The sequence below is a fragment of the Paenibacillus sp. JJ1722 genome (genome assembly GCF_048282685.1).
GTDB lineage: Bacteria > Bacillota > Bacilli > Paenibacillales > Paenibacillaceae > Paenibacillus > Paenibacillus polymyxa_B.
Genome location: NZ_CP182500.1, coordinates 2,685,343 through 3,146,715, shown reverse-complemented (window position 1 = coordinate 3,146,715; position 461,373 = coordinate 2,685,343). Strand labels below are relative to the sequence as shown.

The window sequence follows — 461,373 nt, the reverse complement described above, 5'->3', positions numbered from 1 at the left end:
ATCAATATTTGAAAAATTATTTGTCAATGAAGGAGTATCTACCTAAACTTGGTGAGATCAAAATAGTTGAATGCAACTATTCTCAATACTCATCTCGATATGAAGCTTTCAAAGCGGGAATAATCCAGCCTGCGTTTAATCCGGAAATGTCTGGTGGAGCCTTGATGGATATTAATTTATATAATATTCATTTTGTTGTTGGATTCTTCGGTAGCCCAAAGAAAGTGGAGTATTGGGCGAACATGGAGCGTGGAATTGATACTTCAGGTATGTTGCTGCTTGATTACGGTGATTTCAAGTGTGTCTGCATAGGTTCAAAAGATAGTACGGCCCCCAATGCCGTGAACATTCAAGGCAATAAGGGCTATTTACACATGGCAAGTTCAGCTAATATATGCGACTGCTTTGATTACACTGCGAATAAGGAAACGCCAATTCGTGTGGATCTAAAAGATCATTCGCATCGAATGTATGACGAATTCGTTGAGTTTGATCGTATCATCGAAGAAAAAGATTTTGGAAAAGTCTCGAATATGCTTGAACATAGCGAGATGGTCATGAATGTCATTGAGAAAGCCAAGCAGTCCGCCAATCTTGTATTTGGCCCTGATAAACCATTTTGAGAGTAGCAGACATATGTCTGCTACTCTTTTTTATCAGATTACAATTTCCGGTCCAACAGCATGCCTATTTGCTCTGCCATCTCGACAGGAGGGAGAGGTTTATCATTCAAAAACCACCACTCCATAATCCCTACCACAGCGGACGCTGCATAACGGACAACCACTTCTTCGTTTAGTCCCCGATTTCTTGCTTCATTCATGTCGACCTCTTCCCGAAGTTCATCGATCATAAATTCAAGAAACTGAGTGCGGAAGTAAGGGGCGCCTTTGCTCACCAGCATCGTGGAGAAAAATAAATAGTTAGCCTCAAAATATTCAAACCAAACAATTTCGGCCTCTGTAAAGCTCAAATGAGCCGATTCAATACATAATCTTCGAAGTTCATTGATGTGTGCGGCGATCAGCTTATCCAGCAAATCATATTTGTCCACGTAATGAAGATAGATGGTTCCCCGGCTTACATTCGCTTTGTCGGATAGATCCTGAATTGTAATATGGTCGAAACTCTTTTCGGCCATCAACTCCGTTAATGCTTTTTTCAAGGCTTCCTGTGTTTTGAGTATTCTCCTGTCCACTTTCACTGTGTTCAACCCCTAAACTTCTAAATGATAATTGACTGTTTTAACTTATATGTCTATTAATGAACAAATCAAGCGTATTTAACAATTGCAAGCATTCTGTATCAGCTTATAATAATAGACACAAGTTCAATAATGTATCTTTTTCAATTATAGATGCATTTATATGAAGGATCAATGCAAAGAAAGAGGAGATATCACATGTCAGATACTCAAAAACTTACGGCTGCACAGCGAACGATTGGGGACTTCTCACCAAAGATCGTCGAGCTGACCGACAAGGTGCTTTTTGGGGACGTTTGGGAACGCAAAGAGCTGGCCCCACGCGACCGCAGCCTCATTACCGTAGCAAGCTTGATCACCGGAGGGAATTCCGAACAACTGGGCTTTCATTTGGGTAAAGCCAAAGACAACGGCCTGACGGAAGAGGAACTGATCGAAGTCATTACCCATCTTGCCTTTTATGCGGGCTGGCCGAAGGCGATGTCCGCTATTACAGTGGCCAAAGAACTCTTCGCAAAAGAAAACTAAGTCTCGAAAGGATGTTCATTCTCTATGTCCAATATTCAAGATAAAGTCGTTATTATTACAGGTGCTTCCAGCGGAATCGGAGAGGCAGCGGCCAAAGAACTGGCATCTAAAGGTGCGAAGCTTGTGCTGGCGGCTCGCCGTGAAGACCGTTTACAAAAGCTGCAAGAAGAAGTTGAACAAAGCGGGGGTACAGCCATCTACAAAGTAACCGATGTGACATCGCATGAGCAAGTGGAGGAGTTGGCTTCGTATGCACTTCAAGAGTTTGGGAAAATCGACGTACTTATCAATAATGCCGGAGTCATGCCGCAATCGTTTCTCTTTAAGAAGAAAATTAATGAATGGGATATGATGATTGATATTAATATCAAGGGCCTTTTGTACGGGATTGCTGCTGTTCTGCCTGCGATGCGGGAACAGAAATCTGGCCATATCATTAATCTGTCTTCTATTGCCGGACATAATGTCTACCCCGGCGGCACTGTATATTGCGCGACCAAACATGCCGTAAGGGCGATTACGGAAGGTTTACGTCAAGAAGAGGCGCTCAGTGGTACCCAGATTCGTACAACGAATATCTCTCCAGGAGCTGTCAGCACTGAATTGACGGAGGGAATCACGGATGCAGAGTTAAAACAAGCCTACGATGAGTTATATCAAGGAGCGATTAAAGCGGAAAGTATCGCACGTGCGATTGCTTTTGCGATTGAAGAGCCAGGAGATGTTGCGATCAATGAAATGATTATTCGCCCTACCACACAACAGGCGTAAGTCAACAGCAGGAGGAATGACGATGAATTATCGTACAGTAGGAAAAACAGGAATCAAGGTTTCAAATTTATGTTTTGGCACGATGTCCTTCGGCGGAAATGCCGATGAAGAAACATCCAAAAAAATGTTCAACCGCTCCCGCGAAGCTGGCATTAACTTTTTCGATACAGCAAACGTGTACAGCAACGGTCGCTCCGAAGAAATTCTGGGCGAGTGCATCGAGGACTGTCGGGATGAGATTGTACTGAGCACCAAAGTTTTCTATCCGATGGGACAGGACGTGAATGCTAGGGGGCTTTCCCGTCGTCATATCATGCTTGAAGTGGAAAACAGTCTGCGACGCCTGAAGACGGACCGCATCGACTTCTACTTCGTGCATATGTTCGACGAAAATACGCCAATGGAGGAAACGCTTCGTGCACTCGACGATCTTCAAGCGCAGGGCAAAATCCTTTACCCAGCGGTGAGTAACTGGTCGGCCTGGCAGATTGCCAAAGCGGTCGGCATCTCTGCCAAGGAGGAGCTGGCACGCTTTGAATTGATCCAGCCGATGTATAACCTGGTCAAACGTCAGGCTGAGGTAGAAATCCTGCCTCTTGCCGCTTCCGAGCAGATTGGGGTCATTTCGTACAGCCCTCTGGGAGCCGGGATTCTTACGGGCAAATACGGAACGAACAAACGACCGGAGCAAGGACGGCTGGTCGAAGAGCAGCGGTATACGGACCGCTATGCGGATGAAATGAATTTTGCCGTCGCCGACCGCTTTACTGCACATGCAGCAGAACGAGGCGTGAAGCCCTCGACGCTTGCGGTAGCCTGGGCGATGTCCAATCCTATGATCACGGCGCCAATTATTGGCGCAAGAAACCTCGCGCAGCTGGAAGACTCACTGGGCGCTGTCGATGTAGAGATGACTCCAGAGTGGCGCGATGAGATTTCCAGACTTTCGGTGACTCCCGCGCCTGCTACAGACCGGGGCGAGACGCTACTGCCGAACTGGGCTTGAAGACCGAAGACCGCCTAAATGATGTTGGGGAAGTCGGTGGTGTTCTCGTTTTATAGGAAATGACGCTGGAAGTTAAACGTATCATACCGAAAAAGAGACGGCCTAAGGTCGTCCTTTTTGCTTCTTCGCCGATCAGTCTAGATACTTAGTCATTCATGACCTGGTCATATTTTTCCTTCAATCGCTTGATGTCCGCTCTCGGAGGAGCACCGAACATGCGGGAGTATTCGCGGCTGAATTGGGAGGAACTCTCGTAACCGACCCTGAAAGCGACGTCTGCGGCGTCCGCCGATTCAGCCAATAAGATGCGGCGAGCTTCCTGAAGTCTCAGCTGTTTTTGGAACTGAATTGGGCTCATGGCGGTTACCTCTTTAAAATGCCGATGGAACGAAGAAACACTCATGCTGGCGGTGTCTGCAAGATCTTCGATCCGAAAAGACTGGTCCCAATTTCGGACAATATGGTCGATAGCTTCCCGGATCCGATAGGTGCTGCTTCCTTCGACTGCAATCTGAGCCAATTCGACTCCATAGGGCCCCTGCAGCAACCTGTACAGAATCTCCCTCGTGTAAAGCGGGGCGAGAAATGGGATTTCTCCCGGGGTGTCCAGCAGACGGGCAAGCCTGAGCACGGCGTCCTGAATGGACGATTCCATTCGGCCGACGAACAGGGCACGCTTGGCATTATCTTTTGACGTGACCTTAATATCACAATCGTTCAGCACTTCAAGGATCTGGTTCTGTGTAAATTCGAGCTTAAGACTCAGGTAAGGAGAGTCAGTAGACGCTTTTATAATTTGACCGATCACAGGCAGATTCATGGAAGCGATCAGATAATTGGACGGTCCATATTCAAATCTCTCCTGTGCCAGCCAAATTTCTTTCAGACCTTGAACGACAACACAAAAAGAAGGCTTGTAAACCCGATAAGCGGGCTCAGTTATGCTGGAATGCTGATAGAAAAATAGGGAAGGGATCGCCGTTTCCTTGGCGCTATTCTGAAGCGAGTGACGCTCGATTAATTCGGTAAGCTCCTGTTGCTGTCGAATAAGGTTCTCGGACATTCAAATCCTCCTTGCAGGTTTGTCTGGTCCCATTATAAGACTTATCCGCCTGTAGCAACAGTAGCCGTAATAGGATTGGGCAATCATTTAAGACGAATGAGATATCGCTTCGCTTTTTCTGTTCGGCATAATAAGACTAAGCTCACAGAATCAAGCAAGGGGGGGAACAACGGAATAGCTGAAGCGGCTGAATAAGAAGAGAGAACGGGTGCTCTGTCGGTGGAGGGAGTGACAGAAGCCACTACCGCAAGCAAACGACATTATCAAAGAACAAGTTTAAAAAAGGGAGGAGATGAATTAATTGAATCGTTGGTTTAGGAACTTATTGGTTCAAAGGCTTATCACATTAATAGAGTTTGAAGAGCATGAATGTTTCAAAAAATTATATAATAGTTCTCTTGATAGGATCGTAAGCCAATTAACTAAAGAAAAATAATGAACATTTTTCATACCCACCCTCCTACTGGATAAAGAATAAAATGATATTAAGAAAGGAAGAGGTATGTTGGAAAAGCGTAAATTGGGAAATAGCGGTCTGGAAGTTTCCGCAATCGGACTTGGATGCATGGGAATGAGTTACGGTTATGGGCCGGCTTCGGACCAAAAGGAAATGATCTCGGTCATTCGGGAAGCGGTCGAGCGCGGCGTGACTTTCTTTGATACCGCCGAAGTATACGGACCCTTCACGAATGAAGAACTCTTGGGCGAAGCTCTTCTTCCCGTTCGAGACCAAGTCGTGATTGCCACGAAGTTCGGCTTCAATATGCAGGATGGCAAGCAGTCCGGGATGAACAGTCGCCCTGAGCATATCAAGAAAGTTGCCGAAGAATCGCTTAGACGGCTCAAGATTGAAGCCATCGACCTGTACTATCAGCACCGAGTCGATCCAGATGTGCCGATCGAAGAGGTAGCGGGAGCCGTGCAAGATCTGATCCGGGGAGGAAAGGTGAAGCACTGGGGATTGTCTGAAGCAGGAGTGAAGACCATTCGTCGTGCACACGCGGTTCAGCCACTCACTGCAATTCAGAGCGAATATTCCCTGTGGTGGAGACGCCCCGAAGAGGAACTCCTCCCTGCCCTAGAAGAGCTCGGTATTGGCTTCGTTCCGTTCAGTCCTTTGGGCAAGGGCTACCTGACGGGAAGTTTTAACGCAAACACGACATTCAACCATGACGATTTGCGCAGTATTCTTCCACGTTTTACTCCAGAAGCGCTGGAGGCCAATCAGGTGTTGGTCGACCTGCTTAAAGAGATGGCTGAGCAGTTAAAAGCAACGCCAGCCCAAATCGCACTCGCCTGGCTGCTAGCCCAGAAGTCGTGGATCGTTCCGATCCCGGGCACACGGAAATTAAGCCGTCTGGAAGAAAATCTAGGCGCAGTGGACATTAAGCTCACATCCGAAGATGTGCGCAATATTAACAGCGCAGCCTCGCAGATCACTTTGATGGGCGCCAGATATACGGAGGAACTGGAGAGAAGAACGGGTCTTTGATCTAATTCTTCAAGTCATATCCCAATCATGAGGAAATCTCTTTTGTTAAAGTAAATAATTAGATGAGAAATCGTATTTCTCCGCAATATTAAAATTCTGTCCCGCCTTGTGAGGCGGGGTGAGTATAAGTCCAATGCTCATTAACTCGCTGCTGGTAAAATAGCATTAAAATCATCCCAAAAATCGAAATAGCGGCAGTCATGGACGAGGAAATAAAGTCCTAGAACTGCCGCTATTTTATTGAACTTTCGTATCCGTTAGCGCAATAGTTAATAAACATTTATTTGTTCGCGGCACCGACTGCTGGGGCTGGGATATTCCGTTCAATCTGCTGGCAAGCAGGAATCGCGAGACAATGTCCTTTTAGTAGAGAAATGAGCTTATTCATCTTTGAAGCACGCTTTTTGGGATTGACAGGGGTATGGCTGCATGAGAAAATGTACGCGCGTACATAAAATGATTTGGAGGTGGGTAATATCGTTTCGCGCAAGGAAGTAGCAGAACTTTCCGGCGTGTCTGAAGCGACGGTATCCCGGGTCTTAAATGCAGTAGGTCCTATCAAAGAGGATACGCGGAGAAGGGTTCTGGACGCAGCTAATCAGCTTGGATATGTTCCTAGTGCGCTGGCCCGTAACTTTGCCCGAAGCAAGAGTGGCCATCTTGGTGTGGTTATGCCTTATGTCCCGAAGGCGCACCTGTTCTCAGCCTATTTTTTCTCTGAGATGCTGAGCGGTATCGGAAACAAGGCCAGAGACAGCGGACTCGATCTGCTTCTATTGTTTCGGAAGCCGGGGGAACGGATTGATTACAGTAGTCTTTTCCGCCAGCAAAGGATCGATACCTGTATCATCCTTGGAGCCAGGGATGACCACGATGAGGTGGAAGCTCTAAAGAGACTTCAGGAAGAAGGGCGTCCATTCTGCGTCATGAATCACCATTTTGAAGGGCAATCGTTCTGTGAAGTGGATGCAGACCATGTAGAAGGCAGCCGAGCGGCTGTAAGTCACCTCATCGAGCAGGGATACAAACGGATTGCCTTTCTCAACGGCCCGGATATCTATTCCAATAGTACTGAGCGAATGAAGGGTTACCGTACCGCGCTTCAGGAGGCCGGTATTGAATATGACCACGATCTGCTTCTGGAAGGTAACTACAGCCGTCGAAGCGGGCTCGAAGCCTCAGCCACAATAGCAGACAAATTGAATGATATTGATGCCGTATTTGCGGCGAACGACCGGATGGCCCTCGGGGTAATGCAGGGTCTCCGTGAGCGCGGACTGCCAGTTGACCGGTTCCCAGCGTTTGTAGGCTATGACGATTCGGATGCGGCTGAGATGGCTGTTCCGCCGCTAAGCAGTGTCCGCGTTCCTTTTTATGAGATGGGAGAGCTTGCAGCCTCGAAGCTTATACCCGATTCTCTGGACCTTATTCCAGCCCTGGAACTGACCGGGTCCGACTCGATAAGAGAACTCCTGTCCACAGAGCTGATTATCAGGGCGTCATCCATTCGTCCATAACACCAATCGTCAAAAACTCGTTGAAACTCAGACCCATAAGGAGGATCACGACATGTCTAATCGTCTTCGTATCGGAATGGTTGGCTACAAATTTATGGGCAAGGCTCACAGCAACGCTTACCGTAGTCTACCCATGTTCTTCCCAGATGCCCCGCTGCAGCCAGAGATGTCCGTTATCTGTGGACGCAACGCGCAGGGGGTTCAGGCGGCTGCCCGCCAGTTCGGCTGGACCGAAAGTGTTACGGATTGGCGTGATCTAGTGAAACGTAACGATATTGATCTCATTGATATTAACGCCCCGAGTAATGCCCATAAGGAAATTGTCGTTGAGGCTGCCCTCCAGGGCAAGCATCTGTTCTGTGAGAAGCCGCTTGCGCTCTCGCTGGCGGATTCCCGTGACATGCTGCAGGTAGCAGAGGAAGCAGGGGTCAGACATATGGTAGGCTTCAACTACCGCTTTTCTCCGGCTGTCCAGCTGGCAAAGCAGCTAGTCGAGAGCGGTCGCCTAGGCAAAATTTATCATTTCCGTGCTTTCTTCCTTCAAGACTGGATCATGGACCCGTCCTTCCCGCTGGTATGGCGGCTGCAAAAAGAAGTGGCCGGTTCTGGCTCTCATGGTGATCTTGGCGCCCATCTGATTGATCTCGCTCGCTTCTTGGTCGGCGAGTTCCATGAAGTGATCGGCATGAGCGAGACATTCATCAAACAGCGCCCGTTGGCTTTGGAGATGAGCGGGTTGAGCTCCAAAAGGAGCGCAGAGGCAAATGCACCGATGGGAGAAGTGACAGTCGATGATGCCACGCTGTTCCTGGCACGCTTCGCCGGAGGTGCGCTGGGCAGCTTCGAGGCCACACGTTTTGCTGCCGGACATCGGAGCACAAATTCATTCGAGATCAACGGTAGCCTAGGCAGCGTGCGGTTTGACTTTGAACGAATGAACGAACTGGAAGTGTATTTCACACAGGATAAGGAGGACGTTCAGGGCTTTCGCCGCGTACTCGCCACCGATCCGGCACATAAGTACTCTGAAGCCTGGTGGCCTGCAGGACATACAATTGGATTCGAGCATACCTTCACCCACGAGATGCTTGAGATGTTGAGGGCCATCTCCGAAGGACGACAACCTTCGCCGAACTTCCACGACGGTGTCGCTTGTCAGGCTGTGCTTGAAGCGGTAGAACGCTCCATAGAGGAACGCCGCTGGGTATCCATTGAAGAAATGTAGAAATGTAGTATAACAATACATTCCGAAAGGTGAGTGGATTACAGATGCGCAAGGCACTGATTGTATGGGGTGGATGGAACGGACATGAGCCGGAGCAGGTGGCGGCCATTTTTGAACGCATTTTGAAGGAAGAGCAGTTCGAGGTGGGGGTGTCTAATACCCTTGAAGCCTACCAGGATGCAGAGAAACTGCTTGACCTGGACTTAATCGTTCCAATGTGGACCATGGGACAGATTGAGCAGGAACTAGTCAATAATGTCTCAGCAGCCGTTCAAAGCGGCGTAGGTCTCACAGGCTGCCATGGCGGCATGTGTGATGCCTTCCGGAACAACGTGGATTGGCAGTTCATGACAGGCGGGCAATGGGTTGCGCATCCCGGCAATGACGGGGTGGAGTACATGGTGAACATGAAGCGCGGCTCCAGCCCACTTCTAGAGCACATTGAGGATTTTCAGGTCAAAAGCGAGCAGTATTACCTCCACGTAGACCCGGCAGTTGAAGTGCTGGCAACCACACGCTTCCCGGTCGTACCAGGTCCCCATTCAGCCAATGGGCCAGTGGATATGCCTGTTGTATGGACGAAGCGCTGGGGGAACGGACGCGTCTTCTACAATTCGCTGGGCCATCACGCAGATATCATAGATATGCCTCAAGTGACCGAGATGATGCGCAGCGGGTTTCTGTGGGCAGCCGCAGGCAAACAGGCGGTGGCCACCCAGGGCAGCTCGCTGGCAGAGGCTTATACAGGCATGACAGACAACCAGCAGCGTTAGCGTGGACCGGATGAATTGGTAGTACCTCTGGCAAAGAGTTTGACCACCTGAACTCACCATGGTCAGAAAGGGACAGAGCACAGAAGGAGAACAGACAACACGGACAGTAATACCGTTAGGCGTGTGCCCTTATGCAATGAAGTCCTGATTGAATTCGTATTGCCAGTCTCTAATAGTATCCGATGAAATAAAAGAATGCCATTATCCATTTTTTCTGAAGAAGAAGGGAGTCCAGGCATGAACAAAATGAAAGTAGGCATTATCGGGTGTGGTAAAATTAGCGGAATTTACATGGAAAATTGCCATCGTTTCGACATTCTGGAGCTGTACGCAGTAGCGGATCTGGACCAAGGTCGGGCAGAGGAGCAGGCAGTAGCGTTTAACGTTCCGAATGTATATTCGGTAGATGAGATTTTGGCTGATCCGGAGATCGAACTCATTATTAATTTGACCATTCCGGGCGTTCACGCTGACGTTTGTCTCAGAGCTCTTGAGGCAAGCAAGCATGTTTATGTGGAGAAGCCACTTGCCGTCACCCGTGAGCAAGGGCAGGCTGTCTTGGATCTTGCTCATCAAAAGGGACTGCTTGTCGGCTGCGCACCGGAGACCTTCTTCGGTTCCGGTATACAGACATCATTGAAGCTGATTGAAGACGGAGTCATTGGGAGTCCGGTAGCCGCTACGGCTTTCATGATGAGCCGTGGACATGAACATTGGCATCCTGATCCTGAATTTTATTATGCAGTCGGCGGCGGTCCAATGTTTGATATGGGCCCCTATTATTTGACGGCTCTGGTGCAATTGCTTGGTCCGATTGCTACCATTTCAGGCATGACAAGCAAGGCGATGGATCAACGAATGATTACGAGCGAGAAAAAGAGAGGCCAGACCATCCCCGTCGATATACCGACCCATGTGGCCGGATTGCTGCGCTTCAAGCAGGGGGCTGTCGGCACGCTAATTACCAGCTTTGACATCTTTGGTGGAAGCACTCTGCCACCGATCGAGGTATACGGCACTCATGGCACGTTACAGGTGCCTGACCCGAACACGTTCGGAGGGCCAGTTCGCTATAGGGTGCTAGGCGGGCAAGAATGGACAGACGTTCCGCTGTTGTCGGGCTACCAGGAGAACACAAGGGGCATCGGTGTTGCCGATATGGCCTACGCTATCCGCAGCGGACGGCCTCACCGCGCCAGTGGTGAATTGGCCTATCATGTGCTGGAGGCGATGTGGGCGTTCCACGATTCCTCCGATCAGCAGACCTTCTATCCAATGCAAAGCACATGTCTGCGTCCAGCGGCTTTACCGGAAAACCTGCCTTTGTACACGTTAGATACGTAAACAAAGGTCAGCCTAGTGCTAGTCGGCAGCATTCAAAAATTACAAGACTGGAGGGCATGTCCCAAAAGTCAGTTTTTGTTTTTTTACATTCCGCTTTGAATGTTCATTTCTATTGAAAAGAAGACTCCAGCTCCGTTTTGACCGCGGCTTTGGAGTCTTCTCAGTTCAATTTTCGGGAAATTTGACAGAGCGAGAAGTTGTGGAAGTCCTTTCATAAAGGATTATAGAGCAAAGACTAAAAGAGGAAAGACAAAGCAAAGTAACCGTCATAGGTACGTCGGATAAGAAAAGCTCACGTGTGCATTCACCGGTAATGAGAGGGTTCACTTGGTAACCTAGCTTTAAACTGACGAGGAGTCAATAATCGAAAATATGATGAACTGAAACGGATTTTCTTTACGCACAATTGGTACTGCCTTAGTGGCGAACAGTTAGATCGAACGAAGAACATTTTCTCCGCTACATTTTCCGGATCGCCGTCATACAGACAGCCATTCAATTTGCATTCTTCATCGATCATCTCTGGCGTGGTCGGATTATGCTCCCAAAAGACCTGATCTTAATTTCGGTCATAAAATCATTCTTTACCGATCGTTCTAAATATGTTATATTGTTGGCGTGGGAGGAATACACGGATAAGAAGCCAAGAGTTATGAGGAGTGGTGTGAGATCTTGCCGTGGAGCTCTTCTACGCATGTTAGAATGATCATTCTTATTTTAAAAGATGGAGAAGGGATGGATTGACATGGAATATCGTGTGTTAGGAAATACAGGCCTTAAAATAAGCAGTTTTGTATTAGGTACAGGTACTTTTGGTTTTTGGGGGAACAATACGGAGAAAGAAGCTGCAGTCATGTTGGATGAGGCTTTGGCTGGAGGCATTAATCTGATCGATACAGCGGATGTCTATTCAAGTGGTCAATCCGAAGAAATTCTAGGTCAAATCCTAAAAGGACGCAGACAGGATGTTATTCTGGCCACGAAAGGCGGAATGCCCATGGGCAGTGGGCTTAATCAATCCGGTAACTCGAAATATTGGATTAAGCGTGCAGTAGAGGGTAGCTTGAGAAGGTTGCAAACGGATTATATCGATTTGTATCAACTACATCAGCCGGATCTCCATACTGACATTGAAGAGAGTCTTGACGCACTTACGGACCTGGTTCGTGAAGGGAAGATTCGCTATATTGGTACATCCAATTTTCAGGCATGGCAAGTGACCGAAGCACAATGGACTAGCGAACGCAAAAATACCGCACGCTTTGTATCCGAGCAAGCCCCGTATTCCATATTGAATCGAAGTATCGAATTCGATTTGCTTGCTGCAACCGCTAAATACGGAATGGGTGTAATGGTTTGGAGCCCACTTTCGGGTGGTCTACTAACGGGAAAATACCGCTCGGGAGAAGCTGTTGCCCCAGATTCAAGAGCAGCAAGTTCTCTAGGGAAACTTTCAACTGTTGTAGATCCGAATCGAGAAGAAAATCGCATCAAGTTCGAAGCCGTTGCTAAGCTCCAAACCCTTGCAGGTGAAGCAGGATTAACTTTGCCTCATCTTGCCATGGCATTTACACAAGCTCATTCGTCAATTACTTCTGCTATAGTGGGGGCAAGAACAATTGAGCAACTTCGTGAAACGTTAAAAGGCAGCGACATCCGATTAAGCACTGATATCCTGGATGCGATAGATGCTATCGTTCCGCCAGGAGTAACCCTGGATGCCCTGGAAAAAGGATGGACGCCTGATTGGTTACAAGCAGACAAACGAAGAATCCTGGGTTAAATATGTAAGACAGACCTCATACCTGTAATGTATTCACTTATTTTAAATCTAGTTTGCCGATCCTTCACTAAATTGTATAATGATTATTCGAGGTGATGACGATGGCAAGATCAAAAGAATTTGAAGTTAATGAAGTATTAGATAAAGCAATACACCTATTTTGGGCACAAGGATATGAGAAAACCTCAATGCAAGATTTGGTTGAGTTTATGGGCATTCACCGAAGAAGTATCTATGATACCTTTGGGGATAAGCATGCCTTATTTATGAAAGCTCTCGAACGATATGAAACGAAGCAGACCAGCAAAATGAGGTTTCTGATTGAAAAACAAAAACCGATCAAAGAATTAATTCGGGAGTTGTTTGAGGCGACAGTAAGAAATGAAGGAGAACCTCTAGGGTGTTTTCTCGTGAATTCAGGCGTGGAACTCGGCGTGTTGGATCCAGAAGTTGCATCCTTAGTTGATGAGAGTTATTCGCGAACTGAGGAACTCTTGACTAACCTTGTTCTGAAGGGTCAACAATCGGGTGAGTTCAAGAATGACTTGGATCCTGTAGTTATTTCTCATTATTTAATGAATGCGTGGTTGGGGCTACGTACGTTGGTTAAGACAACAACGGATCAGCAAAAATTAAAGAATATTATTGATATGACACTGACCGCTTTGGATTAAAAGTGGAATTACAGCATGACAGGCAAAAGGAGTCACCTAAATGGAGGACTGTTTGTTTCCTTGATACAAGTTTTTTCTTGTCCCTCTAACGAAAGAAAGAACTTGTATCTCATGCCTCACACAAGTCAAAGAATACCGCTCCAAAATTAAAATCTTAGTCATAAAAAAAATCTTTACTGTTCGTTCTAAAATTGATATGCTAATAGCAAGTTAGATCTAACTGTTTTTTCACCCTAATAAGAATGATCGTTCTAAAATCGTCTTTAAAACTCATTTACACTAATCTGCATGTTATGAAGGAGAGAATATTATGAAGTATACAGTTATTACAGGAGCAAGCTCAGGGATTGGATATGCAACGGCATTGGCGTTTGCTGCACGTGGCAAAAACTTAATCTTGGTAGCTAGAAGATTGGATAAATTAGAAGAACTTAAATCAGCAATTCTGGATATGGATCCTACTATAAATGTTATTGTTCGTACAAGTGACCTGTCTGTTACAGATCAGGCCTACACACTATATAACAATTTAAAGGAATACCAAATTGAGACCTGGATTAACAATGCGGGGCTCGGTGAAGCTTCTTTTATAGCAGAACAGAATTTAGATAAAGTTGAAACTATGCTACGTGTTAACATTGAAACCTTGACGATCCTTTCTACACTATATGTACGAGATTATGCTGATGTAGAAGGAACTCAGCTAATTAACGTCTCATCCGCACTCGGATATGCCATTGCTGTTGGGAGTGTTGCTTATTCTGCATCTAAATATTACGTTAGTGCCTTCACAGAAGGGCTTGCAAAAGAACTAGAAATGAAAGGTGCAAAACTAAAAGCTAAGGTTTTAGCACCAGCTATAACAGAAACGGAATTCGTTAAGAAATCATTAGATACTGAAGAATTTGATTACAAAGCAAACATGCCTAAGTACCACACTGCCAAACAAATGGCGGGCTTCATGTTGGATCTTTATGATAGCAACGAGGTGGTAGGGATTGTAGACCAGAACTATGATTTCAATCTGAGAGGCGAAATCTATCCAATCATTTCAGAATTTTAAATTCAATTCATATATCCTTGAATACATTAAAAGAGGAGAGTATCCGAATGAAAAAATTGTGGAGTAAAACAAACATTGGAACAATGGAATTACCTCATCGTTTAGCAATGGCACCAATGACACGTAGTAGATCGCAAGAAGATGGTACACCGGGAGAGCTAACTTCCCTTTATTATGCTCAACGAGCGTCAATGGGACTCATTATTACTGAGGGTGTACAGCCTTCTGATGATGGGCAAGGTTACTTATGGTCACCTGGGATCTATACGGATAAACATATTGAAGGATGGAAAAAGGTTACAGATGCAGTGCATAAAGCAGGTGGATATATGTATATCCAATTAATGCATGCTGGTCGCATGTCGCACCCTGATAATACACCACATCATCGCCAACCTGTTGCGCCATCTGCAATCGCGCCCGGTGTAGAAATGTTTACTGCTAAAGGTATGCAGGACATTCCCGTTCCTCGTGAGTTAAGTGAAGAGGACATTCAAACGACCATTGCTGATTTCCGGAAAGCAGCAGTAGCGGCTATTAAAGCAGGTGCGGATGGCGTTGAAATTCATGGAGCCAATGGTTATCTGATTAATCAATTTATTGGAGAAAATTCGAATACACGGACGGATGAATATGGGGGATCTATAGAAAATCGTGCTCGCTTCGCGATTGAAGTAACGAAAGCCATAGTCGAAGAAATTGGAGCAGAAAGAACAGGCTTCCGTATCTCGCCAGGGACACCTCTTGGTGGGATTCAAGATGGTGAACAAGGTCCTGAACTTTATCGTTATCTTGTAAAGGAATTAGCTCAATTGGATTTAGCTTACCTTCATGTCATGCATCTTGGAAATGAAAAGCTGCTCCAAGACATTCGCTCAATCTGGACGAATCCATTGTTAGTCAATCGTGCTGGACGAGCTCTGGAAGATCTTAGCGTGGATATAGATCGTGGCCTTGCTGATCTGGTGCCCGTTGGTGTGTGGTCATTAGCCAATCCAGATTTAGTGGAACGACTTCAAAAAGGTGCGCCATTGAACGAAGCAGATCCGACAACATTCTTTGGTCTGGGAAGCAAAGGTTACACGGATTATCCTACGATGGAAGAATTAGAATCCCAAGAGGGGTAACAATAGTGAATATGGTAAATCATGGCGTGCGACTGAAAGTTGTACGCCATGATTTATCTACTCTACCTTGATTTTATTAGCCAAGAACTAAATATTTATTTTGATCCACCTACACTCGTAACTAGTGATTGCATTCATGGTGTGCTACCCCAAAATTAGCAAAGGAAGAGGATGAATCATGAGAGCAGCACAAATACAGAAATATTCAAAAAAAATCCAAGTGGAATTAAATGATGTTAACATACCACAGATCAATAGCCATGAGGTTCTTGTCAAAGTAAAAGCTGCAGGTGTAAATCCACTGGACATTCTTAATCTGAATGGCAGTGTTCGGATGATTGCTGACTATAAGTTGCCATTAACTTTAGGGAATGAACTATCCGGCATTATTGAAGCCGTTGGTGATGATGTTTTGAATTTTAAGGTTGGTGACCCTGTTTATACGAGGTTGCCGCTTAATAAAATCGGTGCTTTTGCTGAGTATGCGGCCGTAAATGAAGATGCTTTATCCATCATACCTGAAAATCTATCTTTTATTGAAGCTGCTGCGGTACCCCTTACTGCCTTGACTGCTTATCAAGCATTGCACGATGTACTCCATGCCCAGCCGAATAGAAAGCTATTCATTCCTGGAGGAACCGGAGGATTTGGCGCTATGGCAATTCCCATTGCCAAATCAATGGGATTACATGTTATTACAAGTGGAAGTGAAAGAGGCAGATCACGTACACTGTCGATCGGGGCTGATCAATTCATAAATTATAAGGCAGAGAATTATGCTAACATACTGTCCGATATCGATTATGTGATCGACACCTTGGGTGCCAAAGAGATCAAAGCTGAACTGGGCATTTTAAAACCACAAGGGAAATTGGTATCATTGAAAGCCGGACCTAATTATCGCTTTGCGGTTGACAATCATTTTCCGTTGTGGAAAAAAGCATTGTTTGGTCTAGTGGGTGCTCGCTTAGATTCTTTAGCACGTAAGAATCAAAATGAATATCGCTTTTTATTTGTGCAAGCCAATGGAAGTCAATTACAAGAAATCACTAAACTTGTTGAAAAAGAAAATATAAAGCCCTCTATAGATTCAACTTATACGTTTGGTGACATTAACAAGGCGCTGATTAAAGTGTCGACGGGCCACTCCCAAGGCAAAGTAATTGTGACCTTCTAAATAATAAGCAACTTATGTGATGTTGCTTGCGTGTTCTGAGAATAAACAAATTATACTGTAGGCCGAAGTAAGCACATCTAATATTACAAACGCCGTTCCGAGATGACCTAAATAAACGATTATTGCTGGAAACGTAACAACAGGTGAAGCGACACGGGATTTAATATTACTTTGTGAATCCAAAAAAGGGGAGAAGAACAGATACTTAGTCATGTGGATGTTGATTATTTAAAGAATTGGTTCTCATTAACGCATCCCCCTGACCAAAGTTTCTGGCAGAAGGATTGCATTAATGTAAGTTCTAGTTCACATACTTCTCTATCGTGCTTCGGACTGCACCAGGACCTGCCAGCATCTCATGAAACATGGCTTCAATCTTGTCGCCCAGACCAATCTCATATAATCGGACACCGAACAGTTTGTCATCCTCGAGAAGGCAGCGAATCTCGGAGGTCTGATCGCCCAGCTTCGTGTTCTGCAAATATCCTTGCAATGAATCCAGTAATGGGTCCGGGCTGAGTGTGAAGGGTGCTCCTTGATCATCCACTCCCAGCAAATAGCGACACCAGATCGCAATGGTCAAGGGAATAGCAGTCAAGTTCGCAGGATCAAGTCCTGCTGTGCTAGCATAAGACTTTATGGTTTCACCAAAACGGATGCTCATCTTTTGAGAGGTATCTGTGGCAATCCGCTGAGGCGTATCCGGAATATAGGGATTGGCGAAGCGTTCCTGCAATACCTCGTCAATAAATGGTTTCGGTTGGATAATACCGGGATCAACTACAACAGGCAAACCTTCCTTGTAGCCAATGGTTTCCACCAGACGACGCAATGTGTGATCCCTCATTTCATCTGCAATAAGCTCATACCCAAGCAGACACCCAGCTAGGGCCAGCGCTGTATGCAGCGGATTGAGACAGGTAGTGACTTTCATCTTTTCCACTTTGTCCACCGTATCCCGATTCGTGAAGATGATGCCAGCTTCCTCCAGTGCAGGTCTCCCGTTCGTAAACTTGTCTTCAATGACCAAATACTCGCTAACCTCAGCATTGACAAAGGGAGCCGTATACGTATGCCTTGAGGTAACGATCATCTCCATGTCGGCTAACCCCAGCTCCCGAAGAGCAGACTGTACTTGCAAGGAAGGGCGGGGGGTGATTTTGTCAATCATGGTCAGGGGGAAGGTTATTTTCTCCTCATTCTGCAGATAGTCTGCAAATCCTTCCTCTACCAGGCCTCTGCGAGTCCACTCCTTGGCGATAGCAATCATACTATCCTTTAACAGATCGCCGTTATGGGAGCAATTATCCATGCTCACAAAGGTCATTGGATGCTGCCCCTTCAGATAACGCCGATAGGCAAGCGAAGTAGCTATGCTCATCACATGCATCGGCTGTTCAGGACCATTCGTCAAATCCCCCTCCACAACAGCCAGATACTTGCCGTCGGGCCCGGTCAGGGCGTATCCTTTTTCCGTGACAGTAAAGCTGGCCATCTGCAGGGACGGATTCTCAAATATTTCAATCAGACGGAGGTAATCGTCTGGACGATTTTGCTCTGCTGCGAGTCCCTCAACGATGCTTGCGACCACGCTCTTGTGAAATCTTCCGTCAGCACTCATCAACACCAGTAAGGTTAGATTGTCATAAGGCTTATAGACTTTGTCGATCATTTCAAAATCAAAGGCTTCGGCCGCAATAATACCTGTATCCGCTTTCAATTTATTCAGCAGTTGTTGCTGCGCGTTGGCTATCAACCCTCGAAAAATATTGCCTGCGCCGAAATGCACCCATTGTGGTCTAACTCGGGTGTTATTGGCTACAAGCTCCAGATCATATTTTGGCAGTTCGATGCCTGCTGCTCCCCAGGCCGCCTTTTCTGAAAGGCCTTTCCGGTCAAGTTGGAGCATTTATTTCACTCCTTTGCCTTGAGCGAGACTATCCCAGACACCCAGCAAGTACATAACTCCCAGTGCACGGTCATACAAACCGTAGCCTGGCCGACAATTCTTTTCTTCCCCCCATAGATGTCTGCCGTGATCCGGGCGTACATATCCCTGATAGCCGTTCTCGTAATAAGCTCTAACTACTTCCGGAACATCGACGCTTCCGTCCTTACCACGGTGTGACACTTCAATAAAGTCGCCATTCTCAAACACCTTGACATTACGAATATGAGCAAAATGAATACGATTATGAAACTCCCGAATCATGGCTGGCAAATCATTCTCAGGATTGCTCCCCAGTGAGCCTGTGCAGAAGGTTAGACCATTATATGGGCTGTTCACTGCATCTAGGATGCGCTGGATGGTCTCACGACTACGGACAATTCTCGGCAATCCGAAGATGGGCCATGCCGGATCATCAGGATGAATGGCCATCTTGATGTCAACCTCCTCGCAGACCGGGATGATGCGCTCAAGAAAATACTTCAGGTTGCCAAACAACTTGTCTTCTGTGACATCCGCGTAAGCAGCAAAAAGTTCATCCAGTCTCGCCAACCGCTCCGGTTCCCAGCCAGGCATGGTGAACTTTCCGGCTCCCTCGAGAATCCGATCCACCATTTGGCGTGGATCATCGGTAATGGCAGCCTTTTCATAAAAGAGGGCGTTGGACCCGTCAGGCAGTTCCTTATACAGTTCCGTTCTTGTCCAGTCAAAGACAGGCATAAAGTTATAGCAAATCACCTTGACTCCCACTTTGGCTAATTTTCGAATGGTGTCGATATAAATGTCAATATATTGATCGCGGGATGGCAGGCCGATTTTGATATCATCGTGGACATTTACACTTTCTACGACCGCCGTACTAAAGCCCTTGCTCGTAATCTGATCAGCTACCTCCTGAATTCGCTCCATTTCCCATACTTCACCGGCTACCTTATCATGTAAAGACCAGACAATGCCCATAACTCCCGGAATTTGCCGGATATGATCCAGTGTAATATTGTCGTTGTTTTCACCATACCATCTCCAGGTCATATTCATAACGATACCCTCCCTGATTGTATTTCGTTTGTCTTGTATACAAGATTGAGTTGATCATAAATTATAGGGTTTGTTCTTGTCAATGATAATTTCAGAGGGGTTCGTCAGCTCAAAATGCTTTATAATATAACTAGATTTATAAAGTAAAGGTAGGAATGATATGTTTACAAAAGAAGAAATCATGCAACTGTTGAAAAAAGATATTTTGTCACTGACCTTAAAGCCGGGTACTCTTCTCAGTGAGACGACCTTGTCAGAACGCTTCCAGCTGTCCAGAACTCCGCTACGCGATGTATTGAAGTGGCTTGCGCTTGAGTCCTACATTGATATTTATCCCAAGAAGGGGAACATTGTGTCCTATATTGATCTAGAGTCCGTTGAACAAATTATTTACTTAAGAAGCGCATTGGAAAAGGAGATTATGAAGGAGCTTTCTTCGCAAATTACATTAAGCGATGTACAGAAGTTGAGTGATATTCTAGTCAGACAGAGAGCTGTGATTGAAGAAGATCATGCTACGGATCAATTTCTCAGTCTGGATGATCAGTTTCACCAAACCATGTTCCAATTGGTGGGACGGGGGTTTCTTTGGCAGCTCATTCAGCAGTCGAATGTTCACTATATCAGATATCGCAAGCTGCATATGCTGGAAACAGGGAAGCTGATGGGCATCTGGCATGAGCACCAAGCTATGCTTGAATACATGCTGAATAAGGAAACAACCAAAATGGATGATCTGGTTCATCATCATCTCAGAGAGGATATCCATTCGCTCGATTTTCTCCGGAAGTTCGCTGATTATATCAAGAAATAAGACAGCTAGCTCAAATTAACATGTATGAATTTTAAAGTAGTGGGTAATTCATGGAGGCTGTTCTACAAGTTGAATATGTCGGTGATAGAGCGAGTAATAAACGCGAGACTGCAGCAAATTTATGGGCGGAAACGTGCCGGCCTGTGTCATTCCATTTTTGCTCGTGAGCATTGTTATTTACCGTCAGGCGGTGGTCATCCTCACAGGAGTTTGCAGCCTTGTATACATGTTTCAGGCCCCGAAGCAAACGGATATTAAGCAGTGGAAAAAGGTGGAGCTACTATATCAACAAGGATACGCTTACCACTCCTGCGGCTGCGGCGGCCCCGGGTACAGACCCTCCCGGCTGTCGGAGGTACCTGAATTTCTGGAGATACAGCGAACGTTTGAGAATAAGAGAGAGGCGCTGCTGTACCGACTTTTGCAGAGCTAGTTGACGCGGGCTTATAACAAACGTAAGTGAAAGTAAATTTGGCAATTGGAACAAACATATCCTGGATATATTAATACATATCACAGTGTTTCACAGTAAGTGTAAGCCAGGAATAGAGAATGAAATAAATTATCTTCTTTTTAGTTATCATAAAGAAGAGCCTATAGAATCACATGTGAGATGAAGTGAATTATAGAAACTTTCATGCTTTCCCATTTTCCCAAGTGCAAAGATGAACATGCCCGAAAAAAAATATAAGAGGTTCACTATACGCGCTTCGTTCGCTGAACTAACGGGCAGGTTAGCTCAATAAGAACCCGACGCAACTTCAGGGTTTCCTTAGGCTACATAGGAGCGATAGGGAACTATGCAGTAACTGAGTTCGGCTCGAGCCATGGTTTTTGATGTGACTAATGATAGCGGAAAATCAAAAAAGAACCTGGATAGTTTTATCAGGTTCTTTTATATTGCATATAAAACAGACACGATGATATAATCAGATTACGACTTCGTAAATTTTTAGGGACATAATTATTACATCTTACAATTTAACTTTACCATGCCGCTAAACTCTTGTCAAATGTTTTTTTCTCAATTTAATAGTTAGGAGAGATATTGAATGAGTTCTTTGGTTCTCGGTTTTCAGGAAATGGAAAAAACGCAGTTTTTGCTGGTTGGCGGAAAAGGGTTAAATTTAGGGGAATTATCAAAAATTGAAGGAATACCTGTACCAGAAGGTTTTTGTGTTACAACAGTGGGGTATCAAAAAGCCATCGAACAAAAAGAAACGTATTATGCATTGTTGGATCGACTAACAAGGCTAAAAGCAGAAGATCGTGCTCAAATTGGTGAAATCAGCAGGCAGATTCGACAAATCATTATGGAAGTAGAAGTTCCTGCCGATGTTGTGGAAGCAGTTACTCACTATCTCTCCCGGTTTGGAGAAGAACATGCTTACGCAGTGCGTTCCAGTGCGACTGCTGAAGATTTGCCACATGCCTCTTTTGCTGGTCAACAAGACACCTATTTAAATATCATCGGCAAAGAAGCAATCTTGCAGCATATCAGCAAATGTTGGGCTTCCCTATTTACTGATCGCGCGGTTATCTATCGTATGCAAAATGGATTTGACCACAGTCAAGTTTATTTATCCGTTATCGTTCAAAGGATGGTTTTCCCGCAGGCTTCAGGAATTTTATTTACCGCTGATCCGATTACATCCAACCGGAAGCTGCTATCGATCGAAGCTAGTTTTGGACTTGGAGAAGCACTGGTCTCTGGCTTGGTCTCTGCCGATTGTTATAAAGTACAGGAAGGGGAAATCGTCGATAAGAGGATAGCAACCAAAGAATTGGCTGTCTATAGACGAAGAGAAGGCGGAACAGAGACCCGGCAGATCGACCCCGATCAGCAAAAGACTCAAACCCTTACTGAACAACAAATTTTACAACTGGCACGCATGGGAAGACAGATCGAAGCTTATTTTGGCTATCCACAAGATATCGAATGGTGTTTGGCCCATGATACTTTTTATATTGTCCAGAGTCGTCCAATCACGACTTTATACCCGATCCCTGAAGCAAATGATCAGGAAAATCACGTTTATGTATCTGTCGGTCATCAACAAATGATGACTGACCCGATAAAACCATTGGGATTGTCTTTTTACCTGTTAATAACTCCTGCACCCATGCGTATAGCCGGTGGAAGGTTGTTTGTTGATGTTACACATATGCTGGCTTCACCTGTCAGCAGAGAAACTTTCTTAAATACCCTGGGACAATCTGATCCGCTCATAAAAGACGCATTTATGACCCTAATAGAGCGAGATTTTATAAAATCGTTACCAGATGATAGAACAGAACGGAGTCCCGGTAATATCAGTAAAGGTAGGTCGTCTGCAGGTTTTCAAGCACAAATCGAAAACGATCCGGCAATCGTTTCTGATTTGATTAAGAACAGTCAAACATCGATAGAAGAATTAAAACAAAACATCCAAACGAAATCAGGAGCAGATTTATTTGATTTTATTCTGGAAGATCTCCAAGAATTAAAGAAGATCTTATTTGACCCACAAAGTTCAAAGGTTTTTATGACTGCTATGAATGCTTCGTCATGGATCAATGAGAAAATGTACGAGTGGTTAGGTGAAAAAAACGCAGCAGATACGCTTTCTCAATCTGTACCAAACAACATTACTTCGGAAATGGGTCTGGCGCTATTGGATGTCGCAGATGCGATTCGTCCTTATCCGGAGGTAATTGATTATTTACAACATGTAAAAGATGATAATTTTTTGGATGAAATGGTTAAGTTGGATGGTGGACAGGAAACTCAAGACGCTATCTATGCTTATCTCAACAAATACGGAATGCGATGTGCCGGTGAAATCGATATTTCGAGAACTCGTTGGAGTGAAAAACCAATTATACTTGTCCCCATGATTCTCAGTAATATCAAAAACTTTGAGCCTAATGCTGGCAATTGGAAATTTGAGCAGGGGCGACAGGAGGCTTTGAAAAAAGAACAAGAGTTATTAGATCGATTGAAGCAATTACCGGATGGTGAACAAAAAGCCAAAGAAACAAAACGGATGATCGATCTGATCAGGAATTTTATCGGTTATCGTGAATATCCTAAATACGGCATGGTTAATCGCTACTTCGTTTATAAGCAGGCTTTACTAAAAGAAGCCGAACAACTCGTACAAGCTGGCATTATTCACGAAAAAGAAGATATATACGATCTCACTTTTGAAGAACTTCACGAAGTCGTACGCACAAATAAACTGGATTATCAGATCATCAGTAAACGAAAAGACGATTACAAATTATATGAAAAACTAACCCCCCCGCGTGTAATCACGTCTGATGGTGAAATCATTGCGGGTGAGTACAAACGAGAAAATCTCCCAGCCGAAGCGATTGTAGGGCTGCCTGTTTCTACCGGAGTTATAGAGGGACGAGCACGTGTCATCTTAAACATGGAAGATGCTGATCTGGAAGATGGAGATATATTAGTCACCGCCTGTACTGACCCCAGCTGGACACCATTGTTTGTATCCATAAAAGGCCTAGTCACCGAAGTTGGTGGACTGATGACTCATGGTGCCGTTATCGCACGTGAATATGGCTTACCCGCAGTTGTCGGAGTGGAGAATGCTACCAAACTGATAAAAGATGGGCAACGAATTCGTGTGCATGGAACAGAAGGGTATATCGAAATATTGTAATGGCTGAATACGCTAAGTAATAGCCTCTGTCATAATGGACGGCATTAAATGCAACCTGTCATGGATAAAAGGGCGGTTATCCTGTTCGTCCTTTTATCCATGACACAAAATGATTTATACATAGCTGACCCGATAATCTAAATCTCTTGTCCTTTACGGGAATAGGTACAAGTACTTTTCCTCGACTTGAGACAAGAACTTGTACCGTTAGAACAAAAAATCCGCTAAAATAGCGGCTTTTAATGTCTTGTTCTCGACAGTATCGGGTGTTAAATACCCAAATGTGCCCTCAGAGTCGAACCTGCATATTCGCTTCTGAACAAGCCTCTTTCAACCAACTGCGGCATCAGTTTTTCAAAAAATATTTTCATAGATTCTTCTGAACCGCCCGGAAGAGCTATAAATCCGTCAATAGCCCCAGCCTCAAAACGCTCAATAATATCATTCAATACGTCCTCAACCGTTCCAACGGAAACCCAATGAGCAGATCCGACGACCTCGGGTCTTGCCAACACATCTTCCACTGTAGGCTGATGGTTTATAATATACCGGCGCAAAAGCTCAGCATGTGTCCGGCTACGGACTGGGTGATTCGGATCGGGAAGCATATCGGCAGTTACGCGATGTTCCAAAGCAAAGCTGCTTAAATCAAGGCCAAGCACTGACTTGAGCAGTGCATGTCTGCGCTCCATACTCAAATGCGCATGTGCTCAGTAGCAGCTTCAAATAAGAAATGTTGAAATGCGTATTTCAGGTGGTAGAATACTTAAGGATATAGCCTATACAACGAAATTAACTCAGATGAACTCTCCTAATTTGAATAGATTTCAAATAGTTGAAATGGCCTGATTCTACTTTCAATTGTTTTCAAGAATAAAAAAAGAATTTTTCAGAAGTTTTCTTTAACTTTAAGCCAAGAAAATTTTATGATATGTTTGATGACAAACATTCGCTGTTTTTGCAGGCAATGGATCGTTACAGAGGTAAGGTCAGCAACACTTTACTCGCAGAAATTAAAGCGTCCAAGACAGCAGTGGAAGCACTGTATAAAATTTTCGAAGTTATGATCAGTGAGGTAGAGGACACGCCATCAGGTTACTTAATCGTAAACTCTGCGGTGGAGCTGGGCGCACTGAAGCTTTTGGAAACATGATGCAGCTACTTCTACAAGTAATAGAATGAGCATTCCTGAAGTGCTATTCAATATGGTGAGCAGAGACTTACCAAAAAAGTAGCTTGGAATCCGTTAAAGGATTTCAAGCTACTTTTTTTGTGCGTGCCATCAATTGGTGAGGGCATTTTCTATCGATTTAATTTTGTGAATCTCTTCGGTTCCAACTTCCAAAGCAGTTTCGTAGTAAGAACATTTGTGCTCAAAGACTTCCATGGTTCTTCGTAGTTCCTCCATTTGTCCTTCCACAATAGCTTTTCGCTCCGTAAACATGTCATATCTTTGCTTCAGTGTGGAGTCCCCTTCAGAACACCATTCAACGAAGTCCTTAATGTCTTTAATAGACACCCCAGTCAGTTTCAGACATTGAATGATCTTAAGAAAGTCAATGTCGGAGTCTTTGAACAAGCGTGTTCCGCTCGTGGTACGTTCTACAAAAGGCATGAGTCCTTCCTTGTCGTAGTAACGCAATGTATATACCGTAAGGTCTAATTTTTTAGCAACTTCACTGATTGAATAGGTCATGTACAATGAATTCCTTTCTACTAGGAGTATACTTCGGGTTAACTCTAGGATTGATCCGAGTGAATTCTACCATGCTATAAATGCATGTCAAAGTGCATCGAAGATAAAAAATAAGATAAACATTTGACCTAGAGTTAACTAGAGGGGGGCGCTTGAATTATCCATTCGTTCCTGGACACGAGATTGCCGGGATTGTAACGGATGTATGAACCCTTCTGGGGTGAAATGTGATAACTGCCTCAAAGGAAATATTCCTACCTACGATGGGGCAGACATTTACGGTGAGCCTACACAAGGTGGATAGTTCTACCCATATATGATCTCTACACACACTGGCCGTAAAGAGTACAATGGTTAATCAAAAACGAAGAAGCCCATAAAGCGAATGATTGCAGATGCATTCAAGGGTATTCGCGCAAAGAAACTTTTTGTCCTTTCGGCGTGATCTTAGCAGCAGTACTTTCCCACGTAGATTACTGAAAAGCATCGAAAACATACACTAGAAATTATAGGTTTATTCAACAGAGCGATATAGAGTTTTAAGTGGTCAATTAAAAAAGCAGTTGACTATGAAGAAATTCTAGTCAACTGCTTTTTTATTTTATATTTAGTATTCTATAAACAAAATTATCAATCTCTTGTGAAATTCTCCAACACTCCAGCTGGATACCGGCTACCGGCTGATCCGTGTGGAAGGATCTCTTTGATACGTTGAAGATCAGCTTCTGTAAGATTGACGTTAGCAGCAGCAACGTTTTGCTCAACTCGCTTAGCACTTCGTGTACCCGGGATCGGAACGATATCTTCTCCCTGGGCGAGAAGCCAAGCCAGTGCCAATTCGGCTACAGAAATACCTTTGTTAGAAGCCAGTTCATTAAGTTGTTCTGTTGCTCGTAGATTGTAGATATAATTTTCGCCTTGCCAGCGCTCGTCGTAACGGCGCATATCGTCTTCCGCGTACTCTTGGGCTGGTTTAACAGCACCTGTCAGGAACCCTCTGCCTAAAGGAGCGTAAGGCACTAAACCTATGCCTAATTCATTCAAAGTCTCTCGTATATTGTTTTCCTCAATCTCGCGTTCAAATATGGAGTATTCAGTTTGAAGCATAGAAACCGGAGTAACAGCGTGAGCTTGACGAATTGTTTTTGAACCGGTGTTACTTAAACCGAAATATTTAACTTTGCCTTCTTTGATAAGATCTCCAACGACCCCAGCTACTTCCTCGATAGGAACATCAGGATCAGGGATATGCTGATAGAACACATCAATGTAATCAGTCTGCAGATAGCGAAGACTGTTCTCAGCTACCTTACGAATATTTTCTGGCCGGCTGTTAAAACGTGTTCCAATCTGCTCGGCCGTCATATCAAAACCGAATTTGGTAGCTAGTACTACCTTTTCACGAAAATCCTTTACAGCTTTACCCAGCAACTGTTCATTGTGACCATTTCCATATCCATATAATTCTGCTGTATCAAAAAAGTTAACTCCAAGCTCATAAGCTCGACGAATAGTTGCTATTGCTTCATCTTCATTTGAAGGACCGTATGCCATTGTCATCCCCATAGTACCTAAACCAATAGAAGAAACTTTTAAACCTTGTTGACCAAGACTTCGAGTTTGCATTTTTGTTCCTCCTTAAATAATTTTATCACCGAAGTGTTTAAAGCCTAGATTAAAAGGTATCCAATCTTAGCTCGTTCAATATGAATTTTCATCACTGTTATTCATAAGAACAAACACATAATATCATGAAAAATGAATAAAGCAAACAAAAAGTATTTAAAGTGTCTGTGTTGTTTAGTTTGTTTAAAATGATGATTATGAGCTATAATATAATTTATAAGGGGGCATTTAGATGGAACGGCAGATTGAAAGACAACATCAGATGAGGCAAAAACTTACTAATAGATTGTCAGCGCACGTTAGAAAATATGGGTTTCAAAGTTTAAAAATGGACGAAATTTCAAGGATTATGGATGTAAGCAGGGCGACTTTATATAAATATTTCTCTACCAAAGAAGATATTATTACGTTTCTTGTGAGTGCTTCTATCGAATACATCCACGAAATTATTGAAGATTCTGACGCTGATCAAGTATTTGTTCAGCGATTTCAGCAAACATTTGAACAAACAATCATATTAAAAGAGTTCATCACAGACATTTTCCTAAGGGATCTTGAAAGTAGTTATCCTGAGACCTATGAGTCCCTAAAAGAAGCTATGAAGCAACGAGTAGATCAGGAATTGGCTTTCTATGATGAAGGGATTAAAAGTGGGGTTTTTAATAAGATTGAGGGTAGACTTATCGTTATGCAAGATGAGATTCTAAATAATGTTTTAGATGTAAAGTACCTGATGGAGAACCAATTGACCGTGTATCAAGTGCTATTTGACTATTACAATCTAAAAAAAATTCAGTTGTTTAAACCTGATAAAATGAAAATGATAGATGACAACTTGATGATTCCTAGAATTGAGTATATGGCACAAAAGATTTCAAAAAACTTATATTAAACTTAGCAATTTAGAATAGGTATTAACCCCGCTAGTAAAAATATGAGATTGAAGGATTTCTCATCAGAAAAACTAAGTAACCTGTATATAAGTATAATGAGGTAAGAGGGGGAACATCGATTATAAGATGGGAAAAACCCGATTGTTCTTCATTTTTTATAAACAGAGTGCGTCTAAGACTAGAACGTAAAACAGACGAATACGAGGGACTCCCGTTATAGGAGATCACTCGTATTCGTCTGTTTTAGCGAGCATACTTATTTATTATCATATGTGCAGCCTCGTCCGCTATTTGAAAAGCCTGCTCTCGGGAGATACTGAAATCAAGCAGCAACATTTTGGGCCATAGCACCTGCCCAGCAATTATACTCATAAATTCGTTGGCCGTTTTTGCCGCATCCGGCAGGTTTATATTACCCAATTGAACTTCATCTAATAAATATTGCGTCAATTTCTGATGAACAGCACCTTCACCCAATTCATAATGAAAAAGACTGAGCTCGGGGAACTGCTTGGCCTCTGCAATGACGACCCGAAACAAAGGAGCCATTCCATCACGAGTCAGCACGCATGCGTAATCTCGTCCGAACTTAATTAATCCTTGCAAGGGAGAGCCTAGTACCGGTGGAAAGTCCCATTCGGGATCAAGTTCCCAAAAATGCTTGACGATGGTTTCGAAGATCAATTCCTTGGTCGGGAAATGATTGAACAATGTTCCTGTAGAGAGACCAGCAAGTTTTGCAATTTGAGCTAACGTGGTGCGCGCATACCCTTTTTCAAAAAACAGTTCTTCTGCAGCGGCAATAGCACATGCCCTTTTTTCTTCCTTTATACGTTCATGGTAAGTTGATTTTGTTCCCATATTTCCACTCCAAAGTTGGATTTAAGTCCTATCAGAGGGATAGCACCCTTTTCTCTACTATACAACAGTTGATCGTGTTCTAAAAGAAAAAGCTGCCTAAGCACCCTCGGAGGGCTTAAGCAGCAATAGGGCTAACATATTAGAGAATCGTTTGAGCGCCATCCAGAACCAAGTCAACGCCAATGGTGAAGCGTGACTCATCCGAAGCCAGATAGACAACAGCTTTGGCAATCTCTTCGGCAGTACCCATGCGTCCAGCCGGAATCCCGTCACGAATGCGGTTAATAACCATCTCACGAATTTCGTCAGACACGCCTAGCTTGTTCTTATCGTAAAGCGGGGTATCAATCGGTCCAGGACTCACCGTATTGAAGCGAATTCCGTGAGACGATAATAAGTCGGAATTCCAGGCTTTGGTCAGGGTGGAAATGGCACCTTTAGTAGCCGCATAAGCGTTGGAATGTGCATATCCGGCATGAGAACTGCTCGATCCCATTAAAACGACAGAGGATGGGTTCGCCATCACTGGAGTTAATGCCTGCATTAAGAAAAATGGAGCTTTTACGTTGATGGCAAACAAGCGGTCAAAGGCTTCTTCATCGATTTGCTCGAATGGACGCCAGTCAGATACGCCTGCGTTTAAAAAGGCAATATCCAGTTTGCCAAAATGTTGTTCAACACGTTCAGCCAGTTGACGTTGGGCGTTGAGGTCTCGGGAATCTGCCTGAAGCACAAGGACTTGATTTCCGAGTTCCTTTTGTGTTTTTTCTACATTTGCCGGGGTTACTCCGGTGACAATCAATTCAGCGCCTTCAGCCAGAAATTGTTTGGCTGTCTCCAAGCCAATTCCGCTGGTGCCACCCGTGATAAGTGCTCGTTTACCTTTAAGTCTAGTCATGTTAAAACCTCCATCGCAAGATACTTACAAGGACAAATATAAGGGGGGAATCAACCAAAGTCAAGTAACTCAGCTTTATATTTTTATTGATGTGTGATAAGATCACTACGTGGACAGGAGACAGTGAACACAAATGAGGAAGAAGTAGCCCGCTGGGGAGATTTCCGACTCGAATCGTGAACGCAAACTTCTTCAAACCTTGTTGGAAGGACAAATCCAAGATGTCGATTCAATGAAGGTCTACTGATGCGTATATAAAAAAATAGAGCAGTTACCTAAGGTAAATATGGACTGTATCAAGAAGATCAATGTCTCTATGGAAGGTGAGTATGAATTGAAAACAATGCTTATTATCGGTGCAGGACCTGGTCTAGGCTTCTCACTAGCCAAGACTTTTGGAAGAAACGGTTTTCGTATCGCACTCGTTTCAAGAACACAGGAGAAATTGGACCAATATGCAGAGCAGCTTGGTAAGATGGGCATTGAAGCTCAGGGTTTTGCTGCCGATATCACTAACAAAATGCAACTTATCAGGGCTTTTCAAGAAATTAAGAATACGTTCGGTACAATCGATGTAATGGAGTTTAATCCGCATAGTGGAAATGTTACTACGACATCTGTTCTGGAAACGACAGATGAGAGCGCACTTCAATTTTTCAACAATGTTGTCATTGGAGCTATAAATACAGCCAGACAAGTCATTCCAGAAAGACAGAACGGGGTGAAGGGGCGCTTCTTTTTACAAGCGATCTTTCCGCAATGAGTCCAAGCCCGATGTTTGGAAATTCAGGTATCGCCATGTCAGGACTCCGGAACTATAACACGAGCGTTTGCTTCCTCTTGGAGTATTTGTGGGCCATTTATCCATTAGTCCTTTAATCAAGCAGGGCACAAGTTTTGATCCTGATCAAGTGGCAGATGCTTGGTACAGTCTTTATGATAAAAGAACAGAGGCAGAGGAAACTTTTCCTAAAGGAATCATGAATTAATCAAAAAATAAAATGATAGGACTAATTTAGTGACTGCCATTAAATTTGCTATGCGGCTTATTTTATCGGTACCCGAGTGAAGGACTAGAACTTGTATCGGTTGCCGAAATAGACAAGAACATAGTCCGATCATTTCTGTATTGCATAATTCCATGCGAAATAGTGATGTGAATGCATCTATTTATTGGTTGTCAAGAATGTTGGAATCAGGTGAAGATCCTTTATTTATCGCTCGTAGGCTCGTTAGGTTTGCAATTGAGGACGTAGGTCTGGCAGACAATAGGGCGTTGGAAATCACTGTTTCGGTGTTTCAAGCATGTCAATTTATAGGGATGTCAGAGTGTGATGTTCATTTAACACAAGCCGTTATTTATCTGACCCTGGCTCCCAAATCGAATTCTGCTTACTTGGCTTATTAATACTACATAATCTGGATTAAGTATTTATGTTTCTGTAGAAGAATAGAAGGCGAAATGATTTTAATTTAAGTGAATAGAGTATTTTAAACTGAGACTACTATCTAATACTAGATAGTGGTCTTTTTGCTGTGTATAATTAAGATGAAGATATCGCGAAAATCCGTATTCATTATCATGCATAAAGATGCAAAGTGAGTTTTTGCTTTTTCTCACTAAATATGAAAATGTGTATTGATGCCATAAGCTTTTTTGATGACTTTTTCTCACTAATTATGACAACGCACAATTGTTGTGTGGTGTCATAATTAGTGAGAAAATTTACAGATTAAACGAGAATAATAATCATATTTGATGTCCGAAGAAAATAAAGTTTTAGACTGATCCGACAAATGCAACAGCGGCAGATAAGGACGCGAAAATAAATTCCTAGACTTGCCGCTGTTGTGGTCAACATTCAGCTATCGTGTCCTGTTAGCCTAATAACTCTGCAGTTTGTAAGAAAGCGTCCAGCCGCTCCTTTTGAAGAAGATGATGACGGTAATGCATCTCCACCATCGTGAACCATTCGACCGCGTTTAACGCGCCGAAGGCTACGGCCGGATGAGTCGCCTTTCGCTGCAGCCGCTCTGGGTCTATGTTCTGCAGCGACGCCCCAATCTCATGCATGCGGCGCCTTGCTTCCTCCAGCTTGGCGACAAGCTGCTCCTTGCTTTCTGGCTGTGGAGGCGTATATTGCAAGTCGGCCGGTACCTGAATGCGAACCGATGGGAAGCTCCCTTGCTCAAACACGGCATGGCCGGCCTCCGTCTTCCCGCCGCCCTCCTCGTTGCCGCCACCGAGCGCCATGCACTCCTCCGCAAGACGGAGCTGCAAGTTCAGCGTGGAATGGGGCAGATGCAGGTACATTTGACCAAGCGACCATTCGTTCTCGCTTGGCTTGCGACACAGTTCCGCCAGACTATACTTGTCCAGCTCCCGAACATAATGCTTCGAAATCTCGTCGAACCTTACCAAAATATCCTTAATCCCTATGTTCTTATTCAGAAGATCATCTCCTCGAATACTGAATTACTCTCATCATATGAGAGGGCTCAAGAAAAAGCATATTCGTAGTTTATATCTTTAATACTTTATTTACCAGTCTAAGACTATATTTTCTAATTACACCGGCCGCTGTCGCTAGCGCGCTGATCGCAAAGCTGACTTCATTCCGGAAGATTCGGGAGCGCAAATGCAGCTGTGCATGCGGGCCACGCGTCGCCAGTCTATAACTTTGTTATCTCAGTCTAGTTCTTTATTGTTTAGTCTAAAACATTATTATTCACTAACAATTGACAATGAAGAAGTAGTACAACTTCTTATTGATTGTATAAATACGCATTTTTAGAGTTGCGTATATTCTCATAAATTTGAAAAATTAGGGTGGACCGAATAACTTCGAGTCACTGAGTTCTCACTAATTATGAAAATGATCGTTGAATTATCATATATTCAGCTTGTTGTTTTCTCATTAATTATGACACCACACAATTGTTGTGTGGTGTCATTGTCTACAGACAATAAGTTGTGTACTAATCGAGAAATAGGCAATAAAGTTGTGTACTAAATATTAAGGAAACATAATAAAAGAATCACTTTTAGTAAAATCAAAAGCCTGATGAACAAGTGTCATCAGGCTTTGTTAAAATCAGGACGGTTGCTTTGGTTTAAATAGAGAGCGATATTAAGGTAAAGAAATATTAGAAAAGTTAAAGACAGGAGAACAATTTATAAGGATTTAAAGTACATATTTTTAGAATTTAATAAAAAATATAAATCACAAATATTGGATTTTGGTACACAACTTTATTGCATATCGCACTGGTGAAAATATTTGTAGTTGACTCGCTAATACACAACCTTATTGTTCGAAGAAAGTTGTGTACAGACAATAAAGTTGTGTTCTAACTTTTAGCAACTTGTGAGTGACTGGAAGCTTGCTAAAACAACCTGTGAAGACGAGTAAGGACGAAGATTGATCAAGGTCAGCAGATTGCAAAGCCTTTTTGGGGTAGCTAAACCAGACCCTTTATCGAAACTTAAAACCAAATAGCGACTTTTCTCTGGAATCCACCGGAGAGAAGTCGCCGTATTTGTTATGGAATGTTTCTTGGTTTTAAAAATGAGATTAATCTATTGTTCTTTATTTATGAATCTTCCTTTCAACCGCTACCGCACTACAACTCAAGGGAAGATATTGTGAGCTGTCTGGAGGAATGGCAGACACCTGTAATTTTGAAACCAGTCTCCGGACAGGGAAGCCTTAATATTTCAATAATCCGCTCTTTCGAACAGATTGAAGACGCGTTGCGTCATAGCATTCAGCAGGATGAATATATATTGGATGGTACGCTGGTGATTGAGGAGTATATAGACGACGGGGAAGAATACAGCGTTGAGGTGCTGACGACTAATGGAAGGCACGAAGTGCTTGCAATCACAACCAAAGAGGTGGTAATGCCTTATTTCATTGAGGCTGGTCACCTGTTACCCGCACCTTTAATAATGATTCTCATTATCAATATATATAGTGTAGCAATTACTACAAAAAATGCAATCGCGAATGCTAGTATTTAGGATTATCAAATCCAGGCTTGCTGTGTGATTATTTATGATGATCTAATTTATGCGTATATGCAGAGGGAGACAAATGCCACGTCATCATTAATAAACTCAGTCGGACTATTTGATTTAATAAGGAGAGAATCGGCAGGCGCCGATTCTTTTAATGGAAAGCATTTTTTTCCCTTTGAGGGATATAGGCCATGCGGCAGGCAATGTCCCAAATGCTCTTTTGACAACCCAAAATCCAAGACTGGCAGGAGGATTAACACATGCCAAACATGCTTAGAAAGTTCTCTTTAGGCCGAGTCGTGGGAACTCCTGAAAGCTTGCAAGCCGTTTCGGAAGATGAAACTTACCAAAAATATTAGTGATAAATGTAGCGATTCACCCTATTTATTGTGCAATAGTCAATAAGTAGTATTCCAACGTTTTGCGAAAAGTTTTTCCGTTTCCATTAGATACAATTGGCGCTGTTCAAGAGTTCGCTTCTCCATACCTGAGTAATTATACCATTTAAGTGAGTTTATACCCATTTTTCGAAAAGTTCCACGAAACATCATTTTGGTGATTGGATTTCCAAATAGCCATCGATAAATATATGTTGGAGTTGCCATAACAGTTAGTAAAGAAGCACCCTTCAAACGAGGAAGCAGACACTTAAATAAACGCCCTGGTTTAGGCTCGCTGTACACGATTCCTTTTGCGAATACCTTATCCAAGAAACCTTTCATCATTGCTGGCATTCCTTCCCACCAGATAGGAAAGATAAAAATAAGGTGATCTGCTTCGAGTAGTCGCTGTTGATAATCTGCAATTAGAGGATCAATTACTTCCTTTGTTCGCCAAGACGCGAGGTCAGAAGCAGACATAACAGGATTGAAGCCGTCTTTATGCAAATCAATCAAATCGATTCGGTGACCACTTGAACGCAAACCTCTTATGGTAGCTGCCAACAAGGCGGCTGAATAACTTCTATTGTGAAGAATATTTTCTGAAGCACCACTTCCATAAGGATGATCAAATATAATAAGAATATTCATATAAAATTCCTTTCTTGTACTTTGTTTTCTTGGAAATAAAATTGTTTTTATGGATACAATAATATATTTTTGTTTCTCTGTTGTCAATAATGTTTCCTTGTATTTTATTTTTTATAATCACTTGGTATACTAGAAATATAAAATCTGAGAATATTTCTTTATTCTCTAATATAAAATCTTAAAAGTAAGAGAGTGAGATTGTAAAAATGAATGATAATGTTGAACAAACGCTTTTAATAACAGATATAATAGGTCACATTGCTGCTGTACAGAAGCGATTTCAGTCAGAAGGCGAAGATGAAGAAAGAAGATGGATGATTAAAAATGCTACTGAATCGGTCGTTATCGAATTTTTAAAGGAAGCATCTGTTCAGATGCTCCATGTCTTGGATGCTATAGGAGAATTAGAGCCAGTCAATGGCATTACAATTTCTAGGCATTTTGGTATTCCTAGAGGTAGCGTATCCAAAATAACTCAGCGGCTGGTGAAACTAGGAGTTATACATGCTGAATCATTATCTTCCAATAAAAAAGAAGTATTATTTCGTTTAACTCCATCTGGTGAGCAAGCTTTCAAATTGCACCAGCAACTTCATGAACATATGGATGATAATTTTAGGATTTTTCTAAGTCGTTATAACCTCGATCAGATACGCTTTCTTTCAGAATTAATGAGAGAAGTATTGGAAACTTCATGGGTTGGATCAGAAATGGTTCCTGTTGAAGCAGAGGATGAACACGAAGATTACAAGTTATCTACTAACAAGATTAGCTCACCTATAGATTTACAACAAAAAAATGAAATCTTAAGTATGTTGCAGAATTTTGATTCGAAGAAGTTGAGCAGAGTAAAAGAATTGATACGTATTGCCTTTCTTGAGGATTGACTAATACCTTGTCTCTATCAAATTTAGGGTTTATGGAGAAACTCTTATAAAAAATGCATGAAGGCACTAAAAATTCTTAGGTCTCCTAAGAATTCTGTACTCTCGACCATAAGTTATTTGGTGATAGCTGGGCTACAGCCCGCTCCCTTCAAATAGCAATTAAATGGAAGCGGGATTGCAACAGCAATAGGAATAGGATATTACACTCTATCCCGTCGCTCAGGCCAGCTGCAGCGATGGCTTCCCTAATGAGAACCTTACGGTCATGGAACCCACAATTATAGTGAGTTCTATGATGTCCTTCGTCATTGGGGTAAAGTGACTGACTTGACTTGAGCAGAGGTATTTCCGTAAATATCCTTGGCCAGTACGAGAATATGCAGCGTATCGGCTTGGGAGGAACCACCCTGTTTGTATTTAGTAGTTGGAAGCGTTGCTGACCAATTGGCTTTATCTTCTGTAATATCGACACGAATGCCATTGACATAAACTTTAAGCTGTGCAATATCGCTTTGATCTGTGACTGAACCTTCCAAAGCGAGAACATCATCCGTGATTGAAGCATTCAATTTAAGTTCAGGGGTTCCTGTTTCCTTGCGTTTAGAGGGTGGGAGAGCAGTTTGCGGGTTATAGGAAAAGGTTTCATCCTCAAGCGCTGGCGTGCGTGCTGCAATAGGACGGTTTTTGGTAGCCTGCTCATAGGAATAAGCGTAACGAAGCAGGTCATTATCGCTGTATGCGGCACCTGCCATCGTCAGATTAACGGGCATTCCGGTATCCTTCATAGCGCCCATACTCACAGACACACTTGGGATACCGTACTCGCGTAGAATGAAATTCGTATTGGAGAAATAGTTGCCATTCTCCCAAGCCTCCTCATAGGATGTTTCATTCACATCGGAGTCAGCTTTGCCGATATTCGAATTTGCCGGGAATGCAATAAAATCAAGGTTGTTTTGCTTCATCCAATTTTCAAAATCAATCTTTCGCACATTTTCAAGCCCCCGTAGTCCTTCATGAAACTGGGGAATTTGTTCGTAAGGGGTGACGCCTTTCTTTATGGTTTCAATAAATACGTCATAGTGGCCAAGGTCTCTGCCACGTTTGGCATCTACCGAACCGGGCGGATTTGGGAAGACGGTTGCAGGGTCGATATTAGCCCATGACGGAAAATTCGGATCGCCCACACTTTTAAGGAATTCCTCAGCAGCATAAGGATTAAGTAATCCGAATTCCTTTTCAACCCACTTTGCCGGCATCAAACCACGTTCCTCAGGTGTTTTTGCTGTTGCCCGGTCTTTCTCGCTGTTCGCCTGCAAGGGGAAGTCAACTTCCACAACCTCAGCTCCAAGAGCAGTTAAATCCTTTACAGCTTTTTCCCATAATGCCTGTATCGAAGGTCTGAATTTGATCGGAGTTGTGGTTTCATGGTCCTTACCAATATAGATTTTCGGAACGCCAATGCGCTTGCCTTTTAAAGCTTGAATGTCTCGCAGCTCTAAATAGGATTTGGGACGGACACTGTTGACAGAAGGGAGTCGAACGGCTTTCTGTTCTCGCCAGAAATCCCCCTTGGTGATCTTATCTTCTACAACGATCACGTCAAGCAAGCGGAGCATGTCCTCGACAGTCCTCGTATGTGGGACAACGACATCCCGTATAGGGAAGAGCGGCCAATTCCCCCGAATGGAGATTAGGCCCCGCGATGGCGTGTAGGCAATTAAACCATTGTTAGATGCTGGTGATCTTCCAGAGGATACCGTTTCCTCCCCCATACCGAAGGCAGCGAGGTTGGCGGCTGTTGATACGCCAGATCCGTTAGAGGAGCCAGAGTACCAAGCTGCAGCCAAATAATTTGGATTGTACGGACTTTCAGCACGGCCATAAACGCCTCTTTGCATTCCCCCTGCTGCCATTGGCGGCATGTTGGTTTTACCAATGAGCACCCCTCCGGATTTGCGTATCTTCTCTACTGTAAAGGCATCGTCTTTTGCCATCAGATTTTTGAAAGCTGGAGATCCAGAAGCGACAGTGAGTCCCTTAACCTTGTAGCTGTCTTTAACCGTGTAGGGGATGCCTTGCAGTGGACCGGTCTTAATACCCTGTGCCCTTAGTTGATCAGCCTGAGCGGCTTCTTTTAGTACGTCGGGGTTCAGAACAGGGATGGAATTCAGCCGAATGCCACTAGCATCATAGGCATATACGCGGTTAAGGTACAGGGCGGTGAGTTCGACACTCGACAGTGCTCCTGACTTCATCGCGTCCTGCATCTGAGCAATCGTAGCCTCTTGCAATTGAAATGTAACTAGGGAGGAGACGGGTTCACTACTGGTTTTACTTGAGGAAGAGGGCGAAGGGGTGGCGGATGCAAGGGAGCATCCCGTGAGAGTTAAAATCATACCAGTCGCGATCCATTTGCAATAATTACCGATTACATTCCTTGCATTCGCTTTTAGCATTCGTGCGCACATAGCATTTTCACTCCTTAAATTAGATAGGATCAGGAATTTGAATAGAGAGGAACGAGAAATTCATAAATGTTTCTAATTATACTACTTATTTTCATACGAAATGTCAATTTTTGTAATACGGATATAAAGGGAGCCATTTAAGGTAAAATGGTGCCCGAGATTACACTAGGGAGCTTCCCTAGCAAATCCCGAGCACCAGAGGGCGTTTTCCATGGGTTACACTTGTAAGTCACTGAGGATGGAACACCCAGACATTCTCAATATAGTAAACATTTGGCTAAGATAAATACGAGCGATCATAATGAAAATTCAATGAAATCCACGTAGGCATCCCAGGTTCCGTCATCGCTCGTCAAGGTGAGTTTGACGTCCTGATCTCCGGTAGCGTGAGTAATGTTGGATAAAGTTTGGACAGTCGGCGTTTTGCCCGTGAAATAAAAGGAACCCACAGTTACTCCTCCAATAACCAAGTCCACTTTGGCCGTACTAGCATTGCTTGAAGCCCCCCGTACTGAGATATTATGCGTAGGGTTGGCAAAATACTGTGAGTATGATGCATAGTCAGCAGTGGCATACAGAGCAGCCCCGTCAAAAGGTGTACTGATCTTGCCCGCATAAGTGCCGCCAATGTTCATGTTCTCAGCTTCAACCTTTGTCCCCGTATTGTTCCCCGTGTTGGGGGTAAACTGCCAGGCATCCAAATTAAATAGATTGCCGTTTCCTGTCCCAGTAAACACCAGATAAATGTTGCGAACCCCAGTTGCATTATTGATCGTGGTCTCTACTTCTCTCCAGGTCTGCATACCTCCAGTTGAAGGTACTTTTAAGGTGCCGACTAAAGGGCCTGTCTCACTGTCAAGACGTACTTCAATACTACCACCGACATTTGTGGCAACATTGGCTTTGAACGTCTTTGCTCCGGTAGAGCCAAAATCAGCCTTCCCGACAGCGACCCAGTCCCCATTGTGAATATTGGTCACATTCAGATTACTGACCGGACCGCCAGTGGCTTGAGTGGGCTCGGACGTAATACCCGCCTGCCACGCCATGGTTTCCGCTTCAACTCTGGTATATGGATTTAGATTGGATAGCTGAGCTATTCCAGTCATATTCCCTTGTACCTCCTGGATGCTTCCATCGGTATTGTACACCAGCTTATTAATGTGAGGAGAGCGATAGCCTTTTCCATTTCCAATTTGTGCCTTGCTGACCGTTTGGGCATGATACACGACGTACCACTCATTTTTAAAGTTAAATACAGCATGGTGGTTGTTGCCGCCAACGCCGAAGAATGTATAGGGGTTTTTCAGGAAATGGCCTTTATAAGTGAAGGGGCCCATCGGGTTATCGCCGACCATATAGCCGATTTCACCTGCAGGGTACTGTGGCGGGTGTGTCCCGGCAAAGTTAATGCAGTAGGAATAATAGTATTTGCCATTGTACTTATGAATACCGGAATCTTCAAATAAGTAAGGTGCATCAATGGTGGTTGTGCTTCCAACAACACTTATCATATCGGCCCCCAACTTGATCACTCTAGCTGTTTTAGGATTAGCAATGGAAGCGGGATCGGATTCGTTAGGAATTCCCCCACCGCTATACAGGTATCCTGTGCCATCATCATCCACCAACACAGCCGGATCAAAAAGCCATGTCACGCCAGCCATTCCAGGCGTACTATGTGTCACAAGCGCTTTACCGAGGGGGTCTGTCCAAGGTCCGATCGGCGTGTCTGCTGTCAGGACTCCAATTCCTGCCCCACCATTGGCAAAATAAAGAAAGAATTTATCTTTGCCATTCAATTTTTTATGCGCAATTGCTGGAGCCCAGGAGTTAGAGGCCCATTTGGCAATGCCTCTACCGTTGTTCTTGTTGTTGGCACCTGCGACCGGTATCGTTCCGTGATCCGTCCAATTCACCATGTCCGCGGAGGAAATGACCTGGATGCGATCCAGTGCACTGAAGTCATTGTCTTTAATCGATCCATCATTGTTATAAACATACGTATCACTTGACATGTAGACATACACCCTTCCACCATATACCAATGAATAGGGATCAGCTCCCAATTTATGATCCACTAGAGGGTTGGAATTTCCAGGGAGTTTAGCCAGTGGTCGATTGGCAGCATCTACACTTAGCACGAGAGAGACACCAAGCAATAAAGTGAAGGAGAGAAATAAAGCTAGACATTTTCTAATCATAACAATAACCTCCGTTTTTTTATATGGTCCAAAGCCGAGCTATTCGTAAATTTATCAAACTCAAGAATATACTCAGACCTCTACCCGTAAGGAGAACTGCTGTGAAGAGGGCACGAGAAATAGACATGAAATCGCTTACATTTATTGAATTTAAAAGTGAACTACGAGAGGAGAGTCACCATATACTGGTCTCTGTTCATTTATTGACAACTCCAGTTATGTGTTGGAGAAAGTATAGTAATCATAAACATTGGGTTATTAAATATTAATATGTAAATTGATTGCAAATAATGGTTTTATTTGGCGCAATCATAGCATGTTCTATCAAAAATAACAATATCATTCTATTTTCTAAAAAAAGCGAATCGAAAGGAACGTAAATTACGATACCAATGGCATGCTGGACCTTTTGCAAAATCGAGATATCCGACCTGTTATTCCAAGCAAGCGCAATCGACGGGTGAAACTTTAAGTTGGCATTAGTTAAACACACTATGTCCATACGTTGTATGCTGAACATGACTGGATAAAATATACGAGTAATTAGTATGAATGATTGCAGCAGAAGAGGCAGCCCTGCAGGGATGCTTTTGCCTGTCCAGGGGAGATAGCATTAATGCAACACTGATATCCAATTTCCAGTATCCTAAATTAGTGCAATAAATGTTCTAAAGTTAGTATGGGCAGTTACCTGATTCATTCATTATTATAAATGCTGTAATCTACATTACCTAGAGTGGGGTGACAAAGTTGAACGAAAGTAAAAAGAAGACGATCGGCAGTCTGCTGATGGTAGGTGTGTTGACATGTCGGCCGTGTTGAACGGGTGCAGCAGCAATAACGAGCGGTCACAAGCCGGGTGACACAAAAACTACATGTGCCAAGCTGGAGATAAGAATGGTAAATACGATCAACCGGTAACAATTACGTATTTGTTACCATGGGGTCCAGATGTTAAGTTCAAACCAGGAGAAATCATACCAAATGGACAAAAGAAAAGCTGGGAATCGAGTTGAAAAATCAGTAGGTTTCTCCATCCACAAACAATGCATTTAAGACAAAACTGCGTTTGTCTCTTGTATCAAGCGCTGACTTGCCCGATATTATTTCATATCGCGGCGAATTTAATTTGGTTCGAGAACTGATTGAATCTCTGACAAATTTGTGGAAGCCGGCGAATTGTTTGATCAATATGCTGACGAGACATGGAAGGAATGTCGAGGGACAAGAACATGGCCCGATTACCAATTATCCAACAAATGGTAGTCATCTTGAACTTTCGAGTTCGTTATCCGTTTCACGGATCGACTTTATCACAAATTCAGAGAAAGCTTTTACTGTTGGAGATAACCACTTTTTCTTTTTAATCAGCATATGGGAGTATATCGGATCGAACTTTTCGGAATGACTTACGATTTTAAGTTTTCCTCTATTAGTGTATCCCAATTGCGATGCAGCCCCTGTATAACTTCCGATTTCGATAATCGTCTGAAATGTAATAAGGTGTCTAATTTCCATCGATGTTCTCCTTAGGTTTAATTTCTATCGATAAAAATGATAATGATTTTGAATATTTCAATTTTATTAATGAACAGATCCAGCATACAATGGAATCCTTCTGATCGTAAATTAATCTACAAGGGAGGAAACAATGAATGGAACCGTTCAAAATTTCAATTCCAGAGCAACAACTGCATGATCTGTCTATCAGACTAAAACAGGTTCGATGGCCTTCGAGTTTCTCTGTAGAACCATGGGCTCTGGGGACAGACCGTTCCTTTTTAAAGAGATTAGTTGATTATTGGAGTACGGAATACAACTGGCGTGAACAGGAAGCATGGTTAAACCGTTTCCCGCAGTTTATGGAACATGTGGATGGCTTCGATATCCACTTTGTACACGTTCGGGGTGAAGGCACATCCGCACGACCACTGTTGTTGACTCATGGATGGCCAGGATCATTTGTAGAGATGTTAGAACTAATCCCTTATCTAACAACTCCATCACTATATGGTGGACATGCTGAAGAGGCTTTTGACGTGATTATTCCCTCATTGCCAGGCTTTGCATTTTCGAGTAAACCCACACGACCGGGAGTGGGGTCCAAATACGTAGCTACGCTTTGGGCAAAACTTATGGATCGTTTGGATTATGAAAGGTATTTGGTTCAGGGAGGGGATATTGGAGCAGAGGTCTCAACGTGGTTAGCATTCATGTACCCTGAACGGGTGATGGGACTTCATCTCAATTATATTCCAGGAAGCTACAAGCCACCCCTCACTCCGAATACACCATCTGTTAGCGAAGAAGAGCAAGCTTACTTAGACATGATTCCCCAACCGGTCTTGCCAGCTGGATGGTAGAAAAATTTCAAGGTTGGAGTGACTGTGACGGGGATATCGAAAGGTCTTTCTCACTTGATCATATCCTCACTAACATATCGATTTACTGGTTTACCAATTCGATTGCTTCTTCCATGCGAATATATACTGAAGGCAGCAAAATGCCACTGCATTTCACCGAAGGTCAGCGTGTTACTGTTCCAACAGGGGTTTCCTTATTTCCCAAGGAGCTGCCCACGCCTCCCCGAAGCTGGGTAGAACGCGTCTATAATATTACGTACTGGGAGAAAGCGAATAAAGGCGGTCATTTTGCCGCTATGGAAAATCCTAAATTGTTTGCCGAACATCTAAATCATTTTTTTCATTCATTAAGCATCTGATCGTCTCTATCCTTAAGAGGGTTATGAACAACCAGTACATTTTTTACCAGACATATATTTACCCCTTAAAGGGGAATGGACACAAAGTTGGCCCTCAAACTTTGTCTCAGAGATTACCACAGTGAAACTGGAGTTGACCTGACTACTAAGATCATGTGAAAAGGGGCAAATTTTAATTTTGTGTTACTGTAAAATATGTAAATGCAAAGCGGTAACACAACTCAATATTCTTCTACAAAATCACATATGAGATTCATTCCGCTACGGTAGGTTCACATATTAGTCCATATAAAATGAGAAAAATATCGGGGTGTATACACTTAAATAGATACATTTATCCATACTTCTCTTAATGATAATTCAGCCTAGTATATTCACAACCTCAACCATACTACACAGCTTCGATATTGTTATATGAATAAAACTGATCGAAACCGTCTGTATCACTCACTAATCTCAAGGCAAAGGAACATAGATGATCCAACAAAATAACCAGTACTCTTGAATGAACTTACAGGGCAAAGAGAGCTTGGAATAATTCATGCGCATTAAAAAGCTCATGTCGTTGGCTTTGCGTCTAGTTATCGAAGAAAAAAAGGACATTGACCATTTAATTAGTCGCTTATTTAGCGGCTTTTTATATTTTGGAACGACTGCCCGAACTAAAGATGAGAGATTTTATTATATTTCCGGAAAGTGTACAGTTCATACTTTGGAAAACCTGACAAGGCCTTGATCGATATGTGGGTGAAAAGGAAAACTGAAGAGGGGGTTATTCGAAAAAATAAATGCGGTGAAACTTGGGGGCACAGTCTAATAAAGCAATTTAATCGCTCTGTAAGCTTGCTAATGATCTCAAAAGAGGGCATCGCATTTCCTTTCTCAATTTGACTAATGTAACCTCTGGTTCCAACATCTCTAGCTAGATCCTTCTGACACATTTATAAACCTTTTTGTAAGTTCTTTATCTTCTTCCTAGTAAATAAGAATTTGTGTAGCCACGGTATTGGAAGAGGGAGAGGGCTTGGTAATTACAATCGAGCCCTTTTTATTTACAGGTGCAGGGTATGTCGTTGAGCAAACGGATGGATGGCCTTTATGTGTACCCGACAATAGCTCTGTGGCACAACATGAGCATACCATAATAAGGTGTCTCAGCCGGTGAATACAAGAATAAGCAAAAGCTATAAAGAATGAACTGTACCCTGTCAGTCAGACATGAAGAAGAAACTATGTCTACTTGGCAGGGTACTTTCATTGGTTTCTCTGACTTAAGGAGGAAGAATTGATGTGGAAGAAATGTAGTTTGTTTTTATTAGTTCTAGCATTTGTGTCGATTTGCATTTCTGAAATGCCTGCGTCTGCTGCCAGCTCTACAATTACCAAGCATATAGGAAATTCTAACAATGAAATTTGAAATGGAAGGAGAAGATGTCAAAACGTGCTATGACAGATGAAGCCAAAGCATTGAATCCTTGTTTTTCAATCTTCTATACCGTGAATATGAGAAAAGGCTGAACCAGCTTGTGAAAGCTTTTTATATTATTTTGTGCTGCTATCCTTCCACTGAGAAAGATAGGACAGAATCAGGATTTTGAGGCTTCTTTGAGGATGTTATTACATAAAAGCGGATCTTAATACAATCTTAATGCTGTAGGCAAATTCGTAATACGGTACTGATTTTGCTCATGATATACTAAGGATTGAGAGAGAATATAGTAGAGGGTGGGCACAGGATGGCAGCAAAACAGAACGATGCCGGGTCCATACTTGATCGAATTACTGACTTGCCGTTAAGAAAAAGTAGAGGAAGACTGAAAATTTTTGTTGGATATGCACCAGGTGTTGGGAAGACCTGTGCAATGCTTAGCGACGCTCACGAAGAGCAAAAAGAGGGTATAGATATCGTAGTTGGATATATTAAACATTATGCCCGGCCATACACTACGGCGTTGTTGGAAGGACTTGAACTTCTTCCTTACATCAAAATTTCAAATAAAGAATCCTCAACTAAGGAATTTGATCTGGACCAAGCGCTCCAGAGAAGTCCTGACCTTATTTTATTGGACGATTTGGCCCATACCAACGCGGCAGGATGCCGACATAAAAAAAGATATCAGGATGTGGAGGAACTTCTTCGCGCAGGAATTCATGTATATACGACGATGAATGTTCAACAGATCGAAAGTCTAACGGATATTGTCTACTCCATTACTGGCATTTCCGTTGACGAACGCATACCGGACAGTGTATTTGACAGTGCTGATCAGGTGGAATTAGTCGATATTGAACCGGATGATTTAATAGGACGTTTGAATAGGGGAAAGATTTACCCTGAGGAGGAGAATACACAGGCTCATTTATTTACCAAAGAGAAGCTGACGACTCTACGTGAAATTGCTTTGCGTAATACAGCAAGTCAGTTAAACCGAATCGCGGAGCAAATCAGTGAGCAGGCGAAAAGAAATGAATTTGATACGAAAGAACATATTCTGGTCTGTCTGTCTTCGGCTGCTTCCAATAAGAAAGTGATCCGAACAGCAGCAAGAATGGCGGCAGCTTTTCATGGTCATTTCACCGCGTTGTTTGTGGAAACACCAGAAGCGAGAGAATTGACATCAAAAAATAAAGCGGAGTTAAGGGAGAACCTTAGGCTGGCTGAGCAAATGGGTGCACAAATCGCAACGATGTATGGAGACGATATTCCAGGACAGATTGCCGAATATGTCAAAACAAGCTGTGTATCGAAAATTGTCCTAGGACGCTCCCCTTACAAGAGGAGAGGGCTTGCAAAATCCAATGTAAGTGATAAACTAACGGCCTTACTTCCTAATATTGAAATCTATATTATCCCCTATACTCAGTCTTCCTTCTATAAAAGATTGCCTTTTTACGAAAAATACCCATTGCTGTCGTTGGCAGATACTATCAAGACCATTGCTATCTTGGCTGTGTGCACAATTATTGGCTTGTGGTTTAAGTATTTGGAATTCCGAGAAGCTAACATTATTACCGTGTACATTCTGGGAGTTTTGTTAAATGCAATTGTGACCAAGGGCAGAATGTATAGCGCCATTTCTTCGGTTATGAGTGTACTTGTGTTTAATTATTTTTTTACCGAGCCTTATTATTCTTTACAGGCTTATGATTCAGGCTATCCGGTCACCTTTCTGGTCATGCTGGCTGCTTCTTTCATGACGAGTACACTGACTATGCGAGTAAGAGAGCAGGCTCGGCAATCCGCGCAAAAAGCTTACCGTACCGAGGTGCTTCTGGAAACAAGCCGGAAATTGCAACAGGCCAAAGACTCTCCGGCTATTATTAATGAAATGGCACATCAAATGGTAAAGTTGTTGGACAGAATGGTCATTTTCTATTCAGTTGACCAAGGGGTACTGTTGGCGCCGCAGTTTTTTCCAAAGAAAGAATCTGCAGTTGATCCAGGGGTCTACACAGGAGGCAACGAACGTGCAGTTGCAGAGTGGGTATATAAAAACAACAAGCGTGCAGGAGCAACGACGGATACTTTTTTTGGCGCTAAGTGTCTATATCATGCGGTGCGTGGAGGAGAGCAGGTTCTTGCGGTGGCAGCTATTGTAATGGATGAGGAAGAACCTTTAGAAGTTTTTGAAAATAGCCTAATGCTTGCCATGCTGGGAGAATGCGCGCTGGCGCTAGAGAAAGAAAAACTGAACGAAAGACAACAAGAGATCTCCATGCAAATCCAGCAGGAGCAACTCCGTGCCAGTCTGCTTCGGTCCATTTCTCATGATTTACGCACTCCACTTACCAGCATCTCAGGCAATGCGGGGATTCTTCTTGGAAACCCAGAGGTACTAAACGAGGAACAGAAAAAAGGTCTATATACGGATATATATGACGATTCCATGTGGTTAATCAATTTGGTAGAAAATTTGCTGTCTATTAGTCGAATCGAAGGTGGTACTCTAAATCTGAATTTTCAGGCAGAATTAATGGAGGAAGTCATTTCGGAGGCTCTGCTTCATGTGAATCGCAACAATGTGAAGCATGTCATTCAGACGGAACTGGATGATGAATTGATGATGGCTCGAATGGACTCCCGACTTATTGTTCAGGTATTGATCAATATGATTGATAATGCAATCAAGTATACCCAAGATGGCTCTCACATCACAATTTCAGCAAGACGCGAGAAACATATAGTCATTGTAGAAATCTCAGATGATGGCCCCGGTATTTCTTCAGAAGAAGTCAAGGTTAGACTGTTTGAGATGTTTTATACGGCAGACAACATTCATGGGGACGGACGTCGTGGATTAGGATTGGGGCTTTCTCTGTGCAAATCAATTGTGAATGCTCATGGAGGTACTATTGGTGTTAAGGACAATATCCCTAAAGGGACGGTTTTTTATTTTACCCTGCAAGCTGAGGAAGTGAATGTTCATGAATAAACCTTTTATTCTTGTTGTGGAGGACGATAAACCCATCCGCAAGCTGATTACGACAACGCTGGAGACACAGGGGTATAAATATCATACGGCTGAAACAGGGGAAGCATCGATTTTAGAAGCAGTATCCAAGCAGCCGGATCTAATGATTCTGGATTTGGGGCTGCCGGATATGGATGGTGTAGATATCATAAAAAAGTTTCGTGCATGGTCGAATATGCCTATTATCGTGGTCAGCGCACGCAGCGAAGATCGGGATAAAATAGATGCGCTGGATGCCGGAGCGGACGATTATCTAACAAAGCCCTTCAGTGTAGAAGAACTGCTGGCCAGACTTCGAGTCAGTTTACGAAGAATTCGAAATGACAGTGATAAGCTCCTGAAGGATGCTTCCAGCTTTATTAATGGAAATTTGAAAATTGATTATGCAGCAGGATGCGTATGGATCGGTGAAGAAGAAATTCACCTGACCCCAAGCGAATATAAACTGCTTTGCCTGCTGGCAAAACATGTAGGCAAAGTACTGACCCATAATTTTATCCTGCATGAAATCTGGGGCAACCACAGCTATGACATTCCTGCCCTGCGTGTGTTTATGGCAACGCTGAGAAAAAAAATAGAAAAAATATCATCACAAACTAAGTTTATTCAAACACATATCGGAGTTGGTTACCGTATGCTTCAGGTTGGAGATGATGGCTAGGTAACAATACCATTATGTAATTAGAGATCATGCTCTTATGGAGCATGGTCTCTTTATTTTTCATCTGCCGTCTAAATCTTAAGATGATCTTTATACCTATATGAAAACCCTAATCCTAAACTAATGGTGAAAATGTTACGCTGAACTCTGAAGTAAAGAGGATAAGGAGGTTCGGCATGTGAGATGGGCACTACCTTGTTCGTCTGTTTCATCGGCTAAGCTGTCAACTGAGTGAAAGGGAAAGAGGTATGGGGAATGAATGAAATTTTAACAAGTGCGGGTCTGATCTCAATTGTGCTGGCGGTGCTGTATTCCGTTAAAAAAATATATGATTTTATCGATTTGCAGAAGGTGACACGGAAGGATATCTATGAGAACTATGATATCTATAAAGCAGCTCAGAAGTTTGCTCTCGGTACACCCGTCGATGAGATCAGAGAAATCCTGACAAACAGCTATGAGTTAGACGATAACCAGGTTGAAGAGACAATGTTTTTGGCTCTTCCTCATCGGAACGATACCGATGGTGGTTATCTTGCCTTTATCAAGGCTGTAAATCGGGTGCTGGAACAAGAGGTTTATAGCTAAACTCCGAAAGAAGGAAAAATATGAATCGTCAGGCCGCGTTACCTGGTGTTTGCTCCCAATCTGGCCGGAGAACAATTTCTACAAGTGCTGAGTGAAGAAGAAAAATTATTTGTTGCTTTGGCATCCAATCCTGATCAACAACACCATTTGTAAGAATTAGGAGTAGAAAATGTTATTGAAAGCTTAGAAGGCTTATTTCACTTGTTGAAGACGGAGTGAGCCCTTTTTACATGCAGAAAATTCAACTACAATAAGCAATTAAAAACGGCAAGTCATATATGCAAAGAGGAAGGGAGAATAAGTTCTATAAATTCCATGAAAGCGTTTGACATATTTGAATATCAATCTATAATTATGAACAGAATTGGACCTCACTGAGATGCAAGTATCCTGATTTTTTCAATCTGAATCGGATTAAGATGTCGCCAATTTTCAAATAGGTCGCTGCCTAAGAGGAATACGATAATTGATAGAGCTGTTGTTCATAAACAGCAAGCTTCATAACCAGGGGCTTGCTCTTTCATTTACCTAAGGAGAATGGGTCGGAATGACACTTAAAAAAAGAATCTTTTTATTGTTTTTTCTCAGCGCGTTTATTCCCTTTATCAGTATATTTGCAATTTCTTACTATACCATTGATTCCATTTTTGCGAATAAAATCAATGATGGAATTCGGAGCAATCTACAGCAGGTAACTTCATCACTGGAAAATTCAATTACCAACCTGAATCATGTTACTCAGCAATTATCATATAGTGGTACATTAGGAAAAAAACTGGATGAAGTCTTGAAGCCTTCCTCCAATATATTTGAATTGATTGAGGCTAGAGATGAATTAAAGAATGAGTTAAATGTCGTAACGTTTACTAATCCGAATATAGGTCTGACCTTATACTATTTCCAGAAAGAAGGCACTACACAGTTCGCTAACTTTCCCATCAAAGATCGTTTTTCTCCCGAGTCTTTGCCTGTGCTTTCCAAATCATATGGCATTGCGTACTATGGTCCCCATATGAGTATGAACCGATTTGATGATCAGCTTGTTTTATCTGCTATGCGAAAGGTACAGCTGCCTCAAAGGGACGATGTATATATTTACGTCGAATCCGGCTTTCGTCTTACACAGGATATACTGGGTTACAATCAATACAAAGGAGCTTTATCGCATTTAATCCTGAATGGTGAGGGCAACATTGTTTACAGTGAAATTCCAGAAGCGATGAAGGTCGGAGAGAATTTCTCCAGCATATCGAAAGGTACTGCAAAAGATGGAATATCCCGTGATTACCATTGGTTTAAGGAGGACTCCAGTCAGAATTGGAGCGTCATATCGGTAATTTCGCAGGCTAAGTATCAACAGGAGAAAAACCAATGGTTGCTTCAAATATTACTGGTCGCTTTATTTTTTCTCGGCTTTACCGTATTTCTGGCTTGGCTTCTGTGGAAGATGGTTTACAAACCACTAGGTCTGTTCCATTCGGAAATTAACGGAATGTCTCAGAATCCACAAAAGGCAGGCAGCCAGACCCGCACTCAAATTCCCGAGTTTGATTTTCTGTTGGGAGAATTCTCAAATATGCAGCATCAAATCGGCGACCTGTTCAAGGAAGTGCAGCAGAAAGAGAAGATTCGTGCAGATTTGGAAGTGGAAAAATTGTTATATCAGATCAATCCTCACTTTCTAATGAATACGCTGGATACTGTGCACTGGCTGGCCGTCATGAACGGACAAGGAGAGATTGACAAGTTGGTGCAATCCTTAAACAAGCTGTTGTATTACAATTTGGGTAAATTAGGGCAAGTATCCACGATGGAAGAGGAAATTGATGCGCTAAGACAGTACCTAATCCTGCAGCAAATTCGATATGACTTTGAATTTGACGTGCGTATTTCAGCGGATGATCAAGTTCTTCAAATACCTGTGCCTCGTTTTATTCTGCAACCGTTGGTTGAAAATTCACTTTATCATGGACTGAGTGACGAAGGTTTTATTCAAATTGAAGTTACACTTGCCAAAACGCTGAATATTTTAATACAGGATAATGGAGCAGGCATGACCGAGGAAGCGATTCAAAGACTTCTGAATAATCGTATAGCTGAACATAAAAAAGTAGGGATGGGCATCGGACTCAATTATGTCCACCGCATGTTGAGGGCACAGTATGGAGATCAAGCACAACTGGTGATCGAAAGTGAATTGGGTACAGGGACAAGTATACTGCTCATACTTCCTATCAAAGGAGAAGATGTCTGAGGATGATTAAGGTATTGATAGTGGATGACGATAAATTAGTACGAAAAGGAATAAGCTCCGCGATGCCGTGGAACGAGTTCAATATGGAGGTTATAGGAGAAGCAAGTAACGGGTTGAAAGCACTGGATTTTCTGAAAGCCCAACCGGTCGATCTGATGCTGACAGATCTCGCGATGCCGGTGATGTCAGGTATTGAACTGATGCGAGCTGCAAGGCAGCTCTATCCAGAACTACATATTGTTGTATTAACACTGCATCAAGATTTTGATTATATCCAGGAAGCGCTCAGACTTGGAGCCATCGACTATATAGCCAAAGTTCAGCTCGAGAAGGAGCAATTCGAACACGTGCTGCATCGAATACATACCCGGATTGACGAGCTGGCGAATACAAGACGAAAGCTGCCTCTGCTAAGTGAGACCAATGTCCATTATCGCCATGTGTATGCACTTGTTTCACTGGATCGCAAGTCAGGACAGAGCTGGCCGATTGAACTGACATCCAATGTAGACGAGATCCGATGGGAGGTTGAACGGAACAGCTGGATGTGGACGGCACCCATGGACGTAGAGGATCAGCTGTTCCATAAACTGAAGGAATCCCTGGATCAAGTTCCCCAAGTCGCCTTGCTGGTTATGTCCGATGTACAAGAGCGAACATGGTCGCAAATCCAAAACTGGATTATGAATTATACAGAAACGTCCTTATTCTATGCATACAATCCTTATGATCCTGTCATTTCCGTTTCGATGAATGTGGAGGACTCATTTCCAATAGAACCGCAGGATGAAGACATGGATCGTATTAGGCAAAGTTGGTTCCTATCACCATGGACCCACAACGACAGTTATTACAACCAACTGATTGAACAGTTCAAATCACTAAGACTGCATAAAGGCCAGCTGATGGGATTGCTATACTCTATAGTTATGGAATGGAATCACCTTTTTGCTCAGACTACGTTGGGTAGAATCTCAATGATCCATTCTTTTCAATCCTGGTACGAGGTAGAAGATTGGATCAAGCAGACCTCTGTGGGCATTCGTAAGGCAGATGAACAGACTTCGTATTCACAAGAAATTGTAGACGCCGTGAAAAAAGCGATTATGATCATGCAAAATAATTTGGACCAAGCTTTTACAGCTTCAGGTCTGTCCCAACAACTGAACATCAGCCGAAGCTATTTCAGTCAATGCTTCAAGGATTTGATGGGGAAAACCTTTAATGAGTACTCCCGATTTATACGAATAGAGAAGTCTAAAGAGTATTTATTGAATACAACCAACACGATTTTCTGGATTGCGGAGCGAGTGGGTTATACGGATGAAAAATATTTCAGCCGAATTTTTCGCGAATTGACAGGTCTGCTGCCAAGCGAATATCGACAGCTCGGCAGAGGGGATAAATAGCGTACTCTCCCAGATGACCAATAATCCGGGCGAAAGAAGGGAAAGCGATGATTAAGAAGATGGCTGCATGTGTTCTTGTCGTCAGCTTAATTACAGTGACAGTATATTTCAGCAACCCATACTTCCGGGAATCGCCAATGGGACCAACGAAAACAATCTCGGACACTGCCGCTGCCGATCCATTGGGGAAATATGAATATCCCGTTTCCATCCGACTGGGATATGTGGTAGATCCAACAGGCGCGGATCTCTCTGGAGGAGAAACACTTGAGAAGAATATATGGAAAACGATGATTAAACAAAACCTTAACATTGATGTCCAGGTATTATGGCAGGTGTCGAAGGAAAATCTGAGTCAGAAAATCGATCTGGCTATCGCCAGCAATGATCTGCCGGATGCCATGATTGTAAATCAGCTGCAGCTGAACGAGATGATCAAGGCTGGAGAAATTGAAGACCTAACCGAGGCATACAATAGTAGCGCATCACCGGAAATAAAAAAAATTATTGATAGCACAAACGGATTGGCTATGGAACAAGTGACCTTCGATGGCAAGATGATGGCTGTTCCTTCTGTGACAGCGGAAGACTTCAGCATGCTCTGGATTCGACAGGATTGGCTGGACCGTCTTGGACTGAAGCCGCCGAAAACGGTAGATGATCTGGAAGCTATCGCCAAGGCCTTTGTAGAGAATGACCCAGATGGAAACAGTAAGCGGGATACGATTGGCCTTGCTTCAAGCACTGGACTGTATAACGATTTCAACAACAGTGCTTTTTCTTTTGATCTAACCCCAATCTTCGCAGCATATGGATCTTTCCCGGGATATTGGCTGAGCAAAGATGGAAAACCTGTATACGGTTCGGTTCTACCGGAAACGAAGGAGGCCTTGGTCAAACTGCGTGAAATGTACGCCAAAGGCCTTCTCGATCCAGAACTGGGTATCCGCAAAGAAGCGGAAGAAACAGTTATTAACGGTCAGGCGGGGATGTTCTTTCAAGGTTTTTATGCTGGGTACTGGCCCCTTCCGAGCGCTTGGCAGAACGAGCCGGAGGCGAACTGGCAAGCATACGCACTCCCGCTGGATGCAAACGGAGCATACCATGTGAAGGTGGATAATCCGTCAAGTTCATTCTTGGTGGTACGAAAAGGATATGCTCATCCCGAAGCGATCATTAAAATTAACAATCTGTACCTTCGTGATGAGTTCAAGTACGGTACGCGTTTTATGCTGGGCCGCAATTTCTTTGCTCCGGCAGATGAAGCACGATATGAATCGAAGGCAGCGCAGGATATTCTGATGGGAACCAAAACACCCGCCGATTTCAAGGACAAGTCTGAATACAAATTGCTGGAAAACTTAGTTTCGACAATAAAACAAACCAAATTGAAGCCTTATGATCAATATGATATTTCCTATTGGAATGAACACAGCGACAGCTTTATGCGGGGTTATTCGCTTCTTGTAGGCGGAAGAAATTTTTTCGATCCAAACATCCATAAAGTTCAAAGCCTTACCTATATACGAACTCCAACGATGGAGAAGGCTTGGGGTGAACTATCAAAACTGGAACATGATACATTTTTAAAAATTATTTTAGGCGCTGAACCGATCGATTCATTTGATCAATTTGTCGAGGAATGGAAGGAACAAGGGGGTGATCAAGTGACTGTGGAGGTGACTGCACACCATAATCATCGCTGAAGACCATTATGAATGTGATACGATAAATTCTATAAGACACTCTTAAAATTCCATTAATCAAGCCGACGATTCCTATTTCAGGAGCTGCCGGTTTTTTTTGTTCTTCACTTTGATTAGTAAGTAAGGATAGACAAATGTATGTCGGTAAGTAGGATAAATGCTTACAAGCCAACTATGGCTTCATGATCCCGAATGAAACCGTATACATTTCTCTATCCAAACAGACGTTCAATCCCTATCTCGATTTGTCTTCTCCGAGTCTTATAATGAAAGCGCAAACAACAATGATAGAGAAATATTCAAAACGAAGGGGAATCGAATGTGATGAGAACTAAATGGTTCATAAAAAGAAACATGTTGACGAGACGTCTGGCCGTGTTGTCGATGTCTGCCCTGATGATTTCAACCCTTGCAGCCTGTGGGGGTTCCTCCAACCCTCCCACTGCGGAGGAAGCGGGCAAGTATGAGGTAACACCGGGAGACCCATTCAGTGCCTATAAAGACGAAATAACCGTAACGATGGGTCGTGTGACTACAGCCAACCCGAAACTGCCGGCTGGAGATACGTATGAGAACAACGCGTATACTCGGCTGGTCAAAGAAACATTTAACGCTCAGATTAAAGACCAATTTGAAGCCAACGGAGAAGATTACAGCCGTCAGGTTTCTCTCGCCATCGCCTCTGGGGAACTGCCTGACATGATGCGTGTCGATTCCAAGGATGAACTCAAAGAACTGGTTGATAATGATCTGATTGAAGATATGACGGAAATTTACAAGCAGTATGCCACAGATAACATCAAGAACATTTACGAATCTTATGAGGGCCGTGCATTAGATAATGCGACGATAGATGGACGTTTAATGGGACTTCCGGCTACTTCCCTAGATTCCGCGCCAACCATGGTCTGGGTTCGTCAGGATTGGCTGGATTTACTGGGTATCCAACTTGACGCAGACGGAGACGGGGCCATCAAGCTGGATGATGTGGAGAAAACGGCCAAGGAATTCCTGAAAAGAGATCCTGGCCAATCCGGGAAACCGGTAGGTATTCCCTTTGTGAACACCCTTAATACAAGTGACTATAATGGTTCCGCCTATACCATGCTGGGAGTTGCCTCCACCAAGGGTGCATTCCCTCAATACTGGATGAAGGGAAAGGATGGCAGCATTGTTTATGGCTCGACAACAAAGGAAACCAAGCAGATGTTAGGCGTCATGGCAGATTGGTTCAAGAGAGGCATCATCGACCCGCAATTTGGAACACGCACATTTGATGATATTACGGCACTGTACACCAACGGCCAAAGCGGTATTGCTTTTGGACCATGGCATATTCCCGACTGGGGTCTGAGCAGCGTGAAGCAGATGGATAAGAATGCGAAATTCACGGCTTACACTTTGGAGGATGCAGACGGAAAGGTAAACGTGGCACACGCCAATCCAGCCAATCAGTTTATCGTTGTGAGAAAAGGATATGAACACCCGGAACTCGCCGTTAAAATAGTAAACCTTTTCTACGATAAATTGGCAAATGATAAAAATGTGGAAACATCTATGCCAGAAGCCGCCAAGTATCAAGAGAACGGCGTAGACGGTTCTACCAGACCTTTTAATATTGAAGTCAACTCGGCTACCTCGCTGCTGGATGATTACTCTGACGTTGTTCGCGGGATTAAAGGGGAGATTAGTCTGGATCAGGTCCGGACAACCGAATCAAAGAACAATATTGAAAGTATCCAAACCTACTTGAGCGATATGGATACGGATAACGTAACAGCCTGGGCGAAATATCACTCGCGTATCAACGGAGTGGGACTCATCGACAAACTGACACGGGAAAACAAATTCGTCTGGATGACACCCGCTTTCTCTGGCACTACACCAAGCATGAAACAGACATGGGCTAATCTGACCAAGATGGAGCAGGAATCTTTCATCAAAATCGTGACTGGTGCAGAATCTCTGGATTACTTCGATACTTTCGTTAGCAATTGGAAGAAACAAGGTGGTGACCAGGTGATTCAGGAAATTGAAGACGAGGCTGCATCCGAAAAATAAACAATCATGAACTGCTAGAAGGGCTGCGATAAGTAGCCTTTCTTCAGGAAAGGGGTCCATCCATGAAACAGGGAAATGATAGAGCAAAAGTTCGGTTGGGCACGGGTGCCATGTATCATATGATGATGCTTCCGGGAATTTTATTTTTACTGGTATTCAGCTATGTTCCGATGGTCGGTGTCATTACGGCGTTTCAGGATTATATACCAGCCAAGGGGATGTTTGGCTCCAAATTTGTAGGGCTGAAGCATTTTATTTATATGTTTAAGCTGCCGGACATCGCACAGGTTTTTAGTAATACGTTGGTGATTGCCATTGCCAAGATTCTATTGGGAACAATGATGGCTATCATTTTTTCCATTTTGTTAAATGAGATCCGCATCAAATTCGTTAAAAAATCCGTACAGACAATTGTTTATCTGCCACACTTTCTATCCTGGGTAGTTCTAGCATCCGTGGTTGTTAACATGTTCAGTTTGGATGGAATTGTGAATCAAATTTTGGCTTTTTTCGGTCTGGAGAATATTAATTTTCTCGGCAGTAACACCTGGTTCCAGCCGCTGATTATTGGGACAGACGTGTGGAAGGAGTTCGGTTACAGTTCCATCGTCTATTTGGCTGCAATTACTTCGATTGATCCGGGTCTGTATGAAGCGGCAGGAATGGATGGAGCCAGCTGGTGGAGAAAAGTATGGCATATTACATTGCCAGGTATGCTGCCTATTATCCTGCTCATGGGAGTGATGAGTCTGACCAATATTTTGAGTGCCGGCTTCGATCAAATTTATAATCTGTATAATCCGGTTGTCTATGAGTCGGGAGATATTCTGGATACTTATGTATATCGGATTGGACTCGTTGGGCGACAGTATAGCTTCGGTACGGCTGTTGGCCTGTTCAAGTCAGTGATCGGTATTGTTTTGCTATTGTCCGCCAACCATTTGGCCAAGAAATACACCGACCGAAAAATATTCTAAGGAGGCAAAGCCTATGTCATATTCTGTAAGCCTAAAAGATCGAATTGGCCGGTTTGTCATCAATGCCATCGTCATATTGCTGGCATTGATCTGCCTTCTTCCGTTATGGAATATCGTTGCGATTTCATTCAGCAGCAGCGAGGCCGTGTCAGCTAATGCTGTAGGTCTCGTACCGGTCAATTTTACAACAGCAGCGTATACGAAAATTATCGATGATGCTCAGTTCTGGCGTTCCTTTGGCATATCTGTTCTACGTGTTGTGCTCACACTTATTCTCAACATGATTCTTATTATTTTAATGGCATACCCGCTCTCCAAGTCGAAAAGGGAATTTAGGGGCAGAAACATTTATATGAATGTTATGATTTTTGCCATGTTGTTCAGCGGCGGGATGATCCCGAGTTATCTACTGATCAAAAACCTCGATATGCTTAATACAATTTGGTCGCTTGTTCTACCGGGAGCTGTCCCTATATTCAGTGTCATCCTTGTCATGAACTTCTTCTCTGCTGTACCTAAGGCGCTAGAAGAAGCAGCATTCATCGATGGGGCGAATCCGCTCCAGGTTCTGTTCAAAGTGTATGTTCCCGTGTCCATCCCTGCGCTGGCGACGGTAGCACTATTCAGTATCGTGGGAACGTGGAATGATTTTTTTAGCGGTTTGATCTATATGACCCAAGTCAGCAATTATCCGCTAATGACTTATATTCAGTCCCTTAACGTGAATATTGCCGAACTTCTTCAATCCGGCACCAACTCAGCACAACTCAGCAACCTGACTGAAATATCAAACAAAAATCTAAATGCTGCCAAAATCGTAGTCGCTGTCATCCCGCTACTGCTGATTTATCCGCTGCTTCAAAAATATTTTGTGACTGGAATTGTTGTAGGATCGGTAAAAGAGTAATTGTATGATGCGACTTGATTAAGATAAAAACACTATGCGTCTATTGGAAAGGTTGTAATGAACAATGGAAAATAAAAATTGGTGGAAAGAAATCGTTGTATACCAGATATATCCACGGAGCTTTCAAGATAGTAATGGTGATGGAATCGGCGATTTGAAAGGAATTGTTTCCCGTCTGGACTATTTGCAGCAACTCGGTGTCGGTGCGATTTGGCTATCACCAGTTTGTAAATCCCCTCAGGATGATTTCGGTTATGATATTTCGGACTATCGGGATATTGATCCGATGTTCGGGTCTTTGGATGATATGGGGATGTTAATTCATGAAGCTGGGAAACGTGACATTCGAATCATAATGGATTTGGTGTTGAACCATACTTCCGATGAGCATCCATGGTTTCAAGAAGCAAAAAAAAGCAAAGAAAATCCGTACCATGACTATTATGTCTGGAGAGATGGCGTTGAAGGAATGCCACCAAACGACTTGGGTTCCATCTTTGGTGGTTCAGCTTGGGAATGGGTACCCGAGATAGGACAATATTATTTACATCTTTTTTCTGTAAAACAGCCGGATCTCAACTGGGAAAACCCAAAAGTCCGACAAGAAATTTACGAAATGATCAATTGGTGGATAGGCAAGGGTGTAGGCGGTTTTCGGCTTGACGTAATTGACTTAATCGGAAAAGAACCAGATTTGAAAATTACCAGCAACGGGCCGAATCTGCATAAGTATATCAGGGAACTCAGCAAGGAGACGTTTCAAAAAGCAGGAGACCTGCTGACGGTTGGAGAAACATGGGGCGCTACGCCAGAGATCGCCAAATTGTATAGCAACCCGGACGGCAGTGAGTTTTCAATGGTATTTCAATTTGAACATATTAGTTTGGACGAACAAGAGGGGAAAGGGAAGTGGGATCTTAAGCCTCTAGATTTTCAAGAATTAAAAAAAGTGTTATCTAAATGGCAGACAGAGCTGAAGGGGGATGCCTGGAACAGTTTGTTTTGGAATAATCACGACTTACCCCGAATCGTTTCTCGTTGGGGAAATGACGGAGAATACAGGATAGAATCGGCTAAAATGTTGGCAACCCTTCTTCATGGCATGCGAGGCACACCATACATTTATCAGGGGGAAGAATTAGGAATGACGAATGTTCAATATCCAATTGAAGACTATCGGGATATTGAGTTACTAAATTTCTACAAAGATAGAATTGAGAAAGGATACCCTGAAGATAAAGTTATGGAGTCAGTCTTTGCAAAGGGGCGTGATAACGCTCGAACACCAATGCAGTGGGACGCTTCCGACAACGCTGGTTTTACATTAGGGAACCCTTGGATTAAAGTAAACCCGAATTATAAGGATATCCATGCACAAGAAAGTTTAAATAACCCTGAATCCATATTCCATTATTATCGGAAACTAATCCGATTAAGGAAAGATCATGAAGTGATCATATATGGGGATTATGAGCTGATGTATCCCGAGAATAAAGATTTGTTCGCATACACTCGAACGCTGAAAGGAACCAAACTACTTGTAGTATGTAATTTTCAAAAATACACAACCCATCTCCCACTTCAGAAAGAGCTGGCAGAGACTAAACAGCTGCTAATATCCAATTATCCAAATAACATGTCTGATATAGAAATGCGTCCTTATGAAGCGAGGATGTACCTTATCGATACACTCAATAAATGAAAATGAATATCGTACAAAAGTGTATGATCAATAAATTTCTAATCTTAACTGGTTGAAAAATATTTATGAATTGAATTTAGAATAAGGGAAAAAGGATCAAGCAATATGAAAAGGGCATGGTGGAAAGAAGCTGTGGATTATCAAATTTTTTATGGACTCCAATGGGGATGGCATTGGTGATATAAAGAGGATGATTCCTTTCATAGTCGAGGTATGAAAGGAATCATGGATTTGTTGATCAATCACACAAGCGACGAACACCCGTGGTTTATCGAATCAAGATCTCTTCGCTAGATTTGATTACTTACAGAATAAAGCTGAGACAAGTGACCTAAAGCCATATATCCAGCGCAATGTTATGGCCAAAATGGATTTAAATGTAGTTAAAGAAAGCCAAGAAACCATTGCCAATCGTATGGATGGGAAAATTCTCAGGGAAGACGATTTTGAGTCATTTAGGCAGTTTATATCTCATGATTTCGGAGAAATCAATAAAGAGAATAAACGTATTTTCAATTTCCATCAGTTTAATCGTGAACGGGATACAGCCATTGTTTCCCTCATTTTAGGATCTGGTCTTAGGCTCTCTGAGGTAGCAGGTATTAACATTGAAGATCTGGATATAAATAAAGCTTTAGTGCGTGTTATACGCAAAGGTAATAAAGAACAATATGTATATTTCAGCAAGCGTTACTGGATTTAGAAAATTATCTGCAGATCAGAGAATCTAGATATATCCCAGAAAAAAACGAACCTTTTTTGTTTATTGCAGCTCCCATAGGTCGTAAAGGAAAAAGCAGACGCTTAACTCAGCGATCCATAGAGAAACTGATCGAAAAATATGCTACAGCTTTTGGAAAACCAGCTTTAACCGTGCATTCTCTGAGACATTCATTTGCAACACGTTTTCCAACAGAAGTCATATAAGAAATGGGGTAAACTTGTTGTCACTGAACATCAACGGACAAATATGTCGGATGATAAAAACATTATCTCATTAATTGCTGCGGAAATCGCGGCTTTTTTATTTTATGAGATAAAGTTCTTGTCAAAACCAAATGACAAGAACTTTATCTCATCACCGATTTTGACAAGAATATTATCCCATTTCCAACAAACCAATTCGGGTTATTGTACCATTTCACGATAGGAGCACCCCTTGAGTCACGGGCTTGATCGTTCACAGCCGAAAGTGGAAGATCTATAATCTTAGGATCATCATCGGAAGTATTGAGAAGCACATAGACGAATTGAAGACTTTATACATTTTTACAATAAGATACGTGCCTGTTATCTTCTGTCGCAATTTCTATTTTAGCGGCTTTTTTATGTTATCGGTACAAGTTCTTGTCCCGAGCCAAGGACAAGAACATGTTCCGATTGCCGATTTGATGATGATCTAAACAGATAACTTACAGTCCACTATTCACCACAACACACAAACTGATGTTCATTCGAAGGTCATGTTTGATTTTCGTGTGTAAAACTGGGTGGAGAGTTGGCTATTTCTGATGAGACGAGCGAATACAGGTGGGTTCCAAAGGAAAATGTTCAATTCAGTAAGCCCATTAATATACGGGTGAAACCTTCTTCCAAGATGAGCCACTATACAATCCAACGTTTGCTTTCTTCAGGCACAACAGGCTTGGTTTCATCTGAACGGGCAGGATAGAGCAATAGCGACAAGACCTATCCCAGTAGTTCTTTGGCTCCGTTCATCATTAAGGGCATAGCCTGTTTAACAAATGATTCCGCACTTATTGGGCACCCCTCATTGTTCCAAACGTAAGCAGCCCCATACATCCCCCAACTTAACATGATAGAAGCTGTATTTATTAAGAAGTGCGCGTTTGGACTCGATGGCATCTTGTCTTTGTCTATAAAGGAAAGAAGTATCGTTTGAATTTTTTCCTTTATTTGAATTTCGAATACAAGTCCAAGCGATGTATACCTTCTTTTGCACATCGTGCTTAGACCCTTGTGAAAATCGCACACACCCAGAAAAATACTCTGAATTGTTTCTTCATTTAGAACTTCGTGACCGTTTATTCTACGATTTATGATTGTCATAAATGATTCCATTAGTTTGGCCTCAAGAATTTCGAATTTATCTACAAAGTGCGCATAAAAAGTCGCTCTGTTAACAGTAGCCCGCTCTGCAATATCCCTAACGGTTATCGATTCAAAGTCTTTTTCTTGAATTAATGAAGCAAAAGCGTCTTGAAGGAGTCGCCGTGTACGTATCACACGAGGATCAGCTTCATTCTTTTTAATGGTCATCGTTAAGATCTCCCCTAATAAAACGACATTATAGAAATGGTGTTGTCTATACAACGGTTTATGGTTATTGATGATTGCGTACCATTCGGTTGGTATTATAACATATAAATACAACAAGTGTTGTTCAAACTACTAATGTTGTATTGAAACAAAATGCAGAATGCTGCTTTTCCAAAAGGAGGAGAGAACCATGTCGGTTTCACAACCGTCACTAACGATGGAGCACCAACTTTTTTTTGATGTTATTGGAGAACGCCGGTCAGTTCGTAGCTATGATCCCGAGATCAAGATTTCGCGGGAGGAATTGACCGAAATATTGCGGCAAGCCACGCTCGCTCCTTCAGCCGCTAACCTGCAGCCGTGGCGTTTTCTAGTTATCGACTCGCCGGAGCTGAAGCAGAAGCTGCTTCCGATCGCATTCACTCAACAGCAAGTGGTCGAGGCTTCGGCTGTCATTGCGCTACTCGGAGATTTGGAGTGTTATAAATCGGCCGAGAAAATCTACGGAATGGCGGTCGATGCGGGTTACATGCCTGCAGAGACGGCTAAATCGTTCGTGGAACGCTATACCGGGATGTATTCGAGCATGCCGCCCGAGGCCATCCGCGAAAAAGTTTATACCGACGGCGGGCTAGTATCGATGCAACTCATGCTTGTCGCCCGCGCTAAAGGCTACGACACGGTATCGATGGGCGGCTACAACAAACAAAAGTTCATGGAAGCGTTCCGGATATCAGAACGCTACGTTCCGATTATGCTGATCGCCATCGGCAAGGCGGCGAAGCCCGGTCATCCGACGGTGAGGCTGGCAGTTGATGATGTAGCTTTCTTTAACGAAATGCCTAGAGAATAACAAAATGAAAAAGACTTGGCGCCCGCATAATCAACGGCCAGCAGAGACTTGAGGGATACCATCGTTAATTTCAATTCTTGTTTTGCTCGATTGCTCGGGACGGTAGTACAAAAAGATACCAGCTTGAAGCGCTCGCAAAGATTGAACAGCAGATGCTAATGTTGTAATCGTTCCTTTCGAATAACAACGAAGTTATTGGTGGTATTCAGCTTACAATTAATTATTCCGAGGTTTTCGAGATTAGGTACAGAGGTTAAATTGAGGGTGTTCGTGTAGACAGGATTATTATGGCAAAGGAATTGGAGAGTCCCCATTTTGTTATACTATTAATGAGGCTAAAACAATGGGTTACGAAATAATCTAACTGACAACCATACACACCGTAAAGATGCTACAGATTCAATAAACGACTTGGATTTGTTGCTAGTCAAGATAGTATGAAATTCACTCAGTAATTAGTCCATACAACTAACGCGAAACGTTAGTTGTACAACAGTATGGAGCAGTTTTGCCAGTTGGCAGCTGCTCCATTTTTATTAAGCTAACCAGGTTAGCGCAGCCGGCCAAACGATCGGCTGATCTTTTCATTACGCTTATGGGCAGGTTAGTGGAATTAATGTAAAGAAGGGAACACTTCATAACCGTGGCCTAGAATTGCCGAACCCCATTAGGTAGCGTTTGCGTAAAAGCGAAAGGATAAAGTTCTGAGATACATTCAATGCTACTTCGGATAAACTTGATTCTTTTCAAATAAATTCCTAACCTGATCGGCCATAAATTGTGTGGAATGCGGCATTTGATGACGTACCCACCACTCCACAATGCCAATAAAAGCAGAGGCCATGAATTGGGCTTTTAACTCATTGTCGATAACGGGCTTATTGTCAGTACTTTCCATTTTATTCATAAGATTGACTGAGATGAAATTCAGCAATCGGTCCCGGAATAGAAAGGCTCTTTGATTGGAAAACATAGCAGAGAAAAACTGGAAATTGTCACGCAAATAATCAAAAACCGGTTTGGGCTCTTGTACCATTCCTTGGCTAAGCGGATTGGCCTCCCGTTTCTTGCACAACGAAATCAATTCGTTGATGTGATCTTCAATGCATTTATCCAAAAGGTCGTATTTGTCACTGTAATGCAGATAAACGGTGCCGCGGTTAACATTGGCACGCTCCGCTATCTCGTTAATAGTGATTTGTTCAAAGTCTTTTTCCGAAAAAAGCTCCAGAAACGACTTCGTTATGGACTGCTTGGTTCGGAGAATGCGTCGGTCGGTTTTAACAGCGTTTTCCATTCCTTTCGTTACCTCCTTCAGTTAATCAACAATTCTTAGGGTGTTGTTGTATATAAAACAAATACGCATCCATTAACCATTGAGTAATCGGGGCTTCTGTCTATAATATTAATCAACGACCGTTAAATATTCAACACACGTCACCAAGAAAAATTTTGGGTAAAGGAGCATTTAACAATGGAAAATATACGAGATAAAGTGGTGATTATAACTGGAGCCTCCAGCGGAATAGGGGAAGCTACAGCGAAGTTGTTGGCACAAAATGGCGCAAAGGTGGTATTGGCAGCCAGAAGAGAGGAACGTCTGCATGCGATTGCTAATGAAATTAAACAGGGTGGCGGCGAGGCCGTTTCTGTAAAAGCAGACGTCGTTTCTGCCGAAGATATGCAGAATTTGGCCAAGTTTACCTTAAGTGTATATGGCCGAATTGATGTATTGGTGAACAATGCAGGGGTCATGCCGAGTTCCAGGCTGAATGAATTAAGAGTAGAAGAGTGGGATCAAATGATCGATGTGAACATCAAAGGCGTTTTATACGGTATCGCAGCGGTATTGCCTACCATGCGGGAGCAGCAGTCCGGTCATATCATTAACCTATCCTCTACAGCCGGTTATCATGTGTCCCCTACAAATGCCGTATACGCGGCCACCAAGTTCGCAGTTAGAGCCATCTCGGAAGGGCTGCGCTTGGAAGAGTCTTCGACTTCGCGTATTAGATCTACCTTGATTGCTCCTGGTCTGACGAAGACCGAACTTTTTGACAGCATTACCAGCCCGGAAGTGCAGACGATCGCCAATCAAATAAGCGGCATAGGGATTTCTCCTTACAGTATTGCTAGAGCCATCGCGTTTGCCATTAATGAACCTGATGACACCCTAATCAGTGAAATTATGGTTAGGCCGACCGCGTTGCCTTGAACATTTCCAAACAAGATGATAGGGAATTTTCCTTATGGCTGAAAATCAAAATACTGGTCATCCACCATCTAAGGCTATTATCCAACTGTAAGCTGATAACGGAAAGATGAATTTACTTTATATATAACAAGAGCTATCATGTTAAATTGTTTTTTGAACTAACTGGGAACGTTAGTTCAATGAAACAGCGACAGTCTAGGACTTTATTTTCTGTCGCTGTTTCAATTTCTAGGGTAAGTCTAAAACTTATTTTATGGAGTCTGACGGTATGACAATTCAAAAAGCCGCGCGGAATAAGAACATCCAGTCTAATCGGGAGACAAGAACATGGTCCCATTGAAAGTCACTATTATAGCGGCTTTTTTGTTTTATCGGTACAGGTTCTTGTCCCGATTGCCGTAATGAACACAAACATGATCCAATTAACAATTAGACATTTATCTATACATTTGTAAAATAGCAAATGTCGTTATGCTTACCTCAGAAATTTCAGAGTAAGACTTTAAATTTCATCAGTGGGGAGACGATTGCCCCTGATCCGCCCCAAATGCTCTTCTACTGCCATCTGCAGGAGCGCTAGAAGCTTTACTACAAAACCGCAGTGAAAGAAACAGACCACTTCAGATTGAAGTAAAAGTAATTTAAGTAATTTAGTTTAAGAAAAAGGAATGCTTAAAGTCGATCTGAAAAATGCCTGTTAGTGGTCGTGGAGCACTTAGTGATCTTAATGCACCTTCATATCTATTCTCTATATTAACTGACCCTCGCATCAAAAACATCGAATAAGATTGATCAAGGAGTGGATTTTGAATAATGATGTCTTTAACCCACAGTAACAACCATCATCAGATTCCAAGTGGTTTTTCGAGCACATTTTAACAACCTGCGAAAATGATCGTCAATCGAATTGATGTAATTTGACATAGGCTTAACAATTAATAAAATTCTTGGTTTCGAGGGGGGATTGGAGAAATGTAGCTGTAGTTCAGCAAACCTGGAGCTGTCATATATACGAGTGAGACAAAATGGAATCAACCCGGGCAATACCAAATCTGCACTGCTAAGTGTCATTTCCTCCGTTGTGGCAGATGTGGGTTCCTCTCCATAGGACGTCATGTACCAGAATTCATCACCTCTCACGTCTACATGTTGCAGCTCAGCCTCGTCTACCGTTGTACCCAACCCGGAACTCGTTGATACGATTGAATTCATTGGAATAGATGGATTTTAACCTGAAAAATATCGAGGGAAAATCATTTTTTTCATCACTATATTGTACAACCTGTTGTCTATAAAGTGGGATGTAAACGAATACAACAATTGAATTCATCATGTTATTATGAATCCACAGCAAGAAAGAAGTTAATCCTGCTGAGTAAAAGGAAATATAAAACAATTTGCAAGGAGGATTTTTTCAACCCTTTGGGATTGGAAATGGATTTAAAACTAGCTTCGAAAACTAACATACCAGGAGGAATTAACATGTCAAATTCAAAAATTAAAATCGCCGTAGCTTGTGGAAGCGGAGTAGCAACTTCTACTATCGCAGCAGATGGAGTGAAAGAGGTATTAAAAGAAGCAGGAATTGAACATTACGATATCATTAAAACGAGTATGACGGAATTACCGAATATTATTGACAACGTCGATATTGTTCTGACAACTAATAATTTTAAAACCGATGAAAAGCCATATATGAATATCATGGGATTTGTAACAGGGCTTAATGAAGAAAAATTGAAAAATCAATTGGCTGAAAAACTGCTGGATTTAAAAAATAGTTAAGGTGGTAGATCATAATGGATACTGTGCATAATATTATTAAATCTATTACTGATATGGGAGCAACAGCTATTTTACCAATAATAATCACCGTATTAGGTCTAGTTTTTCGAATGAAAATTGGAAACGCTATCAAATCAGGCCTTTTAGTTGGGGTAGGCTTCTTAGGTTTAACATTAGTTGTTGGCTTGCTCAATTCCTCCCTAAAACCGGCAGTTGATTATTATGCAAAAATCGGTTCTGGATTTACAATTGCAGATATTGGATGGCCAGCTGTAGGGGCGGCATCTTGGGTGCCTCCTTTTGCAGCATTAGCAATTCCTCTTGGTTTAATTATTAATCTAGTATTAGTTCGACTTAGATGGACAAAAACGTTAAATGTGGATATATGGAATTACATGCATTTTCTAATTCCAGGAGCTTTGGCTTACTTTCTTTTTGACAGTTTCTGGTTAGGGTTGGTAGTAACATTGGTGATGTCTGTTATTGCTCTATTCGTTGGTGATTTAATTGCTTCAAAATGGCAAGAATACTTTGGTTTAGAAGGTACAACCTGCACAACTATTATTTATTCAGCTTGGGGTTATCCGATTGCCTGGCTGGTAAATAGAATCATTGATTTCATTCCTGGTTTAAATAAATTGGAGTTTTCTCTGAGTAAAATTAATAAAAAAATAGGCGTTCTCGGGGACCCAGTTATTATTGGATTTATTGTTGGATTAGTTTTAGGGGCAATTACTAAAAGACCTGTTACAGAGATAGTGACTATGGCCACAGGGATAGCTGGAGTTATGGTATTAATGCCTAAAGTTGTTGGAGTGATGATGGACGGGCTATCTCCAATTGGGAAATCGGCAAAAGACTTTATGATTAAACGCATGGGGAATAACTCCAATCTAAATGTGGGGATGGATATTGCGCTAGGCTTAGGCGATCCGACTACTATTACAACTACAGTCGTTTCTATTCCAATTGTTATGTTATTGGCACTCATTTTACCTGGAGTTCAGTTCTTTCCAATAGGACTGTTAATGTCTGTTACCTATATTTCTGTAATGTGTACGTTAACAAGTAAAGGAAATCTATTCCGTTCTATTGTGTCGACAGTAGTATTTTGTATTATCACATTTTATTTGGCAGGATTTGTTGCACCAGGTGCAACACAGATGCTTAACAGCGCAGGTGTCGAGTTAAAAGGTTTAGGGACAGATGTTACTTTTTCTGAGATATGGAACTTATTAATTTATTGGGTAAGCACTTTAGTTAAATAAAGACTAGAGAAGAGGAAAAATAATGAATCTGATTTTACCTTCAATATTTGCAGCAGATTTAATGAACTTAAAAAGTGAATGCGATGTTTTATATGAAGAAGGATTTCAAGTACTTCATGTAGATATGATGGACGGAAACTTCGTCCCTCATATCGCATTTGGACCAGAACAAATTAAAAATATAAAAAAACAAGTGAATATGAAATTAGATGTTCACATGATGGTATCAGCCCCAGAGCAGCATATAGCGAGTGTATTGGACACTGGAGCAGAAATGATATCAGTTCACTATGAATCAACTCCTCATATTCGTTTTGTCATTGATCAGATTAAGCAACATGGAAGGAAAGCAGGGATCGTCATTAATCCTGGGACGGACACCTTTATATTGAAACCTTTTCTAAACATCATTGACTATGTTCTAGTTATGTCGATCAATCCAGGAAGACCTAATCAAGTTTTTATGGAAGAAACGATTGATAGAATAAGAGAACTGAAAGTAATGATAGGTCAACGAGATATTCAGATCGAAGTTGATGGTGGAGTAGATGAGAGTATAGCTAGTCAATGTATCGAAGCTGGAGCATCTTTGGTTGTCATCGGATCATATTTATTTTCGAATAACAAAGCACATGTGAAGAATTTGAAAAGTCTAGAACATGGAGAGAGAAAGGATGAGAGAAAATGAAATCATTAAAACTGTATGGTGCCAGAGACATACGTTTTGGAGGAGCGGAAAAACCTCAAATACTGGATGGAAAAGATGTCATTGTAAAAATAAAAGCATGTGGCATTTGTGGATCTGATATCTCTCGATATAAAAAATTGGGTGCAGTCACACCTGGTCAGGTATGGGGACATGAATTTGCAGGTGTTGTAGAACAAGTTGGCGATCAAGTAACAGATCTAAAAGTTGGAGACCATGTTGCTGGATGTCCAGCACTAATTGAAGAAGATGATTATTATTATCGAGCAGGTCAACCAGCTAGAGCGAATTCATTGCATGCAATAGGTGCTAAGGAACCTGGTGGATTCGCCGAATACATTAAACTCCCAGAGAAGAATTTAGTTAAAGTACCTGATGATTTGGATTTCGAATCAGCTTCTATGGTAGAACCTTCTACTGTAGTTTTACATGGGTATTATCGAACCAATCTATCGGTGGGCGACGATGTGGTCATTGTTGGAGCAGGGGGAACCATTGGGTTGTTTGCTGTTCAATGGGCAAAAATATTTGGCGCGAAAAAAGTAATTGCGGTTGATATTGATGATGAAAAACTTCAAATTGCGAAGGAATTAGGCGCCGATTATACGATAAATTCTCTGAATGAAGATGTTCTGACAAAGGTCGCTGAATATACGGATGGCATGAATGCAGATATTGTAGTTGAAGCAGCTGGAACGCCCCATACAGCAGCAACTGTGTTTGGTTACGCCAAAAAAGGCGGCGGAGTTGTGTTCCTAGGTATCCCTTATGCAGACGTTGCGATGGAAAGATTTTATTTTGAAAAAATCCTAAGAAGTGAGTTAACCGTGTGGGGATCATGGAGTTGTGTATCCGCACCATTCCCAGGTAAGGAATGGGCAACGACTGTTCACTTTATGCACAATAACAGATTAAATACTAAAAAAATGATTACACATCGTATACCGCTTGAAGAAGGTTCAGAAATGTTTGAACGATTAATGGAAAGAAAAGAACTTATCGGCAAGGTAATCATGTATCCAGAAAGCTGAAGGTGAACTTATGGACAAATTAATTAAACAAATGGAAGTCATTATGAAAGAATTAGAAAGAAGTATTTCCTTAATGAATGTTGGTGAAAGTGAACAAATTCTACAAGTCTTGTATAATACAAAGCGGATTTTCCTTGCTGGTTCAGGGAGATCAGGTTTAGCGATCCGTGCTTTCGCTAATCGACTGTTGCACTTAGGTAAAACGGTTTATATTGTTGGTGATATTACTACTCCAAGCATTCAAGCAGAGGATATTTTATTTATTGGTTCTGGTTCAGGAGAAACCGCTGGTCTAATAGTAAATGCAAAAAAAGCAAAGCAATCAGGAGCAAAGGTAATTCTTAATACAACGAATTCGCAGTCGACTTTGGGGAAACTAGCTGATTACATGCTTTTAATTAATGTTGACAATAAAGAAACGGATACTGATTTAATGGAATCTTCTATTCAACCAATGGGATCGGCATTTGAGCAATTAAGTCTTCTCTTGTATGATGCGATTGTTTTGGAATGGGTAGCTAATTTTAATGAAACCTATGATGACATGAAATTAAGACATGCTAATTTGGAATAAACGTTTGATTTGAGGCAGAACAAAATTTCGATTCTTCACAGAGCGCCTCCAAGAGCAAAGATTAAATTGAGTAATTTGAATACGACCTAAACTTGAAGCCTCTTATATAATCCTCTGGAGCTGTCAATATTATTATTAACAAGGAAGGAGGAGAGAGAGCCATGCAGCTTGATGATAGAAGCAGCAGCTTGCTGCAAGAATTGTTATCAAATCCAAGTGTGAAGAGTAAGAACTTGGAACATAAGTATGGTTTAAGCCGCAGGCAAATCAGTTACAGCCTTGAAAAAATCAATGACTGGTTAGAGGGCCAACGCCTACCAAAAATTGAACGGAATAAACAGGGTGTTTTTATTGTTGATGCTACTCTCTTCTCTGCTGTGCCTAATGAAGTAAACAAGCCTTCGACAAAAAAATATATTTTTTCTGAAGCAGAGCGAGTAGAACTTATTATTCTGATCCTACTGAGTCGTAGTGAAGAATTATCTTTATTTCATTTTACCAGTTCCATTTACGTAAGCAAGAATACCATACTAAATGATCTAAAAGCAGCACAAGAATTAGTCGAACCTTATGATCTTAGTATCCGTTATTCCCGGTTATCTGGTTACTCAATTGAGGGTGTTGAATTTCAAAAAAGAAAGTTATTGATTGATGTCGTTAACAAAATTCATCACATGTACAATGGGGAAAAATGGGTTCAACAGTTAGCAGAGATCACTGAAAAAGAAGTGCAACAGATTCATGAACGTCTTGAAAAGATTGAAAGCCATCTGAGCTTGAAATTTACAGATGATAAGATGAAAACTTTGCCGCATATCCTACTGATCTTGCTGCGAAGAATCAAACTTGGGAAAACAATAAATTCCTCTCATATTAGCTATGAAGAATTATCGGATACCAAGGAGTACCAAGCGGTTCAAGAACTACTATCGGATTTGGTGCATATCCCGACCGAGGAAAGATTATTCATCACACTGCAAATTCTTACGACGAATGTTTCCTCATCTGAGCTCCTTGGGGAAGACATTGTATCAGATTTAAATCAGGCATTGAAAAAGATGCTGGAGCGATTTGAGAAAATGTCCTGCATCCTCTTACAAGACAAAAAGCAGTTGTTGCATATGATCATGCTGCATATAAAACCTGCATATTATCGCATTAAATACAAACTTACTATTACTAATCCACTACAAGAAACAATTAATAGTGAATTCATAGAACTGCACCACCTTGTAAAAAAGTCAGCAAAACCTTTAGCTGATTACATTGGCTGTGATATTCCAGATAGTGAATGCACTTATTTAACGATGCTGATAGGCGGTTGGTTAACAAAGCAAGGAGACAGCATTCTGAGTAAAACAAAAGCAGTAGTGGTCTGCGCTAACGGAGTATCCGTTTCTAAGCTTTTACTAATTACTTTGAATGATTTATTTCCTGAATTCATTTTTTTAGATTCCTTATCTGTGAGAGAATTCAAGATGTATGATTTGGAATATGACATTGTTTTTTCTTCCGTATATCTGCAAACGAACAAACGACTATTTATAGTCAAGCCAATATTACAAAAGGAAGAAAAGATCTCTCTACGAAAACAAGTGATGGAATTATTGCATGGATTCACTCCATCTGAATTAAGTTTGAAAAATATTCTGGAGATCGTTGAGAAATATGCAACCGTTCAGAACAGGCAACTTCTTGCAAAGGAATTACAACACTACTTTACAAGCCATCACTCGTTGTCTTTCAAATCACAACCCGAATTACAAAAGACAAATTTGCATGACCTGATAACGCCGGAGAATATTACATTGCTTCCTTCAGTATCATCTTGGGAAGAGGCTATACGATTAGGGGCGCTACCGCTGCTGCTTCAAGGGAGTATCCAACCTTCTTATGTAGAAGCTATGATCCAACATTACGATGTGGAAGATCCGTATATCATTATTAGCCCAAATGTGGCAATTCCTCATGATAGTCCTGAAAGTGGGGTAAACGAAGTAGCTATGAGCTTGCTCCGTTTAGAGCAAGGCGTTGAATTTGCAAGAAATAGGCCGATAAACATCGTTATTATCATAGCCGCTGTCGATAAACAACAGCACTTAAGGGCATTGGTTCAGTTAATGAAACTTGTTGAAAGTAAAGATGATTGTGAAGCTATCATTCAAGCCCAAAGTGCAATGGATATCCATAGTATCATCAAAAAATATGGTACGGATTATTAAAAAGATATCTATGTTTTCCGATTTTTATAAAAGGGAGTAATTATTATGAGCGCAAAAACGATAAATGGACTCGTGTTTGATCAGGATTTAATTCAACTGCACGCACGTTACGATTCGAGGGAAGAGCTTATCAAAAGCTTTGGAAAAAAGATAGAAGAGAAAAATTATGCCAAAAAAGGATATACAGAATCTTTGCTTCAACGTGAAATCGAATATCCGACCGGAATCAACATGGGGACAATTGGTATAGCAATTCCACATACAAATAAAGAATTCGTTAACGAAACTGCTATTGCCGTTGCAGTTTTAGATAATAGCATAGAGTTCGAGGATATGGGGGGATCTGATGTAACTGTCAACGCAGAAATTGTGATGGTACTTGTAGTAAAAAATCCTAAGATGCACATCTCATTTTTAAAGAACTTAACAAGTTTGTTTCAAGAAGAAAAATTCGTTAAACGTTTTCAAAATGCAACTAATCCTGCCGAGATCGAGGAAATACTCTTGAAGTTGCTTTAATAGAGACACATAAAATAATGTTGTAAAATTAATTAAATTGGTTGATGGGACCGGATATGAAATTGCGACATATAACAATGATGGAAAACTGGATTTACAGCCAAATACAGATTATCATCTCAAAGTAGAAGCGCAAGGCAATATCACTAAGGTTTATTTGAACAATAAATTAGTTATCGACACAAAAGATCAAACTTATAAAGAAGGATACTTTGGTCTCAATGTATGGAATACAACGGCTTTTTTTAATGATGTTAAAGTGAAACTAAAACATAAAGATGAATGATTAAGAAAAGTTAAATAATGATATTTGTATCTCTATGGATTTAGTTTGTGTCGCCGCACAGCGACACAAACTTTTTTTAATTATTTGATCCATTTTCAGAGACAGAATACTTAATCCTGTTTGGTTCAATGTACATCGACACAAAGTTTCCAATCAAAACTACCTTATAAAATCCAAGCTTAAGCAGGAAATTTGCAGAAACGGTTATGATTGAAGACGATACCTTCTATATATGGGGTGAAGAATGCATTGTAAGCAAAATATCAAGTGAGAAAGGCATAAAGTTGGAAGAGCAATTTTTGTTTGTATTTAATCGAATTGAACAAACCAAACATAACTTAATGATGGGGGCATTATCAATGAATAAGGAAGATGAGAAATTACTGCAATATTATCTGGAACTCAAAGGTCCGAATGCGGGGGAATGGAACTCTTCTCCACAGTGCCTTCACACACAGTTGGTGACAAGAGATTACGTAAGAAGACATTCGATATTTTTGATGAAATCCAAGTATGTAATGTTGGTATCGGAACTGGAGATTGGGACGATTACCTTGGATATTGGCTTAAGGGAAGAGGTGGTTTAACCAGCATTGATATTGACGAAAGTATTTGCGAGATATTTGAGTATAGACAACAGAGGGAGCAGCATCCGAATCCATCAAAAGTTTTATGCAGGAGCATATTCGATTCCGATTTGCCTCAAGAAGCCTTTGATATTGTAACCCTAATTGGGTCCGCTATTAATGAAACAGGGGACTTCAAAAAATGCTTAGATTCGTGTTTTAGTTTAATCAAGCATGGGGGATATTTGATGTTTATGGCAAGTTTAAAATATACACCCGTTGAAATGTTAGAGGAATACATAAGTAATACTAAGTATCATATTGTGCAAAAAACTGTATACGAAGTGTTCCTTGAATATCCGTTTTTCATCAGCAAAATCAGAAAATAATCAGGCTAAGTGTAAATTGACTTACTGTAACCACTCTATTTGTATAGGCTTGGTTGCACAATCTTTGGTACTTCGCGAATAATTTTTTCTTTTATTTGCGATATAAAAGTTTTCATTTGTAAAGTGATTATTTATATTCTTACCTTCAGTCAGTCATTTTCGTTGAAAGTTCTTTACCTCGGTTGGTGACGGTAAAGAACTTGCCAACGAGATCTGAAGGGGTTACCTATGAGAGCGATACCTTGCCCCGCTCCGATGCAGTTCGGCATATTTCTGCGTGTTTGTCCCATATAATTTCCACCTTAGGCTTAGATTTTGTTCAATCAAGAATGAGGGTTGACACCTATATCGGGAACAAATATAATAAGGCTAATCAAAACACATGAACAGTTGATCATATGTTTATATAAATTCAATTCGTTTCTTTCAAACTGTATAGAGAGGGAATGAAAAGTCGATCGAAACAGTGGAAAGGTATTATGACAAACCATTCAATTAGTTTAAGGAGAGGATAACGGTGTCCGTAAACAATCATGGTCATGACCATGGACATAACCATAAGCATGTACATACCAACAATAAAAAAGTACTCCTGATTTCATTCATCATTATTACGGTGTATATGATTATCGAAGCGGTTGGAGGTGTGATTACCAACAGTTTGGCTCTGCTTTCCGATGCGGGTCATATGTTGTCCGATTCCATCGCTTTAGGGGTGGCTTTGCTTGCATTCACATTTGGCTCCAAAGCTGTAAACACAGGGAAAACATACGGCTACAGGAGATTTGAAATTTTAGCTGCAGCCCTTAACGGTGTTACGTTGATCGGCATTTCACTTTACATTTTTTACGAGGCGATTGAGCGGTTTATGAATCCTCCGGAAGTAGCCACATTTGGCATGTTGATTATCAGTACCATCGGATTGCTTATAAATCTGTTGGTTGCGTGGATTATGATGCGTGGAAGTGACACCAAGGAAAACCTGAATATGCGCAGTGCCTATTTGCACGTACTCAGTGATATGCTGGGGTCAGTTGGCGCCATTGCCGCAGCTCTTATGATGATGTTTTTTGGCTTGGGCTGGGCAGATCCGCTTGCTAGTGTCGTTGTCGCGGGACTTGTTTTACGTAGCGGTTACTTTGTCACAAAATCGTCCTTGCATGTTTTGATGGAAGGGACGCCCGAAAATGTTGATATGAACGAAATTGTCAATTCGATCCGAAGGATAGATGGTGTTAAGGGAGTCCATGATGTACACATTTGGTCCATTACAAGCAGCATGAACGCTCTTACTGCTCATGTTGTCGTTAACGGAGAAAAATCGATCTATGAAACCGAAGTGATTCTAAAAAAAATCAAACACATGCTGGAACACAAAGAAATCTGGCACGTGACCTTACAAGTTATGTCGTCCGAACGGCATGCTCACGATAGCTCGATTTTATGTACCGTCAAAGCCGATGTGACGGATGCGCATGCTCATCATCACCATTGATGGACACGGAATCGTCAACATCAACCACTGTAGACGAAATGAATTTATTCCCCCACAAGCGGCCTCTCCACTCCATAGTGTGATGAGGCTGTTCTGCTACTTATGGAAACTAAATTTAAAATGCCGCCAAATGAGGCGAAAAAACTGCATTCATTGCTCTTTAAGAAAGCAAAGGCATACTTTCGTGAACAGTCTAAAGAGAAGCCTAATCCAACTAATGCAGAAGTGCTTTGTTATATTTTAAGTGGGGAGGTAAAGTAAATTGGCTCGTCCGGTTTCTTTCAGTAGCAGCGACTTGGCATGGGAATGTGCACAAGTAAAAAGAAAGCTTTTAAATGATGTCAAAAAGGGGCGATTATCGCGTCTTTCAAAATCAGATGTGTACGATATGATTGCAAAACGCCCGCGAATCAGATTGAAAAGCTCGCGAATGTTGTGGACGGGTTCCTATAAGGAATATTTGGAAAAATGGTTCACCAAATTGAATGAGGAAATACAATTAATCCTAGACTCGGCCTCTGAAGGAGAACCAACGATTACAAGTCCTGAGATTGTAGCCCAGGAGCACCGGGAATTGCAAGCCAAGGTTACTCATTTACACAGCTTATAAGTACGTATAAAGATGCTTTGGACGAATTACGCATAGAGAACGGACAGTACCGAGAATTAATCAGCCAGCGTTTCGGAGATATTGACTTATTCTAATGATCCTGAATGTCCCGTGTACTGATACCCTTCGCATACATATGTGCTCCTCAATGCCGGTCACATTCGTTTGATTTTTCTTCACGACTACAGGTTCAAATTCTACATCACCGTATTCGGAGGTTACGGTTTTCTTACTGTTGTAGCCGTCGCGGCTGTTTCTCGTTTGTTTGTTTTTACATCATGTTTCTCATAACCGGGATGCGTATCCAGTTCGGCTTCTAATGCTTCTTGAAGTACATCTGCAAATAATTCCTTTAATGTCCATTGAATATCTTCTGCCGATTGAAAATTATGCTCTTTTACGAATTGACGTAATTCTTGTTTTGACAATAATCCGCTTCAGGTCACCATGTGCTTATTCCTCCAACTTTGATCTAGTAGTCAGTATTGACAAATTTATCTCAGTTGAAGTAAAGATTATGTCCAAACTAAATTGTTACTTCAAGCCTTGTACGGAATTGAATTACAAATGGGTGAATCTCTCCCGGAGCGACTATTCTTTGGTGTGACGGTTCACTCGCAATTAATGAAAGCAGGCCGCGTGATAGATTTGAGGGCTGAACGCATTCTTATCATTGGAAATAAAACTGTATTTCATGAATATATCCAATCGTTATCGAGAATTGGTAATTTGTTAGAGAAGAAGATCATTGTTGTTTATCTTGGAGGTTTTCCAGGACCGGATAAACGATTTTTTCTTCGGCAAATCCAAGATAAATTTGATAAAAATGGTCTTCAGATTGAAGTTCAGTTTTGGGGCGACATCGATTGGGGAGGGTTCCAAATATTCCGGCATTTGCAAAAATCAGTGTTTCCACAACTACGACCCTATCGTATGGATAAGACTACTTTCCATCAGCATTTGGATTGGGCAGAAACCTTCACTGCAGATTATCAAGTCAAATTGGAGCAGCTACTGGAAAACACGGATAATTCCTAGTTTCACGGATTAATTCGAGAGATGTTGTGTACGGGCAAGCGTTTAGAGCAAGAAGCTATACTATTATAAACTGTATTTCAGCCACTGGTTGTTGCCGAATTCTATAAGATTCGTGGTAATACTTTGTATTGACAGTGTATTTCACAATAGCCGCGACTTTTGCGGCTTTTTTCATTTATTGTTATTAGTTGTTTTCTTGGACTGGGACAAAAATCAAAATTGAGCCTTCTATTTTTACCATAAAAATGCAAGTAAATCCGTAACTGGCCGATCAAGGAAACAAGGTTGTTACCAGGTTGGTGTAGAGCAAGGTAACGTCTGGGTATCTTGGCGGCTTATTTAAATGGGGGATGAAGAGCCAGTTGCAGACTACATTCTCAGTTCCCGGCTACAGCAAGCGATCAAATCGTCCCGGAAATGCGGGTCGCCGAAACAGACCACATCATTACTAAAAAGCAATGGGGAGCTTTTTACGGAACGGAGCTCGACCTGCAGTTGCGTCGCCGGGGAATCGACACCATCGTCTTATGCGGCATCGCTACCGGGCTTGGCGTGGATACGACCGCGCGGGAAGCGTTTATGAATGGGTATCAGCTGATTTTGGCGATCGATGCCATGACCGGGTTTTCTCAAGCCGAGCACGATCACGTGAAAAATTTTATTTTTCCACGCATCGGGCGTGTTCGGACAACACAGGAAATCATTTCTGCCTTTGCTGAAGTTTGAACCCAAAGGAGATGTGCCCTTGGATTTATCAGGTTCCAGGGGTCGTTTTTTTATTTCAGGAGGTTGGTCTCTATGACCCAAAAGAGAAGTCCCAAGTCCGATAGGATGTACCCCTGGTATGTCTTATCTGTAACCAGTCTCGGAGCGTTCCTGGTTCTGGTCAATATCGGAACGCTTAATGTCGCATTGCCGGAATTAAGCCAGCAATTTCATGCGAATGCGGCAGCTTCCAGCTGGATTTTACTTTCCTATATGCTGGTAAACACTATCCTGATTTTAATCTTCGGACAAATTTCGGATATTTTCGGAAGAAGCCGAATGTATTTAATAGGAATGGCCATCTTTACCGTATCCAGTTTACTACTCGGTTATGCTTTTAATGTAGAGGTACTAATCCTTCTTCGGATCGTACAGGCTGCCGGAGGAGCGCTCGTAGTGACGAACACAACACCGCTGATTACCGATGCGTTTCCCCAATCGCAGCTGGGCACCGGTCTCGGTCTGAATTTATTGTCCGCTTCCGTCGCGCAGGTGCTTGGCCCGGTCGTCGGCGGCGTGGTCACGACCGCCTGAGGCTGGAGGTGGGTGTTCTGGTCTAATGTTCCCTTCGGGATCATTGCTCTCATCTGGGGGCTCTGGATTCTAAGGGTGAAGCCCCTAGCGCAGCTCCATAAAAAAGTGGACGGATATGGAGGCATCATGATCTTTGTCGCTTTAGCGGGTCTAATCATTGCTTTATCCAAGGGGGGAGAACTGGGCTGGGGAGACAAGCAGGTGATCGGAGGTTTTGCGATATTCGCCATATTTACTACTATATTTTTATGGCATGAGCATCGTTCAGCATCACCTCTACTAGATTTAAGCCTTTTTGAAAGCTGGACGTTCAGTATGGGGAACATCGCTACATTCTTTAATTCTTTTGCCCGTACGGCGGTTGCTCTGCTCTTCGCTCTCTATTACCAATTTGCCTTCCACCAAAACGCGCTTAATGCCGGTCTAAGGATCCTTCCAATTACGATAGGGATGTTGGTCATTTCTCCGATTGCTGGCATGTTGACTAAGAAGGCGGCCATTCGAGTTCTGGCCTCACTTGGAATTCTTATTTCTATAGCAGGACTACTACTACTCCTATTCGTGGTCGGTGGAAATTTCTCTTACGGGGTCACCGCTTGCGGCATGTTGTTAATCGGGGTCGGGACCGGTTTATTCCTTACCCCCAATACGACGGAGATCATGTCAAGCGTTCCGGAGCAAAGCCGCGGGGTGGCGAATGGACTGCGGTCCATGCTATATAACTTGGGTCAAGTGCTGAGTACGGCTCTTTCTTTAACCATCGTCGGCGCAGCGCTGCCAGCCCACCTGAAGAACGTGCTGTATTCCGGAAAGAACAATGTGATTTCTGCCGTTGATTTTGCTTTCGTCATTCACGGTTACCGCTGGGTCATCATCGCACTAATAGGGACTTCTCTACTCGCTCTTGCTGCCTCGTGGTTCCGTCCGCAACAGAAAAAAGCTTACGAAAGCTCTTCAGCGGCCTCTTGACTTTGACGCATTGATGCCGCGTCAATCCGTCCGATCCTCATCGATCGGTCCTGCGGCTGCCGCCATAACCCCAGCGCGTCCGGTAAGCCCAAACTTCTGGAGCTAGCGATATATATCCGGCGGGTAGTGGAGCGTTGCGATATACTTTCACACGACAACAAGATATCCTCTTCTCCTAAATTCCGCCTTTTGGAGGCGCGAAAAAGATGAGAGTTCTAAAGTTAGAACATGTAGGTGTTCTAACACATAACGAACATTGTTCTTTACGAACAATGTTCGTTATGGTATAAATATTGTATGAACGTCCAAATACTGCATATGCGGTAAATGATACAGTAACATATAGTGGAAGTACTTATACCTGTCTTCAGGCACATACTTCCCTTGTAGGCTGGGAACCATCCAATGTTCCTGCTTTATGGAAGAAAGGCGGCAGCGGAACTACGCCACCTACAACACCGCCAACAACGCCACCAACAGGTCCTTCAGTAACAAAGCCTTCCGAAGTTCCAAGCCACATATGGACATACACAATGAATGCGGGCGATAAATTCGGTAAAGGCGGAGATTTTGCTTTATTGCTGAGTGCTGTGATCAAAAAGGAAAGCAGCTTTGGAGCAGGCTTACCAGGCAGTCCATCAGCCGGCGACGGATTGATGCAGGTAGAACCAAACACACGTAATGCTTATTTATCTCAATTCAGCTCAAAATTTGGCCGTGCTTATAATCACGGCAGTGAACAAGATCAGGTATGCTTGGGCGGACTGATTTTAAATGAAAAGATTACTAGATTCGGCAACATATATAATGGCTTATTACACTATAACGGAGGAGATAACTGGTATCCGGGAGCTACAGACTCTTATGGCCGTCCTACTCTGGCCAATCAATATGCAGATGCAGTTTACGCTACTTATAAGGGCTATGGCGGTAAGAACTAAGATGTTATTTATTTTCCACCCTTGCAGGTTTTACAATCCTACCGTACATGTACACCCAGTTTTGTAAGTAATACCGGGAGTGGGCGGGGGAGGACAAAGGCAACGATGCACATCCACCACAAGCCGGGAGAGAACATGGATGTGGATTGGGCCGGAAAAATAAACTGAAGTTAGTGTTTAAACACTAACTTCAGTTTAAGGGAGGAATTATGAGTATGGAAATTTTTGAGCAGTATGAATCCAACGTAAGAGCATATTGTAGAAACTTCTACGATGTGTTTGACCGGGCTAAAGGTGCACTGATTTATTCAGAATCCGGAAAGAAATTTGTTGATTTTTTTGCAGGAGCAGGAGCTTTAAATTATGGACATAACAACGAATACATCAAACAAAAGATACTCGCTTATCTTGAATCGGACAGTATTACTCATGGGCTTGATATGTACACAAAAGCGAAACGTGAATTTATCGAAAAATTCTCGCAGATCATATTGGAACCCCGAAAGTTAAACTATAAAATTCAATTTTGCGGGCCTACAGGTACAAACGCTGTAGAAGCATCGCTGAAGCTTGCCCGAAAGATCACTAAACGGACTGGTATATTTGCGTTTATGGGAGGATTTCACGGAATGTCGCTGGGGAGTCTGGCTGTTACCAGCAACATTCAGAAAAGATCTTCCTCCGGCATAGCATTATCCGATGTTACCTTTTTCCCATACTCCGAGAGTCCAATTGACTCATTCGATACTATTGAATACATGGAAGCCGTTCTAAACGACGGTCACTCGGGAATCGAAAAACCGGCGGCTATTATATTTGAAACCATTCAGGCGGAAGGCGGCGTAAATATAGCTTCACCCGAATGGATGCTCAGGCTGAGGGAACTTAGCGACAGACACGGTATTCTACTGATTTGCGATGACATTCAGGTTGGCTGCGGACGCACCGGACCGTTCTTTTCATTTGAACGTGCCGGGATGATCCCTGATATTGTACTGCTTTCCAAGTCAATCAGCGGGTATGGCCTTCCCATGTCTATTCTGCTGATGAAACCGGAACTTGATGTCTGGAAGCCTGGTGAGCATAACGGTACGTTCCGGGGAAACCAGCTTGCTTTCATTGGAGCTACAGCTGCGTTGGAATATTGGGAAATGAATAATTTGGAACAGTCTGTGAAATATAAGGAAGCATTTGTAAGAGAATATTTAACCAAGCAGATTTTGTCATTACATAAGGGCCTGACCATTCGGGGTGCAGGTTTGATTTGGGGTATTGATTTTTCCAATGTGGAGGATGAGCGAATCACGCAAAAAGTAGTAGAGGAATGTTACCAAAACGGTTTAATCATCGAAAGCGCAGGAAGAAAAGACAGTGTTATAAAACTTATGCCTCCGTTAACCATCGAGCTTGAACTTTTGCAGCAGGGTTGTTCAATTATCAGACAAGCTATTCAAGAGAATATAAATAAAGTATTGGAGGTCGAAAGTTATGGATAAAATCGCCATTATAGGAATAGGATGCCGTTTGCCAGGAGGAATAAGGGGGCCTGAGGAGTTCTGGGAAGCATTGACTGCGGGAAAAGATATGACTTCCGATTTACCCGAAGGCCGCTGGGATTTAGAAAAGTTTTATGATCCTGACAAATCAAAGCCAGGCAAGCATTACACCTGTCATGGTGGATTTTTAGATAAAATAGATGAGTTTGACCCTTTGTTTTTTGGTATTTCTCCAAGGGAAGCGGCCTTTCTTGATCCACAGCAAAGACTGATGCTGGAGACATCATGGGAAGCAATGGAAGATGGAGGCTTGGATCCGGCCAAGCTAGCAGGAACCAATACCGGTGTCTTTGTAGCGGGCTTCACCCTTGACTATCAAGCAATACAATTTAAAAACGAATCGGTTGAAAGTTTAGATACACATTCGGCAACGGGTATGATGATGACAATGTTGTCCAACAGGATTTCATATATATATGATTTCAGAGGTCCAAGTTTGTCTGTAGATACAGCGTGTTCGGGCTCTTTGGTTGCAACACACCTTGCATGCGGGAGTTTATTGAATAATGAATGTAATCTCGCAATAGCAGGCGGAGTAAGTGTTATAGCTACACCTGAGTATACCATAGCGGAAAGTAAGGGTGGTTTTTTATCTCCCGATGGACGGTGCAAAACTTTCGATTCCAGTGCAAACGGTTATGCAAGAGGAGAAGGAGCCGGCGTTGTGGTTTTAAAACGCCTGTCAGATGCTATCGAAGACGGAGATAGGATTTATGCCGTAATAAGTGGATCGGGTGTAAACCAGGACGGCCACACAGACGGGATTACTGTTCCAAACGGGCAGGCTCAGGAAAACTTAATGAAGGAGGTATACAAAAAGGCAGGAATATCACCTTCAGATATAACATATATTGAAGCTCACGGCACCGGCACTCCGGTTGGAGACCCTATTGAGGCTAATGCAATAGCACGAGTGGTTTCAACAGACAGGCCAAAAGATAAAAAGTGTATTGTCGGATCTGTTAAGACAAACATTGCCCACCTTGAGGCCGCTGCAGGAGTTGCCGCACTGATAAAAGCTTCACTAATCATAAAGCATAAGCAAATACCTCCACATCTGCACTTTAAGAATCCAAACCCTAAAATTCCCTTTGACGATTTATGTATACGAATTCCTCAGACCCTGGAGCCTTTGCCGCAACCCGCATTGGTTGGCATAAATTCATTCGGTTTTGGAGGAACAAATGCCCATATCCTCTTGGAGGAAGCTACAGATCTCCAAAAAGAGGGTACTCCTGAAGTTAATGTAAATACCGGATGGCCATATATGATTCCCATATCTGCGCGCTCAGAAAAGGCGCTAAAAAACTATGCGCAAAAGTATGTTGATTTTATTAATGGAAGTGGAGAAAGTATTTCTTTATATGATATTGGAAGCATGATGAGCAAAAAGCGCACCCATCATGACTATAGACTAGCGGTTTCGGCATCTTCAAAGGAAGAACTTGCAGGAAACCTGGAAGCGTATATTAAAGGACAAGCACGCCAGGGGATGTCTGCGGGAAATGTTGAGGCAGGAAAGTACAATAAAGCTGTTTTTGTATATACAGGTATGGGGCCCATATGGTGGGCTATGGGTAGACAGCTCCTTGAAAAAGACCCTGTGTTTAGAAATATGATAGAAAAATGCGATAAACTTACACGTCAGTATGCTGGATGGTCTCTACTGGAGGAACTTCTCGCCGATGAGGAGAATTCACGTCTGGACCAGCCCCAGTTTGCTCAACCTGCCAATTTTGCTGTTCAGGTGGGTTTGACTGAAGTATGGAAATCCTTGGGTATTATACCCCATGCGGTGGTAGGACACAGTGTTGGAGAAGTGGCTTCTACATATGTTGCAGGAATTTACAGCCTTGAAGATGCCATGTTGGTAAGTATTCACAGAAGCCGTGCACAGCAAAAAGCAGTAAACAAGGGCACAATGCTGGCGGTAGGTTTACCAGAAAAAGAAGTTGTGGCCCTGCTGGATGAGAACATAAAAGGTGTTTCAATGGCAGCAATCAATAGCCCAAATTCGGTAACTTTGTCAGGTGATCCTGATGCCCTTGAGCAGATCCAAAAACAGTTGCAGGATAAGGGGGTTTTTGCGCGGCTTTTAAAGGTCAATGTAGCGTATCACAGTTACCAAATGGAACCATATGAGCAGGAGCTATTGGAGGCATTAAAAGGAATAAAGTCCCAGCCTGCCGGGATACCGATATATTCCACGGTTACAGGGAAAATGCTGACGGGTACAGAGTGTGATGGACATTACTGGTATAAAAATGTAAGAGAGCCGGTACGTTTTGAAGCAGCAATGTATGAAATGATTTCGTTGAATTATAACTTATTTATTGAGGTGGGCCCTCACCCTGTTTTAGCAGCTTCTATTTCTGATTGTCTGTCAGCTAAAAACGTTGAAGGTAAGAAGTTGTTCTCTATAAAAAGAAATGAAAACGAACAGGTTTCAATACTGGAGAACTTAGGGAATCTATATGCACTGGGATACCCTATAGATTGGAACAAGATTTACCGGTACCAAGGTGAGTTTGTAAGTCTCCCTCTTTATCCATGGCAATGGGATAAATACTGGATGGAAACGCAGGAATCAAGTGAATTTAGGCAGGGAAAAAATAAGCACAAGTTTTTAGGACGCCGTTTGAAAACTTCCAGCCCTATATGGGAGATTGAACTTAATACTACCTATATGACGTATCTTTCTGATCATAAAATACAAGGTATAGAAGTTTTCCCCGGAGCAGGGTATGTAGAGCTGGGAATGGCTTGTGCCAGAAGCTATTTTGGAGAGGGTTTTTATACAGTTGAAGATATAAAGTTTGAAAATGCTTTATTTTTAAATCAAGGAGTATCACCTGTGGTGCAGGTGGTTTTGGATCCAAAAACCGCAAAATTCGAGATTTCAAGCAGGATACCGGGACAAGATAAGACTTGGACATGCAATGCATCCGGCACAATAAGAAAACGGCAAAACATAAAGATCACTGCTAAAGATGAGTTGATTCAAATACTTGGCAATTGTACCAAAGAATACGGAAAAGAAGTATGTTATAAAACCTTCTATCAAATGGGTTTCCATTATGGTCCTTATTTCCAAGGTATAGACAAGATATGGAAAGGTGATAACGAAGCTCTTGGCAGGATCGAGATCCCTAAAATACTGGAGATTGATAGCTCTATCTACGGTCTTCACCCGGCGGTATTGGACGCCTGTTTCCAGGTTACCATTGCGGCAGTTGCACCACTTAATGAAGATGAAAATAACGAAGGCCAATCATTCCTACCTGTAGGAATAGACAGGGTGCAGCTTTATGGAAGGCCGGAGCCTGTCATGCTTTGTCATACGCAGATGGTAGATAGGAAAGATAATAATTTGAACGCCAACATCCGTCTATATAGTGAGGACGGAAATCTAATCGCCGAAATACTGGGCATAAGAACTAAGGAACTTGGAAATAGTGGAGGGTCTGATGCTGGAAGAGTTAAGGATTATCTTTATGAGATAAACTGGGAGCTTCTAAAAAGTGAAGAAGTTGATACCCGCACAGCTGCTGCTAACTCTGGAGCATGGCTTATTTTTGTGGATCATAAAGCAGCAGGAAAAGAACTGGCAAATCTCCTTGAAAAAAGGGGAGAAGAATGCTTTATGGTATATCCTGGTGAGAATTTTGGTTGGCAGTATGAAGAGCGTGAGATATATATAAACCCTCGAAGCATTGAGGATCTTAGAGCGTTGTTTGATGAATTCTCAAAAATTAAAACGAAGCTAACAGGTATTGTATATATGTGGAGCCTCAATATCCTTGAGATCCAGGAAGTTAGCAATACAGCTATAGAAAAAGCTTGTTTTGAAAACCTGTTTGTATTAAAACACCTGGTACAAGCAACCACAAATCTGGGATTAAATTTTAAGCTGTGGGTTATTACAAGAGGAGCCCAAATGATCAACAGGGCTACTCCAAATTCTGCATTCTTACAGTCGTTGGTATGGGGCCTTGGCACCGTCATAGGTTACCATGAGTTGCCTTCAAATTGGGGAGGCCTTGTAGACCTTGACATAGAGGCCAATGCGGGTGAAATGGAAATGCTGTTAAAAGAAGTCTTAGGTAATGGAGAGAACCAAATTGCTTTCCGTAATGGGAATAGACTTGCAGCAAGAATCGATAAACTGCGGATTGATATGCAGCATCAAGTACCCGTACATCTTCGCCCCGATGGAAGTTATGTTATTACAGGTGCTTTTGGTGGCATAGGTATGATTACAGCCCAGTGGATGGTTGCCAAGGGAGCAAGACATCTGGTACTGCTTGGACGCGGAGAATTTCCAAAACGTTCTGAATGGAACAATGTAGAGCCAGGCAGCAGCCTTGCAGAGAGGATTGAGTTTGTTCGTAAGCTGGAGTCCCAGGGGGCAACAGTATATATTGGATCAGTGGATGTAACTGATGAGGAAAAGCTTGCTGGATTTTTTAAAGATTTTGATAAGGAAGAAAGGCCTCCTATTCGAGGTGTTGTACATTCTGCTGGTATTACGGATGATCAATTTCTTGAGGTTAGTAAAGATGAGACTTTTTATAGGGTCCTTTCGCCTAAGGTAAATGGTGCATGGAACCTTCACCGTATGACAGAGGGACGGCCTATTGACTTCTTTATTTTATTTTCTTCAGTTGCTTCTGTATTTGGTTCACCAGGCCAGGGAGCATATGCAACTGGGAATGCCTTTTTGGACTCACTTGCACATTACCGTTTATCGAGAGGACTTCCTGCACTGAGTATCAATTGGGGACCATGGTCAGAGGTTGGAATGGCTGCAAGGTTTATGGAACGTGATCCGGAGTATTATATACAAAAATCCATAGAATCTGTAACGGTAGAAAAGGGAATTAGGGCTATGGAGCACCTTGTTGGAGAAGCTGTTGCACAGTCTGTGGTTCTACCTATACTCTCGTGGCAAACGTTTGGGGAAAAATGGTTCTCACCCATGAGTTCTCCACATGTGCTTAAAACTCTTTTGCAAGATGAGTCAGGACAACAAAAGAATATAAATAAATCAAAGGTGGATGTTGATATCCTGGAGGATATTATTTCATCTCCAATACAGAGCAGGCAGAATATCGTTGAAATGCATATTAAAACAATAGTAGCGAAGGTTTTGCGTTATAATCCTGAGGATCTAAGTACCAAACAACCACTAACTGTTTTTGGGATGGATTCATTAATGGCCACCGAAATAAAAAACAGGATGGAGGTTGCCTTTAAAACACCTGTTTCCATAGTAGAACTTCTTAAGGGTTCCAGCATATACGATCTTTCCGAGCAAATGATATCAAAGCTATACGAATCGGGAAAGATTTCAGAACAGGATTCCCTAAATATGGGTAAGGCTGAGTTTGAAAGAATACCTAAAGTTTCTGAAAAAGAGTACTATGAAACCTCATCTGCACAAAAGATGATGTATATCATTAATAATCTTGAGGGTAACAACATTGGGTATAACATACCTGTGGGAATTTTATTTGAAGGTGGGATTGAAAGGGTTGCCCTTGGGGAAGCATTAAAAACATTGATACAAAGGCATGAAGCATTTAGGACATCCTTTGAGATGATTGATGGGGAGCTTGTGCAAAGGATACAAGATGAAGTTGATTTTACTATAGAATATTTTGAGTCTGAGGAAGACGGAGTAGAGAAAATAATCGATGAATTTGTAAGACCGTTCGATTTAAGCAAAGCACCCTTAATAAGAGTAGGTCTTATAGAAATCCATGCTAGCAGGCAAATACTTTTGCTTGATGTACATCATATAGTCTCGGATGGAACTTCAATAATCAGGACTTTTGATGAAATAGTTTCTATATTAAGTGGTGAAAGCCTTCCGGCAATGGAGGTGCAATATAAGGATTTTGCCCAGTGGCAGAATGGCTTGTTTAGCACTGAGGTTTACAAAAAGCAGGAAGAATACTGGCTTAATAGGTTCAAGGGTGAAATTCCTATCCTTGATATGCCTACAGATTATCCTAGGCCTGTCCTTCAAAGCTTTGAAGGAAATAGGTTGCTATTTGATTTAGACAGTCATTTGATGGATAAATTAAATGTACTTTCCTCCCAAACAGGAGCCACCGTGTATATGATACTTCTTGCGGCATTAAATACACTAATGTATAAATACTCAGGACAGGAAGACATAATTATTGGTACTCCTATAGCGGCAAGAACTCATTTTGATACTGAAAGAATACTGGGGATGTTTATAAATACCCTGGCATTAAGGAATTTCCCAGAGGGAAATAAGGCCTTTACTGAGTTCTTGGAAGAAGTAAAAGAAAGCTCCTTAGAAGCATATGAAAATCAGGAATACAGGTTTGATCAGTTTGTGACAAAACTTAACGTAAAGAGAGATTCAAGCAGAAATCCTTTATTTACTGTTATGTTTAATATTGTTCCTTCTGATGAGCATATTATGGAACATCGTGGTGAATTAAAGTATTCCAAATATCCGGTTGAAAGTAAAACATCAAAATTCGACCTAACATTCCAGTTGATACCAGATGGTCATAATATAATATTATGGATGGAATATGCTACACGTCTGTTTAAGAAGGAGACGGTAGAAAGGCTTGTTCAGCATTACTTTAATATCCTTGAAGAGATAACCTCAAACCCTGAAAAAAAACTATCAGAAATCAATATGTTATCCCAAGAAGAAAAGGAGCGAATAATATACGGCTTTAACGATACGAAGGTTGAATTTGAACATCACCTGACGGTACACCACCTGTTTGAGCAGCAGACGAAAGTACGTCCAGACAATATAGCAGTAGCGTATGAAGGCCGTAGATTTACATATGGCCAGATCAACCAAAGGGCAAACAGGATAGCAAGGTACATGCTAAAGGCTGGCACTGGTAGAGAAGAAGCCGTAGTTGTCATGCTGGAGAGGGGACCCTTATTTGTAGAATCGGTACTTGGTATATGGAAAGCAGGGGGGGCTTACATACCTGTAAATCCAAAATACCCTACACAAAGGGTGCTTGATATATTTAAGGAATCTAAAGCTGCCTATGTGTTGACCTTATCAGATTATGTGACCCAGCAGCTTAGTGAGAACTATAAAGGCCGAATTATATACCTTGACCAGTGTGAAAAAGAGATTGAGGCTGAAAGTGGCGAAAACCTAGATCTAGATATAGACATAAATAGTTTGGCCTATGTTATATATACATCTGGTTCAACTGGTGTACCAAAGGGAGCTATGATAGAGCATCTTGGCATGATAAACCACATCCATGCGGAAATAAAGGAACTTTGTATAACTAACAACAGCATAATATCCCAGAACTCGCCTCAATACTTTGATGTATCTGTATGGCAGTTCTTTGCAGCCCTAACCATAGGAGCTCAAATTATCATCTATCCAGATGAAATAGTAAAGGATGTTGCAAGGTTTACGAATCGGATCATAGAAGATGGCATAACGGTCCTTGAGGTGGTACCTTCATACCTTGCTTTAATGCTTGAGTATGTGGAAAATACAGGGAATAAACCGGAAAAACTTCATTACTTGCTGATAACGGGAGAAACCGTAAAATCCGGCATAGTAAGGAAATGGTTTGACCTATGTCCAAATACTAAAGTAGTTAATGCCTACGGACCTGCAGAGGCAGCGGACGATATTACTCTATATACTATGGAAGCTGCTCATGAAGGAGAGAACATTCCTGTAGGCAAGCCTATACAAAATATGAATCTATATATAACAGATAAAAACATGAACCTGTGCCCTATCGGAGTAAAAGGAGAGATCTGCGTCTCTGGAACAGGTGTAGGAAGGGGTTATTTAAATGACCCTGAAAAAACAGCCCATGTATTCCTTGAAGATCCTTTCAGAGAAGAAAAGGGGATAAGGCTGTACAAAACAGGAGACCTGGGAAGATGGCTGCCTGACGGGAATATCGAATTCCTGGGCAGAATAGACCATCAGGTTAAGATCCGCGGATACCGAATAGAGCTTGGAGAAATAGAAGCTCAGCTTCTAAAACATTCTTCAATAAAAGAAGTTGTGGCAGCAACAAGGGAAGACCCCCAAGGGAACAAGTACATCTGTGCATATATAGTTGGAGAAAGTGAATTGACAATACCGGAATTAAGGGAGTATCTCTCCAAAGATCTGCCAGACTACATGATCCCTTCATATTTTGTACAGTTGGAAAAACTGCCTTTATCAGCGAATGGCAAGGTAGATAGAAATGCCCTGCCTGCCCCTGATGGAAATATTAATACAGGGGTAGACTATGCTGCACCATTCGGTGAAATTGAGGAGAAGCTTGTACTGATATGGAGCCAAATCCTTGGAGTCCAGAAGATTGGAGTAAATGATAACTTCTTTGAATTAGGAGGAGACTCATTAAAGGCAACCAATCTTGTATCAAGGGTTCATAAAGAATTTGACATAGAATTTGCATTAAAAGAAGTGTTTATGGGTCCTACAATTTCGGCAATAGCAAAAAGTATTAAAAATAGACTTAACGATACAGTGGAAATCGAAGAAATTTTAAGCATGATTGAAAATCTATAAATAGGAATTAAAAGAGATGAAATAGAGAAGAGGGACGAAGTTATGGATAATTTGATGAAAAGAATAGAATCTCTTTCTCCAGAAAAAAGAAAGCTATTTGAGACGATGCTAAAAGAAAAAGGAAAAGATGTTTCAAAATATACGCCAAATGCCTTTTCTGGAATACCTTCTGCCAGAGAGCAGGAATTTTACCCTATGTCATCTGCCCAGAAAAGGCTGTATATACTAAACGAGCTTGAAGGAGCAGGTACTGCATATAACATGCCAGGCGTCGTACTGCTGGAAGGAAACATTGATGCAGTACGCTTCGAACAGGCATTCAAGGAGCTAGTAAAAAGACATGAGGCTCTGCGCACATCATTTCATATGGTTGAGGGTGAACCAGTACAAAAGGTTCATGATTACGTGGATTTCAGTATTACGTACCTGGAACTGGATGAAGAAAAAGCAGCAGAAATAGTCAAAGAATTCATAACGCCCTTTGATCTTAGCCAAGTTCCATTACTGAGAGTAGGACTTGTAAAAACGAACGAAGACAGGCGTGTTATGATGTTTGACATGCACCACATAGTATCAGATGGTATATCAGTCAATATACTTATGAGTGAGTTTTTGGATTTGTACCAAGGGAAGACCCTTTTGCCACTACGGATACAGTACAAGGATTTTTCTGTATGGCAGAAGGAGATGTTTGCCGGAGACTCAATAAAGAAGCAGGAAGAATACTGGCTCCAGACATTTAAGGGTGATATACCGGTACTGGATATGCCTACTGACTATCCAAGACCGGCGGTACAAAGTTTTGAAGGAGATGCTGTAAGCTTTGAAATAAACCCTGAACTTTCAGTCAAACTAAATAAGCTTGCAACAGATAATGGAGCTACCTTATACATGGTACTGATGGCTGCATATAACGTACTCCTGTCCAGATACACTGGACAGGAAGACATCATAGTTGGAAGTCCTGTAGCCGGAAGGCCCCATGCTGACCTGCAGGGTATCATTGGTATGTTTATAAATACCTTGGCCATAAGGAACTATCCTGAGGGAGAAAAGACCTTCGTCCAATTCTTGCAGGAAGTAAGGGAAAATGCGTTTTTGGCTTTTGAAAATCAGAACTACCAGTTTGAAGAACTTGTAGAAAAACTTAATCTCATGAGGGACATGAGCAGGAATCCTCTTTTTGACACTATGTTTGCACTGCGCACTTCAAACAAGACAGAATTTGCAGCATCGGGTATAAACTTCAAACAATACAACAACTGGCTGGAAGGCAGAAAGGCAAAATTTGACCTTATGCTTGAAGTGGTAGAGGGTCAAGAAGGTATAACATTTAACCTTGAATATTGTACCAGGCTGTTTAAGAAGGAGACAATAAAAAGGTTTGGAACCCATTACATTACCGTTCTTGAAGAGATAACGGCATGCCCTGAAAAAAGGTTGTGGGAAATTGATGTACTGTTACAGGAAGAAAAACAGCAAATCCTATATACCTTTAACGCTACAGAGGCACAGTATCCTAAAAACAAGACTATCCATCAGCTTTTTGAAGAGCAGGCAGAGAAGAACCCTGATCATGTAGCTGTGGTATTTGAGGGTAAAAAGCTTACATTTAGTGAACTCAATAAAAAATCAAATGGGTTGGCCCATGTATTAAGGGCTAAAGGAGTCAAACCGGACAGTATCGTAGGTATTCTGGCAGAACGCTCACTTGAGATGATAGTAGCAATCCTAGGGGTATTAAAAGCAGGAGGGGCATATCTTCCCATAGATCCAGATTATCCTGAGGAAAGAATAAGTCATATGCTGGAAGACAGCCGGGCAGTGATCCTGTTGACCCAATCACATTTTATAGACAAATATACATCAATAGGTACAGTAATAAATTTAGAAGATGAGCAGGAATATTCAGATGAACAATATAACTTATCGGAGGTAAATAAACCTTCCGATCTAGCTTACTTAATATATACCTCAGGCTCTACAGGTAAACCCAAAGGGGCAATGATAGAGCATAGAAACATAGTAAGGCTGTTATTTAACAGTAAAATGCAGTTTGATTTTAACGAAAATGATGTATGGACTATGTTTCATTCTATGAGTTTCGATTTTTCCGTATGGGAGATGTACGGGGCGTTGTTATATGGGGGCAGATTGGTGGTAGTTCCTAAAATGACAGCACGCAGCAATGTAGAGTATCTGAGACTTCTAAGGAATGAGAAGGTGACCGTATTAAATCAGACACCTTCAGCCTTCTATAATATAGCCAATGAAGAAGTATCATATGAAGAAAAAGAACTTAAGATAAGATATGTCATATTCGGAGGGGAAGCATTAAAGCCTGCATTGTTGAAGGAATGGAGAAAGAAGTACCCGCAGACTAGACTCATCAATATGTATGGAATAACCGAGACAACAGTGCATGTCACATATAAAGAGATAGAAGAGGAAGAAATTAGATCTAATGTGAGCAGCATAGGAAGGCCTATACCAACCCTTACAACATATGTAATGGATAAGAACATGAAAGTTGTTCCCATTGGAGTAGCCGGAGAGCTTTGTGTAGGAGGAGACGGAGTTTGCAGAGGATATCTTGGAAGACCGGAGCTTACAAAGGAAAAGTTCGTTCAAAATCCGTACAAGCCGGAAGAGAGGTTATATAGATCTGGAGACCTGGTCCGGTTATTATCTGATGGAGAAATGGAATACCTGGGTAGAATAGACCACCAGGTAAAGATAAGAGGCTTTAGGATAGAGCTTGGTGAAATAGAAGCACAACTGCTAAAGCATCCTTCAATTGAGGAATCTTTGGTGATTGCAAAGGAAGACCATCAGGGCAGTAAATACCTGTGTGCATATATAGCGGGAGAAAATGAGCTGACAATATCAGAACTAAGGGAGCATCTCTTAAAAGAACTGCCCGAATACATGGTACCATCATACTTTGTGCAGCTTGAAAAAATGCCATTGACAGCTAATGGCAAGATAGACAGGAAGGCATTGCCTGAACCCGAAGGTAATATAAATACGGGAATAGAGTATGAAGCGCCTATAGGCGAATTTGAAGAGAAGCTTGCACTGATTTGGCAAGACATCCTTGGAATTAAGAAGATAGGAAGAAATGACAACTTCTTTATGTTAGGTGGACACTCTTTAAAGGCTACAAGCCTTGTAGCGAGAATTCACAAAGAGTTCAATATAGACATGCCTCTTAAGGAAATATTTAAGGCTCCAATTATAGCGGAAATAGCAAGGTATATGAAGGAAGCAAAGGAGAGTATATATCAATCCATCCAAACTGCTAAAGAGATGGAATACTACCCTATGTCATCAGCCCAAAGAAGGCTGTATATATTAAATCAGTTTGAAGGAGCAGGGACAGCATACAATATGCCAGGCAGCTTGCTGGTTGAAGGCAGTATTGATCTGGAGCTTTTTCAGAAGACCTTCCAACAGCTTATAAATAGGCATGAGACCCTTCGAACATCTTTCCATTTCATAGAGGGTGAACCCGTCCAGAAGATCAATGATCCTGTGGGTTTTAGTGTAGTGTATCTAGAATCTGACGAAGAAAAAGTGGGGGAAATCGTAAAAGAATTTATAAAGCCGTTTGATCTTGGAATTGCTCCGCTGCTAAGAGTAGGCCTTGTGAAAACGGGAAAAGACAAGCATGTCATGATGTTTGACATGCACCATATCATATCTGACGGTACGTCCATGGATATACTGGTACATGAGTTCATGGATATGTATGGAGGAAATAACCCTTCTTCCCTCCGTATACAGTACAAGGACTATTCTGTTTGGCAGAAGGAACTATTTGCTGGGGACAAAATAAAGAAGCAGGAGGAATACTGGCTCCAGGAATTTAATGGAGAAATTCCTGTGCTGAATATGCCAGTAGATTACCAAAGGCCTGCGGTTCAAAGCTTTGACGGAGGTTTTATCCGTTTTGAAGCAGGCAGTGAGCTTACGGGAAAACTTATTAAGCTTGCAAGGGATAATGGGGCTACTCTTTACATGACATTGCTTGCTTCATACAACATACTGCTGTCTAAGTATACGGGGCAGGAAGATATTATAGTGGGAAGCCCTATAGCTGGAAGACCTCATACAGATTTACAAGACATAATAGGTATGTTTGTAAATACTTTAGCCATGAGGAACTATCCCCAGGGAGAAAAGACCTTTGCTGAGTTTCTAAAGGAAGTAAGGGAAAACTCTATAAGGGCTTATGAAAATCAGGACTACCAGTTTGAAGAACTGGTGGAAAAGCTTAATGTAAAGAGGGATATGAGCAGGAATCCTCTTTTTGATACTATGTTTGTATTGCAAAATACCGGCTCATCAGAATTGAAGATAGATAGGCTTAAGTTTATACCCTATACAAATGAATTTAGAATATCCAAATTTGACTTGACATTAAATGCTCGGGAAACCCAGGAAGGTATTGCATTTGATTTGGAATATGCCACAAGGCTGTTCAAGAAAGAGACTGTAGAAAGGTTTGCAGCCCATTACCTTAATGTTCTGGAAGAGATAACGGTTTATCCTGGAAAAAGGTTGTCAGAAATTGATATGCTTTCACAGGAAGAAAAGCAGAAAATACTATATGACTTTAACGATACAAAGGTCCGGTATCCTAAGGATAAGACTATACATCAACTGTTTGAAGAGCAGGTAGAAAAGACACCCAATAATATTGCTGTAGTGTTTGAAGATAAACAGCTGACTTATAAGGAAGTAAACGAAAAGGCAAACCAACTGGCCAGAAAATTAAGAGAAAAGGGAATAAAACCTGATAGTGTAGTGGGAATTATGGTAGAACGTTCCCCGGAAATGATCATAGGGATCATGGCTGTCCTAAAAGCTGGGGGGGCTTATTTACCCATAGCTCCTGAATACCCTGAAGACAGGATCCAGTTTATGCTTGATGACAGTGGCAGCCAAATTATTCTGATACAGGATAAATTTATAAATGCTAAAGGTAGTTACAGAAATGCTGAATTTATTAGCATAGAAAATCAGGAACTATTTACTGGGGATGTATCAAATCCAAAGTTAATTAGTAAACCTGAAAACTTGGCTTATGTAATATATACATCCGGTTCTACCGGCAAACCCAAAGGGGTAATGATAGAGAACTACTCCGTAATCAACCGGATCAACTGGATGCAGAAGCAATACCCGATAGCTGAAGGTGATGTGATCCTGCAGAAAACTCCCTATACCTTTGACGTATCGGTATGGGAATTATTGTGGTGGAGCTTTACTGGGGCCAAAGTCTGCCTGCTGATACCGGGAGGAGAAAAAAATCCGGAAGAAATCGTGAAGGCAATCGAAAAAAATAAAGTTACCACAATGCACTTTGTACCATCCATGTTGAGTGTATTTTTAGAGTATGTAGAGGAAAAGGGGATAATAGAGGAAATAGCAAGCTTAAAGCAGGTATTTGCCAGTGGAGAAGCACTGAACCTGAAGCAAGTAGAAAAGTTCAACAAGCTGCTGTACAAAGAAAAAGGAACAAGCCTGCATAACCTGTACGGACCAACAGAAGCAACAGTAGATGTATCCTACTTTGGCTGCTCTACGGAAGAAGAATTGGAGCTTGTACCTATAGGAAAGCCCATAGATAACATTAAGTTGTATGTTGTCAGTAAGGAAAAGGGCCTGCAGCCGATAGGAGTAGCGGGAGAACTATGCATAGCAGGGGATGGACTGGCAAGAGGGTACTTGAACAGACCGGAACTTACAGAAGAAAAATTCGCAGCAAACCCATTCGCACCGGGTGAAAGGATGTACAGGACAGGTGACCTGGCAAGGTGGCTGCCTGACGGCAACCTAGAATATCTGGGCAGGATCGACCATCAGGTAAAGATAAGAGGCTACAGGATAGAACTGGGTGAAATAGAGAACCGGTTATTAAAGCATGAAGCAATAAAAGAAGCGGTGGTATTGGACAAAGAAGGAGCTGACGGAAATAAGTATCTTTGTGGATACGTCGTACCGGATCAAGAAATAACCGTACAGGGGATGAGGGAACACTTGTCAAAAGAGCTCCCGGACTACATGATCCCTTCCTACTTTGTGCGGATGGAAAAGCTGCCATTGACCCCTAATGGAAAAATAGACAGGAAAGCATTGCCTGTGCTCGATAGCAATGTTAATACCGGCGTAGAATACGTAGTACCTTCGGGAGAAATAGAGGAGAAACTTGCGCTGTTGTGGCGGGATATCCTTGGAATAGAGAAGGTAGGAAGAAATGATAACTTTTTTATGCTTGGGGGACACTCGTTAAAGGCAACAAGCCTTGTAGCAAGAATTCACAAAGAGTTCAATATAGACATACCTCTTAAGGAAATATTCAAGACACCAACCATCTTAGAAATTGCCAGATATATTAAAGACTCAAAGGAGAGCCTATATCAGTCAATCCAACCGGCAGGAGAAATGGAATACTACCCTATGTCATCTGCACAAAGAAGGCTGTATATACTAAACCAGCTTGAAGGGGCAGGGACAGCATACAACATGCCTGGTATTATGCTGCTGGAAGGAAGCATTGATACAGCGCGTTTCCAGGAAGTCTTCAGGCAGTTGGTAAAAAGGCATGAGACTCTTAGAACATCGTTCCACATGATCGATGGTAACCCGGTCCAGAAGGTTCATGACCATGTGGAATTCAGCGTGATGTACTTTGAAACTAACGAAGAAAAAGCCGCAGAGTATGCTGGGGAATTTGCCAGACCTTTTGATCTTGGCAAGGCTCCTCTGCTAAGGGTAGAGCTTGTAAAAACGGGAGAAGACAGGCATCTTATGATGTTTGATATGCATCACATTATATCCGATGGTGTCTCCATGGACATACTGATTCGTGAGTTTATGGATCTTTATGAAGGAAACAACCCTCCAGCACTTCGGATACAGTACAAGGACTACGCTGTATGGCAGAATAAACTGTTTGATGAGGGCGGAATTAGCAGCCAGGAGGAATACTGGCTCCAAGCATTCCAGGGAGAAATACCTGTACTGAATATGCCGCTAGACTATCCAAGGCCTGTAATACAAAGCTTTGAAGGGGATTTTTTTAGCTTTGAAGCAGGCAGTGAGCTTACGAATAAATTAAACAAGCTTGCAAGGGATAATGGGGCTACGCTTTACATGACACTGCTCGCGGCATACAACATATTGCTGTCTAAGCACACCGGACAGGAAGACATAATCGTTGGAAGCCCTATAGCCGGAAGGCCACATTCAGACCTGCAGGATATCCTTGGTATGTTTGTAAATACCTTGGCTATGAGAAATTACCCCAAGGGAGATAGTACCTTTGTAGAATTCTTGAATGAAGTAAGAGAAAACGCTCTAAGGGCTTATGACAATCAGGATTACCAATTTGAAGAACTGGTTGAGAAGCTTAACTTGAAGAGGGACATGAGCAGAAACCCACTGTTTGATACTATGTTTACCATGCAAAATGCCTCTAAGGTAGAATTTGCAGTACCTGGTATAAGCTTCAGACCTTTTAATAACGGGCTAGAGTATAGAATATCAAAATTTGACCTATCCATTGATGCAATAGAGCGTGAAGATGGTATGGCTTTTAGCTTTGAATATTGTACTCGGCTTTTCAAAAAAGAGACTATAAAAAGGTTGGCGGCTCATTACCTTAACGTGTTGGAAGAGATAACCGCAAATCCGTTTAAAAGGTTGTCGGAAATAAATATGTTGTCCCAGGAGGAAAAACAGCAAATAATCTATGGCTTCAATGATACAAAAGTAGAATATCCTAAGGATAAGACCATACAAGAGCTATTTGAAGAACAAGTGGAAAAGACGCCTGATAACATAGCAGTAGTATTTGAAGATAAATACTTGACTTACGGAGAACTTAATGAAAAGGCCAATCAACTGGCTTGGATCTTAAGGGACAAGGGATTAAAACCTGACAGTGTAGTAGCTATAATGGTAGACCGGTCCATAGAAATGATAATAGGTGTAATTGCTGTATTTAAAGCAGGAGGCGCGTATTTACCCATAGACACCGAATATCCTGAAGAACGAATCAGATATATGATCGATGACAGCTTGGCTGGAATTATTCTTACGCAAGAACATCATAAAGAAAAAATTAAATTTGATCTTGATATTATAAGCTTTGATGACTGTGTGAATTACAACGGGAGAACAGAAAATCTTCCTGTCATTAATAAATCTTGTAATTTAGCATATGTCATTTATACATCAGGAACCACAGGAAAGCCAAAGGGGATCATGATAGAGCATAGAAGTCTTGTCAACATATCTTACGCATGGAAAAAGGAATATAGGCTTGCGGATATGGATGTAAAGCTGTTGCAAATCGCAAGTTTTTCTTTTGATGTATTTGTGGGAGATGTTTCGAGAACGCTGCTCAACGGAGGCCAAATGGTTATTTGTTCATCCGAGGAGAGATACGATCCTGCACGATTATATTCACTTATTAAAACCCATAAAATAACCATCTTTGAATCCACACCGGCACTGATTATTCCTCTTATGGATTATATCCATGATAATGCTTTGATTATTGATAGCCTCAAGTTGCTTATACTTGGATCAGATACTCTCTCTGTGGAAGATTATGAAAGATTACAATCCTGGTATGGAGAGAAACTGCGGGTTGTTAATAGCTATGGGGTTACTGAGTCCACCATAGATTCCAGTTATTACGAAAAGAGACTGGGAAGCTATTTGGAATCCGGGAGTGTACCTATCGGAAAGCCAATGCAAAATATAAAATACTACGTTGTTGACAAACACTTGAGACCTCAGCCTACAGGGGTTTTGGGTGAGTTGTGCATAGGGGGAGAAGGGCTTGCAAGGGGATATCTAAACCGGCCCGAACTGACAGCTGAAAAATTTGTACCTAACCCGTTTATATCAGGGGAAAGGATGTATCGTACAGGGGATCTGGCCAGATGGCTGTCTGATGGGAATATGGAATTTTTAGGAAGAGTAGATCATCAGGTAAAGATAAGGGGATTTAGAATAGAGCTGGGGGAAATAGAAGCACAACTGCTAAAGCACGTTTCAATAAAGGAAGCAGTGGTTATTGCAAGGGAAGATCAGAAGGGAAACAAGTATCTGTGTGCCTATGTGGCAGGGGAAAATGAATTAACAATAGCAGAACTAAGGGGACATCTCTTAAAGGACCTTCCAGACTATATGATACCATCCTATTTTATGCAGTTAAAAAAGCTGCCGCTGACTCCCAATGGCAAAATAGATAGGAAGGCATTGCCCGAACCTGACGGCAATATCGATGCTGGAATAGAGTATGTCGCACCCTTGGGTGAAGTGGAGGAGAAACTTGCGGGGTTGTGGCAGGATATCCTTAGTATAGAGAAAGTGGGAAGAAACGACAATTTCTTTGAGCTGGGGGGACATTCCTTAAGGGCAGCAAATCTTATTGCCAGGATTCACAAAGAGTTCAATGTAAACATACCGCTTAAAGAAATATTTAAGAGCCCAAATATGTCTGAAGTTGCCGAGTGCATCAAGATTGCAAAGGAGAGTGTATTTCATTCTATTGGGCCGGCTGGGGAGATGGAGTACTATCCAATTTCATCCGCCCAGAAAAGGCTGTATATTCTAAACCAGCTTGACGCAGTTGGGATGGCATACAACATGCCTGGTATTATGCTAATTGAAGGCAAACTCGATAAACTGCGCTTTGAACAGGCTTTTAGGGAGCTTGTTGACAGACATGAGTCTTTCCGTACCTCATTCCATATGATAGATGGTAAACCGGTACAAAAGGTCCATAGCAATGTGGATTTTAGTGTTATGTATATGGAAACCGATGAGGAAAGAGCTGCGAAAATAGCCAGTGAATTTATTAGGACCTTTGACCTTGATGAGGCTCCTTTACTTAGGGTTGGGCTTATAAAAGTTGGAGAAGACAGATATATTATGATGTCTGATAAGCACCATATTATATCTGACGGGGTGTCTGACGACATACTGGTAAGAGAATTTATGAGCCTGTATGAAGGTAAGGAACTTCCGGAACTTAAGATTCAGTACAAGGATTTTTCCGTATGGCAGAACAGGCTGTTTGCTGATGGGACAATTAGTAAGCAGGAAGAATACTGGCTCCAAGTATTCAAAGGAGAAATTCCTTTGCTTAATATGCCGCTAGACTACCCTAGGCCAGCTATACAGAGTTTTGAGGGAGATGTGATCAGTTTCAAAGCAGGCAAGGAGCTTGCTGTTAAACTGAACAAACTTGCAGTGAATAATGGTGCCACGCTCTACATGGTACTTTTAGCTTCATACAATGTCCTTTTATCCAAGTACACCGGACAGGAAGATATTATAGTTGGAAGTCCCGTTGCAGGAAGGCCGCATACTGATCTTCAGGACGTTATTGGTATGTTTGTAAACACGCTAGCCATGAGGAATCACCCTCAAGGTGGAAAGACTTTTGTGGACTTCCTTAATGAAGTAAGAGAAAACTCCTTAAGGGCTTACGAAAACCAAGATTACCAATTTGAAGAACTGGTAGATAAGCTTAACCTGGAAAGGGATCTGGGCAGAAATCCACTTTTCGATACTATGTTTGTACTGCAAAATATCGAGGCATCAGAAGTGAAGATGGATGGGCTAAGGTTTATGCCCTATGACAGTGAAGTAAGAATATCCAAGTTTGACTTGACTTTAAACGCTGAGGAAACAGAGGACGGTATTGCATTTGAATTGGAGTATGCTACCAGGTTGTTTAAGAAAGAGTCAGTTATAAGGCTTATTGCCCATTACCTTAATGTATTGGAAGAGGCAGCAGCCTTTCCTGAAAAAAGGCTATTAGAAATTGATATGCTGTCACAAGACGAAAAACATCAAATATTATATGAATTTAATAATACAAAAGCAGGATACCCTCGGGAAAAGACCATCCATCAGATTTTTGAGGAACAGGTGGAACGGACACCCAATAATATTGCTGTAGTGTTTGAAGATAAACAGCTGACTTATAGGGAGCTAAACGAAAAGGCAAACCAACTGGCCAGAAAATTAAGAGAAAAGGGAATAAAACCTGATAGTGTAGTGGGAATTATGGTAGAACGTTCCCCGGAAATGATCATAGGGATCATGGCTGTCCTAAAAGCTGGGGGGGCTTATTTACCCATAGCTCCTGAATACCCTGAAGACAGGATCCAGTTTATGCTTGATGACAGTGGCAGCCAAATTATTCTGATACAGGATAAATTTATAAATGCTAAAGGTAGTTACAGAAATGCTGAATTTATTAGCATAGAAAATCAGGAACTATTTACTGGGGATGTATCAAATCCAAAGTTAATTAGTAAACCTGAAAACTTGGCTTATGTAATATATACATCCGGTTCTACCGGCAAACCCAAAGGGGTAATGATAGAGAACTACTCCGTAATCAACCGGATCAACTGGATGCAGAAGCAATACCCGATAGCTGAAGGTGATGTGATCCTGCAGAAAACTCCCTATACCTTTGACGTATCGGTATGGGAATTATTGTGGTGGAGCTTTACTGGGGCCAAAGTCTGCCTGCTGATACCGGGAGGAGAAAAAAATCCGGAAGAAATCGTGAAGGCAATCGAAAAAAATAAAGTTACCACAATGCACTTTGTACCATCCATGTTGAGTGTATTTTTAGAGTATGTAGAGGAAAAGGGGATAATAGAGGAAATAGCAAGCTTAAAGCAGGTATTTGCCAGTGGAGAAGCACTGAACCTGAAGCAAGTAGAAAAGTTCAACAAGCTGCTGTACAAAGAAAAAGGAACAAGCCTGCATAACCTGTACGGACCAACAGAAGCAACAGTAGATGTATCCTACTTTGGCTGCTCCACGGAAGAAGAATTGGAGCTTGTACCAATAGGAAAGCCCATAGATAACATTAAGTTATATGTTGTGAGTAAGGAAAAGGGCCTGCAGCCGATAGGAGTAGCGGGAGAACTATGTATAGCAGGGGATGGACTGGCAAGAGGGTACTTGAACAGACCGGAACTTACAGAAGAAAAATTCGCAGCAAACCCATTCGCACCGGGTGAAAGGATGTACAGGACAGGTGACCTGGCAAGGTGGCTGCCTGACGGCAACCTAGAATACCTGGGCAGGATCGACCATCAGGTAAAGATAAGAGGCTACAGGATAGAACTGGGTGAAATAGAGAACTGGTTATTAAAGCATGAAACAATAAAAGAAGCAGTGGTATTGGACAAAGAAGGAGCTGACGGAAATAAGTATCTTTGTGCGTACGTCGTACCGGATCAAGAAATAACCGTACAGGGGATGAGGGAACACTTGTCAAAAGAGCTCCCGGACTACATGATCCCTTCTTACTTTATGCAGATGGAAAAGCTGCCATTGACCCCTAATGGAAAAATAGACAGGAAAGCATTGCCCGAGCCTGACGGAAGTATGAGTACGGGAACAGAATATGTAGCGCCGCGGAATGAAGTGGAAGAGAAACTGGTTGAAATATGGCAGGAAGTGCTTGGAGCAAAACAGGTAGGAATAAGGGACAACTTCTTTAAAATAGGCGGAGATTCTATACGTGCAATATCATTAGTCAGCACAATATGCAAAAAGTTGGATATAAACATCCAAATCAGGGATATATACATGAATCCTGATATTGAGAGATTGTCTGCATTCTTAAAAGTAAAAGATACGGAAGCTTTTAACAGTAAGATGGGTAAAGCAAGGGAAGAACTGGAGTTATTTAAACAGCGAATATTGATGAATGAAACTCTCTCAGAAAAGTTACCTTCGGACATGGAAGATATATATCCGATGAGTCACATAGAGCTGGGTATGATTTATCATTCCAAAAAAGACTATGAAAATGCAGTTTATCATGACCAATTTGCATTTCATCTGAATGACAAAGACTTTGATTTCCCAGCATTTAAAGAAGCGATGCTTCTAATGACGTCAAAACATGATATTTTAAGGACGGTTTTTAATTTAGAGGATTTTGAAACTCCTGTGCAAATTGTTTACAAGGGCAGTAGTCTTGATATTGAGCAGATAGATATCATGAATTTTAGCAGGACAGGGCAGGTTGAGTATATAAACAAATATTTGGAAAATGACAGAGCGAATCCGTTTGATATATCAAAGCCCCTTTGGAGGATAAGAATATTCAAACTTGACGCAAACCATATTTGTCTGGTTCTGATATTCCACCATGCTATCCTGGATGGCTGGAGTGTTGCTTCATTGATTACGGAAGTTTCAAACCTATACTCTAAGCTTAAGCAAGAAAAAGATTATATACCAACACGGCTTAAATGCAGCTATAAAGATTATATAGCAGACCAAATGACAATTAAGGACAACCAGGAAGTAATTAATTATTGGAGAGAGGAATTAAGTGAATATAAAAGGTTGAATATGCCTGCAAATATTCATGGAAAAACAAAAAAATCTTATAAAGTAGACCATGTAACACGCCATTTAAGTCAGGAATTTTTAGGTGATTTAAGAAGTACTGCCAGAAGATATGATGTAAGCTTAAAGACACTTTGCTTTGCTGCATACACTTATATGCTCAATATGCTTTCATACGAGGATGACTTTGTCGTAGGTTTGGTAGAAAATAACAGACCTGTATGCGAAGATGGAGATAAGATGCTGGGGTGCTTCTTAAATACGGTTCCCGTCAAAATGTGTTTTGATAAAATCGATATATGGGAGGAATTGATAAAAGTTGCAGAAAAGAAATTAATAAACTTAAAGCTTTATGGAAGACTGCCTTTATTTGAGATCATAAATATCCTGGGCGGAAAAGAAAACAAAGAGGAAAATCCTTTATTTGATACCATATTCAATTATGTGGATTTTCATATATATAACGAGATAATAAACAAAGAAATCGGTGATGTTAAAGATAGAATTTCAGTTGATGAATATGAAGCAACCAATACAAGTCTTGACTTTACAGTAAGTAATACATTCGATGATCTTAATATAAGCTTGATCTACTCGGACAAAGTATTGGAAAGAAAACAGGCAGAAGAGTGTATAGACTATTTTATTAATATTTTAAATATGTTTATCCATAACCCCAAAGGGTCAGTTGACAAGCTTATTATATTAAGTCATGAAGAAAGAAAGCAGTTGCTGATAGACTTTAATGATACTAAGAAAGACTATCCGCAGGACAAAACCATACATGAGCTGTTTGCTGAGCAGGTGGAAAGGACACCTGACAACATAGCTGTGGTATATGAAGACAAGCACTTGACTTACAGGGAATTGAACGGAAAGGCAAATCATTTGGCCAGAGTATTGAGGAACAAAGGGGTAAAGCCTGACCGTATTGTAGGAATTATGGCCGAACGTTCATTTGAGATGATTGTGGGGATATTTGCCATATTGAAAGCTGGAGGGGCGTATCTGCCGATAGATCCTAATTATCCTGATACAAGGATAAAGTATTTGTTGGACGATAGTGGTTCCCAGATCCTTTTGACCTCCAGGACCTTTATGGAAAATAAGCAGATTGATGCGGATATTATATATCTGGAGGAAGAATATTTAAATGAAGAGAACTCAAAGCTTGAAAATGTAAACAAACCCTCGGACCTTGCGTACGTCATTTATACATCAGGTTCGACAGGGAAGCCCAAAGGTGGAATGATTGAGCATACTAGCGTTGTAAACATAATTACAGCCCTCCAGGCCATGTATCCGCTTAAAGCGGAAGACGCTTTTCTATTTAAAACAACTTATACCTTTGACGTATCCGTAGCTGAGATATTTGGCTGGTTCCTCAACGGAGGAAAGCTTGTAATATCACGCCAAGGTGTGGAAAAGGAAGCTATGGAGTTAGTAGAGGTAATAAACAAGCATAAGATAACCCATGTAAACTTTGTACCATCAATGCTGAATATAATGGTACATACTTTAAAAGATAATGGTATAAAACTGCCATCAACTCTCAGGTATATTTTTGCTGCTGGAGAAGCGCTGCCCAAAAAGCTTGTCCATGAGCTTTTCGATGTCTCAGAGAACACATCTCTGGAAAATATCTATGGGCCTACAGAGTCCACGATATATGCAGCGGGTTACAGTATAACAAAGAAAATAGCAGAAGAACTTATAACAGTACCTATAGGGAAAGCTTTACAGAATGTATACCTTTATATACTGGACAAGCACAACCAATTAACTCCTGTAGGAGTGGCCGGTGAACTTGTGATAGGTGGAAGCGGTCTTGCAAGGGGCTATTTGAATAGACCTGAACTGACAGCAGAAAAATTTGTACCTAACCCGTTTATTCCCGGCGAAAAAGTGTACCGCACAGGGGACTTAGTAAGGCGGCTTCCTGATGGGAACATCGAATTCATGGGCAGGATCGACCACCAGGTAAAGATAAGAGGCTTTAGAATAGAGCTTGGAGAAATTGAAGCACATCTGGTGAAGCACACTGCTATTAAGGAAGCAGTGGTTATTGCAAAGGAAGAGCAGCAAGGGAAGAAGTACCTGTGTGCATATATTGTAGGGGAAAATGAATTGACCATTTCCGAGCTAAGGGAGCATCTCTTAAACGAACTACCTGACTACATGGTACCAGCATATTTCATGCAGCTGGAACAGCTGCCATTTAATGCCAACGGTAAAATTGATCGGAAAGCATTGCCTGAACCACAGGGGAATATTAATACCGGAGTAGAGCATGTAGTTCCTAGAAACGAAAGAGAAGAAATACTGGCCAAAGTATGGGAAGACGTACTAAAAACTGAAAACATCGGGGTAAAAGATAATTTCTTCAGCCTTGGAGGAGACTCAATAAAAGCCATACAGGTAATGTCGCGTCTTAACGTCCATGGGCTAAAGCTTGAAATGCGGGACTTATTCAAACATCCTGTAATTGAGGAACTCGTCGAATATATACAATCTACAAGCCGAAGAATTCATCAAGGCCCGGTAGAAGGCATAGTACCGATAACACCTATACAAAGATGGTTGTATAAACAAGACAGCAAGGATATCCATCATTTTAATCAGGAAATAATGATATATGGGCGTAACGGATTTGAAGAAGCTATTATTCGAAAAGTATTGTCAAAGCTTGTAGAGCACCACGATATTTTTAGAACAGTGGTAAAAATAGAGGATCAAAATATACTCCAATACAACAAAAACCTTGAAGGTGAACATTTTTCATTGGAAATTGTAGACCTTAGGGACAGCTATAATTACCGGGAAAAAATAGAGCTGGAAGCGTCGAGGATTCAGAGGAGCATGGACTTGTATAACGGTCCTTTAGTTAAGGTTGGTCTGTTTAAGACTAAAGAAGGGGACCACCTGCTAATAGCTATTCACCACCTTGTAGTTGATGGGGTATCGTGGAGAATCATACTGGAAGATTTGGACATAGGATACAGACAGGCGCTAAACAATGATGAAATAAAATTCAGCAACAAGACCGACTCTTTCAAAGATTGGGCACAGAGGCTTGATGAGTATGCCAATAGCCCTGAACTATTAAAAGAAATAAATTACTGGACCAATTTGGAAAAAACTGAAACAATACCGCTTCCAAAAGACCGAGAGATTGAAGAAAGAAGGTATATGAATAACAATAGCGTCAAGATCGAGCTGAGTATTGAAGAGACTGAGAAGATGCTAAAGCGGGTAAACCATGCTTATAACACAGAAGTAAACGACATATTGCTTACCGCCTTGGGATTAGCAGTGAGGGAATGGACCGGAAATGATAAGGTTCTGATCAGTCTGGAGGGGCACGGCAGGGAGGAAATCATTAAAGACATTGACATAAGCAGGACCGTGGGATGGTTCACCACCCAGTATCCCGTGGTGTTAGATGTCAGCGGACAACTCGATATTTCCCGCATGATCAAATCGGTAAAAGAAAACATCAGGCAGATACCTAACAAAGGGATAGGTTACGGCATACTAAAATATCTTACCTTGCCGGAAAACAAAGCCGATTTAAACTTTAATCTAAACCCTGAAATAAGCTTCAATTACCTCGGTCAATTCAACCAGGATAATGTAGACAATTTATTTGGAGTGTCTGATATTCCTGCCGGAGAGTCTACAGGACCAAACTATAAAAGTGAGTATTGTATTGATATTAACGGCGGAACTGTAGAAGGCGGGAAGCTGGAATTAAACTTTAGCTACAACCAGGGCGAGTATGAGAAGAGTACTATTGAAGGGGTAGCGGTGAGTTTTAAAAAGCATTTAGTAAACATAATAACCCATTGTGCAGAAATGGACTATTCAGAAGCTACACTCAGTGATTTTACAGTAGACGATCTGAATATGGATGAGTTTGAAGACGTATTGAATAACTTCGAATAAAAAGAGTTTGTATTTAAGGAGGAGTACTTATGAGTGATTTGAAGAAACAAAACATAAAAGATATGTACCGGCTCACTCCTATGCAGCAAGGGATATTGTACCACTATATGATGGATAAAAATTCAGACGCCTACTTTGAGCAGATATCACTTTCTATAAAAGGCATCCTGGACATTGATTGTGTTGAAAAGAGCGTTAATATCATTATTGAAAAGTATGACGCTTTGAGAACAATTTTTTTGTATGAAAATGTAGCCAAGCCCTTACAAGTAGTCATGAAGGAAAGAAAGCTGTCTGTCAGCTATGAGGATATTACCTCCCTTGCCGAAGAACTAAGGGATAGGTATATAGAAGAATACAGGGTTAAAGACAGAAAAAAGGGCTTTGACTTATCAAGGGATATTTTAACAAGATTAAGTGTAATTAAAACAGGCTACCAATCTTATAACATGGTATGGAGCTTTCATCACATCATTATTGATGGGTGGAGTCTCGCAAATATATTTAGAGAATTTATGGAAAACTATGAAGCCCTGATGAATAGCCGGGAGCCGGAGTCAGGAAAGGTATATCCTTACAGCCGCTATATCAAATGGTTGGAAGGCAGAAATCAGAACGAGGCCGCAGATTACTGGGAAACCTATCTTAAAGGTTACGAGCATCAGACAGTCCTTCCCCAAAACGGCAGGTCTGCAAGTGATGATTTCAGGATTGAAGAAACGGAGTTTAAAATATCTGAACAAATAACTAGCGATCTTGAGAAGTTTGCAGCCAAAAACAATACAACCATGAGTACCATTATAAAGACCATATGGGGGATATTATTACAGCGGTATAACAATACCGATGATGTGGTGTTTGGTGAGGTGGTATCGGGAAGGCCTCATGAAATACAGGGAATTGAGAGCATGGTGGGTTTATTTATAAATACCGTTGCAGTAAGGGTGAGTTGTGATGAGGATAAAACTTTTACCGAACTGATCAAAGAGATGCAGCAATCGGTGCTTGAATCTGACCGGTACAGTTTCTATCCTCTGGCGGATGTGCAGTCAAAAACATGCTTGAAAGATGCCTTGATACATCATGTCATGGCTTTTGAAAATTACCCTATGGATGAAGCGGTTAATGCTTCATCCAGTAATGGCATTTTAAATGTAGTTGGAATGGAAATATTCGAGCAGACGAATTATGATTTTGGGATACTCGTTGATGGCGGTAAGGAATTATCTATTAAATTCAGTTACAACTCACTGGTATATGATGGTAATTTCATAGAAAAAATCAAGGGACATTTTCAGTCGGTAATAGAAATTGTAACCGATAATCCCGATATGCATATTAGGAATATTGATATACTCACCGAAGTGGAAAAGAAAGAAATAGTACACTGCTTCAATAATACAACGGAGGAATACCACAGGGAAAAGACCATTCACCAACTATTTGAGGAACAAGCGGTGAAGACACCTGACAATGCGGCAGTGGTGTTTGAGGGTAAGCAGCTAACCTATAGGGAACTCAATGAGAAGTCAAATCAGCTTGCAAGAGTGTTGAGGGATAAGGGAGTTAAACCAGACAGCATAGTGGGTATTATGGTAGAACGCTCACTGGAGATGGTCATAGGTATATTTGGCATACTTAAAGCCGGAGGGGCATATATGCCTATAGATCCTGACTACCCTAAGGCAAGAATCGAATATTTACTCGAGGACAGCGAGATAGGGGTGCTGATTTCCCAAAAGCAATTCCTGGAGAAAGTGGAGTTTTACGGGAAGTATATAGACATAGAAGATGAAAGCCTTTATGCCGGAAACCCTATGAACCTGGAAGTGGTATGTTCACCGCAAAATTTGGCATATATCATTTATACATCTGGGTCTACAGGAAAACCTAAAGGGGTTATGGTAGAACATAAAGGGGTAGCAAATCTGGAGGCGTTTTTCAAGACCCGCTTAAATGTAAGTGAAAGCGATAGGATTATTCAATTTGCATCAATTTCATTCGACGCTGCAGTTTGGGAAATATTTATGGGACTATTGGCAGGAGCAACACTATATATATCTTCAAGCGATATTATCAATGACTATCGAAGATTTGAAGAATACCTAAATGAAAATGAGATAACTATTGCTACTTTACCACCTCCGTATCTGGCAAATCTGGACCCGGAAAAAGTAACTTCCTTAAAGAAGGTAATTGCAGCAGGTTCGGCTTCCACTCCCGAACTTTTAAAGAAATGGAGCAACAGGATTTCATATATAAATGCTTATGGACCTACTGAGACAACCGTATGTGCAACGGTATGGAAAGCAGATGATTGTGAGACGGCCGATAAGTCGGTACCTATTGGTAAACCTATTACCAATACCCGGGTGTTTATAGTTGATGAAAACAATAATCTTAAGCCCATAGGTGTTGAGGGTGAACTCTGTGTTTCCGGGGCAGGATTGGCGAGAGGATACTTGAAAAAACCGGAACTTACCAGGGAAAAGTTTGTACCGAACCCATTTATGCCTGGAGAACTGATGTATAAAACAGGAGATCTTGCAAAGTGGCTTCCTGACGGGAATATTGCATTTGCCGGCAGAAAAGACCACCAGGTTAAAATAAGAGGGTATAGAATCGAGCTTGAGGAAATAGAAGCAGCCCTTTTGAAGCATGCTGATATAAATGAGGCGGTGGTCATTGACCGGGAGGATTCAAGTGTAGGCAGGTATCTTTGCGCTTATATAGTGTCTGACCGAGAAGTGACAGTGACCGAAATAAGGGAGCTTATATCTAAAGAGCTGCCCGATTATATGATTCCATCCTATTTTATGAGGATAGCAAAAGTACCGTTAACCATAAATGGAAAATTGGACAGAAAGGCGCTGCCGCTGCCTGATGGAAGAATAAATACAGGAACAGAGTATGCAGCGCCTTCAGGTGAAGTGGAGGAAAGGCTTGCGCTGCTGTGGCAGGACATCCTTGGAATAGAGAAGGTAGGAAGAAATGATAACTTCTTTATGCTCGGAGGACACTCGTTAAAGGCAACAAGCCTTGTAGCAAGAATTCACAAAGAGTTCAATGTAGACATACCTCTTAAGGAAATATTCAAGACACCAACCATCTTAGAAATTGCCAGCTACATTGAAGACTCAAAGGAGAGCCTATATCAGTCCATTCAACGTGCTGGGGATATGGAATATTATCCCATGTCATCCGCCCAGAAAAGACTATATATATTAAACCAGCTTGAAGGAGCTGGAATCGCCTACAATATACCTGGCATAATATTGCTGGAAGGTACTGTTGATAAAGCACGTTTTGAGCAGGCTTTTCATAGTCTGATAGAAAGGCATGAGAGCTTTCGAACCTCCTTCCATATGATCGAGGAAGAGCTGTCTCAGAAAGTCCATGACAAGGCGGACCTAAGTATCATGTACCTGGAAACCAGTGAAGAGAAGGTTCCCGAAATAGTGGAGAAATTCATAAGGCCCTTTGACCTTGGAAAGGCTCCACTATTAAGAGTTGGACTTGTAAAGATTGGAGAAGCCAGACATATTATGGTGTTTGACATGCATCATATCATATCGGATGGAGTGTCCAACGACATACTGGTAAGAGAGTTTATAAGCTTATATGAAGGGAAAATACTTCCTCCACTGCGTATACAGTACAAGGACTACTCAGTTTGGCAGAGGGAATTGTTTGCAGGAGCTGCCATAAGTAAGCAGGAGGAATTCTGGCTCCAGACCTTTCAGGGAGAGATCCCTGTGCTGGATTTATCCACCGACTACCCAAGACCCGCAGTACAAAGCTTTGAAGGAGACTACATCAGCTTTGAAGCTGATAGCGAGCTTGCGGTTAGACTTAACAAGCTTGGATCAGACAATGGAGCTACATTATATATGACGCTTCTTGCTGCATACAATGTGCTGTTATCTAGATACACTGGACAGGAAGATATTATTGTGGGAAGTCCTATAGCTGGAAGGCCTCATGCTGACCTTCAAGACATCATAGGTATGTTTGTAAACACTCTGGCCATGAGAAACCACCCGCAAGGAGAAAAGACTTTTATTGAATTCTTGAAAGAAGTTAAAGAAAATGCTTTGAAAGCATACGACAATCAGGACTATCAGTTTGAAGAATTAGTGGATAAGCTGGACATAAGGAGGGATATGAGCAGGAATCCCCTCTTTGATACCATGTTTGCCATATACAATGTTGGAAAAGCAGAGCTCATAACGTCTGATCTAAGCTTCAAGCCGTACAACAAAGGGATAGAAGGCAGAATATCAAAATTTGACATCACCTTAAATGCATTTGAGACTGAGGATGGTATAGCCTTTGAACTCGAATACTGTACAAGACTGTTTAAGAAAGAAACAGTTGAAAGACTTGGGGCTCATTACATCAATTTGCTGGAAGAAATTGCAGCATACCCCGAAAAAAGGCTTTATGAAATCGAAATGTTATCACAGGAAGAAAAACAGCAAGTATTATACAGCTTTAACGATACTGCTCTCGAATATCCCCTGGATAAAACCATACACCAAATGTTTGAGGAGCAAGTGAAAAAGACTCCTGATCATATTGCAGTGGTTTTTGAAGGTAAACAATTAACCTACCGAGAACTGAATCAAAAGGCAAACCAATTGGCCAGGGCATTAAGAGAAAAGGGAGTAAAGCCTGATGATATTGTAGGCATAATGGTGGACCGCTCGCCTGAAATGGTTATAGGTATAATGTCAGTAATCAAGGCTGGGGGGGCGTACCTTCCTGTAGATCCTAATTATCCATTGGAAAGAAAAAGGTATATGATGGAGGACAGCAAGGCCAAAATTTTACTCACCCAAAATCATCTTATGGATCGTGATGATTTCGATGGTGAGATTATTGATTTATCTGATTATGATTATAATTTTATAAACGATGTGAATATAAAATGTATAAATAAGCCTGGTGATACAGCGTACATCATCTATACCTCTGGCTCAACGGGAAACCCTAAAGGTGTTTGCATTGATAATAAGAGTGTATTAAACCTGGTAGAGGGTCTGTTCCAGAGAATATATAGCAAATATGAATCACCGTTGAATGTTTGCCTCATTGCCCCTTATGTTTTTGATGCTTCGGTGCAGCAGATTTTCGCAGCACTGCTAATGGGGCATGCATTGTACATTGTACCGGAGGAAGCAAGGAAAGACGGTAAAAAGCTGCTGGACTTCTATAGTGAAAATAGGATTGATATTTCGGATGGAACGCCCATACACGTAAATATGATGTTAAATTCTCCTCCTATAGATAATAACCTAAAAGTGAGACATTTTATTATAGGCGGAGATGTTCTTCCATTTGATGCAGTAAAAGACTTCCTAAGCAGATTTGAGGATGTGCAACCTTGCATCACAAATGTTTATGGTCCTACCGAATGCTGTGTGGATTCTACGGAATATTTGATTACTGCGGCGGGGCTTAGTAGATTGGATAATATCCCCATAGGCCGTCCTTTGCCAAACACCAGAGCATGCATACTTGGTAAGAAATTAGAAGTAAATCCTATAGGTATCGCTGGGGAATTATATATATCTGGGGATGGTCTTGCCAAAGGCTATTTAAACAAGACGGGGCTTACTGCAGAAAGATTTGTATCTAACCCGTTTATAAAGGGAGAAAGAATGTATCGTACTGGGGACTTGGCAAGATGGCTGCCTGACGGGAATATAGAATTTTTAGGCAGGATGGACCACCAGGTAAAGATAAGGGGATTTAGAATAGAACTTGGAGAAATAGAGGCTCAGCTATTAAGACATGCTTCAATAAAAGAAGCTGTGGTTATTGTAAAGGAAGACCAACAGAAGAACAAGGATCTGTGTGCATATTTCGTTGGGGAAAATGAACTGACAATAACTGAACTAAGGGAATGCCTTTCAAAAGAATTGCCCGAGTATATGATCCCGGCATACTTCATGCAGCTGGATGAAATGCCTTTGACAGCCAATGGTAAGATAGACCGGAAGAACTTGCCCCACCCTGCTGCTCATTTAAATACTGGAGTAGAGTATGAAGCACCTTCAGGTGAAGTGGAAGAGAAGCTTGTACAATTGTGGCAGGATATCCTGGGGGTTGAGAAAATAGGGAGAAATGATAATTTCTTTGTGCTTGGGGGGCACTCATTAAAAGCAATAAACTTTGCAGCCAAAATTCACAAAGAGTTCAATGTAAATATATCTCTTAAGGAGATATTCAAGCTGCCGACAATTGCAGAAATTGCCAAGTACATCCAGGAAGCCCAAGAGAGTATTTATCAATCTATCCAGCCCACTGGAGAAATGGAATACTATCCTATGTCGTCTTCCCAAAGAAGGCTGTATATATTAAATCAGCTTGAAGGAGCAAGGGTGGCATACAATATGCCAGAGTTTATGTTGTTAGAAGGCAGTATTGATATAGAACGTTTTGAGAAAGCCTTAGATCAGCTGGTAAAAAGGCATGAGGCTTTCCGGACCTCCTTCCATATGGTAGATGGTGAACCGGTGCAGAAGGTCCATGATGAGGTGGAATTTAGTATCATGTACATGGAAACCGGCGAAGAAAAAGCCTCAGAAGCAGCAAATGAATTCATAAGGCCATTTGACCTTGGCAAGGCTCCTTTACTAAGAGCAGGGCTCGTAAAAATTAGAGAAGACAGGCATGTCATGATGCTTGATAAACACCATATCATATCTGACGGGGTGTCGGATGAAATACTGGTAAGAGAATTCATAAGCTTGTATGAAGGAATGAATCTTCCAGCACTTCAGATTCAGTACAAGGACTATTCCGTATGGCAGAATAAATTGTTTGCTGACGGCACAATCAGTAAACAAGAAGAATACTGGCTCCAGGCATTTAGGGGAGAAATACCAGTACTTGATATGCCGGTAGACTACCCAAGGCCGGCTATACAGAGTTTTGAAGGCGATATGGTCAGTTTTGAAACAGGCCGGGAACTTGCACATAAACTGAACAAGCTTGCCGTGGATCATGGAGCAACACTGTATATGGTGCTTCTAGCTTCATACAATGTGCTTCTTTTCAAATACACCGGACAGGAAGATGTCGTAATTGGAAGCCCTATAGCAGGAAGGCCACATACAGATTTGCAGGACATCATAGGCATGTTTGTCAATACCCTAGCTATGAGGAATTACCCTCAAGGTAAAAAGAATTTCAGCGAGTTTTTGATGGTAGTAAAAGAAAATGCTCTAAGGGCTTATGAAAACCAGGATTACCCATTTGAGGAACTTGTGGAGAAGCTTAGCATTAAGCGGGATTTGAGCAGAAATCCGCTGTTTGATACTATGTTTGTCTTGCAAAATAAAGAGGCATCAGAATTTAAGATGAATGGGCTAAGGTTCATGCCCTATGATAATGAGTTCAGGGCGTCCAAATTTGATTTGACCCTAAACGCCCAAGAGACCCAGAATAATATTGTATTTGGGTTAAAGTATGCTACTCGTCTGTTTAAGAAAGAGACAATAGAAAAACTTGGGGTCCATTTCATCAATGTACTGGAAGAGATCACAGCTTACCCCGAAAAGATGCTGTCCGAAATAAATATACTATCTCAGGATGAAAAACAGCAAATACTAAATAGTTTTAATGATACAAAGGCAGAATACCCTAGGGATAAGACTCTACATGAGCTGTTCCAAGACCAAGTGGAAAGGACACCTGATAATGTAGCTGTAGTGTTTGAGGACAAGCAATTAACCTACAGGCAGCTCAATGAAAAGGCAAATCAGCTTGCCAGAGCACTAAGAAGTAATGGTGTAAAGCAAAACAGCATAGTTGGAATAATGGTAGAAAGATCCGTAGATATGCAGGTTGGAATACTGGGAATTTTAAAAGCAGGAGGTGTCTATTTACCAATTTCAACCAAACTTCCTGAACTAAGAATAAAAAAATTACTGGAAGATAGTAATGCAACTATGCTGTTGACGCAATCACATTTAGCGGATAAAGCAGAGTTTTACGGTAATATATTACTGCTTGATTCCCCTGAAATATACATTGGAAGTGCTGAAAACCTTGATAAAATAAATAAACCAGAGGACTTAGCTTATATCATTTATACATCGGGATCTACTGGAGTTCCGAAGGGTTCAATGATAGAGCATCGAAGTGTAGTTAACTTGGTTTATGGACTAAGAAAGCTTGTCTATGAAAATTATGATAATTATTTAAATGTTGCCCTTGTGTCCCCTTACTTTTTTGACGCATCTGTAAAACAAATATTTGCGGCTTCTCTCCTTGGCCATACGCTGTTTATAGTTCCTGAGGATACAAGGCTAGATGGTGAGGGCCTTCTAAAGTACTATAACAGGAATTCAATTGCTGTTTCAGACGGAACACCAGCACATATAAATCTTTTAACAGATACTGCCAGGCCTGGCGAAAGTCTTTCAGTTATGCAGTTTATTATCGGAGGGGAAGAACTTTCATGTAAAGGTATACAAGGTTTCTATGATCGGTTTAAAGATAATAACCCTACTATAACAAACGTTTATGGTCCAACAGAATGCTGCGTAGATTCAACTTATTACCATTTAAGCCGTGAGAAGGTGAGAAATCTAACAAGTATACCTATAGGTATGCCATTGCAGAATTATAAGATATATATACTTAATGAAGACATGAATATCTTACCGGTTAATACAACTGGTGAAATATATATATCTGGAGATGGGCTGGCAAAAGGCTATTTGAACAAACTTGAATTGACTACGGAAAAATTTGTAGCTAATCCTTTCAGCTCTGGAGAAAGAATGTATCGTACCGGTGATCTTGGAAGGTGGCTTCCTGACGGAAACATCGAATTTATAGGCAGAGTAGACCATCAGGTAAAGATTAGGGGCTTTAGGATAGAGCTTGGGGAAATAGAAGTGCAGCTATTAAAGCATCCTTCAATAAAAGAAGCTGCGGTAATTGCAAAGACAGACCAGGAGGGCAACAAGTATTTGTGTGCTTATATAGCAGGGGAAAGTGAATCTACAATATCAGATTTAAGGGCGCTTCTCTTAAAAGAACTTCCCGATTACATGATACCACAATACTTTGTTCAGCTGGAAAAGCTGCCTTTGACAGCCAATGGCAAAATAGATCGGAATAATTTACCCCAAAATGACGGTACTTTAGCTACATCAGTAGAGTATGTAGAGCCTTGCGGTGAAGTTGAGGAGAAGCTTGCACTGCTGTGGCATGATGCCCTTGGAGTACAAAAAATTGGTGTGAATGATAACTTCTTTGAACTGGGAGGATACTCACTGAAGGCAATATCCCTTATAAGCAGAATTTATGAACAGTTAAATGTTGAGGTACCACTAAAAGACTTTTATATGGCCCCAACCATAAAGGAAATTGCCCGTTTTATACACAATACGTACGCCAATGATTATATTACACCAAGTCCGGCAATTCATTTTAATTCAGCAATGGAGAGTCTTATGTTTGCATTCCCTCCAGGAGGAGGAAATGGAATAGCTTATGGTAGTTTATCAAAACAAATGAATGCTTATTCCATATATTCCTTTGACTTTATAGAAAATGAGAGCAGGATGGAGGAGTATGTGAAGGCAATTACTTCTGTCAAACCCGAGGGCCCATATATTCTATTTGGTTACTCGGCAGGAGGTAATCTGGCATTTGAAGTTGCTAAAGTATTAATTGAAACTGGACATCATGTATCCGATATAATCTTTCTGGATTCGGCTAAATCATTTGTCCTTATTGAGGAAGAAAGCGAAGATGCTAAGAAACTTGCTGAGCAACAGGATAAAGAATTTATAGAAGAAAATGAGAAACTTATAAAAGGCATGTTTGGAGATAACCAGGCAGTTATTGAAAAGGCCATTGAAAGAATGAGAAATTATCATAAATACACTAGAAGTGTTATAAACTCGGGACAGATAAACTCCAATATCCATCTTATTATATCACAGCAGCAAGACAATGAAGGTGAAGCTGATTTATGTGAAGGATGGAGAGAGGCAACAACGGGAGAGTTCAAAGTATATAACGGATTTGGCAGTCATTTTGATATGTTAAGTACAGGATATATAGATAAAAATGCGGCTATTATTAAAGAAATATTGGAAGAGATCAACCAATAGTTCAGATATAAGGGGTAGATATAATGGATAAGATTAAATTGTTTTGTCTGCCGTATGCAGGAGGTTCTGCAGCAGTATATAAATATTGGGAACAATACTTGCATGATAGGATTGAGCTTTTCCCGATTGAGCTTGCGGGAAGAGGCAGCAGGATTGGTGAACCGTTTTACGGAAGTGTTGAGGAAGCGCTTGAAGATATACACCGTATTATCATAAGCAACCTTGAAGAACAACCTTATGCGTTGTTTGGCCACAGTATGGGCAGTGTACTTGTATATGAACTTGCCTATAGAATAAAGGAGCTCGGACATCCATATCCTGTCCATATGTTTATTTCCGGCAGATATCCTCCGGGTTTTGTAAGTAAGAAGAAGGTACTCTATGATTTGCCGGATAAGGAGTTTGTGGATGAGGTATTTAAGCTGGGAGGCACGCCCAAAGAGGTTCTGAAAAGCAATGAATTAATGGAGTTGTTTTTACCGATACTCAGAGAGGATTTTAGAATTACTGACACATACAGGCACATTGAAAAAAACGCTAAGCTTGACTGCGATATAAGTGTATTGTGGGGAAAAAGAGAAAAGGGAGCCACTATTTTTGACGTTGCAAAATGGCATGATTATACGTCCAAAAGTTGTAAAATTCATATGTTTGACGGGGATCATTTTTTTATACACGATTACAAAAAGGATGTAGCAGCAATAATAAATAGTAGTCTCATCGACTTTGCAGACAATGGTATGTGAAGACTGAAGTTTATTTAAAATTTAATATGAAATCAAGAGGCTAAGTTTTTAGGTTGACTTTAATGACCTGTAGACTTAGCCTCTTTCCAGTCTAATCAAAAATTTCAAGAAAGTAGAACCTACGTCCTATTGGAATTATTTTCATGTTTCTGTATTACGACGAAAGCAGCGCTCCATTCCTATACGCTATCCCAACGGTACATGCTTAAAGACACATCGGTGAAAATCCTGGAAATTGCGCCGCCAGGGGTTCAAACGTATTTCAATAACGATCCGAGCTCTATGCTACTAGCATCATTCATTGATGAAACGATGAAGGTACTTGGTACGGATGCGGACGAGGTTCTAGTGGAAGAAGCGAAAGTATTTCGAAACAACCCGGGCCCGAACGAAGGTATTTTTGTGAACCAGTTAAACAATATGATGTTTGAGCCGCCAAAGGGTCATTAATCCGTTTAATACTTAGCGTATATTTTCGTTAATTATCTCAACTCGCTTTTAGAAAATCCTTGATTATCAAGGGCGTGTACATCGAAGACATGTAAACAACGTATTCGCCTTGACAATGAGCCTCGCGGCATCTTAGTCTAAACACGTGCGCCGATGCCCATAGGACACGGTTTACCTAGGGCTTGCTGAACGAATCAAAACTCCAACAGGCACAAGGGTTTAGGGCCTCTTATGTCGAAGGAAAACGGGGCAGCCCCGTGAAAAACCGTGCACTTGGAGGCGTCAGGATTGTATCAGCGAACCGAGAACCAGATGAACCTGCCCGTCGACTTTTTTCTGCCGTTCGGCGGAAAGCTCGCAGAAGATAACCGCTGGGTGCTGCTGGCCCAGATGATTCCGTGGTGGATGCTCGAAGAGAAGTATGCGAAAAACTTCAAGAAAAGCCTCAAGGGCCAAAAAGCCGTTTCGATCCGTATCGCGCTCGGCGCACTCATCATCCAGGAGCGGCTTGGCACCGATGATCGGGAGACACTTCGTCAGATTCTGGAGAACCCGTATCTGCAGTACTTCCTCGGTCTGCCGGAATATCGGTACCGCCGTCCGTTTCATCATTCTCTCATGACGCATTTCCGCAAGCGATTGGGTGGCGAAATTCTGGATGAAGTGAATGAATGGATCGCTCTGGAAGAAGCGCGCAAGTGTCGGATGATTCATCGGACGACGATGAACCTGGCAGCGGAACTGACGCAGCGTCCGGTAAGCCTTCAGAAACGCAGCCACAGCAGATGGAACTGACGAACGAGGGCGAACTGCTGCTGGACGCTACCTGCGCGCCGGCGGATATCGCCTACCCGACGGATTTGTCGTTACTGAATCAGGCCAGAGAAAAGCTGGAGAAGATCATCGACATCCTGCACGAACCGGAACGTGGAAAGACCCGCAAGCCCAGAACATACCGAGAGCGTGCCCGCAAAGCCTATCTGGCGGTTGCCAAGCAGCGGCGCGTGAAGCCGCGCGCGATACGAAAAGCGATCGGCAAGCAGCTCAGGTTCGTTTCCCGTGATCTGCGCATGATCGCCGAACTCGCCGATATGACGAGCGGCCTGCCGCGGCGTTTGTACAAGGAACTGCTGGTCATTCAAGAGCTTTATCGTCAGCAGCAAACGATGTATGACAAGCGGACACACAGCATATCGGATCGGATTGTCAGTATCGCACAGCCACATGTCAGACCGATCGTGCGCGGCAAAGCCAGGGCAAACGTCGAGTTCGGAGAGAAGCTGGCGATTAGCGTGGTGAACGGCTACGCTTTCCGCGAGCATCTGTCGTGGGATAGCTACAACGAAGGGCAGACATTGCAGGACGCCGTAGAGCGTTACCGCGCCAGATTTGGTTATTATCCCAAAGCGGTGCTGGCCGACCAGATCTATCGAACCCGCGACAACTTGCGCTTCTGCAAAGAGGGAATTCGCTTAAGCGGACCGCAGTTGGGTCGTATTAATAATGGTTTCGCATTTTCAATAACCTTAGATATAGTCGAGCTATTTCATAACTACACTCACCTAAAATCACTTTGCGATGATTCGCTGCTCTCATCAGTTGGAGTAACTACAGACAATCTCTTTGTATTAGCAAAGTTAACATCAATTAAAGACTTTATGAGATTATTAATAAATTTACGCCGACCAATCGGAATTATTGGTTCGATTTCAACTTTACGGGAATACGGGTTTCTCAGTTATGAATCTGTTAATTCAATGGACATTACGATATATCCGATTAAAAGTGAAACAAGCAATTTTTGGAACACAATTCCAGAAAATCCAATTAACCAGTGTGCAAATCATTTAAGATTATATATTGATGGTGATGGTTATATTTATCCTTGCTATGGACTAGTGGGGCTGAGAGAGTTTTCTTTGGGTAACATTAAAGATGGTTTTGAGAATTCAACTTTTGTAACAGATAATTACGATTTAGATTTATTAGAGTTAAAGAGAAATGGACCGAAGCTACATGAAAGTACAAATCAGCTACAACGAGTATCAACACTTCCTTGGATTTGTGAACGTCATAGAATGGAGTTGTTAATGGATTGAAGTATCATTCAAATACTCAAACATTGTTATTTCACCTTGATTCTATATTTCCACACATGAAAATTCAAGAATTACTCCCACTATCATTAAATAGAAGTTATGTATATAAAGCCATCACAGCGCGTGAAGATTTTCTTTTGAAGATTCTTCCTATCAACTCTTTGGATAGATTACAACGTGAATATCTTGCTATACAAACACTATTTCGCGAAGGAGCTCCCTTACCACGTCCCCTCAAAGAAGAGAATAATATAATACAAATTAATGAAGTGGCATTTATGGCAAGGGCTTATGAGTTTGTTGAAGGTCATGCACTACAAATTAATAAATCCAATTTCTTCTCACTAGGCACTTCAATTGGTCATATACACAATATTTGGGATAAGATGAAGAAGCCGAGTTGGCTCCGAGATATTACAATTAATGAGTTACTATATAACTCATTGGACGCAATAAGAAATTCTTACAATGATTGTGAAAGTCTCTTATTGACTGAACGACTAACAAGCACAATAGCTGTAATATTAGAAAAGTATAACGATGAATCTTTATTTGGATGCTCACATGGGGATGCACACCACTTAAATGCAATACAAACAACTCTTGGACAAACTGTGATAATCGATTTTGAAGATGTTGGTTGGCAGTGGAGAATATATGATCTAGCGACTGCAATCTGGGGCACTTTTGGGAGAGGGGGGACCCCTGAAATTTGGAAAGAGCTTATTTCAGGGTACTCCTCTATACGCTTTTTAAACCAGGAGGAGGAAGGCCTAATACGTTTCTTAATTTTTGCCCGTCATTTATGGTGGCTAGGCTTACATGCTAAGAACTGGAATATGTGGGCGCGACAATATTCAAAAAAACATTTTTTCGAGTCAGGGATTAATTTGTTAATAGCCATAAGCAAAGATGTTTGTGGACTTAAGGTGCTGGGTGGTCTCTAACAGTACATTCTCTTAGGTATTCGTTTGCAACGCGACATCATAAGGAAAATAATAATGTACCTAAACCAAGGAAGAGACCAGTTTAATTACTTGGAAGTATTTCGACCTACTGTGACCTCATTTGATAATTACGTAAAATATAATTTTGACGAATATTTATAACTGAAGTATAATAATTTACGGAGGTTATACATATATGGATAAACAAATGAAAATGCATTACATGAATCGAATCGATGAAAAATTGTCTGATCTTCCGTGGTTTATTACGGAATTTATTGATAGTAGAAAACGAAAACTTTCTCCCACAACGCTTCTGAACTATTGCCATGACTATATTATTTTTTTTGATTGGTTAGTTGCAGAAAATTTTACTGAAGATAGCCGTAAAAACATTAAATTAGCTACTTTGGAGAAACTAACGATTCGTGAAGTGGAAAATTTCCTGTCTTTTTTGGAGTATCAACTAGGCAATGCCAAGCTAACCATCAACCGTAAATTGTCCTCACTAAAATCCTTATTTGATTACTTACAGAACAAAGCTGAAACAAATGACTTAAAACCATATATCCAGCGCAATGTTATGGCCAAAATGGATTTAAACGTGATTAAAGAAAGCCAAGAAACCATTGCCAATCGTATGGATGGGAAAATTCTTAGAGAAGACGATTTTGAGTCATTTAGGCAGTTTATAGCTCATGATTTCGGAGAAATCAATAAAGAGAATAAACGTATTTTCAATTTCCATCAATTTAACCGTGAACGAGATACAGCTATTGTTTCCCTCATTTTAGGTTCTGGTCTTAGGCTCTCTGAGGTAGCAGGTATTAACATTGAAGATTTAGATATGAACAAAGCTTTGGTGCGTGTTATACGAAAAGGCAATAAAGAACAATACGTGTATTTCAGCAAGCAAGCGTTACTAGATTTAGAAAATTATCTGCAGATTAGAGAATCCAGATATATCCCAGAAAAAAACGAAAGCTTTTTGTTTATTGCAGCTTCCATAGGTCGTAAAGGAAAAAGCCGACGTTTAACGCAGCGATCTATTGAAAAACTAATCGAAAAGTATGCTTCAGCTTTTGGAAAACCAGCATTAACCGTGCATTCTCTAAGACATTCATTTGCAACGCGCTATCATTTAGAGAACAATGATGTGCCTAGATTGAAAAACCAATTAGGACATTCCTCAATACAAAAAACCATGATCTATACACATTTAACAGATGAGGAAATGAGGAAGGCAGTCAATAATATGGATAAGTAATGTAGAGCGCGTCAAGTAAGTGACACTAAATTGCCTACCTGACTGGGAGAATGACACAAAGTTACCTACTTAGCTTGATAAATAAAAAAAATTACCTCATTCGCTTGAAGAAAAAGAACTAAGTCACTCAAAAGTATGATTTAACTACTAAAGTAGGGAACTTTGTGTCATTTTAGTAGGGGATTTTGTGTCAATGTACACCAGAAATGTACAGTGACAACAAGTTTATCCCTTACTAAGTCCTGATAAAATCAGGATTTTTTTATATTTAGGGGAGACTTGTTGTCACTAAATTGCGACAACAAGTTTACCTCTTTCGAGGAGAATGACAACAAGTTTATCCCTTAAGAGGAGTTTGTAATATTTAAAGCGGCGGATATATAGCTAGTTTACTTTAGGGAATGACATAAGATATTTTCGTTTTAATCGATATTATAGGATTTATTTCGACATAATTAGATTTTCTTAGAAAAAGGAATACTGAAATATTTGACGAATTATTTCATTGATACAATTTCTTCCATAAAGGGGTGAATGTATGTACACACCTATAAAGTTAAATAAGCTTGGGGTAAATAGATGGTTTGCTTTTAGTAAAAAGCTTAACCGAGAAGTCACGTTTTATGGAGAGCTAGAATATGATCACTGGGTATTAATTGAAATGGATCCGGAGGTAACAAATTATTGCGAAAAACCATTTGAAATCAACCACTCATATTTTGATAAACCGGACAAGGCTATGATTGATATGTGGGTAAAAAGGAAACATTGTGAGGAATTTGTTAATATCACACATACTAATAAAATCGAACCGCATAATGGAAATTTCAGTACCAGCGTTATTGAGAAAATTAATGCTGTAAAGCTGTGGGCACAGTTTAATAAACACAAACATATTATTATAACGGAGAAAGAGATATATTCAAACCGAATCCTGTTAGAAAATAAAAAACGTCTGCTTCCCTATAATTTTGATATCTCTTCAATAAATATGGAGTTAAAAAATAGAATAATAAGCCAGGTCCAAGAAGGCATAAACAACATAATGGATCTTGAGACGCAATTATCAGAAAACTCTAATATATATGAATTTCAAAAGACTCTGTATGTATTGATCATCCAGCAATTAGTTTCAAGTAACATTGATCAAAAGCCTCTTGGTCCTGAAACGGAGGTGTATTTACGTTGAGTAGAAAACGTCTATTACAATTGTTCCAAATGCACGAGAAATATCTCGATTTGTCAAATTGGCCGATAGTAAATAAGTTATTATTGAATCAAGATGATCTTAAATTATATGAAAGACGTGAACTTGCAGTTAGTTTATACATGGAACAAAAGTTAACCAACAAAGAAATTTTTGAAGCTGCGGGTATTAATGAAAAAGAGATTACTCGTCTGATAAAAAGATGCTTGATGTGGGATAAGGATACAAACATCATTTGGGGATTTCGAGCTCTCATACCACAAAAAAGAATTTCTAATTATCAAAGAAAAGCCCAAACATCTGTGGATTTGAATACGAATACTGTACAAGATCATGCCAAAAAGTTACCTGGAGCTTTTTCAAAACTAATGGATGATTATCCGACAATAAAAGAAAAGATTAGCAAAGCACACTTGCGAAAAATTGGTTCTTGTAAAGCACCGCAATTTGTAAGAAGGAAAGATATTCATAGTTACTTTATAGAACTATGTAAAAAAGAAGGATTAGGGGAAAGAGATTATCCACTTAATACATCAGATCGTGGAAAGAGATCTTTATACAGATATTTTAAAACAAATGAATTCAATCATTTTGTTGCAGCCGCAAGTCTGTATGGTTCAGAAGCATCACGAAATGCAAAGAAAATAAATTCAAATAATTTTGAGTTCACAACTCCCTTGCTAGTTCGGCCATACCAAAGAGTTCAATTTGATGGACATCGAATTGATGCTTTTTTTACAATTACTTATAAAACTCCTGAAGGAGATTGGGTAACTGACACAATAGAGCGTATATGGTTACTGGTTATTATTGATGTAGCCACTCGAGTTATAATTGGCTATCATCTAAGCTTTAATAAAGAATATACGCAATACGATGTCCTTAAGTGTATTAAAAATGCAATTGTGCCCTATTCAAAAAGAGTATTATTCATAGATGGCTTAGTTTATCACGAATCAGGTGGATTCCCATCTGAAGTAATACCGCAAGCAGAATGGGCGTTATGGGATGAACTAAGTTGCGACAATGCAAAGGCTAATTTATCTCTTATGGTTCGTGATCGGTTATATCATGTGGTTGATTGCAGGATAAATCCAGGCCCTGCTGGAGTACCGGAATTCAGAGGAATCATTGAACGGTTTTTTCGTACGTTTGAAAACCGGGGGTTTCATAATTTGATAAGTACAACCGGAAGTCATCCAAATGATCCAATTAGAAAAGAACCAGAGAGCGCAGCCAAACGTTATGAAATCTCCTTAGAAGACTTAGAAGAACTCACAGATGTTCTTATCTCAGATTATAATGGTACGCCTCATGGAGGTATAAACAATTTTTCGCCTCTTGAACTAATGAAACAAAGAATAGAATTAAGAAATATGAGCCCTCGAACACTAGAACCTTTTAAAAGGAAGGATATACTTTTCTTTTCCTTACAACAGAAAAGAAAAATACGAGGTAATGTGAAGAATGGAAAGCGTCCATTTATTCATTATGAAGGAGTAGACTATCGAAGTGCTGTTCTTTCTAATAGTCCTTTTTTAATAGGAATAGAATTAACATTGGTTATAAATACTGAAGATTTAAGAGTTATTCGAGCATTTCTGCCAGATGGCAGTGAGTTTGGGTACCTAACGGCATCTGGAAAGTGGGGAATAAATCCCCACTCGTTAGTTGAGCGTAAGGCAATAAACAAATTGCGTGATGATGGGAAAATATCTTTTACTCAGTATCAAAATCCAGTTGTTATCTATCACGAATTTATAAAGAAAAAAAGTCTTAAAAGCAAACGTTATCGAAATCGTTATGCAGAAGTTTTACGAAAAACTAAAGAAGAAGAAAGACGGCAGCTTGAAATTCAAGAAAGCGTGCATGTAACAGAGCGAAATGTATGTGAAAATAATCAATCTTCAACTCAGCCTTCGTCATTAAAACAAAATGAAACGAATTTAAAGCCCTTAAAAACTTTCAACTACTAAATTGGAGGTGGTTATATGAGCGCTATTGAACGTCCTCATGTTCTTCTGGGAAGTCACCCGGTTGAAAGAACAACATATCTTATTGGTACTAAGGAAGTTGCAAAAATGTATGAAGAAATTAAGCAGTGGATAGAAAATCGTTCACCTGGTGGACTGGCTTATGGGCGGCCCAGACTAGGAAAATCGAGAGCTATTCGCTACTTATCCCAAGCACTCCCGTATGATTTTGGAGAAAATTTACCGATATATCATATGTTATGTGACTTGGGGAATAAGACAATGAACGAGAATAAGTACTTAGAAGAACTATTAATAGGCGTAGGCCATGCAATTCCTTATTCAGGTAAAACTATCATGAAAAGAGAGCGAATAATTAAGTTTTTAAAGGAGAAGGCCGAGACATCTGGAACTCATCGAATTATTTTCTTTATTGACGACGCTCAAAGTCTTGTGGAATTACAATATGAGATTCTCATGGATATTTATAATAAGTTGGAGGCGGATGGAATTAGCTTAACTGTAATTCTGGTTGGACAAGAGGAGCTGATTTATCAACGAACGGCTTTTTTAAGTGCAAAAAAGGCTCAAATTGTCGGGCGATTTATGGTGCATGAATATAAATTTTCGGGAATTAAAAAAATGGATGATATAGAAACCTGCTTAGATGGTTACGACGTAGAATCGGAATATCCTGTTGGAAGTGGTTGGTCGTACACAAGATATTATTTTCCTGACTCCTTTGAAGATAATTTTAGACTTAAAAATTATGCAAAAGATATTTATGATATTTTCAATGAATTAAGAACCGAAAATGGTTTACATGGTGAGTTTGAGATTCCGATGCAATACTTTACCTTGTCTGTAGAATATGTTTTAAAAAAATTTGGTATGGATGGAAAAGCTGTAGATTATCTAACCAAGGTACACTGGCAAGAAGCTATCCAAAAATCAGGTTATATCGAAAACGAAATATATATGGATGTCTTATCTTAATCAGGTGAGGTAAAAATGGCAACTATTTTTCACTTAGAAGAAAAAAAGGTTGATAAAACTATGTATGCTAAGATTTGTTGGAGGTCAAATTGGATTTCTCCCTTTGAATCTCCATGGGGGGTATTTGAAAAATTCAAACACGCTAATGAGGCAGATATGAAGGACATTCTTCAGCTCTTTGGAAATGAAAGGGTTAGGGCTTTGAAAAATCCTTCAAGTAATCTAATTAGAGATCTTATTAATCTAAATGCTTTTGATCCTAGTAAACTTTTAGAGGGCTTACAATATGACCTTATCTCAACAAATGAAAGGAATGTGATGAACATTGTAGGAGTAATGCCGGATTGGCATTTTGACGGTCTAAAGAAATTCGAAAGCCCAATTTTTTTCCGGAGAGAACTTGCTTATTGTGAACAATGCTTTAAAAAGGGTTATCATAGTTTATTTCACCAATTTGTCCTTTTAAGCGACTGCCCATATCATCTAACACCTTTGAAATACGAGTGTCCATCTTGTAGCTCTAAGATTCCCTATCTGTTACTGCGCAATGAATTTAGAGCCCCCTTTATCTGCAGATGTGGATACAATTTCCTATCATATAATGATTATTCCTTAATTGACTGGAAGCCTACTTCTATAGAAGAGTTACACTCGGAAGTAGTGAAAAAATGGATAAATCTAAATGATTCTCAGGTTGAACGATTGGCGAGCCTTTTTATTGATCCTAATTTTGATTGGGCTTCAATGCCTAACTCACTTGAAAAAGTGTACGATTTAATTAAGAAGGAAGATGAACGTAAATCTTTAACTGATGAATTTGATAAACATAATCATTACGTAGTATCTAGCTCCTCATATATTAAAAATATAAGAGGAATAAAAGAGAAGCGTGAAGATCAAATATATACCAAAAAGTACTATCCAAAAATTAATAGTGATTATATATGGAAAATGAAGTATCTTGAATTCATCAAAGAACTGAATCAGTCATTTGAAATAACAATTAGCGGGTTAGCAAAGCATATTAGGAAAGAATTATCGGATCATAAAACTTGTATTAAACATTTTTTTAGAAGCTTAGAAGAAAAAAATAATGAACCTCTTTGTCCTTATGCTTATGCATATTTAAACTGGCGACATTCTTTACAGAATTATTTTTTTCTTGGAGGAGTAGATAATTGTAGAACTCCTGACCGAAGTGAAGGACCCTATTTACGTTTCCCTCCTTACTTTTCGTATCAACTTTCAGAGCTATATCGCTACTTTAGAAGGGAAACCGAAGATATAACACTTGAAAGTCGGGCATCTCTAAAATGGGGACTTAATCGAATTATTATTCACTTTGCCTATCATTATTTTTTGAATTGGTTGGAGAAATCGGCGGATTTTGCTAATAGACGTGTTGAAGTCGGTACTATTCCATTCGATCAGAACGATGTTCCATTTTACATTGCTAAATTACCCTGGTCAGATAATGAAAGTTATGAATTTCACTGGTGGAAAGAAAAAAAAGAAAAAAAGGAATTGCATCTTCTGTGTCCATATAATTCTGTTAAGAAAAGACGAATAAAACAAAAAGCCTACAAGAGGAATCGAATAGATTAGAAATAATAAATCACTTTTTCGATATTGGTTATGAGTGACTTATCTAGAACAGACAAACGAAAAATATGGTATTTTGTAAATGAGAATAAAAAGGAACTAATGTGTCTATATTTACTGAGAAGTAAGGATCACAAAATTTTGTATACTTGATAAGATAGAAATTAGAACCAATCATCTTAGAAAATCACATTAGGAATTCAGAGAACTATTATTTTTTTAATAATGTTCAGTTGAAATAATGAATACGTTTTTTGGAATGGCTCATTGCATACTAATAGAACATTAAGAATGAGCGAGGTAATTGTTGTTTCTAATGATCGGATCGAAATGAAGTTTGGTAGATACTCAGTTAATGGTAAAGTCTGTCGCAAGTCAATATTTTTGAAATCACTCAGAAAAATCAATTAAACCAAAAGAGCACTGCAGATTCATTCAATTCTGCAGGCTCTTTTTAATTATTTAGTCATGATGTCTGCAAGTTCAGTCGCTAAAGACTTAGATCCAGACAATCCCTTAAGGTATCGAAGATGTCCAGTTGAAGACCAATCTATATCCTTCAGTTTTTGTACAGCCTGGGTTAGTGACGTGTAGTCAATTTTCTTTTTTTCAATTGAAAAAAACTTGTCTAGTACAATCCCAGCAGCTATAGACAATGCATCTAGACAAACTATATGAGTTATACGATGACCGCCATAATCCAACCATTCATAAGAAAATGTGTCTTTTAATGTATTGTAATAATGTAGTGCAATATTGAGTTTTTCCTCTTTTGACAATAATGCTACATCATCCTTCTTAAATAAAAAATGAAGGGTGCGATATACATTTTGCAAGGTAATGTGACGGCCTTTAACTCGTTTCCCGATAATACTGCCAATGTTATAAAACGGGCTTTCTTTGCGTACAAGTAATTCGGTGGCAACCCAGCTTAGCTCATCAGAGTCACGCCTTAAGTATTTACTGAGGGAAGGGCCGATCCCTTTGGCTTTAGTGTTGATGATATCAAACAACTGAATCTCCTCATCTTCATCCAAAGAATGAAACGCTAAGAAAGGAACCATGATATCTGCGTTTGTTTCTTGGATATACCTCTGAATGCCACCAAGCCGATGCTGTCCATCCATAAGAGAAGCCTTCCCTTTACAGAATAAGCGGCCATAATTAGGTCGTAGTTTGTCATAAGCACTAAACTCCCAGTTAGAACAAGCATTTAACAACACAGGCGTGAATAAAGCATCATCGCCTTTGGATAAGTACAAAGCAAAGTCATGACAACGTTTAGGATCTACTGGGCGCTGGTATCCTTTTCCTGACTTATCGTCATAAGGTTTAACAAAAGTCAGGTTTAACGCTATTGGGGCTGGCACGTTACTTTGATAAATAACCTTGCCACGCATTTTGCTTTGGATCACATTTTCAATAACAACTTGTTGCGGTATTCTTTGGTCCATAATATTGTCACTCCATTATGTTTGATGAATAAAATAAATATAGAACTTATAAGTTCTTTTTACAATGGTATTTATAGTATAATGATCTGTTTTGATTTCACTCATCTATTTACGCTTAATGTAGGTGGTGGTATCAGTGACTGATTTAGCTGAACTTATTGGGGTTCGTATTCGTCAAATAAGAAAATTGCGCGGCTTAACCCAAGAGCAACTTGGCGAGCGTGCTCAGTTACAAAGTACATATATAGGAGGAGTAGAGAGAGGGGAGAGGAATATTTCTATCGAAACACTTGAAAAGCTGATTAGAGCATTAGAAATGAGCCCTTCTGAGTTTTTTTATTTTGGCGACAACCCCATTGAAAAAAATATAGATAAAAATGAGCTAATTCACATTTTTATTTCAAAACTTATGACACAAGAAAAGAAGAATATTCGTAAGATGATTAATATTTACAAAGAGATTTTTGAATAGCAATTCAGTTGAAACCATCAATTGTGTTGCTATGGTATTAACTCTTGAATCGTAATAAGAGTTGTTGCTGCCTCAATGGAAAATATGTGTTTGTGACGTCCCGTGACCACTCGGGCAGAGAAATATCTAGTATAAAGTTTAGAACCACAACACATATCAGAGGGCAAAACAAATCATTTGAAGGGTCTAGTTCTTGTCCTTTGCTCAAATGAATCGATCAGATAGTAATCCTTTCATACTACTCCTAATTGTTCCGCTAAAATTCGAAACAAATTATCGATTCTTTTCAAAGTAACAAGTGTGAACGAGCCACTAAACTGAGTGGTAAACCCCAAAAGAATATTTTGTAACTTAAAAACGTATAACAACTGGTTATAGCTGGTTGTTTTTTTGTAGATGTTCTGTTGCTAACTTAGAAAAGGATTGAGATATCACGAATGCTTGGGTAGTTCAGCAAAGTATTTCTTGCCGAGAGGAGATTATCTCATCCTGACGGTAAGGAGAGATGAAGGTAATGGGATCGAGTGCGTGTCATTTTAATGCATGTCTACGACCCTGAGCAGGTCTCTAACGGGATTAAGATAGCTTATCAAAGTTTTGACCAAATTGATTTGTTCTTGTGAATAATTCCTTATATGGATTATTATTGAACATCTAAGGAAATAACGTTACGTCACTTGCGCCAACAACTGTACATCAACTTGGAGTGTCGACCTACTTAAACAAGCAACGAAATATGCACTAGCTAAAAAAAGAAGAAACGCGGAAAATCTGTTTCTTCTTTTTTATGCTTTCTTAAAAGAGTTTGAGTTAATATGAGTCTTTGGACCTGTTGTTGTTTCATTAGATTTTGTTTACATAGATTTCCTTTGAATGTAGAATTACATAATAAAGTATTACTAAAGGCTTATTTATTGTGCGGAAATATACAGTCAGTAGTTCTATAGACTATGGACGATTTGAAACAAGAATAATAAAGTTGTTTATAATCTTAATAGGTAGAAAGTAGAGGTGCGCTACATTATGAGGCTTAGTAAAGTAATTATTAGTAACTTTCGTTGTTATGGTTCTGAGGAGACGTCTATCGACTTTGAAGATATTACAACATTTATTGGCTCTAATAGTAGTGGGAAAAGCGCGGCATTACAGGCATTAACTAAGTTGTTTGGTGAGACTAATGCGGAAAAAATGCTGGAGAAAACTGACTTTTACGTTCCTCAGAATGAAGTGTTGGAGGATTCTGAAAAGAGGGAGTTGTATATTGAAGCTAATTTTTCTTTTCCAGAGGTTGAGGGCGAGAGTGATGAGATTCAATATGCAGTACCAACCTTCTTTGAACATTTTTTAGTGGACAAAACAGGAGAAGCTCCTTACTTAAGGATTAGATTAGAAGCTTCTTGGGAGCAGGGCAACACCCCAGACGGCTTGATAGAAAGTAGAATTGTTTATGTGTCTACCAATGACGTTACTACAAAAATTTCACAGAGTGATCTTTCTCAAATCAAAATCATCTATGTACCAGCGATTCGAAACCCCTCTACACTTCTAAGGAACGCTACAGGAACTTTATTATGGAGGGTATTAAAAGGCATTAATTGGTCAAGTGAAACCAAAGAAAACATAAAAAATCAACTGAAAGAAGCTGAGGATTCATTATTTGAGGAAGCAGGTCTGGAAAGGGTTAGGAGTTCCTTGAAGGACCATTGGAAGATGTACTATAAAGATGCTAGGTACTCAGAAGCAAATATAAGATTCAATAGTACTGATCTGGATCAGTTGATAAAAAAGTTTGAAGTTGATTTCATGCCTTCTGTAACACAAAAGGCGTATTCAATGGATTCACTAGGAGACGGTCTCCGGTCTTTATTTTACCTGTCACTTGTAGACACCTTTTTAGAGATTGAACAGCAAGCTTTAGAGGGAAGCAAAGAGGAAGGTGCTCCAGTTTTTAATCTTCAGATTCCGGCAATTACGATTTTGGCTATTGAAGAACCTGAGAATCACGTATCACCTCATTTACTTGGTAATATTATTTTAAATCTGAAGAGGATTGCATCTAAGAAGAATTCTCAGGTAATACTTACATCACATACCGCTTCTATTGTAAAAAGAGTATTACCTGAATCCATTAGGTATTTCAGTATTTATTTACCAGAATTAATAACAAAGGTAAAAAAAATAATCCTTCCTCTAAAAAGTGGATCTCCTGAAAATGAAGAAGCCTACAAGTATGTTAAAGAAGCGGTGAGGGCATACCCGGAGATTTATTTCTCTAAATTAGTCATTTTAGGTGAGGGAGATAGTGAAGAAATAATTATCCCTAAAATTATTGAATTAGAAGATGAGAAGCATATCGATAGTTTATCTATATCTGTGGTACCACTTGGGGGAAGACATGTAAATCATTTTTGGAAGCTTTTAAGTGAATTAGATATCCCTTTTATTACATTGTTGGATTTAGATAAAGAGCGTTATGGAGGAGGTTGGGGGCGAGTAAAGTATGCTCTGGAGCAACTGATTGAAGTTGGTGTGAACAGAGATAACTTGCTAAAAATGAGTGATGGTGCTTTAGCTAACTTAAATGAGATGAACAAATGGGATGAGAAGAATGTAGGAGTTCAGCAAGCTTGGATAAAACTCTTGGAAGGCTTCAATATTTTCTTTTCAGATCCTTTAGACCTAGACTTTATGATGCTGGAAGCATTCCCGGTGGCTTATAAGAGCATACTAAGAAGAAATGAAGGTCCGTACATAGATGGGGATGGGAAGGTCGTAGACATCGAAGATGAGGATCCTCCTCAAACAAGTTATTTAGAGCGCGTAACCTTATCCATGAACCACACATTGAAAAAAAGAGGAGGTAGTGGAGAAACTTATTCTGATCATCAAAAAAAATTAATGGTGTGGTACGACTATTTCTTCTTACAGCGCGGGAAGCCTGTTACTCATCGACTGGCATTACTTCATATCACAGATGACGATTTAAAAACGTATTTACCAGATCCATTGAAGCGACTACTCTCCAAAGTCGAACAAATACTTAATGGGGCTGAGAAGGAAGATTGATATGAGATATATCGATAAAGACATTTGGATGCCAACAGACGGTTTAATACTGGAACCAGCTGCATTAGATGCAGTAAAAAGTGAACAAAATGCTTTAGTTATAGCTGGCCCAGGAGCTGGGAAAACAGAATTGCTTGCTCAAAGAGCAAGTTTCCTACTTGAAACGAATTCATGCAGGGGCTCTAAAAAAATTCTAGCAATTAGCTTTAAAAGGGATGCTGCCAAAAATCTTACTGAAAGAGTAGAGAAGCGTTGTGGGGCAGAACTCTCAAGGCGCTTTAAATCGGTGACATATGATGCATTTGCTAAAAGCCTTGTGGATCAGTTTTATATGGCCATTCCTGAAGCCTATCGCCCAAATGATCTTTATGAAATTGCAGTGTCGGATCGCACTCAAAATGATATTAGAAGAGCGTATGACCTTGCTGGGTTTGAGCCTGGAGGAATGAACAGCAGAAATATTAATAGTTTTTTGGAAAGGGAGATTGTAAAGTATCCATTGCCAATTTCTACAGAAGTTGATCTCCCTACACAGGCTGCGTGGAATATATTATTGAAGGGGGAGTACATGGAATCCGCTAGGTTATCGTTTACAATGCTTACAAGATTAGCAGTGTATTTGTTAGAGGTTAACCCAATACTGAGAAAATCTCTTCAGATGACCTATAGCCATGTTTTCTTGGATGAATTTCAAGATACAACGAGTCTTCAGTATCATTTGGTTAAAACATGTTTTTATAATTCTGATTCTGTTCTCACAGCGGTAGGAGATAAAAAACAGAGGATAATGCTATGGGCAGGTGCAATGAAGGAAGTATTCTCAACTTTTATGTCCGACTTTCATGCCCAAATGCATCGTTTAGTGATGAATCATCGCTCTGCTCCTAGACTTGTGGAGATTCAAAAGATGTTTTTTTCCAGACTGGACGAGTCTGCTTATCTTATACAAACTAATTCCAAATGGCAATCCACTGATGGGCAGGCTTTTATTCATTTCTTTGAGAACCATGTTCAGGAAGCACGGATAATTTCGGATATCGTTCGAGGTTACATTTCTGATAGGAGTCATAAACCTGATGATATATGTATTCTTTTAAAGCGATCTGTTGATGATTATTCCGGTGAAATTATTACCGCCTTAAATAAACTTGGAATACAGGCGCGTAATGAAGTTATCTACCAGGATTTTCTTAAAGAAGATTATATAATGCTATGTATTAATACTCTGATTATGGCTGTGCGACGTGACGCTAACGCCTGGAGTTATTGTAAAAAAATCTTGTTTGATCTTAGGATGGTGGACGATGGTTCTGAGGAAAACTATAAAACCCAACAAGAGTTAGGTAAATTTGTAAACCAAATCAAAGGAGATATAAGAACTCTCGCAGACGTGAACGATTTAATGATACTTATTAATAAAATTTCAGATTTTTACTCAATTGATGCTATAAAATCATATTATCCACAGTATCTGAGATCAAATTACATTGAAGTATTGAAAAATAAACTGGTTAGATTCTTATGGGATGAATATGGTGCTTCACCAGGCTCAATGAAGGTAGCAATCAATAATCTTCTTGGGGAAGATACCGTTTCAATTATGACTATTCACAAAAGCAAGGGATTGGAATTTAAAACGGTTATCTTTCTTGGATTAGAGGATACTGCCTTTTTTAATTTTACGAACCAGAGAAGCGAAGATACTTCCGCTTTTTTTGTCGCTCTTACACGGGCAAAGGATATAGTTCATTTTACTTTTAGTTCAACAAGACCAGTAGGAAGAAATCACCAACAAAAAAGAATTATCATTGACGACTTCTACCAAGCGTTATATGAATCGGGAACCGTAGAATTGATTGATCATTCTAGTATTGATTATTAACTAACAGAAGGGTCGTTATCACTGAGTAGAGTCTTTATTACCTTGTTAGTTTGACCTTATTGATTACGCCTAGTATTACAAATGCGACCCAGACAAATGTAGTACAGACAAAAAGTATATTCCTATAAAATCAAAAATATACTAATACTTCTATTGATTAATAATTGATTTGGTAAGAACATATTTGGTATGCGCACAAGCAGAATATTCATTTCTAGAAAATGATAAGATGAAGTGGCTGCCAGATACACATTCCCTTAAGAATGAACCCATGCAGGACAAAGAGAGGATCACATGAATAAGAAAGAGGGATATCAGGATACGGATGACATACAGATTGAAAAGAGAGATGGGCAGGGCCAGATCCCAGAGTTTACAATCGCAGATACGAATAAAGTGATTGAAATTGCAAAACAGGGCAGTATCAAATATAGACGCACGCTTGATAAACTTCAGGATTAAAATAAAGTTACTGATGTGACGGAATTCCACTTGTTTGGACAAAAGATATATTTTCCTCCGATTATGGATCTGTATAACCGTGAAATCATCAGTTACACCGTATTTAGAAGACCAACCCTCTCCATGGTCACAGAGATGCTCGAAAAAGCCTTAGAAAAGCTACCAGAGCAACATAATCTCATTCTGCACTCTGATCAAGGGTGGAAATATCAACCAAAAGTGATACCAGTATATACTCTCTGAGAGAGGAGTCACACAAAGTATGTCGCGCCGAGGGAACTGCCTGGATAACTCCGTGGTAGAGAATTCCTTTGGGATCTTAAAGACGGAACTTCTGTATATTCAAGAATTTGAATCCATTGAACATTTCATTTAAGAACTACATCAATATATACACTATTACAACTATTGAAGAACCAAACAAAAGCACAGAGGACTGTCGCCGGTAGAATACCGCATTCAGTCCTCTGTAGCAGCCTAAGTCTGTCTGTGTCTAACTTTTTGGGATCAGTTCAAAATGGCTTGCACCCGAATTTCAGCACTCGTGTCTGCCAAATGAATTCCAACAAGACTACGTAGCATTCAATTCATATATGACGAGAACATCGCGTGATTGAGGGAAGAGTCCTTGTGCAAAAGTTTGGGTTCCGTTACCGTAAAATACTTACCCAATGTTTTATTTCCCTTCGCAAGCATGGACTGATAGCTTGGAAGTTCTTTACGCCCAAGCCATTCTAGACTCGACGATTCTCTCCGAGACGGATAAAATTTCGAAAGACCATGATGCCCAAAAATTCCGAATTTGAGAATCCCTTCATCATCTTCAAGCTTTTGCAACAATCTCTTTTGAGTTCGATTAATAAGAATTAATTTGCTGATTCTTCTATATTATTTTCAATGATGACTAGTCACTAATTTTCCTGAAGGTAATCAATAATGATCAGGAATTTGTTGACTAATCAACAAATTTATATTTTACAATGAACTGTTCATTGTAAGAGGAGTCAAACAAATCATGAACAAGCATTGGATAATGATAAACTCGTCAAATATCATAGCAAGAAAACTATTAACTAAAACTGATTTTTATGGTTCAATACATCTTTCTAAGGATTTAATTAAATATTTTAATGACTATGAATTCAAATCCAACACTGAAGAGAAAATTCATAGCTTACAGTTCTTCGGTATTATGGATTACGATTTCGTGTATTTCGAAGAAGATATACTATGTTTTTATCCATTAGTAAGCGACGCGTATAATTCACAGTTAAGAAAGGTAGCAGAGGAACAATTTTTATATTTCTTTGATGAGCTTGGAAAACCACGCAGACCAAAGAAACAAGATGTTCTACCTGATGATTTGAAAGTGTATCTCGAATTAAGTTGTGCAGATGAATGGACAACAGTCACAGGTGAACTAAGAAGAGTGTTTAGATTTGAAATTTATAGACAAGAGCCAATCATATCAGAAGAAATTTTTAAGAACATAGAAAGAAAGTATATTAAAACAATTGACCATACGTACTTGGAGAACTTAATTAATTCTAATATGAATGAAGATGAACTTATTCAGATTCTTGGTACGATGGACGATTCAGCTAGAATAGAAGAGTCCACTGCCTTTCTTAAAACTAGAAGATACAAAAGGTGGATTATAGAGGATTTAAAAAGGTTATATGAAGGAAAATGCCAGATTTGCGGGTATAGTTCTTATCCTGAGTTCAGTATTCAAGTATCCGAAGCACATCACATAGATCTTTTCTCAAAATCGTTAGATAATTCACCAAAAAACATTATAATTCTTTGTCCTAATCATCATAGGATTTTGCATTTAGGTAACTTCCATTTTTCGAGAGAGAATCTTCATTTCTATAATGCTAAATCAGTGCTGCCTATCTACTTAAATAAACATTTATAGTAGTTTAATAAATACTATTATGTAGGTCATCGAATAAAGAGAGCTAGGTTCTGAAAAAATTCCGGATAATATAGAAATCTTTAAAGGAAGGTTTACTGTGAAGAATAAATCATCTGGGGTACCTGGACACCCAGGAGATTAAAGAAAAGGTGTATCCTTGTTGTTGAATCACTCATGGGCCAATGTGGGTATTATGGCAATACCACTCGGTAGAACATTTGAAAGCCGATTGATGGCGATGAACTGGCACTGTGTGCAGACCATTACATGAAACTGTGTCAAGAGGTCGGTGGTTAGGAAAAATTGTTATTTGGAATTGCTGTGAGGACTACCTTAATATCCACTTTGAGACTCGACAATGCTTGGAAGAAAAATCATGTGAACGAACTAAAAAACTGTATTGAAACCAAAATAACGAAACTATAAACTAATAGACCCTGCTGATGTGTAGTCAGCAGGGTCTTCATTATTCAACGTGACTTCATTACTGTAATTACCTATTTATCGGAGGAAAAGTGTTTAAAAAAGAAAACTTGCTTCAAAAAAAGCATTAATTTAGATTGAAGCAGCCAGTCATATTAGTTTGTTTTTAATTACGTATGAACAGGGACCTCAGTAAGTAGTGAAATTCCGAGAGCCTCTTCAACCTCACCAAAATGATTTGCAAAGGTTCTTGACCCATCTATAGTACCACCAAACAATAACCCTATAACTTGATTCTGTTCATCAACAATGACTGAGCCTGAATCTCCTTCATCAGAAAATCTAGGATTTCGATTTTTATCCGGTTTAATGGAAATTTGATTTTTTAATGTCACAAAACCGATACTAGATCCATAATTAATTGTAACGGTGCGATCAAGACCATCTACAGAACCAAAAGTCAAATCAGTAGTACGACCTTGTTTGCGAACGGCTGTCCCAAACACTGGTAAAGCCTTACCTTTTACCCTACCGATATTTAATATCTCGGATGAAACTTGTCTATTTTCAATTGTGCAAATAGCTGCATCAATCTGTTTGTTTTGACAATTAAATTTACTACTGAGACAAGCATTATCGAGTTTTCCAATTAGATCATTGGAGCAATTACCGCCATCAGGTCTACCTGGTTGTGTCATATCATCTCCCGGGGCAAAGGCACTGTCAACGCACATAACGTGGAAATTGCTCAAAGCGTAAAGTTTATCATTATCTTTCTTAACGATAGCTCCAAGTGTACCAACATAAGTAACTTGTTGGCCATTATTATTAATAAAAGTTCTGCATGGCCCGATGCTAGTTCCACCGATTAAAGGTTCAAACCTTCCTCTTTCAACTTCGAGAACTGGCGCATCTACCGGGACTTCTAATACTTGTAATACTACCTCTTCTTCTTCAATAACATCTGTCTTTATGCCATTTATAGTCTTAGGAACTTCATCATTAGGTTTCACATTTTCTTTCTTTTTGACAAATACACGTATAGCAATCTCGTCAGTTCGTTCCCCTCCGACATGTTTAAACCCTACATCAACACCAATGACATTCGGTTTACTTAGTAATACACTTTCATTAGCTCTTTTAACATCTAAAAGTTCTTTAAGTTTTTGGTCCAAATAAATCCTTCCTTTCTTAGGGGTTAAGATTACTGAAACAGGAACAGTGATATATTTAGTAAAAAGAGCACTATATATACATGCTATTTTTTACTAAAATTACTAAAAATTAAATTCCGTATAATTTAAAAAACTAAGTTGCAGTAATGGCCCCCGATGACATACATTGAAAACCATATCAAGGCAACCAGGAACGTGTAAGAATGTACCACGCTTTGTGGCACTAAAATTTGTGGAATGGTCTAGAACGTACTCAACGTGAGCAACTGATTAAAAAAGGTTGGGAACCTCCCTGATTTGAGAATGATTCCGGGGTATCGACTTCTTGTAGATGCATAGACAGATGATTCAGATGGTGAATTCGTGGGTTGCTCAGAATAACTATCCACACAATGATCACGATCATAACATCAACATAAAACCTTTCATCACCCCATGGCTGGAAATATCTTGGGATCATAAGGATCAGGTCTGGCCAATGCCTGTAGTGGGAAATCCTAATCTACAAATATTCGGGAACTCAAAAGAACAAGGGACCATCGATATTTACCAACAACGCGTGACGGAACGATATACCAACCCGAATGGTTAAGATCGGTAACGCTAGACGATTTAGGTCGAGAATTGGAATTCGGCATCCACGGGTGGATGCATCTGCACTGGAGTTCATTGCCGCCACCGGAAGCCCAGAATATTCTCGATCCATCTAACGATTGGCTTGGATCGCCGTTCTCAAGTCATGTGAATAATCATTTCTGGAAGTTACACGGCTGGATTGAAGATCGAATCATTGTATGGGAAGACGCGCATGGTACAGAGGCCAATCTCTCCCAGGGGTGGGACGGGAGCATTGGGGATTTGATGATCTGGCCAAGGGATATTGGGCGTCTTCCAGCGTGTAAATAAGAGAGAATCACATGGATTAGAAAGAGGGATATCAGGATACGGATGACAAACAGATTGATAAGAGAGAGGGGCAGGGCCAGATCCCGGAGTGTAAAATCGCAGACATGAATAAAGTGATTGATAGAGTAAATGGTGCATGGGTTGTCACTAATAGCAACTTTACAGCACAGGCCTATAAGTTGGCTAAATCCAATAATGTCAGCTAATCAGCCGTGATGAACTTGTAGAGATGCTGCTTCAAATGTTGGCCCCCAAGAAGACAAATACTAACGCAAAGACAAGCGCTTGATTCAATAGAGATACTGACTTTTGTAGACTATGGAGACCTTTTTGTCATCTAAATCGAACTGGCTCTCTGTACGGGATGAACTCGAAAATAAAAACAAAAGTTTAAACGAAGCGATTTTGCTTTTTAATAACTACAAAGAGCGTATGGACGAAGCATCAACCTTCATTGAAAAGAAATCGGTATTACTTTCATGGTGTGAAGTAAATCAACGCTCCGTACAAGACGACGAGATTTCCTTAGTGGATCAAAAAATTGCAAAGCTTGAAGATACACAAAGTAATAAACAAACATCCCTATATGACTTGAAATCGAAGAAGACTCGGCGTGAAGGTATAATGGAAGGAAAGACGAATGCAAATGCTGAAAAGTATAAGAAACCACCGTTTGTATTTGGTCAGCAACATGAGTATGAATTGGAAGGCTACGCTTTTGAACATCAAGCCGCACTTGCTGAACTAGAACAAACGCAAGAAGACATGAAAATAAAGAGAGAACAATCGTCAGATATAACGAAGGTCTTTGATCATTTTGAAGGTTCGGATAATTTTAGTTCTGAAGCAGCGAGTAGCTACTCGCCGATGACTCCGGAAGAATGGGACGGAATTGAGAAAGCGTACGATTGGGCTAAGTCGAAATTGACCGTCTTGCGGAAAGCAAAAAAGCTCACGAAGAAGAGAAGATTAAAACAACAGAAACCTATAACGCTTATAAGGCCATCCTCGTAAGTACGAATAATGTAAAGGTCAAACAATTTGAAAAAGAATTGGTTCGGTCTTTGGTGGAAACGGGAAGACTCTTTGACTTTGAGTACGTTCTATCCTGTTTTGTCCAAGTGTTCAATGCACTTGAGCAAATGAAGCATAATCTGGCTTTGAACCTGGCTGAACTTGAATCGGATTTGCAGGAATTGGTCGAGCAATCCTACCAGCGCGGCAATACGCTTTATGAAAGTATATGTGAAATTCCAAAACATTCCAAAGTTGAATTGTTCAATAGAACGATTCAGATGGTGGATATGACTTGGAATCGCAATGATGAGGTCTCGGCTCGGGCCTCGTTGAAACTCTACATCAACAATCTTTTGGAAATGATTCAATTGTATAAACGAGAAGGAAAAACAGACGAAGCCATTGACCAGTATATGTTATCTCAATTGACGTCAATTCAGCTTTTAAATCAGATTGCACCAATTGCAAACTGCATTGTAACTATTGTAAAACCGCGCCGATAATCCTTTCGGTAAAGCATCTTCAGAACATGTGGTTCGACCAATCATCGAACTTGCGCAGAAGAATAAAATTCAATTAATTTGTTTAACTTCTATTCGGGATGAAGAAATCCAGACACACTTTGATGTAGTTATTAGCAATCGATATTGCTAAGTTGGTGGTAGAGAAGTGCTTCAAACCAATCCAGAAAAAATGAATATCGGTCACTTGTCTTACGCAACGAAATAGACCAAGCAAAGCTCTTCTTATACAACAAGTAGGGCTTGATCGGTTATACATTCGGATGTAGGGTAGTATCATGTCACGGGATAAGAACATTGTTCCATTACCGATTAAATAGGTATTTAAAGGGGAAGTGGTGATCTTTTGTGTATGACCGAAACGCTAAAGGCGGATTTAGGAGTAATCAATGAAGTCTTCATTGGATCGGAGAATACGACATTGTTGTGATTGAAGGCGGGATGAGCTGGATCTTCATTCGATGTCTGGACAAAGAATGTGCTGTTGTATCAAGAAATGAAAGCACCCTTTGCGGTGCTTTTCCTTTTGCCATCATATGTAAGAATATATGCCGTTTTGAGCCTTCTTCCTGTTGCAAATGCAACTGCCGGAAGGAGTGTGGCAGAGAGGGGACATACACGTGTTCTGTGTCCATAATCTGGTACCGACTAAGGAGGTCAATCAAAAAAAGAATTGCAGTCGTGGAGGTGAATTCTTTAGCTGTAGATCACGCCTTTGCTATGATATTTGAATAAAGTAAAAAGTAACCTATTATGGATTAAAAAGTAGTGACATTATCGATTAATCTTGTAATAATAGGTAAGTGATTCTATATACCTAAAATATTAGGTACATAGTCTTGATTTAACACTACATACATGAGAGGACACAAAAGATGAAGAAGTGGGTTAATGTTTTCACGGCTGGAATTTTAGCGACCTCTGTATGGGCTAGCCCCATATTTGCAGCCAAAAGTTCACACCATGTAACAAAGGAAGAAAGTTCTACTGTATCTCAACCATATAGGGATATGGCGGGCCATTGGGCAACGGAAAAGGTTGCAAAATGGAGCCATCTAGGAGTGGTTTCAGGTGTGAAGAACGCACGTTTTGAGCCAAATCGTCCGATTACTAGAAGTGAATGGGCTGCTTTGTTAAATCGTGCATTTCAAATACAACCAGGACAATCAGCATCTTTTGCCGATGTAAATAAAAACGATTGGTTTGCCCCGACTGTTACAGATGCAGTTTATGCTGGATATATGAAAGGATTTGAAGATGGCAGCTTTCGCCCTACGCAAGTATTAAGTAGAGAAGAGGCGGCAGTGACCATAAACCAATTGCTTCAAATCCCTTCTTCCGATTTAAATAAAACCTTTAAAGATAGTACATCTTTGCACAATTGGTCCCAAAAGGCCGTTAATGCTGTAGGGACAGCTGGTATTATTGAAGGTTATCAGAATGGTACTTTTCAGCCTCAAAAACCGTTGACTCGTGCTGAGGCTGTCACGATTCTGGATCGTGCTGTGAATCATTCTGGTGCTTGGTATGGAGAATCAGGAACATATGGACCTTCAACTGGACTCGACAAGCAGTCAGGCAATGTTGTCATCAACACAACAGGTGTAACGCTTCAAAATACGGAAATTGCAGGTGATTTAATTATCGGGAAAGCCGTTGGGAACGGCGATGTATTCTTGAAAAATGTCAAAGTCCACGGTCAAACCTACGTTTACGGCGGTGGAGAGCATAGCGTTCATCTGAACAATTCTGTGCTGGTTAGCATCATTGTAAACAAAGTGGATGGTACTGTTCGTTTGGTTGCAGAAGGTGCAACGTCCATAAGCGAAATAAAAATCAAGACGGGCGCAGCCCTCGATGTCTCACAAGGAGCAAGTGTTGATCGAGTTATTCTAACAAATGAGCTCCCCGCAAAATCCAATGTGAGCCTTACAGGTTATTTCCACACTGTAAATGTCGAAGCATTCGCTATTAATGTAAACATTCCAAACGGACAGATTAATACGTTAAACGTAGCTGATAACGCTAAGGGTACAACTATAGATACAGCACAAGAGTCTTCTATTCTCTCACTGGTGCTTAATGCTGCTGCCAAGGTAATAGGATTAGGTTCTGTTGATAAAGCCGTAGTTAATGCTGAAAATGTTTCCTTCCAAATAAAACCTAAATCCGTGTTGAATGGCGATAAGGTAAGTAGTGATGTTAAGGTCACAATAGGCAATTCAACAAATATTTTGGGATCACAAGGCACAACATCATCAGGTGGCGGTGGGGGTTCTTCTAGTAACTCTAATGAATCCGATAATTCCAAAAAAGATGATCATAAAAAAAGTGACGACAAGAAAGATAATACACCTCAAGCGCCGGAGCGTAATGGGGACGCTAACATTTCTGTTCCTAAAAAAATAGTGACGGTCGGAGAGTCCGTTTATTTTACTAGCTCTTATGCTGGCACTGCTTACTTTTCAAGTGATTTAATAGATTTCGCTAATCTTCAATCTCTTGAGTTAGGTGTCGAAAGTGGTGAGGTGCGTAAATTGGAGGTTCCGGCCAATAAAACTGTCAGTTTCTCGACATATGATATTAACCATTGGGATTATCCTAAAAACTTTGAATTTGATCTGACGATTTATGACAAAAATGGTGCCTATCGTAGCAAGGAAATAACGGTTATAGATGAGAATGAGCCTCTTGTTGGGTCACCGATATATGCTCAATATCCTGAAAGAAAGGATAGACTTGATCAATTCTCTATCGATTATAATCGCTTATTACAGCTTGCGGACGGGAAGACAACAGAAGATATCGTTCAGTGGTCTGTTGGTGACAGTCCTTTTACGCCCTTCACAAAGGAAAATGGGGCTGTAAGAGTTGAGGATAATAAAGTCTTTATATTGCCTAAACATTTGGAGGATCGGTTAGTTTATAAATTCCGTTTAGTCGCAGACTCCGTGGTTACATCAAATGGTGAATTTAATAAAGAATTTCAGACCTGGGGAAATACAAGAACGGTCAGAATTACAATGATTCAACCTATTGGGGATATTTTAAAGGTGAAAAAGGGAGACGCTATTACATTCTCTCTTTCAGGCGTTTCAAATGTGTATCTGCTAAATACATTTGTTTGGGGAAGCCAAAGTAACTACGACGATTTGGTCGCAGAAAACTGGGGCAAAAAATTAACTGTTACGGATGATGAAGTAAATAAACCAGTTACTATCTCAACAGGCGATTTGCCGCCCGGAAAGTATAAACTTGATGTTTGGTATGGACAAGACTTAGATCTGGAAATTATAGAATAAAACTTAATGTATTAGGTGAGTGAACTAGAAATTACGATATTATAAGTGGCCAGGAAACTTTTCCTGACCACTTTTTTTGTTCCAATACTCTGTCTTGAAAAGAGGGTTTATGGTATGCATAACGCTTATCCATCGGAAAATCAGTAGTAAATCCGAATAATGCAGATATTACTCTGTATTCAAGAAGTTTGTAACGAAAGGCGGTGAAAACTTGAAATGGCACCATAAAGCTGTATATTCACTTGCTAATGCTGTTCTTCCAACAGCGGTAAAGCGACAGATGATAGGTGTGGGCAGAGCAACGGTACCTAGTAACGCTAACCCGAAGGGGATATTTAATTGCCTTTCTAAAAAACATCAGCAGGCTCACAATATTGACCTTACTAAGTTGCAAAGCTTTACAACAGAGGAATTGCTTGAGCTATTTATATCTGTCCACCCAGACGTATCCTATGCCTTACACACATACTTACGTATGGGAGATACCAATTTAACGTTTACTGCAAAGAAGCCAAATGGAAACGCGGATAAGAGTGAACAAAGGGTGCTGGATGAACTAAAGGCCTATGCTGAATACACCGTTACAGTCTATTGAATCGGAACGCAAATTTCGCAATAATGATCATTAACAAGTTCAACTGTATATCGCTCAATTTTTGATTAAGCTTATAATCATACATAATGATAAGGAGAGAAAGCACCTTGGACTGCATTTCAGTTTGAATATATATACAATATATAGTCAATAATGAAATTAATGTAAGAAAAAGAAGGTGACATGAGTGGCAGAGGTAAATAATACAACACCAGTAGTATCCTACAGAGATCAATGTTTTGGAAAGTCCTGAGGAAATAAAATATAACGGATCGCTGCAATAACATAAAGGCGCATAAGGGGCTCGGTTCATATGCCTACGCCAACCCGAGGGTACGATCCGCTGTTTATGGGAACAAATTATCCGATCGAACACCCGACTCTCATTAGTAAAGTAAAAGGTCAAATTTTAAATGAATGTACAATCTTTTACTTCACTCACTTTTCCCTTGCCCTATCTTATCTAAGAAGAGAAGGATCTTGTTTTAGAGCGCAACAATTAGAATTTTCATAAACGAAAGGAAGCTGTAAACATGGTGCTATCAAGATTTGATCCGCCAGGCAATCTAGAAGACTATGATACTATTCCGAATCAGCGAGAGGCATGGAGCGAATTCATCTCCAATGTATTCGATTCTGCAATTCGGGAAAATGAACGTTTGCTTAGTCAGGGCAAAAGCCAGTTTTATAACCCTTTGCGGACAAATACACCTGAAGAAGCGAAGGAAGCGTCTATTGCATGGCCAGGATTCCCAAAACGGTTATCGGAAGATCCGGACTTAACGTGGAGGCAGGCAATGGCGATAGCCGACCAGCGACCAGCACCGGGGGAATCGCGAATTCATGACGAATATCTGGAATGGTTTGTGGAATACGATGAAGAAAGCACCAAAGTTAAACGGGTGACGTTTACGTGCGAGGGTCCGGAATATTGGCGGGCGATGGCGAATGGACATCCGTTCTCATCCCCGAATTGGCAAGTTCACGCACGGGGGGATAAGCAGCGCGTTCTTGCACTATACCAGCAGTTTGTTTCTCCCGATGTGCAGCTCGGCGATCTGTTCCTTGGCAGCCGATACAATCCACTGAACAAATGGAACACGAGTCATGGAGCAATGCACTTGACGCATCCGGCTAATACGCTCGGAGCTGAGATTAACTTGGCAGCCGATGCGACGGTGCTTCGAAAAGGCGGTGAAGGCACGATAATCAGCGATCAGAATGACCTTATCCGATGCGCGGGATACGGGGGTGAGGAGCGGGCGAGCGATCCGCTGATCGGCAGCGAAGTCAACGCGCTGGCACGGCAGGGTGCGCTGATTACGCTGAAGAATCCTGTCGGTCTCTACATGTTGGAGCCGAATACAAGCGGTTGGACTGCACCAGACAACAGCGATCCACTTAGTTTTTGGAAGATACTACGCGGTAAGCCAGGTTTCGCTGTAAGGGCTGTGTATGAGGTGCCGTCGGACAAACCGTTCCTTGTCGGCGACATTGAGATCGGAGGCAAACCGATTGAATTTGGCGGGCAGATTGCCCAGCATGTTTTTGTCAGGTTGATCGGTTCTTATTTTCGCTTGGGCGGAGAACGCAGTGATGCCCAAGCGTGTATCCCCCAAGGTATCGCTCCAGCAATGGTGGCCGAATCGGATATGGAAGATGAGGAGCAAGCAATCCTGAAAGCACATAGGAGGGAATTTGATGGCGGACGGGTTGGAAGAACCGTTACTGGAGATCGATGAGATACAGGGTAATTCACTTGTCGGATTCAATAAGGACCACCAGATATTCCTGTTCTTTGAGATCGTTGATCCGGCGTTGGCGAAACGATGGCTGCGTTACTGGACCCCATATGTCTCGACGACGCGTGAGGTGCTCCAATTCAATCGGCTTTATCAGATGATGTGGGCGCGGCGTGGCGAAGAGCCGCCCGGGATGATGGCGACTTGGCTGAACATCGCCTTTTCCTATGAGGGATTGAAGCGCCTGACAGATGATCTGGGGTTCTTTGAAGATTCTGAGTTCAAACTCGGAATGAAGAAACGGTCCGGGTTCTTGGGTGACCCGACAGGAACCGCTCATGAGCAACATGAGGGACATGCGAAGAACTGGCTGTTCGGCGGGGAGCGTAATCCTGTTCATCTAGTATTGATTGCAGCGGGAGATGATCGTTCCATGCTAAAAAAGTGGACCAATTGGATACAAGCGAGCACCCAGCAACTGCCTGGGGCTGATCCGGGAACGGGCGGCGGGATTCGACTCGTGTTTGAGCAGGAAGGACAGGTGCGCCCCGACCTAAAGGGACATGAGCATTTCGGATTCAAGGACGGCATTTCTCAGCCGGGGGTACGGGGGCGGGTATCCGAAATGTCAGACGATTATTTGACAAGGCGGCTGATTGATCCGTCGGACCCACATGCTGCCTTGTACTCCAAACCGGGACAGCCCCTTATTTGGCCGGGGCAGTTCGTGTTCGGCTATCCTCAGCAGAAGCGGGATGACTCACTTCTACCTAAGCAGCTTGATTTGCACATGACAGGATGGGTTTGCAACGGGTCTTATCTGGTCATCCGGCGACTGAGACAGGATGTAGCAGCTTTCTGGGAGTTCATACGTTTGGAAGCGAAGACGTCCGGGATAAAGCCGGAACGGTTCGCAGCGCTGATGGTTGGCCGTTGGCCGAGCGGAGCACCGATCCTTCTTGCCCCGGAGAAGGATGACAAGTTGCTTGCTGAGAACGAGTTGGCGAACAACCATTTTATGTTCGTAGAAGATTCTCGGGCGATCAAGTTACGGCCGGAGCTGGCCGAGAGCCAAGATCAGCTTCCTCAGGCGAAAGGGGATCCACAAGCCACGCTTTGTCCGTTTGCTGCGCATATTAGAAAGACGAACCCTCGTGACGAAACGTCGGATACAGGAAGCTTGAGCGACTCACTGGTTCGCCGCATTTTGCGTCGGGGCATTCCGTTTGGAGAGCCGCTCCCCGTCGATTTTGAGACGGGAATGACAGGGGGTGATTCGTGCGCAGGAAATCGGGGGCTTATGTTTGTTGCGTATATGACCTCCATTGAGAAGCAGTTCGAGTTCATAAGCCAGAACTGGATGAATTCTAAGAGGGAGCCGATGGAAGGCGGGCATGATCCGATCGTCGGACAGCATGACCGCGACGGTCGCAAACGCGAATTCGAATTGATGGGCCGCAGAATGATGTTGGATAAGGAGTGGGTCATTCCGACAGGTGGGGAATATTTCTTCCAGCCGTCGATCAGCGCGCTGCGTGATGTTCTGACCAGATAATTTCCGGCGCTCAGACTGCCCTATGTCTGGGCGTTTTTACTTTTGCGACAGAGAGGAATAGGATACATACCAGATGGTTGTTCATGGAGCATACGAAAAGTAAAGATTGGGCCATCTAACGATCTCTGCTTATCTTTCAGTAGCTCATTCATAGGTAATCTTTTTATTTTTCCCCTACATACATATACACAAAAGATGTGTTTCTTTTAGTTTATATAAATTCTTAATTTATTCAATTCTATATTAATCTGTATATATTGTGACATAAGATATAATTTGCATTCCTTGAAAGACAGCACAAGACTTGGGTTCATACAAATGATGAACTCTCACGATGGTGGTATCAAACTCCACTCTTTCGAAATCTTGTTTAATTGAGAACAATCACATAGTTTGATCCTGGATCCTGGCCCTCTGCCAGCACATTTAGCCTAATCTTGTGAATCCATATTTCACCAGCCTTCACTGTGAAGAAAACAACAATTCCTTAAAGTGCATAATTCAGTGTGCAAAACACATAATTACAAATAGATATTTTATTTGTAAAGCTATTTGTATTCACGCTTACGGCGGTTGTGCTGCCACCCGTAGCAACTCCGGTACCAGGATTAACCGTGATGTGTACGCCAATGTGCTGAAATGGAAGGAAGCCGGCGCATCTCCCCAAGCATCTGCAGAAGTCGGACGCAAAAGGGTAAAAGTATAAGCGGACATCGGAGGCTGGACACATGCCCAAGAACAGACGCGAGCTGATCGTTATATCAGACCCAGGTGCATTGAATCCTCCAGAGAGCTCCCTAATTCAGCCGCTGCCTACAGTCCATACGCTATTGTCGGAATTGTCTGCAGAGATGGGAGAATCCTTTCAGCTGCTCCCTTTATTTGCGCGGGAACCGGAAGCTGAAGTTGAGACTGTTGAAATGACCGCTGAAATGGCCGAGGCCAGAGCGGGATTACAAACCTTTTACAGGGTCGACGCTCCCGATATTAAATTAGATCAGATTGCCGAGAAATTGCGTCAAGACAGCCGGATTCAAGATGCTTATGTGCGGCCTGAACCAGAAATTCCCCGCCCTGTTGCATTGGAAGCGGAGAAGGATGTATCCCCCTTGCCGGCAGCAACTCTGAATTTCGGCGAACGGCAGGGTTATTTAAATGCGGCACCGGCCGGGATTGATGCGTATTATGCCTGGACCCAGCCCGGCGGTTATGGTAACAGAGTGCGGATCATTGATCTTGAAAGTGGCTGGAACTTTGAACATGAGGATTTGCAAGTCAATGAGCAAGGTGTCATTGGTACAGCGAATGATTATAACGATCACGGGACTGCCGTGCTTGGTGTGATGGGCGGGGATCACGAGGCCAAAGGGGTTAAAGGGATTTGCCCCGAAGCGCACATAGCAGGTATCGCCTGGAATGAAAGCTGCGCATCCGCAGGGGACAGCCCCGACGTGCTGCTGGACTCCATCCGGATTTGCGCCCCGGAAGCGATACGCAAAGCGGCCGATCAATTGCAGACCGGCGACATTTTGCTGCTGGAAATGCATGTCCCCGGTCCGCACTATAACTATGTCTGGCGTCCCGATCAACAGGGATATATTGCCATTAATGGTACCCCGATATGTTGGCTGCGATAAAATATGCTGTTGCAAAAGGAATTCTTGTTGTGGAGGCGGCGGGGAACGGCGGCGAAAATCTGGATGCTCAGATGTACGATCAGCCCAAAGATGGCTTTCCTCCCAACTGGAGCAATCCCTTTCGCAGACAAGAGAATGATTCTGGAGCCATTCTTGTCGGAGCAGGCACTCCCCCGAAAGGAACCCATGGCCGAAATCACGGTCCCGAACGCTCCAGACTGGACTTCTCCAATTATGGATCGGCGATCGACGCCCAAGGATGGGGAAGGGAAGTGACTACTGCCGGTTATGGCGATCTATCACGGAGCAGCGGCGAGAATTCGTCGTATACCGACCAGTTCAGCGGCACATCCCGCGCATCCCCGATTGTTGCAGGAGCTCTGGCATACTTGCAGAGCATTCATCTGACCCGCGGCGGAAGACAGCTGCCCTATGCAACTGTGCGAGAGCTGCTGCGCACAACGGGCAGTCTACAGCAGGACGCACCGGGCAGACCTGCCAGCCAACGGATTGGCAATCTGCCGGATTTGAGGGCACTGATCTCACTGTTGAACGAATTTTAGGCAACAAGTTTACCGCCATGAGGATTTTGTCAGCATATGAAAGGAGGGGGCTTTTCATTGAGTAATGTAGACATGCAGTATGAACTTAAGTTTCTGCTCGATGCCAACCAGGTGCTTACGGATGAGCATACGTTGCGCACAGAGCTTGTGCATTTAGATCAATCGGAAGGGCAACAGATGGATATCCGCTTCATGGATACGCCACAACAGGATTTCTTCCGCGAAAAATGGATATTGCGTGCTCGGTTCAAACCAAATAAAGATCAATGGGAGATCACCTATAAGAAGAGGTTTGACTTTTCTGAGGGTCAAGATCTGCAGCAGGTAATGGATCATGCAAAGGGGCTTGGATATGATCTTGAGGACCCCACCTGCAAACAAGAGGTTGATTGGAGCGGATCTGACCGTACATTTGATCTTTCCTATGAAGTGAAAGCAAAGATCGTCCAAGCGGATAACTTGGATGAGTGGAGAGGTATTCTGGTTGAAAATGCCCCGCCAATGCTGAAGACTCAGAAATGGGGAGAACGCGATTTTAGCGCCATTCTAACAGAAACCACGGTGTTAGGTCCAATTACTGCTCACAAGTATAAGGGGCAATGGAGCGGATTTCAGGAGAGTGTGGAGATCTGGACGGTGGCCGGCAATTCCATCGTTGAGATATCGACGGAGGCGAAAGGATTAGAGGCGGCGGAAAGCAGTCACCGGACAATGGAGAGTTTACTGGCGCAGCAGAACTTGCTTCCTGTTCAGCATAAAATATCAAAAACTCGCTGGGCGCTGGATATACTGCAGCATCCGGCGAAAAGAGAGGATCCCTTTTTGCTGTTGCTTCATGGTGGTTTTAATCTCTACTTTCGCCATGCCCAGCCGGTTGGGGGTAGCACATGCGCGGCAGTTGGGAGAAATTTTGAGGAATAAAAAAATCCCGTTGCAAATGCCGGTTTTATCCAGTCCGGTTAAGCGTGCGCTGCAGACCGCTGTCTTGGCTTTTCCAAATGAGGGTGAGGTAAAAACCGATGAACGCCTGCCCAGGGTAGATGAATTACAGCAAGTGCTGGAGAAGAAGCCGGAGCCCGGAACCAATCAGGTTCTAGTTGCGCATTATCACACGTTCAAGAATCAGCTCCAGGAGTTTCTGAATCATCTAGGTTTGGTCATCCTCCAACCCCTAGGAGCAGAGCAAGGATACAGGATCCTCCGACAAGTGGATATCTTGCAAGCATCGCTGGTGAAGTATGGTAGCGGAGTTATTGAACCGGCAGCATCCAATGACAACAATTGAATCGGGGAATGAAAAAGGACGGCGAATTCGCCGTCCTTTTCACATATCAGAAGCAATGCTATGAGTTTATTTGAAGGAAAAGATAGTGTAAAAGTAGGCGCTCGGCGTCCAACAGGGCAAGGAATCCATCGAATTCTGACCGAGGCTACATATAACGAACGGGGGTATATTGAGAGTAGGGAGCCTCCCAGCGAGTTTAAGAAGCATGATTATGTGCCCGATGTTCATGAGGTGGGGGCTGTCTCTGAAGAAGTGGAGCTTCAGATTGACTGAACTGTAAGAGGAACTCGGAGCTTTTAAGGGAAAGGAGATTTTGAAAGCGGTAGCCTGTTTTCTTGCCTTCTTTTAATATATTCATCCCTTTGCCGGCGGTAATTTCTGATGTTGAATGACCATCAGCCGCTCATTCTCTATGGTGTGGGCAGAGAACTGTACTATAGAAGTCTGCAGAAGTATAAACAGGAGAGGACCCAACATAGCATTACTATTTATTATAAGAGCTCTCTCATTTTTTTGCGAGGGGTACTATACATGCTTCGGTGATACATATTTGAGTATGGAGAATAAGCGATCATTAAACGACGCAGCCGGATCCGGACAAAATGTACCCGCAAGTCATTACCAAAAACATGCAGTTTCTTATTTCGACCTTAATCTGATCCCAAATCTCAAGATTGAGCCGTTAACAGCGTAAATGGAAACATGAAGAACTTAGGCCGATAGAATATCGGCCTAAGTTCTTCATGTTAATTTTTCTATGTCATTAAACTGGAAATTGCCCTATCGGAATAACGTCTTTTCCAGAATTCTTCTAACCCTCTATTATGATGTCAAGTTGAATCTGTTTGGTTGCCTCGTTAAATGAGATGTTTCTAAGACTGACTCCGGAAGCGATGTCTGAGAAGGATGTGGATATTACACCAGAGTCGTTAAGCTCTCTCACTTTTTTCGACCCTGGGAAAGGATCTCCAGCATCTCCAGCATTCAAATCGTTGGGATCGTTAAGATCATTTCTACCGTCGGCTTGAATTAACAACATTCCTGGTCGATGACTTCCTTCCTGTTTAGCGTCTTCATCCACCCTCCATACTAATAGTCCTTCTCCAGGTAAAGCACCGTCAAAATTATTCATTATTCTATTTTCCAAGAGCAAATATTGCTTTTCTGTATAGCCAGGCCCACTTATTTTAAGTACTTTTCCATTTGGTCCTGTAACTGGAGGTAAGACAACCTCATTCGTTGATTGTGAAATTTTCGTCACTCCAACCCAACCATGTTGAGATTTATGGAGCCCCGCTGGATGGATAGGGCGTACTTCATTCCCAGCGTAGGATCCACTTGCCATTAGATCCCACATGCCACTTCCATCCCAGTGATCACCATCCTCATCATAGTTAGGATCGTAAAAATCCTGCCATTGAAAAGCAAGGTGCCCCAGTTCATGAGCACACACACCTAATTTCGCATCTTGCGGGACCATTAAATATGTGCTTGCATACAGATTCGGTGAAACTTCAATTGGATTCCTCGTTACCCACTTGTGAGACCATATATGCTTTCCTCGTAAGGAGGGGTTCAGTTTTTCAGCACCCAAACCCGCATGTACGATGAACAATGCAGTTATCTCATGATTACCTAATTTATCAAGCGTAGGATCAAAGGTGATCCCCTTTGAAAGAGCTGTCTTCACAGCATCTTCAGCAAGTACCCGTGCATTGGGATAGGATTCAGACATACCGGAACTCCCATTGGTATAATAACTATAGTTTTGAGGCATTCTGAGCCACCCGTGAACTTCTCCCTCAATATGGACTTTCCCTGAACTAACCTCTTCGTAATAGTCTGACAAACTTCCAGTAAGAGAATTTTTTTTAGAGAACAGCAATTCATCATAGTGACTTTTTGGTAAAATTCCTTGTTCGTCTGGGAAGTCTACCAAAAGGACTAAAACTTTCAGAGTACCTGTTACAGGGGTGTGGGGGATCAAAATAAATTCATTGCGTCCATCCCGCATGATATTCGTTACATTGTCGTCCATTCCGTGCAAATCATGGGCTGGATTTTGGTACCCTCGGGCAAATAAAAATTGTTCAAAACTAAACCCACGATTTTTCCATTTCGTACGGTACTCATTCAAAATGTAAAATTGTACTGCAGGGGAAGGTGGAACTAAACGCAATTCATTCATGATATACCTCCTGTGATGTGATTAAACAGACTTATACACGCCCGAGCTTAAACTCCCCTTAACATTTAAATTTTATACAGTACAGAGTTTAAACTGACAACCGATGCTTCATTTCATTAAATATATCAGTGGATTGTCAACAGTAAATCAGATAGCTTTTCGTATTATCAGGTTAGCCAGAATCTTCTGGTTGGCCTTTTTTTATGGTCATTTTACGATGGGGGGAGCCGGGAGAACGTGACAGCTTTAGGGAGCGAGCGGTCCCGGACAACAATTGTTGGAACGTTTGGCCAAAGTGCTTGCGTATGACGCCAATGCGGTTCATTTGCAAAATGTCCAGATTCTGCATTTAGAGAGCGACGATACATGGAAATCGGTCGACCAACCGCCCATGGTGTTCAGCGGCAACCTGTCAACCTTTACCCCCCCCCCCCCCCGGGCGACGGCCTGTCTGTCTTTACATCGCAGAGTCTTCAGACATTTGCACGTCTGCTCTATATGAGTGGCACGGTCCGGTCTGGGGGGAATTACCTTTATTATGAGGATGTACACCAGAAATGGCCGCAAAATCCAGGGATACCGTTTACGGCGCAAATTTTACTTACCTATGCCCCAGAAGCTCCGCTTGGCGCATACGTCAATGCAGCGGATACAGTGATCGGTGCGGCGGAAGAAACATTCTATTTCTTGGATGCATTAACAAGCCGAAAACCGGCTTTTCCGCCGGGGCATGCCGGACTGGAAATCTACCGCCCGGCGGCGGATGAAACGGGAAATCTAGTGGCTTACTATTTATGCAAGATGTTTATTCAGGTTGGTACAAAACTGGAGGGAGGAAGCTCGTTCATTGCACAGGATCTGTCGGATGTCCCTATCGCACCGCTGGATCAGGTTACTGCTCTGCCCTCTACAGATATCGCTGGTTTGTGGAATCACTATCGCGTTGTGTTGCCTATCGTTAAACATGCCATTCGGCGGTCAATGGCCGAAGACTGCGATTATCCCGCCGACAACCCGTATGCCGGGCTGGGCGAAGAGGTCAAGTTCACCTTTTACCCGCGGGATGTACTTGGGAACACGCTTTTAAGTCCAAGCTATACGCACGCCGTACCCGTGCTATACCGTGATTTTGTGTTGCCGCCGCATCAATGGCCGGGCACAACGCTTCACTATAAGCTGGATGACGGCGGATTGGTGATTAGCTTGGATTTTAATTCGGAACGATTAACGAAGGAGCAGACGTCTGTAAGCAAAGGCAGCTACGCCCTGGCATATCATCAGTTGTCCCAGGACTATGTATCTGCAGGGTTAACCTATTCGATTGATGAGGCAACGACACATGAGGACAGCATACTGGCCACACTGCGGGAATACACGCGGGAATGCTGGCGGAAGCTGTGCCAGACGATTCCCGGACTTCCCATCCCTCGGGTGGTCAGGGAACTAAGAATTGAGCGTTCAGCGATTAAGCTTACCGTGGACAAACCTCTCTTTGCCTTAAACCTGGAATTGACCATTACCCGGACATATGAAGACCATATTGATCCGGAGATGCGCTCCATTCCGGAAGCGATCAGTGCATCCAGCCGTATCCCGCACGAATCTTTAAAGGTTGCGGATTGGTCGATGCCTGCGCAGCAGACGATTCAAGCATTGGCGCGTTATTTCGATGCCTCATTTGGCCGCAAATTAGCCAGAGGAGCATGGGTGGGGGGCGAAGAGGCCGATCAGCTCTGGCTCGTCGGCATTGGAAACACTGAAAGCTTGTCCATTGTAAAGCAAACGGATACGTTCTTCTATGCTGCCGCGCCGATGGAAACCATGAAACGCCGCCGAACATTTAACGTCACGCCGTATCCGTCTGAGTGTTCGGATGGAACCGATTCGGCGGACCATTCCGGAACAGAGACAGTGGAAGATCTTGACGATTGGGTACAACAAATATTTGCTTTTGTTGACAAGATGCTGGAAGCCCAGGATCTGAGCATTATAGGAAAAGTGGACGATGGGAAATCGCTGGAGCAAATACGCGCAGCCAAACAAGCATTGGCAGAGTCTTATGTGAGCCAAGTGAAGCATTTGGGTTACTTGAAGGCTGCTTATCATCTGAAGGGTGCCCGTGAACGCTTTAAACAACAAATGCTGATGCAGCTCGCCGTAGCTTATAAACAAGATACCGTGGTGCAGCAGCCGATTGCTATAGATATCACCCGTGGCGATCCGGCAGAGATGAAGCAAATCTACTGCTATGGTCCAATTGAGGCGGCAAGCTTTATGGGATTGCCTGATGGCTGCGAGATGGAGGAGGGACATCATTTCCCGGTGCAAGCGCGGTTTGCTGATGCTAAACTGTCCTTGGAAAAAGGCATCCAGCATTTGACGTACTTGTTCGATGTGAAGAACACCCAACATTTCGCGCAATATTTAGCTCAAAAAGTGAAGTTCAAAGTCACCCATCTGGAATACACCTCAACGGAGTGGATTTACTATTACACTTACAAACTGCGGCAAGAGATGAGTGCACAGGATCGGCTGAAACATGAAATTGTCTGGAATGAGGAAGAAATCCTCGCCAAACAGAACAACGAGGACGAACTCCCTCAGGCGATGGCGCAACTCATTCATCACATGCCCTGCATCCGTGATGGCTTGAAACAAGGAGCGGACAGCGGAGAACCGACCATAGCCGTTACTGTACTGAAAAACGAGCTTGAGCAAATCGTGCGTAAATGGAAGGAATATTCCAAGAAACCGGTGAGCATAGCAAGCCGGGGATTGCTGACCACTTTCGATTTGGAACAGCCTGGTTTCTCTTCCCGTTTGGAGATTAAGTTGGAGGGGCTGAGCGGACCGGCTGTGCCCGGCGCTTTTTCAATGAGTATCGGCCCCTACCGCTCCGTCAGCGCAGGCAGCGGGGTCTTTCAGTTTATACATCCCGACAACGGGCAATATTTGCGCTTTGATCAACGCAATTTAGCGGAAAATTTGGAACGCACCCTGATTATTGACGACTTCAATATTCTCAGCTTGAAAAAAGCGCGTGTCCTTCTGTATGAAACACGCAATGAGCTATTGCTGCGGTGTTGCAGCTCTTATACGGGAGCGACGGCGGCGGAATTTGTTTACCGTACCCAGAGAGTCACTCTTCCCGATGCGGTGACACCGCGCTTAAGAACAGCCAAGGAGATTGATATCTCCAATCTTACCAATCACTCCAGTACGGACAGACTGTCCGTAGAAGACCACATGGATAATTTATTGAAGCAACTGTTCAAGGATAAGGATACCAAGCCGTGGTTACATTCCCTGGTTTGCTCCGCTGTGTACAGATATGTTTATATAGCGGTAGATCCAAGGTGGGACAATGATGGGAATAACCTTGGACAAGTTACGGTTCCGGTCTGCCTGAAGCACGCCAGAACGTATCTGGAGAATGAAGAGTCCGTTGCTGAATTTTGCCGGCAAATCAACGAATGCTTGCGGCGCAAAGACGGTCCCTTACATGAAGAGGGGAATTTTATCCTCAAGCTCAGTGTCCATTCGGAAAATGGCGGAAACGTAAACACGCTCCCAGTGCTGGTTTTGGAGAATCTCAAGCTACCGCTGAACAAAATCAGGTATTTACTTTAGGAAGGACAAAGCAAGAAGCTATCCGTCCAAGATCCTTTTCTGAACGCCCAATCGAAAATATGCCTTCGCATATGCTGTACTTTCAGGCCGCTTGCAGAGGAGAATCATTCTGTAAGCGGCTTTTTAATCTGGATTGTTTACTTTTCTTTGGAATACACATTAGTGTGGGAATCGGCTAAGGGACTAAGTTCTTGTCCTCCGACAACAAATGTCGTTGGACAAGAACATGGTGCTATTGCCGATTTGATCAATATCTAATTACTAACTTGTTCAGGTTCCAAGCATGAAATCGGTAATCAAACTTTGATATTTGGTTAGCATACAGCTGTAAAAAGAAAATAAAGTATGAGATTGACAATGCTTCATTAAGCTAACGGGCAGGTTAGTTTTAATATTATATAATCACCAAAGAGGCTTTGCGTTGTTAAATTGAATATCCTGATTAAAACCTGACACAAAGACGGTCGATTATAGGCAGCAATAATCTCCAGGGTCCAATTGTGCCGTGCTGTAAAGCCCGCATAATGTGGAATAGAGCCCACAATGACCTGCTTCAACTTTTCCTGCTGCTCTTTGGTTAGTCGGACAGGTGCGCCGGGAGAATGGTTCATTTGCAAGCCAGGAAGTCCTCCCGTTTGATAAGCCTTGATGTAACCCTTTACCGTTTTTGCACTTCGGTTCCTTGCAGGTACAAATAAAGGGTCTGGTACCGCTCGTACATCCGACGATCTTTTTCTTTTTTCATCGCGCTTTCGATTTCTTGAAATGCACCTGTGTTTTCCATTCTGATTTCCTGCCTGTCTAAGTAGTTTCTTATATTACTTCGACATGCAGAAGCAAAATTCTTACCATTTTTTCCTAATATTTTGTTCAACTTATATAGATGTATTGATTTTGAGTAGTATGAAAACTACTTATTGGACAGCCCCAAGGTAGTGCGTAACTCTTCTGCTGGAGCAGGGAAAAGGAAGACACTAAATGAACGGATACCCTTGTAGGTGCAGACCAGTTAACCGTTCTGAACCGTTAACGGACAATCACTAACAGCTACCGTGTGCTGACCCCACAGGTTAAACCGGTACGTCAGCAGTGCTTCCTGACGGGTCAATGTAATGAATCGGATCTGCTTACCCTCGGCGGTACGAAAGACGATTCCATTGTTTTTACCGGTGTCCGGATAAATGACGTAAGCGTGATCACTCTCACGCACTTCTCCGTCAGCTGCCTGCAGTCCGGTAATCTTTGGAAGGAACTGTTCGTTCATATAGGTTTTTTTGCCGACCGGATTAGAGCCGCCATGGTTCATATAATAGCCGAGCATATTGCTTCCGCTAGCAAGCTTGATTAAAGTCATGGCTTCCACGCTGGCTGCGGGAACAAATGAATGCCGGTCAACAAAAAATAGACCGCAGTTAGTTTATAACCTGAGGAGGGGACGATCTATCGTTTCTAAGGGCTGCTTGTTGATTCGCTTCATAAATTGACTTAAAAGAAGCCTAATCTTATAAAATTTTTCAAAAAAGATGTTGTTCACCACATCGGATTTAAGCCACAGCCAAAGCCCTTCAACTGGGTTGAGATTTGGACTGTAAGGCGGTAGAAAGACCAGTTGTAGCCGCGGATGTTCCTTTAAAAATAATTGTAACTCTGTAGCGTGATGTATCCGACTGTTGTCCAAAATTAAAGCCATTTTTCCACTTGGATAGGCAGTGTATTGCCTATCCATATGTTGGTGCAGGTGGGCAATGGGCATTGGTATAATTCCTCACTAAATTACAAATCTTATCGCTAAAGAAACATTTCATGAATACAAAAATGGAGGGAGAATTAATGGCATTTTTAATTGAAACTTTTGAGCCAATTATTGAAGGAGCTATCACACTTGCTAATTTTAATGAGACATTTAATGAGCTCACATTAGAGGAGCGGAGAAAAGTCGTAGACCAAGCAATCGTCATGATTGAGTCGATCTATGTTCACCTTCCGCAAAAGAAAGCTATATATGCAATAGATCCGGTACAAAATTTAAAAAATTTACGCCGTCAATTACATGTCCTTACAGAGCGTGAATTCCACAGCGAAATGATAAAGATTTTTAAACAATTGCGTGATCGACATACAAATTATTTCTTGCCAGCTCCATATAATAAGTTTTCTGCTTTTTTGCCATTTTTAATGAAGGAATACTATGATGCCGATAATGAACGCCACTACATCGTTACTGATCTGACTGATGGCGTTAATCATGAAACTTTTGTTATAGGTGTCGAAATCACAGATTGGAATGGAGTTCCGATTGATCAAGCAGTAGCTTTAAATGCAGAGCGTGAAGATGGTAGTAATAAAGCAGCTCGGCATGTACGAGGATTAGACGCCATGACTGTTCGGCCAATGCTTAAATTCTTACCCCCGGACGAACATTGGGTCATAATCGGTTATCGCAGTAATAATCAAAACTACAAGATCCAAATCCCTTGGCAAGTTAAAGAGTTTATCCCGGACGTTTGTATAAATCCCCCTGTAACCGAACAGTTTGTGGCTGATTACGGGATAGATCTTACTTTAGATCTTACTAATAGTATTAGAAAAACCTTATTTGCAAGAAACACCACTGAATTAATTAAAAAGACAGCAGATTATAAGAACAATACCAACAATAAAGAATCAGAAGTTTTCTTTAAAAGTAACAGTCGTTACCCGTGCACCTTTCAATTTCGAACAATAGAAACCTCACAAGGTGAACTTGGATACCTACGTATCTGGAGCTTTATGGATCCTGAGCCCGAACCCTTTCTTTACGAGGTTATTCGTATATTAGAGCTATTACCGCAAAAAGGTCTAATTATTGACGTTAGACGTAACGGAGGAGGCTATATCAGTAATGGCGAACGTATGCTCCAATTATTTAGTTCCAACCGAGTTGACGCCGAAAGGATGCACTTTATTAACAAGGAAATAACCCTTGCAATTGCAAATTCAGACTTTAATGACGGGAACTATAACAAATGGGCAAAATCCATTGAGTTATCTACGGTTACAGGTTCAGTTTATTCTTTAGGCCTACCATTAGAATCTCCTGATCTAACTAACAGCATTGGGAGACGCTATAAAGGCGACACTGTTTTAATCACAGATGCAAGCTGTTACAGTACAACAGATATATTTATTGCGGGATTTCAGGACAATAATATCGGGAAAATTCTAGGGGTCGATGATAATACTGGGGCAGGTGGCGCTTCTGTTGTTACCCATGAACATTTAAAAGATATATTATTTAAGTCTGACTTCCCTTTACAGAAGCTCCCTAACGATATTAAAATGCGAGTTGCTCTCCTTCAGTCAAGACGTGTAGGTGACAATACAGGTTTACCCCTTGAAGACTTAGGGACTCAACCAGATGTAATTCATAGGATGACACGAGACGATGTACTACATGATAACCGTGACCTTATTGCAGCTGCAGCTAAGTTACTGCTTCAATCTTCCGTACAAATTTATTCTTAAGTCAAAGAAGTGAATGTATTGGTGATTTGGCCGTCATTCATTATGGAGCCAGTAAAGGCCGCAAGAAAACATGTCTGAAAGCAGAAACAAGGCCCTGATAAGAGGGCCTTGTTTTTGTTGTCAGAAGAAAACCATACGCTATGCGTATGGTTCAGGAGAGCTTCAAGCGATGTATCAAAAAAAATTCCTCCCTAGTGTTACAATAAATTTGGTTCGCCAACCGAATTAATCGAACAAAAGGAGGAATACAGATGTCATCTGATGTGAACAGTTTAGCTGAAGTTGAAAGTAGCTTTACTCCTAAAATCGGTTGTGAGTTTTTTTTAAATGGTCTTGGAGCATCAGGGCGAGGCATCCAAATGGAATTAAAATAAATAGATTAACTGACTTCAAAGATGAAATCATACGTCCCGGCACGAATATCCATGGATTATCAAAAAGATTTTGAACTGATTAGTTGTGTAGGTTCTTATATAAAGAAACATGATTATTGAAAACAACTCATATGAGTTGTTTTTTATGGCCCGAAAGGGACTTTGTCGGCAATGGGACCAAGTTCTTGTCCTACAAGGGACTATGTTCTTGTCCTCGGACACTTTTGTCCGCTGTTATAAACAACAAGATAACTCAGGCTTTATAATTACGTAAAATACCTATTTGACGAATAATTATTGAGAGATTATAATTACATAAGGAGGTTAGTATAAATATGGATAAGCAAATGAAATTACACTATATGAACCGCGTTGATGAGAAACTGTCTGAACTACCTTGGTTCGTTACGGAATTTATAGATAGTAAAAAACGCAAGCTTTCACCTACAACACTTCTTAATTATTGTCACGATTATATTATATTTTTTGATTGGTTAGTTACAGAAAACTTTACCGCAGACAGCCGCAAAAACATTAATTTAGTCACTTTAGAGAAACTAACCATTCGTGAAGTGGAAAATTTCTTATCATTTTTGGAGTATCAACTTGGCAATACTAAGCTAACCATTAACCGTAAATTGTCATCACTAAAATCCTTATTTGATTACTTACAGAACAAGGCTGAAACAAGTGACCTAAAGCCATATATCCAGCGCAATGTTATGGCCAAAATGGATTTAAATGTGGTTAAAGAAAGCCAAGAAACCATTGCCAATCGTATTGATGGGAAAATTCTCAGAGAAGACGATTTTGAATCGTTTAGGCTATTTGTAGCCCATGATTACGGAGAAATCAATAAAGAGAATAAACGTATTTTCAATTTCCATCAATTTAACCGTGAACGAGATACAGCCATTGTTTCCCTCATTTTAGGATCAGGTCTTAGGCTCTCTGAGGTAGCAGGCATTAACATTGAAGATCTGGATATGACTAAAGCTTTAGTGAGGGTTATACGCAAAGGTAATAAAGAACAATATGTGTATTTCAGCAAGCAAGCTCTACTGGATTTAGAAAATTATCTGCAGATCAGAGAATCTAGATATATCCCAGAAAAAAACGAACCCTTTTTGTTTATTGCAGCTCCCATAGGTCGTAAAGGAAAAAGCAGACGCTTAACTCAGCGATCCATAGAGAAACTGATCGAAAAATATGCTACAGCTTTTGGAAAACCAGCTTTAACCGTGCATTCTCTGAGACATTCATTTGCAACGCGTTATCACTTAGAGAATAATGATGTACCCAGATTAAAAAATCAGTTAGGACATTCTTCAATACAAACGACAATGATCTATACACATTTAACTGATGAAGAAATGCGAAACGCGGTTAATAATATGGATAAGTGATGTAAACCTTGATAGAGAACAAAAGTAATTTATAACTACTTGTAATAATAATTTTGTTCTGAAAATGTGACAACAAGTTTATGCCTTCCGAAGAGAATGACAACAAGTTTACCCCTCACGAGGAAAGTGACAACAAGTTTATACCTTTCAAGAAGAATGATACCAAAAATATGGAGTTCAAAAATATTATTAGGCTTGTTCCAACAAAAGTCATATAAGAAAAGGGGTAAACTTGTTGTCACTGGACAAGAAAAGTTTTTTAGGGATCGTGCTGTTATGCGTTTCTCTATATACATATTCACAAAACTCGTATTTTGTACATATGTATATAAATCGGTTTTACCCCTTGTTTTTAAGGTTTTTGCCGTTCTTGTTGATTGACACAAATCTCCCCTCGTTTTTGACACCAAAGCAAGGCAATCGTTGTAGATAGAATACTGAATAAAGTTACCTTTCCTGTACCAAATCTATGCAATAATCTACTTGCAAATAAACTGGATACAACAGTACAAAACGAGACCGTTAACGATATATAACCTGCCATTTCTGTTGCGGCGCCGATATCAAATTTCATAATGGACCATGCACTGCCAAGTAAGGCATCTGGCAGTCCGAGACCTATAAATACGAGGTAAATAACTATAAGTAGTACCGTAACCATCTTCGTTCTCTCCTTAATTTGTGTGGAATCTTTAATTGTGCGTTTTCTGTGTCTTGCCGGAACAATATGTCCGGACCAGTTCGTATTCCTCTGTTAAGCCTCTATTTTATTCTTTCAAGAAAACTACAATATATTTGTTTGAACATTTCTTCCTCTTCATACTCAATTAATTTCAAAAGTCTGATAATTAGTAAATCCCTAAACCAACGATTCAAGATACGATCTTCTCCTTTTTAAACTTCTTATTTTATATTATCGCTACACTTAAATCGAAAAAGAATGAGTTGCCAAGAAAACAGGCTAATCACATATTTTTAGCAGAAAATTACATGCTATTCCTTCAACCCCTCCTCTCTTCGCTTAAACTGTTGTCTAAACTCCGACGGTGGGAGTCCAAACCGAAGTTTGAACACTTTGGAAAAGTGAGCAACGCTTTCGAACCCAGTAGTGAAACAGACATCGGTAGCAGACAGTGACGTCTCTAACAGTAACTTCTTAGCTTTATCCAACCTCCTATTGCGAATCCATTTCAACGGTGAGGTATGATATATTGCCTGAAACTCCCGTTTGAACGTTGACAGGCTTCTACCAGACAAATAAGCCAGATCATTGAGGGATACGGGATTTGTGAAATTTTCTTCCATAATCTTATCGATACTACTGTTCCTATCATGGTTAGATAGTTGCAACAGTTGATATTGAAAATGATCATTTGAGTCTACCAGGTGAAATAGAAGTTCCATTAACTTGATCCGAACGAGTGCATCTCTAACATCGTCTGGGTTGTCGAAATAGGGTTTTAAAGACTCAATGTAAGATAGAGTGAGGTCATTAACCTTAATAATGGATACAGGAACTTCACCGTTCACTGGATAAATCGGTTTTAAACCAGCGAATTGGACAAATTCCTCAACCAATTTCTCATTCAGGAAAAACATCATATAATCAAGCATGTATTCAGAACCGGGTTCCCCTGATTTCTCGTATTCAACCAGCATAGACTTGTTAATAAACACCATTTCATTGCTCCGGACGATATACTCTTGATCTCTAAAACGTACCGTGTAAATGCCCGATTTAACAAACAACAAAAGATGTTCCTTCAGGAAGCATGTTCCTATATCACCTTGTGTATGCAAATAAAATTTAATGACGGATAACCCGTTCTGCTTTAGACTTCCTTTTTTATCTGGTGCACTTTCCAGCTCTTGCGGAGCTTTGATCAACTTGCTAGTTCTCATGGACATTAGGAAGCCCCCTTTTTCTCCTACATCACAATAAGGATAATTTCGTAATTAGTTAATAGAACTGGAATTGACTTCCCTGAGATTTAGTTGGATTTCCATCCGTAAGGTCTTGCGTTCTAACTTTACCTATAAGATAACAGGAAACAGTAATAGATACTTTACTCCTAGGCTCAGATCATTTGTTCATTTAGCTCAAAATTTAATAAGAGCGCAATACCTCATGTCGTAATCCTAACTCTCTAAATATGTTAGCTGAGCTATAAATGCATTCAAATCAAGTTCTGTTCTTCTCGGATGTCATATCATAATCCTCCTTGGTATGTATTAAAAAGCTATTAATTTCATCGGAACCCTGCTGTTCATTTTGTATTGTGAGATCAATATTTCATCTTTTAAGAATTTCAGTATAATGATTATTTTTTTCGAAAACTTGCATGATTATCCTCAAATGTATATCTAGTCTACATTTGTAGACGATGTGAAAAGGGAGAATACTTAATGAGTACCGCCGGTGTCGTTATTTCAAGCAGCAAGATCGATTTATACAAAATCAAAAGAACTCCGATATTGGTAGCATTAGTTATAGGTGCTTTTATAGCAATTCTTAGTGAAACTTTGTTAAGCAATGCATTGCCTGAACTGATGCAGGAATTTGGAGTGACAGCTTCAACCATTCAATGGCTTACTACCGCTTATATGCTTGTCGTCGGCGTACTAGTTCCAGTACAGCGGTGATGCAGCAATGGATATCAACCAAGCAGTTATTTACAGCAGCAATGGTTACGTTTCTTGCTGGAACCTTGATTGCGGCATTTGCTCCAACATTCAGTTTTCTACTCACAGGTAGGATTGTACAGGCATTTGGTACGGGGCTTATGATGCCTCTGATGATGAATACGATATTGATTATCTTCCCGCCGGAAAAACGCGGTGCTGCAATGGGCCTGATGGGTCTAGTGATCATGTCTGCCCCAGCACTTGGACCTACGCTTTCAGGTGTTATTATCGATTCATTAAACTGGCGCTGGTTATTCTACATCCTCATTCCCTTGGCTATGATTTCTATTTTTGTAGGAGTGAAATACCTGACCAATGTTATGGAAATCACCAAGCCCAAGATTGATATTCTATCCATCATTTTATCTACACTCGGCTTTGGTGGCATTGTTTATAGTTTCAGTAAATCCGGTGATCTTGGATGGTCAAATCCGGAAGTTTACTGGACGCTAAGTGTTGCTTGTTTGTCATTGGCGTGGTTTATCTTCAGACAACTAAGGATCAAAAATCCGATTCTTAATTTGCGCACCTTTAAGTACCCTATATTTGCCTTGATGGTTGTGCTGATGATCACCATGATGATGAGTATGTTCTCCACGATGGCACTACTGCCTATGTATTTGCAGGGAGTATTACTACTTACAGCCTTTAAATCAGGTATTATTATGCTTCCTGGTAGTATTATAAACAGTTTGATGGGACCTATTTCCGGAAAACTGTTTGATATTTTCGGGCCGCGGGTCGTCATTGTTCCATGAGTGGTCATCGTTGCATTTGCAATGTGGATGTTTACAGGAATTGATGCTTCGACTACCACAACGTATATTATCCTAATGCATTCTATATTCTTAGTGGGAGTATCCCTTGTGTTGATGCCAGTGTAAACCCCTGGACTGAACAGTTACCCAAAGAATTATATCCTCACTGTACGCCATTTGCTGCAAATGGCAGGGGCCTTAGGTACCGCTTTGCTTATCAGCAAAATGTTTTCGGCTCAAAGCAAGTGTTTGGCCGATTCTGCAGAGATAGTTGCTTTTTCGGTTGCATGCTTGTAAGGAGTCTATGCACTGGGACTCATACTTTCAGTAATATCCATTATAGTAGAACTCTTCATCATACGTTTTAGGAAGCAAAGTACAATTACTATTCAAGAGAAACTGCACCCCAGTTTCTCTTGAATAGTAATAATCACATAACTTAGTATCATAACCAATTTCACAATTTTGAGTTTAACTTAGTATTTTTTAAGCGCTTCAGAATTAATCTCGAAATTCATTTATTATTTTTGTGGTATATGTTTTAGGAACAGCAACGTCTTTCATTTTCTTTACCGTGTTGTGAAGTAAAGAATAATGGATTTAACTTTACCTTTATTCTAGGAACAATGTGACAATATTTTACCAGACAATATACAAATAAGAAGCTACTGATCTGGGAAATCAGTGGCTTCTTATTCATGTAATAGACTTATTCTGACTTAGCTTGTCGTTAGTTCCTTATACTAGCTCCTTTTTATGAGTATCTCTTATTACATGTGTACTGCTTAGCGTTACAATATGCTGTGGTTCCAGCCCTAGAAGCACTCTTCCGTACAGTTCCATGCAAGTAGAAGCTGTGGTAAACGCATGATTAGCCCCACCACGAATATCGCGGAATATTTGGGATAGTCGGTTCGAATCCAGTATTACACTTCCGCCGCTTTCGACCACTAACATTTCAACGGCTTCCCAACATAACATTGCCGCATATCCAATATCCGTTTGAACCCGCGCGAAGTTTTGTTGATCTAGGAGCTCACAGTTCTTTTCATAAGTCTCTAGAATTTCAACGGATCGATGGATATGAAGATGAGCAGATTCGATCTTCATGGCTGCCAGTCCTACCTTGTACTGGATATGTCCAATTTCTGCCTGGGATTTGTGGATTGTCATGGCTATTCCCTTATGGGGTGCCTTTTCAACAAAGTGTTCCAACGCTCCTCTTGCAAGTCCCAGAATTGTGCTAATTCCTGTTGTGAGACTGGTTATCAAAAATAAATAAGGTTTGAATCTGTCTTCGCCTTTTAGATGCTGCAGCATGCTTTCATCAACTTGCTCTGCATCCTCATAAGCGACAAACTCATCAGAAATAAAAACATCATTCATTTCCAAACTGTTACTTGCCGATCCTTTTAGGCTCATCGTGTGCCAATCATCAATAATTTTAATTTCATCCATGGGAACAACAGCAAGCTGCATTTTGGGATCTTGCTGCATTCCACTCGCATCCTTTAAATTTAACAATGCATGTGTTGCATGCTTAGACCCGGAACCAAAGGCCCAACGACCATACTCAACCAGATAACCTCCCTCAACTTTCCTCACCACTGTTTTGATGGCTTGAAGTACCGAGCAGAATCTCACTTCGTTGACTTGATTGAAGATTTTACTCACCACATTTGAGAGTAGTAGCTGGGATGCACTATAGTTATTTCCATTTAAATTTTGAATCACCCATCCAACAGAACCATTGCCTTTCGCAACTTCAGAGACAATTTCAATCATTGCCCTTATGCTAACTTCAAATCCACCATATTTCTTCGGTGTTCTGAGCTTAAAAAGTCCTGCACTTGAAAGCTTTTCGATAACTTCTTCCGGTATGTGCATGTTTTTATCAATTTCCGTACCATATTCCTTTAAGAATGGAACTAATTCCGTAGCATTCTGAAGAAGTTTTTGCTCTTCATTGGTAAGTGAAATTACTTTACTTAGGTTTGACATTCCAAACACTCTCCTCTTTACACGTATTAGATTTTAATATGGATCATGATATAAAAGACTCTTAAACTATTCTTATATCGATACAATTCAATTTCGGGTTATTCATCCTCGCGCTATATCTCATCATCATGTACCTCAATAAACTTCTAGTTATTTGGAAGACAGTACTTTAAAATAAAAAATATGACGACGAAGAGGATAATCTCGTTGCATTATTTTGATCATCCGTCCTTTAACCTCAACGATTTCAACAGAACCATCTTTGTGTTCCATGTAGAAATCAGGTGTATACACACGTTTTTTTATACTTCTTGCCACAGTGTTCCACAGCCTGCATGATCTCAAAGGTTTTATGAAGCTCTAGCTTATGAAGGTAACCTGCAATAATTAAAGGAACAACCCGCTTATTATAGAAGCGCTCCTCCGCTTGGCTATCAAATGTAAGACGTTGAGTAGGTAAAGGCTCCCGAGGCGGTTCTCGAATTTTCACATGAGGGTTCGATGTAAGGAATTCTATGAGATCGGCTTCAGACATATGCATAGACTCACCTCTTCTTCATTTGCGATGTTCACCCTCCAACAAATGAAATAGAAGAGCGAATAGATAATCGTAAATAATCTATTCGCTCTTACACCTTTTAATAAATCTGTGGTTGAATCAACAATGCTTCTTGAGAAGCATTATGACCAATCGGAGTCTCCTGACCACTTTTGGACTTTCACTCGTCTAACAAATACGCCAAGAACAAGGCCGGCAAGGGCAACAAACATCACGAAGAATAATGCGTTCTGCATACCAGCCGTCAAAGCCAATGTTGCATTAGCCGGGTTTGAAGGATCAGCAACATTGTTCATAAAGTCTCCTACTCCGCTTGTCATGACACTAACCGCCATAGCAATCCCGATCGCTCCTGCAATTTGCTGCAGCGTGTTCATAATAGCCGTACCATCCGGGTACATCTCAGCAGGTAGCTGATTCAGACCATTCGTCTGAGCAGGCATCCACACCATAATAATTCCAACCATCAGACAGGTATGCAAGACGACAATCAAAGCGATTGACGATGCAACCGTAATATCAGAATAGAACCATAGGGTGGCCGCAGTTAGAATTAGACCAGGAACTACCAAAAACTTAGGTCCGAATTTGTCAAAGAGCGACCCAACAACAGGAGAAAGCACAGCTGAAATGATGCTGCCTGGAAGAAGAGTCAATCCAGCTGTCAAAGCACTTAATTCAAGAACACGAATCAAAAACATAGGAAGAACAAACATCGCTGCAAGATCAACACTCATACAAATGAATACTAGCGCCGTACCGATGGCAAACATCGGGTTTTTAAGTGTTCTTACGTTCATAAGAGGTTCTTTCATGTTCAGTTGTCGAATGACAAATAGTATCAATGCAACAACACCGGCGATCAGAGATACAATGACTACAGGGTTACCCCAGCCATGATCTCCTTCTCCAGCAGTACTAATACCGTAAACCAATCCGCCAAAACCAATTGTCGACAAAACCAGAGAGTAAATATCAATACGTGGTTTAGTTATTGGTGCTACATTTTTTATAAATGTAACGCCTATCACCAAAGCAACCACCAGAGTCATTAACGATACCCAGAATATCCAGTGCCAGCTCAGATTATCAATCAATAGACCTGAGGTGGTTGGACCTAAAGCAGGTCCCGCTGTGAACACAAGAGTGACCAGCCCCATCGCTTTTCCGCGTTTCTCGGCTGGGAATATAATGAGAGCAGTATTAAACATCAAAGGAAAGAGCAGGGCTGCTCCAGCAGCTTGAAGTATCCTTCCTAATAGCAATATATCGAAACTTCCCGCCATAGCACCTATTGCTGACCCTACGATTGAAATAATGACTGATGTCAGGAAAAGTTGCCTCGTTGTAAACCACTGTATCAATAATCCTGAAAGGGGAACTAAAATTCCCAGTGTGAGTAAATAACCACTTGATAACCACTGGACCGTGGACTCCGTAATTGCAAACTGATTAATTAAATCGCTGATAGCGATATTAATTGCTGTTTCATTAAACGTACCTATGATACCTGCAAGCATTAATGCGAACATTATGGGTAAAACTTTAACATTTGGGACCTTTTGCTCTTCTGAAATAGTTCCTGATTGCAAAACCTTCACTCCTCTGTGTCTTTCTAATTTTCACTGCATAGCATAAACAAAGCATTACAGAATACCTTTACTTAGAAATAATGTTTACCAGAACCGCCATGACAGGTAGCGCATTGTGTTATGTGTATATGTAAACCTCCTCTTGCATACTTATCTCATTCTCTCTCCAAATCTGTAGAGGAGAACTTTCAACTTTTTGATAATAACACACGCATGTCAAGTCCCCCCTAAACCAAAGGAAAAGTCAACCCCCTTTTTTTTGAATCTCTAAAACAAAAAAAGCCGCGATCTATGCGACTTTCTAAGTGATAATCTATTTTATAGTTATCTACGTTTCCTTTCTCAAAGCCTCAACGATACTCGTTTGATTTAATCGATACATCGGCCAAACTGTAGCAACGAGCGTTGTTGCTATGGCACCTGCACAAGCAAGAACAATGCTGCCCCTAGAATCGTCCAACCTACATCGACAGCACCTTTGAAGAGACGATGTATACCATAGCTCAATACTGTTCCGAGTATACTACCGTATACCGCAGCGTATAGGCCGTAAAATACGCCTTCCAACAGAATCATTTTCTTTACATTACGTTGTGTCATGCCGAGGGCTTTAAGAACTGCAAATTCTTTGGTACGCAGAATGACATTGTGCTGACGGTGTTCAGTATATTCAGGAATGCAATCAGGACAATGACACCAATAAATCCATATAAAAAGATCCTGGCGGTTGTCGCGTCGTTCTTGGCTTGAGCAAGTTGCTCCACTTTATCTGTTTAACTGTACCCCTTCTATAATTTTATTCTAATACACGTTATTAATGGGGAAACGTTCCTACAATTGATTTTCTTTGTCACCTCTCCGTTTACCCGTGTTTCCAAAGTATAAGCTACAAGATAGAAACTTTGCTTAGATAATTATCTAATCCGCAATGACAAAATGTTCTTGTCCCGCGACAAATGTCTACATCACTTTGGGCACACTATTTTACGTAATTACATATGAGAATATAGTTACATTATTTTTGGATCAATCTACTAGTAAGGATTTTATATCATTAGTTATATCAGATGTTAGCAGCTCATAGCCGTACCGTCCCCCGCTGAATCACTACTGAAATATTTAAAGAACGATTTAACAGGCACCCCATATGATTAAAGGGTGCCTGTTTTAAATTCATTATTTTTAGCTGGCTTTGTGTTACACTTTTTAACCAACCGATCCTAGTTCTCACTCCGGAGAGCATCTACGATACTAACTTTATTCAACCTGTACATCGGCCCAATCGTTGCGACGATCGTCGTAATCATCGAACCTGCGAAAGCGATGCCGATACTGTACCACGGGAACACCCAATCTGCATCCAAAGCACTCGCAAAGAGAACTTGTATTCCATAATTCAGCGTCGTCCCTAGGATAATTCCGATCACGGCGGCAAATAGTCCATAAAATACGCCTTCTAAAATAATCATTTTTCTCACTTCCTTCTGGGTCATGCCGATGGCCTTGAGGGTTGCAAATTCTTTCGTACGAAGAATTAGATTCGTACTTACTGTATTTACAATGTTCAAGAAAGCAATTAGAACAATGACACCGATAAAACCGTAAAGCAAGATACTAAAAGTCTTTGCATCGTTTTTAGCTTGAGCGACCTCTGCCACTCGATCATGGTAGTTAAAACCAGCGTTTTTATCAGTTAATGATTTAAGATAGTCCGTTATAGGATGATTTGATATATCGGGATTAGCGAGGATAAATATTCTGGAATAAGTGTCGCTACCCATAATCTTGGAGTATACTTTCGGCGTCGTAATAAATGAAAGATCTTGACCTGTACTATATTTCTTCGATAACAAATCTTGATCGACAATTCCGACCACAGTCACGGTTTGATATTCATTATGATTTCCGTCAATTGTTCGGATTTTGATGTGATCTCCAACCTTAAATTGGGTTTGATCGAGAATTAGTCGTTTGCCTTCTTCTGTCATCATCATTATTTTTTGTAGGACGATAACGCCATTCTCTTGGTTCATTTTCTCTTTGTCAATCTTCCCGGCCGTGAGTTTGGATTGCAGAGCATCCAAGCCATTGTCTCCGTAGGACACAAGGAAATTATTATCTGTTCGATACCCTTCCCCTTCGGCAACGATGTATCGATCCTTATGAAATCCATAATATATGGGATTGATCTTATCCTTAGGGATGATTGCATCTACTTGATTACTGTAAAATTTGTAGGCTTGTTGAACAGCATCAAGCTTAGAAACATCCCGATACACAGTATCGTCTATTCGACTTGAAGGACCATCATAGGAAAGCGAATAAGAATACTGCGCACCCGAGAGCTGTGTTATTTGCTGCATGAAATCAACCAAACCACTAAAGACAATAAATAAAATAATACTAATAATCATGGAAAAGGCTGTAATCCGGAAACGTTTCTTGTTCCGTTGCAAGTTTCTGCTGGCGAATTGCCCTACGACGCCAAACAGCTTTTTAACAAACAGAGACTTTTTGACCTTTGTGATATTTTCAACCTTCGAGCTTCCCGCATTTTTCAGCGCTTCAAGAGGATATACGCGAGCTGCTTGTTTTGCTGGTCCAATAGCGGAAAGGTATACGCTCAGCAAGCCCAATAAACCGGCAGAGATTAGAATTGGTAGGGAAATGACCATTCTCATATCATTTAAGAAACCTAACGTTAACAAGCTGATATTGTAAAACAATACCTTCATAAAAAGGGTTCCTGTGAGAATCCCGATGGGTATGCCGATCAAGCTTATCAGGGTTGCTTCTTGCATCACAATTTTGCGAATTTGGGCTGGTGTAGCTCCAATGCATCTTAACATACCGAATTGTGAAATCCGCTCCAGTACAGAAATATGAAAAATATTATAAATCATTGCAATCGTACAAATCATTATAATCGCAATGACAGCAGCGAAAGTTAGGATTAAGCTGTTATTCACACCTTCATAAATGCTTTTGCCATACAATTTAAGCAGTTCATTATTGTACTCAATTCTTACATTTTCAATAAAGTTATCCCTATCCAGTTGCATAGCGGAACCTTGTTCGACATTACTCAGCTGTAAAGAGGACATCAAGGCTTCCGTCTTTTCTTTGATGTTCTTCAAAGATTTCATTTTGACGTAAATAAAGTAATTTTTGTAGTTATCGATACTCTTGTTATCATTGAAAGTAATTGCAGGAAAGATGTATCCGGAAGACCAATTCTCTTTGCTTGACGGCTTCATAAAGCCTACAACAGTATATTCTCTTTGGGATTGAGCTTGGAAGGCTTCGTCAAGATCCCAACCATAATCGCCAAGTCCGTTAATCTTTTTGTCTTCACCAGTTGACGCCACCTTCCGGATTCCAAGGTTTAGCGTAATTGTTTCGCCAAGCTTTGGTTTTTTTAAAAAATAACTCAGACTCGAAGATGAAAGGATAATTTCATTCGAATTTTCCGGGTACCTGCCCGAGTCTAGCTGTGACTGAAGCATGTTCATTGCATTCGCATTATATCCCTTGACATTCAAGTACCGGTAGGGTGCGGCAAACGGATCTTCCTTCTTTTCCTTCTCTTTTGTTTCCCTAAGGACAGCATATCCTTCTCTACTGATGACGCCGGCACTTTTTACGGCTGCATTGTTTTTGACTTTCGGGATTGCTTCTCCTGAAATACCATTGAAAGAGACGTGGTAATCTCCGAAGTCCTGCATGGTTTGTCTGACTGACTTATCCCAATAGCTCATCCCGATTGTTCCAATGGAAGTAAACAGTGTAACCGACAAGATTATACCTAAGATTGTAAGCATCGATCTTTTTTTCTGTCCCTTTAAATATTTTCCAGTAAGATCTGTGTAGCTTTTCAACTTTCACTCACCTCATTTGCCTGTAGAAGGACTCCGTCTTCGATTCTTACGACTCGATCTGCGATTTTAGCAATATTCAAATCGTGCGTGATCATGATTAACGTCTGATTATATTTTTTAACTGAAAACATAAGTAAGTCCATAATATCCCTGCTGTTTTTACTATCCAGATTTCCGGTAGGTTCATCCGCCAAGATAATTGACGGTTTATTAATTAACGCACGGCCAATCGCCGTTCTTTGCTGTTGTCCGCCTGACAATTCGGATGGAAGATGATGTCTCCGCTCGGTCAGACCTAATATACCCATTAATTCCTGAACATAATTTTCATCTACCCTTTTGTTCTCTAATAGCATCGGTAACTTGATATTTTCCTCTGTAGATAGGACCGGGATCAGATTGTATGATTGAAAAATAAATCCAATTTTCCGTCTTCGGAATACAGCGAGCTCCTCTTCACTTCTGGAGTAAAGATCCGTACCATCGATGATGACCTGTCCACTAGCCGGGCGGTCCACTCCAGCTAGAAGATGCATTAAGGTACTTTTTCCTGATCCACTGGCTCCTACGATGGCAACAAATTCTCCATGTTGAACAGAGAAATTGACATTTTTTAAAGCTTCAACCTTTGCCTCTGCACTTCCATAAGTTTTACATAAATCAATAGTTTTTAGTATTTCCACCTGTTTACCTCCTGAGCTAATGTTTCACTTTGTATGTTTGTTATTATAAAGATCGAAGCTTACAATAAAGTGAAGAGGAAGCTTACGTTATTGTAAGCTTCCTCCACTATCCCATTTATTAAACGAAACTCTAAATTCTGTTCCTAGCCCTAACTGACTTACAACGGTGATCATACCGCCTTGCTCTTCAATAATGGACTTGGATAAAGACAAGCCAATGCCAAGACTTTGCGGCTTTGTCGTTCTTCTCCCTCTATAGAATCGTTCAAAAATGTGAGGCAAATCTTCTGGGGAAATGCCTTCTCCTTGATCTCGAATGATTACTGTCTGGAATAATGAATTTTTTTCTAAAATAACATCAATTCCTCCCTCTAGTGGCGTATGTTCCAGTGCATTTTTAATCAAGTTAATCAAGGCTTCTGTTAGCCATTCTTCATCCGCCCAAACATACATATCTTCTCCACCATGAATGTGAATCTTCTGCTTCCTTTGCTCGGATAACATTCGCAACGAATGTACAGCATGATCGATCATTTCTCTTACTCGAACGCGTTCTATCAGGAACGTTATTGCTCCGGCTTCGACCCGTGCCAGCTTCAGCAAACTGATAATCAGCCATTCCATTCGCTCTAGTTGTTGACGGCCTCGATCCAGAAATTTCGTTCTCATTTCTTCTTTCATATGAGGATCATTTAGCAAATTTTCATTAAAAACGATGAGGATTGCTAGTGGCGTTTTGAGCTGATGCGAAATATCGGAAAGCAAGTTGCGTAGAAACATTTTCTCTTGTTGGAGTTGCCGAAGACTGTTGTGTAACCTTTCGGCCATCGCGTTAAAGTTTCGTCCTAATGCGCCAAAGTCCCCTTCATCATTCTCCGGAAGCGGTTGATCAAACTGATGTTCAACAACTTGCTCCGCTGCAAAGGTTATGGTTCGAATCTTGTTAAATATTTTGCGGTATTCCCATCCCAATAACAGCAGTAATGGAATACTATAAAGCAAAACCTGAGCCGCCGTTTTCATGGGTAAGGCGTTATCCGAGAGTACAGGTTGATCGTTTACGGGCATATCTTCCTTATATGCATATTGAGCCAGGCTGCGTTTTCCCTCTACGATTTCATTTTCTTGTGCACCCTGAGTGATAAAGTGGATAATTTCATTTTCTAGTTGAGGAGCTTGCTTCAAAACATAACCAATCAATGCAGCATTTTGATTAACCACGGCCTTATTGATCTGACTGACTTGATAACTCATATAAAAGAATATGATTACCGCTAACATAACTTGTAATACGATCGCTTTAACAGTAATAGACTTCCACTCTGGATTACGGACGAATTCATTCATGGTTTATCTCCCTACAATATCTGCATTCCATTTATATCCGACTCCTCGAACGGTAATGATGTATCTCGGTACTGCAGGAACATCCTCGATCTTCTCTCTTAACCTTCTGATATGAACTGAAAGGGTGTTGTTATCAATGAATTCTCCTGACATATCCCACAGACTGTTAAGGATGATACTTCTGCTGCAAATTTGCTTGGGGTGAGTCATTAACATCAATAGCAATCGATATTCCAGCCCCGTCAATAAAAGTTCCTGATTGTTTTTAAGAACAATTCCTTCTAGAACTCGAACTTCAATATCGTCGGATATCCATCTATTCGGTTCATCCTTGGGCTTATGATTGCGCCTTAATACGGCTTTCATTCTAGAGAGAAGTTCTTTGGTACGGAGCGGTTTGGTCATATAATCATCTGCTCCCAAATCAAGACCAGCAACAACATTTGTCTCCTCATCCAAAGCTGTCAAAAAAATGATGGGAACCTGGGATAATGCACGGATTTCCCTACACAGGTCATACCCTGAACCATCAGGTAAATTTATATCCAACAAAATTAAATCGACGTCGTCTGTCTTTAATGCCTTTCTGGCTTCTTCCAAGCTACCCGCAAGAACAACGCCATATCCTTCACTTGTTAAAGTATATTCAATACCGAACACCAAATTATCATCATCTTCAACCAGTAAAATTCGATTCATTGAGCACCTCAGTTTAATTCAAGAAAGTTTTTAAAATGCTTACTTATTATAGTACATAATTCCACTTTCAAATAAATGGCGGCGGTAAAACTACACCGTTTTTCCACTGTATCATGAAAGATATCTTTCACAAAGCTGTTTAGTGGAAAATTTATTAAAGATAACTCTGGTTCACCCATTAAACGTCACAAAAAATCATCAACCAATGTGGAATAATTTTTAAGTTGAGAAAGCCTATTTCTAAGCCACAAAAGACATGTAGGTGTCGGGCCATTTTCTTCACATTCTGTGCAATGGCCGTCATCAACGCCTGCCTTTTATAAGCTCAATGATTGTCATTGTATAATCAGCATAATTTCAAATAGGCATTCCCTGTTATTTAGGGTTTGCAATATAAAAAGTAATCTTGTATCATTTTCAGTGAATGAACGATCACTAACTTAAATAAAAGGAGAAATATCTTATGAATGAAATGGATACAAGCCGTACACTGCGTTTGTTATTCCCTCAATGGCAAGGAGGGAACAACCCTCCTTACGTTCTGGGAGCTCACTTGTTAAACTGGCTTGCTCCCAAGTCTAATGGTCCTTTTGAAGAAGTACCCGTCGATCTGAACCCTAATGTAGAAAAAGAACAAGGTATAATTGCCAAAAGTACCGTATTGCAACAAGCTAGATCAGCCAAAAGTCTAATTCATAAACATAACCCTGAACGTATCGTTGTCCTTGGAGGGGATTGCAGTGTAGAACTTGCTCCTTTTTCTTATTTGAATGAGAAATATGATGGAGATGTTGCTCTGTTATGGGTAGATGCTCACCCTGATGTCTCGATCCCTGAAGACTTTGAAAATCATCATGCTCATGTTCTTGCCAATTTGCTTGGGGTAGGTGATCAGGAATTTGTTGCAGAGGTGCCCCATCTTTTTAAACCTGAACAAATCCTATATGTAGGATTGAACGACATGATCGATGCTCTTCACTCAGAGCCCATGAAAAACATGAAATTAGATATTGTAGGTCCCGATGAAATTAAGCAGGATAGTTCTAAAGTGCTCCAATGGCTAGCTGAGAAAAAACCGTCCAAGATTATTATTCATTTTGATCTGGATGTTCTGGATATGAAAGAATTCCGTTCTCTTCTGGTTGCTTATCCGGGAACATACGAAGAATACACCAAGAGCTTCCCACAAGGATCAAGTATGGAAACCATTATCCGAGTTTTGCAAGATGTAGCCAAATCCTATGATGTAGTCGGTCTAGGGATCACTGAACATTTCCCTTGGGACTCTTATTTCTTGGCGAACATGCTGTCTCGTTTACCTCTGCTTGGAGATATTGATAATAAAGAGCGTCCAGTCTTTAATACACTTTAATCCAAATGCAGACTATGGTAATGTACATGGTATGATGGATGTACATTATTTCGCGAAACAAGGAGGTTACAGGGATAAGAGCCAAGAAGGTATCCCTGTACATTTGAAGTACAATGAATAACTCTGAACCGCCTAAATCGAAACGAATGAAACAAAAAGACGATAGCAGACGCTTGCTCATCGAGGCTGCTGTTCGATGTTTTTCACGCAATGGATTTCACAAAACAGGCATTGTCGAAATTGCAAAAGAAGCAGGAATGAGTGCAGGGAATCTGTACCGCCACTTTCCAAGTAAAGATGCATTTATTATTGCACTGGTGGAAGAAGAACAGCGCCATGCCTTGGCCAAAATGGAATTTAAAGAAACCGAAAAAGATCCTCTCGGACAGATTCTGACGATTATAACTAGTTGTGTCAGTAATCCCGTATATCCTATGGACCAGAGATTATGGATCGAAATTTTGGCTGAAGCTTCACGCAATAAGGGCGTGCGACATGTCTTCAATCAAAGTGATATCATCATGCGTGAATCATTCAAAAATCTGCTTACAAGTGCTATTCATGAAAAACAAGTAGATCCAGAATATGATGTGGAGACCCTTTCTCTCTGGTTGTATGCGCTGATTGACGGCCTTATTGCACGTACAGCCACTGACGAACATTTCAGTTTTGATCACCATATGAGTCAATTCAATCAACTGATTCGCCAAGCATTAAAACCCAAAGAGCTCCAATAAAAGAAACAGCGGTAGCTATGGACGAGAAAATAAAGTCCTAGACTGCCGCTGTTTTACGATTACTTTAATGGCGCCTCCGTCAGCTGTTTTTTGGCGTACAATAACCATCCTCGCAAACATTGCCTGATTCTTGGTTTAGAGTCGTATCTAACGTCATCAGCGGATGTTCCTCGTCCCATACTTTTTGCAGCGCCTCCAGAAACACTTCACTTGATTGTGCGCCTGAAATCGCATATTTGCGGTTGATGACAAAGAAAGGTACACCTGTAGCTCCAAGGCTGCTTGCTTCACGCCCATCTGCACGAACTTCATCCACATATTGCGTGCTTTCCAGCACGTTGAGCGTTTTCTCGCGATCCATACCAGCTTCCGCCGCTATGTCAGCCAGTGTGTCCGCGTCGCCGATATGCTTGGAATCTGTGAAATATGCTTTATACAGAAGCTCCAACACTTCCGCACTCTTGCCATAGGTACCCGCAAACTTGATCAATCGATGCGCATCGAGCGAATGAGTAGGGATTATTCGGTCAAATTGAAAATCCACTCCATCACCCTTCGCTTGTTGGGCAAATTGTTTATGCATGGCCTTGGCTTCTTCTCTGCTGCCACCATGCTTTGAAACATACAAGTCATGTACATCGTAAGCTGGGTATTTCTCGGCATAAGGATCTAGCTGGAAGCTCCGGTACTCCACATTCACTTTATCTTTGGATGCAAACAGCCCCAGCCCGTCCTCGAAACGCTGTTTTCCGATATAACAAAATGGGCAGCCAATATCCGACCAAATCTCTACTTTCATTTCGTTCCTCTCCCTTCACTTGATAAACAGATGGAATCCTTTCTCAACTGTTGTATACAATCGGCATTTGATGAATTAAGGATGGCTCGGAAGCTGCATGATACATAAATTTAGCGATATTTTCTCGGGATACCCCCATTTTGGCTGGCTGATCGCCTAGCGAGTAAGCATAATGAACGTTTTCCTTATGCCTTACATTTGGATTAATAATCCGAACTACTGTCCAGTCTAAAGAAGATCGCTTGATGATTTCCTCAAGCTTTTTCATTTCGTAATAACCATTCGGAAACATCACCTTGGCCATAATTCCCGGTACAATTGTGGCAATCGAATTCCGATCCTTATCAGATTTCAAGGTTGGAGTAGCAAGTGTAATGAGTCGTTTCTTATTTAACTTTCTCATCGCATTTACAATAACCTCATGACCATCCGCAACAGGGGTACCTTTTAATTTTCTGGACGTATCAAGTGCGGGTCCCAATGTGCTAATGACGAGATCGGCATTCGACAGTGCTTGTTCCACCAAGTCTTGATTAGATAATTGACCCTCGACAACATTTAGCTTCTCATGTTTCTGTCCAATTTTCCCCGCATTTCTAGCATAAAGGGTAACGTTATCCCCGTTTTGAATTGCTACCTCAGTCAAAATTTTCCCAATTGCACCACTACCACCAAAAAGCGTTATGTTCATTAGTCGATCACCTCGATATTTTATTGTTAGATTGCTCTTTTGACCCAATGAACATTTAGGTTACAGCAAAACTTTATCGAACTTTTGTTGAATATATAACGTCCGTTGGTTATTATTATATGGATTATGTTGATTTCTTCAATCGCTAAAAAAGTGATTTTTGTTTTATATTCAACGGATTCGAATAATTTGTTAAATATCTTCTGGAGGCTATACATTATGGGAGTTAAAATCGATCGTAGAATCCTAAAAACAAAGGCAGCCATATTTAATGCATTTATAGGTTTGATCTCGGAGAAGGATTTTGAAGAAATAACTATTAATGAGATTGCGGATCGAGCGAATGTTAACAGGGGAACCATTTATTTTCACTACACCGATAAATACGATCTTCTTAACCAATGCATCGATGAGCATTTGAGCAGAATGATCTCCGTTTGCATCTCAACCGATCCAAATCAGGAAAAGGTTGATTTTATTCATTCTTTGTCACCTGTTTTTCAATACTTTGAGCAGAACCATACGTTTTTCGCTTCCATGCTTTCGAATAAAGGAATCCCTGCATTTCGGGAGCATATGTTAGAGATCGTGACGGGGAACATAAAAGACCAAGTCAATATGGAGGACCTTAATAAGGGGTATGACAAGCTATTGATCACACACTTTATGGCCTTTGCATTCATTGGGGTAATCGAATGGTGGATTATAAATAACATGCCACATTCACCGAAATACATGGCCGAACAGGTATGGGGATTGTTTAAAAGGAATCAGGTGTACCCTTCATAAGCGAGATAACCCGTTCTTTAACTTAAAGATTAGCGAAAACAAGTTATTTGAGAACATCATGTATTACACGATGTTCTCAACGAGTATGAAAAATGAGGTATCACAATTCTGTATAGTTACTAATCGTCCTTCTTCTCCCAAAGAATACTTTATTTTCCTTGAACACCTATATGCTTAATGAAATATGTTAGAGGACCCATGCCGAATCCTGAGCTTGGTGACCCTTTTCCTCAAATACTTTTTTGAAAATGGACTATCTTGATGCTTGGCGTTCATTTCTTATCTTTTGTCTATACATCCCTGGAGCCAAACCAAAATGTTTTCGGAATAGTTTAGATAGATGTGCTGTATCCTGATACCCCACATACTCAGCGATCCAGTTGATGGTGTGATCGCTATTTAGCAGCCAGTGTCGTACCTCCTGAAGTCTAATATGTGTAATGTATTCTTTAAACCCACAATCGGTCTTCTGCTTAAACCACTGACTGAAATAGACTGGATTCAAATGGACTTCAGAAGATACCTCCTCCAACGTTAATGATCTTCTAAAGTGACAGTTTATATAATGTAAAACGCGTTGCACCGCAGGTTCCCCAGCTGTATTGATAAGTCTATCCAAAAGATCAGGTATTTCTGTCATACTTAGAAGCCAATCCGTATCCCCGGGCAACTGATTCACAGTAATGACTTTAGCTCCTGCATAATTCCTTGTGATCAGCTCCTTCACTTCCATGAAATCATTCTCGTCTATTTGTATAAGAAGAACACCCATGAGTTCCTTCCCCCTTTTATGCTCGAAGTATACGAATAGTTTTATGGAATAAAACATAACGTGAAACAGTACACATTCCAAACAAAACTTGATTTACACCATAAAACTCTAGATTAAGACACTATTAGGATGTTCATTTCCATTGCTATAATAACCATATGTTAAATAAACTAACTCGAGGAGGCTAAACCATAATGGAAAGTATAAAAGAGTTAAATGTATATCCTGAAAAAGGACATAGCATCATGTTTGTGTTCCGAAGAAAACCAGGGATGTCACTTGAAGAGTTTCGCTATCATTATGAATTCACTCATGGAGCTCTTGCTACCAAGCTTCCGGGGCTTATTTCTTATCGGCAGCATCCTACTCGAAAACCGGGGAAGGGAGATGGAGCCTACGTCCCCGATGAAGCACCCTATGATGCTGTTTCGTTATACATCTTCGAAAATGCAGCCGTAGCAGAGGCAGCTTGGGTTTCGCCGCAAGGTTTGTTAGTGGATGAAGATACACTAAAATTTATAGATACTGAGACCATGATTAGTTTGCCTGTTATCCCTCGGCAAGTCCTCTAAATTCATGTTCATAACATTAAATTTGAAACAGCCGAAACACCTCCATTCGTTATGGAACATGTTTCGGCTGTTTTACCTCTACTCTGTAATGATTTTTCCATTGGTAGCGATGACTTCTTTGTACCAATTGAAACTCTTCTTTCGTGTTCTCTCAAAAGTTCCCGATAAATCATCGTGACGATCGACATAAATGAAGCCATAACGTTTACGCATCTCTCCGGTGGAGTTGCTTACGATGTCTATGCATCCCCAACTAGTGTATCCCATGACCTCGACTCCATCTTGAATCGCTTCTGCGACTTGCACAAGATGCTCACGGATATAATCAATCCGATAGGAATCCTCAACAATCCCCTTCTCATTCGGGACATCTATTGCGCCTAGGCCATTCTCGACAATAAACAAAGGTTTTTCATATCTGTCATAGAACTGATTTAACGTGTAGAGCAATCCCTTTGGATCGATTGACCAACCCCACTCGGAAGCTGAAAGGTACGGATTTTTAACCGCGCTCATAATATTGCCTCTGGATTGCTCATTAAGTTCAGGATCTGTCGTTGCACAGTAACTCATGTAATAGCTAAAAGAAATGAAATCGACCGTGTGTTTAAGTGTCTTCAGATCCTCTTCTGTGATATCGAGATCAATATTGGATTCTCTGAAATAACGCAGTATATACCCAGGATATTTACCTTTGACTTGCACATCTGCAAAGAAGAAATTCTCCCTGTCTTTACGCATGGCTTCCAACACATCCTCTGGTTTAGGTGTAAGAGGATACATTGGGCCACCCGCTATCATGCACCCGATCTGAGCATCGGGAATAATTTCATGACAAGCCTTCACTGCTAAAGCACTTGCAACGAATTGGTGATGGATAGCCTGATAAGTTACTTGCTCAGTTGCCTGATCAGGATAAATTCCTCCTGCAATAAAAGGACCATGAAGCATCATATTAATTTCGTTGAATGTCAGCCAATACTTTACTTTGTCCCCATACCGATCGAAAACAACTCTCGAAAAACGTTCAAAAAGAGTAATCACTTCTCGATTAGACCAGCCACCGTACTTATGGACGAGTCCAAGAGGCATTTCATAATGAGAAAGTGTAACTAATGGTTGAATTCCGTATTTGAGCAGTTCATCAAATAACCGATCATAAAATTCCAGACCTGCTTCGTTAGGAATGGCTTCATCTCCATTCGGAAAAATCCGGGTCCACGCTATAGAAGTTCTTAGTGTTCGGAACCCCATTTCTGCGAACAATGCGATATCCTCGGGGTAACGATGGTAAAAATCAATGGCCTGGTGTTTGAGATATTCACCATCAGGCTTATCCAGGATCTGACCGAATATTCCGTCCGACAACACATCTGAGACAGATAATCCCTTACCATCCTCCAGATATGCACCTTCGATCTGATTCGCAGCCACGGCTCCGCCCCAGAGAAAGTCAGGGGGGAATAAATCCCCCGACGTTTTAATTTCATTCACCGATTTTTTTGTAAAATCCATTGTTTTTCACCCTCCAAATTTTCTTTATCCGATTACCTTCATTAAAGGATCTTTTTCATCAATACTTCCGATTGATTCTGCATTAACATCGACATAGTCATTATAATTAGCTACAATAATAGGAGTTACCGTGTCATAGCCAGCTTTTTTAATCTGTTCTATGTCGAACTCAACCAACAGATCGCCAGCCTCAACATGTTGACCTACTTCAACGTGAGTCTCAAAATGTTGACCATTCAGTTTAACGGTATCTATGCCAATATGAATCAATATTTCTGCTCCACTGTCAGCCACAACAACAATGGCGTGTTTCTTCTTGAAAACAGTCGCGACCGTACCTTTCACAGGTGACACCGCTCTTCCTGTAGTGGGTCTAATTGCAATTCCTTTGCCCATCATACCAGCTGCAAAGGCAGGATCACTGACTTGCGAGAGTTCTACCACTTCTCCATGAATAGGACTAAGAATAGGTTGAACACGATCTGGATTATTAAATTGTACCGTTACGGGTGCTCTAGGATCACTCTCTATCGTCCCTGTAATTGTATTATTCGAAGAGACGGCTACAGCTTCTTTTCTCTCTGGAATATCTTCGAATCCAATAATGAGTGTCAGAACAAAACCAACAACAAAACTAACTGCACAGCCGATCAAGAAATACAGGAATGTGGAACCGAAGAAAAATGGTAACCCTGCAATCGGCCCGGTACCAATTCCCGTGGCACCAACTTTAAACCATCCCATTACTGCACTGCCCAGGCCTCCAGCAATAGCAGCTGCGATCAACGGTTTTTTTAACTTAACGGTTACACCGTAAAGAGCAGGTTCGGTAATCCCGATAATGGCATTCAGTGCTGCTGTTCCAGCTACAGCCTTGAATTCTTTGTTTTTGGTTTTCAAATATACCGCAAGAGTCGCCCCTGCCTGACCCGAATTGGCTGCAACTGCAATCCCCATTATATAGTCAACACCATACTTAGAAAGGGATTGGAACATGACTGGCAAGAACCCGTAATGCATACCTGTGATGACAATCAGCGGATAAAATCCTCCGAGAAGAAGCCCCGCTAGCCATCCATAGTTCATGTATAGTGAAATAAATCCGACGGCGATTCCATTTCCTATGAGTGTACCAGCAGGTCCAAGCGCAATAAGAATGATAGAAGAAACAATCAACAATGTAAGCAGTGGCAAAAAGATAGACTGAAGAACCTTAGGAATGATACGTTTTAAAACCTTTTCCACATAAGACATAAACCACACGCCCAGAATAATGGGTAATACAGACGATGCGTATATGACTGAAGTAATCGGGATGCCAACTAGGGTGACAGGTGATTCACCGTTCAAAAGAGCACCTAAGTTAGGATGAATCAAAACACCCGCAATCGCCCCAGCGACATATTGGTTAGCATTAAACTTTTTCGCCGTACTAAAAGCAAGAAGGATAGGCAAGAAATAAAAAGCCGCATCAGCGAATACAGATAGCAACTTATATGTGCTACTTTCCAAAGATACGAGTTCAAAAGACGAGAGTAATGTGATAATCCCTTTAAGTAATCCCGCCCCGATGATTGCTGGAATGATTGGAGCAAAAATACTTGAGATGACATTAAAGAAGGAATTGAGAATCCCTTTGAAGCCTTTCGAACCTGATGCAGAACTACTATCATCCGCAACTTGACGGTTACCCAGTAATTTTATAAATTCGCTGTGAACATCGGATACCTTATCCCCAACAATAATTTGAAATTGCCCCCCATTGACTGTCGCTCCCATAACACCCTGTATAGCCTGAATACCAGCTTTGTCTGCTTTCTCATTGTCTTTAAGGGTAAGACGCAATCGAGTTACACAGTGAGTTACATCTTTTACGTTTTCTTCTCCACCTAATAAAGGCAGTATTTCTCGTGCAATTTTCTGATTGCTCATGCTGATCCCCCCGGGATTTTAATGAAAAACGGAAACAAAAAAAGACCCAAATTCAACCAACTTACGCCCCGCGGTAGTCGTAAGTTCGTTAGAATTTAGGTCTTGCCTGCTCGAAGCAGTTACAATCCTACTTATCCTAAAGAATTATTCGGTTTGTGAATATGAACATAATTTAGCACGTACTTTGGAATCTGTCAACGCTTACATCAGGTGTAAAGATCTCAACTCCTGTTGACCACTCTTTCAATATGGATCGTCAAATAGAGTAATTCGTCCTTGTTTAAGAGATAATCATAGCTTAGCTTGATGTATTCTTTGATTTTCCAGGCACATTCATAAGATGGCTTATACTTTTCTTTCACAATATTTAGCAATTCCTCATCTTTACTTTCCGTCATAATTTTATTAAACATCCGCTGGGAAAAAAATTTGAGATGAGTTACGAATCTGAAATAGTTAAGCGATTCTTCATCCAAATCAATTCTGAATGTATATTGAACAATGTTTAGGATTTCTTTAATTAATCTTGTGATATTTGCCGCTTCAGGTACATTTTCGTTCATTTGAGCATTAACGATATGGAGGGCAATAAAGCCAGCCTCATCTTCAGGGAGTTCCACACCAAGACGCTCTTTAATTATGGACAGAGCTTCCATGCCGATTCCAAATTCCAATCTATAGAATCGTTTTATTTCCCAAAGGAGTGCATTATGAATATCTATCCCTAGTTGATGACGTTCGATTGTAAAATTAATATGATCGGGAAGCGAAATATATATACTTTCATTCAGTTTTCGATTCGTTTTCTGCATAGCATAGTTAATAATATCTTCTGTAAGCGACATAACCTCCAACGATATTTTGTTTAATAACGTCTTTAGTCTATCGGTAAGTTCCTTATTCTCAAGGCTAAATACTTTTTCAATTTTGGACTTATCAACGGTGTCGCCTTTTTTCTTTTGAAAAGCAATCCCTAAACCCATAATCACCAATTCCTTGTTGTCTTCATTCATCGCCGTGATCACATTATTGTTGATCACTCTTGAAATCAACATGAATATCCCCCCAATGTTCAAAAAGCATCAAAAAAAGACAAGTCTCCATTGATCACTACGCTTGTCTGAATTGTATGTGATTCTAACATTTTGCTCAAATGAACGTCAATTATCAAATTCAATGTAAGGCTGTGTAGCCATCAACATTTTTGTTGTGCTGCACTTACTACGGACATGATTTTTTTAGCTAAAATAAGACTTCTCAGACAAGTAAGAGACAATTAATAGGCGTCCTACAAACCATATGAACCATATGTTGCAACTTTCCATGCCACCTGGCGAGGATTACGCCAACGCCAGATTTTTCTACTAACCTTTACCACTCTTAATATCATCCTCTGAAAGTCATAGTTAGTTCGAGCGAGGCATCACGAGTATGGCCAGGGATGCTTTCCCACAGCCCTTACTTGGCGGTACTTCCACTCAGAGAAATTTTATATATAGCGAATCAGTGTGATTAATCTACAACACCTCCAAGATTATTCCCGATCTCTCTCATAAATAGGGTATTATCTTGAAGGTGTTTAAATTTTTCCAACACTATGCAATTGTCTGTTACTTTCTGTTAGTTTCCCCAAGTTTAACTCTTCTTTATAGATAGACTATAAAAAACATAGCTATAAGCCCTTTTTTATTTCAAGCTTAGTCCGATTTATAGTAAAAGCCAATTGCAAAATAAAAAATACGTTCCTAAATACCCTATATAATGTGTTTATATATATTTTGTATACTGTATATAGTATATAAATTTAAAATAAGTCTAATCTGTCTGGATGTTTCTTGACCATTATTTAATTGCGTACAGCATCTCTTCCCAAGCTGTTATCCCCCTTGAAAAGTCACTTTTAAATTAGAAAACCTATTAATTTATCTCCTTCAAATCACCAATACTGCTCTTAGAAAATCTAAACATAAAAACATGCTCTACTAACACTACTTAGAAATTAATATCTCTTATTTAGGTGATACTACCTAATAGAGGTAATAGATATGGAATAACACATATTGGAGCACAATTTGCCTGAGCTAGGTTATACGGAAGGGTTAATTATCTGTATTAACTGCTAAGCCATTTCCTAAGCAGCCTTATGGATGAGATGCATTTTCAACTTGCAGTAATGGGGATTTTAAACGTGGCGAATTATTCTAACTTGGGAGACTGTATTGCCACCCCATATCCTATAAACATATAACCTTATAAAATCATGTTTTATTAATTTCCATGTTTGATCTTCATTTGATACACTCGAAATCACTTCTAAATATCGTTCTTTTTCTTTCCCGTTCTATCAGCTAGAGTATATTCAAGAAATGAAAACTTGATTTCTAACATATCGTATCTCTTATTAAGTTCAAAGAACTCAAGACCATCAATTATAATCTTCTCTCTCTTATGGAAATTATAATTGAGGATAATTGACCAGGGCATGCACGGACAGATTCTTACGCCTTTCACCACTGCAGAGCAATCGCCCTTATTCACTTTTAATGAGATTGCTCCGTGGTCGTCTTTCGAGTTCTGCTAACTTTCCAAGGATATGAAAACACCCGATACGGTTGTGAGCCGACCGGGTGTTACGTGTCCAGGCAGAAAAATGTTACTTTAATTGGTTTTGAGGACCAAGTTTCAGATACGGATGCACGCAACCGGGCTGTAACCACTTCGTCGAATCAAGCCAATGCTTAACGAGTTCCGTCGTGAGATAATTAAAATTTGAATAATATCAATAGTTAACGTCTAAACATTCTCATTTCCCCAAATGCTTACTAGATCATTGATTTGAAGCGATACGACCTTTAGTTCTCCGCCAATGGCATAGAGTTCCAGCCCCCTGCTTTCCAAGTCCGGGAAAATCATGTCTGAAATGATTGTTTCTCCATGATTTCCGAAGACCTCGACACTTGACCAATCCACGTAAATACTCAGTTGTACCCGTCCATGCTCTGGCTTCATAGGGGCCTTGTGTATTGCTGTGAAATCGGAATGAAAATTAATGGCGCTCGACTTCGTCCGATCGACAAACAACTCCCCATTCGAGATATTATATCCAATGATCGTCTCCTGATTAGAAGACTTCCGCACTTTAAACCCGAATTCCACGGCAGTGCTGATTTCAAATTCTGCAATAATTTCTGCCTTTGCAGCAGAGAAATCAGACAACACGTTCATACCTGGCTTAATCGTCAAGTCTTGCAGAGACAAAATTGGTTTTCTTAGCTGACTTAATTCACTTATGGGTGCTTGGATTAAGTGAAGCCCCTCCGGATAAGTCCTAAGCTGTAGCTCACGAGGAATTGACATCTTGCCACGCCATTCCTCTGAAGGTAGCGTGGTACCATAACGCCAATTGTTCATCCAGCCGACCCAAATCTTTCGACCGTCCTCGTTTGGAATCCCATTCCAGGTCACGGCCGCGTAAAAGTCTGATCCGTAGTCTACCCATTTAATAGTATCGAAAGATTCCAACGTTCCATCCAGAGCAAATGCCTTACCGTCAAAGTTGCCTATGAAATACATCATGCCAGAACCACCTGCCGGTGGTTCCGGATCATCTGGATTCACACCATTTCTATCCCCGACACTTAGCATCAGAATCCACTTTGTGGTATTAGGATCCTCATCCACTTGGATTTGAAATATATCAGGACATTCAAATATCCCTCGGTGGATATGCGGAATGTCAGAACCGAATTCGCTTGCAAAAGACCATTCTTTCAGGTTTGGAGATGTGTAAAATTCTACACGTTCTCTTACGGCAAGGACCATTATCCACATCGACGATTCATCATGCCAAAACACCTTCGGATCACGAAAGTCTAGCGTTTCCATTGGGAATAAAACCGGGTTACCTTCATATTTTGTCCAGGTTCGACCTTTATCCCTGCTGTAAGCAATGCTTTGCACCTGCGGCTTGCCGGGCTGAGCCCTGTTGCCCTCATTCGTATAAATTGCAACCAATCCTGATCCTTCTTCGTTGAAAAATCCGCTTGTATTGTTCTTATCCACCACCGCACTTCCCGAGAAGATCGCTCCGTCCTCTCCAGGCGGAATTGCCGGTGAGAGTTCGTCCCAATGTATTAGATCCTTGCTTACCGCATGCCCCCAATGCATGCGGCCAAAGTCAGGCTGCGTATCATGGGGCGTATGCTGGTAGAACAGGTGGTACTCTCCTTCATAGTAAACCAAGCCGTTTGGATCGTTCATCCAATTTTTCTCAGGTGAATAGTGGAATTGAGGCCTGTATGTCTCCCTATAATAACTGTTTCGTGATCCTTTTCTGCTGCTACTGTCGCCCGTTAGGAACATGTCTTTAATGGTATCCACTCTCCTATTGATTGTTGATAAGGTGTTTAACAGCCCAACCACCTTTTATATATTTCAGCCTTGATCTTTAAGATATCGGTCGTAGCCTTTCTGCTTGATTTCCAGCCATTTGTCTAGTCCCAGTCTGGACAGCTCGGCCTTATATTCCGCCCATTCTTCTTCCACTTTGCCTGTTTTGATCCATTCTGCCCGTTTGCGGTTAACGTAAGCAAACAAATCGGTTTCCAGTGTGGAGATCTGCTTCTGATCCTCCAGCGAGAAGAAGACTTTCGGGAAATTATGGTCAGCCTTCATATAAGGAACGAGTCTTTTCTTTATGAGCTCGAGCCTCCCCACTGCATCGTCGGGCTTGGTCGTTACTTTTCCGTAATATTCGTCAAGAATTGCCAATGGACCACCGATATTCGTTTTTTGACGCAGCTCGACTGGCGCAGTTCCCTTAAGCGGAAGATGCTTCAGCATATGACTCGCTTCATCGTATTCAAAAATGTTCTGCTGAGTTTTGTCGCCGTAGGTGCCCCAGTTGTCCTGTACGGACTGGATGGGTTCATACAGTTGGTCAATCCATTTTGCTGTAAGCTCAAGATTTTTGTTGTCACTGGTAATCACCATTCTCCCCCGGTCAAAGCCGAGATTGTTCGTGCGGGTCACATTGACTTCACCGCTTGGCCCCGCGAGCGGATTCATCAATTCATATTTATCGTTGTCTCCTGAAATGTTCGCCTTATCCCATTGAAAATAGAGACCATATTTTTCATTCTGTCCTTTGGCCAGATACGTATTGTAATCCTGCTCGAATGACTCTTCGTCAATCAGGTTCAGCTTATAAAGCTCATTAAGGTATTTGATCCCCTCTTTATAACCGTCCTGATCGGCAGTGAAGACCACTTTCCCCTCATTGGTCACTACAGTATGATCGCCGTTGTCCCCAAGACCAAATGATCCAAACAGAAAATTCAGGTCCTCATTGCCGTTATTGAGTATAAAGGACAGCGGGATTTCATCCGCCTGGCCATTTCCGTTAGGGTCGTCATTTTTAAATGCGAGCAGAACTTTTTTTAAATCCTCGGTGGTTTTTGGCATTTTAAGTCCCAGCTTTTTCAGCCACTCCACATTGATCCATGGCATGTCGTTTACAGAATGAATGCTCTCCTTCCCGGCCCCCAGCTCTTCAATCCAAGGAAAAGCATAAATATGCCCGTCCTGTGCAGTTATCATGGATTTGTACTCAGGTGCTTCCTTCAATACCTTCTGTAGATTCGGCATGTATTTATTAATCAAATCCTCCAGAGGGATAATGGTTCCATCCTGTCCGAGGTTCAACAAATCATAGTCGGAATAGCCGGCATCCAGTATGGCATCTGGAAGATCTCCACTGGCAACAGCTAGGTTTCTTTTTTCAATGAAGGAATCGGAGGTGAAGTTGGTAAAATCGATATGCACCCCTGTTTTTTCTTCCAGTCTTTTATAAATCAACTTTTCATTTGGATCGGAAGGTGCCAGCGGCGAGCTTTGAGTCATAAAATGCAAAGTAACTTTCTCTTTAAGCGGCAGAGTAACATTTTCCAGCTTGTAATCTTCGGATGCCGCGGAATTATTGCCTGAACCGCCACATCCGGCAAGCAGTGAAGTAGAAAGTACCAACACAGACAAAGTTAGTAATGTTTTTTTCATCTCTATACCCCCGGTTTTTTATTTGATCGAACCTACCATGACACCCTTTTCGAAATACTTCTGGAAGAATGGATACATGACAATCAAAGGCAAACTTGATATGACAATGGCAGAGTACTTAATCATTTCAGACAATTTCTTAAGCTCCGCTTGTGCCATCGCATCGGCAATCATGCCGGGCTGAACCTGATTCTGTATCAAAATGGAGCGGAGTACCAGTTGAAGCGGAAACAGCTTCGGATCATCCAAATAAATCATGGCGTCGAAATAAGAATTCCACTGTCCGACAAAAGCGTATAAAGCTAGAACAAAAATAATAGGCTTGGAAAGCGGCAGGACGATTTTGAAGAAAATACTGAGCTCGGAAGCTCCGTCTATACTCGCCGCCTGGAACAGCTCTTTCGGAAGTCCCTGGAAATAAGTCTTTGCCAGAATAATATTGAATACGCTGATCGAGCCGGGTAGAATAATGGCCCAGACCGTATTCAACATGCCTAAATCCTTAATCACCAGATAGGTAGGAATCAGACCGCCACCGAAAAACATCGTTATCAGGAAAAAGATCATAATGGACCGTTTCCCTACCAACTCTTCAATCGCAAGCGGATAAGCCGCGAAGACGGAAAATAATACGGTTGCGAACGCAAAGGCTGCTGAATAAAAAATAGCATTAAAAAAACCGCGGATCATGGCACTGTTGCTTAGGATTTTGGCATATCCCGTGAGTGTCCAGTCTGATGATGTAATGGCATACCCTTTGGTAATCAGGGTATTTGGAGTTAAAAAGGACGAAAGCACCACATAGACCAGCGGTAACAGAATAGCGAGAACAAAAAAACCAAGTAGAATATAATTGATAATGAGCAGAATCCGGTCCTTCCCGGTGTAATGAATATCCATAAATACCTCCTTCTTTAATACAGCCCTTCTCCTTCGTTCAGCTTCTTGACGACGGTATTTACGAAAATCAACAGGACTACATTAATTACGGAATTGAACAATCCGATTGCCGTAGAATAAGCATAATCGCCGGATTGCAACCCCACCTTGTATACGTAAGTCGCGATGATTTCCGAGGTTGGTGTGTTCAGAGCCGTCTGCATCAGGTAAGCCTTTTCATAGCCGATCGACATAATACCTCCTGCAGCGAGAATGAACAGGACGGCCATGACGGGTTTAAGAGCTGGCAGATCAATGTGGAAGATTCTCTTCATCAATGAAGCCCCATCAATTGTTGCAGCGTCATGCAACTGCGGGTCCACATTGGCTAAGGTGGCCACATAAATGATAGAGGACCAGCCCGCTGTTTGCCATATACCGGACAAAATATATACCGTTCGGAAATAGGCGGGATCAGTCATAAAAGAAATCGGCTTGCCGGTGAAGGTTGTTACCAAAGCGTTCACTATTCCAGCTGGCGATAGAAAAACAAACAGCATACCGGCAACAACAACAACCGAGATGAAGTTAGGTGCGTATACAATAAGCTGAATATTCTTCTTGAGCTTCGCTCCTCTGATCAGATTTAGCATTAAGGCCAGAATAATCGGTACTGGGAAACCGAGAATAAGACCGTAAGCGCTTAATTTAAGCGTATTCATTAAAATGTCATAAAAATTTGGCGATGAAAGAAACCGCTGAAAATGTTCAAATCCAACCCATTCGCTGCCCATGATTCCTTTTCTTGGGCTGAAATTTTTAAACGCAATGATCGAGCCGTACATGGGAACATACTTGAAAATGACGGTAAGAATTATGGACGGAAGCAGAAACAAATACAATATATAATTTCGAACCATGTAGCTTAACCAATGGTTTCTTTTTTTTGTTTCTGAAGCCTTTAGTCCCCTTTTTTGAACGATCGAATTCCCCAATGTTTTCCCTCCTACTGTTCACGGCTTGTTATACGACACAAAATATAAGCCATGTTATGTCACCTCTCTGACATAATTCACCAAGATGTTTTCAAATACTTGCTTGTAATATCCACACCTCCAACAGAACTAGAATTTTACACATCCCCAAAATGAATGGGTTTACAATTTACATTTGAACACTTTTTACTCTTACAATTTAGCAGATGTACATTTAATTAGTCAATATATTTCGGGTGAATAAATTCATTCAAAAAGCATATTTCAAGATAATTATAATGTTTTTAGCAAAAATACATCAAAAACACACGATATAAATAAACAAATGTAAATTTTTATTGTTCATTTGAATAAATTCATTGTTAAAAACATGAAAATACTATATATTTAGAAATATGGAGAATCTTAATTCGGAGAATAAGGTGAACAAAATGACGAGAAAGTCAAAGGTTACGATACAAGATATCGCTGATGCCTTGGGGATTTCTAGAAACACTGCATCCAAGGCGCTTAATGGAGTAGAGAATATTCCTGCCGTAACGAGGGACAAGGTGATCAAAAAGGCAGTGGAGCTTAAATATAAACAATTTTCTTATATGGAAACAGCCTCTGAAAAACAGGGCAATATCGCACTTTTGACCTGTAATCTTCCCAATAGTTCACACTTTGGATCGCTACTGATCAGCGGGCTGGAGAAGGAAATCAGCAACCAGGGCTATACATTATCCATTTATTTTGTCCGTGAGAACGATATCAATTCGATGACCCTGCCCGGCAATTTCGAATCTTCGAATGTGGCTGGCATCTTCTGCATCGAAATGTTCAGTAAGGAATACAGCAAGATGATCACAGATCTTTGCATCCCAACCATTTTTATTGATTGCGCTGCGGATATGATGTATCCAGAATTGAAGGCGGATCTGGTATTAATGGAAAATGAACACAGAACATACTGTGTTACCCGGAAATTAATTAATCATGGCTATGAAAGCTTCGGTTTTGTAGGCGATTACAATCACTGCAAAAGCTTCAATGAACGCTGGACCGGATTTAATAAGGCCTTAGCTGAAGCAGGAATCGCCGTAGATCCTGCTCATAGCATTGTAGCGCCTGACCGCAACTTCTTTATAGAGGAGAACTGGATGGAACAGCAGTTGGATGCCCTGAGGGAGTGTCCCTCCGTCTTTATTTGTGCCAATGATTTCATTGCCATCAGCGTGATCAAATCTTTGAAAAACAAAGGGATTAAAGTTCCGGAAGATGTTGCTGTCTGCGGGTTCGATGATGCTTCGGAATCCCGGGTTGTCGAGCCTCATCTTACAACCGTGCATATTTATAGTAGTCAGATGGGTATTATTTCAGCCGAAATGTTATTGTCCAGAATCAAAGACAATACCATGCCATACCGAGTGACTCATGTTGCAACGGATATCGTATACCGGGACTCGACGCCTGTTCTAAACTAAATCTACCAAGAGGTGAATTAATGTGAAAAATGACGGAACGGTTCTTTGTGTGGGCGAGCTGCTTATTGATTTTTTCTGCACGGATATTGATGTCAATCTTGCCAAGGGTCAGCATTTCTCCAAGCAGGCCGGCGGTGCTCCGGCAAATGTAAGCGCAGCCGTAGCCAAACTCGGAGGAAAAGCGTCATTCTTGGGAAAAGTCGGGGCTGATCCCTTTGGCATGTACCTGAAGCAAACTCTGGATGAGCAGCATGTGGATACGTCCATGCTCCTTTTTGATCCGGCAACGCCGACTACACTGGCCTTTGTTTCCCTTGCCGCTAACGGCGAACGGGATTTCGTGTTCAACCGCGGAGCTGACCGTCAACTGTCTCTGCAGGACATTGATAGAGAATGGACCCGGCAGGCTGCCATTCTGCATTTTGGCTCGGCAACGGCCTTGCTCGCCGATCCTTTCCGAGAAGCGTATTTGTCTTTATTAGATGGAGCGAAGGCCAATGGGCAATTCACCTCCTTTGATCCCAATTACCGGGGGGACCTCTGGAAAGACAGGCAGGAGGAATTTATCACACTGTCCAGAAGAGGAATACACAATGCGGATTTGGTAAAGGTAAGCGAAGAGGAATTAAACATCATTACAGGGCTGGCTGACCGCGATGCTTCATTGGATCTTTTGCATGAGTTGGGAGCCAAGACGGTGGCAGTTACCTTAGGAAAAGAAGGAACCCTCATCTCAAGTGGTGCCTCCCGTTCGTTAATCGGCAGTATCGCTGTTAAATCGATCGACTCTACTGGTGCCGGAGACGCCTTCGTCGGAGCAATGCTGTATCAAATCAGCCAGTTGAGTCAGCCTAAGGCATTTACCTCTAACGCGAAGCAGCAGCAGGAATTTGTGACACTTGCCAATCAAGTTGGCGCCATCGTGTGCACTAAAGTTGGAGCGATTGCAGCCTTGCCGTCGTTGGAAGAAGTTAATCGTTTCGTAGCGCAAGGTTGAATCAAGGAATGAAGCGTAAGAACTGCAAAAGGTGTCCGACGATCTCTAAGGTTGCTGGACACTTTTTTATGTAGTGATCCGTCGTTCATTGGAAAGATGCTGCTGATCAGGGCACCTTCCAATGAATGACGAAAAGCTTGGTCGATGAAAATGAAAACTTTTATATCGCAAATGAAAGAAAAAAATTATTCGCGAAGTACCAAAAATTGTGAAACCAAGCCTATACAAATAGAGTGGTTGCATTAAGTCAATTTACACTTAGCCTGATTATTTTCTGATTTTGCTGATGAAAAACGGATATTCAGGGAACACTTCAATCTCCAGTTCCGATACCAACATTACATACTTGGATTTCATCAAAAATATCGAATGTCTTCTTATGTATTCTTCAACCCATATATAGAAGGTATCGTCTTCAATCATAACCGCTTCTGTAAATTCCCTGCTTAAGCTTGGATTTTATAAGGGTAGTTTTGATTGGAAACTTTGTGTCGATGTAAAAAAAGTTTGTGTCGCTGCTGCGCGGCGACACAAACTAAACTCATAGAGATACAAATGTCATTATTTAACCAACTTTAATCATTCATCTTTATGTTTTAGTTTCACTTTAACTTCATTAAAAAAAGCCGTTGTATCCCATACATTGAGACCAAAGTTTCCTTCTTTATAAGTTTGATCTTTTGTGTCTATAACTAATTTATTGTTCAAATAAACCTTAGTGATGTCGCCTTGCGCTTCTACTTTGAGATGATAATCTGTATTTGGCTGTAAATCCAGTTTTCCATCATTGTTATATGTCGCAATTTCATATCCGGTTCCATCAACAAATTTAATTAATTTTACAATATTATTTTTTATATCAACATTTGCTGCATACGAATTCTTTGCAGTTAAGTCAGAACGAAAAACCAATGAACCTGCTCCAATGGAGTTATCTATCAAATCTTTTTCAGAATTACCGGGGTGGGAATCTGTATCTGGCACGTTTATATTGGCTTCATATACAAAATTCCTGCCGGTCACTTTTGATACTATGAAAGCATCTCCCTTACTCTGTCCCTGTTTTCCATGAATGGTGTCCGCCCAGTTCCCGTTAACGATGGTCCAACCTGATAAGTTTGATTTAAAAGAAGAGTTCTTTTCTTTCCATACACTCTTTAGAGGATATAGGTCCAAAGATTTCAGCTTCACATTTCCGCCCTTACTATAAATTTTTAATCCTTTGCTTGCAGAATCCGCGAATATCTGATCGGTAATCACGGTCGTACCATCATTACCGAACACCTCTACAGCTGATCTATCAACAATTACCTGCAATTTAACCGTGCCGTTTTTTGCCTGTAATGGTCCCTCATGCTTGCCAACTACACTACTTCCGTAATCGAAATCTCCTGAATGAGTCCGGTCTACAAATAATTGTTCGTTGTAGACATCGTAACCGACAGTAGTATATTGCTCACCTCCTTCACGGATCTTGAAGCCAAATTCTGTTGCCTTAGTATCCGATACATCAAACAAAGCGATCAGTTCAAATGTATCTTCTGATAAATTAGAAAGAAGATGGCTGTTACCCGATATCATTTTATTGGTATACGATATACGATCCCCTCTGTCACGAATGCTTTTTAGCGCAATAGGGGTTTGTTTTAAACGTAGACCCTTTGTGGTTTGAGTGAGCTCCATCTTCCGCGGCAGTGTTGTTGAACTTCTCCACGTTGAGGTGGGTGTATCGTTGGCATACTTCCAATTACTCATCCAGCCGAGCCAATATTTCTCACCATTCTTCCCTTCTACTCCACTCCAATCCACAGCAGCATAAAAATCAGCGCCATAGTCAGTCCATAACACTTTATCGGAAGTATTTTCATTTTTAAACGTTTTACCGTCAAAGCTGCCTACAAAATACTGCATGCCCGATCCGCCTGCCGGAGCACCATCATTTATACTTACCTGTAGGACCCACTTTCTTTTTGAAGGATCGCCATCAACCGGCAATTCGACTAACGTAGGACATTCCCATACTCCTCCGATGCTGCCGTTTGTGGAAGGAATCCACTGTCCAGAAACAGCGGACCAATCTGTGAGGAGACCGCTTTGTTTCATATCTGTTTTCTCCGGCTCTTTTGCAACCTGGTCAACTTTATCCGATATGGTCCCTTCATTATAAACATTAACATCATCAACATTTATATGACCGTAACCATCTTTGGCATGGTCTACTACCTTGATATATAATACTTCACCAATATATTTGGACGCGTCCCATACGTATTTTGAATATTTTTCTTCATTAAATTTTATATTGGCCTGGCGGATCAATTCTTGATCGTCGGCTGCTCTGACCAATGATACATAGGTATTGTCGCCATCATCGCCTGCTCCTAGTAACAGATTGATTTCTCCGGATCCGCTTAATTTAAAATAGGAGGAATGCAGTTCACCCGTTGCTTCATCTCCCTCGTGAAGCTTGGAATATCCCCACAAGTGATAATTCCCCTCATGTCCGAAGGGTCCACCCCAATAAGTCGCTTCACTGGATACATGATCATTCGAAAAAGTATCACCCTGGGTCACCGTCCATCCGGTTAAATCGCCTGTTTCAAAATCATGATTGATGATTTCTTTCTCATCGGTCATGATATTTCTACCCAGTTGAACATCCTGAAATATCGCAGAAGAGTGCAAAAGATGTAATCCAAAATGGCCGGACAGGAAGGTTGCATCATCGATATCATGAATGAGATTTCCGTCCAGATACATCTTTATATTTGTTCCAAAAGTGCTCACTTTTAAATCATGGCTTTGATAAGTATCCAGCGTTACTGTGGTTTCAGCCAGAACCGTTTTATTCCCGTCTTCCATTTTCACAATTTTCACTTTATCGTTTAAAGCATCGATACTCGCCATATATCCATTTTTCGCATCAGCATCCGTCCGGAAAACAAGTGATCCTGTTTCATCTCCTCCCTCTGACAAATCTATAATCGCATTATATATAAAGTTGTCCCCAGTCTTACCACTTATGATAAAAGCATCATCTGCAGATGTACCGCTTTTCCCCTCCATGGTATCTTCCCACCGGCCGGTTACAGCTGTCCAATTAGATAGATTGGTTGCAAAGTTAGAAGTGTTCTTGAAATTCACATTTCGGAAGGAAGTTGTTGAATTCCAGGCGGTCAGACCGTAATAACCATAATCAAATTCAGTATCCGTTTCTTTAATTACAGACTGATTATCTATAAACACCTGAATGTCATGACCATATACGTCTACCTGCACGTTGTAAGTTGATGAGGTTCCCAGGGTTAAAGACTTGCTAGCAATTTCTGTATTCGATCCATCGACATTCTTATTTAAAGTAACGACATCATTTTTGGCATCCAGGCTGACGACATAACCGTTTTTCGCATTCTTGTCAGCACGAAAAACCAGACCTCCTGAGCCTTCCCTGCCATTCTTTTTATTAAGGGTAATATCTCCCTCATAGGTGAATGAACCTCCTTCCTGTGAAGACATAGCGTACGAAGTGGTATCCACACTGTTGGCCTGTATTCCGTTATCTTCACCAAATTCGCTTGCATAGGTCCACTGTTTTAAATTGGGGGAAGTATACAACATTACTTTATTCGCTGCGGCCAAAGACATCACCCATTGTCTGGAGTCTTCATGCCAGAATACTTTAGGGTCTCGCCAATCCGATATCGGGGGATCCGGCATTACCGGATTTCCTTCATACTTGGTCCAGGTTCTGCCTCTATCTAAGCTGTACGCAATGCTTTGAACCTGGCCGTTATCCCCGGAATGAGTGAAGATCGCAACCATCGCTTCTTTTCCGAACCCTGCTGTATTGTTCCAATCGATCACAGCACTTCCCGAGAAAATCTGACCGTTTTCATCTGGATACAACGCAATCGGTAAATGTTTCCAATGAATAAGGTCTTTGCTCACCGCATGCCCCCAATGCATCGGTCCCCATTTCGTCCCATAAGGATGATACTGGTAAAAAAGATGATATTCACCCTTATAATAAACCATTCCATTCGGGTCGTTCATCCAGTTAGCCTCAGGCGAAAAATGAATCTGATTACGGTAAGGTTCATCGTAATAACCAAGATCCGCTGCAAAGGCGGGAGTTAATGGTAAACTAAATACCATAAAGCAAATAAGCAACATACTTAACTTCCTCTTCACCATCTTTCACATCCTCTTTTAATATTTTGAACACCTAGTGTTATTCTTAACATCACAAATAAAGCGTTTACATTTATCTCTATAACTCAATTTCTTATGTTTACGCTGTTTTGGTCACAAAAATCCGACAAAGTCCGGCCAAGGATGACTCCCTGACCGGCACGTTTTAAGCCAAAACACCAAATGCGTACCCAATAATGCCTACTGCGAATAAAGCAAAAATCAGAGCGATTGCGTTCACTTTCTTTTTCAGTAGCCTCATACATAAAAAGGTCAATAATAGTGGTAAAAGTCCGGGCATCAATTGATCCAAAATCATCTGAACGGTCGTAATAACCTCTTTTCCATCCGTTCCCAGATATCTTGATACCACCAGCGGCACATTCAGGGTGGTCCATTTGGAAACAAGTGCGCCCATAACGAAAAGCCCCAGTATGGAGGCTGACTCCGTGAGTTTTTGCAACCGGTTTCCAGACATATCGGAGACAATCTCCGTACCTTTGTGATAACCGTATTTCAGACCGTACCATTTCGTTGCCAAGCGTGCGGTGTTAAAGAGAAGGAAGAAAAGAACCGGTCCGACAAGGCTGCCGGATAAGGCGATTGAGGCTCCGAGTGCAGCCAGAACCGGGCGTAAAGTCCCCCAGTAAATGGGGTCACCCACTCCCGCAAGGGGTCCCATTAAACCGACTTTGACTCCACTTATGGTGGCATTGTCAATCGACTGGCCGCTTGCTTTCTGCTCTTCCATCGCTGCCGTTACACCCATAATAGGCGCCGAGATAAACGGTTGAGTGTTGAAAAATTCCAGATGTCTTTTCAATGCCTCTTTTTGATCTTCTTTCTTGCTGTACAGCCGCTTAATCGCAGGGATCAAGGTGACACAGAAACCGATCGACTGCATTCGCTCAAAATTGAACGAGCCTAACAGGAAGCATGAACGGACAAACATCTTATTTAAATCACTTTTAGTCAGCTTCTTTTCTTTCATAGTGCTCTCCTCTCCCTTCAGGTAGTTACTATAACTCTTCAATTTCTTCCATCTTCTCATTACGCTGGTTGTATTTTGGGCTCAGCTGGATGTAAAGCAGAGCCAGAACCGCGCCAATGACCCCAAAACCAACCAGATTAATGCTGGTAAAAGCTGCAATGACAAAGCCCAGAAAGAAGAATGGCATCAGGTATTTGGCTGCCATCATATTAATGACCATCGCATACCCTACGACTACGATAAAGCCGCCCGCAATTTGTAGTCCTCTTGTGATTACCTCCGGAATTGCGTTAAGCATAGCAGTCACCAGGCCCGTTTCTGCGGCAACTGCCACCAAAACAGCGGGCAAAGCAACGCGCAGACCTTGCAAAAGTAAGGCAATAAAGTGACATAGCTCAATTCCTTTGAAATTTGCAGATTCCGCATACTTATCAGCTAAATGCTGGAAGAAGACAGTAATCGTCCTGACAAAAATGGTAAGCACTTGTCCGGCGGCTGCAATTGGAATCGCAACGGCAATTCCGGCGCCGATCGATTGATGGCCGACGATGACCAAAATGGTTGAAACCACACTGGCTAGAGCAGCGTCTGGTGCCATGGATGCTCCTACATTCATCCATCCCAAAGCCATTAATTCCAGAGTACCGCCTAGTATAATGCCAGTTTTGAGATCGCCAAGGACAAGGCCAATCAACGTACACGCAATCAGAGGACGATGGGTTTGCCCTTCATCTAGAACGCTACCCATGCCACATATGGCCGCTACCAGCGTTACCATCACAATTTGAAAAACAGTCATTTCTATAACTCCTCTCTAGTTGCCGCCTGGTATTTACGATCACAAATCCTGCAGTTTGGTAATCAAGTTGATTTTCGGATCACTGGCTACTTTTCTGATTTCCAGCTCAATGCCTCTTTCATGCAGCTTACGAAATGCATCTACATCCTGTTGGTTTACGGATACCGCCCCGGTAATCTGTGTCTTTCCTTCCTTAAAACACATTCCTCCAACATTCACCGAGCGGATGGGTACTCCCCCTTCTACAACCCGCAGTACATCCGTAGGGTTGGTAAAGAGGAACAATGTTTTAAAATCACTGTATTTGGGGTTATTATAAGCCTCTATCGCTTTGTTAATCGTTACGACATACGCCTTAATTCCAGGCGGCGACACCTGAAGCAATAAGGTTTTGCGTAATGTATCCGCTGCGACTTCATCGCTAACCGCGATGATCTTGTTGCACTTCGCTTCTTTCACCCAAACGGTCGCCACCTGACCGTGAATCAGACGGTCATCAATACGAACTAATGCAATTTCCATTCTATAATTCCTCCTCTAATTGACTGTTTCGAATGGCACGAAAAGACATCATGGAATCGTGCCCCGCATGTATCGCTAGATTTACCAAATTCTCTACTTGTTCAATCCCTCTGTTTGCAAGAAGGTCAACGATCATTGGCAGGTTTACTCCTGTCACAATATCCATTTTTTCATGGTTAACTGCAATTCGGCTGGCAGCATTATAAGGACTGCCGCCGAATAGATCAACAAGGAAGATAACACCGTCCGTCCAATCCAGCGATGCCAACGCAGCCTTATATTTCTCTACAAGTCCGCTGACACTTTCACCTGGTTCAAACGTAACACCTGCCACATTATCCAATTGGCCGAAAACCATTTCTGTTGACCTCAGTATTTCTTCAGAAAATTTCCCGTGTGTCCCAACAATTACACCGATCATCTGTCTCACCCCCTTTGTTTCTCTCCACATATATCTATGATGCAAGTTCTGTGCCAAACTTCTGTATAGATCAGAGAGAATTTTGTAAACAACAAAAAACCCCCGTTGCGTCGGAGGTTTTTTCCAGTCTGAACAGATCATTATTTATCAATCTCCACTGCTTTCATACACATATGAAAGCGTTTTATACTCTTTGGCCATTACTGTGGAATAAAGTTATATACTTCGCTCAACATTTCGCAAATATAATATTTTTCGTCATCAGAAAGAGTAAGATTCATACCAGAAACAAATATGCTGCATGAACGGTTTACCACCTCGAATATGTGCTGGTCGAGCTGTTTCACTTCCCCCTGATAAACAAGTCCATCGCGAATAACCATACGTTCCAGCGCATAAGCTGTGTGAGTAGAAATTTGGACTTTTGTTGCATAATCAAATTTGACTTCTAATCCAAGTTCCAGCTCTTGCACAAATCTCATCACCATTCCCAGAATTTTGTGGGGATTCAAATAAGTCATAAATTCTTTCAGACTTTCCTCGCATAACTCCCTGACGACTACACTTTGATCCACAGCAGGGATCTGTTTGTTATTCAGCAGTAGCTCTCTCAATGTCTGCTCACCGCTTGCTTCAATCAGCTTTTCCAAAGGAATAAACGGGATTTCCGGCTCGCTTGGCCGTTTTACTCCAATCACAGCAAGAATTGTTCGCTTAGACCGCATATCCTGGACCACTTTATCCAACTCCCTTACGTTTGCCGGGACAACAAGTATTTCCTCATCCGTCAAATCGCAGACAATTTTCTCTACAAACTCTTTCAATTTGACCGCTGCACCTTTGCCGGAGGAGCAAACCGTCACAATTGCCTTATGAACTACTTTCACTGCGGCGCTGCTATTGTTATATCCCCTGAAATCCTTTAGCGATTGGTATATTTCCTCTATCCCCATGTCAAAAACACTGGCCTTTCGGACAGCCTCCAGCGTGAGCGGAGTTGAAACCATATCAATAGTCTTTACATTGATTCCAACACGTTCCATAATAGTTTCTTCAAGATTGAGCAAAGAGCCCATATCAACCAGCAGCAACACGCCTCTACCACGGTCAATGCTCTTTACTTTATCGATAATAAGCTCCAAAATTTCCCTAGGACTGACATCGAGAGGCATATCAACAGCACAAAGATTAGAACTGCCCAGCAAGCTGTCTACGACGCCGACGATGCTGCTCGCTGTACTGGTACCGTGTGCTGCCACAATAATTCCCACACTACCCTGTCGTTCTTCCTCAACAGATTTCAGAAGAATCGCCATATAAGTTATTTCGGCCTCCGGTACATGTACACCAAACTTAGACTCGATCAAACTTTTGATAGTCTGGGCCAGTCTGTACTCTTCATCATGTTCATTCATCGGTTCATAGATTCGTGCATCACCGTATTTTTTCTCTCTGGTGCGCTTGAAAAAGGCGCTTAAATGAAGACTGAAAGCATACACGAATCTCTCGCTGTAAATTCGGTTTAGTTCCTTTTTGGCCATTTCCTTAATCTGCTCGGAGAATTCAAGGATGTCTTTGTCCACAATTTTCAGAATTCGTTCCCTGCTCCCCTTGGTGTTATAAAAACGGTTATAAAAGCTTTTAATATGGATATTGACATCCGTAGCAATAAATCTGTGGATGTAGGCGTCGTCTAGCCCTTCTTCCTTCAGCATGCCAATCTTGTCTTCAATTAATTTGTAAAGGTTAAACGGCAGCTCGGAAACAGCCTCTTCATCCAAAGCTTTTCTTCCTTCTGGAGTAATGTATAGGCACGAGGAAATACATCCGATTTCCTTCATCTTATATTGCGTTTTATCAATATTAAACAAACCATCTCGGATATTTCCCGGCAGGTTTTTAAAATCAAGTCCTATTTCTTCTTTGTTTTCATGTATGCTGTTTAAAAAACCTTTAGCGCATACCAGCTGGATGTTCGACTTTAACTGGCCGATATTGCCGTAGGTGACGCTGCCGATCAGTGCTCTTACTACCTCTGGTTCAATCCTAATCGGCTTGTTTACCCTATTGGCCTCGTTAGCAAACAAATGCTTCAAAATCAGCATTTGCTCCTCAATTGCACGTTCCTGAAGGGAAGGGATATTGATTGTGATGGGTATGCGCCTAATGAAGGTTTTCAGCATGGATGATCCGGGATCCTCCGTCGTAGCTCCAATCAATAACACACTCGCATCTCTTTTTCGATCCGTTTCGCCCAATTTGTTATAGGTGTGAGTATCCATGAAATAGAAAATCATTTCCTGGCCTTCCGGGGGTAAACGGTGAATCTCATCCAAAAACAGGATGCCTCCGTCAGCTTTCTCCACCAGCCCTGCTTTTTCATGATCAGCGCCTGTAAACGCCCCTTTAACGTGACCAAAGATGTGGGAAAGTAGCAAGTGGGGGTTATTGAAATAATCAGCGCAGTTAAAAACGATAAATGGCGCATGCTCTGAAAACCGCTTCATATACTTGCCATAATGGTACATCAACCTGGCAAACATAGTTTTTCCAACACCCGTCTGCCCGACTATCAGGGTATGCAGACCTCTAGGAGGATACAGAATCGCTGCCTTCCCCTGCTCAACCTGGTTACGCATGCTGCCCCTGAAACCGATCAAGGCATGGAACGGATCGACCTGTTCGTCAGGCAGCAATACCTCTTTGATGCTTTTGACCTCAATTTGTTTCTCTTTCAGCTGAACCCGAAAGGTGTCCTCGATAATCTGCTTGTGCAGAAATCTGACCGGTCTTCCTTTGATTTTAAGGATTAGATCGTCACGCAGCAGATTATTCAACTCTTTGCTCACATTGTTTCTCAACATCTTTTGATCATCAGCAATTTCCGCAGCCGTAATCCCTTCCCCCGCAAATAAAGCCTCTTTGGAAATTTTCTTGGTGCTTTCGGCAATATACTCTAAAATCTTATCTATTCTTTTCACCTGTATTCCTCCAGCCTGAATCAGTCATTGGAAATTGATTTCAACCTGCTTATTTAGGGAACAGAATATGGTTTTTCAGCGCATGAGCTACTCCATCCTCGTCATTCGAAAGAGTAACGGTGTTGGCAGCAGCTTTGACCTCAAGGGGAGCATTTTCCATGGCAATGCCAAGTCCTGCAAAGGCCAGCATGTCGATATCATTGTAGTTGTCACCAATAGCCAGACAATCGCTTTGTTTCAGTTGGTACTCTTTTAGCAGAATTTGAATGGCTGCGGTTTTGGAAGCCTTTTTTGACATGATTTCCAGATAAGTAGGCTTGGATAAGTAGAGATTTACTTCTTCGCCGTATACGGGTCGCAATACTTGAAGGACGCGTCTGATCTCTTCGGGATCACCCATGCACAAAATTTTACTGGTTCCATCAGTCTCTTCCCTCCAACCATTGGTAAGCTTAGAAAAACTATAAATGCGAGGCTCGATATTGGTGATGTCACGTTCTTGAAGCGCCCATGCATCCAATTGCTCAATATACCACTCATCATCCTTATACAGGCTTACGTGAAGATCATAGGCAGCCAGGCTGTCAAGCAAACGCTGTGTCATTTTCTTATCTATATAACGGGTGTTCAGCTTGTTCCCGTGTTTATCTATAACAAGTGCCCCACTGTAGCATATGAGAGGCTCCGAAATACCAAGATGCTTCTGCAATGGAATAATTGCTTTTGGCATTCGCGCAGAGACAAGAACCACTGGAATCTGCTTATCATTTATAACCTGGAGAATGGTTTCTTTGGTTGCTTCCGTGATTTGATGCGCCGAGTTAAGCAGCGTCCCGTCAATATCAATGCAGACAATTTTATAAGTTTCCATAAATGATTCCTCCAGCTCCAGTGTATTTTGTTATTCAATGAATGAGTATACAAGAAAGATAGTGTATATAACCAAAAATACAACACACATAATAACTGTTACTTATTACGACAAGCTTTGGCTTGTTTTGAATCGTTTCTATCAGATAAAATTACTCGGTAACGTTAACATCTAGGCAGGAGAATTGCATAGGCATAGAGAAGTAGATCTTTCATAAATGACTGACTGTGAATTTGTGCCGGAAATGTATGGAAAAGGAGTTTGAATAAGTCAATGATACGATATGGATTACAACAGGAACAAGGATTCAAGCTGGTTATGACGCCCGAATTGCGACAAGCAATCACGATTTTGCAATATTCTTCGGCTGATTTAATATCCTTTCTGCATGAACAGGCGAACAATAATCCAGTCATTGATTTGCCGGAGTTTAATATGTCCATTGGCGGTATCAAAGAAGAAGCAGAGCAGTTTTCACAGAAAGATCAAGGAGAGCTGATTGAACATTATCGTGGCGGAGAAAAATATCCATCGGTCCAGCGAGCAACCCCCGTTACATTTCTGGACTTTGTCCCCAACCCGAATGATACCCTGTTTGAACACCTGAACAGGCAGCTTGGACTGGTATGTGGGCTTACAAATTCACAGCGTATGGTGGCACGGTACCTCATTGGCAATTTGAACGAAATGGGATATTTAGAACTTGATGTTCCAACAGTCGCCTCACTAGTGGACGTTCCCATAGCCGAAATTGAGGATATGCTCTTGGTGATACAGAGTTTTGATCCACCGGGGATCGCCTCTTACAGCTTGGAAGAGTGTCTTCTTCTCCAGCTCCAGCTTGCTGGCATGGATGATGAATGCATAGTCAGAATGGTAAGCAACCATCTGGCTGATCTGGCAAACAATCGGATACAAAAAATTGCGGATGCTCTTGAAATCGGTAGGCGAGAGGTTATACAGATGGCCGATCGAATTCGCAAGCTAAATCCATGCCCGGGCGCAGCATTTGCTCATAAAGAGCAGCAATACATCATAGCAGATATCACGGTCGAAAAAGCCAACGGCGAATATCTTGTCCTGATTAATGACATTAGTGCGCCGCGGGTTGAGATCAACCCTTTTTACCAGCAAATGATGCGGGATCTACCGAATAGTGAAACCAAACTTTTTATCCATGAGAAGATGAATACGGCAAAATGGCTGATCAATAGCCTGAAGCAACGTCGGCTGACCCTTCTACGGGTTGCCAAGGCCATTGTGGAAAAGCAACAGGATTTTTTTGAGCATGGCGTGTCTTTCCTCAAACCAATCACCCAAAAGGAGATTGCCGAAAAGACGGGCTTACACGAATCCACGGTCAGCAGGGCGGTCAGTAATAAATTTATACAGACGCCTCGCGGATTGTTCGAACTCAAATTCTTCTTTACTTCCTCCTTGACGTCAGCGGACGGAGATGCTGCTTCATCGGAGAGTGCAAAAAAGCGTATCAAAAATTTGATAGATGATGAGGACAAGCAAAAACCGTTATCGGATCAGGCTATTACTACCCTGCTGGGAAAGGAAGGTTTGCATTTATCACGCAGAACCGTGGCAAAATATCGAGAAGAACTAAGATATCTTTCTTCTGCCAAAAGAAAAAAGTTTGAAGTTTGAATGGTTAAAGATAGTGGCGATGCAGCAAGACAGGCAACGTCTCAGGAAAGCTTGATCCGACTCGCTAGTTCTTGAATTCACCATTACACCCCCTTTCTTGAACTAGGATGTTTTCACTTTTGAAACGTTTCCAATTTGCTGTAAGAAAAACGTCAGTTAGTAGATCCACACTATGAATCGAAAGAATGAGGCTAATATTTTTCAATAAAATCATGTAGTTTCGCCTTGCTTGAAGACAACGGGGAGACGATACACTTGCTGATCTAAAGTTTCACCTTCGATTTTCTTATAAAGTAATCTGATTGTCATACGTGCCATCTCCTCCACTGGCTGCCTGATTGTAGACAATATCGGATGAAAATAAGGATGATCCTGAATCCCGTCGTAGCCGATAACCTTTACATCCTCTGGAACGCGAATGCCCTCCCTGCGTGCTCTTTCTATATAGCTGGCGGCTAACATATCGGTAATAGCAAAAATGCCGTCCACATCGCGGTGCTCATTTAGGAACTCGTTAAAATAGGCATCGTCGTCCACTATAGGGTCGGGCTTCTCGTAGATTACATAATCGACTCCCAATGTTTGCGCTTCATGAATGAAACCTTTTCTCCGATTCATGGTTTCACTGAAAACGGAAGTGACGCTTCCCATAAAAGCCGGTTTCTGGGCTCCCGCTTTAACAAGCTCCCTCAAAGCCAGACGCCCTCCCTCATAATTATCGGAGGTCACACAGGTAATTTTTTTGTTGAAGTGCCTATCAATACTTACAATCGGAATGTCATTGCTTACGCTATTCTCTATATCATTGTAAGTAATGCCGACAATACCAGCCACTTTGTTTTGCCGTAGCATATCCAGATAATATAGTTCCTTTTCGGGCTTGCCGCCGCTATTACATAACATGAGCTTAAAGCCTTCCCTATCCAACTCATCCTCAATGTAATAAGCCAGTTCAGAAAAAAAAGGATGCCAGATACTTGGAAGCAGCAAGGCTACCATCTTGGATTTCCTCATCTTGAAATTTCGAGCGACTTCATTAGGAAAATAATTCAGTTCTTGTATAGCTTTCTCCACTTTCCTGCGTGTTTCTGGTTTTACAGAGCCCGAGTTGTTAATAACGCGGGACACCGTTCCCACAGCTACGCCAGCTATGTTAGCTACATCTTTAATACTTGGCATCTCCCTCCCCCTATCTCTCTTTATGAAAATTATAATAACACTAAGATGGAAACGTTTCAATTATGTTTGAAACGCTTTTTTTGCTGACTGTTTTCATGCTTCCTAAAGAATGTCGTCGCTTTAATGAAGCTCTATTGTCAGTTGTATGCGGATCTAAAAAAAACAAGGCTTGTGATGAAAATTATCATTAGAGAGAACGGTTAAAATCTGTATCAATTTTTGTTCCGGAAATATGCCTACGCTTGCTCAAGCGTTCTCTCCAGTACATCCGTCAGAAAAATGATTTGCTCTCGAGCTTGCCCTTTTCATGACTACAAATGCCCACGGCCTTTATAAAAGCTTTTTATCTTCCCTGCCGGGCTGAAGCGCCAGTGTGGATTCCATTAGATATACGTCCTTGTCCTCTACATCTGTTCATATTCATCTCTATCCTTCTTGTTTTAGTGGTTAATCCTAAATTTCCCCCGAAAGACACGAATAGCGTTATTAAAAGTTACGTGCCCACCGTTTCTTTAGTCCCATTTGCCAATTTATCGAAGAGATCACGTTAAATTTGTAAAGGCAGCCGATTATCGGCTGCCTTTACGTTTAAATAGTGTTTGCAAAATTATATTTCTTATCTTCTAGAATAGGCTTGCAGATTTGCGTATATAGGCCTTACAAGAGCACATTTCTCAAGTGCTTGCCGTATCAACATTTGCCCAATAGAGCCGCTGGTGCCAAACAGGTAAAGCCCTTCTGGAAAGTGTCTTAGAACGTTGATGCTACTTTGGCCACTTCTTGAAGTCCTTCTTTTACAATCACTTCTGCACGATCCTTGTACTGATTATGTCCTTCAATAATAACATCGGTAGTTTGAATTCCGAAAAGGCCAAGATTCATCTTCACTGGCTTAACCGCTGATTCGAAGGATGCCATCGGCTCTATCGAGTACATTCCTCCACGTGCGCTTAGCAATGCGATTTTTTTATCACCGGCAAGACCAACAGGACCTTCAGCAGTAAATTTAAATGTTTTGCCAACCTGGGAGATATGAGCGATGTAGTTGACCAACGGTGCAGGTGCCATGGTGTTCCAGAGTGGAAAGGCAATGACTACTTTATCTGCGGCAAGGAATTGATCCAGATAACGATTGGACGTTGTTGTGGCTTCCAACTCTTCTGCCGTAAGTTCATAACCTTGACTTAATTTATAGATGCCTGTGATCACAGTATTCCCATAAGTAGGAAGGTTCTCTACGAACAAATCAAGTTCAGTAATTACATCAGACGAATGGGTATCTTTATAAGTCTTGAGAAAAGTCTCATACATCTGAACACTTACTGCTTGATCTGCTGGACGATCATTCGCTTTAATAAAAAGTACATTGGACATAGTAATTTCTCCCTTATAGTAAGATATTTATCTCAGTCCATTTCATATTGTGCCTTTTTTAAGCACATTTAAGACTTTTAAATGCAACTGCGATGAGCACATTATAATTCATTTATTCCTTAATCTCAAGTTCTATTTCTGTACGAATGTTAGGTTACAAAATATGCTTTATAACGTTGTAGTACAGGAGTGACACCTGATTGTTTGGTCAGTAGGAGCAATGGCGTTTTGAGGGGGAGCCCTTTCACAGTATTCGTAACCATATATATCTATCATCTGAATACATCTATAGATGACTAACCGTGATCGATGAGAAGGTATACTTTTAAACATTTTTCTTACAACTAGGGTTTTAAATAACTTACTTTCGTCTAATGATTGAACTTACCATCAAAATTTATATGACTATCTAAAAGATATTGGGAACGGGTCTATTCTGGTAGTATCCTTTAATACTTTAACAGGTATTACCATACCAGTGCTGTTCTCTATATACAATAGTTGCAAGTATGCGCAATTGTGGGGATGAGCGATCAGTGTACTGTTATAACAAAATCCAGCAAGAAAATAAAAAGTCGCCAATATGGCGACATCTTTAACTCTTAACCACTAAGGCAGCATCATTGGTTAAAGCTTTTGAGATGCATCTTTGAAACAGCACATTACAAATTTATGCCTGTTTTTTTATTTTTTTACTAATTAAAGTAAATCTATACGGTTAGCGACATCATCGATTGTAAACTGACTCAAATATTTTATAGTGTGCTGTTCAGTTTCATACAGAATTTTTTCCAATTCAAGATCAAGCTGTTTAGCGGCATCTCCACAATCGATATCAAAATCAGATTCTGATATATCCGTATTTACTGCATAATAAATATCACCTAAAGTAATTAGACTGGGAGCTTTTCGTAAAATGTAGCCCCCCTCACGTCCACCTTTTGACTCCACGATACCTGCAATGGTTAAAGACTGCATGACTCTTCTCATGAATGTAGCATGCGATTTAACTTGACTCGCAATCATTGCACTAGATAAAACGCTGTTACTTTTTGCTAGCCATACGACAGAATGAACGGCTATTTTAAAACGGGGAGGACCAATGTGGATTCCGCGATTTGCTGTACTCATATGAACACACCTTTTCTCTGTTTAGTTATTATTGGTTATTTAAACTGAATTGGAACTGATAATAAGCTTTAAATATTCTCAATTCGTTCTGCTAAAGAATATATACCTTTTTCTTTCCCGTATATTCAATAATAATCTGCACCGACTCCTTAAACCGCAGCGCATGCACAATCTCCCGCTCCCGCAGAAACTTGAGGCTGTCTTACAGATCCACATCATCCGTCTTGTCAATCAGCCACTGGTATGTAGCTTGGGCCTTTTCTTCGGCGGCTATTTACTCATACAAATCTGCCAGTGGATCACCTCTAGCCGCGTGTAGGTCGTGATGAACGGAACCCCTGTTGCACTGTTGTAGAACAAGACTACTAGACTGCCGCTGCTTTATTAACTAACGTACCCAGTTAGCATAATGACCTGTTTGTTGACTATATGTCCCTAGATTAAGTTCCCCTTTAATAAAGACTGTTCGGCATAAGAAGATCTCTCTTAGAGAGAGCGTTACTTTGTCTGATTGAACAACTAACGTACACCTTCCTCAATAAAAAATTTCAGCCCTTGAGAAAGATAAGGTATCACCAATTGGATATATTCTTCAGCTGGCCTTGTATCGTTATATTGCCAGTTAACGGCCGCCCCGTAAATGCTCCAGCTTAACATTACAGATGCAATTCGAACGGATTCCTCACGGACTCCTGCATTCTGATTCATCATCATCTCGAAAAATACTTGCTCAAGTTCTTTCTTAATTATCGCTTCTATTACAGAAGTAAATGATTCGAAGCTTTTTCGACATTGGGAAGCCAGAGAAGATTGAAATTGAGTAACCGACATAAATACACTGGCAAGCGTCGTTTCATTGAGCTGGTCATGTATTGAAATTTCTCTCATTACGTTCGTCATTAGATGTTCTTCCAGTGTTTTTTCGAGCAGATCGTATTTATCCATAAAATGATAGTAAAAGGTGGCACGGTTGATCGTTGCTTCTGATGTAATGTCTTTAATACTGATATTCTTAAAATCCTTTTTCGTTGAGAGGAGAAGAAATGCATCCATAATTAATCTGCGTGTACGTACAAAACGTGGATCGAGCCTGTTTTCCGTCATCTCATCTCACCTCCACTTTTTAGACATTTCACTGCATATGTCGTATATCCGATAAAAACGTAATTTTATCGGTTGAACAGTAGCTACCAGTACTTACAATATAACTATACAACAAGTGTTGTAGAAATAATAGATGTATGAAAGACGAGGCTACGTTATGATAATTACAATTTTTGGCGCCAGCGGCCTATAGGAAAGTTGGTCGTAAAAGAAGCTTTAACACACGGCGACCAGGTAGTGGCTTATGTAAGAAGAGCGGATGCTCTGCCTGAAAATCACCCGAATTTACAAGTGGTTGTCGGTAGCCTGGATGACCACCGCAAAATGAAAGATGCGTTTACAAATTCAGACGCCGTGATCAGCGCGCTTGGACCGGCGCAGGATAAATCCAGAAAAGTGAAGGATTTGTCGATCCCCGGGCTCATGAAACCATCATTCAAACCATGCAGGCTTTAAATAAAAAACGTTTTGTCACACTGGGGACGCCTACCGTGAAAGCAAAAGAAGACCGTTCACAAATCAAACATAGAATGGACTGTCGTACGCATTATCAATCCGAATATCAAACAAGACGGCAAGAGCTATGGAATTTCGTTCGGTGATACGAAGTCAGGCATGAATGTATCTCGGGAAAACGTTGCGAAATGCTTGTACGATTTTGTTTGTAAATCTGCCTATATACAAAAAATGCCAATTGTTTTTAATAAATAAGGAGAAAAAATGACAATTACAATATGGATTATACAAGGATTATTGGCAGCCATGTTTCTGTAGAGTTAACAGACGCGGGATTCTGGAAAAGCGGCTTTGCCGCAGTCGGCGCACTCCTTTTGGGTATTACAGTATCATGACTCATATTCGGGTAAAAGGCGGCCTTAGAAACGACGACGATTATTTTCTCGGTATCCTGCCTTTCGTACCGCTGTTCCTGCTCTATTAATTAACTAAAAGAAAGGCTGCCCAAAATGTCAAATATGGATGGAAAACATTTATTCGCTGGGCGAATTGATTGCGGAACAGCACAAGCGAAGGATCGAAGCGGCTGAGCGGGTTACAGCTATTTTGCAATGGCCAAAATGCCGGATGAAGCGGGACTCGATTATTATTTAGAAGGTCACAACAACTTTGCCTTGGGAGTGACCCGTCGACACTTTAATCAACGCTTTGTTAATGTCCCCAAACGTATAAGTTGAATCTATAGAGGGCTTGATATTTTCTTTTTCAACAAGTTTAGTGGTATCTTGTAATTGACTTCCATTGGATTGCACAAATAAAAAGCGATATTCATTTTGATTCTTACGTGCTAAAGAATTGTACATTGACAACAAGTTTATCCCCTATTTCACTCAATGACAGCTGGTACTAAGTCGCTATAGAGAAGCTTTGTGTCATTCCCCCTTGAACAGGGTAAACTTTGTGTCATTCTCCTCGAAAGGGACAAAGTTTGTGTGATTACATGACGAAGCTTTATTACTTATCCATATTATTAACTGCTTTCCTCATTTCTTCATCAGTTAAATGAGTATAAATCATAGTCGTTTGTATTGAGGAATGTCCTAATTGGTTTTTCAATCTAGGCACATCATTGTTCTCCAAGTGATAACGGGTTGCAAATGAATGCCTCAGAGAGTGCACGGTTAAAGCTGGCTTTCCAAAAAGCTGTAGCGTATTTTTCGATCAGTTTCTCTATAGATCGCTGAGTTAAGCGTCGGCTTTTTCCTTTACGACCTATAGAGCAGCAATAAACAAAAAGCTTTCAGTTTTCTCTGGTTTATATTTTGATTCTCTGATCTGCAGATAATTTTCTAAATCCAGTAAAGCTTGCTTGCTGAAATACACATATTGTTCTTTATTACCTTTACGGATAACACTTACTAAAGCTTTATTCATATCCAGATCTTCAAGGTTAATGCCTGCAACCTCAGAGAGCCTAAGACCGGATCCTAAAATGAGGGGAAACAATGGCTGTATCTCGTTCACGATTAAATTGATGGAAATTGAAAATATGTTTATTCTCTTTATTAATCTTTCCGTAATCATGGGCTACAAATAACCTAAACGACTCAAAATCGTCTTCTCTGAGAATTTTCCCATCAATACGATTGGCAATCGTCTCTTGGCTTTCTTTAACTACATTTAAATCCATTTTGGCCATAACATTGCGCTGGATATATGGCTCTAGGTCACTTATTTCAGCTTTATTCTGTAAGTAATCAAATAAGGATTTTAGTGAGGACAATTTACGGTTAATGGTTAGCTTAGTATTGTCGAGTTGATACTCCAAAAAAGATAAAAAATTCTCCACTTCACGAATGGTTAGTTTCTCTAAAGTAGCTAAATTCTACCCTGGAACGATTCGAGATTTCGCTTGAATATTTGCTCTCTGGTATAACAGGCATTATTCATTACTGGGTTCAAAAACAGGACCGTTTATCCATAGAAAAAATATCGAGCGTTCTTAGCGATATTCACTTCAAGAACGTTCAAGACTTATTTGCCGACGAACAAAACAGGGCTTAAATCGTCCAAGAACGATTTAAGCCCTACCCCATATCTAATTTACACCGATGACTGGCAGCTTGCCATCTCTCAACGATGCCAATGCTAAACTCGATTCTTGATCAGGTAAGTGTATGTTCTCTTAATCTTACGGCTGGGCCTTCATCCAGCGGCTACTCAAGGCAACAAACAAGGCAACGCAGAGAGAAACGCTGGCAGAAATCCAGAAGATGGCTCTGTAACCGGCGGAGTCTGCCACCAGGCCTAGAACGAGACTACCAATCACGGTTCCAAAATCGGACATGGAGATAAATAACCCCATCCATACTTTTCGACGTTCTTTTCCGAGTGTGATGCTCAGGTAAGCGGCAAGCACAGGATACACATTAGCTATGCCATAGCCGATCATCGCACCGCCCCCGTACAGCATCCATGCATTACCTGTTACTGGGGCAAAAGCTACAAGTGCCAGACCTATCGTGAGCGAAACCAACAGCATGCCGACATATACGGAATGCCAGTTCCCGTCCGAAGGCAGATTCTTACGGAAAGCAAATCTTGCTGTCACGATCACGCCCGATTGAATAGCAAAAAACACCCCCGCATTGCCGATTCCGGTCTGTATCACATACAAGGCAAGAAACGCCGTTACCGCGCCAAACCCAATCGTTGCGCTCATCATCACGATGCTGCTTAGCATGAAGTGACGGTTCCAGAGCGTGGATCGTGCGCTTCTATCTATTTCATGCTTGGTTGTCGTTTGCTCCGCGGGACGCTTTGCCGCTTTGATGTGCTGCGTGGCTCTTCCTGTTCCATAGCCCGAGATGAGCGTCAATGCGCCCAAAACCAAAAGGCCTGCGTAAAATCCGTTCAGTCCAGCTTTTTCCCAGGCGATCCATCCCAGTGCAGGCATCATAACCGAGGGTAGCAAACCAAACAACAAGTATAGAGATAATCCCTGAGCACGGTCACGCTCGGGCAACAGGTCCATAACAGCCATTTGCACGGTCAACGAAAAGAATGCGGCGACAGCGCCTTGCAAACCCCGGACAATAATGTAAGAAACGTTGCCTTGCCATACAAACAATAGCAAAACTAACAGATGCCCCGCCAGAATAAAACGTAGAATGCGGGCAATCCCGAATCGTTCAACGACGATTCCCGCCCATGGTCGCAGCAGCATGCTAACTAGCAAATACATCCCCACGATCATACCGATCTTGTCGTTTCCATAGCCAATGCTTTGCGTATAGAGAGGCAATATCATCTGAACGAAGGCGTTAGCACTATAAAACAAAAAAGTGAGGGTATATAGGCGTAGCAACACGGGGGAAAATGCACCGTTGCGAGCGTATGGCAAATCTTTGCTTCGATTCATGCCCAGGCGCCTTTACGCTGCCCTGCGTCAACATAGAAAGGCCTATCCTTCCGAATTGTACCCAACTCCGGATGTCCGGATAATGAGGCGTCTAACAACTGCTTAACTGCTGGTTCCCTGGATACCTTCATCTCGGCTATCGTCGAGAAGCTACCGCATAAGCTACCCTGATCTAATACAGTCCATCGGTCACATAGTGCAAAAGCAGCCTTCAGGTTGTGCGTGATGAATACGTAGGACATATCCCGTTGTTTCTTTAAATCGCGTAAAACATCGATAATATGTACCTGGTTGGCAATATCCAAGCTGCTGACAGCTTCATCGAGCACGATAAAGCTGGGTCTGGAGATCATGGCGCGTGCAATGTTAATGCGCTGTAGTTGTCCACCGCTTAATTGTCTTGGCAGCTTGTTCATGGCACTTGCAGGTAGTCCGACGATGTCCAAAGCTTCGCCGATGCGGTAATCCTTTTCCCCATTCGTTAGTCGCTCGAAATTGTCCAGGGGCTCCCCGATGATTTGTGCTGCCGTCATCTTGGGATTTACCGAAGAATAACAATCCTGAAATACGGCCTGTACATGCTTCCGTAACTGTTTCTTCGTTCGATTGTCGCAAGCATACATATCCTTACCATCAACAAGTACTGAGCCCCGTTGAGGGCGCTGCAAGCCAAGCATGATTTTGCCGAGTGTACTCTTGCCTGCACCGCTCCCCCCCAACAAACCGATGCATTGTCCTGCCTCCAGCGTCATGGAGATATCCTTCACGACAGCTCCCTGCAACTTCTGTTTCGATTTCCACCAAGAGTTGTTCGCAGAATCATACGTGTGAGTGACGCCGGAAAGTTCTAGCAGTGCCATTATTCTTCCCTCCGTTCATTCATTCAACCGACTGCGTAGCAATTCTTGTGTATAGGAATGTTGTGGTCGATTGAATATGGATAATACGTCGTTATGTTCCACGATCCGTCCTTCATGCATCACGATGACCTCGTCTGCCATCTCTGCGATGACGTCAAGATCATGCGTAATAAGCAGGATGGCAACGTCCTGGTTCATCCGCAGTCTCTCTAGTTCCTCCAATACATGGTATTGATTAATGGTATCGAGGGCTGTGGTGGGCTCGTCCGCAATGACGATGGAGGGTGACAGACACATCGTTAGCGCAATCAACACGCGTTGCAGCATGCCTCCGCTAAGCTCGAACGGATATCGTTTGAGAAGTTCCGGCGGATCAGGCAGCCTTACACTTTCAAGTGCCTGCACAGCCAGTGTCAACGCATCCTTTTTACTACACCGGGCATGTGTGCGGATCGTTTCGACAAACTGGCTTCCGATGGTATGAACAGAAACCAGTGCATTCATTGGATTTTGAACAATATATCCAATATCATTTCCGCGAATGGTGCGTAACTGCTCTTCAGTCATGCCGTTCAGTTCATCACCTCTCAGTCTGATGCTGCCGTTTATGCGGATGGCAGGATCGAGTAGCTGAAGAATCGATCGACAGGTTAGCGTTTTGCCGCTGCCACTCTGTCCTGCAAGACCTACGACGCGTCCAGGCTGCAACGAAAACGAAACATCATGCAGCAATCGTTGAGAAGCGCCGTCTTCGATCACATCGGCACAGACATTATGAAGTGCAAGCAATGGTTCAGGGGTTGCCGATCTGACGTGATGTTCTTCGAACATTGCGGGTGCTCCTCTCCTTCACTTTCTTTACGCCGAGCAGTTGGGAGAGCGACTCCCCCAGTACATTGAACGCGGTGACTACAAGTAAAATACACAATCCCGGATATAGCATTAGGGAAGGGTGTTCGCGCAAATAGCCGCGTCCTTCATTAATCATCGCTCCCCATTCCGCGGTAGGCGGCTGAATGCCGAGTCCCAGGAAGGAAAGAGCTGAAATATCCATGATGGCCCACCCCATCTCTAGCGTACCGATCACCACAATTTGCGGGAAAATATGCGGGAAAACGTGTCTTCTCAGGATCGCTAATCGGCTGGAACCGCAAATGAGGGCAGCCAGCAAATACGGCTCGGAACGCAGATGCAACACTAGACCCCGGGTCATACGTGCATAGTACACCCACTGTACCAGCAGCAGTGCAATAATGACCTGATATATCCCTGGTCCAAGCATACCAACGATGCCAAGCACAAGGACGAGGTTCGGAAATGCAAGCATGCCGTCGCAAATCCGCATTAATAGCTGATCCAGCCAACCGCCTACGTAACCGGATAACATGCCAATCGATACACCAACCAGCACAGATATGGAAAAGACACCCAACACCAGTCCAAACGTAATTCGGACACCATAGATGAGTCTGGACAACACATCCCTGCCCAAATGGTCGGTACCCAGTAAATGCTCAGCCGAGGATGGAACGAGCTTGTCAGCCATTCGTATCTGATTCGGATCATGGGGAGCTATCCATGGAGCAAAGATAGCTGTTACTGCGCAAACACACAAAAAGAACAGGCACAAGCCTACGACCAGCCGCTTGCCAAAAAACAAACTTTTCAATTTCATATTCCTACCTGCTCCTTTCTTGCAAGGAAAGCCTCGGATCAGCAGCCATGTGCAGAAGATCGGTTAGGAGACTTGTACATAAGTAAAGACAGGCAGCAAAAAAAACATAGCCCTGAATGACTGGTAAATCGCGGTTGAAAATGGATTCCACGAAAAACCGCCCCAAACCGGGCCAGGAGAATACTCGTTCTACCACAATCGTTCCCGTGATAAGCCTACCTAGATTCATACCGAATCCGGTAATGATGGGGAGGATGGCCAGTCGAACCACATGTCTGAGCATGATGCTGCGCGGCTTTAATCCTCGTGTATGCGCATAGTCCACGTAAGCCTGCTTCATCTGCTCCAGAATACTCTCGCGAAACAGTCGGGCATAGGTTGCCACAAGTGCCAAAGAGAGAGTCAATGATGGTAAAATCAAATGCTGCCATGTGCCCTTTCCTTCCACGGGAAGCAAGTCCCAGTGGAGGGCAAACAGATAAATCAGTAAGTAACCCAGCATGAATTGCGGTAAGGATGCGCCGATGTAGGAAAGAATGCGCACCGCATAATCTACCCACCGCCCGGCGTGTACGGCCGAGAGATACCCTAGTGTGACAACAGCTACGAAAGCGATCAACATACTGCTCCCCGTCAACTGCAACGTTGCGGGCAACCGTTGCCAAATCTCTCCCCAGACAGACTTGGAGGACAGGTACGACGTCCCGAGGTCTAGCTGTAGCATGCGAACAGCAGATTGCACGTACTGAGACATAAAGGGATCGTCCAGCCCCAGTTCTCCCCTCTTCTCCTGTAGCATTTGCTCGTTAGGCTTGATATGAGCTGCCGAGAAGTACGCCTCGGCCGGATCAACCGGAGAGAGCCTCATTAGTACAAAAGCTACGAAGGTGGCGAACAGCACGAGTGGAACCAGCGTCAGTGCTCTTCTAAAAATATAACCTGCCATGAGTGGCCCTTCCTTTTCTTTATTTTAGGTGAATGCTATTAAATGGATGATCCCATCTGCTCTCCGGAAATGAAACGTTATCCAGTGTTTTCTGGTATACGTTATATTGACGAATATAGGACAGGGGTATAATAACCGATTCTTCCTGAACTTTTTGTAAAATCTGATCATAAAGCTCTTGTCTCTGTTTCTCGTCAACGGAAGCCAGTACTTGCCTGATCTGTTCGTCAAGCTCTGCCTTGCCTTCAATATTGAGATGTGCCTCTGCAACGCCAAAGGTAGGCTCCGCTACCGCATTGACCAATGTATGTGGATCGTAAGGCACTCCGGAGTTGAACCAAAAGTTCATGTCATAGTCTCCCTCACGGAAACGTTTGGTCTGTTCGGTCAGCTCAAGTCCCGTCAACTGAAGTTCAACGCCAAGTCCAGCCCATTCGGCCTGAAGTGTCTCGCCCATCGCTTTCTGGATGCGGTCAGTTGTATCGTACATCAGCTCAAACGACAGCTTCTCGCCATCCTTTTCCCTGGTACCGCCCGATGCCGGAACCTTCCATCCTGCCTCGTCCAGATAAGCTGCTGCTTTGGAGGCATCGTATGCAAATCCAGGGAACGTCTGGCTAACGTAAGGATAATCGGTCGTTAGCACCTGCGTCGCAGGCTGTTCCACGTCAGACGTGATGCCTTTGACCATCGCAGCCTTGTCAAATCCGTGATGCAATGCAAGCCTTACTCGCGTATCTGCCAGCTTTTCATTCTGCGTATTCAGGATTAAGTTTCGCGTGCCCAACGGGCCCGATACTTCCGTTTCGAATGCATCGTTCTTTTGCAGGCGCGTGAATTCGTCAAGGCTAATGGAACCCTCTCCGAAAATGAGATCAAGATCGCCTTTCTCGAAGGCTAGTACCCGAGTTTCGGCATCCGGTATGATGCGGACCGTGATCTTGTCCAGTTCAGGCTGTTCGCCCCAATAGTTCGGGTTTTTCACGAATACGCTGTATTCATCCTGCTTGTATTCTTCAAGCATCCATGGCCCCGTGCCGATGGGAGACTGAATGCTTTCCAGCGTATTGTCCCCTTCCGGGAAGCCTGCATCGGCCAAGAAGCGGAATGGACGCACGGTCGTTAAGTCCTGCAAAACCGGATAGTACGGCTCTGACATGACAAGCTTGACGGTGTACTCGTCAACAAGCTCGAGGTGATCCAGCAATTTGGCCGTTCCCAGCCAGCTATGCGTCGTCTTGTTTTGCAGGATCGCGTCTATGTTACGCTTGACGCTAGCGGCATTGAACGGTGTTCCGTCCGAGTATTGGACGTCCTCCCGAAGATGGAAAGTATATTCTTTGCCGTCCTCGCTAATCTCCCAACTGGTGGCCAAATGAGGCTTGATTTTTCCCCCTTCGCCGTACTCAACCAGCGGTTCGTAAATCATGGATTGTGAGAACAGCTGTGATGGATAGTACGCGTGCGGATTAGATGGACCCAAATCCCTCATCCATGAAACCGTTATTTCTTTAGCTCTTTCCTGTTCCCCGTTAGCTGACGCAGATGGTGCTGCCTCCTCTTTTTCGGAACATGCCGCTGTTACAGCAAGCAGAAGCATAAATAGCATGACAAGTATGCCTTGGAACATTTTTCTCTTTCGCATGGTAAAGCCCCCTAAAACATTAATGAGAATGAAAATCATCTTCAATTTATGTTAAGGAGTTTGGTATGATTGAACAATGGATATATTTCTGATTTTTTATAGCACAAAAAACAGAACCGGGCTTGCGACAATTGACTTGTCTATGCATGTCTTGCTTGGAACCGCGGTTCAAAATACATTTGGTTAAGGAGCACAACATGGAACGTTCAACAATTGACGGAAAAGAAATTTCCTTTTTGCCGAATGAAGGATACGACATATACATCCCTCAAAGCGTGAGCCTTTTCCGCAGGCTGTCCTGCAAACAGCTTATCCCGAGCTCGCCTGGGGCGCATCGCCTCGTCGTGTTTAAGTCGACATCCGGTGTGTTGCACTTGAGGAAGCATTTCGTACAGACCGAAAAAAACGATGTCTTACTGCTTGCACCTGATGCGCAGGCCAGCATTCAATTCGTCGATCCGCACGAAGAAACATTGAGGGCTTCATCGTCCGCCACGCAGCTGAATACCGCGGCGGCCATCGTCATCGTGTTCAGTGTATACCGGCTTGGAGAGTCGAAACCAGCCAATGAATTACTGTCCATGATTCCGTACGAGACGCGCATGAACATTACTGACGAATCAAGGTTACTTGATTTGGCAGGAACGCTCGACCTTTCATTGAAGCGCCCCACTCCCGTCCCCGAAGAGTCGAGATTGAAACAGCAGATTGCGTTGCAGGAACTACTCCTGTTCCTGATGGAAAACATTCGACGGAATACGGAAATATCCGATAACATTCAAGCGGTGAAGCATACCGTCACTTATATCGAATCTCACTATCAGCAAAACATTACGGCCCGCCAGTTGTACAGCATCGCAGGTGTGGCTAAATGGCAATACAGTACCTTATTCAAGTCCATTACAGGAAAAAAACCGTTGGACTACGTGTTGGATATTCGTATGAAACACGCCAAGCGGCTGTTGTTACAGACCGAGGACACGATTGCACAGATTGCCCAAGCCGTGGGATTCAAGGATGAGAGTTACTTTTCGCGCAAGTTTAGACAAACGGAAGGGATCACTCCCCGCCAGTACGAGGAGGCTGCTTCAGTCAGCTCATCTCCCGTGCTCATGCCCGAGGTTCCTTACAAACGGATCGTTGCCGTTGGTTATTCGCTGGGCGATCTATTGTCCTTGGGTATCACGCCGATAGGCGCAGATGTGGAGATCATAGGTAAAAGAGGTCTGTACTGGGATTCCATCAATGGTATTGAGGATATTGGATTACTGGGTGAACCGGGCAAAATACGTAAGCTTCTTCCTGACCTGATCATTCATTCTGGTTTCCGTCAAGATTGGATCGAAGAATTGGCATCCATTGCCCCAACCGTCCTCATCGATCGCTATGAACATGTCTATTCAAGAATCATGCAAACAGCAGAGCTAATGAATCGGCAGAAGCTTGCACAACAATGGATTTATCGGCATCGCGCTGCAAGTAAACGAATGTGGATAGGCCTGGCGAAGCATATGGATGTTAAGCAAACAGCAGCTGTGTTTTCCATCGTTGAGGGCAATCTCTACATCATGAGCATGAAAGGCTTTGCAGTTACTGTATACCACCCTGACGGCATGCAGCCTCCTCCGAAGGTGAAGGAACTAATCCGGGCAGGCATTCCTTTTCAACTGACGCGACCGGAACATGCCTGTAGCTATGAAGCCGATACCCATTTTATTCTCATGGATAACGATCCCCGTACGATCCGGTTATACAGAAGACTGATGCAGTTACCATACTGGAACTCGAAAAGCATCGACCGTATTATTCTTACCGAGAACAAGTACAATTTCGATGATCCGCTCACGATGGACAGATTGTTGCTAGAGCTTCCTCAGATGATTCTGAAGAAAAGTCACTAATGACGACATTGATTTCTCCACGCCAAAAATAGGGATGTAATCAATCGCCTCTTACTACGATTGGTTACATCCCTATCCCCTACAACGTCATATCCTGCAGCCACTGCAAAACAAGCAATCGTACTTCCAATATTACCGACTCCAATAAATCCAATGGTTTTTTTCATATGTCAATGTTCCTCGTCTGATGTTTGTTCACTGTAAGTTTTTTATTGATTATCTTGGCTTGGGACAAGAACTGTACCGATAAAATAAAAAAGCCGATAAAATAGCGACTTTCAATGGGACCTTGTTCTTGTCCCTCGACATCCTTGTAGTATGTATTCAGATAATATTCGCACAAATCTCGGGGATCATGCGGTGACTATTGTTTCCTTATTCGATCGCAAATAACGAGAAAAACGACATGCAGCTCACATTCATGATAATGATATCTAAATATAACTAAAAAATGACGGGATCGTGTGTCAACGCTCCTGTAATTTTATAACATTATTTTTGACATTACATCTCTTTCAATTGAATATTACTTTAACCCTTGCAAGGATCTTACTTCGATGATTATATATTTTGAAGCATGTGTGCTCGTTAAACAGTGGATTAGAAGCCTGCCGTCCAACCCGCGTCTGCAGCTATAACAGCCCCGTTCACAAAGCTCGATTCGTCTGAAGCCAGGAAAAGGGCTACTTTTGCGATTTCTTCCGCCTGCCCTACGCGAGGAATTACGCCTTGTGTAACCTTCGTTCGGGACGCGCCAAACTCATTTAAGTTATGAATCGTTGAAGTAATGTTTGTGGCTGTCGCTCCTGGCGCAATGGCATTGCATCGGATACCTTTTTGAGCATACATGAACCCCGTGTTTTTCGTAATACCGATTACCGCATGCTTTGAGGCAGTGTAAGCAGCGCCCGCATGCGCGCCGTTGAAGCCGCCCGTAGATGCCGTATTTATAATCACTCCATTCCCTTTATCCAGGAAGATCGGGATAACTTTTCGAATCGAACGCATAACGCTTTTTGTGTTAACATCGAATATAAAATCCCATGTCTCGTCGTCCACATCTCCTACAGGCGCCATGTTATCCATAACGCCCGCATTTTTAACTAAAATATCGAGAGTTCCGAATTCATTAACAGCAGTATCGATCATAGCATGAATATCATTTAAATCAGCAACATTGGTTTTTACTGCGACGGCGGTTCCGCCAGCTGATTTAATTCCCGCTGCAACCGATTCAGCTCCTTCAATGTTCAGGTCTGAAACAATAACACTTGCGCCTTCTTTTGCAAATAATTCTGCAATTGCTTTCCCCATTCCTGATGCTGAGCCTGTAATGACCGCAACTTTTCCTCCCAAACGCATGAAAAATCCCTCCAATGTTTTTTTGAACAACCGTTCATCTGAAGTATGGATCAAATTCTAAATCAAAGTCAATTGTACGAAAGTACACGCCCGAACGGGGGATTCTCAAGAACGAGCACCTCAAAAGGCTGCCTCATGAAAGTCCCTGAAGAACTGTGTAGGTGATTAGTTCACGTATTGGAGCTAGTCTGATGAATCTTTTCGAAGGAGTTTAACGATTAGTGTCAGGTCAATTTTTAGGGATTGATCCAGGTGATGCGGTTAGTTACAGCAACAAAGGATTTATGTTCAGAAACTTATTGCATCTGACTGGTCTTTACATAACTAAGTGATATTCCAGAGTGATACTTTTTGAAGTTTTCCCAACAACTAAATTAATCATTAATGATCTTAGGTCCTATAAACCAAAAGAGTGTATAAGATGAAAAACTGACGCCGTTTAGACCAGCTCCAACCATGCCTACTTCAGCAAGCATCTTACCAGCCAAATTCGCTCTCAGCCTTTCAAAAAAAGAATAAGCACTTTATCCGGAATATCAATTACGAGCAGGTCTGGAATAAGATAAATAGTTTTTGTATTTTTTTAATCTTTCAGGCAACTCGCCAGCCTTGGAATTAGGTTTTAATGAAACTTTATATAATTCATCCGCATGCTCGAATTTCCCGGAGATTAGAACATGAGAATGCGCTCTATCTTCTTCCGCGACATTGAATTTAACTTTGCCCTGTTCAACCTCCAAAGTGCCCTTTACACCGCAAATTCCGCATATTGCAGGATAATTATCATCATGATTCCTGATTTCAACGAGTTTGGAATGACAGATTGGACATAAACCAGATTCGCCAATATATTTCGCTTCCGTATTCGGGTTCATTAGTGTTTCAGCCACATGACGACCAGATTGCCTAGCTCTGTTCAATTCATTTTCCTTGAAGACTACTGATCCAGGCAAGCCAACCCAATTGACCAGCATTTTGTCTACAACATTGATTTGCATCGGCAGCGTGAAAAGATGGAGCATTGGCAGTGCAAGTGTGTCCCACTCACTCCCTCCTACAGCTATAAGAGAAGCCACTCTTTGCTTAAAGCTTCTTTCATCTGGGCCTTTACCAGTAGTTATTCCTCTTTCTTCGCGTTGCTTCTTGGCAATCATTCGGAAGGCAATGTCATGGGAAGGGCCCATCCGGTCATTCAGAGTCTTCAACAGTCCACTCGGACTCTTCTCATAAATGGCTGAGCTCACAATTAACCCGTCGCATTCCATTATTTTTTCTTCAATAAATCCATAATCATCGTTCTTTATCACACAATCTCCTGAGCCACACTTTTCAAGCAGGCTGACTACACAAGCATTACAACCGGTGCAAGGTTTAATTTGCAGGTCATTAAGACGTATAAGCTCTACCTCGGCACCCAGTTCTTCAGCACCCATCAGAGCTTCCTTGACAAGGATTTCTGAATTACTCATCCTTCTACCGCAACTGATCCCTAAAATTTTCATTAATATCCTCCTGCAATTTGTATTTGTTAGGCATAGATCCTGAAGCAAATCCATGCGAGAGTTTCAGCTTTCTCCACTAATTTCGCATAAATTTGCTCACATAATTCCGAAACTATTCCCTCACAGAGTTTTGATTTTAAACAATATTACTCATTTTTTGATTAAAGTGTTATTTATTGCAGCGCGTAATAATTTCAGTATATATAATGAAAGCGTTATATCCTATGTGCTGGAATTTAAACCAGGGCCGATATAGTGACGATATTTTGTAATATTGCACAAGGATTAAAAAGCTTTTGGAGGCTGCTCTCGTGAAAATTCAAAAAATAATCAGAAAACTTAGCGACTGTTATCTTTCCTTGCCCGAAGAGGCCATGCAAACAAAAGAAATCAGTGAATTTACTATCCTGCGGTTGAGTTCCGTTTTCCAGGCTGACACCGCTTATATAGGCAATCTTTCGGATTTGCCAAAGGACTTTCCTACAGACACTCCTCTTTTCTGCATTCAGGATTGTGATGCACTTGTAGACTCTTATACTTGCCTTACCCTTCTGCCAAATGGACTGGACCTGCTGGATCTTTCGGGAAAGATTTCATCTATACTTGCTCATGAGAATCGGCTCATTGAGCATATGCACACTCTGATATCCGCACTTTACTCAAACAAAGGTTTGCAATACTTGACAAACGAGGCCTCACGCATCTTTGGTAATCCGGTAATCATTGTCGACGCAGGCTATAAGTTACTCGCTATGTGTCAGGCCCCCATCCCCAGCCGACCTGATATCGAACAGCAGCGAAATTTGGGTTATATTCTTGACAATAATATTGAGAGCATGAAGAAATCCAATCTGTACGAATTAACCCGTATGGCTCTTACTCCTTATTATTCACGCGATCCCGAGACCAACGACTGTTGGATAACAGCTTTTGTGTACGTACATGGTATAGAATTCGCTCAGGTCAGTGTTATGGAACTGGATCGTAAATTTACAGATATTGATTTTGAACTCGTACAATTTCTTTGTGAGTTGGTTTCGGTAGAATTGCAAAAGAACGACTTTTATAATTGCAATCAAGGAATGATGCATAGTTTTTTGCTTTCCGAACTGCTTACAGGCGAGCTCAATGATGCTAATGTCATCGCAATGCGACTGGCTCATCTGGAATGGACGCTTACACCTTACCTGAGAGTGATGACCTTGACAGACCTGAAGAACGGCTTTTTTGACGGGAAAGTTCAGTTGGTTGCACAGCATATGATCCAATTACTTCCGGATAGCCGTTGGATCGTATATCAGGGACGTATTGTATTTCTCATTTCCCTCGTTGATTCATCCTGTAAAATCATTGCTGAAGACAAACGAATTCTGGAATTTCTCCAAGTAAACGGCCTAACTGCTTCGCTGAGTGACTGCTTTAGTCATTTAACCTTTTTGCGAAAATATTATAAGCAATGCCTAACCGCCATCGAGATTGGGTTCCAACTTCATTCTAACAAGCCAGTGTATATGTATGAGGACTATCTCTGCGAGCATATTGGAAAGATCATATCGGAACAGAACGATCTCGCTGACTTCTGCCATCCAGTTATCCAAAAGTTAATTGCTTATGACAATGCCCACAAAACAAGTTTGCTGTCTACCCTTGAAGCCTATCTTCAATATGTGGATACTCCAAATATTGCTGCTAAAACACTTTTTATTCATAGAAATACTTTGTTCTATCGAATCAACAGGATACGTGAGCTTTTTGAGATTGATCTAAGCGATGGTGATATTCGTCTGAAGCTTCAAATGACTCTTCATTTTCTAAAACTGAAAACACAACGCGGCGATCCTAAAGATCAGAGTATAGAAGGGTAAGCAAATGCAAAAAAAACATGCAGACAAAATTTCTTATCGATACTTTGTCTGCACGCTGGTCTTTTCTATCTATTTTTAAATTTAATGATAGTCCATAAGCATTCAGATAGTTCGCTGCTGTTCTAAGATGACCAGTATGTCTAATTCCATCATTAATCAGCTTACCAGCTTTAGGCCAACTGCTGAACCGAGTACCATCGCAATGAACAGAATTCTCGCGGTATTACGCGGTTCACTGTAAAAGATCATGCCCAATATGGCCCCGCCAGAAGCCCCAATACCGGTCCAGACAGCGTAGGCCGTTCCCATGGGTAGTGTTTCCATGGCCAGGGATAGAAACAAGAAGCTCAATCCAAAGCCTGCAAGCAAGTAAAAAGCAGACAGGAAATTCCGATCTTTATGGAGCTTATTAATCATAAGAACTCCCATCATCTCAAATACGCCTGCCAAAATTAGAAATACCCAGTTCATACGTCAGTGCACCTCTTTTCCTTGTTTCTTCTCTTTGCTCTGTATTTTGAGCCCTACAACTCCGAGCAGAAGCACCCCGATTAGCAACAATTTAGATCCCTGTACCTCAGCATCAAACAACAAAATTTCTGCCAATACAGTGCCGGCCGTTCCCAACCCGACAAACACTGCATACACCGTACCTACCGGAAGCGTACGGGAAGCCATAATCATGAGTATGAAACTTACTAAAATTCCAACTAAAGTGCCCCCCCACTCTAACCATCCGCTGGCATGTTTCAGGCCGATGACCCATCCAACTTCAAATAATGCCGCAATTACAACAGATAACCATGTCTTGTTCATTCTGTGCTTCCCCCTTTTTGATAATGCTGCAAATGTAGTATGGATTTATAGCAGCAATAAAAAAAGCCTGAGAGAATACTGCATACAGCAGTTTTTCTCCCAGGCTTTTATCCCTCCGTGGCACAGTACGACGACTGTGAGTTTTCTCTCGGACCAGCCGATATTACATCGCGGAACCCTAGAAAACATTTTTGAATTCAGTTATAGTTAATATTATATATATTAGTGAATAAATTACAATATAAAATTAATAAGAATTCGTATATCATCCTAAACTTATATTATTGTTTTGGTCATTATGAAATCAATTTGTTCTTCATCACCCATATAAAAAGAGTGTGCGCCAGTTTGAACAAACCCCATTTTCTTATAAAAAGCAATGGCGTTTTCATTTTTTTCCCATACACCGAGCCAGATTTTCTTCTTATTATGTTCCATCGCAATTTCCATAGCTTTATTTAGCAGATATTTACCAAGCCCATGTTTTTGAAATTTATTTTTTATATAAATCCTCTCAATTTCGAGCGACTCATCACCCAGTTTTTCGGATTGGGCGTCATTCATATTTACCTTTAAATATCCAGCCAGTTCTTCATTGAAATAGATGAAAAAGATTTCTGAAGAGACGTTGGACAATTCCTCCTCCAACTGTTTAAAGTTAAATGCTCTTTCCAAATAGGCTTTCATATTTTCAGGTGAATTCTGATCTTTAAAAGTATCATTAAATGTTTCAATACTTATTTCTTGGAGTATTTGTAAATCTTCACGGTTGCACTTTATTATTTTTACAGTCACTTAATGTATCGCTCCTTCATGTAAATCAATAATTTCTCTTGTTCCCCTTTTTTACAAATTCCCAGTCTTCCCCTATATTTTCTCTCACTCTTTGAAGAAGATTGAAAATGGTTTCTACTTCTCTTTCCGAAAATCCCTCTAATGCAACGTTATTGGAATAATCATTTTCTCTTTTTATAAAAGGATAAACATTGTTCCCTTTATCTGTTGGATAGAGTTTTTTAATTTTTTGGTTATGGTTATCTTCTTTCTTTTCAATAAATCCATTAATTACAAGTTTTTTTATAGCACGAGATGCAGTTGTTCGATCTACTTTTATCATCTCAGCTAACTTTTCTTGAATGATTCCTGGGTTTTCACATATTCTCACAAGGTACAAATACTGCCCTTTTGTAAGGTCATATTCTTTAAATTCGATATTACTTATAGAATCTAATGCCCTTGCGATCATTCCAATTTCACGAAGTACTTCCTTCATAGTTAACTCCTTCGCACCTATTTTATTGCAAATGCAATAAAAATGATATATATTGAATTTACCTTATTTTTATTGCATTTGCAACAAAAAAATATATTAAAGAGGTCGAGTAAAGTGAAATATATTTTTTTTGTATTAGGAATTTTTATATTATCCCTTGGAATTTCGTTCACTATACAATCAGACCTTGGGACTTCGCCTTTTGATGCACTTTTAGTAGGACTGTCCATAAATGTGGGGCTTACTGTGGGAAGTTGGGAAATCATAATAGCTATAATATTGATATGTTGTAATTCGCTTTTGAAAAGACAAAGACCAGAAGTTTTGGGGTTGTTAACAGCATTTATAACGGGTATTGGTATTGATATGTGGCTTTTTTTATTACACAATTTGATAGCACCTGAACTATGGTACAGCAAAGTTGTTTGTTTTGGAATTGGTTTAGTTGTTGTAGGATTAGGAACTGCAACATATTTACAGACAAATTTTGCACCAATTCCAGTTGACCGATTAACATTAATCATACAAGAATTAACTAGAACAAATCTATTTTTTTCGAGAACACTCATCTATCTTATATTCTTGATCATAGCAGTCATTTTAAATGGACCCATTGGCATTGGAACTTTGTTAACCGTTTGTTTAGGGGGGCTAATACTCAATTACTTTATGCCACTTACTGAAAAAGTACTTGACCGCATATTAACACACTCTGATACATCACTAAATCATGAGAAACATAAAAAGCATTCTATATAGAATGCTTTTTATGTTTCTCAATTAACCTGATCTGTTAAAAGATGTAATATCCAAGTTGACACTGAAGCTTGATGCTCATATCTCTTTGTTTCGATCTTAAGTTTGTCTAGAAGAATTGGTACTGTTATTTGTCTCTCAATTGGTACTTTAATTGTGTCTAATTCATTTTTATAATGTGTTTGTATTTTGAAGGTCAATTAATAAAGGAGTGTAGCTTTATGTTCTGTGGATTATCTGCTTTTCCACTCACCCCAGTTAACGAGGCAGGTATTAACGAAAAAGCATTTGTGACACTAATTCAACGATTAGTTGCAGCTGGTGTAGACTCAATTGGTGCATTGGGTTCAACTGGAAATTATGCATATCTTAATCGAGAAGAACGTTTACGTGTGCTTCGACTTGCTGTCCATTCATCTGAGGGGATTCCCGTGATGACAAGTATAAGTGCGATTCGTACTTCTGAAGTACTTCGATTAGCGGAAGATGCACAAAGAGCAGGAGCAAGCGCAGTGCTGTTAGCTCCTGTTTCTTACCAGGCATTAACAAATGAAGAGGTATATTCGTTGTATGAACAGGTGACAAGCTCGCTCTCTATTCCGCTCTGCGTATATGATAATCCGGGGACTACACATTTTCATTTCAGTGATGAGTTGCACGGTCGGATTGCTGAGCTGCCTAACGTTCGTTCTATCAAGATTCCTGGAGTGCCTTCTGATCCTGAAGCAGTCAAGGCACGCATTAGAAAACTGCGAACGGCCATTCCTCCCCATGTAACTATAGGAGTAAGTGGAGACTCATCCGCAGTCACTGGCTTGGATGCAGGCTGTGAAGTATGGTACTCAGTTCTTGGTGGTTTGTTTCCAAGGGCGTGCCAAAAAATGACCCGTTTGGCCCAGTCCGGTTTTGCTGAAGAAGCGAAACAACTCTCGGCGCTACTTGAACCGCTTTGGTCGTTATTTCGTCAATATGGCAGCCTTCGCGTTATTTCAGCAGCAGCAGAAATAAGTGGCTTGATCTCAAGTCCCAGTCTTCCTTTGCCCTTACAACCATTGAATCAATCAGCTAGAGAACACTTGAAATTCATACTAAAGGATCTTCAGTCTACAGAAACATTCTGTTCACCATTCGGCTAATACCTTTTCGAAGGGGAGACTACTAAGCACGTTTGCATTAAAATTTTTCGTTATGAGTGTTGGAGGAAGAACAGATGCTGAACTGCCCAAGCATTCGTAATTTCTTAATCCTTTTCTTCGTTAGCAACAGAACTATCTACTAAAAAAAGCCAGCTATAATAGCTATAGCTGGCTGTTATACGTTTTTTCAATTTACTTCCAAGATCAAATCCATGCTGTCCTGTGTTAAACCAAATTTGAAGATGAAACGCTAGGTTTTGCAGGAATCACATGTAATAACTGTTTTGAATTTGGATCCTCCAGATTCACATGCACTTGATCATAATTAAATGAATTCGTAACAATAACCATTACCGTAGGATCATAACCCGCAGCCTTAATTTGCTCCAAGTTAAACTCAACTAATTTGTCATCAATGCCAATTCTATCATTTTCCTTAACCAATGGTTTAAAGTGTTGTCCCTTTAATTTCACAGTATTAATACCGATATGAATCAAAAGTTCTATACCGGAATCAGATACAATGCCAATCGCATGCCCGGTTTTGTACACGCTGCTTACCGTTCCGTTTACCGGAGCTGTAACAATTCCGCTAATTGGAACAATCCCTGCTCCTTTACCCATCGCTTCAGAAGCAAACACCTCATCGCTTACACTGCTTAAAGGAACAATTTGGCCATTCACAGGTACCACAACCTCGTTTGGATTTGCTTGATCACTCAAATTCGTCACACTCTTATTCGAAACACCGAAGAAATAAGTTAAAATGACGGCTCCAAAGAATGCAATAATCAATCCGATGACTTCTCCAATGAAACCTTGGCCTAAATAAGTTGGAATAGCCAACAAGCTAGGAAATGTAAATGTGGATGCATGTACTTCAAACGATCCAATAACAGCGCCTCCAATACCAGCAGCGATCATTGCACAGTAGAATGGACGCTTTAATTTAAGGGTTACGCCGTAAATTGCCGGTTCAGTGATACCAAAAATGGCTGTGATTGCTGCAGAACCCGATAGGCCTTTGATTTTGGCATCCTTGGTTTTCAAAAATACGCCTAGAGCAGCACCTGCTTGAGAAAGTACGGCTGCACATACAATTGGCAACCATTGGTCGTATCCTTGATTAGCGACATTGTTTATCATCAGCGTAATCAGCGCCCAATGGACTCCGAAAATGACAATCGACTGATGGAACGCTCCTAAAACCAACCCAGCAAGTAATGGGGAGAAACCAAAGATTGCTAACAATACCATGGCGAACAGGTCACTGATCTTTGTGCCTAGAGGGCCGATAACAGCCAAAGTTAGAGGCAACATAATCACTAGAGAAACCAGAGGGGTTAGCATATTACGAATTGATTCCGGAAAGAATTTGTTCAACAAAGGTTCCAAGTAAGAGAGGCCCCAAATCGACAACAGAATGGGAAACACAGACGCCGTATACGTAATTGGTATGATCGGTATGCCAAAGAAATCAATCGTTTGTGAATTGGATACGATCTCTACTAAAGACGGATGAATGAGTGCACCAGCTAACGAAACGGCTACGAATGGGTTGACTTTAAGCTTCTTGGCCGCAGTAAATGCCAAGAAAATCGGCAAAAAATAGAAAATGGCATCACTTGCTGCATTCCATATTTTATACGCACCACTGTCAGTCGATATCCAGTTCATTGTTGTAAATAAAGCTAGAATGCCTTTCAAAATTCCGGATCCAGCCAAGGCTCCCAGAAATGGCGTAAATACGGCCGAAACAAAATCCATCAACTGACTGACAGGATTAAATTTCCCAGTTCTTTTTTCTGAAGCGCTTTCATTGTTGCTAGAAGCATGTAATGCCATTCCAGGTAATGATGTTAGTGCATCATAGACTTGAGCAACGGAATTACCAACAACCACCTGATACTGTCCGGCACTATTGACGACGGTAATGACCCCATCTGTGTTTTCAATCTTTTTGGTATCTGCAGTACTCACATCATTTAATTTAAATCTCAATCTAGTGGCACAATGCCACACCGCATTTACATTCTCTTTTCCTCCTACGCCATCCAGAATATCCTTTGCCAATTTTTGATAACTCATAGTTGTCCCCCCTATTATAAATGCCCGGACCATTTTCCACATACCGTACTACTGAAACGATACAAAATGATCCGGGGGTGCCTTCATCATTTAGTGATTCTCATCCTAATCGTTGGTGGTTCTATGAAGATCCTCGCCGTTTGTATCAATAACTTGCTTATACCAGTAAAAACTATCTTTATAATGGAATTGCCCATTTCCATTACCTTCATCATCATAGTCCACATAAATAAAGCCATATCTTTTGCTCATTTCAGCAGTACCTGCACTGATGATGTCGAAAGGTGCCCAGGTACAATAGGCAAAAACATCTGCCCCTTCATGTATTGCCTCTTTCAGTGCTGCAATATGCTCCTGGTGGTATTCGATGCGATAATCGTCATGAACTTTATTGTCCGCTGTTAAAACATCTTTAAATCCAAGACCATTTTCAGCCACCATCATGGGAACATGATACCTGTCCCAATACTTAGACATGCAGAGATATAATCCTGAAGCATTTATAGACCAGCCCCAGCGATTCGCTTTCAAATGGGGATTTTTGACGGTAGAATTAGGGTCCATCGTATTCTCACTAGCTTTAACAGTATTTGACCAGTAATAAGAGACTGCAAGGAAATCGGCTGTATTGTTCCAAAGCAACTCTTTCTCCGATTCCGTAATTTCCAGCTGGATGTCATGGTCTTCGAAATACGTCAATGCATATTCTGGATACTCTCCTCGAATCAGAACATCGCTGTAGAAATATTGCATTCGATTCCGTCTGAAATTCAGTTCGACATCTGCAGGTTCACATGAATAAGGGGCGGTTAACGTATCGGCCAACATCATTCCCATTTGAAGGGATGGATTTAGCTTGTGGCCAAACTCAGTAATCTTTGCAGAAGCTACGAATTGGTGATGAACCGCTTGAAACTGAGACTGCTCGTAATGATCAACTTTATCTTTCAGTATGCCAAGGGAGGCAAATGCCTCTTTGTGGACAAGGTTAATTTGATTGATAATGATCCAATATTTAACGGTTTGATGATATCTTTGCAGGACGGTTTCCCCATACTTCACGAAGAAATCAATCAGTTTCGGGTTTGTCCAACCGCCATATTGCTCAACCAAATTTAAAGGCATTTCATAATGGAAAATCGTGACGATTGGCTCAATATTTTTTTCTTTCATGTACTCAAATAATCGATCATAGAAGGCCAAACCCTGCTCGTTTGGAGCGGTATCATCTCCATTCGGAAAAATCCTGCTCCAAGAAATAGACAACCGCAACGTTTTTACATGCATGTCTGCTAACGCATCGATATACTCACGGTATCGTTCGTAGAAATGTACTCCTTGGCGCTTAGGGAAATAGTATGTCCCATGTTTGTATTTTTCGTATGTTTCTGAATCCATGTTATTAAAATGTAGATCAATAGGATCAGCTCCTGGAATAAACGGCTGAATATCAGCGGTACTTAACCCTCTTCCATCCCTGCGATGTGCACCTTCTACTTGATTAGCAGCAATAGCCCCTCCCCACAGAAAGTCTTTTCTTATTTTGCTCATGTACGTTTCCCCCAAATGTATTTAAAATTTTTGTACGATAAAGACTCCTGCAATAACCAAAAGAGCTCCCAATAATCGAGGAATATTCAAAGTGTGCATACTAGCACCAATTAATCCAAAATGATCAATGATCACCGACACGATTATTTGTCCAGCTAAAACGTATCCAACCGTAGCTGCTACTCCTATTCTGGGCATGAGAATGGTTGTCGCCAATACATAGAAAGCACCCAGTAGTCCTCCTGTCCACATCCACCAGGGAGCTTCAAACCATTCTTTTTTGAACAACGATCCTTTTACAAAAAAAGATATGATTATTAATGAGATGGCACCTACTGTAAAAGAAATGGCCGAAGCAACAATAGGTGATCCCACCACCGTCCTTAGCTGCGCATTAACACTAAATTGTGTAGGCAAGGCCATTCCTGCCAATAATGCGAAAATTATGAATATGATAGCCATGTATTTTCCCCTTTCTCTTACTTTGATCAATTAGCCAATCTGAAATTGAACGAAGTGCTTCAATAAATCGTTTATCCGATTTTAGAACCACGAGAAAAGAAAATACCAAAAGAACGGTTTCAAGTGTGTCCATTGCAAAAGTAATCCCGCCTCACAGTATTATCCCCTCTCAAATTCTGAAGATTGAATATCTCCTACAGATGAGTCAATAATATATCTTAAATATGGGAATACTAGATTGATCACCTTCTCAATTTATCGATTAATCATTGACAACCCGAGTATAATTCACGCAGTATAATAAGTAAAATTAATAATAAGTATAGGAGGTATACTAAATACTTATATGGATATTAATTATGAACTCTATAAGATCTTCTATATCACAGTAAAAGCTGGAAGTATGTCTAATGCGGCAAAGGAACTATTTACATCACAATCGGCAGTTAGTCAGTCCATAAAACTGCTTGAAAATAAGCTAGGTGGACAGTTGTTCCATAGAAGGGCACAAGGAGTGTCCCTTACTGCGGAAGGAGAGATATTATATCAATATGTAGAACAAAGCTATGAGTTATTACAGGCGGCTGAAAGAAAATTTTTGGAATTAAGGAATTTAGATGCTGGCCAACTAAGAATAGCCGTAAGCACAACAGCTTGTAGTAACTTCTTGATGCAATACCTAGAGACATTCTCCTTGGCTTACCCTAATATCGAGATTTATATCAAAGATCAATCTACTCATTCTACAATTAAGCAGCTAGAGTCAGGCGAAGTTGACATAGGAATCATCAATCTGAACGGAAGCAGAGATTCTCTGACGGTGATTGGAAAAATAGAAATACAAGATTGTTTTGTAGTAGGTGAGAGATTTAAAGAAATATGTGATAAACCAATATTCTTAAAAGAACTAGTAGTAAATTACCCGATCATTCTCATGCAGAAAGGACTTAATACCAGAAAATATATTGACAACTTTTTCACTTCATATGGCTTAAAAGTAATACCTAAAATAGAACTGAGTACCATGGAACTGTTAATTGAGTTTGCTAAAAAAGGTTTGGGCATATCGTGTGTAATCGAGGATTTTGTTCGCAGCGATTTGGATCAACAACAGCTATTCATAGTGCCCATCCAAGAAATCATACCTAAAAGGTTTTTAAGTATTGCTATCAAAAAAGACTTGCCCCTTTCTTCAGCAGCTCAGAAGTTTATTGAGCTTTTTCAAAGCTGCACAGTATAAATTTATAAATTGGGTTATTTATTAAAGAATTGTCTAAAAAAAGCTCACTAAGGGCTTCTTATTTGACAGTCAACGAACCTCGCTTCAACCGCTCCAGAATGAGGTCGTCTGCTCCTGCGACAACTGGATGGTCAGTATAGTGAGCATTAAATAGGTAGATATCTAATCGGCAATGGAATAATCAAGTTCTTGTCCTTGGCTCGGAGCATGAACTTGATTTCTTAAAACAAAAAAGCCGTCATTTAGGCGGCTCCTAATGCAACATGGCTTTTGTCATCCGACATTTTTTTATTAACTCAAAGCTCAAGTTTACCAACCAATTTTTTTGAATCAATCTCCTCGTTCCGACATGACGTACCAACCGCAGTGCCCTTCGGCTGTTAAAAGTATAAATTTTTAGAAAATTCATAACTTTGGAACTATTTTTTTTCACAAAATTTAATGAACCGAAAACACAAAATAGCAAGTCTCTAAGTTGCAAGAGACTTGCTATTTTTAAGTTTTGGCGACTTGACCCTTAAGAATGAAGTGAATACTGCCACAGCGAACGTACCGAAAACATTTGTTGTGTGATGTATACTGTGTACGAATCGAATCGTTTTTGTTGCCGAGCGCATCACAACCGAGTGAGCTTCTACCCTGTGACCAGACAGGAAACGAACCCTTTGAAACCACTCACCAGATATTCTGATAAGCCCTCGTAAATCACGGCTTTTAGATGACAAGGGATTGCCGCACCTGTTCACATAACCGATTTAAAATGGTGTGCGTCATGTAGAAAAATTCTTGGTAATTGGATGGCTGCGTTTATGGATTTTCTAATTTATTGCTAGCAAAACTTTGGATTAGAAGGATCGTAAATTATGATCTGAAGATTGTTGAGAATTAATGATTATATTTTCAACATAATCACCAGCTAGTTTAAGCTGAAGGTCAACAAAGTGCTCAACGCATTCACCTTATGCTTATGCCGTTCTTCTTTAGTCCATTGCTCGATATTCTCTAGGCGCTCTCCTGGTTATTTCCTTGAAGTTACGATGAAAGGTTCTTAAATTGTTATAACCACACTTGATTGCAACTTCACCAATCGCCTGCTGGGAATTTTTCAGCAAATAGCATGCCTGTGAAATCCGATAATGATTTAAGTAGTCCGTGAAGGTCATGTTCATTTGTTGGGCAAACAACTTTGATAGATAAGGATAGTCATACTGCAGATGTTTTGCAATGTCTTTTAATGTGCAATCAGTAGAATAACTTTCCTCTACATAAAGCAGCATCTTATAGAGCACCTTTGTCTGAGGTGATTGCTTAACTAGGGTAAACGATTTCTGATTTATCAGATCAGCACAAACAGCATATAAAAAACTTTTCTGGCTATAGATTGAATTCAGCCTACTAAAATCAATAGCTCTCTCCAAATGCAATGCACTGTCATTTGGAATTAAGCCTTTTAAATTCATAAAAAAGTCGCCGATCAACTCTGGCGAAAAAAGGATGATTGTAATATCAGAGTAATCGATGGTCTTAAATTCATGCATTTGATTTGTAAAGATAAAGACCAGATCATTTTCCTTCAAAAGATACTCTTTTTGATCAATGGATACATATAGCTGTCCAACATTAACATAGATCATTTCATATGCGCGGTGAAAATGAAGGGGAAAGCTATAATTCTTCAAAGGAAAAAAATGAAAGAATTCTTCCCCCTCCATTCCATGTTTTTCAAATAAGACCATACAACTCTCCTTTGCCAGAACACTAATATTGTCTTAAAGTGTACTATATTTTGGATAGAATTAACAAATGTTATTTCCTATAATAAAATAAATTGAATTTAAAGGAGGATATAAGACTATGGAGTATCACGTAGCAAAAACTGGTTCAGATCACGGCCAGGGGAGTCAGGAAGATCCATTTCTGACAATCAATAAAGCAGCTTCTGCTGCTGTGGCAGGAGACACGGTTATTGTCCATGGAGGGGTATATCGTGAATGGGTAAAACCAAAATTTAAAGGATTAAGCACCAAGAGAAGAATTACTTATCAAGCTGCAAAAGGTGAAAAAGTAATCATTAAAGGCTCTGAGCATATTCAAAGTTGGCAGCATGCAGAAGGGAATGTTTGGAAGGTTGTATTGCCGAATGAGTTTTTTGGTAACTATAACCCATATGCTCTTGAAGTGTCCGGAGATTGGCTCGTAACAATTGAGGAAACCAAGCATTTAGGAGACGTTTATTTAAACGGTATGTCTTTTTATGAAGTCAACCGCTTTGAACAACTGATCGATCCGAAGGTTACAACAGAAGTATTGGACCACTGGACAAGAAAAATGGTTCCTGTTCATAATCAGGAACAGACAAAATATGTCTGGTTTGCAGAAGTGAATTCTGATAATACAACCATATATGCAAATTTCCAAGGCGCTGATCCGAACAAAGAATTTGTTGAGGTTAACGTTCGCAGATCTTGTTTCTATCCCCAAGATACAGGGATTGATTATATTACAGTAAGAGGCTTTGAAATGGCGCAGGCCGCAACACCATGGGCACCTCCGACAGCGGATCAGCCTGGACTGCTTGGCGCCAATTGGAGCAAGGGTTGGATTATTGAAAACAATATCCTTCACGATGCAAAATGCAGCGCCATCAGTATTGGTAAAGAAGCCTCCACCGGGCATAATTATCGCTCCGTCCGGAAAGACAAACCCGGATACCAGTACCAGCTTGAATCTGTCTTTTCTGCTGAACGTAATGGCTGGTGCAAGGAAAAAATCGGCTCCCATATTATCCGTAATAATACGATTTATGATTGCGGTCAAAATGGAATTGTGGGTCACTTAGGCGGTGTATTTAGTGAAATTCATCACAACCATATATATAATATTGCTCTGAAACGTGAATTCTACGGTCACGAAATTGCAGGAATCAAGCTCCATGCAGCCATAGATGTCCAGATTTACCATAACCGTATCCATGACTGCTCTTTAGGATTATGGTCAGATTGGCAGACACAGGGAACAAGGATTAGTAAGAATTTATTTTATAGCAATAATCGCGATTTGTTTGTTGAAGTAAGCCATGGGCCATATATCGTTGATCACAATATAATGGCTTCTGAATATTCTCTGGACAATGTGTCACAGGGTGGAGCTTACATAAACAACCTAATCTGCGGTAAGATGAATCATTGGAAAGAAATGACACGATCTACACAGTATCACCTCCCCCACAGCACCAAAATCGCAGGTTTTTCTTTCATTTACGGCGGTGATGACCGTTTTTATAATAATATTTTCATTGGAGCTGATGGATTAGAAGGTGTCGGAACGTCCCATTATAAAAACCACACGGCTTCTTTAGAAGAGTATATTGAAAACGTACACAAAAATCCCGGAGACGCTGAAATATTTAACTTGGTGGAACAACCTGTTTATATTAATAACAATGCGTATTTGGCCGGAGCAGAACCGTTTGAAAGAGAAAAAGATAAGATAGTTGACAAAAGCTTTCATCCAAACTTCAGAATAGTTGATAAGGGAGAAGAAGTTTATCTTTCCTGTGAATTACCGGAAAATTTCGATGTTTTTCTAGGTGAAGTACATTCAACAGCAACATTAGCACGGGTACGTATCGTTGACGCTGAATTTGAGCGCCCCGATGGTAGTGAAGTGATCCTGGATACTGATTTGTTGGATATGCAGAGAGTAGAAAAGTCTCCAATAGGGCCGATTACACTTTTGAAAAAAGGTAAAAATTATATTAAAGTTTGGTAATCCCTTATAGAAAAAGCCTTACACCTCTATAAATTATGGTGTAAGGCCTCTTTCACTGATATCGCTTGAATATTTTTTCAAATATAAGATTTTTGAATTTAATTTTATTAATGATCTGGCACATTTAGGCTTGCATCACGTTCTAGAGAACATCAACAACGATGTGTCACTACCCTTGAAATCTTAATCTTCTGAACTAATCGTTCAAAATTACGATCTTACCATTCGCATCATTACTCTCCATTAAAAGATGAGCTTCTCGGATTTCTTCTAGCTTGAAAACTTTAGCAATCGGCGGAACAATTCCATGTTCTTTAATATGATTGAACAGGTCGATTAGTACGTTTTCTTTGATAACTTCACTTGTAAATGCCGTAAAATAAACACCTGTCGGTATATCAATTAACGGTTCAAAGGAATCAAGTGTCCATTCATTTCCCAGTATCCCTGACATGCATAAGGTCCCTTGCTCTGAAACCAGTTGCAATGATTCCTTTATTGTGACGGTGCCGACCAACTCCAGGACCTTGTCTACGCCATTTGGAGCGATTTTATAAACTTCTTTTGTAAAATACTCATCATCGAGTAAAGCAAAGTCTGCTCCAGCCTGCTGAAGATATGCTAGCTTTCCGTTGTTCCGAGTGGTTGATATGACTGTGGCGCCTGTACTTTTTGCTAGCTGAAGGGCAGCCAGACCAACAGAACTCGTCCCACCGCGAATGAGAAGCACTTCGTCAGCAGTTAATTGGAGACATTCGAATAAGGACGCATACGCCGTATAATACATTTCTGGAATTGCAGCGAGCTCAGTCCATTTCATTTCAATTGGAATGGAATAAACCTGTTTTGAAGGAATCAAAACATATTCAGCATAACTTCCATCAAATTCTCGGCCTAATCCCCCCATTAATGAAGCAACACGCTCCCCTTTTTGAAATGTGCTGTCAGATGGATCTTCGATCTGCCCTATGCATTCAATACCAATAATCCGTGGGAATTTGACGGATAGGGAATGTCCCTGTCTTGTAAACATTTCAGAGCGGTTTATTCCAAAAGCTTTGATCTTAACAAGTACCCAACCTGGTTTAACTTTGGGGATTGGAACTTCTTTTATCTTTAGTTCTTCAGGTTTACAGGCCCTTTCCAGTACAACAGCCTTCATAAAAGTGATCTCCCCGATCCAATGTAGATTCGTTTTTCAAACTGAATGAATACTGCATTCGTTCCAATAGCGAGACACGCTGACAATACACTTCCCCACAGAATCTTATCTATATTCATGGTTCGTAAGCCATCATTTAATATCGAGCCTAATCCGCCTGCATTTATAAATGCTGCTATAGTCGCCATTCCAACCGTAGATACGGATGCTAGCCTTAATCCTGTAAAAAGAGCTTTGATGGCCAAAGGCACACGAACATGAAGCAATACCTGAATACGGCTCATACCAAGCCCAGTAGCTGCCTCAATAATAGACTGTTCAACATGATTCAAACCTGCAATAAACTGACGTAGTAGGATATATTGGTTATATGCTATGAGCACGGTAATCGCTGTCGTTTTACCCAAACCTGTCACGGGGATCATGATTGCGAACAAGGCCAAGCTGGGAATTGAATAAAGAATCGAAAAGATATAAATGAGTAACCTGGATATCGTTTCTGAAGTCAGGGCTAAAATTGTTAAGAGTACTGTGACGACAATGGAGATCAGCATGATCACAATTAGCATCTCCACATGCTCCAGTAATGCAATTCCTAACTTATCCGGATGCTTAATGGCATATTCGATCACTTTAACCCCTCCCAGAAACGTTCTTGCTCTCTTGAAGATTGAATAAGCGATGCGACAAATTCATCTGCGGGATGAGCAACAATTTCTCTTGGAGTATCAAACTGACAGGCTTTACCTTGATTCATGATTATTACCCTGGTTCCCAGCTTAAATGCTTCATTGATATCATGCGTTACGAATAGGAAGGTTTTCTTAACTCCCCCATGAATCCGCAGAAGTTCATCCTGCAAATTTAGACGAGTCATGGCGTCTATGGCTCCAAAAGGTTCATCCAATAACATTGTATTAGGATTTGTTGCTAAGGCCCTGGCTAGTCCAATTCTCTGTTGCTGACCTCCCGATAGTTGAGAAGGGTAACGATTTAGGTAGTTTACTGGATCTAACCCAACCAAAAGTAACAATTTGTGCACCATTTCATCCACCTTCGTTTTTTCCCATTTCAAAAGCCGGGGCACAGTAGCAATATTTTGTCCAATGGTCATATGAGGAAACAAACCCACTTGCTGAATAACATAGCCAATCCTTCTCCGTAGCGCTACAGGATCAATTTCAGCAATGTCATCACCAAATAGTTTTATCTTCCCTTGGGTAGGTTCAATTAAACGATTTACCATTTTCAATAGTGTGGTTTTTCCTGATCCGGACGAACCCAGTATGGTTATAAATTCGCCTTCCCTAATAGACAGATTGACATGATCAACAGCTAAGTCATTGGAGTTTGCGTATGTTTTGCACACATTTTGGAATTCAATTGCTATAAGACTCATGTTATCCCCCACACTCATTTAATTGAGTCATAAAATTCTTTTGCCACATCTTCATATTCTTTTTTATCCACGTCCACTTTTGCATTCAAGGCGGTTACCGTTTCCGTATCCAGCGCCGCACTCACCTTATTAATAACCTCAGCTATCTCTGGATTTGTATCCAGCAGATTATCACGAACAACAGGAGCCAAGTTATACGGAGGCCATACTTGTTTGTCATCTTTCAACAGTGTGAACTGATCTTTATTAACTAGTTGCCCTTCTGTTGTGTAAGCTGGGGCAACATCCGCTTCATTGTTTTTAAGCACTTCATATTTCAAGCTGTTATCATATACTTTAGATGACTTCCAATTGAACTTACCATACACTTTCTCTAGAGCTGGAATTCCGTCTGCACGTTGGTCAATTTCTCCTTGTGAGGCGAATCGAAGCTTACTTACATGTTTTTGTAGATCAGTAATTGTAGTAATTCCTAGATTTTTAGAAACTTCCGAACGAATAACAAGTCCTGCTCCATCATTTGCTTTAGAGTAATCTAGCCAAGTAATTTTAAATTGCTTTTTATATTCTTCCTTAACTTTCTTATAAACCGTGTCAGGATCAGTGAGCATATCTACTTTCAATATGGATAATAAACCGGTACCTGTATATTCTGGATACATATCGATATCGTTGTTAACAATAGATGAATGGATAACGGAGCCCGCAATATTGGGTACTCGCTCTACCTTATATCCCGCACCCTCTAAAGCCAAAGCGTAAAGTTCACCCACAATCAAATTCTCAGTAAAATCTTTCGTACCGATCCGTATCGTTGCTGCTTTATCTTCAGCATTTTCTGTTTTATCACCACATGCACTTAAAATGAGCGACAATACAAGAAAAATTGAAATTGAAAAATACAGTTTTCTCTTGTTTCTAGACATATCTTTTACCTACCTTTTCAAAAATCTATATTTAAACAAAATACGCTCGGACATATCAAGCATTACCCCGACTGTAATTGCTAAAATTCCCACCGAAAACCCACCAATCAAAAGTAAATCCACTCGATTAAGTCCTAAACCAGTAAAGATGATTTCCCCTAATCCACCCGCTCCTATTTTGGCAGCCAGGGTAGCACTCGCAATGACCTCAATGGCAGCTATTTTAATCCCTGTCAGAATCATTGGCGCAGCTAATGGGAATTTGACTCGCCACATTACCTGTTCTTCTGACATACCCACTCCATGAGCAGCTTCAAGCAAAAAAGAGGGAACAGACTCTAAACCGGCTATCATATTCATTAATATAGGAGGAATTCCCAACAGTACCAGGGCAATTAAAGCTGGTTTTGTTCCCGTCCCCATAATAGGGATTAGAAGGAGTAGAACAGCTAAACTAGGCATAATTCTTAGAACTTGGAACAAGGATACGATCCATTTCTCTGTTCGTTTGTACTTACAGGTTACATAACCCAACACAATTCCAATGGAGGCAGAGCAGAGTAAAGCTAGTAAACTTATTATTATATGCTCTTTCCCAGTAGCTAAAAAAACATGCATGTTATTTGAAAAGTAGGCTGTTAATTGCATCCATAAGCTGTCATTCAAGGTTTCTCCACCTTTCGTTTAATTTGCTTTTTCCTCGACCGCTTTATAATATAAGCAATATAATCGTTTTGAAAGTAGGCACCTTTTTATTAGATAGGAACCAAAAAGTAACTATTGGAGGATTAGACCGAATGATTACAAAAAAAGAGTTGCCTCTTTGTCCGGTGGCGACAACGGTTGGACTTATAGGAAACAAATGGAAGTTGCTAATAATGAGAGACCTTTTGAAAGGAACCAAACGTTTTGGTGAACTTCGTAAAAGTATTCCAGAAATCAGTCAAAAAGTTCTAACAGAAAATTTGCGGTCTATGGAAGAGGATGGTATCGTCATTCGAACCGTGTATGCCGAAGTACCACCTAGAGTCGAATACAGCTTGAGTGATTTAGGGAATACTTTAAGACCCATCATTAATGTTATGGAAACGTGGGGTTTGGAATATCATAAGCTCAATGAGGAAATTCCTCGTAACATGAAGGATTCTTAAAAAACTGAGCCCGATTAAGTGTTTTGAGGACGAGAATGACAAGCCTTTGAATATTTTAAAAACAACGGAGGACTAAGGTTAACATTAGTCCTCTTGGGTATTGTTCGTGCAACTGATAGTCACTCCAACTATTTTGTGTAAAGTTTCAATAGCTAACCTGCAACAACGGAGATGATCAACTTTTAGAATATAAATTGGACCAGGAACATATAGAGCAGTGTACCGCCAGCGATGGATATCAGCATGTTTCTTCTCCAGAGATGCAGCATAATAATGACGACAATGGAAATCAATTCGGCCACACCATGAGACCCAGAGAAAAAAGTGACATCCTTAACACTGTAAATGACCAGCAGTCCTAAAGCTGCCGAGGGAAGCACTTTGCCGAGATACTGTACATATTTAGGTGTGGGACGTCCCGAAGGGAACAAAATAAATGGAATAAATCGGGTCATTATCGTTCCCAAGACGACCATTCCTATCGTTGTGATGTTCTCAAACAAAGTCATGGACATCGTGTCTCTCACCTGTCTTTCTATCTAGTGATTTTCTCATGAAGGAGAGCACGATAAGAAGACCTATCATAGATGGAACGATGAAATTTTCGCTATTAAAAATAAGCAGGCAAAGGACCGAAATTCCCAAACCCAACAATGCACTATGATGTGTGCTCTCTTTCATCCATTGTTCAATAAAGATCACAACAAAGAGCGCCGTCATCACAAACTCAAGCCCCTCCATATTAATGCGCACCAGAGATCCGAAAAATCCACCAATGGCAGCGCCAAATACCCAGTAGCTATGATTAAGCAGGGTTACGAAAAACATATACCATCCCTTGTCGACTTCTTTGGGGATGTTTGCCGTGTAATTAATTGAAAACGATTCATCACATAGTCCAAAAATTAAATAGAACTTTTTGAATCCGGTGCCTCTGTATTTTTCAAGCATGGATATGCCATAAAATAAATGCCGTGCGTTCACCATTAAGGTCATTAGCAAGGCACCTAGTGGATTGAACGGACCGAGCAGTAAATGCACTGCAACAAATTCCATGGATCCGGCAAAAATAAATAGGGCCATAAGGATCGCATACCCCGCACCAAAGCCAGATATATTCATAAGAATGCCGTAGGCAATCCCTAGAAACAAGAATCCAGCCAGTATGGGAAGTGTGGAAGGGAAAGCTGATTTAAAGGCCAATTGAAGCTTACTTCTGTGTATCATCGTTGCTACATCTCCTTGACAAGATTACATTTCTTCGTTAGTTTAGCAATGTAAATCCATACAATCAATGATACAATTGTATGCATTACAATATTGTGAGGTGTGCTATGCCATTTAATTCGTTTGAACATTATCCGATGTCGTGGAAACCTGACAGGGATAGATTGCAACGACCGCTTTATCGCTCTCTCGCCCTATTGCTGGAACATGACATCAGACATGGCTTTTTGGCTCCGGGTACAAAACTTCCCCCTCAGCGGGAGCTGGCCGATTTTTTGGATGTGAACTTCACAACGATTACACGCGCATACAAGCTTTGCGAGCTTAAAGGATTAATTCATGGTGTGACCGGAAACGGCACCTTTGTTTCAGCCAACGCGGCTCGGTCGGTCACCATTTCAAAAGATCCATCCTCAAACGTACATATTGACCTTGGTTTTGTTGCCTCATTTGAGCAAACCAATGATCTGGTTACTGAGGCCTTAAAGCACGTGGTAGAGAAAAGTTATCTGGAACAGCTATTGAATTACAATGATCCTGCAGGTATCCCGCATCATAAACTGGCTGCTCTCAATTGGATGAAGGCTTTTGGCATCCAGGCCGATACTGAACATATGGCGATCGTTTCAGGAGCCCAAAATGCATTAGCTATTACACTCTTAGCACTGTTTGAACCCGGGGACCGAATTGCGGTTGACCAGTATACGTATGCCAATTTTATTGAAGTATCCAAAATGTTTCGTATCAAACTAGTTCCCATTTCAGGGGATGAGTATGGTATGTTACCTGAAGCTCTGGAAGACCAATGTTCTCAATCGAATTTACATGGTGTGTTTTTAATGCCTTCCTGCGCTAATCCCACGACCATTGTAATTCCGGAAAAGCGAAAAAAAGAATTAGCTCAGGTCATTCAAAAACATCATTTGATCCTGATTGAGGACGACATTCATGCCTTTTTGTCAGCGGACATTATAGATCATTATGGTCAGCCGATGTATCAGCTGCTCCCTGAACAAACGGTTTATATTTGTAGCACCGCCAAATCCATCTGCTCAGGTCTTCGAGTGGCCTATATCGTGTTTAACGAAGCATTCAAAGACACAATGATGAAGGCCATATACAACGTCAACGTCAAAACATCCTCTTTGGACGCAGAGATCGTAACTGAGCTGATTCTGTCAGGAAAAGCAAATATGATTGTTACGAAGAAAAAACAATTGGCCGAGACAGCCAACCAGTTATTTGCTGAATTCTTCCCAAATACTCTCCACGGGGGACATCCACTGAGTTTTTATCGATGGCTACGTTTACCAAAAGTTATGCACGAAGCTTATTCTGAAGGTTTTTTTCTGGAAAAAGGGGTTCGTGTATTTCATTCCAATCGATTTCTGAGCGGTGGGAATGCAGAAGAAAATTATCTAAGAGTAGCGCTTTCATCCACTAGTTCTTTAGAGGAATTAAGAAGAGGATTAGAGATTTTAAGAGAGAGCCTCGAATGAATTGATGTCTTGATGCGTATAGCTACATTCAAAGGCTCAGGCATTATTTTATTTATATTTCATAACAAAGTACGAATGTTCACAGCACAAACAGTGTATGTCTTTTATTCGTCTAAAATGGAAAGCTTCCCTATGTAGCTTCCATTTTAGACGAACATTTGTCCTACTTAGCTACATATCCATCGAACAAAGAACACCATCAGATGTCGTATTGAAATGAACCTCTACGAACTTGGAACAGCGCCAATTTGTTGAAGTAATCCAAGCATATCGGGTTGACCATATTCTTCTACAATTTGCCCATCAGAGAATCGATAAAAATTCATCGCTTGAACCTCGATGGTTTTCCCTGTTGGAGGAAAACCGAAGAAACTGCCTTGGTGCGTACCTCGCATAATGAATCGCGCAGCTACCTTATCGCCTTCAGCAACCATCTCCTTCAGTGTCCATTGGATATCAGGGAAGCCAGTTCGCATCATTTGGATAATTGCAAGATATCCATCCGGTCCCTTCATCGCATCTTCCCGTGCTGGGACATAGAAAATCGCATCTGGGGCAATAAGTTCTTCTGCTAGCTTTACGCTAGCCGTATTTATGAACTCTGTAAACCGGTGCATCTGTTGTTTATTCGCTTCAATTGTCATTCTCAAATTCCTTTCAAAATTTTTTATCCTTTTCGTTTCGTGCCCATCACCATTGAAGTAAAAGGTTCCTGCTTGATCAGTAAATCTCCCTCACACATCAATATCATAATTGATAACTAAAGACTTCAAAGTTACGATATTAATTTAACTTAGGTTTTCAAATTCATAATAAGTTCGCTCGTGTTTTTTGTGAAGTAGGCACCTTAATGTTCTATAGTAACCATTTGGTAACTAATAATACTTATTTATTCATTCATTTCATCAACATTATATTCGAAAAAATCAAAATCAGCATATTGTTGATGTTTAACACGATCGGCACAGGTCAAGCCAACAAAACTACCTGTAAACTCACCATACTTGCTATATTCATCAGAGAATATCGTGGTATCTAAGCCAATTCCAATAGCTTCATATTCTTTACCGTCATAACTCCTGAGCGACTGAAAATGTGTTCCTGCATAAAAGCGAAGTGTATACGCAATATTGCTGTAGGACGTAATCGGATTGTTCGCTGCCTGGTCCACATCCTGGGAGTTTACCGTCAACGGTTGTTCGCTAATTTTCCAGCTTGAACTGCCTCCCGTAATGAGAAACAACGAAATATCTCTAACATAGCATACGTTTCCCCTTTCGTTGATCCAGCTGTTAAGTCTCTTAGCATCCAGCCAATGAATATGTATTTTGTGGTAATGGATTGTTCTTCCCAGTATATTGACATATCAGGTCCTCCGTTTTCCTCACATCTGCCAATAAGAGGCGATCAGCGGATGAAGTCTATCATTTTGTAGCTTTACTATGTCCACTGCAGTTACGTGGTTAACAAAAATGCTGACATCTATGTAACTCGATGTCAGCAGTCAGAAATCAGCACTGTCCATTGCTGTAAAGATACACTACGAAGTCAATAACCTTCAGTAGAATAAAAATAGTGAATAGTTCTTCACCCATCCACCACATCTGCTTGCAAATCTGTTGCAATTTCAATCATCTTAGGCACGACAGCCTCATCGGAAATAGCCACATACACATCCCCCATATAATGGCGAAAAGGTATTTCTACGTCAGCATACTTCCACATGAAAAAATCTCCCTCAATCGACATGGTGCTCTCAGCACCTTGTATGATAAGCACTCGTGAATACGAAAAGTCTGGCTGGGATGCAAAGTAATCTTTGCACTCCTCCAGGGAAATGGATTGCTCCACCGGACTTTCCTGCATGGAACGGGTGATTCGAAAACGCTGGTTCATTGATCTGCCTCCACAATTATGATTAAGAAATTCTGGCTTTCATACCTTATAATGTCCACATGCTGATGTCAATGCTGATGGAACTATATGGATATTTATTATGCTTTCAAGCAGTTACTTTTAGGATGCATGTTCAAACTGACTGTTGTATAGATCAGCATAGAAGCCGCCTTTAGCCAGCAATTCCTCATGGTTACCCATTTCGATAATGTCACCATCCTTCATGACCAGAATCAGATCCGCATTCTTGATCGTCGAAAGTCGGTGAGCAATCACAAAGGAGGTTTTCCCCACAGTCAGCTGGTCCATCGCTTGTTGAATCAGCAATTCCGTACGCGTATCAACCGAGCTTGTGGCCTCATCCAGAATGAGCATGGGTGAATCTTCAATCATCGCTCTTGCAATGGTAATCAATTGCTTTTGACCGGCGGAGAGATTGGCTTTGTCGTCCAGCACTGTATCATAGCCCTGCGGCAGTGTTTTAATGAAGCTGTGCAGCCCCACCGCTCTACTAGCAGCTTCCACCTGCTCATCGGTAACATGATCTTTGGAAAAGACGATATTGTCACGAATCGTTCCTTCGAACAGCCAGGTATCCTGAAGCACCATACAGAATAATTCATGAATATTCTCACGCGTTAATTGGCTGATCGGGGTTCCGTCAATGTAGATTTCTCCATCGTTCAGCTCATAAAACCGCATGAGCAAATTCACGAGCGTGGTCTTACCAGCACCTGTCGGACCAACAATGGCAATTTTCTGACCAGCTTCAGCTTTCATGGAGAAGTCCTTGATAATCATACGATCTGTATTATAGCCGAAACGGACATGTTTGAATTCGACATCCCCTTTGGCGGTGTCCATCTTTATGGTCTTGTGACGCTCATCTGCCAATTCTTCTTCACCCAGAAATTCGAATACACGTTCACTGGCGGCAGCCGCCGACTGCAGATTGGTTGCGGCCTGTGCCAGCTGCGACAAGGGCTGTGTAAACAGACGAATATACACCATGAAGGCGACAATAGTTCCGATAGTTATAGTCTGTTGGTTGACCAGCAAAGCTCCCACGACACAAACCGCGACATAACCAAAATTTCCAATGAACATCATGACTGGCATCATCAGACCAGACATGAACTGGGACTTCCATGCATTTGTATATAGGCGGCTGTTAATGCCATGAAACACTTCCTTGGCTGCTTGTTCCCCGTTATATACCTTGACTACGTTATGACCAGCATAGGTTTCTTCGATATGACCGTTGATCTGGCCAAGCTCCGCTTGCTGTGCTACAAAGTATTTCTGTGAATGCTTCATAATCACGCTCATCAGGCAAAAGCCGATCAGCGTAGCTACAATTCCGGTAATGGTCATGATCCAGTTTGTATAAAGCATCATAATCAAGGCGCCCACGAAGGTAGCCAGTGCACCGACAAGCGTGCCGAGACTGTTGTTTAACGTTTGTCCGATGGTATCGACATCGTTGGTTACGCGGCTAAGCACATTACCGTAACTCGTAGAGTCAAAATACTTCAAAGGCATATGATCGATTTTTCGAGACAGCTCTGTCCGCATCTTCTTTGTAAGACGCTGTGAGACGGTTGCTGTAATGAAGCCCTGGAAATAGTTAAAGATAAGACCAAATCCATATAAAAGCGCCAATACAAGAACAATCTTCTGAACAGCACTTACATCAATCCCGGTTATGATTCCTTCCTGAATCAGGTTGGCAATATCACTGAGCTTATCCGGGCCAATCACGTTGAGGGTGGAGCCGACCAGGGCCAGTACCATAGCTAGTACAATCATAGGCACATAGGCCTTGCTGTAGGATACAAGCTGGCTGATGGTCTTTTTAAAATTATTCGCTTTTTCACCAGCACCCTTGCCCCCCGCAGGGCCTTTACCCATGGGACCTCCTTGATTCATTTTCATTTGCTGGCTGTCGACGGTGTGTTCATTCTTATCCATGTATGAGTTCCTCCTTCGAAAGCTGCGAATATGCGATCTCCTGATAGGTGCTGCAGTTCGTCATCAGCTCTTCATGCGTGCCGCTCCCTACAATCTCTCCCTGGTCCAGCACGATAATCCGATCAGCGTCTTTGATCGTACCTATGCGCTGACCAACGATAAGTGTCGTAGCGTGGCCGGTTTCTTTTTTGAGAGCGGAGCGCAGAATCCGGTCTGTTCTGTAGTCTAGTGCCGAGAAGGAATCATCGAAAATATAAATCTCCGGCTGACGGTAGATGGCACGCGCAATGGACAGCCGCTGCTTTTGACCACCGGACACATTCGCTCCACCTTGCGAAATTCTACCCTGATATTGACCATCCATTTTTTCGACAAACTCCGTTCCTTGAGCAATACCAACGGCTTCTTTGACAAGTTTCTCCGAAGCTCCTGCTCTTCCGTTATCACCGTACGAAACGTTGGATACGACCGTACCGTTGAACAGTACAGCTCTCTGAGGAACATACCCGATTTTGTTATGGAGTGCCTGCTGATTATAGTTCCTGACATTCACACCGTCCACGAGTACCTCTCCCTCGGTCACATCATAGAAACGGGGAATCAGATTGATCACGCTGGTTTTGCCGCTGCCTGTAGCGCCAATAAAGGCAACCGTCTCGCCTCGTTTCGCCGTGAAGCTGATGTTGCGAAGCACGGCCTCCTCCGCGTCCGGATATTTGAAGCTGACATTACGGAATTCCACTTGCCCCATAACGCTCTCTTCTCCAGTCGTCTCATGCCCATTAACGATGCTGGATTCGGTATTCAAAACCTCCATGATCCGTTTGGCAGAGATCGAGGCGCGAGGCATCAGGATGAATATCATACTTACCATCATAAAGGCCATAACCACCTGCATTGCATAAGAGGAGAATACGACCATATTGGAGAACAGCGTGATGCGGTCTGGTACGGCCGCCCCGTTAATCAGGTAAGCGCCGATCCAATAGATAGAGACACTCAGACCTGACATAATAAAGGTCATACCTGGGCCAATCATCGTCATTAAACGGTTCGCAAACAGGTTTGTATTCGTCAACTCGACGTTAGCCTGCTCGAACTTCTCCTGCTGATACTGATCTGCATTATAAGCGCGTACTACCCGAAGTCCGATCAGATGCTCACGTGTTACCCTGTTCAGATTATCGGTGAGACGCTGGATTCTCTGGAAACTTGGAAGAGCGAAAACAACAATGACACTTAGCATCAGGATCAGAGCAGCCACGGCCGCTCCTGTGGAGGCGGTCCACTGCCAGTTTTTATCTGCAATCTTCACAATGGCCCACACGGCCAGAATCGGTGCCTTGATGATCACCTGCAGCCCCAGCGCAACCACCGTTTGAATCTGCGTAACATCGTTCGTGGAGCGGGTAATGAGGCTTGCCGTCGAAAAGTTGTTCATCTCTTCCATCGAAAAGGATAAGGTCTTGTCAAAGACCATCGCACGCAGACGCATAGCCAGCCCTGCAGCCACCTTTGCCGCGAAATAGCCCACAATAATAGATGCAATCATACTGCCGACGGCACAAAACAACATGTAACTGCCGGGAATCAGCAGTTCGGACACAGGCGTTCCTTCCGTTTGCAGCTTGGTCGTAATTTCCGCCATATAATCAGGTAGCTTCAGATCAAGCCATACCTGCACAACGATGAAGGCTAGGCTGCAAACCACAAGCATCCATTCATTTTTCTTGAGATATTTGAATATCTTTAGCATTCTGTTGCTCTCCTTTTATCTGATAGTCTTTGATGCTTGGTGAAGTATGGTGCATCCTGCTCTGCATAGAAATTCAGCTTCTAGAGACAATAAGCTTAATGAGTCGGATCAGTTCTTTGGCATCTTCTTCGTCTAACTTTCGAAGAACATTCTCGGTCCATGCGATTCCTTCATTATGCCTATCAATCATAAATTGCTTACCTGAATCCGTAATGAATACAATTACCTTACGTTTGTCGCTGACATCAGTACGCCGTACAACTAGTCCTTTCTTCTCCAGGCTCTTCAGTGCCGTTGCTACCCGTCCCGTACTGACGGACAAGTATTCGCTCAAGTGGCCAGAGGTAACCCCGTCCTTATTGAAATTCAGACAAATGAGAATCCCCATTTCGCCACGTGAAAAGTGCCCTCGTTCCTCTAATGCCGGTTTCCGCGATTTGACGATATACTCGAATAGTTCTGTCGCTAATGCTTTATAATCCAATGGTCACAACACCTTCTCGCTAATACCTTATAGTATGAGATAATTAATCTTATAGTATAAGATAATAATATTGTCGGGTTATAAAGTCAATTAGAGAAAATATGGAATACAAAAAATCCTCCGTAACCAGCTTGTATTTTTACCAATTTTTCTACACAAAAGTCCAATGGAAATGACAAAAGAAAACTTGAGGAGCAGTTTGCAGCAGATATGGAGAAATCTCATGAATCTTGAAAAAGACCGCATCAGTACGGCTCAAATAATATTACTTGGGCTTTTCTCACTTATCGGGGATATGTAAGAGACTGCTTCTAAAAGTAAAGCAGCAGCTCACTAGGACTTGAAAAATAAAGTCTTAGACTGCTGCTGCTTTTACCAACATTCACTTCTACTATTAAAATCAAAGATACTACTACTATTTTTAAAAGCATTTCCTGATAGCAGCATTTCGCTGTTCAAGCAACCATCTCCCGCCACTCAACTGTGACCCATGATATCAACAAGATCAAACTATTAGGAACGGAGCGCTTTCCGAGGTACAAAAGGTGAATTTCCTTACAACCTAATAAAACCAGGATGTAAACAGATTGTTAACCGGTTTATAGATCATCATGACCAGAAGCAATGGGCTCGGCACATTGATTTTGTACAAGGAGCAGACCACTACACCAATGCCCGTGATCCAAAACAAGCCCCAGACCAGAAGGTCACGGCGCCTGCTTCCTCGTGTCAGCAAAGGCACATCGATGACCGCACAAACCGCTGCTGTTGCCAGAAAAAGCAGTAACACTATTGCGCTCACTCCTTGATATCTTCAATAAAAGATTTGTCTGTAATACCAATTCGGTTAATCGACACGCTGGCTTTGTAATGGATAGGTAGCGATTTTAGGTAATTGTCCCCTTTTTTCTGTTGTAGCCTAGCCCAAGCTTGGGGGTTGGCACGGTAGATCAACTGTCCAAAGCCCATAATATCCACATTATAGCGCTCATTAATTTGCTTAACTGCAGTTTTCATCCGCAAGATAATTCGTTCTTCCGATTTCCTTTCCAGCCCTGTAATCACGCGCTCTGCTTCCAGATTATCTTTGCTCATTACCTCTTCAACATTACACAAGGCCTTTACATGGATGTAAATATGTGGTTCACCGTCAATAATCTTGACTTTACGTTTGGTGTCTGTATGAAGTGCTTCAATGACGATGGGCCGTCCGTCGTCTCCTATTACAGAACCTGAGCTTTTGACAACGTTATTGGTGATATAATTGTAGCCAATCGTCTCGTTATCGCTTAACCACCCGATCATCTTATCCTTCCGAAATACGGCTATATTACTGTACTGTAATTTGGCTGTGGGCGAGCTATCTTCCACATTGCTCTTCTTTTCGCCCTCACTAACACTGCCGGACATCTTCACTCCGGTTAGCACCGGATTCTTCCCCTCGTACAACAAATCTTCAATAAATTGGTTCAAAGAAACAGCGACTGTTTTGCCCGATGTCTTATAAGATTTGTCCAGGGAATTATATAATTTACTTGCCGGCAATCTCTCTAGCGGGGTAAGGACCTTCAGAACATCTTCGGCAGTGGTGTCTTTGGCGACCATGGCATAGTAATCATTACGCGGCTCTCGGCTCCGCTTCATCATATCAAGTGCCTCGCTAATTCCTGCCCGGGCAAGCTCCTCTCCAATCACCAGTATACGGATATGTCCATAGTAGCCGGCTCTCGCACTTTCCAGACTGTACTTGCGCTGGGCTTCATAAATCGTTGGGACCGTAAAGGTAGATACAATCACTGGCACCCCGGCACCTCCCGTCCCTCCCGCCGCCTGCGAGGCAATTGCTGAAGGAATAACCACCTGCAGTGTAACCTTATAGCCAGATTCAGCCTTATCTAGCCCCATTCCCAGCACAAAGGCCATTTCATTTAACTCCTGTCTTTCCCAGCACCCGCTGAGCAGCATAGGGACCAAAAGGGTAAGCAGCAGTCGCGAAACAGTTTTACGGTTTTTTGGGCTCATCTGCCGACTCCTTTTGCTTGGTTGTGCTTTGACGGTCAAGATTTTGAATCATACTTTCTGCCGGCCTTGTCTTTAAACGCGGCCAGGTAAAGCGGAAGATGGAATCCTTCAGATCATTTGAACGGTATGGACCGATCGGACTCATATAGGGCATGCCAAAAGAACGCAGACTCGCCAAATGCAGCACGATTAAAAAGATACCGAATAGTATTCCGTATAGTCCAATAAAGCCAGCTAGTCCGATAAGAACAAAGCGAATGATTCTTGCAGCGATCGACATGCCCGTCTCTGGTATCACAAAACTGGATATGGCCGTAATGGATACAATGATAACCATTGCTGATGAGATAAAGCCCGCGGCAACCGCCGCCTGTCCTATTACAAGTGTTCCAACAATGGATATCGCCTGCCCTATATTTTTTGGAATCCTCACTCCCGCCTCCCGCAAAATCTCATACGTTAATTCCATGAGTACTGCCTCCACAAATGCAGGAAAAGGAACACTTTCTCTCTGTGCGGCAAGGCTGATAACCAGATTGGTAGGGATCATCTCCTGATGATAAGTCGTAACCGCCACATAAAATGAAGGCGCAAGCAACGTAATGAAAAAGGAAAGAAAACGGATGAACCGTAGCAAGGTGGCAATATCGGCCCGCTGATAATAATCTTCGGCAGATTGAAAAAAAGCGACAAAAAAGGTAGGCACCAACAGGACAAAGGGGGTTCCATCCACAAGAATCGCCACTTTGCCTTCCAGGATTCCCGCTGCGATAGTATCCGGCCGGTCGCTGTTATAGATCGTGGGGAACGGCGTAGCAGCCGTATCTTGAATAAACTCCTCAATATATCCGCTCTCCAGGATACTGTCCGTATCTATTTTGGCCAATCTGCGCTTCACCTCCTGCACCAGGTCAGGATTAGCGATGTTGGCGAGATACATAATGGATACACTGGTTTGAGTCACCTTACCAATTTGGAAGGTTTCTAGCCATAGCTGGCTATCTTTAATTTTCCTTCGAATCAGCGCCGTGTTTGTCCGCATATTTTCCGTGAACCCTTCCATCGGCCCACGTACAACTGATTGTGAGCTTGGTTCGCCTACATTGCGGTCCTCCCATCCAGGCAGTCCGATCCGTAGGGCGCTGGATGTTCCGTCAACCAGCACCATGATATTACCGGATAACAGCTCATGAACAAATTGCCCAAGGTCATGCGTGACGGATAGATCCCCCGCAATCAGCATACGTTTTCTCAAAAGCTCAATCTTCTGATTAGCATCAAGATCTCTCATTTGGTCAGGGGTACAACGTTCCTGAAGCGAAAATAATATGGAATTATGCAGAACCTGTGTATCCACAAGACCATCAATATAAAGCAAAGCGATATGCGTAGACTCATCCAATTCCAGCTTTTTAGTGATCAAATCGGTGCTTGTCCCGAGCAGTTGAACCAACTGCACCAAATTGTCCTCCAAGCGGTGTGATAATGTGCCAGTAATTGTATCCTTCATGTCACAACCTCCGCATTCCGTGAGCAAACTACAAATAGTATGACAGAAGAACTTGATAATTATCCCCTTAACATTCCTTTTCGACTATCAATTAATAATTATGTTATAAAATCACATACTAAAGGAAATGACAAAAGAAAACTTGAGGGGCAGTTTGCAGCAGATTTGGAGGAATCTCATGAATCTTGAAAAAGACCGGATCAGTACGGCTCAAATGATGTTACTTGGACTTTTCTCGCTAATCGGGGAAATGGCACTTGTGTATCCTGCAGCAATGGCAACCGGAGCCCACGAGGATGCGTGGATTGCCGCCTTGATTAGTATTCCGCTAGGACTTGCATGCGTAAAGCTGATGATATCTACATCAAATATTGATCCAACTAAAACGATTATTGAGCTTTCATTACAAGTATTAGGAAAATGGGTGGGTGGAGCTGTAGCGTTGAGTTATTTATTCTTTTTCCTGATTGCAGCCTCCACCTATATCAGAGAAATCGAAGATTTCATGTGCACACAGATTTACGAAGGGACACCCGGCGGGGTCATTCGCTTCATGGCGATTTTTCTGTTGGTGTATGGCTTGCGGCTGGGTCTTGAAACGCTGGGCAGAGCAGCCCAGATTTTTTTTCCTTTCTTTGCGTTTTTTCTGATTTGCCTAATCGTTCTCCTGTTCCCCGATGTCAAGATGGAGCGTATCCATCCTATTTTGAATACATCGTTTCCTGACATGCTGCACACCATTATGTTCGGTGTATTTTATCCCTTTGGAGAAATGTGCGTGTTCTTCATGGTGTATCCCTATGTCCAAAAACAAAGCAATACGAGCCGCAATATATTCATTTCTTTGTTGATCGGAGCTGTTGGACTCAACCTCATTTTGTTTCTCTCCCTAACAGTACTCGGGGCATATTTCTCAGAACACGAATTTTACGCTGCCTATATTCTTGCCCAGAGAATCAACATTGCTAATTTTTTGCAGCGGATTGAGGCTTTAATGGCCACCACGTGGATCATTAGCACCTATTTCAAAACAGCGCTTTTCTTTTACGCATTTGTTTTGGGGACAGCTCAGCTACTAAAGCTAAAATCCTATCGGCCATTGATCTTTCCAGTGGCATTTCTGATTTACGGACTGTCGCATCTGATTGCAAAAAATATTATTTTCTACGTCAAGGAGATCCCCGCCTACTGGGTAGATTGGGATTTCACCCATGCCATCGCTTTCCCGTTAATCCTGCTCGTTGTTTATCATATCAGGAAACGTATCAGTCACAACAACCAGCTAACGTAACTTTCGGGGCATATTCGGCAATCTTACGCACTTCTCCCTCCACAATTGCAAACCTTCTTCCATCTTCCATGCTCTCCGTGATCGCAGAGTTCATTCAATTAGACCTTTTGTAGAGTACCTTGATAGAGTACTTTACAGAAGGTCTAAAGGACGTACTTTTTTCTTAATCGACCAATTCAAAGTCCTTTATCGTGGCATTCGGTCTTAAAATCTTTTCCTGGTCAAATATAGCTAGCAGTTCATCATTTTTAACTTTGACAGGCCAATTATGATTAGCAAGAGCTCCTTTGCCCAAAGTAATAATATCGGCTGTACAATTTTCGACCATCTGACTTGCTTTAGATGGATCTTCCAGGTGTCCATTAGCCATCACTGTAATGTTTCCATACTTCTTGGCAAGCTCAGCAAGAGATTGTCTACTACTGTCTGGAAAGGCTGGTTGCCAAGCCTCATATTCCGTGACATGGATTTAATCAAGCCCCGACTGTCCTAACTGTTGGAAAATCACTTTTGCCTCTTCTTCTTTACCAGCCCACTTATGCTCATAATCATTTACTTTCCCTTGGGAGATTCGAATCCCAACTATAAAGTTTTCTCCTACGGCTTGCCGAACTGCACTCGATACCTCAACCAATAAACGAACACGATTGCTGAGGGAACCTCCGTATTCATCCGTTCCCTGGTTTGTATAGTCCGTAAGAAACTCATCCAGTAAATAACCATTTGCACCGTGAATTTCTACGCCGTCAAATCCAGCTGATTTGGCACGAACAGCAGCATTCACAAATCCCTGAATTACGTTTTCAATATCTTTCTTCGTTGCTTCCACAGGCATCGAAAAAGCTCCTTCACCGCCATAAAACGCAAGTTGCTCTCCTTGTGGTTGCACTGCTGATGGAGCCAATATATTTGATTCGAATCGGTTACCTTGAGATAAAGCACCCGCGTGTTCTAACTGAACAATAATTGCTCCGCCAGCCTTATGAACAGCTTCCACCACCTTTTCCCACGATTTAGCCTGTTCGTCAGTGGCCATCCCGGGCTGGTTGAAGTAACACTGACTAAACAGCTCATCTGTATAGGTTCCCTCAACAATAATCAAACCAAATCCGCCATGTGCAAATGAAGCATAGTATTGTGCCATTTGATCCGTTGCAAAGCCTTCTGGAGAAGCACTCGTGCGTGTCATAGGTGCAACACCTAATCGATTTTTCAGCACTATTTTTTAGTTCTACAAAATTAAATCGTCCAATCTTCCGTCCCGAATTTTGCTGACCCAAGCAGGATCAACCAATAATGCATACAGTCGGTCTTAGAACCCTGTAGTATACTGTGTAGGGAATGCAGTTTCTTTTTTCAATTTTGATGCGGCTTCCAGTGACCAATAAGGATTTCTCAACATCCCTCTACCCACAGCAACCAGATCGGCCTCTTCATTTCCGATAACTGCATTCGCCAAAATTGGATCTTCTAGTCTTCCAACGGCCATCACCGGAATATCCAGAGCTTCTTTGATTTCTTTTGCCAAGGGGACTTGATACGCTGCGTGAGTTCCTGGTCTGCCCCATGCAGCTATAGGTCCCTCACCGCCAGATGAAATATCAAACATATCTACTCCTGCCTTTTGATATTCCTTGGCAAAAGCAATGCTTTCCTTAATACCATATCCACCTTCTACGTATTCTTTGGCAGAAATACGCATCAAGAGCGGCATATCTTCCGGCATCTCGCCCTTCGCTGCCTGAATGATCTCCCGACCAAAAAGGGTAAGGTCTTTACCGTATCTATCTTCCCGTTTGTTCGTAAGCGGCGAATGAAATTGATGAATCAAATAGCCATGTGCACCATGAATTTCAATGGTGTCGAATCCAGCCTTGACAGCGCGAGCTACAGCAGCACGAAATTTCTCAACTAGTCCTTTAACCTCTTCTGTTGTAAGCGCGCGAGGTTGTTTTGAATTTTCATCAAATGCAATGGCAGATGGCGCTACAGGAACTTCAGCATCTTCCGCCTTGCGTCCGGCATGCGCGATCTGGATTCCCACTTTGGCACCGTAGCTGTGACAAGCATCTACAATCCGTTTGAGAGCAGGAATCTGCTCATCTGACCATAAACCAAGATCAAAATCGGAGATACGACCATCCGGCTCTACATCTGTCATTTCAATCATGATAAAACCAGCTCCGCCTACCGCTCGGCTAACGTAGTGTATATAATGCCAATCTGTGGCGATCCCATCCTTTTTGTCAACCGAATATTGGCACATTGGAGGCATAACTACGCGATTTTTCAATTCCAAACCTTTAATTGTATAGGGACTAAATAAATCTTTCATGTGAGAAAGACTCCTCTCTGAGTTATATTATGAATACATCAATCAAATGCATGCACAAGCATATATATTAACATGTTTGTTTCATTTGTCAACTTTAGGTATGATTTCAAAACTTCAAAGTAAAATACGCCATTTACTCGTTGGTCCTCATCTTCAGATTTTTTGCAATGCATCAACAACTGAATCGTCACCAGTAATCAGATCAAAAGCTCGCTTGTATGTGTTCTTCTCATCTAAAGCTGCCACAATGGCACGGGCTACATCCTCACGAGGGATACTGCCATAGGTGATATTCTCCGCAGCAGCCTGCGCAATTAATTAATGTATCTGCACGGCCCAAATGGTCTATGGTGAAATTCACCAATGACTGAACTTCTGCATTGACATCTTGTTCTAATTAAATATTAAGTAACCGAATGGTTTTAGCACATTACCAAATTAAAAAACATGCGCATGCATTTAATTTAGTGAAAAAATTACTTGCTGTCAAGTTTTGAATGCAAATATGGATTGCTTATTTTTCAAAAAAATACGTGGATGATTTGAATAAACTTTGCTTTCTCTTTTCATTCTAAGTTCTCATCCTCTTCGGCACGTTAAACTGTGAGCGCTTCTGGTATCCACTAGGAAGCGCTCGTACTGTATATTAATTTTGATGTGGAGGTAAATCTACATTCTCATGCTCTCCATAAAAAAGCTCAATGCATTGGACACCCACTTCTTGGGATGAAGAACAAGCTGAATTTCCAGCTTGAGCTCGGCATGCTCAAAGGGTAACACCTTTAGCTCTTCCCGTTCAATCTCCTCCAGCGCAGCCATTAGAGGTAGAATGGATATACCCTCTCCAGTTTTGATGCTCCGTTTGATCGCTTCGGGATTACCCAGCTCCAGGCTCACGCGATAGGTGATTCCATTTGCTCGAAGCACTCTCTCCAACAGTTGTCTGTAGTTGCACGTATGCTCGGGCATAATCCACTCCGCATCTACCAGATCATCCAGGCTGATTCGCTCTTTAGCGATAAGCGGATGGTTTGGATGGACAATCAGCACAAGCGGTTCTTCTCGAATCGTAATCCACTGCAAGGCTGGATTGCTTGAATCGTCCGCGAGGATCAGCCCGACATCGGCCTCCCCTTCCCTGACCTGGTGCAAAATCATCTCTTCGCGATCCGTATGCAATCGTATGTTCAGATCAGGGTATTCTTTGCGAGTCGCCTGCATATACGGCGGCAGAAAATACGAAGCGATGGAATCCATAGTACCGATCGTCATGGAGCCCCCGCCCTGCTTAGCCAATTTTTCTTTCGATTGCTCAAAAAGCTCCAGCATTTGTCCGGCAAGCTTGAATAGCTCTTCCCCGGCGGAGGTAAGACGAATCTTGTTGTTGCTGTAGCGCTCGAACAATTTGACTTGATACGTTTTCTCCAGCTTTTGAATCTGGGTCGTGACGCTGGATTGTGCGTAACCGAGCACTTCTGCTGCTCTTGTAAAGCTTTCACGAATGGCAACTTCCCGAAATGTTTGAAGATAAATGAAATCCAATCTGGCCACCCCATCGGAAATTTTGATTAGAATCATCGTTTATTATAGATAACTCTGATGCTGTCTCCTATGTTACATTAGATTTAATTCAACGGGAAGGGATAACTGATGATGATGAACGAACAACATATTCGTGGGATTTTCATACCGCTGATTACACCTTTTACACGTGACTATAAGTTGGACATCGATTCGTACCGGAAGTATGTTACCTATCTTGCAGGCCATGACATCCAGGGTCTGGTCGTTAACGGTACGACAGGAGAGTCGCCAACCGTATCCTGGGATGAAGTGAAGCAAATGGTACAGGTGACGCAGGATGTTCTGAAGAGCATGAACAAAACCATTCCGATCGTCATTGGCACGGGAACGAACGATACTTATTCAACGGTGCATCGGACGGAAATGGCGGCTGAATTAGGAGCGGATGCAGCCATGGTGGTCACTCCGTATTACAACCGGCCGACGCAGGAAGGAATCTTGGAGCATTTCCGTGTCGTATCTCGTGTAGGCCTGCCTGTGCTTGTATATGAGATTCCTGTTCGCACGGGCAGTCGCATGACAATAGATACAATACGCAAAGTGCTGGACCTGGATGGCGTAATTGGGCTCAAGGACAGCACGGGCGGTCTTGATCTGCTTTTAAAATTGACCCAGTACGAGACCAAGCCTGTCCTCTGCGGAGAGGATGCCTATTTCCATGCCATGCTATGCCAGGGAGCTGCCGGTGGTATGCTTGCATCCGCTCATCTCAATATCCAGGAGTATGTGGATATATACCAACGTTTTGTGGCTGGCGACATGAACGGGTCGCGAGACAGTTTCATGCTACTGGAACCGGTGATCCAGCATGTATTTGCAGAGCCAGCCCCGGCCGCGATCAAGTGGTGGCTTACCCAGAAAGAGATTATTGCCGCCGAGCAATTGCGTCTGCCACTTATGCCACTGTCGGATCAGGTGAAGCAGGGTCTCCTGAATTCAATCGTATCCTGATAAATCAGCTTATCTCAGACTACCCAATCATAACGTAGAAGAAGCATCTCCTGGACAGGAGATGCTTCAATTTTTAGCCGGAACTGACAACCTTCAGAAAAACGAATTTAAGAAGATACTCTCTATGGTAGAACGCTGTATCGGTGTTTTCATCCTAATGAGGTCCGCAATCTGAAAAGCTTACAAGCAATAGCTAGATGGTTGTTAGTAAATCCAGTTGCAGCATTAAGGGAATTCTTTATGTAAGCGAAATTATTGCAAAAAGAAGGCTGCCGGTGAATTTCACCGACAGTCCTTCTTCCAAGCAGTATACTCCTCACTCCTATTCGCTGGACAGCTCCTTGAGCGATTTGACTTTACCATGGGGATGCTGTTCTTGCTTTCGTGACTTCCAGGCTGCTTCTTTCCTTTTCTTCTGGTGAGCCATAACAGATATCCTCCTTTGGAAATTGTGATGTATACTACTTTCTTAAGTTGTCATTTCTCAGCTCTGTTCATTCATAAAACTAAATTCGTTGGATTTTTGTAATAATTCAGGGGTTCCAAACCGTTTCAAAGGAATAGCTGGGAGCATGGCTTCATGTATTCTGGGTTTGCTGGAGATTGCATTAATTGAGCAGACGGCGCTACTCAAGCGCTGCACTGGGAACAATTTTTAAAAAACAGCCGATTTCTCCTTAACATACTAGAAATCGGCCTTTGCCTTCCGAAAAGAGGATTTAGTACATATAATACAACACAAATAATTAGAAATATCGGTGATGCGCCCGAAAGATTGGAAGGTGTGTAAGAAGGCTACTTATCGGCTGAACCGCTAGTTTCCGAGAAATAGTTATGTAAGTGATATAAAAAATATTATCATGTTCATACATTAGCTGTTATTGTAACTCCCTAAAGGACATGTTTTTTAAGAGACTATGAAGAACTTGTATTCTTCATAGTCCTGTTTAATGAACTAATGATCAATTATTCAGCAAATGATGCAAGTGAACTGCCTTCCCACATTTCCCCCTTATTCAGTGTCCAACCATCATTATAAAGATTGTAGGCACCTTTATTAGCTGCGGGGCTCCATCCCTCATCCCAAGCTAAGAAATAAATGGTTTTCGGATATTTTTCTTTGATGGCATTGATAAATAAAGAATAATCCATACTACCATTGGTTGCCTGCGGACCGACTTCTGTGAAAGCAAAAGGCTTATCAAGAGCTGTTAACTCGTCATATCCTTGAATCGAATAAGGATCTGAGAAATAAGCGTCTAATCCAACAATATCAACATATGAAGATCCAGGGTAAAAGTCTGTCTTAAAGTTTCGGTTGGCGTCTGGTGCGTATACCCATATCAGGTTGTCCAATCCTCTTGTATCGGTCATATAATGATAGACTTTTTTATAAAGCTGTTGATATAAAGTGATACGTTCGCTATCCTCTTGGTTATAGTCGGTGAGTCCCCACCAGAACCATTCTCCATTCATTTCGTGAAGAGGTCTGAAAAGAACAGGAACACCTTCATCTTCTAACTGCTGAAGGCCATCGGCAATTTTGCTTAACATAGCGTCTAATCGCTGGCCCTCTTCAGTTGATGAGTCTAGGATTCTTTCATACTGACTGTTTGAGATTGGGGTTTTATAATTTCCAGAGTTAAACGCAGGGTTAGCCAGATGCATACTGATCTGAGGTATACCTCCGTTCTTCCAATGAGAGATTGAATCGGTGTTACAACTATAATCGATCGAATCGGCAATATTAGAAGTCTCCATCCATCCTCTTGAATAATCACAGCCATACACGGCAGGGGACTGTCCTGTTGCATTTTCAATTCGATTAGCTTCGGTCATAGAAAATGACGCATTTGTGTACCCGCCGAATGCTCCTGACACTACGCGATTTTCCGATGACAGATTAGCGAGCCAGTTCATCACTTCCTTGGTTGTGGCTTGTCCATTAGGATTCACCGTATGTGCAGATGCTGTCTGTGAGAAAGTCGAAGCGATTAACAGAATCCCCAATATTCTTATGTACCACCTCTTCTCTAAAGGAACGACTGGTCGATTTTTACCATCGTATTCATTTAATTGATTTCACTGTGATATTTCTCCCTATGACACTTCTGATTGCAAGCTACATTATTTTTCATTCTAGCGAGTTGATACCAACTCCTTATAAAAATTTGATTTTTACGAATAAAAGCACCTCAATTATATCGACCTCAAATGAATAGATTAAAATAGTTCTAAAAGAGTAAAAAATAGTTCTTATAACAACTATCATTCAACTTCACAAAGAATGTTAGAGATAAGAATATGCTTAAAGTAATATTTTCCTTTTCATTCTTATGAAAATATTCTTTTCAAATTATTGTTATTATGTGCTATATAGAAGACTTTATGCCCGCACATTTGACACGCCATGTTATAAAAATCAAAAGAAATAAATAGCGGCTAACCAACGTCTATCAAAATAAGTTGATTACATCTGAAGGCTTAGCGTAGATTTTCGCTAAAACAAAAAAGCCGCCAAAATGGCGACTTCTTATGCGTATATGTTGTTGTCTCTCCTTGCAGTGCTGAAGTCTGCACCTGTGTTCGATAAACCTATTGTTCCTCGTTAGCTTTTATTCTTCAACTTCAACAATGATGTTAACCATAGATGCATCGTGATTTTTAATGCGAAGTGGTGCTGTGAAAGCAGATAATATCTTTTTACCAATTAATGGTGCAGGGTTTATGTCTTCGTAAATGAGCATTGTCGGCTCTTCATATTTTTCATGGTCTAAGAAGGCATGGTGAACAAAATAGCCGTTTCTTTTGGCTTCTTCCAGATTTTCAATGCTCATGGTATCAATGGCCACAGCTTTGCAGTTCGGCAAATTTTTACGGATGAATTCCGCTGCTTTGGGAGAGACGGCTGGGAAATTATTAGCGTATTTCTCAAAATCCGTATCTCGGTGTTTCCAATAGCTTGTATTAAAGATGAGAATATCCGCTTCATGCAGCTCTTCATATTCCTGAAGCATTTCGATAGATGAATTCTTCAATCGGAACAGCATCTATTCCCTTACCGTTATTTAAATGATGCCACGGTGCATCGACATGGGTGCCGACATGAAGATACATACTTAACACACTTCCATTCCAGGCATCCCCTTTGTCCAAACGCTCTCTAGGCTCTAACTTCACTTCTGGCAATCCTGGATAAACAGGCATTCCTTCATATATTGGGTAACCGATTTCAACGTATTTTGACATACTAAGACGCTCCTGTAATTTTAGTTTTAAGAATCCATTATTATAGGGATATTCGCCTAATGTGTAGCTTCCGAAAAGTATAAGCGGAGTACAAACAGACAAACTGATAAAAAGACCATACCCCTACAGGTCAACTCCCTCATTTTAATTTATATTTTATATTCAATCGCCCTATCTTTCCTGAAATCGTACGACCACTTCTCCTTGATTGTCCTTTTAAGAAAGATAATATAAAAATAATAAACGATTATCCTAAGATATTAAAATAGGTATCTCTCCAAGCAGATTCTTTAAGTTAATAGAATCCCACGGCATATGCTCCGTTATACCTAATCCAACTACATCTGTTTCTTCAGATAGTTCTTTAATCAGATTAAGTAGCTGAGGCATTTGCATTGTTCCCGCAGGAGAAAAATTATAAGGTGCTTCAGGGTTGGCGAATAATAAAGAACGAAATGCTTTTGGGTCAAGCACATCTAAATCAAGGTGAATAGCTAGGTGCTTAATGCCACTTTCTTTAATCCACTCTCTTATAGATTCAGTACTATTCGTTAACTCTTTGGTTCCTGCAGTTTTAATTCCTAGTCTTTGAATCATTTCTGTGTCTGATTCTACAGGAGCTATATCTAGTCTTTGAAACGCTTCTGAAATGACTTCTGATTCTTGTTCTGTAGGAGCCGCTAATCCCGCGATAAAGACATTTTCAGGTTTTAGTGGGATTTTCACATGTTTTGCGAACTCCTCATCTCCTTCTCCCAAAAGATTTCCGAGCGGTAATGTATGTCCGTTATCATAGCCTACATATCTAACTAAATCACTGTGAGCATCGATCCAAATTAAACCTAATTTCCCACCGTATCGTTCGTTCAAATAGGCAAATGGAGCTTGTTCCACTAAGCAGTCACCGCCAAACATTACAATGCGATCTGGCTTATGAGCATCAATGATATGCTGAGCAGCCTCTAACTGTTCAAGTAGCTGTTTTCTCCCATTCATACCGTTTTCGTTTTCAAGCGGAGTACCCTTATAAGCTTGAACTGGAACATGAATAAGAGGTTGTTCATTATCCGGAGCTAGCCAAGCAAGCAGTTCGGCTCCAAAAGAGTAATTAGGATTGTTTCCCCCTTGCCATTGTGGCATTAACAGGCGTATTGTTTTTTTAGTCATGTTTTTCTCTCCTTTACTTCAAAAGTAAGGTTAGTATAAACTGAACACAAATAAAAACGTAGTACGCACTATTTTGATAGGTACTACCCGAAAGGATAGTGTAAACATGAGTATGGCTGAATTTAAAGGTAAAGTTAAAAATATTCAAGATACACCTTTTGGTTATACAGTTTCATTGATTGGTGGTAAATGGAAAATGGTTATTATTTATCTCCTAGCCGAAAACCGAACAGTTCGCTTTAATGATCTGAAAAGACAAATAGGGGCTATTACTTATAAAACATTGAGTTCACAACTAAAAGAATTGGAAGCGGATGGTCTGGTGAATCGAAAAGAATATCCTCAAGTCCCCCCTAAAGTCGAGTACAGTCTCACAGATAAAGCAGAAACGCTATTACCTGTTTTGGAAGGATTGTGTGAGTGGGGAACAAAAAACCAAAATAATTAAATCCAGTGTTCTACTAAAAATCCTGTATGCGAAAAATTGTCCTGTTTTCCAACACTGCTATCCCAAGTTAAACTCTATGGTTAACAGCAGTGACACTTTGTTTATTTAGCTCTAAATGCTGAAGATGCCGTATTCATATACTTCCTCTTATTCTCCAACCGAAGAGGAAAGGCGGCCTTCCATAATGGCTCTGATTTGTTCGGTCGGCATCTTCGGGTGTCTATCGTGCGTCAGCAGAACGTTGATTCCCTGTTCCACGTCCGTCAGCTGTGTGTAACAAAAACCTTGTACGACAGGTGAATGCAGCAATGACTGGACATCAGCATGCAGCCGTTCTAGAAATTCTATTATCTTAATTATCGCTTCAAGCCAGATTTATCTCCCGAATCACTTCAAGCGGAACCTTCGGTTTTCGGTCTTCCGTCAACAATCCGTTGACTTCCTGCTGTACATCGGTTACCTGTGTATAGCAATAGCCCGAGAGATAGGAGGTCGCTTTAATTGCTCCGGTGACTGCACGGAAACGTTCGATAAAAGCTTCGACTGAATTCACCTGGTTTCCGTATCCCCAGCCCATGTCCGTCTGGAAGGCAATGCCGCCGAATTCGCTTATGATAATTGGTTGTCCCCGGTAGGCATATCCTTCTGCAAAGGCATATTTCCAATTGTTAAAGGAGATGCTGTTGTTTACAATGCTTTCCTTGTCCTGATATCGCTCCAAAAACTCTTCGCCCGTCTCCACATAATCATGAAGGGTTAAAATATCCGAGACTGTATGCTCCCATCCGTCATTGGTAATCACCGGACGATACGGATCAATCGTCTTCGTCAGATGATAGATGGTTTGCGTGAACTGCTGCTGCCTTACATCATGTCCAATGGTCGATATGCCCCACGATTCATTGAACGGGACCCAAGTTATGATGCTCGGATGATTGTACTGCTGCGGCACGATTTCCAGCCATTCCTTCGTAAAGCGGCTAACCGCCTGATCATTGAACTCAAAGGTCGCCGCCATTTCCGACCAGACGAGCATGCCTTTCACATCACACCAATATAAAAAGCGAGGGTCTTCCAACTTCATATGTTTACGAACCCCGTTATATCCCATCGCGGCTATTTTATCGATATCTTCGATAAGAGCTTCTTCAGACGGCGGAGTCAGATGTGTTTCCGGCCAGTAGCCCTGATCCAGAATCAGCCGCTGGTAAAGAGGACCATTATTCAATAGAACCTGTCCGTTTTCAATCGATATTTTCCGCATGCCAAAATAAGAATACACCCTGTCGCACTCTTTCTCATCCTCATACAGAATAAACTCTACATCGAACAAGTTTGGCGATTCCGGTGACCACAAGCACTGCTTCCATGGACCACCGGCTTCATGAAATACATGGACCTCTACCGTTATCCAGGGCCTGTCGGCAGATAGGCTGACCTTTTTCACATGCTGTCCTTTCAGCGTAATCCGTGTCTCTAGGCGTAAATTATCTTTACCCTTGATACCCATGAGCTGAAAGTCAAAGCGGATCATATGACGGTCGATATCCGGTGTTATCTTGACCTCATTGATTCTTACCTCATTCACATATTCAATCCACACACTTTTCCAGATTCCGGTGCTCTGTACATAAAAGCATTCAAAGTTTTGATCCACCCAACGCTGCTTTCCCCGGGGCTGCGTGCAGCTCTGACTATCCTCCACTTTAAGCACGATGCTATTCTCCGAGTCGTAAGTGATATAGGGTGTGATGTCGAAAGAAAACGCAGCATAACCTCCTTCATGCTCACCAGCCATAAATCCGTTCACCCAGCATTTCGCTTTATAATCTACACCCTGAAAATGTAGAATTGTCCTTTTCGCTATTGCCTCCTGCGGGACCTTCACGCTCCTGCAGTACCAGACCACCGGATGGAAGGTCTCGACTCCGATCCCGCTTGCCTTGGTTTCATAAGTAAAAGGTACGAGGATTTTGGCTCCCTTCGGAAAATGATGATACCATTGCTCGCTTTCACCCACTTTGCCGTCGTCGAAGGCGAAATCCCACACCCCATTCAAATCCAGCCACTCTTTACGTACAAATTGCGGCCTTGGATAATTTTTGATATAAGCGTTTGTAGTCATACAGTTTCCACCTATCCTTTGATATATAATTAGTCACCTTAGCCTGATGACTTTACAGTGCATTGCTATCATCTGTAGGTCCGATCGTCATCCTTTACCTCCGCTTCGAAATACAAACAATAAAATCGATTTGTTACACTATTATTGTATCTTTAGGGGATTATATAGTGATGCATTTTTAATGTCAACGCTTTCAAGTTAATTTTATGTAACTAATAAACTGAATAAGGCTTTAGCTACAGAGCACCTGCAACTAAAGCCTATCCATTTCACCAATATCTCAATCCATAACATAATTCACAGTCATTTTGATATTCTGATCATAATCTCCAAATTGCTTTCCGAACAGGTTGAGCCCACCTTGATGCACCGCATCTGGCTTAATTCCGATCCGCAAACGCAATTTGTGGCTGTTTTGCAGGTTGAGCTGATCCAGTGTAACCGAGGAAACCTTCTCCATATCCAGCGCAGTCTTCTCTTTATCTACTCGCCAGGTCTTGAGCAACCCATACTGGGTAGACCACTCATACCACCAGGCAGGATTCAGCTTGCCGCGCCTGTCTCCAAAATCACCGGGACACGTCCACATGCCAATCTCCACGCCATTAACCCACAAGGAAATATCAGAAGGCCAATTGTTGTCATAGTTTGGTGCTTCAGAACACATTTCCATCGATAGCTCAAGCGATTCTATTCGCGCTCCTGCCGGTATTTCGAGCGGCATTAAATACTCGACATAGCCCTTGCGGAACCATATCATCTGGGCTCCGATATGCTTCGGGTGGAAAAAACTCGCCGGTTCGTCCTCGCGTATGATCATCCCGTCTGCATTGGCCATACCGCACGTCGGTGAAACCTCACAATCGCTATAATGACCGATCGGCATGTCCACTTCGTAGATCTGTACATCCCCTTTGGGTACTGCTTTTTCAAGATTTAGCGCAATATGAATGTCATCATAATTGCGGCTGCACATCTTCATCGCGCCGCGAGAGGCAGGCAGCAGCTCTGTATTAATCAGTCTAGCAGCCTCCAGAACCTTGATATTGTTGGCTACCGTAGACACCGGAAGTTGAAGAGCTTCCGCTATTTCTACAATATTAAGGTTTTTAGAAATCAAGAGGCGGAGAATATCAACTCGGGAACGGGTGGATAAAGCATGCGTAACCGTTACCAGCTTGTCCGGATCATCAAAACTAAGCTCAAGCATTGCATCACCCATCTCAATTTACTGTGATTATATTACAATAAGTTTACTTGTATGCTTTGAAACAGTCAATAATATTGTATTAAATTATTAATTTTGTATTAAATACCGATCATGTCCGATTTCTCTGGTTCAAGAACCCATAGGAAAGACAGCGATTTTTGAGCGGAACCCTGTATACAAATGCAACACGTTATTCCTTTGCTTTATGCAATAAAAAGCCGCTGATCTTCGGATTAAGATCAGCGGCTGATGCTCTCTTCATTTTAAACTTTCTTTAATACCCATACTCCATACGGTTCCAATGGTACGGTACCAGTAAGCCTCCTACCGGAAAGGAGTTCCTCCGTCTCAACACTCAGTTTAACCTGAGCCGTTTCTCCGCTGTAATTCAGTAGAAATACCAGCTCTTCTTGTACATCCGCACGAATAGCGACTTCTACCGTCGAAGGAGCTTTGCACCACCCCGCAAGCGGAGATGTCACCGGCAGCTGTCTTAGGAGCTCAGCCGCTAATGCTAGGTCAAAAGCTGCACCCCAATAGTAGACCAGTCCCTTGCCGACACGGTTGACGGTCAAGGCCGGTTTCCCTTCATAGTAGCTTGATGCGTACTCTGCGAGTACTTCTACCGTATCAGCATGAACATTCAATATATCGTTGAAGCCTGGAGCCCAAAAATCAAGAGCTTGATCCTTAAATCGCACCGATACAGGTGATGCCGTCCCATTTATCATCGTAAAGTCCTCTACGTGGACGCCGCTCATTGCGGCTGCAGGGCCTGGGAGTGGCTGCATGCGGCAGTGACCGAACTCGTTCTTATAACCGGTGCGGCAGCCGAAGATCAGGATGCCCCCATCCTCTACATATTTCTGTAACATAGCTGCCGTACTGTCTCGTAGGATCGCCGGATGCGTGTATACCAGCACCTTGTAATTGGCCAGTTCCCGCAGCTGTTCTGATTCCATACCCGGACGGATTGTAACCATATCCGAAGGTATATGTCCATACTGCAGTGCCTTGTACCAGCCGAGCTCACTTTGCTTTGTCAAGGGACCATACCATTTATCCAACTCGCCATCCCACTCGTTATCATAGTCACGAAGTAGAGCAACCTCTGCCACATAGCGTTTGCCAAGAATCCGCCCTCCAACCTTTTGCAGCTCCTTTCCGACGCGGCCTGCTTCTGCGACCCGACGATTCGGCTGATTGTGATAATCATTAATTCCATGCCAGTACATTTCCGTACCAAACGTTGCCGTTCTCCAGCGGAAATACAAAATCATGTCTGCCCCGTGAGCAATGCTTTGGTAGGTCCACAATCGCATCTGCCCCGGGCGCGGAGATGGCATCTCCATCCTGTTCACCCATCCTCCTGGACCGGATTGCTGCTCCATCACGCAGAAATTTGGTGACATCCCTCTGACGTTACTTAAAGAAAGCCCCCACTTGCGATCCAGCAATGGCTTCTCCCCTTGGTCCGGATAAATGGTACTGAATTGAGGGTAAGAATCGTACGAGAAAAAATCAAGCAGTTGATCCGTCATTTTATGGCTATCCAAATGCCCGAATACACCGTTGGTTGTCACCCACTGATTAGGCGCTACTGACCGAAGTATGTCCACTTGTAGCTTGGCAAACGAAATGGTGTTATCGGATATAAATCGCTTCTCGTCCAAAGCCTGATGAGGATTCGCTGACCCGGATACGGTCGGACGAGTTAGATGGACCTGCTTCCAGCTGTCATAAGTTTGATCCCAGAATACAGCACCCCAGGCCTTGTTGAGTTGCTCCAACGTACCGTATTTTGCCTCTAGCCAGCGCCGGAAAGCCTGATGATCTGCCTCGGCATAGAAGACGTTTATCTCGCAGTTCAGCTCATTATCAATTTGCCACCCAATGATGGCCGGATGATCTTTGTAATGTTGTGCCATCTCTCTTGTAATACGTGCGCAAAGCTCCAAATAAACGGGACTGCTGTAGTTATAATGCCGACGCTGACCGTGTTGGAACGTGACCCCTTCCATGGATACGTTCAGCACCTCGGGATACTTAAAAGTAAGCCATGCCGGTGGCGTAGCTGTTGGTGTGCCCATGATCACTTGAATCCCGTTCGCGTCTGCCTGCTCCAAGAAACGGTCAAACAGCGTGAATTCGAACTTTCCTTCCTCCGGCTCGAAGATCGACCAAGCAAATTCTCCAATCCGAATGATGCTGAAGCCCAGTTCCTTCATTCTTATGAGATCGTCCGACCACAACGATTCGTCCCAGTGCTCAGGATAATAACAAGCTCCCAAATGGAAGCGATCTAAAGATAAGGATTTCGGCATGCTCCAATTCTCCTTCAGTAGAAGTGATAGTACAAAAATGTGATTCTCTGATAATCGTATCTATTGTAATATAAGAATAAAAGGATTAGAATAACTCGATTTTGCTAATTGAATTACTTTTTTGCTAACTTACTCAAGGAGATGGATACATGATTAAAATAGATTGTTATCTTCCTTCACCCATTCTAAAAGGTATACTGTTTCCCGAATCGTTAGGGCATTACAAGAACTTCCCCAATCATGGGGAGCGAAGGAATGCAGGATTACTGAAAGATTACAATTTACATATCATTTTTGCAGGCAAAGGCGCTATTGTGCATGATGGGAAGGAAATCGAGCTTACCCCTGGCATGGGCTTTCTTTTCGGCAAGCATACGACGCAGCAATATCGAACTAAACCCGAGGATCCCTGGGATGTCCGATGGATTCATTTTGACGGGCAGGATGTAGATTCGCTATTACAAGGTCGAAGCATGCACGAACCGTATCTGTTCTCGCTCCACCGGCCAGAACGTTTAAAACCGCTGATGGAAGAAATGTTGCAACTTGCCCAAACTTACCGTCACGACTATGATGTACAGATCTCTTCCCTGCTTTATGAAGTCCTTCTGGAGATCGTCCATCATTCCCACCAAATTTTCGGCACCTCTCCCGGCGGCACCGTCCATGAGAGGATTCGTCATACGGCGGAATATATTCGTATGCATTGTCGAAACATGCTCGATTTGAAGACAATGGCTGCGACGTCAGGTTATAGCTCCTTTCATTTTAGCCGACTCTTCCATCAGATCATGGGTAGTACTCCAGCTCAATATTTGCTCCAATGCCGAATAACACTGGCCAAACATTTGCTTGTATCTACGGCACTCACTGTAAAGCAGATTGCACTGGAAACCGGCTTTCATCAAAGCAGCTATTTTATCAAGAGATTTCGGGAGCATACAGGCATCACGCCGGAGCAGTTTCGCCAGCTGAGAAGGATGGGTTAGTACAATCCAAAAACTCCTTCAATAGCTGGGCGTGTGTGTATGGCAGCGTACAAATCGAAATTACAAATTATGCAGTTGAATAAAAGAATAAGCGGCCGCTTAGGACGTTTGGTTAACATGTCCTACGCTACCGCTTTTGTTAATGTTTTTATTTCGCTTATATTTTGGATTAATTTGTCTGTTTGGATATCGCTCCGAAATATTCTACAACTACCTCACGGAATTCCAGAGCAGCCCGCGAAATATACCGACTCCTGTGCCATAATAAAGCGATCTCCCGTACCAATTCGTGATTTTCTACTTGGAGATACTTAAGATGTTCCCGTGAATTTCTTGCCGTGCTTGGTATGAAGGCTATGCCAATTTCAGCTTCCACAAGCGTACTAAGCCTTGCAGGTTCATCCCCCTCATACACATATTTAGGTACAAATCCTTCCGATTTGCATATAGAGTCCACTAAATCGCGAGTACCGTAGCCTCTCTTTACACCGACAAACCATTCATCCCTTAGATCTGTCAACGTTACACTGCTTCGATCTGCCAGCCGATGTCCCTTTGGAACAGCTACAAGGATTGGGTCGATAAACACGATTTGGCATTCGATGTCATCTCCCTCTATTGGAGGTGAGGACAAGCAAAAATCGACCTCGCCTCTATGAAGAAGCGTTACCATTTCCTGCGTAGTCAGCATTTGCACATGAAATTGAATATAGGGTCGCTTTTTCCGAAACTCTCGAAGGATATTGGGTAATGTGCTAGCGGTGGTCACCGCCAATTCGAGAGTGCCATGTTCCGGGCTGGATAAATCACTAAGCTCCTGCTTCCCCTGCTCCAATTCAAATAAAGCCCTCTCTGCACGGTGAAGGAATCTGCTTCCGAACTCATTCAATCGCAGTTTCCTCCCTGTTCGATCGAATAGAGGAACCCCCAGATCTTCCTCCAGGCGCTGAATCGTTTTGCTCAGCGACGATTGAGTAACATGCAGACTTCGTGCAGCTTCGGTCACATGTTCCAAACGAGCTACCGTCAGAAAATATTGCAGTTGAAGAAGTTCCATTATGATCCCCCATTCATTCCCCCAAGTCAATGAGATTATAACATCAAATGCGTTGGAATAAATAATCGGTTTCAAGTACGATGACATTAATTCGCTATGGGGGGACCAGAAATGAGCGTTCGCAGCTGGTGGTTAATGATTTCAGTTGGTCTAGGGATACTATTGAACCCATTAAATTCTTCGATGGTTTCTGTTGCTATTCCAAGTCTGCAAAAAGTGTTCCAACTTGACTTTACAGGTGTTTCCTGGATTATTTTTTCTTTCTACATTGCAAGTAGCATCGCTCAACCTGTCATGGGAAAAGCCAGCGATTTATTCGGTCGTAGAAAGATATTTCTTACCGGGCTTGTTGTAGCCTTCATTGCATCATTATTGGCTCCATTATCACCAAATTTCGGGTGGCTCATCGTGTTCCGCATTGTGCAATCCATCGGAACAAGCATGATGGTTGGGGTTGGAATGGCTATTGTTCGAATTCATATTACAGAAAAACAAGCAACTGCGTTGTCTGTTTTGTCCATATTCCTATCTGGAGCAGCAGCAATTGGCCCCTTTATTGGCGGAGTCTTGATTCATTGGTGGAATTGGCCTGCTATCTTTTTCATCAATATTCCGTTTGTGGTGGCCAGCTTTGTATTGGCTTGGAGGAATATTCCTAAGGATGAACTGCCTACATCCTTAGCACGCAACATGTCCTTTCGTAAATGGTTTGAATTGATTGATGCATCAGGGATTCTGCTCTTCACAGTGGCTTTGGTTACCCTACTCGTTGGATTACTCTCAGCACAATCATTTGGACATATCTCATTAGGAAATGTCATTGTCGGGCTGATAGGTCTCGTTGCGCTGGGGATATTCGTACGACATGAGTTAAAAGCGACATCACCCTTTATCCCTTTACGCACATTCGCCAAGTACCCTGCAATGACTTGGGTGAATGTTGAATTCATGCTCGTTAATGTACTATATTACTCGCTCTTTTTCGGGCTTCCGTCCTACTTGCAAATGGTACGTCATGTCAGCGAGTTCCAAACAGGCATTCTCATGCTAAGCTTAGGCTTGTGCTCGGTAATTACTTCTCCAATTGCAGGACAATGGATCGATAAATCAGGACCCAGACCGGCATTGCTGGTGTCCGCAATTCTGATGACATTGGGGTCAGTGTGGCTCGTGACATTGAATCCAACTTCACCGGTTATCAGCGTGTGTTTGGCTTTAGCTGCATTCGGAATTAGCAACGGTTTGAACAATGTAGGTATGCAAGCAGCCCTGTTCCAAAGTTCTCCAAAAGAAATAATCGGTGTAGCATCCGGATTATTTAACACATCCAGATATCTGGGAACCATTATCTCTTCATTATTGATAGCTATCGTAATGGGAGGTACGTTTAGCTTCAAGGGATTTCAAATGCTTGGGATCATCCTTACGGTAATTGCATTGTCTTTGGTATTCATAAGTCGGCGGCACCAGAAGCCAGCGCAATTGCATGAGTCATAGGTTCACCAAGTTCATAATTCAAACCACAAAAGCCGTAAATCTCCGGGGTTATTGGAGACTTGCGGCTTTTGTGGTTTGTTTAGATTGCCCCAAAGCCATTTGAAAGCTTCGGGGCAGTTTCCCTATTTTGAACTCGGAGCTTGTTTTTAATGCCTAAAGTGAGAATCAGGTGAACATTATTCCACTTCCGTCTGTTACTAGTAAGTTCGCTAGCTCAGTTTCCAACATCGCTTTAACGGTTTCTGGATTTTCTTCAAAAGGAAGTTCAAGTGATATTTGCAGTACGTTCTCTAGATGCTGAACAGTGAAGAAAATGATCGAATCCCGATGAAAGTCCCTCTCTTCTGGCAGCACATTTTTAAACAGTTGATATGTTTCCGACGCTTCGCCAAGGTAATTGAAGACAATAGGCAGTTTATTCAGGCTATGCTTTAGATACCGATTGGACTGCGGATACAACGATGTCATTTCGCCATTGTATATGAGATTTAAAAAATTCAGATTATGGGACACGGCCAACTGTATAGTTTTCCTGATCTCATCCCCCTGTTCATCCGCATCTGTAAGCAGTACTGGAATTTGGTCAATAAATTCACCTATAATATCAAAATATTGCTTGTCCTCATATGCCCGGCCATAATTGACGAGAAGAACAGGAACTTCGTCCACTTGCAAATATCTGCGGAAAAAGCGATTGGCCAGTCGTATAGCCAAGTCCCACATGTATTCGACCACGTCGGAATCATTCCAATTCGCAAGTTCAACTGTCACATCTGTGCCCGTTGTGTAGCTGCGCCCATCGACTGCGAGGAAAATAGCATCCGAAGCAGTAGCGAATGCGGACAAGCGAAATTTGTCGACAATCTCTTGATCGCCCATACCCTGAGGTCCTTTGCGGACCTGACTCACATAATCACGGTAGCTTCCTGCTAGCTGCCCTTTTACATTGTTTATGTCATCATATGCACGGTACAACTCACTCTTAACGACCTCTCCACTCATGTTATCATAGATGAGATGTGAACAAGGGAGCAGCAGCAAATGATCCCGTAAATTGAGGCGAACAAGCGCAATACGATATAACAAGTCTCCGGTTGTTTCATAAGGGTTCATAAAGAATGCAGGCAATATATGTGAGAGTATACGATTTTGCATCTCTGCATCGTAGTTCGATAAATCTATCATTGGAATGTCCATGCGCTCCTTCATGGACAACGTTTCCCATTCACATCCGATATCCGTTTGGACCAACACACTTCTAAAGAGTTCATGGCGCTCTATCAGGCGTTGCATGACTGCAGATAACCGTTCTACATCCAGCAGGTAACTATCAAAAGGAACGACACCTCCTGAGGGTTGCGGATGCTCCAAATGATAATGTTGAGCGGGAGCAAGCGCATAGCGTTGTAAAGGCTCTCCTGCTAGCATCGTGCTGTTCCATTGGTCATTCATCCGCAGCAGATGTTCCAGCCATTCCTCAGCATGCAGCTTCACTGCTTCATCGTCTACCATCGTATCTGTGTACAACTTTTCACAGCCAAGTACTTGGACAGCTTCTTCAAAAGGAAGCAAATGATGTGGATGAAGGTCAGGATGAAGGCGTGACAAAATGACTTTTTTCAGGGCCTCTGCTTGTACAGAATCGAAAGGATCTATGTGCAAAGTTAATTGATCTCGTCCTTCAACGGTTGTTGATTGGAAATGAGCATATACGTCATAAGCCTTTTCGATGATGTCTATTGCCTCGGCAATATCACGTGTTAGTATATCCGGCATCGAAGTGTCTGCTCGCATATACTCTGACATTTGGCGAATAGTCTGATATTGAAACACCTGATTAATTCCTATTTCAATGCCAACAGCCTTAGCCTGTGAAACCAATTGAATGGCTTTTAGGGAGTGTCCGCCTAAATTAAAATAGTTATCATCAATGCCAACAATACTGACACCCAAATTCTGCTTCCAAATATCTACCATATGTCGTTCCATGTCGGTTCGCGGGGCTGCATATTCAACACCTGTTTGAATGTCTCCATCCGGCGCAGGCAACGCTTTGCGGTCAATTTTCCCGTTTGGTGTCAGCGGGAAATGATCCAGTTGTACGACATAAGTCGGGATCATATAACCCGGCAGCTTGGGCTGCAGCAGGTTGCGCAGCTCTGGCAAATTCAGCGCCTCCGAGGCTACGACATACGCACACAAATCCTTGTCTCCGTCTTCGTCTTCCCAGGCGGTGACGATGGCTTTCTGAATGCCGTCCACGGTCAGCAGCTGTGCTTCCACCTCGCCCAATTCAATCCGGAAGCCCCGGATTTTGACCTGATCATCCATCCGGCCGATAAAGTCCACATTGCCATCCGGCATCCACCGCGCCAAATCGCCTGTGCGGTACAATCGTTCACCCGGTACATATGGGTTCGCTACGAATTTCTCGGCTGTCAGGTCTGCACGATTCAGGTAGCCTCGTGCCACCCCGGCTCCGCCAATGCACAGCTCACCCAGTACGCCGATCGGCACCGGATTCAGCTGGCTGTCCACGATATAGAAACGTGCGTTCAGCCACGCCTGACCAATCGGCACATTGCCGCTGCTTGGCAGCTTCGACAGCTCTTCGTCGTAGAAGCTAGAGTCGATTGCCGCTTCTGTGACACCATAGCTGTTCATAATGCGGATATCCGCGCCAAACCGTTCTTGCAGCACCCGGTAATCTGTCACGCTACAGCTATCCGAGCTGGTGATCAGCAATTCCAGACTGCTCATGTCCAGTCCCTGTTCATGCACATGTTGCATAAACGGTACGATCAGGGCCGGGGTCGATTCGAATACGGTAATCTGGTAATCGCGAATCCAGCCATACAAACGGCTAAAATCAATCCGGTCGTCTTTCGGACAAATGACCATCGTGCCGCCGTTATAGAGCGTCCGCGCGATATCTCCGACGAATACGTCGAACGAGAAGCTCGCCAGCTGCAGCAGTCGTACCGGAAACTCGCTCAGACGGTAATCTCGGCGATACGCCGCAGCCGTATTCACTAAGCTGCGATGCTCAATCATGACCCCTTTTGGACGTCCCGTTGTACCAGACGTGTAGATCACATACGCCAGATCCTGTGGTTCGTTGATGTGATCGACGTCTGTGATATCTCCGATGTACAGCGACTCATCATCCAACGCCAGCATAGACTGCAGACGTAGTCTGGTTGCCAGTTCGGATGCTGCTTCGCTATCAGGTGACGAAGTTGCTGTTCCATTCAGGGTTCCATGGAGAGTACCTGATTCCATCGTTTCAGCGCCAGCCGCTGTTTCTAACTCGGCTTCAGATTGCCCTCCGGCCAAGGCCTGTCGGCTTTCCTCCAGCCATGCCTGCGCACGGTCCTGCAAGCCCGTCTGGGTCAACAGTACCGTCGCACCGCTGTCCTCCAGCATGAAATGAATACGTTCTGATGGATAGTCTGCATCCAGCGGCACATATGCGCCTCCAGCTTTCCACACCGCCAAAACGCCGACCAGCATGTCCACCGAACGTTCACTTAAAATGCCGACAATCGACTCACGTCCAATGCCTTCATTCCGCAATCTACGCGCCAATTGGTTCGCACGCTCGTTCAGTTTCCGGTACGTAAGCTGCTGCTCCTCGTACACCACCGCCACGTGATCCGGCACAAGCTGTGCCTGTTCTTCCACAAAGGTATGGAAGAAGGCTTCTGCTTCAACTACAGCAACATCCGATACCCCTACATTTCCAAATCCATGGATGATTTGTGCTTTTTCCTCGGCAGGTACCATCTCCAAAGCTGCCAGTGGCTGCTGCGGATGAAGGGTAATTGCACGTACAAGTTCGGTAAAATGCTGTGCCAAGCGCGTGATGGTCTCAGGCTTGTACAGCGCCGTGCTGTATTCCAGACTGCAAACAATACCATCCGGCTGCTCCACTGCATCCAGAGTCAGATCAAATTTGGCCGTATTATTTTCCAGCGGATATGAATGTAAGGTCAGACCTTCCAGATGGAACTCCTGTTGCTCCAATGTTTTCAACTCAAACATCGTGTCAAACAATGCATTTCGGCTTGTATCCCGCGTTAAATTCAGCTTTTCAACCAGCTCTTCAAAAGGATAGTCCTGATGCTCATAAGCACTAAGCGCATGCTCTTTAACCTCTTGCAGATAATCAAGGAACGTTTTGTCGCCAGACGGATAATTGCGGATCGCCAGCGTGTTGATGAAAACACCTACGAGGCTCTCCAGTTCCGCATGCGGTCTTCCAGCAATCGGCGTTCCCACTACGATATCTTCTTGGCCTGTGTATTTATGCAAGAGCGTGGTGTATGCCGCCAGGAGCACCATATACAGGGTTGCGCCTGTTTGTGCCGCCAGTTCTTTCAGGCGTTCGCTAACTTCACGCTCCAGTCCGAATTCGATCGTATCCCCTGCCGTACTCTGCACTGCCGGACGGGCAAAGTCGGTTGACAGATCCAGCGCAGGTACTCCACCCCGGAAGGTGTCGAGCCAGTACGCTTCCTGACGCTGCATCCACTCCTGATGGGCTTCGCTTTGCTGCCATACTGCATAGTCTTTGTACTGAATCCGCAATGGTAATAGCTCTTCACCGCTATACAACCGGACAAATTCATCGGTCAGTACCTCCATCGACACACCATCCGAAACGATATGGTGCATGTCGAGCATGAGCAGATGCTGAGATTCCTGCTCTACTCCTTGTACGCCCAAGTCCACCAAGCCTACCCGCAGCAGTGGCACAGCTTTTAGATCAAACGGACGGACAAACTGCCGCACAAGCTCTTGTGCTTCCTGGCTGACTGTCGTGTCCGTAGCTGTAGCTGTGTCCTGATCTGTATCCGTAGTCGCACGCTCTGCCTGTACCTTCGTATATTCCACCTCAAACGACACCGTATCCTCAACCCATTGCATCGGCTCATTGTCCACCAGCTCAAAGCGAGTACGCAACGTCGCATGACGGGTGATTAATTGATGGAACGCGTCTTCTACCTGTTTCACATCCAGCGGTCCGCTCATTTGCAGCACCGACGGCATGTTGTAGTTCACATCATTCGGGTCGAACTGATGCAGCACATACAGTCGTTTTTGCGCCGAGGAAAGCGGGTAGAAGCTGCGTTCTTCCGTCACCGGAATGGACGCATACGCCACTTGATCCAGACCTTCTATGATCGCTGCCAGTTGTTCAATCGTTGGCGCTTCAAAAATACTGCGTAGTGGGAGCAGCTTGTTCAGCTCCTTGTGAATTTTTGAGGCCAGCGTCGTCGCCCGCAGCGAGTGTCCGCCAATCTCAAAGAAGTTTTCCTTCACCCCAACCTGCTCCAGACCCAGCACATCCTGCCAAATTTGTGCCAGCTTCACTTCCACCCATGTCCGCGGTGCGACATAATCAGCTCTGCTTTGCAGACTGTCTTCCGGTGCCGGCAGTGCCTTGCGATCAATTTTTCCGTTCGGTGTCAGCGGCATGTTCTGCAGTTGTATAAAATACGACGGTATCATATAGTTCGGCAATTTTTCATTCAGCAAATTCAACATCATACTGCCGCTGATTTCTTTTTCAGCTACGTAGTAAGCAGCCAAATGATAGTCTCCCTGCTGATCTGCACGAGCCATGACAATAGATTCTTTAACACCGTCCACCTTGATAATTTGCGCTTCAATCTCACCGAGCTCAATCCGATACCCGCGGATTTTGACCTGATGGTCAATCCTACCCAAATATTCAATGTTCCCATCTGGCAACCATCGTGCCAAGTCACCTGTACGGTACATTCGCTCATAGCCAACTTCCTCTGCTGCAAACAGATTGGCTACGAATTTTTCTTTTGTCAGCTCTGGACGGTGCAGATAGCCGCGTGCCAGACCCGGACCGGATACACACAACTCACCAGGGACTCCTGCAGGTGAAAGATTTCCGTGTGTATCCACCATATACACGCGGTGATTAGATACTGGCCGTCCGATGGATATAATTCCACCTGACTCAGAATTTTCTTCTGATACCGGCCAAAGAGACGTTGCAACGGAATTTTCGGTAGGACCATACGCATTGTAATAAGCCACCCGGTCCTTCCATTTGGACACCAGTTCTGCGGTAGAGGCCGATCCTGCTGTAAGCAGAACACGCAAATCAGGCATGCGATCAGGGTTCAGGTATACAGCATAGTTTGGCGGCAGCGTTGCAATTGTAATTCTGCAGGCAGCCATGTATTGCTCGAAACGTTCATAATTCAAAATAGTCTCGGAGGAAGGTATATACAATGTCGCTCCGCATAGTAAAGACTGGATTATTTCCGAGCATGATGTATCAAACGAATAACTGGCAAACATGACAACCCGATCGGACAAGCCAATACTCAATTTTTGCTCGAAGTAGGTTTTAAGATTACTAAGACCGTGATGCTCAAGCATTACTCCCTTAGGCTGACCTGTCGTCCCGGACGTATAGATGACATATGCTAGATCGTTTGGACCCGATACAGCCTCCAGATTCGAACCGTTCTGATGATATACGGGCAGCATTTCCCTGCGTACATCCGCTTTTCTTGTATCGGAAGCGACTCCGTCCTGTTCACCGTCAAGCACCAGCACTTTGCCTCCAAACAGCACCTTTTCCGTTAGGTGCTGTTGCGTTAACAACAGTTCCGTACCTGAGTCGTCCAGCATGTAGCGGATGCGTTCCTCCGGATAGGTTGGGTCTATCGGGATATATGCTCCCCCCGCCTTCAAAATTCCCAATATGCCCACAATCATATCTACGGAACGCTCTGTCATCAGACTAACCAGACTATCGGCTTTCACGCCATAGCTGCGTAAAGTACGGGCCAGACGGTTTGCGCGCTCGTTCAATTCATGGTAGGTCAATTGTTGACCTTCAAAATATACCGCTGTCTGATCCGAAGTCTGCAAAACCTGTTCCTCGAACAGTCCGTGAATTGTTTGTTCACGCGAATACTCTGCCGTGGTATTTCCCCACACCTGGATGATGTGCTCCCGCTCGTGCTTAGTCAACAGATCCATTGCCTCAATTAAACTATCCGGATTCGCTATAATTTGATCCAGCAACCGCAGTAGATGTCCTTGAATCTGCGACACACTCTGATGATCATACACCTGGGCATTGTAGGAAAAATCAATTCGTAGCGTATCTCCCTGAAGTACTATGATGCTTAAATCGTAGCTTTCTTGCTCAGTATTGGCCTCTTCCAAAGTAGTCTCAAACACCATTCTATGGCCAAAGAGGGCCAGTTGTTGCACTTTCGTTGTAACCAATTCAGACATTGGCAAATGTTCATATACCGCAGATTCATCGGTTTGCTGCTGCACACTTCTCATCAACCCGATAAAGTTAGCTCCTGCTTCGGTTCGAATGCGAACTGGTAAGGTGTGGTTACCCAGTCCAATTGAATGCTTCGAATCCAATTTATCTGTCAAAGGACTTGATATGGAGCAAGCGAACACCACATCATCTGTACCGTTATACTTTTGTAATAAAATTCCCCAGGCTGTCTGCAGTAGCGTATTTGTCGTCACCTGCTCATTCAGTGCAATTCGCTGCAGTGCCACCGTTCGTTCAACATCCAAATTAATCTCCAAATGCTCTGTCTGATATGGACTGCGTCCCATCAGATTGGCATATGGCAATTGAGGTGCTTCTTCATAGCCTTCGAGCAGAGTACTCCAGTAGCGAGAAGCCTTTAGGATGTCCCTATGTTTTTTTAGAATCCCTTTGTCTTCTTCCGAAATCAGCGTCAATTCGCCCAGCTTAGTATTGGGATTGGCTACAACGGTTTTAACCAACTGTACAAAATGCCTTGCCATGCTTTCTACCGTTTCCCGTTTAAACAAAGATGTAGCGTACAGAAATTGGAGTTGAATAGATGCTTCCTCCTCATTAACTTCAAGCGTCAGATCGAATTTCGCAGAAACCTGATCTATGTCAAAAGAGCGGAAGAACAACTTGTCCAACTTCACTTCCTTTTTCTCCACATTCTGCAATACAAACATTGTGTCGAACAACGGATTACGGCTCATATCTCGTTTCAGGTCGAGCTTTTCCACCAGCTCCTCAAACGGATAATCCTGATGCGCATATGCTTGCAGTGCACACGTCTTGGCGTCCTCAATGCAGTTATAAAACGTCTGTTCAGCGTGAGGATGATTGCGTAATGCGAGCGTGCCGACAAACATACCGAGCATAGGCTCCAGGTCAGCATGCGGTCTACCTGCAATCGGAGTACCGACAATGATGTCTTCCTGCCCTGTGTAATAATGCAGCAATGCTGTATAAGCAGCCATAAGTACCATGTACAGCGTAGAATCCGTATGCACCGCCAGTTCCTTTAAACGCTGAGTCAATTCCAGTCCCATTTCAAATTCAACAGCGTCACCTTTCGTACATCGTGTTGCCGGACGCTCAAAATCAGTTGGCAAATCCAGTTGAGGCAAATCACCACTAAATCTATTCAGCCAGTACTCTCCCTGACTCTTTATTCGCTCCTGCTGAGTTTTGCTATGCTGCCACACAGCATAGTCCGTATATTGAATACGCAGCGGAGATAATACTTCACCGCTATATAAGCGGGCAAAATCACCAGCTAATATTTCAATGGATACCCCGTCTGAAACGATGTGGTGCATATCAAGCATCAATAAGTGCTGCGGCTCCTGTCCTTCTTCGTCCAATCCCCATTTGACCAGCTTTACACGTAGCAACGGAGCGATCCTCAAGTCAAATGGGCGTACAAAGGAACGGGCATGTTCTTCTGCTAAATTCTCAAGCATAAGTTCATTGGATTCTGTCCGCAGTTCTGATATTGTGGCATATTCCAACTCAAAGTGAATCGTATCATGAACCCGCTGCATCGGCACACCATTTATCAGTTCAAAGCTTGTCCGGAGGGCCACGTGACGTGAAATTAATTGATGGAATGCCTCTTCCACCTGTTTCATATCTATCGGACCGATTACTCTCAGTGCTGATGTGGTGTTATAGCTTATTCCATCCGGATCCAGCTGGTGAAGCACATACATCCGTGTCTGTGCGAAAGAAAGCGGGTAAGTGTCGCGTTTTTCCGTCACCGGAATGGATGCATATGTGATTTGATCCTGCTCTTCAAGCAAGGCGGCTAATTTTTCAATCGTCGGTGCCTCAAATATGTTTTGCAAATCCATCGGTTTGTTTAAATCTTTACGAACTCTAGAAGTCAGTGTCGTCGCCCGCAGCGAATGACCACCAATTTCAAAGAAATTTTCGTTGATGCCTACTTGTTGTAGACCCAGTACATCCTGCCAGATGTCTACCAATTTTATTTCCATCCACGTTCGCGGTGCAACATGGTCGGCCAAACGACCTTCTGGTATCGGCAGTGCCTTTCGATCAATTTTACCGTTTGGTGTAAGAGGTACGTTCTGCAATTGAATGAAATGTGAAGGGACCATATAATTCGGGAGTTCTTCATTTAACATCTTACGAAGCTCGCTCCCCGTCACTTCCCGTTCCGCTACATAATAAGCAACGAGTTCGTGTTGGTTTTGGCTATTTGCATGTGCCAGTACGATGACCTCTTGCATGCGATCTGCCTTCAGCATAGCGGCCTCAACTTCGCCCAGTTCAATCCGGTAACCACGAATTTTGACCTGCTGGTCGATCCGGCCCAGGTACTCAATGTTGCCGTCCGGCATCCATCTCGCCAGGTCGCCTGTCCGATACATGCGTTCATAGCCCGCTTCCCCATCTGCAAACGGATTGGTCACAAATTGGTCTGCCGTTAATTCCGGACGGTGCAGATAACCGCGTGCCAGTCCTGGGCCGGATACGCACAGTTCACCAGGGATTCCTGACGGTGAAAGCTGTCCATGTGCATCGACCATATACACGCGGTGATTCGGTACAGGACGTCCGATTGAGATACACATTCCTGCTTCGGGACCTTCCGGTGAGAGCCAAATAGACGTTGTTATGGAATTTTCCGTTGGACCGTAGGCATTGTAGTATGTCACATGATCCTTCCATTTGGATACCAATTCTGGTGAGGCAGCCGAACCGCCTGTAAACAGGATGCGCAGATCCGGCATTCGTTCCGGATTCAAGTATACAGCATAGGTCGGCGGCAATATCGTAATTGTAATTCGATGATCCGCCATATACTGCTCAAACTTGTCATAGCTGAGAATGGTTTCTGATGTCGGAATGCATAAAGTGGCCCCGTTGAAGAGCGCCTGAAGCATTTCCCAGATCGAAGCATCAAAGGAATAGCTGGCAAATGATACGACACGATCCGAGCCGCTGATCCGCAGCGTCTCCCTGAAGTACGTATGCAGATTGCAGAGTCCACGATGCTCAAGCATGACTCCCTTAGGCTGGCCTGTCGTTCCGGACGTATAAATCACATACGCTAGGTTATGAGGACCGGATATGGCCTCCAAATTCGTACCATCCCTGTGATATACGGACACAGGGTTCCCTTTTGCTTCAGCCGAACTTGCATCCACAGTGGCTTCGTCCATTTCTGCGTCCAACAGCAGTACCTTGCCCCTAAATTCCACTTTTTCCACTAAATGCTGCTGCGTTAACAGCAGTTCCGTGCCTGAATCGTCCAGCATATAGCGGATGCGGTTCTCCGGATAAGTCGGATCGACCGGAATGTAGGCGCCCCCTGCCTTCAAAATACCCAAGATGCCGACAATCATGTCAATCGATCGCTCTGTCATTAGGCCGACCAGACCGTCTGCCATCACACCGTTGCTGCGTAAAGTACGCGCCAAACGGTTCGCCCGCTCATTTAATTCACGGTAGGTCACTTGCGCTCCTTCAAAATATACTGCTGCCTGCTCCGGTGTCTGCATGACCTGCTCCTCAAACAATCCGTGAATCGTCTGCTCACGTGGATATGCTGCTGTCGTGTCACACCAAGCACCCAGCATTTGCTCGCGTTCTTGCGCGGTTAATATATCCAGCTCGCAAATCCGGCCAGCTGGATTTACCTTGATTTGCTCCAGCAGTTGCAGCAGATGCCCCTGAATCTGTTCTACCCTTTCGTAATCATATACCTGGGCATTGTAACCAAAATGAACCCGTAGCGTCTCTCCCGGTAACACCACGATGTTAAAATCATAATTCGTCTGCTCAACTGCATCTACTCCGGTTATTTTAAAATCAGCTTCTTCCCTTTCACCTAATTGCTCAATTTGTTCATCCATCGGATAGTTCTCAAATACCATAATATGATTAATCAGTTCCACTTTTTGCTCAGCCTGTGCCTGAATCTCATAGAGTGGGAACGTTTCGTATGTTCCTGAAGCAAGCGCCTGTCGCTGAGTTTGCTTCATCAGCTCTGTAAATGCAGTTGCTTGTCCGCCTTGAATACGGACGGGGACCGTGTTAATGAATAGTCCAATCATCTGCTCTACTCCGGCAATGTCCGCTGGGCGTCCAGAAACCACGCTCCCGAAAACAACATCCTCTGTGCGATTATACTTTTGTAATAAAACACCCCAGGCCGTTTGCATCAGCGTATTTATCGTTACCTGTTCTTGCTTTGCTAGTTGCAGCAAGGCCCTTGTCAGGTCTATACCTAAATCAAATTCTAGATATTCGGCCTCATATCCCTGGGTCTTCCCTGTTTTGGCCTGCGGCAAGACCGCCGTTTCCTCATAGCCCCACAGGTAACCGCTCCAATACTCCGCTGCTTCCTGACGGTTCTGCCTCTCCAGCCATTCGATGTATCGACTGTATGGTGTTACCACCGGCAATTGCGGTGGCTTCCCCTCTGTAAGAGCGGTATATCCTCCAAAGACCTCATTGGTGACCAGTGACAAGCACCAGCCGTCCATTATGATGTGGTGGAAACTCCATACAAAATGGTATGAATCGTCTGATGTACGCAAGATAGATACACGCATCAGTGCATCCTTTGCCAGATCAAAGCCTCTCTGCTGATCTCGACGCGTGAACTCCTCAATATACTGCTCTTGCGCCGTCTTCTCCTTCTCACGTATATCCTCTACGTACAGTTCTCCGCGTTTATTCCGGTACACCACTTGCAACGGCTGGTCCTGCAAATCGCTCCGGAAGTTGGTCCGCAGTGCTGAATGACGCTTTACCAGCAAGTCCAGACTGGCAGCGAATGCAGTGAGATCCAGCGTTCCCTTCAGTTCAAAGGTGGACTGCTCCACATAGGCGCTCGATTGGAAATCCAGCATGTTGTGAAACAGCATGCCTTTTTGCATCGGCGTCATGGGGTACATATTCTCAAGCTCTTCGTCAGACTGAATCTGCTCCACCATCCGGTTCAGTTCTTCAAGGCTTAAGTCTGAAAGCAGCACATCACTTGGCGTCAATTCGGATTGCTCCCGAGATGCACAATGCTGAACTACTTCCAGCACGTTCTGCTTGAATTGCTCTGCTAGTTGCTCAGCAGCATTTTGTTGGAGTGCCTTAATGTTGTATTGAATACTTAATTCCAGCATGCCATCTGTAACGAGTCCTCCCACGTCCATAACACAGGACATTTGGGTCAGTTCATGAGTACTGGCTCCGCTGGAATATGGAGAAAAATGCATGCCGCTATGCTGCAGTGTCTGATCAAATTCGCCCAAATAATTAAAGCTTATCTGTGGCTCGGCATATGTTGCCCCGGACGGTCCATTCTGGCTGAGATATCTCCAGATGCCATACCCAATTCCTTTACGTGGAATGCTTCGCAGCATCTCCTTCATCCGTTTGATGTGCCCGGAGATATCATCTTCCCGGTTAATCCGCAGCAGTACCGGGTATTGACTCGTAAACCAGCCAATCGTCCGTGATATATCCGTATCCTTTAGGATTTCTTCCCGGCCATGGCCTTCGAGAAGAATCGCTACCTTTTCATTGCCAGTCCAAGCGCTTAACGTCTTGCCGAGTCCCGTCAACAACAGATCATTCACTTCTGTGTTGTACGCGCGGTGGGCTTGCTTCAGTAATTGGTCAGTCTCTTCCTTCGTAAGCCTCACATTTACGATACCCATGTCTTGCTGCATAAACCTATCGCTATGCTCTTGGGACACTGGAAGTTGGGGCGACTCGGATACCGCCAGTTCATTCACTTGCTCCCAGTATGCGTGCTCACTTTCCATCTCAGGACTGTCGGCATAGGCTGACAACCGCTCCGACCAGACCCGGAAGGAGTCTGTTTTGGCAGGAAGCTGTATGGCTTCTCCACGTACAGCCTGCTCATAGGCATTCGACAAATCCTCCAACAGTATCCGCCACGATACGCCGTCTACCACCATATGATGAATAGCCAGTAGCAGATGGTCCCCATCAGCGCAGTGGAACAGGCCCACTTTCAGCAGAGGTCCTTCATCCAGTCGGATGCTACTCTGAATAGTACTGGCCCGGGCTTCTATAACTTGACCCAATACGGGACCGATCGGCACGTCTTTGAAATCGGCCACTTCCAGATCATACAGCGCCCCTTCCTCCGCTCTGCGGTTCCACGCTTCCCAGCCTTGCTCCGCCTTGCGGAACACCATCCGCAATGCATCATGGTGCACCACCAACTGCGTCAGTGCCTGACGTAGCGGCTCTTCCTCGAATCCCTGCTCCCGGTGAAGCATAACCGCCTGATTAAAGTGGTCCGGCACAGGCTGTCCTTGCTCCACAAACCACTGCTGAATCGGCGTCAGCAGCACAGCTCCGCTAACCTCTTCCTGATCAGCTAATTGGGTATCCGACACACGCAGGTGCGTAGCTAGCTCAGCAACCTCAGGGTACTTAAACAGGTCTTTAATATCCAGCTTGTATCCTGCCTGCAGCAAGCGTGAGGATACCTGAATCGCCTTGATCGAGTCCCCGCCCCGATCAAAAAATTGATCCGTCAATCCGACCGGACCGCCGCCCAGCACAGCCTCCCACACATGGGCCAGCGCCTGCTCCTCTGCTGTCTGCGGAGCCCTATATTCCTGCGTGGAGCGGGAAATCTGTTCCGGTGCCGGCAATGCCTTACGGTCGATTTTGCCGTTGGGTGTGAGCGGCATTTGCTCCATCTGAACAAAGTGCGAGGGAACCATATAATTCGGGAGTTCTTCACTCAGCTGCTTGCGAAGCTCACTCCCCGTCACTTCGCGTTCCGCCACGTAGTAGGCAACCAGTTCGTGTTGGTTTTGGCTTGTCGCATGGGCTAGCACGCTGACCTCTTGGATACGACCTATTTTCAGCATAGCCGACTCGACCTCGCCCAGCTCAATTCGGTAGCCGCGAATTTTAACTTGTTGATCCATCCGTCCAGCGTATTCCAATGTACCATCTTCACGCCAGCGAACAAGGTCTCCCGTGCAGTATAGGCGATCTCCGTCCACCCACGGATTAGCAAGAAATCTCTCAGCCGTCAATTCAGGACGGTTCAAGTAACCGCGTGCGACTCCGTCTCCGCCAACAACCAGCTCACCCCATGCTCCAATCGGCTGCAGGTTAAACGCCGAATCGACCACATACGCCGTCGAATTGCGGATAGGACGCCCGATCGGCACAGAATCAAGCTGTTCTTCCTTAATATGATAAGCCGTCGAAAAAGTAGTATTTTCCGTTGGTCCATAGCCGTTAATGATATTCATGTCCGGATTATCCCGTAACACCCGGTTAATATGCGGCGCAGACAGCACGTCGCCTCCGACCAGCAAATACTTCACATCTCCGAACAATTTACTGTCCTGCTGCGAAAGCTGATTAAATAGCGGTGTAGTCAGCCACATCATGGTGATGCGATGATCCCGTATGGTCTCCTTGAGCTTAGCTGCGTCCAAAAGATCATCCTTATGCACGAGTACAAGCTGACCACCGTTCAGTAGCGCCCCCCAAATTTCAAACGTAGACACATCAAATACAAATGCGCAAGTCTGCAACATTCGAATTGATTCATCGAACGGCACATAATCCGTATTACGTACCAATCGCACGACACTTTGATGCTCAACAACGACGCCCTTAGGCTTGCCAGTTGATCCCGAGGTATAGATGACATAAGCAGCATGTTCGCCCGCTCCATCTATCCCCAAATTGGAAGCATCCGAACTGTAGGACGTATCATCATTCAGATTGACAATCTGTCCATCAAAATAGCAACGATCCAGTAAATCTTGTTGAGTCAGCAGCAGTTTGGCTCCCGAATCCTCCAGCATATAGCGAATACGATCTTCGGGATATTGAGGATCTATCGGCACATACGCGCCTCCAACCTTCAAAATAGCCAACGTTCCGATAATCATATCCAACGAACGCTCCGTTAGAATGCCGACAGGCTCATCGGCCTTCACTCCAGCAGTCTGTAGCGTATGCGCTAATCGGTTAGCCTTCTCATTGAGTTCCCGATAGGTCAACGATTGATGATCCAAAGTGACGGCCACGTGATCTGGCGTACGTTCAGCCTGCTCCTCAAACAGCTTTTGGATTGTCTGATTGCGCGGATATACAGAAGCCGTGTCGTTAAACTCGCCTGTAATCTGTTGTCTTTCCGTCGTTGTCACCATTTCCAGTTCTTCAACGCGAATATACGGGTTGAACGAAATTTGCTCCAGCAGACGGGCAAAATGTCCATACAGACGCTCAAGCCTGGTTTGATCAAAGCTCAATGCGTTATACATAAAACGAATCTTGATGCCTTCTCCCGGCATCACGACAACATTCAAATCGTAGTTGGTTTGTTCTGTGACCACCACGTTCGAAATCGTGAATGGTTCCTGCCCATCACTTCCCAGCTGTTCTACCTGCTGTTCCACCGGATAATTTTCGAATACCATAATGTGCTTGATTAAATCCTGCTTCTGCTCGGTCAGTGCCTGAATTTCATATAGCGGGAAAGTGTCATAGGCATTGGCAGAAAGCGCCTGCCTCTGAGTTTGCTTCATTAACTCAGCAAATGCAGTTGCCGGTCCACCTTGAATACGGACTGGTATGGTATTAATGAAAAGTCCGATCATTTGCTCTACTCCCGCAATGTCCGCTGGACGTCCCGATACCACACTACCGAAAACGACATCCTCTGTGCGGTTATATTTTTGCAGCAAAACACCCCAGGCTGTTTGCATCAGCGTATTTATCGTCACCTGTTCTTGCTTTGCCAGCTTCTGAAGTTCCGCCGTCAGGTCTATACCTAAATCAAATTCCAGATATTCAGCCTCATATCCCTTCGCCTTCCCTGTTTTGGCCTGAGGCAAGACCGTCGTCTCCTCATGGCCCTGCAGATAACTACTCCAATACTCCGCTGCTTCCTGACGGTTCTGCTCCTCCAGCCATTCGATGTATCGACTGTATGGTGTTACCACAGGGAATTGCGGTGGCTTTCCTTCTGTAAGGGTGGTATATCCTCCAAAGACCTCATTGGTGACCAGTGACAAGCACCAGCCGTCCATTATGATGTGATGGAAGCTCCATACAAAATGGTATGAATCGTCTGATGTACGGAAGATGGATACCCTCATCAGCGTATCCTTTGCCAGATCAAACCCCTTCTGCTGATCCCGACGCGCGAACTCCTCGATATACTGCTCCTGCGCCGCCTTCTCCTTCTCACGTATATCCTCCACGTACAAATCTCCGCGTTTACTCCGGTATACCACTTGCAAGGGCTCATCCTGCAAATCGCTCCGGAAGTTAGTCCGCAGTGTTGAATGACGCTGCACCAGCAAGTCCAGACTGGCAGCAAACGCTACGAGATCCAGCGTTCCCTTCAGTTCAAAGGTGGACTGCTCCACATACGCACTGGACCGGGAATCCAGCATGTTGTGGAACAGCATGCCTTTTTGCATCGGCGTCATGGGGTATATATTCTCAAGCTCTCCGTCAGGCTGAATCTGTTCCACCATCCGGTCCAATGCTTCCAGGCTTATACCCGGAAGCAGCACATCACTCGGCGTCAATTCAGAACGCTCCCGTGATACACAGTGGCGAATCACTTCCAACACGTTCTGCTTGAGCTCCCTGGCTAGTTTTACTACATTATCTTCCTGTAATACTTTTGTGTTATAACGAATATCCAGTTCAAGCATTTCATCTGTTACAATGCCCCCCACATCCAGGGAACACGGCATACGGGTCTGTTCGTTAACATCTGCTCCACTGGAGTACGGTGACATGCGCGTTTCGCCGTGCTGTAGCGTTTGATCAAATTCGCCCAAATAATTAAAGCTGATCTGTGGCTCGGCGTATGTTGCCTCGGACGGTCCGTTCTGGCTGAGATATCTCCAGATGCCGTATCCAATCCCTTTATGTGGAATGCTGCGCAGCATCTCCTTCATCCGTTTGATGTGCCCGGAGATATCATCTTCCCGGTTAATCCGCAGCAGCACTGGGTATTGACTTGTAAACCAGCCGACCGTTCGTGATATATCCGTATCCTTCATGATTTCTTCCCGGCCATGGCCTTCCAGAAGAATTGCAACCTGCTCACTGCCAGACCAAGTGCTTAACGTCTTGCCGAGTGCCGTCAGCAACAGATCGTTCACTTCTGTGTTGTACGCGCGATGGGCCTGCTTTAGCAGTTGATCAGTCTCTTCTTTCGTGAATTTCAAGCTCAAAGTAGCTGTGTTATTTATGGTCAATGGTTTTTTATTATAATCCAGCAATTCTGAAAGTTTTAAAGACTCGTATGCCGTCAATTCATTCAATTGCTCCCAGTATACGTGCTCACTTTCCATCTCAGGGCTGTCGGCATAGGCTGACAACCGCTCCGACCAGACCCGGAAGGAGTCTGTTTTCGTCGGGAGCTGTATGGTTTCTCCACGTACAGCCTGCTCATAGGCATTCGACAAATCCTCCAACAGTATCCGCCACGATACGCCGTCTACCACCATATGATGAATAGCCAGTAGCAGATGGTCCCCATCAGCGCAGTGGAACAGGCCCACTTTCAACAGAGGTCCTTCATCCAGTCGGATGTTACTCTGAATAGTGCTGGCCCAGGATTCTATAGCTTGACCCAATGTGGGACCGATCGGCACGTCTTTGAAATCGGCCACTTCCAGATCATACAGCTTTCCTTCCTTCACTCCGCGGTTCCACGCTTCCCAGCCTTGCTCTGCCTTGCGGAACACCATCCGCAACGCATCATGGTGCACCGCCAACTGCGTCAGTGCCTGGCGTAGCGGCTCTTCCTCGAATCCCTGCTCCCGGTGAAGCATAACCGCCTGATTAAAGTGGTCCGGCACAGGCTGCTCTTGTTCCACAAACCACTGCTGAATCGGTGTCAGCAGCACAGCTCCGCTGACCTCTTCCTGATCAGCTAATTGGGTATCCGACACACGCAGGTGCGTAGCTAGCTCAGCAACCTCAGGGTACTTAAACAAGTCTTTGATATCCAGCTTGTATCCTGCCTGCAGTAGGCGTGAGGATACCTGAATCGCCTTGATCGAGTCCCCGCCCCGATCAAAAAATTGATCCGTCAATCCGACCGGACCGCCGCCCAGTACAGCCTCCCACACATGAGCCAGAGCCTGCTCCTCTGCTGTCCGCGGAGCCCTATATTCCTGCGTGGAACGGGAAATCTGTTCCGGTGCCGGCAATGCCTTGCGGTCGATTTTGCCGTTGGGTGTGAGCGGCATTTGCTCCATCTGAACAAAGTGCGAGGGAACCATATAATTCGGGAGTTCTTCACTTAACTGCTTGCGAAGCTCGCTCCCCGTCACTTCGCGTTCCGCCACGTAGTAGGCAACCAGTTCGTGTTGGTTTTGGCTGTTAGCATGTGCCAGTACGATGACCTCTTGCATGCGATCTGCCTTCAGCATAGCCGTCTCAACTTCGCCCAGTTCAATCCGGTAACCGCGAATTTTGACCTGATGGTCAATCCGGCCCAGGTACTCAATGTTGCCGTCAGGCAACCATCTTGCCAGGTCGCCTGTCCGATACATGCGTTCATAGCCCGCTTCCCCACCTGCAAACGGATTGGTCACAAATTGTTCAGCCGTTAATTCCGGACGGTGCAGGTAACCGCGTGCCAGTCCTGGGCCGGATACACACAACTCCCCTGCTATTCCAGCAGGTAAAAGATGACCAAGAGCATCGATCATGTACACCCGGTGGTTGGGTACGGGACGTCCTATGGAAATGGTATCGATTGCTCCGGGGTGCTCCGACACCGGCCAAATGGACGTTGCTACCGAGTTTTCTGTCGGTCCGTAACCATTAAAATAGGAGACCTGATCCTTCCACTTGGTTACGAGCTCCATCGAGGAAGCGGAACCAGCGGTGAACAGAATACGCAGATCCGGCATTCGTTCTGGGTTTAGATACACGGCGTAGGTAGGAGGTAATGCTGCCACCGTAATTTTATGATCCGCCATGTACTGTTCAAACTGGTTGTAGTTCAGTATGATTTCCGAAGTAGGCACGTAAAGTGTCGCGCCACAAAATAGCGCCTGGAATATTTCCCAGCAGGCAGCATCAAATGCGTAGCTCGCAAACAGTAGGGCACGATCTAACGGACTTATCTGCAATGTTTCATCAAAATACGTTTTCAGGTTACACAATCCATGGTGCTCCAGCATTACACCTTTAGGCTGTCCTGTAGTACCTGAAGTGTATATGACATAGGCTAGATCGTTTGCTCCTGATACAGCCTCCAGATTTGACCCTTCCATGTGATATATAGTTGGATCTTCATCCAATACTAGGACTTTTCCTCCAAAAGCGGCCTCTTTGACCTTTTCCACAAGATGGCTTTGCGTCAAAAGCAGGTCTGCACCGGAATCGTCAAATATATAACGGATACGTTCCTCTGGATATGACGGATCGATGGGTACATATGCCCCTCCTGCTTTAAGAATAGCGAGGATGCCGACCACCATATCTATAGAACGATCAGTCATGAGTCCAACCAGCCGATCGGTTGTTGTGCCGCAACTACGTAGGGTACGAGCTAGTCGGTTAGCACGTTCATTCAGCTCAGCATAAGTCAGACTGGAGTTCTCACAGACAACCGCTATTGTCTTCGGTGTCTTTTCTACTTGTTTTTCAAAACAAAGATGGATGGTATCACTAGAAGGATATGAGATCTGTACTCCGCTAAATTGGGATAAAACCTGACTTTTCTCTTCCGTCGTCAGAAATTCCAAATCGGAAATCAGTAGATCCGGCTGTTGAACAATCTGTTCCAGTCCCCGTTTAAGATGAGCTGCAATTAGCCTAATCCAATTTTCAACGTAAACCAGCCGATTGTAACTAAAAGTAACTTCATACTGTGATCCAGGAACGACAATCACATTAAAATCATAGTTGGTCTGTACAATATCCTCCACGTCGGTGACCTGAAGTGTATCAGGCCCTTTTTCCGCATGAATAAGCTCCTCTGAATAAGGATAGTTCTCAAAAACAACAATATGACGGACTAAATTTTGTTTCAAATCCGTGTGATTCTGAATATCTGCCAAGGAAGAATAAGAGTACTGAGTAGACTCGATGTTGGAGTTTTGCACAGATATAAGCAGATCCGAAAATCTCTGGTCCACATCACTGGTTATGCGTGTTGGTATTGTGTTAATGAACAATCCCACCATATTTTCAATTCCCGGAACTTCATCTGGTCTGCCGGATACTACGGACCCGAACACAACATCCCGGCTGTGGTTGTACATTTGAAGCAATAATCCCCATACCGTCTGAAATACAGTGCTGACTGTCGTGTGGTAGTGTTTAGCTATTCTCTCCATTCCTTGAGTCAGTTCTTTCCCCAGCTTGCATGTGTAACGTTCTGCTTCGAAGATTGGATTCAATGGACGGTTATAGCCCGGTAAAATTGTTTCATTTTCAAGCCCATTTAAATACCCTCGCCAATAGGCTGTCGCTTCTCCCTTGTCCTGTTGTTCCAGCCACTGAATAAAACTGCTGTACGGATATACCGTATCCAATTGTGCAGGCACTCCGGACCGAAGGGAAGTATATATGGTAAAAAATTCCTGGGATACCGTTCCCATGCACCAACCATCCATTATAATGTGATGAACACTCCAGACAAGTCTGGAAGACTCATCACTCCATTCAAACAGGGCAAGCCGAATCGGAACATCTTTTTCCAAGTCAAAACCCGCTTGACGCTCTGCCTTTAAAAAGTCAGTAAAATGCTCTCTTTTCTCAGCTTCAGGAAAAACACTGATATTTTCGAAATGAACCGGCATCGCTTCACGTTCTTCCAAGACAATTTGAAGCGGACGTTCTGTTTCTTTATACATAAAAATGGTACGGAATATATCATATCGATTCATGAGTTGCTGCAAGCTTTGCTGAACCAAATAAACATCTAGCACTTCATTAAAGGTAATAACGGTCTGCTCAAAGTAAGCTTCTGATTTTGCGTCGAGGATGGAATGAAACAACATTCCCTCCTGCATCGGGGATAGCGGATAGATATCTTTAATATTTACCTGTGCCAAATCATTCACCTTTCCTTTATCCATGCAGAATTTGAGTTTCAACTTGCGGATATCCTTTATTTCAACAGATTTCCCAGCTTATCCGATAATCGGCTTGATATTTGTTCAAATTGCCCCATAGACAATTGATTATATGTAAAATCCGTAGGGCTGCGCTCCGCCTGATCCTTAGTGCAACAATGATGGATAATATTCAATAGATGTTTTTTAAAGCCGATCGTTAATCGCTCTACCGTCGCTGCACCATATTCAAGCCCGTTATATTCAAATCCAAACCGAAGGATTCCGTTTGTGATCATGCCGTTAATGTCAAATGTATTCGTCTTTTCCGCACGCGGGCTTCTCTCACCATTGGCTAAGTCTGCTAATCGAGAAATACGCCAAGGCATGTCTGCGCTGTTTTCTTCGTCGAATTGTCCCAAATAATTGAAGCTAATTTCCGGGAATGGTGCTGCGACTAGAGAAGCGGATTTAGTCTGGTCTTTGGTCAAATAACGTAAAATACCATAACCGATGCCCTTATTAGGCACCCGCCGCAGCTTATCTTTAACCATTTTGATCTGATAGGCCAAATTTTCGGGTCTGATGACCTCGATTACAAAAGGATACAGGGAGGTAAACCAGCCGACTGTACGAGAGATGTCCAAATCTTTAATGATCTCCTCCCTGCCGTGCCCCTCCAGCAAAATCGGGATTTCGTTGTAACCGCTCCAATCATAAAAAGCCAGACCCAAGGCTGTAAGTAACAGATCATTCATTTCCGTATGATAGGCATGATGTACATGCTTCAACAGCTTTTCCGTCTCATCCCTGCTGAGTACCACCTCCGCTTGGCGTCGATCTTGCATCAGGCTAACCGCGATTTCATGATCTCTTGGCAACCGACGTATCCTGCGTGAATCTACATTGTTCCAGTAGCTGATTTCTTGGCGTACCTGTACACTTTCGGCGTAAGTGGTCAGTCCTGAAGCCCACTCTTTGTAAGCATCCGTCTTGGCAGGCAGATTCGGCATCTCACCGCGAGCTACCTTATCATAGGCGGTGCCCAAATCTTCCAGCAAAATTCTCCAAGACACACCGTCTACAATAAGATGGTGGATAACGATCATCAGATGATCTTCACCGGACAAATGGAATAAAGCCAAACGTATGAGAGGACCTCGTTGCAGATCCAAACTGCTTTGCAGCTCATCGCCAATGTGTCGGATTTCTTCTTCAGGCTGGCTTGATTGTGTCAAATCATAGCTCGTTAATGTAAAGAACTCACCTTCGTTCACTCCCCTGTTATAGGCGGAGGCTCCCTTTTCCTCTTCCACAAAAATGATGCGTAATGCATCGTGATGGGCTACCAGCTTGTCCATAGCGTTTTTCAGCCATAATTCATTCCATCCTCTATCATTTTGCAGCATGACCGCCTGATTATAATGGTGACGATCTCTCCGATGATGCTGAAAAAAATCGAGTTGAATGGGTGTCAATTCTACCTCACCCTCTACAATCCCCTGGGGAATGATACGGGTGATTTTTTTTATAAACGGTGCCATCAAGTGAATTTCAGGGTAACGGAATAAGTCCTTTACTTCCATTTTTAGGCCTTTGGCATTTAAGCGGATTGCAATTTGCAATGCTTTAATCGAGTCCCCGCCAAGCTCGAAAAAGTTGTTGTGTAATCCAATTGGTTTAACACCAATCACTTCTTCCCAGATCAAAGCAATTGTTTTTTCCAATTCATCCTGTGGTGCCTCATATATGCTATCCACCGATGCTATTTCATCTGGTTCGGGCAGATTGGATCGGTCTATTTTCCCGTTATGGGTCAATGGCAACTGTTCCAATACAATGATTTGGGCTGGAACCATGTAGACTGGTAACTGCTGAGCCAGTTTATCTCGCAGTATGTCTTTCTCAGCTGCACCTGCAACATAGGCACATAAATACTTTTGTCCCGCTGTGTCCAGTCGATCAACAACAACAGCCTGGCGCACTCCTTCCGTTTCGAGCAAAATAGATTCGATTTCTCCAGGCTCAATCCGGTATCCGCGAATTTTATATTGGTAGTCAGCTCGCCCGATAAAATCAATATTCCCATCTGGTTGCCAGCGCGCCAGATCCCCCGTACGATACAAACGTCCACCGGGCGAGAACGGATCAGACACGAATTTCTCAGCCGAAAGCTCCGGTCTGTTCAGATATCCCCGCGCTACAGAAGCTCCACCAATACACAGCTCGCCCGTTACACCGACAGGGACCGGACGCATCCTGTCATCAACAATATATAACTTATGATTTGGTAGAGCTCTGCCGATAGGGACAATACCGGACAGAGGTAATTTTTCCAGCTCGTCCTCATAAAAGCTAGATTCGATTGCGGCTTCGGTAACTCCATACGTATTAATAATCCGCATCTTGCTGCCAAAACGGGTCAACATCTTACGGTAATCTGCAACAGCCAAGCTATCTGCTCCAGTAGTAAGCAGCTTTAGGGAACTGATATTTGTACCATGCTCATAGATGTAATTCAATAGTAGAGATAAAAGCACAGGAGGCGTCTCAAACGTAGTAATCTCCTGCTGCTCCAACAGTGTAGCCAGGGTAGCTGGATCATTTCTCACGTTTTCAGGACAAATGACCAAGGTACCTCCATTGACAAATGCCTTGGCCAAATCGCATGCAAACACATCAAACGACATGCTGGCAATTTGCAGTAGCTTAACAGGGAAATCTTTAAATCCTTGGCTGTGTCTGTAACCGAGTGCGGTGTTGACATATTGTTGATGTTCAACCATAACGCCTTTGGGCTTACCTGTGGTACCCGATGTATAAATGACATACGCCAAAGAGCTGGGCTCATATGTGGAGATATACTGCTTGTTCGAATCCATCTCGGGCTGGAGTGGCAAGGTAGCGAGATCGACTACCTCGCCCATAAAATCCATTGTTTTCAGCCAGCCCGTCAGGTGAGATTGCGTAAGCACAATCGTCGTTCCACAGTCACGCAGCATATATTCAATACGCTCTTCTGGATACACGGGATCTACTGGCACATAGGCAGCTCCGGCTTTCATAATTCCCAGCACCGCCACTATCATCTCAACAGACCTGTCAACCATGACAGCGACCAGACTCTCCCGTGTAATTCCACGCTTCTGCAAAAAATGGGCAAGAGCGTCCGCTCTATCATTGAGTTGTCTGTAAGTGAGCATCGTATCTTCATATATGACGGCTGCTAGTTCTGGTGTACGCTCCGTCTGCGCTTCGAATAGCCCGTGAAAAGTAAGTGCAGGAAACTGGACAGCGGGTCCGCTCCATATTTTCGTCAAATTAGCCTCTTCTTCGGTTGTTAACAGCCGAACGTCACGGAGGCAAACATCTGCATTGCTGGCAACTTGGAGGAAGACATGCTTCAAATGATGGGCCAGATGCTTCATCGCTTCACTGTTGTATACCTTGCCGTTATAGGACAATATGAAACTCATTGCCTTCTTGTCTTCAACTTCAATATTAAAGTCATACGGTATTTCTTCGAATAACCGGGCGTCCTCAATAATGAATCCAAGTTTGTCTTGCCAGTCCCGTCTCCCGATCATGTTTTCCAGCGGATAGTTCTCGAATACAACGATATGATCAAGCAAGCGTTGCTTGAGTGCAGATTGCGACTGGATTTCAGCAAGTGAACAGTATCCGTTCATCCTTCCTTGGACAGAGGCTCTCTGGACATCGCGCAACAATTCAACAAAACTCTTTTCTTCATTTAATCTAATTCGTAATGGAATAGTGTTAATGAACAATCCCACAATTCGCTCTACTTCATCCAATTCCGACGGGCGGCCAGATACCACCGTGCCAAAAACTACGTCCTTGCTTCCGTTGTAACGGCCAAGTACAATTCCCCAGGCGGCCAGAAAAAGACTGCTGAGCGTGGTCCCATTGCATTCAGCAATCGCACGCAAAGTGCTGGTCTCTTTTTCCGTCAGCGTCGTTCTATATTCCTGCAGCAGATAGCCGCCTTTTTCAGGAGTTGTAGCTGAAGTTTTTAGCATCGGAAGTCCAGCCGTTTGTTCGTAACCTTGTAATACAGAACTCCAGTAGTCCTTGGCCGCCTCCTGATCCTGTTCTTCAAGCCAGTCGGCATACCCGGTGTAAGGTCGTGGTTCAGGCAATTGAACGGAACGGCCTGTACGATAGGCCTCATAGGCCGTTAACAACTCGTCCATTATGATGCCAAGACACCAGCCGTCCATAATAATATGGTGAAAACTTAAAAGCAACGTATAAGCATCTTTATCCGTTTGGAGTACAGCCATCCGGATGAGCATATCCCTGCTCAAATCGTAATGGGTGTTACGGTCCACATCCATAAATCTACGAATAGCGTCGGCTTGCTCCTTTCCGGTCAGCTCTGTCATATTTTCGTAAGTAATCGCCGTGTTTCGCTTTTTAAAGACAATCAGCCGCGAACGAGAAGCGGATTTATGATAAATGTTCGAGCGCAGCGTTTCATGACGCTGAACCAGTAGCTGAAAGCTTTTTTGCAGGGCATTCCAATCCAAATCTCCCCGAATAGAAATACGTAATTGCTCGTAATAAGCCTGTGATTCTGGTTCCATCAGCGCATGAACGAGCATTCCTTCCTGTAAGGGAGTCAAGTTGACCACTTTTTCAATTTCAAGTCCTTTGATCATGGATATCCTCCTCGTACGAATCGTTATAGATTCTCATAAAACTGCCTCATGTCTTCAAACTCATCCAGATCCAAACCACGTGCTCCCACATCTGATGGTGTTAGTTGCCGTTCGGATTGGTCCAGACAATGCTGAATAATGCCCGACAAATGATGTTCAAAACGCAACAGAAGCATTCGGATAGTATCTGCTTCATACGCGTGATGGTTATAAAGCATGCAGATGGAAAGCTTACCGTCTTTCAGCCGCCCATCCAGATAGAGGGGATAGGCTAAATCTGAAATGCTACAATTCTGGCTGGACCCTAATTCAACATCCATAGGCGATGTATGAAAGTGAGAGGAACTGACCGATTCAGAATGAATCAAGCGGAAGCCAATTTCCGGGTAATACTTAGCATTAAATTCCGATCTGCCGGAGGTTGCAGAACCATATTTTAGTAATCCATATCCTAAACCCTGGTTGGGCACTTGCCGGACTGTCTCCTTTACGTTTCTGAGCAAAAGAGAACTGTCTTCCCCAGGCTCCATGTCCAAAACAAGCGGATATATGGAACCGAATTGACCTACGGTTCTTGAAAGGTCCGGTTTGTCCGAAGTCACAGTTTGTTGCTCCCGATCATAATGTTCAAATCCAATGGAAATCTTAGACTGTCCGGACCATTCCACTATAGTCAGTCCCAATGCAGCAAGCAGTAACTCAGCGGTCACTGTATTATAGGTTTGGTTAGCCCGTGTCAACAGTTGGCTTGTTTCCTCGTCCGAAAGCTGTATGATGCAATGTTCTACTGGACGAAGTGTTTCGGAATGTGCAGATGTCTTATGGTCCTTCGGTATAAATTCTCCATCAAAATTAACCTTATCCAGCCAGTAGAGTTTCTCTTTGGCCAGCTTTTTGCTGTCTGCATAGTCTTCTAGCCACCGCATCCAGGAGCGGTAAGAATCTGTTTTGTCAGGAAGCACTATCGGTTCCCCGTTGAGAGCTTGTTCATAGGCAGTTGTGAAATCCTCAAGCAGGATACGCCAAGATGTGGGATCAGCCACTAGCGGATCTACAGAAAGGAAGAACTGGTCGGAGCCCGACATCCGGAATAAGCCTGCGCGTACTCTGGGTCCCTCAAACATTCCATAACTATTTTGAATCTGGAAGCATTCGCTCTTTAATTGCTTGCTAGCTTCATGGTCATCATCTACTAGAGAGAACACATCAAGTGTGAACAATTCTTCATTTTCATCTCGGTATACAAGGATTGACGGTTCGTCGATCGACGCCTGACCAAGCCGTAATCCCTCGTGATGAGTAGTTAATGTTTGCAGCACAGACCGTAACAGATCCTCATCGAAGTCCGGGTTGCCTGCAAATAGCATGGATGTTGCCGTCCGCAAGGTGTAAAATGTGCCCAGTTCATTCAACTGCCGCTGAATCGATGTTATTGGAATCTCTCCATGTATCGAATTCTGGTCTGTGTAGCGGAACAAAGTTGTCACAAGCTTGCTGAGATCCTCAATGAACGGGTGCTCCATCAAAAGAGAAATGTCAAGGGAATAACCATGCTGACGCAGGCGTGAGGCCACCTGAACAGCCTTAATAGAATCGCCGCCAAGCAGAAAAAAATGATCTCGAACGCCTATATGATCACTTCCCAAAACGTCTTGCCATACCATAACCAACGCCTTTTCCACATCATTTCTCGGAGCAACATAATCCGTTTGCAAAGAGTCATGTCGGTCCGGCTCAGGTAACGCTTTTCGGTCCGTTTTTCCATTGGATGTAAGAGGAAGCTGCTGCATTGGCACCACATATGCTGGAATCATATAAAACGGTAGCTTTTGCTTGAGCGCATTCTGCACGTCCAGCGGACTTAATGGCTCAGAAGCCACAAAGTATGCACACAAATCCTTGTAGCCGTCTTTGTTCTCCCGCGCTACGACTACTGCTGATTGGATTCCGTCTATAGACAGCAACTGCGCTTCGATCTCGCCCAGTTCAATACGATATCCTCTCACTTTTACCTGTTGATCGATCCGACCCAGATACTCAATGTTGCCATCAGGCATCCAACGCGCCAAATCTCCTGTGCGGTACATCCGCTCATAATCCTCCGCTCCGCTGTTAAACGGATTGGCAGCGAACTTCTCCTTGGTCAATTCCGGTCTATTAAGATAGCCACGGGCTACTCCTATACCACTGATACAAAGTTCTCCCACCACTCCAATCGGCTGCAATCGCTCCGTACCTTCCTGTACAACATACAATTGAATATTATCAATCGGTTTACCGATCGGGATCACCGAGTGCTCTTCCACAGGCTCGCATTCAAAGAATGAAACGTCTACAGTAGCTTCTGTTGGACCATACAAGTTAATTAGTTTTGCGCTTCCAATCCCTGACATAATTCGATAGAAACGCGCCACCTGCTGAGGAGGCAATGCTTCACCGCTGGCAAATACATGTTTTAACGTTTTCAATTGTGCTTGCACCGTTTCCCTTGGTTGCTGCTCCAGATATTCCAGAAAAATATGCAGCATCGCGGGTACAAAATGAAGGGTGCTCACCTTGTCTTCATTAATCGTGTTCAGGATCTGTTCGGGAGACTTTTCTCCACCGATTGGCAACAAGCTTACTTTTGAGCCCACCATCGACCACCAGAACAACTCCCATACGGATACGTCAAAAGTAAAGGCAGTTTTTTGCAAAATCGTATCTTCTTCGCTCAGCCCATATCTATTGTGCATCCAGCAGAGCCGATTCACGACTGAGCGGTGCTCAACAATAACCCCTTTCGGTTTCCCTGTGGAACCGGATGTGTAGATGATATAGGCCGCATGGTTTGGTTCTGCTACAGGCGCAAGGTTGGAGGCATCTTCATGCCAGCTACTCATGCAGTCGGTCGTAGGCTCCGTCGATCTGGACGTTTGAGAAACCATGATCGTGGAAGCATAATCCAACACCATTACCTTGCAGTCCGCATATTGCTTCAGCTGTTCTGCAAACTGTGGTTGTGTCAGCACCAGTTGTGTTCTCGAATCTTCAAGCATATATTGAATTCTTTCCTGTGGGTATCCCGGATCAATGGGTACATAAGCTCCACCTGCTTTTAGAATTGCATAGATGCCAATCATCATCTCAGGTGAACGCTGAGCGATAATCCCCACCGGCTGATCCGGTCCCACTCCATCCGCCCGCAGCGTTCGCGCTAAACGATTCGCCAGCTCATTCAACTCTTGGTAAGTCATACACTTATCTCCAAATATGATTGCCATGTCATCTGGAGTCCTGCTAACCTGCTGCTCAAACCTTCCGTGAATCGTTGCATCCTGCGGAAAATAGGCAGAGGTGTTGTTGAACTCATATAGTAATAAGTGCTTATCTTCTTCTGTCAGCATATCCATGTCAGCCAAGCGAATTCCGACATCTTGAGTTACGATTTCCAACACTTTTATATAATGGAGGGCAAATCGCTCAATCGTCTCCAACTTAAATAGGCTGGTCGCATACTCCCAGGTTAAAGTTAACTGGTCTTGAGTTTCCGTTACATGTAATGAAAGATCGAACTTCGATACACCTAAATTAAACTCATTCGGTTGCAAACGAAGTCCGCCGAGTTCAATGACCTCTGTTCCCTTATTTTGCAGACTGAACATCGTATCAAAGATGGGATTGCGGCTTACATCGCGTACTCGATCCAGTTTGTCGACCAGTTGGTCAAATGGATATTCCTGGTGCTCCAACGCAAGCAGAGTGTTATGTTTGACGTCCTCCAGAAAAGCACTGAATGGCTGGGATGCCAGCGGTCGATTACGGAGAACTAAAGTATTCACAAATATGCCGATCATTGCTTCCGTATCCGCATGCCCTCTACCCGCTGCCGGTGTACCTACGAGGAAGTCCTCTTGCCCGGAGTATTTGCTTAACAGCACATTATAAGCTGCCAAAAGCACCATAAAGAGCGTTGCTCCCGTGTCTCTTGTCAATTGATTAAGTCTATCCGTCAGCTTGGATTGCACAATGAAGGTAAGGCTGTCCCCTGCGAAGCTCTGACTTGACGGACGAGCAAAGTCAGTTGGCAGGTCTAATACAGGGAGCTCGCCATCCAACGTGTCTAACCAAAATGCTTCATCCTTTGCTTGGCTGTCTCCGACATAATGTTGTTTTTGCCAAACGACATAGTCTTTGTAGTGCACGTCAACGGGGGCAAGTGGCACACCCTGATACCGCGTGCTGATCTCATCCATTAATACTGCCATCGAGAAGCCGTCTGAAATGATATGGTGCATATCGATCAGCAACATAAACTGGTCACGATGGATTGCGAACAGCTCAGCACGAATTAAAGGAGCCTTACTCAGGTCAAAAGGCTGAATAAACAGTTCACGGACGTGATTAGCATCCTCTTCGGAAATTGGAGTAACAGGAATGTCCAGTGAAAGCATATCCTGTACCTTCTGCACGGTTTCCCCGTCTACTATCTCAAAATACGTCCGAAAGGATTCATGCCGTGAAAATACCTCCTTCACTGCATCCATGAACCTGGAAACGTGTAACTCTCCCTCTATATGCAGTTGACCCGATACATGATACGCTGCACCTCCACCCAGTTGATCCAGCACATACATTCTTTTTTGAGCGGGAGATACCGGATAAAAGGGCTGTAAATCTGCCCGAACAAGCGGCTCAAACTTTCGCTTTTGTCCTCCTTTTACATGTGCAGCCAGTTGTGCAATCGTTTGCAAATGTAAAATTTGTACCAGCGGAATATATACTTCGAATTCCTTGTTAATTCTGCTTAGAAGAACAGTCGCTTTTAAAGAGTCTCCACCCATTTGAAAAAAATTATCGTTGTATCCGATATCAGATACATTTAAAACTTCCTTACATATAGATATCAGTTTGTCCTCAGTCATATTGCCGTCAGAAACCTGCTTCTGCGAGTCCTCTATCTTGATATCTTCTGGTTTCGGCAATAATTGAAAATCCGGCTTCCCATCAGCCAAAAGAGGGATGCTATCCATCAGAACCCAAAAGCGAGGTTGCCCATAATCAGGAAGTATTGAGCTAACACTCTCTTGCAGCTTCGCTATATCCCACGAATTAGAATTATTGTCCACTATATAAGCCACTAGATACGAAGAGTTACTGCTCTCACCGTCTTTTCGTGCCGTCAAAACACAGGCATCCAAATCCAGTGCTTGCAAAAGATGTTTCTCTATCTGCTCAAGATTTACTTGATGCCCGCGAATAAGAACATCTCGGCTGGCTGCACCGATATGTCGAATTCTCCCTCCAACCTCGACATAAGCCCATTCCAGCGTAGTTCCCAGTAAACCAGCGGATGTGGCCAAATATACTTGTCCGATGGTACCCGTAGGAGACGGATGTTTATATTTGTCCAGGACACAAGGATAATTCCCTTTAGAATCCGCGTATGTCGCCCACACTTCCAGAAGCCGCTCCCTTTCCGTACTTCGAAGCAAAGACAGTGCAGATACACGCATTCCGTCTTCCTGCACAATCGAGCTCAGCAGATGTACAAAGTATTGCGCCCATACTTCCATAGTGTCTTGTTGAAAAAGACTCGCAGCATAGTCAAAATCAAGCCGCAACTGCTGACCAGACTCCGTAACATTCAGAAACAACTCATATTGACAGGACAATATTTCATGCTCCAACAATTCTGTTTCCAGTCCGTAATAGTGAAACTCTGGAATCGGCCTATCCATATTGAACAACACTTTAAGGACGGGCAAATGGCTTAATCCTATCTGGGCAAGTCCGGCAAAGCTGTATTTCTGATAAGCATCCAGCGTATGCATTACTCGCTTGACCGTCTGTGTGAATTCCGTGAACGTTGCTCCAGAGTCTACCTCACAAATCACTGGAAGCAAGTTAACGCAGTTGCCAATTAGCGGGGACACACCCATATGAGATTGCCCTGCGGTTGGAATACCTACCATTATTTGATTTTGGCCTGTCAGTCTGTGCAAGAAAAGCTGAAAAACAGACAATAAAGTCACAAATAAGCTGTTGCCAAGCCGAATACTGACTGATTTCAGTTGCTTCACCAGAGGCTCATCCACCACAATGGTGTGCCGTGCTCCGCGCGAAGAAGGAGAACTGATGTTGCGTTGGATAGACGGCAAGTCAAGGGCGGGCAATGGCTTCGCAAGTACATCTGACCAAAAAGCAAGGGCAGCCGCTCCACCTGCCTCTAACTGGTTTTGCTGCCATGCTGCGAAATCTCGGAACGGAACAGGATCGGGAAGCGTGCAGTGTTCCCCCCGTACACAAGCGGAATAAAATCGTTCCAATTCATGGAAAAACACACCTATGGACCAGCCATCTGCAATCAGATGATGAAATGTAAATGCAGCGATGTGCTTCTCATTCGACGTTTTTAAAAGCTGGATACGGAATAAAGGTTCCCCCGCACTTATTGGGAATACGGTCTCCCTGTCCTTATCCATCCAAGCACGGATATCATGTTTCTGTTCCTCTACAGAAAGACTGCTGATATCATGTAGCGGAATGCTGACAGCCATTGCCGGGGCGATGATCTGCGTTTCTCCGTCCTCCCCCATAAAGGTGCGTAGGGCTTCGTGGCGTTTAACGATACGTTGGACAGCCTCATTAAATTCCTTAACATGTAGCGGACCCCGGAAACGCAGTAAAACAGTCTCATGAAGCGACTGCGATTCCTTTGAATCCGAGACTGAGGCGAACCATAATTGCTTCTGATCCGGAGTCAGCTTAATCGTCGATTCCTTAAGGTTTGCAGTTGCAGTTTCAGGAAAAAAAGCCTTATTTAGATCGTTTGCATGAGGGTGCAGATCCGGCAGAAACCCTCCTTTGCGCAGCTCATCAACGCTCTCTTTAATTGCCTGTACAATCCGCTCTATATCTTCCAAAGTATGAGCCGTTGACAAAAAACAGTTCCGGCCTTCCCATATATAAATTCCTTTATCCAGCATGTGATAAAAGAATAGTTCCAAGTCACCTTTAAGGACGAAACGGAACAAGGAACCGAAGTAAACGACATTTATAGGTATCTGTTCCTCCGTAAAATAGTGATTCAGTTCTGCTGTGAGCGCCTTCGTACGACTATTCAGCTCGTTATGCAGTTGCCCCCTGTCCTTCTCCAACCGCTTTAGTACGGCCAGGGAAGCTGCCATAGCCAGGGGGTGATGGCAAAAAGTTCCCGCTACAAACGTCCGCTGTTGCTCATGCGGTGGATAAGAGTCATCTCCGAAGTTCCACATTCCTCCATAAATTCCATCCATGAACGATGCTTTCCCTGCCACGATACCGATGGGAAGACCGCCGCCAATGATTTTACCGTAAGTTACAAGGTCGGCTTCAATGCCGTACCACGCCTGCGCACCCCCCGGCTGAATACGGAAACCCGTAATTACCTCATCAAAAATGAACGCGGCCCCGGATTGCTCCGTAATCTGGCGTACTTCCTTCAGAAAAGCTGCGGGCTGGAAATCAGGGCGACGACTCTGCACTGGCTCTATGAGAACAGCAGCCAGTTCATGGGCATGGGAGCGGATATATTGGAGTGACTCGTCCGTTCCATAGCTGAGCACAACGACATCGTCCACCATGTGCTGTAGTACACCAGGTGCGAGAGGAGTGGAATGTTGTTCCCTGCCATCCGTTGTTCCGCCCAATGCCAATACTCCGTCAAAGGTACCGTGATAGGAACCAGAAAAAATCACCACTTTTTCCCGCCCGGTGGCAGCCCGTGCTAACCGAAGGGCAACCATAATCGCCTCTGTCCCCGAGTTATATAGCGCAATTCGTTCCATGCCTGTCATTTGGCAAATTTTTTCGGCAATCTGCCCGGCCATATTGGACATCGGTCCAAGGCACATTCCGTTATGTATTTCCTTTTCTATCGATTCACGAATAAAGGATGGGTTGTGACCAAACAAATTGACCCCAAACCCCATCGTCAAATCAATATATTCATTACCATCCAGATCCCAAATTTTAGAACCCTCTGCACGCTGGGATATAATCTGATACACCATTTCCTTGTGAGCAAGCCTAAATCCGGCCACATTCCGGTTATTGGCGTATACAGACCTGTATTGCTGAGTATACTCTTTGGTCTTTCGTGTGCGCATCGTGTAATGTTCAATCAACTTTTGCAGATGCTTTTCCTGCCTAAGTGAAAGTGAATTATGAGCTTGTACATTTATTTTTTGATAGGGAACAAATGCTTTCGATTTTTTTCTGTCTGGCAAAACAGCTGACACGGAAGCCTGTACGGGGGAAACAGAAGTAACTGTGGCAGCTACCTCCTTCATCGCGGATGTCTGAGGTTCGACAGCAGTTTGTAGTGAAAGCGATTCAGGCATTGCCACTGGTGCAAGCCGAGATTGACACAGTATTTCCATCTGCTGCGACATGAGTTGAAGTTGCATTTCTAAAATTCGTTCTCTCCCCGCAAATACATCCTTATTTGATAGCTTGCTTTCTTGTGGTGCGGGACCTTCTATAGGGATAGTAGATTCTTGACTCCAGCCCGACAAAACGGAAGGTACCGAAGAAGTGATACTAGACGCCACAGCCAGCTGATGCTCCTCCGAATTCTGGAACAATTCTTCAGAGGTCGAGGCTATCCTATCAGCAATATAGTTTGTCAGCAACTCCAGCGTAGTCAGTGATTCAAAAAACTCGTTCATCGGGATATCCAAGCCAAACGTACTTTTAATGCTGTGTCTAACCTGAGACAGAAGAATAGAGTCTAAACCAAGTTCTAAAAAATGTTTTTGCGGCTCTAATTCGTCTGGACTGAGTTGGGATACACTTTCGATTATTTTTGACAGTTTATTAGTAATCGTAGATTTTTGGGGATTGGAAGCAGATTCCGTCGAAAAATACTCATTCACCATCTTTTCAGACTCCTTTACTATGGGGTATTCAAGGAATTAATTTTATCCTTTCCAACTGTGACGCTAGCCTAAAAAGCACGATATAACCTAGCTAGGGGTACAAGATAAAGTTCTCATAGGAAGGTAAATATGAACGGTCCACTGTATAAAGAAACCATCCTCATACTAATAAAATATAATTATCCATCTGTAAAGCGAGGATCTAATTTGTTTTATTAAACCATTAATGGCTAAATGCGCTTATCTAACTTATTATGCAGGATATAGTTTTTTTCCAGTAATGATCCTAAAAAAACTCAAATCTTTTCGTTTACTCGCTGACATGCGTCAATTTATGACAATTGAATTCGATGACATAACTGATGCCCATACTGGGTGCACTACTAAAAATGCCAAGTCCTAAGAATAGAACCTGACATTTTATCAAACTTGGAGCGTAAAGACGCCAAGGTGCACTTTACCCGATTTTTCAGCAAAATAAATACGGGATTGGACAGTTTGCTTAACGTCTCACATTAATGTGTTCGCGTGTCAGAACGGGAGTCACTTCGTTTCTTGACATTAAGCGAACCAGAACTGCCTTTGATCTGGGGTTAGTGGGATGACCGTTTCATCCACGTCCACTGTCGATACTTCTGAAGGGTCGGCTATAGACACACTTTGCTTACCTGGACCTGGGCCTTTCCCGTTCGGGGTGAGATCAGGCAAGAATCCCCCTTTACGCAGCTCATCCACACTGTCCTTGACAGCTTGTATGATCCGCGCAATATCTTCCTCTGTATGAGCGGTCGACAAGAAGCAGTTCCGCCCTTCCCAGATGTAAATACCCTTTTCCAGCATGTGATAGAAGAAAAGCTCCAGATCACCCTTGAGTACGAAGCGAAATAGTGAACCAAAGTGAACAATCTTCATGGGTATCTGCTCATGGGTAAAGTAACTATTTAACTCTGCTACCAACGCCGAAGTACGGCTGTTCAACTGATTTTGCAGCTGCTCGCCGTGGTTTTCCAAATAATTCAACACTGCTAGGGATGCCGCCATCGCCAGCGGATGATGACAGAATGTACCGGCTACAAAGGTTCGCCGATGCTCATTCTGAGGATAGGAATTATCTCCGAAGCTCCAGGTGCCTCCGTCAATCCCATCCATAAAGGCGGCTTTCCCTGCTACGATACCGATCGGCATCCCGCCGCCAATAATTTTACCGTAGGTCACAAGGTCAGCCTGTACACCAAACCACGCTTGAGCGCCTCCCGGTTGAATTCGGAAGCCTGTAATCACTTCATCAAAAATAAAAGCTGTACCGGATTGCTCCGTGATTTGACGAACCTCCTGCAAAAAGGCCTTCGGCTGAAAATCGGGACGACGGCTTTGCACTGGTTCCACTAGCACAGCAGCCAGCTCCTGCCCATGTGTACGTATATAATCCAACGATTCGTCTGTTCCATAATTGAGTACAACGATATCATCCACCATGTGCTGCAAGATACCAGGCGCCAGAGGTGTGGAATGCTCCTTATTATTGCCTGCACTACCCAACGCAAGCACACCATCATACGTACCGTGATAGGAGCCGGCAAAAATGGCTACTTTGGCTCGCCCGGTGGCAGCACGCGCCAAACGGAGGGCAACCATAACCGCCTCGGTGCCGGAATTGTACAAAGCGATCCGTTCTACACCGGTCAGCTTGCAAATCTTCTCGGCGACTTGTCCTGCCATGTTGGACATAGGTCCGATACACATGCCGTTCTTTAGCTCTGCCTCAATTTTTTCACGAATAAAGGCTGGATTGTGTCCAAACAGATTAACACCAAAGCCCATGGTCAAATCTACATATTCATTCCCATCCAAATCCCAAATTTTGGACCCGTCTGCACGTTGAGAAACAATTTGATAGACCATTTCCTTCAAAATAGGCCGGAATCCGGCTACATTACGGTTATTCGCGTAGACAGACCGATACTGCTGAGTGTACTGCTTGGTGCTTCGCGTCCGAGCAGTATAGCGCTCAATCAGCTCTTGCAGATGTTGTTCTTGGCGGTGTGAAAGCAATTCATGAGCTTTGACCTCCAGCTTTTTATAAGGTGTAAACGGTTTTGCTTCATGGCCTGCCTTCTTCGGAACAGCTAGTACAGGTGGAACAGTCGCTAATGCAGTTGCAACTTCCTGTTTGGTTTCAAAGCTCTCTGCGCTTCCTCTATTTGCTGACGACAAATCCCTTTCCGGTTGAAATGATTGGGAAACGGATGTCGGAGGAGTCGGTTGAGTTTGGAGCACATCAAGCTGCTGTGACATCACGTGCAGCTGCTGCTGCAAAATCTGCTCGATACCAGCAGAAGTCGCTATAACTGATGTGCTTTGAAATGGGTCTTGCCCGGACGTGACTATTCCATGAGGCGATGTACCAATTGCGCTGGAATCCTGCCCTGTCCAGGTTGATACTGTAGTAGCATCTACCCGATTAAGGGGTATTTTCGGTTGGATTTCCACAGCACCAACTGCTGCCTCGTCAGAAACGGAAATACTCACCTGTTCTGCGACGTAGCTAGTCAACAGTTCGAGCGTGGTCAGCGATTCAAAAAATTCATTCATTGGGACATCCAAGTCGAATGTATCCTTGATGCTGTGGCGGACCTGGGACAAATTAATGGAGTCCAGCCCTAGTTCTAGAAAATGTGTTTGCGGTTCCAGTTCCTCAAGACTAAGTTGTGACACATTACCGATCATTTTCGCTAGCTTTTGTTGAATGGAAGATTTATGCTGCTCAGTAAACGACGCTGAAGTCGAATACTCATTCCCCATATTTTCAGACTCCCTTACTATTGGTTTTTTATAAACGGGTGCGTTCTGCTCTGCTCGAACCTGTTCTGGAACATGAATCCAGCACCTTTTCCTTTCAAACGGATACGTAGGTAGAGAAACCCTTTTGTACGGGTGACCTGCGTATATCGTGTCCCAGTCTATCTGTGCCCCCTGTACGTACTTCACTGCTACTTGCTCCAGTGCTTGTAAAGTGTCCGAGCTTCCGACGGCTGTTTCTGTACCACCACTGCTATCTACTTTTCCAATGTATACACCTTCAATGGCCTTGCCCTGCTCATAAAGCTGAAGTAATTTCACTTTCAGAGCCTCCGCTCCTTCGGCTATCACAGCCACTCGGTATGTTAAGTGGCTTCTGCCCGTGTTAGCCGTATAGCAGACATCCTCCATCGGCAATTCTTCCTCACGTTCAAAGCGATCCACGTACCGTGCAATCAACTCACTTAAAGCTCCTTCAGTTCGCGCCGACAGTGTCAGCAGCAATGGCGATGATCCATTTTTTCGGTCGGTGGTTTCTTGGTCCGCACTCTTTTTCGCTATATATTCTTCCAGCACCACGTGGCAGTTTGTCCCGCTGAAGCCAAAGGAACTCACCCCGCATCTTCTCGGAAATCCGTCTGTCTTCCATTCCCTCAGTCTAGTGTTGGCATACAGCGGAGATTCTTCAAAATGGATGTTCCGGTTGGGTGTGCGAAAATGAACGAGCGGTGCAATCTGTTGATGCTTCATCGACAGCACGCATTTGATCAATCCCGCAATCCCAGCAGCTTCGTATAAATGCCCAATATTCGTTTTGACCGTGCTTATCGCCACAAACTGCTTGCGCTGTGTAAATCTACGGAATGCCTGGGTAATGCCCTTAATTTCAACGGGGTCACCCAACTTGGTGCCAGTACCATGGGCTTCAATATAGCTTACCGTCTCGGGATCGATCCGTGCATCACGCCACGCCTGCGAAATGACTTCTGATTGAGCCAGCGCATTGGGCGCGGAAATTCCAATCGTACTGCCGTCCTGATTAATCGCGCTTCCTTTGATCACACCCAGAATGTGATCTCCGTCTTTTTCCGCTTGGCGAAGCGGCTTTAAGAGAACGGCTCCAACGCCTTCGCCCCAGCCTGTGCCGTCCGACTGATCGTCGAATGCTCGTGCCCGGTCATCGGAGGATTCCATGCCAATGCCAGCTTTCAACGGCAGCAAAATGGTCTTCACTCCACCGGCCAAAGCCATCTCACAGTCTCCATTCAAAATCGACTTACACGCCAGATGTACCGCTACGAGTGACGAGGAGCATGCCGTATCAATGGTCAGTGCTGGGCCTTTTAAATCAAGCAAATACGCAATCCGACTGGAGATAACGGACGGAAGATTGCCTATGCCAAAGTTTGGAATCGCTCCTGGCTCCACTTCGGACAACAATCGTTCATATTCAAAGCTGGTTTTGGAGAATCCAACATACACCCCTACCTTTTTCCCCGACAGCTGTTTTCCTCCATAGCCTGCATCCTCAATCGTGCTCCAAGCAGTTTGCAGAAATAAACGTTGATTCGGGTCCATCAGAGAAGCTTCACGTGGAGTCAGCTTGAAGAAGGTGTAGTCAAATTTGTCCACTTCGTCCAGATAGCCACCTTCGGCGATTTGCATGTTTCGGCCTTCCATATTCAGACGGGAAATAAAAGCTTCGGCATCCTTTTTTCTTTCATCGCTATATGGACTGATATGATCTGTACCGGAAGCTACATTCGCCCAAAACTGCTCCAGTGTATCCGCATGAGGAAACTTACCGGACATGCCAATGATAGCAATATCCAGGTCCTCTACCTCCTCTTTGGATTCCAATTGCGGTGCTGTGTTCACCTTATGACCTAAGCCCTGACTGGATATATATCCAGCTAGCTTGGCGATAGTCGGATAAGAGAAAAAGTCCGTTACCTCAATATGAATCCCGAGTTGTTCCTCTAATTGGTCCACGATCTGAACGAGTTGTAAGGATGTTACGCCGATATCAAAGTAGCTATCTTCCTTCCCAATTGACTGTACATTTAAAATAGCTTGGCAAATCCCAATCAGTTTTTGCTCGATCTCACCTTGAGGTACAGGGGCATCGTTCGCTTCCTGTATATTTCGAGCGGCCTCGGTTAGGGATGCCAAAACTACATCAAATTCTCCCTGCTCGTAGCTCTGAGCCAGCTTGTAGCGCTGAACCTTTCCACTAGTAGTTTTGGGAATACGGCGAATTGGAACTACATCTTGAATATGCCATCCTCCCCGATAATTCAAATGGCTTTTCAGCCTTTGGACTGTTGGCAAAAATAACTCTATTTTTTTCGTGTGCATCACAAAAACAACAATACGATCCTGTCTAGTTTGTGCATCATGTACACCGCAGACAGCTACTTTCCCCAGATCCACCCCGTCCAGTTCCTCTGCAATCCTTTCGATATCATGCGGATAAATGTTCTGGCCGTTCACGAAAATAATATCCTTAGCTCTGCCTGTAATCACCAGTCGTCCGTTTCTCATAAAACCCAAATCTCCGGTAATGAGCCAGCCATCCTCTGTCTTGACCTTTGCGGTAGCCTCAGGATTGTTATAGTACCCAGCAGTCACATTTTTGCCGCAAATTTGGGTGTATCCGATTACATCGTCCTTTAGTACCTGATTTTGCTCATCACAAATGCGAACAGAGGTGCTGGCCATGGGGTAGCCCAAATCCGCAAACGTAAGACAACGCTTATCGGATGAATCTACTTCTTCTATAGGTTCACCTACATGTAGCTGCTGCCGATTTAAATGAATAGTAACAAAATTATCTTTATCCAAAGGTGGAGTGGAGACACCTACGCTGGCCTCTGCCAAGCCGTATACAGGATACATGATATTTTTTTTTAATCCATGTACACTCATGGCTTCCATAAATACATGGCAAAGCTCCACCGATATGGGCTCAGCCCCATTTAAAATCATGCGAACACTTGACAAATCCCAGTTATCCGCTGTTTTGGATTTATATTGATCAAGGAAAAATTTATAACCGAAGTTAGGAGAACAGATTTGAGTCACCTTATGCTCCGACACCTTTTTTAGCCATAATGAAGGACGTCTTATAAAAAGAGCTGTTGGCATAATGAGCTGCTTGGCATGGGCGATGATACAGGTTAAATGAAAAGCGATCAATCCCAAATCATGTGTGAGTGGCATCCAGCCCAGATACGCATCACTTGAAGTCATTCCCGTTTGACTGGCGATATCCCGAATATTGTATACGAGATTCTCATGCGTCAGCATGACTCCCTTGGGATCACCTGTCGAACCAGAGGAAAATTGAATAAACGCCAAATCCTCCGGTCTGGATTGATGAATGGTCCCTTTGTTCTGATCGGAATAATCAAAATCATGGCTAGAAAAGGTCGCTTCTTTCACAGAATCAAAGAAATCCAGCATCTCATGCTGATGAGAATACTTTTCTAACTGCTCTAATACTTTATGATCCGCAATCATGTAAGGGCAAGTAAGGGTACTCCAGATTTTAAATAGCTTCATTTTATGTTCATCATTATTCCCGATACTTACAGGTACGGGGACGATTCCGCCGAGCAGACAGCCCCAAAACACATTCACAAAGGTATGATTGTCTTCAATTTGCATAATTAGCTTATTGCCAGGCTGTACTCCTTTTTCCTGCAATTGATGAAGTACCTGCAGTGCTTGCTCCAGAAGCTGACTGTAGCTTACATACTCCTCCTGTGTATCACCCGAAATGAAAATAATTCCATTTTCAGCTCTACTGGCTCGGTCCTGAATGATTTCAATTAAAGTTTGAAACTGCTCCATCCTGATCCCTCCTCAAAAGGTCTAAAACTTCCTCCTGCTCTACTGCAGATACTTGTTTGGTTTGCAATATCAGGCGAATACACTCCAGCGCTTCGCGTCTTAGTTCATAAGCAGAAGAAGATTTGCCCGATTCTATGCTTTTGAGTAACTCCTCCAACCTGTGAATAGGTAAAATAACCCCCTTTTGATACTCATCCTCATTCCAATTGGCATTGGGTGTAGACACCGCCAGCGCCAACGGTTTGACCAACCAATCACGGATCGAAAAACGACGTTCCAGCTCAATCCGATCCAAGTCTCTGTCCAAGGAAAGCACCTCAAAAGCGATGTTTGTTTCCTTTGCCAAGTTTTTCAGCACCGTTCGCGGTCCTAATTCAATTCCCTGCTTCACCCCATGTTTCTCCATATACTGCATCGTTTGTATCCACCGCACTGGATGGATCATTTGCAAATGCAAACCTTGACGAATGCTGTTGGCATCCGTATATGGCAGTGCTGTAACATTAGAAATGACAGGCCACAGCGGTTCATGAAACTTATATTTTTGCAATTCCAATGCTAATCGGTCAGCAGCATGCTGCATAAGCGGGCTGTGAAAAGGGCCGCTTACCTGCAAACGGGTAATTTGGAACCCACGTTGCTCTAATTGTCCCGCCACCGCAGCAACAGAGGCATGATGACCAGAAACGACGTATTGATAGGAGGAGTTATAACAAGCGATGGAAATAGGCTGACTGGTTACGTCATAGTGATCGCACAGCTCTTCTAGCAGATTTAAATCAGCCCCTCGAACAGCAATCATGCAACCCACTCCGGCCTCTGAAGCTTCTTCCATAAAGCGTCCCCGTTCTTGTACCACCCGCAAAGCATCGCCAAACGATAAGACTCCGCTGCTTACCAATGCAGAATACTCACCCAAACTATGCCCTGCAGAAAATTCGGGAATAATCCCAACATCGTGCATGTAACGTCTGAATGCGATTACACTAATTGTGAGTAGTGCAGGCTGAGTGTAGGATGTTCTGGATAATTGGGAGATGGGTCCTTTCATACATAAAGTTTTCAAATCATACCCCAAAATATCAGCAGCCTCTTCAAAAATGTGACCTGCCTCTGAAAAACCGTCATGCCATGCCGCTCCCATCCCGACATACTGAGATCCTTGTCCCGAAAAAAGCAAAGTCATGCGATTCATGTCCAACCCCTTTCCTCACCATAAAAAAGCGGTAAAACAAATGTTTTATGGGATTCAGATGTTCACATTCCTATGTATTTAAGATAGATACAGCAAAAACAACAAAATGTCTTGCCACAAACAAACAGTAATCGACATGTTAAAGTAAATCGTTTTTGAGTTTCATGATGTAATCAGAAATAAAAGTGTGTAAGTAGACTTGGAAGTGTAAAAAAATGGAGTGTGCTGGAAGTTCAGAGTTGATACTTAGAAACTTCAGCATCATAGATGAGTGTAAGACATAGGTTAAGGCTATTAATTTATTATAAACATTAAAATGAATTAAAGTACAGTGATATATACTACATATATTTTATAAACCAAAAGAATATCCTCTTTTGTTTAAAAAAAGGAATTGTTTTCAGCTTTTTAATGAATTTACATGAAAATTTCGTATTCTAAACTATTGACTGGCATCTATCGTTAAAACAAAAAAAGCCGCCAATTTGGCGACTTATTATACATAGTTGTTGTCCTTCGACAGTAATCGACGGTTAGGCGTCGTCATAGATACGTAACTAATTAAGTAGCGAACTCCAAAGCGATTTATTTCCTTATGCAGTTTCCTTAATAGCTACAATGTGCAAGCGGCTACTGTCGATCCTCCACTGACTTCGTTGTGGCTTCGTACAAACGCTGTAAAAGGGTAACAGCTTCAGCCCGTGTGACTTGCGCTTTGGGGCGAAGGTATCCTTCATTAGCGGTAAGGACCCCCATCTTGGTTAGGGTGTAGAATGCTTCTGCCTTTTGATCCTGGGAATCGCCATCATAGGAGTACTCTTCTCCAGTCTTGTCGATGTACAGCACCGGATAGTAGGCCGAGAAATTGTCATTGTAATTGGCCTGACGAACTTTCATATCCTTGTACTGCGCAGCTGCGGAAATCACTTCCTCAATCTCAGGATGAAGCGTCTGATTGGTATAATCCGTCCGAAGAGAGGCAATCATCATCACATCCCAGCGGGTCAATGGTTTGTCAGGCTTGACATAGAAAAGATAGTTTGGATATTTCCCCCCAACACTTTCAGCATACGGCCAAACATAGTCCCCGTTGAATATTGCTGCAAAATCTTTATTCGCCCAGTGTTTACGCGCATCCACAAAGTCGGAAGATTTGCCGGAAGAATGATCGATTTCTGGAAAAAGCTTATGAAACATATGTACAAATTCCGCTTTCGTTATAGTTTTGCTTGGCTTGAAGGTCCCATCTGCATAGCCCTTGACAACGCCCTTGTCGACCATGGAACGAATCGATTCGGCAGCCCATTCATATTTTGTTCCTTCCACATCTGAAAACGTGTTTGCCGCGAATGCAGATTGACCGAAAAACAGTGTCGTCGCAACCAACGGGGTGATAAGCCATTTCTTTTTCAACATCTCTTCACACTTCCTTTAGGTAAAATTTATGTATAAAATAGTTCTCAAGACTCAATTTTATATCGGCATTTCAAAAAAAAATGATGATATCAGAGAGAAAAAAAGTACTGTTAAACAGTATTTTGGAATATCGACAATCTGTGTTTAAAAAATGCTATGGATACAAGTTCTAAAGCCTCTCCATATTCGGGTAGCCCGTCGGGAATTGAGAAAGCTTGTGGAGGCCTTCATGGGCCAATTTCTCCTGTATTACTCTTCCGACCTAAGCCTGTAAGTTCGACCCTGGCATCGATTAACCACTTCATGTAATCTGCCCACTAGTTAAAAAAACAGCCGAGCGCTCGGCTGTTTTTGATAGCGTTGAACTATCGTTTTTAATTAGCACGTGCATAATCGTTGTTGCACTGAAGCCATTCATACCAAGCTTTCGAGAAGCATTTCATTTCTCTTACCGATTCAACGTAAATATTTGGCGACGGTTCCCATAATTTCCGCCACCAATCGCATGTATGCCACTGATTATCAACCTCACTAAGTGACAAGAACGGCTGCAGTTCCACGGGTATATCCCCATCAAACTCCATCTTTACCCCTGACATCGCTATAGCCAATTTACCTCCTTCTTTAACTAGCGGCGTAAGATGGTCATCTAAGTACTGCTCATTCGCTCCAAAATATTGATACGCATCTACGCTTATAACTGCATCAAAGTATTGTTCCGCAAAAGGCAAGTGGCAGGCATCTGCATGGATGGGGATAATTTGGCTTTCCAAACCAAACTCTCTGAATCTTCTATAGTTTTCAGTTGCACTAATCTATAAATCGACAGCAAACACGGTTATGCCAAACTTTTGCGCCAGATAGATAGAAGTAAGTCCGGTCCCACAGCCCAAATCCAGCACTCGCATTCCTTTCTGCAAAGGCAAATTTTTCGATAGCTCCTCGAGCATGATAATCGAACTAGGCCCCATTAAATTTGCTCTTATGAAATCTACGTCATCTAGATCTCGACGGATCATTTCTGCTGACCCCCTCCTACTTTCTTCATTTGATATTTCCAATAAAGCAATTCTTCATCTTTGTGATCAATTTGAAATCCTAACTTCAATAACAAATTCTTAGAGCTGATATTGTCAGGTACGCATCTTGCCGTTACGATTTGGACCTCTTCATGATTTAAGGACCACTCTATTAATTTTTGAGCGGCTTCATAGCAATAGCCTTTGCGGCGATGGCTTTCATTCGTTGCAAAACCGATCTCAATCATACCGTTCTGATCAGGGTCTCCTAAAAAACCAATCCCTCCAACAATTTCTTGGGTATCCTTCTCCACAATGATCCAAGAGTCAAAACCTCTAGTGCCATTATTTTTTATCAAAAGTTCTCGAAAATAAGGTAAAGCTTCAAAGAAATCAGGACCCGGCCATTCATCACTGGTTTTATAACCCAAAGCTTCAATAGCACCTATATCACGTCGGGCTGCTGCTTCGATTAAATTAAGATCAAGTGTTTTTAATATGAGCCGATTCGTTTGAAGTTTCATGTATTGTCCACCTTTCTATTTACTTAGATTGAATCTTTCATTCAAGAAGTCTGGATGTATTTGACCAAATTGGAGTAATTCCCTTCTATCCCCCTTTGCTAAAAATTAGAAAAGGGCAGGAATGAACATACGTCATTCCTACCCTCATATCACCTGCTATTTGAGCCATAAAAAAAATCCGCGCTGAACCAGCACGGATTGGACTCATTATAACAGGTATCCCTAAGGATCTGGTAATATCCGTTGTTCTTAACTAATTCCGAAGCTTTCAAATCCCACCCGTAATACAAAAATTGGGCAGACGAATAGTAGGTGCATGAAAACCTCTTTTTATGGAATTGGATTAGTAAAGAACAGCTCCAGACAAAAAAATCTCTCCTTAGTGAATTACCTTTATTATACCAGGGCCAATTTTATCTGCCAACTTTTCACTTGTTACAAAAGCGTTTCATTAGAACTATCCTGCCGGTTAGCTTAAAAGCAACCGAGTGATCGGTTGCTGTGGTAGCAGCAATTGCATCATGACCCTACAGGCCTTTTCCCCCTAGAGCACGAAGTTTAATGGGCTCCGCTCCGATAATCAACGGTCGGCCGCGTTGTATCGACGCCAGTACCTCTTCGTTCTTAAGACTGGCTGCATGGGCATCTGCATCTTTCCACAGTTCGGTCACATACACCGCATTCGGGTCGTCGTCTGACACATTGACTATATACAAATAGCAGTCATTATTCGACTTCAACAGATCGGCCGCTTCTAGCAAGATGTCTGCAAGAGCGTCCCTTTGCCCTGGACGTGCCGTCAACTTTCCATACATAGCAAAATGGTTCATGATCCTCATCCTACCCTCGAGTAATGTTTGACTTCATCTTATCATAATGTTCCGCAATGTCAGCGCTAATTTCAGCAAGCTTCTCCACAAGCGCTAAAAAATAGTCGGTACCATTCCCCCATCCATACGGATTGGAGAACCTTTAAATGCAGATGCATAAGGACTACATACAAATGTAGCTAGTCTACCTATTTCAATAGGCTTGATAAATCGCTGTATTTCAGATTGAGGCAGGTTGGTAACCATAAAATCCTTCTCTTTTTCTAAAAAAGTCATATCTTCATGAGGATACATACTCTCAATGATTTGGTGCACATTCTCCGAGAGTGTTGGTCCTGGCATGATCGTATTGACTGTAACTTCTGTTCCTATTGTTAATTTAGATAAGCTTTTTGACAATGATAACAACATAGATTTTGTCATACAATACTGAGGCATTTGTCCTGAAGGCATAATTGCTTCTTCACTCGCAATAAAAATAATGCGGCCATAATCATTTTTCAACATTTTAGGTAAATAAAATTTTGATAATCCATTTGCAGCAAGAACGTTAGTGCGGAAGTATTTTTCCCATACTTCATCGTCTACGTCCTCATATTGCATAATTTCATAAATACCCGTATTGTTAACTAAAATATCAATATTGGGGTATTTTTCGAATAAAGCATCTCTTTGTCCAATATCCACAATATCGGCTGTGGCATTTTGAGGAGAGGTAGCTGGGAAATCTGACTTAATTTCATTTACAGTTCGTTCTACCTCTTCATAATTTCGTCCATTAATTAGTACATTAACACCTTCTTTGGCTAGTTCAATGGCAATTGCTTTACCTATACCTTTCGTTGATCCTGTAACTAAAGCTGTTTTATGGTTTAATCCCATATCCATAATACACTTCTCCTTTTTAAAACAGTCTTGTGCTCCGGATAGTGATTATATTATCTTGTCTGGATTGTCCAGTAACTAGTATAATGCGCCAAAGTTCTTGTTTAACACGCCAAATGACAAAACTCATTAGGAATTGAATCAATGAATAGTCGGCAGTCCTAGCGTGCTCCTGATATCGAGTTTGTACCTAGATGTTCAGTCCGCCAATTTGAAGGTGTATCACCCTCCCATAGGCGGAAGGCGCGGTAAAACGAGTTCTGGTCTTCATATCCAATCAAGAATGCCACCTCTTTAATATCAAGCGAGGGGTCTACCAAGTACTTTCGTGCCTGCTCATGTCTAGCTTGTGTCAACAGAAGCTTGAAGCTCGTGTTTTCGTCAGTAAGCCGGCGCTGCAAGGTACGATCGCTCATACCGAGCTCCTTCGCCACAGCCTGAATGTCGGGGCGCCCTCCTGTAAGGCTACGTTTCATGATCCATTTGACCATCTCGGTAATTGAGCGGTTGCGCTGCTGTTCATCCAACGATCGGTCCAGAACAGGAGTCAGGATTTCCAGCAACTCTTCGTTGTACGAGACAAAGGGGCGGTCCAGATCTCTTCGATGCAGCGTCAATCGGTTACGTTTTGCACCAATCCGGATACGACAGCCGAAGTAAGCTTCAAGCGCCTGTACATCGCCCATGGAGTGCGAAAATTCAACAAGCTGCGCGGTCAAAGGTTGACCTGTGCCCCGGCGTCCAATCTCCAGAAGACAAGCCAGCGTGATACCAACCAGCATCGGCGGACCAGATTGCTCGGGAGACAGCCATTCCAGATCAATTGTGCAGTGCTCGCCCTCCTCAGTGATATGTAGGCTTTCAGGGGGACACAGTTGTTTGTACCGAGCCATTCGGTTTAGAGCGTCGCGGTAGTCCCGAGCGTGGTAAGTCGCTAAGACGGTCGGTGGGTACTTCGCTGTATCAAAGACGGTCGCAAGCTTGATGATTCCTTGGGCAGTGTCACCAATGAGATCAGAATATGCCTGCCAGATGGCGAAATATTGGGCGGTGGTGACTACTGGTTCAGTAACAATGGTGATCGGCAATCGTGCTTTGCGAGCGACGTCGTGAGCGCCAAACCCTAATTGACATAATCCTGCCCACAATCCTGGCGGGATATTAATACGGTCAGAGGTATGAGACTTCATACATATGGGCCTCCTTTATATACTTACATATTCATTAGTTTTGGTTGCAATGGGGTCCCTCTTAAGTACACATAAGAATACTCTTAAGTACGTTAAGGTGTCTACATTAACGTACTAAGCTGCGGCAAATGTTACATCTTCTTGTTATCTGTGCTACTTTAACACCAAAAAAAACACACCCATATGTTTATGAGTGTGTTTTTAAAACCTCAAACCACCGACACTCCTAGGAATGTCATTCCCTCCATGCTTCTTATATTTAAAAATTAAGGCTTCAAGAAAGGCCCGGTTTCACCGATCTTACCGGGAGCAGGATTACCCGGGAGATCAAGTACATATACCCTTAAGTTTCCTTTGCCCGAAACTGCCAGATTGAGCGTCCCATTCGTGACCTCTTTGACGTCTCCGGTAATAGCATCTTTATAAGTGCCGTTAGGAATATTCCGAAAAACAGCTGATTCACTAACAGTAACTAAAGCATAACTGTCTATGCCTTTTGATGTATCCGTATAACGTCGCTTGTACGCCATTTGTCCGCTTACATCTTTTGTAGAATACTGTCCTTTTTGCAAGGCAGGAATACTTCTTCGAATTTGATTCAGTCGCTGAATGTGCTTTACAAGTGGGTGCTGCAGGGTTTGAGCAACCGAACCTGAAGCAGAAGCTACCTGTCCGAAATCGGAGGCTACTACTGTACCTTCAATATGATTTCCATAGTAAGCACGTCCTGTGGTTGCTAATGGACATGTTGGACCACAGTCGATTGGCTTGCCTGCCTGAAATTCGATTTCTGAGCCGTAATACAATGTTGGAATTCCACGGAAAGTCCACATTAAACTCATATTCTCAGCCCATGCAGCCGTGCCCCCCGTATACCGGGTAGATGATTTGTTAGGTCCATAATCATGGCTATCTACATACACTACGTTATAGGTCGCATCGTTATAACTGTCATCCGAATCCTTGCCATTCCAAAATGCGTTATTCGCATCACTAAAATTCATATGCATCCTCATATCAATTACATTCATCCCGGAGGATTGCGAATGGTCCGGTTCATGATACAAATTCCCTTTGAGGAATGCATTATCGGATAAAGGCTGATTGGCTGTACCAAGATTATTTTCGTGTTGATATTGTTCCAACGCAGCTACTTCATCATTGGTGCTATACTCTTTGCGTTCCTTCCAAGTGAAGAATTGAGCCGAATGATTCACAGAACCTCGGTTCCATTTATCGTTAACGAAAGCACCTACTTCACCGAACATATAGAAATTACGTCCTTTTTCACCAAACTTCTCAATCGCCCGCTCCTGCGCTGCAGGAAGAAAATGACGGTTCCAGGTAACGCGTGGAATGTGCACAGCGGTGTCTATCCTAAACCCGTCTACACCCATATCTATAAATCGATTGTACGCTTCAATTAAATAATCTTGGACAGGCTTCGACTCTGTATTAAAGTCAGCCAGATCCTCATGCAGCCAACAACTCCGTGAATCTTCCCCTTCCCAATTGCCGATCCAGCAACTGTGATAGTACTGTGAAGGAAACATGCCAGAGGTGGGGTTGGGCCATTGGCAATTGTAGGTTTTTGAGTTCATTGGGATTCCCCAATTCCGGCAGGTGTTGCCCTCCGGTTCCTTCGTTGACCATAGGTCACCGTTATACGGCTTGCCCGCGTCATTCTGCTGAAGGCCATCGTACTCGATTCCTTCTTGAGGTTCGTCATAGTACCAGGTCCACTGATTATCTCGAATACCGAATACTTTTGGCGTGAATAGACCTTTTGCACCCCAGCGGCTAGAGTGATTGTACACAACATCCTGTATAATTTTAATATCTTTGTCGTGTGCAGCATTAATCAAATCCTGGTATGTTGCACCTGGTGACTCTAACCTGGGATCCACTCGAAAAAAATCGTAACCATGATAGCCGTGAAAGTCATAGTCAGATCGATTCAATACAACCGGTGTAATCCAAATCGCTGAGAAGCCAAGAGCCTTGATATAATCCAGTTTATTGATTAACCCTTGAAAATCGCCCCTAAACATTGGATCACTGTTGACTGCATTGCCGCTTGAAACATGATTCGCACCACCTCGGTTGTTCGAAGGGTCCCCATCATAGAATCTGGCAGTCATCACAAAGTAAATTGAATCTTCACGCATATCTGTTCCGATCGGGCTTCCCTTTGAAGCAGGAGGTGATGAAGTTCCTGTTGTTGCACTTACCTCAATACTACTTTCCGATTTGTTGGCTGGTTCTGCTTTATCGTATGCCTTAACTGTATACGTATATGTCGTTTTCGCTTCCAATAATGAATCTTGGAAGGTAGCACGGGGCGTCGTATAGACCTTTTTGCCTTTAGTTCCTCCTGTGCGAGTGATCTCATACCCGCCGATTCCACTTCCACCAACATTATCAACAGAAGGATCCCATTCTAATTGGATTCGTAGTCCATCGGCATTGGCTATCAATAATTGAGGTATAGAAGGTGCTTCTAAATCAATAACCGGAGGGTTACACGGATTCTTAGCTCCGGTTGTTGTGACGATGCCGTCTTTGATAGTACTTAAACCAGCAGCTAAATGATAATCAGCGCCTTTATTATTATCCCAGACAGAGCCGTTGTTAAATGCTGCTTTCATCGATGTTTTGGAGCCAAGATCAATAGTTTTTTTGGCCCAATCCAAGCAAGCGTTTTCATTCATGCTGATACCCGGCGGGGATGTCCAGGATGAACCATCGGGAGCATAGTGGATATTTACATCGCTCCAGCCACGGCTTTTCTTAAAATAGTAAACTATCGCTTGGTTGTCTGGAAGGGCTGTAAAATCAAGGTTCTTCGGCAGATTGGCATATGTTGCATCGGAGATATTTTGCTTGATGAGAGAACCGTTGCGATAGAGATCATAATCTGATACTCTACTACCATTAGAGATGTTTTCGGAGGCTTTCCATGAAAGTTTTACTGATGTACTTGTAACGTTTTTAGGCGATTCATCAGCATTGATCGGCGTAACAACACTTACTGATGTTAATACAAGTATCCCCGTGATCATGAGTAAAAATAAGCGTTTCCAAGATCTTCGTTTATAACTCCTCATTCTCTACGTCCCTTCATCTATATTCTTCTGGTCGCACAGTACAATAAACGATCTCTCCCTTCCTCTTTCTCATACAAATGATTATGCTAGCACTTTCATGGATTATTTTATGTTTTTATGGAAGAATTTAGAGTGGAATATGTTGATTTATAAGGAGGAAATAGCGGATTTTATGTAAAAACATCTTTTTCTTTTTACGTGTAAATTAAACCTATTCGAAATCTCAGCAACTTAAAAATGATCAAGCAATAGAATTCGGTTGTGGAGCGATACCCGCTTGTGTTTTATGGTGGGCAAAATTATTTTGCTCACCATTTCAAAGGTTTCTGATTACTTAAATGCATCCCAAAATTTCATTAAATAAATCTGTTTGGTTCTCTCCAGGCTCCTATATATCTCTCTTATGACGGATCGAAAATAAAGCAGCAGATCTAAATAGTTCTTCGAATCACGCTTTTGGTTGCCCCCGCCTCAAAAATCGTCTCAATCAGCACCAATACACGGTGTACTTCTTCGCTTTTGATTGCAATCTCCGCTTTTCCTTCGATGGTGGAGACAAAATTTTCATAAAAGCTTTCTGCAGCAGCAGGTATTTTCTCAATCGGGAACTTAAGGGTGGATTCCTCAGATGGCGGCGCCATCGTTTTCGTCAATCCTTGACCTGCTTGAATCGGCTTGGGTTCCACGTGAGCGACATCTGGATTTCGGGTGACGATCTCTCCGCTCAAATCCCAATCCCTAATCACTGCGGTTCCTTCGGTTCCTTTAATATACCAGCGCGGCAGCTTTACGTAATTGGTTGTACCCACTTCAATGACTGCTTTCAGGCCGTCCTTGAACTCAATAAAGCTGGTAAAGCCGTCATCCACTTCAGTCCCCAAAATATAGCTTAGGGTAGCAGCTACGCTTTCTATTTTGCTGTCCGTAATCTGAAGCAGCTGGTCCAATAGATGTACTCCCCAATCCAGCAGCATTCCTCCTCCATACGCCTTTAGTTGCCGCCAGTCACCTGGAATCCCATTAGCCCCCTGAACTCGCGATTCCAGCTGGAAAAGCTCGCCTACGGTCTTATTGCCAATTATATCTTTTATAATTCGGAAGTCTTCATCCCATCGACGGTTTTGATGTACCGTAAACACACGATTTTCTTTCTTCGCCACCTCAACAATATCCAAGAAATCCGCGCTCGTTATCGTAACTGGTTTTTCGCAAATGACATGTTTTCCAGCTTGTAGCGCCTGGATCGCGATTTCCTTATGAACATCATTAGGTGTTGCTATCAAAACAATATCCACGGCCTGATCTGCCAGAACAGCATCCAGGCTAGCGTAGGTTTTATAGCCAGCAGCCGCAGCCAGTTCCATTCGGTAATCAACAATATCATATACACCGCCAACGGCAAGTTGCTGATTAGATTCGATCAATTGAACATGGTAGCTTCCCATGCCTCCATAACCGATAATGACTACATTGTATATACGATTGCCCATTTTCATCTTCCTCCACTTCTGATTTAAGCCTACCGCATATCAAGCGGTTGCTCATGGATCCATAAATTTTAATGTCCTCGTAACTCTCCCTTCACTTCGTCGGATAGCTCTATCATACAAATCTCATGAAAAGCTTTCCTCCTCATTTCTTGCTGTATTATTCCCGAATATTGTCCTGCGGTATTTCAATGGTGATGTTCCTGTCGCTTCCTTAAAGAGATGATGAAACGTCTTTACACTACTGAATCCTGCTGCCTCTGCGACCTCAGTGATCGGATTGTTTTCATTCAACAAAATCCATTTTGCCTTATTCAGTCTGTAATCATTCAAAAATGCTACAAAGGTCATCCCCGTATTCTTCTTAAACAGTCTGGCGAAATAATAGGGACTGAAACCCATATAATCAGCGACATTCTTCAGCGAGATGGTTTCATGATAATGGCATTCCACATACTCAAAAATACGTTCCAGTTTATAAAGGGTGTCCTTTGATTGTGTTAAGGTTCTTTCAGAGATTTCAGAAAGCCTTGGCGTCATGCTTCTCGGCACTTCACGCATAATAAGAGTCAACATCTCAAACAGCTTGGCTTTGATCATATAAGCATGACCTTCGTGGTGGTTGACGTTCTCATCATAAATGCTTTGAATCAGAGGAAGCATTTTAGCTGCTGTTTCTTCTGGCCAGTTCCAGCTTGATTGCTCCATCTCCGTAAATATATATCTAAGAGGGCGTTTCTGATCACTTAATGTGGAAACCTCTTGAAAAAAGCTCAGATCAAATTGAATAACCACCCGTTCGCTGTCGGGAGAAGCCAAAAAATAATGAACATCACCCCCATTTATAAACTGAACTTCACCTTTTTTCATCCGTATCGAAATATCGTTAATTCCCAGATCCAAGGTTCCCTGAGTCACATAAATAATTTCAATTTCTTTATGCCAATGAGGATAGCAAAGCACGTCACCTTTATTAATAAAGCTCCGGAAAGGAAAATGTCGGTCAAGCTCCGGGATTTCCAAATAAAAATTCATTTTGGTAGACTCCTTTTGTTGTAAAGTTCAAAAAAGCCGTACACATGACTATTGATAATTATGCTGCACTGCATTCCTTCTTCTCCTCTTCATTTTTCTCCTTCTCAACTTTCGAATAAAATTCCCTCTCCCTTTTGAATTGTAAGCGTTTAACATTCTTTTTCCTACCCTATCAATCATAGTTGTATTAAGTAAAACCACTGTTAGGTATCCTTACTAACCTAATTTTGCAAACACAAAGTTATGCCTCAATTATGAGCGGTTTGGCGCCCGAAAACAATTTGGGCTGATCTTATTTCTCCCTTCCGCTTGCAGTTTCTTCAGATAACCAAGTTTCGCCTTAACTAGATTAAGCAAATACGTGTAAAATTGTCGAACGATTATTTTTACATTTTTTATATAAAGAGATATATACATTTCCAATAAAAAGGTATAATCTAGTAAAGCAACAGAATCCATATAAAAAATATAGACTTATGGAGGGACGGACCTTGAAGAGACTATTCGCTTTAAGTTGTGCTTTCTATCTGCTAATCGGCATTACTAGTGTGGTGCTTGGAGCATTACTGCCGGTTCTACTGCCTTACTATGGACGGGGGTACAGCGATGGCGGATTATTGTTGTTCCTTCAGTTTTTCGGATTTCTTGTCGGCGTTCTGTTCTCCCCCTTCATGGCTCTACACATCGGTCGCAAGTCTATGCTGTCCATTGCTCTGGTTAGTATCGTGGCAGGGTATGCCTTCTTGGGTGTACTCCCCTCATGGACCTGGGTTATCGTGATGACCATCTGGGTTGGCTTCGGCTCAGGCATCATTGAGTCGTCCATCGGAGCGTTCACGATTGAGTTCACCGAAGAGCAGAAAGCCGTAGCCATGTCCAAGCTGGATGTCTATTTTGCACTTGGTGCACTGCTCATTCCCGCAGTGGTAAGCCTGTATATCTGGCTTGGAATGTGGTATCTGACCTTCTACACCATCTCCCTTCTGACGTTTATTCTGGGACTGTTCTGGATTACCATGCCTGCTTCCTCCTCTTCCCACCTTACCCAAGCAGATCTCCAAACCTCTGAGCGATCGGTCGAACAAGCCCGGTACTCGGTACAGCACCGTGTGTTACTGGGAATATTCATTGTATTCTTCTTTGTTTACATGGGGCTTGAACTGGGGCTCATGAACTTCCTGCCCTCTATTCTGATCGAGACCCTGCAGATTCGGGAATCCGTAGCCTCGTTGGGTGTTAGCATACTCTGGATTGCGATGATCATCGGCCGCATGTTCTCAGGGAAGATTGCTGAGTCAGCAGGATATATTCCTTTCCTACTGTGGAGCGGAATCGGAACTTTCTGCTTTCTGGTTGCAATGGCGTTTGTATCCAGTCAGTGGGCTACATACCTTCTGATTTTTGGTGCAGGGTTATTCATGTCCGGTCTCTTCTGTATTGCCCTCGTCTATGCGAACCTGCTGATTCCGGGAATGACCGAGAGAACGACCAGCATTCTGATTGCGTCAGGCGGAATTGGCGGAGCAGTTCTTCAATATGTAACAGGCTGGAGCATGAGCGAATGGTCGGTGACGACTACCCTTTGGATTTTGGCGGCTTTCAGCCTAATTTTACTGCTGGCAGTCATTCTCTCGCATCTGTGGAATGGCAGGAGCAGACGGGTAGTTGACTCCCTTGTCCATCAGGGCAAGGAAGGATGAGATTCTTTATTCTTGAGGGAGGTGAGGCCCGCCGCGTTATGTTGTAGCAGGGCAGTACACTTTTTAAAGAATGTACTTAATGAGAATGTATATTCTGATATGGAGGGAAACATCGTGCATACCTTAACCAAAGAACGCTTCAGATACGGAAAAGGCATTACTCTGATTGACGATTCCGGTAAGGAATATTTGGATGGCGTGTCTGGCACCTTCAATCTATCGCTCGGTTATAATCACCCTCATGTCGTCACCAAGGTACAGGAACAAGTCGCCAATCTTGCCCACATGTCCTCATCCTTTACCGAGCCTTACGTCGAGGAAGTCCTGGATCATCTGATCCAGTATACGCCGAACGGCATCGACGCGGGATGGATGAGAGATATTACCGGCTCCACGGCGAACGAATGCGCTGTGAAGCTAGCCCAGAAATATACAGGAGCGCTCGATATAATCAGCCTGTATTTATCCCATCATGGGCAGACCCAGTTCGCAACAGGCATATCCGGCAACGCCTTCCGGCGGAGGAAATTTCCCAACTCGGCTGCAGCAAATTCCCTGCATGTACCTGCTCCCTACTGCTATCGCTGCCCGTTTAATTCTTCGCCTGACAAGTGTGGTTATCAATGCGTCGAAGCCATATCGGATGCCATTGAGTATGCAAGCTCAGGCTCTGTGGCCTGCATGATTATTGAACCCATCTTGGGCAACGGAGGCAATATCATCCCACCTGCAGGATATTTTAAGCGGCTCCGTCAGCTGTGCAACGAGTATGGGCTGATCCTGATCGCTGATGAGGTGCAGACCGGGATTGGGCGGACAGGCTACATGTTCGCAAGTGAGTTGTTGGATATCCAGCCAGATATCATTACTCTCGCCAAGGGTCTCGGCGGCATTGGTGTACCGGTAGCAGCGGTATTAATGCAGTCTCGGCTTAATGTCCTGGAGAAGCACGAGCACTCCTTCACCTCAGGCAGCAATCTAATCTCGGTTACGGCAGCCAAAGCCACGCTGGAGGTTGTATCTGAGCCCGGTTTTCTGGAAGCCGTTCGGTCCAAAGGAAGCCTGCTCGGAACCCTGCTGACGGAGATGGCCGACAAGCACGATTGCATCATCGGTGAGGCTCGCGGCGTCGGATTGATGTGGGGACTGGAAATTGTCGACGAGGATAATGCCCCAGATGCAGTTAAGAGCAATGCGATTATCGACCGCGCTTTTGCCGAACAGCAGCTAATTCTCAGAGGCTCCCGTTACGGTTATGGCAATGTGGTCAAAGTGAGACCTTCCCTCACGGCTACGGAAGATGAGATTGTCGAAATTGTTAAGCGGCTTGACACTGTTCTGACCACCCTACACTAACCATCTGCCTAACAGGCAAAAGGAGGACTATTTATGCTTGCACTGGTATACAAATCAGCTTGGGATGTCGCACTTGAGGAAAGACCTGTCCCGGAGATTAAAAAAGATAACGATGTACTCGTCCGGATCCGGGCGACAGGCGTATGCGGTACGGATTTAGGCATCATCAGTGGCAAATATCATGCCGTGCCGTCCACGATCTTAGGCCACGAATCAGCGGGGGATGTGATCGCTGTAGGATCAGCCGTCAGTTCACTGCAGCCTGGGGACCGTGTGGTGATTGATCCAACATATTACTGCGGTCAATGCGAAATGTGCCGGACAGGAAGACAGAATCATTGCACACATAAAGCCGTAACAGAGACCGGAGTCAGCGCCGACGGTACGTTCACCGATTATTATGTGACTGAGGACCGTTTTTTGTACAAGCTGAAGGATCATATCAGCTACGAAGAAGCGACGCTGACCGAACCGCTGAGCTGTATGCTAACCGGGATCAACCAGATTAACCTGCTGCCGAACTTCACAACCGTTATTCTAGGCGCAGGTCCGATCGGGATTCTGTACAGCTATGCTCTTGCTTCGAAAGGTGTAACTGGTTGCCTCGTTGACATCTCGGAGGAGCGGCTCGCCATAGCGGATTCCATTGCCCCTGAGCGATGGTCCGCGCACGCCACACTGGAGTCGGCCATTCATGAGCTAGCTCCGTTAAAGAATCAGGTGGACATGATTGTGGATACCACAGGAGTGGTCGGCACTGAGGTATTAAGCCAGCTTGCGAGCGGCGGGTATTTGATGCTGGTGGGGCTGAGAGATGGGATAAGCTCGTTTAATCCGAAAGAGGTCGTTGACCGTAGCCTTAAAATCATCGGCTCGATTGATTCTCTGGGCACGTTCTCCACGGCGCATTACCTGATTGAGCAGCAGATCATTCCCGCCAAAAAAATCATTACCCACTCGTATCCGCTTGATGACTACCATGAAGCCTTTAAGACACTTGGATGCAATATCAGCGAGCGGACACTTCAGCCTTCGTCTCAGGCGATCAAGATTGTGCTGCAATCGAATGGCTCGGGCAACTAAATTTAGCTACTAACAAGGGGGAGAATGGACATGACGAGCATTCATCATGTTACACCGACGAATCATGAATGCACAGGAGACCCATCAGCGTCCGTTCCAGTCAAAGCGGTCATCTTCGACATGGACGGGGTGTTGGTAGACAGCGAACCGATTTATTTTGAAGTTGAACGCAGCTCCTTTGCCCATTTCGGTGCGTCCATGACGGAAGAAGAGCACCATACCTATGTTGGAGTGACACTCGAATCTATGTGGCGTCAGGTACTGGACAGACATCAGCTCACCAATACGGTGGAAGAGGCCCTGACCTATCACCGAAAAAATGTGATGCAGACGATGATTGCACACGAGGGCCTTGTGGCGATCGACGGACTGGAACGGTGGCTGGACTGGCTGCAAGAGAAAGGGATTCCGGTCGCGGTAGCCTCTTCCTCTCCACGAGCGCTAATTGATCTCATTATGGAAAAGACAGGACTTGGCCGTTACTTCGACATTCGAATCACCGGTGAAGAGGTATTGCAGGGTAAGCCGGCACCGGACATTTTCTTATACGCCGCCGAACAGCTAGGCATTGCACCGGCCCATTGCATCGTTATTGAGGATTCACAGAACGGTGTCCAGGCAGCCAAAAGCGCAGGAATGCACTGCATCGGCTTCCACAACCCCGGCTCCGGCCGGCAGGATCTGTCCAGAGCCGATCGCTGGATTCTCAGCTATGACGACCTGTGGGCGATCAAAGAGAATCTGCCGTTCGATGAGAAGTTGCTTGCTAAGAGCAAGAGCCGAAATGTACCGGAAGGCATACCCCCTTTATAATCATATGGAATCGTCCGATCTTTACTATGATTGAGGGTACTAAACAATGCCCCTTGGAATATACACTGGAGAATGTATTTATCCTTCCCTGTGTGTACTCTAAGGGGCGTGCTTTACATCGAAGTGGTCTAGTTGAAACGAGTAATTTCCCGGTTCAACACACAACCTCGTAAAAACTGTCTTTTTGACATATAACTGATCTCCTGACGGTTTTAAATCCTCTATTCGTATGCAGCAAAACTTATATAGAAAAATGGGGTGCTGTTAACACCCCAAACTGGATTCATCGATATATATCCTGCTTCATCTGAACAGTAATTTTGCCGTATATTCAGCTCTTTCTGTCTTCTTCGGTAATTAGAGAACTGTAAGCCGGAATTGTAACTGTTCCTTTCTTCACCTTTACATTCTTTGAGGTGGAGAAGACCACTTTCCATTTACCCTTATCGAAATCTTTCATCTGCAGGGTAACCGGCTCTCCAGACAGGTTATGATATACATATAGTGTTTCTTTGCCTGAAGTACGTTTAAATGCGGTCACGCTGGCAGAACCTGCTTGTATAGGTTGCAGACTGTCGCTGCGTAAAGCTTCATGTTCTTCCCTCAGACGGATGAGTGTGCGATAGCTTTCCAGCAGGGAATCATCGTCCCTCAGCTGCGCTTCCACTGATACCTCGCCTGTGTTGTATTTGGGTTTCTCCCACGTCGTTTGACCAGGGCCATCTCCCTTGTACCAGCGCATAGGCTCACGAAGATACTCATCAGGCTTCTCTCCCTTCATGCCGATTTCTTCCCCATAATAGAGGAACGGCTGACCCGGAAGCGTCAAAAGAATGGAAGCAGCCAGCTTGGCTTTTCGCACATCTCCGCCCACTTCGCTTATGACACGGGTCTGGTCATGATTGCTCAGGAACGGAGCATCGAGTGCCGCCTTATTATACGATTTGTACAGTTGCAGCGTTTTCTCGGCGAATGCCGCGATACCCTGATCTCGGCCGTTTTTCACGGAGTTCAAAATCGTTCCACCCAGGTCAAAATTAAACAGGGAATGGAGCGGTCCGTAATAAGGAGCTATGGTCTCCGGTTTGTCCCATACCTCTCCTGCCAGATATACATTTGGATTTACCTTCTCCATCTCGGAACGGAATTCATTCCACCATGCGATGTTCTTATCCGCACCATCCTTCGTCTGTCCTCTAAAAATATGCATCGCCGCGTCAAGCCGGAACCCGTCTGCACCCTGCTGCAGCCAATACTTGCCGACTTTGATCATTTCTTTGCGGACTTCGGGATTGTCAAAGTTCAGATCCGGCATGCCCGACCAGAATGTACTGTAGAAATACCCTTCGCCATTCGGGTTCTTATGCCATACCTGCTGACCCCACGAGCCCTTTTCTTCCAGATCTGTGTTCTCATCCGCCCATACGTAATAGTCGTGGTATTTGCTTTGTGGGTTGGCACTGGCCTCCTTAAACCATGGGTGCTCGCTGCTCGAATGATTGATAACAAGGTCCATGATCACCTTGACGCCCTTTCGGTCCGCTTCTTTCATCAAGGTGCGGAAATCATTTAGACTCCCATACTGCGGGTCCACCTGATAGTAATCAGTTACATCATATTTATGGTAGCTTGGAGATGGATTAAGGGGCATAAGCCAGAGGCCGCTGACCTGCAAATCCTTACCCGAATGGGGTTTGCCATCGTTTAAGTAATCAAGTTTTTGTGTGATTCCTTTCAAATCACCGTGTCCGTCTCCATTCGAATCATAAAAAGAATTGATATAAATTTCATAAAATACGCCGCTTCCAGTAGAAACCGGAGGCTTATGTCCGTTCATTTCCTGCTCTGCCATTGCACCTGAAGCGAACATCGTGAGCATAGGCACCGTTAACATGGCGGTGGACAATCTTCTTAAGCGTTTGTTACGTGTCAAAACAAATCAGCTCCTTTGATTGTTATGGGTGCGTTTTCATTATAAATAGAAACAATCCAAAAAAAGGGGATATTTATTATCTATTATGGTGGAAAATATCGATCTTATTGCTTTATCTCTGTATCGAACGAAAGAGGAGCAGACTCTATGTCTACTCCTCTTTCGGAAATTATTCTTTTTCTTAGATTTAGTACTTTCGATTTGCTGAATAAAAGATTGTCTGCTGTCGTCCAAATCAGTTCAGGAAATATATCTTAATTTAATGCGTTTTGAAGCTCTGTGCAGCGAAGACTTTACTGAATTTTCACTCTTGTTTAAGATTCTAGCCGTTTCTTTTATGGAGTATCCTCGGACTAAACGCAATTCAAGTACCGTCCTTTGCTCGGTATTACTTGCCATCAAAAGAATTCGATTGACCTCCTCCTGAATTTCAAAATCGAGGATATCCCAGTGATAATAAAGCAGTTCCTTGCGTAAGTTGTATTCATCCATCTTTTTTCGTTTTCTGATTAAATCTATAGCTAAATTTTTGGCAATTCTCAAAAGGTAAAACCGAATACGATCTTGAGGCAAGTCAGGTGAAGCTCTTATAAACCGAATAAAGCACTCATGCAACAAATCTTCGGCATCCTGTTTGTTATGCAATATCCTTAATAGATAGCCAAAGAGATCTGATTTGCAAGATAAATATTGATCCTCCACATCTTTAATATCCATATTACTGCTTGTCCCTTCTGTTTTGATTGGAATCGGTAAGTCACTTTATAGTCTTAAATTCATATCCCTGCTTTTTTAAATATGTTATGATTTCAGGCAAGGCTTTGGCAGTTTCTTCTTTCCCATAAGTGTCATGCATGAGTACAACTGCTTTTTCTCTAGTCCCCATGTTCCTTATGAATTCGCGAATTAATTGTTCAGCATTCTTAGGTGCACCTTCTGCATCTTTAGGTAACACATTCCAGTCAATCTGATGGTAATCCTTATCATGTAGAGCTTTGTCCAGCACTTCCATACCATTGGGATCATTTCTCTGCCATGTCATATGGCCACCTGGAAAACGAATTACTCTTGTGGAGAAATTCTGCCCCAATATTTGCTTTAAAACTTGATTTGTTTTTTCAATATCCTTCATAAAAATGCTCGAATTCACAGTTTGATTAGGATATAAATAACTGTAGTCATGTGAGTAGGTATGATTTCCGATAGCATGTCCTTCTTTAACTACTCTTTTTGTTATTTTTTTAGCCACTTCATTTTCTTCTACTGCCTTTCCTACCACAAAAAACGTTGCTTTCACATTTTCTTCTTTAAGAACATCCAATATCTTAGGCGTTACGGTGACCGATGGGCCATCATCAAAAGATAAATAGACTACTTTTTTACCGTCTATCCCCTCAGGCCGATGTCCTTGCATTTGCTGATTCAAGTATTTTTCAACAAATGCTGCATCTTCAACACCCGAAACATTTTTTAGAGGTGATTCGCTCCCTTTGGATTCGTTATTTAATACCGGCTGTTGTTTACTACTAAAGATATCAAAGAGTTTTAAAATAATTAGAACAATACAAATGATAATAATAAACAGTAGTCTTCTTCTATTTCTCTTCATCCGATGAGCTCTGGTTCTATTATGCGTATAGCTTTTTTCCATTAGTATATGTTCCTCCAAAAATCTAGAAGCTGTTTACGTTTCATTTTGCGACCATGTGCCAATTGAAATTATTCGTATCTCAATGCATCTATAGGCTTTAAACTTGCTGCTTTATAAGCCGGGTATACTCCAAATAGGATGCCTGTGCCCGCAGAGCTAAGAAACGAATATATAATAGGCGAGATCGTAAATTCAATGGTCATATGTGTCGTTGCTTCGATTATTTTGGACGCTCCTATGCCTGTTACAACCCCGATTGTACCTCCTAACAGACCAAAGATGACCGCTTCAGATAGAAATTGAATCATAATATCTCTCGGCTTGGCACCAATGGCTTTCCGAATACCGATTTCTCTTGTACGCTCTATAACCGAAACCATCATAATATTCATAATTCCGATTCCCCCTACCACGAGCGATATCGCGGCTACACCACCCAGTAAGCTGGTCATGATATTATCTACACCGGAAGCTGCACCTGCTGCCTCTGACTGACTCATAATTTGAAATTGATCCGGTTCCGAGGGTTTTAGCTGATGCGTCACACGCAAGCTTTCCAATATGTCTAGACGAGCCTGATCCATCAAAGCTGGTGACTTGGCAGACACGTCCAATCCCGTAATGTTTTTCTCACCCAGACGGTTCATCATGGTTGTAGCAGGGATGTAAATTTGTTCATTAGTACTATAGCTTAAGTTCGTAACTGGCTGAGTATTCAATACTCCGATCACCTTGAAAGGAATCTGTTTAATTTGAAACGTTCGTCCCAATACATTTTGGGTATCTCCACCAAAAAGACGTTGAACCGCTTGGCTTTCAAGAATGGCGACATTCATGCGTTTATCCATCTCATCGTTGGTAAATGTTCTGCCCTCAGCAAAGGAAAACTTTTTGACCTTATAGAATGAAGTGGAAGTCCCTACAATAGTAGCGTTATAGTTATATCGCCCCCACGCAGCTTTTGAATTGCTCGATATATTTGGCATCAATGCATCTATAGAATTCTTTTGTTCCAACGCCTCGACATCAGCCCAAGTAAACGAGGGCGTGTTGTCCAAATCTATTTCACCATCGACCATTGTCATAGCTGGAGCAACCATCAATACGTTATTCCCTAATTTATTAATTTCTGCTTTTATGCGGGCTGTAGAGCCGTTTCCGATCGCCATAATGGCAATAACCGCTGCCACCCCGATAATAATACCGAGGATCGTTAAAAAGGAGCGCAGCTTATTGGTCGTTAAACTATTAATTGATACACGGATCGTTTCCATCAAATTCATAGGCTCGCCATCCTTGATGAAATTCTTCTATTGGTAATGCATTCATCTCGCTCAATATCCCCATCCCGAAAGCTGATCAACCGCTTGGCATATTCAGCGATTTCCAGCTCATGAGTAACCAAGACGATGGTTTTCCCCTGCTCATTCAAACCCTGAAATAGCTCCATAATCTCGACGCTCGTCTTCGTATCCAGTGCCCCCGTAGGCTCATCCGCCAGCAAAATAACAGGATTATTCACCAACGCACGCGCAATAGAGACACGTTGCTGCTGACCGCCAGAAAGCTCGTTAGGTTTGTTGTACATCCGTTCTGCAAGGCCTACACTTCGAAGCGCCTCCACGGCTCGTTCCCGGCGTTCCTTGGCAGGTATACCTGCATACATCATAGGTAGCTCTACATTTGCTAATGCTGTAGTTCGGGAAAGTAGATAGAATTTTTGAAACACAAAACCCAGTTTCTGATTTCGAATCTCGGAAAGCTCATTCTCACGAGCATCCAATATGGAATACCCATCCAGATAATACTTCCCGGTATCAGGATGATCGAGGCAACCAATGACATTCATCATGGTGGACTTACCCGAACCAGAGGGACCCATTATGGCAACAAACTCACCTTCGCTAATAGATAAATTCACACCACGTAGAGCCTGAATCTCCTGTCCGCCTACCTCATATATTTTTTTTAATGCTTTAATTTCAATAACGTTTTTATTTAATTGAACTTCGTTCATTGTGCCTGACCCCCATCAGGGTCCTGGCCCTCTTGACTGCCATTCGAACCAGCACCGCCCTGAGGCGGAATAACAATGGTCTCGCCTTCCTTGACACCGGACTTGATTTCGGCCTGATCCGCTGTATAAACACCCAGCTTCACAGGTCTGAATTCATAATCTGCAGGGTTTGCTGGGTTCTTCGCTACATATACTCCGTCCACTCCACCTTCAGATCTCAGTGCAAACAATGGAACAGACAGCGCATCTTTACGTTCAGCCAAGAGGAGTGATACATCCATGTTCATCCCTGGTTGCAGCCTTATTTTTTGGCTATCCAAAGACAATTCAATTTTGTATGTAGTCACATTAGATTCGGTAACCGGCTCTGGAGAAACAAAGCGTACTTCGCCTTTAAATTGTTTGTCCGGGAATGAATTCGAGTGCATTGTAGCCTTAAGTCCGGTCTTCAATTTAGCAATATCACTTTCGTTAACCTTGGCAAGAACCTTCATAACGCCTGTATTGGAGTTATTCATTACAATAAAAGGTGCAGTAGGACTAGTACCCACATCGCCGTTGACCTTCAAAATGATCCCGTCCCACGGTGCCGTAACCTGTAATTTGCTCAGGACACTTTTCTTCTGCTCTAATGCCGTTTCAGCCTGCTGTAAAGAAGCCTGTGCAGATTGGATGTTGGAAGCTTCAGGCGGGGACTGTGCAGCCTTTAATTGTATTAAAGCTGTTTTAAAGCCCATTTCTGCCTCCTCAATTGCCTCAGTCTGTTTGGTCTGTGCCTTCTTGTACTGCAGCTCCGCATTGCTCATATCCAGTTTTGCCTTATCCAGATTTTGCTTGGCTGTCGCCAGGTCACTTTCTGCTGCCGCATCATTCTGAACCAGATAAGCCTGGTCATCATAATCCTTCTGGGCCTTATCCAAAGTCACCTTGACTGCCACCTTTTGTGCAGCGGCTTCCTCTAACTCCATATCGTTCTTGGCTGTTTTAATCGCCATTTGTGCCTTTAAGACATTGGTTTTCTGGAGCTCGATATCATTGGTTTTGGGTCCGCGCTTGGCTTCCTCCAGCTTGGCCCTTGCAATCGCGACATTGGATTCGGCATCCTTAATTTGCAGCCTGGCATCCGAATCATCTAATCGTGCTAGAACCTGACCTGCTTTGACACTATCTCCTGCTTTGATATTGACAGCGATAAGCTTGGCACCCTCGACATTTGTAAAATTAATATTTACTTCCTTGGAAGCCTGAACGGTCCCAGTCACTTTAAGCGACTCGGTCATGTTTGTTTTCTGTACCTGTACGATCTGGTTCGCAGGACTCTCCACGGGCTTTTCCTGCCCCTTTTTCATATAAACAAAACTTCCAATTCCCGCTATAATGATCAAGACAAGAATACCTATAATCCCTTTCAATCTTTTTTTCCTTCTTAACACTTGCAATGAATCTTTCTTTTCTGTTTCCGACAATGTTATATCCCCTTAAAATGTATTTTTTCTAAAACCTATACGCTCCACGGTTTGTTTAAAGCATGTTGCAGCAGCGTTATTTGAACAATTAGTTCATCCTTATTCCGTTCAATTTGCTTCACTTTTAACTGATTCGTGGCTACCTCCGTACCTGTAGCAAATCCTCGTTCCTTTTTTTTACGAGATATATCTAATACTTTATTGGCGTTCTGTAGATTACTTTGCATTTGTTCGTATTGTTCATAACTCTGCTGTAAGTTAAAGTACATATTCTTCAGTGTTTCTGCTAATTGATCCTTGGTATTTTCCAATCCGCCTTCCGCTGAGTCTACATCAATCTGTTTAATTTCATAATCGTCAGTTCCCGAGTTCCACGTGTAATATTTAATTTCCATCTTTGCCAGCTTGACAGCCTCCTCCTGCCTCCATACCGAAGGACTCGCCGAGATTGCACGCGTCACCAGCGTATCTAAATTCGTGTTATCCATCTTCCGGTAAACAGGTCGATCAACCAGTTCATACACCGTACCTTGAGGTTGCCCCATTTGCGTATTTAGTGAATCCATCGCTTTTCGAAGCGCAGCTTTTGCAATCTCTACATTCTTTTGTGCTTCTAGTCGAGTCTGAATAATCGTACTTTGATCACCTGGAGAAATTTTCCCGCGTTTGGCCTTCGCTTCAGCAGCTTTTTCTTCCAGTAGTGCGAGCGAAAGTGCATCCTCACTGCTCTTTACTTTGTTTTCAGCTAGAAGTACGTCATAATAATTCTTCATTGCAGAGTAATCCGCCTGATCTTGGGCAAGTTCGATTTGCTTTTTGGATTCCAAATAAGAAACCGTCGATGAGGCATACCCTTTCCAGGCTGAACTACTAGCCGCGTCCTCTTCACCGTTGCCCGCACCTGCTGGGATGAAATCCAGATTCTTACCTGCATTTTTTAGGTTAATCCGGTTACGATCTATCGCTTGCTGAGCCTCCTTCAAGCTAAAGCTATTAGATCGTGCCCATTGCTGTGCTTGACTCAGTGTTATTTTCACACTTGCATTGGAAACCTGCTGCTGCTCTGCATGAACAAAGGACTCTGAAAAAGAACTGGCCGATAAGGCCAACAACAATAAAATGAACATACGTTTTTTCATAGAACCCCCCTCTTTCTAAGTTTCATCAAGTATAATAAATACGTTGTTATATGAATTTTTATTCTTCCTCTTCATTACAATTTCTTTGCACAACTCCCCATCAAGGATGTCGTGAATTGAGAACTGCATCTTCTATCATCCGTGCAGATTCCAGAAGGGAGGTATAATCCTGCCCTCCTGCTATTCTTTCACACACGGCTTATCGCTCTTTACAGCATCTTTAAATCCAATTGACGAAGGTACAGGAAACGTACAATAAGAAAGGAAAAGAATTGGATTGCCCAAAAGCAAAGCATAATCTGAATAAGCGTAAGATGAAAGGGTGCTACATTTATTCCAGATGGTTCTGACATAAATAAACAAAGCACTACTCCTACGGATGATACGACTAATGGCAGAAGAAATAGGAAAGCAATTTGTCTGGATGCAGCTCGTCTCATTTCCCTTGAGTTTAATCCGATTTTCGATAAAGCTCGGTATATTTCCTCATCCCGTTGAAGATCTACATACAATCTGAAATACAACAGACTTACAGTGCTTGCCAACATAATAATGGCGATAAATCCGCCAATAAATTCACTAATATTCAGATCCATCTCCGATGTCAAATAATCCACTGCTCTAGAGTTAAGTACCCCTTTATTCACCTTGTTGGCCAACACGGAATACAACCATATCTCCTGTTGAGTTTCAGAAGTTTCTAATGAAAGTTGACCATTCTTCCATTTTGGCACAAAATAATAAACAGATTTGTATGCTAATGGAACATTGAAGTACCGTTGTTCAACTAAATGGTCGTAAGTTCGATCTGAAACAACAAGTAACCTTCCTAGTTCAGAGATGATGTTTTCAACAAACTTTATGCTGTGGTCTATCTTCTGAGTATCCATAATCTGAATATTCATAATCTGAGATTTTCCTTGATTGTAAGTTAGCTTTTTTTCAAAAAAGGTTTTCTGTTCTTCTAAAGACATTCCATTAGAATCAAAAATGAAAAAGCCTTGATGATCCCGAAGTGCGGCTGTCTGTTTTAGTTCCTTAAACCTGGAAATAAGAGCTTCATAGTTGGATTGTTTCATCACAGGTGCGAACTGTTCACGAAAGGGAAAGATCAGTATTTCACTTTTCGAATAATCTACCCCAGCCGTATAAAGATTTTGGTCAATCTCTTTTTCAAGCTCTCTAGAACTTACTACATCAGAAGAAAGTGCAAATGAATAAGATTGCTCCCTTAGAAATCTTTTTTGCTGCTGCATGGAGTCAAAAGTTGACGCTGCTCCTACACAGGAAATGATAGAAATTAAGGTAATCAATGAAAACAGCCCGGCATTATTCCTAATTTTGTATGTGATCTCAGATAACCATAACAAACGTGTTCCGCTCCAAGACCATTTCCTGTTAGCTCTAAGCAGTTGAATGAATAGTATACATAATTGAGTATAAAATAAGTAAGTACCAATAAACCCCATTACAATTGTGTATTTAAATGTGTCTCCAACCGAATAGTGCAATATATAAAAAGAAAGAGTCCCTAAACGATACGGTGCCAGATAAATGTATGGTGGAAAATCAAGCTTCATTAAATATACAGCCGCTCCTATTAACGCTATTGCAAGAAAGGAAAGACTCCATGAAGCCTTTAATTCCTTTTTGAGCTGTGGAACCTTGTTAAAAAGCTGCTGTAATTTAAAATGGCGTATGAAGAAAACAGACACAAGTGAGATCAATATAAACAAAAACATAAAGCCAATTCCTGTGAAAGCCAGTGCTTTCCAAGGAAAATAAAACGTTAAATACATTCCTATGACATTGGAGCCCAAAAGCAGAAAGAATTTCGCTGAAATAAATCCTCCGATAATCCCAGTAACCAAGGATAAAAAACCTATAATTAGATTTTCATATGCCACCAAAAAATAAATTTGTCTGTGATGTGTCCCTAAAATGGTCAGTATACCCAATTCTTTCTTACGTGCAGCAACAAAGATATGGTTTGTGTATAATACGAAAAAAAAGGAAAATACAAAAATCAACAGATCAGCAACTTGTAATCCTTTTTTTACATTAGCTGCTGTGATTGCATTTGAGACATCCGGGTGAAAAATAAATATCGCATATACGAAAAAAATCGAAATCATCAATGAGCTGCTTAAATAATAAGGTACATAAGCACGTACATTGCGTTTGAGATTATTCCATGCTAACAGACGAAAGCTCATGTGCATGTCTACTTCCCCCCAAAAAGGAGAGCATATCTATGATTTCCTGAAAAAATATTTGCTGACTATGACTACGGTGGATTTCATTATATAACTCACCATCTTTTATAAAAATTACCCGATCACAATAACTGGCTTCCATTGCACCGTGTGTTACCAGCACGATTGTGGAATAATCTACACGGTGGATAAGTCCCAGCATTTCCATCACAACACGTGAAGACTTGGAATCGAGATTTCCAGTGGGTTCATCTGCGAGCAGGAGTGAAGGAGAGTGAATAATAGCCCTACCAATGGCTGCCCGTTGCTTTTGTCCCCCTGACACCTCATAAGGCCGTTTATCCAAAACATCAAAAATATCCAGTTTCTTCGCTACCTCTTCCAGTTTAAGCTCCATTTCCTTTAATCCTTTTTTATTCAGCATCAGAGGAAACAGTATGTTCTCTCCCAAAGTGAGGGTTTCCAGCAAATTAAAGTCCTGAAATACAAGTCCCAGCTCTTTGCGACGAAATAAAGCCAGCTTATCCTTCTTGAGCTGATTTAGATTTTCCCCTTTAATGCAAACCTCGCCAGAAGTCGGCATATCAATGGTCGAAATCATGTTTAATAATGTGGTCTTCCCACTACCAGACGGCCCCATAATACCAACAAACTCACCTTGTTTGATCGTTAAATGGATGTTGTTAAGGGCTCGGTAGGGAACCTTGCCATAATATATTTTGGTGACTTGATCCATTCGTACAATCTCCATAATTCATTCCTTTCCTTTTTCTATGTTATGATCATAATCCATCCAGACAAGTGAAGCGATCGATTAACATTACAAAAACCTTAAATGTGTTGTAAGGTTTCTCATTTGTGAATTGAAAACAGGATTTGAACCGTTGTCCCTTCACCAACTGTCGATTTCAGTTGAATATCATGATTCAGTCTTTTGCAGATTTCAGACACCAAATAGAGTCCCATCCCGGTTGATTCACGATACTTCCGCCCATTTTCACCTGTATAATAAGCCTCAAATACCCGTTCTACATCTTTTTTAGGGATACCAATCCCCTCATCCTGTACTTCCAACACAATGACATGCTCTCTTACGTCAGACATTAGTTTCAGACTGTGGGCATGACCTGAAGAGTATTTCACCGCATTGGTCACCAATTGGTTAATTATGAATCTTAGCCACTTGGCATCGGTAATCACACTCAACTGCTCGTCCACTTCATTGGAAGGATAAATTTCGTTGCGAATCAATAATCTTTTGTTATCATAAATCACATCACTAACCAGTTTTCGTAATACAACAGGCTCCACATGAAAGTCAGGTTCAAAGGATTCCAATCGTGACATATACAAAATCATGTCCAGTCCTTTTCCCATTCGATCAATCTCATCGTGTATCTGATCCGATTCGGGATCTATTTTTCCTTTAAGGATTAAATGAATAACAGAAAGAGGAGTTTTCATCTGGTGAACCCACTGATTGATAAACGTAATATGATCGCGCTGCTGATGCTCTAACTGATGAATTCGGGACTGATACAATCGATAATATTGTAAAAGCAAATGTTGCAAAGAAGAGGCTAACGGATTAAGTACCTTCATCTGAATAAGCTCATCTAAATCTCTAATGTTTGCAGTGGATAATATGCGATATAAACCAGAGTACATGACATACCGGAAGAGCAAATAAACCAGCAATATGGAGGCCCCAAAAAAGACGGAATACAGGGCCGTCGACCAGTTGCGGTAACCATCCATCCAATAGATACTTAACACAAGAAAAAGTTGGATGATATTAAAAATCACCAGCGAAAAATGGTCACGCCAAAAAAGCTTCACCGTTCTTCCTCCTCACTCAAGTGAAGCCGATAGCCAGCCCCTCTAACCGTCTCTATGATATCCCCTAGTCCCAGCTCACTCAGCTTTTTGCGGACCCGAGTGACATAAACATTCAGTGTGTTTTCGCCCACATATTGGTGATCATCCCATAAAGCCTCTAAGAGATGAACTCTACCCACAACCTGCTTAGGATACGTCATCAATAGCTCTAGCAGTGCTGCTTCCTTCTGGCTAATTTCTACCTGCTTGTCATGGAATACAAGTTCCATAATATCGGGATATAGCGTCAAATCTGCCACTTTTAAGGAACGTGATTTTGGGGCAACAGCATAAGAGCCATAGGCACGTCGCAGATTGCTTTCTACTTTGGCTAACAGTACTTCGGGATAAAATGGTTTCGTAATGTAATCATCTGCTCCGTTTTGCAAAGCAATGACCTGATCCATTTTATCATCGCGTGCAGACACAAAAAGGATGGGACATGTAGACTGAGTCCGTATTTGCCTGCACCAATAAAATCCATCAAAGCGAGGTAGATTCACATCAAGTAGTACCAAATCAGGCTTTACCTCTTGAAAGATAGCCAGAACTTGATCAAAATTTGAAACGTTAATCCCTTGATAACCATATTTCTCAAGATAGGATTGGAGCAAGGAACTGATTTGAGGATCATCCTCTACTATTAATATCTTTTGCATCGTGTTTTCTACCTTCTTAGTGCTTGAATTTTTAACAACTGATTTCTCTATATAATGCCTTTATTCGATCGTTCAAGCAATAACAACAATCTAACCCCCTTGGTTGTAGATTTAGGAGGTTTTCATGGTGGTGTATATTGAATCCCGAATAATATGCATGGTGCCGAGCACCAGAGTGATTAACAATATAATTATAATAACGATAACGGTGACTGTTATAATGGTTCTTTTAGGAATTTTTAATGTTTCATTGAAACTTTGCTTTGGATCTTTCAAAATCTTCTCACTTCTTTCCTTGCCTAGCTGTTTACCAGCATAACAGCTTCTACATAATGAACAACAGTTGAAACTTACAAAAACCTTTATTTTGTTGTAAGGTTTCTGATTAGCCACAAACCATCGTCAGATTAAACTAGCGTATGTACATAACAAAAATGCCCGGCTAGAGAATCTTTTTTCTGATTCTCTAGCCGGGCATTTTATCCTTTCTATCCTTTTACAGCGGAACCCACCGTCATTGCCCGTTCCACTTGTTCACTCAAGAACAGATAGACTAGTACCATCGGCAGGGAAGCGATAGTCATAACAGCTCCCATGGCCCCCCAATCCGTGCTGTAGGAGCCCTGGAAGAAAAGCAAGCCTAGCGGCAAGGTCTTCATATCCTCATCAGAAATCAGAATATAGGCTAAAGTGAACTCATTCCAGTTGTTCAAGAACTGAAAAATGGCTACAGTTGCAATTGCAGGCATTGCAAGCGGCATAATGATTTTCAGGAACAGTCTATAAATATTAGCTCCATCCATACATGCCGCCTCTTCAATCTCCTTAGGAATTCCTGCCAGGAACCCATAGAAAATCATTGACGAGAAAGGAAGGCCAATTGCGATATAGGGAAGAATAAGAGCTCCATACGTATTCGTAAGATGAAAATCGCGAACCAGAATCGCCAGCGGTATCATAATAACCTGTAGCGGCATAAACATTCCTATGATCATATAAGTTCGGACAGCAGAACGAAACCTCCATCTCATGCGAGCCACTGCAAAGGCAAACATCAGTGCCAATAAAAGGATGAACAGAGTCGAAATCGTTGATACGACCAGACTGTTTAGAAAGTAACGAGGAATATTAAATTGCGTCCAAGCATTGATGTAATTTTCGTAACGAAAATGCGTTGGTAGTCCGAATGGGTTGGTAACAAAGATCTCATCATTGTTCTTCAACGAGTAGGAAACCATCCAGAACAACGGATAAATCGAAACAATCACATACAACCACAGCGGTATCTGCAGGACAGCTTGTCTGAACTTGCTCACAGCGGTTTTACTCATTTCGTTCTCCTTTTCAATACGCACCTCATCAGGCGGTTTGTCCGCGATCGAACAGCTTATTGATAACTAAAGTTGCCAGCAGCGAGATCAGTACAAGCAGCACAGATACAGCACACGCATAGCCATAGTTGCTCTCCATAAAAGCATAGCGGTAAATCATGAATGTCATTGTATAATTTGTAGTACCAGGTCCCCCGTTGGTCATAATCAGCATCTGCACAAAGGCGCCTATCCCAGAGGTAATCGCGATAATGAAGCAGAATTTGTACGTTTCCCTCATCAGAGGAAGTGTAACATGCAGATGCGCTCTCCATTTGCTGCAACCGTCAATCGTGGCGGCTTCAAAGTAGTCCTCAGGTACTGACTTAACCCCTGCATATAGCAGCGCGAATTGATACCCCATAAACTGCCAGGCATTAACAAAGGCGATGGCAATAATTGATGCTGTCGGGGAGCTCAGCCAATTTTGCTGATACGAGATATTCAAAAGATCGAACAGCCGGTTGATCAGTCCGTTGGTCGGGTCGTAAATGGCGATCCACAGCTGGCACACCACAGTTACCGACAGAACAACCGGAATAAAATAAGCCGTTTTCAGTATTTTCCGCCCGCGTGTACGCGGGTCTGCACAAATCAGCGCCAATAGCGTTCCCAGTCCAATCTGAAAGACCACCAGTACAATTGCAAATATCAATCCGTTCTTAAGCGAAGTGGAAAGTAAAGGATCGGAAAAGAGCTCCCGGTAATTACTCAATCCCGAAAAGATCGGCGTACTAAGGCCATCCCATTCATAAAAGCTACGAAGAACGGTCTGCAGAACAGGATAAATCAGGATCACACTGTACAGGATCAAAGCAGGGAGCAGAAACAGTGCCAGCGCCGGTTTGTTCCCCAAATATTTATTCATGTGTTGCTTCCACCCCTTATTTTCGGGACGGCTCCCCCCCAGCGACTTATGTCGCCAGAGGTTGCTTGTCCCTGGATTATCAGTTTTCTTTCTCCAATGTACTGTTCAGATTGTTCACAAAACCCTCTACCAAAAAGTTGTCCACCATCAGATTCTGGGTATTGTCATTGATTGTGTTCTGAATTTTGGTATTGCTCAGAAGCTGAGCATATTCCTTGGCGTTTGGCAGCAACTCTTTGGCGACTCGCTGCATCATTGCTGGAACATTGGAGGCGATTTGCTTATCCACTTTCGGCGAAACGATAGGACTTCCGAGTTGGGTATATTTGTACTCGGCTGACTTTGTCGCAAGGAATGCTGCTACCTTTACGGCAGTTTCCTTGTTCTCGCTACTCGACGATACTGCGTAACCCTGTGGCGAACCTGCACCGTCGATAAAATATTTGGACTTCTCGTAGGTTGCTTCATCCTTTGCTGGCCAGTACATCCAGTCGACCTGGTCGCCCAGCTTTTCCTGTGAACTGTAAATTTCCCATTGTCCGTTCACAAACATGGCAGCCTTTCCCTGATAGAACAGGGACGATGCCTGATCATAATTGGTGTTCGTGGCATTTGCGTCGAACAATCCGGCTTGCTGCAATTGCTTCATCTGCTGTGCTGCCGTTACAAACGCTTCTGGCAATGCTTTTACACCTTTCTGATCAAGTGCTCCGAATCCTTGTGGCTGCTCTCTTGTGACCAGCCCATTATAAAAAGCAGTCGTAATCCACTTTTCCTTGGCAAAGATCGACATGGGCACATAACCTGCAGCTTTCAACTTTTTAGCTGCTTCGCCCATTTGATCAATCGTCCTAATCGGCGTTTCGATCCCCGCCTTCTCAAAAATCGACTTGTTGTAATAGATAAGCTGGAATTCAATGCCTGTATCCGGATAAGCATACACATGATTATCTGGAGCTACTAAACGAGATTCAACACCCGGATTAAGATTCTCCTTGAATTTAGCCGTTGTCTCATAGTTGTCCAGCACCTCGACATTTTTCGATTTTGCTAAAGTTTGCAGAGTTGGCCAATCCGTGAAATAAATGTCCGGCATGTTTCCTGTCGCTGCATAAGTCTTTAGCTTCTGGTATCCGTCCTGAACGGCAGGATCCAGTTCAATCTCAACGTTTGGCATGTCCTTTTTGAGTTCTTCCACGGCATAATCGAATGGCTTGGTGGTATCGGCGTCAAAATGCTGCGCATATACCTTCAATTTGATCGCTGTGTCTCCCGTCCCGCCCTGGGAGGAAGCTGATTTATCTCCGCCACAAGCGACCAATCCAATAGACATGGTGAGCACTAGCAAAGCTGCACCCCAACTTCTGTAAGTTTTTTTCATTTGTTTAATCCCCCTTATGCAGTGTGTTTTATGTTTGCGCTTTCATTTGCATGACTACAGTATACTCCCGCTTCTTTTCTTGATTAAGGAATAAAACGGGCATAATCAGTAAAAAACGGGACAAATAGAGCAGCGGTTCTCCATATAGGAAAACCGCCAGGCTTAAATCGATGTTGTTCTGCCTCGCAGGACAAGAGCTACCTTTTTTGGAGTTGCTCATATTCAGTCGGTGTCATGCCAAAGCGTTTCTTGAAGCATTTGCTGAAATAATTGGGGTCACTGTATCCAACACTTTCAGCGATTTCCGCCAACTTCCGATTTCTGTTCAGTAAGAGCTCCTTAGCCTTCTTCATCCGAATATGTGTAATATGATCCACTATGGAGAAGCCGGACTCCTTGCGGAAGACGCGCCGCAGATAGCTGGGATCGACGAAAACCCCGCACGAAACCTGCTCAGCAGACAACTCTGTGTCTGCATAATGCTCCTCGATATAGGTGATCGCCGCAGCAAAAAGATTGGAAGCCTTCGTAGAGTGCATATTCTCCATCAATTGGATCAGCCTGCGGTACAAAGCGAGCATCCATCCTTCAGCAGCCTCCCAGGAATCTAACTCCCGGAGCCGGTCGTAAGGAGACTTGTTCAAACCTTCATCCCATAGCCGATCATAAGGAATGCCTCGTTCACTTGCAAAGGAAAGTGCTAGAGATACGATTCCCATAAGCATCGCGTCCGCGTATTCATCCCCCCACCTATATATACTAAGCTGCTGGATTGCCTTACGGACTTCCTCTAACGTTTCACTGTCTTTCAATCGAAGGTCTAGCACGACTGCATCACGCAGATGGCCCAAATCAGGCATACTTGCTCTGCCGTGCAACGCTTCGCTACCATGACCCCACTCGGTACTTTCGCTCTCCTGCAGAAACACCGGTAGTTTCGGCTTAATACGTTCCAACATCGAGAGCATTTCTTCTGCATTGAACGGCTTCAACAAATAATCCTGCACTCCGGTTCGAACCGCCTTCTGTAGGTATTCAAATTCGTTATGTCCAGATATGAATACAATAACGATGCGTTCGAACTTGACTTTCAACCTCTCGGCTAATTCAATTCCATCAATGAAGGGCATATTGATATCTACGAGGGCGAGATGCGGCTGATACCGTTCGGCTTCTTGAAGTGCTTCCTGTCCGTTCCTTGCTTCGCAGCAAACCCGAAAGCCATGACTTTCCCAATCTATCTTTATACGCAGAAAGTCTCGGAACAGCGGCTCATCATCGACAATCATCACTTTATACATCTTGGTGTTCACTCCCCTTTGGCAGCATCGGCAACGACAGGTCAACAGTTGTTCCCTCCGCGAGAATACTTTGAACGGATATCCCATACTCCTCGCCAAAATACAGACTCAGTCGTTGCTGAACACTGTAGGTACCGATTGATCGTATTCCTTCTTTCGGTAAATGTCTGGACATAATAGTCTGAACTTGGAATTCATCCATCCCCACACCGTTGTCCTCCACCCGAACGATCACCTTATCACCCTGTTTAAAGGCAAAAATACGGATAAAACCTTTTGTTCCTTTCTTCTTAAGACCATGGTAAATCGAATTCTCGACAAGCGGCTGAAGCGAGAGCTTCGGGATAGGTGTACCTGCAAGCTCGGCAGGGATATCCACTTCATAGCGAAACACATCGGGATAACGGATTTGCAAAATCGTCAGGTAATCATCAGTAATCTGAGCTTCCTTTTCTAAAGTAATTAATTCCCGTCCCTTGTTCAGCACCATTCGATAAAAATCTGCTAGCGCTTTTGTAGTATCTCTAGCCTCATCATTACGATCTAACTCATTGAGTGCATAAATGGTATCCAAAGTGTTGTACAGAAAATGCGGTTTAATTTGGGCGCTTATCAGTGCGAGCTCATATTCACGCTTACGGTTCTGTTCCTGCCTTACCTCATCCAGCAGCTCCCGAACTCTTCTTACCATAAAGTTAAACGCTTCAGCAATCGTACCGATCTCATCCTCTGTGCGGACTGTCGTAACCGCTTGCAAGTCACCAGTTACTACTTTTCGCATGGCCCTAGTCAGATGTTCGAGAGGGCTAACGACCATTTTGGATAGAAAGCTAGCGCCCAGCCAGGAAAAAACAAGGCACAATACGCCGATTAAGAGCGACAATCTAACATTTTGCCGGACATCAGCCGTAAGCAGGCTAAGAGATACGATATTGACCAACTTCCAATCCATCCGGGTATAATCAGTGACCGTTACCAGATTGCCCTCATCCTCGAATGAGCACGTTCCTTGGGATGCATTAGGCGCACAACGTTGGATGGCCTCACCTAGCTGTGGATTCACCGGATTCATAAGCATCTCATTGTCTTCTGCCACCGCCACGCGCATTCCGTTATCTAAAAAATAATAAGATTTGGGCGCATCCGGATCGCTGGAACGGAAGTAATCGGACAAACCTTCTTCCTTCACTAACAGAAAAAGGGTTCCATAGGGTTCGCCCGTGTCTATATTAATGACCGTCTTCCCCAACGTCAAAACCGGAGAGTTCGGATCTGGTGTTAGGAAATCCCTCTTCTCCATATCAAACCAGAGTGCCTGTCCATAACTTTCGGATTCCCTTACCCGCTTAAGCATGCTATAGATCTTGCGATCATCCCCGCTTTCGGTATAAGAGGCGAAAATTGTCCCTTCATTATCAATAAATACAGCGGCATCCACCTCACGAAAGATTGACAAATCAATGGATAGGCGGCTCTGCATCAAGTTTCCAAACTGAATAGACTCCATCGCAGTACCAGGTTTGGCACCGTATGAATCATACATCCGGTTAATATTCGTCACCATAATATTGGCCGCTGTTTCCACGCTGCTGAATATGTAATCGGTCCGAGACAAGATAAGCTGAGACTCATCGACCACGTTGCTGGTGGTTCGGTCTATCAAAGAACGGCTGAAAAGCTGGTTGGACAACAGTCCAAGAGTAAGCAGAGAAACAATAATTAGCGGAAGAAATACCGTTATAACCTTGCTTTTAAAGCGAAGTCGACCAAACCACTTACGAGCTAGTGACAGAATATTCAACTAGGACCCCTCCGTCATCAAGAGAATATTCATCATGTTAACACAAACAATCTCTACAGTAGTAGATCAAAAATAATGTTAAAAAAATTCAACCGTCCATCTTGAAAGTGCTTTAAAGATGTGTTAGGATAAAGTCGATTTTTAGTAAAATTATTAACTAAAAAGGTGTGAGCTCTTTTGGCAACCATTAAAGACATTGCCCGCAAAGCGGGTGTGTCTGCCGCAACCGTTTCAAGGGTTTTAAATAACGATCTGTCACTGTCCGTAAGCCCAGACACCAAAAGCAGAATTTTTTTGGTTGCCGAGCAACTCGGGTATAAGCCTACCCGGCTGAGGCAATTAAAGCAGAATACGGAACGTGCCGGGAAAACCGTCTCCCTCCTGCTGTGGTGTTCTATTGAGGAGGAAAGAGACGATCCGTATTACGCCTCGATCCGCCGTGGAATCGAACTGCGCTGTGAAGAGCTTGGACTGACGTTGGGCCAGACCTTGCGAGGCCGCTCATCCATCGGCACCCTGCAGAAGGCGGACGGTCTGATTGTTGTGGGCGGCGTTGATCCTGAAGAGGTATTCAAACTTCATCCTGACAAGAACACCATTGTCCTTGTCGACCAGTACCATGAACAGCTGGAGTATGATTCTGTACGACTTCATTTCCGGCAAGCTGTTGATCAGGCACTCGGACATCTACTTGAGCTTGGCCACCGACAAATCGGATTTATCGGCGGTAAGAGCGACGGTGAGCGAAGAGCGCATTATTTTGAACGATTCATGCGGGAACAGGGGTTGTACAATCCTCAATTCGTCCGTATAGGTGCCTGGAGTACCGCGGATGGTTATCTCATGATGAACGAGCTTCTAACCCAACAGGAACGACCGACGGCCTGCTTCGCTGCAAGCGATCCGCTCGCTATTGGTGCCCTCCGCGCCCTTCATGGACATGGAGTCAAGGTACCAGAGGATATGGCTGTTGTCGGCTTCGACGACATTGAGATGGCAGCCTTCGTGCAGCCTCCGCTAACCACTGTCCGTGCCTATCCTGAACAGATGGGAAAGGCTGCCGTGCAACTGCTCTCTGAACGGTTTGAGGGGCGTGAACCACCTGCGTATAGCGTGATCGGGACTAAGCTTGTCATTCGGGAGAGCTCATGCAAAAAAGGCTAAAATCAGTACTTGAGAGACTTATTGTCATTGATCAGTATCCTTACGTAAAACAATAATGATAACCCCCTAAGGAGTGAATATCATGAACATTCATGTTAACGAGGCGCTTGGTTTGTTTCATTTGCAGTCCAAGGATTGCAGCTATATTATCCAGCTTGTAGAAGGATATCCCGCACATGTCTATTGGGGAGCTCAACTTCATCATGACCAAAGTCTCGCAAGTATATTGGAGCTTAGGGAGCGTTGCTCCTTCTCTCCCACTCCCGTTTCTTCCAGCCGTACAATTTCTTTGGACACGCTTCCACAGGAATACCCCCAGTATGGAACAAGCGACTTTCGTCAACCAGCTTACCAGGTTGCACTTGCGGACGGGACTCGGACTACGGAGCTGAAATATAGTGGTTACCGTATTGAACCGGGTAAACCAAAGCTCGAGGGACTTCCTTCCGTCTATACCGAATCGGATGATGAAGCCACAACCCTCTGTTTGATCCTTGAGGATCCATACTCTGGGCTTAAGACTACACTGCTCTATACTGTATTTGCGAATCACAGTGCCATTGCGAGGTCTACTCTTTTTGAACAAAAGGGAAGCGCTACCATGAATATTGAACACGCCATGAGCGCCTCAGTCGACTTCGCCGATTCCAACTACCAAGCTCTCTACTTACCTGGAGCCTGGGTTCGGGAAAGACATATCCAACGACGCGATCTCGGACCTGGTTCCATTCGACTCGAGAGCAGACGGGGCTCCAGCAGTCACCAAATGAATCCCTTTCTGGCATTGCTTCGTCCTGATGCGACTGAAGACCGTGGGGCTGTGTACGGTTTCAGTCTAATCTACAGCAGCAACTTCGTCGCACAGGCGGAAGTAGAGCAGTTCAATCAGACTCGTGTAAGTATCGGAATCAATCCCTTTGACTTCTCCTGGCGGCTTGAGCCGGGTCAGTCATTCCAGACTCCTGAAGCCGTATTGGTCTTTTCCGAAGAAGGTCTTGGGGGCATGTCACGCACCTATCACCGACTCTATCGCACACGTCTTTGCCGGGGGACTTACCGTGACAAAGAGCGTCCTATTCTCGTGAACAATTGGGAAGCCACGTATTTCGACTTCGACGCCGATAAAATCGAAGCAATTGCCAAGGAAGCAGGCCCCCTTGGAATTGAGCTCTTTGTTCTAGATGACGGTTGGTTTGGTAAGCGCGACAATGACGACAATTCGCTTGGGGACTGGTTTGAAGATCGCCGAAAGCTGCCTGGCGGCCTTGCCGACCTGGCCAAACGGGTTAATGAACAAGGATTACAGTTTGGCTTGTGGGTTGAGCCGGAAATGGTATCACCTGATAGTGAATTGTATCGTAACCATCCCGACTGGTGCCTGCATGCGGAAGGTCGGCGGCGGACGGAAGGCCGATCCCAACTGGTGCTCGATCTCTCCCGCAAGGAAGTATGCGACTACTTGTACGAGACGCTTAGCTCCGTATTCTCGATCGCTCCGATTACTTATGTCAAGTGGGACATGAACCGTAATATGACGGAGATTGCTTCGGCTACAGCTCCTAGCGAACGACAAAAGGAAACTGCGCACCGTTATATGCTCGGACTTTACGATCTGTTGGAACGTCTGACCTCCCAGTTCCCGGACATCTTGTTCGAAAGCTGTTCCGGAGGCGGTGGACGATTCGATCCCGGAATGCTCTACTATATGCCGCAGACATGGACCAGTGACGATACTGATGCCATTGAAAGATTGGCTATCCAGTATGGCACAAGCATCGTGTATCCGGCCAGTACCATGGGCGCACACGTATCGAATGTACCGAATCACCAGGTGGGGCGAATCACCTCCCTCGCTATACGCGGCGACGTGGCAATGAGCGGGAATTTTGGCTACGAACTTGACCTAACTGCCTTTACAAATGAAGAAAAGGAGCTCGCTGCCAAACAAATCGCCCAGTATAAGGAAATTCGTTCCCTTGTACAGCAAGGAGATATGTATCGACTCCTTAGTCCATTTGAGGGCCGAGGCGACACGGCCTGGATGTTCGTTAGCGAGGACCAGTCCGAAGCTTTTGTCGCTTACTTCCGTGTACTAGCTGAACCGAATGGGCCCATCCGGCGACTAACTCTAAAAGGACTTGACCCAGATAAAAAGTATATAATCGAACACGGAGCGACGGGCAACACTGCAGTCCATACGGGTAATACCTTAGTGGAAGATGACGGTTCCCCCTTCCGCGTAGCATTTGATGGAGAAATTTTCGGAGGTGACCGCCTAATGAGAATTGGGCTTGTGGTCTCCGATCTCACTGGAGATTTCGCCAGCTCTACCTTCCGCCTTAAAGCTGTCTCCTGCTAATCATGGACCAGCCAGTGACGATAAAAAAATTTAAACAAGGCAGGCCGATTTTCCGGCCTGCCTTGTTTTATAACTTTGGTCCTTGTAGATTAAAGACACACAAGAGATTGCCAAGCAATTGATCATTTAATAGCATCCTTGACTTTGATTCTCCATATCATATGATCAGAGCCTGCTCCCCAATAATCGTTTAATAAATAATCAGGAGTGCCAAATTTCTTTTTCCATATTTTCTGCGCAATACGATATCCACTATCTGTAGTCAGGGTGAACAAGTACAGTTCCTACCTCGCACAAATTTTTAAATGTAGCATTGGTAGATTTACTTATTAGTTCACTTACTGGTCCATATTCAATAGAACCTATTATATGATTCCCATCTACAGCGATTAAGAAGTATCGTTGTTCACCGTGACTCTCAAAGTCACGTTCCAAATATACCCTCTTAGTCTCAATTTCCTCCTCTATGTCTTCCAGCATATGACCAATGCCTTCTTTAGCAAACGTGTCTATAATCACAATTCTAAACAATTCATTTATCTTTTCGATGTCCTTAATTTCTGGCCTTCTGATTTCGACATTATTCATCTAATTTCAGCCGATGTACGATTCAGTACGAGACGCTTTGAAAGCACACGATTCGATAACTCCATCAGGCTTTTTATTTCATAAGTGGGTTGAATACCAGACGCGTTTGTTTTCCCAGCAGGGTTGAACCAGCAGGTATCGATTCCGTATTGGTTCCCTCCTTGAATATCCGAGGTCAAAGAATCACCGACCATGAGAACCTTACTTTTATCTGAAATGGCTAGCTTAGTAAATGCATAATCGAAAATACCAGCTTGTGGTTTTTGGCAACCCACTTCCTCTGAAATAATTACCTGCTCAAATACATCACGCAGCGGTGAAAGCTGAATTCTGGAGGTTTGCACCTCTTTGATTCCATTCGTAATGATCGCCAAACGACAATCAGACAGCATATCACATAATTCAACCGCTCCGTCCATCAAAAAAGCACCTTCACCCAAATAACGTAAATATGCAGCACTAAAGGCATCTGGATTGAAGTCTAGATCATAAACAGTAAATAATCGCTTAAACCGTTCCACACGCAGTTGCGCTGAGGTAATGTGTCCTTCCTCTGCCTCTCGCCACAACGCGCCGTTGATTTCATCGTAACTGGATTTATACTCCGTGGCCCCTTGCGGCAATCCAAATTGGGTAAACGTATTATGTAGCGCATGACTTTCTGCCTTTTTAAAATCAAACAGCGTATCATCGACATCAAATAAAATAATTTCGTATTTCATAACGACCTCCATATCATTGCTTTACTAAATTGTTCAGTTCTATGAGTCTTAGAATTGTTTTCTGATAGGGCATAAAAAACGGGAATTAAACTATCAATGTAACATGATCTCCCGGTTATTATACAGATCCTAGTTAAGCCGTCAAGTCACGACAACCAGGATGAAGTAATATTACCCAACAGTTTATTTACTTTGTTTGTTTTATCAGATAAATCGAGATCGTATCTTTCTTCTAATATTTTGTCAATCTTGTTTATTGTTTATCATCTTCTATATGTTTTTGATTTTCTGGCTGTCCTAATTGAAATTAAAAGATTACCGTTGGAACCTATGATAACAATATTTCGCTAAAGTTGGATATTGGTGACGAACATGAACTGATTGACGATTTGAGCTAGTGAGAAGCGCATGCGTTTTGCCAAGCCGCTGACATATCGATTTATAAAAAGAGGAGAATGCTTCCTCAAGCTGCCCCTGATGAGACAAGCCTATAGGTAACCATTCTCCTTTTAAAAATTTAGTCTAATTGTTCTCCATTCGTAGCAATAACATTTTTATACCAATAAAATGATTTTTTCTTTATGCGACGTTTTGTACCTCTGCCCATATCGTCCTGATCTACATAAATATATCCATAGCGTTTTGACATTTGATTAGTTCCGGCGCTAATCATATCGATACAGCCCCAGCTCGTGTAGCCAAATACATCTACACCATCTGCAATTGCTTCTTTTACTTGTTTAATATGTTCTTTTAAATAAGAAATACGATAATCATCCTCAATTTTATCGCCCTCCTCTAATACATCTAAAGCGCCATATCCATTTTCAGCAACAAATAATGGTTTTTGATAAAGATCATACAATTGGTTTAAAGCAGTTCGTAGACCTTTAGGGTCAACCTGCCATCCCCAATCACTTGTTGGCAAATAAGGATTTTTAACTCCTCCTGTAAGTAGATTTCCTACCGCTCCTTCGATTCTTTCTGGATGTGCACTGACTGCGCTAGACATATAGTAGCTAAAGGACACGTAATCAACCGGATAATCTCTCATAATTTGTTCATCTTCGGGTTCTGTTTCCAGTACTACATTCTTTTCTGCAAGCATTTTAGCTGTGTAAGCAGGATAATAGCCTCTTGCCTGAACATCTGTAAAGAACAATGAGGTACGCTGTTTATCTACTGTAGCTTGAACATCATCTGGATCACAGCTATAAGGAACAAGTAACTGATAACTAACCATGCATCCTACCATTGCTTTAGGATTACTCTCTTTGCATGCTTTGGTTGCAAGAGCACTTGCTACAAATTGATGATGAGCGCCTTGAAATTTTGCTTGTTCAATATTAGGGTGATTTTCCTCAATAACCCCTAGACTTACATATGGGTGATGGGTCACACAGTTAATTTCATTAAAAGTCATCCAATATTTCACTTTGTTTTTATATCTGTCAAATACAGTTGAAGCAAAACGAACAAAGAAATCTATTAGTTTACGATTCACCCAGCCACCATACTTTGTTGAAAGATGTAGTGGCATTTCATAATGAGATAAGGAAACAACAGGCTCTATTCCATACTTATTCAGTTCATCAAAAACACGATCATAAAACGACAATCCTTCCTCATTGGGTACTAACTCATCACCATTCGGAAAAATACGAGTCCAAGCAATTGACATGCGATAAGCTTTAAAGCCCATTTCTGCAAATAATGCGATATCTTCTTTATAATGATGATAAAAGTCTATCCCATGTCTTTTGGGATAATATTTTTTACTTGCAGGATCTTGAGCTTCTTCTATTTGCTTATGAGTCATTAAATGCCACTGATCTGACCATTGCTCTTTCGGCATCTTTTCATCAAACGTATATACATCAGCCAGAGAAAGTCCCTTGCCGCCAACATCACTTGCTCCTTCTAGTTGATTTGCAGCCGTTGCTCCACCCCACAAAAAATCTTCTGGAAATTTTGTTTTCATTTGAAACATGATAACCCTCCTATTAGTACATAGATCCTATGTCAACAAACTATTATTTTTATGAACAGAAATGCATTAAGAAACTCTAACAGGCTTTAATTGATGATCTCATCTTAGCTTGCAAGCGCCTTCTGTTCTTCTTTATATTTCTGATTGTCCATGATCTTAAAGAACGGGAAGTAAATAACAAAGGATACAGCAAACAAAATAAGCTGTAAGACGATCCCCGAGACACTACCAGTCATCAGATATCCGCCTATAAGTATTGGCATTGTCCCAGGAGGCAACACACCAATGGGGCTCGCTACCCATCCATAATACATAGATAGATAGGTTATCAACACGCTAATAACTGGTGTTATAAGAAACGGAATCAAAATGATTGGGTTTAATACGATTGGCATACCGAAGATTAACGGTTCATTGATATTAAATAGTCCGGGTCCAATGGCTAGTCGTCCCATTTGCTTCAATTGTTTACTCTTAGAAAAGAAAAACATTGCGAGCACAAGACCAAGTGTTGCACCGGATCCACCGATAAAGATAAGATATCTAAATTCTGCCGTAACAATATTATCGACGGGTAATCCTGCTGCGTAGGCAGCTGCGTTCTCTGATGTCAACTGTAACCAGATAGGTAACATGACAGAACCTACAATTGTAGAACCATGTAACCCAATCGCCCATAACAAATTGATTAATAAGAATACAAAGATTGTACCAACTAGGCTTGTACCAACATTGGTTAAAGGTTGTTGTAGAAGTTTTGCGACGATAGTGTGAACGTTTTCAAAATGAGTAAAGTTTTCAACAAGTAAACGTATAACCCATACACTCACGATGACAATAAAACCTGGAATAATTGCTGTAAAGGATTTTGCAACAGTGGGCGGAACTCCATCTGGCATTTTGATAACAATATTCTTTTGAACGACCCTACGGTAAATTTCTGTCGAGAATATTGCAATAAGCAATCCTACGAATAAGCCTTGACTCGAAAAGTAATTAACATTCATTGCTGTTGTGACCACTTTATCTACCGTAAAAGTTGTATTAGGCGTGACAACAAAATACGAACATAATGCTACAGCCCCTGAAGCAAGTGGGTCCACTTTATAACTCTCAGCTAGCCTATATCCGACAGCAAAGGTAGCAATTAATGCGACCAGATTAAATGTACCATTGTAAGGATAAAGTAAGGTTGCTTTGATATCTGGATGAGCTTTTAAGAAGTTTATATAAGCTGGAATTGGCAGATTTGCTAAGATTAGAAACACGGAACCGATAATAATAAATGGGATTGTTAGAACCATTGCATCGCGAAGTACTTGTAAATGCCGTTGACCAGCAATTTTGCCTGCAATTGGCATTACCTTTTCTTCTAAAAACTCAGTTATTTTACCCATAACATCGTGTCCTCTCCCGAAGATGTAATTTCTTGTAGCGATGCCACTTCTATTTGGCTTGAACAATCTCTATTTTGAACGCTTATATAGCTCGATCATTTCTGTAACAAGCAGTGAAATGGTTTCTACACTCATGAGTTGGTCTTCTGCATGCATTAATATCAGTGAGAAATCAAGTTGCTCTCCATTTGCTTCTCTTTTTACTAATGAAGAATGCGCTCTATGTCCTTCTCTAAAAAATTGCTTTGACTCTTCTAACTTTCCTTCTGCTAATTGAAATTCTCCTTCTTTTGCCGCATAAAGTGCCTCAATTACTAAGCTTTTAGCTGTACCTACGTTACTAATAATGTTAAACGCCACCGTATAGTATTCTTCTTTTACCATAACTTCTCCCCTCTTATCTTTTATTGTTTAGTAACAAATTCTTAATTCAAATCCTTTGTTATTTGCTTTTTATTAACTGTAATGCATCTTCTAACACTTTTTCACCGTTCATCATACCGTAATGTTGCATATTAATAGCTTCAATAAAAATATTTTTATCTGCCAATTTAGTTTCTAATTGCTTTTTCAAATATTTCACCTGAGGCCCTAATAATATGACGTCTACATTTCTCTCTTTCAAAGTAAATTCAATTTCAGAAGCCGATTTGGCAAAAATATCTACTTTTATGCCTTTTTCCTCAGCTGTTTTTTGCATTTTCGTTACTAATAAACTTGTACTCATTCCTGCTGCACATACTAACATAATTGTATTCATAATCTTTTCCCCCTTAAATTCCTTCATTTACTGAACAACTTAAGTTTACAATTAAATCGCTTTCTTTTTAACCGAACCTTTTTCCAAAAACAATAGGAAACGTTTGTGGTGTAAAAAACGGCTCCTTGTTGTTTCAGTTTAGTAACTGCATGATTTCTTCCACGGAGTCTTTGGCAAGAATTCGTTGGACGATCTCCTTATTCTCTATAAGCGAACCGAGTTTCTTATACATGTTTTCTAAATCGACATTGTTTCCTTCTTTAATGTTTAACAAACAAATCAACTGTACCATTTGCTTATCATTCCATCGAATTGGGCGTTTTAACGTACATATGGTCCAGAAAGTTTCTGTCGTAACGGGAAGAGTCGGATGTGGAATGGCTACTAGATTACCAAAACTTGTTGGAGCCAATGCCTCCCTTTCTAATACTAAAGATACATAATCATCAGGTACAAGACCTTGTTTAACCAACTTACTACTTAAAAAATGAATAACGCTTTCCTTTGTTGTTAATTCTTTTTTCACAAACACCCGGGATGGATCAAGATAAGTATGAGCTTCTCTTTGCTGTTCTGAAGAGGATAAGAGGTTCCTGATTCGATTTAGATCCTTATCATCTAAAAAGGTATTTACTACATAGACGGGTATCCCTATATCCTCTTTGATCGGAACTGTACTGATTATAAAATCTATAGAGGATAAATCGGCTTCTGCTAATTTATAATAACTGATTGTATTTACAATTTGTAACTTATTTTCAAATGAATTGATTAATCGATAATACAGTAATTTTGCGCTTCCGACACCTGAAGCACATACAATAATCACTTTTTTTATCTTGTTGTTTTTATTTTTCATTCTTTCTAAAGCAACTCCAATGTGTAAAGCGATAAAAGCTACCTCATGTTCTCCAACTTCTAAATTCAAAAAATTATTAATACACTTGCTGGCTATAAGAGCTCCTTCAAATGCCGCTGGATAATTTACTTTAATTTCATTTAATAAGGGGTTTCTAATATTCATTTTGTACCTAAGTCTGTTCATTGCAGGCCTAATGTGAAGTGTGAGTGCTTGAATGAATTCAACGTCATGATTGAAATCCCAATTTAATTCTTTCTGTAATTTATTCAGAATACAACTCACAATGGATCCGACTTCATCCAACTTACTGTACTCTGACAAACTTTCTTTTGGAAGCAATTTAGTACCTACCAAATGGGTAATAACATAATTGATCTCCGAATCAGGAAATAGCAATCCTGTAATGTCTTCTATTTCTTTGACAATTTCATGGGCCACTATTTCTTCGAAAGGGTAGTCTTTTTGTAAATATACCGACGGATTATCAATTAAAAATCCCTCTTCGATTCTCTTACAAGCAATAATTAAATGAATAGCAAGGTTTTCTAAAGAAATATCTGATATTTCAATTTTGTATTTGTTTACTTTTTCGATTATTACTTCTTTAATTTTCTTGTATTCCTTTTTATCAAATAAAGGAAAGTCCTCATGAGATTGATTGAAGTTTTCTTCTCTTTTGTATAAATAATTTGATAAACATGTTCGTTTCATAAATTCATCACCCTCTATATACAAGCCGTAGTGGGGGCGATTTACTAAATTCAGGTTGTACTTTTCCAGTATTTTTCGCACTTCTTTTAAATCGTTTTGTATTGTAGATTTAGATACAAACATTTCTTCTTCAATAGTCACTAATTTTATATAGCTATTTTCTAACAAGAAACGGCTCAACAAATAAATAACTCGGTTATCTTGTTCAGAAAAGTCAATTGTAGAATGACTGAGTTTATCATTAGTTAAGTCATTGAAATTTTGATTAAACAAATCTTTATCGGTAATTTTTATGTCGTATCCTTTTCCCCTAATCAATTCTAAATTTAGACCCATTGGAGCAGACTTAATTTGTATATACTTCAAATCATTACGTATGGTTCGATCACTAACATTTAATTCTTTAGAAATCCATGCAGCAGTAACAGGATGATTTGAACTAATTAAGTATAAGAGTATTTCTTTTTGCCGTTTGGAAAACAATCTTATCCCTCTTTCTTTAAACTTACTTATTTAAAGGTTACGCCATCAAATCGATGGACGCAGCTGTGTCAAATTTACAGTATCATAATTTTGTTTTCTGTCAAACAACGTATCAAACTCAGCATACAGTCGATCAAATCTCGCTGATCCATGCTACTGCGCTCCAAGCTTAGTATAATAAACAAAATCGTGATTATTCATTCCGTCAACTGTATGTTAGATGTCTTCCCTAAGCTCAGGCATGATCTTGATTTGTTAACATCAAAAAAGTCGACTCCTTATTAAATAGGAATCGACCGTTTAAAATCTTAGTGATCATCATTAATCCATTTTGCTAATGTTTGATCAAAACAATGAGGTTCTTCAAACATCGGGTTATGCCCACTATATTCAAAAATCACTTTTTTCACGTTCTCGTAGGTGTCATCGACCCTATCCCATAATGAAACAGGTGCAACCAAATAATCATACCTTCCCAAACCAATAAATACGGGTTTATGGATATCCGCCAGGGATTGTATCAAATTCATGTTACCGAAAGCTTCTCCCCATAAATAATCAATGATAGGCATGTTCGTGTACACATCATTCCACGTGTAAGCCGCATCATAGGCATAATCATAAAAGCTTTGGGCTCCCATTCGTATACACATGTGAACAAATCTTCCATCAGGGTCTCTTTTGATATCTTCCTCTAATAAAACAATGTCCTTTTCAAAACGTTTCTTTCTTTCTGGACTGGCCGTTTCATAAAAGAATGAAGCGCTTTGCCGCTGTCTTTCCTGGCTGTTCGTAGGTGCTGAATTTAAAAGCACCACTTTTTGAACATAGTCCGGGTATTGTTTAGCATATTCCAAAGCCATAAAGGCATGCCCGGAATGTCCTAATATGATAAATTCGTTTAGATGAAGGCATTGTCTTGCTGTTTCTATATCATTAATAACTTTATCCAAAGTATAGTCTTCTAGTTTAAGCTCGAGTCGGTTTTGCAAACCCTCTATGATCCAGAAAAATAAACTGAAACTTTTTATATAAATGGTCTGAAAATAAGCGAGGATAATATACACTACTGCCGATCACCAATATCGGCCTTCCGTTACCTGTTATAGCATATTTCAGCTCAAATCCATCACTAATAACTGTTTGATAAGTGCTCATTTATAATCTCCTTTTCTTTTTTAAATCACTCCCTTTCCTTTGTGTAATTCCCTTGTATTCTCCATAGAACGTTCCAACACTTCAACTCACCTCAGAAAGTACATTTATTTTTATGAGAAAAGTTTAACATGTTTTTTTCAAAAACAAAACTGGTTTACTCTTGTCTTACTTGTCTTTACTTATGGGATTCATACTTCATTTTTGACAAGCACATCTTTTTGGAAACAAAAAAACCGCGATAATCGCGGTTTTTTATGTAGAGGTCATACTTTTATTTGCTTGGCGACGTCCTACTCTCCCAGGACCCTGCGGTCCAAGTACCATCGGCGCTGGAGGGCTTAACGGTCGTGTTCGGGATGGGTACGTGTGGAACCCCTCCGCTATCGCCACCAAACATGAATTTACATCGTAAATTCTACTGTACGGTTATTCGGTTCATCACTTATCGTGTGAATGAATAGCCATGCGCTTGTCGTATGTCACTTGTACATACCTTCAAGGTTACACCCTGAAAACTGGATCCGAAACTCATTTGCGTTTTATTCTTAGGATAAGCCCTCGACCGATTAGTATTGGTCAGCTCCATGCATTACTGCACTTCCACCCCCAACCTATCTACCTCGTCGTCTTCAAGGGGTCTTACTAATTGGGAAATCTCATCTTGAGGGGGGCTTCACGCTTAGATGCTTTCAGCGCTTATCCCTTCCGTACATAGCTACCCAGCGGTGCTCCTGGCGGAACAACTGGTACACCAGCGGTACGTCCATCCCGGTCCTCTCGTACTAAGGACAGCTCCTCTCAAATTTCCTACGCCCACGACAGATAGGGACCGAACTGTCTCACGACGTTCTGAACCCAGCTCGCGTACCGCTTTAATGGGCGAACAGCCCAACCCTTGGGACCTACTTCAGCCCCAGGATGCGATGAGCCGACATCGAGGTGCCAAACCTCCCCGTCGATGTGGACTCTTGGGGGAGATAAGCCTGTTATCCCCAGGGTAGCTTTTATCCGTTGAGCGATGGCCCTTCCATGCGGTACCACCGGATCACTAAGCCCGACTTTCGTCCCTGCTCGACTTGTAGGTCTCGCAGTCAAGCTCCCTTCTGCCTTTGCACTCTTCGAATGATTTCCAACCATTCTGAGGGAACCTTGGGGCGCCTCCGTTACTCTTTAGGAGGCGACCGCCCCAGTCAAACTGCCCACCTGACACTGTCCTCGCACCGGATCACGGTACCAAGTTAGAACCTAGATACGATCAGGGTGGTATCCCAAGGATGCCTCCTCTCAAGCTGGCGCTCAAGATTCAACGGCTCCCACCTATCCTGTACAGATCGTACCCAAATTCAATATCAAGCTGCAGTAAAGCTCCATGGGGTCTTTCCGTCTTGTCGCGGGTAACCTGCATCTTCACAGGTATTAAAATTTCACCGGATCTCTCGTTGAGACAGCGCCCAAGTCGTTACGCCATTCGTGCGGGTCAGAATTTACCTGACAAGGAATTTCGCTACCTTAGGACCGTTATAGTTACGGCCGCCGTTTACTGGGGCTTCGGTTCATAGCTTCGCCCGAAGGCTTACCACTCCCCTTAACCTTCCAGCACCGGGCAGGCGTCAGCCCGTATACTTCGCCTTGCGGCTTCGCACAGACCTGTGTTTTTGCTAAACAGTCGCTTGGGCCTTTTCACTGCGGCCCCCTCGGGCTATTCACCCTACCGAGGCACCCCTTCTCCCGAAGTTACGGGGTCATTTTGCCGAGTTCCTTAACGAGAGTTCTTCCGCGCGCCTTAGAATTCTCTTCTCGCCTACCTGTGTCGGTTTGCGGTACGGGCACCTTCTCCTGGCTAGAGGCTTTTCTTGGCAGTCTGAGATCATGACCTTCGCTACTATAATTTTCGCTCCCCATCACAGCCCAGCCTTACGATGTGCGGATTTGCCTACACACCAGCCTCACTGCTTAGACGGACATCCATCAGTCCGCGTCACTACCCTACTGCGTCACCCCATTGCTCATAACGGATTACGGTGGTACAGGAATTTCGACCTGTTGTCCTTCGACTACGCCTATCGGCCTCGCCTTAGGTCCCGACTTACCCTGAGCGGACGAACCTTCCTCAGGAACCCTTAGGCTTTCGGCGGATCTGATTCTCACAGATCTTTTCGTTACTCATACCGGCATTCTCACTTGAATGCAGTCCAGCGCTCCTTACGGTACACCTTCAACCCGCATTCAACGCTCCCCTACCCCTGATGCAAGCATCAAGCCATAGCTTCGGTGGTGTGTTTAGCCCCGTTACATTTTCGGCGCAGAGTCACTCGACCAGTGAGCTATTACGCACTCTTTCAATGGTGGCTGCTTCTAAGCCAACATCCTGGTTGTCTGTGCAACTCCACATCCTTTCCCACTTAACACACACTTGGGGACCTTAGCTGATGGTCTGGGCTGTTTCCCTTTCGACAATGGATCTTAGCACTCACTGTCTGACTCCCGGAACTAAATCTATGGCATTCGGAGTTTGACTGAGCTTGGTAACCCTTGCGGGCCCCGCACCCAATCAGTGCTCTACCTCCACGATTCTTTTTTCCGAGGCTAGCCCTAAAGCTATTTCGGGGAGAACCAGCTATCTCCGGGTTCGATTGGAATTTCTCCGCTACCCCCACCTCATCCCCGCATTTTTCAACATGCGTGGGTTCGGGCCTCCAGTGCGTGTTACCGCACCTTCACCCTGGACAGGGGTAGATCACCCGGTTTCGGGTCTACGTCCACGTACTCATTCGCCCTATTCAGACTCGCTTTCGCTGCGGCTTCAGCTCTTCACCTTAACCTTGCACGGGAACGTAACTCGCCGGTTCATTCTACAAAAGGCACGCCATCACCCATAGATCGGGCTCTGACTTCTTGTAAGCACACGGTTTCAGGATCTATTTCACTCCCCTTCCGGGGTGCTTTTCACCTTTCCCTCACGGTACTGCTTCACTATCGGTCGCCAGGGAGTATTTAGCCTTGGCAGATGGTCCTGCCGGATTCATACGGGGTTTCACGTGCCCCGCACTACTCGGGATCCGTCTCGGAGAGAACAAGTTTTGAACTACAGGGCTTTTACCTTCTCTGGCGGGCCTTTCCAGACCTCTTCATCTAACCGGTTCCTTTGTAACTCCATGTGAGACGTCCCACAACCCCAAGAAGCAAGCTCCTTGGTTTGGGCTAATCCGCGTTCGCTCGCCGCTACTGACGGAATCACTATTGTTTTCTCTTCCTCAGGGTACTTAGATGTTTCAGTTCCCCTGGTCTGCCTCTATTCTGCCTATGTATTCAGCAGAAAGTGACTGTCGATGAAGACAGCCGGGTTTCCCCATTCGGACATCCCCGGATCAAAGCTTGCTTACAGCTCCCCGAGGCTTTATCGTTGTTCGCCACGTCCTTCGTCGGCTCCTGGCGCCTAGGCATCCTCCGTGTGCTCTTTGTAGCTTAACCTAGACTTTTCTTTCAAAGAAAGAAAATGTCGATGTTCAATAAAGAATGATTTTTGCCAAAGGCAAAAGATCTTTCCTTACCTGCTACCTTTATTTCACTTGTTTACACAAGATCAGCTTAAAGGAATATTCTAAAACGCAATTTCGTTTCGGTATCCAGTTTTCAAGGTGCAATTCGCTTCTTCGAAGCGAAACCCGATGAATATTTCGGTTCCACACGCATGTGTGAATGAAACATTCGTCGAAGCTTGAGAGTTTGAGCTCTCAAAACTGAGCAACGAGTGAGTAAGTTAAGGATATTCATTTCATTCACACGAACGTGATGAACCGAATTGAATATCCGGTCGCAGGTACATTGTACCTACTTATTTGAATGTTTCCATTGCAGGAAACGATTCTCCATAGAAAGGAGGTGATCCAGCCGCACCTTCCGATACGGCTACCTTGTTACGACTTCACCCCAATCATCTACCCCACCTTCGGCGGCTGGCTCCCTTACGGGTTACCCCACCGACTTCGGGTGTTGTAAACTCTCGTGGTGTGACGGGCGGTGTGTACAAGACCCGGGAACGTATTCACCGCGGCATGCTGATCCGCGATTACTAGCAATTCCGACTTCATGTAGGCGAGTTGCAGCCTACAATCCGAACTGAGACCGGCTTTTCTAGGATTGGCTCCACCTCGCGATTTCGCTTCCCGTTGTACCGGCCATTGTAGTACGTGTGTAGCCCAGGTCATAAGGGGCATGATGATTTGACGTCATCCCCACCTTCCTCCGGTTTGTCACCGGCAGTCTGCTTAGAGTGCCCAGCTTGACCTGCTGGCAACTAAGCATAAGGGTTGCGCTCGTTGCGGGACTTAACCCAACATCTCACGACACGAGCTGACGACAACCATGCACCACCTGTCTCCTCTGTCCCGAAGGAAAGGCCTATCTCTAGACCGGTCAGAGGGATGTCAAGACCTGGTAAGGTTCTTCGCGTTGCTTCGAATTAAACCACATACTCCACTGCTTGTGCGGGTCCCCGTCAATTCCTTTGAGTTTCAGTCTTGCGACCGTACTCCCCAGGCGGAATGCTTAATGTGTTAACTTCGGCACCAAGGGTATCGAAACCCCTAACACCTAGCATTCATCGTTTACGGCGTGGACTACCAGGGTATCTAATCCTGTTTGCTCCCCACGCTTTCGCGCCTCAGCGTCAGTTACAGCCCAGAGAGTCGCCTTCGCCACTGGTGTTCCTCCACATATCTACGCATTTCACCGCTACACGTGGAATTCCACTCTCCTCTTCTGCACTCAAGCTCCCCAGTTTCCAGTGCGACCCGAAGTTGAGCCTCGGGATTAAACACCAGACTTAAAGAGCCGCCTGCGCGCGCTTTACGCCCAATAATTCCGGACAACGCTTGCCCCCTACGTATTACCGCGGCTGCTGGCACGTAGTTAGCCGGGGCTTTCTTCTCAGGTACCGTCACTCTTGTAGCAGTTACTCTACAAGACGTTCTTCCCTGGCAACAGAGCTTTACGATCCGAAAACCTTCATCACTCACGCGGCGTTGCTCCGTCAGGCTTTCGCCCATTGCGGAAGATTCCCTACTGCTGCCTCCCGTAGGAGTCTGGGCCGTGTCTCAGTCCCAGTGTGGCCGATCACCCTCTCAGGTCGGCTACGCATCGTCGCCTTGGTAGGCCTTTACCCCACCAACTAGCTAATGCGCCGCAGGCCCATCCACAAGTGACAGATTGCTCCGTCTTTCCTCCTTCTCCCATGCAGGAAAAGGATGTATCGGGTATTAGCTACCGTTTCCGGTAGTTATCCCTGTCTTGTGGGCAGGTTGCCTACGTGTTACTCACCCGTCCGCCGCTAGGTTGTTTAGAAGCAAGCTTCTAAACAACCCCGCTCGACTTGCATGTATTAGGCACGCCGCCAGCGTTCGTCCTGAGCCAGGATCAAACTCTCCATTAAAGACCAACCGAAGTTGGTCTATAGAAAAGAGCGATAAGCTCATTTTGAAACTGACGAGATAAAAATATCTCTTGTTTGCTTCCATTTTATACAGCCCGATGGCATGTACCAAAATTTCAGCGTTGGATTTTGTAAACAAAATCCGTACTCACTCGTTGTTCAGTTTTCAAAGATCAAATCAACAGCCGTTTAACTGGCTGGATATATAATTTATCACGTGTATACCTATCAGGCAAGTTGTAATATTTCCCAGTTTGCTAATTTGTATTTCTACACGTTGTAGTTTTTATTAAAACACTCCAACACACGGTAATTTACCTGGAGCAACCAATGCTCTCTTATCTCCTACTTAAACTGCAAAGTTGATCAGGTATAAACGTCATAAATCAGAAAAGCAGGTGCTCTTTATGTATTGGAGGAGCCGCTGCTTTCGCTTTTTTAGATAAAATACTGAAATGTTCGCTTAGCTTAAAGCTGTAGCCAAATCCTGTATCAAAAGTTCAGCAGGCTCATGCCCTACAGCCAGGCGGATAAGCGATTCAGGCATGTGTTGTTTTTTTAGACTCTGCTTATTGAAGCCGTAGTTTGGTGAGATCACCTGGCTCTCCATAGACCCCCAAGATACACCGATCCGGATCAGTCGCAGTTTATTGATCACTCTACATATATCCTCATAAGTCGAATCCTTTAGTTCAAAACTGAATAATCCAGCATACCCTTTGAGCTGTCTACATGCCAGCTTATGTTGTGGATGAGAAGGAAGTCCGGGATGATTCACTTTGGAAATGGACGGATGATCTGATAGAAAACGAGCAACCAACAGAGCATTCCTTTGATGGGCTTCCATACGGAGCGGAAGTGTTCTTAGACCCCGAATGAGTAGCCAGGCTTCAAAAGGAGCTAACGAGCCGCCAATCAACTCATACTCTTCAGCATACATACGGTTTATTATCTCTTTAGAAGCGATCACTGCCCCTGCAATTAAATCATTATGACCACCCAAGTACTTGGATGCGGAGTGAACAACGATATCTACGCCCCATTCCAATGGTTTTTGGAAAAGGGGTGTAGCCCATGAATTATCTATGATTGTACGTATACCCTTTGCTTTGGAAAGCCAAGTTACCTCCTGAATATTTACCATATCGAATGTGAATGAGGTAGGAGACTCCATAAGAATAGCACGGGTCTGCGATTTGATGGCATCAGCAACTGCTTCCGTAGAAGTCGAATGTACGATTGTATAGTCTATATGGAACCTCTTTAAATATTGGGCTAGGCTGACGGAGGTTTCATATATGTGTCCGACCAGAATCAGATGGTCCCCTGCGGATAAGCTACACATTAGAGAGGCACTGATAGCAGCCATTCCGGAAGCAAAGCACTTGCAATCCGCCCCACCTTCCAGCGCAGCAATCATTTGCTCTGCAATCTGAACGGTAGGATTGGTTCCCCTCGAATAGACATAATGCTCCTTTTCATTATTAGCCGCTTCAGCATAATCTTCGTAAGTATCAAAGAAAAATGGAGCAGTCTCATAAATAGGAGGAGCAGCAGCCTTAGCAAAATACCCTAGTTCGTCCTCAAATCGGAGACAGATAAGCTGATCATCCGAGAAACTCAAACCTGATCACCACTTTCTAAAAAATTTCAAACCTATAAGAGGTAGTCTCCTCAATCCGGGACTCAAATATTCTATACGTCAAACTCTTCTAGACCCTATGCTGGTTGATTTGCGAAATTCGGATAATTATGAGGCTTCCAAATGTCTTTCACTAAATATCCAATTCATAAAAATAGCGTATATTTTTGGGGTGCAGGGCAAAGATATGCTTTATCAATAAAGAGGGGGTTCACTTGTGTTGACACGTTGGATTAGAAATGTTCTGAAACCTGGAAAAAGGTACACACAGGATATCGAAAAATCTAAACAGCAGGCCTCTTCAGAACCCATAAATCCATCATTAGCACATACTCTATCAATACTAAAATTAAAACTCGGACAAAGCTCTGATTTTATCATTCGTGATTTTTCCGAAAGTCCTGTCCATGCTGGACATCTCGCCGTTTGTTATATCGAGGGGCTGATTGACCAAAACTTGCTTTCCGATTTAATGGAGGGCTTAATTACAGAGCCGGTCTTCGCAGCTTCTTTTAAGCTTGAAGAAAATACCGCAGTTTCGCTAATAAAGAGAACAATCCCGTCAGGAAATATTCAAATGATACACTCGCAAAATGAAATTTATCAATCCATCCTCTCCGGTAATGCTGTCATTGCTATCGATGGAAGTACATATGCCCTGACAGTTTCCATCGCCGGCGGAGTAAGACGAGCTATTCAGGAACCCAGTACTCAAACCGTAGTTCGGGGTCCTAAAGAAGGATTTACGGAGGATGTCTCAACCAACATCACACTGATTAGAAGAAAATTGCGGACACCTGACCTTAAGTTTGAAAGTCATATTATTGGGCGATATACACAAACTAAAGTTATATTAGCTTACATTGAAGGTGTCGCTAATCCAGAAGTCGTGCATGAAATTACTAAACGGCTTCAATCCATTGATACAGACAGTATACTTGAAAGTGGCTACATAGAAGAATTCATACAGGATGAACCACTTAGTCTCTTTCCCACCATGCTGAACTCAGAGCGTCCGGATACAGTCGCAGGAAGCCTTTTAGACGGACAAGTAGCTGTTCTGATTGATGGGACGCCATTTGCTCTGATTGCACCTGTAACCTTCTTTAATTTCTTTCAGACGGCTGAAGACTACTACCAGAGATATGACATTTCATCTTTTTTAAGGGCTCTTCGTGTGGTATCTTTTTTAATCACTTTGTTGCTCCCTTCTCTATTTATAGCCCTGACGACTTTTCAACAGGAAATGATCCCTACCACGCTGTTAATTACACTGATGGCTCAACGGGAAGGAACTCCTTTTCCCGCATTATTGGAAGCATTAATGATGGAATTGATGTTTGAAGTAATTCGTGAAGCCGGTGTGCGAATGCCTAGGGTCATCGGGCCAGCCGTTTCCATCGTAGGAGCTCTAGTTATCGGGCAGGCAGCGGTGCAAGCCGGACTGGTCTCAGGTGCAATGGTAATCGTTGTTGCCTTCACAGCTATATCGAACTTTGTGATCCCATATGTCACCTTGGCTTCAGCAGTCCGATTGTTGCGGTTTGCTCTTATGCTAATAGCGGGGGCTCTGGGCTTATTCGGTATTCTGATAGCGCTTATCCCCCTTTTAGTTCATCTTGTATCACTCAAATCATTTGGAGTTGATTATTTTATGCCCTACAGCCCCTCCTTTAAGTCCAATATGAAGGATCTTGTCATTAGAGTACCGTGGTGGGCTATGAAAACAAGACCAAATGGAAAATCAGCTTCCAACAAAACCAGACAGGCAACTCACCAATACCCTGCCATTTCAGATGAAATTAGAAATGATGACAAGTCTGATACCGAAAAATAGGAGAGATCAATGGTGAGCCAATTTAGAGTTAGTTACGTTCTGTGTATTGCAGGATTATTACTTACAGGGTGCGTGGATCGAACAGAATTGAATGAATTAGGCATCACAACAGCAACTGGAATTGATGGACATCAAGGCGACTGGATCAATACTTATCAAATCATCATTCCATCAGCTATGACGACTGGCTCAGGTGGTTCTTCCACGGGGGCATCGCAAAGCGCTGTACATACTTTTTCTACACATGGAAAAACACTAAGAGAGACCGTTACGAAGAGTAGTCTGGAATACCCACGTAAATTGTATTTTGCTCAAAATAATGTAATCGTTATTGGAAAAAAAGCAGCAGAACAAGGCATTGAAGAAATTATTGATATTTACCTCCGTAACCTTGATTCACGGGAAACTGTAAAAGTATTTATTGCCAACGGAGAGGCTCGTGATTATTTAAAAAAGCTTGTACCACCAGAGAAAATTCCCGGTCAAGCTTTAGAAAATATTATAGAAAAAAACAGAAGATATGGATCGATTTATCCATCCGTATCTATGTATGAATTTATTTCGAAAATTAGCTCCGATAGTGGTGCAGCCGGAGTTCCAGAAATATCTCTTGAGGGCTCCGAGCCGGAGAAACTAGATTCTGTTGATGTGTTCAAAGAAACATCCGCTAAAAGTAAACTTAAGTTGTCGGGCCTAAGCATTTTCCGGAAAGACAAGAGAGTCGGACACCTAAATGAAAAGGAAAGTATAGGGGTTTCATGGTTAAACAACCAGATTAAAAACACCACTATAAACTATGTGGATGGGAATGCTACGGCTGCTTTCCTCATCCGGAAGGCCAAGGTTAAGATTACGCCAATAAAGAACTTAAATCATTTTTACCTAAACGTTGACGTTAAAACTACCGGAGATCTTTTGTCAGCCTCTTCGCAAAGAGAAATGAAAAATATGCAAAGTATAGACCAATTGCAGAAGCAAGCAGCAGAAATTATCGAGTTGCAAATCCGGGAAGGCTGGAAAGCCTTACAGCAAAATAATATCGACCTTATTGGTATTGGGAATAAAATTCATCAGAAGAACCCAAAAGACTGGAAAAAAATAAAGGAAACGTGGCCTAAGGAGTTAGCAAACATGGATATAAAAATAAATGTAAAAATGAAACTTGCACGTCCAGGATTATTTGGAGAGTCTTTTAACGAGCTATTGAAATGAATGGAATAAACAGGCAGAGGTGAATTGAAGCAATGCGTCAAAATTCAATCCGAGTATCAGAGCTGATCATTTGTATGTCTTTGTTTGAAGTTGGAAGTACAACTTTGTTTTTAATGGGAGCTGAAGCAAAGCAAGATGCTTGGTTAGTCATGTTGATAGGCGCCTTAGCAGGACTACTTCTGTTAATGCTCCATCTTGCTATCCATCATCAAGACCCTGAATTAGATTTGTTCATGTTGTTTCGCCGTTACATAGGAAAATATGTGGGTACAACGATTAACCTGCTTTTTGTGATGTACTTCACATATGAAGCTTCTCGGAGCTTACGCGATTTAGGCGAGGTGACAGTCCTGGCTTTGCTACGCCAAACCCCCTTGTGGCTCATCATGTTGATCACAATCATGGTTGTATCCAATACGATTCGTTACGGATACAAAGTATTGTTCCTATTTTCCTTATTCCTTTTCCCTTTTTTTGTACTTGGATATACTATAATTACTATACTAATTCCGGCAACCGGTCTCTTTCACTTTGAAAATTCTCTTCCGATTCTAGAGGAAGGATGGAAACCCATTTTTAAAGCCGCTATTCCTGAGCTTATCTCCTTTCCATTCGGACAGATTGTATTATTTCTTGTATTTTATCCGCTTGTACATAAAGACCGGAATCTCACAAAAACTGTGATCTTTGCCTATAGTATTACCGCCCTTTCTCTGATATTTATCAATCAATTGAATATTTTTGTTCTCGGACCTAAGATCGCCGTAGATAGTACACTTCCTCTGTTGGAAGCCGTTCAGTTGATTGAATTGGCGGATGTGTTCGAACGAATGGATGCCCTTTTCACCTTGCTTCTTTTTCTTGGATTGATCATCAAAATGTCCTTATTTTTTAATGGCGCCGTGATAGGACTTGAAAAAATAACTGGAGTCGGATTTAAAAAGTGGATTTTCCCCCTTGCAGCACTTATTTATGGGCTTTCTTCTTTGTCCCCTAACTTTACTCATCACATGGTAATCGGTCGAAAAATTGTAATTAATACTTGGTTCCCTATTTTTCAGATTGTACTCCCTTTGTTTCTGTTTACAGTTATTATTATTAAAAGAAGAAAAAAGACAAATAAACAGTCCTCTTCATGAGAAGATGGTAGTTCAATACCCCAAAGTTCTGCCTCTATCTCAGTAGCTACACCATACACGGTAAGAAGCGCAGAACTGTAGTAGCCTATCATTCAAATTTTATGATGCTTTTTCTATTTCATCGGCACGATGTGAAGTGTTCCATCCTCGCTAAACTCTGCGTAGGCGATTTCGTCGATACTATCATATCCCTGCTCGCGCACCTTTACTTTAATCTCTTCAATATCGATTGACTTCCCACGCATAGATTCGTTCAGGAGTTTTCCTTTATCAATGACTGTAACAGAAAAAAGATCAGGCTGTGCATCTATTCCCATATCCTGAGCGGCGGGTGGCTCGTATTCGGGTTTGCGCATGACTGACAATGAACCATTCGTTTCTAACGTGGCGTACCAGACCTCACGAAGAGAAAAAATATTTTGCTGGCGTAGCATGGAGAGCAGCTGGGTAAATTCTATATCATATTTTTCAAGCATCTCTTGATTGACCTGGCCCTTATCCACGAGAAGCACTGTTCGACCTTCTGCCATATATCCAAATTTCACAAAACGGGTCGTCGCCTTTTCAAAAAAGTAGGCCAGCGCGCACCATAGTGCCAATGCAAACAAAAGCTGCCCAATGGTCACCTTATCGTCATATAACGTATTTCCCACAATTTCGCTTAACACCAATGATGTTAGGAAATCGAGTGGTGTTAACTGACTGAGTGTTTTTCGACCTGTAATAAAAGTAATGATCCACAAGCCAAAAAAGCTGATGATCAATTTGACACCAATCGTAACAAATACCTCCATAAATAGGCCTCCCGGAAGAAGTTGTTTTCCTTATGTGTTATTTACACCTGTCTACCTCAGCATAAACAGAGGGTTATTCCTAAAATGTCCGATTAAAAAAGCCCGCTACCAACTAGAGGCAGCGAACTTTAATTATGGCTAGTATATAATCTTAATCTCTCAGATGTTTATCAAAAAACTTCTTAACAACGTCCAATATATGTGGCTGGGTAAAGGCAGTATGCCAGCTCCCGTAATTTTGTACATAGTAACATCATTGCCCGCTAGCATGGACTCTGGAGACATGATTATCTACTTTTCACAAGAAGCTGAATCGCTTCTTTAACCAGCTTATCCGTGTCTCCTCCTGCCTCTTGCTCTTCCAATATACATCGTTGCAGATTCTCTGCTACAATTTGGGCAATCGCTTTATCTGATGCGTTACGTACGGCAGATAACTGGCTAACGACGTCTTTGCACGATTTACCTTCATCCATTAAACGAAGTACCCCACGTACCTGTCCCTCAATCCTCCTCAGGCGCGTTTTCAGTTCATCACTGTAATTGTAATCCATAAGTAATGCACTCCTTTTTTGACTTACCATATACACGTATAGGTATATTATAAACCAAAAAAATAAATAGGATACCCTAAATAAATAGATTCACCTTCCCCTGCGAAGCATCCCCCAAGTAGGCGGCTACTCCAGCATATTCCAAACCGTCGATTAGCTCTTCTTGCTGCAGTCCTAACAAATCCATGGTCATGGTACAGGCGACGAGCTTGATCCCCTGCTCTCGTGCCAACTCTATAAGCTGCGGCAAGGAAAGCGCATTGTGCTTTTTCATGACATGCTTGATCATCTGTGGACCGAGTCCGGCAAAATTCATTTTGGATAGTGCAAGCTTTTTGGGTCCACGAGGCATGATCCAGCCAAAGGCTTTTTCGAGCATTCCCTTATTGGTGCTCACGATTTCATCCTTGCGCAGCGTATTTAGCCCCCAAAAAGTAAAGAAAATAGTTACTTCATGATCATATGCTGCCGCTCCATTCGCAATAATGAATGCAGCAATCGCCTTATCCAGCTCCCCGCTGAATAATACAATCGTTGTTTTGGACTGAACATGTTCTTGATTATTTGTATAAATTCCTGCTGTCGTACTCATATGGATTCGCTTCCCTTAGTTTCTCCAGCCCATTCGGATATGCCTGAAAGCACAGATTTGACTTTTTTAGCGCCTTTGGAAACTAAGAACTGACAAGCCATTTCACTGCGTGCTCCAGCTTGGCAAATCACTGCGATCTCTTCTTCCAAGTTCAGCTCAGAAAGTCTGTTCTCCAGTTCGCCAAGAGGGATGTGCTTAGATCCAGGGATATGTTTAAGCGCAAATTCAGCGGGTTCACGAACATCAAGCAAAATGAAGTTCTCTTTTCCAGAACATTTTGCTTGTAGCTCTTCATGGCTTATCGTAGAAGAAAATATTTGCTCCTTCTTCACTTCAGCCGGATTTGCTTTTCGTAAATAATGTCGCATTACATCTCCTTCTTGGAGGGTGCCCAAATATTGATGTCCGGTGTTTTTAGCCCAGCTCTGAAAATCGGCTAATGAACCTTTGTCAGTCGCCTGAACCTCTATAATCTTTCCGGGAACGAGCTCATTCATAGCCTTTTTTGTTTTTACAATAGGCATAGGACAAGCTAGCCCTTTGCAATCAAGAATATGATCTGCTTGGATATTGTTAGTTGATGACATTCTATAACCTCCGCCTGTTTTTTGAGGGGACTTAGTTTAGTTAAATTTCTTTATACATATACCCCTATGGGTATTAGAATAACGAGACTCGCTTCTTTTGTCAACTTATTTGGCCGTTTTTTCTCAGAAGCAAATGAAATCATGTCTTGAACAAAATAAAATTAAAAGCAAAAAAAGCCGCGCAAAAACGCGACTCTAATACATAAACCAAAATTAATCGTCTTTTTTCATCAGTTCTGGTAGATCCAGCGACATCGAAATATTACACAGCATACCTCTGGCGAGAAAAAGCATCGTTCTTTCCATTGCTTGTTCAATACCTGCCCGTCGGAAAGCATCATAAACCGTCGTATGAATTTCACGGAATCCTTGCTGCATCACGCTTACAACCTCATCCTCGCGGATCGTCTGCGCCTGCATTTGCAAAAGTGTTTCATTGCGGTATTCCATCATAATTTGCGAATAGGCTGCAATTAGCTCTTGCTCGAGCTGTTCAGATGAGGCCGAATGAATAACTCTGTGAAAAGAGTCTATGATACGTGCAAATGAAACCTTCAAGGCTTCAACAAGCAACGCTTCCTTGGTAGCGAAAAAACGAAAGACATAGGGCTGAGAAATATTGGCCCGTTCCGCAACTTTGGCTGTTGTAGCTCGGTAGTAGCCCATCTCTGCAAACACTTCAATGGCAGCAGATATGATTTCCTTTTGGCGATTTATAGATGTTGACGTAGCTTTAGCCATATTTTTTTCATCCTTTAATTTAGCACAGTTTTCTGATTAGTGATTAATCAATTACAAATCAGTATAAACGACATAACCTAAAAATGCAATGAGTTTGAACAAAGTCGCCTCCGCAATTCTGACGGAAACGACTCTGTTATATACATCCAATTATGGCGTCTTAGAGTTAAAATATAATCGGATATAATTGACCTTTTGCGTTTTGGTTTGATAGGAAAATACTAAATAATAACTAAGTCCTGATGTGTTATTGATCGTATAATTAGCTTCTGCTGTGTCAGGTATGTCTCTAGAGGTGTCAACGGTTTCCGTAGGTTGGCCCAATTCGTCAACAACTTGTTTGATAAGCAACTTCTTATAGTCTGGATCGGAAGATGTGATTTCTGTAACTTTATCGCTTCCATCCAGCACGATGTCTGTATGATACTTAGCGTAGCTTCTCATAGGACCTGTAGAACCTGACTCGGATTTCCCCCACAGCTCAAATAACAGATCGCTGCTAGTTCCCAAGCCAAGACCTTTAGGCAAATTCGGTAAGGTCCCCTGCTTGGCTGCGCTGAATATAGCGGCTGCGGAGCTGTGTTTACTGTGAGATGAAGCTGTACTACTGGCAGGTTCTTGATGGGTAGAGGTTGAGCCTTGCCCATTAGTATTGGGATCCGTGTTTTGATCTGTAGAACTAGCAGGTGGTGTGACTGTTTCTGCTTTAGTAGGAGCAGTTGATTTTGCTTCCCCGCTATTGCTGCATCCTGTCATCACAGCAAAACCTATAGCCAAGAAAGCACTAGTGGTGATTAGCTTGCAAGCCAACTTTTTACGATCATGAGATTGATGTGTATGCTTCATTATAAGATCACTCTTTCCTTGTTCATGGGTACAAAGCAAGTGTAACCGAACCTCGTTTCCAGAATACCTCTACTTGTATCCAACTTGTAAACAAGGACATTGATGATTTTCTAACATACCCTATTTACGACCGTAAGCTCCCAGCTGTTGTTTAGAAAAGGAGTAAGGAGAGTCACTCTTCTTCAACCATATATTCCCTTTAATGATGAAGATGTATACAGCAAAAACAAAGTAGATCGTACCCGCAATCCAGTCTATTGCCGTTGGGATGTCTCGCTGTACTATTTCATGAATATACCAGATTCCGACTGGAACATGCAGGAGAAGTGCCGTAAACAAGCCAGGATTATATAAGGTTTTTGCTTTAATATTGACAACGATACCGTGCCAAACGACCTGAAAGAATCCCATAAAAATTGGTGCGAGTCCAAGCCAGACTACTTGCGGGAACCATACGGGGAGCAGATAAAACACGTAGGCAATTGCCACATTGATAATCATCGCTGATTGAGTGTTTAAGGGGTAATGATCCGGTGTATCACTTTTAAACATAACATTGTTAAATAAACCAGCAAAATATCCAGGCCAGCGGTACTCCTCAAATTGATGAAATAATATAGCTACAAAACTCAACCATAACATGCCTGTTATATCCGAAAGGATAGCTGGATTCATAAGTAAAACAATACATACAACCACACCGATTATAGCCCCTGCATCTTGCCAATATTTTCTTAAAAAATTCATATTAGTCACCCCTATGATTTATTTTTGATCAAAATATCTTTCGAACAGCAGATTTAATTGTTCCTCTATTGAAGGTATTTCCACAACTGCCCCTGATTCAAGAATCGGACTCATCAGTGCAGGCAGAAAAATAGCTCCAAATATTTGCAGCATCATCGCTAACAAGCGCTCCGGCTGTTGCTCACCTGTCAGCTCCTTGATCGTGCTCTGAACCTTTGGAAATCCCATGATGTTTAAAAACCTTCCGTATTCCTGTTGAGATGTAAAGGGCGTGCTGCCCATGGCAATAATTCGCGAAAGAAGCTCTGGATATTGACGAATGACCTGTAGATAGTTAAGTAAAAATTGTTTCAGTCTATCTTGGGGGGGCATCGCTGTATTGTCCAAAATAGAAAAGGTGTGCTGAAAGCCATTTAATATCACTTCAATAGCTTCACTGAGCAGATTTTCCTTGGAGCCAAAATAATAATTAACTAAAGAAATATTAGTAGCAGATAGGTCGGCAATTTTTCTGATTGTAACCGCTTCAAAACCTTCCTTTTGAATAAATTCCAGTGTAGCGTCTAAGATTTTTTCTTTGGTTTGTTGTTTTTTGTCTGGGTGATTCATGTTTTTCCTCCTCCTGTTTCGTCCCATCATAACGGATGAATGAAATGGGACGATTTTATGTAAATGACTTTTCAAACAATAATTAAAACGTTGTTTAAATTACTGTTTGAACTCAGTTTAGCACTTTATATTTCACAAAACAAGGAGCAATTTGAGATTTAGGGAATAGAAAAACCCGCATAACGAATGAGATCGTTTGCGGGTCGATTGAATGGAGATTGAAAAAAGGCCTAAATAGCCCAATTTCCTTTGCGGAACACGGCTTCTTTGCTTCCGTCTTGCAATTCGCCGTCAATATCCAGTTCAGCTGAGCCGATCATGAAGTCCACATGAGTCAGGCTGACATTGGCACCGTTCTGGAGCAGCTCCTCCCGGTTCATTTGTGTCCCATTTTCCATATTAAATGGATACGCACTGCCTAGAGCCAAGTGGCAGGAGGCATTTTCGTCGATACCTGTATTGTAAAAAATGCGATTGAGATTGGAAATCGGTGAATCGTGCGGCACCAGTGCAACTTCTCCCAAATAGCTGGCCCCTTCATCCGTAGTGAGCAAATGAGTCAAATGCTGCTCGCCGGATTCTGCTGTATATTCAGTGACTTTACCGTCCTTAAAGGTAAACGTTATGCGATCCACCAGTTGTCCATTTAAATTGAGTGGCATGGTACTTGTGACATGACCATTTACACCTGTACGTTTAGGCATCGTGAACACTTCTTCTGTCGGCATATTCGCGACAAAGTAATCTCCGCGTTCGTTCTCACCACCACCGCTGCGCCAAATATGCCCGTCAGCCAGTTCAATTCTCAAATCTGTTCCTGGTGCACGATAATGGAGGCTTTTATACTTTTTATGATTCAGCTTGTCTTGTACCTGTTCAAGGTTTTTCAAATGTTTCTGCCAATTCTGAATAGGATCAGAGCCATCTACACGGTTCATTTGGAAGATTGTATCCCACATGACACGTATACGATCCTCTTCTGCTACATCTGCAAATACTTTATCGGCCCAAGCCTTCGTCGGCGCTTTAATCAAACACCAGCTAATTTTATGATTTCGGGTATATTTGGAAAAACCTTCTCTCGCCGTAGCTGCCGCCTTAGTCGCACGAGATACCTTTTGTGGATCAATGCCTTGATATAAATCCGGGTTCGGCACTTTAATCGTTAGTGTGGCTCCACCCTCTTCGGCAAATTTCTCCATCATTTCTGCCTTCCAAGTAGGGTAGTAATCAAAGCTGGCTTCGTCACCATGTTCAAAACGACTACGTGTAATGGAATCATCCTCGAACTCTACCTGTACATATTTAGCGCCTGCTTCATAGGCTTTGCTGACAATCAGGCGTGTAAACTCAACAGTTTCCAGTGGTGCAGTTACCAAAAACACCTGTCCGGGCTGAATGTTAACCCCTACTCTTACGACCAGTTCTGCGTATTGCTCCAACAATGATTCAAACGTACTCATTTTTCCACGCTCCTGTTCCGTTTTGATTATATTGAATGATTTCATCACTACAGTACGGATTGCTTCTCCAGTTCACGCAGCTCCACTCTTCGTATTTTGCCCGAGCTAGTTTTAGGAAGCTCTTGAATAAACTCTATTTTTCGTGGATATTTATAAGGCGCCGTCCATGTTTTCACATGATGTTGCAGTTCCTTCACTAACGCCGGTGATCCTTCTACCCCAGCTTTGAGTACGACAAAAGCCTTTACAACATGTCCACGGATTTCGTCAGGGCTGGCTACGGCAGCACATTCCTGCACGGAGTCATGCTTCATAAGCGCTTCCTCTACTTCAAAAGGACCAATAGTATAGCCAGAACTGATAATGATATCATCACCACGTCCTTCGAACCAGAAATATCCATCCTCGTCTTTGCGAGCCCGGTCTCCCGTAACAAAATAATCTCCGTGGACACTAGCTAATTTGCGTTCTGGATCATGGTAATACGTATGGAATAATGCCGGCAGATCGGCACGCACTGCAATATCTCCCACTTGCCCCGGAGCCAGCGGAATGCCATCCTCGTCTACGACCTCAACGAGTCCCGGTGCAATGGATTTGCCCATCGAGCCTGTACGCAGAGGTGCATCCTTTAAATTACCAATAATTAATGTGCTCTCCGTTTGACCATAGCCGTCACGAATCGTAATGTTGAATTGCTCCTGAAACTTGTTAATGACCTCCTGATTGAGAGGCTCTCCCGCAGAAACTGCGCTGCGCAATTGGGATAGATCATATTGATCCAAACCATCCGTTTTCGCCATAATCCGATATTCTGTCGGCGTACAGCACAACACTTGGATTCCATACTGCTGCATAAACTGCAAATACCGACCTGGACGAAACGGACCATTATATACGAATCCGGTCGCTCCATTTCCTAGTACGGATAAAAACGGACTCCAAATCCACTTTTGCCATCCCGGTGCAGCTGTAGCCCATACTATATCTGAAGCTTGAATATCCAACCATGGTGATGTTATCCGCAGATGAGCATATCCCCAGCCATGGCTATGTACAACACCTTTAGGATTTCCTGTGGTGCCGGAAGTATAGGCCAGAATGGCCATGTCGTCACGGTGCGTCTTCACAGCTTCAAAAGTATCTTCCTGTCCATCCATCAGCTCATTCAGCACGAGCCAGCCAGATACATCTGCCGTGTCGTCCCCGGAGACCACGATGCGATAATCCAGAGCAGGCAAATCATCATTTATTTTGTCCACTTCGCTTATTACTCCGGTCCAGGCAATGACTGCGCGCGCTTCTGAATGGCGAAGACGAAATGCAATATCCTTGGCACGTAGCATTTCTGAAGATGGAATGACAGCAAGCCCAAGTTTCAAGCAGGCCAGATAAATTACATACGCAATAATACGCCGTGGTACTACGACCAGAACTCTGTCACCTTTGTTAAATCCCAGATTTGCGAGTCCTCCAGCCAGTCGATTAGCCTTTTTCAACAGCTCTCCATAGGTGATTTCTTCGTATTCTCCTGTCTCACTCAGCCACTTGAGTGCGGTTTTACCAGCATCATGGTGTTCCATTTCCGAAGTCATATTGTAATATTCAGGCGCAAGCCATTGTTGTTGATCTGTCAAATTATACCTTCCCCTTTATACATAAGATGAGATCCACTTTCTTACTGTAGTATAACACGTCTTAGTACCAGGTTCTAATACCAGAATCATTTTTTTGGAAAAAAATAAATTTGGTAAAGCGAACGACAAAAAGAAAGAGCCTAATTACAGGCTCTTTTTCTTCACTACTATCGTGATTTACAACTGGAGTTCTACCACTGTAGAAGCCGCTTCCTGACCGTTTACGAGCAGTGCAATCCGGTGCGCTCCCGCATAATGGCGACGAGTTGTCAGGTCTGCAAAACGGTGTGTCCGTGTACCTGTAAGATGGGTTCCTCCAGGGACCGTTTTGTCAGATAGCAAAAACAGTTTACGTGAGACTTGTCCTCTCGCCTTCACAAAGTCGATGCCGTACTCGATGCGGACTCGTACCGGGTCACCTTCACGAAGCTGAAGCGCGTAGCTCAACTCACAGCTATCACCAAGCTTTAGCATGGCAGGGTCTGTGGTGAAAGAGGCTCCCGTGACTAACGGCGCCCCGTCTGTTTCATCCGCATAGCCGAACATTGCCATCACTTCGGGGATGGATTTGCGAATCAGGGTCCGACAGCCATGACGCACAATCCAGTCGGTGTCAGGATGTGTTCCTTTCCACCGTTGAGCCGTGGCAATGACCACATCAGGATGATCCTTGGCAATATCGTTCAGGTTGTTGGCTACACTTTTACGTACATACAGTGAGGGATCGGCCTTCAGTAGTTCCAATACGGCCAATACTGGAGCAGGATCGCGTTTAAACACAGGCAACGCCTGTCCCCAGGGTAGCCGTGGACGACAGCCTTCGCTGGCAAGTCGGCGGACGTGTTCACTTTGTTGTCCGGCCCAGGTCGTCATCTGCCGCATCATCCGTTCCGGTTCACGCAGAAGGAAGGGTCTCACGGCGAACTCCGCAGAGGACTTAGAGGTGAATCGCTCCAGTGCCTTCATGGACAGTTCCCAATGCTCTTCTCCCTGCCCATACACCTCCACAAAATCGGGGAAAAACAAGTATGGAAAACCACTGCAATGCTCGTCTATAGCAAAAAGAATATCCAGAGCTTCTTCATATTTACTGGGCAAAAATGCCCCTAATGTTAACGAAATACGTCGTATTCGTTCTTTTAGCTCCAGTTCATCCCATTTTTCATCCATCACTTGATGGATGAATCCGTTGGTATCGAACGGCCTGTACGCAGACTGTACTTTTTCACCGAATAGTTGAAGAAAATTCTCCGTGTACATATTTTTTAAGGGCTCGGCCATTATATATCTCCTTTTGTATGAGGTTGAGAGAATTGTAGCAAGGCATACTAAAAATGCCAAGTCCTATGGTTAGGACCTGACATTTTTACATTAATACAAGAAATCGATTTACTTATAATTCGTGTTGGGCAAACCAATTGGTAATACGTTGCAGTCGTTCCACACGAAGCTGCGGGTGCCCTTTTCGTGAAAGCTCGTGACTTGAAGCTGGAAAACGGACAAATTGCGTAGGTTTCCCCAAGCGACGTAATGCTGTAAACAGCTGCTCTCCCTGCTCTATAGGACATCGCAGATCCTGCTCCCCGTGTAATATGAGCAGCGGTGTGTTGATTTGCTGCACATAAGCCAGCGGAGATTGCCTCCACAAAAGCTCGCAATCCTCCCACGGATTCCCGCCGACTTCATCTTCAGTAAACGAGTACCCTATGTCACTCACTCCATACATGGACAGCCAGTTAGATATGGAGCGCTGGGTCACAGCTGCGCGGAAACGATCGGTATGGCCGACAATCCAGTTTGTCATAAAGCCACCATAGCTGCCTCCTGTTACACCCAGCCTTTCCGGATGAATGAATGGAAATTGACGTATAGCCTCGTCCACTGCGCTCAGCAGATCGGTGTAATCGCGTCCGCCGTAATCTCCAAGGACGACATTGGTGAAAGACTGTCCATACCCTCGGCTTCCTCCCGGATTCGTGTAGATGACTGTATACCCCTGAGCGGCCAGCAACTGAAATTCATGAAAAAAAGAATTGGAATACATGGCATGAGGACCACCGTGAATCTCCAAAATAGCAGGATAGGATACCCCCTCCTTAAACCCAGCAGGCTTCATCACCCATCCCTGCACCCGTCGTCCATCCTCAACCTCAGTCCAGAAGCTCTCAGGCACACTGATCTCAATCTCATCAAGCAGAGAATCATTCACTCGTGTCAGCCGTTCCTCAGTTCCTGAATGAATCGCAATCTGGAATAAATCACCTGGTAAAGCTACATCGGTGGAGGCGGCAATGATATGCTGCTCATCCGAAGTAAGCTCGAATTGGTAAATTTCCCGCTCTCCTTGGGTTAAAATTTTAAAAGTCCTATCAAGCGCAAACTGATATACGTGCACATTTCCTTCATGGGTAACCAGCGTATACAGAGATTGGCCGTCCGCACTGAAGCGTGGTGGTCCTACATGAAGATGTGAACGCATGTCGCTCATACCCGCATTACCGAGGTGAGCGTCAAGCGTCTCACTAACGCATACTGCCGTCCCCCCACTGGAAGGAACCGTGTACAGTCGGGTCTGAGTAGCGCCTTTGGCATGTCGATCATGACCGTAAAAGGCAATCGTTGAACCGTCAGGAGAATAAGCAGCACTCTCGATGTGCAGTTCAGAATGGGTCAGCTTAAGCGGTGCTGCTGCATCACCATTTGAAGTTGCAGGAGCTATCGTAAACAAATCATTCTGCTTACGTAAATCCGTATCCTCTTTCGAATGCTCTGCTATTCTGGCGACGAATAAAATACGTTGACCATCCGGTGACCACACAGGCTCCGCCACATCATAAGCGCCGGAAGTCAGTTGAACTGTGTGCCCCGAAGTCACATCAGTTACATACAAGTGATCACGAGTATCATCCCACAGTCCATATCCGTCGGATTTAGCTTTCGTTCGATTAACGACTCGTCCCTTAAGTTGTGCCTCCTGAGTTCCTCCATCGGATGTAGGGCTTGACGGGTTCTCGGCCGTTTTAGCTACAAACGATATGCAAGTCCCATCAGGAGACCAGGCTAATGAACGAACATTGTTCTCTACGTGTGTAAGCTGTCGTGCCTCCCCTCCGCGTTCTGGAATAATCCACACCTGGCGCTTGCCGTCTGTTGTACGGAGAAAAGCTAGTTGTGATCCATCTGGTGACCAGACAGGCGTTTCATCTTTCGGTCCGTATGTAAAGGGTAATGCGCTAGCGCCTTCGGACGATAATAGCCAAATTCCTGAGTTATAATCTGTCCACTCTTTATTAATATACTGTTCTACGTAAGCGATTTCACCACTAATAGGATGAATAGCTGGATCGCTAACCCAGTGAAGTCGATATAAATCCTCGGCTGTTATACAGCGCTTGGTCGTACTAGATTGTGAGTCGCTCAAAAAAATTCCTCCTTTATATCATTAGATTCCACATCTTTAAATTTTAATTAATCCGATTAATTTTATGCGATTTAAATGAATATACAATTACGTTACTCTTTTTATTTATCTCTGTCAATTTGTCTAAAACTAAAAAGACCCTCTCTCAGTCGCTATCGACCCGAAAACACCGCTACTTCGGTTGCTTTCATGAGAGAGGGTAACGTTATTCATCAATCACAATTGGAAAATAGGAGAAATGGAGGGAGCCCCATTAGGAATAGCAGCCAGTGATCCATTTTCTTTGTGTAGGTTCGGCACCTGCTGCCAAATAGTGCTGGGAATCTCTCGCCGCAGCACAGGAATGATATCCTCGGCAAACCGATGCAGCTGTTCAAGCTGCTCCTGCTCTCCCAGCCCATCCACGCTTATGCTGAGTACCTGATGGCCGAACGCAGTATAATAGTTCCGTATTTTTTCGAGAACGCTGTCCGCAGAACCAATCAGAACTGGACCGTTGCGGATGTTATCCTCCAAACTTGTAAACGGGGATTGATTATGCTGAGCCGCCGCCGTCGAGTGGTAAGCATCATAATACGGGCGATAGCGTCTGATCGCTTCCTCGTCTGTATCCGCCAGATACAAGCTCCCGGCTCCGGCACCAATTACAGCCTGAGCCGGGTCATGACCGTAATAAGCCAGCCGTTCACGGTAATGATCAATTAAGCCTTTATACTTGGCCTGAGGATGGAAAGAATTTGAGGAAAATAACGGCTCTCCATATTGTGCAGCCAGCTCCGTCGATAATGTACTGGAGGCACTTCCATGCCATATCGGAATTTGCTGTTGATACGGGCGTGGCTGTGTCGTGACCTGATACAGCGGGGGCCGATAGTTGCCCTTCCACGTAACCTCTTCCTCGCTCCATAGCCGTTTGAGCAGACGATAGCGTTCTGCTAACGATTCCCACTGCTCTTCCTCCGTAATTCCAAACAACGGATAATGGCGTGGATCATTGCCTTTTCCGATAATCAGTTCTAATCTTCCGCCCGATAAATGATCCAATGTCGCATAATCCTCAGCTACGCGTACCGGGTCAAGAATACTAAGCACCGTTACCATCGTCAGCAGACGAATCCGTTCAGTTCTCGCTGCTATAGCGGTCAGAACGAGTGGAGGTGAAGACGACAAAAAAGGCGCACCATGCCGCTCCCCCACACCATACGCATCAAAACCAAGCTCCTCTGCGAGCACAGCCTGCTTAATTACATTTTGGAATTTTTGCTGCGAACTCCAGGCTTCTCCGGTAATCGCATTAGGCAGATTAGCCATTAGGCTGAACAATACAAACTTCATTCGCTCCTGCCCCCTTTCTGCGAACGAATCGGCTTCTTCCGTTCCCTATGATCGCGTCTAATTTCGGTTAGCTGTCTCGGCTTCATTTTTTTCACGAATGTAGGTGGAGAATAATTCAGGATTCACCACTTTACGCAGTAAATGCATCGTCCCGTCCCCTGTTCCATGGTCAAAAGCATGGATACGTTCATACCCCCAACGCTCATACATGGATAGCAAATAGGGATGCTTTTCCGCAGTCGCCAGTGTCACAGCAGGAGCACCGACCTTGTCACGAATAATCGTTTGCTCTACCCAATTCAGCAGTTTTTTCCCATATCCTTTGCCCTGGGCAGCCGGGTCTACAGCAAACCACATCACAAACGGTAGATCGGTTATAAAATTAAGGGCTCTATTTTTGAGATGGCTAACGGTAGCCTGAATGACACCGTCTACTTCCAGCACATAGCAATCATTATTTTTAATGTTTTCTTGAATGAGAGCAACATCTGCCTGAGCGGCAGGCCATCGAAGCTCCAACTGCCGAATTGTTTCATACGCCTCATACGTCACATACTGCAATCTTTCTGCATCCTCTTGGAGTGCCAGACGATAGATTTCACTCATACTAACCCGCCTTCCTATAGTATTATTATAATGCTCGTGAATCACCAAAATAATTAATCCTATCTACTTAATCAGATATAAAAATTAACATAACTGTAGCATGCTCAACATCCAGCGACAAATTAATTTTTTCTATAACTCCATTTAAAATAACAATAGCCCCTAGAAAGATGGGAATTCGTTAATTAAAGTCAACGCAAAAAAGCCCGAAAATCGGGCTTTTTTACTTTCTAGACGAATAAAATGCTGGCCATATCTCCGGCATTCAAAACACACCATGTATGCTGTATTACTCCGCAGGGGCAGTAAAGCTGCGTTTGGCAAACTCGCTGTCCAGCATATAAAAGGCGTTGCTGTCTCTTTCAATGCGCTTAAGCTTCTGGATAACACTGTCGAACAGAGCTTCCTCTTCGACTTGCTCATCAATAAACCATTTCAGGAAATGGATCGTTGCATGCTCGCGTCCATCGAGGGCCAAGTCAGCCAGATGATAAAATTTTTGCGTGTTTTGTTGCTCATGCTTGTAGCCATGCTCAAATACGTCCAGCATGGAATCGTAGCTGTTTTTTGGCTCCGGCAATGCAGCCAATGTGGCGCGTCCTCTACGGTCATTAATGTATTTATACAGTTTCATGGCATGAAACCGTTCCTCCTCAGCTTGTACCAGGAAGAAGTTTGCAAACCCATCCAGACTTTCACTGGAGCAATAAGCAGCCATCGCCAGATATACGTGAGCGGAGTAAAATTCAAAGTTCATTTGCTCATTCAGAGCCTGTGCCAAATTGTCATTCATGTCTCAGGTCACCTCGGTCATGTATGTAATAATGTAACGATCATAGTGTACCACGAATCCGATCACAAAAAAACGGACGGAAGTGAATTAAATGATCTCACATTCCGCCCGTAATCTCTACAATTAGTTTACAATCAAGGCTCCAGACCCCAGACACGTTTGTCATTTATATACAATGGTGCTTTGCCCCAATCCGTATAAGATGTCTTGGTTGGATCATAGGAAAAATCATCACTTTCGTTATAGTTGCTCCAGTCCGTCTTGTTCATGCGAATCTGAATGTCCCCTGTGTTTTCCCCTGCTGCCAGACTTCCCGCACCAGCTCCAAAGGAGATTTCCAGATAATAATCTGCGCCTGTAACGGCCTTATCCAGTTTCACAAAACGTCCCTGAACGTTACTACTGCCCAACTGTGCATAGTCACAATGGAATTCCTGTGACTTGTCGCCATCTACGGTGTAGTAGTATCGCAGCTTGACATTTTTCAGATCAACTGCTTCTTTACCCTTGTTTACAATACGGAACAGTGGCCGAATCTGGTTATCTCCCGGGTTGGTGTCGCCCACGCGGTATTGGGCAATCACATCTCCCGTTGCTGGAATGGGTGCTGCCGTAGGCTTGGCACTGACCTCGGCAGAATCCGGGCTGGTTCCTAAAGAATTTGTTGCACTTGCCACATAATAATAAGTGGTTTCATTCACCACTCCTGTATCCTTGTAAGTGCTGTCTGTTACTGTTGCTACTGTAGTATATGGGCCACCACTGGTTGTGGAGCGCTTGACCGTATAGCTATCGGCACCCGTCGCTTTGCTCCAGGTCAGTGTAACCTGAGCATCCCCTGCGTTTGCCTTCACATTTGCCGGAGCTTTGGGAGCTGTAGGCTCGGTTGGTCCACTACCGTTAATGAGACGGTCATACTCGGCATAAGCCGTTGCCATATCAACTTGGGACCAGAAACGGTGATACGTAAATTCTGGAGCGCCTTTATCCCATTTTTTGGTCTGCTTGTTCCATGAAGTCGTGTATTTATCTTTAAGATAGGACCATTGCGGATCTTTGGTGATATTAGGGCGGATATCGCTGTAGCTGGAATACGTACCATTACCACCTTTAGACGGATCAGACGGTGTAGCGTCGGTGCCAGGGATCGTGTTGCCTTGCCCAGTCTTACCACTCCAGCCGCTCGGGATATACACTTCTTTGGTAAAATAACGATAATAATCTTCGCGCGCTTCCTTCGTTGTAATGCCTATACCATCGTTATAACCCCATGCAGCATCAAGCAAAGCTTTAGACAGATCCTTAGCTTCCTTGCCTAACTCGGAATAGTCTCCTTTTTCAGCTTTCGTTCCAGCAGCAAAGAAAGTAAGTGCTTTAACATAGCTGCCCAGCACTCCGGCATCCTGCCCCGGATTCTTTGTTACCACATGGAGATTGGTATTCCCTTTATGATTGGCAAATCCGCTCCAGGTTTCAGGCTTTCCGCTCCATTCCAGATTGCTCGGTAGCCAGAACTCACCTTTAGCCGCTGTAGTAGCCACTTTCGGATTCTTGCCACCCAGAATACGCTTACCTTGAGCGTCCAAATAGTATCCCTGTGCATCAGTCACAGGCCGTTCGTTGGCAAATACATAGCTCTTGGACCACGCTATCCAGTTTTCCGTCACTTGTTTAGCCATTTTAAACTGCTCGGACGAAGTATCCCCTTTCTTGGCTAAAATGTAGTACAGCTCGGCAACTCGCTCGACAGGCCAAGCCTGCATCCCGAACCAGTTGTTCGAGGGTGGATCGTTATATACAGGAGCCCCTGTATAAGCCATGCCATAAAAGGTACTTGTGCCGGATGGATAAGCCTTGTAGGCACCATCCCAGCTATTCGTCGCTCCGCCTGCAATGGCCCCCTCATCGGATTGCAGCCAAGTATAAAACTCCAGTTGGCGCTTCAGCGAGGTCGCCCAGTCCTGTCCCGCCGTTGGTGAATTCGGTATTAATCCACCATCTTGATCGGACAACGCATACGCTGCGACGACATTTTGGTAGCCCTGATGTGCATGGCTGGCACCAATACGCCAAGCCCAGTTGCCGCTTTGGCCAAGTCCGCCGCCCCAGGCTGTATACCATGCCATCAGATAAAGACTGGCATCCTTGCCCGTACCAGCAATTGGACTTCCATTGGAAGCGCTTCCGGTTTTCTGGAAGTATTTATCGTACATGCCGTACCGCAAAAAGTCTCCCATCTTTTTGGCTTTATCCAAATATACGGAGTTGTCATATCCCAATTCCTTAGCCCAGTACATCGCTTGAACTGCCCGTGCATCTGCATCGGTGGCATTCGTGTAACGCCATTGCTGTGCAGGGGCATTATTTTCCTTGGTAAACAAGCTCATAAAGCCTTCATTAGGCTTGCCAAACTTTTGATTGTCTTGCGATGGATGCGGTACAGCCTCCCAGACCGATTCCTGTTCCCCACGCTGGAAGGTGTTTACATAGGTTGCTGTATGCGACGGATTCAGCAGATTGCCGAAGCCGTACCAATTATCCACGTCCAACAACCAGTGCATCAGATAAGTCTGGTTGTTGCCATAGGTTGCCTTCAGCTCAGAGTCCAGTGGATCCTTGCCAGCACCATACTGTCCACTCAGACGGCTTGGGTATTGATCCGGCTGTGAGTATTCTGCGGCATAGGTGGCGGGGCTGTTCGGGTTGTAGTTACTCATTGTTGGCTGTTCTTCCTTACCGTCGCCTTCATTAACAGGAATGATATATTTCTCCATGTTGTCCCATGCGGATTCCAAATGCCCCCAATCCCCGGTATAATGACCATACAGCACTTCCAGCCACATCCAGTAGCTGTACGCTTCCGAAGTCGTTAAGTGTCCGTAATCTGGAGCCTCGCTCATAAGCGTTTCAACGGAATGATAAGGGATGCCTTCTTTTGAAAAGTATCCGCTAGCCGGATCCTTCAGCTGTTTATACAATTGTAAAAAGCGTGTCGATTCCGGTGTTGCGGCTGATGCACGGTCGGGTCCTGCCTGAAATAAGCCCAAGGTTAACGGAAGTACCAAAATGGCTGACATGACCATAGAGACAGATTTCCTGAACACTGATTTTCTGCTGATCACTTTTGCATTCATCCTCTCCATTATCAATTTTGGCTTTACACAAGATTTTATTCCGAAAAACGACAGCACAAAAAGACAGCATCATCACCTCACTTTCCCATAAAAAAGGTGGAGGACACGCTGTCTATTGCTCCAAATGCTTCGCATTGGCCCTGGAAAAAATATACCACACTAGGCGCCAAATGAGAGTCGAAAAATTCTATAAGTTTAGAGATTCACAAGGAAAATTGACGAAATCGATTGGAATCGGTACTATTTCACAGGGAGGCGTTAAAACATGAAAATTTTGCTATTGCTTGGTTGTATCGTGATGTTTTTAGCCGTAGCTCTGGGAGCGTTCGGCGCACACGCATTGAAAAAGAGACTTTCCGTAGACATGATGAGCATATTCCAGACAGGAATTCAATATCAAATCGCTCACGGACTGGGTTTGCTGCTGCTTGGAGTTCTTGCTGACAGCCTTGTCCATTCTTCTCTCATCGTTACCGCAGGCTGGGTTATGCTGGTGGGTATTCTCCTGTTCTCCGGCAGTCTGTATGCCCTTAGTATATCTGGTGTGAAAAAGCTTGGGGCAATCACCCCCATTGGCGGGTTGGCTTTTTTGGCAAGCTGGGTCATTGTGATCGTGGCGGTTGTGCAAGGTTAAACAAGGATAAAGGAACAGAGACTTGGAAAAGGAGGCGCTTCCAAGTCTCTCGAATTATTGACGTAGCATTCCTGAGTATATGAAAGAATACATTATTTCGTCTGCACTTGTTGCGCCTTCTGAGCGGCTATCCGATGACCTTCGATATAACGTCTGGATTCTGCCATCTCATGCTCCTGAGCAGCTTCCATAATAATATGAACCCCCGGCTTGTACTGCTCCAGCAGTTCCATGTAGAGGGCATAGTTCATGTCACCAAAACCTGGCGGCACCGTCTCAATTTCACCTGACGATGACAACCGCCGGTCTTTGGCATGTGCTGCGATAATCCGAGGGCCCAGCAGTTGGAAAGCTTCGCGGATGATCTCATCCTGCTGCGCCAGATTTTCCGTTTTCAGCAGATTACCCGGATCAATCACAACACCGATGTGTGAAGAAGGTACTTCCTCCAGAAAGGCAGCCAACTCTACGGCAGTTCCGACCAAGTGATCGTTTGCAGCTTCCAATCCTACGAATACGCCCCACTTCTCCGCTTCATCTGCTAATTCACGCACTACTTCCCTTACAACTCTCCAGTCACGTTCCGTATAGGCGGTACCATCCTCATTACGTCCGACTTCGGCTGCAACCATTGGTGCTCCTAACAGACCCGCATATCGGATCAGCTCTTTGAAGCGCTCTACATTTTCACGCAGCAATTCCTCATCCTGTATAAAAAAATGTAAATAGCACCCGAGCACCGATATGGATACACCATGCTTACGAAATTCTTCTGCGATAGACAGTGCCAATCCCGGATTGAACTTACCCGGTTTATTAAAATCCACATCACTGATCGCTCTCCACGGAGCCAGCTGAACATGAGTAAAGCCCGCTGCGCCTACCTTTGCAGCCAATTCACGATAAGGCAACTTGCCAAACAAATGTGCCAATACACCTACTGTCACTAAAAATCACCTCTTATTTTTATTGTTGTATGCTACTTGTTACCGTACTCTGCTCCAAGGTCTCATTGATGATGTGCGTAATCCGTTCCACTTCATCATGAATAAAAAAGTGTCCTCCCTCAAAGGTAAACATACGAAATTGCTGATCCGTATGGTGTGCCCATGCCTCCGCATCTTGTAAGGTCACCGTGTTATCGGTCATTCCTGTCAAAGCGGTGATAGGACAATGTAAAGGTGCGGCTTTAGCCATGTACCTATACAACTCGACAGCTTTGAAATCCGCTCTTAACACCGGCATAAAATAGTCGTATAATTCCCGATTGTCAAAAATCGCTTCCGAAAGCTGACCGTACCGCTGCAAATGCGTCCTGAACTGATCTGCGGGCAGATCGTGTAACCACGGGGAATTTCTTGGGACATGCGGTGCCCGTCCACCCGAAACGAACAGATGAGCAGGCTTGCCATATCCACCGTCCACCAGCTTGTAGTACAGCTCGAATGAGATCATCGTCCCCATACTGTGGCCGTATATGGCATAAGGATCGCCGGGGGCTATCTCTTCGCTGATCTTGTGCAACAGATCCTCGCTCATCTCCTCAATGCTTTCCTTTAGCGGTTCCCCAGAACGAATACCTCTGCCCGATAATTCCAGTGGAACAAGCTTAATCTGCGGAAGCAGCAACTTTTTCCATTTGAAGCTGACCGACGCCGATCCGCCTGCATACGGGATGAAAAATAATGTGATAGGTGCCATTCTTGCAACCTCCTGCCTTGCTAAGTTCTAACTTTTTCATTTTAGCATAAAAAGGTATATTTACCCATTTTAAATATTTTGCAAATTCCAGAAGATAGGTTGAGAAAATCAAGCACATTTTATATAAGGCAGGAAATGTCTTTCTAAAGAAAGAACGGCTTTATGTTTGAATATAATCATGTGTTGGGTCTTTTATTTTTTCAAATCGAAAGGAGTTCTGCGCCATGAAGTACGGTTTTTTCGATGATGTCAATCAAGAATATATCATCCACACCCCTCAAACCCCTTATCCCTGGATTAATTATTTAGGTAATGAACGATTTTTTGGACTAATCTCCAATACAAGTGGCGGCTATGCATTTTACCGGGATGCTCGCTTACGTCGCTTAACACGTTACCGGTACAACAATATTCCTGTCGATAACGGTGGTCGATATTTTTATATTTATGATGATGGGGATTATTGGACTCCAGGTTGGATGCCAGTCAAACGGGAGCTGGAGCAGTATGAATGTCGCCATGGACTTGGCTATACCTCAATTATGGGAGAACGCAGCGGTATTCGGGCCACCCAGCTGGCTTTTGTGCCCCTTTCCTTTGACGGCGAGGTCCATCAGGTAAAGCTTCAGAACACATCGTTACAAACCAAAAAGATCAAACTCTTTTCATTCGTGGAATTTTGTCTGTGGAACGCCTATGACGATATGACCAATTATCAGCGCAACTTGAACACCGGCGAGGTTGAAATACAAGACTCTGTCATTTATCACAAAACGGAATACCGTGAACGTCGCAATCACTATGCTTTTTTCTCTGCTAATCGTCCGCTAGCGGGTTATGATACAGACCGTGAAGCTTTTCTGGGGCTCTACAACGGATTAGATCAGCCTCAAACGGTCGCCGCTGGGCAAGCCTCGAACTCTATTGCCAGCGGATGGTCCCCTGTCGGATCACATTGCATTGAGGTAACGCTGGAGCCAGGCGAAGAAACAAGCTGTAACTTTATACTCGGTTATGTGGAAAATCCCGAGGAAGAAAAATGGGAGTCGCCCGGTGTTATTAATAAAAAACAAGCACATGCCATGATTAAGCAGTTTGCGGATGAAGCTGATGTAGAACGAGCGTTGAGTGAGCTGCGGACCTATTGGAATAATCTGCTGTCCAAGTATACCCTTCAAAGCCACGACGACAAGCTGAACCGAATGGTAAACATATGGAACCCTTATCAGTGTATGGTTACGTTCAATATGTCGCGTTCCGCCTCGTATTTTGAATCTGGTATCGGGCGTGGAATGGGCTTCCGGGATTCGAATCAGGACTTGCTCGGCTTCGTCCACCAAATACCGGAGCGGGCAAGAGAACGGATTATCGACATCGCCTCTACTCAATTTGAAAACGGCGGAGCTTATCATCAGTACCAACCGTTAACCAAAAAAGGAAATCACGAGGTTGGCGGTGGCTTTAACGACGATCCGTTGTGGCTTATTGTCGGTACCGCAGCGTACATCAAAGAAACGGGAGACTTTGGCATACTGGATGAACAAGTGCCCTTTGACGGAAATGTAGAGCGTACGGCTACGCTGTTTGAACATTTGAAGCGTTCTTTTTACCACGTTGTGGGTAATCTGGGCCCGCATGGTCTTCCACTCATTGGCCGGGCTGACTGGAACGACTGTCTGAATCTCAACTGTTTTTCTGCTACACCAGATGAGTCCTATCAGACAACTCAGAATCTGGAGGGTCGAATAGCCGAATCCGTGTTCATCGCCGGACTATTTGTATATACGGGACCGGATTTTATTGAGCTTTGCAAGCGCAGAGGACTGGATGAAGAAGCAGCAACCGCTCAGGCATATGTGGATCGTATGCGAACAGCCACATTGGAGCATGGTTTTGACGGGGAATGGTTCTTACGTGCTTATGACCATTATGGAGACAAAATAGGGAGCAAGGATTGTGAGGAAGGCCAAATTTTCATTGAACCTCAAGGCTTCTGTGTCATGGCAGGAATTGGCGTTGAAGAAGGTCTAGCTCAAAAAGCTCTCGATTCTACACGTGATCGTTTAGAAACTCCCTACGGCATTGTGCTGCAAAATCCACCGTATTCTCGCTATTACATCAATCTGGGCGAAATCTCATCTTACCCTCCCGGGTATAAGGAAAATGCCGGTATTTTCTGTCACAATAACCCTTGGATTATGATGGCGGAAGCCGTAATAGGACGTGGGGATCGCGCTTTCGAACTATATAGCAAAATTGCCCCCGCCTATCTAGAGGACATTAGCGACATTCACCGCACTGAGCCGTATGTGTACGCTCAAATGATTGCGGGCAAGGATGCTGTTCATGCAGGCGAAGCCAAAAATTCCTGGCTGACGGGTACAGCGGCATGGAACTTTATAGCTATTACTCAATCCATTCTCGGTATTAAGCCCGAATGGGATGGTCTGCGTATTGATCCGTGCATTCCTACAGCCTGGGACGAATTCACAGTCACCCGTGTCTTCCGCGGTGATACCTACGTGATTCATATCACGAATCCACAGCATGTCTCCAAGGGTGTAGTCACAGTTACCTTAGATGGCACCGTCCTTACGAATAATATTCTGCCGGTTGCAGGGGACGGGGCTATCCATCAAGTAAAAGTGTTGCTAGGCTAACAAGTTCATGGCCTTCAAAAAAATTAGCTTCAACTTCATCACATAGTATCTTATAATACGAGAATGGCTAAAGATACATTAAGTGTGGTGACATCATGAACAAGACAAAACGGCTTACTCAAACCATGGATTACAAAACAAAGCAAGCCCGCTGGGTACGCAAAATGTTATTACTGTATTGGATGATTATAGCTGTACATTTTATCGTCCAGCTGGGCAGCTACTTATTTCTTGATTACTCCGCTTCGCCTTATGAATTTTACGTCGGAACCCTTATTGTTCCCACGCTAATCATGAGTGGTTCCAACTTACTGGCAGAGTTGGCTCATTTTAAATTTAACAGGTATTCTTTTGTGATCCTGTTTATGGCAAGTACCGTCATTTGCTGGATGATTATTCGCCTAAACTATGATATCCGGATTATTACAGCGTTGTGCTTGTTGCCTATTTTCTCTTCTATCCTGTTCTTCAATCGCCGCTTAATATGGCTTTCCTTTGTATTACAAGTAGTCGTCTTTTTTCTGTTGCTGGCAGTGGATGCATCATTTCGTACCTATTTGTCAGACTTTGATATCGTGGCGATTCCAACCTTTTTGATTATGTCCACCTTTATTGCTCTCATTATTCAGGCCAGCGGCCGCGATTTGTTAGTGGATTTGTATAAAACAAAGCGCGCGCAACAGGAATTAATGATCAGTAACGCGATTATCAGCAAAATGTCAATGACTGATGGTTTGACAAAGCTGTACAATCATTTGTCCTTTCAAAACTTTTATGAAAAAGCACTCGAATATGCCGAACAAGGCGCGATCATCCATCTGGCGTTAGTGGATATTGATAATTTCAAAAAGATCAATGATACTTACGGACACCAGTTCGGAGATAAAATTTTGGAAGGCATCTCGCAAATCATTACAGAACAGATTACCGCAAATGACATTGCGGCTCGCTATGGCGGTGAGGAATTTGCTATTTTGATGTTCGAGCATACTTTCGAAGAAGCTTATCAGATCGTCGAAAACATCCGTCGTGAAGTGGAGAAAATGACCTTTCAGGAGAAATTGCAACTCGTTTCTGTAACCGTAAGCATTGGACTGAAAAGCTATACAGAGGAAATGAACAAAGATAAAGATGTATTTTTTCAGCAAGCAGATGACTATCTGTATCAAGCTAAGCGCTCCGGGAAAAACAAAATTGTTGCTCTTAATCATATCGCTTAATGTAAAAACACTTCATTTGATGAGACTCCGGCATGAGCTTGCCGGAGTCTTTTGAATATAGAGCTTAAAATTTAATAGAGTTGACAATTCCATAAGTTGAAACTAAAATTGTTACATATGTATTGGTTATTTACTTACAATAAATAAGTTCGAAGGAGATGGTTTTTTAAATGTCAACCCTCGTTATTGTCGTTCACCCTGATCTTGCGGAATCTCGCATTAACAAAAGATGGGTGCAAGAACTCAAGAAACAATCTGACGTGACCGTTCACAACCTGTATGAAGTATATCCTGATGAGCAAATCAATGTCGCCCAGGAGCAGGAACTGCTAGAGCAGCATGACCGTATCGTTCTGCAATTCCCTTTTTACTGGTACAGCACTCCTTCCCTACTGAAAAAATGGCTGGATAAGGTTCTAACCTACGGCTGGGCATATGGAAGCGAAGGTGGCAAGCTACAGGGCAAAGAGTTGTTGATCGCCTTGTCTGCTGCCAGCGTTGAGGAAAATTACCAACATGACGGACGGAACAGGTATACGATCGAAGAGCTGTTGAGACCTCTGGAAGCTACAGGCCATATGATTGGTGTCAAATTGCTCCCTTATTTCGTACAATATGGTGCTGCAGTTTTGACCGATGAGCAACTAGAGCAATCCGCACAAAAATACGCGCAAACGGTTATTTCTTAATTTTTTACTAGAAAGCCCCTTGGACGGCGCCTGCCATACCTGCTTTACAGCAGACGGCAGCTCCAGCCAAGGGGCTTTACTGATCGATTTACATCGTAACCAACGTACTGGTTACCTGTGCCATACTTTCTTTAATAATGTCGCAGCCCTTACGCAAGTTTTCCAAGCTTATCGTTAACGCTGGCATGATTTTAATTACCGTATCGTTACGCCCAGCACGTTCAATAATGAGTCCCCTACTAAAGCAGAGAGTCGCTACCTCCTTGGCGAACGCTTCTCCCAGATGGGATACATCAATTCCCCAGATTAGTCCCATGCCGCGAATTTCAATTAGAGGATCTATCGATTGGATATGTTCACGCAAGAACTGCTGAACAAAAGCCTCTTTTTCCTTCACTTGTGCTTCCAGCTCTACCGTATCTCTGAACTCCAGCGCAGCCTTTGCCCCGACAAAAGCAAGCTGATTTCCACGGAAGGTGCCGTTATGCTCACCTGGACTCCATATATCCAATTCTGGCTTGAGTAGCAACAGAGACATTGGCAAACCGTATCCACTGATCGATTTGGACAAAACAACCATATCAGGAACAATTCCCGCCCGCTCGAATGAGAAGAACGAACCAACTCGACCGCAACCGACTTGAATATCGTCAACAATGAGCAAAATATCATGGTCATCGCACAGCTGTCGCAAATCACGCAGCCATTCGGTATCTGCAATATGAATACCGCCTTCAGCCTGTACCGTTTCCAAAATGATCGCGGCAGGCTTTTCCACACCCGAGTGAGTGTCTGTTAAAAGCTGCTCCATATACAAAATGGTATCCATTCCGTTAAATGTGCTGTTATAAGGTATGAAGGTAACATTGTTCAGGGGTACCCCTGCGCTCTCTCGCATGGAGTTGTTGCTGGTAATAGATAAACTACCCAGCGACATTCCGTGGAACGCGCCCATAAAAGCGAAAATACCATTTCTGTTTTTCACCTTGCGTGCAAGTTTCAGTGCTGCTTCCACCGCATTGGTTCCGGTCGGTCCGCAAAATTGCAGCTTATAATTCAAGCCCTTGGGCTGGAGAATACGCTCTGAAAAAGACTCAATAAACTCTTGCTTAGCTGTCGTGTACATATCCAGACCATGCATAATCCGATCGGAACTTAAATAATCCAATATCCGGTTTTTCATAAAATCATTATTATGCCCATAGTTCAAAGCCCCTGCCCCAGCAAAAAAGTCAATGTAACCCTTGCCTGCCTCCGTGTACAGTACATCGTTTTTAGCTTTGTTGAAAACAACTGGAAAACTTCTGCAATAGGATCTTACATTGGACTCCAGCGCTTCGAATGTGTTCATGATCTCTCGTCCTCCCGCTGACCTGATTTTAAAAAATACAAGCATGGAAAGCAAAAAAAATGTAAATATGTAATCTAAATGAGTAGACAGTCTGAATTCACACTGGGATATCCACACCAAAGAATCATAAGTATGATCACAAGAACAATTAAAGTACGAAAATTAAATACAGAGATAGCACATGAGAGTATGTTAGTAGAAGATTAAATAGTGGGTTTTTCTAAGAGGCCTATCAGAGGATGTCAACTCCTATGTAATAAAATACCATAATTTTCATTTAAGTCAATGCATGTTTCTGATGTGTTTTGTTAAATTTTTGTAATTTATCATCAATGGCTTGTAGTATATTGTTAAAAGAAAACGAAAAATGTCGTATTATAGTAATAAATCTCAAAAATAGTACATTTCCATATCAAATAGATATACATCTGGACTAATTGTCCACAGGATTGTCACAACAAACCTGATCTTTTGACAGACTGTCCAAAGGAGTTTACTCTATCAACAGGACCTGCCAAAAACTTGTTGTAAACATTGCAGTTATCCTAACTATTTGGCTCGAATTTGATAGAAAGATAAGGAAATATGATCATGTCTAATGTTTTAATTATTGAAGATGACAATATGTTGGGAGAGACCCTTTCCTTGTATTTAACAGGAGAAGACTACAACGTTACTCGAGTGGAACAAGCGTCTGAGGGTATTGCCCGGCTTGAGATCGTACAGCCCGATATTATTTTGCTGGATCTGCTGCTTCCAGATTTGGATGGGGTAAATCCCTGCCCACTCATACGCAAGCATACGGACGTGCCCATCATCGTGATTTCTACAGAAAACAACATATCAGAGCGTATTCGTACACTTACGTTGGGAGCAGATGATTATATTTGCAAGCCTTTTAGTATGCAAGAGCTAAAAGCACGGATGGAGGCTCTTTTCCGTCGTATTGAAATCACGCGCTTGCAAGGAAGAGGCAGAGCACCTGAACCTGAAACCGGCATTACTTTGGATCTAGCGAGAAGAATGATTACCGTTAACGGACAGAATGTGGAGACAACATATTCAGAATTTGAGCTCATGAAGCTTTTTTATTTGAACCGGGGAATTGTATTCAGCAGGTATGCTTTGATTCAGGCTCTCCGTGGCACAGACTCCTTTATTAATGAAAGGGCTGTGGACGTACATATTAACCATTTACGCAGAAAAATCGAAAAAGACCCTAAGAAACCGCAATTAATCAAGACCATCTGGGGAATCGGCTACAAATTTATGCAATAACACGGTCAGCTCCAGGGAAGTGATGACTTGATTTGGTTAATATCCTTCTGAACCGTGCTCAGATGCTTTTTCCAGTCTGGATACAGTGCTCCTGTTGAGGTTTCATTGCTGCGCTTCAATGCCTTTTCCAGCTCTATTACCTTTGCCAGCAACTCAGGCGCGCACAGGTTCCCCGTTCCTCCCTTAAGTGAGTGGATTAATCGAAGAGCAGAAGATAACTGCCCATTGTCCATTTTTCTCACAACTCTTTTATCGAGATACTGGTATTCCTGTATCCATTTATAAAGGGCAAATTGAAAAATATACACCTTGCCATCCATGCCTGCTATCGACTGCTCAGCGTGAATACCATGTAAATCTTGCAGCCACGCTAAATTAATCCAGCTAGTTAATACTCTAGCAGCGGTCAGTTCATGGACAGGCTTGAACAACACGGCATTAATACCAGCACGAAGACAAACTTCCTGTTCATGCTGCACAGCATCAGCGGTAAAAGCGATAATGGGAAGCCTGTTAAAAGCTTTGTTTCTCCGAATATGCCTCGCCGTCTCAAAACCATCCATCTCTGGCATATGCAAATCAAGCAGCACCATATCCCAGTAACGCAGTTCCAGTATCGCTATTAGTTCTCTTCCGTTCGTGACCATCGTTACCTCAAAGTTACGCTCTGCTAAAAACTCGGTAATCACCACCTGGTTAATTTCGTTATCCTCTGCTATGAGAATTTGATACTTCTGTGTTGTATCCCCTATCTCATTGTGGGAACTCATCGTCGCATGAGTCTCCAGAGTATTACCATCTGCTGGCACTGACTGTTCCTTCTTCCAGCAGAGAACCTCCAGCAGAGCGTTTCGGGTAACGGGCTTGGACAAAAAGGCATCCACACTATGATTCATGTCCCCTGCAGCTATTGTTTCCATCTGAAACACGGTTGTAAGTCCAATAATCTGAGTTATCTGCCTATCCAGCATTTGAAGCCACTGCCTCCGGGAGTCCAGTTCTCTCAAACCTTCCATCCCCATATCGATGATAACATAATCAAAATGCTCACCCTTTTGAAAAGCGTCCACACTTTCTTGGAAGGATGAATTAGTGAATGTTTTTAATCCCAAGTCTTGCAGTAGTTCGTTCAAGCTGTATCTCACCAGTTCATGCTGCGCAACAATTAAGGCTTTGCCTTTGATTTGTTTTTCTATTCGTGTGCTTCCTGCATTCAATTCCCCATTTTCCAGCTCGACATTAAAGTAAAATTGACTGTACTCTCCTAATCGACTTTTCACCTCTACTTTCCCGCCCATAGCTTCAGCCAAATGCTTGCTAATGGCCAAACCCAGCCCAGAGCCCCCATATCTGCGGCTGGTTGATGTACTCGCCTGGATAAAAGGGACGAATAGCTTGTCTATACACGTCTCGGAAATTCCTATGCCCGTATCTTCTACCATAAAAGAAACGCCTACTCGCCCTTCCTGCTGACTTAGCATTTTTACCTGTAACAATACATGTCCCTGATCCGTAAACTTGATGGCGTTGGTCAGAAGATTTGAAAGCACCTGCTCCATTCGAAGCGGGTCTCCCTTAAAGCTTTTCGGTAACGCCGGGTCCGTTATAAATACGACCTCTATTTCCTTATCTTCAAGTAAAGTTCCAACGGTATCTGCGAGATGCCGAAGCATTTTTTCCGGCTCGAATTCTACCTTTTCCAGTTCCAGACTGCCGGCTTCCATTTTGGAAAAGTCCAATACGTTACTGAGCATGGATGAAAGGGTACGAGAGGAAGCGAGAAGCTTGTGGAGGTAATCTCTTTGAACGGCAGTCAGTTCAGTCTTATTTAACAGCTTTGACAGACCGATGATTCCATTCAGCGGGGTGCGAATTTCGTGACTCATATGAGCCAAAAAAGTGCTTTTCGCACGGTTAGCCTCGTCCATCTCCTTTCGCTTCTGCTCAGAGGCTTTATACTCTGTAATATCCAACACGTGACCGATAACATGCCTGGTATTCCCGTCCTCCCTAACCGGATGTAAGGTAATGAGAGCCGAATATTCCCAAAACTCCAATTCAAATACGGTCCGATCACCGAACCAGGCCTGTTTGTAGTATTGACTTAGCTGCTCCATCGTTTCAGAGGAAAGCTCCAAAATGTCCCCGAGACGCTTCACATGCTCCCTTTTATTGTAGTTGACTTGTAGATTCAGACCCACGCGCTCCAGCAATTCACCTTCAAGCAGCCTATAATAAAATTCATCACCACTTTTCTCCAGCCTAAAGGTAAAGCCAGGTTGAACCCGAAGTAAATTCAGCAGGTCACGATCTTTGTCTAACAAACGTTGTCCATATGAATACTTAGCGGTGGTTAAAGCGTGCACAAACAGCGTCATGAACATTAGACCCATCCCCAGCTCCAGCACGCAGGTCAGCAGTGTTTTATCACTTATGCCAAAATATAAGAACAGAATTCCTGCCACTCCATAAAAAACACCTGTAATCGCCTGACGAACAAGCTGCCGCTGAAAAATCAAAACTAACAATAATATCAAGATAGCATATAGCACTAAATCTCGAACCAAGTGTTCGCCCCCTTATAATCTTCCATGTTTTGTGAGATATCGAAAATATAAAAAAACTCAGGACAGATTCCTTATGCCATAAGGCTTAAAGAACTGTCCCGAGCATTCATTGTACTATACATTCCATAGGGTTCAAGTTCATTTTAATATTTGAAACGACTGATCATTACCTTCAAATCAGCAGCCATCGTTGAAAGCAACTGTGCAGAAGCTGATATTTCCTCCATGGAAGCCAGTTGCTCTTGTGAGGAGGCAGCAACTTCCTCAGATGTGGCGGCATTACCAGTTGCAATCGTCGCCAGCTCGTTGGCTGTCGCTGCAATTTCTTGTACACTGGCTGATATTTGCTGTGCAATCGCAGCGACCTCCTCTACCTGAGGCGTTGTCTCTCGAATGCCTTCCATCGCATGACCCAGCTTGACAATGGTTGCTTTGGAAATCTGCAGTCCATCCTGCACCTCAGTCGTGACCCTGTCCATCGTCTTCACTGTTGTTTCGGTTTCATGCTGAATTTCGGCAATCAAGGTGGCAATCTGTGTGGCGGATGTCTGAGACTGCTCTGCCAGCTTACGCACCTCATCAGCAACGACGGCAAAGCCTTTTCCATGATCACCCGCTCTGGCTGCCTCAATAGCTGCATTCAATGCCAGCAGGTTTGTCTGATTGGAGATATCACCGATAACTTTCGTAATTTCACCGATTTCATGAGAGCGGGCTTGCAAGGTTTGAATCATCTGGTTGGAACGCTCTACTGATTGATGAATGGAATTCATTTGCTCGCCTGTCTGCTCAACAGACTTTCGTCCTTCCTCGGCTTGCAAGGCAGATCGTTTGGCCAAATCAGCTACCAAAATCGATCGTTCAGCAATTTGGGTGATCCCTTGTGCAATTTCATCCAGGGCCACCGAATTATTTTCCAGCCCTGTAGTCTGCTTCTCTGCACCACTGGCAATTTCTTGCACAGCCTGGGACACCTGCTCACTTGCAGCACTGGTTTGTTCCGCGCTTATTGTGAGTTCATTCGAAGAAATTGCGACATGATCTGCACTGTTCCCTACGTTCTGAATGACAGATCGCAGGTTATTCTGCATATTTTGAAAAGCCACTCCTAATTCTCCGATCTCGTCCTCGCTCTTTACTTGAATGTCCTGTGTTAGATCTCCGGCGCTCACATTTACCGCTTGTTCTTTTAACTTTAAAATCGGTTTGATGATGGAACGAATCAGGAAATAAACAATGATAATACCAATCACAAGACAACCGACGATGGTTAGTAAAGTGCTGATCAAAATCGGGCCTGCTGCTTCATCGACTTCAGACAAATACAGCGTTCCGCCTATCTTCCAGCCAGTCAGCTTGTTAGTTGCATAGTTCATATATTTGGACTGGCCTTCATACTTATACTCGTATTCACCAGTATCGCTCTGAAACATGCGTGATTCAATATCTGTAATTTTGGTGCCTGCTTCCTTCGTCGGATGTACAATGTAGGTATGGTTGCTGTCCAGCAATATGGCATAACCTTCATGACCTACTTTAATATTGTTCAACGTCTCTTTAATACCACTAATTTTCAGGTCAATGCCAATAACACCCGATCCATCTGACGTTGCCCGGGACACCGTAACCGTCATTTGCTTCGAGCTTGCCGAAAGATAGGGAGAACTAATCGCTGTCTTTGCTTGCTCTTTTATCGCTTCATCGTACCAAGGTCTGACCCGTGGATCATAATTGTCCGGTAATTGCTTCTGTGGATAGGTTATAAATTTACCATCCTTCGTACCATAAGAGATGGATTCTGCTTCAGGATGAAGTGCAGCATATTGCTTAAAAAACTCTTCCAGTTTGGCCGCTTGTTCCTCCGTCTCTACCCGATTGCCTTTTAGTCTTTCTGCAAAATATTCTGCGTCATGTACCTTGGGTTCGATAGTACTATCAATAATAAAATTAGTGCGGATGATAGCCTGCTCGGCACTTTCTTCAATCTGGTTTCGAATCTGCTGACTGGCGCTCACAAACGACAAAGCCCCCACGATCATGGACGGTAAAATCAGAAAGGCAATAAAGGCGACCATTAGCTTCGTTTTAAAATTTTTGCTGAGCATCCTTGCGACTAGCCACTTTTTTCCTGATAACTTCTTCATTAATAAACATCTCCATTTCATTACCTAGATTTCCTAACCTATGGTGAACCTCTTCGTCTTGCCGATGATGACAATCACCCGACAGACTCTCTTTCACATTTTTCACATCTGCTGCTAAAACGCTTGGACATAAAAGATATAAACACGCTAGTTAAATAGGTATATGTACTTATTTTCGAAAACAGCAAGGCTGGTCGGAACCGGTTCTTTGATATAATATACCTAAAAAATATTAAAAAAAATGCGTAGCACATGTTAAGAAAATATTAGTTTCATTTCACTATACCTACCTCTTAACATGAAAATAATCCCCTTGAAGGTAGCAAACATAGGGTCATTTTCGATAATCACCATATGCTTACTACCCCCAAGGGGATTAGGTTTGATCGCTTTATTCAGTTCAATCCAACAACACCTTCAGATCTTCAAGCCTGGTAACAGGTGCCTGACAGGTAAAATGCTCACACACATATACGGCTGGTTTGCCTTCCACAAGATCGTAATCACGGATATAAGAAACCGTCTCTGCAATCTCCGACTGTCCTTCATCCTTCAAAATAACGACCGTATTCGGCCTGAACCCAGCTCGAACTGCCTGAATGAACTGTACGGTCTGCAGATCGTCCCTATGACCTACAATCACAATCTCCTTCGTCGTTCCCGTCGCATACAACAACGCGCTGAGTAACGCGGAGTGGCCTGACGGGTAATGAGCAACCATACCGCCAAAAGCCTTAAACTGCTTGGCTGCATAGTTCTCTAATTGAGATTCACCCGTTAGCCGCGCAAGCCTCACAAAATTATAGGCCGCGATGCTGTTACCCGACGGAATCGCACCGTCATAGATTTCTTTAGGCTTGGCAATTAGCTGCTCACTATCTGACCCATAAAAGAATAATCCGTCCCGTTCCTCATCCCAGAACAAATCGATCATATTTTGATTGAGCGTCAACGCCCGTTGCAGATACTCTATATCGAAGGTCGCCTGGTATAACTCGATCAAGCCCCACACATAAAAAGCATAATCATCTACATAACCGGGATAAGCTGCTTCTCCGTCCCGATAACGTGCCAACAGCCGTCCGTTCTCCTGTCTCAAATGGTTCCACAAAAACGTCTCAGCCTTCCGAGCTTGCTCTGTATATCTCGTGTCTCCAAAAGCTTGTCCCGCCTTCGCCAGAGCAGCAATCATCAACCCGTTCCACGAGGTCAAAATCTTGTCATCCTTGTGAGGATGAACACGTTGCTCTCTGGCAGCAAACAGCTTGGCGCGTAGCTCACTAACCCGCTGCTCCAGTTCCTGCTCAGTCAAGTCATGCTTGATCCCATAGGCTTCCAGATTGATATCAATCAGGTTTGGAATGTTGTGGCCTTCAAAATTTCCGTAAGGTGTAATTCCATACAAATCGTTGAAAAAGGCGGCATCCTCATCGCCTAGTACAGCCCTTACCTCAGAGTCGTCCCAGACGTAGAATCTCCCCTCTTCTCCTTCGGAATCCGCATCCTCCGCCGAATAAAAGGCACCATCTGCATCCGTCATGTCTCTTGCGATATATGTAAAGATTTGTTCTGTAATCCGTCGGTACAGTTCCTTGCCTGTCACCTGCCAAGCCTCTGTATACGCGATGGCCAACAGAGCATTGTCATACAGCATTTTTTCAAAATGCGGCACCAACCATTTCTCGTCCACGGAGTATCGTGAGAACCCCATGCCTATATGGTCGTAGATTCCGCCCCGGGACATCGCATCCAGCGTCTTCTCTGCCATTTCCAGTGCCTGTTGATTTCCCGTATGCTGTGCATATCGCAGCAAAAAAGACAGGTTATGCGGAGAAGGAAACTTAGGAGCTTCCCCGAAGCCGCCATATTCCTTATCGAAGGTGTGGCTGAATTCATGGAAAGCTTTATTCAAACTCTGTTCATCCAGTTCACCGCGATAACCTGCAAGCAAGTCCTGCCGCTCATGCTCGGTAAGCACCTGCTCACTCAACTCCACCAGCTCTTCAGGCTGTTCTTTCCACCGGGTACCCACCTTGTCCAGCAGCTCTAACAGTCCGACACGGCCAAATTTCTGCTCCTTGGGCAAATACGTCCCCGCAAAAAAAGGCTTCTGATCCGGCGTCATCAATATCGTCAGTGGCCAGCCTCCATGCCCCGTCATCGTCTGGCAGATGGACATATAGATATGATCCACATCTGGACGTTCTTCACGATCCACCTTAATGGATACGTAATCCCTGTTTAATACCTCAGCTACTTCTTCATCCTCGAAAGATTCTCTCCCCATTACATGGCACCAATGGCAAGTTGACTTAAGCCCCACTAGGAATAGCCTACTGACAAAAATACAGGTTTACCCTCCCGAGAGGCTTTTTGAAAGGCTTCGGGGCCCCAAGCCATCCAATCCACTGGGTTATACGCATGCTGCAGTAGATAGGGAGACTTTTCATTTATTAAGCGGTTAGCCTTCCGTTCCTTGCCTTCAATAAACTCTCTCATCGTTAAACCTCCCAAAGACTTATATTCTTTCTTACACTTTCAATATAACCATTTCATAAGAAAACTAAAAGACCTCAAACGAGGTCTTTTGGATTGAATTTATAGAATAACTCATTGAACACCTTGTTGGCTGCTTTAATCGCTTCTTCTGAGGGTTTGTTCAGCACAGTGGCTGTTATGTTATTTCCATGACTCCGGTACTTCAAAATCTTTTGCCCTTCATCATTGAAACTTATTTCTGGAGGGGGATTGTCTTCGTTCTCATGATGTACTATTTCTTTAGCTCCCACACGCCCCTCCTCCTTCTACTATAATTTTCAAATCAAGTGCAAGTTTATAAAATGCTCCCCATCTGATTTTCCTGTATGTTGGCTCACTGATCGGTGGCTGAAACACAAAACTGTACCCCTTTGATCTGTAATGTAATCATATTCCTTTGTCATGTACCGCGACTCAATCAGAAAACTTTCCATCTTGGGCATACGCTTCACAGCTCTTCCCACCCGTTTACAATATTCCTCGCGATACGCTTGAGAATCTACATTATATATAGCTATATTAGCTGTCTGATCGCTAGTAACATTCGTCGGGCTACTACGCGGTATGTCGCTATATGCGGCTGTCGTGCCAGCTTCTCGTTCTTCAACACTGAGGTACTTGTATATCCTGTATTTCTCCAACGCGGCTTCAACAGCAGCCTGCGTCCGCTGATAGTACTTCTGCAGGAGTTAAAATATCTCGTGCCCTATTATTCATGAAGACATCTCCCTTGATGTAATTTATTGATCATCAAGATTCTATCGTTTTTAAACAATTAGGTCGAGAATAAAACTATTTCACCCCTTCGCTTTACACTTCATTACTGTAGTTCTTTGACTAGCTTGCCGATATGGGCCGGAGCCGTCAAACCTTCACTCTCAGTCAGCGTACCATCCGCATCCAACTTAATAGCCAACTGGTCGTATTCACCCGTGCCTGTGGGCACGACAGGGTTGCCGTATGCGTGTGGATCAGCAAAGCTAACTACTCTACCAGTGGGGCTATATTTAAGGGCCTCAGCCTCGGTATTTAACACCTTAAAAATATTATCCGAACCAAGATACCCATATCCGCCATTACGTACTGCGCTTGCCTCTGTACTCATTACAAAACACTTCCTCTTCTTATTTATATTGTGAAAACAATAAGAGCAGCGCACATACGCCACTCTCATTCATCCTTAATTTAGGTGCACGGTGTGGGAATTGAACCCACGCCCTTTAGGATTGCTTCACGACACTTGCACCACTCCTTAGACTTTTAGACTTGTGGAAAGGATTCATCTCAAAGCGATGGCAGGTATCACGACACCAATGACTGCACCTAACCACGCCCGTGGACATCTCAAGTAATACCTAACAGTCTCGTTCACAGTCACTCACTCTCCTTTTTTACGAGCGTAATCAAGACCGCCTGCATACTCCTTACCATCAACAATGAGTCGAACTTGCACTGATCTGCTTATAATGTTTGGTGCGATCTTGTAATGTTGCATTAGCCATTCACTGTGCTCGTCAATGATGCCAGTGAACTCGCTCATGACTCAGATCTCCTTTTTGTCTTCAGACAACAAAAAAAGCCCCTCATATTTTTGAGGTGCTCGGACGATTCCGTTTATTTAAAATCAACCACGTGGAAAATCATCAATTTATTTTTACAACTACAACTATGTCATTATAATCTCCATCATTCATATAATCATCAAATCCGATATGCAAATCATGTCCGTCTGAACTTTCTATTTTCATTTTACTCTGAATCCATTCCCCATTAGGAATCGGAGCAGGATAAAAAGAGAAACCCGCGAGGTAGTACGTTGCATCATGATCAGTTCGTTGAATACTCTCATTACTTGGAAAATTATCGGTACTGAGATATTCTTTTATGTTGATGTGATTAAAATCATAGATGGCGAGTCCTTGTGGCCGGTCTGCATTTACAGTATATTCGAATTCCGCTTTTTTATCTTTTGGTATAGTAATTATACTGTACTTACCTCTCTCCAAGTCATGAATAGTGTGGGGGAAAACATCTGCCATGATAAAACAACTCCTTCGTATGTTATTTAGTAAGTATGTGGAGTTTGGGGCTGCTTATTCATTAACCACGGTCAAGTTATCGGTCATACACATCAACTTACAATCGGGCCCGCCTGTGCTCTACCATTAAGCTAACCGTGCATAATACTGATATTGAAGAAACTAAAAAGGTCGGCACGATAGCCGACCTCCTCACTGCATTTAAATAACTATAATGTGATTATTACAGTTCTCCTCGTGAAGTGCCTATACGAACTGAAAGCTCGCCCTCCATGTATGCTTTACCCGAGGAAAGAGATACATAATACTTATTAGCACCAGGCCAAGCGCTTGAGCTAATTTCACTGTAAGTGCGACCAGGTTCTACAGTTCCAGACAACATTTGTGTACCTGTTTCTGAGCCTCTGTTTACCGAAAATTTAATTGGCTGCTTACCGTCATTACGTATCCATACTTTAACATAGCCATAACCTGAGGGTATATCGAAATTTTCTGTAAGTTCTGTGTTGCGGAGAGTTCTATCAACCACCGATTTAGTGGCATAAGGAGTAATAACATGATCTCCCGCCTTTGGTGTATTCACATCGGTCGATGTGTTTGCAGATTGGGAAACTGCTGTTGAGTCAGTTGCAGCTGGTGCAACATCCGTAGCTGCTGCTGAAGCAGATAATGGAATTGCAAGAGCTAGAGACAAAACAGATACTACAGAAGCTTTTTTAATGTTCTTCATACTCATAAGCCCACTTTCTTTGATTTTTTATCCTGTGTACTTTATCAATCAACTAGTATGTATAGAAACTATTAGAGTATTCATGATCGATAAAGTTTTTACAGGTAATAATGACATTTACATTATAAGTCTTTTATTGTAATTATTCAACAAAAAAATGGGTTTTGATTCCATGTTAGCAGAAGCCCGGATTTGAACCAGGACGTGGGGATCTGACCCCCGCAGTGCACCTCGCATTCTGCATCAAACCCCGCCAGACCGCACGAACGCGTTTCGTACAGCCTGGGCTTACAGGTAATGATATAAGCTTTGTTGGAATCCGGTACTTGCTTACGCGCCCGGCTGCGCTCCTGATCCACTCTTTAGCGGCTAGGATCACCATGCATGAGGAATGCGCTCGTCAGACGCACATTAGCAAGAATGGAGTAATGTTTATGTGGTCAAGGGATATATAGCACGCCTAGCGCCTTTCGGCTCCCTCCTGCCTTATGTATTGCCCCACAAGGAATAGAATGCCCGCTTGTCCTACCCTTGGTCTTATAGCAAGGGGCTAACTGGTGTCGCTCGTCTTACGCCTACCACCGTCAAACAGGTATATTGGCGTGTCGGGTGCTGCTCTCTCTTTGTTTTCCATGTTATAAGAATACACTATTGAAAATCTAATGATTTATAGTTACTTCGAATAATTAACAAAAAATTATTAATTATTTTTCTAAACGTTATATTGTGTCATTACAATTGGTAAGGTGTCTTGTTATGGATAATACTTCATACATAATAAAATACGTCGCTCTTTATCTTCGAAAAAACCGCGGAGAAGAAGATACAGATCTTGAAAAGCACCGCTTCGTCTTGAGAAAGATATGTGTGAAGCATGGATGGAAGTATGTTGAATACGTTGAAATAGCCAGTTCTGAAACAATAGAGTACAGACCTAAATTTAAGAGTTTGCTGTCTGACGTCGAGGAAGGTATTTATGATGCTGTTCTTGTAGTTGATTATCAGCATCTTGGCAGAGGGGAACTTGAGGATCAAGGAAAGATAAAACGTATCTTCCGTGATAGTGAGACGTACATAGTCACACCTGAAAAAATATATAACCTCGTTGATGATACTGACGATCTGCTTGTGGATGTAAGAGGACTACTTGCTCGTCAGGAATATAAGATAACTACGAAAAATTTGCAACGCGGAAAGAAAGTCGGAGCAAGGCTTGGCAAATGGACAAATGGACAAATGGACCGGCTCCTCTCCCTTTTGTTTATGTTGCAGCAATAAAAGGGCTTGATGTCGTTCCTAAAAAAATGTTATCTACCAAGAAATGAAATCCAGGATTTTTGGAGGTAAAAGCTTAGAAACAATTGGCTGGGATTTTAATAGACGTAGCATTCCCGGTCCCGGACCTAAAAATGGATTATGGCACTCAAATACGATACAGGGAAAATAAATTCGAACAAAACAAAAGGATCTGGTCACAAAAAAGAAATCTCAACCACTGGTTATCAACCCACGAGAAGAATGGGGCATTGTAGAAAACTGTCATGCCGCTGTAAAAACTGAGGAAGAACACATGAAATTATTAGCCATGTTAGAGAAAAATAAAGGCAGGGACATATGCCCTGTCTGGCCTAGTGTTTTGTGGGAAATGAAAGAAAATGATGCGTTATAATCTGATGGTTATACCACTAACTCACTTAAGGCCTGTAATAAATACGACCACTTGGGCAACTATTGTAACAACAGTGGCGTGAAGGTTAATGTCCTTACTGACTTTATAGATTGGGAGATAGCCGATTACGAACAGAGAATTATTGATAGTGATAATTACATAAACACTGATGTAATCGAAAAGTTAGAGAATATACACGAGAAGAGTATGAGGAGCGTAAAGTTAAACGGCAACAAGAAGTATCTGCTCTCGAATCCGAATTAGCGGTCCATCGTTATGAGGTAAACTACGACAGCAGAGAGAAGAATAAAGAACGGATGAAATTAATAAAGTCATTTAAAGACATTTGGTCTTCTGAATCTGCAACTGAAAATGATAAGAATATGATTGCAAAAATGATCATCTCTAGAATAGAGTATATCTACGATAAAGGTACGAACAATCTGAATGTATCTATTCAATTTAACTAAACCCTTATTCAGTAAGGGTTTTTCTTTTGAAGCTTAAGCAAACGTGACACCAATGGCAAGTGGAATAGCCGACAGATAGGAAAATGGGCTTGTTATTACGCTTAGCAATTTCAAAAGCCTCATCTGACCAAGGGAACCAATTTACTGGATTGTGAGCATGCTGTAGCAAAAAGTGATTTTTCCTTGGCTAGTCTATTCGGTTTGCTGCTCGTTGTCATGGGACATCACCACTTCCGTAGTTGTAGGTATGAAAAAGCACTGATGGATATTCTCCATCAGTGCTTTATTTACTGTAATCGTACCTTATTAGAGTTTAGCATTATACTCATTAGAATTTATATCAAATATCTCCAGAGCTTTCAGTAAGGCGTATTCACTTGTTCTAGCCCCTTCTTTTGAAAAATGCGCATCCGGAAACGCGGGAGACATATGATGGTACCCGGGATAGACATGTAATTCCACTAAGACACCATCAAAGGCCAGTTGTTTTGCAAAAACTAAGGCCTCATCAATGAATAAATCAAGGGTACCTATATTTATATAAGTCGGTGGTAATCCGGCCAATGACTTAGCACGGGCCGGCACATAATACTCACTTACCTCCTCCTGACCCGGTTCATCCCCCAATACAGATTTCCAGCCAAAATAGTTGCTTTGTTTTGTCCAAATAAACTCTCCTGAGTATGGATGCTCTGGTGCGGTGCTTGTGCGATCATCTAGCATTGGCCTCATTAATCTTAGATGATGGATTTCGAATTCCTTCTGATCACGAATGTACAAGGCTAGGCCAGCCGCCAATCCGCCGCCAGCGCTGCTGCCCCCTACGGCAACTTTCTGAGTATCTATCCCTAACTCTTCCGCATGTTCAATACACCATTTTAGGCCCGAATAACAATCCTGTAACTGACTTGGCTGTACATGCTCTGGTGCTAGGCGATAGTACACAGATACACAACAAAAACCATGTTGTGAAGCAAGAGATGCATTAGCAGGACGATCCACGACTGGACTTCCTAAGACCATCCCGCCTCCGTGTATCGAATAATATAGAGGCATCTTATGATGCTTTGATTGTGAGGGCTTAATGATTTCTATTTGAATATCTGGACCCCTAAAATAGCTTGGCACAACCTTTTTTTCTAATGTAATAGGGAACATCTGCGTTACATCTATTTGTTGCATCATTTGAGATTGATTTTTACGTGCTTCCATTAGTGTAGATTCGGTAAGGTCGGTTATTGGTATTAAATCAACTGCACTGATAATTTCTGGATCAATCAGATGTCTACTTCTACTTCTTTGCTCCCCCATAGTAATCGTTTCCCCGCTTTCTTGTTTTAAAGACAATGAATCAATACATATTTCATATTGTTGCTGTCGTTTATATTCATATTTTAAAGATTAAAATAAGCTTTATAAATGAAAACAACGATTTAGAATCATTTTTGGCATAAAAACAATAATAAAAAAATGAAGTACAGCCTTTGAAATAGAATGGGTCTGTTGGATCATTGAGGGAGGGTGAGCGGAATTTTGGGATCAAGAACGGTATGTAAAAAGTTCAAGAGAGAAAATGAAATGCCAAAAACGTATTTCGGTATCTGGATGTGGGATATAATGCGAGAACACACATCAAACCTTTTACCAAATAAAAAAGACGTGACCGGATTGGTCGTTCACAGCGATCATCCGATCACGCCCTAAGCTCACCACGTTATGAGGCCAAAATTAAATTCATTTATGCGGGTAGAGTACCACGCCACTTTACAAACTAGGTATTTTTATGTGAATAAACTATTTTCTTAATGGTTTCGGTAGAGAGGAAAAACTCCTTAGCTAATTGCTCGATACTGCTGCTATTTTGAAAAGCATTTCTGATTGCGGCATTTCGCTGTTCAAGCAACCTTCTCCCGCCACTCAAACTGCCCCAATTCATATATTCCGTTTTTGGCTTGGGAATATACAGAGTCTCTCCTTGAACATATTTTTGAATTTCCATAATTAGTTTTTGAGGTAAAACTTTTGTAGCATTCGTATATTTCAATTTTGCTCGCCCCTTATTTTGATTCTTTAAAATAAGGTGCAAAGCCAAAAATATTAAAAAAGCTTGTTCAGCGTTAAAAATTGTTTCGCCCCATACAAAGTAACGCTTTCCTAATAATTGGCTTTGCATGAGTGTAAGAAGTCACAGACAATCCCAATAGATTCTCCATCAGTAGGCACCCCCTTTTACTTCGCAAGTATAGCATAACTTCTGCTCACCTGGGACCAGCTAAATGATATCAGTACAATCCAACCATTAAAATTGAGCTGATATATAACTGATCTTCATTCGTTTATGAGGTGTTGCCGGGACTTTTGTTTGCCCGACTCTTGTTATTTGCAAGCCGATGTTTTATATTGACATAAGAGAAGGTCAAAAATAAAAGAGGTGACGGACGAGATGTCTCCACGCACGAAGGAACAAAACGAAGAGATCCGGCTGCGGCGTCTGGCGCAAATCCGGAAAGCCGCTGCCGATGTGTTTTTGAATAAAGGGCCTTTACTGGAAATCCGCGATGTGGCTGTGCAGGCGGGACTCGGCTATGGCACGGTATACCATTATTACAGCAATAAGGGCAATTTGCTCCACGATCTGCTATGGGACGCGTTGGAGCGGGCCGGGGGATGGCTGGAGGCCCCGCGCGCTTCGGCTTCGGGGGAGGCGCCAACGGGCTGGCATTTCGGCTTGGCTGCTGCGGCGGACACCGGGAACTCGGTTGCCGCGGATTCCCAAAGCGAAAGCCGCGAACCGGCCGCTGCCGCAGAGCTTGGCCCCGTCGCCGTCGCCGGCATTCGGCTGCTGCAGCTTTGGGCGGAGGACCACGCCCTGTACCTGCTGCATAAGCTGGCCGGTGAGGGCTTTGCCTCGCTGCCTGAAGCGCGCTCGGCCCCGCTCTCGGCCGCCTTTCGCCGGGAGGTGCTCGCGCCGCTTGCCGCGCTGCTGGAAACCGGTCATGCGGTGGACGGGACTGCCGCTTCCGGCGGAAACGCGGCGGAGCCGCCGTATCCGCTACAGCGCGCGGAAATGCTGCTGGCCGCCTTGGTCGGCTGCGCCTCGCTTTCGCTTCGCCGCGGAAAGCTGCACGAGGAGGCCATGGATATCGCCCGGTTTTTAAAATTATAGAATTGATAAGGAGCGAATAGACAAAGATGATCATTCTAAAATCACCTAGGGAAATCGAAGAAATGAAGCCGGCGAGCCAAATCGTTGCGGACTGCTACCGCGAGGTGGCCAAACTGATCGAGCCTGGGATCACCACCCGGGAAATCAATGACTTTGTTGCCAGACACATCACCAAGCTGGGCGGCAAGCAGTTTACGAAAGGGTACAACGGTTTCCCCGCCGAAACCTGCATTTCGGTCAACGATGTGGTGGCCCACGGCATTCCTTCGAACCAGGCGCTTATGGACGGCGACTTGCTGAAGCTCGACATCGTCGTGGAATACGGCGGATGGTTTGGCGATTCGTGCTGGTGCTATGCGGTGGGCAATATCCGGCCGGAAGCGCAAAAATTAATGAAGGTGACAAAGGAATGCTTGGATCTGGGGATCGCCCGGGCACTCCCGGGGGGCCGGCTCGGCGACATAACGTCGGCGATTCAACAGCATGCGGAATCAAACGGGTTTTCGGTCGTACGCGATCTGCTGGCGCATGGGATCGGGCGGAGCCTGCACGAGGAGCCAAGCTACGAGCATATCGGCGTAGCCGGCAAAGGCATTCGGTTAAAGGAAGGCATGGTGTTTACGATTGAACCGATGATCAACCAAGGTACGTTCCGTATCACGATCGACGATGATCAGTGGACGGCGAGAACGGCCGACGGCAAGTTGTCAGCGCAATATGAGCATACGATCGCAGTTACGTCGGACGGACCACTGATTTTAACGGCCCAGTAAGTATAGAGGCGAACGGACGGCAAAGCGTCATTTAGGAAATAAGTCGCCAACCCGGCCTGCTTGGCCTGATGAAAGTTCGTAATCCGAAACGCGAAAAAGCGCTGGTTCCAGCCTGGGACCAGCGCTTTTTCTACATGGTTTGTAACTTTACCGATTTACGAAAAACCACGTTGTTATGCGGTTTTTTATTATGACTTTGGTATCGTGTTACGGATTTACACTCTTTCTTGGATAGCCTGTCTTGCGTGTATTTTTTTCATTGCAAATCTTGCTATTGGCTGAGCAATCAATAGCTCAATCCAAAATGCTACACCAAAATTTCTAAACCAACTATGAAAGAAGTTCTGAAAAGGTTCTAGGCTTATTTGTTTCGTACCAACCCAAGTTCCTATAATGGTTAGAAGAACAGATAAGACCGTAACATTCAATAAAGTATTCAATAAAACTCTAGCATTAAATCCATCTGTTTGTCCTGCGAATTTGGGTATCACTTTACCCACTAACGGTCCCGCAACCAATCTTACTAACAAAACAACGATAATCCACATAAACGGAATAATCTTTAGCGTTTCTAAATAATTTTCTTTACTAAAGCCGCGCTCCAATCCCATAATAATTGGGGCGATCGTGTTTACTGAAATAATTGAAATAATCAATAAAAATAATATACCTTCTTTTGCGTTTTGAGGCAGTCTTTCTTCCTTATACATATTGTTTCCCTCCGAAATAAAAATATTTCAGATGGTAGACGTATCATGCGACATATATTTTTGGTCATTAAAACTAGTACCAATATCTCTACACACTGATCTAACAATTATAACAACTTTTTTTAAACAAATAAAAGGGTTCCTAAAACATTTTTTCCAGTTAATTGAACAAACTCCAGCTAACTTTAATTAGAGAAATCTGATAATCTAAGTTTATCAAAAGAGACATTAAGGAGTATATGAATCAGATGAGCAATTTTCTAAGTGAATTTGAGGAAAGATTTAGGGCAGGATTTTTGGATGATCTTAAAAGCATACTGGAAGAAGTGAAGAATGAGCGGGTTTACGCTTGTGCTTTTGGCACAGACAGCGATTTTATCACCTTGTTTCTTGCTGTTAATACGGAGGAATCACTTGTTAGACATATCACAAACATGAAAGCCCAAGGCCTGTGCAACAGCAAGGAAGATGAAAATTATTATAGATGGGGATTAAGCGAATATCAATATGGCGATACAACACATCTCAATCATATTAGCAAATTTCTGTATGCAACCGAAAATGTGTTTGACTATAAAGATGAAGTGATAAAAATTATGGCCAAGGTAGTTAAGGAAACAGACGATGTACTTTTTAATCAATTCGGCCAATCCAAAGAAGATATTATTTTTTTCGTGTCCATGACGGATGATGATATGGCCGAGGAACTGGAAAATCAGTCCGTAATTCAGATGACAAACGCCAAATTAGTTGATGACTTCTTGCATCGTTATCAATAGAAGTACAGTTTGAAATATTACACTCATTTCGTTCTCCAGCGCCGATTGATTGCGCATCCTGTTCATTTGGTTTATCTCCATTAGGTATGAAAAAACTTATTTCTCCTCATGGTTCGAGTTGAAATAAGTTTAAATTAAATACATTCATCCAGATGAACAGGAATTCTTACCATTCGACTTCTTCAAATAATCGGAAAACCATCTTTTTTTCAAATTCATCTAAAATTCAAATCCAGATATTTCTTCTTTTGTTTATCTTGGGGTTCCCTTTTTAATGATAATTCACTTCATTTTTTTATCATTTTCTCTGTACGGAAGCCTTCTTTTCCGATTCGTGTCATTGCATGATATAAGACTATGAGGTTCTTATCTTCTAGCAAATTTTCTAATTCACCTATTTGAACCTTCCCCCTTCCGCTATCTTCTTTAATATACTTCATTTTAATCCCAGCTAAGAGCTGTAAATTGGAATGACCGGGAGCTTGTTTCATCAGAAACAACCACTATGATCAGCTCTGCATTTCTTTTCGCAAACTACGCCGCTATCATACTCATGGTATGGGAATCCGTTTGTTTTATTGTAGCGAGACTCCGGTGCAGCTTATGATTGACGATTCCGATCACCACGTCCGGCTCCATTTCATCCTGATGGGAGAGCATAACCATTGCTGCAATATCTCCCATCTGATATGCCGCCGTCAACGCTCTCAGAAAAGTTTTCGAGTTTTCACTTTCCGGTAAGGATAACTCTCCTTTGAGAAGATCCTCCCTGACTGCTCCAAGCGATTTTCGTGCCCGGTGGAGTGCAACTTTTACCGCTCCCTCCGTTGTTTCAAGCATGTCGGATGTCTCACGAATCGAATATCCAAACACATCTCGCAGCAAAAAAACAGTTCTCTGAAGCGGAGATAAATGATTCATTAAGGAATGCAGCGCTATCTCGATTTCAAAAGATCCATGATCGGGTACAGTTACTTTCGCTTGTTCCCTATTCAATATCCGAGTGTAGACTGCTTTTCTCCGTATGTCATCAATCCAGGTGTTCTTAGCAATCCGTAGCAAAAGCGCTTCGGGATTTGTATGCTCGAAGCTATTTAACTTACCTAATGCTTTGATCCAAGTGTCCTGAGCCAGTTCTTCCGCATCCCAATTTGATTTCGTAAGCGACAGACAGTAACGTTTCAGGACCGCCTGTAATTCCTCCAAGTTCTCGATGTTTATTATATTATCTGTCATTTGTATAGAATCATCTATGCGCATAGGTCCTCTCCTCCACGGTCTTATTCTGCCCTTTCCTAGAGCAAAACCATTTGCTACCTCCAATGTAAACGAACAAGTGGTTGTAAAAGTTACACCATTTACGTAAATCGTTTTCCCATTAAAGCCTCCGTATCTTTTTACGGCCTCGGTTCGTTTACAAGGAGAAATCAACTGGAAACAGGAAATTGGGGGTATAAAAAATGAGTGTTTATGTGCCTTATGTTGTCGAGCAAACTGCTCAAGGTGAAAGATCGTACGATATCTATTCCAGACTATTAAAGGATCGTATTGTGTTTGTCGGGGCAGCCATTGATGACCATTTGGCTAACAGTATTATTGCTCAATTATTGTTCCTGGCGGCAGAAGATCCGGAAAAAGAAATTTACATGTATATCAACAGCCCGGGTGGCTCTACTTCCGCAGGATTTGCCATTTATGATACGATGCAGTACATCAAACCCGATGTGCACACGATATGTACGGGATTTGCTGCTTCGTTTGGCGCGATCCTTTTGCTGGCGGGCGCCAAAGGGAAACGTTCGGCGTTGCCGAACAGTGAAATCATGATCCATCAGCCGCACGGCGGCGCACAAGGTCAGGCCAGCGATATTGCGATCAGCGCAAAACGAATTTTATGGACGCGTGAAAAGGCAACCCGTATCACAGCTGAACGGACCGGGCAATCTTTTGAAAAAGTCGAAAAAGATATGGACCGGGATTTTTACATGTCCGCTCAGGAGGCACTGGAATATGGTGTTATTGATCAAGTGATAACTTCTTTGTAAAGTATGCTCAAAACCTAATGATCTGCAAGAAACTTCAAGAAATAATACGAGGTGATATCATGTTAGCAAGCTTACAAGGCAAGGAAGTAACTATTCATTTTATAGATGGGACAAATGTATGCGACGGGATATTGGATCAGATTGACGACAAGTTCGTTAAATACGTTACGCAATATCAGACGCTTGTTGTTCCTATTACATCCATTCGCACCGTATCCATTGACATTAAGGAACGGCAACGCTATAGAGTTGGATTCGCCCCATGAACCTATTCTAGCATGGGTGGCAATTACATTGTACGGAGGCCCGATATTATGGAAATTTCACAGGGGGTAGAAATGCTTCAGCTAGATTTTCATGGGAATATGATTCACCCTATTCTTTTGTGGGATCAAGAAATGGCTGTTTTAATAGACACAGGACTCCCTGGGCAAATGGAAGATTTACGCGTGGCTATGGAAAAGGTAGGCGTGTCGTTTGACCAACTAAAAGCTGTGATTTTGACGCATCAAGATGTGGATCATATAGGAAGTCTTCCTGAGATTTTGCAGGAGTGTGGCAGTCATATTAAAGTCTATGCACACGAACTGGATAAGCCGTATATTCAGGGGGAGATCCCTCTTTTAAAAGATGGTCACCTTGTGAATCCCCCGAAGGGCAAAGTGGACGATACCTTAATAGATGGTCAGGAACTGCCGTTTTGCGGCAGGATTCGCGTCATCCATACGCCTGGGCATACTCCGGGTCATATCAGCCTTTATTTAAGGCAAAGTAAAACTCTTATTGCCGGGGATTCGATGTACAGTGTAAACGGGATTCTCGCGGGAATTCATGTCCCGACCACACCCGATATAAAAGTAGCTCATCTCTCATTAAAAAAGTATTTGGATCTCGACATTGCATCCGTAGTTTGTTATCACGGGGGATTAAGTAATGTACATGTGAATGATCAGATATTAGGACTTACCCAAGGATTATAAAGTTAAAGTTCCGGTAAGTTACCTTTGGTGAAACAATGTTGTGAACGAGAAGATTATTTAAAATAACACTTTGTTAATTCGTGATTGAACTTTAACAAAGTGTTATTTTGCATTTCACAAAATAGATCTTCATTGTTTATTCCTGCAACCCATACTCCCCGTGTGCTAACTTGTATATAGATCAGACTTTAACTGATTAAAAATATATTCTTGCATTTGATCTAAAAGAAGAATGATGTTAGCATCTTTGCCATTTTTCAAGACCCACTGAATAGACATCATTGAGTTAGCAGCATATAGTTCTGCTAAATACTCTAATGCGATCGAAGTTGAAGAATTCTGTTGCTTTAAATAATCTAAGCAAGTCCTAAACAAAATTTGTTCAAATTCCTTACGTAGATCTGCTGTCACTTCATGAACGGCTAACAATGTTGAAATTTCGAGCTTATTCTTAATCATATTATCGGTTACAAGTTCTATGGCGTTTGCCACCTTGCCATCTTCCGTGGAATCAAAACGCTGCTTAATTTCAACTTTAAAATCAGAAGCATACTGTTTAACTATTTTTTCTAGCAAGTCGTACTTATCCAAATAATGACTATAAAAGGTAGAACGTCCGATAAGAGATTGATCACAGATTTTTTTGATCGTAATATCTTTAAAATCATGTTGTTGGAGTAATTCTATTAAAGCTCGCTCAATAGCTATTTTTGTTTTATAAATTCTGATATCTTCATTCATTCAACCACTTGCTCCTTATGTGTAAGTTTTCGAACACTTCATATATAACATGTAAGACATCTTACAGATTATGCGATACTAATTATTTTTTATGTAGTAACTATACTCTATAGTAAGCACATACCCAAATTGAAGGAGGAAAATATATGTTTAAATCCTATGTCAATAATGAACAATTCAATCTTCAAATTAATCGTTTTATCAATGATTATTATCAAGAAGATGATCAATACGTACCTATTAGCCGACTCGCACAAATCCAACAAGAATTAATCAATGCTGCGTCCATTACACCAAAGTATTTACTAAAGAAACAGGTGGTAGCAGGTCACAGGGAGTTAGCATTTAATGAAATGAAGAAATTCATATAACAACTGTAAAAATATATTGTTCGTACGCAACATGCCCATCAAAATCGTAGTTCCATAGCTTCAATCGTTATTATCCAATCAAAGCAGATGTTTTTTCAACAACGTCCATTCGCTCTCATTAATGCCCGATCCTTTTCTTTTAATCGCGGACATGCGTAACAGTAACCAAATTCACGATCCAAGCAATAAGCCAGGCAACAAGCTGTTTTCACTAACATTTTTTGATCAGGGATATTTGGGTGTTCAATGAAATTTGGTTTAATATTAAACGGGTTATTACGGAGTCCGAACGCACTAGCATCGACATCGTGTGTGAGCAATTTGAAAAAAGAAATGATCCTGGTTCTACTTTCTTCATCAGACGCTTCGGCCAACTCTTCTTCCATTTGAGCATACAACGCATTAACGATTTGTCCCCATAATGGAATAGCGTTTATGGGGGCCAGTTGGGACAAAAGTTGGATTATAGGCGTTACCTGTTCCCTGTAAAAGGAATCAAGCGATTTCTTCTCCCCCTCATCCCAGTCCATTATCGAAATTTGGTTAAATCGCACTTCGTTGATTTTAAATGAAAAAAGCGGATAGCCGTCAACTACATATAATTGTACGGATAAATTAGATAATGATAAATCCAACAGCAACACGTTGCCTTGATACAGCATGTGCTGCATCGCACCGCATACCCCGGCGTACCAGCTAATAAAAAAAGCTGCTGCTGCTGAACGTTCTTTAGCTTTGATGAGCGTGCCGTATGTGTCGATTAAGTGATTCATATTTTCAACTTTTAATAGATCAAATGCAGGGATGGTAAGCACGGTTTTATCGAGCTCATTCAAAGTAAGGAAAAATTTTTCTTCCAAATGTTGAAAATCAACCGTGCCCATAGCATACACTCCCATTATTGTTCTCTATTTTTCAAAAGCATGAACGACATCGTTAATAGCATGAAGATCTGCCAATGGAGACATGCCAAGACTAAACCATTCCTTGCCTCCCATCATGTGAACCTGTTTTTTTTTCACGGCTGTCATGTTTTTCCATAAAGAGCTGTTCAGCATTTCCTCATATCTATTCCGAACTTCTTGACTGGAGTCATCATCTAACTGCAAAATGATATGGTCAGGATTATATTCCGGTATTTTTTCCAATGAAATGGATAGACTTAGCTCACCCTGTGGATATTCTTTAATCGGCTTTAGACCTAATGTCTTATGGATGAAGATTCCCCGATCACTATTTTCTCCGTAAATAACGATCTCCTTCGCCATAATCATCATGTACATGACTGTCTCGTCACCAACTAGAGAATGAAGTTTCTCCTTCGCTTCAGTTTCTTTCGTTTGCAAATCCTGAATGACCTTTTCAGCCTGTTCCACTTTGCCTAGAACCTTGCCAATATCCCGTAACTCATCACGCCAATCATCCCGCTGCGGTAAAAGCACCGTTGGTGCAATTTTGGAAAGCTGAGCATAATCCTTATCGGACCACCACGTAGGGGCAATAATTAAATCCGGCTTAGAGGCCAGAATAGCTTCAAAATTAGGAGTTTGGGCAATTCCCATCTTCAGTGTATCTTTAAACGGTTCCTTTAAATAGGATGGGAAATCCGGATGATAGTTTTGTACCGCAACAGGCGTAACGCCAAGTGCATATAACAACTCTGGGTAAACAACAGAGAGTCCAATGACCCTTTTGGGCTCCGTTGGAATACTAAGGTCCCCTTTTAAAGTTGAAATAACGTGCTGCTCAGCAGTGGCTCCTTTATTCGCTTTTTCAGAATTGCTAGCTGTGTTTCCTGCATTATTGGCTCCACAAGCAGTACTTACAATGACGAACAATACGATAATTAAACCTGCGATTATATGTCGTTGTTGCTTCATTCTTCGGTGGTCCTCCTGATCATTTGATTTATTTATGACAACCTCTAATTAAAATTGATTATCATTATCATATATTAGGAGTATAGATGAATTTATAATTTCGGAATATTGACGATAGCGACTTTTTTTCATGCACGATCCCGCCAAATCTTTAAAACTTCATCCAGCATAAGCTCATGAGTGAAAGCCGTATATTCTACCCAAGGATATGAGGGAAGGAAGTCCACCCGGCTGTTCCTGACAGCTTTCAAATCACTCCATAGCTTAGAATTCATGAGTGTTTGCCAACTTAATTGTGACTGAATGTCCTCGTCTACGATGAGCAATAAACGATCTGGATCAAAATTCGCTAGTTGGTCAGGCGTTATCTGCTGATTTTGACTCAAAAGATCGACACCTTGCACAGGCAGAACATGCAGATCATCGTAAAATACTGTGCCTAGGCTTCTACTGCCCAAAACATTGTAACGATCACCGGTGATTCTCAGAATGAGGAGACGATCATCCTTGAATACATGTTTCACTTGCTCTCTTACAAAAAGAGCCCTTCGATCATATTTTTCAAGCCAAGTCTCGGCTGTTACGGTCTTGTCCAGAAATTTCCCAATTAAGCGCAAATGCGTACGCCAATCGTTCTTCACCCAGGGTACAAAAAATGCAGGTGCAATTTTCCTCAGCATTTCCTGTTCCTCAGGAGATACCAGAGTGTCGATACCAACAATAAAATCGGGTTCAGCAAGTCGAATTTCTTCTCTCTTGATCCATTGATTTGAACTTAGAGGAAGCACGGCATCCATGTGATACTTTCGCTTGTAATAACCAGTCCATGGGTGATCGGCTGGTGCGGCGAAAGGATTAATTTGAAGCGCAATCAATTGTCCAATGTTGGGGAAATCGTAGGCGACTATTTTTTTTCTGCTGTTCTGCATAAATGCCGCTGGAGGCACGCCCGATACCTGTTTAAATTTGCGCCGAAAATAAGTATCGTCATGGTAACCTACATGTCGTGCAATATCTCGAAGACGATTTTGCCCACCCGACCTCATCAGCTGTTGTGCCTGCTCGATTCGGAACACTGCCAAATAGTCGATCGCGCTGCAGCCATACCTTTTTTTGAATAATCGCATAAAATGACGGGTACTCATTCCCCCCACCTTGGCCAAGTGATCGATTGTCAGTTCTTTCTGGTAATGCTGCTCTATATAGCCTTTGATATAGTCTAGGGCTGTTTCCGAATCGTTTCCTTGTTCAAGATGGGCATCTTGCAAGATGGTATGCAGCAGTTCTTGAAAGAGAATTTGCCCGCGAAATCGTTTTAAATGATCCTCATCCTGCAAGTATTGGTTAATGGTATCGCACAACGTATTAACAGAAACCGGCGACGTAACGATAACTTCCCCTTTAGCCGGAAACGGGCTGTTCTTCTTAATAATCTGCATCGAATGGGCTGAAGATACCTCATCGTCCATAACATCAAATCGAAGATAATAAAACCCTCGTTCATCAAAGGAGTGCGCGGCTGCTTCGATGAGTTCTCCTGGCGTACACACGTAAACGCTGCCCTGTCGAAGTTCGGTGAATTGCCCATCAATCGTTAGCCAGCCTTGACCGCTTGCCGCAACAAGAATCATGTGGGATTCGATAAACTGAAGTCTTAGCTCCCAATCATTTGCTTGATTCTTGATATGCTCAATTTCTCGTAGCTTGAAACACATCCCTTCGAGGGGTGCATATTCTTTATGTTTAAAGTTCTTTTCTATATCAACCAAGTAATCTCACCGCCCTCATACTAGCTAAAACATTTAACCTTGATACAAGTCAGACTTTAACTGATTAATAATATATTCTTGCATTTGATCTAAAAGAAAAATGATGTTCGCATCTTTGCCATTTTTCAAAACCCACTGAATAGACATCAAGCATACTGTTTAACTATTTTTTCTAGCAAGTCGTACTTATCTAAATAATGACTATAAAAGGTAGAACGTCCGATAAGAGATTGATCACAGATTTTTTTGATCGTAATATCTTTAAAATCATGTTGTTGGAGTAATTCTATTAAAGCTCGCTCAATAGCTATTTTTGTTTATAAATTCTGATATCTTCATTCATTTAACCACTTGCTCTTTATGTGTAAGTTTTCGAACAATTCATATATAACATGTAAGATATCTTACAGATTATGCGATACTAATTATTTTTTATGTAGTAACTATACTCTATAGTAAGCACATACCCAAATTGAAGGAGGACAATATATGTTTAAATCATATGTCAATAACGAACAGTTCAATCTTCAAATTAATCGTTTTATCAATGATTATTATCAAGAAGATGATCGAGCACAAGCTGACTTGGAAGAAATGATTCCGAAATTAAACGACACCCATAGCTGGTATGAAGCTTGGCTCAATTTTGCAAAGAAACGCGAAGACAGCAAGGACTTTGACTTAGCCTCAGTCTACTATCAAGCTGCAGAATTTTATCTTGCAACCACAGACCCCAATAAAGAAAAAATGTATCGAAAATATAGAGAAATGTTCTATAAAGGCTTTCATGATTTTGATTATGAATCCTACAAGATTCCCTATGAAGACTCGTATCTTCCTGCTGTAAAATTATTGACGCCTGGAGCTACGAAAACATTACTTGTCTTTGGTGGGTATGATTCTTACATGGAAGAGATGCTTAAAATGATGAGATTTATGAAGGGAATTGATTACAATATTATTGTATTCGATGGCCCTGGCCAAGGAACTGCTTTAAAAAACGGCCTAAAATTCATTCATAACTGGGAAAAGCCCATATCAACGGTGATTGATTATTTCAAATTAGATCGTGTTAGTCTCGTAGGTGCTTCTTGGGGAGGATATTTAGCAATGCGTGCGGCAGCCTTCGAAAAGAGAATCGATAAAGTAGTTGCTTTTAACATTTTCTATTGTGGTTTAGATGCCTTAAAAATGGGAATGCCAGAAGAAACGTATCAGAGTATGATGCAGCTAGTCGATCGTAATGAAGTAGATCAAGTGAATACATTATTCGAACAGATGATGACTCACAATATTGATTTGCATTGGAAGATTACCAAAGGGATGGAAAACACCGGTGAAGCAACGCCCTTTGATCTCATTAAAAATTTCGAAAAGCACACGATGCAAGGCATTGGAGCATTCATTAATCAAGATGTTCTTTTATTAGCTGGAGAAGATGATCAATACGTACCTATTAGCCGACTCGCTCAAATCCAACAAGAATTAATCAATGCTGCGTCCATTACAACCAAAGTATTTACTAAAGAAACGGGTGGTGAGCAACACTGCCAAGCAGGTCACAGAGAGTTAGCATTTAATGAAATGAAGAAGTTCCTATAACAAAGAGATATAAATACTATAATTTCTCGCATAAAAAATTCAGAGTATGGTTAATGCGGATATTTAGTAAATATTTAAAAGAATTATGTATAACGAATGGTTTCCCCAAAAGGGGAAACCGCCTTTTTTACGTCTCATTTTGATCTGCGTATTTAATAAGAATTTTATCCCCTATGATTTTTTTTATTTCTGGGTAGGTTAAATGATCTAATCCTTTATTTGTTCCTACAATAATTATACCTTCATCATCAGATCCGCTAAATTAGCGGCTTTTTTGTTTTAAAAGTGCTGGCGCGTCAGTCCTTTTTTTATAAAACATCAACGTGGTTTCCATATATCGCAAAACCGAGAATGGATGGTATAATGAAGGATGATTTAAAGGAATCTGTAGTGTAGTGAAGGGATGATTCATATTGATAAATCACGATAATCTTGAAGAGTATCGAGACCCGATTAATTATGATCTTGAATTTGGCGGTGAGACTAATAAATACAATTTCTATCTTGATATGGCTAGATTGAACCCAGGTGAGGTTCTGGAACTTGCATGTGGTACAGGATTGACAACCATTCATTTATCAAAATCGGGGATACATATAACAGGTGTTGACATTTCTTCATCGATGCTTGAATATGCGCGGGTTAAAGCTCAAGGTTTGCCTGTGGATTTTATTGAAGCTGATGCTCGTACATTCGATTCCGAAAAGCGTTTTTCCATGATTTATTTGACAGGAAATGCATTCCAGGCATTTTTGAGCGATGACGATCAACGAGCCTTACTCGAAACCGTCTACAAGCACCTAGAATCAAATGGGATATTTGTTTTTGAAACACGAAACCCCTTGGGAACCGATTTATCCAACCAAGAGGAAAGCATCTGGGGAAATTTTATCGATAAAGATGGAATTAAAGTCAAGATATCTGGGACACAGTCGTATGATTCAAGTAACCAGATCATGCACTGGGTCACGATCCGTGATTGGGGATCGGAGAAAACAATTTCTCGAATTGCATGTCGCTTTACTGATAATGACACGCTTCAGCGTTTATTAACGAGCCGCGGCTTTTGTATCGAAAATCAATATTCGGACTGGGATAAAACACCGTTCACCCCTTTATCTCCTTCCATCATTACTGTTTGTCGAAAACATGGAGCCTAAAACGAATAATCCCGGAATGTTCATCCCAAGTGTTTGACGACCGCGCGTAAGATATCCATGTCATTCGCATGTTTTTGAAGGAACAACAAGCTATTCCAGTGATTTCCGGAAAGAAAAATCGCCGAGTCACCCTAAAATATGATCAGGACGTTTACAAAAAAACGTTATTTGGTGGAATGCTTCTTTAATAAAGTAAAGAATTTATCGTCGTCTGGCGACTCACTATGATAAATTGGCGTGTACATTCAAGTCTTTTTTTGCCTTGGCAACCATTATGGTTTGGCTTGCCTGAGTTTGAAGACACGCCCTAATTCATAAAAAATTCAATTGTTTTCTGCCAAGAATCTGATTGACCAAAAGAATTTCCTTTTAAAGTACCACCACAAGTAAAAACACCTCTCACCCATTTTTAAACTAGTCGTTATGAATGATCAGCCCGGTCACGCCTTTTGCCTTGCAAAAGCTTTGGCAAGTCCTTATCGCAGAAAGATACCACCAGCGTTCGCCCACTCGATATTGCGTAATATCCGTTACCCATTTTTGGTTAGGCTTTTACTCTACACACTCAGCAGCTAAGTAGTTTCTCCTAGAGCGACGTTTTCGGCGAATTTTGGACTTGACTAAACTTTCAAAATGAATTGAATACAAACGCTCTACAGCTTGAATAAGTATTCTATTCATTTGGTTCACCTCCATTAGATATGAAAAAAACTTATTTCTCCTCATGGTTCGAGATGAAATAAGTTTTGAATTAAGTGCATTCATTCAAACGAACAGGAGGCATTACCATTCGATTTCTTCAAATAAACGGAAAACCATCTTTTTTTCAAATTCATCTAATATCTTAAACCCAGTTATCTCATCTTCTTTTTCTCCAAGTTTTATCATAGTAGCTATTGCTAAGTCTCCTACTTTATAATGACCTATCATCTTATCTTGAGGTTCCCTTTTTGAAGACAATTCACTTAACTTTTTTATAATTTCCTCTGTACGGAGGCCTTCTTTTCCGATATGTGTCAATGCATGATATAAAACTATGGGGTTCTTTTCTTCCAGCAAATTTTCTAACTCTTGTATTGAACATTTTCCTTCTTCTATTTTTTTTACTATATTCATTTTATTCCTCCTTTAAACAGATATTAATTAATGTTCCAAACTGTAAATACTTGCCCCCACTTGAACAAGATCAGGAGATGCTAACTTACCAATGCATATTCCAATATTCTTCTTTTCAGCCATTGAAGTTGAAATTTGAACAGAGCTAACGCTTAATACCATTTCATTTTGATTTGCATATTTAATAAGAATTTTATTACCTATCATTTTTTTTATTTCTGGGTAGGTTAAATGATCTAATCCTTTGTTTGTTCCTACTATAATTGTACCTTCATCTTTTGACTCAAAAGTTAAACTAACATCCATTATTTTCCCCATTTTAACGTTGCCCCTTTATCGTTCTTCAATATAAAGTTCTCCCTTAACAATTTGGATTAGAACAACAACCACCTACTCTTTTAGATAATGTATTTTTTGTATTTTTGCTGAATTCATCTCTCACATTAACCGACCCAATGATTTGAGTTGTTATTAGCATACTAAACATCTACTTTGAATAGATTTCATAGCTAAATATTACTATTACGCCCTCCAATCTTTATCAAATAAAAGTTTATCCTTTGAAAGTTGGATTACAGAATGTGTAATCAAAATTTCTTGTGTAGTACTTGAATATTTATTTAATTCATCAATTGAAATGAATGTTTGTTTTCGTTGCTCATCATATAATTCAATAATATTGTCAACCACACTATTTTCAACATTTTTGAATAGTACTGAATCATGTATCAAAATAGGTAGTGGTGTTAAGTCAAATATACATATATCTAAAATGAATAAATTTGTATATGCTTTCCCAGTTCCAGTATTATCAAAAACCTTATACTCATAGTCCTTTTCAAACAAAGTCAGTTCAGGTGCTCTCCGTTTTTCTGTATGAATTTTCTCATTAATAGAAATAATCTTTTTGTTAATCCGATCCATGACTGTTGACAATGACTGTTGTTTACTTTCACTAAGAACTGTTTCAGTACTAATAATTTCTTTTTGCAGTCTATTAGATTCTACAAAAAATTTATTTTCCAGCTCAATATTAGATACTTTACCAGATAACTCAAATAGTTTTTCAAATAAATAATTGTTATGTCTGCTATTTTCCACTAAATCATCTATTTTTATATCAATTATGTTTAACTCATTATTGAATGCTTCTAGATTCTTCGATGCATCTTTTCTGGCTTGCAATAACTCTTGACTAAGTATTTTAGTAATACCATTATGAAATGAATCTATATTCTCCAATCTTTCAATATTTACATTTGGAAAATATGCTAAAAGAAGTTCAAAATTACTCGAATTAACCTTATTTTTAATACTTCTGTTGATTCTTTCTAGCCTTGACTTATAGTAATCTCTTTCTTTTAAAAATGCTTTTTTTTGACTTTGAAGCTGAAAAACTTCATCAGATAAAGCTTCAGACAATTTGACAGTTGTATTAACAATATCCTCTTTTAATTTAGAAATCTCTAATTCAATTTTATCTTTTTCTATAATATTTTTTTCATATTTTTTGGGGGTTATTTTAGGAATATAATCGAATTTCTTTGCCTTTTTTATAGCCCAGTCAGATTCCTTTAAATTTTTTAATTTCTTTTCATTATCTAATATTTCATTGTACTGATTGAATAGTAATAATAATCTTTTAACTGTATCAACATTTTTTTCTTTTGGAAAATTATGAAGGGGTCTCTTAACTTCTAAATTATATTTTCCCCATATCCTTGAAAAAAGACTTACTACAGATCTAAAGGTTTGTCCCCATGAGATGGAGTAATATTCTTTTAATAATTTGTTATATTCTGCTATAGTTATTTGCTCTATTTTTTGGAATCTGTTATTACATTTATAAACCTCTTTTGGTTCAAGAGTTCCTCTGCTAAAATAAAATAGTTCTTTATTAAATTCAAAGATATAGAAAAATTCATGATGTCCTAATTCAGAAACGACATCATCATTATGTTCAATATATGAATCTCCACCAAAAATAAAATCAATAATCATAAGAAGTGTGGATTTTCCAATAGAGTTAGATGCTTGGTTGTCACCTAAGACAACATTTAAGCCCTCGTGAAACTTTATTCTTTTTTTACGAAATAGCTCACATTCAATTAGTTTCAACATATGATATTACTCCTTTATCGAAGTCCACATCAATGGCATTAAGAATATAAAGTACATCCAAAGAATATATAAATTCATCAATCTCTTCAAAAGAATTTTGAGTACTAAAGTATAATTCTTTAATTTGGAAATTAGATTGAGAAAGTTCGGTTAGTAGCACTAACATTTTATTTATAATCGAATCATTATAGTTTATAACTTTATTTGGTATAATCACGAAAACACCTCGCAATTTTGTATGAAAAAAGAGACTATAATTTTACATGCTTCTAGAGAACTATTCTCTGTCTTTTTACTTAACCATTCAGCCATATGATTATAAATCTCTTCTTGTGTATGTTTATTTTTCTTCAATTTTAGGTAAAATGTATTTACTTGAGAAGCAATTGTATCAAAGGAATATTGACATTCTTTGTCCAGCATTATAAATTGTTCCTTCACAAAGAAATAGTAGTCCGCTACATCACTTTTAATTCGTCTCTTTGTAAGTCTATTCAGAGTTATATTCGCCTTTTCATCAACTTTCAATGCATCTAAATTTAGAATCTGAGGAGATAATTCATTTTCGTTTTCCACAAGTTTATTTAGTATTATTTTAATTTCTGCCTCAATTTGATAACTATGATAGTCTGCTCTCCTCTCATTTCTTCTAATAATCTCCTTTTTTATGATGAGTAATTTTTTATATTCTTCTATAGTTCGTGGGGAATCAAATTTTTTATGACAATCACGACATAAGGCAATCAAATTATTCAAATCGTTTACATTTTGAGATAATTTCTCTACGTTTTTTAACAATAAGGATTCTTCTTTTGTTGGATTTAATGGGTAAATATGAGCAGCTTCAAATATCTTCCTCCTAATTCCATCTTTCACATATAGTAAGCTTTTAGAACAGAAAGGGCACATACCTTCTACCTCAGAAAAAAGGATCATATTATCATTTTCATTCATACTTTTTCTATTAGCTTGCATGAGTTCACCTCAAACTAATCAAATGTAATAAGATACAATTAAAGAATTTGCTTCCTTATTTCGACTTTATGTACTTATAGTATCATACAAATGAACTATTGGTCGATGTTACCTGATCTTTTTGCCTAATACTTAAGAGCCATTTTCGAAAAAAAATATTACATTAGTCTTCGTAATTGGCTAACTAAGCTAAAAGCTCACTCCAGTAAATTAAGGAGAAAGCTCTGGTTATAATCATTGTATTATAGTTTAGTTATGATCCAATTGTCATTTTATCAGGAAATACTCCCCTTCTTTAATGAAGCATCGAGCCATTTGTTGTGCTGCTCTGTCAAAATAAAAATGTGTTTGAATGATTTGAATCTTGTATAGGCTCAATCTCAGAAAATAACTTAGTATCTTTATTCAATTGGATTTTCTCTCATGAATTCTTTTTTGGACCTTATCTATACACAACCACAGTCTCATCATACTATTCTTTATAAAGTAAAATAAATGCTTCCATTCTCAAAATCACCTTTACGTACTCCCCTTAATATTATTGATTGTTAACATAATCTGAATTAGATGTAATTCCCTTAACTAGAATTCATTTACAATATCTTCGATTTCACTAGCAAACTTTCTCATCTATAAAGAAAGCCTTCTGTCTACACGTATTTCCCAAGCCTCGTACTGCACCTCTTGTAATAAAAAAAAGTAACTCCTAATGTGAGAGCTACTTTAAAAAACTAAAATGGCATCGCCATTTGTTTCTACGATTCTTGTAAATAGTTTATATATTTCACTTACGATTCAATAGTAGTTTTTTCTACGAAGTTTCCATTCTCTTTAATAATCATCCTTGCCAACCTTCGTCCCGCTCTCTTAAAGAAAAATTCGTCAGCATAATTCTCTGAAACTATCGGTAAAATTTGATTTATAACCTCATTTTTTTTGTCATATTCTATTTTCCCCATTACATCTTCACTCGGTCCATAACTATATACAACTTTTTCCTCATCTTCGTAATCTTTTAACATGATTATATATACGGCCATTATTCTCACTCCTCATAAATCTTTTCCCAATTCCATGGTCTTCCAGATTCTATAGTTTTATCATGTGCTGTTCTGTAATTCGTATGGAATATGCCTTCAAATCTCGATTCAAAAAGCTCATGATGTAGTAATTGTACATCAGAATCCACATACTTCCCATCCATTAATCTCTCCCACGCTTGTGATAACTCAAAGTCTGGGTCAAATCTCCCGATTCCATGATCTTTAATGTGGGTATCGTTAAAAACATGGTCTTTGATTCTTTGAATTCTATTTTCTGAAAAACCAGTATTTTTAGAAATGGCTTCCACGTCTTGATTTCCTAAATTCCTAAATTTTTCATACAACTCTTCTGCAATAGCTTCTTCTCTAAAAAATTGCTCTGGAGAAATATTACGAGCACCAGTTTCAGCATAATTAAAATCGTCTGATTTTATATTAGAAGAGCGCTGTTCGCTTTCTTTTAAAATATTGGCTTTACTCTGAGTCGATTCAAACTTTACAGACCCTTCCAAAATATTTTTGGGCTTAATCAGCGCTTTAGTTGTCGTAGAACCTATCATCAAACCAGCTGTACCAATCAAATTTGCCATATGTTCTTTTGACCATGCATTTGTGGGATTAAATGCTCCCTGAATCATGCCCGATACTCCAAATGTACCGAAATTGAGCATGTCATTCCATGAATCGTTTTGTTTAGCTGCCCGTTCCATGTACCCTTGATACATTCCCTTCGGAATGCCGTACGACATATAATCTAGGAAGCTCCAGACTGAATCAAATTTTTTCTCATATCGTTCTGAATTAGCTGCTACAAAATCCTGCCCAAGCTCCGTTAAGCTATCCGCCGATTTCTGAAGCGCATTTCGTGTATCTGCAACAGGAACTGCGCAAGTATTCGGTGGAGGTGGCAAGCAACCTGGGTCTAGATTCCCATCCTCCATCATATCTGCTAATCTAAACTTATTTGCATGCTGCCGTAGTTCTCTAGCAATCGAATCTGTTAGTGTAACAAAGTCAGCCATATTCTTCTGAGATGTTTGGAATCTATAATAGAATTGCTCCTTTGTTATCCCCTCCCAAAATCGTTCCATAAACGAAATTTGCTGCGATAACTGACTATTCATTTGCATCGCCGTTTGCTGCGCAAGCTCAAATTTCTTAGAGACAGTTATAAGTTGTTCAGGTGTCACTTTAATTGTTGTCATAATTTACCTCGGTTGAGTTCATTAAGACATAATAACATTATTCAAATTTATGGAAAACCATCTTTATTACTAATTGTTATATGAATTAGAAGACTTAATCCCTATGACCTCTGACTTATATTTATTAAATTCAGCTCCCCCTTCATTATAAATAAGTACCTTTTTAATGCCTCATCTTCTTCTGAATAATCGTGAAAATATATCTTATTTCAGTTATATGATCATAAGATTAACAGCCATCTCATATTAAATAAGCCGGTACGCTATAGCGTCCGGCCCTTGCCTTTTAACTCTATTCTGTATAAGTTTTCTTTCCCTTTACTTTACAAAGGTATACCTTAGTTTCGATAATTTTTCCCATCAAATATTTCTAACATCATCAAAACTCCCGTTTTGTACCCAGAAATATAATCCGAGGCAGATAATATAGAAATTAGGACATCATTTAAATCAGATAGTTCTTCAATTAACTTATAATCTTGTTCTGGCAATCTTGCTTTTAGAGTTTCCATAGAAGCGGATATTTTCTGATGGGTTAGTTCAAGTTCAGGGTTCTTCGGTTTGATTCGTTCACTTGGATACCATTTGCCGTAATATAAATCCTCCAAGATACTCATTTCATCTTCTCCTTCTTGATACAGACTTTGCGTAAATTTCGGATCCGTAGATGCGTTTTGTTCCCCAAAAATAAGAATATCCTATTGGAAATATCAATATTGAATTTTAGCGAATATTTCACTAGGAATAATTGAAGGACTATTGGCAAATTTCCACCAAACAAGCACAGACTATTTATTAAATAGAACAAACCAAAAGAAGCCCTACCCCTTAGGATAGAGTTCCTAAAATCATCAAGCCATCTCACATATGAGCATTTTCCGCTACAAAATTGTCTGATCCTATTGTTCGATCGGCATCTTCCGTTCAAGAAACATTTCATCTTGATATCCAATGGGTAGTACATTAATTAATCTAACTCATAGCCTAACGACTTAATCTGCAATGAAACGGTTAAAAGAGCCAATCTAATTCATCTAAAGTAGGCTTTAAAGAATAAGGAACCTCCATAAATGGAGATCCCTTTTTTTAATAAAATAACATAAATATTTAAAATTTCTCACTTATTAAGCAATTTTTTTGTTACCCAGGTTATAGCTGCATTATTGACATCTTCACCCTGGCCACCGTGGGGAGCTTTAGAGTTAGACATAAAAATATTTTCTACTCCTGCATGGTTAAGAGTATCTCTAAGTCTCAAACTTTGTTGAATAGATACTAAACTGTCACTTCCTCCATGTGCAATAAACATGGGTGGATCATCTGAAGATACATAATTTATAGGACTTGCCAATTCTGCCAACTTTACTTTTTCCCAATAAGGAGAATTGGTTTGTTTTTTATCCCGAATATCTCTCAGGACTGCCACACCTTGTCCTTCTTTATCAAATCCAAGAAGTTTGGCTTCAGCTGCTCGTGGAGAGTCATGTGTTTCGGCTGCCTCCTCAGGAGATTGCAGGGTTGGGTCCATCTCAGGGCCCATGGTAAACATATCTGTTGGACCGTAAAAATCAACTGCAGCCATTACTTTGCTTGAATACTCAAGATTGCCCCCAACATCACCTTCAAGCTCTTTTATATCACTAGTAACAGCGAGTTCGGTAGCCAGATGTCCACCTGCAGAATTTCCTGCTACTGCAATTTTTTCTGGATCAATACCGTATTCCTTGGCATGTGCACGCAGATATCTGATACTGCCCTTAACATCATAAATGGGAGCCGGAAAAATAGCTTCGCCACTTAGCCGATAATCTATGGAAACGAAAGCAATTTTATCTTCTAATACTTTTTTGAAAACTTGATATGCTGAATCTGTAGCCACTTGATCTGTAGCTCTACCTGTCATTTGTGCTGGTCGATTTGGTGGCGCGGCTGTTTCCTTCTTTGCATCTTTAGGCGCATCATCGCCCTGATAGTCCCCTATAGCCCATCCTCCACCATGAATATATACCAAGACAGGAGTTGCTTCGGTTACACCCTCCGGCTTAAAGATGTTCATTTTTAACTCTTTTTTCTTTCCATCGTCATTAGTTACGGTTGCATACACCACATCTTTATAGGTAGGAGCCATACTAATCACATCTGTAGGAGGACTTTCAGCAGCTACGAAACTTTCCTTTTGTGTGGCAAAAGCCAATGTTGCTAAAAGTACGAAGGATACCATTCTTAGTTTTTTATTCATACTCTCTCTCCTCACTTTTTTTCATTCTCGCATTCTATCAGGTTATCTAAAGTTCTTATTAAGAAACTTTGATACAATGCTATTTCTTCCTCGCTAAATCCCTTGTAAAAAATCTCTCCGACTTCATCAATAATCTTTTTGTTCAATTCCACTAATTTTTCATTTCTGTTCACTACTTTAACTATTGTTTTCCGTTTGTCTGTTTGGCAAGGCATAAAACTGATATGTCCTGCTTTTCCCAACTTAGCTAATATACTCGTTAAAGTTGACTTTTGAAGATTGGTAACCCTTGAGATTTCATGTATAGGTATTTCGTCTTTCGTCCAAAGATAAAACAAAATCCTTGCTTGAGTTGCTGTTAAAGTATCAACCTCAGATTCCCTGTGTTTTCTTGAAACTATTCTAGCCAGCAATGCATCTATGGATGCTGATAAAAAAACAGATCTTCCTTTTATAATTCCCATGTGCACCTCCATTTTCTCAAAAAAAGTACCATATCGTACTAATATTATAGTTCGATATGGTACTATTTTCAACCTGTATTTTTTGAATGTTTGCATTCATTATCTCTTGCGATCTGTAGATCACCCCAATTAATAGTAGTAAGTACGGCTCAACAGACATTAGGCATTCACTACAGCGAGGAAAATGTTTTATTGGGATGCATGGATGTTTAACCAGCAGGAAAGTTTGATTTATCGTGATGGGTCTTCTTTGTTTTCTAATCTACATCTTTAAAATTTGAACAGAGATCTCAATTAAATACTCTTCATAACCTCTAACTGAAAGATCATCTAACAAAACATCCTCATAAAAAAATCCCTGTAATTCTATGCTCTTATCTTTAGCATAACTTATTATTCGATCATAAGTGTCACATACGCTTGAGTATCCCTCTGTATGGTACGCGATTAAATATGTTCCTTTTTCTCGCTTGAAATTTGAATAATTTGATTTTTTACTAACTCTAGTAAAAAGATAATCATAATTGAATGTTTCATTTGTTAAGACTCTTTTAGTATCTCTCATCCAGCCTACTGTATGGGAAGCATCAATACTATAAATGTTCAAGTACTTTTCGTGTTTTATCATAGAATCGTAAATGCTTTTATCATTTGTGTAAGGATCAGCCTCTGTTACTACCAAAAACTCCTCCTTTTTTTCCTCAATAATAATATCAGTTGAAATGATCTCAGTTGCTGCTTGGGTAATTCGTTTCTTCTCTGATATTATACTTTTCATTTTTTGCAGTTGTTTAATTTTTGAATTCAGCATTGCCTCTTCTTTCCCAAGTAGGACAATGAGCTCCTGAGGTGACCTTTTATTTAAATACTCTTTTATCTCTTTTAATGGCATTTCTAATTCTTTAAGTATTGAAATCACTTTAAAAACATCCATTTGATTAATTGAATAATATCTATACCCATTTTCAGCTTTAAATTCAGGAGAAAGAATTCCAAGTCGATCATAGTGAAATAAAGTATCCTTGCTAATACCCATCACTTTTGCAAATTGTCCTGACGTTAAATGAGTGTGAACATTATTCTCCATGAAATCCCTCCTTGACTATGGTGTTACACCACACTTTATTATAACCAAGTAACCTTCAAATAGCAGTAGACCATGAGGAGTATCTAATCGAAAGTAATACCTAAATAATTAATCTTGGGAGGATATAAGGAATGAAAGTTCTAGTTACAGGAGCAACAGGAAGTGTGGGAAGTCATATTGTTGAACAACTACTTGCAAAAGATATAGAAGTAAAGGCATTATCAAGGAAGGAAAGCAACTTGCCTAAAGGAGCACAAGTAGTTCTAGGTGATCTTGATATTCCCGAAACTATACAAGCACATCTCCATACTATAGATAGCTTGTTTCTGATCACTCAGAGTGAACAAACGGACGAAAAATTTATAAAAAACAAAAGAATTATTCAGATGGCAAAACAAGCTAATGTTGCAAGAATTGTAGCCCTGTTAGATTTTGAAGGGAACCCAATTGAGGACGTTATTAAAAATAGCGGAATGGAATGGACTTTACTAAAGCCAGTGGAATTTATGAAAAATGCACTTTACAGTGGTTGGACAGAATCAATCCAAAAAGAAGGACTTATTCGTACGGCTTTCCCCGATAGTTTAAGCGCTAGAATTCATGAAGCTGATATCGCTGATGTCGCAGTAAAGGCACTAACAGAAGAAGGCCATGATAAGCGGACATATGATTTGACAGGACCAGAAGCATTGTCTCCAAGAAGTATGGTTAAACAAATTTCTGTAGTTATAGATAAATACATTGATCTTGTTGAAATTACAGAAGAACAAGTACAACAAGATTGGAAAAGCAAAGGCTATGACAATGAATTTATTGAATACTTTATTATAGGGATTGGGAAAAACCCTCCTAAAGGAGCCTATACCGTTCTACCGACAGTAGAACAAGTTACAGGCAAGCCAGCCAGAACATTTACTCAATGGGTTAATGAAAACAAGCATTATTTTGTATAACCCCTTATGTACTTTTACTAATTACCTAACGGAAAACGCTAGTTGAACCTAACACTAGTTGAACGAGGAATGGCAAAGAGTAAAACGATACTACATTAGACTGATGATCCAAGTAATAGAAACAGCGGCAGCCATGGACGGAAAAATAAAGTCCTAGACTACCGCTGTTTTATTGAACTCAGTAAAACCGCACCTGTAATTTCGTTAGCCAGATTTTTTCCATGTTCATAAGGGATAATCGGATCTTCAGTACCGTGAATCACCAGCCTTACCTCCATAAAGTACTTTCAGTTCCTCTTCCTTCATCGTAAAAGTATGTTTTTCTTCAGGAAACCGTTTATTCTTCACATCAGCAGTATAAGCTTGAATGGACTCCAATATAAACGGATTCAGCGAATGGTATTGTTTCACAAACTTAGGAACCCGTTCAACACCATAGCCTAAAATATCATGATATACGAGAACCTGGGCATCCACATCCAATCCAGCACCAATTCCAATCACCGGAATCGAAAGGGCTTTGGTTACTTCTTCTGCAAGTTGTCTTGGAACACATTCCAAAAGAAGAGCAAATGCTCCAGCCGCTTCACATTTCTTAGCATCTTCCAGCAATTTTTTAGCGGCTAATGCATCTTTTCCCTGCACCTTATATCCGCCTAAAACTCCAACAGTTTGCGGAGTCAGTCCCAGGTGGGAGCAGACAGGAATTCCTGCTCTTGTCAGGGCGGCGATATGTTCGACGACTTCATCGGCACCTTCCAGCTTCACCGCATGGGCACCGGCATCTTGAACTAATTCCCCAGCATTGATTAATGTATCTCTAACAGACAAATGATAGGTTAAAAACGGCATATCCGTAATGATAAATGTATCCTTCGCTCCTCGTTTAACAGCTTTCGTGTGGTGAATCATGTCTTCGATTGTAACTGGAATTGTTGAATCGTAACCCAGAACAACCATTCCAAGCGAATCACCAACCAATATGACGTCAACGCCCCCTTGTTCTGCAAGCTTTGCAGAAGGATAGTCATAGGCTGTTAACATGACAATCTTTTCATTGTTTTGCTTCATCTTCAACAAATCTGTAGTTTGTTTCAACGTATTCCCTCCTCCTCAATTTAAATGTGACATATATTCAAATGCTGTTGTTCCATATACACTTTTAAAGTGTTTATTTAAATGGGTTAAATCAACAAAACCACATTCTGCTACTGCTGAATAAATATCTCTATTTTTTTCTATTAACTGCTTTGCACGTTCGATCTTGCAGTTAAGAAAGTATTGGTATGGTGAAATTCCAGTATGAGCATTGAATAATCGGATAAACTGAAATTTCGATAAATTAAGCTCTTTACATATCTCGTCAAGTTTAAGTACATGTTCTAAGTTGGTATGAATCATATCCTTCGCTATTCGAATTAACACGTTCTCTTTCTTATTGTCTGTAGAAAGATTGGTTTGAAAAAGGCTATCCGTCAAGGATAAAAGTAATTCGCTACACAAAGCCTCATCTTTTTCGCTTAAGATAGCCTTAGAAAGACTTAATATTTTTTGTTCAAGGCTATAGTCATACACAATTGGCGTTGAAAACCGTACGATATCCTTGTGCTCAATAATCTCTAAAAGCAATTGTGGCTCAATATATAGCATGACATAATCAAGCCCCACCTTATTATGTGCCATTCCGTCATGCGCCTGTTCTGGATTAAAAAGCATCACACCATTTTGATAGGATAACTGTAAGCTGCCATCCAAGGTATACTCTTGAATTCCACGCAATGTTACGCCTATTGCATATTCCATGTGAGAGTGCTTCTTATACTTAAATTCAGAAAGACTTGCTGATAGCGCAGTAATACCTGCTGATTTCTTATAGATAAATTTGTCCAATTCAATCACCCCTAACAAGCTTACCTACATCCATATCATTATGGCCGCATAGGCTAAAAACAAGGCCATCATTATATTAACAGTCTTTTTATGCTTCTGTAAAAACTCCTTGAAGATTGCACCGAAAAGAACCCATGTCACAAATGCTAAAAAACCAATAAGCGTTATAGCGACAATACTTATCGTCACCGCAGGTATTGCGATATAGTGGGGCATAATAAAACTAGGAATTACAGTCATTGTAAATAGTACTACCTTTGGATTTAGAAACTGCATAAGGAAGCCTGACATAAAGGTAGCTGATTGGTTTACGGTTGGATTGGATGTATCCATTTTGTAAACTTGATAGGCGAGATAGAACATATAACAGCTTCCAATTATCTGCATAACAATTAAAATCTTCGGTATGATCGTTATAAGCATTGTATTCAATATAGCAGAAATAACAAGTAATAAACCAAAAGCTAGAGTTGCTCCATACGTATATTTCATTGCTTTTTTTGCCCCAAAATTATGGACTGTAGATAGTATAACGATATTAGTTGGACCTGGTGTAAAAGTGGCAATAAAACAGTAAATTAAAACAGATGTAATATTCATGAGGAAAACTCCTTTAACGTATTCTCATGAAATAATACATCTTAAGATAAATGGCATATAGTATATTATTGCAGGTATTGTACCCTTCGTAGTCCCACTTCTTCTACGCTGTTTGCTATATCAAAATTTCCCTTATCCAAGAGTTGCATCGTCAGTTCCTTGTTGTCCGTAGCTTTCTTCAAAAATTACTTAGCCCGAATCCTCTACCGTTAAAGATGTTTTTAACCTTACCGACAACAAACATAATCATGGATTATTGTGGTATTATTTCGGATTATTGTTAATACTACGTATCTGAGGAGGGTGAAAATGAAGTTACATACCAAATTTTCAAGACAATTATGCCAGAATATCGATCTCATTTGTGACTTCATGGGAAACAGTTCGGATTTTATTGTTCGTGAGATCACGACTGGCCATAAACACGCCGCTCTTTTTTATTTGGATGGAATGACTGACATGCAAAAGGTACAGGACAACGTGATCCGTCCGTTGCATGATCGTGTTTCCTCTGACGAGATCACTTTACCGTTATTGAAAAACGCAATTTTGGACATTGGTGAAGCAAGCTTTACTCAAAACTTTGAAGATGCTTTGGAACAGATCCTCTCAGGTGGTCTTCTCCTACTTCTGGACGATATGGATGAAGGATTGGTCATTTCTTTGCCTGGATGGGAAGAACGCAGCATTACGGACTCGAAGACACAGCCTGTGGTCAGAGGTCCGCAAGAAGCGTTTACAGAAACTTTACGTACGAATACGACTATGGTTCGTCGAAGAGTGAAGGATACAAGAGTACGTCTAACTACGGTAAAAGTTGGCGAAAAAACCAAGACCGATATATCTGTCATGTATTTACATGGGGTCGCTGACCCAAAAAAGGTGCAGGACATGATATCCAAGTTAAAGAACATGCATGTAGAAGGTGTACTTGAAAGCGAATATTTGGAAGAATGTCTCCATGAAGATAAGCAACTCACGATATTTCCGCTCTTTTATAATTCTGATCGCCCAGACTCTATTGCAGCAGGAATTATGGAGGGGAAAATTGCGATATTTGTGGATGGATCTCCCTTCGCCATCCTTGCACCTGCGGTGTTTGCAGATTTCCTTCAATCCGCAGAAGATTATTATCAATCCTTTATTTACAGCAGTATCATTCGAATATTAAGGTACATCTGTCTAGCAATCTGTATGTTGGCTCCGGCCATTTATGTCGCATTAACGACATTCCATCAGGATATGATTCCAACAGTTTTGTTATTAAGCTTATCCGCGCAACGTGAAGGAGTACCGTTTCCAGCATTTATTGAGGCAATGATCATGGAAGTGGTTTTTGAAATTCTGAGGGAGGCAGGTCTTCGTATGCCACGGACGGTCGGTCAAGCCGTTTCAATTGTTGGGTCAATAGTGATCGGCCAGGCAGCTGTAGAAGCAAACATCGTTTCGGCTGTTATGGTCATTGTTGTTGCAATAACTGCCATTTCGAGCTTTGTCATTCCCTCGTACACCTTTGCTATTCCAATCCGGATATTACGTTTCGCTTTCATAGGCATAGCCGCTATGTTTGGTGTGTACGGATTGACTGTTGGTATCCTCATGCTCTTTGTGCATCTGAATGGGCTTCATTCGTTCGGTGTACCGTATTTGAGCCCCTTTGCCAATTACAAATCGTCGGAGCAGAGGGACGCCATATTACGTTTTCCATATAGAACTAAAAAAAAACATCGCAAAAACTAAAGGAGTAGACCATCATGAACTCGTATCGATCCACCATTTTATTACTGTTTATGTGCATCTGGTTAATGGTGTTTCTTACGGGTTGCTGGAACAGTAAGGAATTGAGCGCAATTTCCGTCGTAATGGCTCTGGGCATTGATGCAGTTGATGACCAATATGAAGTCAGTTTACAAGTGGTTGACCCATCGAAAATGTCTCATAATTCCCCCATGGAACGGACGCCAACGATCGTTTTTTCCAAACGCGCCGATACCATATTTGAAGCTATTCGAAAATTAACAACGGAATCGTCCCGAAAAATGTATATGTCTCACTTAAAGTTTGTTATTTTTGATGAAAAAACGGCCAAAAAAGGAATCAAGGAGCCGCTGGACTTTCTGTTCCGTGATCATGAAGTTCGGCCTGATTTCTATTTGGCCGTTGTCAGAGGAAACACGGCAAAGGAGGCCGTTACTTTTGTAGCTCCGACCGAGGTCTTGCCTGCAATGGATATGTATAAGGCATTAAGGCTTTCTGAAAAAGCATGGGCTCCAACTTCCGCGGTCAATGTGAAAGATATTTTACAAAAATTTACAGATGATGGCATTGAACCGGTTCTCACCGGTATTCGACTGACAAACCTAGAAAAAGGTCTAACTATTGATAATGTGACAAAGTCGCCCCAACATGTTAAATATTTTTTCACTGGAATTGGTGTTTTCAAGGGCGACCGACTTATCGATTGGATGGATGATTCACAAAGTAAAGCCTTTACCTATATATCCAACCGTGTTTCCAGCACCGTAGCTTCCATCGATTGTCCGAATTCCAAAGGAAAATTTGTTGTTGAAGTAATCCGTTCCAAAGTAAAGATGCGTCCAGAAATAATAGACCATGAGCCGCACATTTCTCTTATTGTGGATACAGAATCCAATATCGGAACGGTCTCGTGCAATGCCAACCTTAAGAATGAAGAGACATTTAGAGATCTTCAAGAATCAGCTAAAGAGCATCTGGAACAGTCTTTGAAGGAAGGCATTTCGTACGCACAACAAATCGGTTCCGATATATTCGGGTTTGGAGAAGCTCTTCACCGCAAGTTCCCACGTGAATGGCATAAATGGAAAGAGGATTGGCCACAAAAATTTCAAACCCTTAAAGTGGATATTCAGCTCAATTATCGTTTAGTCCGGTTCGGAGACATTACCAGTCCAATTGATATGGGAATACACAATCAGGAGTGAATGCAATGCTTTATGTGATTCTCGTAACTTCCATTTTAACATCTTTGTATGAGTTTAAAAAATTCAAGGAGAAACAATATGTGCGTGAAATTGTATTCAGCTCGATATTGTTGATTATAGGCGTTATATTGATTATCCTACGGATCGCCAACATTAAACTGCCGACTCCACTGACGGGCATTCAAATCCTATTCCAACCAATAAGTCGGTTACTTACAGAAATGTTATCTTAAGGGGGCATTGGAATGAATTCCAATTTGACGGTTCGACAAGCTATTTTGTGGTTTGCATTGTATCAAATAGGAAGCGCATATCTGGTGCTCCCAGCGGTAATTACCGCTGTCGCTAAACAAGATGCCTGGCTCTCCATCCCAGTCTCCTTAGGTTTCCATCTGTTATTGATACCTTTATATGCCTCCATCGCTAGGCAAATGCAGGGGAAATCTTTCGTAGAGCATCTCCGTTGCCTCTTCGGTCCCTTGGGCGGGACGATCAGCATCGTTTTCATTTTTTTCTTTCCCTTTCTTGTGTTTATTATGACACTTCGAAATCTGGGCGACTTTATCACGATAGCTATTATGCCGGAAACTCCCTCCGACGCGATATATTTCATCATGCTTATAGTCATTTATTTTGCCGTTCGATCTGGCCCTGCTGTAATTGGCCGTTGTGCGGAAATCCTATTTTTTTTCCTTCTGGTTCTGTATCTGTTGGTCAGGATTACCCTTCTTTCTGATACCACCATAGATAATGTGCTCCCTATTTTTGAGTATGGTTTGAACCCTATCGTTCTCGCATCGTTCAATTTGTTTGCCTTTCCCTACCTTGAGGCAATTCTGTATCTTTTTTTTGCACAGTACATCCCCGATCCAAAAAAGTGGAGAAAGACAGTGATAACTTGTGCTTTGATTAGCGGCGGCATGTATTTTTTCATGGTTTTACAAATAATCGCCGTGATGAGTGAAGGTGTTGTATCTAATTTGACATTTCCTACTTTTTTTATTAACCGAACAATCAGTAACGGAGAGTTTCTTCAACGGTTTGAAATTTTCGTTGCAGTGTTTTGGTTTGTCACCATTTTTTTTCGACTCGCATTGCTTTTATATGTTTCAGCGCAAGGGCTTGCAGATGCTTTTCGTCTTCGAAGCGCTAACTCTCTCTTAGTTCCTCTGATCCTAATCGCATTGGCAATGGTTCATTCTATTTGGCCAAATATGCAATTTTTAATCAAGTTTTTTTCAGTATGGCCTTTTTACGCCATGATTTTCGGTATCGTGTTTCCTATTGTGCTATGGCTGGTGGGTAAGGTAGGCGGCTCGTTGAAATTCCGTAAAAAGTATCACTAAAGTTGCATTGACCGTATGAACATACTGTCCAATTCCAGCCTCTCCACCACGTCCAAAGGACATGGAAGACGCCTATTGGGCTAGGGGACTTGCTCTTGTTGTAATCATTATTGCAATTTAGCAAGAAGTAACTCCAGTTCCTCCCTCTCCAGATGTCTCCATTGCCCACGTTCCAGATGATCCAAGGTAATATTCATAATTCGAATACGTTCCAACTTTAGCACCCTGTAGCCCAAGGCCTTGCACATTCTGCGAATTTGCAAGTTCAGACCCTGCGTCAAAATAATGCGGAACTCGTATTCGCTCGTACGATCAACTTTGCACGGTTTGGTAATGACGTTCAATATTTCAACGCCACGAGACATGGCCTGCGTAAACTCGTTTGTAACAGGTTTGTCTACAGTCACTATATATTCCTTCTCATGACCATGCTCGGAACGCATCATTTGATTGACAATGCTTCCATCGTTGGTTAATAGAATGAGTCCCTCTGACGCTTTATCCAGCCTGCCAATGGCAAAGATACGTGAAGGATAATTGACATAACTAATAATATTGCCAGCCACTTGCTCCGCTGCGGTACAAACAATGCCTATAGGCTTATTCAGAGCCAAATATACAGGTTCAATGGAATTAAGCGGAATAGCTTTTCCATCAATCAGCACGATATCCTGTGGCTCTACTTCTGCGCCCGCTTCACAAACATTTCCATTAATCGTAATTCGTCCTGCTGCAATCAACCTATTGGTTTCCCGACGTGAGCAAAATCCTGTCTCACTTATGTACTTGTTAATTCTCACGATTCACCTGCTTCTGATTATAATATGCGAGTATAAGTAAAATAATTAAAAAAACACCTGATTGTTCTTGCTTAATCAGATGTTCGCCGTTTACGACAACTTATACTTTCCCGGCTTATTTGCTACTGCTGCCGCCGCTTTTATTCCTTGTTGGTTTGGCAGTGCCGCCTTTTGTGCCACCTGCCGCTTTGCTTCCCGGTGCGCTTGTAGAAGCGCTTTTTGTCCTTACTGGCTTCGCAGTTTTGTTCCAGCGTGTCCAGCCCTTACTACCTGTACCTCTGCCGGTCCCGCCGCCCTTGCTTTTTCCACCCATATGATCACTCCATTACTAGTCGTTCAGATTTAACTAAGCTATCATACCATTACTTTGATCATAATGCCCATTTGTTTTAAAAAATTGAAGCATAAACTGTGCCAAATAAAGGAGCACATAATCATGTGAAAGCTCACACATGTTATTGTAGGCCGCGAAAAAAGCTTTCTTTTCCCCCACTTAAATGGCTAATTTTCTCTAGAAAAGAAGGATACAGGATGAATAATGACGTAAGGCTGTTTGTGGTTCGTCACGGTATTGGGACTGGTAATGAGCCGGATGCTCCGCTCAGAGTTCCAGAGGGCTTCGAGCAAGCCAAGCAGTTGGCGGATTTTCTACTGCATATGGATGGTTTGCATGTAGACCGTTTGATTTCCAGTCCGTATAAACGAGCTTGGCAGACAGCGGAAATCATTGAAGAACGATTAAACATCAAACTTGATCCACCTGAAGATCGTCTTAGAGAACGAGGGGTGCCCGAAGTTACGGCTGAAGAGTCTGAAAAAATGGTTAACACCCGGGTCACTGCCTTAACGGAAGAATTGCTGGAGAGCGGTCGACACACCTTTCTGTTAGTCACCCATCGCTTGATCATAACACTCCTGCTGCATCATTATGCTCCAGATTTTATTCTGGAGGAAATCACGAATCCGGATCTCTATCTTTTAACTTTTAGTGATGGAAAATGTCAGGCGAAGCATTTGTGGAGTACAGAGTAAACTGTTGTAGTTTAATTCAAAAAAAACTGGGAGGTCATCTAATTATGCAAGGAATGCTCGAAAGAAATCGCATCACCGCTGTTACCAAACCCGACGTATCCAACATGTCTGTTTGTATCGAAAATGTGAAAAAGGCGGTTCTCTCCAATCTTCAGGGGCCGGCAGCCCCTACGGATTATCACCAATTGATGGGAAGACTCCATGCGGCAAAAGCCAAACTACCGAAAATATATCAGGAAACGGTCGCGATTCCGTTTATTAAGGAATTGGACAAGCTTGGGCAACAGGGCTTCACTGAAATTTTGATTCAGGACCCAAGTAGAACTAGAGCTGCCGGACTCATGCTGGATATCGCTCAGAGCATTCTGCAAAACGGAGAAGGCTACAATGCACTTGCGACCGATGCTTTTCAGGAGATTGTGAGTGACCTGTATGACGGTTTTCTTAGCGCAGAAGATCGTGAAGGAATAAAAGAACCGGATCTCAGTATTATTCCAGCACTTGTTAAATGGGGAGAGCCGGAAAATGGCCCGTACACATGGCCCGCTGATGCCACAGCAGTATTTAAAGTGCAAGCAGCGATTGTCAGTCTTCCTCCTGCGCATGCGACAAATGGACTGCTGGCTTGGTCCAGTATCCCGCATGAAGTATGTGGTCATGACATTTTGCATGCTGATCTGGGTCTAATTCAAGAGTTGGCCAATGTCGTTAGAAACAGATTAAACAGCGAAAACATCGGACAAGGACTACCGGACTACTGGGCTTCCCGCATCGATGAAACCGCCTCGGATGTATTGGGTGTCCTTAATCTGGGACCAGCAGCTGCCATTGGCTTAATCGGTTATTTCCGGGGTATGAATGCCGCCTTTTCGGGAAGAGCTCAACTTCGAAATGAAGGACCTACCCGTGATCCACATGCTGCAGATATTTTACGGGGATATTTGGGTGCCTACGCCACTGCACTTTTGGAATTCGACCAAGCTGGAGCATGGGCAGAAGTCATTGAATCGGAAGTCGACAAGGATCTATCAAATATTAAGCTTAACGGCAGAGCCATCGACGCTAATACAGCAAAACGTTCTGCACGAATTGTAGCTGAAGCCATTATGAAGACTAAACTTGCAAGCCTTGAAAATCACAGTCTGGATGAAATCCAAAACTGGAGAAACGAGGATGAGAGCGTCGCCGCACTTTTACGTACCTTGCTGCAAACCACCGGTTCTCTTACCGACGAGCACCGCTCTGGTTTCTACGCCGCGCATGTGGTAGCTGCTGCTGTTACTGAGGGACTTTCCCGGGAAGCGGATCTGCAGGTTATATTTAATCGGATGCTGTCCCTGT

Annotated in this window: 330 protein-coding genes, 1 tRNA gene, 3 rRNA genes, 18 pseudogenes and 1 riboswitch (2 of these 353 cut by a window edge); of the genes and pseudogenes, 145 read left to right on the top strand and 207 right to left on the bottom strand. The window is 42.4% G+C overall.

Going from position 1 to position 461,373, the window contains the following annotated elements; translation table 11 throughout:
• A protein-coding gene (locus tag ACM1ND_RS13740; RefSeq protein ID WP_418026158.1) for a Gfo/Idh/MocA family protein crosses the window boundary here: on the top strand, positions 1-623 show its 3' portion. Its footprint begins 370 nt before the window's first position; only the last 623 of its 993 coding nucleotides appear in the window; its start codon lies off the left edge, out of view; it ends in the stop codon at positions 621-623.
• A gap of 38 nt (positions 624-661) precedes the next feature.
• Here the strand turns inward: ACM1ND_RS13740 and ACM1ND_RS13735 are convergent, their stop codons facing one another.
• Entirely contained in the window at positions 662-1,204 is a 543-nt protein-coding gene (locus ACM1ND_RS13735) for a TetR/AcrR family transcriptional regulator (RefSeq protein ID WP_023988832.1), read from the bottom strand.
• Positions 1,205-1,402: 198 nt separating this feature from the next.
• Between ACM1ND_RS13735 and ACM1ND_RS13730 the strand changes: the two genes are divergently transcribed.
• From ACM1ND_RS13730 to ACM1ND_RS13720, 3 genes are read left to right on the top strand one after another with little or no spacing between them, the layout of a single operon-like run.
• The gene (locus tag ACM1ND_RS13730; protein ID WP_023988831.1) at positions 1,403-1,732 is read left to right on the top strand and encodes a carboxymuconolactone decarboxylase family protein; all 330 of its coding nucleotides are present in this window, start codon (positions 1,403-1,405) and stop codon (positions 1,730-1,732) included.
• Positions 1,733-1,756: 24 nt separating this feature from the next.
• A complete protein-coding gene (locus ACM1ND_RS13725; RefSeq protein ID WP_209942385.1) occupies positions 1,757-2,503 on the top strand; it encodes an SDR family oxidoreductase in 747 nt (248 codons plus the stop codon).
• Between the two features lie 22 nt (positions 2,504-2,525).
• Positions 2,526-3,509: an aldo/keto reductase gene (locus ACM1ND_RS13720; RefSeq protein ID WP_076265297.1), complete on the top strand. Its 984-nt coding sequence runs from the start codon at positions 2,526-2,528 to the stop codon at positions 3,507-3,509.
• A gap of 145 nt (positions 3,510-3,654) precedes the next feature.
• Here ACM1ND_RS13720 and ACM1ND_RS13715 read toward each other — a convergent pair whose 3' ends face one another.
• On the bottom strand, positions 3,655-4,572 hold the full coding sequence (locus tag ACM1ND_RS13715; RefSeq protein WP_418026157.1) for an AraC family transcriptional regulator N-terminal domain-containing protein: 918 nt from the start codon (positions 4,570-4,572) through the stop codon (positions 3,655-3,657).
• 505 nt (positions 4,573-5,077) lie between these two features.
• Between ACM1ND_RS13715 and ACM1ND_RS13710 the strand changes: the two genes are divergently transcribed.
• From ACM1ND_RS13710 to ACM1ND_RS13665, 10 genes are all read left to right on the top strand, one after another.
• Positions 5,078-6,064 (top strand): aldo/keto reductase, encoded by a 987-nt coding sequence (locus ACM1ND_RS13710; RefSeq protein ID WP_418028030.1) that lies wholly within the window; start codon positions 5,078-5,080, stop codon positions 6,062-6,064.
• Between the two features lie 461 nt (positions 6,065-6,525).
• Entirely contained in the window at positions 6,526-7,581 is a 1,056-nt protein-coding gene (locus ACM1ND_RS13705) for a LacI family DNA-binding transcriptional regulator (protein ID WP_179085483.1), read from the top strand.
• A 52-nt stretch (positions 7,582-7,633) separates the two neighbouring features.
• Positions 7,634-8,806, top strand: coding sequence for a Gfo/Idh/MocA family protein (locus tag ACM1ND_RS13700; RefSeq protein WP_028541615.1), 1,173 nt, complete (start codon positions 7,634-7,636; stop codon positions 8,804-8,806).
• Positions 8,807-8,850: 44 nt separating this feature from the next.
• Positions 8,851-9,579 (top strand): ThuA domain-containing protein, encoded by a 729-nt coding sequence (locus ACM1ND_RS13695; protein ID WP_209942377.1) that lies wholly within the window; start codon positions 8,851-8,853, stop codon positions 9,577-9,579.
• A 237-nt stretch (positions 9,580-9,816) separates the two neighbouring features.
• Positions 9,817-10,923, top strand: coding sequence for a Gfo/Idh/MocA family protein (locus ACM1ND_RS13690; RefSeq protein ID WP_418026156.1), 1,107 nt, complete (start codon positions 9,817-9,819; stop codon positions 10,921-10,923).
• Positions 10,924-11,668: 745 nt separating this feature from the next.
• Positions 11,669-12,706 carry an aldo/keto reductase gene (locus ACM1ND_RS13685; RefSeq protein ID WP_053325522.1) on the top strand — a complete coding sequence of 346 codons (1,038 nt, stop codon included), beginning with the start codon at positions 11,669-11,671 and terminating at the stop codon, positions 12,704-12,706.
• A gap of 101 nt (positions 12,707-12,807) precedes the next feature.
• Positions 12,808-13,380, top strand: coding sequence for a TetR/AcrR family transcriptional regulator (locus tag ACM1ND_RS13680; protein WP_023988821.1), 573 nt, complete (start codon positions 12,808-12,810; stop codon positions 13,378-13,380).
• Positions 13,381-13,690: 310 nt separating this feature from the next.
• Positions 13,691-14,443, top strand: a complete 753-nt coding sequence (locus tag ACM1ND_RS13675; RefSeq protein ID WP_418026155.1) for an SDR family NAD(P)-dependent oxidoreductase — start codon at positions 13,691-13,693, stop codon at positions 14,441-14,443.
• 47 nt (positions 14,444-14,490) lie between these two features.
• The gene (locus ACM1ND_RS13670) at positions 14,491-15,570 is read left to right on the top strand and encodes an alkene reductase (protein ID WP_053325520.1); all 1,080 of its coding nucleotides are present in this window, start codon (positions 14,491-14,493) and stop codon (positions 15,568-15,570) included.
• A 178-nt stretch (positions 15,571-15,748) separates the two neighbouring features.
• Positions 15,749-16,747, top strand: coding sequence for an NADP-dependent oxidoreductase (locus tag ACM1ND_RS13665; protein WP_341057689.1), 999 nt, complete (start codon positions 15,749-15,751; stop codon positions 16,745-16,747).
• Positions 16,748-17,048: 301 nt separating this feature from the next.
• Here the strand turns inward: ACM1ND_RS13665 and ACM1ND_RS13660 are convergent, their stop codons facing one another.
• Positions 17,049-18,656 carry a mannitol dehydrogenase family protein gene (locus ACM1ND_RS13660; protein WP_418026154.1) on the bottom strand — a complete coding sequence of 536 codons (1,608 nt, stop codon included), beginning with the start codon at positions 18,654-18,656 and terminating at the stop codon, positions 17,049-17,051.
• The gene (gene uxuA, locus ACM1ND_RS13655; protein ID WP_028541609.1) at positions 18,657-19,733 is read right to left on the bottom strand and encodes a mannonate dehydratase; all 1,077 of its coding nucleotides are present in this window, start codon (positions 19,731-19,733) and stop codon (positions 18,657-18,659) included.
• A gap of 160 nt (positions 19,734-19,893) precedes the next feature.
• Here uxuA and ACM1ND_RS13650 point away from each other — a divergent pair, with 160 nt between their 5' ends.
• The 3 genes from ACM1ND_RS13650 to ppsA all read left to right on the top strand — a co-directional run bounded on the left by ACM1ND_RS13650 (position 19,894) and on the right by ppsA (position 24,212).
• Positions 19,894-20,547: a GntR family transcriptional regulator gene (locus ACM1ND_RS13650; protein ID WP_418026151.1), complete on the top strand. Its 654-nt coding sequence runs from the start codon at positions 19,894-19,896 to the stop codon at positions 20,545-20,547.
• Positions 20,548-20,668: 121 nt separating this feature from the next.
• Positions 20,669-20,980: a hypothetical protein gene (locus tag ACM1ND_RS13645; protein WP_418026149.1), complete on the top strand. Its 312-nt coding sequence runs from the start codon at positions 20,669-20,671 to the stop codon at positions 20,978-20,980.
• Between the two features lie 619 nt (positions 20,981-21,599).
• Positions 21,600-24,212 (top strand): phosphoenolpyruvate synthase, encoded by a 2,613-nt coding sequence (ppsA, locus tag ACM1ND_RS13640; protein WP_418026147.1) that lies wholly within the window; start codon positions 21,600-21,602, stop codon positions 24,210-24,212.
• Between the two features lie 269 nt (positions 24,213-24,481).
• Here ppsA and ACM1ND_RS13635 read toward each other — a convergent pair.
• Positions 24,482-24,922: pseudogene (locus ACM1ND_RS13635) on the bottom strand (LLM class flavin-dependent oxidoreductase); the annotation flags it as partial.
• A gap of 221 nt (positions 24,923-25,143) precedes the next feature.
• Between ACM1ND_RS13635 and ACM1ND_RS13630 the strand changes: the two are divergent.
• Positions 25,144-25,365, top strand: a complete 222-nt coding sequence (locus ACM1ND_RS13630; RefSeq protein WP_025723218.1) for a hypothetical protein — start codon at positions 25,144-25,146, stop codon at positions 25,363-25,365.
• A gap of 129 nt (positions 25,366-25,494) precedes the next feature.
• Here the strand turns inward: ACM1ND_RS13630 and ACM1ND_RS13625 are convergent, their stop codons facing one another.
• Positions 25,495-25,908 (bottom strand): MerR family transcriptional regulator, encoded by a 414-nt coding sequence (locus ACM1ND_RS13625; protein ID WP_068938818.1) that lies wholly within the window; start codon positions 25,906-25,908, stop codon positions 25,495-25,497.
• 630 nt (positions 25,909-26,538) lie between these two features.
• Positions 26,539-27,534: an aldo/keto reductase gene (locus ACM1ND_RS13620; RefSeq protein WP_025723219.1), complete on the bottom strand. Its 996-nt coding sequence runs from the start codon at positions 27,532-27,534 to the stop codon at positions 26,539-26,541.
• Between the two features lie 232 nt (positions 27,535-27,766).
• On the opposite strand from ACM1ND_RS13620, the gene ACM1ND_RS13615 reads away from it, so the two are divergent.
• On the top strand, positions 27,767-28,426 hold the full coding sequence (locus ACM1ND_RS13615; protein WP_025723220.1) for a TetR/AcrR family transcriptional regulator: 660 nt from the start codon (positions 27,767-27,769) through the stop codon (positions 28,424-28,426).
• Between the two features lie 244 nt (positions 28,427-28,670).
• Here ACM1ND_RS13615 and ACM1ND_RS13610 read toward each other — a convergent pair whose 3' ends face one another.
• Together ACM1ND_RS13610 and ACM1ND_RS13605 are read right to left on the bottom strand one after the other, a co-directional pair.
• Positions 28,671-29,288 carry a TetR/AcrR family transcriptional regulator gene (locus tag ACM1ND_RS13610; RefSeq protein ID WP_028541605.1) on the bottom strand — a complete coding sequence of 206 codons (618 nt, stop codon included), beginning with the start codon at positions 29,286-29,288 and terminating at the stop codon, positions 28,671-28,673.
• Positions 29,289-29,427: 139 nt separating this feature from the next.
• Positions 29,428-30,186 carry an SDR family oxidoreductase gene (locus ACM1ND_RS13605; RefSeq protein WP_418026146.1) on the bottom strand — a complete coding sequence of 253 codons (759 nt, stop codon included), beginning with the start codon at positions 30,184-30,186 and terminating at the stop codon, positions 29,428-29,430.
• Positions 30,187-30,529: 343 nt separating this feature from the next.
• Here ACM1ND_RS13605 and ACM1ND_RS13600 point away from each other — a divergent pair, with 343 nt between their 5' ends.
• Complete coding sequence (locus ACM1ND_RS13600) at positions 30,530-30,949, top strand: SDR family NAD(P)-dependent oxidoreductase (protein WP_231517195.1); 420 nt, start codon at positions 30,530-30,532, stop codon at positions 30,947-30,949.
• A 330-nt stretch (positions 30,950-31,279) separates the two neighbouring features.
• Positions 31,280-31,591, top strand: a pseudogene (locus ACM1ND_RS13595) (replication-associated recombination protein A); the annotation flags it as partial.
• A gap of 474 nt (positions 31,592-32,065) precedes the next feature.
• On the opposite strand, the gene ACM1ND_RS13590 reads toward ACM1ND_RS13595, so the two are convergent.
• Positions 32,066-32,638, bottom strand: coding sequence for a DinB family protein (locus ACM1ND_RS13590; RefSeq protein ID WP_028541603.1), 573 nt, complete (start codon positions 32,636-32,638; stop codon positions 32,066-32,068).
• Between the two features lie 1,098 nt (positions 32,639-33,736).
• Here ACM1ND_RS13590 and ACM1ND_RS13585 point away from each other — a divergent pair.
• On the top strand, positions 33,737-34,210 hold the full coding sequence (locus ACM1ND_RS13585; protein ID WP_025723224.1) for an ATP-grasp domain-containing protein: 474 nt from the start codon (positions 33,737-33,739) through the stop codon (positions 34,208-34,210).
• Between the two features lie 395 nt (positions 34,211-34,605).
• On the opposite strand, the gene ACM1ND_RS13580 is transcribed toward ACM1ND_RS13585, so the two are convergent.
• A complete protein-coding gene (locus tag ACM1ND_RS13580) occupies positions 34,606-35,325 on the bottom strand; it encodes an NAD(P)H-dependent oxidoreductase (protein ID WP_245248425.1) in 720 nt (239 codons plus the stop codon).
• Between the two features lie 119 nt (positions 35,326-35,444).
• Between ACM1ND_RS13580 and ACM1ND_RS13575 the strand changes: the two genes are divergently transcribed.
• Positions 35,445-36,125, top strand: coding sequence for a winged helix DNA-binding protein (locus ACM1ND_RS13575; RefSeq protein WP_025723225.1), 681 nt, complete (start codon positions 35,445-35,447; stop codon positions 36,123-36,125).
• A 305-nt stretch (positions 36,126-36,430) separates the two neighbouring features.
• Here ACM1ND_RS13575 and ACM1ND_RS13570 read toward each other — a convergent pair whose 3' ends face one another.
• From ACM1ND_RS13570 to ACM1ND_RS13560, 3 genes are all read right to left on the bottom strand, one after another.
• On the bottom strand, positions 36,431-38,596 hold the full coding sequence (locus ACM1ND_RS13570; RefSeq protein ID WP_418026145.1) for an amidase: 2,166 nt from the start codon (positions 38,594-38,596) through the stop codon (positions 36,431-36,433).
• A 296-nt stretch (positions 38,597-38,892) separates the two neighbouring features.
• On the bottom strand, positions 38,893-40,800 hold the full coding sequence (locus ACM1ND_RS13565) for a carbohydrate-binding protein (protein ID WP_023988810.1): 1,908 nt from the start codon (positions 40,798-40,800) through the stop codon (positions 38,893-38,895).
• A 1,266-nt stretch (positions 40,801-42,066) separates the two neighbouring features.
• On the bottom strand, positions 42,067-42,318 hold the full coding sequence (locus tag ACM1ND_RS13560; RefSeq protein WP_418028046.1) for a hypothetical protein: 252 nt from the start codon (positions 42,316-42,318) through the stop codon (positions 42,067-42,069).
• 137 nt (positions 42,319-42,455) lie between these two features.
• Here ACM1ND_RS13560 and ACM1ND_RS13555 point away from each other — a divergent pair, with 137 nt between their 5' ends.
• Positions 42,456-43,163 carry an epoxide hydrolase family protein gene (locus ACM1ND_RS13555; protein ID WP_418026144.1) on the top strand — a complete coding sequence of 236 codons (708 nt, stop codon included), beginning with the start codon at positions 42,456-42,458 and terminating at the stop codon, positions 43,161-43,163.
• Positions 43,164-43,303: 140 nt separating this feature from the next.
• Positions 43,304-43,522, top strand: coding sequence for a hypothetical protein (locus ACM1ND_RS13550; protein WP_418026142.1), 219 nt, complete (start codon positions 43,304-43,306; stop codon positions 43,520-43,522).
• Between the two features lie 662 nt (positions 43,523-44,184).
• Here the strand turns inward: ACM1ND_RS13550 and ACM1ND_RS13545 are convergent.
• Positions 44,185-44,463, bottom strand: a complete 279-nt coding sequence (locus ACM1ND_RS13545; protein WP_076159626.1) for a helix-turn-helix domain-containing protein — start codon at positions 44,461-44,463, stop codon at positions 44,185-44,187.
• A gap of 795 nt (positions 44,464-45,258) precedes the next feature.
• On the opposite strand from ACM1ND_RS13545, the gene ACM1ND_RS13540 reads away from it, so the two are divergent.
• From ACM1ND_RS13540 to ACM1ND_RS13485, 12 genes and pseudogenes are all read left to right on the top strand, one after another.
• Positions 45,259-47,955 carry a DUF4118 domain-containing protein gene (locus ACM1ND_RS13540; RefSeq protein ID WP_418026141.1) on the top strand — a complete coding sequence of 899 codons (2,697 nt, stop codon included), beginning with the start codon at positions 45,259-45,261 and terminating at the stop codon, positions 47,953-47,955.
• On the top strand, positions 47,948-48,655 hold the full coding sequence (locus tag ACM1ND_RS13535) for a response regulator (RefSeq protein ID WP_418026140.1): 708 nt from the start codon (positions 47,948-47,950) through the stop codon (positions 48,653-48,655). Before ACM1ND_RS13540 ends, ACM1ND_RS13535 begins: the two co-directional genes overlap by 8 nt.
• 255 nt (positions 48,656-48,910) lie before the next feature.
• The gene (locus tag ACM1ND_RS13530; protein ID WP_068939613.1) at positions 48,911-49,243 is read left to right on the top strand and encodes a hypothetical protein; all 333 of its coding nucleotides are present in this window, start codon (positions 48,911-48,913) and stop codon (positions 49,241-49,243) included.
• A gap of 547 nt (positions 49,244-49,790) precedes the next feature.
• Positions 49,791-51,497 carry a sensor histidine kinase gene (locus ACM1ND_RS13525; protein WP_053325510.1) on the top strand — a complete coding sequence of 569 codons (1,707 nt, stop codon included), beginning with the start codon at positions 49,791-49,793 and terminating at the stop codon, positions 51,495-51,497.
• A 2-nt stretch (positions 51,498-51,499) separates the two neighbouring features.
• Positions 51,500-52,906: a response regulator transcription factor gene (locus ACM1ND_RS13520; RefSeq protein ID WP_028541594.1), complete on the top strand. Its 1,407-nt coding sequence runs from the start codon at positions 51,500-51,502 to the stop codon at positions 52,904-52,906.
• A gap of 47 nt (positions 52,907-52,953) precedes the next feature.
• A complete protein-coding gene (locus ACM1ND_RS13515) occupies positions 52,954-54,612 on the top strand; it encodes an extracellular solute-binding protein (RefSeq protein ID WP_069079932.1) in 1,659 nt (552 codons plus the stop codon).
• Between the two features lie 324 nt (positions 54,613-54,936).
• Positions 54,937-56,673: a sugar ABC transporter substrate-binding protein gene (locus ACM1ND_RS13510; protein ID WP_069079931.1), complete on the top strand. Its 1,737-nt coding sequence runs from the start codon at positions 54,937-54,939 to the stop codon at positions 56,671-56,673.
• Between the two features lie 62 nt (positions 56,674-56,735).
• Positions 56,736-57,650: an ABC transporter permease gene (locus tag ACM1ND_RS13505; RefSeq protein ID WP_023988799.1), complete on the top strand. Its 915-nt coding sequence runs from the start codon at positions 56,736-56,738 to the stop codon at positions 57,648-57,650.
• 13 nt (positions 57,651-57,663) lie between these two features.
• Positions 57,664-58,557: a carbohydrate ABC transporter permease gene (locus tag ACM1ND_RS13500; RefSeq protein ID WP_023988798.1), complete on the top strand. Its 894-nt coding sequence runs from the start codon at positions 57,664-57,666 to the stop codon at positions 58,555-58,557.
• Positions 58,558-58,621: 64 nt separating this feature from the next.
• Positions 58,622-60,259 carry a glycoside hydrolase family 13 protein gene (locus ACM1ND_RS13495; RefSeq protein WP_068939618.1) on the top strand — a complete coding sequence of 546 codons (1,638 nt, stop codon included), beginning with the start codon at positions 58,622-58,624 and terminating at the stop codon, positions 60,257-60,259.
• Positions 60,260-60,364: 105 nt separating this feature from the next.
• Positions 60,365-60,544, top strand: a pseudogene (locus tag ACM1ND_RS13490) (alpha-amylase family glycosyl hydrolase); the annotation flags it as partial.
• A gap of 7 nt (positions 60,545-60,551) precedes the next feature.
• Positions 60,552-61,177, top strand: a pseudogene (locus ACM1ND_RS13485) (tyrosine-type recombinase/integrase); the annotation flags it as partial.
• A gap of 771 nt (positions 61,178-61,948) precedes the next feature.
• Here the strand turns inward: ACM1ND_RS13485 and ACM1ND_RS13480 are convergent.
• Positions 61,949-62,539, bottom strand: coding sequence for a TetR/AcrR family transcriptional regulator (locus tag ACM1ND_RS13480; RefSeq protein ID WP_023988795.1), 591 nt, complete (start codon positions 62,537-62,539; stop codon positions 61,949-61,951).
• Between the two features lie 190 nt (positions 62,540-62,729).
• Here ACM1ND_RS13480 and ACM1ND_RS13475 point away from each other — a divergent pair, with 190 nt between their 5' ends.
• Positions 62,730-63,392, top strand: a complete 663-nt coding sequence (locus tag ACM1ND_RS13475) for a nitroreductase family protein (protein WP_023988794.1) — start codon at positions 62,730-62,732, stop codon at positions 63,390-63,392.
• Positions 63,393-64,113: 721 nt separating this feature from the next.
• Here the strand turns inward: ACM1ND_RS13475 and ACM1ND_RS13470 are convergent.
• Positions 64,114-64,689 carry a TetR/AcrR family transcriptional regulator gene (locus tag ACM1ND_RS13470; protein ID WP_068939620.1) on the bottom strand — a complete coding sequence of 192 codons (576 nt, stop codon included), beginning with the start codon at positions 64,687-64,689 and terminating at the stop codon, positions 64,114-64,116.
• A 177-nt stretch (positions 64,690-64,866) separates the two neighbouring features.
• On the opposite strand from ACM1ND_RS13470, the gene ACM1ND_RS13465 reads away from it, so the two are divergent.
• The 13 genes from ACM1ND_RS13465 (at position 64,867) to ACM1ND_RS13405 (ending at position 77,058) form a co-directional block, all read left to right on the top strand.
• A complete protein-coding gene (locus ACM1ND_RS13465) occupies positions 64,867-65,607 on the top strand; it encodes an SDR family oxidoreductase (RefSeq protein WP_028541588.1) in 741 nt (246 codons plus the stop codon).
• 1,482 nt (positions 65,608-67,089) lie between these two features.
• The gene (locus tag ACM1ND_RS13460; protein ID WP_034095039.1) at positions 67,090-67,392 is read left to right on the top strand and encodes a PTS sugar transporter subunit IIB; all 303 of its coding nucleotides are present in this window, start codon (positions 67,090-67,092) and stop codon (positions 67,390-67,392) included.
• A gap of 14 nt (positions 67,393-67,406) precedes the next feature.
• On the top strand, positions 67,407-68,660 hold the full coding sequence (locus tag ACM1ND_RS13455) for a PTS transporter subunit IIC (protein WP_023988790.1): 1,254 nt from the start codon (positions 67,407-67,409) through the stop codon (positions 68,658-68,660).
• 22 nt (positions 68,661-68,682) lie between these two features.
• On the top strand, positions 68,683-69,348 hold the full coding sequence (rpe, locus tag ACM1ND_RS13450) for a ribulose-phosphate 3-epimerase (protein ID WP_023988789.1): 666 nt from the start codon (positions 68,683-68,685) through the stop codon (positions 69,346-69,348).
• The gene (locus ACM1ND_RS13445) at positions 69,345-70,397 is read left to right on the top strand and encodes a galactitol-1-phosphate 5-dehydrogenase (RefSeq protein WP_023988788.1); all 1,053 of its coding nucleotides are present in this window, start codon (positions 69,345-69,347) and stop codon (positions 70,395-70,397) included. The genes rpe and ACM1ND_RS13445 overlap by 4 nt, the downstream gene beginning before the upstream one ends.
• A gap of 10 nt (positions 70,398-70,407) precedes the next feature.
• Positions 70,408-70,971, top strand: coding sequence for a 6-phospho-3-hexuloisomerase (gene hxlB, locus ACM1ND_RS13440; protein WP_025722481.1), 564 nt, complete (start codon positions 70,408-70,410; stop codon positions 70,969-70,971).
• Between the two features lie 161 nt (positions 70,972-71,132).
• Positions 71,133-73,193: a BglG family transcription antiterminator gene (locus ACM1ND_RS13435; RefSeq protein ID WP_053325503.1), complete on the top strand. Its 2,061-nt coding sequence runs from the start codon at positions 71,133-71,135 to the stop codon at positions 73,191-73,193.
• A gap of 45 nt (positions 73,194-73,238) precedes the next feature.
• Positions 73,239-73,712 (top strand): PTS sugar transporter subunit IIA, encoded by a 474-nt coding sequence (locus ACM1ND_RS13430; RefSeq protein WP_023988785.1) that lies wholly within the window; start codon positions 73,239-73,241, stop codon positions 73,710-73,712.
• Between the two features lie 37 nt (positions 73,713-73,749).
• Complete coding sequence (locus ACM1ND_RS13425; protein WP_028541584.1) at positions 73,750-73,998, top strand: DUF6250 domain-containing protein; 249 nt, start codon at positions 73,750-73,752, stop codon at positions 73,996-73,998.
• A gap of 206 nt (positions 73,999-74,204) precedes the next feature.
• Complete coding sequence (locus ACM1ND_RS13420; protein WP_023988669.1) at positions 74,205-74,585, top strand: hypothetical protein; 381 nt, start codon at positions 74,205-74,207, stop codon at positions 74,583-74,585.
• Positions 74,492-74,953: a class I SAM-dependent methyltransferase gene (locus tag ACM1ND_RS13415; RefSeq protein ID WP_231118765.1), complete on the top strand. Its 462-nt coding sequence runs from the start codon at positions 74,492-74,494 to the stop codon at positions 74,951-74,953. Before ACM1ND_RS13420 ends, ACM1ND_RS13415 begins: the two co-directional genes overlap by 94 nt.
• Before the next feature lie 517 nt (positions 74,954-75,470).
• Entirely contained in the window at positions 75,471-76,448 is a 978-nt protein-coding gene (locus ACM1ND_RS13410) for a cation diffusion facilitator family transporter (protein WP_023988782.1), read from the top strand.
• A gap of 262 nt (positions 76,449-76,710) precedes the next feature.
• The gene (locus tag ACM1ND_RS13405) at positions 76,711-77,058 is read left to right on the top strand and encodes a hypothetical protein (protein ID WP_028541583.1); all 348 of its coding nucleotides are present in this window, start codon (positions 76,711-76,713) and stop codon (positions 77,056-77,058) included.
• A gap of 94 nt (positions 77,059-77,152) precedes the next feature.
• Here the strand turns inward: ACM1ND_RS13405 and ACM1ND_RS13400 are convergent.
• Positions 77,153-77,486, bottom strand: a pseudogene (locus ACM1ND_RS13400) (transposase); the annotation flags it as partial.
• A 139-nt stretch (positions 77,487-77,625) separates the two neighbouring features.
• Between ACM1ND_RS13400 and ACM1ND_RS13395 the strand changes: the two are divergent.
• From ACM1ND_RS13395 to ACM1ND_RS13315, 17 genes and pseudogenes are all read left to right on the top strand, one after another.
• On the top strand, positions 77,626-78,096 hold the full coding sequence (locus ACM1ND_RS13395) for a Wadjet anti-phage system protein JetD domain-containing protein (RefSeq protein ID WP_023988778.1): 471 nt from the start codon (positions 77,626-77,628) through the stop codon (positions 78,094-78,096).
• Positions 78,097-78,468: 372 nt separating this feature from the next.
• Positions 78,469-78,822 (top strand): annotated as a pseudogene (locus ACM1ND_RS13390) (isochorismatase family protein); the annotation flags it as partial.
• A 72-nt stretch (positions 78,823-78,894) separates the two neighbouring features.
• A pseudogene (locus ACM1ND_RS13385) lies at positions 78,895-80,364 on the top strand (MFS transporter).
• A gap of 293 nt (positions 80,365-80,657) precedes the next feature.
• Positions 80,658-81,305: a carbohydrate-binding protein gene (locus tag ACM1ND_RS13380; protein ID WP_233903715.1), complete on the top strand. Its 648-nt coding sequence runs from the start codon at positions 80,658-80,660 to the stop codon at positions 81,303-81,305.
• A 215-nt stretch (positions 81,306-81,520) separates the two neighbouring features.
• Complete coding sequence (gene ectB / locus ACM1ND_RS13375; RefSeq protein ID WP_025719505.1) at positions 81,521-82,801, top strand: diaminobutyrate--2-oxoglutarate transaminase; 1,281 nt, start codon at positions 81,521-81,523, stop codon at positions 82,799-82,801.
• A complete protein-coding gene (locus ACM1ND_RS13370; protein ID WP_069081030.1) occupies positions 82,794-91,433 on the top strand; it encodes a hybrid non-ribosomal peptide synthetase/type I polyketide synthase in 8,640 nt (2,879 codons plus the stop codon). Before ectB (ACM1ND_RS13375) ends, ACM1ND_RS13370 begins: the two co-directional genes overlap by 8 nt.
• Positions 91,434-91,475: 42 nt before the next feature.
• On the top strand, positions 91,476-108,794 hold the full coding sequence (locus ACM1ND_RS13365) for a non-ribosomal peptide synthase/polyketide synthase (RefSeq protein ID WP_418027966.1): 17,319 nt from the start codon (positions 91,476-91,478) through the stop codon (positions 108,792-108,794).
• 29 nt (positions 108,795-108,823) lie between these two features.
• Positions 108,824-118,933 (top strand): amino acid adenylation domain-containing protein, encoded by a 10,110-nt coding sequence (locus tag ACM1ND_RS13360; RefSeq protein ID WP_418027964.1) that lies wholly within the window; start codon positions 108,824-108,826, stop codon positions 118,931-118,933.
• Between the two features lie 23 nt (positions 118,934-118,956).
• Entirely contained in the window at positions 118,957-119,679 is a 723-nt protein-coding gene (locus tag ACM1ND_RS13355) for a thioesterase II family protein (RefSeq protein ID WP_023988771.1), read from the top strand.
• A gap of 219 nt (positions 119,680-119,898) precedes the next feature.
• On the top strand, positions 119,899-120,129 hold the full coding sequence (locus ACM1ND_RS13350) for a hypothetical protein (RefSeq protein ID WP_029515035.1): 231 nt from the start codon (positions 119,899-119,901) through the stop codon (positions 120,127-120,129).
• Positions 120,130-120,417: 288 nt separating this feature from the next.
• A pseudogene (locus ACM1ND_RS13345) lies at positions 120,418-121,625 on the top strand (IS5 family transposase); the annotation flags it as partial.
• Positions 121,626-122,224: 599 nt separating this feature from the next.
• Complete coding sequence (locus ACM1ND_RS13340) at positions 122,225-123,175, top strand: phosphotransferase enzyme family protein (RefSeq protein ID WP_418027962.1); 951 nt, start codon at positions 122,225-122,227, stop codon at positions 123,173-123,175.
• A gap of 196 nt (positions 123,176-123,371) precedes the next feature.
• A complete protein-coding gene (gene xerS, locus ACM1ND_RS13335; protein ID WP_418027960.1) occupies positions 123,372-124,442 on the top strand; it encodes a tyrosine recombinase XerS in 1,071 nt (356 codons plus the stop codon).
• A 538-nt stretch (positions 124,443-124,980) separates the two neighbouring features.
• On the top strand, positions 124,981-125,631 hold the full coding sequence (locus ACM1ND_RS13330) for a hypothetical protein (RefSeq protein ID WP_418027958.1): 651 nt from the start codon (positions 124,981-124,983) through the stop codon (positions 125,629-125,631).
• Positions 125,628-127,625 carry a hypothetical protein gene (locus ACM1ND_RS13325; RefSeq protein ID WP_418027956.1) on the top strand — a complete coding sequence of 666 codons (1,998 nt, stop codon included), beginning with the start codon at positions 125,628-125,630 and terminating at the stop codon, positions 127,623-127,625. The genes ACM1ND_RS13330 and ACM1ND_RS13325 overlap by 4 nt, the downstream gene beginning before the upstream one ends.
• Before the next feature lie 15 nt (positions 127,626-127,640).
• Positions 127,641-128,618, top strand: coding sequence for an ATP-binding protein (locus tag ACM1ND_RS13320; protein WP_418027954.1), 978 nt, complete (start codon positions 127,641-127,643; stop codon positions 128,616-128,618).
• A 15-nt stretch (positions 128,619-128,633) separates the two neighbouring features.
• The gene (locus ACM1ND_RS13315) at positions 128,634-130,223 is read left to right on the top strand and encodes a hypothetical protein (RefSeq protein ID WP_418027952.1); all 1,590 of its coding nucleotides are present in this window, start codon (positions 128,634-128,636) and stop codon (positions 130,221-130,223) included.
• 455 nt (positions 130,224-130,678) lie between these two features.
• Here ACM1ND_RS13315 and ACM1ND_RS13310 read toward each other — a convergent pair whose 3' ends face one another.
• A complete protein-coding gene (locus tag ACM1ND_RS13310) occupies positions 130,679-131,674 on the bottom strand; it encodes a DGQHR domain-containing protein (RefSeq protein WP_418027950.1) in 996 nt (331 codons plus the stop codon).
• A 136-nt stretch (positions 131,675-131,810) separates the two neighbouring features.
• On the opposite strand from ACM1ND_RS13310, the gene ACM1ND_RS13305 reads away from it, so the two are divergent.
• The 6 genes and pseudogenes from ACM1ND_RS13305 (at position 131,811) to ACM1ND_RS13280 (ending at position 139,477) form a co-directional block, all read left to right on the top strand.
• Complete coding sequence (locus tag ACM1ND_RS13305; RefSeq protein ID WP_418027948.1) at positions 131,811-132,146, top strand: helix-turn-helix domain-containing protein; 336 nt, start codon at positions 131,811-131,813, stop codon at positions 132,144-132,146.
• A gap of 1,023 nt (positions 132,147-133,169) precedes the next feature.
• Positions 133,170-135,212 carry an ATP-dependent nuclease gene (locus tag ACM1ND_RS13300; protein WP_418027946.1) on the top strand — a complete coding sequence of 681 codons (2,043 nt, stop codon included), beginning with the start codon at positions 133,170-133,172 and terminating at the stop codon, positions 135,210-135,212.
• A gap of 1 nt (position 135,213) precedes the next feature.
• Positions 135,214-137,094 (top strand): UvrD-helicase domain-containing protein, encoded by a 1,881-nt coding sequence (locus tag ACM1ND_RS13295; RefSeq protein WP_418027944.1) that lies wholly within the window; start codon positions 135,214-135,216, stop codon positions 137,092-137,094.
• 294 nt (positions 137,095-137,388) lie between these two features.
• Positions 137,389-137,556: a hypothetical protein gene (locus ACM1ND_RS13290; RefSeq protein WP_418027943.1), complete on the top strand. Its 168-nt coding sequence runs from the start codon at positions 137,389-137,391 to the stop codon at positions 137,554-137,556.
• A 6-nt stretch (positions 137,557-137,562) separates the two neighbouring features.
• Positions 137,563-138,037, top strand: a pseudogene (locus ACM1ND_RS13285) (IS3 family transposase); the annotation flags it as partial.
• 534 nt (positions 138,038-138,571) lie between these two features.
• Complete coding sequence (locus ACM1ND_RS13280) at positions 138,572-139,477, top strand: HNH endonuclease (RefSeq protein WP_418027941.1); 906 nt, start codon at positions 138,572-138,574, stop codon at positions 139,475-139,477.
• A 593-nt stretch (positions 139,478-140,070) separates the two neighbouring features.
• Here ACM1ND_RS13280 and ACM1ND_RS13275 read toward each other — a convergent pair.
• The gene (locus ACM1ND_RS13275) at positions 140,071-141,075 is read right to left on the bottom strand and encodes a hypothetical protein (RefSeq protein WP_418027939.1); all 1,005 of its coding nucleotides are present in this window, start codon (positions 141,073-141,075) and stop codon (positions 140,071-140,073) included.
• A gap of 343 nt (positions 141,076-141,418) precedes the next feature.
• Here ACM1ND_RS13275 and ACM1ND_RS13270 point away from each other — a divergent pair, with 343 nt between their 5' ends.
• The 13 genes from ACM1ND_RS13270 (at position 141,419) to ACM1ND_RS13210 (ending at position 154,471) form a co-directional block, all read left to right on the top strand.
• A complete protein-coding gene (locus ACM1ND_RS13270; protein ID WP_418027937.1) occupies positions 141,419-141,667 on the top strand; it encodes a hypothetical protein in 249 nt (82 codons plus the stop codon).
• A 56-nt stretch (positions 141,668-141,723) separates the two neighbouring features.
• Positions 141,724-141,981, top strand: a complete 258-nt coding sequence (locus tag ACM1ND_RS13265) for a hypothetical protein (RefSeq protein ID WP_418027935.1) — start codon at positions 141,724-141,726, stop codon at positions 141,979-141,981.
• Between the two features lie 330 nt (positions 141,982-142,311).
• A complete protein-coding gene (locus tag ACM1ND_RS13260; protein ID WP_418027933.1) occupies positions 142,312-142,995 on the top strand; it encodes a hypothetical protein in 684 nt (227 codons plus the stop codon).
• Positions 142,996-143,048: 53 nt separating this feature from the next.
• Positions 143,049-143,501 (top strand): hypothetical protein, encoded by a 453-nt coding sequence (locus tag ACM1ND_RS13255; RefSeq protein ID WP_418027931.1) that lies wholly within the window; start codon positions 143,049-143,051, stop codon positions 143,499-143,501.
• Positions 143,502-144,394: 893 nt separating this feature from the next.
• On the top strand, positions 144,395-146,821 hold the full coding sequence (locus ACM1ND_RS13250) for an S-layer homology domain-containing protein (RefSeq protein WP_418027929.1): 2,427 nt from the start codon (positions 144,395-144,397) through the stop codon (positions 146,819-146,821).
• A gap of 211 nt (positions 146,822-147,032) precedes the next feature.
• The gene (locus tag ACM1ND_RS13245) at positions 147,033-147,416 is read left to right on the top strand and encodes a hypothetical protein (RefSeq protein WP_418027927.1); all 384 of its coding nucleotides are present in this window, start codon (positions 147,033-147,035) and stop codon (positions 147,414-147,416) included.
• A gap of 533 nt (positions 147,417-147,949) precedes the next feature.
• Complete coding sequence (locus tag ACM1ND_RS13240; protein WP_418027925.1) at positions 147,950-149,158, top strand: hypothetical protein; 1,209 nt, start codon at positions 147,950-147,952, stop codon at positions 149,156-149,158.
• Positions 149,118-150,713, top strand: coding sequence for a Dyp-type peroxidase (locus ACM1ND_RS13235; protein ID WP_418027923.1), 1,596 nt, complete (start codon positions 149,118-149,120; stop codon positions 150,711-150,713). Before ACM1ND_RS13240 ends, ACM1ND_RS13235 begins: the two co-directional genes overlap by 41 nt.
• Positions 150,714-151,441: 728 nt before the next feature.
• A complete protein-coding gene (locus ACM1ND_RS13230) occupies positions 151,442-152,350 on the top strand; it encodes a hypothetical protein (protein ID WP_418027921.1) in 909 nt (302 codons plus the stop codon).
• Complete coding sequence (locus ACM1ND_RS13225; protein ID WP_418027919.1) at positions 152,335-152,913, top strand: S8 family serine peptidase; 579 nt, start codon at positions 152,335-152,337, stop codon at positions 152,911-152,913. The genes ACM1ND_RS13230 and ACM1ND_RS13225 overlap by 16 nt, the downstream gene beginning before the upstream one ends.
• 57 nt (positions 152,914-152,970) lie before the next feature.
• Complete coding sequence (locus ACM1ND_RS13220) at positions 152,971-153,834, top strand: hypothetical protein (RefSeq protein ID WP_418027917.1); 864 nt, start codon at positions 152,971-152,973, stop codon at positions 153,832-153,834.
• Entirely contained in the window at positions 153,824-154,198 is a 375-nt protein-coding gene (locus ACM1ND_RS13215; protein ID WP_418027915.1) for a hypothetical protein, read from the top strand. Before ACM1ND_RS13220 ends, ACM1ND_RS13215 begins: the two co-directional genes overlap by 11 nt.
• A 60-nt stretch (positions 154,199-154,258) precedes the next feature.
• The gene (locus tag ACM1ND_RS13210) at positions 154,259-154,471 is read left to right on the top strand and encodes a hypothetical protein (RefSeq protein ID WP_418027913.1); all 213 of its coding nucleotides are present in this window, start codon (positions 154,259-154,261) and stop codon (positions 154,469-154,471) included.
• Positions 154,472-155,009: 538 nt separating this feature from the next.
• Here ACM1ND_RS13210 and ACM1ND_RS13205 read toward each other — a convergent pair.
• Positions 155,010-156,386 carry a M6 family metalloprotease domain-containing protein gene (locus tag ACM1ND_RS13205; RefSeq protein WP_418027911.1) on the bottom strand — a complete coding sequence of 459 codons (1,377 nt, stop codon included), beginning with the start codon at positions 156,384-156,386 and terminating at the stop codon, positions 155,010-155,012.
• Positions 156,387-156,752: 366 nt separating this feature from the next.
• Here ACM1ND_RS13205 and ACM1ND_RS13200 point away from each other — a divergent pair, with 366 nt between their 5' ends.
• Positions 156,753-160,016, top strand: a complete 3,264-nt coding sequence (locus ACM1ND_RS13200) for a hypothetical protein (RefSeq protein WP_418027909.1) — start codon at positions 156,753-156,755, stop codon at positions 160,014-160,016.
• Between the two features lie 365 nt (positions 160,017-160,381).
• On the opposite strand, the gene ACM1ND_RS13195 is transcribed toward ACM1ND_RS13200, so the two are convergent.
• The 4 genes from ACM1ND_RS13195 to ACM1ND_RS13180 all read right to left on the bottom strand — a co-directional run bounded on the left by ACM1ND_RS13195 (position 160,382) and on the right by ACM1ND_RS13180 (position 161,742).
• Entirely contained in the window at positions 160,382-160,633 is a 252-nt protein-coding gene (locus ACM1ND_RS13195; protein WP_418027907.1) for a hypothetical protein, read from the bottom strand.
• Positions 160,634-160,674: 41 nt separating this feature from the next.
• Positions 160,675-160,800, bottom strand: a complete 126-nt coding sequence (locus ACM1ND_RS13190) for a hypothetical protein (RefSeq protein ID WP_418027905.1) — start codon at positions 160,798-160,800, stop codon at positions 160,675-160,677.
• 225 nt (positions 160,801-161,025) lie between these two features.
• The gene (locus ACM1ND_RS13185) at positions 161,026-161,370 is read right to left on the bottom strand and encodes a hypothetical protein (protein WP_418027903.1); all 345 of its coding nucleotides are present in this window, start codon (positions 161,368-161,370) and stop codon (positions 161,026-161,028) included.
• A gap of 63 nt (positions 161,371-161,433) precedes the next feature.
• A complete protein-coding gene (locus tag ACM1ND_RS13180; RefSeq protein WP_418028029.1) occupies positions 161,434-161,742 on the bottom strand; it encodes a transposase in 309 nt (102 codons plus the stop codon).
• A gap of 104 nt (positions 161,743-161,846) precedes the next feature.
• On the opposite strand from ACM1ND_RS13180, the gene ACM1ND_RS13175 reads away from it, so the two are divergent.
• The 3 genes from ACM1ND_RS13175 (at position 161,847) to xerS (ACM1ND_RS13165) (ending at position 165,300) form a co-directional block, all read left to right on the top strand.
• The gene (locus ACM1ND_RS13175; protein WP_418027901.1) at positions 161,847-163,520 is read left to right on the top strand and encodes a S41 family peptidase; all 1,674 of its coding nucleotides are present in this window, start codon (positions 161,847-161,849) and stop codon (positions 163,518-163,520) included.
• 251 nt (positions 163,521-163,771) lie between these two features.
• Complete coding sequence (locus tag ACM1ND_RS13170) at positions 163,772-163,894, top strand: hypothetical protein (RefSeq protein WP_418027899.1); 123 nt, start codon at positions 163,772-163,774, stop codon at positions 163,892-163,894.
• 335 nt (positions 163,895-164,229) lie between these two features.
• Positions 164,230-165,300: a tyrosine recombinase XerS gene (xerS, locus tag ACM1ND_RS13165; protein ID WP_103048581.1), complete on the top strand. Its 1,071-nt coding sequence runs from the start codon at positions 164,230-164,232 to the stop codon at positions 165,298-165,300.
• A 352-nt stretch (positions 165,301-165,652) separates the two neighbouring features.
• Here the strand turns inward: xerS (ACM1ND_RS13165) and ACM1ND_RS13160 are convergent, their stop codons facing one another.
• Both ACM1ND_RS13160 and ACM1ND_RS13155 read right to left on the bottom strand, forming a co-directional pair.
• Entirely contained in the window at positions 165,653-165,961 is a 309-nt protein-coding gene (locus tag ACM1ND_RS13160; protein ID WP_068938394.1) for a hypothetical protein, read from the bottom strand.
• A 332-nt stretch (positions 165,962-166,293) separates the two neighbouring features.
• Positions 166,294-167,208 (bottom strand): helix-turn-helix domain-containing protein, encoded by a 915-nt coding sequence (locus ACM1ND_RS13155; protein ID WP_053325483.1) that lies wholly within the window; start codon positions 167,206-167,208, stop codon positions 166,294-166,296.
• 498 nt (positions 167,209-167,706) lie between these two features.
• On the opposite strand from ACM1ND_RS13155, the pseudogene ACM1ND_RS13150 reads away from it, so the two are divergent.
• Positions 167,707-169,163: pseudogene (locus ACM1ND_RS13150) on the top strand (DHA2 family efflux MFS transporter permease subunit).
• 318 nt (positions 169,164-169,481) lie between these two features.
• On the opposite strand, the gene ACM1ND_RS13145 reads toward ACM1ND_RS13150, so the two are convergent.
• From ACM1ND_RS13145 to ACM1ND_RS13110, 8 genes are all read right to left on the bottom strand, one after another.
• Complete coding sequence (locus tag ACM1ND_RS13145) at positions 169,482-170,744, bottom strand: acyl-CoA dehydrogenase family protein (RefSeq protein WP_068938396.1); 1,263 nt, start codon at positions 170,742-170,744, stop codon at positions 169,482-169,484.
• A gap of 280 nt (positions 170,745-171,024) precedes the next feature.
• Positions 171,025-171,285 (bottom strand): hypothetical protein, encoded by a 261-nt coding sequence (locus tag ACM1ND_RS13140; RefSeq protein ID WP_023988693.1) that lies wholly within the window; start codon positions 171,283-171,285, stop codon positions 171,025-171,027.
• Positions 171,286-171,425: 140 nt separating this feature from the next.
• Positions 171,426-172,835 (bottom strand): DHA2 family efflux MFS transporter permease subunit, encoded by a 1,410-nt coding sequence (locus tag ACM1ND_RS13135; protein ID WP_081326325.1) that lies wholly within the window; start codon positions 172,833-172,835, stop codon positions 171,426-171,428.
• A gap of 471 nt (positions 172,836-173,306) precedes the next feature.
• Positions 173,307-173,534, bottom strand: a complete 228-nt coding sequence (locus ACM1ND_RS13130) for an FtsX-like permease family protein (protein ID WP_226887817.1) — start codon at positions 173,532-173,534, stop codon at positions 173,307-173,309.
• 581 nt (positions 173,535-174,115) lie between these two features.
• Positions 174,116-176,773, bottom strand: a complete 2,658-nt coding sequence (locus tag ACM1ND_RS13125) for an ABC transporter permease (protein WP_068938398.1) — start codon at positions 176,771-176,773, stop codon at positions 174,116-174,118.
• A complete protein-coding gene (locus tag ACM1ND_RS13120; RefSeq protein ID WP_068938399.1) occupies positions 176,770-177,456 on the bottom strand; it encodes an ABC transporter ATP-binding protein in 687 nt (228 codons plus the stop codon). The genes ACM1ND_RS13125 and ACM1ND_RS13120 overlap by 4 nt, the downstream gene beginning before the upstream one ends.
• Before the next feature lie 87 nt (positions 177,457-177,543).
• Complete coding sequence (locus ACM1ND_RS13115; protein WP_023988688.1) at positions 177,544-178,803, bottom strand: HAMP domain-containing sensor histidine kinase; 1,260 nt, start codon at positions 178,801-178,803, stop codon at positions 177,544-177,546.
• Between the two features lie 3 nt (positions 178,804-178,806).
• A complete protein-coding gene (locus tag ACM1ND_RS13110; RefSeq protein ID WP_023988687.1) occupies positions 178,807-179,502 on the bottom strand; it encodes a response regulator transcription factor in 696 nt (231 codons plus the stop codon).
• Positions 179,503-179,965: 463 nt separating this feature from the next.
• On the opposite strand from ACM1ND_RS13110, the gene ACM1ND_RS13105 reads away from it, so the two are divergent.
• Together ACM1ND_RS13105 and ACM1ND_RS13100 are read left to right on the top strand one after the other, a co-directional pair.
• Positions 179,966-180,874, top strand: a complete 909-nt coding sequence (locus tag ACM1ND_RS13105) for an arginase family protein (RefSeq protein WP_034095032.1) — start codon at positions 179,966-179,968, stop codon at positions 180,872-180,874.
• Between the two features lie 146 nt (positions 180,875-181,020).
• Positions 181,021-181,611: a TetR/AcrR family transcriptional regulator gene (locus ACM1ND_RS13100; RefSeq protein ID WP_179085402.1), complete on the top strand. Its 591-nt coding sequence runs from the start codon at positions 181,021-181,023 to the stop codon at positions 181,609-181,611.
• A 79-nt stretch (positions 181,612-181,690) separates the two neighbouring features.
• On the opposite strand, the gene ACM1ND_RS13095 is transcribed toward ACM1ND_RS13100, so the two are convergent.
• Positions 181,691-182,410, bottom strand: a complete 720-nt coding sequence (locus ACM1ND_RS13095) for a DsbA family oxidoreductase (RefSeq protein WP_068938400.1) — start codon at positions 182,408-182,410, stop codon at positions 181,691-181,693.
• A 43-nt stretch (positions 182,411-182,453) separates the two neighbouring features.
• Positions 182,454-183,101: an NAD(P)-dependent oxidoreductase gene (locus ACM1ND_RS13090; RefSeq protein ID WP_068938401.1), complete on the bottom strand. Its 648-nt coding sequence runs from the start codon at positions 183,099-183,101 to the stop codon at positions 182,454-182,456.
• A gap of 219 nt (positions 183,102-183,320) precedes the next feature.
• Between ACM1ND_RS13090 and ACM1ND_RS13085 the strand changes: the two genes are divergently transcribed.
• Positions 183,321-183,890, top strand: coding sequence for a TetR/AcrR family transcriptional regulator (locus ACM1ND_RS13085; protein WP_418027894.1), 570 nt, complete (start codon positions 183,321-183,323; stop codon positions 183,888-183,890).
• Between the two features lie 253 nt (positions 183,891-184,143).
• Here ACM1ND_RS13085 and ACM1ND_RS13080 read toward each other — a convergent pair whose 3' ends face one another.
• A complete protein-coding gene (locus ACM1ND_RS13080; protein WP_023988681.1) occupies positions 184,144-184,662 on the bottom strand; it encodes a helix-turn-helix transcriptional regulator in 519 nt (172 codons plus the stop codon).
• 194 nt (positions 184,663-184,856) lie between these two features.
• On the opposite strand from ACM1ND_RS13080, the gene ACM1ND_RS13075 reads away from it, so the two are divergent.
• Positions 184,857-185,234, top strand: a complete 378-nt coding sequence (locus tag ACM1ND_RS13075) for an EthD domain-containing protein (protein ID WP_023988680.1) — start codon at positions 184,857-184,859, stop codon at positions 185,232-185,234.
• A gap of 78 nt (positions 185,235-185,312) precedes the next feature.
• Here ACM1ND_RS13075 and ACM1ND_RS13070 read toward each other — a convergent pair whose 3' ends face one another.
• The 7 genes from ACM1ND_RS13070 to ACM1ND_RS13040 all read right to left on the bottom strand — a co-directional run bounded on the left by ACM1ND_RS13070 (position 185,313) and on the right by ACM1ND_RS13040 (position 196,534).
• Positions 185,313-186,749 (bottom strand): glycoside hydrolase family 1 protein, encoded by a 1,437-nt coding sequence (locus tag ACM1ND_RS13070; protein ID WP_068938402.1) that lies wholly within the window; start codon positions 186,747-186,749, stop codon positions 185,313-185,315.
• Positions 186,750-186,773: 24 nt separating this feature from the next.
• Positions 186,774-188,681 (bottom strand): beta-glucoside-specific PTS transporter subunit IIABC, encoded by a 1,908-nt coding sequence (locus tag ACM1ND_RS13065; protein WP_053325476.1) that lies wholly within the window; start codon positions 188,679-188,681, stop codon positions 186,774-186,776.
• 221 nt (positions 188,682-188,902) lie between these two features.
• Positions 188,903-189,736: a BglG family transcription antiterminator LicT gene (gene licT, locus ACM1ND_RS13060; protein WP_068938403.1), complete on the bottom strand. Its 834-nt coding sequence runs from the start codon at positions 189,734-189,736 to the stop codon at positions 188,903-188,905.
• A gap of 1,738 nt (positions 189,737-191,474) precedes the next feature.
• Entirely contained in the window at positions 191,475-193,043 is a 1,569-nt protein-coding gene (locus ACM1ND_RS13055; RefSeq protein ID WP_418028028.1) for a glycoside hydrolase family 32 protein, read from the bottom strand.
• A 72-nt stretch (positions 193,044-193,115) separates the two neighbouring features.
• Positions 193,116-194,735 (bottom strand): ABC transporter substrate-binding protein, encoded by a 1,620-nt coding sequence (locus ACM1ND_RS13050; RefSeq protein ID WP_023988674.1) that lies wholly within the window; start codon positions 194,733-194,735, stop codon positions 193,116-193,118.
• An 18-nt stretch (positions 194,736-194,753) separates the two neighbouring features.
• Positions 194,754-195,635: a carbohydrate ABC transporter permease gene (locus ACM1ND_RS13045; protein WP_076265084.1), complete on the bottom strand. Its 882-nt coding sequence runs from the start codon at positions 195,633-195,635 to the stop codon at positions 194,754-194,756.
• A 14-nt stretch (positions 195,636-195,649) separates the two neighbouring features.
• Complete coding sequence (locus ACM1ND_RS13040; protein WP_226887819.1) at positions 195,650-196,534, bottom strand: ABC transporter permease; 885 nt, start codon at positions 196,532-196,534, stop codon at positions 195,650-195,652.
• A gap of 506 nt (positions 196,535-197,040) precedes the next feature.
• Here ACM1ND_RS13040 and ACM1ND_RS13035 point away from each other — a divergent pair.
• Both ACM1ND_RS13035 and ACM1ND_RS13030 read left to right on the top strand, forming a co-directional pair.
• Positions 197,041-198,075, top strand: a complete 1,035-nt coding sequence (locus ACM1ND_RS13035; RefSeq protein WP_418027891.1) for a LacI family DNA-binding transcriptional regulator — start codon at positions 197,041-197,043, stop codon at positions 198,073-198,075.
• 22 nt (positions 198,076-198,097) lie between these two features.
• Positions 198,098-199,072 (top strand): carbohydrate kinase family protein, encoded by a 975-nt coding sequence (locus tag ACM1ND_RS13030; RefSeq protein WP_071558715.1) that lies wholly within the window; start codon positions 198,098-198,100, stop codon positions 199,070-199,072.
• A 579-nt stretch (positions 199,073-199,651) separates the two neighbouring features.
• Here ACM1ND_RS13030 and ACM1ND_RS13025 read toward each other — a convergent pair.
• From ACM1ND_RS13025 to ACM1ND_RS12995, 7 genes are all read right to left on the bottom strand, one after another.
• Positions 199,652-203,266 carry a GH32 C-terminal domain-containing protein gene (locus ACM1ND_RS13025; protein ID WP_218638972.1) on the bottom strand — a complete coding sequence of 1,205 codons (3,615 nt, stop codon included), beginning with the start codon at positions 203,264-203,266 and terminating at the stop codon, positions 199,652-199,654.
• A 163-nt stretch (positions 203,267-203,429) separates the two neighbouring features.
• Entirely contained in the window at positions 203,430-204,254 is an 825-nt protein-coding gene (gene manZ / locus ACM1ND_RS13020; RefSeq protein ID WP_071558716.1) for a PTS mannose transporter subunit IID, read from the bottom strand.
• A 28-nt stretch (positions 204,255-204,282) separates the two neighbouring features.
• Positions 204,283-205,053 carry a PTS mannose/fructose/sorbose transporter subunit IIC gene (locus tag ACM1ND_RS13015; protein ID WP_023988666.1) on the bottom strand — a complete coding sequence of 257 codons (771 nt, stop codon included), beginning with the start codon at positions 205,051-205,053 and terminating at the stop codon, positions 204,283-204,285.
• 39 nt (positions 205,054-205,092) lie between these two features.
• Positions 205,093-205,575 (bottom strand): mannose/fructose/sorbose PTS transporter subunit IIB, encoded by a 483-nt coding sequence (locus ACM1ND_RS13010; protein ID WP_023988665.1) that lies wholly within the window; start codon positions 205,573-205,575, stop codon positions 205,093-205,095.
• A 1-nt stretch (position 205,576) separates the two neighbouring features.
• Positions 205,577-205,996 (bottom strand): PTS sugar transporter subunit IIA, encoded by a 420-nt coding sequence (locus tag ACM1ND_RS13005; protein ID WP_013309476.1) that lies wholly within the window; start codon positions 205,994-205,996, stop codon positions 205,577-205,579.
• 200 nt (positions 205,997-206,196) lie between these two features.
• Complete coding sequence (locus ACM1ND_RS13000) at positions 206,197-208,977, bottom strand: sigma-54-dependent transcriptional regulator (protein ID WP_418027888.1); 2,781 nt, start codon at positions 208,975-208,977, stop codon at positions 206,197-206,199.
• Positions 208,978-209,026: 49 nt separating this feature from the next.
• Entirely contained in the window at positions 209,027-209,848 is an 822-nt protein-coding gene (locus ACM1ND_RS12995) for a Cof-type HAD-IIB family hydrolase (protein WP_068938406.1), read from the bottom strand.
• Positions 209,849-210,121: 273 nt separating this feature from the next.
• On the opposite strand from ACM1ND_RS12995, the gene rpoN reads away from it, so the two are divergent.
• On the top strand, positions 210,122-211,504 hold the full coding sequence (gene rpoN, locus ACM1ND_RS12990) for an RNA polymerase factor sigma-54 (RefSeq protein ID WP_068938407.1): 1,383 nt from the start codon (positions 210,122-210,124) through the stop codon (positions 211,502-211,504).
• Between the two features lie 210 nt (positions 211,505-211,714).
• Here rpoN and ACM1ND_RS12985 read toward each other — a convergent pair whose 3' ends face one another.
• The 5 genes and pseudogenes from ACM1ND_RS12985 to ACM1ND_RS12965 form a co-directional block, all read right to left on the bottom strand.
• Positions 211,715-212,683, bottom strand: coding sequence for a LacI family DNA-binding transcriptional regulator (locus ACM1ND_RS12985; RefSeq protein WP_023988661.1), 969 nt, complete (start codon positions 212,681-212,683; stop codon positions 211,715-211,717).
• Between the two features lie 750 nt (positions 212,684-213,433).
• Positions 213,434-214,084, bottom strand: coding sequence for an FMN-dependent NADH-azoreductase (locus ACM1ND_RS12980; RefSeq protein WP_305953850.1), 651 nt, complete (start codon positions 214,082-214,084; stop codon positions 213,434-213,436).
• A gap of 672 nt (positions 214,085-214,756) precedes the next feature.
• Positions 214,757-215,188 carry an RrF2 family transcriptional regulator gene (locus tag ACM1ND_RS12975; RefSeq protein WP_023988659.1) on the bottom strand — a complete coding sequence of 144 codons (432 nt, stop codon included), beginning with the start codon at positions 215,186-215,188 and terminating at the stop codon, positions 214,757-214,759.
• Positions 215,189-215,279: 91 nt separating this feature from the next.
• Positions 215,280-215,548: pseudogene (locus ACM1ND_RS12970) on the bottom strand (manganese catalase family protein); the annotation flags it as partial.
• 159 nt (positions 215,549-215,707) lie between these two features.
• Complete coding sequence (locus tag ACM1ND_RS12965) at positions 215,708-216,292, bottom strand: TetR/AcrR family transcriptional regulator (protein ID WP_028541261.1); 585 nt, start codon at positions 216,290-216,292, stop codon at positions 215,708-215,710.
• Between the two features lie 198 nt (positions 216,293-216,490).
• Here ACM1ND_RS12965 and ACM1ND_RS12960 point away from each other — a divergent pair, with 198 nt between their 5' ends.
• Together ACM1ND_RS12960 and ACM1ND_RS12955 are read left to right on the top strand one after the other, a co-directional pair.
• On the top strand, positions 216,491-216,748 hold the full coding sequence (locus tag ACM1ND_RS12960) for an NAD(P)H-binding protein (protein WP_175405203.1): 258 nt from the start codon (positions 216,491-216,493) through the stop codon (positions 216,746-216,748).
• A gap of 522 nt (positions 216,749-217,270) precedes the next feature.
• Complete coding sequence (locus ACM1ND_RS12955; protein ID WP_256026521.1) at positions 217,271-217,402, top strand: hypothetical protein; 132 nt, start codon at positions 217,271-217,273, stop codon at positions 217,400-217,402.
• Here the strand turns inward: ACM1ND_RS12955 and ACM1ND_RS12950 are convergent.
• From ACM1ND_RS12950 to nikA, 9 genes and pseudogenes are all read right to left on the bottom strand, one after another.
• Positions 217,399-217,611, bottom strand: a complete 213-nt coding sequence (locus ACM1ND_RS12950; protein ID WP_023988655.1) for a zinc-binding dehydrogenase — start codon at positions 217,609-217,611, stop codon at positions 217,399-217,401. The two genes, ACM1ND_RS12955 and ACM1ND_RS12950, sit on opposite strands and share 4 nt — an antisense overlap.
• 151 nt (positions 217,612-217,762) lie before the next feature.
• Positions 217,763-218,332, bottom strand: a pseudogene (locus tag ACM1ND_RS12945) (tyrosine-type recombinase/integrase).
• Positions 218,223-218,576, bottom strand: coding sequence for a hypothetical protein (locus ACM1ND_RS12940; protein ID WP_254664391.1), 354 nt, complete (start codon positions 218,574-218,576; stop codon positions 218,223-218,225). Before ACM1ND_RS12940 ends, ACM1ND_RS12945 begins: the two are co-directional and overlap by 110 nt.
• Before the next feature lie 363 nt (positions 218,577-218,939).
• Entirely contained in the window at positions 218,940-220,169 is a 1,230-nt protein-coding gene (cntE, locus tag ACM1ND_RS12935; protein ID WP_068938408.1) for a staphylopine family metallophore export MFS transporter CntE, read from the bottom strand.
• A complete protein-coding gene (locus tag ACM1ND_RS12930; protein ID WP_068938409.1) occupies positions 220,166-221,029 on the bottom strand; it encodes an ATP-binding cassette domain-containing protein in 864 nt (287 codons plus the stop codon). Before ACM1ND_RS12930 ends, cntE begins: the two co-directional genes overlap by 4 nt.
• Before the next feature lie 15 nt (positions 221,030-221,044).
• Entirely contained in the window at positions 221,045-221,860 is an 816-nt protein-coding gene (locus tag ACM1ND_RS12925) for an ABC transporter ATP-binding protein (protein WP_068938410.1), read from the bottom strand.
• A complete protein-coding gene (gene nikC, locus ACM1ND_RS12920; RefSeq protein WP_023988651.1) occupies positions 221,823-222,704 on the bottom strand; it encodes a nickel transporter permease in 882 nt (293 codons plus the stop codon). Before nikC ends, ACM1ND_RS12925 begins: the two co-directional genes overlap by 38 nt.
• A gap of 4 nt (positions 222,705-222,708) precedes the next feature.
• The gene (locus tag ACM1ND_RS12915) at positions 222,709-223,650 is read right to left on the bottom strand and encodes an ABC transporter permease subunit (RefSeq protein WP_025722474.1); all 942 of its coding nucleotides are present in this window, start codon (positions 223,648-223,650) and stop codon (positions 222,709-222,711) included.
• A 19-nt stretch (positions 223,651-223,669) separates the two neighbouring features.
• Positions 223,670-225,295, bottom strand: a complete 1,626-nt coding sequence (nikA, locus tag ACM1ND_RS12910; protein ID WP_418027883.1) for a nickel ABC transporter substrate-binding protein — start codon at positions 225,293-225,295, stop codon at positions 223,670-223,672.
• 197 nt (positions 225,296-225,492) lie between these two features.
• On the opposite strand from nikA, the gene ACM1ND_RS12905 reads away from it, so the two are divergent.
• Positions 225,493-227,196 carry a helix-turn-helix domain-containing protein gene (locus ACM1ND_RS12905; RefSeq protein WP_279833711.1) on the top strand — a complete coding sequence of 568 codons (1,704 nt, stop codon included), beginning with the start codon at positions 225,493-225,495 and terminating at the stop codon, positions 227,194-227,196.
• On the opposite strand, the gene ACM1ND_RS12900 is transcribed toward ACM1ND_RS12905, so the two are convergent.
• From ACM1ND_RS12900 to ACM1ND_RS12890, 3 genes are all read right to left on the bottom strand, one after another.
• Complete coding sequence (locus ACM1ND_RS12900) at positions 227,193-227,363, bottom strand: NAD(P)-binding domain-containing protein (protein WP_418027881.1); 171 nt, start codon at positions 227,361-227,363, stop codon at positions 227,193-227,195. The two genes, ACM1ND_RS12905 and ACM1ND_RS12900, sit on opposite strands and share 4 nt — an antisense overlap.
• Positions 227,364-227,796: 433 nt before the next feature.
• Positions 227,797-228,558, bottom strand: a complete 762-nt coding sequence (locus ACM1ND_RS12895; RefSeq protein WP_418027879.1) for an SDR family oxidoreductase — start codon at positions 228,556-228,558, stop codon at positions 227,797-227,799.
• Between the two features lie 536 nt (positions 228,559-229,094).
• Positions 229,095-230,060, bottom strand: coding sequence for a flavodoxin family protein (locus ACM1ND_RS12890; protein WP_068938415.1), 966 nt, complete (start codon positions 230,058-230,060; stop codon positions 229,095-229,097).
• A gap of 311 nt (positions 230,061-230,371) precedes the next feature.
• Between ACM1ND_RS12890 and ACM1ND_RS12885 the strand changes: the two genes are divergently transcribed.
• Positions 230,372-231,925, top strand: coding sequence for a PucR family transcriptional regulator (locus tag ACM1ND_RS12885; protein ID WP_418027877.1), 1,554 nt, complete (start codon positions 230,372-230,374; stop codon positions 231,923-231,925).
• Between the two features lie 156 nt (positions 231,926-232,081).
• Here ACM1ND_RS12885 and ACM1ND_RS12880 read toward each other — a convergent pair whose 3' ends face one another.
• The 4 genes from ACM1ND_RS12880 to ACM1ND_RS12865 form a co-directional block, all read right to left on the bottom strand.
• Complete coding sequence (locus tag ACM1ND_RS12880; RefSeq protein ID WP_023988641.1) at positions 232,082-232,396, bottom strand: DMT family transporter; 315 nt, start codon at positions 232,394-232,396, stop codon at positions 232,082-232,084.
• Between the two features lie 3 nt (positions 232,397-232,399).
• Positions 232,400-232,741 (bottom strand): DMT family transporter, encoded by a 342-nt coding sequence (locus tag ACM1ND_RS12875; protein WP_023988640.1) that lies wholly within the window; start codon positions 232,739-232,741, stop codon positions 232,400-232,402.
• Positions 232,742-232,835: 94 nt separating this feature from the next.
• A riboswitch (guanidine-I (ykkC/yxkD leader) is annotated at positions 232,836-232,934 on the bottom strand.
• A gap of 83 nt (positions 232,935-233,017) precedes the next feature.
• On the bottom strand, positions 233,018-233,536 hold the full coding sequence (locus ACM1ND_RS12870) for a GNAT family N-acetyltransferase (RefSeq protein ID WP_418027875.1): 519 nt from the start codon (positions 233,534-233,536) through the stop codon (positions 233,018-233,020).
• Positions 233,537-233,561: 25 nt separating this feature from the next.
• Positions 233,562-234,014 (bottom strand): MarR family winged helix-turn-helix transcriptional regulator, encoded by a 453-nt coding sequence (locus ACM1ND_RS12865; RefSeq protein WP_023988638.1) that lies wholly within the window; start codon positions 234,012-234,014, stop codon positions 233,562-233,564.
• 114 nt (positions 234,015-234,128) lie between these two features.
• On the opposite strand from ACM1ND_RS12865, the gene ACM1ND_RS12860 reads away from it, so the two are divergent.
• Positions 234,129-234,773, top strand: a complete 645-nt coding sequence (locus ACM1ND_RS12860) for a YczE/YyaS/YitT family protein (RefSeq protein WP_023988637.1) — start codon at positions 234,129-234,131, stop codon at positions 234,771-234,773.
• A 218-nt stretch (positions 234,774-234,991) separates the two neighbouring features.
• The gene (locus ACM1ND_RS12855) at positions 234,992-235,906 is read left to right on the top strand and encodes a dihydrodipicolinate synthase family protein (protein ID WP_418027873.1); all 915 of its coding nucleotides are present in this window, start codon (positions 234,992-234,994) and stop codon (positions 235,904-235,906) included.
• A gap of 225 nt (positions 235,907-236,131) precedes the next feature.
• Here ACM1ND_RS12855 and ACM1ND_RS12850 read toward each other — a convergent pair whose 3' ends face one another.
• The 3 genes from ACM1ND_RS12850 to ACM1ND_RS12840 all read right to left on the bottom strand — a co-directional run bounded on the left by ACM1ND_RS12850 (position 236,132) and on the right by ACM1ND_RS12840 (position 240,007).
• Positions 236,132-237,994: a beta-glucoside-specific PTS transporter subunit IIABC gene (locus tag ACM1ND_RS12850; protein WP_023988634.1), complete on the bottom strand. Its 1,863-nt coding sequence runs from the start codon at positions 237,992-237,994 to the stop codon at positions 236,132-236,134.
• A gap of 105 nt (positions 237,995-238,099) precedes the next feature.
• Positions 238,100-239,545, bottom strand: coding sequence for a glycoside hydrolase family 1 protein (locus tag ACM1ND_RS12845; protein ID WP_028541273.1), 1,446 nt, complete (start codon positions 239,543-239,545; stop codon positions 238,100-238,102).
• A 21-nt stretch (positions 239,546-239,566) separates the two neighbouring features.
• A complete protein-coding gene (locus tag ACM1ND_RS12840) occupies positions 239,567-240,007 on the bottom strand; it encodes a DMT family transporter (RefSeq protein ID WP_023988632.1) in 441 nt (146 codons plus the stop codon).
• Positions 240,008-240,353: 346 nt separating this feature from the next.
• On the opposite strand from ACM1ND_RS12840, the gene ACM1ND_RS12835 reads away from it, so the two are divergent.
• Complete coding sequence (locus tag ACM1ND_RS12835) at positions 240,354-241,247, top strand: LysR family transcriptional regulator (protein WP_023988631.1); 894 nt, start codon at positions 240,354-240,356, stop codon at positions 241,245-241,247.
• 980 nt (positions 241,248-242,227) lie between these two features.
• Here the strand turns inward: ACM1ND_RS12835 and ACM1ND_RS12830 are convergent.
• A complete protein-coding gene (locus ACM1ND_RS12830) occupies positions 242,228-242,983 on the bottom strand; it encodes an AraC family transcriptional regulator (protein WP_418027870.1) in 756 nt (251 codons plus the stop codon).
• Positions 242,984-243,101: 118 nt separating this feature from the next.
• Here ACM1ND_RS12830 and ACM1ND_RS12825 point away from each other — a divergent pair, with 118 nt between their 5' ends.
• The gene (locus ACM1ND_RS12825) at positions 243,102-245,018 is read left to right on the top strand and encodes a right-handed parallel beta-helix repeat-containing protein (RefSeq protein ID WP_418027868.1); all 1,917 of its coding nucleotides are present in this window, start codon (positions 243,102-243,104) and stop codon (positions 245,016-245,018) included.
• Positions 245,019-245,214: 196 nt separating this feature from the next.
• On the opposite strand, the gene ACM1ND_RS12820 is transcribed toward ACM1ND_RS12825, so the two are convergent.
• Genes ACM1ND_RS12820 through ACM1ND_RS12800 form a run of 5 tightly spaced genes read right to left on the bottom strand, consistent with a single transcriptional unit; the run spans position 245,215 to position 249,171 of the window.
• On the bottom strand, positions 245,215-246,180 hold the full coding sequence (locus ACM1ND_RS12820; RefSeq protein WP_023988628.1) for a zinc-binding alcohol dehydrogenase family protein: 966 nt from the start codon (positions 246,178-246,180) through the stop codon (positions 245,215-245,217).
• On the bottom strand, positions 246,177-246,812 hold the full coding sequence (locus tag ACM1ND_RS12815) for an ABC transporter permease (protein ID WP_023988627.1): 636 nt from the start codon (positions 246,810-246,812) through the stop codon (positions 246,177-246,179). The genes ACM1ND_RS12820 and ACM1ND_RS12815 overlap by 4 nt, the downstream gene beginning before the upstream one ends.
• On the bottom strand, positions 246,809-247,579 hold the full coding sequence (locus tag ACM1ND_RS12810; RefSeq protein WP_025723011.1) for an ABC transporter ATP-binding protein: 771 nt from the start codon (positions 247,577-247,579) through the stop codon (positions 246,809-246,811). The genes ACM1ND_RS12815 and ACM1ND_RS12810 overlap by 4 nt, the downstream gene beginning before the upstream one ends.
• Positions 247,580-247,593: 14 nt before the next feature.
• Positions 247,594-248,505: a glycine betaine ABC transporter substrate-binding protein gene (locus ACM1ND_RS12805; RefSeq protein ID WP_418027865.1), complete on the bottom strand. Its 912-nt coding sequence runs from the start codon at positions 248,503-248,505 to the stop codon at positions 247,594-247,596.
• 9 nt (positions 248,506-248,514) lie between these two features.
• The gene (locus tag ACM1ND_RS12800; RefSeq protein WP_418027863.1) at positions 248,515-249,171 is read right to left on the bottom strand and encodes an ABC transporter permease; all 657 of its coding nucleotides are present in this window, start codon (positions 249,169-249,171) and stop codon (positions 248,515-248,517) included.
• A gap of 131 nt (positions 249,172-249,302) precedes the next feature.
• On the opposite strand from ACM1ND_RS12800, the gene ACM1ND_RS12795 reads away from it, so the two are divergent.
• A complete protein-coding gene (locus ACM1ND_RS12795; RefSeq protein WP_023988623.1) occupies positions 249,303-249,656 on the top strand; it encodes a winged helix-turn-helix transcriptional regulator in 354 nt (117 codons plus the stop codon).
• Between the two features lie 182 nt (positions 249,657-249,838).
• On the opposite strand, the gene ACM1ND_RS12790 is transcribed toward ACM1ND_RS12795, so the two are convergent.
• Both ACM1ND_RS12790 and azlC read right to left on the bottom strand, forming a co-directional pair.
• A complete protein-coding gene (locus tag ACM1ND_RS12790; protein ID WP_023988622.1) occupies positions 249,839-250,171 on the bottom strand; it encodes a branched-chain amino acid transporter permease in 333 nt (110 codons plus the stop codon).
• Entirely contained in the window at positions 250,152-250,883 is a 732-nt protein-coding gene (gene azlC, locus ACM1ND_RS12785; protein ID WP_023988621.1) for an azaleucine resistance protein AzlC, read from the bottom strand. The genes ACM1ND_RS12790 and azlC overlap by 20 nt, the downstream gene beginning before the upstream one ends.
• Positions 250,884-250,990: 107 nt before the next feature.
• Between azlC and ACM1ND_RS12780 the strand changes: the two genes are divergently transcribed.
• Positions 250,991-252,382: a PLP-dependent aminotransferase family protein gene (locus ACM1ND_RS12780; RefSeq protein WP_028541279.1), complete on the top strand. Its 1,392-nt coding sequence runs from the start codon at positions 250,991-250,993 to the stop codon at positions 252,380-252,382.
• Between the two features lie 224 nt (positions 252,383-252,606).
• Here ACM1ND_RS12780 and ACM1ND_RS12775 read toward each other — a convergent pair whose 3' ends face one another.
• The 9 genes from ACM1ND_RS12775 to ACM1ND_RS12735 form a co-directional block, all read right to left on the bottom strand.
• Positions 252,607-253,026 carry an ester cyclase gene (locus ACM1ND_RS12775; protein WP_028541280.1) on the bottom strand — a complete coding sequence of 140 codons (420 nt, stop codon included), beginning with the start codon at positions 253,024-253,026 and terminating at the stop codon, positions 252,607-252,609.
• 245 nt (positions 253,027-253,271) lie between these two features.
• Positions 253,272-253,625, bottom strand: coding sequence for a hypothetical protein (locus tag ACM1ND_RS12770; RefSeq protein WP_053325447.1), 354 nt, complete (start codon positions 253,623-253,625; stop codon positions 253,272-253,274).
• Between the two features lie 344 nt (positions 253,626-253,969).
• Positions 253,970-254,278, bottom strand: coding sequence for a hypothetical protein (locus ACM1ND_RS12765; protein WP_025723019.1), 309 nt, complete (start codon positions 254,276-254,278; stop codon positions 253,970-253,972).
• A gap of 120 nt (positions 254,279-254,398) precedes the next feature.
• Positions 254,399-256,249 carry an ABC transporter ATP-binding protein gene (locus tag ACM1ND_RS12760; RefSeq protein WP_068938424.1) on the bottom strand — a complete coding sequence of 617 codons (1,851 nt, stop codon included), beginning with the start codon at positions 256,247-256,249 and terminating at the stop codon, positions 254,399-254,401.
• Complete coding sequence (locus ACM1ND_RS12755; protein ID WP_023988614.1) at positions 256,242-258,005, bottom strand: ABC transporter ATP-binding protein; 1,764 nt, start codon at positions 258,003-258,005, stop codon at positions 256,242-256,244. Before ACM1ND_RS12755 ends, ACM1ND_RS12760 begins: the two co-directional genes overlap by 8 nt.
• Before the next feature lie 73 nt (positions 258,006-258,078).
• A complete protein-coding gene (locus ACM1ND_RS12750) occupies positions 258,079-258,489 on the bottom strand; it encodes a MarR family winged helix-turn-helix transcriptional regulator (RefSeq protein WP_028541283.1) in 411 nt (136 codons plus the stop codon).
• Between the two features lie 562 nt (positions 258,490-259,051).
• The gene (locus tag ACM1ND_RS12745) at positions 259,052-259,279 is read right to left on the bottom strand and encodes a hypothetical protein (RefSeq protein ID WP_226887813.1); all 228 of its coding nucleotides are present in this window, start codon (positions 259,277-259,279) and stop codon (positions 259,052-259,054) included.
• A gap of 8 nt (positions 259,280-259,287) precedes the next feature.
• Positions 259,288-260,511 carry a Ger(x)C family spore germination protein gene (locus tag ACM1ND_RS12740; RefSeq protein ID WP_028541284.1) on the bottom strand — a complete coding sequence of 408 codons (1,224 nt, stop codon included), beginning with the start codon at positions 260,509-260,511 and terminating at the stop codon, positions 259,288-259,290.
• Positions 260,492-262,021: a spore germination protein gene (locus tag ACM1ND_RS12735; RefSeq protein WP_028541285.1), complete on the bottom strand. Its 1,530-nt coding sequence runs from the start codon at positions 262,019-262,021 to the stop codon at positions 260,492-260,494. The genes ACM1ND_RS12740 and ACM1ND_RS12735 overlap by 20 nt, the downstream gene beginning before the upstream one ends.
• A 178-nt stretch (positions 262,022-262,199) precedes the next feature.
• On the opposite strand from ACM1ND_RS12735, the gene ACM1ND_RS12730 reads away from it, so the two are divergent.
• On the top strand, positions 262,200-263,312 hold the full coding sequence (locus tag ACM1ND_RS12730) for a GerAB/ArcD/ProY family transporter (RefSeq protein ID WP_023988609.1): 1,113 nt from the start codon (positions 262,200-262,202) through the stop codon (positions 263,310-263,312).
• Positions 263,313-263,475: 163 nt separating this feature from the next.
• On the opposite strand, the gene ACM1ND_RS12725 is transcribed toward ACM1ND_RS12730, so the two are convergent.
• From ACM1ND_RS12725 to ACM1ND_RS12710, 4 genes are all read right to left on the bottom strand, one after another.
• Positions 263,476-263,682 (bottom strand): xenobiotic reductase b, encoded by a 207-nt coding sequence (locus tag ACM1ND_RS12725; RefSeq protein WP_310165312.1) that lies wholly within the window; start codon positions 263,680-263,682, stop codon positions 263,476-263,478.
• A gap of 99 nt (positions 263,683-263,781) precedes the next feature.
• The gene (locus ACM1ND_RS12720) at positions 263,782-264,531 is read right to left on the bottom strand and encodes an NADH:flavin oxidoreductase (RefSeq protein ID WP_310165309.1); all 750 of its coding nucleotides are present in this window, start codon (positions 264,529-264,531) and stop codon (positions 263,782-263,784) included.
• 93 nt (positions 264,532-264,624) lie between these two features.
• A complete protein-coding gene (locus ACM1ND_RS12715) occupies positions 264,625-265,647 on the bottom strand; it encodes an NADH:flavin oxidoreductase/NADH oxidase (RefSeq protein ID WP_023988607.1) in 1,023 nt (340 codons plus the stop codon).
• A gap of 669 nt (positions 265,648-266,316) precedes the next feature.
• Positions 266,317-267,198, bottom strand: a complete 882-nt coding sequence (locus ACM1ND_RS12710) for a LysR family transcriptional regulator (protein ID WP_371263076.1) — start codon at positions 267,196-267,198, stop codon at positions 266,317-266,319.
• 102 nt (positions 267,199-267,300) lie between these two features.
• Here ACM1ND_RS12710 and dapA point away from each other — a divergent pair, with 102 nt between their 5' ends.
• Entirely contained in the window at positions 267,301-268,182 is an 882-nt protein-coding gene (dapA, locus tag ACM1ND_RS12705) for a 4-hydroxy-tetrahydrodipicolinate synthase (protein ID WP_028541287.1), read from the top strand.
• Between the two features lie 322 nt (positions 268,183-268,504).
• On the opposite strand, the gene ACM1ND_RS12700 is transcribed toward dapA, so the two are convergent.
• The 5 genes from ACM1ND_RS12700 to ACM1ND_RS12680 form a co-directional block, all read right to left on the bottom strand.
• A complete protein-coding gene (locus ACM1ND_RS12700; protein ID WP_023988604.1) occupies positions 268,505-268,609 on the bottom strand; it encodes a DUF6254 family protein in 105 nt (34 codons plus the stop codon).
• Positions 268,610-269,148: 539 nt separating this feature from the next.
• Positions 269,149-270,201, bottom strand: coding sequence for a glycosyl hydrolase (locus ACM1ND_RS12695; RefSeq protein WP_028541288.1), 1,053 nt, complete (start codon positions 270,199-270,201; stop codon positions 269,149-269,151).
• A 596-nt stretch (positions 270,202-270,797) separates the two neighbouring features.
• Positions 270,798-271,220 (bottom strand): cyclase family protein, encoded by a 423-nt coding sequence (locus ACM1ND_RS12690; RefSeq protein ID WP_250637742.1) that lies wholly within the window; start codon positions 271,218-271,220, stop codon positions 270,798-270,800.
• Positions 271,183-271,431, bottom strand: a complete 249-nt coding sequence (locus tag ACM1ND_RS12685) for a cyclase family protein (protein WP_023988601.1) — start codon at positions 271,429-271,431, stop codon at positions 271,183-271,185. Before ACM1ND_RS12685 ends, ACM1ND_RS12690 begins: the two co-directional genes overlap by 38 nt.
• 252 nt (positions 271,432-271,683) lie before the next feature.
• A complete protein-coding gene (locus tag ACM1ND_RS12680) occupies positions 271,684-272,598 on the bottom strand; it encodes an arginase family protein (RefSeq protein WP_023988600.1) in 915 nt (304 codons plus the stop codon).
• Positions 272,599-272,704: 106 nt separating this feature from the next.
• Between ACM1ND_RS12680 and ACM1ND_RS12675 the strand changes: the two genes are divergently transcribed.
• On the top strand, positions 272,705-273,046 hold the full coding sequence (locus ACM1ND_RS12675; protein WP_013310350.1) for a winged helix-turn-helix transcriptional regulator: 342 nt from the start codon (positions 272,705-272,707) through the stop codon (positions 273,044-273,046).
• Positions 273,047-273,193: 147 nt separating this feature from the next.
• Here ACM1ND_RS12675 and ACM1ND_RS12670 read toward each other — a convergent pair.
• From ACM1ND_RS12670 to ACM1ND_RS12655, 4 genes and pseudogenes are all read right to left on the bottom strand, one after another.
• Positions 273,194-273,391 (bottom strand): annotated as a pseudogene (locus ACM1ND_RS12670) (hypothetical protein); the annotation flags it as partial.
• A 19-nt stretch (positions 273,392-273,410) separates the two neighbouring features.
• The gene (locus ACM1ND_RS12665) at positions 273,411-275,171 is read right to left on the bottom strand and encodes a glycoside hydrolase family 2 protein (protein ID WP_068938425.1); all 1,761 of its coding nucleotides are present in this window, start codon (positions 275,169-275,171) and stop codon (positions 273,411-273,413) included.
• A gap of 280 nt (positions 275,172-275,451) precedes the next feature.
• Positions 275,452-276,381 carry an ArsR/SmtB family transcription factor gene (locus tag ACM1ND_RS12660; protein WP_023988598.1) on the bottom strand — a complete coding sequence of 310 codons (930 nt, stop codon included), beginning with the start codon at positions 276,379-276,381 and terminating at the stop codon, positions 275,452-275,454.
• Between the two features lie 263 nt (positions 276,382-276,644).
• Positions 276,645-278,705 carry a beta-galactosidase gene (locus tag ACM1ND_RS12655; RefSeq protein WP_068938426.1) on the bottom strand — a complete coding sequence of 687 codons (2,061 nt, stop codon included), beginning with the start codon at positions 278,703-278,705 and terminating at the stop codon, positions 276,645-276,647.
• A gap of 149 nt (positions 278,706-278,854) precedes the next feature.
• On the opposite strand from ACM1ND_RS12655, the gene ACM1ND_RS12650 reads away from it, so the two are divergent.
• Positions 278,855-279,694, top strand: a complete 840-nt coding sequence (locus tag ACM1ND_RS12650) for an AraC family transcriptional regulator (protein WP_023988596.1) — start codon at positions 278,855-278,857, stop codon at positions 279,692-279,694.
• A 169-nt stretch (positions 279,695-279,863) separates the two neighbouring features.
• Here the strand turns inward: ACM1ND_RS12650 and ACM1ND_RS12645 are convergent, their stop codons facing one another.
• On the bottom strand, positions 279,864-280,751 hold the full coding sequence (locus ACM1ND_RS12645; protein WP_068938427.1) for a LysR family transcriptional regulator: 888 nt from the start codon (positions 280,749-280,751) through the stop codon (positions 279,864-279,866).
• A gap of 111 nt (positions 280,752-280,862) precedes the next feature.
• On the opposite strand from ACM1ND_RS12645, the gene ACM1ND_RS12640 reads away from it, so the two are divergent.
• Positions 280,863-282,248, top strand: coding sequence for an MFS transporter (locus ACM1ND_RS12640; protein WP_418027855.1), 1,386 nt, complete (start codon positions 280,863-280,865; stop codon positions 282,246-282,248).
• A gap of 165 nt (positions 282,249-282,413) precedes the next feature.
• On the opposite strand, the gene ACM1ND_RS12635 is transcribed toward ACM1ND_RS12640, so the two are convergent.
• The 15 genes from ACM1ND_RS12635 to ACM1ND_RS12565 all read right to left on the bottom strand — a co-directional run bounded on the left by ACM1ND_RS12635 (position 282,414) and on the right by ACM1ND_RS12565 (position 336,586).
• Positions 282,414-303,704: a non-ribosomal peptide synthase/polyketide synthase gene (locus tag ACM1ND_RS12635; RefSeq protein WP_418027853.1), complete on the bottom strand. Its 21,291-nt coding sequence runs from the start codon at positions 303,702-303,704 to the stop codon at positions 282,414-282,416.
• A gap of 14 nt (positions 303,705-303,718) precedes the next feature.
• Positions 303,719-308,344 carry an amino acid adenylation domain-containing protein gene (locus ACM1ND_RS12630; protein WP_418027851.1) on the bottom strand — a complete coding sequence of 1,542 codons (4,626 nt, stop codon included), beginning with the start codon at positions 308,342-308,344 and terminating at the stop codon, positions 303,719-303,721.
• A 23-nt stretch (positions 308,345-308,367) separates the two neighbouring features.
• The gene (locus ACM1ND_RS12625; protein WP_418028027.1) at positions 308,368-317,241 is read right to left on the bottom strand and encodes an amino acid adenylation domain-containing protein; all 8,874 of its coding nucleotides are present in this window, start codon (positions 317,239-317,241) and stop codon (positions 308,368-308,370) included.
• A 564-nt stretch (positions 317,242-317,805) separates the two neighbouring features.
• A complete protein-coding gene (locus ACM1ND_RS12620; RefSeq protein ID WP_418027849.1) occupies positions 317,806-323,898 on the bottom strand; it encodes an aminotransferase class III-fold pyridoxal phosphate-dependent enzyme in 6,093 nt (2,030 codons plus the stop codon).
• Positions 323,873-325,093, bottom strand: a complete 1,221-nt coding sequence (gene fabD / locus ACM1ND_RS12615) for an ACP S-malonyltransferase (protein ID WP_418027847.1) — start codon at positions 325,091-325,093, stop codon at positions 323,873-323,875. The genes ACM1ND_RS12620 and fabD overlap by 26 nt, the downstream gene beginning before the upstream one ends.
• Positions 325,094-325,723: 630 nt before the next feature.
• A complete protein-coding gene (locus ACM1ND_RS12610) occupies positions 325,724-326,509 on the bottom strand; it encodes an S-layer homology domain-containing protein (protein ID WP_071558749.1) in 786 nt (261 codons plus the stop codon).
• A gap of 374 nt (positions 326,510-326,883) precedes the next feature.
• On the bottom strand, positions 326,884-327,282 hold the full coding sequence (locus ACM1ND_RS12605) for a class I SAM-dependent methyltransferase (protein ID WP_341058575.1): 399 nt from the start codon (positions 327,280-327,282) through the stop codon (positions 326,884-326,886).
• A 42-nt stretch (positions 327,283-327,324) separates the two neighbouring features.
• Positions 327,325-327,528 carry an SAM-dependent methyltransferase gene (locus ACM1ND_RS12600; RefSeq protein ID WP_231517168.1) on the bottom strand — a complete coding sequence of 68 codons (204 nt, stop codon included), beginning with the start codon at positions 327,526-327,528 and terminating at the stop codon, positions 327,325-327,327.
• Positions 327,525-328,052, bottom strand: coding sequence for a GNAT family N-acetyltransferase (locus ACM1ND_RS12595; protein WP_028541297.1), 528 nt, complete (start codon positions 328,050-328,052; stop codon positions 327,525-327,527). Before ACM1ND_RS12595 ends, ACM1ND_RS12600 begins: the two co-directional genes overlap by 4 nt.
• A gap of 527 nt (positions 328,053-328,579) precedes the next feature.
• A complete protein-coding gene (locus ACM1ND_RS12590) occupies positions 328,580-328,882 on the bottom strand; it encodes a putative quinol monooxygenase (RefSeq protein WP_028541298.1) in 303 nt (100 codons plus the stop codon).
• 93 nt (positions 328,883-328,975) lie between these two features.
• Positions 328,976-329,770 carry an SDR family NAD(P)-dependent oxidoreductase gene (locus tag ACM1ND_RS12585; RefSeq protein ID WP_068938430.1) on the bottom strand — a complete coding sequence of 265 codons (795 nt, stop codon included), beginning with the start codon at positions 329,768-329,770 and terminating at the stop codon, positions 328,976-328,978.
• Positions 329,771-329,928: 158 nt separating this feature from the next.
• Positions 329,929-330,957: a helix-turn-helix transcriptional regulator gene (locus ACM1ND_RS12580; protein WP_053325430.1), complete on the bottom strand. Its 1,029-nt coding sequence runs from the start codon at positions 330,955-330,957 to the stop codon at positions 329,929-329,931.
• A 266-nt stretch (positions 330,958-331,223) separates the two neighbouring features.
• Positions 331,224-334,064: an alpha-amylase family glycosyl hydrolase gene (locus ACM1ND_RS12575; protein WP_418027844.1), complete on the bottom strand. Its 2,841-nt coding sequence runs from the start codon at positions 334,062-334,064 to the stop codon at positions 331,224-331,226.
• 431 nt (positions 334,065-334,495) lie between these two features.
• Positions 334,496-335,560 carry a Gfo/Idh/MocA family protein gene (locus ACM1ND_RS12570; RefSeq protein WP_023988587.1) on the bottom strand — a complete coding sequence of 355 codons (1,065 nt, stop codon included), beginning with the start codon at positions 335,558-335,560 and terminating at the stop codon, positions 334,496-334,498.
• A gap of 117 nt (positions 335,561-335,677) precedes the next feature.
• Entirely contained in the window at positions 335,678-336,586 is a 909-nt protein-coding gene (locus ACM1ND_RS12565) for an AraC family transcriptional regulator (protein ID WP_023988586.1), read from the bottom strand.
• Between the two features lie 491 nt (positions 336,587-337,077).
• Here ACM1ND_RS12565 and ACM1ND_RS12560 point away from each other — a divergent pair, with 491 nt between their 5' ends.
• The 4 genes from ACM1ND_RS12560 (at position 337,078) to ACM1ND_RS12545 (ending at position 341,538) form a co-directional block, all read left to right on the top strand.
• On the top strand, positions 337,078-338,286 hold the full coding sequence (locus tag ACM1ND_RS12560) for an MFS transporter (protein WP_023988585.1): 1,209 nt from the start codon (positions 337,078-337,080) through the stop codon (positions 338,284-338,286).
• A gap of 114 nt (positions 338,287-338,400) precedes the next feature.
• A complete protein-coding gene (locus tag ACM1ND_RS12555) occupies positions 338,401-339,642 on the top strand; it encodes an aspartate aminotransferase family protein (protein ID WP_023988584.1) in 1,242 nt (413 codons plus the stop codon).
• Positions 339,643-339,675: 33 nt separating this feature from the next.
• Positions 339,676-340,725 carry a 2-amino-2-deoxy-D-mannitol dehydrogenase GutB1 gene (gutB1, locus tag ACM1ND_RS12550; protein WP_028541304.1) on the top strand — a complete coding sequence of 350 codons (1,050 nt, stop codon included), beginning with the start codon at positions 339,676-339,678 and terminating at the stop codon, positions 340,723-340,725.
• A gap of 30 nt (positions 340,726-340,755) precedes the next feature.
• Complete coding sequence (locus ACM1ND_RS12545; protein WP_023988582.1) at positions 340,756-341,538, top strand: HAD family hydrolase; 783 nt, start codon at positions 340,756-340,758, stop codon at positions 341,536-341,538.
• Positions 341,539-341,869: 331 nt separating this feature from the next.
• Here ACM1ND_RS12545 and ACM1ND_RS12540 read toward each other — a convergent pair whose 3' ends face one another.
• The 16 genes from ACM1ND_RS12540 to ACM1ND_RS12465 all read right to left on the bottom strand — a co-directional run bounded on the left by ACM1ND_RS12540 (position 341,870) and on the right by ACM1ND_RS12465 (position 361,218).
• Positions 341,870-343,471: an alpha-amylase family glycosyl hydrolase gene (locus ACM1ND_RS12540; RefSeq protein ID WP_023988581.1), complete on the bottom strand. Its 1,602-nt coding sequence runs from the start codon at positions 343,469-343,471 to the stop codon at positions 341,870-341,872.
• Positions 343,472-343,711: 240 nt separating this feature from the next.
• Positions 343,712-344,188 carry an RNA polymerase sigma factor gene (locus ACM1ND_RS12535; protein ID WP_023988580.1) on the bottom strand — a complete coding sequence of 159 codons (477 nt, stop codon included), beginning with the start codon at positions 344,186-344,188 and terminating at the stop codon, positions 343,712-343,714.
• A 40-nt stretch (positions 344,189-344,228) separates the two neighbouring features.
• Positions 344,229-345,122 carry a polysaccharide deacetylase family protein gene (locus ACM1ND_RS12530; protein WP_028541306.1) on the bottom strand — a complete coding sequence of 298 codons (894 nt, stop codon included), beginning with the start codon at positions 345,120-345,122 and terminating at the stop codon, positions 344,229-344,231.
• 68 nt (positions 345,123-345,190) lie between these two features.
• Complete coding sequence (locus ACM1ND_RS12525) at positions 345,191-346,405, bottom strand: ABC transporter permease (RefSeq protein WP_028541307.1); 1,215 nt, start codon at positions 346,403-346,405, stop codon at positions 345,191-345,193.
• Complete coding sequence (locus tag ACM1ND_RS12520) at positions 346,402-347,139, bottom strand: ABC transporter ATP-binding protein (protein ID WP_076265399.1); 738 nt, start codon at positions 347,137-347,139, stop codon at positions 346,402-346,404. Before ACM1ND_RS12520 ends, ACM1ND_RS12525 begins: the two co-directional genes overlap by 4 nt.
• Positions 347,136-348,605, bottom strand: coding sequence for an efflux RND transporter periplasmic adaptor subunit (locus tag ACM1ND_RS12515; RefSeq protein ID WP_418027840.1), 1,470 nt, complete (start codon positions 348,603-348,605; stop codon positions 347,136-347,138). Before ACM1ND_RS12515 ends, ACM1ND_RS12520 begins: the two co-directional genes overlap by 4 nt.
• Before the next feature lie 35 nt (positions 348,606-348,640).
• The gene (locus tag ACM1ND_RS12510) at positions 348,641-349,744 is read right to left on the bottom strand and encodes a TolC family protein (RefSeq protein WP_418027838.1); all 1,104 of its coding nucleotides are present in this window, start codon (positions 349,742-349,744) and stop codon (positions 348,641-348,643) included.
• A 209-nt stretch (positions 349,745-349,953) separates the two neighbouring features.
• Complete coding sequence (locus ACM1ND_RS12505) at positions 349,954-351,966, bottom strand: ABC transporter permease (RefSeq protein ID WP_418027836.1); 2,013 nt, start codon at positions 351,964-351,966, stop codon at positions 349,954-349,956.
• Complete coding sequence (locus ACM1ND_RS12500) at positions 351,932-352,711, bottom strand: ABC transporter ATP-binding protein (RefSeq protein WP_023988573.1); 780 nt, start codon at positions 352,709-352,711, stop codon at positions 351,932-351,934. Before ACM1ND_RS12500 ends, ACM1ND_RS12505 begins: the two co-directional genes overlap by 35 nt.
• Positions 352,712-352,812: 101 nt before the next feature.
• Entirely contained in the window at positions 352,813-353,799 is a 987-nt protein-coding gene (locus ACM1ND_RS12495) for a sensor histidine kinase (RefSeq protein ID WP_023988572.1), read from the bottom strand.
• Positions 353,796-354,497, bottom strand: a complete 702-nt coding sequence (locus ACM1ND_RS12490) for a response regulator transcription factor (RefSeq protein WP_023988571.1) — start codon at positions 354,495-354,497, stop codon at positions 353,796-353,798. The genes ACM1ND_RS12495 and ACM1ND_RS12490 overlap by 4 nt, the downstream gene beginning before the upstream one ends.
• Before the next feature lie 488 nt (positions 354,498-354,985).
• Positions 354,986-355,828, bottom strand: a complete 843-nt coding sequence (locus ACM1ND_RS12485; protein ID WP_023988570.1) for a carbohydrate ABC transporter permease — start codon at positions 355,826-355,828, stop codon at positions 354,986-354,988.
• A 28-nt stretch (positions 355,829-355,856) separates the two neighbouring features.
• Positions 355,857-356,735, bottom strand: coding sequence for a carbohydrate ABC transporter permease (locus ACM1ND_RS12480; protein WP_023988569.1), 879 nt, complete (start codon positions 356,733-356,735; stop codon positions 355,857-355,859).
• 79 nt (positions 356,736-356,814) lie between these two features.
• Positions 356,815-358,116 (bottom strand): ABC transporter substrate-binding protein, encoded by a 1,302-nt coding sequence (locus ACM1ND_RS12475; protein ID WP_028541313.1) that lies wholly within the window; start codon positions 358,114-358,116, stop codon positions 356,815-356,817.
• Positions 358,117-358,313: 197 nt separating this feature from the next.
• The gene (locus tag ACM1ND_RS12470; protein ID WP_418027833.1) at positions 358,314-359,417 is read right to left on the bottom strand and encodes a response regulator transcription factor; all 1,104 of its coding nucleotides are present in this window, start codon (positions 359,415-359,417) and stop codon (positions 358,314-358,316) included.
• Positions 359,410-361,218 carry a cache domain-containing sensor histidine kinase gene (locus ACM1ND_RS12465; RefSeq protein ID WP_076160483.1) on the bottom strand — a complete coding sequence of 603 codons (1,809 nt, stop codon included), beginning with the start codon at positions 361,216-361,218 and terminating at the stop codon, positions 359,410-359,412. Before ACM1ND_RS12465 ends, ACM1ND_RS12470 begins: the two co-directional genes overlap by 8 nt.
• Positions 361,219-361,395: 177 nt before the next feature.
• Here ACM1ND_RS12465 and ACM1ND_RS12460 point away from each other — a divergent pair, with 177 nt between their 5' ends.
• Positions 361,396-362,382 carry a LacI family DNA-binding transcriptional regulator gene (locus ACM1ND_RS12460; RefSeq protein WP_023988565.1) on the top strand — a complete coding sequence of 329 codons (987 nt, stop codon included), beginning with the start codon at positions 361,396-361,398 and terminating at the stop codon, positions 362,380-362,382.
• 82 nt (positions 362,383-362,464) lie between these two features.
• Positions 362,465-364,741 carry an alpha-galactosidase gene (locus ACM1ND_RS12455; RefSeq protein ID WP_023988564.1) on the top strand — a complete coding sequence of 759 codons (2,277 nt, stop codon included), beginning with the start codon at positions 362,465-362,467 and terminating at the stop codon, positions 364,739-364,741.
• Between the two features lie 122 nt (positions 364,742-364,863).
• Here ACM1ND_RS12455 and ACM1ND_RS12450 read toward each other — a convergent pair.
• From ACM1ND_RS12450 to ACM1ND_RS12395, 12 genes and pseudogenes are all read right to left on the bottom strand, one after another.
• Positions 364,864-365,329: pseudogene (locus ACM1ND_RS12450) on the bottom strand (GNAT family N-acetyltransferase).
• Positions 365,326-366,051, bottom strand: a complete 726-nt coding sequence (locus tag ACM1ND_RS12445; protein ID WP_341058477.1) for a YjjG family noncanonical pyrimidine nucleotidase — start codon at positions 366,049-366,051, stop codon at positions 365,326-365,328. The pseudogene ACM1ND_RS12450 and the gene ACM1ND_RS12445 overlap by 4 nt, the downstream one beginning before the upstream one ends.
• Before the next feature lie 517 nt (positions 366,052-366,568).
• Positions 366,569-368,041, bottom strand: coding sequence for a glycoside hydrolase family 1 protein (locus ACM1ND_RS12440; RefSeq protein ID WP_197032078.1), 1,473 nt, complete (start codon positions 368,039-368,041; stop codon positions 366,569-366,571).
• A 104-nt stretch (positions 368,042-368,145) separates the two neighbouring features.
• Entirely contained in the window at positions 368,146-369,438 is a 1,293-nt protein-coding gene (gene celB / locus ACM1ND_RS12435) for a PTS cellobiose transporter subunit IIC (protein WP_023988562.1), read from the bottom strand.
• A 69-nt stretch (positions 369,439-369,507) separates the two neighbouring features.
• Positions 369,508-369,822 (bottom strand): PTS lactose/cellobiose transporter subunit IIA, encoded by a 315-nt coding sequence (locus ACM1ND_RS12430; RefSeq protein ID WP_023988561.1) that lies wholly within the window; start codon positions 369,820-369,822, stop codon positions 369,508-369,510.
• 58 nt (positions 369,823-369,880) lie between these two features.
• Positions 369,881-370,198: a PTS sugar transporter subunit IIB gene (locus ACM1ND_RS12425; protein WP_023988560.1), complete on the bottom strand. Its 318-nt coding sequence runs from the start codon at positions 370,196-370,198 to the stop codon at positions 369,881-369,883.
• A 133-nt stretch (positions 370,199-370,331) separates the two neighbouring features.
• Positions 370,332-372,254, bottom strand: a complete 1,923-nt coding sequence (locus ACM1ND_RS12420; protein ID WP_418027829.1) for a BglG family transcription antiterminator — start codon at positions 372,252-372,254, stop codon at positions 370,332-370,334.
• Between the two features lie 308 nt (positions 372,255-372,562).
• Positions 372,563-373,412, bottom strand: a pseudogene (locus ACM1ND_RS12415) (alpha/beta fold hydrolase).
• Between the two features lie 277 nt (positions 373,413-373,689).
• Positions 373,690-373,806, bottom strand: a 5S ribosomal RNA gene (rrf, locus tag ACM1ND_RS12410).
• A gap of 152 nt (positions 373,807-373,958) precedes the next feature.
• Positions 373,959-376,883, bottom strand: a 23S ribosomal RNA gene (locus ACM1ND_RS12405).
• Between the two features lie 404 nt (positions 376,884-377,287).
• Positions 377,288-378,843, bottom strand: a 16S ribosomal RNA gene (locus ACM1ND_RS12400).
• Together the 16S, 23S and 5S rRNA genes form the textbook arrangement of a ribosomal RNA operon.
• A 463-nt stretch (positions 378,844-379,306) precedes the next feature.
• Positions 379,307-380,467: a trans-sulfuration enzyme family protein gene (locus ACM1ND_RS12395; RefSeq protein WP_023988557.1), complete on the bottom strand. Its 1,161-nt coding sequence runs from the start codon at positions 380,465-380,467 to the stop codon at positions 379,307-379,309.
• 235 nt (positions 380,468-380,702) lie between these two features.
• Between ACM1ND_RS12395 and ACM1ND_RS12390 the strand changes: the two genes are divergently transcribed.
• Genes ACM1ND_RS12390 through ACM1ND_RS12380 form a run of 3 tightly spaced genes read left to right on the top strand, consistent with a single transcriptional unit; the run spans position 380,703 to position 384,673 of the window.
• Entirely contained in the window at positions 380,703-382,322 is a 1,620-nt protein-coding gene (locus ACM1ND_RS12390) for a spore germination protein (protein WP_023988556.1), read from the top strand.
• 9 nt (positions 382,323-382,331) lie between these two features.
• Complete coding sequence (locus ACM1ND_RS12385; RefSeq protein WP_023988555.1) at positions 382,332-383,534, top strand: Ger(x)C family spore germination protein; 1,203 nt, start codon at positions 382,332-382,334, stop codon at positions 383,532-383,534.
• Positions 383,535-383,566: 32 nt separating this feature from the next.
• The gene (locus ACM1ND_RS12380) at positions 383,567-384,673 is read left to right on the top strand and encodes a GerAB/ArcD/ProY family transporter (protein ID WP_053325413.1); all 1,107 of its coding nucleotides are present in this window, start codon (positions 383,567-383,569) and stop codon (positions 384,671-384,673) included.
• Between the two features lie 113 nt (positions 384,674-384,786).
• On the opposite strand, the gene ACM1ND_RS12375 is transcribed toward ACM1ND_RS12380, so the two are convergent.
• From ACM1ND_RS12375 to ACM1ND_RS12300, 16 genes are all read right to left on the bottom strand, one after another.
• Positions 384,787-385,467, bottom strand: coding sequence for a YetF domain-containing protein (locus tag ACM1ND_RS12375; RefSeq protein ID WP_068939434.1), 681 nt, complete (start codon positions 385,465-385,467; stop codon positions 384,787-384,789).
• A gap of 287 nt (positions 385,468-385,754) precedes the next feature.
• A complete protein-coding gene (locus ACM1ND_RS12370; protein WP_013310304.1) occupies positions 385,755-386,021 on the bottom strand; it encodes a metal-sensitive transcriptional regulator in 267 nt (88 codons plus the stop codon).
• Between the two features lie 76 nt (positions 386,022-386,097).
• The gene (locus ACM1ND_RS12365) at positions 386,098-386,613 is read right to left on the bottom strand and encodes a DsrE/DsrF/DrsH-like family protein (RefSeq protein WP_049828400.1); all 516 of its coding nucleotides are present in this window, start codon (positions 386,611-386,613) and stop codon (positions 386,098-386,100) included.
• A complete protein-coding gene (locus ACM1ND_RS12360) occupies positions 386,610-387,200 on the bottom strand; it encodes a sulfurtransferase TusA family protein (RefSeq protein WP_023988551.1) in 591 nt (196 codons plus the stop codon). The genes ACM1ND_RS12365 and ACM1ND_RS12360 overlap by 4 nt, the downstream gene beginning before the upstream one ends.
• Before the next feature lie 213 nt (positions 387,201-387,413).
• Positions 387,414-387,941: a TetR/AcrR family transcriptional regulator gene (locus ACM1ND_RS12355; RefSeq protein ID WP_028541323.1), complete on the bottom strand. Its 528-nt coding sequence runs from the start codon at positions 387,939-387,941 to the stop codon at positions 387,414-387,416.
• A gap of 150 nt (positions 387,942-388,091) precedes the next feature.
• Entirely contained in the window at positions 388,092-388,787 is a 696-nt protein-coding gene (locus ACM1ND_RS12350; RefSeq protein WP_076295945.1) for a DUF4309 domain-containing protein, read from the bottom strand.
• A gap of 120 nt (positions 388,788-388,907) precedes the next feature.
• Positions 388,908-389,534 (bottom strand): HXXEE domain-containing protein, encoded by a 627-nt coding sequence (locus tag ACM1ND_RS12345; RefSeq protein ID WP_023988548.1) that lies wholly within the window; start codon positions 389,532-389,534, stop codon positions 388,908-388,910.
• A gap of 18 nt (positions 389,535-389,552) precedes the next feature.
• Positions 389,553-390,143 carry a TetR/AcrR family transcriptional regulator gene (locus ACM1ND_RS12340; protein WP_023988547.1) on the bottom strand — a complete coding sequence of 197 codons (591 nt, stop codon included), beginning with the start codon at positions 390,141-390,143 and terminating at the stop codon, positions 389,553-389,555.
• 230 nt (positions 390,144-390,373) lie between these two features.
• The gene (locus ACM1ND_RS12335; RefSeq protein WP_418027823.1) at positions 390,374-391,606 is read right to left on the bottom strand and encodes an aminopeptidase; all 1,233 of its coding nucleotides are present in this window, start codon (positions 391,604-391,606) and stop codon (positions 390,374-390,376) included.
• 47 nt (positions 391,607-391,653) lie between these two features.
• Positions 391,654-393,243, bottom strand: a complete 1,590-nt coding sequence (locus ACM1ND_RS12330) for an acyl-CoA synthetase (RefSeq protein WP_418027821.1) — start codon at positions 393,241-393,243, stop codon at positions 391,654-391,656.
• Positions 393,244-393,420: 177 nt separating this feature from the next.
• Positions 393,421-394,524 carry a hypothetical protein gene (locus tag ACM1ND_RS12325; protein WP_023988544.1) on the bottom strand — a complete coding sequence of 368 codons (1,104 nt, stop codon included), beginning with the start codon at positions 394,522-394,524 and terminating at the stop codon, positions 393,421-393,423.
• A 112-nt stretch (positions 394,525-394,636) separates the two neighbouring features.
• Positions 394,637-396,664, bottom strand: a complete 2,028-nt coding sequence (locus ACM1ND_RS12320) for a S9 family peptidase (protein ID WP_418027819.1) — start codon at positions 396,662-396,664, stop codon at positions 394,637-394,639.
• A gap of 216 nt (positions 396,665-396,880) precedes the next feature.
• Positions 396,881-397,999, bottom strand: a complete 1,119-nt coding sequence (locus ACM1ND_RS12315; RefSeq protein ID WP_023988542.1) for an LLM class flavin-dependent oxidoreductase — start codon at positions 397,997-397,999, stop codon at positions 396,881-396,883.
• A gap of 57 nt (positions 398,000-398,056) precedes the next feature.
• Positions 398,057-398,605: a GNAT family N-acetyltransferase gene (locus ACM1ND_RS12310; RefSeq protein ID WP_023988541.1), complete on the bottom strand. Its 549-nt coding sequence runs from the start codon at positions 398,603-398,605 to the stop codon at positions 398,057-398,059.
• A gap of 289 nt (positions 398,606-398,894) precedes the next feature.
• Complete coding sequence (locus tag ACM1ND_RS12305; RefSeq protein WP_013310291.1) at positions 398,895-399,398, bottom strand: ferritin; 504 nt, start codon at positions 399,396-399,398, stop codon at positions 398,895-398,897.
• A 134-nt stretch (positions 399,399-399,532) separates the two neighbouring features.
• Positions 399,533-402,481, bottom strand: a complete 2,949-nt coding sequence (locus ACM1ND_RS12300) for a glycoside hydrolase family 48 protein (protein ID WP_179085488.1) — start codon at positions 402,479-402,481, stop codon at positions 399,533-399,535.
• A 316-nt stretch (positions 402,482-402,797) separates the two neighbouring features.
• On the opposite strand from ACM1ND_RS12300, the gene ACM1ND_RS12295 reads away from it, so the two are divergent.
• A complete protein-coding gene (locus ACM1ND_RS12295) occupies positions 402,798-403,166 on the top strand; it encodes a DUF423 domain-containing protein (RefSeq protein ID WP_013310289.1) in 369 nt (122 codons plus the stop codon).
• Between the two features lie 92 nt (positions 403,167-403,258).
• Here the strand turns inward: ACM1ND_RS12295 and ACM1ND_RS12290 are convergent, their stop codons facing one another.
• Complete coding sequence (locus tag ACM1ND_RS12290; RefSeq protein WP_068939447.1) at positions 403,259-404,113, bottom strand: sugar phosphate isomerase/epimerase family protein; 855 nt, start codon at positions 404,111-404,113, stop codon at positions 403,259-403,261.
• A gap of 19 nt (positions 404,114-404,132) precedes the next feature.
• A complete protein-coding gene (locus ACM1ND_RS12285) occupies positions 404,133-404,867 on the bottom strand; it encodes a thioesterase II family protein (RefSeq protein WP_418027816.1) in 735 nt (244 codons plus the stop codon).
• Between the two features lie 224 nt (positions 404,868-405,091).
• Here ACM1ND_RS12285 and ACM1ND_RS12280 point away from each other — a divergent pair, with 224 nt between their 5' ends.
• The 3 genes from ACM1ND_RS12280 (at position 405,092) to ACM1ND_RS12270 (ending at position 409,436) form a co-directional block, all read left to right on the top strand.
• Positions 405,092-407,527 carry a GH36-type glycosyl hydrolase domain-containing protein gene (locus tag ACM1ND_RS12280; protein ID WP_418027814.1) on the top strand — a complete coding sequence of 812 codons (2,436 nt, stop codon included), beginning with the start codon at positions 405,092-405,094 and terminating at the stop codon, positions 407,525-407,527.
• Between the two features lie 95 nt (positions 407,528-407,622).
• Positions 407,623-408,747 (top strand): GGDEF domain-containing protein, encoded by a 1,125-nt coding sequence (locus tag ACM1ND_RS12275; protein WP_053325405.1) that lies wholly within the window; start codon positions 407,623-407,625, stop codon positions 408,745-408,747.
• Between the two features lie 170 nt (positions 408,748-408,917).
• On the top strand, positions 408,918-409,436 hold the full coding sequence (locus tag ACM1ND_RS12270) for an NAD(P)H-dependent oxidoreductase (RefSeq protein ID WP_013310283.1): 519 nt from the start codon (positions 408,918-408,920) through the stop codon (positions 409,434-409,436).
• 88 nt (positions 409,437-409,524) lie between these two features.
• Here ACM1ND_RS12270 and ectB (ACM1ND_RS12265) read toward each other — a convergent pair whose 3' ends face one another.
• Positions 409,525-410,787 carry a diaminobutyrate--2-oxoglutarate transaminase gene (gene ectB, locus ACM1ND_RS12265; RefSeq protein WP_023988535.1) on the bottom strand — a complete coding sequence of 421 codons (1,263 nt, stop codon included), beginning with the start codon at positions 410,785-410,787 and terminating at the stop codon, positions 409,525-409,527.
• A 591-nt stretch (positions 410,788-411,378) separates the two neighbouring features.
• Here ectB (ACM1ND_RS12265) and ACM1ND_RS12260 point away from each other — a divergent pair.
• Positions 411,379-412,065, top strand: coding sequence for a response regulator transcription factor (locus ACM1ND_RS12260; protein ID WP_023988534.1), 687 nt, complete (start codon positions 411,379-411,381; stop codon positions 412,063-412,065).
• A gap of 5 nt (positions 412,066-412,070) precedes the next feature.
• Here ACM1ND_RS12260 and ACM1ND_RS12255 read toward each other — a convergent pair whose 3' ends face one another.
• From ACM1ND_RS12255 to ACM1ND_RS12210, 10 genes and pseudogenes are all read right to left on the bottom strand, one after another.
• On the bottom strand, positions 412,071-414,632 hold the full coding sequence (locus ACM1ND_RS12255; protein WP_418027811.1) for a response regulator: 2,562 nt from the start codon (positions 414,630-414,632) through the stop codon (positions 412,071-412,073).
• 143 nt (positions 414,633-414,775) lie between these two features.
• Entirely contained in the window at positions 414,776-416,776 is a 2,001-nt protein-coding gene (locus tag ACM1ND_RS12250) for a methyl-accepting chemotaxis protein (RefSeq protein ID WP_053325403.1), read from the bottom strand.
• Between the two features lie 400 nt (positions 416,777-417,176).
• Positions 417,177-419,275, bottom strand: a pseudogene (locus tag ACM1ND_RS12245) (thioredoxin domain-containing protein).
• Positions 419,276-419,349: 74 nt separating this feature from the next.
• On the bottom strand, positions 419,350-419,565 hold the full coding sequence (locus ACM1ND_RS12240) for a hypothetical protein (RefSeq protein ID WP_418027809.1): 216 nt from the start codon (positions 419,563-419,565) through the stop codon (positions 419,350-419,352).
• 27 nt (positions 419,566-419,592) lie between these two features.
• The gene (locus tag ACM1ND_RS12235; protein ID WP_245240480.1) at positions 419,593-419,955 is read right to left on the bottom strand and encodes a hypothetical protein; all 363 of its coding nucleotides are present in this window, start codon (positions 419,953-419,955) and stop codon (positions 419,593-419,595) included.
• Positions 419,956-420,134: 179 nt separating this feature from the next.
• Positions 420,135-420,419, bottom strand: a complete 285-nt coding sequence (locus ACM1ND_RS12230) for a hypothetical protein (RefSeq protein WP_418027807.1) — start codon at positions 420,417-420,419, stop codon at positions 420,135-420,137.
• Positions 420,420-420,504: 85 nt separating this feature from the next.
• A tRNA-OTHER gene (locus ACM1ND_RS12225) sits at positions 420,505-420,647 on the bottom strand.
• A gap of 45 nt (positions 420,648-420,692) precedes the next feature.
• On the bottom strand, positions 420,693-420,854 hold the full coding sequence (locus ACM1ND_RS12220; RefSeq protein WP_155613672.1) for a hypothetical protein: 162 nt from the start codon (positions 420,852-420,854) through the stop codon (positions 420,693-420,695).
• Positions 420,855-420,957: 103 nt separating this feature from the next.
• A complete protein-coding gene (locus ACM1ND_RS12215; RefSeq protein WP_339202088.1) occupies positions 420,958-421,353 on the bottom strand; it encodes a hypothetical protein in 396 nt (131 codons plus the stop codon).
• 223 nt (positions 421,354-421,576) lie between these two features.
• Positions 421,577-422,089 carry a hypothetical protein gene (locus tag ACM1ND_RS12210; protein WP_053325399.1) on the bottom strand — a complete coding sequence of 171 codons (513 nt, stop codon included), beginning with the start codon at positions 422,087-422,089 and terminating at the stop codon, positions 421,577-421,579.
• A gap of 750 nt (positions 422,090-422,839) precedes the next feature.
• Here ACM1ND_RS12210 and ACM1ND_RS12205 point away from each other — a divergent pair.
• A complete protein-coding gene (locus ACM1ND_RS12205) occupies positions 422,840-423,361 on the top strand; it encodes a recombinase family protein (protein ID WP_418027805.1) in 522 nt (173 codons plus the stop codon).
• Positions 423,362-424,262: 901 nt separating this feature from the next.
• Here ACM1ND_RS12205 and ACM1ND_RS12200 read toward each other — a convergent pair.
• The 3 genes and pseudogenes from ACM1ND_RS12200 to ACM1ND_RS12190 form a co-directional block, all read right to left on the bottom strand.
• Positions 424,263-424,440 (bottom strand): annotated as a pseudogene (locus tag ACM1ND_RS12200) (DUF255 domain-containing protein); the annotation flags it as partial.
• An 88-nt stretch (positions 424,441-424,528) separates the two neighbouring features.
• Positions 424,529-425,533, bottom strand: coding sequence for an alpha/beta hydrolase fold domain-containing protein (locus ACM1ND_RS12195; protein ID WP_053325397.1), 1,005 nt, complete (start codon positions 425,531-425,533; stop codon positions 424,529-424,531).
• 460 nt (positions 425,534-425,993) lie between these two features.
• Positions 425,994-426,266 (bottom strand): CD3324 family protein, encoded by a 273-nt coding sequence (locus ACM1ND_RS12190; RefSeq protein WP_028541338.1) that lies wholly within the window; start codon positions 426,264-426,266, stop codon positions 425,994-425,996.
• A 399-nt stretch (positions 426,267-426,665) separates the two neighbouring features.
• Here ACM1ND_RS12190 and ACM1ND_RS12185 point away from each other — a divergent pair, with 399 nt between their 5' ends.
• Together ACM1ND_RS12185 and map are read left to right on the top strand one after the other, a co-directional pair.
• On the top strand, positions 426,666-427,388 hold the full coding sequence (locus ACM1ND_RS12185; protein WP_053325396.1) for a TetR/AcrR family transcriptional regulator: 723 nt from the start codon (positions 426,666-426,668) through the stop codon (positions 427,386-427,388).
• A 26-nt stretch (positions 427,389-427,414) separates the two neighbouring features.
• Positions 427,415-428,161 carry a type I methionyl aminopeptidase gene (gene map / locus ACM1ND_RS12180; protein WP_023988527.1) on the top strand — a complete coding sequence of 249 codons (747 nt, stop codon included), beginning with the start codon at positions 427,415-427,417 and terminating at the stop codon, positions 428,159-428,161.
• A 215-nt stretch (positions 428,162-428,376) separates the two neighbouring features.
• Here map and ACM1ND_RS12175 read toward each other — a convergent pair whose 3' ends face one another.
• On the bottom strand, positions 428,377-428,871 hold the full coding sequence (locus ACM1ND_RS12175) for a hypothetical protein (RefSeq protein WP_418027803.1): 495 nt from the start codon (positions 428,869-428,871) through the stop codon (positions 428,377-428,379).
• A gap of 248 nt (positions 428,872-429,119) precedes the next feature.
• On the opposite strand from ACM1ND_RS12175, the gene ACM1ND_RS12170 reads away from it, so the two are divergent.
• Positions 429,120-429,650, top strand: a complete 531-nt coding sequence (locus tag ACM1ND_RS12170) for a DUF4303 domain-containing protein (RefSeq protein ID WP_068939463.1) — start codon at positions 429,120-429,122, stop codon at positions 429,648-429,650.
• 287 nt (positions 429,651-429,937) lie between these two features.
• On the opposite strand, the gene ACM1ND_RS12165 is transcribed toward ACM1ND_RS12170, so the two are convergent.
• Positions 429,938-430,141, bottom strand: a complete 204-nt coding sequence (locus ACM1ND_RS12165; protein ID WP_068939464.1) for a hypothetical protein — start codon at positions 430,139-430,141, stop codon at positions 429,938-429,940.
• A gap of 43 nt (positions 430,142-430,184) precedes the next feature.
• Positions 430,185-430,910 carry an RNA polymerase sigma factor gene (locus tag ACM1ND_RS12160; protein ID WP_068939465.1) on the bottom strand — a complete coding sequence of 242 codons (726 nt, stop codon included), beginning with the start codon at positions 430,908-430,910 and terminating at the stop codon, positions 430,185-430,187.
• A gap of 200 nt (positions 430,911-431,110) precedes the next feature.
• On the opposite strand from ACM1ND_RS12160, the gene clpP reads away from it, so the two are divergent.
• Genes clpP through ACM1ND_RS12145 form a run of 3 tightly spaced genes read left to right on the top strand, consistent with a single transcriptional unit; the run spans position 431,111 to position 432,675 of the window.
• Positions 431,111-431,695: an ATP-dependent Clp endopeptidase proteolytic subunit ClpP gene (gene clpP / locus ACM1ND_RS12155; protein ID WP_013310269.1), complete on the top strand. Its 585-nt coding sequence runs from the start codon at positions 431,111-431,113 to the stop codon at positions 431,693-431,695.
• A gap of 59 nt (positions 431,696-431,754) precedes the next feature.
• Complete coding sequence (locus tag ACM1ND_RS12150; protein WP_071558774.1) at positions 431,755-431,961, top strand: hypothetical protein; 207 nt, start codon at positions 431,755-431,757, stop codon at positions 431,959-431,961.
• Positions 431,962-432,009: 48 nt separating this feature from the next.
• Entirely contained in the window at positions 432,010-432,675 is a 666-nt protein-coding gene (locus tag ACM1ND_RS12145) for an MBL fold metallo-hydrolase (protein WP_028541346.1), read from the top strand.
• A 165-nt stretch (positions 432,676-432,840) separates the two neighbouring features.
• Here ACM1ND_RS12145 and ACM1ND_RS12140 read toward each other — a convergent pair whose 3' ends face one another.
• Positions 432,841-433,416 (bottom strand): TetR/AcrR family transcriptional regulator, encoded by a 576-nt coding sequence (locus ACM1ND_RS12140; protein WP_068939468.1) that lies wholly within the window; start codon positions 433,414-433,416, stop codon positions 432,841-432,843.
• Between the two features lie 146 nt (positions 433,417-433,562).
• Between ACM1ND_RS12140 and ACM1ND_RS12135 the strand changes: the two genes are divergently transcribed.
• Positions 433,563-433,787, top strand: coding sequence for a hypothetical protein (locus ACM1ND_RS12135; protein ID WP_028541348.1), 225 nt, complete (start codon positions 433,563-433,565; stop codon positions 433,785-433,787).
• Positions 433,788-433,882: 95 nt separating this feature from the next.
• On the opposite strand, the gene ACM1ND_RS12130 is transcribed toward ACM1ND_RS12135, so the two are convergent.
• The 4 genes from ACM1ND_RS12130 to ACM1ND_RS12115 all read right to left on the bottom strand — a co-directional run bounded on the left by ACM1ND_RS12130 (position 433,883) and on the right by ACM1ND_RS12115 (position 437,678).
• A complete protein-coding gene (locus tag ACM1ND_RS12130) occupies positions 433,883-434,671 on the bottom strand; it encodes a hypothetical protein (RefSeq protein ID WP_068940986.1) in 789 nt (262 codons plus the stop codon).
• Positions 434,672-434,695: 24 nt separating this feature from the next.
• Positions 434,696-435,667: an ABC transporter substrate-binding protein gene (locus ACM1ND_RS12125; RefSeq protein WP_023988518.1), complete on the bottom strand. Its 972-nt coding sequence runs from the start codon at positions 435,665-435,667 to the stop codon at positions 434,696-434,698.
• A 128-nt stretch (positions 435,668-435,795) separates the two neighbouring features.
• Complete coding sequence (locus tag ACM1ND_RS12120) at positions 435,796-437,436, bottom strand: helix-turn-helix domain-containing protein (RefSeq protein WP_071558775.1); 1,641 nt, start codon at positions 437,434-437,436, stop codon at positions 435,796-435,798.
• A 146-nt stretch (positions 437,437-437,582) separates the two neighbouring features.
• A complete protein-coding gene (locus tag ACM1ND_RS12115) occupies positions 437,583-437,678 on the bottom strand; it encodes a hypothetical protein (protein ID WP_233903895.1) in 96 nt (31 codons plus the stop codon).
• Between the two features lie 247 nt (positions 437,679-437,925).
• On the opposite strand from ACM1ND_RS12115, the gene ACM1ND_RS12110 reads away from it, so the two are divergent.
• Complete coding sequence (locus tag ACM1ND_RS12110) at positions 437,926-439,038, top strand: alpha/beta fold hydrolase (protein ID WP_068939470.1); 1,113 nt, start codon at positions 437,926-437,928, stop codon at positions 439,036-439,038.
• Between the two features lie 413 nt (positions 439,039-439,451).
• On the top strand, positions 439,452-440,198 hold the full coding sequence (locus tag ACM1ND_RS12105; protein ID WP_071558777.1) for a class I SAM-dependent DNA methyltransferase: 747 nt from the start codon (positions 439,452-439,454) through the stop codon (positions 440,196-440,198).
• Between the two features lie 783 nt (positions 440,199-440,981).
• Here the strand turns inward: ACM1ND_RS12105 and ACM1ND_RS12100 are convergent.
• From ACM1ND_RS12100 to ACM1ND_RS12050, 11 genes are all read right to left on the bottom strand, one after another.
• Positions 440,982-441,314: a hypothetical protein gene (locus ACM1ND_RS12100; RefSeq protein ID WP_049828402.1), complete on the bottom strand. Its 333-nt coding sequence runs from the start codon at positions 441,312-441,314 to the stop codon at positions 440,982-440,984.
• A 27-nt stretch (positions 441,315-441,341) separates the two neighbouring features.
• A complete protein-coding gene (locus ACM1ND_RS12095) occupies positions 441,342-441,632 on the bottom strand; it encodes a hypothetical protein (protein ID WP_025718955.1) in 291 nt (96 codons plus the stop codon).
• A gap of 204 nt (positions 441,633-441,836) precedes the next feature.
• The gene (locus ACM1ND_RS12090) at positions 441,837-443,435 is read right to left on the bottom strand and encodes a DUF2326 domain-containing protein (RefSeq protein WP_076160955.1); all 1,599 of its coding nucleotides are present in this window, start codon (positions 443,433-443,435) and stop codon (positions 441,837-441,839) included.
• Positions 443,419-443,652 (bottom strand): ABC-three component system middle component 7, encoded by a 234-nt coding sequence (locus ACM1ND_RS12085; protein WP_076160951.1) that lies wholly within the window; start codon positions 443,650-443,652, stop codon positions 443,419-443,421. Before ACM1ND_RS12085 ends, ACM1ND_RS12090 begins: the two co-directional genes overlap by 17 nt.
• Complete coding sequence (locus tag ACM1ND_RS12080) at positions 443,649-444,410, bottom strand: ABC-three component system protein (protein ID WP_076160947.1); 762 nt, start codon at positions 444,408-444,410, stop codon at positions 443,649-443,651. Before ACM1ND_RS12080 ends, ACM1ND_RS12085 begins: the two co-directional genes overlap by 4 nt.
• A 788-nt stretch (positions 444,411-445,198) precedes the next feature.
• Complete coding sequence (locus ACM1ND_RS12075) at positions 445,199-445,450, bottom strand: hypothetical protein (RefSeq protein WP_076160943.1); 252 nt, start codon at positions 445,448-445,450, stop codon at positions 445,199-445,201.
• A gap of 5 nt (positions 445,451-445,455) precedes the next feature.
• Positions 445,456-446,658, bottom strand: coding sequence for a WXG100 family type VII secretion target (locus tag ACM1ND_RS12070; protein ID WP_076160939.1), 1,203 nt, complete (start codon positions 446,656-446,658; stop codon positions 445,456-445,458).
• Between the two features lie 338 nt (positions 446,659-446,996).
• Positions 446,997-447,275: a DUF6809 family protein gene (locus ACM1ND_RS12065; RefSeq protein WP_023988514.1), complete on the bottom strand. Its 279-nt coding sequence runs from the start codon at positions 447,273-447,275 to the stop codon at positions 446,997-446,999.
• Between the two features lie 500 nt (positions 447,276-447,775).
• Entirely contained in the window at positions 447,776-448,897 is a 1,122-nt protein-coding gene (locus ACM1ND_RS12060; RefSeq protein WP_023988513.1) for an alpha/beta hydrolase, read from the bottom strand.
• Between the two features lie 11 nt (positions 448,898-448,908).
• Positions 448,909-449,361 (bottom strand): MarR family winged helix-turn-helix transcriptional regulator, encoded by a 453-nt coding sequence (locus ACM1ND_RS12055; protein ID WP_068938743.1) that lies wholly within the window; start codon positions 449,359-449,361, stop codon positions 448,909-448,911.
• Positions 449,362-449,623: 262 nt separating this feature from the next.
• Positions 449,624-450,448 carry a MerR family transcriptional regulator gene (locus ACM1ND_RS12050; protein WP_076160931.1) on the bottom strand — a complete coding sequence of 275 codons (825 nt, stop codon included), beginning with the start codon at positions 450,446-450,448 and terminating at the stop codon, positions 449,624-449,626.
• Positions 450,449-450,579: 131 nt separating this feature from the next.
• On the opposite strand from ACM1ND_RS12050, the gene ACM1ND_RS12045 reads away from it, so the two are divergent.
• Positions 450,580-451,401 carry an NAD(P)H-binding protein gene (locus tag ACM1ND_RS12045; protein ID WP_076160928.1) on the top strand — a complete coding sequence of 274 codons (822 nt, stop codon included), beginning with the start codon at positions 450,580-450,582 and terminating at the stop codon, positions 451,399-451,401.
• A gap of 176 nt (positions 451,402-451,577) precedes the next feature.
• Here ACM1ND_RS12045 and ACM1ND_RS12040 read toward each other — a convergent pair.
• From ACM1ND_RS12040 to ACM1ND_RS12025, 4 genes and pseudogenes are all read right to left on the bottom strand, one after another.
• Positions 451,578-451,667, bottom strand: a pseudogene (locus ACM1ND_RS12040) (alpha/beta hydrolase); the annotation flags it as partial.
• Entirely contained in the window at positions 451,648-452,499 is an 852-nt protein-coding gene (gene panB / locus ACM1ND_RS12035) for a 3-methyl-2-oxobutanoate hydroxymethyltransferase (protein WP_023988508.1), read from the bottom strand. The gene panB and the pseudogene ACM1ND_RS12040, both read right to left, overlap by 20 nt.
• A 15-nt stretch (positions 452,500-452,514) precedes the next feature.
• A complete protein-coding gene (locus ACM1ND_RS12030; RefSeq protein ID WP_023988507.1) occupies positions 452,515-453,291 on the bottom strand; it encodes an AraC family transcriptional regulator in 777 nt (258 codons plus the stop codon).
• A gap of 24 nt (positions 453,292-453,315) precedes the next feature.
• Entirely contained in the window at positions 453,316-453,891 is a 576-nt protein-coding gene (locus tag ACM1ND_RS12025; RefSeq protein WP_023988506.1) for a LysE family translocator, read from the bottom strand.
• Between the two features lie 309 nt (positions 453,892-454,200).
• Between ACM1ND_RS12025 and ACM1ND_RS12020 the strand changes: the two genes are divergently transcribed.
• From ACM1ND_RS12020 to ACM1ND_RS12005, 4 genes are read left to right on the top strand one after another with little or no spacing between them, the layout of a single operon-like run.
• Positions 454,201-455,631 carry a spore germination protein gene (locus ACM1ND_RS12020; protein WP_418027794.1) on the top strand — a complete coding sequence of 477 codons (1,431 nt, stop codon included), beginning with the start codon at positions 454,201-454,203 and terminating at the stop codon, positions 455,629-455,631.
• Positions 455,632-455,645: 14 nt separating this feature from the next.
• Positions 455,646-456,854: a Ger(x)C family spore germination protein gene (locus ACM1ND_RS12015; RefSeq protein ID WP_418027792.1), complete on the top strand. Its 1,209-nt coding sequence runs from the start codon at positions 455,646-455,648 to the stop codon at positions 456,852-456,854.
• A 5-nt stretch (positions 456,855-456,859) separates the two neighbouring features.
• On the top strand, positions 456,860-457,087 hold the full coding sequence (locus ACM1ND_RS12010; protein ID WP_061830176.1) for a hypothetical protein: 228 nt from the start codon (positions 456,860-456,862) through the stop codon (positions 457,085-457,087).
• 12 nt (positions 457,088-457,099) lie between these two features.
• Entirely contained in the window at positions 457,100-458,200 is a 1,101-nt protein-coding gene (locus ACM1ND_RS12005; RefSeq protein WP_418027790.1) for a GerAB/ArcD/ProY family transporter, read from the top strand.
• A gap of 107 nt (positions 458,201-458,307) precedes the next feature.
• On the opposite strand, the gene ACM1ND_RS12000 is transcribed toward ACM1ND_RS12005, so the two are convergent.
• Both ACM1ND_RS12000 and ACM1ND_RS11995 read right to left on the bottom strand, forming a co-directional pair.
• Positions 458,308-459,000, bottom strand: coding sequence for a pseudouridine synthase (locus ACM1ND_RS12000; protein ID WP_023988501.1), 693 nt, complete (start codon positions 458,998-459,000; stop codon positions 458,308-458,310).
• A gap of 115 nt (positions 459,001-459,115) precedes the next feature.
• Positions 459,116-459,313: a DUF3934 family protein gene (locus ACM1ND_RS11995; protein WP_023988500.1), complete on the bottom strand. Its 198-nt coding sequence runs from the start codon at positions 459,311-459,313 to the stop codon at positions 459,116-459,118.
• 218 nt (positions 459,314-459,531) lie between these two features.
• Between ACM1ND_RS11995 and ACM1ND_RS11990 the strand changes: the two genes are divergently transcribed.
• Entirely contained in the window at positions 459,532-460,032 is a 501-nt protein-coding gene (locus ACM1ND_RS11990; protein ID WP_264453811.1) for a histidine phosphatase family protein, read from the top strand.
• A 44-nt stretch (positions 460,033-460,076) separates the two neighbouring features.
• Positions 460,077-461,373, top strand: the 5' portion of a protein-coding gene (locus tag ACM1ND_RS11985; protein ID WP_053325381.1) for a hypothetical protein. The gene runs 116 nt beyond the window's last position; the window shows 1,297 of its 1,413 coding nt (coding positions 1-1,297); it begins with the start codon at positions 460,077-460,079; its stop codon lies beyond the right edge, outside the window.

Coding starts and splice junctions, on each gene's coding strand:
- ACM1ND_RS13730 (WP_023988831.1), top strand. CDS start 1,403: ATGTCAGATACTCAAAAACTTACGGCTGCACAGCGAACGATTGGGGAC.
- ACM1ND_RS13725 (WP_209942385.1), top strand. CDS start 1,757: ATGTCCAATATTCAAGATAAAGTCGTTATTATTACAGGTGCTTCCAGC.
- ACM1ND_RS13720 (WP_076265297.1), top strand. CDS start 2,526: ATGAATTATCGTACAGTAGGAAAAACAGGAATCAAGGTTTCAAATTTA.
- ACM1ND_RS13715 (WP_418026157.1), bottom strand. CDS start 4,572: ATGTCCGAGAACCTTATTCGACAGCAACAGGAGCTTACCGAATTAATC.
- ACM1ND_RS13700 (WP_028541615.1), top strand. CDS start 7,634: ATGTCTAATCGTCTTCGTATCGGAATGGTTGGCTACAAATTTATGGGC.
- ACM1ND_RS13695 (WP_209942377.1), top strand. CDS start 8,851: ATGCGCAAGGCACTGATTGTATGGGGTGGATGGAACGGACATGAGCCG.
- ACM1ND_RS13690 (WP_418026156.1), top strand. CDS start 9,817: ATGAACAAAATGAAAGTAGGCATTATCGGGTGTGGTAAAATTAGCGGA.
- ACM1ND_RS13685 (WP_053325522.1), top strand. CDS start 11,669: ATGGAATATCGTGTGTTAGGAAATACAGGCCTTAAAATAAGCAGTTTT.
- ACM1ND_RS13680 (WP_023988821.1), top strand. CDS start 12,808: ATGGCAAGATCAAAAGAATTTGAAGTTAATGAAGTATTAGATAAAGCA.
- ACM1ND_RS13675 (WP_418026155.1), top strand. CDS start 13,691: ATGAAGTATACAGTTATTACAGGAGCAAGCTCAGGGATTGGATATGCA.
- ACM1ND_RS13670 (WP_053325520.1), top strand. CDS start 14,491: ATGAAAAAATTGTGGAGTAAAACAAACATTGGAACAATGGAATTACCT.
- ACM1ND_RS13665 (WP_341057689.1), top strand. CDS start 15,749: ATGAGAGCAGCACAAATACAGAAATATTCAAAAAAAATCCAAGTGGAA.
- ACM1ND_RS13660 (WP_418026154.1), bottom strand. CDS start 18,656: ATGCTCCAACTTGACCGGAAAGGCCTTTCAGAAAAGGCGGCCTGGGGA.
- uxuA (WP_028541609.1), bottom strand. CDS start 19,733: ATGAATATGACCTGGAGATGGTATGGTGAAAACAACGACAATATTACA.
- ACM1ND_RS13650 (WP_418026151.1), top strand. CDS start 19,894: ATGTTTACAAAAGAAGAAATCATGCAACTGTTGAAAAAAGATATTTTG.
- ACM1ND_RS13645 (WP_418026149.1), top strand. CDS start 20,669: ATGGGCGGAAACGTGCCGGCCTGTGTCATTCCATTTTTGCTCGTGAGC.
- ppsA (WP_418026147.1), top strand. CDS start 21,600: ATGAGTTCTTTGGTTCTCGGTTTTCAGGAAATGGAAAAAACGCAGTTT.
- ACM1ND_RS13630 (WP_025723218.1), top strand. CDS start 25,144: ATGTTTGATGACAAACATTCGCTGTTTTTGCAGGCAATGGATCGTTAC.
- ACM1ND_RS13625 (WP_068938818.1), bottom strand. CDS start 25,908: ATGACCTATTCAATCAGTGAAGTTGCTAAAAAATTAGACCTTACGGTA.
- ACM1ND_RS13620 (WP_025723219.1), bottom strand. CDS start 27,534: ATGCAAACTCGAAGTCTTGGTCAACAAGGTTTAAAAGTTTCTTCTATT.
- ACM1ND_RS13615 (WP_025723220.1), top strand. CDS start 27,767: ATGGAACGGCAGATTGAAAGACAACATCAGATGAGGCAAAAACTTACT.
- ACM1ND_RS13610 (WP_028541605.1), bottom strand. CDS start 29,288: ATGGGAACAAAATCAACTTACCATGAACGTATAAAGGAAGAAAAAAGG.
- ACM1ND_RS13605 (WP_418026146.1), bottom strand. CDS start 30,186: ATGACTAGACTTAAAGGTAAACGAGCACTTATCACGGGTGGCACCAGC.
- ACM1ND_RS13600 (WP_231517195.1), top strand. CDS start 30,530: ATGCTTATTATCGGTGCAGGACCTGGTCTAGGCTTCTCACTAGCCAAG.
- ACM1ND_RS13585 (WP_025723224.1), top strand. CDS start 33,737: ATGTTTCTTGGTTTTAAAAATGAGATTAATCTATTGTTCTTTATTTAT.
- ACM1ND_RS13575 (WP_025723225.1), top strand. CDS start 35,445: ATGAATGATAATGTTGAACAAACGCTTTTAATAACAGATATAATAGGT.
- ACM1ND_RS13570 (WP_418026145.1), bottom strand. CDS start 38,596: ATGTGCGCACGAATGCTAAAAGCGAATGCAAGGAATGTAATCGGTAAT.
- ACM1ND_RS13565 (WP_023988810.1), bottom strand. CDS start 40,800: ATGATTAGAAAATGTCTAGCTTTATTTCTCTCCTTCACTTTATTGCTT.
- ACM1ND_RS13560 (WP_418028046.1), bottom strand. CDS start 42,318: ATGGAAATTAGACACCTTATTACATTTCAGACGATTATCGAAATCGGA.
- ACM1ND_RS13555 (WP_418026144.1), top strand. CDS start 42,456: ATGGAACCGTTCAAAATTTCAATTCCAGAGCAACAACTGCATGATCTG.
- ACM1ND_RS13550 (WP_418026142.1), top strand. CDS start 43,304: ATGCCACTGCATTTCACCGAAGGTCAGCGTGTTACTGTTCCAACAGGG.
- ACM1ND_RS13545 (WP_076159626.1), bottom strand. CDS start 44,463: ATGTGTCAGAAGGATCTAGCTAGAGATGTTGGAACCAGAGGTTACATT.
- ACM1ND_RS13540 (WP_418026141.1), top strand. CDS start 45,259: ATGGCAGCAAAACAGAACGATGCCGGGTCCATACTTGATCGAATTACT.
- ACM1ND_RS13535 (WP_418026140.1), top strand. CDS start 47,948: ATGAATAAACCTTTTATTCTTGTTGTGGAGGACGATAAACCCATCCGC.
- ACM1ND_RS13530 (WP_068939613.1), top strand. CDS start 48,911: ATGAATGAAATTTTAACAAGTGCGGGTCTGATCTCAATTGTGCTGGCG.
- ACM1ND_RS13525 (WP_053325510.1), top strand. CDS start 49,791: ATGACACTTAAAAAAAGAATCTTTTTATTGTTTTTTCTCAGCGCGTTT.
- ACM1ND_RS13520 (WP_028541594.1), top strand. CDS start 51,500: ATGATTAAGGTATTGATAGTGGATGACGATAAATTAGTACGAAAAGGA.
- ACM1ND_RS13515 (WP_069079932.1), top strand. CDS start 52,954: ATGATTAAGAAGATGGCTGCATGTGTTCTTGTCGTCAGCTTAATTACA.
- ACM1ND_RS13510 (WP_069079931.1), top strand. CDS start 54,937: ATGAGAACTAAATGGTTCATAAAAAGAAACATGTTGACGAGACGTCTG.
- ACM1ND_RS13505 (WP_023988799.1), top strand. CDS start 56,736: ATGAAACAGGGAAATGATAGAGCAAAAGTTCGGTTGGGCACGGGTGCC.
- ACM1ND_RS13500 (WP_023988798.1), top strand. CDS start 57,664: ATGTCATATTCTGTAAGCCTAAAAGATCGAATTGGCCGGTTTGTCATC.
- ACM1ND_RS13495 (WP_068939618.1), top strand. CDS start 58,622: ATGGAAAATAAAAATTGGTGGAAAGAAATCGTTGTATACCAGATATAT.
- ACM1ND_RS13480 (WP_023988795.1), bottom strand. CDS start 62,539: ATGACCATTAAAAAGAATGAAGCTGATCCTCGTGTGATACGTACACGG.
- ACM1ND_RS13475 (WP_023988794.1), top strand. CDS start 62,730: ATGTCGGTTTCACAACCGTCACTAACGATGGAGCACCAACTTTTTTTT.
- ACM1ND_RS13470 (WP_068939620.1), bottom strand. CDS start 64,689: ATGGAAAACGCTGTTAAAACCGACCGACGCATTCTCCGAACCAAGCAG.
- ACM1ND_RS13465 (WP_028541588.1), top strand. CDS start 64,867: ATGGAAAATATACGAGATAAAGTGGTGATTATAACTGGAGCCTCCAGC.
- ACM1ND_RS13460 (WP_034095039.1), top strand. CDS start 67,090: ATGTCAAATTCAAAAATTAAAATCGCCGTAGCTTGTGGAAGCGGAGTA.
- ACM1ND_RS13455 (WP_023988790.1), top strand. CDS start 67,407: ATGGATACTGTGCATAATATTATTAAATCTATTACTGATATGGGAGCA.
- rpe (WP_023988789.1), top strand. CDS start 68,683: ATGAATCTGATTTTACCTTCAATATTTGCAGCAGATTTAATGAACTTA.
- ACM1ND_RS13445 (WP_023988788.1), top strand. CDS start 69,345: ATGAAATCATTAAAACTGTATGGTGCCAGAGACATACGTTTTGGAGGA.
- hxlB (WP_025722481.1), top strand. CDS start 70,408: ATGGACAAATTAATTAAACAAATGGAAGTCATTATGAAAGAATTAGAA.
- ACM1ND_RS13435 (WP_053325503.1), top strand. CDS start 71,133: ATGCAGCTTGATGATAGAAGCAGCAGCTTGCTGCAAGAATTGTTATCA.
- ACM1ND_RS13430 (WP_023988785.1), top strand. CDS start 73,239: ATGAGCGCAAAAACGATAAATGGACTCGTGTTTGATCAGGATTTAATT.
- ACM1ND_RS13420 (WP_023988669.1), top strand. CDS start 74,205: ATGATTGAAGACGATACCTTCTATATATGGGGTGAAGAATGCATTGTA.
- ACM1ND_RS13395 (WP_023988778.1), top strand. CDS start 77,626: ATGGGTGAATCTCTCCCGGAGCGACTATTCTTTGGTGTGACGGTTCAC.
- ectB (WP_025719505.1), top strand. CDS start 81,521: ATGGAAATTTTTGAGCAGTATGAATCCAACGTAAGAGCATATTGTAGA.
- ACM1ND_RS13370 (WP_069081030.1), top strand. CDS start 82,794: ATGGATAAAATCGCCATTATAGGAATAGGATGCCGTTTGCCAGGAGGA.
- ACM1ND_RS13365 (WP_418027966.1), top strand. CDS start 91,476: ATGGATAATTTGATGAAAAGAATAGAATCTCTTTCTCCAGAAAAAAGA.
- ACM1ND_RS13360 (WP_418027964.1), top strand. CDS start 108,824: ATGAGTGATTTGAAGAAACAAAACATAAAAGATATGTACCGGCTCACT.
- ACM1ND_RS13355 (WP_023988771.1), top strand. CDS start 118,957: ATGGATAAGATTAAATTGTTTTGTCTGCCGTATGCAGGAGGTTCTGCA.
- xerS (WP_418027960.1), top strand. CDS start 123,372: ATGGATAAACAAATGAAAATGCATTACATGAATCGAATCGATGAAAAA.
- ACM1ND_RS13330 (WP_418027958.1), top strand. CDS start 124,981: ATGTACACACCTATAAAGTTAAATAAGCTTGGGGTAAATAGATGGTTT.
- ACM1ND_RS13320 (WP_418027954.1), top strand. CDS start 127,641: ATGAGCGCTATTGAACGTCCTCATGTTCTTCTGGGAAGTCACCCGGTT.
- ACM1ND_RS13315 (WP_418027952.1), top strand. CDS start 128,634: ATGGCAACTATTTTTCACTTAGAAGAAAAAAAGGTTGATAAAACTATG.
- ACM1ND_RS13310 (WP_418027950.1), bottom strand. CDS start 131,674: ATGGACCAAAGAATACCGCAACAAGTTGTTATTGAAAATGTGATCCAA.
- ACM1ND_RS13300 (WP_418027946.1), top strand. CDS start 133,170: ATGAGGCTTAGTAAAGTAATTATTAGTAACTTTCGTTGTTATGGTTCT.
- ACM1ND_RS13295 (WP_418027944.1), top strand. CDS start 135,214: ATGAGATATATCGATAAAGACATTTGGATGCCAACAGACGGTTTAATA.
- ACM1ND_RS13290 (WP_418027943.1), top strand. CDS start 137,389: ATGAATAAGAAAGAGGGATATCAGGATACGGATGACATACAGATTGAA.
- ACM1ND_RS13280 (WP_418027941.1), top strand. CDS start 138,572: ATGAACAAGCATTGGATAATGATAAACTCGTCAAATATCATAGCAAGA.
- ACM1ND_RS13270 (WP_418027937.1), top strand. CDS start 141,419: ATGATTCAGATGGTGAATTCGTGGGTTGCTCAGAATAACTATCCACAC.
- ACM1ND_RS13265 (WP_418027935.1), top strand. CDS start 141,724: ATGCATCTGCACTGGAGTTCATTGCCGCCACCGGAAGCCCAGAATATT.
- ACM1ND_RS13250 (WP_418027929.1), top strand. CDS start 144,395: ATGAAGAAGTGGGTTAATGTTTTCACGGCTGGAATTTTAGCGACCTCT.
- ACM1ND_RS13240 (WP_418027925.1), top strand. CDS start 147,950: ATGGTGCTATCAAGATTTGATCCGCCAGGCAATCTAGAAGACTATGAT.
- ACM1ND_RS13235 (WP_418027923.1), top strand. CDS start 149,118: ATGGCGGACGGGTTGGAAGAACCGTTACTGGAGATCGATGAGATACAG.
- ACM1ND_RS13230 (WP_418027921.1), top strand. CDS start 151,442: ATGCCCAAGAACAGACGCGAGCTGATCGTTATATCAGACCCAGGTGCA.
- ACM1ND_RS13225 (WP_418027919.1), top strand. CDS start 152,335: ATGTTGGCTGCGATAAAATATGCTGTTGCAAAAGGAATTCTTGTTGTG.
- ACM1ND_RS13210 (WP_418027913.1), top strand. CDS start 154,259: ATGAGTTTATTTGAAGGAAAAGATAGTGTAAAAGTAGGCGCTCGGCGT.
- ACM1ND_RS13205 (WP_418027911.1), bottom strand. CDS start 156,386: ATGAATGAATTGCGTTTAGTTCCACCTTCCCCTGCAGTACAATTTTAC.
- ACM1ND_RS13200 (WP_418027909.1), top strand. CDS start 156,753: ATGGAAATCGGTCGACCAACCGCCCATGGTGTTCAGCGGCAACCTGTC.
- ACM1ND_RS13190 (WP_418027905.1), bottom strand. CDS start 160,800: ATGGAAAACACAGGTGCATTTCAAGAAATCGAAAGCGCGATGAAAAAA.
- ACM1ND_RS13185 (WP_418027903.1), bottom strand. CDS start 161,370: ATGACTTTAATCAAGCTTGCTAGCGGAAGCAATATGCTCGGCTATTAT.
- ACM1ND_RS13180 (WP_418028029.1), bottom strand. CDS start 161,742: ATGGATAGGCAATACACTGCCTATCCAAGTGGAAAAATGGCTTTAATT.
- ACM1ND_RS13175 (WP_418027901.1), top strand. CDS start 161,847: ATGGCATTTTTAATTGAAACTTTTGAGCCAATTATTGAAGGAGCTATC.
- ACM1ND_RS13170 (WP_418027899.1), top strand. CDS start 163,772: ATGTCATCTGATGTGAACAGTTTAGCTGAAGTTGAAAGTAGCTTTACT.
- xerS (WP_103048581.1), top strand. CDS start 164,230: ATGGATAAGCAAATGAAATTACACTATATGAACCGCGTTGATGAGAAA.
- ACM1ND_RS13160 (WP_068938394.1), bottom strand. CDS start 165,961: ATGGTTACGGTACTACTTATAGTTATTTACCTCGTATTTATAGGTCTC.
- ACM1ND_RS13155 (WP_053325483.1), bottom strand. CDS start 167,208: ATGTCCATGAGAACTAGCAAGTTGATCAAAGCTCCGCAAGAGCTGGAA.
- ACM1ND_RS13145 (WP_068938396.1), bottom strand. CDS start 170,744: ATGTCAAACCTAAGTAAAGTAATTTCACTTACCAATGAAGAGCAAAAA.
- ACM1ND_RS13140 (WP_023988693.1), bottom strand. CDS start 171,285: ATGCATATGTCTGAAGCCGATCTCATAGAATTCCTTACATCGAACCCT.
- ACM1ND_RS13135 (WP_081326325.1), bottom strand. CDS start 172,835: ATGTTCGCATTAATGCTTGCAGGTATCATAGGTACGTTTAATGAAACA.
- ACM1ND_RS13115 (WP_023988688.1), bottom strand. CDS start 178,803: ATGAATGAATTCGTCCGTAATCCAGAGTGGAAGTCTATTACTGTTAAA.
- ACM1ND_RS13110 (WP_023988687.1), bottom strand. CDS start 179,502: ATGAATCGAATTTTACTGGTTGAAGATGATGATAATTTGGTGTTCGGT.
- ACM1ND_RS13105 (WP_034095032.1), top strand. CDS start 179,966: ATGAATGAAATGGATACAAGCCGTACACTGCGTTTGTTATTCCCTCAA.
- ACM1ND_RS13100 (WP_179085402.1), top strand. CDS start 181,021: ATGAAACAAAAAGACGATAGCAGACGCTTGCTCATCGAGGCTGCTGTT.
- ACM1ND_RS13095 (WP_068938400.1), bottom strand. CDS start 182,410: ATGAAAGTAGAGATTTGGTCGGATATTGGCTGCCCATTTTGTTATATC.
- ACM1ND_RS13090 (WP_068938401.1), bottom strand. CDS start 183,101: ATGAACATAACGCTTTTTGGTGGTAGTGGTGCAATTGGGAAAATTTTG.
- ACM1ND_RS13085 (WP_418027894.1), top strand. CDS start 183,321: ATGGGAGTTAAAATCGATCGTAGAATCCTAAAAACAAAGGCAGCCATA.
- ACM1ND_RS13080 (WP_023988681.1), bottom strand. CDS start 184,662: ATGGGTGTTCTTCTTATACAAATAGACGAGAATGATTTCATGGAAGTG.
- ACM1ND_RS13075 (WP_023988680.1), top strand. CDS start 184,857: ATGGAAAGTATAAAAGAGTTAAATGTATATCCTGAAAAAGGACATAGC.
- ACM1ND_RS13070 (WP_068938402.1), bottom strand. CDS start 186,749: ATGGATTTTACAAAAAAATCGGTGAATGAAATTAAAACGTCGGGGGAT.
- ACM1ND_RS13065 (WP_053325476.1), bottom strand. CDS start 188,681: ATGAGCAATCAGAAAATTGCACGAGAAATACTGCCTTTATTAGGTGGA.
- licT (WP_068938403.1), bottom strand. CDS start 189,736: ATGTTGATTTCAAGAGTGATCAACAATAATGTGATCACGGCGATGAAT.
- ACM1ND_RS13055 (WP_418028028.1), bottom strand. CDS start 193,043: ATGTTCCTAACGGGCGACAGTAGCAGCAGAAAAGGATCACGAAACAGT.
- ACM1ND_RS13050 (WP_023988674.1), bottom strand. CDS start 194,735: ATGAAAAAAACATTACTAACTTTGTCTGTGTTGGTACTTTCTACTTCA.
- ACM1ND_RS13045 (WP_076265084.1), bottom strand. CDS start 195,635: ATGGATATTCATTACACCGGGAAGGACCGGATTCTGCTCATTATCAAT.
- ACM1ND_RS13040 (WP_226887819.1), bottom strand. CDS start 196,534: ATGGTTCGAAATTATATATTGTATTTGTTTCTGCTTCCGTCCATAATT.
- ACM1ND_RS13035 (WP_418027891.1), top strand. CDS start 197,041: ATGACGAGAAAGTCAAAGGTTACGATACAAGATATCGCTGATGCCTTG.
- ACM1ND_RS13025 (WP_218638972.1), bottom strand. CDS start 203,266: ATGGTGAAGAGGAAGTTAAGTATGTTGCTTATTTGCTTTATGGTATTT.
- manZ (WP_071558716.1), bottom strand. CDS start 204,254: ATGAAAGAAAAGAAGCTGACTAAAAGTGATTTAAATAAGATGTTTGTC.
- ACM1ND_RS13015 (WP_023988666.1), bottom strand. CDS start 205,053: ATGACTGTTTTTCAAATTGTGATGGTAACGCTGGTAGCGGCCATATGT.
- ACM1ND_RS13010 (WP_023988665.1), bottom strand. CDS start 205,575: ATGGAAATTGCATTAGTTCGTATTGATGACCGTCTGATTCACGGTCAG.
- ACM1ND_RS13005 (WP_013309476.1), bottom strand. CDS start 205,996: ATGATCGGTGTAATTGTTGGGACACACGGGAAATTTTCTGAAGAAATA.
- ACM1ND_RS12995 (WP_068938406.1), bottom strand. CDS start 209,848: ATGGAAACTTATAAAATTGTCTGCATTGATATTGACGGGACGCTGCTT.
- rpoN (WP_068938407.1), top strand. CDS start 210,122: ATGATACGATATGGATTACAACAGGAACAAGGATTCAAGCTGGTTATG.
- ACM1ND_RS12985 (WP_023988661.1), bottom strand. CDS start 212,683: ATGCCAAGTATTAAAGATGTAGCTAACATAGCTGGCGTAGCTGTGGGA.
- ACM1ND_RS12975 (WP_023988659.1), bottom strand. CDS start 215,188: ATGAGTACAGCAAATCGCGGAATCCACATTGGTCCTCCCCGTTTTAAA.
- ACM1ND_RS12965 (WP_028541261.1), bottom strand. CDS start 216,292: ATGACGGAAAACAGGCTCGATCCACGTTTTGTACGTACACGCAGATTA.
- ACM1ND_RS12955 (WP_256026521.1), top strand. CDS start 217,271: ATGGAAAACATTTATTCGCTGGGCGAATTGATTGCGGAACAGCACAAG.
- ACM1ND_RS12950 (WP_023988655.1), bottom strand. CDS start 217,611: ATGTACAATTCTTTAGCACGTAAGAATCAAAATGAATATCGCTTTTTA.
- cntE (WP_068938408.1), bottom strand. CDS start 220,169: ATGAATCGAAGCAAAGATTTGCCATACGCTCGCAACGGTGCATTTTCC.
- ACM1ND_RS12930 (WP_068938409.1), bottom strand. CDS start 221,029: ATGGCACTGCTAGAACTTTCCGGCGTCACTCACACGTATGATTCTGCG.
- ACM1ND_RS12925 (WP_068938410.1), bottom strand. CDS start 221,860: ATGTTCGAAGAACATCACGTCAGATCGGCAACCCCTGAACCATTGCTT.
- nikC (WP_023988651.1), bottom strand. CDS start 222,704: ATGAAATTGAAAAGTTTGTTTTTTGGCAAGCGGCTGGTCGTAGGCTTG.
- ACM1ND_RS12915 (WP_025722474.1), bottom strand. CDS start 223,650: ATGGCAGGTTATATTTTTAGAAGAGCACTGACGCTGGTTCCACTCGTG.
- nikA (WP_418027883.1), bottom strand. CDS start 225,295: ATGCGAAAGAGAAAAATGTTCCAAGGCATACTTGTCATGCTATTTATG.
- ACM1ND_RS12905 (WP_279833711.1), top strand. CDS start 225,493: ATGGAACGTTCAACAATTGACGGAAAAGAAATTTCCTTTTTGCCGAAT.
- ACM1ND_RS12900 (WP_418027881.1), bottom strand. CDS start 227,363: ATGAAAAAAACCATTGGATTTATTGGAGTCGGTAATATTGGAAGTACG.
- ACM1ND_RS12895 (WP_418027879.1), bottom strand. CDS start 228,558: ATGCGTTTGGGAGGAAAAGTTGCGGTCATTACAGGCTCAGCATCAGGA.
- ACM1ND_RS12890 (WP_068938415.1), bottom strand. CDS start 230,060: ATGAAAATTTTAGGGATCAGTTGCGGTAGAAGGATGAGTAATTCAGAA.
- ACM1ND_RS12880 (WP_023988641.1), bottom strand. CDS start 232,396: ATGAACTGGGTATTTCTAATTTTGGCAGGCGTATTTGAGATGATGGGA.
- ACM1ND_RS12875 (WP_023988640.1), bottom strand. CDS start 232,741: ATGAACAAGACATGGTTATCTGTTGTAATTGCGGCATTATTTGAAGTT.
- ACM1ND_RS12865 (WP_023988638.1), bottom strand. CDS start 234,014: ATGAAGGAAGTACTTCGTGAAATTGGAATGATCGCAAGGGCATTAGAT.
- ACM1ND_RS12855 (WP_418027873.1), top strand. CDS start 234,992: ATGTTCTGTGGATTATCTGCTTTTCCACTCACCCCAGTTAACGAGGCA.
- ACM1ND_RS12850 (WP_023988634.1), bottom strand. CDS start 237,994: ATGAGTTATCAAAAATTGGCAAAGGATATTCTGGATGGCGTAGGAGGA.
- ACM1ND_RS12845 (WP_028541273.1), bottom strand. CDS start 239,545: ATGAGCAAAATAAGAAAAGACTTTCTGTGGGGAGGGGCTATTGCTGCT.
- ACM1ND_RS12840 (WP_023988632.1), bottom strand. CDS start 240,007: ATGGCTATCATATTCATAATTTTCGCATTATTGGCAGGAATGGCCTTG.
- ACM1ND_RS12835 (WP_023988631.1), top strand. CDS start 240,354: ATGGATATTAATTATGAACTCTATAAGATCTTCTATATCACAGTAAAA.
- ACM1ND_RS12830 (WP_418027870.1), bottom strand. CDS start 242,983: ATGGTCTTATTTGAAAAACATGGAATGGAGGGGGAAGAATTCTTTCAT.
- ACM1ND_RS12825 (WP_418027868.1), top strand. CDS start 243,102: ATGGAGTATCACGTAGCAAAAACTGGTTCAGATCACGGCCAGGGGAGT.
- ACM1ND_RS12820 (WP_023988628.1), bottom strand. CDS start 246,180: ATGAAGGCTGTTGTACTGGAAAGGGCCTGTAAACCTGAAGAACTAAAG.
- ACM1ND_RS12810 (WP_025723011.1), bottom strand. CDS start 247,579: ATGAGTCTTATAGCAATTGAATTCCAAAATGTGTGCAAAACATACGCA.
- ACM1ND_RS12805 (WP_418027865.1), bottom strand. CDS start 248,505: ATGTCTAGAAACAAGAGAAAACTGTATTTTTCAATTTCAATTTTTCTT.
- ACM1ND_RS12795 (WP_023988623.1), top strand. CDS start 249,303: ATGATTACAAAAAAAGAGTTGCCTCTTTGTCCGGTGGCGACAACGGTT.
- ACM1ND_RS12790 (WP_023988622.1), bottom strand. CDS start 250,171: ATGTCCATGACTTTGTTTGAGAACATCACAACGATAGGAATGGTCGTC.
- azlC (WP_023988621.1), bottom strand. CDS start 250,883: ATGATACACAGAAGTAAGCTTCAATTGGCCTTTAAATCAGCTTTCCCT.
- ACM1ND_RS12780 (WP_028541279.1), top strand. CDS start 250,991: ATGCCATTTAATTCGTTTGAACATTATCCGATGTCGTGGAAACCTGAC.
- ACM1ND_RS12775 (WP_028541280.1), bottom strand. CDS start 253,026: ATGACAATTGAAGCGAATAAACAACAGATGCACCGGTTTACAGAGTTC.
- ACM1ND_RS12765 (WP_025723019.1), bottom strand. CDS start 254,278: ATGAACCAGCGTTTTCGAATCACCCGTTCCATGCAGGAAAGTCCGGTG.
- ACM1ND_RS12760 (WP_068938424.1), bottom strand. CDS start 256,249: ATGGATAAGAATGAACACACCGTCGACAGCCAGCAAATGAAAATGAAT.
- ACM1ND_RS12755 (WP_023988614.1), bottom strand. CDS start 258,005: ATGCTAAAGATATTCAAATATCTCAAGAAAAATGAATGGATGCTTGTG.
- ACM1ND_RS12740 (WP_028541284.1), bottom strand. CDS start 260,511: ATGAGCCCAAAAAACCGTAAAACTGTTTCGCGACTGCTGCTTACCCTT.
- ACM1ND_RS12735 (WP_028541285.1), bottom strand. CDS start 262,021: ATGAAGGATACAATTACTGGCACATTATCACACCGCTTGGAGGACAAT.
- ACM1ND_RS12730 (WP_023988609.1), top strand. CDS start 262,200: ATGAATCTTGAAAAAGACCGGATCAGTACGGCTCAAATGATGTTACTT.
- ACM1ND_RS12725 (WP_310165312.1), bottom strand. CDS start 263,682: ATGGCTAATGGACACCTGGAAGATCCATCTAAAGCAAGTCAGATGGTC.
- ACM1ND_RS12715 (WP_023988607.1), bottom strand. CDS start 265,647: ATGAAAGATTTATTTAGTCCCTATACAATTAAAGGTTTGGAATTGAAA.
- dapA (WP_028541287.1), top strand. CDS start 267,301: ATGATGAACGAACAACATATTCGTGGGATTTTCATACCGCTGATTACA.
- ACM1ND_RS12700 (WP_023988604.1), bottom strand. CDS start 268,609: ATGGCTCACCAGAAGAAAAGGAAAGAAGCAGCCTGGAAGTCACGAAAG.
- ACM1ND_RS12685 (WP_023988601.1), bottom strand. CDS start 271,431: ATGTCAAAATACGTTGAAATCGGTTACCCAATATATGAAGGAATGCCT.
- ACM1ND_RS12680 (WP_023988600.1), bottom strand. CDS start 272,598: ATGACTAAAAAAACAATACGCCTGTTAATGCCACAATGGCAAGGGGGA.
- ACM1ND_RS12675 (WP_013310350.1), top strand. CDS start 272,705: ATGAGTATGGCTGAATTTAAAGGTAAAGTTAAAAATATTCAAGATACA.
- ACM1ND_RS12665 (WP_068938425.1), bottom strand. CDS start 275,171: ATGACTACAAACGCTTATATCAAAAATTATCCAAGGCCGCAATTTGTA.
- ACM1ND_RS12660 (WP_023988598.1), bottom strand. CDS start 276,381: ATGCTTGAGCTTAGTTTTGATGATCCGGACAAGCTGGTAACGGTTACG.
- ACM1ND_RS12655 (WP_068938426.1), bottom strand. CDS start 278,705: ATGCCGAAATCCTTATCTTTAGATCGCTTCCATTTGGGAGCTTGTTAT.
- ACM1ND_RS12650 (WP_023988596.1), top strand. CDS start 278,855: ATGATTAAAATAGATTGTTATCTTCCTTCACCCATTCTAAAAGGTATA.
- ACM1ND_RS12645 (WP_068938427.1), bottom strand. CDS start 280,751: ATGGAACTTCTTCAACTGCAATATTTTCTGACGGTAGCTCGTTTGGAA.
- ACM1ND_RS12640 (WP_418027855.1), top strand. CDS start 280,863: ATGAGCGTTCGCAGCTGGTGGTTAATGATTTCAGTTGGTCTAGGGATA.
- ACM1ND_RS12630 (WP_418027851.1), bottom strand. CDS start 308,344: ATGATCAAAGGACTTGAAATTGAAAAAGTGGTCAACTTGACTCCCTTA.
- ACM1ND_RS12620 (WP_418027849.1), bottom strand. CDS start 323,898: ATGGAGCAGTTTCAAACTTTAATTGAAATCATTCAGGACCGAGCCAGT.
- fabD (WP_418027847.1), bottom strand. CDS start 325,093: ATGAATCGCATGACTTTGCTTTTTTCGGGACAAGGATCTCAGTATGTC.
- ACM1ND_RS12610 (WP_071558749.1), bottom strand. CDS start 326,509: ATGTTGAAAAAGAAATGGCTTATCACCCCGTTGGTTGCGACGACACTG.
- ACM1ND_RS12600 (WP_231517168.1), bottom strand. CDS start 327,528: ATGATCCGTCGAGATCTAGATGACGTAGATTTCATAAGAGCAAATTTA.
- ACM1ND_RS12595 (WP_028541297.1), bottom strand. CDS start 328,052: ATGAAACTTCAAACGAATCGGCTCATATTAAAAACACTTGATCTTAAT.
- ACM1ND_RS12590 (WP_028541298.1), bottom strand. CDS start 328,882: ATGAACCATTTTGCTATGTATGGAAAGTTGACGGCACGTCCAGGGCAA.
- ACM1ND_RS12585 (WP_068938430.1), bottom strand. CDS start 329,770: ATGGATATGGGATTAAACCATAAAACAGCTTTAGTTACAGGATCAACG.
- ACM1ND_RS12580 (WP_053325430.1), bottom strand. CDS start 330,957: ATGAAGTCTCATACCTCTGACCGTATTAATATCCCGCCAGGATTGTGG.
- ACM1ND_RS12575 (WP_418027844.1), bottom strand. CDS start 334,064: ATGAGGAGTTATAAACGAAGATCTTGGAAACGCTTATTTTTACTCATG.
- ACM1ND_RS12570 (WP_023988587.1), bottom strand. CDS start 335,560: ATGAAAATGGGCAATCGTATATACAATGTAGTCATTATCGGTTATGGA.
- ACM1ND_RS12565 (WP_023988586.1), bottom strand. CDS start 336,586: ATGAATTTTTATTTGGAAATCCCGGAGCTTGACCGACATTTTCCTTTC.
- gutB1 (WP_028541304.1), top strand. CDS start 339,676: ATGCTTGCACTGGTATACAAATCAGCTTGGGATGTCGCACTTGAGGAA.
- ACM1ND_RS12545 (WP_023988582.1), top strand. CDS start 340,756: ATGACGAGCATTCATCATGTTACACCGACGAATCATGAATGCACAGGA.
- ACM1ND_RS12535 (WP_023988580.1), bottom strand. CDS start 344,188: ATGGATATTAAAGATGTGGAGGATCAATATTTATCTTGCAAATCAGAT.
- ACM1ND_RS12530 (WP_028541306.1), bottom strand. CDS start 345,122: ATGGAAAAAAGCTATACGCATAATAGAACCAGAGCTCATCGGATGAAG.
- ACM1ND_RS12525 (WP_028541307.1), bottom strand. CDS start 346,405: ATGAATTTGATGGAAACGATCCGTGTATCAATTAATAGTTTAACGACC.
- ACM1ND_RS12520 (WP_076265399.1), bottom strand. CDS start 347,139: ATGAACGAAGTTCAATTAAATAAAAACGTTATTGAAATTAAAGCATTA.
- ACM1ND_RS12510 (WP_418027838.1), bottom strand. CDS start 349,744: ATGAAAAAACGTATGTTCATTTTATTGTTGTTGGCCTTATCGGCCAGT.
- ACM1ND_RS12505 (WP_418027836.1), bottom strand. CDS start 351,966: ATGCACATGAGCTTTCGTCTGTTAGCATGGAATAATCTCAAACGCAAT.
- ACM1ND_RS12500 (WP_023988573.1), bottom strand. CDS start 352,711: ATGGAGATTGTACGAATGGATCAAGTCACCAAAATATATTATGGCAAG.
- ACM1ND_RS12490 (WP_023988571.1), bottom strand. CDS start 354,497: ATGCAAAAGATATTAATAGTAGAGGATGATCCTCAAATCAGTTCCTTG.
- ACM1ND_RS12485 (WP_023988570.1), bottom strand. CDS start 355,828: ATGAGTAAAACCGCTGTGAGCAAGTTCAGACAAGCTGTCCTGCAGATA.
- ACM1ND_RS12480 (WP_023988569.1), bottom strand. CDS start 356,735: ATGAATAAATATTTGGGGAACAAACCGGCGCTGGCACTGTTTCTGCTC.
- ACM1ND_RS12475 (WP_028541313.1), bottom strand. CDS start 358,116: ATGAAAAAAACTTACAGAAGTTGGGGTGCAGCTTTGCTAGTGCTCACC.
- ACM1ND_RS12470 (WP_418027833.1), bottom strand. CDS start 359,417: ATGTATAAAGTGATGATTGTCGATGATGAGCCGCTGTTCCGAGACTTT.
- ACM1ND_RS12455 (WP_023988564.1), top strand. CDS start 362,465: ATGAACATTCATGTTAACGAGGCGCTTGGTTTGTTTCATTTGCAGTCC.
- ACM1ND_RS12445 (WP_341058477.1), bottom strand. CDS start 366,051: ATGAAATACGAAATTATTTTATTTGATGTCGATGATACGCTGTTTGAT.
- ACM1ND_RS12440 (WP_197032078.1), bottom strand. CDS start 368,041: ATGTTTCAAATGAAAACAAAATTTCCAGAAGATTTTTTGTGGGGTGGA.
- celB (WP_023988562.1), bottom strand. CDS start 369,438: ATGGGTAAAATAACTGAGTTTTTAGAAGAAAAGGTAATGCCAATTGCA.
- ACM1ND_RS12430 (WP_023988561.1), bottom strand. CDS start 369,822: ATGGTAAAAGAAGAATACTATACGGTGGCGTTTAACATTATTAGTAAC.
- ACM1ND_RS12425 (WP_023988560.1), bottom strand. CDS start 370,198: ATGAATACAATTATGTTAGTATGTGCAGCAGGAATGAGTACAAGTTTA.
- ACM1ND_RS12385 (WP_023988555.1), top strand. CDS start 382,332: ATGGTGAGCCAATTTAGAGTTAGTTACGTTCTGTGTATTGCAGGATTA.
- ACM1ND_RS12380 (WP_053325413.1), top strand. CDS start 383,567: ATGCGTCAAAATTCAATCCGAGTATCAGAGCTGATCATTTGTATGTCT.
- ACM1ND_RS12375 (WP_068939434.1), bottom strand. CDS start 385,467: ATGGAGGTATTTGTTACGATTGGTGTCAAATTGATCATCAGCTTTTTT.
- ACM1ND_RS12370 (WP_013310304.1), bottom strand. CDS start 386,021: ATGGATTACAATTACAGTGATGAACTGAAAACGCGCCTGAGGAGGATT.
- ACM1ND_RS12365 (WP_049828400.1), bottom strand. CDS start 386,613: ATGAGTACGACAGCAGGAATTTATACAAATAATCAAGAACATGTTCAG.
- ACM1ND_RS12360 (WP_023988551.1), bottom strand. CDS start 387,200: ATGTCATCAACTAACAATATCCAAGCAGATCATATTCTTGATTGCAAA.
- ACM1ND_RS12355 (WP_028541323.1), bottom strand. CDS start 387,941: ATGGCTAAAGCTACGTCAACATCTATAAATCGCCAAAAGGAAATCATA.
- ACM1ND_RS12350 (WP_076295945.1), bottom strand. CDS start 388,787: ATGAAGCATACACATCAATCTCATGATCGTAAAAAGTTGGCTTGCAAG.
- ACM1ND_RS12345 (WP_023988548.1), bottom strand. CDS start 389,534: ATGAATTTTTTAAGAAAATATTGGCAAGATGCAGGGGCTATAATCGGT.
- ACM1ND_RS12340 (WP_023988547.1), bottom strand. CDS start 390,143: ATGAATCACCCAGACAAAAAACAACAAACCAAAGAAAAAATCTTAGAC.
- ACM1ND_RS12335 (WP_418027823.1), bottom strand. CDS start 391,606: ATGAGTACGTTTGAATCATTGTTGGAGCAATACGCAGAACTGGTCGTA.
- ACM1ND_RS12325 (WP_023988544.1), bottom strand. CDS start 394,524: ATGGCCGAGCCCTTAAAAAATATGTACACGGAGAATTTTCTTCAACTA.
- ACM1ND_RS12315 (WP_023988542.1), bottom strand. CDS start 397,999: ATGAAGTTTGTATTGTTCAGCCTAATGGCTAATCTGCCTAATGCGATT.
- ACM1ND_RS12310 (WP_023988541.1), bottom strand. CDS start 398,605: ATGAGTGAAATCTATCGTCTGGCACTCCAAGAGGATGCAGAAAGATTG.
- ACM1ND_RS12305 (WP_013310291.1), bottom strand. CDS start 399,398: ATGAATGACAATTTGGCACAGGCTCTGAATGAGCAAATGAACTTTGAA.
- ACM1ND_RS12300 (WP_179085488.1), bottom strand. CDS start 402,481: ATGGTCATGTCAGCCATTTTGGTACTTCCGTTAACCTTGGGCTTATTT.
- ACM1ND_RS12295 (WP_013310289.1), top strand. CDS start 402,798: ATGAAAATTTTGCTATTGCTTGGTTGTATCGTGATGTTTTTAGCCGTA.
- ACM1ND_RS12285 (WP_418027816.1), bottom strand. CDS start 404,867: ATGGCACCTATCACATTATTTTTCATCCCGTATGCAGGCGGATCGGCG.
- ACM1ND_RS12280 (WP_418027814.1), top strand. CDS start 405,092: ATGAAGTACGGTTTTTTCGATGATGTCAATCAAGAATATATCATCCAC.
- ACM1ND_RS12275 (WP_053325405.1), top strand. CDS start 407,623: ATGAACAAGACAAAACGGCTTACTCAAACCATGGATTACAAAACAAAG.
- ACM1ND_RS12270 (WP_013310283.1), top strand. CDS start 408,918: ATGTCAACCCTCGTTATTGTCGTTCACCCTGATCTTGCGGAATCTCGC.
- ectB (WP_023988535.1), bottom strand. CDS start 410,787: ATGAACACATTCGAAGCGCTGGAGTCCAATGTAAGATCCTATTGCAGA.
- ACM1ND_RS12260 (WP_023988534.1), top strand. CDS start 411,379: ATGTCTAATGTTTTAATTATTGAAGATGACAATATGTTGGGAGAGACC.
- ACM1ND_RS12250 (WP_053325403.1), bottom strand. CDS start 416,776: ATGAAGAAGTTATCAGGAAAAAAGTGGCTAGTCGCAAGGATGCTCAGC.
- ACM1ND_RS12230 (WP_418027807.1), bottom strand. CDS start 420,419: ATGAGTACAGAGGCAAGCGCAGTACGTAATGGCGGATATGGGTATCTT.
- ACM1ND_RS12220 (WP_155613672.1), bottom strand. CDS start 420,854: ATGAGCGAGTTCACTGGCATCATTGACGAGCACAGTGAATGGCTAATG.
- ACM1ND_RS12215 (WP_339202088.1), bottom strand. CDS start 421,353: ATGGCAGATGTTTTCCCCCACACTATTCATGACTTGGAGAGAGGTAAG.
- ACM1ND_RS12210 (WP_053325399.1), bottom strand. CDS start 422,089: ATGAGTATGAAGAACATTAAAAAAGCTTCTGTAGTATCTGTTTTGTCT.
- ACM1ND_RS12205 (WP_418027805.1), top strand. CDS start 422,840: ATGGATAATACTTCATACATAATAAAATACGTCGCTCTTTATCTTCGA.
- ACM1ND_RS12195 (WP_053325397.1), bottom strand. CDS start 425,533: ATGGGGGAGCAAAGAAGTAGAAGTAGACATCTGATTGATCCAGAAATT.
- ACM1ND_RS12185 (WP_053325396.1), top strand. CDS start 426,666: ATGTCTCCACGCACGAAGGAACAAAACGAAGAGATCCGGCTGCGGCGT.
- map (WP_023988527.1), top strand. CDS start 427,415: ATGATCATTCTAAAATCACCTAGGGAAATCGAAGAAATGAAGCCGGCG.
- ACM1ND_RS12175 (WP_418027803.1), bottom strand. CDS start 428,871: ATGTATAAGGAAGAAAGACTGCCTCAAAACGCAAAAGAAGGTATATTA.
- ACM1ND_RS12170 (WP_068939463.1), top strand. CDS start 429,120: ATGAGCAATTTTCTAAGTGAATTTGAGGAAAGATTTAGGGCAGGATTT.
- ACM1ND_RS12165 (WP_068939464.1), bottom strand. CDS start 430,141: ATGAAACAAGCTCCCGGTCATTCCAATTTACAGCTCTTAGCTGGGATT.
- ACM1ND_RS12160 (WP_068939465.1), bottom strand. CDS start 430,910: ATGCGCATAGATGATTCTATACAAATGACAGATAATATAATAAACATC.
- clpP (WP_013310269.1), top strand. CDS start 431,111: ATGAGTGTTTATGTGCCTTATGTTGTCGAGCAAACTGCTCAAGGTGAA.
- ACM1ND_RS12150 (WP_071558774.1), top strand. CDS start 431,755: ATGTTAGCAAGCTTACAAGGCAAGGAAGTAACTATTCATTTTATAGAT.
- ACM1ND_RS12145 (WP_028541346.1), top strand. CDS start 432,010: ATGGAAATTTCACAGGGGGTAGAAATGCTTCAGCTAGATTTTCATGGG.
- ACM1ND_RS12140 (WP_068939468.1), bottom strand. CDS start 433,416: ATGAATGAAGATATCAGAATTTATAAAACAAAAATAGCTATTGAGCGA.
- ACM1ND_RS12135 (WP_028541348.1), top strand. CDS start 433,563: ATGTTTAAATCCTATGTCAATAATGAACAATTCAATCTTCAAATTAAT.
- ACM1ND_RS12130 (WP_068940986.1), bottom strand. CDS start 434,671: ATGGGCACGGTTGATTTTCAACATTTGGAAGAAAAATTTTTCCTTACT.
- ACM1ND_RS12125 (WP_023988518.1), bottom strand. CDS start 435,667: ATGAAGCAACAACGACATATAATCGCAGGTTTAATTATCGTATTGTTC.
- ACM1ND_RS12110 (WP_068939470.1), top strand. CDS start 437,926: ATGTTTAAATCATATGTCAATAACGAACAGTTCAATCTTCAAATTAAT.
- ACM1ND_RS12100 (WP_049828402.1), bottom strand. CDS start 441,314: ATGAATATAGTAAAAAAAATAGAAGAAGGAAAATGTTCAATACAAGAG.
- ACM1ND_RS12095 (WP_025718955.1), bottom strand. CDS start 441,632: ATGGGGAAAATAATGGATGTTAGTTTAACTTTTGAGTCAAAAGATGAA.
- ACM1ND_RS12090 (WP_076160955.1), bottom strand. CDS start 443,435: ATGTTGAAACTAATTGAATGTGAGCTATTTCGTAAAAAAAGAATAAAG.
- ACM1ND_RS12080 (WP_076160947.1), bottom strand. CDS start 444,410: ATGCAAGCTAATAGAAAAAGTATGAATGAAAATGATAATATGATCCTT.
- ACM1ND_RS12075 (WP_076160943.1), bottom strand. CDS start 445,450: ATGGCCGTATATATAATCATGTTAAAAGATTACGAAGATGAGGAAAAA.
- ACM1ND_RS12070 (WP_076160939.1), bottom strand. CDS start 446,658: ATGACAACAATTAAAGTGACACCTGAACAACTTATAACTGTCTCTAAG.
- ACM1ND_RS12065 (WP_023988514.1), bottom strand. CDS start 447,275: ATGAGTATCTTGGAGGATTTATATTACGGCAAATGGTATCCAAGTGAA.
- ACM1ND_RS12060 (WP_023988513.1), bottom strand. CDS start 448,897: ATGAATAAAAAACTAAGAATGGTATCCTTCGTACTTTTAGCAACATTG.
- ACM1ND_RS12055 (WP_068938743.1), bottom strand. CDS start 449,361: ATGGGAATTATAAAAGGAAGATCTGTTTTTTTATCAGCATCCATAGAT.
- ACM1ND_RS12050 (WP_076160931.1), bottom strand. CDS start 450,448: ATGGAGAATAATGTTCACACTCATTTAACGTCAGGACAATTTGCAAAA.
- ACM1ND_RS12045 (WP_076160928.1), top strand. CDS start 450,580: ATGAAAGTTCTAGTTACAGGAGCAACAGGAAGTGTGGGAAGTCATATT.
- ACM1ND_RS12025 (WP_023988506.1), bottom strand. CDS start 453,891: ATGAATATTACATCTGTTTTAATTTACTGTTTTATTGCCACTTTTACA.
- ACM1ND_RS12020 (WP_418027794.1), top strand. CDS start 454,201: ATGAAGTTACATACCAAATTTTCAAGACAATTATGCCAGAATATCGAT.
- ACM1ND_RS12015 (WP_418027792.1), top strand. CDS start 455,646: ATGAACTCGTATCGATCCACCATTTTATTACTGTTTATGTGCATCTGG.
- ACM1ND_RS12010 (WP_061830176.1), top strand. CDS start 456,860: ATGCTTTATGTGATTCTCGTAACTTCCATTTTAACATCTTTGTATGAG.
- ACM1ND_RS12005 (WP_418027790.1), top strand. CDS start 457,100: ATGAATTCCAATTTGACGGTTCGACAAGCTATTTTGTGGTTTGCATTG.
- ACM1ND_RS11995 (WP_023988500.1), bottom strand. CDS start 459,313: ATGGGTGGAAAAAGCAAGGGCGGCGGGACCGGCAGAGGTACAGGTAGT.
- ACM1ND_RS11990 (WP_264453811.1), top strand. CDS start 459,532: ATGAATAATGACGTAAGGCTGTTTGTGGTTCGTCACGGTATTGGGACT.